415 protein-coding genes, 3 tRNA genes, 13 pseudogenes and 1 riboswitch (2 of these 432 only partly in view) are annotated in these 452,242 nt (G+C 69.4%); of the genes and pseudogenes, 181 read left to right on the top strand and 250 right to left on the bottom strand.

The window, feature by feature from the left end; all coding sequences use genetic code 11:
* Positions 1-391, top strand: partial view of an ATP-binding protein gene (locus ACGFNK_RS11055; RefSeq protein WP_393414184.1) — the 3' portion only. 1,064 nt of this gene lie to the left of the window's left edge; only the last 391 of its 1,455 coding nucleotides appear in the window; the start codon falls outside the window, past its left edge; it ends in the stop codon at positions 389-391.
* Positions 392-401: 10 nt separating this feature from the next.
* Here ACGFNK_RS11055 and ACGFNK_RS11050 read toward each other — a convergent pair whose 3' ends face one another.
* From ACGFNK_RS11050 to ACGFNK_RS11035, 4 genes are all read right to left on the bottom strand, one after another.
* Complete coding sequence (locus tag ACGFNK_RS11050; protein WP_393414181.1) at positions 402-878, bottom strand: MarR family winged helix-turn-helix transcriptional regulator; 477 nt, start codon at positions 876-878, stop codon at positions 402-404.
* A 98-nt stretch (positions 879-976) separates the two neighbouring features.
* Positions 977-1,768: an AIM24 family protein gene (locus ACGFNK_RS11045; RefSeq protein ID WP_388686092.1), complete on the bottom strand. Its 792-nt coding sequence runs from the start codon at positions 1,766-1,768 to the stop codon at positions 977-979.
* On the bottom strand, positions 1,765-2,415 hold the full coding sequence (locus ACGFNK_RS11040; protein ID WP_393414177.1) for an AIM24 family protein: 651 nt from the start codon (positions 2,413-2,415) through the stop codon (positions 1,765-1,767). Before ACGFNK_RS11040 ends, ACGFNK_RS11045 begins: the two co-directional genes overlap by 4 nt.
* A complete protein-coding gene (locus ACGFNK_RS11035) occupies positions 2,415-3,047 on the bottom strand; it encodes an AIM24 family protein (protein ID WP_386354102.1) in 633 nt (210 codons plus the stop codon). The genes ACGFNK_RS11040 and ACGFNK_RS11035 overlap by 1 nt, the downstream gene beginning before the upstream one ends.
* A 244-nt stretch (positions 3,048-3,291) precedes the next feature.
* Here ACGFNK_RS11035 and ACGFNK_RS11030 point away from each other — a divergent pair, with 244 nt between their 5' ends.
* Positions 3,292-3,636, top strand: a complete 345-nt coding sequence (locus ACGFNK_RS11030; protein WP_386354084.1) for a DUF3817 domain-containing protein — start codon at positions 3,292-3,294, stop codon at positions 3,634-3,636.
* The gene (locus ACGFNK_RS11025) at positions 3,633-3,926 is read left to right on the top strand and encodes an MTH1187 family thiamine-binding protein (RefSeq protein WP_393414174.1); all 294 of its coding nucleotides are present in this window, start codon (positions 3,633-3,635) and stop codon (positions 3,924-3,926) included. Before ACGFNK_RS11030 ends, ACGFNK_RS11025 begins: the two co-directional genes overlap by 4 nt.
* A 42-nt stretch (positions 3,927-3,968) precedes the next feature.
* On the opposite strand, the gene ACGFNK_RS11020 is transcribed toward ACGFNK_RS11025, so the two are convergent.
* From ACGFNK_RS11020 to ACGFNK_RS11010, 3 genes are all read right to left on the bottom strand, one after another.
* Positions 3,969-4,649: a DUF4389 domain-containing protein gene (locus ACGFNK_RS11020; RefSeq protein WP_393414171.1), complete on the bottom strand. Its 681-nt coding sequence runs from the start codon at positions 4,647-4,649 to the stop codon at positions 3,969-3,971.
* Between the two features lie 140 nt (positions 4,650-4,789).
* The gene (meaB, locus tag ACGFNK_RS11015) at positions 4,790-5,746 is read right to left on the bottom strand and encodes a methylmalonyl Co-A mutase-associated GTPase MeaB (RefSeq protein ID WP_388686099.1); all 957 of its coding nucleotides are present in this window, start codon (positions 5,744-5,746) and stop codon (positions 4,790-4,792) included.
* 61 nt (positions 5,747-5,807) lie between these two features.
* Positions 5,808-7,010, bottom strand: coding sequence for an acetyl-CoA C-acetyltransferase (locus ACGFNK_RS11010; protein ID WP_386354076.1), 1,203 nt, complete (start codon positions 7,008-7,010; stop codon positions 5,808-5,810).
* Between the two features lie 146 nt (positions 7,011-7,156).
* Between ACGFNK_RS11010 and mce the strand changes: the two genes are divergently transcribed.
* The 5 genes from mce to ACGFNK_RS10985 all read left to right on the top strand — a co-directional run bounded on the left by mce (position 7,157) and on the right by ACGFNK_RS10985 (position 15,118).
* The gene (gene mce, locus ACGFNK_RS11005; RefSeq protein WP_386354074.1) at positions 7,157-7,621 is read left to right on the top strand and encodes a methylmalonyl-CoA epimerase; all 465 of its coding nucleotides are present in this window, start codon (positions 7,157-7,159) and stop codon (positions 7,619-7,621) included.
* Positions 7,622-7,918: 297 nt separating this feature from the next.
* Positions 7,919-11,680 carry a polarized growth protein Scy gene (scy, locus tag ACGFNK_RS11000; protein ID WP_393414166.1) on the top strand — a complete coding sequence of 1,254 codons (3,762 nt, stop codon included), beginning with the start codon at positions 7,919-7,921 and terminating at the stop codon, positions 11,678-11,680.
* A 184-nt stretch (positions 11,681-11,864) separates the two neighbouring features.
* Positions 11,865-12,800 carry a cellulose-binding protein gene (locus ACGFNK_RS10995; protein WP_165340636.1) on the top strand — a complete coding sequence of 312 codons (936 nt, stop codon included), beginning with the start codon at positions 11,865-11,867 and terminating at the stop codon, positions 12,798-12,800.
* Positions 12,801-13,070: 270 nt separating this feature from the next.
* A complete protein-coding gene (locus tag ACGFNK_RS10990; RefSeq protein ID WP_393414163.1) occupies positions 13,071-14,258 on the top strand; it encodes an ABC transporter ATP-binding protein in 1,188 nt (395 codons plus the stop codon).
* Positions 14,255-15,118: an ABC transporter permease subunit gene (locus tag ACGFNK_RS10985; protein WP_393414160.1), complete on the top strand. Its 864-nt coding sequence runs from the start codon at positions 14,255-14,257 to the stop codon at positions 15,116-15,118. The genes ACGFNK_RS10990 and ACGFNK_RS10985 overlap by 4 nt, the downstream gene beginning before the upstream one ends.
* Positions 15,119-15,155: 37 nt before the next feature.
* Here the strand turns inward: ACGFNK_RS10985 and ACGFNK_RS10980 are convergent, their stop codons facing one another.
* On the bottom strand, positions 15,156-15,485 hold the full coding sequence (locus tag ACGFNK_RS10980; RefSeq protein WP_393414157.1) for an ATP/GTP-binding protein: 330 nt from the start codon (positions 15,483-15,485) through the stop codon (positions 15,156-15,158).
* Between the two features lie 237 nt (positions 15,486-15,722).
* Here ACGFNK_RS10980 and ACGFNK_RS10975 point away from each other — a divergent pair, with 237 nt between their 5' ends.
* A complete protein-coding gene (locus tag ACGFNK_RS10975) occupies positions 15,723-16,751 on the top strand; it encodes an LLM class flavin-dependent oxidoreductase (protein WP_393414155.1) in 1,029 nt (342 codons plus the stop codon).
* Positions 16,752-16,884: 133 nt separating this feature from the next.
* Here ACGFNK_RS10975 and ACGFNK_RS10970 read toward each other — a convergent pair whose 3' ends face one another.
* Positions 16,885-17,277 (bottom strand): SCO5389 family protein, encoded by a 393-nt coding sequence (locus ACGFNK_RS10970; protein ID WP_165340641.1) that lies wholly within the window; start codon positions 17,275-17,277, stop codon positions 16,885-16,887.
* A gap of 280 nt (positions 17,278-17,557) precedes the next feature.
* Between ACGFNK_RS10970 and nucS the strand changes: the two genes are divergently transcribed.
* Positions 17,558-18,229 (top strand): endonuclease NucS, encoded by a 672-nt coding sequence (gene nucS / locus ACGFNK_RS10965; protein WP_393414151.1) that lies wholly within the window; start codon positions 17,558-17,560, stop codon positions 18,227-18,229.
* A 104-nt stretch (positions 18,230-18,333) separates the two neighbouring features.
* On the opposite strand, the gene ACGFNK_RS10960 is transcribed toward nucS, so the two are convergent.
* The 4 genes from ACGFNK_RS10960 to ACGFNK_RS10945 form a co-directional block, all read right to left on the bottom strand.
* Positions 18,334-20,934 carry an ATP-binding protein gene (locus ACGFNK_RS10960; RefSeq protein ID WP_393414148.1) on the bottom strand — a complete coding sequence of 867 codons (2,601 nt, stop codon included), beginning with the start codon at positions 20,932-20,934 and terminating at the stop codon, positions 18,334-18,336.
* A gap of 290 nt (positions 20,935-21,224) precedes the next feature.
* A complete protein-coding gene (locus ACGFNK_RS10955) occupies positions 21,225-21,548 on the bottom strand; it encodes an STAS domain-containing protein (protein WP_386354056.1) in 324 nt (107 codons plus the stop codon).
* 165 nt (positions 21,549-21,713) lie between these two features.
* Positions 21,714-22,562 carry a 3-hydroxyacyl-CoA dehydrogenase family protein gene (locus ACGFNK_RS10950; protein ID WP_386354054.1) on the bottom strand — a complete coding sequence of 283 codons (849 nt, stop codon included), beginning with the start codon at positions 22,560-22,562 and terminating at the stop codon, positions 21,714-21,716.
* A 135-nt stretch (positions 22,563-22,697) separates the two neighbouring features.
* On the bottom strand, positions 22,698-23,339 hold the full coding sequence (locus ACGFNK_RS10945) for a TetR/AcrR family transcriptional regulator (protein WP_393414143.1): 642 nt from the start codon (positions 23,337-23,339) through the stop codon (positions 22,698-22,700).
* 96 nt (positions 23,340-23,435) lie between these two features.
* Between ACGFNK_RS10945 and ACGFNK_RS10940 the strand changes: the two genes are divergently transcribed.
* From ACGFNK_RS10940 to ACGFNK_RS10930, 3 genes are read left to right on the top strand one after another with little or no spacing between them, the layout of a single operon-like run.
* Positions 23,436-24,218, top strand: coding sequence for an ABC transporter ATP-binding protein (locus ACGFNK_RS10940; protein ID WP_393414140.1), 783 nt, complete (start codon positions 23,436-23,438; stop codon positions 24,216-24,218).
* Between the two features lie 20 nt (positions 24,219-24,238).
* Positions 24,239-24,988 carry an ABC transporter permease gene (locus ACGFNK_RS10935; RefSeq protein WP_393414138.1) on the top strand — a complete coding sequence of 250 codons (750 nt, stop codon included), beginning with the start codon at positions 24,239-24,241 and terminating at the stop codon, positions 24,986-24,988.
* Positions 24,989-25,001: 13 nt separating this feature from the next.
* On the top strand, positions 25,002-25,574 hold the full coding sequence (locus ACGFNK_RS10930) for a cob(I)yrinic acid a,c-diamide adenosyltransferase (RefSeq protein ID WP_393414135.1): 573 nt from the start codon (positions 25,002-25,004) through the stop codon (positions 25,572-25,574).
* 6 nt (positions 25,575-25,580) lie between these two features.
* On the opposite strand, the gene ACGFNK_RS10925 is transcribed toward ACGFNK_RS10930, so the two are convergent.
* Positions 25,581-25,778 (bottom strand): DUF5708 family protein, encoded by a 198-nt coding sequence (locus tag ACGFNK_RS10925; RefSeq protein ID WP_386354044.1) that lies wholly within the window; start codon positions 25,776-25,778, stop codon positions 25,581-25,583.
* Positions 25,775-26,383 carry a hypothetical protein gene (locus ACGFNK_RS10920; RefSeq protein ID WP_386354042.1) on the bottom strand — a complete coding sequence of 203 codons (609 nt, stop codon included), beginning with the start codon at positions 26,381-26,383 and terminating at the stop codon, positions 25,775-25,777. The genes ACGFNK_RS10925 and ACGFNK_RS10920 overlap by 4 nt, the downstream gene beginning before the upstream one ends.
* Before the next feature lie 152 nt (positions 26,384-26,535).
* Between ACGFNK_RS10920 and ACGFNK_RS10915 the strand changes: the two genes are divergently transcribed.
* From ACGFNK_RS10915 to ACGFNK_RS10905, 3 genes and pseudogenes are all read left to right on the top strand, one after another.
* Complete coding sequence (locus ACGFNK_RS10915; RefSeq protein ID WP_393414131.1) at positions 26,536-27,732, top strand: sensor histidine kinase; 1,197 nt, start codon at positions 26,536-26,538, stop codon at positions 27,730-27,732.
* Complete coding sequence (locus ACGFNK_RS10910; RefSeq protein ID WP_393414128.1) at positions 27,729-28,370, top strand: response regulator; 642 nt, start codon at positions 27,729-27,731, stop codon at positions 28,368-28,370. Before ACGFNK_RS10915 ends, ACGFNK_RS10910 begins: the two co-directional genes overlap by 4 nt.
* 274 nt (positions 28,371-28,644) lie before the next feature.
* Positions 28,645-29,763 (top strand): annotated as a pseudogene (locus ACGFNK_RS10905) (glycoside hydrolase family 18 protein); the annotation flags it as partial.
* Between the two features lie 133 nt (positions 29,764-29,896).
* Here ACGFNK_RS10905 and ACGFNK_RS10900 read toward each other — a convergent pair.
* The 27 genes from ACGFNK_RS10900 to ACGFNK_RS10770 form a co-directional block, all read right to left on the bottom strand.
* Positions 29,897-31,171 carry an IPT/TIG domain-containing protein gene (locus ACGFNK_RS10900; RefSeq protein WP_393414125.1) on the bottom strand — a complete coding sequence of 425 codons (1,275 nt, stop codon included), beginning with the start codon at positions 31,169-31,171 and terminating at the stop codon, positions 29,897-29,899.
* A 166-nt stretch (positions 31,172-31,337) separates the two neighbouring features.
* Positions 31,338-32,084, bottom strand: a complete 747-nt coding sequence (locus ACGFNK_RS10895) for an IPT/TIG domain-containing protein (protein WP_393414122.1) — start codon at positions 32,082-32,084, stop codon at positions 31,338-31,340.
* Between the two features lie 870 nt (positions 32,085-32,954).
* Positions 32,955-33,401, bottom strand: coding sequence for a DUF2550 domain-containing protein (locus ACGFNK_RS10890; protein ID WP_344388707.1), 447 nt, complete (start codon positions 33,399-33,401; stop codon positions 32,955-32,957).
* Positions 33,402-33,530: 129 nt separating this feature from the next.
* A complete protein-coding gene (locus ACGFNK_RS10885; RefSeq protein ID WP_393414118.1) occupies positions 33,531-33,905 on the bottom strand; it encodes a F0F1 ATP synthase subunit epsilon in 375 nt (124 codons plus the stop codon).
* Between the two features lie 126 nt (positions 33,906-34,031).
* The gene (gene atpD / locus ACGFNK_RS10880) at positions 34,032-35,468 is read right to left on the bottom strand and encodes a F0F1 ATP synthase subunit beta (RefSeq protein WP_393414115.1); all 1,437 of its coding nucleotides are present in this window, start codon (positions 35,466-35,468) and stop codon (positions 34,032-34,034) included.
* Positions 35,468-36,385, bottom strand: coding sequence for a F0F1 ATP synthase subunit gamma (locus ACGFNK_RS10875; protein ID WP_393414112.1), 918 nt, complete (start codon positions 36,383-36,385; stop codon positions 35,468-35,470). Before ACGFNK_RS10875 ends, atpD begins: the two co-directional genes overlap by 1 nt.
* Positions 36,386-36,405: 20 nt before the next feature.
* Positions 36,406-37,998: a F0F1 ATP synthase subunit alpha gene (atpA, locus tag ACGFNK_RS10870; RefSeq protein WP_033323862.1), complete on the bottom strand. Its 1,593-nt coding sequence runs from the start codon at positions 37,996-37,998 to the stop codon at positions 36,406-36,408.
* A 147-nt stretch (positions 37,999-38,145) separates the two neighbouring features.
* Complete coding sequence (locus ACGFNK_RS10865; protein WP_393414108.1) at positions 38,146-38,961, bottom strand: F0F1 ATP synthase subunit delta; 816 nt, start codon at positions 38,959-38,961, stop codon at positions 38,146-38,148.
* Entirely contained in the window at positions 38,958-39,506 is a 549-nt protein-coding gene (locus ACGFNK_RS10860) for a F0F1 ATP synthase subunit B (RefSeq protein ID WP_393414105.1), read from the bottom strand. Before ACGFNK_RS10860 ends, ACGFNK_RS10865 begins: the two co-directional genes overlap by 4 nt.
* 44 nt (positions 39,507-39,550) lie before the next feature.
* Entirely contained in the window at positions 39,551-39,781 is a 231-nt protein-coding gene (gene atpE, locus ACGFNK_RS10855; RefSeq protein WP_165265056.1) for an ATP synthase F0 subunit C, read from the bottom strand.
* 75 nt (positions 39,782-39,856) lie between these two features.
* Entirely contained in the window at positions 39,857-40,627 is a 771-nt protein-coding gene (atpB, locus tag ACGFNK_RS10850) for a F0F1 ATP synthase subunit A (RefSeq protein ID WP_393414425.1), read from the bottom strand.
* Positions 40,628-40,900: 273 nt separating this feature from the next.
* A complete protein-coding gene (locus tag ACGFNK_RS10845; protein WP_386354019.1) occupies positions 40,901-41,338 on the bottom strand; it encodes a hypothetical protein in 438 nt (145 codons plus the stop codon).
* Positions 41,339-41,596: 258 nt separating this feature from the next.
* A complete protein-coding gene (locus ACGFNK_RS10840) occupies positions 41,597-42,994 on the bottom strand; it encodes an MraY family glycosyltransferase (RefSeq protein WP_393414101.1) in 1,398 nt (465 codons plus the stop codon).
* A gap of 129 nt (positions 42,995-43,123) precedes the next feature.
* Entirely contained in the window at positions 43,124-44,374 is a 1,251-nt protein-coding gene (gene glyA, locus ACGFNK_RS10835; protein ID WP_393414098.1) for a serine hydroxymethyltransferase, read from the bottom strand.
* Positions 44,375-44,497: 123 nt separating this feature from the next.
* Positions 44,498-45,169 (bottom strand): protein-tyrosine-phosphatase, encoded by a 672-nt coding sequence (locus ACGFNK_RS10830; RefSeq protein WP_386354013.1) that lies wholly within the window; start codon positions 45,167-45,169, stop codon positions 44,498-44,500.
* Complete coding sequence (locus tag ACGFNK_RS10825) at positions 45,166-45,813, bottom strand: L-threonylcarbamoyladenylate synthase (protein ID WP_386354011.1); 648 nt, start codon at positions 45,811-45,813, stop codon at positions 45,166-45,168. The genes ACGFNK_RS10830 and ACGFNK_RS10825 overlap by 4 nt, the downstream gene beginning before the upstream one ends.
* Positions 45,814-45,893: 80 nt before the next feature.
* A complete protein-coding gene (prmC, locus tag ACGFNK_RS10820; RefSeq protein WP_393414094.1) occupies positions 45,894-46,733 on the bottom strand; it encodes a peptide chain release factor N(5)-glutamine methyltransferase in 840 nt (279 codons plus the stop codon).
* A gap of 100 nt (positions 46,734-46,833) precedes the next feature.
* On the bottom strand, positions 46,834-47,910 hold the full coding sequence (gene prfA, locus ACGFNK_RS10815) for a peptide chain release factor 1 (protein WP_386354098.1): 1,077 nt from the start codon (positions 47,908-47,910) through the stop codon (positions 46,834-46,836).
* Positions 47,911-48,012: 102 nt separating this feature from the next.
* Positions 48,013-48,234: a 50S ribosomal protein L31 gene (rpmE, locus tag ACGFNK_RS10810; RefSeq protein WP_165265070.1), complete on the bottom strand. Its 222-nt coding sequence runs from the start codon at positions 48,232-48,234 to the stop codon at positions 48,013-48,015.
* A gap of 188 nt (positions 48,235-48,422) precedes the next feature.
* The gene (locus tag ACGFNK_RS10805; RefSeq protein WP_393414090.1) at positions 48,423-49,559 is read right to left on the bottom strand and encodes an LCP family protein; all 1,137 of its coding nucleotides are present in this window, start codon (positions 49,557-49,559) and stop codon (positions 48,423-48,425) included.
* A gap of 369 nt (positions 49,560-49,928) precedes the next feature.
* The gene (rho, locus tag ACGFNK_RS10800; RefSeq protein WP_393414087.1) at positions 49,929-51,995 is read right to left on the bottom strand and encodes a transcription termination factor Rho; all 2,067 of its coding nucleotides are present in this window, start codon (positions 51,993-51,995) and stop codon (positions 49,929-49,931) included.
* 387 nt (positions 51,996-52,382) lie between these two features.
* The gene (gene thrB / locus ACGFNK_RS10795; protein WP_388686163.1) at positions 52,383-53,300 is read right to left on the bottom strand and encodes a homoserine kinase; all 918 of its coding nucleotides are present in this window, start codon (positions 53,298-53,300) and stop codon (positions 52,383-52,385) included.
* 263 nt (positions 53,301-53,563) lie between these two features.
* The gene (gene thrC, locus ACGFNK_RS10790; protein ID WP_344388733.1) at positions 53,564-54,622 is read right to left on the bottom strand and encodes a threonine synthase; all 1,059 of its coding nucleotides are present in this window, start codon (positions 54,620-54,622) and stop codon (positions 53,564-53,566) included.
* A 6-nt stretch (positions 54,623-54,628) separates the two neighbouring features.
* Entirely contained in the window at positions 54,629-55,921 is a 1,293-nt protein-coding gene (locus ACGFNK_RS10785; protein WP_386353998.1) for a homoserine dehydrogenase, read from the bottom strand.
* A 177-nt stretch (positions 55,922-56,098) separates the two neighbouring features.
* Entirely contained in the window at positions 56,099-57,490 is a 1,392-nt protein-coding gene (gene lysA / locus ACGFNK_RS10780) for a diaminopimelate decarboxylase (RefSeq protein WP_393414082.1), read from the bottom strand.
* Positions 57,491-57,511: 21 nt separating this feature from the next.
* Positions 57,512-58,579 carry an ArgS-related anticodon-binding protein NrtL gene (nrtL, locus tag ACGFNK_RS10775; RefSeq protein WP_393414079.1) on the bottom strand — a complete coding sequence of 356 codons (1,068 nt, stop codon included), beginning with the start codon at positions 58,577-58,579 and terminating at the stop codon, positions 57,512-57,514.
* A gap of 180 nt (positions 58,580-58,759) precedes the next feature.
* On the bottom strand, positions 58,760-59,281 hold the full coding sequence (locus ACGFNK_RS10770; protein ID WP_393414422.1) for a response regulator: 522 nt from the start codon (positions 59,279-59,281) through the stop codon (positions 58,760-58,762).
* Positions 59,282-59,392: 111 nt separating this feature from the next.
* On the opposite strand from ACGFNK_RS10770, the gene ACGFNK_RS10765 reads away from it, so the two are divergent.
* A tRNA-Arg gene (locus tag ACGFNK_RS10765) sits at positions 59,393-59,464 on the top strand.
* 711 nt (positions 59,465-60,175) lie between these two features.
* On the opposite strand, the gene ACGFNK_RS10760 is transcribed toward ACGFNK_RS10765, so the two are convergent.
* Both ACGFNK_RS10760 and ACGFNK_RS10755 read right to left on the bottom strand, forming a co-directional pair.
* Positions 60,176-61,198, bottom strand: a complete 1,023-nt coding sequence (locus ACGFNK_RS10760) for a DNA-directed RNA polymerase subunit alpha (RefSeq protein WP_386338914.1) — start codon at positions 61,196-61,198, stop codon at positions 60,176-60,178.
* A gap of 189 nt (positions 61,199-61,387) precedes the next feature.
* Positions 61,388-61,868: pseudogene (locus tag ACGFNK_RS10755) on the bottom strand (alpha-glucosidase); the annotation flags it as partial.
* 156 nt (positions 61,869-62,024) lie between these two features.
* On the opposite strand from ACGFNK_RS10755, the gene ACGFNK_RS10750 reads away from it, so the two are divergent.
* A complete protein-coding gene (locus ACGFNK_RS10750; RefSeq protein WP_393414077.1) occupies positions 62,025-62,678 on the top strand; it encodes a hypothetical protein in 654 nt (217 codons plus the stop codon).
* 27 nt (positions 62,679-62,705) lie between these two features.
* Positions 62,706-62,879 (top strand): annotated as a pseudogene (locus ACGFNK_RS10745) (helix-turn-helix domain-containing protein); the annotation flags it as partial.
* Between the two features lie 89 nt (positions 62,880-62,968).
* On the opposite strand, the gene ACGFNK_RS10740 reads toward ACGFNK_RS10745, so the two are convergent.
* Together ACGFNK_RS10740 and ACGFNK_RS10735 are read right to left on the bottom strand one after the other, a co-directional pair.
* Positions 62,969-63,373, bottom strand: coding sequence for an ArsI/CadI family heavy metal resistance metalloenzyme (locus tag ACGFNK_RS10740; RefSeq protein WP_393414074.1), 405 nt, complete (start codon positions 63,371-63,373; stop codon positions 62,969-62,971).
* 28 nt (positions 63,374-63,401) lie between these two features.
* Positions 63,402-64,784: an NAD(P)-binding domain-containing protein gene (locus ACGFNK_RS10735; RefSeq protein WP_393414071.1), complete on the bottom strand. Its 1,383-nt coding sequence runs from the start codon at positions 64,782-64,784 to the stop codon at positions 63,402-63,404.
* Between the two features lie 232 nt (positions 64,785-65,016).
* Between ACGFNK_RS10735 and ACGFNK_RS10730 the strand changes: the two genes are divergently transcribed.
* Entirely contained in the window at positions 65,017-65,394 is a 378-nt protein-coding gene (locus ACGFNK_RS10730; protein ID WP_393414068.1) for an ArsR/SmtB family transcription factor, read from the top strand.
* A gap of 25 nt (positions 65,395-65,419) precedes the next feature.
* On the opposite strand, the gene ACGFNK_RS10725 is transcribed toward ACGFNK_RS10730, so the two are convergent.
* Both ACGFNK_RS10725 and ACGFNK_RS10720 read right to left on the bottom strand, forming a co-directional pair.
* Positions 65,420-66,175, bottom strand: a complete 756-nt coding sequence (locus ACGFNK_RS10725) for an aquaporin (RefSeq protein WP_393414419.1) — start codon at positions 66,173-66,175, stop codon at positions 65,420-65,422.
* A gap of 35 nt (positions 66,176-66,210) precedes the next feature.
* Complete coding sequence (locus ACGFNK_RS10720; protein ID WP_393414065.1) at positions 66,211-66,519, bottom strand: ArsR/SmtB family transcription factor; 309 nt, start codon at positions 66,517-66,519, stop codon at positions 66,211-66,213.
* Positions 66,520-66,611: 92 nt separating this feature from the next.
* On the opposite strand from ACGFNK_RS10720, the gene ACGFNK_RS10715 reads away from it, so the two are divergent.
* A complete protein-coding gene (locus tag ACGFNK_RS10715) occupies positions 66,612-67,025 on the top strand; it encodes an arsenate reductase ArsC (protein ID WP_393414062.1) in 414 nt (137 codons plus the stop codon).
* 36 nt (positions 67,026-67,061) lie between these two features.
* On the opposite strand, the gene ACGFNK_RS10710 is transcribed toward ACGFNK_RS10715, so the two are convergent.
* Both ACGFNK_RS10710 and ACGFNK_RS10705 read right to left on the bottom strand, forming a co-directional pair.
* Positions 67,062-67,844, bottom strand: a complete 783-nt coding sequence (locus ACGFNK_RS10710) for a polysaccharide lyase family 7 protein (protein ID WP_393414059.1) — start codon at positions 67,842-67,844, stop codon at positions 67,062-67,064.
* Positions 67,845-67,957: 113 nt separating this feature from the next.
* Positions 67,958-68,509 (bottom strand): annotated as a pseudogene (locus tag ACGFNK_RS10705) (LuxR C-terminal-related transcriptional regulator); the annotation flags it as partial.
* A 153-nt stretch (positions 68,510-68,662) separates the two neighbouring features.
* Here ACGFNK_RS10705 and ACGFNK_RS10700 point away from each other — a divergent pair.
* Positions 68,663-69,892, top strand: coding sequence for a PP2C family protein-serine/threonine phosphatase (locus tag ACGFNK_RS10700; RefSeq protein WP_393414056.1), 1,230 nt, complete (start codon positions 68,663-68,665; stop codon positions 69,890-69,892).
* Between the two features lie 25 nt (positions 69,893-69,917).
* Here the strand turns inward: ACGFNK_RS10700 and ACGFNK_RS10695 are convergent, their stop codons facing one another.
* On the bottom strand, positions 69,918-71,153 hold the full coding sequence (locus ACGFNK_RS10695; RefSeq protein ID WP_393414053.1) for a globin domain-containing protein: 1,236 nt from the start codon (positions 71,151-71,153) through the stop codon (positions 69,918-69,920).
* Positions 71,154-71,820: 667 nt separating this feature from the next.
* Here ACGFNK_RS10695 and ACGFNK_RS10690 point away from each other — a divergent pair.
* The 4 genes from ACGFNK_RS10690 to ACGFNK_RS10675 all read left to right on the top strand — a co-directional run bounded on the left by ACGFNK_RS10690 (position 71,821) and on the right by ACGFNK_RS10675 (position 77,697).
* Complete coding sequence (locus ACGFNK_RS10690) at positions 71,821-73,452, top strand: PucR family transcriptional regulator (RefSeq protein ID WP_393414050.1); 1,632 nt, start codon at positions 71,821-71,823, stop codon at positions 73,450-73,452.
* Positions 73,453-73,864: 412 nt separating this feature from the next.
* On the top strand, positions 73,865-75,322 hold the full coding sequence (locus ACGFNK_RS10685) for an amino acid permease (protein WP_386338942.1): 1,458 nt from the start codon (positions 73,865-73,867) through the stop codon (positions 75,320-75,322).
* Between the two features lie 218 nt (positions 75,323-75,540).
* Positions 75,541-76,299 carry an IclR family transcriptional regulator gene (locus tag ACGFNK_RS10680; RefSeq protein ID WP_393414046.1) on the top strand — a complete coding sequence of 253 codons (759 nt, stop codon included), beginning with the start codon at positions 75,541-75,543 and terminating at the stop codon, positions 76,297-76,299.
* 135 nt (positions 76,300-76,434) lie between these two features.
* Entirely contained in the window at positions 76,435-77,697 is a 1,263-nt protein-coding gene (locus ACGFNK_RS10675; protein WP_393414043.1) for a PP2C family protein-serine/threonine phosphatase, read from the top strand.
* 117 nt (positions 77,698-77,814) lie between these two features.
* On the opposite strand, the gene ACGFNK_RS10670 is transcribed toward ACGFNK_RS10675, so the two are convergent.
* Genes ACGFNK_RS10670 through kdpF form a run of 4 tightly spaced genes read right to left on the bottom strand, consistent with a single transcriptional unit; the run spans position 77,815 to position 82,394 of the window.
* A complete protein-coding gene (locus ACGFNK_RS10670; RefSeq protein WP_393414040.1) occupies positions 77,815-78,447 on the bottom strand; it encodes a potassium-transporting ATPase subunit C in 633 nt (210 codons plus the stop codon).
* A gap of 25 nt (positions 78,448-78,472) precedes the next feature.
* A complete protein-coding gene (gene kdpB / locus ACGFNK_RS10665) occupies positions 78,473-80,635 on the bottom strand; it encodes a potassium-transporting ATPase subunit KdpB (RefSeq protein WP_393414037.1) in 2,163 nt (720 codons plus the stop codon).
* Positions 80,632-82,296, bottom strand: a complete 1,665-nt coding sequence (kdpA, locus tag ACGFNK_RS10660) for a potassium-transporting ATPase subunit KdpA (RefSeq protein WP_393414034.1) — start codon at positions 82,294-82,296, stop codon at positions 80,632-80,634. Before kdpA ends, kdpB begins: the two co-directional genes overlap by 4 nt.
* 8 nt (positions 82,297-82,304) lie before the next feature.
* Complete coding sequence (gene kdpF / locus ACGFNK_RS10655) at positions 82,305-82,394, bottom strand: K(+)-transporting ATPase subunit F (protein ID WP_393414031.1); 90 nt, start codon at positions 82,392-82,394, stop codon at positions 82,305-82,307.
* Between the two features lie 413 nt (positions 82,395-82,807).
* On the opposite strand from kdpF, the pseudogene ACGFNK_RS10650 reads away from it, so the two are divergent.
* Positions 82,808-83,689, top strand: a pseudogene (locus ACGFNK_RS10650) (alpha/beta hydrolase family esterase); the annotation flags it as partial.
* 239 nt (positions 83,690-83,928) lie between these two features.
* Complete coding sequence (locus ACGFNK_RS10645; protein ID WP_393414028.1) at positions 83,929-85,209, top strand: cytochrome P450; 1,281 nt, start codon at positions 83,929-83,931, stop codon at positions 85,207-85,209.
* Here ACGFNK_RS10645 and ACGFNK_RS10640 read toward each other — a convergent pair whose 3' ends face one another.
* Genes ACGFNK_RS10640 through ACGFNK_RS10620 form a run of 5 tightly spaced genes read right to left on the bottom strand, consistent with a single transcriptional unit; the run spans position 85,210 to position 89,479 of the window.
* Positions 85,210-86,514, bottom strand: a complete 1,305-nt coding sequence (locus ACGFNK_RS10640; RefSeq protein ID WP_393414416.1) for a cytochrome P450 — start codon at positions 86,512-86,514, stop codon at positions 85,210-85,212.
* A gap of 47 nt (positions 86,515-86,561) precedes the next feature.
* Positions 86,562-87,218, bottom strand: a complete 657-nt coding sequence (locus ACGFNK_RS10635) for an ATP/GTP-binding protein (RefSeq protein WP_393414025.1) — start codon at positions 87,216-87,218, stop codon at positions 86,562-86,564.
* Positions 87,196-87,555 (bottom strand): DUF742 domain-containing protein, encoded by a 360-nt coding sequence (locus ACGFNK_RS10630; protein WP_165268595.1) that lies wholly within the window; start codon positions 87,553-87,555, stop codon positions 87,196-87,198. The genes ACGFNK_RS10635 and ACGFNK_RS10630 overlap by 23 nt, the downstream gene beginning before the upstream one ends.
* Positions 87,552-87,965, bottom strand: a complete 414-nt coding sequence (locus ACGFNK_RS10625; protein WP_386338959.1) for a roadblock/LC7 domain-containing protein — start codon at positions 87,963-87,965, stop codon at positions 87,552-87,554. Before ACGFNK_RS10625 ends, ACGFNK_RS10630 begins: the two co-directional genes overlap by 4 nt.
* Entirely contained in the window at positions 87,962-89,479 is a 1,518-nt protein-coding gene (locus tag ACGFNK_RS10620) for an ATP-binding protein (RefSeq protein ID WP_393414021.1), read from the bottom strand. Before ACGFNK_RS10620 ends, ACGFNK_RS10625 begins: the two co-directional genes overlap by 4 nt.
* Before the next feature lie 339 nt (positions 89,480-89,818).
* Between ACGFNK_RS10620 and ACGFNK_RS10615 the strand changes: the two genes are divergently transcribed.
* A complete protein-coding gene (locus tag ACGFNK_RS10615; RefSeq protein WP_393414018.1) occupies positions 89,819-90,778 on the top strand; it encodes a helix-turn-helix domain-containing protein in 960 nt (319 codons plus the stop codon).
* Positions 90,779-90,812: 34 nt separating this feature from the next.
* Here the strand turns inward: ACGFNK_RS10615 and ACGFNK_RS10610 are convergent, their stop codons facing one another.
* Entirely contained in the window at positions 90,813-91,835 is a 1,023-nt protein-coding gene (locus ACGFNK_RS10610; RefSeq protein WP_393414015.1) for a Ku protein, read from the bottom strand.
* Positions 91,836-91,876: 41 nt separating this feature from the next.
* Between ACGFNK_RS10610 and ligD the strand changes: the two genes are divergently transcribed.
* Entirely contained in the window at positions 91,877-92,758 is an 882-nt protein-coding gene (gene ligD, locus ACGFNK_RS10605) for a non-homologous end-joining DNA ligase (RefSeq protein WP_393414012.1), read from the top strand.
* Between the two features lie 197 nt (positions 92,759-92,955).
* On the opposite strand, the gene ACGFNK_RS10600 is transcribed toward ligD, so the two are convergent.
* Entirely contained in the window at positions 92,956-93,756 is an 801-nt protein-coding gene (locus ACGFNK_RS10600) for a nuclease-related domain-containing protein (protein ID WP_393414009.1), read from the bottom strand.
* Between the two features lie 164 nt (positions 93,757-93,920).
* Between ACGFNK_RS10600 and ACGFNK_RS10595 the strand changes: the two genes are divergently transcribed.
* Together ACGFNK_RS10595 and ACGFNK_RS10590 are read left to right on the top strand one after the other, a co-directional pair.
* The gene (locus ACGFNK_RS10595; RefSeq protein ID WP_393414413.1) at positions 93,921-94,352 is read left to right on the top strand and encodes a protein phosphatase; all 432 of its coding nucleotides are present in this window, start codon (positions 93,921-93,923) and stop codon (positions 94,350-94,352) included.
* A 198-nt stretch (positions 94,353-94,550) separates the two neighbouring features.
* Positions 94,551-95,501 (top strand): SH3 domain-containing protein, encoded by a 951-nt coding sequence (locus tag ACGFNK_RS10590; RefSeq protein WP_393414006.1) that lies wholly within the window; start codon positions 94,551-94,553, stop codon positions 95,499-95,501.
* A gap of 117 nt (positions 95,502-95,618) precedes the next feature.
* Here ACGFNK_RS10590 and ACGFNK_RS10585 read toward each other — a convergent pair whose 3' ends face one another.
* Positions 95,619-97,580: a nitrate- and nitrite sensing domain-containing protein gene (locus tag ACGFNK_RS10585; RefSeq protein ID WP_393414003.1), complete on the bottom strand. Its 1,962-nt coding sequence runs from the start codon at positions 97,578-97,580 to the stop codon at positions 95,619-95,621.
* Positions 97,581-97,817: 237 nt separating this feature from the next.
* On the opposite strand from ACGFNK_RS10585, the gene ACGFNK_RS10580 reads away from it, so the two are divergent.
* On the top strand, positions 97,818-98,324 hold the full coding sequence (locus ACGFNK_RS10580) for a DUF3291 domain-containing protein (RefSeq protein WP_393414000.1): 507 nt from the start codon (positions 97,818-97,820) through the stop codon (positions 98,322-98,324).
* On the opposite strand, the gene ACGFNK_RS10575 is transcribed toward ACGFNK_RS10580, so the two are convergent.
* Together ACGFNK_RS10575 and ACGFNK_RS10570 are read right to left on the bottom strand one after the other, a co-directional pair.
* Positions 98,321-98,920 (bottom strand): Uma2 family endonuclease, encoded by a 600-nt coding sequence (locus ACGFNK_RS10575; RefSeq protein ID WP_393413997.1) that lies wholly within the window; start codon positions 98,918-98,920, stop codon positions 98,321-98,323. The two genes, ACGFNK_RS10580 and ACGFNK_RS10575, sit on opposite strands and share 4 nt — an antisense overlap.
* Positions 98,921-99,026: 106 nt before the next feature.
* Positions 99,027-100,133 (bottom strand): ferritin-like domain-containing protein, encoded by a 1,107-nt coding sequence (locus ACGFNK_RS10570; protein ID WP_393413994.1) that lies wholly within the window; start codon positions 100,131-100,133, stop codon positions 99,027-99,029.
* Between the two features lie 143 nt (positions 100,134-100,276).
* On the opposite strand from ACGFNK_RS10570, the gene ACGFNK_RS10565 reads away from it, so the two are divergent.
* The 5 genes from ACGFNK_RS10565 (at position 100,277) to ACGFNK_RS10545 (ending at position 104,416) form a co-directional block, all read left to right on the top strand.
* The gene (locus tag ACGFNK_RS10565; RefSeq protein WP_393413991.1) at positions 100,277-101,215 is read left to right on the top strand and encodes a diiron oxygenase; all 939 of its coding nucleotides are present in this window, start codon (positions 100,277-100,279) and stop codon (positions 101,213-101,215) included.
* 190 nt (positions 101,216-101,405) lie between these two features.
* Positions 101,406-102,140, top strand: coding sequence for a TetR/AcrR family transcriptional regulator (locus ACGFNK_RS10560; protein ID WP_393413988.1), 735 nt, complete (start codon positions 101,406-101,408; stop codon positions 102,138-102,140).
* A complete protein-coding gene (locus tag ACGFNK_RS10555) occupies positions 102,137-102,463 on the top strand; it encodes a hypothetical protein (protein WP_393413985.1) in 327 nt (108 codons plus the stop codon). Before ACGFNK_RS10560 ends, ACGFNK_RS10555 begins: the two co-directional genes overlap by 4 nt.
* A 101-nt stretch (positions 102,464-102,564) precedes the next feature.
* Positions 102,565-103,707, top strand: a complete 1,143-nt coding sequence (locus ACGFNK_RS10550) for an NlpC/P60 family protein (RefSeq protein WP_393413982.1) — start codon at positions 102,565-102,567, stop codon at positions 103,705-103,707.
* 220 nt (positions 103,708-103,927) lie between these two features.
* The gene (locus ACGFNK_RS10545) at positions 103,928-104,416 is read left to right on the top strand and encodes a hypothetical protein (protein ID WP_393413979.1); all 489 of its coding nucleotides are present in this window, start codon (positions 103,928-103,930) and stop codon (positions 104,414-104,416) included.
* 355 nt (positions 104,417-104,771) lie between these two features.
* Here the strand turns inward: ACGFNK_RS10545 and ACGFNK_RS10540 are convergent, their stop codons facing one another.
* Genes ACGFNK_RS10540 through ACGFNK_RS10520 form a run of 5 tightly spaced genes read right to left on the bottom strand, consistent with a single transcriptional unit; the run spans position 104,772 to position 110,518 of the window.
* Positions 104,772-106,025 carry a styrene monooxygenase/indole monooxygenase family protein gene (locus tag ACGFNK_RS10540; protein WP_393413976.1) on the bottom strand — a complete coding sequence of 418 codons (1,254 nt, stop codon included), beginning with the start codon at positions 106,023-106,025 and terminating at the stop codon, positions 104,772-104,774.
* Between the two features lie 24 nt (positions 106,026-106,049).
* A complete protein-coding gene (locus ACGFNK_RS10535; RefSeq protein WP_393413973.1) occupies positions 106,050-106,688 on the bottom strand; it encodes an ATP/GTP-binding protein in 639 nt (212 codons plus the stop codon).
* Complete coding sequence (locus ACGFNK_RS10530; protein WP_386339007.1) at positions 106,669-107,082, bottom strand: DUF742 domain-containing protein; 414 nt, start codon at positions 107,080-107,082, stop codon at positions 106,669-106,671. The genes ACGFNK_RS10535 and ACGFNK_RS10530 overlap by 20 nt, the downstream gene beginning before the upstream one ends.
* Complete coding sequence (locus ACGFNK_RS10525; RefSeq protein ID WP_393413970.1) at positions 107,079-107,585, bottom strand: roadblock/LC7 domain-containing protein; 507 nt, start codon at positions 107,583-107,585, stop codon at positions 107,079-107,081. Before ACGFNK_RS10525 ends, ACGFNK_RS10530 begins: the two co-directional genes overlap by 4 nt.
* Positions 107,582-110,518 (bottom strand): nitrate- and nitrite sensing domain-containing protein, encoded by a 2,937-nt coding sequence (locus tag ACGFNK_RS10520; protein ID WP_393413967.1) that lies wholly within the window; start codon positions 110,516-110,518, stop codon positions 107,582-107,584. The genes ACGFNK_RS10525 and ACGFNK_RS10520 overlap by 4 nt, the downstream gene beginning before the upstream one ends.
* Positions 110,519-110,875: 357 nt before the next feature.
* Here ACGFNK_RS10520 and ACGFNK_RS10515 point away from each other — a divergent pair, with 357 nt between their 5' ends.
* Positions 110,876-111,661 (top strand): protein phosphatase 2C domain-containing protein, encoded by a 786-nt coding sequence (locus ACGFNK_RS10515; RefSeq protein ID WP_393413964.1) that lies wholly within the window; start codon positions 110,876-110,878, stop codon positions 111,659-111,661.
* A gap of 31 nt (positions 111,662-111,692) precedes the next feature.
* On the opposite strand, the gene ACGFNK_RS10510 is transcribed toward ACGFNK_RS10515, so the two are convergent.
* A complete protein-coding gene (locus ACGFNK_RS10510; protein ID WP_393413961.1) occupies positions 111,693-112,229 on the bottom strand; it encodes a MarR family winged helix-turn-helix transcriptional regulator in 537 nt (178 codons plus the stop codon).
* A 230-nt stretch (positions 112,230-112,459) separates the two neighbouring features.
* Positions 112,460-114,877, bottom strand: a complete 2,418-nt coding sequence (lon, locus tag ACGFNK_RS10505; RefSeq protein ID WP_393413958.1) for an endopeptidase La — start codon at positions 114,875-114,877, stop codon at positions 112,460-112,462.
* 206 nt (positions 114,878-115,083) lie between these two features.
* Between lon and ACGFNK_RS10500 the strand changes: the two genes are divergently transcribed.
* Both ACGFNK_RS10500 and ACGFNK_RS10495 read left to right on the top strand, forming a co-directional pair.
* A complete protein-coding gene (locus ACGFNK_RS10500) occupies positions 115,084-115,737 on the top strand; it encodes a M15 family metallopeptidase (RefSeq protein ID WP_393413955.1) in 654 nt (217 codons plus the stop codon).
* Positions 115,738-115,826: 89 nt separating this feature from the next.
* The gene (locus tag ACGFNK_RS10495) at positions 115,827-116,321 is read left to right on the top strand and encodes a GyrI-like domain-containing protein (RefSeq protein WP_393413952.1); all 495 of its coding nucleotides are present in this window, start codon (positions 115,827-115,829) and stop codon (positions 116,319-116,321) included.
* 91 nt (positions 116,322-116,412) lie between these two features.
* Here ACGFNK_RS10495 and ACGFNK_RS10490 read toward each other — a convergent pair.
* Positions 116,413-116,680: pseudogene (locus tag ACGFNK_RS10490) on the bottom strand (hypothetical protein); the annotation flags it as partial.
* 83 nt (positions 116,681-116,763) lie between these two features.
* Here ACGFNK_RS10490 and ACGFNK_RS10485 point away from each other — a divergent pair.
* From ACGFNK_RS10485 to ACGFNK_RS10455, 7 genes are all read left to right on the top strand, one after another.
* The gene (locus ACGFNK_RS10485; protein WP_393413949.1) at positions 116,764-117,459 is read left to right on the top strand and encodes a spermidine synthase; all 696 of its coding nucleotides are present in this window, start codon (positions 116,764-116,766) and stop codon (positions 117,457-117,459) included.
* A 113-nt stretch (positions 117,460-117,572) separates the two neighbouring features.
* Positions 117,573-118,310 carry a response regulator transcription factor gene (locus tag ACGFNK_RS10480; protein ID WP_392874475.1) on the top strand — a complete coding sequence of 246 codons (738 nt, stop codon included), beginning with the start codon at positions 117,573-117,575 and terminating at the stop codon, positions 118,308-118,310.
* 272 nt (positions 118,311-118,582) lie between these two features.
* Complete coding sequence (locus ACGFNK_RS10475; RefSeq protein ID WP_393414410.1) at positions 118,583-119,641, top strand: ATP-binding protein; 1,059 nt, start codon at positions 118,583-118,585, stop codon at positions 119,639-119,641.
* Positions 119,642-119,857: 216 nt separating this feature from the next.
* The gene (locus tag ACGFNK_RS10470) at positions 119,858-123,688 is read left to right on the top strand and encodes a multifunctional oxoglutarate decarboxylase/oxoglutarate dehydrogenase thiamine pyrophosphate-binding subunit/dihydrolipoyllysine-residue succinyltransferase subunit (protein ID WP_393413944.1); all 3,831 of its coding nucleotides are present in this window, start codon (positions 119,858-119,860) and stop codon (positions 123,686-123,688) included.
* Between the two features lie 156 nt (positions 123,689-123,844).
* Positions 123,845-124,024, top strand: a complete 180-nt coding sequence (locus ACGFNK_RS10465) for a DUF6104 family protein (protein ID WP_236239996.1) — start codon at positions 123,845-123,847, stop codon at positions 124,022-124,024.
* Positions 124,025-124,204: 180 nt separating this feature from the next.
* The gene (locus ACGFNK_RS10460; RefSeq protein WP_393413941.1) at positions 124,205-125,173 is read left to right on the top strand and encodes a DUF4097 domain-containing protein; all 969 of its coding nucleotides are present in this window, start codon (positions 124,205-124,207) and stop codon (positions 125,171-125,173) included.
* Between the two features lies 1 nt (position 125,174).
* Complete coding sequence (locus ACGFNK_RS10455; protein WP_393413938.1) at positions 125,175-126,236, top strand: helix-turn-helix transcriptional regulator; 1,062 nt, start codon at positions 125,175-125,177, stop codon at positions 126,234-126,236.
* A gap of 69 nt (positions 126,237-126,305) precedes the next feature.
* On the opposite strand, the gene ACGFNK_RS10450 is transcribed toward ACGFNK_RS10455, so the two are convergent.
* The 4 genes from ACGFNK_RS10450 to ACGFNK_RS10435 all read right to left on the bottom strand — a co-directional run bounded on the left by ACGFNK_RS10450 (position 126,306) and on the right by ACGFNK_RS10435 (position 129,770).
* The gene (locus tag ACGFNK_RS10450; protein WP_393413935.1) at positions 126,306-126,893 is read right to left on the bottom strand and encodes a Clp protease N-terminal domain-containing protein; all 588 of its coding nucleotides are present in this window, start codon (positions 126,891-126,893) and stop codon (positions 126,306-126,308) included.
* Positions 126,893-127,102, bottom strand: coding sequence for a helix-turn-helix domain-containing protein (locus ACGFNK_RS10445; RefSeq protein ID WP_010984411.1), 210 nt, complete (start codon positions 127,100-127,102; stop codon positions 126,893-126,895). Before ACGFNK_RS10445 ends, ACGFNK_RS10450 begins: the two co-directional genes overlap by 1 nt.
* A gap of 86 nt (positions 127,103-127,188) precedes the next feature.
* Positions 127,189-128,154 carry a zinc-binding dehydrogenase gene (locus ACGFNK_RS10440; RefSeq protein WP_386339044.1) on the bottom strand — a complete coding sequence of 322 codons (966 nt, stop codon included), beginning with the start codon at positions 128,152-128,154 and terminating at the stop codon, positions 127,189-127,191.
* A 392-nt stretch (positions 128,155-128,546) separates the two neighbouring features.
* Positions 128,547-129,770 (bottom strand): NADP-dependent malic enzyme, encoded by a 1,224-nt coding sequence (locus ACGFNK_RS10435; protein ID WP_393413930.1) that lies wholly within the window; start codon positions 129,768-129,770, stop codon positions 128,547-128,549.
* 548 nt (positions 129,771-130,318) lie between these two features.
* Here ACGFNK_RS10435 and ACGFNK_RS10430 point away from each other — a divergent pair.
* Genes ACGFNK_RS10430 through ACGFNK_RS10420 form a run of 3 tightly spaced genes read left to right on the top strand, consistent with a single transcriptional unit; the run spans position 130,319 to position 133,018 of the window.
* On the top strand, positions 130,319-131,281 hold the full coding sequence (locus ACGFNK_RS10430) for an ABC transporter substrate-binding protein (RefSeq protein ID WP_393413927.1): 963 nt from the start codon (positions 130,319-130,321) through the stop codon (positions 131,279-131,281).
* 34 nt (positions 131,282-131,315) lie between these two features.
* Positions 131,316-132,260 carry an amino acid ABC transporter permease gene (locus ACGFNK_RS10425; protein WP_393413925.1) on the top strand — a complete coding sequence of 315 codons (945 nt, stop codon included), beginning with the start codon at positions 131,316-131,318 and terminating at the stop codon, positions 132,258-132,260.
* The gene (locus tag ACGFNK_RS10420) at positions 132,257-133,018 is read left to right on the top strand and encodes an amino acid ABC transporter ATP-binding protein (protein ID WP_393413922.1); all 762 of its coding nucleotides are present in this window, start codon (positions 132,257-132,259) and stop codon (positions 133,016-133,018) included. Before ACGFNK_RS10425 ends, ACGFNK_RS10420 begins: the two co-directional genes overlap by 4 nt.
* Before the next feature lie 59 nt (positions 133,019-133,077).
* Here ACGFNK_RS10420 and ACGFNK_RS10415 read toward each other — a convergent pair whose 3' ends face one another.
* Positions 133,078-133,836, bottom strand: a complete 759-nt coding sequence (locus tag ACGFNK_RS10415; RefSeq protein ID WP_393413919.1) for a class I SAM-dependent methyltransferase — start codon at positions 133,834-133,836, stop codon at positions 133,078-133,080.
* A gap of 95 nt (positions 133,837-133,931) precedes the next feature.
* On the opposite strand from ACGFNK_RS10415, the gene ACGFNK_RS10410 reads away from it, so the two are divergent.
* A complete protein-coding gene (locus tag ACGFNK_RS10410) occupies positions 133,932-134,561 on the top strand; it encodes a CGNR zinc finger domain-containing protein (protein WP_393413916.1) in 630 nt (209 codons plus the stop codon).
* Here ACGFNK_RS10410 and sodX read toward each other — a convergent pair.
* A complete protein-coding gene (gene sodX, locus ACGFNK_RS10405) occupies positions 134,465-134,899 on the bottom strand; it encodes a nickel-type superoxide dismutase maturation protease (protein ID WP_386339309.1) in 435 nt (144 codons plus the stop codon). The genes ACGFNK_RS10410 and sodX overlap by 97 nt on opposite strands.
* Before the next feature lie 145 nt (positions 134,900-135,044).
* Here sodX and sodN point away from each other — a divergent pair, with 145 nt between their 5' ends.
* Positions 135,045-135,440 carry a superoxide dismutase, Ni gene (sodN, locus tag ACGFNK_RS10400; RefSeq protein WP_189320739.1) on the top strand — a complete coding sequence of 132 codons (396 nt, stop codon included), beginning with the start codon at positions 135,045-135,047 and terminating at the stop codon, positions 135,438-135,440.
* A gap of 75 nt (positions 135,441-135,515) precedes the next feature.
* Here the strand turns inward: sodN and ACGFNK_RS10395 are convergent, their stop codons facing one another.
* The 14 genes and pseudogenes from ACGFNK_RS10395 to ACGFNK_RS10330 form a co-directional block, all read right to left on the bottom strand.
* Positions 135,516-135,740 carry a hypothetical protein gene (locus ACGFNK_RS10395; protein ID WP_393413913.1) on the bottom strand — a complete coding sequence of 75 codons (225 nt, stop codon included), beginning with the start codon at positions 135,738-135,740 and terminating at the stop codon, positions 135,516-135,518.
* Between the two features lie 12 nt (positions 135,741-135,752).
* The gene (locus ACGFNK_RS10390; protein WP_393413910.1) at positions 135,753-135,908 is read right to left on the bottom strand and encodes a hypothetical protein; all 156 of its coding nucleotides are present in this window, start codon (positions 135,906-135,908) and stop codon (positions 135,753-135,755) included.
* A gap of 48 nt (positions 135,909-135,956) precedes the next feature.
* On the bottom strand, positions 135,957-136,667 hold the full coding sequence (locus ACGFNK_RS10385) for a maleylpyruvate isomerase family mycothiol-dependent enzyme (RefSeq protein ID WP_393413907.1): 711 nt from the start codon (positions 136,665-136,667) through the stop codon (positions 135,957-135,959).
* A 9-nt stretch (positions 136,668-136,676) separates the two neighbouring features.
* Positions 136,677-137,186 carry a GNAT family N-acetyltransferase gene (locus tag ACGFNK_RS10380; RefSeq protein ID WP_393413904.1) on the bottom strand — a complete coding sequence of 170 codons (510 nt, stop codon included), beginning with the start codon at positions 137,184-137,186 and terminating at the stop codon, positions 136,677-136,679.
* Positions 137,187-137,467: 281 nt separating this feature from the next.
* Positions 137,468-138,271, bottom strand: a complete 804-nt coding sequence (locus ACGFNK_RS10375; RefSeq protein ID WP_393413901.1) for a phosphatidate cytidylyltransferase — start codon at positions 138,269-138,271, stop codon at positions 137,468-137,470.
* Positions 138,268-140,046: an aminotransferase class I/II-fold pyridoxal phosphate-dependent enzyme gene (locus ACGFNK_RS10370; RefSeq protein WP_393413898.1), complete on the bottom strand. Its 1,779-nt coding sequence runs from the start codon at positions 140,044-140,046 to the stop codon at positions 138,268-138,270. The genes ACGFNK_RS10375 and ACGFNK_RS10370 overlap by 4 nt, the downstream gene beginning before the upstream one ends.
* Before the next feature lie 193 nt (positions 140,047-140,239).
* Positions 140,240-140,551, bottom strand: a complete 312-nt coding sequence (locus ACGFNK_RS10365) for a gas vesicle protein K (protein ID WP_393413895.1) — start codon at positions 140,549-140,551, stop codon at positions 140,240-140,242.
* 7 nt (positions 140,552-140,558) lie between these two features.
* Entirely contained in the window at positions 140,559-140,753 is a 195-nt protein-coding gene (gene gvpJ, locus ACGFNK_RS10360) for a gas vesicle protein GvpJ (protein WP_033320071.1), read from the bottom strand.
* Positions 140,750-141,361: pseudogene (locus ACGFNK_RS10355) on the bottom strand (GvpL/GvpF family gas vesicle protein); the annotation flags it as partial. The pseudogene ACGFNK_RS10355 and the gene gvpJ (ACGFNK_RS10360), both read right to left, overlap by 4 nt.
* Positions 141,362-141,755: 394 nt before the next feature.
* Positions 141,756-142,211, bottom strand: a complete 456-nt coding sequence (locus ACGFNK_RS10350; RefSeq protein ID WP_393413892.1) for a gas vesicle protein — start codon at positions 142,209-142,211, stop codon at positions 141,756-141,758.
* Between the two features lie 10 nt (positions 142,212-142,221).
* Complete coding sequence (locus ACGFNK_RS10345; protein WP_393413889.1) at positions 142,222-142,473, bottom strand: gas vesicle protein GvpG; 252 nt, start codon at positions 142,471-142,473, stop codon at positions 142,222-142,224.
* A 3-nt stretch (positions 142,474-142,476) separates the two neighbouring features.
* Positions 142,477-143,253: a GvpL/GvpF family gas vesicle protein gene (locus ACGFNK_RS10340; protein ID WP_393413886.1), complete on the bottom strand. Its 777-nt coding sequence runs from the start codon at positions 143,251-143,253 to the stop codon at positions 142,477-142,479.
* Between the two features lie 25 nt (positions 143,254-143,278).
* Entirely contained in the window at positions 143,279-143,677 is a 399-nt protein-coding gene (gene gvpJ / locus ACGFNK_RS10335; RefSeq protein WP_386339091.1) for a gas vesicle protein GvpJ, read from the bottom strand.
* A 145-nt stretch (positions 143,678-143,822) separates the two neighbouring features.
* Positions 143,823-144,209, bottom strand: a complete 387-nt coding sequence (locus ACGFNK_RS10330) for a gas vesicle protein (RefSeq protein ID WP_393413881.1) — start codon at positions 144,207-144,209, stop codon at positions 143,823-143,825.
* A gap of 282 nt (positions 144,210-144,491) precedes the next feature.
* Here ACGFNK_RS10330 and ACGFNK_RS10325 point away from each other — a divergent pair, with 282 nt between their 5' ends.
* Entirely contained in the window at positions 144,492-145,235 is a 744-nt protein-coding gene (locus ACGFNK_RS10325) for a VOC family protein (protein ID WP_393413878.1), read from the top strand.
* A gap of 7 nt (positions 145,236-145,242) precedes the next feature.
* On the opposite strand, the gene ACGFNK_RS10320 is transcribed toward ACGFNK_RS10325, so the two are convergent.
* From ACGFNK_RS10320 to ACGFNK_RS10300, 5 genes are all read right to left on the bottom strand, one after another.
* On the bottom strand, positions 145,243-145,578 hold the full coding sequence (locus ACGFNK_RS10320) for a DUF952 domain-containing protein (RefSeq protein ID WP_393413875.1): 336 nt from the start codon (positions 145,576-145,578) through the stop codon (positions 145,243-145,245).
* A gap of 10 nt (positions 145,579-145,588) precedes the next feature.
* On the bottom strand, positions 145,589-146,821 hold the full coding sequence (locus ACGFNK_RS10315) for an RNA polymerase sigma factor (protein ID WP_393413872.1): 1,233 nt from the start codon (positions 146,819-146,821) through the stop codon (positions 145,589-145,591).
* A gap of 13 nt (positions 146,822-146,834) precedes the next feature.
* A complete protein-coding gene (locus tag ACGFNK_RS10310) occupies positions 146,835-147,248 on the bottom strand; it encodes a YciI family protein (RefSeq protein WP_393413869.1) in 414 nt (137 codons plus the stop codon).
* 117 nt (positions 147,249-147,365) lie between these two features.
* On the bottom strand, positions 147,366-147,584 hold the full coding sequence (locus ACGFNK_RS10305; protein ID WP_393413866.1) for a hypothetical protein: 219 nt from the start codon (positions 147,582-147,584) through the stop codon (positions 147,366-147,368).
* Positions 147,585-147,638: 54 nt separating this feature from the next.
* Positions 147,639-148,226: a dihydrofolate reductase family protein gene (locus tag ACGFNK_RS10300; RefSeq protein ID WP_393413863.1), complete on the bottom strand. Its 588-nt coding sequence runs from the start codon at positions 148,224-148,226 to the stop codon at positions 147,639-147,641.
* A gap of 109 nt (positions 148,227-148,335) precedes the next feature.
* On the opposite strand from ACGFNK_RS10300, the gene ACGFNK_RS10295 reads away from it, so the two are divergent.
* The gene (locus tag ACGFNK_RS10295) at positions 148,336-148,947 is read left to right on the top strand and encodes a TetR/AcrR family transcriptional regulator (RefSeq protein ID WP_393413860.1); all 612 of its coding nucleotides are present in this window, start codon (positions 148,336-148,338) and stop codon (positions 148,945-148,947) included.
* 25 nt (positions 148,948-148,972) lie between these two features.
* Here ACGFNK_RS10295 and ACGFNK_RS10290 read toward each other — a convergent pair whose 3' ends face one another.
* Positions 148,973-149,584, bottom strand: coding sequence for a GNAT family N-acetyltransferase (locus ACGFNK_RS10290; protein ID WP_393413857.1), 612 nt, complete (start codon positions 149,582-149,584; stop codon positions 148,973-148,975).
* Between the two features lie 229 nt (positions 149,585-149,813).
* Between ACGFNK_RS10290 and ACGFNK_RS10285 the strand changes: the two genes are divergently transcribed.
* From ACGFNK_RS10285 to ACGFNK_RS10275, 3 genes are all read left to right on the top strand, one after another.
* The gene (locus ACGFNK_RS10285; RefSeq protein WP_344389650.1) at positions 149,814-150,047 is read left to right on the top strand and encodes a hypothetical protein; all 234 of its coding nucleotides are present in this window, start codon (positions 149,814-149,816) and stop codon (positions 150,045-150,047) included.
* Between the two features lie 170 nt (positions 150,048-150,217).
* Entirely contained in the window at positions 150,218-150,808 is a 591-nt protein-coding gene (locus ACGFNK_RS10280; RefSeq protein ID WP_393413854.1) for an N-acetylmuramoyl-L-alanine amidase, read from the top strand.
* An 11-nt stretch (positions 150,809-150,819) separates the two neighbouring features.
* Complete coding sequence (locus ACGFNK_RS10275) at positions 150,820-151,728, top strand: 1-aminocyclopropane-1-carboxylate deaminase/D-cysteine desulfhydrase (protein ID WP_393413852.1); 909 nt, start codon at positions 150,820-150,822, stop codon at positions 151,726-151,728.
* A gap of 13 nt (positions 151,729-151,741) precedes the next feature.
* On the opposite strand, the gene ACGFNK_RS10270 is transcribed toward ACGFNK_RS10275, so the two are convergent.
* Positions 151,742-153,340: a Na+/H+ antiporter gene (locus ACGFNK_RS10270; protein ID WP_393413849.1), complete on the bottom strand. Its 1,599-nt coding sequence runs from the start codon at positions 153,338-153,340 to the stop codon at positions 151,742-151,744.
* Between the two features lie 61 nt (positions 153,341-153,401).
* Here ACGFNK_RS10270 and ACGFNK_RS10265 point away from each other — a divergent pair, with 61 nt between their 5' ends.
* From ACGFNK_RS10265 to ACGFNK_RS10255, 3 genes are all read left to right on the top strand, one after another.
* Positions 153,402-153,662, top strand: a complete 261-nt coding sequence (locus ACGFNK_RS10265; protein ID WP_328768732.1) for a UBP-type zinc finger domain-containing protein — start codon at positions 153,402-153,404, stop codon at positions 153,660-153,662.
* Between the two features lie 253 nt (positions 153,663-153,915).
* Positions 153,916-154,329, top strand: a complete 414-nt coding sequence (locus ACGFNK_RS10260; RefSeq protein WP_033320057.1) for an anti-sigma regulatory factor — start codon at positions 153,916-153,918, stop codon at positions 154,327-154,329.
* Positions 154,326-155,426 (top strand): RNA polymerase sigma factor SigF, encoded by a 1,101-nt coding sequence (locus tag ACGFNK_RS10255; protein ID WP_393413846.1) that lies wholly within the window; start codon positions 154,326-154,328, stop codon positions 155,424-155,426. Before ACGFNK_RS10260 ends, ACGFNK_RS10255 begins: the two co-directional genes overlap by 4 nt.
* Before the next feature lie 93 nt (positions 155,427-155,519).
* On the opposite strand, the gene ACGFNK_RS10250 is transcribed toward ACGFNK_RS10255, so the two are convergent.
* Entirely contained in the window at positions 155,520-155,969 is a 450-nt protein-coding gene (locus ACGFNK_RS10250) for a hypothetical protein (protein ID WP_393413843.1), read from the bottom strand.
* Positions 155,970-156,059: 90 nt separating this feature from the next.
* On the opposite strand from ACGFNK_RS10250, the gene ACGFNK_RS10245 reads away from it, so the two are divergent.
* On the top strand, positions 156,060-157,028 hold the full coding sequence (locus ACGFNK_RS10245; protein ID WP_386339135.1) for a diacylglycerol/lipid kinase family protein: 969 nt from the start codon (positions 156,060-156,062) through the stop codon (positions 157,026-157,028).
* Positions 157,029-157,345: 317 nt separating this feature from the next.
* Positions 157,346-157,603 (top strand): WhiB family transcriptional regulator, encoded by a 258-nt coding sequence (locus ACGFNK_RS10240; RefSeq protein ID WP_016639615.1) that lies wholly within the window; start codon positions 157,346-157,348, stop codon positions 157,601-157,603.
* A gap of 258 nt (positions 157,604-157,861) precedes the next feature.
* Here the strand turns inward: ACGFNK_RS10240 and ACGFNK_RS10235 are convergent, their stop codons facing one another.
* Complete coding sequence (locus ACGFNK_RS10235) at positions 157,862-159,325, bottom strand: sensor histidine kinase (RefSeq protein WP_386339312.1); 1,464 nt, start codon at positions 159,323-159,325, stop codon at positions 157,862-157,864.
* Between the two features lie 523 nt (positions 159,326-159,848).
* On the opposite strand from ACGFNK_RS10235, the gene nagB reads away from it, so the two are divergent.
* Positions 159,849-160,634, top strand: a complete 786-nt coding sequence (gene nagB / locus ACGFNK_RS10230; RefSeq protein WP_393413840.1) for a glucosamine-6-phosphate deaminase — start codon at positions 159,849-159,851, stop codon at positions 160,632-160,634.
* On the opposite strand, the gene ACGFNK_RS10225 is transcribed toward nagB, so the two are convergent.
* The 6 genes from ACGFNK_RS10225 to ACGFNK_RS10200 all read right to left on the bottom strand — a co-directional run bounded on the left by ACGFNK_RS10225 (position 160,631) and on the right by ACGFNK_RS10200 (position 166,330).
* Complete coding sequence (locus tag ACGFNK_RS10225; RefSeq protein ID WP_393413837.1) at positions 160,631-161,176, bottom strand: hypothetical protein; 546 nt, start codon at positions 161,174-161,176, stop codon at positions 160,631-160,633. The two genes, nagB and ACGFNK_RS10225, sit on opposite strands and share 4 nt — an antisense overlap.
* On the bottom strand, positions 161,173-161,421 hold the full coding sequence (locus tag ACGFNK_RS10220; protein WP_344389630.1) for a helix-turn-helix transcriptional regulator: 249 nt from the start codon (positions 161,419-161,421) through the stop codon (positions 161,173-161,175). Before ACGFNK_RS10220 ends, ACGFNK_RS10225 begins: the two co-directional genes overlap by 4 nt.
* 66 nt (positions 161,422-161,487) lie before the next feature.
* A complete protein-coding gene (locus tag ACGFNK_RS10215; RefSeq protein WP_393413833.1) occupies positions 161,488-163,029 on the bottom strand; it encodes a glycoside hydrolase family 3 protein in 1,542 nt (513 codons plus the stop codon).
* Positions 163,030-163,037: 8 nt separating this feature from the next.
* A complete protein-coding gene (locus tag ACGFNK_RS10210; RefSeq protein WP_393413830.1) occupies positions 163,038-163,949 on the bottom strand; it encodes a carbohydrate ABC transporter permease in 912 nt (303 codons plus the stop codon).
* The gene (locus ACGFNK_RS10205; RefSeq protein ID WP_393413826.1) at positions 163,946-164,941 is read right to left on the bottom strand and encodes a carbohydrate ABC transporter permease; all 996 of its coding nucleotides are present in this window, start codon (positions 164,939-164,941) and stop codon (positions 163,946-163,948) included. The genes ACGFNK_RS10210 and ACGFNK_RS10205 overlap by 4 nt, the downstream gene beginning before the upstream one ends.
* Positions 164,942-165,028: 87 nt before the next feature.
* Entirely contained in the window at positions 165,029-166,330 is a 1,302-nt protein-coding gene (locus tag ACGFNK_RS10200) for a sugar ABC transporter substrate-binding protein (protein WP_393413823.1), read from the bottom strand.
* A gap of 342 nt (positions 166,331-166,672) precedes the next feature.
* On the opposite strand from ACGFNK_RS10200, the gene ACGFNK_RS10195 reads away from it, so the two are divergent.
* The 9 genes from ACGFNK_RS10195 (at position 166,673) to ACGFNK_RS10155 (ending at position 177,717) form a co-directional block, all read left to right on the top strand.
* Complete coding sequence (locus ACGFNK_RS10195) at positions 166,673-167,437, top strand: GntR family transcriptional regulator (RefSeq protein ID WP_344389620.1); 765 nt, start codon at positions 166,673-166,675, stop codon at positions 167,435-167,437.
* 262 nt (positions 167,438-167,699) lie between these two features.
* The gene (locus tag ACGFNK_RS10190; protein ID WP_393413818.1) at positions 167,700-169,838 is read left to right on the top strand and encodes a carbon starvation CstA family protein; all 2,139 of its coding nucleotides are present in this window, start codon (positions 167,700-167,702) and stop codon (positions 169,836-169,838) included.
* Positions 169,810-170,010: a CstA-like transporter-associated (seleno)protein gene (locus ACGFNK_RS10185; RefSeq protein WP_393413815.1), complete on the top strand. Its 201-nt coding sequence runs from the start codon at positions 169,810-169,812 to the stop codon at positions 170,008-170,010. The genes ACGFNK_RS10190 and ACGFNK_RS10185 overlap by 29 nt, the downstream gene beginning before the upstream one ends.
* Before the next feature lie 144 nt (positions 170,011-170,154).
* Complete coding sequence (locus ACGFNK_RS10180) at positions 170,155-170,463, top strand: DUF3311 domain-containing protein (protein ID WP_393413812.1); 309 nt, start codon at positions 170,155-170,157, stop codon at positions 170,461-170,463.
* A complete protein-coding gene (gene mctP / locus ACGFNK_RS10175) occupies positions 170,460-172,094 on the top strand; it encodes a monocarboxylate uptake permease MctP (RefSeq protein WP_393413809.1) in 1,635 nt (544 codons plus the stop codon). Before ACGFNK_RS10180 ends, mctP begins: the two co-directional genes overlap by 4 nt.
* 265 nt (positions 172,095-172,359) lie before the next feature.
* Entirely contained in the window at positions 172,360-173,349 is a 990-nt protein-coding gene (locus ACGFNK_RS10170; RefSeq protein ID WP_393413806.1) for a nucleoside hydrolase, read from the top strand.
* Between the two features lie 73 nt (positions 173,350-173,422).
* The gene (locus ACGFNK_RS10165) at positions 173,423-173,929 is read left to right on the top strand and encodes a GNAT family N-acetyltransferase (RefSeq protein WP_393413803.1); all 507 of its coding nucleotides are present in this window, start codon (positions 173,423-173,425) and stop codon (positions 173,927-173,929) included.
* Positions 173,930-174,043: 114 nt separating this feature from the next.
* Positions 174,044-174,137, top strand: a riboswitch (cobalamin riboswitch).
* Between the two features lie 164 nt (positions 174,138-174,301).
* Positions 174,302-176,701, top strand: coding sequence for a ribonucleoside-diphosphate reductase subunit alpha (locus ACGFNK_RS10160; RefSeq protein ID WP_393413800.1), 2,400 nt, complete (start codon positions 174,302-174,304; stop codon positions 176,699-176,701).
* Entirely contained in the window at positions 176,698-177,717 is a 1,020-nt protein-coding gene (locus tag ACGFNK_RS10155) for a ribonucleotide-diphosphate reductase subunit beta (protein WP_393413797.1), read from the top strand. Before ACGFNK_RS10160 ends, ACGFNK_RS10155 begins: the two co-directional genes overlap by 4 nt.
* On the opposite strand, the gene ACGFNK_RS10150 is transcribed toward ACGFNK_RS10155, so the two are convergent.
* Positions 177,630-177,866 carry a hypothetical protein gene (locus tag ACGFNK_RS10150; RefSeq protein WP_386339177.1) on the bottom strand — a complete coding sequence of 79 codons (237 nt, stop codon included), beginning with the start codon at positions 177,864-177,866 and terminating at the stop codon, positions 177,630-177,632. The two genes, ACGFNK_RS10155 and ACGFNK_RS10150, sit on opposite strands and share 88 nt — an antisense overlap.
* A 93-nt stretch (positions 177,867-177,959) precedes the next feature.
* Between ACGFNK_RS10150 and ACGFNK_RS10145 the strand changes: the two genes are divergently transcribed.
* The gene (locus ACGFNK_RS10145) at positions 177,960-178,937 is read left to right on the top strand and encodes a GlxA family transcriptional regulator (RefSeq protein ID WP_393413794.1); all 978 of its coding nucleotides are present in this window, start codon (positions 177,960-177,962) and stop codon (positions 178,935-178,937) included.
* 27 nt (positions 178,938-178,964) lie between these two features.
* Here the strand turns inward: ACGFNK_RS10145 and ACGFNK_RS10140 are convergent, their stop codons facing one another.
* From ACGFNK_RS10140 to ACGFNK_RS10105, 8 genes are all read right to left on the bottom strand, one after another.
* The gene (locus ACGFNK_RS10140) at positions 178,965-180,338 is read right to left on the bottom strand and encodes a cytochrome P450 (protein ID WP_393413791.1); all 1,374 of its coding nucleotides are present in this window, start codon (positions 180,336-180,338) and stop codon (positions 178,965-178,967) included.
* The gene (gene cyc1 / locus ACGFNK_RS10135) at positions 180,335-181,420 is read right to left on the bottom strand and encodes an epi-isozizaene synthase (RefSeq protein ID WP_393413788.1); all 1,086 of its coding nucleotides are present in this window, start codon (positions 181,418-181,420) and stop codon (positions 180,335-180,337) included. The genes ACGFNK_RS10140 and cyc1 overlap by 4 nt, the downstream gene beginning before the upstream one ends.
* Positions 181,421-181,803: 383 nt before the next feature.
* Positions 181,804-182,454: a peptide deformylase gene (def, locus tag ACGFNK_RS10130; RefSeq protein ID WP_393413785.1), complete on the bottom strand. Its 651-nt coding sequence runs from the start codon at positions 182,452-182,454 to the stop codon at positions 181,804-181,806.
* Between the two features lie 129 nt (positions 182,455-182,583).
* Positions 182,584-183,564: a tetratricopeptide repeat protein gene (locus ACGFNK_RS10125; RefSeq protein WP_386339192.1), complete on the bottom strand. Its 981-nt coding sequence runs from the start codon at positions 183,562-183,564 to the stop codon at positions 182,584-182,586.
* A gap of 146 nt (positions 183,565-183,710) precedes the next feature.
* Entirely contained in the window at positions 183,711-184,100 is a 390-nt protein-coding gene (locus tag ACGFNK_RS10120; protein WP_386339195.1) for a roadblock/LC7 domain-containing protein, read from the bottom strand.
* Between the two features lie 115 nt (positions 184,101-184,215).
* Positions 184,216-184,398 (bottom strand): hypothetical protein, encoded by a 183-nt coding sequence (locus ACGFNK_RS10115; protein WP_393413780.1) that lies wholly within the window; start codon positions 184,396-184,398, stop codon positions 184,216-184,218.
* A gap of 179 nt (positions 184,399-184,577) precedes the next feature.
* Positions 184,578-185,417: a hypothetical protein gene (locus ACGFNK_RS10110; protein ID WP_393413777.1), complete on the bottom strand. Its 840-nt coding sequence runs from the start codon at positions 185,415-185,417 to the stop codon at positions 184,578-184,580.
* A complete protein-coding gene (locus tag ACGFNK_RS10105; protein WP_393413774.1) occupies positions 185,417-185,791 on the bottom strand; it encodes a hypothetical protein in 375 nt (124 codons plus the stop codon). Before ACGFNK_RS10105 ends, ACGFNK_RS10110 begins: the two co-directional genes overlap by 1 nt.
* Positions 185,792-185,943: 152 nt before the next feature.
* Here ACGFNK_RS10105 and ACGFNK_RS10100 point away from each other — a divergent pair, with 152 nt between their 5' ends.
* Entirely contained in the window at positions 185,944-186,309 is a 366-nt protein-coding gene (locus ACGFNK_RS10100; RefSeq protein WP_393413771.1) for a hypothetical protein, read from the top strand.
* A 109-nt stretch (positions 186,310-186,418) separates the two neighbouring features.
* Here ACGFNK_RS10100 and rsrA read toward each other — a convergent pair whose 3' ends face one another.
* From rsrA to ACGFNK_RS10080, 4 genes are all read right to left on the bottom strand, one after another.
* Positions 186,419-186,733 carry a mycothiol system anti-sigma-R factor gene (gene rsrA, locus ACGFNK_RS10095; protein ID WP_393413768.1) on the bottom strand — a complete coding sequence of 105 codons (315 nt, stop codon included), beginning with the start codon at positions 186,731-186,733 and terminating at the stop codon, positions 186,419-186,421.
* Positions 186,730-187,413 carry an RNA polymerase sigma factor SigR gene (gene sigR, locus ACGFNK_RS10090; protein WP_386339211.1) on the bottom strand — a complete coding sequence of 228 codons (684 nt, stop codon included), beginning with the start codon at positions 187,411-187,413 and terminating at the stop codon, positions 186,730-186,732. Before sigR ends, rsrA begins: the two co-directional genes overlap by 4 nt.
* Positions 187,414-187,723: 310 nt before the next feature.
* Complete coding sequence (locus ACGFNK_RS10085; protein WP_393413765.1) at positions 187,724-188,368, bottom strand: alpha/beta family hydrolase; 645 nt, start codon at positions 188,366-188,368, stop codon at positions 187,724-187,726.
* Between the two features lies 1 nt (position 188,369).
* Positions 188,370-189,185: an SOS response-associated peptidase gene (locus ACGFNK_RS10080; RefSeq protein WP_393413762.1), complete on the bottom strand. Its 816-nt coding sequence runs from the start codon at positions 189,183-189,185 to the stop codon at positions 188,370-188,372.
* Between the two features lie 51 nt (positions 189,186-189,236).
* Between ACGFNK_RS10080 and ACGFNK_RS10075 the strand changes: the two genes are divergently transcribed.
* The 4 genes from ACGFNK_RS10075 (at position 189,237) to ACGFNK_RS10060 (ending at position 192,830) form a co-directional block, all read left to right on the top strand.
* Positions 189,237-189,959 carry a M50 family metallopeptidase gene (locus tag ACGFNK_RS10075; RefSeq protein WP_393413759.1) on the top strand — a complete coding sequence of 241 codons (723 nt, stop codon included), beginning with the start codon at positions 189,237-189,239 and terminating at the stop codon, positions 189,957-189,959.
* A gap of 82 nt (positions 189,960-190,041) precedes the next feature.
* Positions 190,042-191,358 carry a 3-phosphoshikimate 1-carboxyvinyltransferase gene (aroA, locus tag ACGFNK_RS10070; RefSeq protein WP_388681326.1) on the top strand — a complete coding sequence of 439 codons (1,317 nt, stop codon included), beginning with the start codon at positions 190,042-190,044 and terminating at the stop codon, positions 191,356-191,358.
* 16 nt (positions 191,359-191,374) lie between these two features.
* A complete protein-coding gene (gene rsgA / locus ACGFNK_RS10065; protein ID WP_393413755.1) occupies positions 191,375-192,385 on the top strand; it encodes a ribosome small subunit-dependent GTPase A in 1,011 nt (336 codons plus the stop codon).
* Positions 192,386-192,506: 121 nt separating this feature from the next.
* Positions 192,507-192,830 (top strand): DMT family transporter, encoded by a 324-nt coding sequence (locus tag ACGFNK_RS10060; RefSeq protein WP_386339228.1) that lies wholly within the window; start codon positions 192,507-192,509, stop codon positions 192,828-192,830.
* Between the two features lie 73 nt (positions 192,831-192,903).
* On the opposite strand, the gene ACGFNK_RS10055 is transcribed toward ACGFNK_RS10060, so the two are convergent.
* Positions 192,904-193,515, bottom strand: coding sequence for a TetR/AcrR family transcriptional regulator (locus ACGFNK_RS10055; protein ID WP_393413751.1), 612 nt, complete (start codon positions 193,513-193,515; stop codon positions 192,904-192,906).
* Positions 193,516-193,714: 199 nt separating this feature from the next.
* Between ACGFNK_RS10055 and hisN the strand changes: the two genes are divergently transcribed.
* The 6 genes from hisN to ACGFNK_RS10025 all read left to right on the top strand — a co-directional run bounded on the left by hisN (position 193,715) and on the right by ACGFNK_RS10025 (position 198,525).
* Positions 193,715-194,515, top strand: coding sequence for a histidinol-phosphatase (gene hisN, locus ACGFNK_RS10050; protein ID WP_386339233.1), 801 nt, complete (start codon positions 193,715-193,717; stop codon positions 194,513-194,515).
* Between the two features lie 161 nt (positions 194,516-194,676).
* Positions 194,677-195,069: a cyclic nucleotide-binding/CBS domain-containing protein gene (locus ACGFNK_RS10045; RefSeq protein ID WP_393413747.1), complete on the top strand. Its 393-nt coding sequence runs from the start codon at positions 194,677-194,679 to the stop codon at positions 195,067-195,069.
* Positions 195,070-195,204: 135 nt separating this feature from the next.
* Complete coding sequence (locus ACGFNK_RS10040; RefSeq protein ID WP_393413744.1) at positions 195,205-195,621, top strand: Fur family transcriptional regulator; 417 nt, start codon at positions 195,205-195,207, stop codon at positions 195,619-195,621.
* Positions 195,622-195,761: 140 nt separating this feature from the next.
* Entirely contained in the window at positions 195,762-196,529 is a 768-nt protein-coding gene (locus ACGFNK_RS10035; RefSeq protein WP_393413741.1) for an ABC transporter ATP-binding protein, read from the top strand.
* Positions 196,526-197,398, top strand: coding sequence for an ABC transporter permease (locus ACGFNK_RS10030; RefSeq protein WP_393413738.1), 873 nt, complete (start codon positions 196,526-196,528; stop codon positions 197,396-197,398). Before ACGFNK_RS10035 ends, ACGFNK_RS10030 begins: the two co-directional genes overlap by 4 nt.
* On the top strand, positions 197,395-198,525 hold the full coding sequence (locus ACGFNK_RS10025; RefSeq protein ID WP_393413735.1) for an ABC transporter substrate-binding protein: 1,131 nt from the start codon (positions 197,395-197,397) through the stop codon (positions 198,523-198,525). The genes ACGFNK_RS10030 and ACGFNK_RS10025 overlap by 4 nt, the downstream gene beginning before the upstream one ends.
* 66 nt (positions 198,526-198,591) lie before the next feature.
* Here the strand turns inward: ACGFNK_RS10025 and ACGFNK_RS10020 are convergent.
* From ACGFNK_RS10020 to ACGFNK_RS10005, 4 genes are all read right to left on the bottom strand, one after another.
* Positions 198,592-198,665 (bottom strand) — tRNA-Met (locus ACGFNK_RS10020).
* Between the two features lie 129 nt (positions 198,666-198,794).
* Positions 198,795-200,636 carry a tetratricopeptide repeat protein gene (locus ACGFNK_RS10015; protein WP_393413732.1) on the bottom strand — a complete coding sequence of 614 codons (1,842 nt, stop codon included), beginning with the start codon at positions 200,634-200,636 and terminating at the stop codon, positions 198,795-198,797.
* Between the two features lie 229 nt (positions 200,637-200,865).
* Positions 200,866-200,939: transfer RNA gene (locus ACGFNK_RS10010), tRNA-Met, on the bottom strand.
* A 65-nt stretch (positions 200,940-201,004) separates the two neighbouring features.
* Positions 201,005-203,929: a UPF0182 family protein gene (locus tag ACGFNK_RS10005; protein WP_393414406.1), complete on the bottom strand. Its 2,925-nt coding sequence runs from the start codon at positions 203,927-203,929 to the stop codon at positions 201,005-201,007.
* A gap of 135 nt (positions 203,930-204,064) precedes the next feature.
* On the opposite strand from ACGFNK_RS10005, the gene ACGFNK_RS10000 reads away from it, so the two are divergent.
* Entirely contained in the window at positions 204,065-204,622 is a 558-nt protein-coding gene (locus ACGFNK_RS10000; RefSeq protein WP_393413729.1) for a PPA1309 family protein, read from the top strand.
* Between the two features lie 37 nt (positions 204,623-204,659).
* Here the strand turns inward: ACGFNK_RS10000 and ACGFNK_RS09995 are convergent, their stop codons facing one another.
* From ACGFNK_RS09995 to ACGFNK_RS09980, 4 genes are all read right to left on the bottom strand, one after another.
* The gene (locus ACGFNK_RS09995) at positions 204,660-205,754 is read right to left on the bottom strand and encodes a PDZ domain-containing protein (RefSeq protein WP_393413726.1); all 1,095 of its coding nucleotides are present in this window, start codon (positions 205,752-205,754) and stop codon (positions 204,660-204,662) included.
* A 106-nt stretch (positions 205,755-205,860) separates the two neighbouring features.
* Positions 205,861-206,094: a hypothetical protein gene (locus ACGFNK_RS09990; protein ID WP_393413723.1), complete on the bottom strand. Its 234-nt coding sequence runs from the start codon at positions 206,092-206,094 to the stop codon at positions 205,861-205,863.
* 171 nt (positions 206,095-206,265) lie between these two features.
* Positions 206,266-206,724: a molybdenum cofactor biosynthesis protein MoaE gene (locus ACGFNK_RS09985; RefSeq protein WP_393413720.1), complete on the bottom strand. Its 459-nt coding sequence runs from the start codon at positions 206,722-206,724 to the stop codon at positions 206,266-206,268.
* 79 nt (positions 206,725-206,803) lie between these two features.
* Entirely contained in the window at positions 206,804-207,916 is a 1,113-nt protein-coding gene (locus ACGFNK_RS09980) for an SDR family oxidoreductase (RefSeq protein WP_386339265.1), read from the bottom strand.
* Between the two features lie 192 nt (positions 207,917-208,108).
* Between ACGFNK_RS09980 and ACGFNK_RS09975 the strand changes: the two genes are divergently transcribed.
* Entirely contained in the window at positions 208,109-209,548 is a 1,440-nt protein-coding gene (locus tag ACGFNK_RS09975; RefSeq protein ID WP_393413717.1) for a zinc-dependent metalloprotease, read from the top strand.
* Positions 209,545-210,066: an NUDIX hydrolase gene (locus ACGFNK_RS09970; RefSeq protein WP_393413714.1), complete on the top strand. Its 522-nt coding sequence runs from the start codon at positions 209,545-209,547 to the stop codon at positions 210,064-210,066. Before ACGFNK_RS09975 ends, ACGFNK_RS09970 begins: the two co-directional genes overlap by 4 nt.
* Before the next feature lie 56 nt (positions 210,067-210,122).
* Here the strand turns inward: ACGFNK_RS09970 and ACGFNK_RS09965 are convergent, their stop codons facing one another.
* The 4 genes from ACGFNK_RS09965 to ACGFNK_RS09950 all read right to left on the bottom strand — a co-directional run bounded on the left by ACGFNK_RS09965 (position 210,123) and on the right by ACGFNK_RS09950 (position 214,054).
* A complete protein-coding gene (locus ACGFNK_RS09965; protein WP_165341100.1) occupies positions 210,123-210,878 on the bottom strand; it encodes an AIM24 family protein in 756 nt (251 codons plus the stop codon).
* 16 nt (positions 210,879-210,894) lie between these two features.
* A complete protein-coding gene (locus tag ACGFNK_RS09960) occupies positions 210,895-211,575 on the bottom strand; it encodes an AIM24 family protein (protein WP_386339274.1) in 681 nt (226 codons plus the stop codon).
* 13 nt (positions 211,576-211,588) lie between these two features.
* Positions 211,589-213,316: a TerD family protein gene (locus tag ACGFNK_RS09955; RefSeq protein WP_393413710.1), complete on the bottom strand. Its 1,728-nt coding sequence runs from the start codon at positions 213,314-213,316 to the stop codon at positions 211,589-211,591.
* A gap of 144 nt (positions 213,317-213,460) precedes the next feature.
* Entirely contained in the window at positions 213,461-214,054 is a 594-nt protein-coding gene (locus ACGFNK_RS09950; protein ID WP_393413708.1) for a M48 family metallopeptidase, read from the bottom strand.
* A 233-nt stretch (positions 214,055-214,287) separates the two neighbouring features.
* On the opposite strand from ACGFNK_RS09950, the gene ACGFNK_RS09945 reads away from it, so the two are divergent.
* Together ACGFNK_RS09945 and ACGFNK_RS09940 are read left to right on the top strand one after the other, a co-directional pair.
* Positions 214,288-215,481: a TOMM precursor leader peptide-binding protein gene (locus ACGFNK_RS09945; protein WP_393413706.1), complete on the top strand. Its 1,194-nt coding sequence runs from the start codon at positions 214,288-214,290 to the stop codon at positions 215,479-215,481.
* Entirely contained in the window at positions 215,474-216,868 is a 1,395-nt protein-coding gene (locus ACGFNK_RS09940) for an ABC1 kinase family protein (protein ID WP_393413704.1), read from the top strand. Before ACGFNK_RS09945 ends, ACGFNK_RS09940 begins: the two co-directional genes overlap by 8 nt.
* Positions 216,869-217,104: 236 nt before the next feature.
* On the opposite strand, the gene ACGFNK_RS09935 is transcribed toward ACGFNK_RS09940, so the two are convergent.
* From ACGFNK_RS09935 to ACGFNK_RS09920, 4 genes are all read right to left on the bottom strand, one after another.
* Positions 217,105-217,428: a hypothetical protein gene (locus ACGFNK_RS09935; RefSeq protein WP_386342155.1), complete on the bottom strand. Its 324-nt coding sequence runs from the start codon at positions 217,426-217,428 to the stop codon at positions 217,105-217,107.
* Positions 217,425-217,793 (bottom strand): WhiB family transcriptional regulator, encoded by a 369-nt coding sequence (locus ACGFNK_RS09930; RefSeq protein WP_262007304.1) that lies wholly within the window; start codon positions 217,791-217,793, stop codon positions 217,425-217,427. The genes ACGFNK_RS09935 and ACGFNK_RS09930 overlap by 4 nt, the downstream gene beginning before the upstream one ends.
* Before the next feature lie 175 nt (positions 217,794-217,968).
* Positions 217,969-218,286 (bottom strand): hypothetical protein, encoded by a 318-nt coding sequence (locus tag ACGFNK_RS09925; RefSeq protein WP_393413702.1) that lies wholly within the window; start codon positions 218,284-218,286, stop codon positions 217,969-217,971.
* Positions 218,287-218,450: 164 nt separating this feature from the next.
* Positions 218,451-220,673: an ATP-dependent DNA helicase UvrD2 gene (locus ACGFNK_RS09920; RefSeq protein WP_393413700.1), complete on the bottom strand. Its 2,223-nt coding sequence runs from the start codon at positions 220,671-220,673 to the stop codon at positions 218,451-218,453.
* 193 nt (positions 220,674-220,866) lie between these two features.
* On the opposite strand from ACGFNK_RS09920, the gene ACGFNK_RS09915 reads away from it, so the two are divergent.
* Positions 220,867-221,109, top strand: a complete 243-nt coding sequence (locus ACGFNK_RS09915) for a mycoredoxin (RefSeq protein WP_386342161.1) — start codon at positions 220,867-220,869, stop codon at positions 221,107-221,109.
* A gap of 7 nt (positions 221,110-221,116) precedes the next feature.
* Here ACGFNK_RS09915 and nudC read toward each other — a convergent pair whose 3' ends face one another.
* The 5 genes from nudC to ACGFNK_RS09890 form a co-directional block, all read right to left on the bottom strand.
* A complete protein-coding gene (gene nudC, locus ACGFNK_RS09910; RefSeq protein WP_393413697.1) occupies positions 221,117-222,064 on the bottom strand; it encodes an NAD(+) diphosphatase in 948 nt (315 codons plus the stop codon).
* Positions 222,065-222,169: 105 nt separating this feature from the next.
* Positions 222,170-222,394, bottom strand: a complete 225-nt coding sequence (locus tag ACGFNK_RS09905) for a hypothetical protein (protein ID WP_393413695.1) — start codon at positions 222,392-222,394, stop codon at positions 222,170-222,172.
* Between the two features lie 10 nt (positions 222,395-222,404).
* Positions 222,405-225,977, bottom strand: a complete 3,573-nt coding sequence (locus tag ACGFNK_RS09900) for an ATP-dependent DNA helicase (RefSeq protein ID WP_393413693.1) — start codon at positions 225,975-225,977, stop codon at positions 222,405-222,407.
* 137 nt (positions 225,978-226,114) lie between these two features.
* The gene (locus ACGFNK_RS09895; protein ID WP_393413691.1) at positions 226,115-229,585 is read right to left on the bottom strand and encodes an ATP-dependent helicase; all 3,471 of its coding nucleotides are present in this window, start codon (positions 229,583-229,585) and stop codon (positions 226,115-226,117) included.
* A 257-nt stretch (positions 229,586-229,842) separates the two neighbouring features.
* Positions 229,843-230,208 carry an MGMT family protein gene (locus ACGFNK_RS09890; RefSeq protein ID WP_393413689.1) on the bottom strand — a complete coding sequence of 122 codons (366 nt, stop codon included), beginning with the start codon at positions 230,206-230,208 and terminating at the stop codon, positions 229,843-229,845.
* 185 nt (positions 230,209-230,393) lie between these two features.
* Here ACGFNK_RS09890 and ACGFNK_RS09885 point away from each other — a divergent pair, with 185 nt between their 5' ends.
* From ACGFNK_RS09885 to ACGFNK_RS09875, 3 genes are all read left to right on the top strand, one after another.
* Positions 230,394-233,186 (top strand): lysylphosphatidylglycerol synthase domain-containing protein, encoded by a 2,793-nt coding sequence (locus ACGFNK_RS09885; RefSeq protein ID WP_393413687.1) that lies wholly within the window; start codon positions 230,394-230,396, stop codon positions 233,184-233,186.
* Positions 233,187-233,285: 99 nt separating this feature from the next.
* Positions 233,286-234,836, top strand: a complete 1,551-nt coding sequence (locus ACGFNK_RS09880) for an alpha/beta hydrolase (protein WP_393413685.1) — start codon at positions 233,286-233,288, stop codon at positions 234,834-234,836.
* 116 nt (positions 234,837-234,952) lie between these two features.
* Positions 234,953-236,509, top strand: a complete 1,557-nt coding sequence (locus ACGFNK_RS09875; protein WP_393413683.1) for an alpha/beta fold hydrolase — start codon at positions 234,953-234,955, stop codon at positions 236,507-236,509.
* An 86-nt stretch (positions 236,510-236,595) separates the two neighbouring features.
* On the opposite strand, the gene moeZ is transcribed toward ACGFNK_RS09875, so the two are convergent.
* The 7 genes from moeZ to ACGFNK_RS09840 form a co-directional block, all read right to left on the bottom strand.
* Positions 236,596-237,774: an adenylyltransferase/sulfurtransferase MoeZ gene (gene moeZ / locus ACGFNK_RS09870; protein ID WP_386342179.1), complete on the bottom strand. Its 1,179-nt coding sequence runs from the start codon at positions 237,772-237,774 to the stop codon at positions 236,596-236,598.
* A gap of 63 nt (positions 237,775-237,837) precedes the next feature.
* The gene (locus ACGFNK_RS09865; protein WP_393413680.1) at positions 237,838-238,587 is read right to left on the bottom strand and encodes a spherulation-specific family 4 protein; all 750 of its coding nucleotides are present in this window, start codon (positions 238,585-238,587) and stop codon (positions 237,838-237,840) included.
* Complete coding sequence (locus ACGFNK_RS09860; RefSeq protein WP_386342183.1) at positions 238,575-239,534, bottom strand: NAD-dependent epimerase/dehydratase family protein; 960 nt, start codon at positions 239,532-239,534, stop codon at positions 238,575-238,577. The genes ACGFNK_RS09865 and ACGFNK_RS09860 overlap by 13 nt, the downstream gene beginning before the upstream one ends.
* 156 nt (positions 239,535-239,690) lie before the next feature.
* Entirely contained in the window at positions 239,691-240,953 is a 1,263-nt protein-coding gene (locus ACGFNK_RS09855) for a hypothetical protein (RefSeq protein ID WP_393413678.1), read from the bottom strand.
* Entirely contained in the window at positions 240,950-242,692 is a 1,743-nt protein-coding gene (locus ACGFNK_RS09850; RefSeq protein WP_393413676.1) for a DUF3492 domain-containing protein, read from the bottom strand. Before ACGFNK_RS09850 ends, ACGFNK_RS09855 begins: the two co-directional genes overlap by 4 nt.
* 197 nt (positions 242,693-242,889) lie before the next feature.
* Positions 242,890-244,611, bottom strand: coding sequence for a DUF3152 domain-containing protein (locus ACGFNK_RS09845; RefSeq protein WP_393413674.1), 1,722 nt, complete (start codon positions 244,609-244,611; stop codon positions 242,890-242,892).
* Positions 244,612-244,619: 8 nt separating this feature from the next.
* Positions 244,620-245,612 (bottom strand): alpha/beta fold hydrolase, encoded by a 993-nt coding sequence (locus ACGFNK_RS09840; RefSeq protein ID WP_393413672.1) that lies wholly within the window; start codon positions 245,610-245,612, stop codon positions 244,620-244,622.
* Between the two features lie 253 nt (positions 245,613-245,865).
* Here ACGFNK_RS09840 and ACGFNK_RS09835 point away from each other — a divergent pair, with 253 nt between their 5' ends.
* From ACGFNK_RS09835 to ACGFNK_RS09820, 4 genes are all read left to right on the top strand, one after another.
* Positions 245,866-246,096 (top strand): hypothetical protein, encoded by a 231-nt coding sequence (locus ACGFNK_RS09835; RefSeq protein ID WP_393413670.1) that lies wholly within the window; start codon positions 245,866-245,868, stop codon positions 246,094-246,096.
* Between the two features lie 182 nt (positions 246,097-246,278).
* Positions 246,279-246,920, top strand: a complete 642-nt coding sequence (locus ACGFNK_RS09830; RefSeq protein WP_386342194.1) for a TetR/AcrR family transcriptional regulator — start codon at positions 246,279-246,281, stop codon at positions 246,918-246,920.
* Between the two features lie 135 nt (positions 246,921-247,055).
* Positions 247,056-247,283 (top strand): DUF3107 domain-containing protein, encoded by a 228-nt coding sequence (locus ACGFNK_RS09825; RefSeq protein ID WP_033319983.1) that lies wholly within the window; start codon positions 247,056-247,058, stop codon positions 247,281-247,283.
* Between the two features lie 202 nt (positions 247,284-247,485).
* Positions 247,486-247,752 (top strand): hypothetical protein, encoded by a 267-nt coding sequence (locus ACGFNK_RS09820; RefSeq protein ID WP_393413667.1) that lies wholly within the window; start codon positions 247,486-247,488, stop codon positions 247,750-247,752.
* 42 nt (positions 247,753-247,794) lie between these two features.
* On the opposite strand, the gene ACGFNK_RS09815 is transcribed toward ACGFNK_RS09820, so the two are convergent.
* Positions 247,795-248,553 carry a ferritin-like fold-containing protein gene (locus ACGFNK_RS09815; RefSeq protein WP_393413665.1) on the bottom strand — a complete coding sequence of 253 codons (759 nt, stop codon included), beginning with the start codon at positions 248,551-248,553 and terminating at the stop codon, positions 247,795-247,797.
* A 468-nt stretch (positions 248,554-249,021) separates the two neighbouring features.
* Between ACGFNK_RS09815 and ACGFNK_RS09810 the strand changes: the two genes are divergently transcribed.
* The gene (locus ACGFNK_RS09810; protein WP_393413663.1) at positions 249,022-251,211 is read left to right on the top strand and encodes a DEAD/DEAH box helicase; all 2,190 of its coding nucleotides are present in this window, start codon (positions 249,022-249,024) and stop codon (positions 251,209-251,211) included.
* A gap of 118 nt (positions 251,212-251,329) precedes the next feature.
* A complete protein-coding gene (locus ACGFNK_RS09805; RefSeq protein ID WP_393413661.1) occupies positions 251,330-252,226 on the top strand; it encodes an alpha/beta fold hydrolase in 897 nt (298 codons plus the stop codon).
* Between the two features lie 4 nt (positions 252,227-252,230).
* Here ACGFNK_RS09805 and ACGFNK_RS09800 read toward each other — a convergent pair whose 3' ends face one another.
* Entirely contained in the window at positions 252,231-253,145 is a 915-nt protein-coding gene (locus ACGFNK_RS09800; RefSeq protein ID WP_393413659.1) for an NYN domain-containing protein, read from the bottom strand.
* Positions 253,146-253,355: 210 nt separating this feature from the next.
* Between ACGFNK_RS09800 and ACGFNK_RS09795 the strand changes: the two genes are divergently transcribed.
* The gene (locus tag ACGFNK_RS09795; protein WP_328768821.1) at positions 253,356-253,508 is read left to right on the top strand and encodes a hypothetical protein; all 153 of its coding nucleotides are present in this window, start codon (positions 253,356-253,358) and stop codon (positions 253,506-253,508) included.
* Between the two features lie 78 nt (positions 253,509-253,586).
* Here ACGFNK_RS09795 and ACGFNK_RS09790 read toward each other — a convergent pair whose 3' ends face one another.
* From ACGFNK_RS09790 to ACGFNK_RS09775, 4 genes are all read right to left on the bottom strand, one after another.
* Positions 253,587-254,192, bottom strand: a complete 606-nt coding sequence (locus ACGFNK_RS09790; RefSeq protein ID WP_344394089.1) for a MarC family protein — start codon at positions 254,190-254,192, stop codon at positions 253,587-253,589.
* A gap of 63 nt (positions 254,193-254,255) precedes the next feature.
* Positions 254,256-255,122 carry a PHP domain-containing protein gene (locus ACGFNK_RS09785; RefSeq protein ID WP_393413656.1) on the bottom strand — a complete coding sequence of 289 codons (867 nt, stop codon included), beginning with the start codon at positions 255,120-255,122 and terminating at the stop codon, positions 254,256-254,258.
* 82 nt (positions 255,123-255,204) lie between these two features.
* Positions 255,205-255,846, bottom strand: a complete 642-nt coding sequence (locus ACGFNK_RS09780; protein ID WP_393413654.1) for a DUF6758 family protein — start codon at positions 255,844-255,846, stop codon at positions 255,205-255,207.
* Positions 255,847-255,970: 124 nt separating this feature from the next.
* Positions 255,971-256,567 carry a suppressor of fused domain protein gene (locus ACGFNK_RS09775; RefSeq protein ID WP_386342213.1) on the bottom strand — a complete coding sequence of 199 codons (597 nt, stop codon included), beginning with the start codon at positions 256,565-256,567 and terminating at the stop codon, positions 255,971-255,973.
* Positions 256,568-257,072: 505 nt separating this feature from the next.
* On the opposite strand from ACGFNK_RS09775, the gene ACGFNK_RS09770 reads away from it, so the two are divergent.
* Together ACGFNK_RS09770 and ACGFNK_RS09765 are read left to right on the top strand one after the other, a co-directional pair.
* Positions 257,073-258,182 (top strand): magnesium and cobalt transport protein CorA, encoded by a 1,110-nt coding sequence (locus ACGFNK_RS09770; protein ID WP_386342215.1) that lies wholly within the window; start codon positions 257,073-257,075, stop codon positions 258,180-258,182.
* A gap of 64 nt (positions 258,183-258,246) precedes the next feature.
* The gene (locus ACGFNK_RS09765) at positions 258,247-258,765 is read left to right on the top strand and encodes a hypothetical protein (RefSeq protein ID WP_393413651.1); all 519 of its coding nucleotides are present in this window, start codon (positions 258,247-258,249) and stop codon (positions 258,763-258,765) included.
* A 42-nt stretch (positions 258,766-258,807) separates the two neighbouring features.
* Here ACGFNK_RS09765 and ACGFNK_RS09760 read toward each other — a convergent pair whose 3' ends face one another.
* Complete coding sequence (locus tag ACGFNK_RS09760) at positions 258,808-259,560, bottom strand: hypothetical protein (RefSeq protein WP_393413649.1); 753 nt, start codon at positions 259,558-259,560, stop codon at positions 258,808-258,810.
* 188 nt (positions 259,561-259,748) lie between these two features.
* Here ACGFNK_RS09760 and ACGFNK_RS09755 point away from each other — a divergent pair, with 188 nt between their 5' ends.
* The 3 genes from ACGFNK_RS09755 to ACGFNK_RS09745 are packed head-to-tail and all read left to right on the top strand — an operon-like array spanning position 259,749 to position 262,780.
* Positions 259,749-261,035, top strand: a complete 1,287-nt coding sequence (locus ACGFNK_RS09755) for a magnesium transporter MgtE N-terminal domain-containing protein (RefSeq protein ID WP_393413647.1) — start codon at positions 259,749-259,751, stop codon at positions 261,033-261,035.
* The gene (locus tag ACGFNK_RS09750; RefSeq protein WP_393413645.1) at positions 261,025-261,603 is read left to right on the top strand and encodes a DUF1003 domain-containing protein; all 579 of its coding nucleotides are present in this window, start codon (positions 261,025-261,027) and stop codon (positions 261,601-261,603) included. The genes ACGFNK_RS09755 and ACGFNK_RS09750 overlap by 11 nt, the downstream gene beginning before the upstream one ends.
* 43 nt (positions 261,604-261,646) lie before the next feature.
* Positions 261,647-262,780 (top strand): Mrp/NBP35 family ATP-binding protein, encoded by a 1,134-nt coding sequence (locus tag ACGFNK_RS09745; RefSeq protein ID WP_393413643.1) that lies wholly within the window; start codon positions 261,647-261,649, stop codon positions 262,778-262,780.
* 78 nt (positions 262,781-262,858) lie between these two features.
* Here ACGFNK_RS09745 and ACGFNK_RS09740 read toward each other — a convergent pair whose 3' ends face one another.
* The 5 genes from ACGFNK_RS09740 to sigE all read right to left on the bottom strand — a co-directional run bounded on the left by ACGFNK_RS09740 (position 262,859) and on the right by sigE (position 268,166).
* Entirely contained in the window at positions 262,859-263,518 is a 660-nt protein-coding gene (locus tag ACGFNK_RS09740; RefSeq protein WP_393413641.1) for a hypothetical protein, read from the bottom strand.
* A 245-nt stretch (positions 263,519-263,763) separates the two neighbouring features.
* On the bottom strand, positions 263,764-264,210 hold the full coding sequence (locus ACGFNK_RS09735) for a sec-independent translocase (RefSeq protein ID WP_393413639.1): 447 nt from the start codon (positions 264,208-264,210) through the stop codon (positions 263,764-263,766).
* Between the two features lie 179 nt (positions 264,211-264,389).
* Positions 264,390-266,378, bottom strand: a complete 1,989-nt coding sequence (locus ACGFNK_RS09730; protein WP_393413637.1) for a trypsin-like peptidase domain-containing protein — start codon at positions 266,376-266,378, stop codon at positions 264,390-264,392.
* A gap of 139 nt (positions 266,379-266,517) precedes the next feature.
* On the bottom strand, positions 266,518-267,468 hold the full coding sequence (locus ACGFNK_RS09725; RefSeq protein ID WP_393413635.1) for an anti-sigma factor family protein: 951 nt from the start codon (positions 267,466-267,468) through the stop codon (positions 266,518-266,520).
* Positions 267,465-268,166 carry an RNA polymerase sigma factor SigE gene (gene sigE, locus ACGFNK_RS09720; RefSeq protein WP_165341134.1) on the bottom strand — a complete coding sequence of 234 codons (702 nt, stop codon included), beginning with the start codon at positions 268,164-268,166 and terminating at the stop codon, positions 267,465-267,467. The genes ACGFNK_RS09725 and sigE overlap by 4 nt, the downstream gene beginning before the upstream one ends.
* A gap of 213 nt (positions 268,167-268,379) precedes the next feature.
* Here sigE and ACGFNK_RS09715 point away from each other — a divergent pair, with 213 nt between their 5' ends.
* Positions 268,380-269,078: an O-methyltransferase gene (locus ACGFNK_RS09715; protein WP_393414403.1), complete on the top strand. Its 699-nt coding sequence runs from the start codon at positions 268,380-268,382 to the stop codon at positions 269,076-269,078.
* A 142-nt stretch (positions 269,079-269,220) separates the two neighbouring features.
* Here the strand turns inward: ACGFNK_RS09715 and ACGFNK_RS09710 are convergent, their stop codons facing one another.
* Both ACGFNK_RS09710 and ACGFNK_RS09705 read right to left on the bottom strand, forming a co-directional pair.
* Complete coding sequence (locus ACGFNK_RS09710; protein WP_003966491.1) at positions 269,221-269,388, bottom strand: DUF3117 domain-containing protein; 168 nt, start codon at positions 269,386-269,388, stop codon at positions 269,221-269,223.
* A gap of 142 nt (positions 269,389-269,530) precedes the next feature.
* Entirely contained in the window at positions 269,531-269,659 is a 129-nt protein-coding gene (locus ACGFNK_RS09705) for a hypothetical protein (protein ID WP_393413633.1), read from the bottom strand.
* A gap of 96 nt (positions 269,660-269,755) precedes the next feature.
* Here ACGFNK_RS09705 and ACGFNK_RS09700 point away from each other — a divergent pair, with 96 nt between their 5' ends.
* The gene (locus ACGFNK_RS09700; RefSeq protein WP_393413631.1) at positions 269,756-270,571 is read left to right on the top strand and encodes an enoyl-CoA hydratase/isomerase family protein; all 816 of its coding nucleotides are present in this window, start codon (positions 269,756-269,758) and stop codon (positions 270,569-270,571) included.
* Positions 270,572-270,652: 81 nt separating this feature from the next.
* Here the strand turns inward: ACGFNK_RS09700 and ACGFNK_RS09695 are convergent, their stop codons facing one another.
* Positions 270,653-271,234, bottom strand: a complete 582-nt coding sequence (locus tag ACGFNK_RS09695; RefSeq protein WP_393413629.1) for a DNA-3-methyladenine glycosylase I — start codon at positions 271,232-271,234, stop codon at positions 270,653-270,655.
* Positions 271,231-271,581, bottom strand: coding sequence for a DivIVA domain-containing protein (locus ACGFNK_RS09690; protein WP_393413627.1), 351 nt, complete (start codon positions 271,579-271,581; stop codon positions 271,231-271,233). The genes ACGFNK_RS09695 and ACGFNK_RS09690 overlap by 4 nt, the downstream gene beginning before the upstream one ends.
* 180 nt (positions 271,582-271,761) lie before the next feature.
* Between ACGFNK_RS09690 and folP the strand changes: the two genes are divergently transcribed.
* Positions 271,762-272,622: a dihydropteroate synthase gene (folP, locus tag ACGFNK_RS09685; RefSeq protein ID WP_393413625.1), complete on the top strand. Its 861-nt coding sequence runs from the start codon at positions 271,762-271,764 to the stop codon at positions 272,620-272,622.
* A 316-nt stretch (positions 272,623-272,938) separates the two neighbouring features.
* Here folP and ACGFNK_RS09680 read toward each other — a convergent pair whose 3' ends face one another.
* Positions 272,939-273,697, bottom strand: coding sequence for a TIGR00730 family Rossman fold protein (locus ACGFNK_RS09680; protein WP_386342242.1), 759 nt, complete (start codon positions 273,695-273,697; stop codon positions 272,939-272,941).
* Between the two features lie 123 nt (positions 273,698-273,820).
* A complete protein-coding gene (dapE, locus tag ACGFNK_RS09675; protein WP_393413623.1) occupies positions 273,821-274,900 on the bottom strand; it encodes a succinyl-diaminopimelate desuccinylase in 1,080 nt (359 codons plus the stop codon).
* Positions 274,901-275,009: 109 nt separating this feature from the next.
* Here dapE and ACGFNK_RS09670 point away from each other — a divergent pair, with 109 nt between their 5' ends.
* Positions 275,010-275,984, top strand: coding sequence for a heavy metal transporter (locus ACGFNK_RS09670; RefSeq protein WP_393413621.1), 975 nt, complete (start codon positions 275,010-275,012; stop codon positions 275,982-275,984).
* A gap of 351 nt (positions 275,985-276,335) precedes the next feature.
* The gene (locus ACGFNK_RS09665) at positions 276,336-276,800 is read left to right on the top strand and encodes an ATP-binding protein (RefSeq protein WP_393413619.1); all 465 of its coding nucleotides are present in this window, start codon (positions 276,336-276,338) and stop codon (positions 276,798-276,800) included.
* A 68-nt stretch (positions 276,801-276,868) separates the two neighbouring features.
* On the opposite strand, the gene ACGFNK_RS09660 is transcribed toward ACGFNK_RS09665, so the two are convergent.
* Together ACGFNK_RS09660 and fdxA are read right to left on the bottom strand one after the other, a co-directional pair.
* Positions 276,869-277,975 carry a bifunctional succinyldiaminopimelate transaminase/glutamate-prephenate aminotransferase gene (locus ACGFNK_RS09660; protein WP_393413617.1) on the bottom strand — a complete coding sequence of 369 codons (1,107 nt, stop codon included), beginning with the start codon at positions 277,973-277,975 and terminating at the stop codon, positions 276,869-276,871.
* Positions 277,976-278,096: 121 nt separating this feature from the next.
* Positions 278,097-278,417: a ferredoxin gene (fdxA, locus tag ACGFNK_RS09655; protein WP_018089397.1), complete on the bottom strand. Its 321-nt coding sequence runs from the start codon at positions 278,415-278,417 to the stop codon at positions 278,097-278,099.
* Positions 278,418-278,608: 191 nt separating this feature from the next.
* On the opposite strand from fdxA, the gene ACGFNK_RS09650 reads away from it, so the two are divergent.
* Positions 278,609-279,616, top strand: coding sequence for a GNAT family N-acetyltransferase (locus ACGFNK_RS09650; RefSeq protein WP_393413615.1), 1,008 nt, complete (start codon positions 278,609-278,611; stop codon positions 279,614-279,616).
* An 84-nt stretch (positions 279,617-279,700) separates the two neighbouring features.
* Positions 279,701-280,603: a tetratricopeptide repeat protein gene (locus ACGFNK_RS09645; RefSeq protein ID WP_393413613.1), complete on the top strand. Its 903-nt coding sequence runs from the start codon at positions 279,701-279,703 to the stop codon at positions 280,601-280,603.
* Positions 280,604-280,608: 5 nt separating this feature from the next.
* Here ACGFNK_RS09645 and ACGFNK_RS09640 read toward each other — a convergent pair whose 3' ends face one another.
* From ACGFNK_RS09640 to ACGFNK_RS09625, 4 genes are all read right to left on the bottom strand, one after another.
* On the bottom strand, positions 280,609-283,230 hold the full coding sequence (locus ACGFNK_RS09640) for a hypothetical protein (protein ID WP_393413611.1): 2,622 nt from the start codon (positions 283,228-283,230) through the stop codon (positions 280,609-280,611).
* 166 nt (positions 283,231-283,396) lie between these two features.
* Positions 283,397-283,837 carry a DUF6113 family protein gene (locus ACGFNK_RS09635; protein WP_393413609.1) on the bottom strand — a complete coding sequence of 147 codons (441 nt, stop codon included), beginning with the start codon at positions 283,835-283,837 and terminating at the stop codon, positions 283,397-283,399.
* Complete coding sequence (gene mshB, locus ACGFNK_RS09630) at positions 283,837-284,742, bottom strand: N-acetyl-1-D-myo-inositol-2-amino-2-deoxy-alpha-D-glucopyranoside deacetylase (protein ID WP_393413607.1); 906 nt, start codon at positions 284,740-284,742, stop codon at positions 283,837-283,839. Before mshB ends, ACGFNK_RS09635 begins: the two co-directional genes overlap by 1 nt.
* A 150-nt stretch (positions 284,743-284,892) precedes the next feature.
* Positions 284,893-285,087 carry a DUF2304 family protein gene (locus ACGFNK_RS09625; RefSeq protein ID WP_033319939.1) on the bottom strand — a complete coding sequence of 65 codons (195 nt, stop codon included), beginning with the start codon at positions 285,085-285,087 and terminating at the stop codon, positions 284,893-284,895.
* A 155-nt stretch (positions 285,088-285,242) separates the two neighbouring features.
* Between ACGFNK_RS09625 and ACGFNK_RS09620 the strand changes: the two genes are divergently transcribed.
* On the top strand, positions 285,243-287,360 hold the full coding sequence (locus ACGFNK_RS09620) for a prolyl oligopeptidase family serine peptidase (protein ID WP_393413605.1): 2,118 nt from the start codon (positions 285,243-285,245) through the stop codon (positions 287,358-287,360).
* A 158-nt stretch (positions 287,361-287,518) separates the two neighbouring features.
* Here ACGFNK_RS09620 and ACGFNK_RS09615 read toward each other — a convergent pair whose 3' ends face one another.
* Entirely contained in the window at positions 287,519-287,890 is a 372-nt protein-coding gene (locus tag ACGFNK_RS09615; protein WP_393413603.1) for a VOC family protein, read from the bottom strand.
* 153 nt (positions 287,891-288,043) lie between these two features.
* Here ACGFNK_RS09615 and ACGFNK_RS09610 point away from each other — a divergent pair, with 153 nt between their 5' ends.
* On the top strand, positions 288,044-288,325 hold the full coding sequence (locus tag ACGFNK_RS09610) for a hypothetical protein (protein ID WP_393413601.1): 282 nt from the start codon (positions 288,044-288,046) through the stop codon (positions 288,323-288,325).
* 73 nt (positions 288,326-288,398) lie between these two features.
* On the opposite strand, the gene ACGFNK_RS09605 is transcribed toward ACGFNK_RS09610, so the two are convergent.
* The 8 genes from ACGFNK_RS09605 to ACGFNK_RS09570 all read right to left on the bottom strand — a co-directional run bounded on the left by ACGFNK_RS09605 (position 288,399) and on the right by ACGFNK_RS09570 (position 300,524).
* Entirely contained in the window at positions 288,399-289,097 is a 699-nt protein-coding gene (locus tag ACGFNK_RS09605) for a 2-phosphosulfolactate phosphatase (RefSeq protein ID WP_393414400.1), read from the bottom strand.
* 290 nt (positions 289,098-289,387) lie between these two features.
* Positions 289,388-290,524, bottom strand: coding sequence for an ABC transporter ATP-binding protein (locus ACGFNK_RS09600; protein WP_393413599.1), 1,137 nt, complete (start codon positions 290,522-290,524; stop codon positions 289,388-289,390).
* Between the two features lie 13 nt (positions 290,525-290,537).
* A complete protein-coding gene (locus tag ACGFNK_RS09595) occupies positions 290,538-291,596 on the bottom strand; it encodes an ABC transporter ATP-binding protein (RefSeq protein WP_393413597.1) in 1,059 nt (352 codons plus the stop codon).
* Positions 291,597-291,606: 10 nt separating this feature from the next.
* Positions 291,607-292,584, bottom strand: a complete 978-nt coding sequence (locus ACGFNK_RS09590) for an ABC transporter permease (RefSeq protein ID WP_393413595.1) — start codon at positions 292,582-292,584, stop codon at positions 291,607-291,609.
* Positions 292,585-292,692: 108 nt separating this feature from the next.
* A complete protein-coding gene (locus ACGFNK_RS09585) occupies positions 292,693-294,489 on the bottom strand; it encodes an ABC transporter substrate-binding protein (protein WP_393413593.1) in 1,797 nt (598 codons plus the stop codon).
* A gap of 103 nt (positions 294,490-294,592) precedes the next feature.
* Positions 294,593-295,630: an ABC transporter permease gene (locus ACGFNK_RS09580; protein ID WP_393413591.1), complete on the bottom strand. Its 1,038-nt coding sequence runs from the start codon at positions 295,628-295,630 to the stop codon at positions 294,593-294,595.
* Between the two features lie 447 nt (positions 295,631-296,077).
* Positions 296,078-297,985, bottom strand: coding sequence for a translational GTPase TypA (gene typA / locus ACGFNK_RS09575; protein WP_393413589.1), 1,908 nt, complete (start codon positions 297,983-297,985; stop codon positions 296,078-296,080).
* A 232-nt stretch (positions 297,986-298,217) separates the two neighbouring features.
* Positions 298,218-300,524: an ABC transporter family substrate-binding protein gene (locus ACGFNK_RS09570; RefSeq protein ID WP_393413587.1), complete on the bottom strand. Its 2,307-nt coding sequence runs from the start codon at positions 300,522-300,524 to the stop codon at positions 298,218-298,220.
* 367 nt (positions 300,525-300,891) lie between these two features.
* On the opposite strand from ACGFNK_RS09570, the gene ACGFNK_RS09565 reads away from it, so the two are divergent.
* Genes ACGFNK_RS09565 through ACGFNK_RS09550 form a run of 4 tightly spaced genes read left to right on the top strand, consistent with a single transcriptional unit; the run spans position 300,892 to position 304,730 of the window.
* Positions 300,892-301,179: a hypothetical protein gene (locus ACGFNK_RS09565; protein WP_388681532.1), complete on the top strand. Its 288-nt coding sequence runs from the start codon at positions 300,892-300,894 to the stop codon at positions 301,177-301,179.
* Between the two features lie 19 nt (positions 301,180-301,198).
* Positions 301,199-302,020 (top strand): hypothetical protein, encoded by an 822-nt coding sequence (locus ACGFNK_RS09560; RefSeq protein WP_386342289.1) that lies wholly within the window; start codon positions 301,199-301,201, stop codon positions 302,018-302,020.
* The gene (locus ACGFNK_RS09555) at positions 302,020-303,963 is read left to right on the top strand and encodes a fumarate reductase/succinate dehydrogenase flavoprotein subunit (RefSeq protein WP_393413584.1); all 1,944 of its coding nucleotides are present in this window, start codon (positions 302,020-302,022) and stop codon (positions 303,961-303,963) included. Before ACGFNK_RS09560 ends, ACGFNK_RS09555 begins: the two co-directional genes overlap by 1 nt.
* A complete protein-coding gene (locus ACGFNK_RS09550; protein ID WP_393413582.1) occupies positions 303,960-304,730 on the top strand; it encodes a succinate dehydrogenase/fumarate reductase iron-sulfur subunit in 771 nt (256 codons plus the stop codon). The genes ACGFNK_RS09555 and ACGFNK_RS09550 overlap by 4 nt, the downstream gene beginning before the upstream one ends.
* 44 nt (positions 304,731-304,774) lie before the next feature.
* Here ACGFNK_RS09550 and ACGFNK_RS09545 read toward each other — a convergent pair whose 3' ends face one another.
* From ACGFNK_RS09545 to ACGFNK_RS09520, 6 genes are all read right to left on the bottom strand, one after another.
* A complete protein-coding gene (locus ACGFNK_RS09545) occupies positions 304,775-307,447 on the bottom strand; it encodes a SpoIIE family protein phosphatase (RefSeq protein WP_393413580.1) in 2,673 nt (890 codons plus the stop codon).
* 241 nt (positions 307,448-307,688) lie between these two features.
* The gene (locus ACGFNK_RS09540; RefSeq protein ID WP_393413578.1) at positions 307,689-308,096 is read right to left on the bottom strand and encodes an ATP-binding protein; all 408 of its coding nucleotides are present in this window, start codon (positions 308,094-308,096) and stop codon (positions 307,689-307,691) included.
* A gap of 232 nt (positions 308,097-308,328) precedes the next feature.
* Positions 308,329-308,754 (bottom strand): (deoxy)nucleoside triphosphate pyrophosphohydrolase, encoded by a 426-nt coding sequence (locus ACGFNK_RS09535; RefSeq protein WP_393413576.1) that lies wholly within the window; start codon positions 308,752-308,754, stop codon positions 308,329-308,331.
* Positions 308,755-308,764: 10 nt separating this feature from the next.
* Positions 308,765-308,956, bottom strand: a complete 192-nt coding sequence (locus ACGFNK_RS09530; RefSeq protein WP_393413574.1) for an SPOR domain-containing protein — start codon at positions 308,954-308,956, stop codon at positions 308,765-308,767.
* A 215-nt stretch (positions 308,957-309,171) separates the two neighbouring features.
* Entirely contained in the window at positions 309,172-309,924 is a 753-nt protein-coding gene (locus tag ACGFNK_RS09525; RefSeq protein WP_393413572.1) for a GntR family transcriptional regulator, read from the bottom strand.
* 166 nt (positions 309,925-310,090) lie between these two features.
* A complete protein-coding gene (locus ACGFNK_RS09520; RefSeq protein WP_393413570.1) occupies positions 310,091-311,299 on the bottom strand; it encodes a DUF4190 domain-containing protein in 1,209 nt (402 codons plus the stop codon).
* Between the two features lie 87 nt (positions 311,300-311,386).
* Here ACGFNK_RS09520 and ACGFNK_RS09515 point away from each other — a divergent pair, with 87 nt between their 5' ends.
* Entirely contained in the window at positions 311,387-312,598 is a 1,212-nt protein-coding gene (locus ACGFNK_RS09515) for a serpin family protein (protein WP_393413568.1), read from the top strand.
* 48 nt (positions 312,599-312,646) lie between these two features.
* Here ACGFNK_RS09515 and ACGFNK_RS09510 read toward each other — a convergent pair whose 3' ends face one another.
* A complete protein-coding gene (locus ACGFNK_RS09510; RefSeq protein ID WP_393413566.1) occupies positions 312,647-314,239 on the bottom strand; it encodes a S8 family serine peptidase in 1,593 nt (530 codons plus the stop codon).
* 243 nt (positions 314,240-314,482) lie between these two features.
* Positions 314,483-316,669 carry a DEAD/DEAH box helicase gene (locus ACGFNK_RS09505; RefSeq protein WP_393413564.1) on the bottom strand — a complete coding sequence of 729 codons (2,187 nt, stop codon included), beginning with the start codon at positions 316,667-316,669 and terminating at the stop codon, positions 314,483-314,485.
* Positions 316,670-316,906: 237 nt separating this feature from the next.
* On the opposite strand from ACGFNK_RS09505, the gene ACGFNK_RS09500 reads away from it, so the two are divergent.
* Entirely contained in the window at positions 316,907-318,223 is a 1,317-nt protein-coding gene (locus ACGFNK_RS09500; protein ID WP_393413562.1) for an ATP-binding protein, read from the top strand.
* Positions 318,220-319,347, top strand: coding sequence for a tetratricopeptide repeat protein (locus tag ACGFNK_RS09495; RefSeq protein ID WP_393413560.1), 1,128 nt, complete (start codon positions 318,220-318,222; stop codon positions 319,345-319,347). The genes ACGFNK_RS09500 and ACGFNK_RS09495 overlap by 4 nt, the downstream gene beginning before the upstream one ends.
* Before the next feature lie 193 nt (positions 319,348-319,540).
* Here ACGFNK_RS09495 and ACGFNK_RS09490 read toward each other — a convergent pair.
* Positions 319,541-321,107 (bottom strand): annotated as a pseudogene (locus tag ACGFNK_RS09490) (oleate hydratase).
* A gap of 283 nt (positions 321,108-321,390) precedes the next feature.
* On the opposite strand from ACGFNK_RS09490, the gene ACGFNK_RS09485 reads away from it, so the two are divergent.
* The 5 genes from ACGFNK_RS09485 to ACGFNK_RS09465 all read left to right on the top strand — a co-directional run bounded on the left by ACGFNK_RS09485 (position 321,391) and on the right by ACGFNK_RS09465 (position 325,955).
* Complete coding sequence (locus ACGFNK_RS09485) at positions 321,391-322,416, top strand: 2-hydroxyacid dehydrogenase (protein WP_393414397.1); 1,026 nt, start codon at positions 321,391-321,393, stop codon at positions 322,414-322,416.
* Between the two features lie 303 nt (positions 322,417-322,719).
* A complete protein-coding gene (locus ACGFNK_RS09480; RefSeq protein WP_393413558.1) occupies positions 322,720-323,625 on the top strand; it encodes a universal stress protein in 906 nt (301 codons plus the stop codon).
* 44 nt (positions 323,626-323,669) lie between these two features.
* Positions 323,670-323,870, top strand: coding sequence for a hypothetical protein (locus ACGFNK_RS09475; RefSeq protein ID WP_393413556.1), 201 nt, complete (start codon positions 323,670-323,672; stop codon positions 323,868-323,870).
* Between the two features lie 189 nt (positions 323,871-324,059).
* Positions 324,060-324,968, top strand: a complete 909-nt coding sequence (locus ACGFNK_RS09470; protein ID WP_393413554.1) for a universal stress protein — start codon at positions 324,060-324,062, stop codon at positions 324,966-324,968.
* A 63-nt stretch (positions 324,969-325,031) separates the two neighbouring features.
* The gene (locus ACGFNK_RS09465) at positions 325,032-325,955 is read left to right on the top strand and encodes a carbamate kinase (protein WP_393413552.1); all 924 of its coding nucleotides are present in this window, start codon (positions 325,032-325,034) and stop codon (positions 325,953-325,955) included.
* Between the two features lie 95 nt (positions 325,956-326,050).
* On the opposite strand, the pseudogene ACGFNK_RS09460 reads toward ACGFNK_RS09465, so the two are convergent.
* Both ACGFNK_RS09460 and ACGFNK_RS09455 read right to left on the bottom strand, forming a co-directional pair.
* Positions 326,051-326,203 (bottom strand): annotated as a pseudogene (locus tag ACGFNK_RS09460) (helix-turn-helix domain-containing protein); the annotation flags it as partial.
* Positions 326,200-327,252: an aldo/keto reductase gene (locus ACGFNK_RS09455; RefSeq protein ID WP_393413550.1), complete on the bottom strand. Its 1,053-nt coding sequence runs from the start codon at positions 327,250-327,252 to the stop codon at positions 326,200-326,202. The pseudogene ACGFNK_RS09460 and the gene ACGFNK_RS09455, both read right to left, overlap by 4 nt.
* A gap of 104 nt (positions 327,253-327,356) precedes the next feature.
* Between ACGFNK_RS09455 and ACGFNK_RS09450 the strand changes: the two genes are divergently transcribed.
* A complete protein-coding gene (locus ACGFNK_RS09450; protein WP_386342325.1) occupies positions 327,357-327,986 on the top strand; it encodes a TetR/AcrR family transcriptional regulator C-terminal ligand-binding domain-containing protein in 630 nt (209 codons plus the stop codon).
* A gap of 183 nt (positions 327,987-328,169) precedes the next feature.
* Here the strand turns inward: ACGFNK_RS09450 and ACGFNK_RS09445 are convergent.
* The 15 genes and pseudogenes from ACGFNK_RS09445 to ACGFNK_RS09375 form a co-directional block, all read right to left on the bottom strand.
* A pseudogene (locus ACGFNK_RS09445) lies at positions 328,170-328,343 on the bottom strand (tyrosine-type recombinase/integrase); the annotation flags it as partial.
* Positions 328,339-329,025 carry an SDR family oxidoreductase gene (locus ACGFNK_RS09440; protein WP_393413548.1) on the bottom strand — a complete coding sequence of 229 codons (687 nt, stop codon included), beginning with the start codon at positions 329,023-329,025 and terminating at the stop codon, positions 328,339-328,341. The pseudogene ACGFNK_RS09445 and the gene ACGFNK_RS09440, both read right to left, overlap by 5 nt.
* Complete coding sequence (locus ACGFNK_RS09435) at positions 328,934-330,667, bottom strand: MFS transporter (protein WP_393413546.1); 1,734 nt, start codon at positions 330,665-330,667, stop codon at positions 328,934-328,936. The genes ACGFNK_RS09440 and ACGFNK_RS09435 overlap by 92 nt, the downstream gene beginning before the upstream one ends.
* On the bottom strand, positions 330,664-332,079 hold the full coding sequence (locus ACGFNK_RS09430) for an adenylosuccinate lyase family protein (protein WP_393413544.1): 1,416 nt from the start codon (positions 332,077-332,079) through the stop codon (positions 330,664-330,666). Before ACGFNK_RS09430 ends, ACGFNK_RS09435 begins: the two co-directional genes overlap by 4 nt.
* A 5-nt stretch (positions 332,080-332,084) precedes the next feature.
* Positions 332,085-334,058: an FAD/NAD(P)-binding protein gene (locus ACGFNK_RS09425; RefSeq protein WP_393413542.1), complete on the bottom strand. Its 1,974-nt coding sequence runs from the start codon at positions 334,056-334,058 to the stop codon at positions 332,085-332,087.
* Entirely contained in the window at positions 334,055-334,981 is a 927-nt protein-coding gene (locus tag ACGFNK_RS09420) for an NAD-dependent epimerase/dehydratase family protein (RefSeq protein WP_393413540.1), read from the bottom strand. Before ACGFNK_RS09420 ends, ACGFNK_RS09425 begins: the two co-directional genes overlap by 4 nt.
* Positions 334,982-334,984: 3 nt before the next feature.
* Positions 334,985-335,539, bottom strand: a complete 555-nt coding sequence (locus ACGFNK_RS09415; RefSeq protein ID WP_393413538.1) for a hypothetical protein — start codon at positions 335,537-335,539, stop codon at positions 334,985-334,987.
* The gene (locus ACGFNK_RS09410; RefSeq protein WP_393413536.1) at positions 335,536-337,218 is read right to left on the bottom strand and encodes a class I adenylate-forming enzyme family protein; all 1,683 of its coding nucleotides are present in this window, start codon (positions 337,216-337,218) and stop codon (positions 335,536-335,538) included. Before ACGFNK_RS09410 ends, ACGFNK_RS09415 begins: the two co-directional genes overlap by 4 nt.
* Positions 337,205-338,047: a hypothetical protein gene (locus ACGFNK_RS09405; protein ID WP_393413534.1), complete on the bottom strand. Its 843-nt coding sequence runs from the start codon at positions 338,045-338,047 to the stop codon at positions 337,205-337,207. Before ACGFNK_RS09405 ends, ACGFNK_RS09410 begins: the two co-directional genes overlap by 14 nt.
* Positions 338,044-339,273 (bottom strand): beta-ketoacyl-[acyl-carrier-protein] synthase family protein, encoded by a 1,230-nt coding sequence (locus ACGFNK_RS09400; RefSeq protein WP_393413532.1) that lies wholly within the window; start codon positions 339,271-339,273, stop codon positions 338,044-338,046. The genes ACGFNK_RS09405 and ACGFNK_RS09400 overlap by 4 nt, the downstream gene beginning before the upstream one ends.
* On the bottom strand, positions 339,263-339,574 hold the full coding sequence (locus ACGFNK_RS09395; protein ID WP_393413530.1) for an acyl carrier protein: 312 nt from the start codon (positions 339,572-339,574) through the stop codon (positions 339,263-339,265). Before ACGFNK_RS09395 ends, ACGFNK_RS09400 begins: the two co-directional genes overlap by 11 nt.
* The gene (locus tag ACGFNK_RS09390; RefSeq protein WP_386342343.1) at positions 339,571-339,846 is read right to left on the bottom strand and encodes an acyl carrier protein; all 276 of its coding nucleotides are present in this window, start codon (positions 339,844-339,846) and stop codon (positions 339,571-339,573) included. Before ACGFNK_RS09390 ends, ACGFNK_RS09395 begins: the two co-directional genes overlap by 4 nt.
* 212 nt (positions 339,847-340,058) lie before the next feature.
* Positions 340,059-341,468 (bottom strand): class I adenylate-forming enzyme family protein, encoded by a 1,410-nt coding sequence (locus ACGFNK_RS09385; protein WP_393413528.1) that lies wholly within the window; start codon positions 341,466-341,468, stop codon positions 340,059-340,061.
* Positions 341,468-342,700: a 3-dehydroquinate synthase II family protein gene (locus ACGFNK_RS09380; protein WP_393413526.1), complete on the bottom strand. Its 1,233-nt coding sequence runs from the start codon at positions 342,698-342,700 to the stop codon at positions 341,468-341,470. The genes ACGFNK_RS09385 and ACGFNK_RS09380 overlap by 1 nt, the downstream gene beginning before the upstream one ends.
* Positions 342,697-343,563 (bottom strand): 2-amino-3,7-dideoxy-D-threo-hept-6-ulosonate synthase, encoded by an 867-nt coding sequence (locus ACGFNK_RS09375; protein WP_393413524.1) that lies wholly within the window; start codon positions 343,561-343,563, stop codon positions 342,697-342,699. Before ACGFNK_RS09375 ends, ACGFNK_RS09380 begins: the two co-directional genes overlap by 4 nt.
* A 585-nt stretch (positions 343,564-344,148) precedes the next feature.
* Between ACGFNK_RS09375 and ACGFNK_RS09370 the strand changes: the two genes are divergently transcribed.
* Positions 344,149-345,501 (top strand): MFS transporter, encoded by a 1,353-nt coding sequence (locus tag ACGFNK_RS09370; protein WP_393413522.1) that lies wholly within the window; start codon positions 344,149-344,151, stop codon positions 345,499-345,501.
* A 120-nt stretch (positions 345,502-345,621) separates the two neighbouring features.
* Here ACGFNK_RS09370 and ychF read toward each other — a convergent pair whose 3' ends face one another.
* Positions 345,622-346,710: a redox-regulated ATPase YchF gene (gene ychF, locus ACGFNK_RS09365; protein WP_393413520.1), complete on the bottom strand. Its 1,089-nt coding sequence runs from the start codon at positions 346,708-346,710 to the stop codon at positions 345,622-345,624.
* A gap of 334 nt (positions 346,711-347,044) precedes the next feature.
* Between ychF and ACGFNK_RS09360 the strand changes: the two genes are divergently transcribed.
* Positions 347,045-347,545, top strand: a complete 501-nt coding sequence (locus tag ACGFNK_RS09360; protein WP_393413518.1) for a DUF6542 domain-containing protein — start codon at positions 347,045-347,047, stop codon at positions 347,543-347,545.
* A gap of 142 nt (positions 347,546-347,687) precedes the next feature.
* On the opposite strand, the gene ppgK is transcribed toward ACGFNK_RS09360, so the two are convergent.
* Positions 347,688-348,434, bottom strand: coding sequence for a polyphosphate--glucose phosphotransferase (gene ppgK / locus ACGFNK_RS09355; protein WP_386342360.1), 747 nt, complete (start codon positions 348,432-348,434; stop codon positions 347,688-347,690).
* Positions 348,435-348,463: 29 nt separating this feature from the next.
* Positions 348,464-349,483 carry a 4-hydroxy-3-methylbut-2-enyl diphosphate reductase gene (locus tag ACGFNK_RS09350; RefSeq protein ID WP_393413515.1) on the bottom strand — a complete coding sequence of 340 codons (1,020 nt, stop codon included), beginning with the start codon at positions 349,481-349,483 and terminating at the stop codon, positions 348,464-348,466.
* Between the two features lie 346 nt (positions 349,484-349,829).
* On the opposite strand from ACGFNK_RS09350, the gene xseA reads away from it, so the two are divergent.
* Positions 349,830-351,038 (top strand): exodeoxyribonuclease VII large subunit, encoded by a 1,209-nt coding sequence (xseA, locus tag ACGFNK_RS09345; protein ID WP_393413513.1) that lies wholly within the window; start codon positions 349,830-349,832, stop codon positions 351,036-351,038.
* 10 nt (positions 351,039-351,048) lie between these two features.
* On the top strand, positions 351,049-351,306 hold the full coding sequence (locus tag ACGFNK_RS09340) for an exodeoxyribonuclease VII small subunit (RefSeq protein ID WP_386342363.1): 258 nt from the start codon (positions 351,049-351,051) through the stop codon (positions 351,304-351,306).
* 28 nt (positions 351,307-351,334) lie between these two features.
* On the opposite strand, the gene ACGFNK_RS09335 is transcribed toward ACGFNK_RS09340, so the two are convergent.
* Positions 351,335-351,853, bottom strand: a complete 519-nt coding sequence (locus tag ACGFNK_RS09335) for a DUF4245 domain-containing protein (protein WP_393413511.1) — start codon at positions 351,851-351,853, stop codon at positions 351,335-351,337.
* 125 nt (positions 351,854-351,978) lie between these two features.
* On the opposite strand from ACGFNK_RS09335, the gene glpX reads away from it, so the two are divergent.
* Entirely contained in the window at positions 351,979-353,010 is a 1,032-nt protein-coding gene (gene glpX, locus ACGFNK_RS09330) for a class II fructose-bisphosphatase (protein ID WP_386342365.1), read from the top strand.
* Positions 353,011-353,090: 80 nt separating this feature from the next.
* On the opposite strand, the gene ACGFNK_RS09325 is transcribed toward glpX, so the two are convergent.
* Positions 353,091-353,471: a WhiB family transcriptional regulator gene (locus tag ACGFNK_RS09325; protein WP_388685685.1), complete on the bottom strand. Its 381-nt coding sequence runs from the start codon at positions 353,469-353,471 to the stop codon at positions 353,091-353,093.
* 174 nt (positions 353,472-353,645) lie between these two features.
* On the bottom strand, positions 353,646-354,362 hold the full coding sequence (locus tag ACGFNK_RS09320; protein WP_393413508.1) for a DUF1707 domain-containing protein: 717 nt from the start codon (positions 354,360-354,362) through the stop codon (positions 353,646-353,648).
* Positions 354,363-354,563: 201 nt separating this feature from the next.
* On the opposite strand from ACGFNK_RS09320, the gene ACGFNK_RS09315 reads away from it, so the two are divergent.
* The 4 genes from ACGFNK_RS09315 (at position 354,564) to ACGFNK_RS09300 (ending at position 361,454) form a co-directional block, all read left to right on the top strand.
* Complete coding sequence (locus ACGFNK_RS09315) at positions 354,564-356,231, top strand: fumarate hydratase (protein ID WP_393413506.1); 1,668 nt, start codon at positions 354,564-354,566, stop codon at positions 356,229-356,231.
* Between the two features lie 633 nt (positions 356,232-356,864).
* On the top strand, positions 356,865-358,250 hold the full coding sequence (locus ACGFNK_RS09310) for a class II fumarate hydratase (protein WP_393413504.1): 1,386 nt from the start codon (positions 356,865-356,867) through the stop codon (positions 358,248-358,250).
* 73 nt (positions 358,251-358,323) lie between these two features.
* Positions 358,324-359,016, top strand: a complete 693-nt coding sequence (locus tag ACGFNK_RS09305) for a DUF402 domain-containing protein (RefSeq protein WP_393413502.1) — start codon at positions 358,324-358,326, stop codon at positions 359,014-359,016.
* Positions 359,017-359,330: 314 nt separating this feature from the next.
* Positions 359,331-361,454, top strand: coding sequence for a SpoIIE family protein phosphatase (locus ACGFNK_RS09300; RefSeq protein WP_393413500.1), 2,124 nt, complete (start codon positions 359,331-359,333; stop codon positions 361,452-361,454).
* A 186-nt stretch (positions 361,455-361,640) separates the two neighbouring features.
* Here ACGFNK_RS09300 and ACGFNK_RS09295 read toward each other — a convergent pair whose 3' ends face one another.
* From ACGFNK_RS09295 to ACGFNK_RS09285, 3 genes are read right to left on the bottom strand one after another with little or no spacing between them, the layout of a single operon-like run.
* A complete protein-coding gene (locus ACGFNK_RS09295; protein ID WP_393413498.1) occupies positions 361,641-362,408 on the bottom strand; it encodes a hypothetical protein in 768 nt (255 codons plus the stop codon).
* Positions 362,405-362,881 carry a hypothetical protein gene (locus ACGFNK_RS09290; RefSeq protein WP_393413496.1) on the bottom strand — a complete coding sequence of 159 codons (477 nt, stop codon included), beginning with the start codon at positions 362,879-362,881 and terminating at the stop codon, positions 362,405-362,407. Before ACGFNK_RS09290 ends, ACGFNK_RS09295 begins: the two co-directional genes overlap by 4 nt.
* A 10-nt stretch (positions 362,882-362,891) precedes the next feature.
* Complete coding sequence (locus ACGFNK_RS09285; RefSeq protein ID WP_393413494.1) at positions 362,892-365,108, bottom strand: glycoside hydrolase domain-containing protein; 2,217 nt, start codon at positions 365,106-365,108, stop codon at positions 362,892-362,894.
* 741 nt (positions 365,109-365,849) lie between these two features.
* On the opposite strand from ACGFNK_RS09285, the gene ACGFNK_RS09280 reads away from it, so the two are divergent.
* On the top strand, positions 365,850-366,518 hold the full coding sequence (locus tag ACGFNK_RS09280) for a peptidase inhibitor family I36 protein (RefSeq protein WP_393413492.1): 669 nt from the start codon (positions 365,850-365,852) through the stop codon (positions 366,516-366,518).
* 47 nt (positions 366,519-366,565) lie between these two features.
* Positions 366,566-366,766, top strand: a pseudogene (locus ACGFNK_RS09275) (ATP-binding protein); the annotation flags it as partial.
* Positions 366,767-366,805: 39 nt separating this feature from the next.
* On the opposite strand, the gene ACGFNK_RS09270 reads toward ACGFNK_RS09275, so the two are convergent.
* A complete protein-coding gene (locus tag ACGFNK_RS09270; protein WP_393413490.1) occupies positions 366,806-369,160 on the bottom strand; it encodes a transglycosylase domain-containing protein in 2,355 nt (784 codons plus the stop codon).
* A 286-nt stretch (positions 369,161-369,446) separates the two neighbouring features.
* Between ACGFNK_RS09270 and ACGFNK_RS09265 the strand changes: the two genes are divergently transcribed.
* The 6 genes from ACGFNK_RS09265 to ACGFNK_RS09240 all read left to right on the top strand — a co-directional run bounded on the left by ACGFNK_RS09265 (position 369,447) and on the right by ACGFNK_RS09240 (position 374,980).
* Positions 369,447-370,379, top strand: coding sequence for an SPFH domain-containing protein (locus ACGFNK_RS09265; RefSeq protein WP_393413488.1), 933 nt, complete (start codon positions 369,447-369,449; stop codon positions 370,377-370,379).
* A complete protein-coding gene (locus ACGFNK_RS09260) occupies positions 370,376-370,624 on the top strand; it encodes a hypothetical protein (protein ID WP_393413486.1) in 249 nt (82 codons plus the stop codon). Before ACGFNK_RS09265 ends, ACGFNK_RS09260 begins: the two co-directional genes overlap by 4 nt.
* Positions 370,625-370,828: 204 nt before the next feature.
* Positions 370,829-371,353, top strand: coding sequence for a PadR family transcriptional regulator (locus ACGFNK_RS09255; RefSeq protein ID WP_386353552.1), 525 nt, complete (start codon positions 370,829-370,831; stop codon positions 371,351-371,353).
* Positions 371,350-372,036 (top strand): ABC transporter ATP-binding protein, encoded by a 687-nt coding sequence (locus ACGFNK_RS09250; protein WP_393413484.1) that lies wholly within the window; start codon positions 371,350-371,352, stop codon positions 372,034-372,036. Before ACGFNK_RS09255 ends, ACGFNK_RS09250 begins: the two co-directional genes overlap by 4 nt.
* Positions 372,033-374,363: an ABC transporter permease gene (locus tag ACGFNK_RS09245; RefSeq protein WP_393413482.1), complete on the top strand. Its 2,331-nt coding sequence runs from the start codon at positions 372,033-372,035 to the stop codon at positions 374,361-374,363. The genes ACGFNK_RS09250 and ACGFNK_RS09245 overlap by 4 nt, the downstream gene beginning before the upstream one ends.
* An 83-nt stretch (positions 374,364-374,446) precedes the next feature.
* The gene (locus ACGFNK_RS09240) at positions 374,447-374,980 is read left to right on the top strand and encodes a carboxymuconolactone decarboxylase family protein (protein WP_393413480.1); all 534 of its coding nucleotides are present in this window, start codon (positions 374,447-374,449) and stop codon (positions 374,978-374,980) included.
* A gap of 18 nt (positions 374,981-374,998) precedes the next feature.
* Here the strand turns inward: ACGFNK_RS09240 and ACGFNK_RS09235 are convergent, their stop codons facing one another.
* The 4 genes from ACGFNK_RS09235 to ACGFNK_RS09220 form a co-directional block, all read right to left on the bottom strand.
* A complete protein-coding gene (locus ACGFNK_RS09235; RefSeq protein ID WP_393413478.1) occupies positions 374,999-376,390 on the bottom strand; it encodes an AI-2E family transporter in 1,392 nt (463 codons plus the stop codon).
* Positions 376,391-376,515: 125 nt separating this feature from the next.
* Positions 376,516-377,244 carry a transglycosylase SLT domain-containing protein gene (locus ACGFNK_RS09230; protein ID WP_393413476.1) on the bottom strand — a complete coding sequence of 243 codons (729 nt, stop codon included), beginning with the start codon at positions 377,242-377,244 and terminating at the stop codon, positions 376,516-376,518.
* Between the two features lie 399 nt (positions 377,245-377,643).
* Positions 377,644-378,969, bottom strand: a complete 1,326-nt coding sequence (locus ACGFNK_RS09225) for a PhoH family protein (protein WP_388685723.1) — start codon at positions 378,967-378,969, stop codon at positions 377,644-377,646.
* 320 nt (positions 378,970-379,289) lie between these two features.
* Positions 379,290-380,063, bottom strand: a complete 774-nt coding sequence (locus tag ACGFNK_RS09220) for an isoprenyl transferase (protein WP_393413473.1) — start codon at positions 380,061-380,063, stop codon at positions 379,290-379,292.
* A 722-nt stretch (positions 380,064-380,785) separates the two neighbouring features.
* Here ACGFNK_RS09220 and ACGFNK_RS09215 point away from each other — a divergent pair.
* From ACGFNK_RS09215 to ACGFNK_RS09205, 3 genes are all read left to right on the top strand, one after another.
* Positions 380,786-381,121, top strand: coding sequence for a DUF192 domain-containing protein (locus ACGFNK_RS09215; RefSeq protein ID WP_393413471.1), 336 nt, complete (start codon positions 380,786-380,788; stop codon positions 381,119-381,121).
* Between the two features lie 80 nt (positions 381,122-381,201).
* Positions 381,202-382,353, top strand: a complete 1,152-nt coding sequence (locus ACGFNK_RS09210; RefSeq protein ID WP_393413469.1) for a winged helix DNA-binding domain-containing protein — start codon at positions 381,202-381,204, stop codon at positions 382,351-382,353.
* Between the two features lie 66 nt (positions 382,354-382,419).
* Complete coding sequence (locus tag ACGFNK_RS09205) at positions 382,420-382,767, top strand: ArsR/SmtB family transcription factor (protein ID WP_386353572.1); 348 nt, start codon at positions 382,420-382,422, stop codon at positions 382,765-382,767.
* A 7-nt stretch (positions 382,768-382,774) separates the two neighbouring features.
* Here ACGFNK_RS09205 and ACGFNK_RS09200 read toward each other — a convergent pair whose 3' ends face one another.
* Both ACGFNK_RS09200 and ACGFNK_RS09195 read right to left on the bottom strand, forming a co-directional pair.
* The gene (locus ACGFNK_RS09200; RefSeq protein ID WP_393413466.1) at positions 382,775-383,560 is read right to left on the bottom strand and encodes a class I SAM-dependent methyltransferase; all 786 of its coding nucleotides are present in this window, start codon (positions 383,558-383,560) and stop codon (positions 382,775-382,777) included.
* A 71-nt stretch (positions 383,561-383,631) separates the two neighbouring features.
* The gene (locus ACGFNK_RS09195) at positions 383,632-384,504 is read right to left on the bottom strand and encodes an LLM class flavin-dependent oxidoreductase (protein ID WP_393413464.1); all 873 of its coding nucleotides are present in this window, start codon (positions 384,502-384,504) and stop codon (positions 383,632-383,634) included.
* Positions 384,505-384,995: 491 nt separating this feature from the next.
* On the opposite strand from ACGFNK_RS09195, the gene ACGFNK_RS09190 reads away from it, so the two are divergent.
* The 5 genes from ACGFNK_RS09190 (at position 384,996) to ACGFNK_RS09170 (ending at position 394,744) form a co-directional block, all read left to right on the top strand.
* Complete coding sequence (locus ACGFNK_RS09190) at positions 384,996-387,359, top strand: LamG-like jellyroll fold domain-containing protein (protein ID WP_393413462.1); 2,364 nt, start codon at positions 384,996-384,998, stop codon at positions 387,357-387,359.
* 129 nt (positions 387,360-387,488) lie between these two features.
* Complete coding sequence (locus tag ACGFNK_RS09185) at positions 387,489-389,624, top strand: LamG-like jellyroll fold domain-containing protein (protein WP_393413460.1); 2,136 nt, start codon at positions 387,489-387,491, stop codon at positions 389,622-389,624.
* Between the two features lie 40 nt (positions 389,625-389,664).
* A complete protein-coding gene (locus ACGFNK_RS09180) occupies positions 389,665-393,570 on the top strand; it encodes a polymorphic toxin-type HINT domain-containing protein (protein ID WP_393413458.1) in 3,906 nt (1,301 codons plus the stop codon).
* Between the two features lie 66 nt (positions 393,571-393,636).
* Positions 393,637-394,407, top strand: coding sequence for a barstar family protein (locus ACGFNK_RS09175; RefSeq protein WP_393413456.1), 771 nt, complete (start codon positions 393,637-393,639; stop codon positions 394,405-394,407).
* Complete coding sequence (locus tag ACGFNK_RS09170) at positions 394,385-394,744, top strand: hypothetical protein (protein ID WP_393413454.1); 360 nt, start codon at positions 394,385-394,387, stop codon at positions 394,742-394,744. Before ACGFNK_RS09175 ends, ACGFNK_RS09170 begins: the two co-directional genes overlap by 23 nt.
* 325 nt (positions 394,745-395,069) lie before the next feature.
* On the opposite strand, the gene ACGFNK_RS09165 is transcribed toward ACGFNK_RS09170, so the two are convergent.
* The 13 genes from ACGFNK_RS09165 to ACGFNK_RS09105 all read right to left on the bottom strand — a co-directional run bounded on the left by ACGFNK_RS09165 (position 395,070) and on the right by ACGFNK_RS09105 (position 406,623).
* Positions 395,070-395,633, bottom strand: a complete 564-nt coding sequence (locus ACGFNK_RS09165) for an OmpA family protein (RefSeq protein WP_393414394.1) — start codon at positions 395,631-395,633, stop codon at positions 395,070-395,072.
* A 68-nt stretch (positions 395,634-395,701) separates the two neighbouring features.
* Entirely contained in the window at positions 395,702-396,295 is a 594-nt protein-coding gene (locus tag ACGFNK_RS09160; RefSeq protein WP_393413452.1) for a hypothetical protein, read from the bottom strand.
* Between the two features lie 15 nt (positions 396,296-396,310).
* Positions 396,311-396,862: a pilus assembly protein TadG-related protein gene (locus ACGFNK_RS09155; RefSeq protein ID WP_393413450.1), complete on the bottom strand. Its 552-nt coding sequence runs from the start codon at positions 396,860-396,862 to the stop codon at positions 396,311-396,313.
* Between the two features lie 53 nt (positions 396,863-396,915).
* Positions 396,916-397,146, bottom strand: coding sequence for a hypothetical protein (locus tag ACGFNK_RS09150; protein ID WP_386353762.1), 231 nt, complete (start codon positions 397,144-397,146; stop codon positions 396,916-396,918).
* A 105-nt stretch (positions 397,147-397,251) separates the two neighbouring features.
* Positions 397,252-398,064: a response regulator gene (locus tag ACGFNK_RS09145; protein ID WP_393413448.1), complete on the bottom strand. Its 813-nt coding sequence runs from the start codon at positions 398,062-398,064 to the stop codon at positions 397,252-397,254.
* Complete coding sequence (locus ACGFNK_RS09140; protein ID WP_393413446.1) at positions 398,057-399,484, bottom strand: sensor histidine kinase; 1,428 nt, start codon at positions 399,482-399,484, stop codon at positions 398,057-398,059. Before ACGFNK_RS09140 ends, ACGFNK_RS09145 begins: the two co-directional genes overlap by 8 nt.
* A gap of 58 nt (positions 399,485-399,542) precedes the next feature.
* Complete coding sequence (locus ACGFNK_RS09135; RefSeq protein ID WP_386353593.1) at positions 399,543-400,433, bottom strand: DUF5936 domain-containing protein; 891 nt, start codon at positions 400,431-400,433, stop codon at positions 399,543-399,545.
* Between the two features lie 13 nt (positions 400,434-400,446).
* Complete coding sequence (locus ACGFNK_RS09130; protein ID WP_393413444.1) at positions 400,447-401,385, bottom strand: type II secretion system F family protein; 939 nt, start codon at positions 401,383-401,385, stop codon at positions 400,447-400,449.
* Positions 401,386-401,422: 37 nt separating this feature from the next.
* Positions 401,423-402,763, bottom strand: coding sequence for a CpaF family protein (locus tag ACGFNK_RS09125; RefSeq protein WP_386353597.1), 1,341 nt, complete (start codon positions 402,761-402,763; stop codon positions 401,423-401,425).
* An 80-nt stretch (positions 402,764-402,843) separates the two neighbouring features.
* The gene (locus ACGFNK_RS09120) at positions 402,844-403,227 is read right to left on the bottom strand and encodes a TadE family protein (protein WP_393413442.1); all 384 of its coding nucleotides are present in this window, start codon (positions 403,225-403,227) and stop codon (positions 402,844-402,846) included.
* Entirely contained in the window at positions 403,224-404,843 is a 1,620-nt protein-coding gene (locus ACGFNK_RS09115) for a CpaE family protein (protein WP_393413440.1), read from the bottom strand. Before ACGFNK_RS09115 ends, ACGFNK_RS09120 begins: the two co-directional genes overlap by 4 nt.
* A 74-nt stretch (positions 404,844-404,917) precedes the next feature.
* Positions 404,918-405,631 carry a Flp pilus assembly protein CpaB gene (cpaB, locus tag ACGFNK_RS09110; RefSeq protein WP_393413438.1) on the bottom strand — a complete coding sequence of 238 codons (714 nt, stop codon included), beginning with the start codon at positions 405,629-405,631 and terminating at the stop codon, positions 404,918-404,920.
* A 110-nt stretch (positions 405,632-405,741) separates the two neighbouring features.
* Positions 405,742-406,623, bottom strand: a complete 882-nt coding sequence (locus tag ACGFNK_RS09105; protein WP_393414391.1) for a hypothetical protein — start codon at positions 406,621-406,623, stop codon at positions 405,742-405,744.
* 265 nt (positions 406,624-406,888) lie between these two features.
* Here ACGFNK_RS09105 and ACGFNK_RS09100 point away from each other — a divergent pair, with 265 nt between their 5' ends.
* The 9 genes and pseudogenes from ACGFNK_RS09100 to ACGFNK_RS09060 all read left to right on the top strand — a co-directional run.
* A complete protein-coding gene (locus ACGFNK_RS09100; RefSeq protein ID WP_393413436.1) occupies positions 406,889-407,509 on the top strand; it encodes a hypothetical protein in 621 nt (206 codons plus the stop codon).
* Complete coding sequence (locus ACGFNK_RS09095) at positions 407,506-408,186, top strand: hypothetical protein (protein ID WP_393413435.1); 681 nt, start codon at positions 407,506-407,508, stop codon at positions 408,184-408,186. The genes ACGFNK_RS09100 and ACGFNK_RS09095 overlap by 4 nt, the downstream gene beginning before the upstream one ends.
* Positions 408,186-412,864 (top strand): annotated as a pseudogene (locus tag ACGFNK_RS09090) (putative T7SS-secreted protein). The gene ACGFNK_RS09095 and the pseudogene ACGFNK_RS09090 overlap by 1 nt, the downstream one beginning before the upstream one ends.
* Before the next feature lie 4 nt (positions 412,865-412,868).
* Entirely contained in the window at positions 412,869-413,156 is a 288-nt protein-coding gene (locus ACGFNK_RS09085) for a DUF6881 domain-containing protein (RefSeq protein WP_393413433.1), read from the top strand.
* Between the two features lie 63 nt (positions 413,157-413,219).
* Positions 413,220-413,477 carry a hypothetical protein gene (locus ACGFNK_RS09080; protein WP_393413431.1) on the top strand — a complete coding sequence of 86 codons (258 nt, stop codon included), beginning with the start codon at positions 413,220-413,222 and terminating at the stop codon, positions 413,475-413,477.
* Between the two features lie 170 nt (positions 413,478-413,647).
* Positions 413,648-414,007 carry a hypothetical protein gene (locus ACGFNK_RS09075; RefSeq protein ID WP_393413429.1) on the top strand — a complete coding sequence of 120 codons (360 nt, stop codon included), beginning with the start codon at positions 413,648-413,650 and terminating at the stop codon, positions 414,005-414,007.
* Positions 413,997-414,266, top strand: a complete 270-nt coding sequence (locus ACGFNK_RS09070) for a hypothetical protein (protein WP_393413427.1) — start codon at positions 413,997-413,999, stop codon at positions 414,264-414,266. The genes ACGFNK_RS09075 and ACGFNK_RS09070 overlap by 11 nt, the downstream gene beginning before the upstream one ends.
* An 80-nt stretch (positions 414,267-414,346) precedes the next feature.
* A complete protein-coding gene (locus tag ACGFNK_RS09065) occupies positions 414,347-414,994 on the top strand; it encodes a DUF4291 domain-containing protein (RefSeq protein WP_393413425.1) in 648 nt (215 codons plus the stop codon).
* 365 nt (positions 414,995-415,359) lie between these two features.
* Positions 415,360-416,250: pseudogene (locus ACGFNK_RS09060) on the top strand (chitinase); the annotation flags it as partial.
* A 278-nt stretch (positions 416,251-416,528) separates the two neighbouring features.
* Here the strand turns inward: ACGFNK_RS09060 and ACGFNK_RS09055 are convergent.
* Positions 416,529-416,969 carry an ATP-binding protein gene (locus tag ACGFNK_RS09055; RefSeq protein ID WP_393413423.1) on the bottom strand — a complete coding sequence of 147 codons (441 nt, stop codon included), beginning with the start codon at positions 416,967-416,969 and terminating at the stop codon, positions 416,529-416,531.
* 236 nt (positions 416,970-417,205) lie between these two features.
* On the opposite strand from ACGFNK_RS09055, the gene ACGFNK_RS09050 reads away from it, so the two are divergent.
* The 4 genes from ACGFNK_RS09050 to ACGFNK_RS09035 all read left to right on the top strand — a co-directional run bounded on the left by ACGFNK_RS09050 (position 417,206) and on the right by ACGFNK_RS09035 (position 420,126).
* On the top strand, positions 417,206-418,057 hold the full coding sequence (locus ACGFNK_RS09050) for a helix-turn-helix domain-containing protein (protein WP_393413421.1): 852 nt from the start codon (positions 417,206-417,208) through the stop codon (positions 418,055-418,057).
* 11 nt (positions 418,058-418,068) lie between these two features.
* Complete coding sequence (locus ACGFNK_RS09045) at positions 418,069-418,260, top strand: hypothetical protein (RefSeq protein ID WP_393413419.1); 192 nt, start codon at positions 418,069-418,071, stop codon at positions 418,258-418,260.
* 333 nt (positions 418,261-418,593) lie between these two features.
* Positions 418,594-419,163 (top strand): DUF3455 domain-containing protein, encoded by a 570-nt coding sequence (locus tag ACGFNK_RS09040; protein ID WP_393413417.1) that lies wholly within the window; start codon positions 418,594-418,596, stop codon positions 419,161-419,163.
* Between the two features lie 417 nt (positions 419,164-419,580).
* Positions 419,581-420,126, top strand: a complete 546-nt coding sequence (locus ACGFNK_RS09035; RefSeq protein WP_393414388.1) for a hypothetical protein — start codon at positions 419,581-419,583, stop codon at positions 420,124-420,126.
* A 19-nt stretch (positions 420,127-420,145) separates the two neighbouring features.
* Here the strand turns inward: ACGFNK_RS09035 and ACGFNK_RS09030 are convergent, their stop codons facing one another.
* Positions 420,146-421,336: a methyltransferase domain-containing protein gene (locus ACGFNK_RS09030; RefSeq protein ID WP_393413415.1), complete on the bottom strand. Its 1,191-nt coding sequence runs from the start codon at positions 421,334-421,336 to the stop codon at positions 420,146-420,148.
* Between the two features lie 362 nt (positions 421,337-421,698).
* The gene (locus ACGFNK_RS09025) at positions 421,699-422,178 is read right to left on the bottom strand and encodes a hypothetical protein (protein ID WP_393413413.1); all 480 of its coding nucleotides are present in this window, start codon (positions 422,176-422,178) and stop codon (positions 421,699-421,701) included.
* A 241-nt stretch (positions 422,179-422,419) separates the two neighbouring features.
* Here ACGFNK_RS09025 and ACGFNK_RS09020 point away from each other — a divergent pair, with 241 nt between their 5' ends.
* The 3 genes from ACGFNK_RS09020 to ACGFNK_RS09010 all read left to right on the top strand — a co-directional run bounded on the left by ACGFNK_RS09020 (position 422,420) and on the right by ACGFNK_RS09010 (position 427,952).
* Positions 422,420-425,821, top strand: a complete 3,402-nt coding sequence (locus ACGFNK_RS09020) for a tetratricopeptide repeat protein (protein ID WP_393413411.1) — start codon at positions 422,420-422,422, stop codon at positions 425,819-425,821.
* A 210-nt stretch (positions 425,822-426,031) separates the two neighbouring features.
* Entirely contained in the window at positions 426,032-426,547 is a 516-nt protein-coding gene (locus tag ACGFNK_RS09015) for a SigE family RNA polymerase sigma factor (RefSeq protein ID WP_393413409.1), read from the top strand.
* An 82-nt stretch (positions 426,548-426,629) separates the two neighbouring features.
* Entirely contained in the window at positions 426,630-427,952 is a 1,323-nt protein-coding gene (locus tag ACGFNK_RS09010) for a hypothetical protein (protein ID WP_393413407.1), read from the top strand.
* A 42-nt stretch (positions 427,953-427,994) separates the two neighbouring features.
* On the opposite strand, the gene ACGFNK_RS09005 is transcribed toward ACGFNK_RS09010, so the two are convergent.
* A complete protein-coding gene (locus tag ACGFNK_RS09005) occupies positions 427,995-429,335 on the bottom strand; it encodes an Nramp family divalent metal transporter (protein ID WP_393413405.1) in 1,341 nt (446 codons plus the stop codon).
* A 203-nt stretch (positions 429,336-429,538) separates the two neighbouring features.
* On the opposite strand from ACGFNK_RS09005, the gene ACGFNK_RS09000 reads away from it, so the two are divergent.
* A complete protein-coding gene (locus tag ACGFNK_RS09000; protein WP_393413403.1) occupies positions 429,539-430,885 on the top strand; it encodes a M14 family metallopeptidase in 1,347 nt (448 codons plus the stop codon).
* A 70-nt stretch (positions 430,886-430,955) separates the two neighbouring features.
* Here ACGFNK_RS09000 and ACGFNK_RS08995 read toward each other — a convergent pair whose 3' ends face one another.
* From ACGFNK_RS08995 to ACGFNK_RS08975, 5 genes are all read right to left on the bottom strand, one after another.
* Positions 430,956-431,534, bottom strand: a complete 579-nt coding sequence (locus ACGFNK_RS08995) for a hypothetical protein (protein ID WP_393413401.1) — start codon at positions 431,532-431,534, stop codon at positions 430,956-430,958.
* Positions 431,535-431,622: 88 nt separating this feature from the next.
* Positions 431,623-433,113: a GntP family permease gene (locus ACGFNK_RS08990; protein WP_393413399.1), complete on the bottom strand. Its 1,491-nt coding sequence runs from the start codon at positions 433,111-433,113 to the stop codon at positions 431,623-431,625.
* Between the two features lie 193 nt (positions 433,114-433,306).
* Complete coding sequence (locus tag ACGFNK_RS08985) at positions 433,307-433,717, bottom strand: RidA family protein (RefSeq protein ID WP_386353643.1); 411 nt, start codon at positions 433,715-433,717, stop codon at positions 433,307-433,309.
* On the bottom strand, positions 433,714-434,478 hold the full coding sequence (locus ACGFNK_RS08980; protein ID WP_393413397.1) for an IclR family transcriptional regulator: 765 nt from the start codon (positions 434,476-434,478) through the stop codon (positions 433,714-433,716). The genes ACGFNK_RS08985 and ACGFNK_RS08980 overlap by 4 nt, the downstream gene beginning before the upstream one ends.
* Positions 434,475-435,719, bottom strand: a complete 1,245-nt coding sequence (locus ACGFNK_RS08975) for a sugar kinase (RefSeq protein WP_393414385.1) — start codon at positions 435,717-435,719, stop codon at positions 434,475-434,477. The genes ACGFNK_RS08980 and ACGFNK_RS08975 overlap by 4 nt, the downstream gene beginning before the upstream one ends.
* A 201-nt stretch (positions 435,720-435,920) precedes the next feature.
* Between ACGFNK_RS08975 and ACGFNK_RS08970 the strand changes: the two genes are divergently transcribed.
* Both ACGFNK_RS08970 and ACGFNK_RS08965 read left to right on the top strand, forming a co-directional pair.
* On the top strand, positions 435,921-437,237 hold the full coding sequence (locus tag ACGFNK_RS08970; protein WP_393413395.1) for an amino acid deaminase: 1,317 nt from the start codon (positions 435,921-435,923) through the stop codon (positions 437,235-437,237).
* Positions 437,238-437,256: 19 nt separating this feature from the next.
* A complete protein-coding gene (locus ACGFNK_RS08965; protein ID WP_393413393.1) occupies positions 437,257-438,879 on the top strand; it encodes an amidohydrolase family protein in 1,623 nt (540 codons plus the stop codon).
* A gap of 19 nt (positions 438,880-438,898) precedes the next feature.
* Here the strand turns inward: ACGFNK_RS08965 and ACGFNK_RS08960 are convergent, their stop codons facing one another.
* Entirely contained in the window at positions 438,899-439,840 is a 942-nt protein-coding gene (locus ACGFNK_RS08960; RefSeq protein ID WP_393413391.1) for a serine protease, read from the bottom strand.
* 156 nt (positions 439,841-439,996) lie between these two features.
* The gene (locus ACGFNK_RS08955) at positions 439,997-440,641 is read right to left on the bottom strand and encodes a hypothetical protein (protein WP_393413389.1); all 645 of its coding nucleotides are present in this window, start codon (positions 440,639-440,641) and stop codon (positions 439,997-439,999) included.
* 200 nt (positions 440,642-440,841) lie between these two features.
* Here ACGFNK_RS08955 and ACGFNK_RS08950 point away from each other — a divergent pair, with 200 nt between their 5' ends.
* The 6 genes from ACGFNK_RS08950 to ACGFNK_RS08925 all read left to right on the top strand — a co-directional run bounded on the left by ACGFNK_RS08950 (position 440,842) and on the right by ACGFNK_RS08925 (position 447,537).
* Positions 440,842-442,053, top strand: a complete 1,212-nt coding sequence (locus tag ACGFNK_RS08950; protein ID WP_386353655.1) for a pyridoxal phosphate-dependent aminotransferase — start codon at positions 440,842-440,844, stop codon at positions 442,051-442,053.
* Between the two features lie 99 nt (positions 442,054-442,152).
* Positions 442,153-442,560, top strand: a complete 408-nt coding sequence (locus ACGFNK_RS08945) for a hypothetical protein (RefSeq protein WP_393413387.1) — start codon at positions 442,153-442,155, stop codon at positions 442,558-442,560.
* A gap of 576 nt (positions 442,561-443,136) precedes the next feature.
* On the top strand, positions 443,137-444,210 hold the full coding sequence (locus tag ACGFNK_RS08940; protein ID WP_393413385.1) for a hypothetical protein: 1,074 nt from the start codon (positions 443,137-443,139) through the stop codon (positions 444,208-444,210).
* Positions 444,211-444,222: 12 nt separating this feature from the next.
* On the top strand, positions 444,223-445,398 hold the full coding sequence (locus tag ACGFNK_RS08935; RefSeq protein WP_393413383.1) for a toxic anion resistance protein: 1,176 nt from the start codon (positions 444,223-444,225) through the stop codon (positions 445,396-445,398).
* Positions 445,395-446,951: a substrate-binding domain-containing protein gene (locus tag ACGFNK_RS08930; protein ID WP_393413381.1), complete on the top strand. Its 1,557-nt coding sequence runs from the start codon at positions 445,395-445,397 to the stop codon at positions 446,949-446,951. The genes ACGFNK_RS08935 and ACGFNK_RS08930 overlap by 4 nt, the downstream gene beginning before the upstream one ends.
* Complete coding sequence (locus ACGFNK_RS08925; protein WP_393413379.1) at positions 446,938-447,537, top strand: hypothetical protein; 600 nt, start codon at positions 446,938-446,940, stop codon at positions 447,535-447,537. Before ACGFNK_RS08930 ends, ACGFNK_RS08925 begins: the two co-directional genes overlap by 14 nt.
* A 42-nt stretch (positions 447,538-447,579) precedes the next feature.
* Here the strand turns inward: ACGFNK_RS08925 and ACGFNK_RS08920 are convergent, their stop codons facing one another.
* Positions 447,580-449,403, bottom strand: coding sequence for a phosphoenolpyruvate carboxykinase (GTP) (locus ACGFNK_RS08920; RefSeq protein ID WP_393413377.1), 1,824 nt, complete (start codon positions 449,401-449,403; stop codon positions 447,580-447,582).
* Between the two features lie 339 nt (positions 449,404-449,742).
* On the opposite strand from ACGFNK_RS08920, the gene ACGFNK_RS08915 reads away from it, so the two are divergent.
* The 3 genes from ACGFNK_RS08915 to ACGFNK_RS08905 form a co-directional block, all read left to right on the top strand.
* On the top strand, positions 449,743-450,459 hold the full coding sequence (locus tag ACGFNK_RS08915; protein WP_393413375.1) for a hemolysin III family protein: 717 nt from the start codon (positions 449,743-449,745) through the stop codon (positions 450,457-450,459).
* 118 nt (positions 450,460-450,577) lie between these two features.
* The gene (locus ACGFNK_RS08910; protein WP_393413373.1) at positions 450,578-452,152 is read left to right on the top strand and encodes an MFS transporter; all 1,575 of its coding nucleotides are present in this window, start codon (positions 450,578-450,580) and stop codon (positions 452,150-452,152) included.
* 5 nt (positions 452,153-452,157) lie between these two features.
* On the top strand, positions 452,158-452,242 hold the beginning of the coding sequence (locus tag ACGFNK_RS08905) for a TetR/AcrR family transcriptional regulator (RefSeq protein WP_393413371.1). 548 nt of this gene lie beyond the right edge of the window; the window shows 85 of its 633 coding nt (coding positions 1-85); its start codon is at positions 452,158-452,160; the stop codon falls past the right edge of the window.

The raw sequence follows: 452,242 nt of genomic DNA, 5'->3' as shown, positions 1-452,242 counted from the left end.
CCAGCGGAACGGTGACCGTATCGCCGTGACCGTCGACGCCGAGGCCGTCCAGGTGGCGGGTTCCCGCGGACAGTTGGCGCGGGTCCTGGGCAATCTGCTGGACAACGCCCAGCGGCACACGCGCTCGTCGGTCACGGTGACCGTGCGGCGCGAGGGCGGGCAGGCGGTGCTGGCGGTCGCCGACGACGGCAAGGGCGTGCCCGCCGCCGAACGCGAGCGGGTCTTCGAACGCTTCGTACGCCTCGACGAGGCCCGCGCCCGTGACGACGGCGGAGCCGGTCTCGGCCTCGCCATCGCCCGCGACGTCGCCGTACGACACGGTGGATCACTCACCGTCCACGAGGCGCCGTCAGGCGGAGCCCAGTTCGAACTCCGCCTGACGACCAGCTAGCGCTCGGGCGTCAGGGTCGCCCCCGCTGCCCCCGCAGATGCCCCGCGATCGGCGTCAGGGACTTGTGGAGCGCTTCCAGTTCCTCGGCCGGGATGAGGTCGATGAAGTGCCGCCGCACAGACGCCACATGATGAGGCGCGACCTTCTTCATCGTTTCCATGCCGTGGTCCGTGAGCACGGCGTACAGCCCACGGCGGTCGGACTCGCAGTTCTCCCGCCGCACCAGGTCCGCGTTCTCCATACGCGTGATCTGGTGCGAGAGGCGGCTCTTGGACTGGAGGGTGGCGGACGCGAGATCGCTCATCCGCATCCGCAGGCCCTCCGACTCCGAGAGGTTCACCAGGATCTCGTAGTCGTTCATTGTCAGGCCGAACGGCTGGAGGTCCCTTTCGAGCTGGTACGTCAACAGTCTGTTGACCTCCAAGTGAGTGCGCCAGGCGCACTGCTCCGCATCGGTCAGCCAGGGCGTGGCCGTCTCGGTCTCCATGAATGGATTCTACCTAAGATGTTGAATGGCGAACTGTGAGGGTTTTTGTCGTTGTGACGGTGCGCACGCGTTCGATGTCACACTCCGCAGACTACCGCTCACAGCCCGAAGCGACGCTGAAGGTCTCCCAGCTGTCCGGGAAGGCGCGGTGATCCGGACGGCTGCCCACCGGGCGCCCCGCCGCCACCGGGCACGCCCGGCTCGTTCGGAGTCACCCCCATGGCCTGCTCCGCCATCAGCGTCTCGCTGGACTGCAACAACACCGTGCCGGCGCCCACGAACTCGAACTGATGCTCCTCTCCGGAGGCCCCGCCCACGCCCGTGAGCGCACGCAGACCGCCCATCAGGCCCGTCATGTACCCGTGGTCGTAGTGATGGCACGGCGAGGGGCAGTCGGCCCAGCCGACCAGGGCCTGGGGATCGACCCGGATGGGCGGCTCCATGAACACCACCGGACCGTTCGAGGCGGCCACGAACTTGCCCGTCCCGATCAGCGTCAGAAAGCCCGGCACGATCGACTGCTTGAGCGCGAGAGTTGGCTGAAAAGCTAGGAGGTTGCCTGAGCGAATGGTCAGGTTGCCCTCGTCCAGATCGTACGAATTCACGTCGAAGGCCCGGTCGGCGAGCAGCATCTTGCCCGAGCCGGAGGCCACCACCCAGTCGCTGGCGTGCAACGGCGAATGGAACGACGTACGCACCAGACGGTCGAGGCGGCCGTGCCCGATGCCGTTGAACTCCATCGAGCCGTAGTAGGCGATCATCTTGCCCTTCTGCAGGAACCACTCGCTCCCCTTGAGCTCCACGCAGAAGGTGTAGTTGTTGATGTTGTCGTCGGACGGCAGCGTCATCGGGTCGTGGATCACGGGGCCCGTCCCCGGGTAGGCGGTCACAGCTTTTCCTCCGAGGCCTGGACGAACACCGCGCCGTTGCCGCTCAGCTCCAGCTGGAACGCCTCGCCCGAGCCGCGGCCCACCATGTCGCGCCAGCCGAGCGCGGTCGACAGCTTGTTGCGTACGTCGCCGTGATGCGCCACGTACGCCTGCGGGTCGACGTGGACGGGGCGCTGCGGAGTGATCGGCACCTCGATGATCCCGCCGTGCGCCATGACGGCCACCGCGCCGTGGCCCTTCAGGGTCGTCGTGAACAGCCCCTGACCGGTGATCTGCCCACGCACCATGCCCATGACCCCGCCCTGCGAGCCCATGAACATCGTGCCCTGCTCCAGTGTCCCGTCGAAGGCCAGCAGCCGGTCCGCCTCCACGAACAAGGTGTCGCCTGTGAGGTTGATCACCTCGATGTGGTGGCCGCCGTGCCCGAACAGGACCGTTCCGGAGCCCTCCACGGTCATCAGCGGCGTCGCCTCGTTCGCGACCCGGCGGCCGATCATCGACATGACCCCGCCCTGGCCGCCCTGCATGTTCGGGGTGAAGGAGACCTCGCCCTTGTAGGCGAGCATCGCGCCGCGCTGGCTGAACAGCCGCTGGCCCGGCGCGACCGTGGCCTCGATCATCTTCGAGTTGACCTCGCGAAAGGGCATCAGACCTCCCCTCCGATCGTGTTGCGCTCGCTGGGCTGTACGTAGACGAGCCCGTCGCCCTCGAAGCGGATCTGGAAGGCCTCGCCGCCGCCTTCGCCCATGAACGTGCGGAAGGTCACACCCGACTGGAACGACTGCCGCAGATTGCCCTGGTGCGCGATGTACGCCCCCGGGTCGACCGTGAGCGGGTACTGCGAGCTCACCCGGAGCACCACCGCCGGCCCGTCGGACATGATCGCGGCCTGGCCGTGGCCCTCGATGGTCGTCGTGAACAGGCCGTTGCCCTGCGAGGCGCCGCGCATCCCCGTGAAGCTCGTGCCCGTGCGCAGCCCGGAGTCCGTCGCGAGCAGATTGCTCGACTCGACGAAGAGCTTGTCGCCCTGGAGGCCGACGAGGTTGATCTCGCTGGCCCGGTCCGCGAACCAGCAGGTCCCGTGCCCCTTCACCTCCATCAGCGTCATCTGCTCGCCGGTGAGGCGCCGGGTCACCATCCCCCGTATCCCCTCCCCACCGCCGCTCAGCTTCTTGAAGTCCATCTGTCCGTCGTACGCCACCATCGAGCCGTTCTTCGCCTTGACGGCGTCGCCGGTCATGTCGACGGCCAGCACCTTGCTGCCCTGGAGTCGGAACATCGCCACGGTGTGAAGGTAGCCGCCGGGCGCGGCCGGTGACAGATCCTGCGGGATGATCCGACCCTGAGCGCACCCTGATCCCACCGCTGGGGGACGTGTGCGGGACCCGTGGTCAAAACCTGAAAGCGGTTCGGCACCCCACGCCGGTCGGCGTCAGCGTCGGATGCCACAATGGGGGCCGCTTGTGCGTACGTTCACAAAGCGTCTGCCCCTCTGACCCCACCTCTGCCATCGAAGGTGACTCGTGGACATCAAGACCGCCTCCGCCCTCCGCCGCCTGCGTCTGGTCTCCGCCCCCGAGGCGATCTCGTTCCTGCTGCTGCTCGTCTGCTCGGTGCTGAAGCGGACCACGGACTTCAACGCGGTGCCCGTGATGGGCGCGGTCCACGGTGTCCTCTTCATCCTGTACGTGCTGTTCTGGGCCGACGCGTGGAACCGTACGAAGTGGTCCGTGAAGACGGCGGCCGTGTACTTCGTCCTCTCCGTCCTCCCGGCCGGCGGCTTCTTCGCCGAGCGCAAGCTCAAGCGCGAGGCCGAGAACGCTGTCATCGCGTCGCGCGCCCGCCAGGAAGGGATCGTCAACGCATGATCGTCGCCTTCTCCGTGACGCCGCTGGGCGTCGGCGAGGACGTTGGGGAGTACGTCGCCGACGCTGTGCGGGTCGTGCGTGAGTCGGGGCTGCCGAACCGCACCGACGCGATGTTCACGTCCGTCGAGGGCGAGTGGGACGAGGTGATGGACGTCGTCAAGCGCGCCGTCGCGGTGGTCGAGGAGCGCGCACCGCGCGTCTCCCTCGTCCTCAAGGCGGACATTCGCCCTGGCGTGACGGACGGCCTGACGTCGAAGGTGGAGACGGTGGAGCGGCACCTGTCCGCCTGAGGGACTCTTCTCCGGCCCACAGACAGATCCGCGCCAAAGGGGTCATTTCCCCGAGCCGGCCGCCGGGATCTTGGCCGCCGCCGGATGCTGCCCGCCCATGTCGAGCCGGAACGGCGGGTACTCGTCGGTCATCAACGCGGCATAGGCCGTCACCCGGGCAACCCAGCGGGCCAGGCCGAGCAGGAAGTCGAAGAGGTGCCCCGGGTAGCGGGCGGTGAACGCAAGGATGACCACCGCGACCAGGGAGAGGAACGGCATCAGGCCACCGCCCTGCCAGCCCTGCTCTCCCCCGCCCCATCCGCCGGCGAAGAACCCGACGACGATGTACTGCGGGATCGCCAGCAGCCACCACTTCACCAGGACCAGACCGCGGGAGAGCCGCTCGGGGTAGACGACGTCGAAATGCGCCGGATAGTCGGGTACGTCCGCGAGAGTGAACGGCGGGTACCGGTCGGTGCCGAGGGCCGTGTGGGCGTAATAGGTCACACGCCAGTTCCAGCGCAGTACCCCGACGTTGAAGTCGAAGAGGGCTCGCGGGTACCGGGCGGTGAACAGGATGGCGAAGAACGCGACGATGGTCACCAGCAGGAACGCCAGCCACAGGAAGAACAGCACGATGTAGTGCGGGATGGCGAGGAACCACTTCACCAGCCACAGCCATCTGGACAGCCGGGGATCGAGCGACGCTTCGAGACGGACAGGCGACACGGGGGCGGGGATCACGTGGCGCAGCTCCTTCCGGTCCCCCCGGCCGAGATGATCACCATCAGGAACTCAGGCTCGCACGCGGTGCGGAAGGCTGCGACTCGTGGACGCCACCCCGGGTAGGAGCAGCCGGGGGCGAAAACCCTCCCCCCTGCCCCTCAGCCCTCCGTGATCCCCGCCACCAGCTCGTCCGCCGCCCGGTACGGGTCGAGCTGCCCCGCCACTATCCGCTCAGCGAGAGCGCCGAGGCGGCGGTCGCCGTGCAGATCCCCGATCCGCTCCCGGAGTGCCGTGACCGCGATCGTCTCGACCTCGTGTGCCGCACGGGCGAGGCGGCGTTCGGCGAGGACGCCGTGCTCCTCCATCCAGGCGCGGTGCTTTTCCAGGGCCTCGACGACCTCGTCGATGCCCTCCCCCCGCGCGGCGACCGTCTTGACGATCGGAGGGCGCCAGTCGCCGGGGGCGCGGGATTCGCCCAGGCCGAGCATGTGGTTCAGTTCGCGTGCCGTGGCGTCCGCGCCGTCGCGGTCGGCCTTGTTCACGACGTACACGTCACCGATCTCCAGGATCCCGGCCTTCGCCGCCTGGATTCCGTCGCCCATCCCGGGGGCCAGCAGCACCACCGACGTATCGGCCTCGGAGGCGATCTCGACCTCCGACTGGCCCACGCCCACCGTCTCGACCAGGATCACGTCGCAGCCCGCCGCGTCCAGTACCCGGATCGCCTGGGGCGCCGCCCAGGCGAGTCCGCCGAGGTGGCCGCGGGTGGCCATGGAACGGATGTAGACACCGGAGTCGGAGGCGTGCTCCGACATCCGTACGCGGTCGCCGAGCAGCGCGCCGCCGGAGAAGGGGGAGGACGGGTCGACGGCGAGGACGCCGACCCGCTTGCCCTGCCGCCGGTACGCGGTCACGAGCGCGGACGTGGACGTGGACTTGCCCACGCCCGGCGACCCCGTGAGCCCGACGACATACGCGTTCCCGGCGAGCGGTGCCAGGGCCGCCATGACCTCGCGGAGCTGCTCGGACGCCCCCTCCACCAGGGAGATCAGCCTGGCCACGGCCCGCGGCCGGCCTTCCCTGGCCTGGGCCACCAGTGTGGGGACGTCCTGCATCACAGCTCCGATCTGATCTGTTCTTGTGTCAATTTGTTCCCCGCAGGAGCCAAAAGACGACTCAGCCCTTGGGTACCCGCACGATCAGCGCGTCACCCTGACCGCCACCGCCGCACAGCGCCGCCGCGCCCACGCCGCCGCCCCGCCGCTTCAGTTCCAGGGCGAGGTGGAGTACGAGACGGGCACCGGACATGCCGATCGGGTGGCCGAGGGCGATCGCGCCGCCGTTGACATTCACCTTTTCCGTGGACACCCCGAGGTCCTTCATTGACTGGACCGCCACGGCCGCGAAGGCTTCGTTGATCTCGATGAGGTCGAGGTCCGAGACGTCCAGGCCGTCCTTCTTGAGGGCGTGCTGGATGGCGTTCGAGGGCTGGGACTGGAGGGAGTTGTCGGGGCCGGCCACATTCCCGTGGGCGCCGATCTCCGCGAGCCACTCGAGGCCCAGCTCCTGCGCCTTGGCCTTGCTCATGACGACTACGGCTGCCGCGCCGTCGGAGATCTGCGAGGCCGAACCGGCCGTGATCGTCCCGTCCTTGGTGAACGCCGGGCGCAGCTTGCCCAGCGACTCGGCGGTCGTCTCGCCGCGGATGCCCTCGTCCTTGCTGAAGACGACGGGGTCACCCTTGCGCTGCGGAATCTCGACGGGGGTGATCTCGGCGTCGAAGACGCCGTTCTTCTGGGCGGCGGCGGCCCGCTGGTGCGAGAGGGCGGCGATCTCGTCCTGTTCCGGACGGGCGATGCCCAGGCGGGTGTTGTGCTTTTCGGTCGACTCGCCCATGGCGATGTTCTCGAAGGCGTCCGTCAGACCGTCGTACGCCATCGCGTCGAGCATCTCGATCGCGCCGTACTTGAAGCCCTCGCGGGACTTCGGCAGCAGATGCGGCGCGTTCGTCATGGACTCCTGGCCGCCGGCCACGATCACGTCGAACTCACCGGCCCGGATCAGCTGGTCCGCGAGCGCGATGGCGTCCAGGCCCGAGAGACAGACCTTGTTGACGGTGAGCGCCGGGACGCTCATCGGGATGCCCGCCTTGACCGCGGCCTGCCGCGCCGGGATCTGCCCCGCCCCGGCCTGCAGAACCTGGCCCATGATCACGTACTGCACCTGATCGCCACTGATCCCCGCACGGTCCAGGGCGGCCTTGATCGCGAATCCACCGAGGTCGGCTCCCGAGAACGACTTCAGGGAGCCGAGCAGCCGTCCCATCGGGGTGCGGGCTCCCGCGACGATCACGGAGGTGGTGCTGTTCGTTCCAGACATGAGGAGCGATCCCCTTCCAGCTTGCACAGCTGAGGAGTGAACGAGGGTTTACTAAAATGTACTGAGCGGTAGGCCCCCCGTCATCCGGGAGAGCGTGTGATCGCGCGCACGTTGCGTAACCGCGTGGGGCGCGCTGCACTAACACCATGCTGACGCGAATCGACCACATCGGGATCGCCTGTTTCGACCTGGACAAGACCGTCGAGTTCTACCGTGCCACGTACGGCTTCGAGGTCTTCCACTCCGAGGTCAACGAAGAGCAGGGCGTACGCGAGGCCATGCTCAAGATCAACGAGACTTCCGACGGCGGCGCCTCCTATCTCCAGCTCCTGGAGCCGACCCGTGAGGACTCCACCGTCGCGAAATGGCTGGCCAAGAACGGCGAGGGCGTGCATCACATCGCCTTCGGCACGGCGGACGTCGACGCAGAGGCGGCCGACATCAAGGACAAGGGCGTACGCGTGCTCTATGAGGAGCCGCGCAGGGGGTCGATGGGGTCGCGCATCACCTTCCTGCACCCCAAGGACTGCCACGGCGTACTGACGGAACTCGTCACCTCCGCGTCCGCCGAGTCCACTGGTGAGGCGGCCGTTGAGTCGACCGGGCACTGAAGTCCGTACTCCATGGTCTGGGGACTTTCCGTCGGCCGCTGTGCCTCGGACCCCGGACCCCCGGCCGGAAAAGCCGGTTGGCCAGGCACCTGGGTCGATCGGGCCCGGTAGGGTTGGTCGCGGTCGTCGCTCCGTGAGGGCGGCCGCGGGCCGGGGTCCGGGTTTCGGGGGACGAGCGTCGGGGCAGCAGCCCATGCTCCGCCGTTGATCTGACACCATTCCCCGGGGGCCCCGTTCGGCGGATGGACGGAGCTCGTTTGGAGAGACTTGCGACCAGGGGACGGATGGGACCGCGCAGTGCGGGGCTACGAACGCCAGGAGCGAGAGCCGGCGGCTGACGTCGACCACCTCTCTCGGTTCGAGGCCGAGATGGAACGGCTGAAGACCGAGCGGGAGAAGGCCGTCCAGCACGCCGAGGACCTCGGCTATCAAGTCGAGGTGCTGCGCGCCAAGTTGCACGAGGCGCGCCGCAATCTCGCGTCCCGTCCTGCCTTCGACAGCGCCGACATCGGCTACCAGGCCGAGCAGATGCTGCGTAACGCGCAGATCCAGGCCGACCAGCTGCGCATGGACGCGGAGCGGGAGCTGAGCCAGGCCCGCGCGCAGACGCAGCGGATCCTCCAGGAGCACGCCGAGCAGGCCGCCCGTCTCCAGTCCGAGCTGCACGCCGAGGCGGTGGCCCGGCGGCAGAAGCTCGACCAGGAACTGGCCGAGCGCCGGCAGACCGTCGAGTCACACGTCAACGACAACGTCGCCTGGGCCGAGCAGCTGCGCGCCCGCAGTGAGCAGCAGGCCCGTCGGCTCCTGGACGAGTCCCGTGCCGAGGCCGAACAGGCCCTGGCCGCCGCCCGCGCCGAGGCCGAACGTATCTCCTCGGAGGCCCGGCAGCGCCTGGAAGCCGACGCCGAGGCCGCCCGTGCGGAGGCCGAGGCGCTGCTGCGCCGGGCCCGTACGGACGCCGAGCGACTGCTGAACGCCGCGTCCACGCAGGCGCAGGAGGCCACCGACCACGCCGAGCAGCTGCGCAGCTCCACGACGAACGAGTCCGAGTCGGCCCGCCGTCAGGCCACCGAGCTGAGCCGGGCCGCCGAGCAGCGCATGGCGGAGGCCGAGTCCAAGCTGCGCGAGGCGCAGGCCGAGGCCGACAAGGTCCTCGCGGAGGCGAAGGAGGCCGCGGCCAAGGCCCTGTCCAGTGCCGAGTCCGCCAACGAGCAGCGCACGCGTACGGCGAAGGAGCAGGTCGCCCGGCTGGTCAGCGAGGCCACCAAGGAGGCGGAGACCACCAAGGCGGACGCCGAGCAGGTCGTCGCCGACGCCCGCCTGGAGGCGGAGAAGATCCTCGCGGAGGCCGCAGAGACGGCCCGTAGCGCGACCGCCGAGGAGACCGCCTCGCAGCTGTCCTCGGCCGCCCGTACGGCCGAGGACGTCCTGAACAAGGCGTCTGAGGACGCCAAGCAGACGACCAAGGCGGCGACCGAGGAGGCCGAGCGGATCCGCCGCGAGGCGGAGGCCGAGGCGGACCGGCTGCGGGCCGAGGCGCACGACATCGCCGAGGAGCTCAAGGGCGCGGCGAAGGACGACACCAAGGAGTACCGCGCCAAGACGGTCGAGCTGCAGGAGGAGGCGCGCCGGCTGCGCGGCGAGGCCGAGAGCCTGCGGGCCGACGCGGTCGGCGAGGGCGAGCGGATCCGGGCCGAGGCCCGGCGTGAGGCCGTCCAGCAGATCGAGGAGGCGGCCAAGACCGCCGAGGAGCTGCTGGCCAAGGCGAGGGCCGACGCCGACGAGCTGCGCTCGAACGCGACGACGGAGAGCCAGCGGCTGCGTACGGAGGCCATCGAGCGCGCCACAACGCTGCGCCGCCAGGCCGAGGACACCCTGCAGCGCACCCGCGACGAGGCCGAGCGCAATCGCGCGGAGGCCGTCGAGCTGTCCGAGACCATCAAGGAAGAGGCCGAGCGGGCCGCGCTGGAGCTGCGCGAGGAGACCGAGCGCGCCATCACGGCCCGGCAGGCCGAGGCCGCCGAGGAGCTGACCCGGCTGCGCGCGGAGGCCGAGGCGCGTCTGACCGCCGCCGAGGAGGCCCTGACCGACGCCCGTGCGGAGGCGGAGCGGATCCGCCGCGAGGCCGTCGAGGAGTCGGACCGGCTGCGCGCGGAGTCCGCCGAGCGGCTTCGCTCGATCCAGGCGCAGGCCGAGGCGGAGGCCGAGCGGCTGCGCAATGAGGCCGCCTCCGATGCCTCCGCCTCGCGGGCCGAGGGCGAGGCCATCGCCGTACGACTGCGTTCGGAGGCCTCCGCCGAGGCCGAGCGGATGAAGTCGGAGGCCCAGGACTCGGCGAACCGTGTCCGGGCGGAGGCGCAGGCCGCCGCCGAGCGACTGGCTGCCGAGGGTGCCGAGACGCTGGCCGTCGCCCAGGAGGAGGCCACCCGTCGCCGCCGCGAGGCCGAGCAGATCCTCGGGACCGCGCGCGAGGAGGCCGACCAGGAGCGGGAGCGGGCCCGCGAGCAGAGCGAGGAGCTGCTGGCCTCGGCGCGCAATCGCGTGGAGGAGGCCCAGGCCGAGGCCATGCGACTGGTCGAGGAGGCCGACCGCCGCGCCACGGAGATGGTGTCGGCCGCCGAGCAGACCGCGCAGCAGGTACGGGACTCCGTGGCCGGGCTGCACGAGCAGGCGCAGGACGAGATCTCGGGCCTGCGCAGCGCCGCCGAGCACGCGGCGGAGCGTACGCGCACGGAGGCGCAGGAAGAGGCGGACCGGGTCCGCGCCGACGCCTACGCGGAGCGGGAGCGGGCCGCCGAGGACGGCAACCGCCTCAAGCGGGAGGCCCGGGAGGAGGCGCAGGCCGCCAAGTCCCTCGCGGAGCGCACGGTTTCGGAGGCGATCGCCGAGTCCGACCGGCTCCGCACGGAGGCCCGGGAGGACGCGAACCGGCTGCGCTCGGACGCGGCGACACAGGCGGACAACCTCATCAGCGAAGCGCGCTCCGAGGCGGAGCGGCTCAGCTCGGAGACGAACACGGAGGCGGAGCGCCTTCGCGCCGAGTCCGTGGCGAAGGCCGAGAAGCTGATCTCGGACGCGACGAGCGACGCCGAGCGGCTGCGCGCCGAGGCTTCCGAGACGGTCGGCTCCGCGCAGCAGCACGCCGAGCGGCTGCGCTCCGAGGCGCAGCGGCTCAAGGCCGAGACGGAGGCGGAGGCCGAGCGCGTCAGGGCTCAGGCGCGCGAGGAGGCCGACCGCACGCTGGACGGGGCCCGCAAGGAGGCCAACAAGCGGCGTTCCGAGGCGGCCGAGCAGGTCGACAAGCTCATCCGGGAGTCGTCGGCCGAGGCGGAGAAGCTGACTGCGGAGGCCCGGCGGTCCGCGCAGAAGACGACGGCGGACGCCGAGACACAGGCCGACACGATGGTGGGCGCGGCGCGCAACGAAGCGGAGCGGCTGGTCTCCGAGGCGACCGTCGAGGGCAACTCGTATGTGGAGCGGGCCCGTACGGACGCGGACGAGCTGCTGGTCGGCGCGCGCCGGGACGCCACCGCGATCCGGGAGCGTGCGGAGGAGCTGCGCGACCGGATCACCGGCGAGATCGAGGAGCTGCACGAGCGGGCCCGCCGTGAGTCCGCCGAGGCGATGCGGTCGGCTGGCGAGCGGTGCGACGCGCTCGTGAAGGCCGCCGAGGACCAGCTGAAGGAGGCGGAGGCGAAGGCCAAGGACATGGTCTCGGAGGCCAACTCCGAGGCGGGCAAGGTCCGTATCGCCGCCGTACGCAAGGCCGAGGGGCTCCTCAAGGAGGCCGAGCAGAAGAAGTCCGCGCTCATCGCCGAGGCGGAGCAGATCCACTCCGACGCCGAGCGCGATGCGAAGCGCATGGTCGAGGAGGGCAAGCGCGAGCTCGAGGTACTGGTCCGCCGCCGCGAGGACATCAACGCGGAGATCTCCCGTGTCCAGGACGTCCTTGAGGCGTTGGAGTCCTTCGAGGCCCCGGCGAGCGGCAAAGACTCGGGCGTCAAGGCGGGCGCGGCGGCCGGTGCGACCCGTTCGGGTGGCAAGTCCTCAGAAAGCTAGCCAAAAGGGCCGGTTTCGTACTCGCTCGGAGCCTGTGACACCGTGTCCTGGGTGCGCTCCGGACCGTTAGCCATCAAAAAGGGCGTCATTCTCCATACCAAGTCTGTCTTCTGCTCGATGACGCGCCGCCTTGACCCCTAGGATTCCACCTATCACCTCACCGGTCTCATTCGACAGGAACCCCATGAGCGACACTTCCCCCTACGGCTTCGAGCTTGTGCGGCGTGGGTACGACCGCGCTCAGGTGGACGAACGCATCTCGAAGCTCGTCTCCGACCGTGACAGCGCTCTGGCCCGTATCACCGCCCTGGAAAAGCGCATCGAGGAACTCCACCTCGAGACGCAGAACGCCCAGGCCCAGGTGAACGACGCCGAGCCGTCTTACGCGGGTCTCGGCGCGCGCGTCGAGAAGATCCTCCGCCTCGCCGAGGAGGAGGCGAAGGATCTGCGCGAGGAGGCCCGTCGCGCGGCCGAGCAGCACCGCGAGCTCGCCGAGTCCGCCGCCCAGCAGGTGCGCAACGACGCCGAGGCGTTCTCTGCCGACCGCAAGGCCAAGGCAGAGGACGAGGGCGTCCGGATCGTCGAGAAGGCCAAGAGCGACGCCTCGCAGCTGCGTGCCGAGGCGCAGAAGGACGCGGCGTCCAAGCGCGAGGAGGCGGACGCCCTCTTCGAGGAGACCCGTGCCAAGGCCGCACAGGCAGCCGCCGACTTCGAGACGAACCTCGCCAAGCGGCGCGAGCAGTCCGAGCGCGACCTGGCCTCGCGTCAGGCCAAGGCCGAAAAGCGCCTCGCGGAGATCGAGCACCGCGCGGAGCAGCTGCGCCTGGAGGCGGAGAAGCTGCGTACGGACGCGGAGCGCCGGGCCCGTCAGACGGTCGAGACGGCTCAGCGGCAGGCCGAGGACATCGTGGCCGACGCGAACGCCAAGGCCGACCGGATCCGGTCGGAATCCGAGCGCGAGCTTGCGGCTCTCACGAACCGCCGCGACTCGATCAACGCTCAGCTGACGAACGTTCGCGAGATGCTGGCGACGCTCACCGGTGCGGCGGTCGCTGCCGCGGGCACGCCGGAGCAGGACGAGCCGATCTCTCGTGGGGTTCCGGCTCAGCAGTCTCGGTAAGTTCGGTTTGTGGGTGGTCTGCGGGTCCGCCGTCGCTGGTCGCTCCCCCACTCTCGGCTTCGCTCGAGAGGGGGGACCCCCATCGCGGCGGAGCCGCAGACTGACACAGCCCCGCGCCCCTGACGGGGCGCTTCACTGGCCCTCTGCATGCATGTGCAGGGGGCTTGTGTTTTACCCAAACTTGGTGGGAACCGTCAGCCGCCCGTTATCCTCCTAACCCTTACGGGGGCATGCGTCCCGACGTCACTGACCTGTCGATGGGTGCGGAGAATGATCGAGGCAGTCGGCCTGACTAAGCGCTATGGCGCGAAGACGGCCGTGTACAACCTTTCCTTCCAGGTGAGGCCAGGTGCCGTCACCGGCTTTCTCGGGCCCAACGGCTCGGGCAAGTCGACCACGATGCGGATGATCCTCGGCCTGGACAACCCCACCGCGGGGCAGGTGACGATCGGCGGCTATCCCTACCGGAGACTGCCCAACGCCCCCCGCCAAGTCGGCGCGCTGCTCGACGCCAAGGCCGTGCACGGCGGCAGACACGCGCGCAACCACCTGCTGTGCCTGGCGCAGCTGTCGGGCATCCCGGCCCGCCGTGTGGACGAGGTGCTCGGTGTCGTCGGTCTCCAGGACGTGGCGAAGAAGCGCTCCAAGGGCTTCTCGCTCGGCATGGGCCAGCGCCTCGGCATCGCCGCCGCGCTGCTCGGCGACCCTCAGGTGCTGCTCTTCGACGAGCCCATCAACGGCCTCGACCCCGAGGGCATCCTGTGGGTGCGCAACCTCATGAAGTCTCTCGCGGCGGAAGGCCGTACGGTCTTCGTGTCGTCCCACCTCATGAGCGAAATGGCGGTGACCGCCGACCAGCTCATCGTGATCGGGCGCGGGCAGCTGCTCGCCGACATGAGCATCAGGGACTTCATCTCCGCCAACTCCGCGGACTTCGCGCGCGTACGGACGCCCGACAGTGAGCCGCAGCTGCGCGAGAAGCTGACGTCCGCGCTGACCGAGGCGGGCGGGCAGGTGCTGCCCGAGCAGGACGGCGCGCTGCGCGTCATGGGCCTGCCGCTGCCCCGCATCAGCGACCTCGCGCACGACGCCGACGTACGCCTGTGGGAGCTCTCCCCGCACCAGGCCTCGCTGGAGGAGGCGTACATGCGGATGACGCAGGGCGCCGTCGACTACCGCTCGACGAGCGACCAGCGTGCGGGCCTCCAGCAGGAGCTGCCGCCGGGTGCCATGCCGCCGGTGCAGATGCCGGTGCCCGGGCAGGGCCAGCCGGGCTGGTACGCCCCGCCGCCGCCCCAGCAGGGCGGTCAGCCGTTCGCGATGCCGCAGGGACAGCCCGCGGGCCCGTACGGGGCACCGGCCGCGCCCGGCGGCCCCGACGGGCCCAACCCGTACGCCCAGGCCGCACCCGCGCAGCACGCCGCTTCTGACATGACCAAGCCCGAGGACGCCCGATGAGTACGCCCCAGCCCTCCATGCAGCAGCAGGCCCCGCCCAACTGGCAGGCGGCGCCCGGCTCTTCGTACACCTCACCCATCCCGATCGTGCGCACCCACCTCGGGCACGCGCTGGCCTCCGAGTGGACGAAGATCAAGTCGGTCCGCTCGACGATGTGGACGCTGGGCGTCTTCGTGTTCCTCATGATCGGGTTCGGCCTGCTCTTCGCCCTGATCGCCTCTTCCACGGACATGAACATGGGCGGTGAATCGCCCCTGGTCCTGGGCCTGTTCGGGCCGATGCTCGGCAGCGTGTGCCTCATCACGCTCGGCGTGCTGACCACCGCCTCCGAGTACGGCACGGGGATGATCCGGACCACGCTGACCGCGTGCCCGAGCCGCGGCCGCGTGCTGGTGGCTAAGGCGATCGTGTTCTTCGCGCTCGTGTTCACGGTCACGCTGGTGGCCACGACGATCGTCGGCTTCGCTCAGGTGGCGATCCTGGAGGGCAACGGCGGGGGGGACCCGACCGGTGAGGAGTGGCTCCGCGTCACGGTCGGCGTCAGCCTCTACGTCGCGCTGGTCGGCCTGCTCTCGCTGCTCATCGGCTCGCTCATCCGGCACTCGGCGGGCGCGATCACGATCATGATCGGCCTCTTCCTCGCCCCGCTGGTCATCGCGATGTTCATGTTCGCGGAGTCCCTGAAGGACGTGCAGCAGTTCCTGCTCGAGTACTCGATCCCGAGCCAGCTCAGCGTGTTCTACGGATCGGAGCTCAGTTCCTCCGGCCCCTCCGGCTGGGAACCGCTGTGGATCATGCTGGGTCTGACGGCCGCCGTGTTCGCCGGCGCGTACCTCCTGCTGGAGAAGCGCGACGTGTGAGCCGTATCAGCAAGAGGCCCGAGGGGCCCAAGGGGCCTTAGAAACGTGGCGCGTTACGGGACCGCTGCACCCGAGTGGTGCGGCGGTCCTTCGCGTTCCAGCAGGCCTTGTGCCAGTGGCGGCGGTCGTCCACACCCGAATGCTCCGGCCAGGCCACCACGTGCGGGACCGCCGAGGGGATCAACTGCTCGCAGCCCGGGCAGCGGTAGGTCTTGCCCTCGGCGCTCGCGCCCGCCACGTGGCGTACGCTCCACGCCTCACCCTGCCAGCTCTCCAAGGTCTGCCAGCCGCCATAGCGGCTGGACCGGTCGCTCTGGTCCGCGGACGCGCTGGGGGCGCCCTTGGGACGATTGCGGCGCGGGGACACAGGACACCTCACGGCTATACAGGGAGCACGGGCCGCATCCAGCCTACGCGGCGCAGCCATGGGTAGACGTACCACAAGGCCCCCACAGACTCCGGCGTGACCGGCTCATTCCTCCGGCGTGACCGGCCCATTCTGCAGACAATCCGCCAATCTCCCCGCCAAGCCGTGTCTTTGGCACGTGTCAGACGGTTATGCGAGTGGGGGAGCCGCCTCGGCACCAAGGAGGACAGGAGTGCGATGCGCATAGGAAGTTTTGTACTGGCGGCCCAGTTCCCGGGACAGGGCCAGGGGGAGGCACTGCACCGCGCGGTGCGGTCGGCGGAGGTCGCCGAGGAGGCGGGGCTGGACGCGGTCTGGCTGGCCGAGCACCACTTCGTGCCGTACGGGACGTGCCCGTCGGCCGTGACGCTCGCCGCGCTGCTGCTCGGCCGCACCCGCCGTATCCGCGTCGGCACGGCGGTCAGCGTGCTGCCCAACGCGCACCCCGTGGCGCTCGGCGAGCAGGCCGCGCTGCTGCATGTGACGTCCGGCGGACGCTTCATGCTCGGCGTGGGGCGCGGTGGCCCATGGGTCGATCTGGAGGTCTTCGGATCAGGTCTCGAGGCGTACGAGAAGGGGTTCCCGGAATCACTCGATCTGCTGGTGCGCTGGTTGCGCGAACCCTCCGTCTCGAGTGCGGGCGAGCGCTTCAGCTTCCGTGAAGTCCCGGTCGTACCAAGGCCGTCGGAGGACCTGACGGGCGCCGAGGGTCCGGAGGTCGTCGTCGCCTGCACATCCCCGGCGAGCGTCCGGCTGGCCGCCGAGCGCGGTCTGTCGATGCTGCTCGGGATGCATGTCGGCGACGAGGAGAAAGCAGAGATGGTCGCACTGTGGCGTACGCACGCCGCAGCCGCAGGCCGCTCCCCCGAGGAAATCGCGGGCGCGGCCCATGTCTCGGCCGGCATCGCGCAGATCGCGGACCGCCGTACCGACGCGGTCGAGACGCTCGTCAAGGCGATGCCGGGCTGGCTGAAGCAGGGTCTTGAGGCCCATGTGACGGTGGACGGCCGCGCCCGCGCGATGCGGGACCCGCTGGCGTACACCGAACTGCTCTGCGGTCTGCACCCGGTGGGCACGCCCCAGCTGTGCGCCGACCGGCTGGCGGCGACCTCGGAGCGTACGGGCATCACCCGCTTCGCCCTCCTGGTGGAGGGCTCGGGTGACCTGGCGGCGACGGAGGAGAACGTACGGCGGCTGGGAGCAGAGGTGCTGCCACGGCTGCGGTGAGCGGGGGCTGCTGGTGTGCCCGGGTCGGCGGCGTCGGCGGTTGCGCCCAACGCGCCCGCCTCGCGGGGAGTTTGCCGCCCCGTGCAAATGCACCTCCCGCGTACGGGGCGGCAAAGCCTGCGGCATCGCTGCCTCAGCAGTCCCGGAACTCCGGTGACTGGTTCAGCAGTTGACTGCGCACCGAGGTGAAGCGGGCCAGCGTGTCATCAACCGACGCGTCCAGCGGGAACACCGCCACCCGATGGCAGTTCTGGAAGGCCAGCCGCACTCCGAAGTGCCGCTGCAGAGCGCCTCGTATCGCGTCACTCGCGAGCGCTCGCAGCAACTGGCCCCGTGCCTGCTCGTCCGGCGGCGGCGTCTGGTTGTCGGCGAAGTTTCCGCCGTCCACCTTCAGTTGGGCCACCAGGGAGCTGATCATCTCCCATGCGTAAGGCAGGGAAGTCCGGACGCAGTCGACGAATTCCGCTTCGTCGACCTCGCCTCGCTCGGCCTGTTCGAGTAGGGCCGGTGAGACGTCCAGCGACATGGGTTCTCCTCTCGCACCCCCTCCCGACAGAGGGGGTTGACGGACAGGGAGGGAGACCGTGAGAACGGACACGCCGACAACGGACACGCTGCGTACTCGCACCGCGACCTCCCGTTCATACGGTAGGCAACTGTTCTTGATCGCACCAGGACATCCGGAACACAGCACGGCACCAATGCGCACACAACCGGCCACTTTCGAACAGCATGTGCCACAGGCAAGAGGCGTTGACGATGGGCGAATCGCGTCCAGCACCGCCCGTCGAGTAGCGTTGCGGACCATGCGTCTCGTCATTGCCCGCTGCTCCGTCGACTACGCCGGCCGGCTCACCGCTCATCTCCCGTCGGCACCCCGCCTGATCCTGGTGAAGGCGGACGGCAGCGTCTCGATCCATGCGGACGACCGGGCCTACAAGCCCCTCAACTGGATGTCTCCGCCTTGCACGTTGAAAGAGGGGGCCGGGGACGAGAAGGGCGTCTGGACCGTCACCAACAAGGCGGGCGAGAAGCTCATCATCACGATGGAGGAGGTTCTCCACGACTCCTCGCACGAACTGGGCGTGGACCCGGGCCTGATCAAGGATGGCGTGGAAGCACACCTCCAGGAACTGCTCGCCGATCGCATCGAGACCCTCGGCGAGGGCTATTCGCTGATCCGCCGCGAGTACATGACGGCCATCGGCCCGGTCGACATCCTGTGCCGGGACGCCGAGGGACAGACCGTCGCCGTGGAGATCAAGCGACGCGGCGAGATCGACGGCGTGGAGCAACTCACGCGCTATCTGGAGCTGTTGAACCGCGACCCGCATCTCGCACCGGTACGCGGCGTCTTCGCGGCCCAGGAGATCAAGCCGCAGGCCCGCGTCCTCGCGACCGACCGCGGCATCGGCTGCACGGTCCTCGACTACGACGCGCTGCGGGGCATCGAGGACGACAAGCTGCGGCTGTTCTGACAGCAGGGTTACGACGGCAGAGGGCCGGGTCCGCATCAAGCGGACCCGGCCCTCTGCCGTGACGTACAACTGCCGTGGCGTACGCGGCTGTCAGATCACCGCCGTCAGATCAGCGTCGGCTCGTCGCCGTCCGCCGGAGTGCTCGCGGTGGTCTCGGCCGGTGTGCTGGGCAGTTCCGGCGCCGGGCCGCTGGCCGAGCTGGTGTTGTCCGGCGGCGTGGGGTCGTCCGGCGGGTCGACGGTGGGCGGATCCGTCGGATCGTCGGTCGGCGGATCCGTCGGATCGTCGGTCGGCGGATCCGTCGGATCGTCGGTCGGCGGGTCCGTCGGATCGTCGGTGGGCGGACGGGTCGGATCGTCGGTCGGCGGCTTGCTCGTGGGCGGCTTCGTCGGGGACTTGGTCGGGTCGGGGTCCTTCGTCCCGGTCGGGTCGTCGTCCGACGGCTTCTTGCTCGGCGTCGGCGTCGGATCGTCCGCGGTCCCAACAATCCCGTCCTCACCCGGGTCCGGCTCCGCCGGACGGCTCGTGGAGTCGGAGGCGTCCGAGTCGTCCTTCACCGGCTGGTCCGCGCCGAGCCCGCCGCCGTTCTCGCCCGGAATGGCCGACGGGTTGACGCCGACCCTCTCCGAGGGGGCATTGTCGTCGGGGTTCGAGGTCGCGCCGAGCGTCACCACCGTGCCCAGCACGGCGACGAGGAGCGCGCCCGAGCCCGCGGCCACCAGATTGCGCCGGGTGCCGTTCACCAGCCGCTTGACGCCGCTGGGCTTGTGCGACGCCGCTGGTCCGGGCCGACGCGTGACCACCGTCGCGAGCTGGGGCGGCGTGGGCGGCGCGATCGACGCAAACGCAGCAGGTACGCCACCGGGGGGCGACGCCGACTCCTCGTACTGCGCGTCGGACACCTCTTCGCCGGCGGTCGCACCGAACCCGCCCGCCGGCGTGACACCGGTGCGGTCGTCGACGAGCGCGAGGGCGCGGCGGCCGGCGACCGTACCGCGCTTGTCCGCGACGGCGCCGCGCAGCCCGACGGAGGCCTCCAGCTCGGCGCGAGCCTGGTCGTACTGTCCGCCACAGAGCGCGAGTATCCCCAACTCATGGTGGAAGTAGGCCTGTTCGGAGACATCACCGGCGACCCTGGCCACCTCGTCGCCGGCCTGCAGCGTGCGCTCCCAGGAACCCCAGTCCAGGCCCGCGGCGAACGCGGGCGCGACGGCGCGGGCCAGCTGTACGGCGACGCTCTCCTCCTCGCCCTCCACCGGCGGCTCGGCGATCGACACGAGTGCGGTGAGCGCCGCGAGCACGGCGTCCGCCTCGGCGGCGACCCGCTCCGGGGTGACCGAAGGATGCCCGGCCCACCAGGCGTAGTGCTGGGCGGCGGTAGTCGCCCGGTCCTCCGCGTCGGAGGCGTACCCGACGGTCACCAGCTGGGTGTGGACGCCCGCCGCGAGCCGGTAGTGCGAGCCGACTGGCGTGACGAGCGCGCAGCCGACCAACTCCGCGAGCGCGGCGTCCGCGTGCGTGTCCCCGACCAGCGCGGGCAGATGCGCCTGGTGCGGCACCTCGCCGCCCAGCGCGACGGCGATCCGCAGCGTGGCCCGCGCCGAGTCGCTGAGCCGGGAGGCGAGCAGCGCGGCAGGCGCGGCGCCGTCGGCGAGCGAGGGCAGCGGTACGTCCTGGAGGTCCTCGGCGTCGAAGGGCGCGTCCACGGGCGCGTCCTCGTAGTAGCCGAACTCGTCGAAGGCGTTCGGATCGGCGCGCAGTTGGTCACGCTGCCGCAGCAGGGCTCCGGCCTGCACGAAGCGCAGCGGCAGTCCCTCGGACTCGAACCAGAGGTCGCCCGCCCAGTTCGCCTCGTCCTCGGTCAGTACGCGGCCCACGGCACGCTCGAGCAGTTCGAGACCTCCGGCCCGGCCGAGGCCGCCGAGGAACACCTCTTCGAGGAGTGAGTCGGCGGACGGTGCGGCGACCTCGGGCGTCGCGGAGATCAGGAAGGCGCACTCGGGCGTCGCGTCGAGCAGCTCGTCGAGCGAACCGCCGCCGAACTCGATGTCGTCGAGGACGACGACCGCGCCGATCTCCCGGACGAGCGCGAGCAGTTCGTCCGGTTCTGGCCGGTACAGCGGTGCGCTGTAGACGGCCGCGAAGAGGTCGTGCAGCAGATCGGCCACCGTGCGGCGGTAGCCGCTGAGGCGTACGACGCCGTCGGGCGCCAGGTCCGCGCAGTCGTCGGCGACGGCGTCCAGGAGCGCCGTACGGCCCGCTCCCGACGGCCCGGTGAGCCGTACGGAGCGCCCGCGTGCAAGCAGGCGTACGAGCCGCTCACGCTCTTCCTCGCGTTCCAGGAGCGGCATCCTGGGCAGCGACGGCCCCGGTGGTACGGGCGGCCGCGCGGCACGCGCCAGCTCGGCGCGCTCGGCGGGTGTGAACTTCACCGGTCTGCCCGGCCGCTCGCCCGGCGGGCAGAGCTCTATCTCGCTGCCGTCGACGGGATTCACGGTGAGCAGGAAGTCGCCGGACACCAGCTGTACGGTGCGCGCCAGTGCCGGTGGCTGGCCGTTGCCCGGGCCCAGGGCCTGGGTGAGCGGATCGCGCGGCGGGCGCTGTCGAGGCGTCCGGGCTCCCCCACTCTCGAATTCGCTCGAGCGGGAGGTGCCCCCATCGTCACGGCCGTACTCGTCGGGTCCTCGGTTGTTCATCGGGTCCATAGGTCCAAGCCCCCCAAAAGCGTTGTGTGCCGAGCCCCCCGGCCTGCTGCACACTGCGCTGTCGCTTCTGGTCCGGTGCCCGCTCACGGGTTTTGTGAGGGTAGCGGGCAGCCGAACCCTAAACCTTCGCACAGTATCTACGAACAGACGGGGTACAGCGCCGTCCTCGACGTCACAGCTTCATGAGGATTGTGCGTGCTGTGCGTTTCATGCAGGAGACGGCGGTCCGGTTCCTTGAGAAAGCCGGTTCTTGAGTGAGCGGCGGTACTCGGGAGGCGACGGTCCGGCTGTCACACCCGGGGCAGCGATTCGACTCCGATGCCACCCTCGACCGCCAGGATCCGGTGCAGCCGGGTCGCCACCAACAGGCGTTGCATCTGCGGCGGAACGCCGCGCAACACAAGCCTCCGGCCGCACCGCCCCGCCCGCCGGTGGGCCCCCATGATGACACCGAGTCCGGTGGCGTCCCAGGAGTCCAGCTCTGACAGGTCGAGCACCAGGTCGCCGGCTCCGTCGTCGACGGCCGAGTGCAGGACCGTACGGGCGTCCGCCGCGCTGACGACGTCGAGGCGGCCCCCGACGACCAGCTCGGCGTGGTCGCCCCTGATGTGCATATGCGCTCCCCGAGAGTGCGTTTCGTGTTCAGCGTCTTTCGTGCTCTTCCGTGTCCTGTGTTTGTGCCAGGACTGACTGCCGTACCGGGGCAGAAGTTGCCGTCTGTAAGCGAACCGATACCGAAACCACCCCGAAGGGTGATCACTGTAGGGGACGACAGAAGGTCAGTAGGCGTAAAAGCCCTGCCCGCTCTTGCGCCCGATGTCACCGGCGTCGACCATCCGGCGCATCAGTTCCGGAGGTGCGAACTTCTCGTCCTGCGTCTCCGTGTAGATGTTGCTCGTCGCGTGCAGCAGGATGTCCACGCCCGTCAGGTCGGCGGTGGCCAGCGGCCCCATCGCATGACCGAAGCCCAGCTTGCAGGCGACATCGATGTCCTCGGCGCTGGCCACGCCCGACTCGTACAGCTTCGCCGCCTCGACGACGAGCGCCGAGATGAGCCGCGTAGTGACAAAGCCGGCCACGTCGCGGTTGACGACGATGCAGGTCTTGCCGACCGACTCCGCGAACTCCCGTGCGGTGGCGAGCGTTTCGTCACTCGTCTTGTAGCCGCGCACCAGCTCGCACAGCTGCATCATCGGGACCGGCGAGAAGAAGTGGACGCCGACGACCCGCTCCGGGCGCTCGGTGGCCGCCGCGATCTTGGTGATCGGGATGGCGGAGGTGTTGGACGCAAGTACGGCCTCTTCCCTCACCAGCTTGTCGAGCGAACGGAAGATCTCGTGCTTGACGTCCAGCTTCTCGAACACGGCCTCGACGACGATGTCGGCGTCCGCAACCGCGTCGAGGTCGGTGGTGGCGGTGATACGCCCCAACGCCTCTTCGGCCGCACCGGCGTCCAGCTTCCCCTTGCTCACGAACCTCTCGTACGAGGCCTTGATGCCGTCCGTACCACGGGTCAGCGCCTCATCGGTGACGTCCCGTAGGACGACGTCCCAGCCGGCCTGTGCGGACACCTGGGCAATACCGGAACCCATGAGTCCGGCTCCGATGACGGCAAGCTTCCGTGCCACAGTCCGACTCCCCTAACACGCTTAACACGCTGCTTATATCTGCTTCTCCGGCGGACCTTAGCGCTCGTGAAGGGCCGTGTGACTAGTTAGTAATGCGCGTCACGTCTCAGATGACGGACATCACACTGGCAGGGGTCATTCCGGTGCTCGTACGGCGTAGTTGAGGACCTTCTCGCTCAAAAGGTCCTCCATGTCGTCGAGGAGAGCGAGGGCTTCGCGGGACACTTCGGCGGGCGCCCGGCCCGCGACCATCTCACGGCCGATCATGCCCATGAGTGTGGACTGGACCCAGCTGATCTGCCCCGCCACCAGAGTGGGCAGCAGGTCGCCGGGGGCCGCGTCCGTCTCCTCCCTGAGGGTCTGTTCGAGGTGCTCCAACGCCTCTTGCTGAACGAGCCACAGCCGGGCCTTGAGCGCGTCCGCCTCATGGATGACGCGGAGGAAGTCGCCGTAGCCCTCCATGAGCCCCACCTTGGGCGAGACGGCCTCGACCTCCTCGCGCAGTTCGCGCAGTACGGCGGCGGCGGCCGACTCGCCCTCGTCCCGGGCCCGCACATACCGCGAGAGCCTGCCGACGATGCCCTTGCTGCGGTCGAGGAAGAGGTCCTCCTTGGCCGGGAAGTAGTTGTACACGGTGTTGACGGAGACGTCGGCGGCGTCGGCGACTTCGGCGATGGTCACCGTCACGAAGCCGCGCTCGACGAACAGCCTGGTGGCGATGTCCGAGATGTGCTGCCGGGTCTGCCGCTTCTTCCGCTCCCTGAGCCCCTCCGTCATGCCCCCATCGTAGCTTCGCTGCGGTCGACGCAATCTTGGTGTCGGCTAATTTTTGGTGACGTTGCAAAATTTCAGTGACTCTGTTTTTCTTGGCGCATGGCAATCATCAGTACGGCCGGGCTGGCCCGGACCTTCCACACGAAACAGGGCCCGGTAGAGGCGGTGCGGGGCGTTGACCTCACCGTCCATCCGGGCGAGATCGTCGGCTTTCTCGGACCCAACGGCGCGGGCAAGACCACCACGCTCCGGATGCTCACCACGCTGCTCGCGCCCACCGGGGGCGCCGCCACGGTCGCGGGGTGCGACCTGGTACGCGAACCCGGCCGCGTACGCGAGAAGACCGGCTACGTCGCCCAGTCCGGAGGCGTCGACCCGACCATCTCCGTACGCGAGGAACTGGTCACCCAGGGACGCCTGTACCGCCTGACAAAAGCTCAGGCGATCGCCCGTGCCGAAGAGTTGGCCCGGGAGCTGGACCTGACCGAGTTCCTGGACCGCAAGTGCGCGGCGCTCTCCGGCGGCCAGCGGCGTCGGCTGGACATCGCGATGGGCCTGATACACCGGCCCGAGGTGCTCTTCCTCGACGAGCCGACGACCGGCCTCGATCCCGGCAGCCGCGCCGATCTGTGGGATCTGGTGCGGCGGCTGCGCGACGAGTACGGCACGACGGTCTTCCTGACCACGCACTACCTCGACGAGGCGGACGCGCTCGCCGACCGCCTGGTGATCGTCGACAAGGGAACGGTGGTGGCCGAGGGCACGCCGGGCGCGCTGAAGCTCAAGTACGGCGGATCGATCGACGCGACGCTCCAGGACACGTTCCTCGCCATCACCGGCCGCAGCGCCCCGCCCCAGGACACCACCCCCGTCGCCGTCTAGTCGCCTACAGGAGTCATCCCTTGCTCGCCCACGACACCGCGCTGGTCTTCGGCCGCTATGCCCGCCAGACCCTGCGCTCCAGGTTCCAGATGCTTTTCGGCATCCTCATGCCGTTGCTCTACCTGCTCTTCTTCGGACCGCTGCTCACCGACCTGCCCCTGGGCTCGCAAGGCTCCTCATGGCAGGTGCTGGTCCCCGGGCTGTTGCTTCAACTCGGCCTGTTCGGCGCTTCCTTCAGCGGTTTCTCGATCATCATCGAGAAGCAGACCGGAGTGATCGAGCGGATGCGGGTGACCCCGGTCAGCCGCTTGGCCCTGCTGCTCGGACGGGTACTGCGTGACGCCCTGCTCTTCGTCTTCCAGTCCGTGCTGCTGGTGGTCACGGCGCTGGCGATGGGCCTGCGCGCACCGCTCGTCGGCGTCCTCATCGGCTTCGGCTTCGTGGCGCTGCTCTCCGTGTCGCTCGCCGCGCTCTCGTGCGCGTTCGCGATGACGGTGCGGACCCCGCAGGAGTTCGGTCCTGCCATCAACGCGATCGCGATGCCGTCCATGCTGCTGTCCGGTCTGATGCTGCCGATGGCCCTGGCGCCCGGCTGGCTGGACGTGCTCTCGCGCTTCATGCCGGTGCGCTATCTGGTCGACGCGGTGCGAGACGCGTACATCGGCTCGTACGCGACTTCGTCCATGCTGTACGGCGTGATCATGGCCGTCGGCTTCGCGACGCTCGCCGTGACAGTGGGCACACGAGTGTTCCGGAAGGCCGGAGCGTAACTAGGCTGGTCACATGGTCAATCTGACGCGCATCTACACCAGGACCGGCGACCAGGGCACCACCGCCCTCGGCGACATGAGCCGGGTCGCCAAGACCGATCTGCGGATCGCGGCGTACGCCGACGCCAACGAGGCGAACGCGGTGATCGGTACGGCGATCGCTCTCGGAGGGCTGAACGAGGAGGTCGTCAAGGTCCTCACGCGCGTGCAGAACGATCTCTTCGACGTCGGGGCCGATCTGTCCACGCCGGTCGTCGAAAACCCGGAGTTCCCGCCGCTGCGCGTCGAGCAGTTCTACATCGACAAGCTGGAGGCGGACTGCGACCTGTTCCTCGCCGAGCTGGAGAAGCTCCGCTCCTTCATCCTGCCCGGAGGCACGGCCGGTGCGGCCCTGTTGCACCAGGCGTGCACGGTCGTACGGCGAGCGGAGCGGTCGACGTGGGCAGCGCTGGAGGTCCACGGCGAGGTGATGAATCCGCTCACGGCGACCTATCTGAACCGGCTGTCGGACCTGCTGTTCATCCTTGCGCGGACGGCCAACAAGGAGGTCGGGGACGTGCTGTGGGTGCCGGGCGGGGAGCGCTGACGCTGCCTACCGGTTCCGGGCCGATGCGAGCACCGCCTGGAACAGCCCCGTCGCGACGAGCGCACCTCCGATCCACATCAGGACCACCCCGACCTTCGTCAGGGTGTAGAAGGGGATCTCCACATCGCCGGTGAACAGCCACAACGCCAGGCCGACCACGGAGGTGACGACTCCCTCCAGCAGGTTCTTCCTCGCCCGGCTCATCGACGGACACTCTCCTTCGAGTGCGTGAGCTCGTCTGCGCTCCCGTGGTCTGTGCTCTCGGTCCGCCCGGGCCCGTCCGGGGCCTTCTTCGACCGGACCAGGTACGTCAGCGCGACCAGGCCATGAATGCCGGCGGTCCTGAGGGCCGCCCATTGGAAGGCACGCAGCGACGAGGTGTCGGCGTCGCCGACGTACCAGACCGCGCCCTGGAGCAGTGCGCACGCGATGGCCGCCGCGAGGAGCGTACGGAGCCACAGACGGCCCTCGTGCCGGGCCCGCGCCATGCCGTAGCGCGGCGGCTTCGGCGGGCGCGGGCCACCGGCCAGGCGGTGGGCCGCGTGGCCGTCGAGCCAGCGGATCGTGTAGTGGCCGTACGCCACCGTGAAGCCGATGTAGAGGGCGGCCAGGCCATGCTCCCAGCTCGGCTCGCCGCCCTGCTTCAGGTCGATCGTCGCCGCCACGAACAGCACGACCTCGAGGATCGGTTCACACAGCAGCAGGGCAACGCTCGTACGGCGCATCTTCAGCAGGTAGCGGACGGCCAGGCCCGCCGCCAGCAGCACCCAGAAACCGACCTCGCAGGCGATGATCAGCGCGAAAATCACGGGAAGCTCCTCTCGGTCACCTCTCCAGGCTCCCGTCGGCCCGCCCTCGGATCGTCGTCGTCAGTGACGAAGTCGCGCTGCATCCTTCGATGTACTCGCGGACCGTCCCCCAGCATCAGGCGCCGCCGGGGCACGCCGTGTTGGATGGAGTCATGGCCGTACGACTCCCCCGCCCGCACCGCTTCGACGTGTGCGTCGGTGTCGCGGGCCTGCTCGGCGGGCTCCTGTTATGGGGCCTCGGCCTCGGCACCCGCGTCGCCCACGATCCGGGCGTGCTCTGGCACGGTCGCTGGCCCATCCTGCTGCCGCTCGCGGTCACGGCCGTGTGCGAGGCGCTACGCCGGACGTGCCCGCGCTCGGCCCTGCTGGCAGGCACGGCCGCGCTGACGGTCGACACCGTCACGCAAGGCAGCCTGGTCACCCTAGTGATGTTCACGGACCTCGTGTACGCGGCCGTGGTGTACGGGCCGCCCGCCACGGCTCGCCGCGTCCCCTGGATCACCGGACTGGTCACCGTGGCCGGCACGGTGGTGGCCGTCGCGGCCTGGCAGGTGCCGGAGGCGCTGCTGATCGGCGTGATCCTCGGCATGATGACGCTCACGCCGGCCGTCACCGGCTGGATCGTGCGCAACCACCGCGACGCAGCCGAGGCCGCCCGCCTGCGCGCCGAACAGACCGCCCTGCTCGCCGAGCTCGACCGCAGCCAGGCGGTCACCGCCGAACGCGCCCGGATGGCACGGGAGTTGCACGACATGGTCGCCAACCACCTGTCCGCGATCGCCATCCACTCCACTGCCGCGCTCTCCCTCGACGACCCGGGCACCTCCAAGGAGGCCCTCGCCGTCATCCGCGAGAACAGCGTCGAAGGGCTCGCCGAGATGCGCCGGCTGATCGGCATACTCCGGGACGACAGCGGAGAGAAGGAGCCGACCGCCGCCCCCACCCTCGACGGGCTCGACGCGCTGGTGGAGGGTGCGCGCGCCAATGGTCTCGACGTCTCGCTCGACGCCACGCACGACAAACTCCCCGCCCCGGTCGAGCTCGCCGCCTACCGCATCGTCCAGGAGTCCCTGACCAACGCCCTGAAGCACGCCGCCCCCGGCCGGGTCACCGTGACGCTCGCCCAGCAGGACGGCTCGCTCACGGTGCGGATGACCAGCCCGTACGGAGACCGCGACGCGCCGCGGGCACCCGGCTCGGGCGCCGGGCTCGTCGGCATGCGGGAGCGGGCCGCGCTGCTGGGCGGCACCTTCGAAGCCGGACCCGAGGGATCGCCCGGCACCTCGCCCGACGGCAAGATCTGGGCCGTACACGCCACCCTGCCGACCACCCTGGGAGGAACCGAATGATCCGCGTGCTCGTCGCCGAGGACCAGTCCGCCGTACGCGCCGGGCTGGTCCTCATTCTGCGCAGCGCGCCCGACATCGAGGTGGTCGGGGAGGCCGCGGACGGCGAACAGGCGGTCGCGTTGGCGCGTGAACTCCGGCCCGACCTGGTGCTGATGGACATTCAGATGCCCCGCCTCGACGGCGTCTCGGCCACCCGCCAGGTCGTCGACGAACACCTCTGCGACGTGCTCGTACTGACCACCTTCGACCTCGACGAGTACGTCTTCGGCGCCTTGCGGGCCGGCGCCTCCGGGTTCCTGCTCAAGAACACGGACGCGAAGGGACTGCTCGCGGCGGTGCGGACGGTGGCACGCGGCGAGGGCCTGATCGCGCCCGCGGTGACCCGACGGCTGATCGCCGAGTTCGCGGCGAAGCCGGTACGGGGGCCAGGGCCGGACCCGTCGGTTCTGGACGCCCTCACCCGCCGTGAACGCGAGGTGCTGTCGTGCCTCGGCGACGGGCTGTCCAACGCCGAGATCGCGGACCGGCTGGCGATGGCCGAGGCGACCGTGAAGACCCACGTCAGCAGGCTCCTCGGCAAGCTCGAACTGCGCAGCCGGGTCCAGGCCGCCGTACTGGCGCAGGAGTTGGGCGTCTGATTCTGAGGACGGGCACCCGGGGGCGGCATGCCTGAGTAACCATTGGTCCAGACCTATTGACCGATGGTCCAGACCTTTCTATTCTCGCGGCACTGCGCTCACGCATGCACCAACAACCTCAAGGAGGCGCAGCATGCGCTTCAGACACAGAGCCGTGGCAGGGTTCGCCACCCTGCTGCTGCCGCTCGCCGGCCTGGTCGGCCTCGCGAGCCCCGCCCAGCCCGCGACCGCCGCCCTCGCCAAGTCCGCCTCGGACGGTGTGGTCGCGCCGGGTCCCAGCTCCAAGGTCAACCTCGGTTACTTCATCGAGTGGGGCATCTACGGCCGCAACTACAACGTCAAGAACCTGGTGACCTCGGGCTCAGCCGAGAAGGTCACCCACATCAACTACGCCTTCGGCAACGTCGTCGACGGCAAGTGCGCGATCGGCGACTCGTGGGCCGACTACGAGAAGCCGTTCACCGCCGACCAGTCGGTGAACGGCCAGGACGACACCGCGGATCAGCCCCTCAAGGGCAACTTCAACCAGCTGCGCCAGCTGAAGGCCAAGTACCCCGACATCAAGATCCTCTGGTCCTTCGGCGGCTGGACCTGGTCCGGCGGCTTCACCGAAGCGGCCAAGGACCCGGCGGCCTTCGCCCAGTCCTGCTACGACCTGGTCGAGGACCCGCGCTGGGCGGATGTCTTCGACGGCATCGACCTGGACTGGGAGTACCCGAACGCCTGCGGCCTGACCTGTGACACCAGCGGCGCCACGGCCATCAAGGACATGATGGCGGCCATGCGCGCCGAGTTCGGCTCGCAGAACCTGGTCACCGCGGCCGTCACCGCGGACGCCTCCGACGGCGGCAAGATCGAAGCGGCCGAGTACGCAGGCGCCGCGAAGTACCTCAACTGGTACAACGTGATGACGTACGACTTCTTCGGCGCCTGGGCCGCGAACGGCCCGACCGCACCGCACTCCCCGCTCACCTCGTACAAGGGCATCCCGGCGCAGGGCTTCAACTCGGCCGCCGCGATCGCCAAGTACAAGGAAGCGGGCGTACCGGCGAACAAGCTGCTGCTCGGCATCGGCTTCTACGGCCGCGGCTGGACCGGCGTCACCCAGGACGCACCGGGCGGCACGGCCACCGGCCCCGCGGCGGGAACCTGGGAGGCGGGCTTCGAGGACTACAAGGTCCTCGAGGCGTCCTGCCCGGCCACCGGCACGATCGCCGGAACGGCATACGCGCACTGCGGCAGCGACTGGTGGTCCTACGACACCCCGGCGACGGTCCTCGGGAAGATGAGCTGGGCCAAGAAGCAGGGCCTGGGCGGGGCGTTCTTCTGGGAGTTCAGCGGTGACACCAGCAACGGCGAGCTGGTGAAGGCCATCGACGACGGCCTCAGGTAATCACTGGGCCAGTTTGAGGATCCCCCCGGACTTCGTCCGGGGGGATCCTCAAACCAACGAGTAGATGTGGCCTTTCAGGCCACATCTACTCGTCTGGGGGGACCTCACCCGCGGTTCGCGAACTCGCTGCGCATCAGATACTGGGCGCGGCGAGTCGCGTGTACGTCAAGCCGTTGCTGGTGCCGGCGGGTGTGGTCACCGTGACGGAGACCGGCCCGGCGGTGCCTGCCGGAACGACGGTGGTGATCTGCGTCGGGGAGACCACGGTGAACGACGCGGTGACGGCGCCGAACCGCACGTCGGTGGCGGCCGCGACATTGTTGCCGGTCAGCGTGACGACCGTGCCGCCATCCGCCGGTCCCAGGTCGGGCTCGAGGGAGACCAGCACAGGGGTATCGAGGTAGACGTAGCCGACGGGGTTGCTGGAACCGCCGAGGGTGGTCACCGTGACCGCCGCAGTACCAGCCGCATGGGAGGGAGCCACGGCGGTGATCTGCGTACTGCTGTCGACGGTGAACGAGGCCGCCGCCACCCCGCCGAACTCCACCGCCGTCGCACCGAGGAGGTCGCTGCCGGTGAGCGTGACCGTGGTGCCGCCCGCCGTGGTTCCGGAGGGAGGGACGAGGCCGGTCAGCGAGGGCGGCGCGGCGTAGTAGAAGAACGCGTTGGGATCGGCGGGATTGCTGGTGCCACCGGGGGTGGTCACCGTGACCGCCGCGGCCCCACCCGCATGGGAGGGGGCCACCGCGGTGATCTGCGTGCCGCTGTCGACGGTGAACGAAGCCGCCGCCACCCCGCCGAACTGCACGGCCGTCGCACCGGAGAAGTTCGCACCCGTGAGGGTCACTGTCGTCCCCCCGGACACCGGGCCCTGATTCGGCGACAGTCCGGTGACGGACGGGGCAGCGGAGTAGGTGAAGTTGAGGGCGTTGCTGGTGCCGGAAGAGGTGGTCACCGTGACCGCCGCAGGCCCGGCTGCATGAGCAGGAGTCACCGCGGTGATCTGACTGCTGCTGTCCACGGTGAACGAGGCCGCCGGGACCCCATCGAACTCCACCGCCGTCACGCCGGAGAAGCTCGCACCCGTCAAGACCACGGTCGTCCCCCCGGACACCGGACCCTCAGCCGGCGACAGGCCCGTGAGAGAGGGAGCCGGCACATAGGTGAAGGGCACGGACTGGGTGCTTGTGCCCCCGCTGGTAGTGACGGTGACGTTCACGGTGCCGGTGCCTGAGGGTGTCCGCGCCGTGATCTTGGTGGTGCTGCTGCTGGTGAACGCCGGGGAGGACTTGGCCCCGAACCGGACACTTGTCACTCCCGTGAAACCGGTTCCGGTCACGGTGACGGTGGTACCACCCGCGGCCGGCCCCTGGTTGGGGCTGACCGAAGAGACGACAGGGGGAGGCATGGCTGTGCTCCTTCACGCAGGACTGGGGGATCGAAGACGCGCGCGGCCACGCCATCGTGTGACCGCGGGATGGCGTGGCTGCGAGGTCGAGCCCGTCCGGGCGGAGGGGGGACTGCCGCCCGGACGGGGGTTCATGGCCTTCCTGTCGCGGAGGCGATCGGACCGGTCAGATACCGGGGCCGGCGATGTACGTGAAGCCGCCGACCTCGGTGTCCGACCCGGCGGGGTTGGTCACGACCACGTCGGCCGCTCCCGCGGCGCCGGGCGGAGTGACCGCGGACAGCGTGGTCGTGTTGATCACCGAGAACGGCGCCGCGGCGCCGCCGAAGGTGACCGAGTCCGTGCTTTCCAGGTTGGTTCCGGTGATGGTCACGGCCGTCCCGCCCGCGGTCGAACCCGAGGTCGGGCTGATGGTCCCGATCGTTGGGCTGTCGACGTAGGTGTAGCTGAGGCCGTTGTTCGTGCCGCCCGCGGTGGTGACGCTCACCGACACCGGCCCGGCCGCCGCGCCCGCGGGCACCACGACGCTGAGCGAGCTGTCACTGGTCACGGTCGGCGTGGCGGTGACCCCGCCGAAGGAGGCGCTGGTGGCCGTCGACAGGCCGGTGCCGTTGATGGTGATGGTGTTGCCGCCGGCCAGCGGCCCGGAAGTGGTGCCCAGGGACGACTTGAACGGGGCGCCGACGTAGAAGTACGACAGCGGGTTGCTGGTCCCGCCCGGGGTGGTCACCGTGACGCCGACCGTGCCGGTTCCCGAGGGGGAGACGGCGGTGACCTGGGTCGGGGAGACGTTGGTGACGCTCGTGGCAGGTTTGCCGCCGAACGTCACCGCGCTGGTGTTGGACAGGTTCGTACCCGTGATGGTCACCGGGGTCCCGCCCCCGGTGGAACCTTGATTCGGAGAGATTGGCATGAGGACACTCCTCGCTCGTTGATGGGGACATGCGAGGAACCGGCAGGAATGGCCAGCCATCGACTGCCACGTCGCAGGAGTGCGGACGCCGCTACAGGCACGCACGTCGGCCCTTGCTCGACTCCTTCCGATGCGGCGAGCACCGATCAGCAGTGCAGCCACGCCCGGGTGAACGAACCGACACAGGCGTCCCCGCACACCCAGCCGGGCGTGCAGCAGCCTTCACCATCTCCCCTGGGCAAGGAAAAAACCGGCGAGCGCTGCCTGTCCGAACGTTCCCCCGGCTCGGGGATGGGCAGCCCGCCGGTTCACACTCTTAGTAACCCATACGTCCAATCGAGTGACAAGACACTGCTCACCCAATCACCCGAAAGGAGTAGCCCCGAACGCCAACTCGTCCGCCGCGGCAGCTCCTTGATCCTTCGCAACGGCACACAGTCGGACGGTTCGTACCGGGGGGAACCGGTACGCCCCAGCGACAGGAAGCTCTGAGAGTGCTGGACCATTCGAGTGACATATTCAGGAACCCCCACGACCACCGGGGCGAGCGTGGATTCTGGAAGAGATCTGGCCGGTGGGCCGCCCATTCTCACCGGGGGATGCGGCAGTCGGACTACCTGCGGCTTTTCTGCAGAAGCACGGGTTACTGCGCCGACATACCGCGATGGGCACCCCCGGTCGAGAAATCGGATCCCGATCAGCCGGTGCCGTGCGCGGCACCGGCTGATTCGGCGGCCGGGTCACACCAGCCCGCCCCTCGCCTCACACCCCGACACGCCGAGCAACTCTCACTGACGCAAACTGCAATCGCGGCGAGGTTCTCTCACCCAGACTCCGTCCGGGGGGACCCCCATTCAACGAGACAGCTTTTTAAGCCACATTGACTCGTTGCCCCGGAGGGGCCGCCTCCAGCCATGCCAGGAACCCGGTCAGCGCGTCCTCGCTCATAGCCAGCTCAAGCCGCGTACCCCGGTGGAGACAGGCGAGCACAATCGCGTCGGAGAGCAGCGCCAGCTCCTCCTCGCCCTCGGGGGCGCGGCGGCCGGCCACCTCGATCGCCGAGCGTTCCAGGATGCGGCGCGGACGGGGAGCGTACGAGAAGACGCGGAACCATTCGATGCGGTCGCCGCTGTAGCGGGCGATGCCGTAGCCCCAGCCTTTGCCGCTGGTGTCGCTTTTCTCGGGCGTATTCCAGCGGAGGCTGCAGTCGAAGGTGCCGCCGGAGCGCTGGATCAGTCTGCGGCGCACGCCGAAGACGAAGAGTCCGGCCGCCGCCAGCAGGACTACCAAGCCGCACACAGTCAGAGCGAGGACCATCGACACCGACCTCCTCGTCTCCTAGGTAACGGAAAAGGAAAAAGCACCCGCATTGCCGCAGCCGCGGCCCGGTCCGGAGAAGGCTCCGGTCCTGGCCGCGGCTGAGTCAAGTCCTGTGGCGCGCTGGTTTCAGCGTGCCGCCACCGCTCGCAGTCGGACGTCCGCGCGACGCTCGGCGAACGCGTCGCCCTCCGCCTTCGCGCGCTCCAGCTCCCGCTCCGCGCTCTGGACATCGATCTCGTCCGCCAGCTCGGCGATCTCGGCCAGCAGCGACAGCTTGTTGTCGGCGAACGAGATGAAACCGCCATGCACCGCCGCGACGACCGTTCCACCATCACTCGTACGGATGGTCACCGGGCCCGATTCCAGCACACCGAGCAGCGGCTGGTGACCGGGCATGACGCCGATGTCGCCGGACGTGGTGCGCGCGACGACCAGGGTGGCCTCGCCGGACCAGACACTGCGGTCCGCGGCGACGAGCTCGACATGCAGCTCAGCAGCCAAGGTGGGCTCCTCGGGTCACCACCCGGTGATTGGTACCGGGTGTTGGGTCAAAGTCTAGTAGGCGTACGAAGGAGGGCGGGACGCACCCCGTAAGGGCGGCCCCGCCCCCCTTCATGAACTCGAGGTTCAGGAGACGCCGAGCTCCTTGGCCTTGGCCTTGAGGTCCTCCAGGCCACCGCACATGAAGAACGCCTGCTCCGGGAAGTGGTCGTACTCACCGTCGCAGATCGAGTTGAACGCGGCGATCGACTCGTCGAGCGGCACGTCCGAACCGTCCAGGCCGGTGAACTGCTTGGCGGCGTGGGTGTTCTGCGACAGGAAGCGCTCCACGCGACGGGCACGGTGGACGACGAGCTTGTCCTCTTCGCCGAGCTCGTCGATACCGAGGATCGCGATGATGTCCTGGAGGTCCTTGTTCTTCTGCAGGATCGTCTTGACGCGCATGGCGCAGTCGTAGTGCTCCTGCGAGATGTAACGCGGGTCCAGGATGCGGGACGTGGAGTCCAGCGGGTCCACGGCCGGGTAGATGCCCTTCTCCGAGATCGGACGGGAGAGCACCGTCGTCGCGTCGAGGTGGGCGAAGGTCGTGGCCGGAGCCGGGTCGGTCAGGTCGTCCGCGGGGACGTAGATCGCCTGCATCGAGGTGATCGAGTGACCACGGGTCGAGGTGATGCGCTCCTGCAGCTGACCCATCTCGTCCGCGAGGTTGGGCTGGTAGCCCACCGCGGACGGCATGCGGCCGAGCAGGGTCGACACCTCGGAACCGGCCTGGGTGAAGCGGAAGATGTTGTCGATGAAGAACAGCACGTCCTGCTTCTGCACATCGCGGAAGTACTCCGCCATGGTCAGACCGGCCAGGGCCACGCGCAGACGGGTGCCCGGGGGCTCGTCCATCTGACCGAAGACCAGCGCGGTCTTGTCCAGCACGCCGGACTCGGTCATCTCGTCGATGAGGTCGTTGCCCTCACGGGTGCGCTCACCGACGCCGGCGAACACGGAAACGCCCTCGTGCAGCTTGGCCACACGCATGATCATTTCCTGGATCAGCACGGTCTTGCCGACACCGGCACCACCGAACAGACCGATCTTGCCGCCTCGCACGTACGGGGTGAGAAGGTCGACGACCTTCAGGCCCGTCTCGAACATCTCGGTCTTCGACTCGAGCTGGTCGAAGGCCGGGGCCTTGCGGTGGATCGGCCAGCGCTCGCCCTCGAAGGCGTCGTCGGAGTTCAGCACCTCACCGAGGGTGTTGAACACCTTGCCCTTGGTGAAGTCGCCGACCGGGACGGTGATACCCGTGCCGGTGTCGGTGACCGAGGCCTGGCGGACCAGACCGTCGGTGGGCTGCATGGAGATCGTACGGACCAGTCCGTCACCCAGGTGCTGGGCGACCTCCAGGGTCAGGATCTTCTTCTTGCCGGCCTCGGCCGGGTCCGCCACCTCGACGTGAAGGGCGTTGTAGATCTCCGGCATCGCGTCGACGGGGAACTCCACGTCGACGACCGGGCCGATCACCCGGGCGACGCGGCCCGTGGCAACGGCCGTCTCAACTGTCGTCGTCATTACTTGTCACTCCCCGCGGTCGCGTCGGCCAGGGCGCTGGCGCCACCGACGATCTCGCTGATTTCCTGGGTGATGTCGGCCTGGCGGGCCGCGTTGGCAAGCCGGGTGAGGTTCTCGATGAGATCCCCGGCGTTGTCGGTCGCCGACTTCATCGCGCGGCGCGTGGCGGCGTGCTTGGAGGCAGCCGACTGGAGCAGCGCGTTGTAGATACGGCTCTCGACGTAGCGCGGCAGCAGGGCGTCGAGGACGTCCTCCGCCGACGGCTCGAAGTCGTACAGCGGAAGGATCTCGCCCTTGGTGTGCGACTCCTCCGCCACCTCTTCGAGGCTGAGCGGCAGCAGACGGCTGTCGACCGCCGTCTGCGTCATCATCGAGACGAACTCGGTGTAGACGATGTGGAGTTCGTCCACGCCGCCGTCCGCCGTCTCCTTCTCGATGGCCTCGATCAACGGGGCCGCGACCTTCTTGGCGTCCCCGTACGAGGGCGCGTCGGTGAAGCCGGTCCACTGCTCCGAGATCTTGCGCTCACGGAAGTTGTAGTGGGCGACTCCGCGGCGGCCGACGATGTAGATGTCGACCTCCTTGCCCTCGCGCTCGAGACGGCCGGTCAGCTGCTCCGCCGCCTTGATGGCGTTGGAGTTGAAGGCGCCGGCCAAGCCGCGGTCGCTCGTGAGGAGCAGTACCGCGGCGCGGGTCGGGTTCTCCGCCTCCGTGGTCAGCGGGTGCTTGGTGTTCGAGCCGGTGCCGACCGCCGTGACCGCGCGCGTGAGCTCGGTCGCGTACGGCGTGGAGGCCGCCACCTTGCGCTGCGCCTTGACGACGCGCGAGGCGGCGATCATCTCCATCGCCTTGGTGATCTTCTTGGTCGCGGTGACGGATTTGATGCGACGCTTGTAGACCCGGAGCTGGGCTCCCATGAGTCAGGTCCCTTCCGTCGTCACTTGCCCGCAGCGGCAGGGGTGTCCTCGCCGAGCAGCTTGCCGTCCGAGGTCTCGAACTGCTTCTTGAACTCCGCGACGGCGTCACTCATGGCCGTGATCGTGTCGTCCGACATCTTGCCGCCCTCCTTGATGGAGGTGAGCAGGCCCTGCTCCTTGCGGTGCAGGTACTCCAGCAGCTCCTTCTCGAAGCGGCGGATGTCGGCGACCGGCACCTCGTCCATCCTGCCGGTGGTGCCGGCCCAGATGGAGACGACCTGGTCCTCGGTGGCCATCGGCTGGTACTGCGGCTGCTTGAGCAGCTCGACCATGCGCTGACCGCGCTCCAGCTGCGCCTTCGACGCGGAGTCCAGGTCGGAACCGAAGGCGGCGAAGGCCTCCAGCTCACGGAACTGGGCGAGGTCGACGCGGAGCCGGCCGGAGACCTGGCGGATCGCCCTGTGCTGGGCGGAGCCACCGACTCGGGAGACGGAGATACCGACGTTCAGCGCTGGGCGCTGACCGGCGTTGAACAGGTCCGACTCCAGGAAGCACTGGCCGTCGGTGATGGAGATGACGTTGGTCGGGATGAACGCCGAGACGTCGTTGGCCTTCGTCTCGACGATCGGCAGACCGGTCATCGAGCCCGAGCCCATGTCGTCGGAGAGCTTCGCGCAGCGCTCCAGCAGACGGGAGTGCAGGTAGAAGACGTCACCGGGGTAGGCCTCGCGCCCCGGCGGACGGCGGAGCAGCAGGGACACGGCGCGGTAGGCGTCGGCCTGCTTCGAGAGGTCGTCGAAGACGATGAGGACGTGCTTGCCCTCGTACATCCACTGCTGGCCGATTGCCGAACCGGTGTACGGCGCAAGGTACTTGAAGCCGGCCGGGTCGGACGCCGGGGCGGCGACGATGGTCGTGTACTCCAGGGCGCCGGCCTCTTCGAGGGCACCACGCACGGAGGCGATGGTCGAGCCCTTCTGACCGATGGCGACGTAGATGCAGCGGACCTGCTTCTTCGGGTCGCCCGTGCGCCAGTTGTCGCGCTGGTTGATGATCGTGTCGACGGCCAGCGCGGTCTTGCCGGTCTGCCGGTCACCGATGATCAGCTGACGCTGGCCACGGCCGATCGGGGTCATCGTGTCGACGGCCTTGTAGCCGGTCTCCATCGGCTCGTGCACCGACTTACGGACCATGACGCCCGGAGCCTGCAGCTCCAGGGCGCGGCGGCCTGACGTCTCGATCTCGCCGAGGCCGTCGATCGGGGCGCCGAGCGGGTCGACGACGCGGCCGAGGTAGCCCTCGCCCACGGCGACCGACAGCACCTCGCCGGTACGGCTGACCGGCTGGCCCTCCTCGATGCCGTTGAACTCACCGAGGACAACGCAGCCGATCTCGCGCTCTTCGAGGTTGAGCGCGAGGCCGAGGGTGCCGTCCTCGAACTTCAGCAGTTCGTTGGCCATGGCCGAGGGCAGGCCCTCGACCTTCGCGATGCCGTCGCCGGCAAGGGTGACCGTACCGACCTCCTCGCGCGAGGCCGCGTCCGGCTTGTACGCCTGGACAAAGTTCTCCAGCGCGTCCCGGATCTCCTCCGGCCGGATCGTGAGCTCCGCCATCTGGGTTCCCTGCTCTCCTTGTTGGGCCCGAAGTTTCAACTTGGGGGTCTGGGGGCGACCCCCAGGAATCCTCTGCACGGCCCAACCAGGGCCGTAGTACTGCCTGTCTTCGTACGTGCGTGTATTGGTACGTGTATTGAGTTGCTGTCAGCCCGCCATGCGGCGAGTGGCGTCCTCGAGCCGGTCCGCGATGGAGCCGTTGATGACCTCGTCACCCACCTGCACCCGGATCCCTCCGACGACCTCGGGGTCGACATCGAGATTGAGGTGCATCGGACGCCCGTAGAGCTTCGCGAGGGCGGCACCCAGGCGCCGCTTCTGCGGGTCGCTCAGCGGGACCGCCGAGGTGACGACGGCGACCATGCGGTCTCGGCGCTCGGCAGCGAGCTTGGACAGGGACTCGAGTCCCGCCTCCAGGCTACGTCCCCGCGGCGCGGTCACAAGGCGCGTGACCAACCGCTCGGTTCCGGTCTTGGCCCGGCCGCCGAGGAGGCTGCGCAGCAGCTCGGTCTTGGCGGCGGTGCCGGCGGCGCGGTTCGTCAGCGCGGCACGCAGCTCGGTGCTGGAGGAGACGATCCGGCCGAACCGGAACAGCTCGTCCTCCACCTCGTCGAGCGTGCCCGCCTGCTGGGCCGCGGTGAGGTCGGCCGTGTTGGCCAGCTCCTCGATCGCGTCCACCAGGTCGCGGGGCTGCGACCAGCGGGAGCGCACCATGCCGGACACCAGGTCGACGGTGGTCTCGCCGACCTGGCCGCCGAACAGCCGGCCGGCCAGCTCGGCCTTGGCCTCGCCGGGCTGCGCCGGGTCGGTGAGGACCCGACGCAGGCTGACCTCGCGGTCGAGCAGCGCCGTGACGGCGGCCAGTTCGTCGGCGAGCGCGACCGCGTCCACGGACGTGTTGTCCGTCAGCGCGTCGAGACGCTCACGTGCGGCAGCCAGGGCTTCGCGGCTCGCTCCGTTCATCGAGCCGCCTCGGCCTTCTCCTCGAGCTCGTCGAGGAAGCGGTCGACGGTGCGGCTCTGCCGGGCGTGGTCCTCGAGGGACTCACCGACGAGCTTGCCGGCCAGGTCGGTGGCGAGCTTGCCCACGTCCTGACGCAGCGCGGAGGCTGCGGCCTTGCGGTCGGCCTCGATCTGCGTGTGACCGGCGGCGATGATTTCCTCACGCTGCCGCTGGCCTTCCGCACGCATCTCGGCGATGAGCGTGGCGCCCTGCTCCTGCGCCTCCTGGCGCAGCCGCGCGGCCTCGTGCCGGGCCTCGGCGAGCTGAGCCTTGTACTGCTCCAGCACGCTCTGGGCCTCGGTCTTCATGGCGTCGGCCTCTTCGATGCCGCCTTCGATCGCCGCGCGGCGCTCTTCCAGAACCTTGTTGATGTTCGGGAGGAGCTTCTTCCAGAAGAAGAAGAACACGATGGCGAAGGCGATGGTGCCGACGAGCAGCTCGGGACCGGGCGGGACAAGCGGGTTCTGCTTCTCCTCGGCCGCCAGCTGTACCAGGTTGGCGATCACGTCAGTGCCTTTCGTTGAAAGGTTTCGATCGTCAGAGCGTCGGCCTAGTAGACGAACGGCATGACGATGCCGATGAGGGCAAGCGCCTCACAGAACGCGAAACCGAGGATCTGGTTGGCACGGATCAGGCCGGCCGCCTCGGGCTGGCGGGCGAGGGCCTGAGTGCCGTTGCCGAAGATGATGCCGACGCCGACGCCGGGGCCGATGGCGGCAAGGCCGTAGCCGACGGCACCGATGTTGCCTTCAAGGGCGGCGAGGGTCTCCATGGCAGCCATGCTGATTCTTCCTTCTCTTTCATGAACCGGCGGGGGTTGGCCACCGGACGTTCTTGGGACTTGCGGGGCGGGAGCTCAGTGGTGCTCGGCGAGAGCGCCCTGGATGTACGTGCAGGCGAGGAGGACAAAGACGTACGCCTGGACGGCCTGCACGAAAAGCTCGAAACCGATCATGGCGACGGTCATCACGAAGGAGACACCGGCCGCCGGGATCATCCAGCTGTTCAGCAGGTACCACGAGGCCACGGTGAACATGACCAGCATCAGGTGACCGGCGAACATGTTGGCGAAGAGTCGCACCGCGTGCGTGAAGGGGCGGACCAGCAGGTTCGAGAAGAACTCGATGAACATCACGAGCGGGAGGACCGGGCCCAGCGACTTGTCGTAGCCGGTGACGTTCTTGAAGAAGCCGACGAAGCCGTGGCGCTTGAACGTCAGCGAGACCCAGATGATCCAGACGATGGCGGCCAACACCATCGGGAACGCGATGATCGACGAGACCGGGAACTGAGCCAGCGGGATCACGGACCAGATGTTCATGATCCAGATGAAGAAGAACAGCGAGACCATGAAGGGGACGTACTTCTCGCCCTCCTTCTTACCGAGGGTCTCGTACACGATGCTGCGGCGGACGAAGTCGTACCCGGCCTCGCCGACCATCTGCAGCTTGCCCGGAACCACCTTGGCGTTGCCGAAGGCCGCGTAGAAGAAACTGATGACGAGCCCCGTGGTGATGAGGGCGAGCAGCATCACCTTGTTGAACTCGAACCCGCCGACCTCGGCGATCGGCTTGAAGAGGAACGAGTGCAGGCCCGGAGCCGGGAAGCCGCAGCCGTTGTCGGACATGATCCGACAGCTCCAGTCAAAGGCGAGCTGGGTCTGGTCAGCACTCACCACGGGCTCCTTCGGCGTGACGCATAGGTACGGCAACCTCGTTGTGTCGGCGCGGCGCGCAGCCGCGGTTCGGCACTGGACAGGTGTTACGGATGTGGGGGCGGCTGTGGGGCATTGAGCCTCGCGCTAGAGCAGGCGTCAGCTCGGATGCCCGCGCCCGCGATGCCGCAGTTGGCACCGGACGATAGCAGGATCTCTTACGTGCACTTATCCCGGCCCTACCCCTCACGACGAGTGGCCCGTCTTTTCGGGCTTGTCGCCCTTCGAGGAGTCGGGTTCGACGTAGAGGATCTTGGCCTTCATCTGGGCAAGGGCCTGGCAACCGATCCACGCGAGCGTGGCGGCGACCAGCGTGAACGCGAAGGCCTTGGGGTGGAACAGCGTCGTGTCTTTGAACGCGGCGACGAACATGAACAGCAGCAGAATCTGTGCCGTATAGAGCATCAGACCCATCGCCTGGAAAAGGTGCGGAAGCGATTTGGCAGTTCGCTGCAGAACGTAGAGCCCGAGCCCCATGAAGAGGATCACGACCAGCGTCGCGACGACCGCCCCGACCGCTCCCTTGCCCCCGGCGACCACACCACTGACGACGGCGGCAATCGCGCCGACGGCAGCCGTGGGCACGGCGGCCTGAAGGAGAATCCGGGCGTCATTGGACGGCATGGCGGCAGCTCCGCTTGCTAAGGGGGCAGGGTGTCGTCATGGACGAGCGTAGTCCCGGGTGGGGAGGGAACCTCACGCCAATGGGCCGTCGCACTGCGGCCCTTCGGCTCATCCCCGAGTCTCGTGAACCGTATCACAAACTATTTGATGAGGTCTTTACCTGGTTGGTGTGCTCGGCGTCACACATGAGAGTGAACCCGCCCGTCTGTGCGCGCACTCCGCCGAGTTTGTCTGGTATAGGGGCGGTTTGCGAAATCGTCAGTGAGACGAGCCGGCCTTGCGTCCGTCGAGAACGCGCGGACGACGGCCGACAGCCGTCGCTCCGTTGACCCCCGAGACGCCCGCGGTGACCGGAGCGCGATGTTCCTCGCCAGTCTCACTGGGCTCGGTGGCCTCACTGAGCGCGCCGGGCACACCACCTGAGGCACCCGCGTACGCGACCGCAGGCGACCCCTCCACGGCTTCCACGGTCTCCCCGGCGACCTGGCCCCGGCGCCGGTAACGCGGCGGCACAAAGCGCTCGGCCCAGGCCGGTGTACGCGGCGTGAAGCGCGGCAGCAGAAGCAGCACCAGGCCCACCGCGCTGAGGAACACGATGCCGAGCACGATCCACATGGATGCCGAGTTCACCGAGTACGCGAGGGCGCCGAAGGCGATCAGGGCCGACCAGAAGTACATGATGAGCACGGCCCGGCTGTGCGAGTGCCCGATCTCCAGCAGGCGGTGGTGCAGATGCCCGCGGTCGGCGGCGAACGGGGACTGGCCGCGCCAGGTGCGGCGCACGATGGCGAGCACCAGGTCGGCCGCCGGTACGGCGATGATCGTCAGCGGCAGCAGCAGCGGGATGTAGACCGGCACCGTCTGGTGCACGGCCTCCTTCTCGGACCCGGCGAACAGGTTCATCGCGTCCGGGTCGACCTGCCCGGTGATGGAGATGGCGCCGGCCGCGAGCACCAGACCGATGAGCATCGAGCCCGAGTCGCCCATGAAGATCCGGGCGGGGTGCATGTTGTGCGGCAGGAAGCCGATGCACATGCCCATGAGGATCGCGGAGAAGAGGGTCGCGGGGGCCGCGGACTCGAGCCCGTACCCGTACCAGATGCGGTAGGCGTACATGAAGAACGCCGCGGAGGCGATGCAGACCATGCCCGCGGCGAGGCCGTCGAGGCCGTCGACGAAGTTCACGGCGTTGATGGTGACGACGACGAGCGCGACGGTCAGCAGCGTGCCCTGCCCCTGGGTCAGCGAGACCGAGCCGACGCCCGGCACCGGCAGCCACAGAATCGTCAGGCCCTGCATCACCATGACACCGGCGGCGATCATCTGGCCGCCGAGCTTGATCAGGGCGTCGATCTCGAACTTGTCGTCCAGGACACCGATCAGCCAGATCAGCGCGGCCCCGGAGAGCAGGGCGCGCGGCTCGTTGGAGTTCTCGAAGACCTCGCTGAGGTTGGTCAGATGGTCGGCGACCAGCAGGCCCGCGCACAGCCCGAAGAACATCGCGATACCCCCGAGCCGGGGCGTGGGTTCCCGGTGCACGTCGCGCGCACGGATCCCAGGCATGGCTCCTGCCACGATCGCGAACTTCCGCACCGGCCCGGTCAGCAGGTACGTCACCGCGGCCGTGATGCAGAGCGTCAGGAGGTATTCACGCACAGGCTTCCCCACAGGTCTCGCTGGCCATCTCAGCCCCACACCCTAGCTTTCGGCGCATACGGTTGGGGACTTCCGGGTAGAGCCGATGGTTACACGCGTGGCTGTGTACGGGTTCGCGCATACCCGGCTCTAGCCGGGATACGGCGGAAATCTTCCGGTCAGGTCCCGCACTTCTTCACGCACCAGGCGGCCGGCCGGTTCCTCGTGCAGTGCCTGGCCGAGCAGTACGGCGATCCGGGCCATCTCCGCCTCGCCCATGCCCTGGGTGGTGACGGCGGCCGTGCCCAGACGCAGTCCGCGCACGTCAGGGTGAGGCAGCGCACAGGTGTCGAGCACCAGACCGGCGGCGGCCAGCCGGCCGCGGGCGGTGCGGGCGTCCACGCCGAACGGGGCGGGGTCGAGGGTCAGCAGGTGAGTGTCGGTGCCGCCCGTGGTGACAGTGAGGCCCTCGGCGGTCAGCCCCGCCGCGAGCGCCTGGGCGTTGGCGACGACCTGATGCGCGTACGCCGCGAAGGCCTGCGTCGCCGCCTCGCCGAACGCGACGGCCTTGGCGGCGATGGTGTGCATCTGGGCGCCGCCCTGGGTGAACGGGAACACCGCCCGGTCCACCCGCTCGGCCAACTCCGCGCCGCACAGCAGCATGCCGCCGCGCGGGCCGCGCAGCACCTTGTGCGTGGTGGCGCAGACGACGTCGGCGTACGGCACGGGACTGGGCGCCGCTCCCCCGGCGACGAGGCCGATGGGGTGGGCGGCGTCGGCGATGAGATAGGCGCCCACCTCATCCGCTACGGCCCTGAAGACCTCGTAGTCGATGTGCCGCGGGTACGAGATGGAGCCGCACACGATGGCTTTCGGGCGGTGGCTGCGGGCGAGCGCGTGCACCTGCTCGTAGTCGATGAGCCCGCTCTCCGGGTCGACGCCGTAGCCGACGAAGTCGAACCAGCGGCCGGAGAAGTTGGCGGGCGAGCCGTGGGTGAGGTGGCCGCCGTGCGGGAGGCCCAGTGCGAGGACGGTGTCGCCGGGGCGCAGCAGGGCGGCGTATGCGGCGAGTACGGCCGAACTCCCGGAGTGGGACTGCACGTTGGCGTGTTCGGCGCCGAAGAGGGCCTTGGCGCGCTCGACGGCGAGGCGTTCGGCCACGTCGACGAGTTCGCATCCGCCGTGGTGCCGGGCGCCGGGGTATCCCTCGGCGTACTTGTTCGCGAGCGGTGAGCCGAGAGCGGCCAGCACGGCGGGCGAGGTGAAGTTCTCGGCGGCGATCAGCTGAAGCGTCGTCGACTGCCGGTCCAGTTCCCCGATGAGGAGCTCGGCCAGCTCGGGATCCTGCCGACCGAGCACATCGGCAGGCAGCAGGCCGTCAAGCGTATGTGTGACCACCATGGTGGACTCCGGACCGGCAACCCCCTGCGGGGCGGCCTGAGATCGGCGGAAACTAAGTCCAATGTAGAACCAGGTCCGCTACTGCGCCCGCTGTTACGCCCGAGTCGGTGCACCCATCGGCGATCAGGTGCGGGCCGGTACGCCCGTCAGCGCCGTCACCACCGGATCGATGGCCTGCTGGATCTCGTCCCCCACCGAGCGGAAGAACGGCAACGGCGCCCCGTACGGGTCGTACACCTCGTCCGCCTCCACCGTCGGGGCCAGCAGCCACCCGCGTAGAGCTGCCGCAGCGCGGACCAGGGCCCTTGCGCGCGCGACCACCCCGTCCTCCAGGGGAGGCAGGGTCGCGGGGTCTATGGCCTTCACCAGGCGGGTGAACTCCTTGAGCGTGAAGGTGCGCAGGCCCGCCGAGTGGCCCATGGAGATGACCTGGGCCCGGTGGTCGCGGGTGGCCGTCAGGACCAGGTCCGCTCTGATGACGTGTTCGTCCAGCAGCTCCCGGCCCACGAAGCCGGAGGCGTCCGCGCCGAAGTCGGCGAGGACCGCTTCCGCGTTGGCCTCCATGGGGGCGCCCTCATGACCCCAGGTGCCGGCGCTCTCCACGATCAGGCCGCCCCACAGCGGATCGCCGAGGCGGTCCGCCAGGGCATGGCGGGTCAGCCGCTCGGTGATCGGCGAGCGGCATACGTTGCCGGTGCTGACGTGGAGGATGCGGAAGGTGTCCCGGGGTAGCCCTGTGAAGGTCCCCGTCTCGTCCCCGTTGCCTATGCCACGCCCCGCGTCAGGGGCCGTCAATTCGCCACCTCGAGGTCGGGTACCACCTTGCGCAGCTCCTCGGCCGACAGTGCGCCCGCGCGCAGCAGCACCGGCACCTTGCCCGTGACGTCGACGATCGAGGAGGGGACGTTGCCGGGGGTGGGCCCGCCGTCCAGGTAGACCGAGACGGAGTCGCCGAGCATCTCCTGCGCGGCGTCACAGTCCTCGGGTGCCGGGTGTCCCGTGAGGTTCGCCGACGACACCGCCATCGGACCGACCTCCGTCAGCAGCTCGATGGCGACCGGGTGCAGCGGCATGCGCACGGCGACGGTGCCCCGGGTGTCCCCCAAGTCCCACTGGAGGGACGGCTGGTGCTTGGCCACCAGGGTCAGCGCGCCCGGCCAGAACGCGTCGACGAGCTCCCACGCCATCTCGGAGAAGTCGGTGACCAGGCCGTGCAGCGTGTTCGGGGAGCCGATGAGGACAGGCGTGGGCATATTGCGCCCACGGCCCTTGGCCTCCAGCAGATCGGACACGGCCTCCGAGCTGAACGCGTCGGCGCCGATGCCGTACACGGTGTCGGTGGGCAGCACCACGAGCTCGCCCCGGCGTACGGCGGACGCTGCCTCGCGCAGACCCGTGGAGCGGTCGGTCGCGTCGTTGGTGTCGTATCGCCGTGCCATTTAGCGAGCCTCCTCGTACACGTACTGCTGGCTTGAAGTCTTCGAACAAGGCGTGCCGAACGCAATGCCGCGCGCCGAGTTCACGGCATCGCCCTGCGGGCCGTCGCGAACCGCGGCCGGTTGTTGAGGTCGGGGTGGTCGGCGGCGTCGGCCCAGCCCCGCTCCTCGGTGAAGATCCACGGCACCTGCCCGCCCTGGGTGTCGGCGTGCTCGACGACGACGATGCCTCCGGGCCGCAGCAGCCGGTGTGCGGTGCGTTCAAGGCCGCGGATGAGGTCGAGCCCGTCCTCGCCCGAGAACAGGGCGAGTTGAGGATCGTAGTCCCGGGCCTCGGGCTGTACGTACTCCCATTCGGTGAGCGGGATGTACGGCGGGTTGGAGATGACGAGGTCCACCTGGCCGTCGAGGTCGGGAAAGGCGTACCGGGCGTCTCCCTGGCGCAGCTCGACCCTGGACCCCTCGACGTTCTTGCGGGCCCACTGGAGCGCGTCCTCGGACAGCTCCACGGCGTGCACGCGGGAGCGCGGCACCTCCTGCGCCAGGGCGAGCGCGATCGCCCCGGAACCCGTGCACAGGTCGACGACGAGCGGTTCGACGACGTCCATCGCGCGTACGGCGTCTATCGCCCAGCCGACGACGGACTCGGTCTCCGGGCGCGGTACGAACACCCCTGGCCCGACCTGGAGTTCCGTGTAACGGAAGAAGGCCCGTCCGGTGATGTGCTGGAGCGGCTCGCGGGCCTCGCGGCGGGCGATGACCTCCCAGTAGCGGGCGTCGAAGTCGGCGTCCTTGACCGAGTGCAGTTCGCCCCGCTTCACGCCGTGCACGAAGGCGGCGAGCTCCTCCGCGTCATTGCGTGGCGAGGGCACGCCGGCATCGGCGAGCCGCTGGGTGGCCTGGGCCACTTCCGCGAGCAGCACGCTGCGGGGATTCGGGGGTCGCCCCCCAAAATGTTGCTGCACGCTGGTCCTCCGGGGCTGAGCTGTTGTCTTGTCGCTGTTTTCGCGGCGCTGCGCGTCTTTACGCGGCGGCGAGCTTCGCGGCCGAGTCCGCGTCCACGCACGCCTGGATCACGGCGTCGAGGTCACCGTCGAGCACCTGGTCCAAGTTGTACGCCTTGAAGCCGACGCGGTGGTCCGAGATGCGGTTCTCCGGATAGTTGTACGTTCGGATCTTCTCGGAGCGGTCGACGGTACGGACCTGGCTGCGCCGGGCGTCGGCCGCCTCCTTCTCCGCTTCCTCCTGCGCCGCCGCGAGAAGCCTGGAGCGCAGGATACGCATCGCCTGCTCCTTGTTCTGCAACTGGCTCTTCTCGTTCTGGCAGGAGGCGACGACTCCGGTGGGAATGTGCGTGATGCGCACTGCGGAGTCGGTGGTGTTGACGGACTGGCCGCCGGGGCCGGACGACCGGTAGACGTCGATCCGCAGGTCGTTCGCGTTGATCTCGACGTCGATCTCCTCGGCCTCCGGGGTCACGAGGACACCGGCCGCGGAGGTGTGGATCCGGCCCTGGGACTCGGTGGCGGGCACGCGCTGCACCCGGTGCACCCCGCCCTCGTACTTCAGCCGGGCCCAGACGCCCTGACCGGGCTCGGTGGCGCCCTGGCCGCCCTTCGTCTTCACCGCCACCTGGACGTCCTTGTAGCCGCCGAGCTCGGACTCGGTGACGTCGATGATCTCGGTCTTCCAGCCGATGCGCTCCGCGTACCGCAGGTACATGCGCAGCAGGTCGCCCGCGAACAGCGCGGACTCGTCGCCTCCGGCGCCGGCCTTGATCTCGAGGATGACGTCCTTGTCGTCGCTGGGGTCGCGCGGGACGAGCAGCAGCCGCAGCCTCTCGGTGAGCTCCTCGCGGTGCTTCTCCAGCTCCTTGACCTCGGCCGCGAACTCCGGGTCGTCGGCGCCCAGTTCACGGGCCGTCTCGATGTCGTCGCCGGTCTGCTTCCAGGAGCGGTACGTCGCGATGATCGGGGTCAGCTCGTGGTAGCGCTTGTTCAGCCTGCGCGCGTTCGCCTGGTCCGCGTGCACCGACGGGTCGGCGAGCTTCTTCTCAAGATCGGCGTGCTCGCCGATCAGTTCCTCGACCGCCTCGAACATCTCCGGCTCCAATGACGTACGAAATTTAAGGGGCTGCACCATGCAAAGCGCCGGTCCCGAAGCCCCCTTGCGGGGACAACGAGGACCGGCGCTGTGAGGTCGCTACTTCTTGGCAGCGGCAGCCTTGCCGAAGCGGGCCTCGAAGCGGGCCACACGGCCACCGGTGTCGAGGATCTTCTGCTTGCCCGTGTAGAACGGGTGGCACTCGGAGCAGACCTCAGCGCGGACGGAACCGCTCTGGATCGTGCTGCGGGTGGTGAACGACGCGCCGCAGGTGCAGCTGACCTGCGTCTCGACGTACTCGGGGTGGATGTCGCGCTTCAAGGTGTCTCCTAGTTTCGGGAGGGCACCGGGTCGCTGCCGCGGGCTGCGGAGCGTGAACCGGGGCCGACGTACCAGTCTGCCATCGACTGGCGTCATCCCCCAAAACAGGGGGGCGGGGTCGTGTATTCCCCGCGGGCCCGTCGTGGCTGGTCGGTCGCTCCCCCACTCACAGATACGCCCCGCGCCGCTTACGGGGCGCCTACGACGCCCTTCGCACTGCCCGTTGCCGTGCCCTCTGTGGCCGTCTTCGGGATGGGGCGGTCGTTCTTCAGGGCTTTCCACACCAGGTCGGACTTGGACTTGACCATGAGGACTCGGTTGCCGTCGGCCGGGTCGTACTGGACCGGCATCGTCACCATCGTCATGTTCGAGGAGCCGATGCCCTTGAGTCCGTTGGCGAACGAGGCCAGATCCTTGGGCGAGTCGAGGTCGGAGTCGGTCGTGACGGCGTTCGTCGCGGTGTCGGCGAGGTCCCACAGCTGCTTCGGGCTGGTCAGTACGCCGATGTTCTTGACCTGCTCGACCAGTGCCTTGATGAACGCCTGCTGAAGCTGGATGCGGCCGAGGTCGGAGCCGTCGCCGACGCCGTGCCGGGTGCGGACCAGGCCGAGGGCCTGCTTGCCGGTGAGCTGATGGGTGCCGGCCTTGAGGTCCAGGTGACTCTCGGGGTCGGATATGTCCTCGTTCGTGGTGACATTGACGCCGCCGAGTTCGTCGATGAGTTTCTGGAAGCCGCTGAAGTCGACCTCTATGTAGTGGTCCATGCGGATGCCGGTCATCGACTCGACGGTCTTCACCGCACAGGCGGCGCCGCCGGTGGAGTACGCGGAGTTGAACATCGCGCTCGACGAGCCCTCGTGGCTCTTGCCCTCGGTGTCGGTGCACTCGGGCCGCTTTATGAGGGTGTCGCGGGGTATGGAGACCACGCTTGCCTTCTTGTGGCCCTGGTAGACGTGCACGATCATCGCCGTGTCCGCGCGGGCCGAACCGTCGTCGACGCCGCCGCCCAGCTTCTTGTTGCTGCCGGAGCGGGTGTCGGAGCCGAGTACGAGGATGTCCTGCGAGCCGTTGTCGACGTCCAGGGGCCGGTCGGTGCCGAGGGCCTGGTTGATGTCGACGCTGTCGAGGTTGTTGTTGAGCCGGAAGTACACGTAGCCGAGTCCGGTGCCGCCCAGGATCACGACGCCCGCCGCAGCCCACGCCGTGACCAGAAGGGCCTTGCTGCGTGTGCGCGGCTTGCGGCGGCGGCCCTTGGCGCGGCGCCGTGCGCCGGTGGAGCCGGAGGCTTCCGGGTTGCCGGAATCGGGCGTGCTCTCGGCAGTCATGTGCTCCTCAGTCCTCGTCCGGTCGGTTACCCCCTGTGTGCAGGGTCAGGCATGGCACGTCAGGCATGACTGGTATGTCAGGACCCGTCACGTCAGACGTTGAAACCGAAAAAAGGGTTGCACAACGCACTGTGATCGCCCTGTGGGCGAATGTGAGCAATCAGTGACGCACGAGAGGCGAAATCCGCCCGCTCACCTGCGATTTCAGGCCAAGTCTTGGTCTCGTTCACCGTGGGTGGCGACCTTCCCACGTGTGGCAAAGGTCTCGCGCAATGCGCCTTCAGGGCCGTCCACGTGGCCTGCGAAAAGGGGCTGCCCCCGTCACGTGCGTGACGGGGGCAGCCCCTCGAGCAATCACAAACTCCGGCGTCAGTCGTTGCCGTTGCCCGGCATCGGCGTCGTCTTCTGGATCTGGAGCAGGAACTCGCCGTTCGACTTCGTCTGCTTCATCTTGTCCAGGAGCAGCTCGATCGCCTGCTGCTGGTCGAGCGCGTGCAGCACCCGGCGCAGCTTCCAGACGACCCCCAACTCGTCCCCGCCGAGCAGAATTTCTTCCTTACGGGTGCTGGACGCGTCCACGTCCACCGCCGGGAAGATGCGCTTGTCGGAGAGCTTCCGGTCGAGCTTGAGCTCCATGTTGCCGGTGCCCTTGAACTCCTCGAAGATCACCTCGTCCATCCGCGAGCCGGTCTCGACCAGCGCGGTGGCCAGGATCGTAAGAGATCCGCCGTCCTCGATGTTGCGCGCGGCACCGAAGAAGCGCTTCGGCGGGTACAGCGCGGTCGAGTCGACACCACCGGACAGGATGCGGCCGGAGGCGGGCGCGGCGAGGTTGTACGCACGGCCCAGACGCGTGATCGAGTCGAGCAGTACGACCACGTCGTGGCCCAGCTCCACCAGGCGCTTGGCCCGCTCGATGGCCAGCTCGGCGACCGTGGTGTGGTCCTCGGCCGGGCGGTCGAAGGTCGAGGAGATGACCTCGCCCTTGACCGACCGCTGCATGTCGGTGACCTCTTCCGGACGCTCGTCGACGAGGACGACCATCAGGTGGCACTCGGGGCTGTTGACGGTGATCGCGTTGGCGATCGCCTGCAGGATCATGGTCTTGCCGGTCTTCGGCGGGGCCACGATCAGGCCACGCTGGCCCTTTCCGATCGGCGCGACCAGGTCGATGATCCGCGTGGTCAGCACGGCCGGGTCGGTCTCGAGACGGATCCGGTCCTGCGGGTACAGCGGCGTCAGCTTGTTGAACTCCGGGCGGCCACGGCCGAGTTCGGGCGCCATGCCGTTGACGGAGTCGAGCCGGACGAGCGCGTTGAACTTCTCGCGGCGCTCCCCTTCCTTAGGCTGCCGGACCGCGCCGGTGACGTGGTCACCCTTGCGCAGACCGTTCTTGCGGACCTGGGCGAGGGAGACGTACACGTCGTTCGGACCGGGCAGGTAGCCGGACGTGCGAATGAACGCGTAGTTGTCGAGGATGTCCAGGATGCCCGCGACGGGGATCAGGACGTCGTCCTCGGCGACCTGCGGCTCGGCGATCTCGTCGCGGCCACGGCGGCCACGACGGTCCCGGTAGCGACCGCGACGGCCACGGCGGCCGCCCTCGAAGTCGTCGTCGTCCTGCTGCTGGCGGTCCTGACGGCCGCCGCCCTGCTGCTGGCCGCGCTGCTGGTTGCCGGCACCCTGGCTCTGCTGGTCGTCACCCTTGCCGCGGCCGCGGTCCCGGTCCCGACCGCCTCGGTCGCCCCGGTCGCCCCGGTCACGGTCACGGCTGCCCCGGTCGCGGTCGCGGCGGCCCTGGCGGCCATCGCCACCCTGGTCGCCCTGGCGGCCATCGCCACCCTGGTCACCGGAGTCGGCCCTGACCTCGCCCTGGGGCTGGGCCTGAGCAGGAGTCTCGGCCTTCGGCTCGCTCTTCGCCTCGGCGGTGACCGTCTCGGGGCTGCCCGCATCGGCGGTGGCCCGACGACGGCGCCGCTCGGCCGGGGCGTCGTCACTGGCCGGCTGGCCGGGAATCTCGATCTGCTGCTGGGCCACGGCCTTTTCGGCCTTCGCGGCCCTGCCGCCGTTGTCCGCCTTCTTCTCACTCTTCTCGGCGGCAGGTACGGCGTCGTCCCCCGTACGAGCCTTCGAGGTGGCCCGGCGCTTCGGCTTGGTCTCGGTGGCGGCCTCGGCGGTCTTCGCCGGGGCACCCCCTCCTGCCTGCGCCTCCTTGATGACCTCGATCAGCTGGCTCTTGCGCATCCGCGCGGTGCCCCTGATTCCGAGGCCGGATGCGACCTGCTGCAGCTCGGCCAGCACCATGCCCTCAAGGCCACTGCCACGGCGCCGACGGGAGCCTGAAGCACCGGTGGCAGGCGCGGCGGAGGCGTCCGTGGCGGGCGCGGCAGCGGTCTCCTCGACACGTGCGCCCATCAGATCGGTGGTGTCGCTCACGAAGGGTCCTTCCCTGGAGCGGACGTCGGCCTGTCTGGCTCGGCGACCGGTTGTGCTGTCCGGCTTCGGTCCGGTGATGTGGACCGTGCCGGGGCGGTGGTCCGCCAAAAAGGCGGAGGGAATATCTGCTGGATGGCGTTTCCGGGTGCCGTGACACTGATGTGCGGTGTCGGCCGGCTCGGTCACGCCGGTTCCGGAGCGTGCTCAGGACTGCTCAGCGCATAGCGTCCAATGCGTTGCACAAAGCAGTTTGGGAGGCTCCCGGAAAGAGGTCTGTCCCGGACGGGGACACGAAGCACCTCGCCATGGTGGGGTCGGGTGCAGACTTGAGATTAACACTACCGGATCCAACAAACATTCCCCCTCTCCAAATCCGGCAACCGTGTGTCAGGTGGCAAGCGGCAGCACGCTCGCTCCCTGGGCATCGAGGCTCAGCCGGTTGGCCGCCCAGCCCTCGCCGGCCAGGCGGGAGACCTTGTCGGCGGTGGCTTCGTCGGCCAGTGCGAGCACGGTGGGACCCGCGCCGGAGATCACGGCGGGGATTCCGTCGGCCCGCAGCCGCTCCACCAGAGCGGCGCTCTCCGGCATGGCCGGAGCCCGGTACTCCTGGTGCAGTCGGTCCTCGGTGGCGGGCAGCAGCAGCTCGGGGCGCCTGGTGAGGGCCTCTACGAGCAGTGCGGCGCGGCCCGCGTTGGCGGCGGCGTCGACATGCGGCACGGTGCGCGGCAGCAGTCCGCGAGCGGTCTCGGTGAGGACGGGCTTTCCGGGTACGAAAACCACCGGAACGATGGATTCAGCGGGATCCATCCTGATGGCGCGCGCGGCGCCACCCTCCATCCAGGACAGTGTGAAACCGCCGAGCAGGCAGGCCGCGACATTGTCGGGGTGGCCCTCGATCTCGGTGGCGAGCTCGAGAAGCGCCTCGTCGTCGAGCTTCGCGTCGCCGCCTATGGTCACGGCGCGCGCGGTGACGATGCCCGCGCAGATCGCGGCGGACGAGGAGCCGAGGCCACGGCCGTGCGGGATGCGGTTCGCGCAGACGATTTCGAGTCCGCGCGGCTGTCCGCCCAGCAGATCGAAAGCGGTACGGAGGGAACGTACGAGAAGGTGACTCTCGTCACGCGGGAGTGTCTCGCTGCCCTCACCTGCGATGTCGATGTGCAGTCCGGAGTCGGCCACCCGGACGACCACGTCGTCGTAGAGCCCCAGCGACAGGCCGAGGGCGTCGAAGCCCGGGCCGAGGTTGGCGCTGGTGGCGGGGACGCGCACCCGTACGGCGGCGGCGCGGAACGCTGGACCGGCCATCGCTCGATGACTCTCCTTGAGCTTGAGCTGCGAGATTGTCGAGATGTGTCGAAATCCTGCGAGACGAACGGAAGATCACGGAAGACCCGGCGGCCGCAGAGACGGCGCGGCACCGCGGCATATGCGGCGGGCGGGTTACGTACAGCCTATCGAAGGAAGGTTCCGTGGCGACATAGGGCGCACAGGAGGCGCACGATGCGTGTCGTATGCCCCCTGTGCACCCCTGTCGGGGATGACAGGTTGGCGAAGCCGAGGCGCCGCGCTTACGCGAGGCCGAGGCGCTCCGCCGCCGTTGCCGCGTCCACCGGGACCGTGACGGGCTGGGGGGCGCCCGCGACGGCCCAGTCCGGGTCCTTGAGGCCGTTTCCGGTCACCGTGCAGACGATGCGCTGGCCCGGGTCGACCTTGCCCTGCTCGGCGGCCTTCAGCAGGCCTGCGACGGACGCAGCCGACGCGGGCTCGACGAAGACGCCCTCCTGGGAGGCCAACAGCCGGTAGGCGCGCAGAATTTCACGGTCCGTCACCTCGTCGATGAAACCGCCCGATTCATCCCGGGCAGCCAACGCGAACTTCCACGAGGCCGGGTTGCCGATACGGATCGCGGTGGCGATGGTCGACGGATCCTTGACGACCTCACCGCGCACGATCGGGGCGGAACCGGAGGCTTGGAATCCCCACATTCGAGGGGTTTGCTTAGCGATCCCGTCGGCCGCGTACTCGGTGTAGCCCTTCCAATAGGCCGTGATATTGCCCGCGTTGCCCACCGGCAGGACGTGAATGTCAGGTGCGTCACCCAGCATGTCCACGATTTCGAACGCGGCGGTCTTCTGGCCCTCGATACGCACTGGATTGACTGAATTCACCAGTGCCACAGGGTAGTTATCAGACAGATTGCGCGCGAGCGTGAGGCAGTCGTCGAAGTTTCCGTCGACCTGGAGGATCTTCGCGCCGTGCACGAGCGCCTGGCCCATCTTGCCGAGCGCGATCTTGCCCTGCGGGACGAGCACTGCGGAGACCATTCCGGCCCGTACGGCATACGCGGCGGCGGAGGCCGACGTGTTGCCCGTCGAGGCGCAGATGACGGCCTTCGCGCCCTCCTCCTTGGCCCGCGTGATGGCCATGGTCATACCGCGGTCCTTGAAGGACCCGGTGGGGTTCGCGCCCTCGACCTTGAGGTGCACCTCGCAGCCCGTGCGCTCGGAGAGCACCTGCGCGGGCACGAGCGGCGTACCGCCCTCACGGAGCGTCACGACCGGCGTGGTGTCGGAAACCGGCAGCCGGTCCCGGTACTCCTCGATGATTCCGCGCCACTGGTGGGTCATTGCTGGTTACTCTCCTTCAACCCGCATGATGCTGGCGACACCCCGCACGGTGTCGAGGTTGCGCAACGCCTCGACGGTCCCGTTCAGGGAGGCGTCGGACGCGTGGTGGGTGACGACGACCAGAGAAGCCTCGCCGTCTTTCCCCTGCTGGCGAACCGTATCGATCGAAACGCCGTGCTCGGCGAAAACGGTCGCGACCTGGGCGAGAACACCCGGTTTGTCCGCCACATCGAGGCTGATGTGGTATCGCGTGACGACCTCGCCCATCGGCGAGACGGGCAGCTGGGTGTACGCGGAGGCGCCGGGTCCGGTGGCGCCGCTGATCCGGTTGCGGCAGACGGCCACGAGGTCACCGAGGACCGCGGAGGCGGTCGGCGCACCGCCCGCGCCGGGACCGTAGAACATCAGCTGCCCCGCGGCGTCCGACTCGACGAACACGGCGTTGTACGCACCGCGCACGGAAGCGAGCGGGTGGGCCAGCGGAATCATCGCGGGATGCACGCGCGCGGTGACGGACCCTCCGTCGGCGGCCCGTTCACAGATGGCGAGCAGCTTGATGGTGCAGCCCATCCCCTTCGCCGAGGCGAAGTCGGCGGCGGTGACCTCGGTCATGCCCTCGCGGTACACGTCGTCGAGCCGCACACGCGTGTGGAAGGCGATTCCGGCGAGGATCGCGGCCTTGGCGGCGGCGTCGAAGCCTTCGACGTCCGCGGTGGGATCGGCTTCCGCATACCCGAGCGCGGAGGCCTCGTCGAGGGCCTCCTGGTAGCCGGCGCCCGTCGAATCCATCTTGTCGAGGATGAAGTTGGTGGTGCCGTTGACGATTCCGAGCACGCGGTTGACCTTGTCGCCGGCGAGGGATTCGCGCAGCGGCCGGATCAGCGGGATGGCACCGGCGACGGCCGCCTCGTAATAGAGGTCCTTGTTCTGCTCCTCGGCAATGGCGTGCAGGCCCGCGCCGTCCTGGGCGAGCAGCGCCTTGTTCGCGGAGACGACGGAGGCGCCGTGCTCGAAGGCGGTGGTGATGAGGGAGCGGGCGGGCTCGATACCGCCGATGAGCTCGACGACCACGTCGATGTCCCCGCGTTTGACGAGGGCGGTGGCGTCGGTGGTGATGAGCTCGGCCGGGATGCCCTCCCGTACCTTGTCGGGCCGCCGGACGGCGACGCCCGCCAGCTCGACGGGGGCCCCGATGCGGGCGGCGAGGTCGGCAGCGTGCGTCGTCATGATGCGCGCCACCTCTGAGCCGACAACACCACAGCCCAGCAGCGCCACCTTCAGCGGACGCGTACGCATCATCCGACCTCGTTTCCTCTTACCGTCACGGTGGATCCAGTCTCACTCACCGGACGGGACTTTCTATGCCATGTCCGGATCGTGAGACGTCTATTTCATTTCTAGGGCGGCCGATCGCAGGAGATCTTCCGCCGGCTGTATTCGTACGTCAGCGGTCATCCGACCGCGTACGTCAGTGGCTCATCCGACATCGAGGCGCAGCAGGTCCTCCTCCGTCTCCCGGCGGACGATCACCCGGGCCTCGCCGTCATGGACCGCGACGACGGGCGGGCGCAGAGCGTGGTTGTAGTTGCTGGCCATGGAGCGGCAGTACGCCCCGGTGGCCGGCACGGCGATGAGGTCGCCCGGCGCGAGATCGGCGGGCAGGAAGGCGTCGCGCACGACGATGTCGCCACTCTCGCAGTGCTTGCCGACTACGCGTACGAGCATGGGTTCGGCCTCGCTCACGCGGGAGACGAGGGCGACGCTGTACTCGGCGTCGTACAGCGCGGTGCGGATGTTGTCCGACATGCCGCCGTCGACGGAGACGTACGTACGCAGTCCGTCGAGCGGCTTGATGGTGCCGACCTCGTACAGGGTGAAGGCGGTCGGGCCGACGATGGCGCGCCCCGGCTCGACGGAGATGCGCGGGGTACGGAGCTTCGCGGCCTCGCACTCGCGCGTGACGATCTCGTTCAGCGCCTTGGCGATCTCGTGCGGCTCGCTCGGATCGTCCTCGCTCGTGTAGGCGATGCCGAGGCCGCCGCCGAGGTCGATCTCGGGCAGCTCGACGCCGTGCTCGTCGCGGATCTCGGCGAGCAGCTTCACCACCCGGCGCGCGGCGACCTCGAAACCGGCCATGTCGAAGATCTGCGAGCCGATGTGGCTGTGGATCCCGATCAGTTCGAGCCCATTGAGCGCGAGGGCCCGCCGTACGGCTTCGGCGGCCTGCCCGTCCGCGAGCCCGATGCCGAACTTCTGGTCCTCGTGGGCCGTGGCGATGAACTCGTGCGTGTGCGCCTCGACGCCGACCGTCACCCGGATCTGCACGCGCTGCCGCTTGCCGAGCGACTCGGCGATGTGCGCGACGCGGACGATCTCCTGGAAGGAGTCGAGGACGATGCGTCCTACGCCGCGGCTGATGGCCTCGGTGATTTCCTCGGCGGACTTGTTGTTGCCGTGGAAGGCGATGCGATCGGCGGGCATGCCGGCGGAAAGGGCGGTGGTGAGTTCGCCGCCGGAGCAGACATCGAGATTGAGCCCCTCCTCGTGCAGCCAGCGCACGACGGCGCGCGACAGGAACGCCTTGCCGGCGTAGAAGACGTCGGCGTCCTCCCCGAAGGCGGTGCGCCAGGCGCGCGCCCGCGCACGGAAGTCGGCCTCGTCGATGAAGTACGCCGGGGTGCCGAACTCCTCGGCGAGCTTCTTCACATCGATGCCGCCCACGCTGACGACTCCGTCGGTCGTACGGGTGACAGTCTGCGCCCAGACCTTCGAGTCCAGGGCGTTGAGGTCGGTGGGCGGCGCGGTGTAGTGCCCCTCGGGCAGAACATCGGCGTGACGGGGCCCGGCGGGATGTGCGGAACGGCTCATGACTTCTCTTCTTCGGCTCTCTCAGAGGTGTTCGGGTGCGTCGATGCCGAGCAGGGACAGGCCGCCGGCCAGCACCGTCCCGGCAGCTTCGGCAAGCGCCAGCCGGGCCCGGTGGGCGGCCGAGGGTTTCTCGTCGCCGAGGGGGAGGACGCGGGTGACCTCCTGGTAGCGGAGGAAGGCGTCGGCGATGACGACGAGGTGGCGGGCCAGGTGGTCGGGGGCGCGGCGGGTTGCTGCGGTGGCCAGGGCGGGGGGGTGGTCGGCGAGGGCGGTGAGGAGGGGGGCTACGGAGTGGTTGGGGGGTGCTGGGTGTACGTCGCCGGGGGTGCCGTCGAAGCCGAGGTCGGCAGCGTTGCGGGTGAGGGATCGGGCTCGGGCGTGCGCGTAACGGACCCGGAAGAGGGGGTTGGTCTCGCGCTGCACGAGGTGGTCGGCGGTGATTCGGGGCCGGTCGTGAGGGGCGGGGTGGAGGAGGGCCCAGCGGGCGGCGTCACGGCCGAGTGGGGTGGGGTCCTCGGCCGCCGGCACGGGGCGGAGGTTCACCTCGAGGGGGGCAGGAGTGCCGGGCCGGCCATGGGCCTCGACGGTCACGCCGAGGGACTCTACCCACGCCGGGTCCAACTCGGCCTCGCAGGACGTACGGACGAGGACGCCCTGCGTACGGAGGAGCCCGGCGAGCACCTGCCCACTGACCGCTGCGCGCACCTCGCACGGGTAGTGCAACTGCACGATCCGCCCGCTCGGTTCCTCGGCGTACCCGTAACGAGAGCCGCGCCGCAGGATGTCCCTGACCAGGGCTTCCGCTCCGCCGTCAAGGGTGATGTTGAGGAAGCCGGGCCCGGTGACCTCGACGCGTGCCACACCCTGGGCCTCGGTGATGAGCGGGCGCAGGATCTCGGCGACGTGACGTGGCGGACGCCCGGCGGGCCGGGCCAGCTGCAGGGCGACATTCGTGGCGTAGTCACCGCATCCCCCGGGCCCCGGCGGCGCCACCACGGCCCGCGCGGGCACGGCCACACTGAGCTCACCGGCGTCCACGGCGCGGCGCACGGCGCACAGGACGGTACGGGAGAGCTCGACGGGGGTCACGGGGACAAGCGTATGGGAGGAGGGGGGTGGGCAAGCGAGCTGATTTGGGGAGGGTCCGGGATGTGGACGGGAGATACGGACGGGGGATACGGACTGGACGGGGCGGGGGCTTCAGCTGCACGGGGCCGTGGCGCGCCGACCCGCGGGGCCGGACCGTCACCCCTCCCTCTCAGTTCCCCCTCAACCGCCGGCGCTCCCCGCACGCTCCGCGCACTCGGTCCCGCCCGTGCCTCCCGGGGCCCCGAGCGGACTCCCGAGGGACGCTCCACCACCCCGCCGCTCCATCAACTGCCGTACGAGCCGCACGAGTTCGGCCGGCTCAAAGGGCTTGGCCAGAAAGGCGTCCACCCCCACATCGAGCCCGCCCTCGATCTCGTACTGCGTACAGGCGCTCACGACGGCGAGGGGCAGATTCCGGGTCCGCGGATCGGCACGAAGCCGGGAGGCGGTCCGCAGCCCGTCGAGCCGGGGCATCACGACGTCCAGGGTGATGACATCGGGCCGCACGTGATGAACGACATCCAGACACTCGGCACCGTCAGCCGCGGTCACGACCTCGAAACCCTCCAGCTCGAGGTTGACCCTGATCAACTGCCGGATGACCTTGTTGTCGTCCACAACAAGCACCCGACCCGACGCGCCTGGCACAACTCGAGAGTAGGTCCGCACCCCCGCCCGCGTCCGGCTTTTCCCCACTTCCACCCGCCCGTGGACCCGCACATCCACCGGTCTCCCCCCACCAAAACCGGTTCCTGAACCCCCCGAAAGAGCTGGTAGGGTTCTACCCGTCGCCGCACAAACCGCGCCCGACACGCCCCCGTAGCTCAGGGGATAGAGCAACGGCCTCCGGAGCCGTGTGCGCAGGTTCGAATCCTGCCGGGGGCACCCTTTCTGAGGTGCCTAAAGACCCCGTGACCAGCGAGTTCGCTGTGTGCGGGGTCTTCGCGTGTGTGCAGCCGTATGCAGCCCTGAGCGGCTCTATGTCGACGTCCGCGGACTATTTGTGGACACGATCTTGAGAGCATCGGCCCAGGTCAGCCCCAAGAACGGCGAAGGCCCCCGGACGGATCCAGGGGCCTAATGCCCAGCGCGGCTCACGGGCTACCCACGCGCGGTCACTCGCACTCGCGCAGTAGCTCTTCGATCTTGCGGAGGCGATCTCGTTCACTCGGGGATGCCTCACACGCAACGCAACGTCATGACCCTGTCGTGCAGGTTGGGCCTTTCACTCATCGCAGCCCGGCGGTCCGGCACTGGCGGATCCTTACGAGGGGCAGCGCCTCCTCGAACGGTGAGCCACGACGACTCCCGCCGGGGGCGGGTGAGGTCTGCCTTGAAATGCCCCAGGGTGCCAAAGGGATCGCGCGGCGCGCGGCAGTGCCGCCCGGCGCGTACCGCTTGCACTGCACCACCATCGACCGGCCGCCCCCCGGCAGCCGACCGGGTCACGTCCGCGTAGCTGTTGTGGGAGCCGCCTGAACTCTGGTCGAGGACAGGGGCATGTCCTCGACCGGGTGCCGTCGTCGGGTGTGCCATCTCCTCATCGCCGGCTCCTCTGCCTTCCCGGCTCCCTCGCGACCCGGCGCAGCGCAGCGTTCAGTACTGCTCGGTCTCCACGAAACCCGCGTCCGCGTCGTTGTCCGCACCGAAGGCATCGGCGGCGGCGGTGGGGTCGAATCCGGGCGGGCTGTCCTTGAGGCCCAGGCCCATGCCGACCAGCTTCGCCTTGACCTCGTCGATCGACTTCGCGCCGAAGTTGCGGATGTCGAGGAGGTCGGCCTCGGAGCGGGCGACGAGCTCACCCACGGAGTGGACGCCCTCACGCTTGAGGCAGTTGTACGAACGGACGGTGAGGTCGAGCTCCTCGATCGGCAGTACCAGGTCAGCGGCGAGGGCGGCGTCCGTGGGGGACGGGCCCATGTCGATGCCCTCGGCGTCAATGTTGAGCTCACGGGCCAGACCGAACAGCTCCACCAGCGTCTTACCGGCGGACGCCATGGCGTCACGCGGACGCATGGCCTGCTTGGTCTCGACGTCGACGATCAGCTTGTCGAAGTCGGTGCGCTGCTCGACACGCGTGGCCTCGACCTTGTACGTGACCTTCAGCACCGGCGAGTAGATGGAGTCGACCGGAATACGCCCGATCTCCTGGCCCACCTGCTTGTTCTGCACGGCGGAGACGTAACCGCGACCGCGCTCGACGGTCAGCTCCATCTCCAGTTTGCCCTTGCCGTTGAGCGTGGCCAGGACGAGGTCGGGGTTGTGCACCTCGACACCGGCCGGCGGCGCGATGTCGGCGGCGGTGACCAGACCCGGCCCCTGCTTGCGCAGGTACATCACCACAGGCTCGTCGTGCTCACTGCTCACGACCAGCTGCTTGATGTTGAGGATCAGGTCGGTGACGTCCTCCTTGACGCCCGGCACGGTGGTGAACTCGTGGAGAACACCGTCGACGCGGATCGATGTGACCGCCGCACCCGGGATCGAGGACAGGAGCGTACGACGCAGGGAGTTGCCGAGGGTGTAACCGAAGCCCGGCTCCAGCGGCTCGATCACGAACCGGGAACGGAACTCGTCGACGACCTCTTCGGTGAGAGACGGACGCTGAGCAATCAGCACGAGGTATTGCCTCCAGTGTTTGGCGCCCGCTTTGTGACGCCGTAGACACCATGAAGGGTACGGGTGATACGGCCTGAAGAGGCCCAACCGCCCGAGACCGCCCGTCTGCCGGCCAGTCGGCGGGCCCAGCCGGCATTCCTTCCGTCCAGCCGGGCAGCCGGCGGGGCGAGCTCGCTCTACGAGCCGAAGTTATGGACAGTGTTCGGTGCTGTCCGTTTCCATGCAGGCCAGGGCCCGTCCGGTCAGCGGGGAGTGACACCGGACGGGCCCTGGCGCATGGTTGACGACGCAGGCGAAGCCTGGGTCGCGGCGGAATGCGAGGACTCCGGCGGGGGCGTCGAGCCAGGTCATGGTGCCGTCGCCGAGGGCGGAGCTCTCGCTGCGCAGGCGGAGGGCGGTGCGATACAGCTCCAGCATCGAGGTCTCGTCGCCGGTCTGTGCTTCCACACTTCGCTCGCTCCAGTTCGCGGGCTGGGGCAGCCAGGGTTCGGCGGAAGCGCCTTCGGGGCTGAAGCCGAAGGGTGCGGTATGCCCGGACCAGGGAAGGGGGACGCGGCAGCCGTCGTGGCCTCGGTCGGTGTGACCGGAGCGTTCCCATGGGGTCCTGGAGGACGGACTCGGGCAGGTCCTCGACTTGGGGCAGGCCGAGTTCGTCGCCCTGGTAGATGTAGGGAGATCTGCCACGGAGGCGCTCTCCGCGACGGGCGCCTGAACGGGTGTGCGATCAGCTCCGGTAGCATGATCGGCTCGAAGTATGGGGGATCTTGTGCGAACGAAATCGGCTGTTGTGACGGCCGCACTTGGCTGCTTAGTGGTGGGCGCCGCCATGGCCGGCTGCTCAGACGGCGCCACCGCGGAGGAGCCCTCCGCCAAGCAGATGCTTGACGACGCGAACGACACGATGAACGCGCTCAAGTCGGTGACCGTGGACAGCAAGACCACGACCGTGGCCACCGGCGGAGGCTTCTCCAGCCGTCTGACGACCGACCTCAAGGGCATGTGCAGGTCCAGTCGGACCTGGACCAACGGCGCCCGCCTCGAACAGATCCGGATCGGCGACACGGACTATGTCCGCCCGAACCGCGCCTACCTGAAGATGGCGGGCAAGAACGGGAACAGCACGGGAGAACAGAAGCGCTGGGTCAAGAGCCCCGCCGCCGAGACAGCCTTGGAAACAGAGGAGGCCGGACTCTCCAACTGCACCCGGGAGTTCGGCTCCTTCGGCAAGGCGACGAAGGGCGATCCGACGAAGGTCGACGGCAGGCCGGCGATTCCGTTGGTGGTGACCGACAAGGCGGACAAGGGCGGCACCTACACGCACTATGTCGCCACCGAGGGCGAGCCGTACCTCCTCAAGGTCGACTACAAAGGCGCCGACTACCGGACCACCACCACCTTCAGCGACTTCGACAAGCCAGTGGATGTACGCGCCCCGGCGAAGGGCGACGTGCTGGACGCGACCGCACTATTGAACCGCTGACCCTTCGCTTGGTGTCTACGGGAACGGCGCCTCGCCCTCGCCGCCGACCTGCTGCGCGAACCTGACGCCACCCTCGCCGTGGTGGCCGACCGCGTCGGCTTCGCGGGCGCCTTCGCGCTCAGCGCCGCGTTCAAGAGGGAACACGGCGTCAGTCCGAGCGAGTACCGGTACCGGACACGTGAGGCTCGGACGGGGATCTGACGTCCGGGCGGACGATGCCTTCGTGATGGGCAGGCTCAGCGGCCCGCCCGCCGTCCTTCGCCTCGAATCCCACCTGCCGATGAAGACGATCAAGGCCGGTCCCTGACCTGCTTGGCCAGGGAGCCCGCGTCGGCCTTGACGACGTACACCTCCCAGGGTTCCTGGCCGGGGCCGTGGACCCAGACCTTGTCCTGGAGGGCGTAGCAGCAGGTGGTGTCGTTCTCCTCGTCGGTGACCAGGCCTGCCTCGCTCAGGCGGGCGGTGGCGGCGTGGACCGCCTCGGTGTTGTCGACCTCGACGCCGAGGTGGTCCATGCGGGTCGCCTCGCCCGCGGTGCCTTCGATGAGGACGAGCTTGAGTGGGGGCTCGGCGATGGCGAAGTTGGCGTAGCCGTCGCGGAGTTTGGCGGGCCCGGTGCCGAAGAGCTTCGTGTAGAACGCGACGGATTCGGCGAGGTCAGGTACGCGGAGGGCGAGCTGTACGCGGGACGTCATGGCGAACCTCCTTGGGTGGATGGGGAGTTCAGCAGCCGCCGGACGCGGTGGTGGTCGGTGCGCCGATGCCGATCTGGAGGGTGGTGGGGGCGGCGCAGCAGCCGCCGCCGGACTGTTCGGCGTTCTCCGGCTCGTCGAAGAGGCCCGCGCCGCCGCACACTCCGGTCTCGGGGAGGGTGAGCTCGACACGCTCGGCGGCCTCCTGGTCGCCGGCGATCGCCGCCGCGATGGAGCGGACCTGCTCGTAGCCGGTCATCGCGAGGAACGTGGGGGCACGGCCGTACGACTTCATCCCGACCAGGTAGACGCCCTGGTCCGGGTGGGAGAGCTCGCGCACGCCGTGCGGGTAGACCGTGCCGCAGGAGTGGACGTTCGGGTCGATCAGCGGGGCGAGCGCTGTCGGGGCCTGGAGGCGTTCGTCGAGGCCGAGGCGGACCTCGGAGAGGAAGGAGAGGTCCGGGCGGAAGCCGGTCAGGACGATCACCTCGTCGACCGGGTCGAGACGGCGGCCGTCCTCGGCGACAAGGACGAGCCGGTCGTCCTCCCGCTCCACGGCCTGCGTACGGAATCCCGTGACCGCGCTCGCGTGGCCGGCCTCGACGGCGGCCTTGGCGCGCAGACCGAGGGCGCCGCGAGCGGGGAGTTCGTCGGCCTCGCCGCCGCCGTACGTGCTCGCGCTGATGCCCCGTCGCAGGATCCACACCGCGTGCGTCCCCTCCTCCTCCCCGGCCAGGTCGGCGAGGAGGGCGAGGGCGGTGAAGGCGGAGGCACCGGAACCGACGACGGCCGTGCGCCTGCCCGCATAACGGTCGCGTACGGCCGGGTCCTTCAGGTCCGGAACACGGTAGGAGATGCGGTCGGCGGACGCCTTCTCGCCGAGGGCGGGCAGGCCGTTCGCGCCGACGGGGCTCGGGACGGTCCAGGTGCCGGAGGCGTCGACGACGGCGCGGGCGGTGAGCCGCTCCTCGGCGCCGTCGGCGAACCGGACGTGCACCGTGTACGGCTGCTCGTCGCGGCCCGCGTCGACGATCCGGTCCCGGCCGGCCCGGGCGACGCCGGTCACCGTGGCGCCGCAGCGAACCTTGTCACCCAGGACGTCGGCAAGGGGCTGGAGGTAGCGCTCGGCCCAGTCGCCGCCGGTCGGGTAGGCCGAGGCGTCGGGGCGGACCCAGCCGGTCGGGGCGAGCAGCTTTTCGGCCGCCGGGTCGACGAGCTCGCCCCAGGTGGAGAACAGCCGGACGTGCGACCACTCCCGTACGGCACTGCCCGCAGCGGGGCCGGCTTCCAGGACGAGGGGTTCGATGCCGCGCTCGACGAGGTGGGCGGCGGCGGCCAGGCCGATGGGTCCGGCACCGATGACCACGACGGGCAGCTGGTCGGTGCTTGGCGCGTTGCTGGTGGACGCAACCACGGGGTCCCCTTATTTCGATAAGTGTCGATCCATTACGCTCCCAGCATGGCACCTGATTCGATAAGCGTCAACATAGACGTTCATCGAAATTAGAACCCCAGGCGGTCCACCGGCAGCCGGCTGGAGGTGCGGGTCCGTCGCGGCCGAGCGCACCCCGCAGCGGAGCCGCGAACGTCACAGCCCCACGCCCCTGCACGGGGAGCCCTGGTTCGACGTATGTCAACATAGACGCATGTCGAACATCAAAGCGCTGCCGCTGCTGGAACCCGAGGTCGACGAGGGTGTCGTGCCGTGCTGCCCGCCGCTCACCGAGCGGCCGCTGACGGCCGAGGAGGCCGAGCGGACCGCCGCGATGTTCAAGGCACTCGGTGACCCGGTCCGCCTGCGCCTGTTCTCCCTGGTCGCCTCGCACGAGGGCGGCGAGGCGTGCGTGTGCGACATCTCCGACGTCGGTGTCTCCCAGCCGACCGTCTCCCACCACCTGAAGAAGCTCAAGGAGGCCGGTCTGCTCTCCTCCGAGCGCCGCGGTACCTGGGTGTACTACCGGGTGGAGCCGTCGGTGGTGGCCGCGATGGGGCAGATGCTGACCGCGGCCGCCCCCGCGGCCTGACCCCACCCAACCCGCGTTCTGCGGCTCATTCGGCCGATCGTCCGGGCACGGACCGTCCGGGCATGAAGATGAGGGCCACCAGTGCCAGGCCGACCACGGCGCCGACGAATTGCACGCCGATGAAGCCCGCGACCGAGCCGGGCGCGATGCCCGCGAAGGTGTCGGTGAAGGCGCGGCCGATCGTCACCGCCGGGTTGGCGAAGGACGTCGACGAGGTGAACCAGTACGCGGCGCCGATGTAGGAGGCGACGGCCACGGGTGCGTACCGCAGCCGGTCGGCGCGGGCCAGTCCGAAGATCAGCAGGATCAGACCCGCCGTGGCGACGACCTCACCGAGCAGCAGGTGGCCGGCCGAGCGGTCGTGCGTGGACCACTTCACCAGTGGCTCGCCGAACATCGCGTCCGCCAGGATCGCGCCCGCGATCGCGCCGACGATCTGCGCGGGCACGTACACGGCCGCCTCGCGCAAAGTGACACCGGCGCCGCCGTGTCTGGCCGTCCACCACTCCGCCAGCGTGACCACCGGGTTGAAGTGTGCGCCCGAGACCGGGCCCAGCAGGAGGATCAGGATGCCGAGGCCGAAGACGGTGGCCGTGGAGTTGGCCAGCAGTTGCAGGCCGACGTCATCGGTCAGATCCGTGGCCTGGATGCCGGAGCCGACCACCACCGCCACCAGCAGCGCCGTACCCACGAGTTCGGCGGCGGCCCGGGAGACCAAGGGGTTGCGCGCCGGAGTGGCACCCGGCGCGGGCGCGACGGAGCCGGGTTCGGCAGCGGGCATCGCGGCCTCCGAGGTCGGGGCGGCTTCGGCGGGGATCACGGGCAGGCCCTCTTGTTCTCGGCGGCGGTGCGAGCGGACTCGGCCAGGTCGGCGAACTGACCGGCGAGCTCAGCGACGACGTCGGGCTTGAGCCGGTAGTAGGTGAACCGGCCGCAGGGCTCCGTCTCGACGACCCCGGCCTCGCGCAGCACTCTCAGGTGGTTGGAGAGGTTGGTCTGCCGGGCACCGGTCTCCTCCACGAGGTGGGTGGTGCACAGCACCTCTTTGGCGAGCAGGGCCACGATCCGGAGCCTGAGCGGGTCGGCCAGCACCCGGATCAGGTCAGTGTCGACTGACGTCATCATGGGCTGATACTGTCACATCAGTGGTGGCTGACATCACCGGGTGCTGACGTCATGCGCGCCTGATGTCGACGTGAGACAAGAGAGACCTGCTGATGTCCGACAAGCCCTCCGTGCTCTTCGTCTGTGTCCACAACGCCGGCCGTTCCCAGATGGCCGCCGCATGGCTGACCCACCTGGCCGGGGACCGTGTCGAGGTCCGCTCCGCGGGCTCCAACCCGGGCACCGACGTCAACCCGGCCGCCGTCGAGGCCATGCGCGAGGCCGGCATCGACATCTCCGCCGAGGTCCCCAAGATGCTCACCGTCGACGCGGTCAAGGAGTCGGACGTCTGCATCACCATGGGCTGCGGCGACAGCTGCCCGGTCTTCCCCGGCAAGCGGTACCTGGACTGGGAGCTCGAGGACCCGGCGGGCCAGGGCGTCGATGCCGTACGGCCCATCCGGGACGAGATCAAGACCCTGGTCGAGGGACTGATCAAGGACATCGCCCCGGAGAAGACGGCCTGAGCAGCGGCAGGACCGGCCAACCGCCCTGTCCGGCCGTCAGGAGTGGGTGACCTCGATGGCGGAGATGCGGACCTCGCCGTAGTTCCCCTTGCCACACGGGTCGGAGTTGTCGCAGTTGGCCTGGGTGTAGGCGCCTGCCTTGAAGTAGTTGGTGTCGCCGTCGTGCTCGATCGTGGTCTGCAGCTCGCCGTTGTAGTACACGTCGATCTCCCCGTCCTGCGCCACGAATTTGGCCTCGAACTCGGTGCCCAGCTCGTAGTCGTCGGTGACGAGGCGGTGGTGGCGGTCGTCGCCCTCGGTCACGTAGAGCCTGCTGCCTTCCAGACGGAAGACCGTGACGTCGTCGTCCCCGCCGTGGACCTGCGCGCCGACCAGGTGCGGCTTCTCCTCGGGCAGCGCCATGAACGCCTCGGTGACCACGAGGGTGTGGGTGCCGTCCGTGGTGGACCACTCGGCCTCGTCCTTGCCGCCGTCGGTCATCTCACGCAACTCGGCGCGCGGGTAGCTGGAGCCCCCCGTCGTCACACCGTTGACGGCAGCCCGGAACCGGACCGCGTCACAGGCGGTGCCGGCCTGGAACCAGGGATCGGCGGAGAAGCGCGCCAGCTCGGGCTGAGTGATCTCGGTGGGGTCCTCGTCCTCGCCGGTGGGCAGGGTCAGCTTCCAGTTCGTCAGGTCGAGGACCTCCGACGGGTACGCGCACCGGGCTGCCACCGGCTTGTACGAGGGCGGCGTGTCGGCCTGCGCGGACAGCGCGAACGCGGCCGTCGAGACTGCCGCGGTGATGCCCGCCAGTACGAGGGTCCGAGTGCTGGGCATGGAGGGTTCCTCACGGTCGGGGAGTTCGATTCGGGCCGACGCGCACCCTAAGGCGCCGTTCCCGGGACCGGTCCCCGCCTTGGACCATCAGACCGTCAGACCGTCAACCTGCGTCAGAACCTGGGTGATTCGGGACGTACAAGGCCCGTCTGGTAGGCGATGACGACGAGTTGGGCGCGGTCGCGGGCACCGAGCTTGGTCAGGGCGCGCTGGATGTGGGAGCGGACGGTCAGCACGCTCAGGACGAGTTTCTCCGCGATCTCGTCGTTGGACTTGCCTTCGGCCGCGAGGGCGGTGACTTCCCGCTCGCGCGGGGTGAGGTCGTTCAGGCGTTCCGCGGGTGCCAGGAGGGCGCCGGGTTCGGGTGCGGTGAGGAAGCGGGTGATGAGGGCTCGGGTGGCGCCGGGTGAGAGGAGGGCTTCGCCGGAGGCCACGGTGCGGATGCCGGCGAGGAGGGTGTCGGTGGTGACGTACTTGCCGAGGAAGCCGCTGGCGCCGACGCGCAGTGCCTTGGCGACGTACTCGTCGGTCTCGAACATGGTGAGGATCAGGACCCGCGTGGCCGCCAGTTCGGGGTCGTCGCAGATGGTTGCGGTGGCGGCCAGGCCGTCCGTGCCGGGCATGCGGATGTCCATGAGGACGACATCGGGGCGGTGGGTGCGGGCGAAGACCCGCCCCTGAAGGGGCGCTGCAGCGCACCGGAATCCGGCAGGTGTACCGGGACCGCCGGAACCGTCCGACGCCGCGACCGGGCCGCCCGCACTGTTCGCTTCTATCGTGGAAGCACACTGAACGGTCGGCGCCGAGGCGGGCAGCTCATGAGGGAACCGCAGATCGACTACGCGGCGGTCTTCCAGGCTCTCCCCGGCATGGTGGCGCTGCTCACCCCGGACCTTGTGTACGCCGACGCCAACGACGACTTCGTGCGACTGTCCGGGCGCACCCGTGAGCAGCTGCTGGGCCGCTATATCTTCGACGTCTTTCCCGACAACCCGAACGACCCGGCAGCGACCGGCATGCGTGACGTCAAGGCGTCGATGCTGCGCGCGGTGGCCACCGGCGAGCGCGACACCATGGCGCTGCAACGCTACGACGTCGAGGATCCCCAGCGGCCCGGCCACTGGCAGGAGCGGTACTGGAGCCCGGTCAACGCGCCCGTCCTCGACTCTGACGGGCAGGTGGTGCTGATCGTGCACCGGGTGGAGGAGGTCACCGAACTCATCCGCGCCCGCGGGGGCACAGGCAGCGACAGCCGAGCCCGTGTGCTGGAGGCCGAGCTTTACACCCGCGCCCATGAACTGCAGGAAGTCAACGAACGCCTGCGCCAGGCCCATGCCCGCGAACGCGAGGTCGCGCTGGCCCTGCAGGCGGCGATGCTGCCCGCGCCCAGCCCGCTCCCGCACCACCGGGCGGCCGTACGCTATCGGCCCGCCATCGGCGCCCTCAACGTATGCGGCGACTGGTACGACCTGGTCGAGCTGCCCGGCGACAGCCTCGCGGTCGCCGTCGGCGACGTCGTCGGCCACGGCCTCACGGCCGCCTGCGTCATGGGACAGCTGCGCAGCGCGCTGAGCGCGGCCACCCGCGTGGCCGACGGCCCGGCCCAGGCACTGAAGGCCCTCGGCCTGTACGCCCGCTTCGTCGAAGGCGCCGAGTCGACCACCGTCGTGACGACCTTCATCGACTGGAACAGCCACACCATCACCTACAGCTGCGCCGGCCACCCTCCGCCCGCCCTGCTCCACCCCGACGGCACCGTGTCCTTCCTCGACCAGGCCACCGACCCGCCGCTCGGCGCCCGCCCCGAACCCGTTCCCCGCCCTGAGGCACGCGTGCCCTTCTTCGACGGCGCCATCCTGGCCCTGTACACCGACGGCCTGGTCGAACGCCGACACGAGGACATCGACGTCGGCTTGGCCCGCCTCGCGGATTCCCTCACCCGCCACTGCCAAGCCGACCCCGAGCCCCTGGCCGACGCCCTCCTGGCGGACCTGCTCCCGTCCACCGGCAGCACCGACGACACGGCCCTGGTCGTCATCCGCCTCTAGAAGCCGCTCCAAAGGCGGATGGTGCTCAGGCTGCGTCGGCTGTTTCGGCAGCCTCCTCCGTGCCCGGCAGCCACAGGTCCGGGCCGAAGACCTCGTAACGGATGTTGCGGGCGGGGACTCCGGCACGTAGCAGCTGGGTGCGTACGGAGCGCATGAACGGCAGCGGGCCGCACAGATAGACCGTGGCGTCGGCCGGGATGTCGACTCCGGCGAGGTCCATGAGGCCGAAACCGTCACCGGGGGCCGTGCTGCCGGGGCCGGGCTGCTCGTACCAGAAGCGGGTGCTCGCCCGCGGCAGCCGGGCGGCCAGCGACCGCGTCTGAGCGCGCAGTGCGTGCTCGGCCGGGGAGTGGTCGGCGTGCAGGACCAGTACGGGCCGCTCGGAGCCGGTCGCCGTGAGCCGGTCGAGCATGCCCACCATCGGGGTGCAGCCGATGCCCGCGGAGACCAGGACGACCGGGGTGTCGTCCTCGTCGAGCACCACGTCGCCGAACGGCGCGGAGAGGGTGAGTTCGTCGCCGGGCCGTATCCGCTGGTGCAGGAGCGTGGAGACCTCGCCGTCCGGAGAGCCGTCGTCGCCCGCGACCCGCTTGACGGTGATACGGCGCAGGTCGCCGCCCGGGTCGGAGGACAGGCTGTACTGGCGCAGCTGGCGCACTCCGTCCGGCATGCGCACCCGGACGCTGACGTACTGGCCCGCGCGGGCCCGGGGAGCCGGCTCGCCGTCGGCGGGGCGGAGCAGGAAGGAGGCCACGTCTGCCGTCTCCTCGTGGCGTTCGACGACCGTCCACTGCCGCCAGATCTCTCCCGGCCGTACACCCGCCTCCTGGTACAGCAGCGCCTCGCGGGCGATGAGGGCACCGGCCATCAGCCAGTACACCTCGTCCCACGCGGCGGCCACCTCGGGGGTGACCGCGTCGCCCAGCACCTCGGCGATCGCGCCGAACAGATACTTGTGCACGATCACGTACTGGTCCTCGGTGACCCCGACCGCGGTGTGCTTGTGGGCGATCCGCGCCAGCAGCGCGTCCGGCCGGGCCTCGGGATCCGCGAGGAGCGCGGTCGCGAAGCCCGCGATGGAACCGGCCAGGGCGCGGCGCTGGGCCCCGCTGGCCTGGTTGCCCCGGTTGAACATGCCGTCGAGCAGTTCGGGCCGGTCGCGGAACATCGCGCCGTAGAAGCGGGTGGTGATCTCGTCGAGCGACTCGGCCACCACGGGAAGGGTGGCCCGTATGACGGCGGCGGACTCTGCGGACAGCATGAAGCCTCCCAGCAACGGGACAGGGGGAACGAGGGGTAGCGAAGCTGAGGTGAACTCAGCTGCGTTATCGCGGACTTGGCGTCCGCTGATCCTGTATAGCAAGCGGAGAGGGCCGTTTCGCCGGGTAACAGTGCCCGGCGCCCGAAGCGAGGACCACCGGCCCCCGGGGCAGGGAACTCCGGCCCCAAGGCCGGGCCCGGATCAGGGCCTTCCGGCCCTGGACGGGGGCGCCTACCGGGCGGGTGGGTTCGGTTCATGGACGACTGCGAATCCGTTGTGGCTTGTCGCGCAGTTCCCCGCGCCCCTGCGGGGCGCTCCCGGAGCCGTCAGCCACCGCGAACTCGCACTTGCCCACCGGCGGGAGGGGACGTGGGCCGGTGCGTCGTATGCCCGTCGCGTAGGTTCTGTCTCAGGAAACCCGCCCCCTGTATCAGCAAAGGGCCGTATGCCCACCCTGCGACGGGCTGACGCACCGGCCCACGGCCCCGCACCCACCACCCACCCAGGGGCGCGGGGAACTGCGCGACCAGCCACACTCAACCCGCACCCGACAACGAACCCAACCGCCCAACCGCCGGAGGCAACCCGCACCCGACAACGAACCCAACCGCCCAACCGCCGGAGGCAACCCGCACCCGACAACGAACCCAGAAGAGGTGAATACCGAATGGACCCGGCCGCGACCATCACCCTGCGCCAGCTCGTCATGGCGCTGGGCGACTCGCTGCTGGAGGTCCAGGCCGCCCCCGCCGGCCTGGACGTCGAGATCAACGGCGTCGCCCTGCTCGACCCGGAGGACCCCCCAACCGCCCAGCCCGGCGACCTGGTCCTCGCAATCGGCTCCCGCGGAAGGGCCGCCTTCCCCGCACTACGGGCCGCCGGCCGCGACGGGGCCACCGCCGTCGTGGTCAAGCTCGACGCCCACGCCCAGGCCACGGGCCTCAGCGAGACCGCCACCGAGGCCGGAGTCGCCCTGCTCTCACTGCGTGGCGACGCCCGCTGGGAACAGGTCAGCGCACTGGCCCGCGCCGCCCTGGACGACGCCCCGCCGGACGACCCCGGCGCGGGCGCCGAGGAGGGCGACCTGTTCTCGCTCGCCCAGACCACCGCCATCCTGACCAGCGGCATCGTCAGCATCGAGGACGCCGCGAACCGCGTACTGGCGTACTCCCGTACCACCGACTCCGACGAGGCCGACGACCTGCGGCGACGTTCCATCCTCGGGTGGCAGGGACCCGAGGCGTATCTGGCGAAGCTGCGCGAGTGGGGCGTGTTCCAGCACCTGCACTCCAGCGACGAAGTGATCGCCATAGACAGCCACGCCGAGCTGGGCATCCGCCGCCGGCTCGCGGTGGCCATCCGCTCCGGGGACCGGCAGCTGGGCACCATCTGGGTGCAGGAGAGCTCGACCCCGCTGTCCGAACGCTCACGCCAGGCGCTGCTGGGCGCCGCCCGCGTCGCCGCCCTCCATCTCGTACGCCGCCGCCGGGAACTCTCGGACGACGTGACGCTCACCCGGACCCTCCTGGCCGGACTCCTGGACGGCAGCACCGGACCGCAGCCGCTGGCCACCCACCTGGGTTTCGACCCGGCCCGCCCGGCCGCCGTGCTGGGCTTCTCGTACGGGACGACGGAGGCGTACGAGGACGGGGACACCGTCTCCGCACCGGAGCTGGCCCACACCGAGGTCACCAACCTGGTCTCCGTGCACATCGCCGCCCGGCACCGCAGTTCCCTGGTCACGCAGGTCGACTCCCGTATCTACGTGCTCCTGCCGCAGCTGCCCCGCAGCATCGACACGGACACCCTGCGCGGCTGGGCCCTGGAGATCACCGACGCGGCGCGCCGCCACCTGGGGCTGCCGTTGCGCGGCTCGGTCGGCTGCGTGGTGCCGGGGCTCGGGGCCGTACCCGAGTCGCGCCGGGAGGCCGACCGCATCCTCGACGCCATGGTGAGCGCCGGGGTGTCCGCCGCGGTCGCCGCGCTGCCCGACATCCAGGCGGAAGTACTGGTCAGCGAGATGCTGACGCTGCTCTCCGCGCACCCCGAGATACGGGATCCACGGCTGACCGCTCTGGTCGCGCACGACAGCCGGCACCAGGGCCGGCTCGCCGAGACCCTCCTGACGTACCTGAACTCCTTCGGTGACGTAAGGGCCGCCGCCGCGCAGCTCCATGTGCACCCCAACACGCTGCGCTACCGCCTGCGCCGGGCCGAGGAGCTGACCGGTCTCGATCTCAGCCGCCCTGATCAGCGGCTGCTGGCCATGCTCCAGCTGAGGCTGCCGCCCACCGCCTGAGGCCGCTGCCGCCAAGGGCCTGGGGCCGCTGCTGCCCAGGGCCTGAGGCCGGTTCCGCATTGGCCGGTCGTACAACCATCAACGGCGAGTTTGTTCAGCCTTCACAAACACGTAGCCCCATGACCCCCCATACGCTTGCGCAAATCCATTTCCGCAAGTGATGCGGCCCACCTCCCACGAGGAGACGGAGCGAATCGCGGACGTGCTGGTGACGACCAACTCACCAGCACGCCATCCGGATACCGCGAACCGCACCGTGAACGCTTACGGGAATCGTCAGTGCCCTGACCGCTCTCCCCTGCGCATGCCCCACGGCGCAGCCCGGCCCGCCCCTCCCCCGCCATCCAGGCGACCCGGCGTTCCGGACAGCCACGCCCCGCACGGCACTCCCAACCAATCACTGGATGTCGACATGACTACACGTCCCCCTGAACCTCTGGCCCCTGACACCGCTCCACCCGCCAGCGGTCAGCCTCCGGAGCAGGACGGTCTGAAGGCCGGTCTCAAGAACCGCCACCTGTCCATGATCGCCATCGGCGGTGTGATCGGCGCCGGGCTCTTCGTGGGCTCCGCCTCCGGTATCACCGCCGCCGGACCCGGCATTCTCCTGTCGTACGCGCTGGTCGGCGCCCTCGTCGTCTTCGTGATGCGCATGCTCGGTGAGATGGCCGCGGCCAACCCGTCCTCCGGGTCCTTCTCCGCCTACGCGGACCGGGCGCTCGGCCGCTGGGCCGGGTTCTCGATCGGCTGGCTGTACTGGTTCTTCTGGGTCGTCGTGCTCGCGGTCGAGGCGACCGCCGGTGCGGTGATCCTGGAGAGCTGGGTGCCGGCCGTACCGCAGTGGGCCTGGGCACTGATCGTGATGGTGGTGCTGACCGCCACGAACCTGGCCTCGGTGGGCTCCTTCGGCGAGTTCGAGTTCTGGTTCGCGGGCATCAAGGTCGTCGCCATCTCGGGCTTCATCGTGCTCGGCGGGCTGGCCATCTTCGGTCTGCTGCCCGGCTCCGACGCCGACACGGGATTCGGCAACCTCACCGCGCACGGGGGCTTCCTGCCGGAGGGACCCGGCGCGATTCTCACCGGCATCCTGCTGGTCGTCTTCTCCTTCATGGGCAGCGAGATAGTCACCCTCGCCGCCGCCGAGTCCCCGGACGCGCAGCGGGCGGTCGCCAAGGCCACCCGGAGCGTGATCTGGCGGGTGGGTGTCTTCTACGTCGGCTCGATCCTCGTCGTGGTCGCCCTGCTGCCGTGGAACGACCCCTCGATCGCCGAGAAGGGCTCGTACGTCGCCGCCCTCGACGCGATCGGCATCCCGCACGCCGGCCAGATCATGAACTTCATCGTGCTGACCGCCGTGCTGTCCTGTCTCAACTCCGGCCTCTACACCGCCTCCCGGATGGCCTTCTCCCTCGGCCAGCGCGGTGACGCTCCGCAGTCCTTCGTCAAGACCAACACGCGAGGCGTTCCGCAGACCGCGATCCTGGCGTCCGTGGTCTTCGGCTTCGTGGCGGTCGCGTTCAACTACCTGTGGCCGGACACGGTGTTCCAGTTCCTGCTGAACTCCTCCGGTGCGGTCGCGCTCTTCGTATGGCTGGTCATCTGCTTCTCGCAGCTGAAGATGCGGGGGATCATCCTGCGCGAGAGCCCCGAGAAGCTCGTCGTACGGATGTGGCTGTTCCCGTATCTGACGTGGGCGACGATCGGGATGATCTCGTTCGTGCTCCTCTACATGCTCACCGACGAGAAGGAGGGCGGCGGGCGGAGCCAGGTGCTGCTGTCGGTGCTTGTGGCCGCGATCGTGATCGCGATCTCGTTCGTGCGGGAACGGTCCCGACGCAAGGACACCGAGGACGTGGTGGCTCCTCTGTAGGCGCCGCGGGTGGGCGGGCGTGGGGTTTCCTTTCCCCAGGCCCGCCCCTTCCCGTAACTGGGGGCTGTGCCCCCAGGCCCCCCGGGTCGTACCTCGGCTGACGGTCCGTTGTGGCTGGTCGCGCCCACGCGGCGGAGCCGCAAACCGATACAGCCCCGCGCCCCTATGGGGCGCGCCCGTGTGTTGCCCATGCCGTGTGCCAGGCGCACGCTGTTCCTATGGCTGGTGGTGAGGGCCCCACGCTCATCGGCTCCGTGCAGCGGGCGCTGCGGCTGTTGGAGGCTGTGAGTACGCATGAGAACGGGGCGCCGGCGAAGCAGTTGGCGCGGGAGACGGAGCTGCCGCTGGCCACCGCCTACCACCTGCTGCGGACTCTGGTCCACGACGGATACGTACGGAAGCTGGACGACGGCGGCTTCATCCTGGGCGACAAGCTGCAGTCGCTGCACACCGCGGGCCGCGGGCAGGCGCTGCTCAGCCGGATCCGTCCGACCCTCGCGGCGCTGCGGGACGAGTTCTCGACCGCCGCCTACCTCACCTTCTACGAGGACGGCGAGATCCGGGTCGCCGAGATCGTCGACGGTCCCCGGGCGCCCCGGGTCGATCTCTGGGTGGGCTTCGAGGACGCCGGGCACGCCACCGCGCTGGGCAAGTCCGTGCTGCGGGAGCTGGACGACGAGTCCCGCAAGGAGTATCTGTCCCGGCACACCCTGTCCGACCTCACGCCCCGTACCATCACCAGCCCTCCGGAACTGCTCCGGCGCGTCGACTCCTCGCCCGTGGCCCCGGCCGTAACGGACCTGGAGGAGTACTCACTCGGCACGGTCTGTGTCGCGGTGCCGGTCTACAGCGGGAACACGCTCGGCTCACTCGGCGTCTCGCTGCCGAAGGACCGGCTGTCCCGGCTCGAGGAGATCCGGGCGCGGCTGATCCCGACCGCGAGCCGTGTGACCAGGAGTCTTTCGCTCACCAAGTGACCGGGGAGACCGGGGAGCCTTTGTTCACCATCTGAAATCGCGCTCCTTGCGGCGACCCCCATCGAACCCGTTTCCTGGATTAATCAGACATATCAGGGGGCGCTCCCCGCGACAGGTGAGGACTGCGGACACCACATGACTCAGGCCCGACACCACGGTGGCGACCACTACCACTGGCCGATACGGCGGTTCAGTAACCGAGTGGCCAGTCCCGGGGCGAGGGCCCGGCTACGCGCCGCCACGCACGTGGCAGCGAGTTCGGCGGTACTGCCCGTGCTGGTCGTCTCCGTCATCGTGCTCGTCGATCTCGTCGGCGGTTCGGGGATGATCTGGCTGCCGCTGCTGGCCACCGGGCCGGCGCTGGCCGCCACCACCAACGGGCCGTCCGGCGTCCTGGGGGTCGGGCTCCTCGCCGTGGTCCTGGGCACCGCACTCGGCATCCGTGACGGTGTGCCGTGGCATGAGCTGGTCGTCGTGCTGTCCGCCCTGGCGGCCGTCACCTTGGCGAGCGCCCTGGCCAGCGCGCTGCGCGGGCGCCGGGAGAAGGTGCTCGCAGCCGTCCGCTCGGTGGCGGAGGCCGCCCAGCACGCGCTGCTCAAGCCCGTACCGGCGACGGTCGGCCCGTTCCAGACGGCCGTCCGCTACAGCGCCGCGGCGGCAGAGGCCCGTATCGGCGGCGACCTCTACGCGCTGGTGCCGACGCCGTACGGGGTGCGCCTGATCGTCGGCGACGTGCGAGGCAAGGGCCTGCCGGCCGTGGGAACCGCCGCCCTCGTGGTCGGCATCTTCCGCGAGGCCGCCTACGACGAACCCGATCTCCTCACCGTCGTCGACAGGATCGAGCGGAGCCTGGCGCGCAACCTGGGTTCCGACGACTTCGTCACCGTCGTCGTCGCCGGTTACCCCCGCGAAGGCCGCCTTGAGGTGGTCAACTGCGGCCACGCACCTCCGCTGCTGGTACGCGACGGCGACGTGGCCCCGGTCGACCCCACGCACCCGACCCCGCCCCTGGGCCTGCGAGCCCTCACCGGCGAGGCCCCCGCCCTCCAGGTCCTGCCCTTCACGGACGGAGACCAACTGCTGCTCTACACAGACGGCGTCACGGAGGCCCGCGACCACAACCGCGACTTCTACCCCCTGGCCAAAGGCCTGGAACGGCACCTGACCGACAACCCGGCCCGCACCCTCACAGCCCTCCACGACGAACTGCTCGCCCACGTGGGCGGCGACCTGCACGACGACGCGGCGCTGCTACTGCTCCGCAAGCCGACGGCTGCTGAGGTGGCAGCGGTTCCCGAAGCGGCGTCGCACACCCCGGGCAGCTCGCGCTCCGTCCCGCCCCACGCCCGGTCCTCCGCCGAGGGCACGGGTCGCAGCACCGACCCTGCTACGGCGTAACGACAGCTGAAACGTCCGCCTCAGCCGTCGCCCCCCACCGGCGCCGCCGGCAACGTAAGCACCGCGGCGGTGTGCCTCGGACAGCCTCGCGTATATCGAGGGCTTTCCCGTCGGGGGTCAGCTCTTCGACACGAGTTCCTTGAGCGCGATGTTGAGTTCGAGGACGTTGACGCGGGGCTCGCCCATGAACCCGAGGGTGCGGCCTTCACTGTGCTCGTCCACCAGCTTCTGGACCTGGGCGGCGGACAGCGCGTTCCGCTCGGCGACTCGGTGGACCTGGAGGTCCGCGTACGCCGGGGAGATGTCCGGGTCGAGGCCCGAGCCGGAGGAGGTGACCGCGTCGGCGGGGACCTGGGAGGGCCGCACCTTGTAGTCCGCCGTCGAGTTGTCCTTGACGACCTTGGCCTTGGCCTCCCGGACCCACTTGATGAGTTCGGAGTTGTCACCGGCGCGGTTGGTCGCGCCGGACAGGATCAGCTTGTACTGGGTGTTGACGCTGTTGGTGCCCAGCCCGTTGGCCGGACGCGGCTGGAAGTAGTCCAGGCTGTAGCCCTGCTGGCCGATGAGCGAGGAGCCGACGACCTTGCCGTCCGCCTTGATCTCCGAGCCGTTCGCCTTGTTGTTGAACAGCACCTGGGCGACACCGGTGACGGCCAGCGGGTACAGCACACCGCACACCAGCGTCAGTACGAGCAGCGCCCGCAGCCCCGCCCCCAGCAACCGGGCAGTGTTCGTAACCGAGTTGTTCATAGCCGATCAGCGCGCCTTCAGGTAGTTACAGCCCGGGGATGAGGGAGATGAGCAGATCGATGATCTTGATGCCGACGAACGGGGCGATCAGCCCGCCGAGGCCGTAGATCCCGAGATTGCGGCGGAGCATCTTGTCCGCGCTCATCGGCCGGTACTGCACACCGCGCAGGGCGAGCGGTACGAGGGCGATGATGATCAGCGCGTTGAAGATGACCGCGGAGAGGATCGCGGAGTCCGGCGAGGACAGCTGCATGATGTTGAGCTTGTTCAGGCCCGGGTGTACCGCCGCGAACAGCGCGGGGATGATCGCGAAGTACTTCGCCACGTCGTTGGCGATCGAGAAAGTCGTCAACGCGCCCCGGGTGATGAGGAGTTGCTTGCCGATCTCGACGATCTCGATGAGTTTGGTCGGGTTGGAGTCGAGGTCGACCATGTTGCCGGCCTCCTTGGCGGCCGACGTGCCCGTGTTCATCGCGACGCCGACGTCCGCCTGTGCGAGGGCGGGCGCGTCGTTCGTACCGTCACCCGTCATGGCGACGAGCTTGCCGCCGGCCTGCTCGCGCTTGATCAGCGCCATCTTGTCCTCGGGTGTCGCCTCCGCGAGGAAGTCGTCGACGCCTGCCTCGTCCGCGATCGCCTTGGCGGTCAGCGGGTTGTCGCCCGTGATCATGACGGTCTTGATGCCCATACGACGCAGTTCATCGAACCGCTCCCGCATACCGTCCTTGACCACGTCCTTGAGGTGGATCACGCCCAGCACCCGTGCCCCGTCCGTGTCCTGGACGGCCACGAGCAGCGGCGTACCACCCGCTTCGGAGATGCGGCCGGAGAGGGTGTCGGCGTCGTCCGCGACGGTTCCGCCCTGCTCCCGGACCCAGGCGATGACCGACCCTGCCGCGCCCTTGCGGACCTTGCGCCCGTCCACGTCCACACCGGACATCCGGGTCTGCGCGGTGAAGGCGATCCACTCCGCCTGCGCCAGCTCGCCCAGGTGCCGCTCACGCAGCCCGTACTTCTCCTTCGCCAGTACGACGATGGAGCGGCCCTCGGGCGTCTCGTCGGCCAGCGAGGAGAGCTGGGCGGCGTCCGCGACCTGGGCCTCGGTGGTGCCGCTCACCGGCAGGAACTCGGCGGCCTGCCGGTTGCCGAGCGTGATGGTGCCGGTCTTGTCGAGCAGGAGGGTCGACACATCGCCCGCCGCCTCGACTGCCCTTCCCGACATGGCGAGTACGTTGCGCTGGACCAGCCGGTCCATGCCCGCGATGCCGATGGCGGAGAGCAGCGCGCCGATCGTGGTGGGGATCAGGCAGACCAGGAGGGCCACCAGCACGACCATCGTGAGGTGCGTACCCGCGTAGTCCGCGAGCGGCGGCAGTGTGGCCACCGCAAGCAGGAAGATGATCGTCAGCGAGGCGAGCAGGATGTTCAGCGCGATCTCGTTGGGCGTCTTCTGCCGGGCCGCGCCCTCAACGAGGTTGATCATGCGGTCGATGAAGGTCTCGCCCGGCTTCGTCGTGATCTTGATGACGATGCGGTCGGAGAGGACCTTCGTACCCCCGGTGACGGCGCTGCGGTCGCCGCCGGACTCACGGATGACCGGCGCCGACTCCCCCGTGATCGCCGACTCGTCGACCGACGCGACGCCCTCGACGACATCACCGTCACCCGGGATGACATCGCCCGCCTCACAGACGACCAGGTCGCCGATACGCAGCTCCGTGCCGGGCACCTGCCCCTCACGGTCGCCCACGAGCCGCCGGGCGACGGTGTCGGTCTTGGCCTTGCGCAGGGTGTCCGCCTGCGCCTTGCCACGGCCCTCGGCCACCGCCTCCGCCAGATTGGCGAAGATCACGGTCAGCCAGAGCCAGGCGCTGATCGTCCAGCCGAACCAGTCGCCCGGGTCCTTGAAGGAGAACACGGTCGTCAGTACCGAACCGACCAACACCACGAACATCACGGGGGACTTGGCCATCACCCGCGGATCAAGCTTGCGGAAGGCGTTCGGCAGCGACCTGACCAACTGCTCGGGGTCGAACAGACCCGCGCCTACGCGCCCTTCTGCGGAACCCTTGTGCCCGGTCGGCACATCGCTGTGGGGCGCCCGAGTCGGAGTGACTGTGGACATCGAGTCCTCTTCTTCGGCGTCTCGCTGCTTCGGCTTCGTCTGCTTCGTGATGTCGGTGGTCATGTCGCCAGCCCCTCGGCGAGCGGGCCCAGCGCGAGTGCCGGGAAGTAGGTCAGACCGGTGGTGATCAGGATCGCGCCCACCAACAGCCCGGTGAACAGCGGCTTTTCGGTCCGCAGGGTGCCCGCGGTGGCCGGCACAGGCGTCTGCTCGGCGAGCGAGCCCGCCAGCGCCAGGACGAACACCATCGGCAGGAAGCGGCCGAGCAGCATCGCGAGCCCGATCGTGGTGTTGAACCACTGCGTGTCCGCGTTCAGACCGGCGAAGGCCGAGCCGTTGTTGTTGGCGCCGGACGTGTAGGCGTAGAGGATCTCGGAGAATCCGTGCGCGCCGGTGTTGGTCATCGAGTCGGCCGGGGTGGGCAGCGCCATCGCGAAGGCGGTGAAGACGAGCACCAGCGCCGGGGTGATCAGGATGTAGCAGGCCGCCAGCTTGATCTGGCGGGTGCCGATCTTCTTGCCGAGGTATTCGGGCGTACGGCCCACCATGAGCCCCGCGATGAACACCGCGATGATCGCCATGATCAGCATGCCGTAGAGACCGGAGCCGACACCGCCGGGCGCGATCTCGCCGAGCTGCATGCCCAGCAGGTTGAGCCCGCCGCCGAGGCCCGTGTTGGACGAGTGGAAGGAGTCCACCGCGCCCGTGGAGGTCAGCGTCGTGGAGATCGAGAAGATCGACGAGGCGCCGATACCGAAGCGCTGTTCCTTGCCCTCCATGGCACCGCCGGCGATCTCGAACGCCGGGCCGTGGTGGGCGAATTCGGTCCACCACATCAGGCAGATGAAGCCGATCCAGATGGTGGCCATCGTGGCGAGGATCGCGTACCCCTGCCGCAGCGAGCCGACCATACGGCCGAAGGTCCGCGTCAGCGCGAACGGGATCAGCAGAAGCAGGAAGATCTCGAAGAGGTTCGAGAAGGGGCCGGGGTTCTCGAAGGGGTGCGCGGAGTTGGCGTTGAAGTAGCCGCCACCGTTGGTACCGATCTCCTTGATGGCTTCCTGGGAGGCGACCGCGCCACCGTTCCACTGCTGCGAGCCGCCCATGAACTGTCCGACTTCATGAATCCCGGAGAAGTTCTGGATGGCACCACACGCGACAAGCACGATGGCGGCGATCACGGAGAGCGGCAGCAGGATGCGTACGACACCACGCACCATGTCGGCCCAGAAGTTGCCGAGTTCACCGGTACGGGACCGTGCGAAGCCTCGTACGAGCGCGACCGCCACCGCGATGCCGACGGCCGAGGAGACGAAGTTCTGCACGGCCAGGCCGCCGGTCTGCACGACGTGGCCCATGGCCTGCTCGCCGTAGTACGACTGCCAGTCGGTGTTCGAAACGAAGGACGCGGCGGTGTTGAACGCCTGGTCCGGGTCGATCGAGGCGAAGCCCAGCGAGCCGGGCAGGCTGCCCTGGAGGCGCTGCAGGACGTACAGGAAGAGCACGCTCACCGCGGAGAAGGCCAGCACGCCGCGCAGGTACGCGGGCCAGCGCATCTCGGTGTTCGGGTTGGCGCCGATGCCCCGGTAGATCCACTTCTCGACGCGCAGATGCTCGTCGGAGGAGTACACCCGGGCCATGTAGTCGCCGAGGGGTCGGTGGGCCAGCGCCAGCGCCGCGATGAGCGCGAGCAGCTGGACCACGCCTGCGAGTTCGGGGCTCATGCCGGCCGTCAGAACCTCTCCGGGAAGATCAGCGCGAGGAGGAGATAGCCCAGCAGGGCGGCGGCTACGACCAGGCCGACAGTGTTCTCGGCGGTCACAGCTTCGCCACCCCCTTGGCTATGAGCGCCACCAACGCGAACACCGCGATCGTGGTGACGACGAAAGCCACGTCGGCCATCGGAGCTCCTGGATCAGGTACGAAATGCGGGGATGAACATGACGTTTCGAGGAAACCCCCGCTCCGACCGAATCCGGCCGCCGTTGACGGGTCCCATACGCCGACGCACGCGCCTTTGACGCTTCCCTTACGGCTGAGCGCGCCGCAAGGCGGGCCGCGAACGTCTGCGTGGGAGCGCTTCCATAGAAGACGTGTTCATGTCACGATGCCCTGGGGGCTCCTTCGTGAGAGGGGCAAGTCGTGAGGATTCCGCGTACACGCGTGCTCGTGAGCGGTCTGATTCTGGGGTTGTTGGGTGTCTTCGGCGCCGCCGTCCCGTCGGCGGGGGCGGTCATTGCAGACGACCGGACCGGCCGTGCGGAGGCTTACGCCGAAGCCGCCCCCACCGCGGCCCTCACCGAGATCACCAACTTCGGCACCAACCCCAGCAACCTCCAGATGTACTTGTACGTCCCGGACAACGTCGCCCCCAACCCGGCGGTCCTGGTAGCCGTGCACTACTGCACGGGCTCCGGTCCGGCGATGTACTCCGGCACCGAGTACGCCCAGTTGGCCGACCGTCACGGCTTCGTCGTGATCTACCCGTCCGTCACCCGCGCCAGCAAGTGCTTCGACGTCTCCTCGCCCCAGGCGCTGCGCCGGGACGGCGGCAGCGACCCGGTGGGCATCAAGTCCATGGTCGACTGGGTCACCCGCACCTACGACGCGGACACCGACCGGATCTTCGCCACCGGCATCTCCTCCGGCGCGATGATGACGAACGTCCTGCTGGGCGACTACCCGGACGTGTTCGCGGCGGGCGCCGCGTTCGCGGGCGTGCCGTTCGCCTGTTTCGCCACCACCAACGGGTCCGAGTGGAACAGCGACTGCTCCAACGGCAACCTCACCCGCACTCCTGAGGCGTGGGGCGACCTTGTCCGCGGCGCCTACCCGGGCTACAACGGGCCCCGTCCGCGTATGCAGCTCTGGCACGGCACCGAGGACGACGTTCTGCGCCATCCCAACTTCGGGGAGGAGATCAAGCAGTGGACGAACGTGCACGGGCTCGGCCAGACGCCGTCCCACACCGACTCTCCGCAGGCGGGCTGGACCCGTACCCGCTACGGCTCCTCCGGTGACCAGGCCCCCGTCGAGGCCATCAGCCTCCAGGGCGTCGGCCACAACCTGTACACGTGGGGCATGGGGAGCCGCGTGATCACGTTCTTCGGCCTGGACAGCTGAGCCCCGCACGGCACTTCAGCCGATGAAAGGGCCCGCCCCGGGCCGGGCTCAGGATCGGCCCGGGGCGGGAGCTCCAGGGGCACGACCCCAGAGCCGGGACCACACCCCCAACTTGCCGATACGCGTACGGAACTTGTGGGCGCGCGCAGTGCGCGTCGGACGGGCTCGTTCGGGAACGCTACTGCCGCGTAGCGTCACTCGCCGTATCGGCGTTCGATCAGTGGGAGGCTCCCATGGGACAGCAGGGCTTATCGCAGGGCTCCATCGTCATCGATCCGGCCGGCCGTGACATTCACGGCGAGGCGGCGCGGATACGGGAGCGCGGGCCCGTGGCGCGCGTCGAACTGCCCGACGGCGTTCAGGCCTGGGCGGTCAGCAATACGGAGCTGCTGAAGCGGCTGCTCACCGATCCCCGGGTGTCCAAGGACCCCCGGCAGCACTGGCCCACGTGGATCAACGGGGAGATCTCCCCCGAGTGGCCGCTGTTCACCTGGGTCGCGGTGCAGAACATGTTCACGGCGTACGGCGGCGAGCACAAACGGCTGCGCACCCTCGTCTCCAAGGCGTTCACCGCACGCCGCACGGCCGCGCTTCAGCCTCGTGTCGAGGAGATCACCAAGGGCCTGCTGGACGGGATCGAGGAGGCCGGCCGACGGAGCGGGACGGTCGACCTGCGCGAGGAGTTCTGCTATCCGCTGCCGATCCGCGTGATCAGCGAGCTGTTCGGGCTGCCCGAGGAGAAGGGCGCCGAGCTGCGGGCCATCGTGGACAGCGTCTTCCACACCGCCGCCACTCCGGAGGAGGTGACCGACACCTACACCCGGCTGTACGCCGTCATGAGTGAACTCGTCGCCACCAAGCGGGAGTTCCCCGGCGACGACCTGACGACCGGGCTGATCGCCGCCCGCGACGACGAGGGCGACACCCGGCTCAGCGAACAGGAACTGCTCGACACCCTGGTGCTGATGATCAGCGCCGGTCACGAGACCACTGTCAACCTCATCGACAACGCCATCCACGCCCTGCTCACCCACCCGGAGCAGCTCGCGCTCGTCCGCGCGGGCACCGCCTCGTGGGACGACGTCATCGAGGAGACGTTGCGCGTCCAGGCACCGGTCGCCAGCCTGCCGCTGCGGTACGCCGTGGAGGAGCTGGCTCTCGGTGAACTCGGCGGCCCCGAGGGCATGGTGATCGGCAAGGGCGACGCGATTCTCGCCTCGTACGCCGCCGCCGGACGCGATCCCGGGAAGTACGGGAAGGACGCCGACCGTTTCGACGTCACCCGCGTCGACAAGGAGCACCTTGCCTTCGGCCACGGTGTGCACTTCTGCCTGGGCGCTCCGCTGGGACGGATGGAGGCCCGGATCGCGCTCCCGGCGCTCTTCGAGCGCTTCCCTGACCTTCAACTCGCCGTCTCCGAAGAGGAGTTGAGCCCGGTGGAGTCCTTCATCTCCAACGGGCACCGCTCCCTCCCCGCACATCTCGACCCCGTACGCCGCGACGCCGGAGCCTGATCACTCCCCGCGCCACCAGGCCTTCAGCCGGGCCCAGCCACCCGTCGGGCGGGTGGGCACGGCGGACGCCAAGGGAGCCTCCGGCGCGCCGGTGAACGCCGGAGGCGGTGGTGCGTACGACGCGCTGCCACGGGAACCCACCACGTCAGCCGGCGGAAACCGCACAGGCAGCGAGGCCAGCGCCCGGTGGAACGGGCCCGGCCGCCATACGAGTTCGCCGGCCGGCACCGCCAGCTCGACGTCGGGCAGCCGGTCGAGCAGCTTCTCGACCGCCACCGCCGCGATCAGCCGGGCCGGGCTCTGCGCGGGACAGTTGTGCGGGCCCGCGCTCCACGCCAAGTGGGCGCGGTTTCCAGCGCGTTGGTCGGCCGTCAGGGCCGGGTCCGTGTTCGCGGCGGCGAGCGAGACGACCAGCGGGTCGCCCGCCCGCAGCAGCCTGCCCTCGTACACGACGTCCCGGACCGGGTAGTGCACCGCGTAGTTGGCCATCGGCGGGTCGGTCCACAGGACCTCGTCGAGGGCGTCCTCCACGGGCAGGCTGCCGCCGCCCAGGCTGCCCGCGAACCGGTCGTCGGAGAGCAGCAGCCGCAGACCGTTCGCGATCAGGTTCTGCTGGGGCTCGGTACCGGCGCCCATGAGGACGACGAGTTCATGGACCATCTCCTCGTCGCCCAGACCGGCGGGATGGGCCAGCAGCCAGGACGTCATGTCCTGCGCCGGCTGGGCGCGCTTGAGCGCGACCAGGTCGAGGAGGGTGGCGGTGAGCAGCTCGTTGGCCTTCTCCGCGTCCACCCCGTCGAAGATCCCGGACATGCCCTCGACCAGGAGCTCGCCGAGGTCGGGCGGGCAGCCGAAGAGGCGGTTGAACACCAGCAGCGGCAGCACCTGGGCGTACTCGCCGAGGAGGTCCGCCCCGCCGCGCGGCGCGATCCGGTCGATGAGCGTGTCGGCGCTGCGCTCGACGTATCCGCGCAGCGTGTTCGGCTCGACACGGGCCAGGCTGTCGGTGATCGCCCCGCGCAGCCGGCGGTGCTCCTCGCCGTCGGTGAACAGGGCGTTCGGCCGGTACATCATCATCGGCACGACCGGGCTGTCCATGGGCACGGTGCCCTCGGCGAGATCGCGCCAGCGGCGGGGGTCCTTGGAGAAGATCTCCGGGCTGCGCAGGACGTGCAGGGCGGCTTCGTAACCGGTGATCAGCGTGGCCCGGACGCCGGGGGCCAGCTCGACCGGGGCGCTGGGCCCGTGCTGACGCAGTTTGCGGTAGACGGCGGACGGATCGGCGGCGAAACCGGGCCCGTACATCGGCTCGTGGAAGGGGCAGCCCTTGGGTGGGACGGGGGCTTCGGGGGTCACGCATGCTCCAGTTCGCTGTCGCTGGTGTCGCTGGTGCGGTTCAGGAGGTACTCGACGAGAGCGATGAGGGCCCGGGTGGAGGAGATCCGGTCACGGGCGTCGCAGCGTACGAGGGGAGTCTCGGGGAGCAGGTCGAGCGCCTCGCGGATCTCGGCCAGGTCGTGCTCGGGGGCGTCGTCGAACTCGTTGAGGGCCACCGCGTACGGCAGGCCCAGTTCTTCCAGTACGCCCATGACGTCGAAGGACTGGCCCAGGCGCCGGGTGTCGGCGAGGACGAGGGCGCCGAGCGCGCCGCGGGTCATGTCCTGCCACAGCTGGGTGAAGCGCTGCTGGCCGGGGGTGCCGAAGAGGTAGAGCACCAGGCTGTCGTTGAGGGTGAGCCGGCCGAAGTCGAGGGCGACCGTGGTGGTCGTCTTGTCCTTCGTGCCCGCCAGGTCGTCGACGAGCGCGCCGGCCTGCGTCATCACCTCCTCCGTACGCAACGGCCGGATCTCGGACAGCGCGCCGACCAAGGTGGTCTTGCCGACCGCGAAGTGGCCGACGACGAGGAGCTTGGCGGCGGTCTGCACACTGCGCGGGAGATAGACGTTCTCGGACACGGCGCATACGTCGTCGGAGGCGGCGCCGTGTTCAGAGGCGGGCGCGGAGCCCATCGAGGACCTCCTGGAGGATGCGGGCCTCGGTCGGCCGGGCGGACGGGATGGGGGCGCGGGTGACGATGTGCCCGCTGTCCATGAGGTCGGCGATCAGCACCTTGGTGACGCTGACGGGCAGCTGCAGATGCCCGGCCACCTCGGCGACCGACAGCGCGCCGGGCCGGCACAGCTCCATCAACGCCCGCTTCTCCGGGCTCAGTCCGGTCAGCGGCAGATCGTCGGCGGCGATCAGCAGGGTGACCAGGTCCAGGGTGTTGCGGGTGGGCTGGGAGCGGCCGTCCGTGACGACGTACGGCCGTACCAGCCGGTCTCCGGGGCGCCTGGCCGCTGTCATGCCGTGCTGCCGGTGTCCCACCGGGCCGGGCTGATCAGCACCTGACCGAGCCGGTCGACCAGTTTGTGCATGCGGTACGAGACGGCCTCCATGTCCACCCGCTCGGTGGTGGACACCGCGAGGTAGGCGCCCTCTCCGGCGGCGACGAGGAAGACGTAACCGTGCGCGAACTCGATCAGGGTCTGCCGCCACGGAGTGTGCGGACTGCCGCAGAACTCGGCCGTGCTGCGGCTGATCGACTGAACGCCGGAGAGTCCCGCGGCGAGCCGCTCGGCGTCGTCCCTGCCGATGTCCGCGGAGTGCGCCCGCAGCATTCCGTCGGCCGAGAGCAGGATCGCGTGGCGCGCCTCGGGAACCTTCAGAACCTCATCGAGCATCCAGCCCAGCTCGTTGTTCGTGGGCTCGATCATCGCTGGGTGTTCCCTTCGTCTTCGTGCGGGGTGCCGGGAAGGTCCGGTACGTCGTCCTGTGCGGCGCGGCCGAGATCCGGTACGTCGTCATTGGCGGCGCGGCCGTGGCGGGTGCCGCGCGCGAATGCGCCGAGGCGGCGGGCGGTCTCCTCGGCCGAGCGGGCCTCGGCGTCGTCGAGCGGGGCGGGCGCGTGCTGTTCGTCGGCGGGCGGCTGCTGCGGTTGCGGGGCCCGACGGCGGCGCTTGGGCAGTCCGCCGGCCGTGGTCGCCCCGGCCGAAGTGGTCTCGCCGATCGCCCCGGGGGCCGACTGGGCGTTCGTCGCGGCCGTCGCCGTCGTGTCCGCCGTTGTCTCGGCAGTTCGGCGCCGTCCCGTCGACCGCGCCGGCACGGGCTCAGGTGCGTCGGACGCGGGCTCGTGCGTGGGGGTGGGCGCGGGTCCGGGCGTACGCCCGGGAGTGCGGCGGGCCGGGGGAACGGTCACGGGTGGCAGCTCCTCCGCGGGGTCCTGGTGCGTGAGCAGGGCGGACGGCAGGAACAGCACGGTGCGTACGCCGCCGTACGGGGAGCGCGTGTCCGCGGAGACGCTGAACCCGTAACGCGCGGCGAGCACGCCGATGACGGCGAAGCCGAACTGGGGCGGGTCGTCGAGCCGGGTGACGTCCACCGGGTGGCGGCCGGAGAGCAGTTCGGCGGCGCGTTCCGTCGCAGTGGCGTCCATGCCGACACCCGCGTCGTCGATCACCACGCAGGCGCCGTTGTGCACCGTCCGGACGTTGACCTCGACCGTGGTGTTGGGCTGCGAGTGGCGGGCGGCGTTGTCGAGCAGCTCGGCGACCGCGAGCACGACCGGCTCGACGGCCCTGCTCACCACCGCGATGTCGGCCTGGCCGTGGATCTGGATGCGCCGGTAGTCGCGGATACGGGAGGTGGCGCCGCGTACGACGTCGATCAGCGCGGAGGTGGTGCGCTGTCGGCCGGGCCAGGATCCGCACAGTACGGCGATGGCCTGGGCGCGGCGGCCGAACTGGGCGTTGGCGTGGTCGATTTCGAGCAGGTCGTGCAGGACGTCGGGGTGGTCGTGCCGGTCCTGCATCTCGGAGATGGCGACCTGCTGCTCGTTCGCGAGGGCCTGGATGGAGCGCATCGACGACTTCAGAGCGGCCTTCGCGGACTGGTCGGCGCGGGCCTGTGCGTGCTCGACCGCGGTGGAGAACCGCTCCAGGACATGGTCGAGGGCCTTCGCGAAGCCGGTGCCGGACAGCCGTCCGTCGAGCAGGCCGAGACCGGGGACGGGGTGCAGGCCGGGCTGCAGTGGCGCGTCCTCGAGTGCCGGAAGGCGTACGGCGACGAGGTGGCGGACCTCCTCCTCGCGGGAGCGCAGGTCCTCCGACAGCTCGTCGTTGCGCCGGCGCAGCCGCGCGGTGATCCCGCGCTGGCGCACCAGCAGCACGGTGACGGCGAGCAGGCCGACGGCCACGCATCCGAACACCGCCTCCGGTACCAGTTCTTTCATGGATCCTCAGAAGTCCTCAAAGGCGGGCGTGAGTTGGCGGAGCGCAAGACGCTAGTCCAGTGGGGGCGCACACACTTTTCCGGGCGCGCAGGGAAGTTGCCCACAGGCGCACCACTTGCCACAGGGCGCGCATGGGCACCCGTACGCCCCTTTACAGCCGGCCCGCTTCTGTTGGCCGATGCGCTGTGACGTTCGGCCCCTCGACCACACAAACGGAAAGCGTGCATTACATTTACTGCCTGTAACCGCCTTTGCCGACAAGCCAGTTGACGCCAGGTGCAGCCAGGCGCGGACTGCCGGCGGTCACGGCCGGGACACACTCTGTGGCGGAGGAGAGCATTGCCCGCGGGAAGCTACATCGTGGACTCACAGACCACCGGTGAGGTCGATCCGCGAGAGCGGACCGACTTCTGGAGCGAGCACATCATGTCGCTCCAGACCTCGTTGGACTTCAGATACGCCGACCCCGACCCGGCGGCCTTCCGCGGCCGGTCCATCCGGCAGCGCACCGACGCCTACCAGCTCGTCCACTGGCAGTGCGACCAGATCGAGTACAGCCGTACGCCGCGCCAGGTTCGCCAGGAGCCCGACCCGGACTACCGCTTCCTGCTGCCGCTGGCCGGGGAGGCGGTGCTGCGCCAGAGCGGCCAGGAGGCGCGGCTGACGCCGGGCATGGGCAGCCTGATGACCTTGGGCGAGCCCTTTCAGCTACTCCACGACGCATCCCTGCGGGGGATCATCTTCTCCATCCCCGCGCGGGAGATCGAGGGCCCGCTGAACCGGAAGTCGCCGCTGGCCACCGGCCTCGATCTGACCACGGGGCTCGGGCGCGTCGTCCACACCATGCTGCGGAGTCTGTCCGAGGAGCGCGACCACCTCACAGCGACGGAGTTCGACGCCGTCTCCGACCGCGTCGTCGAGTTGCTGTGCATGCTCACGGTCGAGGACGACCGTCCGGATGCCTCGGGGCATCTGCCGGAGGTCGAGGCGATGGTCCGCCGCTACGTACGTGAGCACGCCGCCGATCCCGGCCTGACCGGCACCTCCATGGCCCGGGCCCTCGGCTGGTCCTTGCGCCAGATCCAGCTGGCCCTGCAGCGCGTCGGCACGACGCCTCGCGAACTCATCCGCGAGGAACGGCTCCGGCTGGTGCGCGATCGGCTCCGCTGCCGCGAATGCGACCACCTGACGATCACGGACCTGGCGCACTCGTCGGGTTTTTCCTCTGCGAGCGCGCTCAGTACGGCGTTTCGGCAGCGGTTTGGGGTAAGCCCGCGCGCGATGCGCTCCGCTCGCTGACGGTTGCCTCCGGCGGTTGCGCTGCTGAGCGCGATCAAGCCGAGGCCCGCTTCCGAGGCGAGGCCTTCTTCGCCGTCTGCTTCTTGGTCGTGGAATCGGCCTTGGTCTTCTCTGCGGTGGACTTCTTGGCCGCTGTCTTCTTCCCCGCCGTCTTCTTGGCCGTGGAAGTCGACTTCTTGCCGGTGGTCTCCTTGGGCGCCGTGCGGGACGTCTTGCGGGCGGGCCTCTTGCGGGCGGGAGGCTGCTCGGCCTCGCCCTCCCCTTCCTCCTCGCCACGGGAGGCGCGAGCCTGGCGGACGCTGGATTCCAGGGCGGACATGAGGTCGATGACCTTGCCGCCGCGGTCGGCGGCGGGAGGGGCGGGGAGTTTCTCGCCGGATGCCTTCGCGGCGATGAGTTCCTCGACGGCCTCGCGATAGTCGTCGTGGAGCTCCTCGAAGTCGACCTCGCCGAGGGTGTCCATCAGGGCGTCCGCGAGGTCGAGTTCCTTGTCGCGGACGGTGACGCTCGCGTCCGGGGTCGCGGACTCGGGGGCGCGGACCTCGTCAGGCCACAGCAGGCCGTGCATGGCGATGACGTCCTCGACGACCCGGAGCATCCCGAGCCGCTCCCTCCCCCGCAGCGCGAACTTGGCGATGGCGACCCGCCCGCTCCGCTTCAGCGCCTCACGCAGCAGGGTGTACGGCTTGGCGGCGGGAACTCCGTTCGCCATCAGGTAGTACGCGGCGTCCATCTGGAGAGGATCGATGCGCTCGGCCGGGATGAACCCCACGATGTCGATCGTCTTCGCGGTCGGCAGAGGCAGCTCGGCCAGATCGTCGTCGGTGATCGGGATGATCGTGCCGTCCGGTTCCTCGTACCCCTTGCCGATCTCTTCGGATGTGACCTCCCGTTCCTCCAGCTCGCACACCTTGCGGTAGCGGATACGGCCGCCGTCCTCGGTGTGGATCTGCCGGAAGGAGACCGAATGGTGTTCCGTGGCGTTCACGAGCTTGATCGGGATGCTGACCAGGCCGAAAGAGATGGCGCCGTTCCAGATGGATCTCACGTTCGACACCTTTCAGGTGTTTTCTCCCGATTCCGTGGGATTCTCATCGTATGACGCCGATCACGGAGGTGGAGGGGCGAAAGCTCGCGCTGAGCAACCTCGGGAAGGTGCTGTATCCGGAGACCGGTTTCACCAAGGGCGAGGTGCTGCACTACTACGCCACGGTGGCGGACCCGCTGCTCGCCCACCTCCAAGACCGCCCCCTCTCCTTCCTGCGCTACCCCGACGGGCCCGAGGGGCAGGTCTTCTTCGCCAAGAACGTTCCGCCGGGTACGCCCGAGTGGGTCAGTACGACGGAGGTTCCGCGGTCGGAGGGGGCGGCCCGTATGGTCCTGATCCAGGACCTCGCCTCGCTGATGTGGGCGGCGAACCTGGTCACCGAATTCCACACTCCCCAGTGGCGTGCGGACGCCCCCCACCTTGCCGACCGCCTGGTCTTCGATCTGGACCCGGGCGCGCCCGCCACCATCGTCGAGTGCTGCCGGGTGGCGTTGTGGCTCCGGGATCGCCTGGCCGCGGACGGCTTGCAGGCCTATGCGAAGACGTCCGGCTCCAAGGGGCTGCACCTCCTCGCCGCGCTGGAGCCGACGCCGTCCTCCGAGGTCACGTCGTACGCCAAGTCGCTGGCGATGGAGGCCGAGGCGGAGCTTCCCTCCCTGGTCACGCATCGCATGACCAGGAGCCTTCGCCCCACGAAAGTCTTCGTCGACTTCAGCCAGAACGCCGCCCGCAAAACCACGGCGACGCCCTACACCCTGCGGGCTCGCCCAGCCCCCACGGTCTCCGCGCCGGTGACGTGGCCGGAGGTCATGAGCTGCTCCCACCCCACCGACCTGGCGTTCCACGCCCCGGACATCGCCCCGCGCCTGCGCGCCCACGGCGACCTGTTGTCCCCCCTTTTCGACACGGCCCGGGCTGCGTCCCTTCCGTAGCGCCCGGCGGTTGGGGTGCGGGTGGGTTCTCTTCCCCAGTCCCGCCCCTTCCCGAAACTGGGCCTGCGCCCCAGGCCCCCGCCAGGGGGTAGGGGTGACAGTCGTGTCGCGGCTGCCAGTCCGTCGTGGCTGGTCGCGCAGTTCCCCGCGCCCCTGCCGCGGGGCGCGACCAGCCACAACGCACCCGCACCCGAAACTCAGACCCGAACCCAAGTCCCCCGGTCCCGCGCCATCGCATGCAGCGCCTCGACATCCGCCGGCTTGAGCACACCCCCCGTACGAGCCAGCGCAGCGAAATCGTCCGAAAGGACGCGAACCTCACGCACCGGCGTCGCCACCGAGACGTGAGACGGCTCGAAAAGCGCCAGCACCGGATGTACCTCAGCCGTCAGCGCGTACGACGCCCGGTCCGCAACAGACCGTACGCGCCGCAACAACGGCGACGGCTCACGACGCCCCACCGTCACCATGGGATCAGCGACCAGCACCCGCTGCTTACGGGCGTACAGCGTATGGACGGCGAAAAGCCCACCCGGCCCGATCACCAGGTGATGAAGCCGGTCGCCACCAGGAAGCGGAAGGGAATGCAGCGCATGCCACCCCGCCCCCTCCAGCTCATCAAGCGCCTCCCCCACCGTCAGCTCCGCCGCGAGCGCCCGCCGCCGAGGATCGGGCCGCAGCCGGTGGGGAGACGAGGGATCACGGTCCAGAGCGATCTGGAGGGCCTCACCGGGGCGGTTGGGGGCAAGGTCGTCGTCCGGGTGCAGGGTGAGCCGGACGAGCTCTGCGGGGGTCGGGACCGGCGGCGGCCCGACGGTCACAGGACCGGTCAGAAACGGGCCGAGCGCGTCGAGAACATCCTCGCGCCGGTCGTCGCTGAGCAGGTTGACCCGGCCCGCCTCCCTGTCGTACCAGGCGACGTTCCTGCCGTCGGCGAGACAGACGTACAGCCGTTCCTGACCGTGCTGCCAGGTCGGTACAACGCGCAGTCCGCTCATGCACCATCACCCCAGACCATGGGAACAGGCGGGGTACTCCAGGGGCAAGAACCCAGTTACCTTTGTCACGACGTGAGCGGGAGGCGCCGTTGCAGCCCAGTAGCAAGCGACCCGATGCTCCGGCCCCGGACAACCCGTGGAGCGAGATCGTGCCCGGCCTGTGGATGGGCGGGCACGAGTACACGGGCCGGTCCGGCGGGCTGGAGTTCGCCGTCGTACGCGATGAGTTCGACCTGGTCCTGACGTTGCTCCGACTACCCGGTCACGGCCCCGACGACCACGTGGAACACCATGTGTGGCCGATCCCGGACGGCCCCCTGGACGGTACGCAGCTCGCCGGCGTCCTGCGGCTCGCGCGGACCGCGGGCGAAGGGCTGACGCAGGGCCGTCGGGTCCTGGTCCGCTGCTACCACGGCTACAACCGCTCGGGTCTGGTCGTCGCCCACGCCCTGATCAGCGCGGGTCGCACCGCCGACGAGGCCATCCGCCTGATCCGTAGCCGCCGCTCCCGGTGGGCCCTGCACAACGGTCTCTTCGTGGAGTACCTGAAAACCGGCCTCGACACGGTCCGCCTCCTCGAGGAACTGGCCGAGTGATCAGCTGAGTCACGGAGCGTGAACTCCAGCCATTTGGCGGAATGGGCTTCCGCCGGAACGCTGACTGGGCTCCGCGCTGGGAGCTCAGAACCGGAACGCACCCCGATGGCGGAGCAGGAGAGGCGACCCCCAAGGTCGACTCCTAGCGTGGCGATCAGTCACTACCAGTCACCTCTGCACCCTTCAGGAGGCCCAGCCATGTCCCTGCGTTCCGCTGTCACCCGCCTAGGTATAGCCACCGCCGCCGTCACTCTCGCCCTCGCCGCCCCCAGCCCCGCCCTCGCGAACGGCGACGACGACGGCAACGACTGGGGCGGCCGGCAAAGCCGCCAGGACAACCCCGACAACAACAGCAGCAACTCGGGACGCCCCGACAACAACGCCAACAACTCGGGACGCCCGGACAACAACGCCAACAACTCAGGCCGCCCCGACAGCAACGCCAACAACTCGGGACGCCCCGACAACCAAGGCACCAACCCAGGCCGCCCCGACAGCAACGCCAACAACTCGGGACGCCCCGACAACCAAGGCACCAACCCAGGCCGCCCGGACGGCAACGCCAGCAACTCGGGACGCCCCGACAACCAAGGCACCAACCCAGGCCGCCCGGACGGCAACGCCAGCAACTCGACCCGCCCCGACACCGGGAACAACTCCGGCCGCCCTGAGAACAGCAGCAACGCATCCGGCCGCCCCGACACCAACGGCAACGGCAACGGCAACGGCAACGGCAACAACTGGAGCCGTCCCGAGAACAACAGCAACGGCTGGGGCCGCCCCAACAACAACGCCAACAACACGGACCGCCCCGACAACCAAGGCACCAACTCAGGCCGCCCCAACAACAACTGGGACCGCCCGGACAACAATGGCAACGCGGGCCGCCCCGACAACCCGGACAACAACCAACAGCTCACCGAGGGCCGTGTAACCGCCGTCGGCGGACTCACCCTCCGCGACAGGCCCACCCCCGACAGCAGAGCTATCGGCCTCGCACCCCAGGGCTCGACCGTCCGCGTCTTCTGCCAGACGCCGGGCGCCACCGTCGACGGCAACCACCTCTGGTACCTCCTCGCGGACGGCGTCTGGGCCTGGGGCTCGGCCCGCTACATCGACACCTTCGGCCAGGTGCCCCGCTCGTGCTGAAGCCGGCATAACGCGGCCCCACCGCCCCACTCCCGCCGTACGCGCCCCCCGGCGCCGCCGGTTACGGCGCCGGCACCCGGCGTACTCGCGGCGCCCGGCGTACTCGCGGCGCTCGGCTCACCCGTTCACCACGGCCGTTGACGACGGCTCCCGGACGAGTGCGGCAGGCAGGGCCACGTACGCCGTGACGCCCGAACCGGCGGTGGGGCGCAGCTCCACATGGGCACCGAGGCGGGAGGCGAGCGCGCCCACGACGTGGTGGCCGAGGAAGCGTGTGGGTGCCGTGAGGAAGGAGCCGCTGCCGGAGAGCAGGGCGTTGGCTTCGGCCATGCGTTCCAGGGTCATGCCGATGCCGCGGTCGACGACCGCCAGGCAGTACTCGGCGCCGTCCCGCCAGCCGTAGACCTCGACCTGCTGTTGCGGCGGGCTGAACATCAGGGCGTTCTCGACGAGTTCGGCCAGCAGATGGGACAGCTCGGCGACGGCATGGCCCCGGATTCGGCAGGCCCCGACGTCGACGGCCGCCACCCGGCGGTACTGCTCGACCTCCGCGACAGCCGACTGCACGACCTCGGCGACGGTGACCATGCCCGGCCAGGAACGGGCGGGAGCCTCCTCGCCGGCGAGGACGAGCAGGGACTCGGCGTTGCGGCGCATGCGCGTGGCCAGATGGTCGAGCTCGAAGAGTTCGGCGAGGGCGTTCGGGTCGAGTTCCTGGTTCTCCAGCGTGGTGATCAGACCGAGCTGGCGTTTGAGCAGCGTCTGGTTGCGGCGGCCGAGGCTGGCCAGGGACTCGGTGCTGTTACGGCGCAGGACGGCCTGTTCGGCGGCGAGGCCGACGGCGGTGTGCTCGACGTTGCGCAGCGCGGCGGCCAGGCGGGTGATCTCCCGTGCGGTGCCGGGGAGTTGGGGCCCGCCTGGATCGTTCGGGCCGCCCGGATGGTGCGTGTCCGGGCTGGCTTCCTGGATGCGTTTGACGGCGGTCGGCAGTCGGGTGCCCGCGACCGCGTCGGCCTCGTCGGCGAGGGCTCCGAGGGGACGGGTGATGGAGCGCGCGGAGATGACGGCGAGCGCGGTGGCCACGGCGACGATCAGCGCGCCGAGCCCGAGGAAACCGGCGAGCTCGCGGGTGGCTGCGGCGCCGCTGTCCTCCGCGACGGCGCGTACGTCGTCGCCGACGGTGCGCTGCACGTCGTGCAGATCGTCGACGAGGGTCGTCATGTCCCCCCACCAGCGGGCCGGGGCGACGTTCAGAGATGAGCGGTCGGCACCGCGCTCGGCTTGCGTCTCGTAGCCGCCGACGCGCCGGGCGGCGGCTGTCTTGAAGGCGGCGTCGAGGTCGGACTGCTGGGCGGAGGTGGCGAGTTGGCGGAACTGGCCGAGCGCGGCGAGACGGGTGGCACGGATCTCGGTGAAATCGAGGTACTCGCCGCCCCGGAAGCGCCCGGCCGCGAACACCCCGTTGAGCGAGCCACGTTCAAGGGCCACGGCCTCGGTGGCGCGGGCCAGGGCCTGCAGAGCCTGGACGCCCTCGGTGATACGGCGCTCGCCATGGGCCGCGCCCGCGGACTCGGCGTCGATGAGGGCGGTGACGGCCTTCGTGTAATAGGCCAGGGTGCCGGCCCGGTCGGCGGTACCGGCGTCGACGTCGGTACGGGTCGTGGAGAGGTCGGCGAGCGGCACTTGGGCATCGCCAAGGGCGGAGGCGGAGGCGTCCGGCAGATCACTGCTCTTCTGTGAGAGCACCGCTCGCAATGCGGAGTGGGCGTCGTCGGTACGGTTCCGCTGCTTCCGCACGTCGTTCCGGTACTCCTCGGCACCGCCCAACAGCCCGTTGCTGAGCCCGCGTTCGCGTTGCAGTTCCCGTACGAGATCCTGCACCCGCAGCAGCACGCCCACCTGCGCCTCGGTCCCCCGCGCGGCGGACCAGTCGGCGGCACGGTCGGCGACGCCCAGCCCCGTCAGCACGAGCAGAAGGCAGGTCGGTACGGCCAGCACGATGGCCATGCGCCCACGGATGGAGTTCCAGCCGGGAAGGGCAGGAAGGGTGGGAAGTTTGGTCAGCACGTTCCCCGTCATGCCCCGCGAGGTTACGGGCGCGCCGGTGAGGCGGCGGTTTCCCGCCCGTAAGACATCGGTGCACAGGAACTCACCCTGCGGCAGAGGCAGTTGTGAGAAGAGGAGGGAAGGGGAAGTACGGGGACGGAGGGCGCGCGCTCGCGACCACATCGCACACCCCGTCCGGCGAGACGGGTCCGTGTTCAAGGATTGAGAAAGCCCTTGGGCATGCCGCCGCACCGACCTATCGTTCGGTTCATGACGCAACCCGCCGCGTACGAACTCGCCCAGATCAACATCGCCCGCCTCAAGGCTCCCCTGGATTCCCCTCAGTTGAAGGACTTCGTCGACGCCCTCGACCCGGTGAACGCGGTCGCCGACTCCTCGGACGGCTTCGTCTGGCGCCTGCAGAGCGACTCGGGCAACGCGACGGACGTCCCCGTCTTCGGCGACGACTGGCTCATCGTCAACATGACGGTATGGCGCGACACCAACGCCCTCACGGCCTTCATGTACCAGGGCCGGCACCGGGAGTTGCTGTCCCGCCGCCGCGAGTGGTTCGAGAAGCTCCAGGAGGCGGTCACGGCTCTGTGGTGGGTCCCGGCGGGACACCGGCCGACTGTGGCGGAGGCGGAGGAGCGGCTGCTGCATCTGCGCGCCCACGGCCCGACGCCGTACGCCTTCAGCCTGCGGACATCGTTCCCGCCTCAGGGGGCGGAGCCGGTGCTTGGCGAGGTGCCGGAGGGGCTCGGCTGCTCGGTCTAGCGGCGACGGTTGATGGCGGTGAGGTCGATGTCGATGGGGAAGGGGACGGTCAGCTCCAGCTTGTCGTGGAAGATGCCGGTCAGACCGTAGACCTTGGTCGCAGGGTCGAGTTCGTAGACGTAAACCACCGGAAGACCCTCGATCTCCTCGACGCGCCAGTAGTGCTGAATGCCCGCCCGCGCGTACTTCTGTGGTTTCACCTCCCGATCTCGGTCTTCAGAGTCCTCCGAGACGACCTCGACGGCGATGATGACGTCTTCGGGGCGGAACCACGTCTGCTTCGGACCGGCGTCGGCGTCCGTGCGGATGACCAGGACATCGGGCTCCGGACGATTGCGCTTGTTGAGCTTGATGGTCATCTCCCGCATGACGTCCAGCTCGTCCGGCACCTGATCCAGCAGGCTGTTCTCCAGCAAGCGCATGGCAAGCGAATGGAAACGAGTCTGCGGACTCACGAAGACCAGGCTCCCGTCGATCAGCTCCGTGTGCGGAGGAAGGTTGGGAAGCTCGTCGAGGTCGTCCGCCGTCCAGCCACCCTGCGGCGGACGAGCCCACTCGTAGTCGTCGTCCAGTCCGTAGTCGCGTGCGGCGCTCATGGTTGCTCCCATGTGACGGAGTCTGCCTGGCACAGTCAGCGTACCCAGGGGAATATGCCGAGTCGCCCGACGATCGAGTGATCAGCCGTCGCGGCGTTGACCCGCCTCAGCCCTCCACCCCCGCGTCGATCGCCTCCTCCACCTCCGCCACCCGCTCCCGCTCCTCCTCCGCGAAGCGCTCCGCGTCCAGCTTCTCCGCGATCTCCTCGTCCTGGGCCATGAGGAGGTCCAGGTTGGAGTTGCCCATCTCGAAGACGCCCATGTCGACGTACGCCTGCTGGAGTCGCTTGCCCCACAGGCCGATGTCCTTGACGCAGGGGACGATGCGGCTGAAGAGCAACTGGCGGAAGAGGGCGAGGAACTCGGACTGCTCGCTGTACTCCTCGGCCTCCGCCTTGGGGATGCCGAAGTTCTCCAGGACTTCGACGCCGCGCAGCCGGTCGCGCATCAGGTAGCAGCCCTCGATGACGAATTCCTCGCGTTCGCGCAGTTCGGCGTCGGAGAGCTGCTTGTAGTAGTCCCGCAGCGCCATGCGGCCGAAGGCCACGTGACGGGCCTCGTCCTGCATGACGTACGCGAGGATCTGCCGCGGCAGCGGCTTGTCGGTCGTGTCCCTGATCATGCCGAAGGCAGCAAGAGCGAGGCCCTCGATCAGGACCTGCATTCCGAGATACGGCATGTCCCAGCGCGAGTCGCGCAGTGTGTCACCGAGCAGCGACTGGAGGTTGTCGTTGACCGGGTAGAGCATCCCGATCTTCTCGTGCAGGAAGCGTCCGTAGATCTCCGCGTGCCGGGCCTCGTCCATCGTCTGGGTCGCGGAGTAGAACTTGGCGTCCAGGTCGGGCACGGACTCGACGATCCGGGCCGCGCAGACCATCGCGCCCTGCTCGCCGTGCAGAAACTGGCTGAACTGCCAGGAGGCGTAGTGCTTGCGCAGCTCGCCCTTGTCCCGCTCCGTCATCTTCGCCCAGTGGCGGGTGCCGTAGAGGGTGAGTGACTCGTCGGGGATGCCGAGCGGATCGTACGGATCCACCTCCAGGTCCCAGTCGATACGTCGCTGTCCGTCCCACTGCTTGTCCTTGCCCTTCTGGTACAGGGCCAGCAGCCGGTCGCGTCCGTCGTCGTACTCCCAGCTGAACCGTGCCGCACCGCTCGCGGGCACCTGCCAGAGGGGGTCCCCGGGGTTCTGGGCGTAGAGGTCAAAGGTCGGCATGGTGCGCAGGCTCTCGCGTGCTAGACGAAGTGTCAACAAGTCTTACGCAAGGGATTGACGAGCTTGCTGACAGGCGGTCTCATAAGCGTTGACCACCGGTAACTCCCTTGAACTGTCAGGACCTTCGAAGAGGTGGCTCGGCCATGACGACCGTGACGGAAGCCGAAGCGCTCGCGGGTGCCCGCGATGCGCTCGGCCTGCTCAAGGACCGGGAACAGGTGGCCGCGCGGCTGCTCGACGCGTCCGCGAAGCACTCCTTCGACCCCGACAAGGAGCTGGACTGGGACGCGCCCTTCGAGGAGGGCAAGTGGTTCTGGCCACCGGAACTGGTCTCGCTGTACGGCACGCCGATGTGGCAGCGGATGTCCGAGGAGCAGCGGATACTCCTCTCCCGGCATGAGGCCGCTGCGCTGGCCTCGCTGGGGATCTGGTTCGAGATCATCCTGATGCAGCTGCTCGTACGGCACATCTATGACAAGGCGGCGACGAGTGCGCACGTGCGCTTTGCACTGACCGAGATCGAGGACGAGTGCCGTCACTCGAAGATGTTCGCCCGTCTCATCAGCCGGGGCGGCACCCCGTACTACCCGGTGAGCCGCCTCCACCAGAACCTTGGGCGCCTCTTCAAGACGATCTCCACGACCCCGGGTTCCTTCACGGCGACGCTGCTCGGCGAGGAGGTCCTCGACTGGATGCAGCGCCTCACATTTGCGGACGAACGCGTCCAGCCGCTGATCCGGGGCGTGACGCGGATCCACGTCGTGGAGGAGTCCCGTCATGTGCGGTACGCCCGTGAGGAACTCCGCCGGCAGATGGTGACCGCTCCGCGCTGGTCCCAGGAGTTCACCCGGATCAGCTCCGGTGAGTTCGCCTGCGTCTTCTCCGTCGCGTTCGTCAACCCCGACGTCTACGCGAACGTCGGGCTCGACCGGCGCGAGGCGCTGGCCCAAGTCCGGTCCAGCGGGCACCGGCGCGAGGTGATGCAGACCGGGGCCAAGCGTTTGACCGACTTCCTCGACGACATCGGGGTGCTCAGGGGAGCGGGGCGGCGCTTGTGGAGGTCGTCGGGCTTGCTGGCGTGACGGTTTCATGGGCGCGGGGCTGGGACAACTGCGGCTCCGCCGCGATGGGGGTCCCCGCTCATGGGGTCCCCCGCTCGAGCGAAGCCGAGAGGTGAGGGAGAAGCCGAGAGTGGGGGCGCGACCAGCCACACACAACCCGCACCCGAGAACGAACCCCCTGCTCAACCCCCGGAGGGCTACGCTGACCGATATGACCTCCGAGGCCCCCACCCCCGCATACCGGCGCCTCACAGTAGAAGAACGACGCGGCCAGCTACTCAACGCCGCCTTGGAGCTCTTCGCCCGACGGGTCCCGGAGGACGTGTCCCTCGACGATGTGGCGGAGGCCGCCGGGGTGTCGCGGCCGCTCGTGTACCGGTACTTCCCCGGTGGGAAGCAGCAGCTGTACGAGGCCGCCCTGCGGTCCGCCGCCGAAGAGCTGGAGCACTGTTTCGCCGAGCCTCCGGAGGGCGCGCTGACGAAGAGGCTCGCTCGCGCGCTCGACCGGTACCTCGCCTTCGTGGACGAACACGACGCGGGGTTCAGCGCCCTCCTCCAAGGCGGGAGCGTCATCGAAACGTCCCGGACCACGGCCATCGTGGACGGCGTACGACGAGCCGCCGCCGACCACATCCTGAGTCACCTGGACGTGAAGGAGCCGGGCCCACGGCTCCGGATGACCGTGCGGATGTGGATCACCGCCGTCGAGGCCGCCTCGCTCATATGGCTGGACGAGGAGAAGGAACCGCCGCTGGACGAGTTGCGCGACTGGCTGGTCGAGCAGCTCGTGGCCTGTCTCGTGGCGACCGCGGGACGCGACCCGCAGACCGCCGGCGTCGTACGGGCCGCGCTCGCGCTGGAGAGCGCCGAGGGACCGCTCGGCTCGCTGGTCCGCCGGGTGCTCCCCGTGGTGGGCGACGCCCCGTTTGTGAGACTGGCCCCGTGAAGAGCGAAGACACTCCGTTCGTGGGCGGGCCTCTCGACGGCCGCGTACTGCCGGTGCTGCTCGGCATGACCGGGCACCCGCCGAAGGTGTACCGGGTTCCGGTCCCGGACGCGGCGGGCGGTCCGCCGACGGTTCTCGTCTACCGGCGCGTACCGTCGGCGCAGGGCAGAAAGCTCGCCCTTCACCCGGGCTGGATGTACGAGTTCGACCCCGAGGGCGACAGGGGCGGCAAGCTCAAATGGCCGTGGTCCAAGCCGGAGACCACACCGGACCCCAAGCCAGACGCCACGCCGCACGGCAGGCTCGACGACGCCGACGAGTGAGCCCTTTGAGCCGAACCGACCACTGCCCGCGCGAGCGCGACGCAGCCGTCTGATGCTCGCGGTACGGGGTGGAGGGGCCACCTCGTACCGGAGGTGAAGACGTGTCAGGAAGGCTTCTGCGTCTGGTCTGTACGGCGGCGATCGCGACCGGCGCAGTTATCTCACCAGCACCGGGACCCGCACCCGCGGCAGCAGCGGCGGAGCCCGGCGCGTCCGGCGAACGGCCCGTCGCCGAGCTGCTGACAGACCTTCAGCGCCTCTACCGGGAAGCCGAGAAGGCCACCGAGACCTACAACGCCACCGAGGAGAAGCTGAACAAGCAGCGAGCCGAGGTCGCGAAGCTGAACCGACGGCTCGCCAGGGCCCGGCTCTCCCTGCACGACAGCCGCAGCGCCGCCGCGCGGCTCGCCCGGCAGCAGTACCAGAGCAGCACCGAGATCTCCCCGTACGTACGCCTGCTCCTCGCCCGCGACCCGCAGCACGCCCTCGACCAGGCGCATGTGATCCGGCAGCTCTCCAAGCGGCGCGCCGAGACGGTCCACCGGCTGACCGGGAGCGAGAAGAAGACCGACAAACTTGCCCGCGCCGCCCGCAAGGCCCTCGACGGCCAACTCACCCTCGCCGAACGGCAGAAGAAGGACCGTGACGCCGTACGGAAGCGCCTCGGGGATGTCGAGGAACTGCTCGCCTCTCTCACTGCCGACCAGCTCGCCGAACTGGCCGAGCTGGAGAAGGCCTCGGAGGCCGAGGCACGGAAGGAACTCGTGGCCTCCGGCGCACTCGGCAGCAGAGCGCGCCCTCCCTCGCGGAAGGGCGAGGCGGCGCTGCGGTACGCCGTGGAACAGATCGGCAAACCCTACGAGTGGGGCGCCGAAGGTCCGTACACGTACGACTGCTCGGGGCTGACGTCCGAGGCCTGGAAGTACGCGGGGCAGACCGTCCCGCGCACCAGCCAGGAGCAGTGGGACCAGCTCGACAGGGTGCCGCTGAGCGAGCTGCGTCCCGGGGACCTCGTCGTCTACTTCCCCGAAGCCACCCACGTCGCCCTCTATCTGGGCAACGGCTCGGTGGTCCACGCGCCCCGGCCCGGCGCGACGGTCAAGGTCTCACCGCTCGCGGCCAACCCCGTCCTGGGCGCGGTCCGCCCGGACCCGGCCGGGGAGCCCCTGCGGCAGTACACGCCACCGAAGCTCCCACCGGGCGCGACGGACGGGTCCGACGAGGGGTACGAGGGCGAGAGCTGAGCAGCCTTGGTGAAGTCCGGCGCGGGGCTGTGACATATGCGGCTCCGCCGCGGGGGCGCGACCGGCCCCCACCGGCCCGCGGGTTCATCAACGTGCTTCCAGCGGAGCCCTTACGCGCCCACGGAGACACAGCAGGTGCCTTGTTACAAACATGCGGACTGCTATCCCAAAGCGCCCTGCCCGGCGGATGATTCCTCCACGCTCACGCCTTGGGGGGACCATGAACAGCAGCACGCCGCCACCCATGCCCGCATACCCGCCGCCACCCCCGCCGCCACCGGTGAAGACAAAGAACGTCTACGTCATCGCCGGTGCCGCCGTCCTCATCACCGCGATCGTCACCACGGGCGTTGTCGTCGTCAACGGCCAGGACGACGCGGGCAACGCCAATGCCAACAGCACCAGCTCACCTACGCCCGGCGAGGCCATCACCGCCTCCCCGGTCGTCTCTGTGCCGCCCATTGGCGAGGAGGACAAGCCCGACCCCGTCAAACTCACCGACACCGTCACCTACCGCAACGACGTCGAGGTCTCTCTCCGGCCACCGCCGAGGGGAATCCGGCGCGCTCGCTTCTCCTCCGAACACTCAGTTCGTCCGCTTCAGACTGAAGATCGCCAACAACAGCAAGAAGGTCGCGGACATCACCGGGGTCCAGATCAACTGTCTGTACGGCGACGACGTCCCAGGCGAGGAGATCCGGGACTATGAGCTGGGACTCGACGGTGCGCTGGAAATGCGCACGCGTCCCCGCCTGCGTGCAGGACAGACCGTCAGCGCAGTAGTCGCTTGCGAACTGCCGAAGTCCGAGACACACCTGCGGGTCGAGGTCGTGCCGGGGTTCCTTACAGATCCTGCGGTCTTCGCCGGAGAGGTCGACTAGCGGCGGTTCGGCCTGCTGTGCCAGTGTCCGCAGGGTCCGCAGGAACAGTGCAGGTCAGAGGGGGTAGCGATGTCCGGCGGACGCTGCGGACGCCAGCCGGGCCGTCTGTGGGCCGTCCGAGGGCGAACCAAGGACGACCAACAACGACAGACAACGACGGCCGGACCGCTGGTCAGGCGGGCGTCAGGCGCCCGCCACCGATGCCAGGTACGCCTCGGTCTTCTCCGGCTCATAGAAGAAGTTCTCGTAGTCGGCCGGGTCGTTGAAGCCGTTGGCGAAGCGGTCGGCGACCGGCGGGAGCTGGCCCGCGGCGCCGATCAGGTTCAGGATGTGCTCCGGCGGTGGGCCGAGCATCGCGTTGGTCCACTTGGTGACGTACTGGGCGGTGTCCCAGTAGCGCTCGAAGGTGGCCCGCATCCAGGCCTCGTCGAAGGGCTGATCACCGTGCGAGAGGATCGAGTCCAGGTACGAAGCGGCGCATTTCGAGGCGGAGTTGGAGCCTTGGCCGGTGATCGGGTCGTTCGCCACGACCACGTCCGCGACGCCCAGGACCAGTCCGCCGCCGGGGAGGCGGCCCACGGGGTTGCGGACGGTGGGGGCGTAACGGCCGGACAGCGTGCCGCCTGCGTCGGTCAGCTCGACCTTGGTGGCCCGCGCGTACTCCCAGGGCGTGAACTTCTCCATGAGTTCCAGGGTCAGGGAGAGGTGTTCGGCGGGGTCCTTGACGCCCTGGAAGACGTCGAGCGGGCCGCCGGGTATGCCCTCCCAGAAGAGGATGTCGGCGCGGCCGGAGTTGGTGAGGCAGGGCATGACGAAGAGTTCGCCGACGCCGGGGACCAGGTTGCAGCGGACCGCCTCCATGTCCGGGTGCTCCGGACGCGGGCCCAGGCCGTGCACGTACGCGACGGCCAGCGCGCGCTGCGGCTCGGTGTACGGGGAGCGGGCGGCGTCCCGGCCGAACATGGAGACCAGCTCGCCCTTGCCCGCCGAGACCAGCACCAGGTCGTACGTACGGGAGAAGTAGTCGAGGTCGGACACGGCCGCGCCGTGGATGACGAGCTGGCCGCCGCGCTGTGCGAACGTCTCCATCCAGCCGGCCATCTTCAGGCGCTGGTCCACGGACTGCGCGTACCCGTCGAGCCTGCCCACCCAGTCGATCGCCCGCTGGGTGGGGCCCGGGTCGTGCGAGCCGGGGGCGGCGACCGAGACGCCGAGTCCTTCGATCTTCGGGGCCTGGGACTCCCAGAAGTTCAGCTGGAGATCGCGCTCGTGCTGCAGGGCCGTGTGGAACATGCACTGCGTGGACATGACGCGGCCGGCACGGATCTCGTCCGCCGTCCGGTTGGACATCAGGGTGACCTCGTACCCTTGCGACTGGAGTCCGAGGGCGAGCTGGAGTCCGGACTGACCGGCTCCGACGACGAGTATCTTCCGCATGCGGGTCCTGTCTCCTACCTGCAACTACTCGGGGCTGACGGCGAGCGCGTGGCCGACGAGGGCCAGCAGGGTCTCGATCGCCGAGATCCGGCGGCGCGCGTCCATGATCATGACAGGTATGTGTGCGGGCACGGTGAGGGCCTCGCGCACATCTTCGGGTTCGTACCGCTCGGTGCCGTCGAAGTGGTTGACGGCGACGACGTACGGCAGTCCGCAGCTCTCGAAGTAGTCAAGCGCGGGGAAGCAGTCCTTGAGGCGGCGGGTGTCGGCGAGGACGACCGCGCCGATCGCCCCGCGGACGAGGTCGTCCCACATGAACCAGAACCGCTGCTGGCCCGGTGTGCCGAAGAGGTAGAGCACCAGGTCGTCGTCGAGCGTGATGCGGCCGAAGTCCATGGCCACGGTCGTCGTCAGCTTCTCGGGCGTCGCGGTGAGGTCGTCGGTGTCCTCGCTCGCCTCCGTCATCAGCGCCTCGGTCTCAAGGGGCGTGATCTCGGAGACGGCGCCGACGAGCGTGGTCTTACCGACACCGAAGCCGCCCGCCACCACGATCTTCGTGGCGATCGGGGCGCGCGTCGGGTCCGTCTGCCAGGCCTGAAGGTTCTCGTCCGCGTCCGGGACGGCGACGGGGCCTGCGGCGACTTCAGAGACGGCGGAGTCCATTCAGCACCCTTTCGAGCAGTGCGCGGTCCGGCTGTCCGGTGCCGTGACCGGTTCCGTACACGCGGATCTTTCCCTGGTCCGCCAGATCGCTGATGAGTACGCGAACCACACCGAGGGGCATCTTCAGCAGCGCGGCGATCTCGGCCACCGTGCGCATCCGGCGGCAGAGTTCGACGATGGCCCGCATTTCGGGCATCACGCGGGTGCCCAGCGAGCCGTTCATCAGCTCCCGCCGTTCCTCGGGGGCTTCGAGCGCGGCGGTGCTCGCCACGAAGGTCTCGACGAGCAGTACGTGGCCGAAGCGCGTACGGCCGCCGGTGAGCGAGTACGGGCGTACGCGGGCGGGTTTGCGGTCGCTGCCGCGTACGGGAAGCCTGGGCGCCTGGCTGCTCACTGGGTGCTCCCTATCGACGCGTCCTCTATCGACTGGCGCAGCTCGCTGCGGAGTTCGGGGGTCAGGACGTGCCCGGCGCGGCCCACGAAGAGCGCCATGTGGTACGCGACGACGCTCATGTCGCAGTCCGGCGCACCGTGCACGCCGAGCAGCGAGCCGTCGCTGATCGACATGACGAAGAGGCTGCCCTCTTCCATCGCGACCATGGTCTGCTTGACGCCACCGGAGTCCATCAGTCTGGCGGCGCCGATGGTGAGACTGCCGATGCCGGAGACGACGGTGGCGAGGTCGGCGGAGGAGCCCCTGGGGCCGGTGGGCCTGGTGGTGCCCGCCACCTCGACGGCCTCCGCGTTCCTCCCGGCGTCGGAGGAGAGCAGCAGCAGACCGTCGGAGGAGACCACCGCGACCGACAGGATGCCCGGCACCTCCTCGACGAGGTTCGTCAGCAGCCAGTGCAGATTGCGGGCCTCATTGCTCAGTCCGAAGGTACTCGGCGCTGTCAACTGCTTGCCTCCTCGACTGTGTCCCCCTGGACTGTGTCCCCCTCGGTTTCCACGACTTCTGCTGCGCGTTCCCCTGCGGGCTGCGCTGCGGGTTCTGTTGCGCGTTCCGCTGTGGGCGCCGTCTGCTCGGCCAGTTCCGCCTCGACGTCGCGGCGGCCCTCGATCGCGCCCCGGTGGAACCCGCCCAGCCTGCGACGCAGCGCCTCGGCGTCCACGGACGCCGCGCGCGGCCTGGCGGCCGGTGCGGGCGCGTTGATCTTGGGCCTCCGCTTGGGCAGGCCCTTGTCGGTGACCCGCTCGGGTTCGTCTGCGACCTGCTCGTCCGCGACCTGCTCGTCTGCAACCCGATCCTCTGCGGCCCGATCGTCTGCGAAACGGTCGTCGTGGGCCCGCTCGTGGGAGTCGGGGCCGATGGCGTACGGGTCGGGGTCGCCGGCCTGAGCGGGGATGGCGATGAGCGCCATGGTGGTCTCGGGCCCGGACGGCTCGGGTGGCTCCGTGGGCTCAGCGGGCTCTGGGGCCTCGGCGGGCTGAGCGGATTCCGCGGGCGCGGGCTCGGCTTCCGGTGCGGCGGGCGCGGAGGACGCCGCTTCGTCCCGTACGACTTCCTCGGCACCGGTGTCGGTATCGGTATCGGCGCCGGTGTCCTCCCGTACCGCCTCTTCCGCCGCCGCGATCAGCGGGTCCCGGCTCGGACGGCCGGGCAGCACATTGGAGTTGACCTCGGAGTCGGCGCCGGGGAACGACAGTTGGCCGGCGCTGCCGAGTGCAGGGTGGGTCGACGAGGGGACCGTCACGGCGGGTGCGGCGGCGAGCAGCGACTTGGGCAGGACCACGACCGCCGCGATGCCGCCCTGCTTCTGCTCGCGCAGCCGTACCCGTACGCCGTGCCGGTGCGCGAGCCGCGCCACCACGTACAGGCCGAGCCCGAGACCCTCGCCGCTCTCCTGGTCGTACGAATCCTCGGGGTCGAAGTCCGAGAGCCGGGCGTTGAGTTGGTCGAGCCGGTCGGTTGTCATGCCGATGCCCTCGTCCTGTACGGAGAGCATGACCTCGCCGCTTTCCAGGAGCCAGCCGGAGACCTCGACGGGGATGTCGGGCGGCGAGAACGACGTGGCGTTCTCCATGAGTTCGGCCATCAGGTGGCTGATGTCGTCCGCCGCGAACCCGGCGAGGTGCGCGTGCGGCGGCAGCGCGGCGATCCGTACCCGCTCGTAGCGCTCGATCTCGCTGACGGCGGCGCGTACGACATCGATGAGCGGGACCGGCTCGGGGTGCTGGTGGCCGTGTTCGGCGCCGGCGAGGACCAGCAGGTTCTCGCTGTGGCGGCGCATGACGGTGGCGAAGTGGTCGAGGCGGAACAGCGTGCCGAGCCGCTCGGGGTCCTGCTCGCGTTCCTCGAGCTGCTCGATGACGGAGAGCTGCCGCTCGACGAGACCGAGGGTGCGCAGCGAGAGGTTGACGAAGGTGCCGTGGATGCTCTGCCGTACCTGCGCCAGGTGGGCGGCGGCCTCGGAGAGTTCACTGCGCAGCTTGTCGCGCTCGTCGGCCATGAGCTGGCGTTGGCCGATGAGGTGCTTGCGGTCTTTCTCCAGGCTCGTCAGCCGCTCGTGGAGCGCGGCGGCGTGCGCGTGCAGCGCGTTGACGGAGCGTACGACCTGGGCGAACTCGTCGTTGCGGCCGGTGAACTTCACCGGCTCCTGGGCGGCCGGGTCGGCGGCCAGCCGGGCCGAACCGAGGCGGAGCACGGCCAGCGGGCGGGTCAGCGTACGGGCCATGGCCGTGGATACGCCGACGGCGACCAGCATCAAGAAGCCGAGGAGTGCGATACGGATCTCCAGCGCGGTGACGTCGTCGTCGCGCAACTGGGCGAGATCCTTGGCCCGTTGGCTGTTGAGGGACGCCTCGATGCCACGCATCTGCTCGACGCGGGCGGAGAGCGCGGCGTCCAGTTTCTCGGTGTTGGTGCCGAGTTCGGACTCGGAGAGGGTCGCCCGGTCGACGAGGGTCGCTAGGTACCTCTCGGCGGAGGTGACGTCGGGGCCGGTCACCGTGGAGTAGTACGACGCGCTGTCGGTGGTGGGCGCGGCGTCGTGGAAGTCGGCGAGCGCGGCCTGCTCTCGGACGTTCGCCTGCTGGGCGGCGGCACTGAGGGCGTTGCGCGTCCTGGTGTCGGCCGCGGAAGTCGTGGTCTCCCTGCTGGTCGCGCCGGTGACCGGGTCGGTGACGGTCTCGGTCCTGGTGGGCACGTTCAGCGCGGCGAGGAGCAGTCCGCGGGTGGCGGCGGCCTGCTGGACGGCGGTGTCGAGGTCGGCGAGTGCGTGCGCGCCGGCGCCCGCGCGGGGCGGCAGCCGCTCGGCCAGGTCCTCGGCGAGACCGTGGAGTTCGGCTATGGCGGCGGAGTACGCCTGATGCGCTTCGAGAGCGGTGCTCTTGCCGGTGAGCGCTGCTCGGCGTACGGAAGAGATCTCGTCGAGGTCCTTGCGCAGCTCGGCGGGCGCCTCCTCTGTGCTCAGCTCGTCGACCTGCCGGTCGACGCGGGCACTGTGCCGCTCGGAGGGGCCTTCGCCGTCGGGACGGCCGGCCGCGATGTAGGAGGTGACCTCGTCGCGTTCGTCGGCGAGCGCGTGGGCGAGGGTCAGCGCGTCCTTGGTCTGGTCGGCGAGCGTGACCAGCTTCTGGGAGTCGTTCAGGTCGCTCGAGGCGGCGACGACGGAGGGGGCGCCGGCTCCGGCGATCGCGACGGCCACGACGGCGACGGCGACGATCAGCCGGGTGCGTACGTGGGCGGGGCGGCTCTTTCCGGCGGGGTCCGGGTAGCTCGGCTGTCCTGCCGGGGAGTTCTGTGAGCTCGGCATGCGCCCGGAGGCCTCGTTCGAGGCCGTCTGATTGCCTTTGCGCCGAGGCCGCATCTTCTGCACCGATGCTCGCATTCTTGACTCGTGTACCCATGGGCCCGGGTGACGATTCGCCATCAAACGCGTCGCCACCGTTACGGCTCCCGACCCTCCCAGTGCCGGTGGGCAGTGGCCGCGCATCGCCTGACCCGCCACCCAAAGGAGTGAACATCGGTGGGGCAGAGGTGAGCAAGTTCCTCTGGCCAGTGCAGCCACCTTGCGCGGTGGGCCTGTTGGACTCCCGCGGGATCCGGTGGCAAGATGCGCCGCCGTGCTCCGGCGGAGCCGCTTATTCCGCCGCATTTCAGGCGGGTGACCTGCCACTTCGCGCCAATTCGGCGACGATTGCCAGCCTTTGAGGAAGCTTGTGAAGAGCTCGTGCAGACTGGCCGAATGCGCACGGAACTGATCTCGGTCCCCGGTCATTCTGCCCGCCCGAACGAGGACTACGCAGCGGCCGGACTCCCAGCCTTCGGTCAGGGCGGTTCGCTTGTCGTGCTTGACGGAGTCACTCCACCGGCGACGGAAGTGGGCTGTCGACATTCGGTCCCCTGGTTCACGGCGCGGCTCGGCGGAGCACTGGGTGAACTGTCCGCTTCACGCCGAGATCTGACCCTCACCGAGGTACTGGGCCAGGCCATCTCACGAACCGCGGACGCCCATCGCACCACTTGTGACCTTTCTCACCCACGGACCCCACAGGCAACCGTGGTCCTCGCCCGCTGGTCCGCACACGAGGTCGAGTACCTGGTCCTCTCCGACTCCGCCCTCCTGGCCGAGTCCCCCTCCGGCACGGTCATCCCCCTCCTCGACGACCGCCTCTCCCGCGTCCCTCGCGCCTCCCTGGCCACCCACGCGATCACCGACGCGACGATCCGCAACAAGGAGGGCGGCTTCTTCACAGCCGCCGCAGACCCGTCGGTGGCGGCCCGCGCGGTGACCGGCACGCTCCCGCGCACCGAGGTCCGCACGCTCACCGCCCTGACGGACGGCGCCACGCGGTGGGTGGACAAGTTCCACCAGGGCGACTGGGCGGAACTCGTCACGCTGGTGCGGAAGGAGGGGGCTCAGGCGCTGGTCGAGCGGGTGCGGGGGCTGGAACGGGGGGATACAGGGCGGGAGTTCTTGGGGCGGAGCAAGAGGCATGATGATGCGACGGTGGTCTATGTGGAGTTGTGACGGCGTCCTTTACGCCCGCACCCCCCAGAGCTCAGCCCTCGCTCCGCCGGTTCAACTGATGAAGCAGCCGGGCCAGTTCGGCAACTTCCTTGCGGTCCCAGTTCGCGAGCTGGCGCACGTAACGCGCCCGCCGCGCATCCCGCACCGTACGGAACCGGGCCCGGCCCTCCTCCGTGAGGTGGACGAGCCAGGCACGCCCGTCGGCGGGGTCGGGCTCGCGGGCGATGAGCCCCAGTTCTTCGAGGGCCCTCAGCTGCCGGGACATGGTGGCCTTGCCGACGCCGATGTAGGCGGCGAGCTCGGTGGCACGCTGACCGCCGCGCTCATCCAGGCGTACGAGCAGTCCGTACGCGGCGGACTCCAGATCGGGGTGAACCTCCCGGGCCATCTCCCCGGAGGAGGCCCGCGCGCGCCGCAGAAGAACGGTCAACTCCCGCTCCAGGGCGAGGAATTCCTGATCCACACCCTGCCCCGACCGCAACGGCTGTCCCTCACCGTTTCCGCCCTCGCCCACATCGGCCCCTGACTCAGCTTCGCGATCCTGAAAGTTTTGCCGAAGCTTAGTCATTCCCGCAGCTCCGGAGGTATTTCCGGGGTGTGGGCCAGGGCGCGGGGAGGCGCCGTCTTTGCAGGGCGCGGGGCCTGTGTAAATTTGCGGCTCCGCCGCGTGGGCGCGACCAGCCACAACGAACCCGCACCCGGCAACGAACACAAACCGACCCGGCACCTCACCCGGCCGTATGGCGAAGACCCGGCCCCCCGCGAGGGGACCGGGTCTTCAATTCCCGATGGCGTCCGTCACGCCGCCACCGGAACCTCCGGAGCCGCCGCGTTCGTAGCCGGCGACAACGCCAGCTCCAGCACCTGCCGAACGTCCGTGACGGCGTGAACGTCGAGCTTCGACAGAACCTCGGCGGGCACGTCGTCCAGGTCGGCCTCGTTCCGCTTGGGGATGATGACGGTGCTGACACCGGCCCGATGCGCGGCCAGCAGCTTCTGCTTGACGCCACCGATGGGCAACACCCGCCCGGTCAGCGAGACTTCACCGGTCATCGCCACATCCGTACGGACGAGCCGCCCGCTGAGCAACGAAGCGAGAGCCGTCGTCATCGTGACGCCCGCGCTCGGTCCGTCCTTGGGGACCGCGCCCGCCGGGAAGTGGATGTGCACGCCCCGGTCCTTCAAGTCGCCCACGGGCAGCTCGAGTTCGGCGCCGCGCGAGCGGAGGAAGGAGAGCGCGATCTGTGCGGACTCCTTCATCACGTCGCCGAGCTGGCCCGTGAGGGTCAGACCGGAGGCTCCCGTCTCCGGATCGGCCAGCGACGCCTCCACGTAGAGCACGTCGCCGCCCGCGCCGGTGACCGCGAGCCCGGTGGCGACACCGGGGACGGCCGTGCGGCGCTCGGCCGGGTCCTGGGCGGACTCGGGCACATGGTGCGGCCGGCCGATCAGCCCGCGAAGATCGCCCTCGCCGACCGTGAACGGCAGCTTCCGCTCGCCGAGTTCGTGCTGTGCGGCGACCTTGCGGAGCAGCCGTGCGATGGCCCGCTCCAGGTTCCGCACACCCGCTTCCCGCGTGTACTCACCGGCGAGCTTGCGCAACGCGCTCTCGTCGAGGGTGACTTCGGCCTTCTCGAGACCGGCCCGCTCCAACTGCCGTGGCAGCAGGTGGTCCCGGGCGATGACGACCTTCTCGTCCTCGGTGTAGCCGTCGAGCCGTACGAGCTCCATGCGGTCGAGCAGCGCCTCCGGAATGGCTTCCAGGACGTTGGCCGTGGCCAGGAACACCACGTCGCTCAGGTCGAGTTCGACTTCCAGATAGTGGTCGCGGAAGGTGTGGTTCTGGGCGGGGTCGAGTACTTCGAGCAGGGCGGCGGCGGGGTCGCCGCGGAAGTCGGAGCCGACCTTGTCGATCTCGTCCAGGAGCACGACCGGGTTCATGGACCCGGCTTCCTTGATGGCGCGGACGATACGACCGGGCAGCGCGCCCACATACGTACGCCGGTGACCGCGGATCTCGGCCTCGTCGCGTACGCCGCCGAGGGCGACCCGTACGAACTTGCGCCCCATCGCGTGCGCGACGGACTCGCCGAGGCTGGTCTTGCCGACACCGGGCGGCCCGACGAGCGCGAGCACGGCGCCGCCACGGCGCCCGCCGACGACTCCCAGCCCTCGCTCCAGGCGCCGCTTGCGCACGGCCAGGTACTCGGTGATGCGCTCCTTCACGTCTTCCAGCCCGGCGTGCTCGGCGTCGAGGATCGCCTGGGCGCCCTGGATGTCGTACGAGTCCTCCGTGCGCTCGCTCCAGGGGAGTTCGAGCACCGTGTCGAGCCAGGTCCGGATCCACGACCCTTCCGGCGACTGGTCGCTCGACCGCTCCAGCTTGTCGACCTCCTTGAGGGCGGCCTCGCGGACCTTCTCGGGAAGGTCGGCGGCCTCGACTCGGGACCGGTAGTCGTCGGACTCCTCGCCGTCCTGCTCGCCGTTCAGCTCGCGCAATTCCTTGCGTACGGCCTCGAGTTGCCGCCGCAGCAGGAACTCGCGCTGCTGCTTGTCGACGCCTTCCTGTACGTCCTTGGCGATGGACTCGGCGACGTCCTGCTCGGCGAGGTGCTCGCGGAGCTGCTCGGTGGCGAGCTTCAGCCGGGCGACGGGGTCGGCGGTCTCGAGCAGCTCGACCTTCTGCGCGGTGGTCAGGAAGGGCGAGTACCCGGAGTTGTCGGCCAGGGCGGACACGTCGTCGATCGCCTGCACCCGGTCGACCACCTGCCAGGCAGCGCGCTTGCGCAGCCAGCTGGTGGCGAGGGCCTTGTACTCCTTGACGAGGTCGGCGACCTGACCCGGCAGCGGGTCGGGCACGCTCTCGTCCACCCGGGTCCCCTCGACCCACAGCGCCGCACCGGGCCCGGTGGTCCCGGCCCCGATCTTCACCCGCCCACGCCCGCGGATCAGCGCACCCGGGTCACCGTCGGCCAGCCGGCCGACCTGCTCGACGGTCCCGAGCACACCCGTACTCGCGTACGTCCCGTCGATCCGTGGAACAAGCAGCACCTTCGGCTTGCTGCTCCCACTGGAACGCGCGGCGGCCTGCGCGGCCTCCACCGCGGCTCGTACATCGGCATCGTTCAGGTCCAGGGGCACCACCATCCCGGGCAGCACGACCTCGTCGTCGAGCGGCAGCACGGGCAGGGTGAGCGGTGTGGACGTCGAAGTCATGGTCTCCCCTATGGCAGTCAAGTTGAGTTATGCAGGCTCAATGCGTGGAGGCTGCCGAATGTTCCCCTCCTTGGCGGCCGTTCGCTGTCAGCGATCACAGGCCGCCGCGGACGGCTGTGCCGGATGCGCCTGGAGGGCACGTGAGGGTGCGTTGCCGTCAGGAGGAGGGGGCTGACGCCAGGAGTCGCGCGCGCCATGATCGGTTCATGACCGAGATCGTTTTGATGTCAGATCCGAAGATCGCAGCCATACCCGTGGTGGACTGCGGTGAACGGCTCGTCGATGTCCGGCTCAACGAGCCGTTTCCCGTCGACGCTCGCAGAAACGATGACTCAGGGGCTTTCGCTCACCTGCGGGAAGGGGTACTGACCCGGCTCCTCGACGCACGAAATCTGCTGCCGGACGGCATCCGTCTGCTGTTCGTCGAGGGATACCGGCCGCCCGCCCTGCAGCGTTCGTACTTCGAGGGGTACGCCAACGAGCTTCGGATCAACAACCCCGACTGGACTCCGGAACAACTCCGTACCGCCGCAAGCCGATACGTGTCTCCACCGGACATCGCCCCGCACAGCGCCGGCGCCGCCGTCGACCTCACCCTCATCGCCGCCGACGGCGAGGAACTCGACATGGGAACACGGGTGAACGCCAACCCGGAGGAGAGTGACGGCGCCTGCTACACCGCCGCCCCCAACATCAGCCCGGAAGCACGCGCCAACCGACAGCTTCTCGTTGATGCCCTGACCTCGGTGGGCCTCGTCAACTACCCGACCGAGTGGTGGCATTGGTCATACGGCGATCGCTACTGGGCGCTTGCCGCCGGCGCCGACCACGCCGTCTACGGGCCGCGGGAGCTTGGCTGAGGCTCGCCGTTGAGGGCAGGGCGATGAGTTCTCGGCGTACGTCAGGTCTACACGTCCTGAATTAGCCCGGGAACGTGGATGGGAGCGGCATGAGCAGTCGTGGATCTGATGGCGAGGCCAGTGCCTCGGAGCCGGAACTGGTGAATCTCGACCCGACGACGACAGCGGTTGTCCGCGGCGTCGTTCCGATGGCTGACCTGCGGGACTTCTTCGATGCGTCCTTCGGTGCCCTGGCCCGGACCATCGGGGCGCAGCGGATCACCGTACTGAGTCCGGCCTTCGGCCTTTACCACGGGTCACCGGAGGAGACTTTGGATCTTGAGGTCGGGTTCGTTACGGATCGGGCGGTGCGGCCGGAGGCCGGGGTCGTGGTCGGTTCGCTTCCCGGAGGCCCGGTCGCGCGGCTGACGCACTTCGGGTCGTTCGACGGTCTCGGGTCCTCCTGGGACCGGCTGGGCTCCTGGATGCGGGAGCGAGGGCTGTCCGCCGGAGAGGACAGGTGGGAGACGTACGTCACGAAGCCCTCTCCGGACATGGACCCGCGTGACCTGCGCACCGAACTCAACTGGCCAGTGACGGACTGAACAGACCTGCCGCAGGGATTCGAGCGCGGGCGCCGCTGCATCGCTGCCCTGCGGCCAACTGGCGTGCTCAGTCACAACGGAACACCTCGTGTCACCCGTCGGTCGCGTCCTGTGGAGTCGTCGTCGACACGGGGCGCTTCTTCGAACGACACGCTTCGCGCAGCCAGTCATCGAGTACGGCAAAGTCCGTATCAACGAGGCCGATCGTGGAATCGACACGGTGGAGAAGTGCTTGCCCTGGGTGGTGCGTTGACACCCAGGCGCGATCGAGGTCGGTCAGCTCGTCGTCGACCCGGATGAGCGGCGCGTCCCGCCGCCGCCCGGACGAGGGCTCGGGTCTTCCAATGCAGCCCGCCCGGCCAACGCCGCCCTCGCAGGACCGACGGCACGTCCCCCGCCAATTCGGCTGCCCCTCGCCGGAGCGACTTGCCAAGATGGCCCCATGACCACCCGGTACGACACCCCCGTAGACCCGGAAGCCCCCGTAGTCATAGACCGCCGCAACGGCCCGTACGGCGAAGTCGTACTGCGTCGCCACGGCGGACTGCTGCAGATCATCGCCAACGGGTGCTTCCTGATGGACACATCGGACGGGCGCTCGGAGCGGCTGCTCGTCGACGCCGCTCGTGATGCCCTGGACGGGCGCAGCGAGCCGAGCGTGCTGATCGGCGGGCTCGGCGTCGGGTTCTCGCTGGCTCATGCGGCCGCCGATCCGCGATGGGGGCGTATCGCGGTGGTCGAGCGGGAGCGGGCGGTCATCGACTGGCATCTGGAGGGGCCGCTGTCGGACATCTCGGCGACGGCGCTCGCGGATCCGCGTACCGAGATTGTCGAAGACGATTTGGTCGCTTACGTCAATGAGACGTCCGACACGTACGACGCACTGTGCTTCGACATCGACAACGGGCCCGGATGGACCGTCACGGACGGCAACGAAAACCTCTATACGACGGCCGGACTCGCCGCGTGCGCAAGGGTGTTGAGGCCAGGTGGGGTGCTCGCCGTGTGGTCGGCTCAGCCCTCGTCTGTTTTCGAGGGAAGTTTGGGGAATGCCGGGTTCCGGCAGGTGCGTACCGAAGAGATCCCGGTTGCCCGGGGCGTTCCGGACGTCGTGCATCTCGCTGTCAGGCCTGGATAGCCGAGCGGTGGTAACTGCCCGTACTCTGCTGACCTGACGCAGATCATTCAAGCGTCAAGCGCAGTCATGGAATCACCCCCATGATTCCGGAAAGCACACCTCAGGGGCGGGCGATGGAGCAGACACACACCTCGCACAACGGCACGGCGGCCACGCCGGGCGCACAGCGCCGGGTGCTGGTGGTCGAGGACGATCCGACGATCGTGGACGCCATCGCCGCCCGGTTGCGGGCCGAGGGATTTCTCGTGCAAACCGCCGGTGACGGACCGGCCGCCGTCGACACGGCCGAGGCCTGGCAGCCCGATCTGCTGATCCTCGACATCATGCTGCCGGGCTTCGACGGCCTGGAGGTCTGCCGCCGCGTGCAGGCACAGCGCCCGGTGCCGGTGCTGATGCTGACGGCACGCGACGACGAGACGGACATGCTCGTCGGACTCGGCGTGGGCGCCGACGACTACATGACGAAGCCTTTCTCCATGCGCGAGCTGGCCGCGCGCGTACACGTGCTGCTGCGCCGCGTGGAGCGCGCCGTGGTCGCCGCGTCGACTCCTCGCTCCGGCATCCTGCGTCTGGGCGAGCTGGAGATCGACCACGCCCAGCGGCGGGTGCGGGTGCGCAGCGACGACGTCCATCTGACGCCCACCGAGTTCGATCTGCTGGTCTGCCTGGCCAACACGCCGCGCGCGGTGCTCTCGCGCGAGCAGCTGCTCGCCGAGGTGTGGGACTGGGCGGACGCCTCCGGCACCCGGACCGTGGACAGCCACATCAAGGCCCTGCGCCGGAAGATCGGCGCCGAACGGATCCGTACGGTGCACGGTGTGGGGTACGCCCTGGAGACGCCGACGCCGTGAGCGAGGCGGAGGGCACGGAAGAGCCGTACGCCGGGCAGGGACGACCCCCCGCCCCGGGACGGCCCCTCGCGACCGCCCTGCTGTGGTGGTCGAAGGCCCTGCTGTGGTGGTCCGACGTGCTGTTGCGGCGTTCCGAGACCCTGCACCGGCGGTCCGACAGCCTGCGCCGGCGGTCCGACGCAGCACGCCACCGGGCCGAAGCCGCGCTCCGCACGAAGGAAGGGCTCGTCGCCGGCAAGCTCTTCGGGCCTCTCGGTGCAGCGCTCCGGGATCTGCGGCCCTTCTCCATCAAGACGAAGCTCGGCACGCTCGTCGTCGTCTCGGTCTTCATCACCACCGGTCTGATGATGATCGCCGTACGCACCGAGACCGAGCTGCGCTTCATCACGGTCTTCTCGATGATCGCGACGCTGCTGATCACGCAGTTCGTGGCGCACTCGCTGACGGCTCCCCTGGACGAGATGAACACGGTGGCCCGGAACATCTCGCACGGCGACTACACGAGCCGGGTCAAGGGCGCCGACCGCCGCGACGAACTGGGCGACCTGGCCCAGACGATCAACCGCATGGCCGACGACCTGGAGGCCCAGGACCTTCAGCGCAAGGAGCTGGTCGCGAACGTCTCGCACGAGCTGCGTACGCCGATCGCCGGCCTGCGCGCGGTTCTGGAGAACGTCGTGGACGGCGTCTCGGCTGCCGATCCGGAGACGATGCGTACGGCCCTGAAGCAGACCGAGCGCCTCGGGCGCCTGGTGGAGACGCTGCTCGACCTGTCCCGGCTGGACAACGGCGTCGTACCGCTGCGCAAGCGCCGCTTCGAGGTGTGGCCGTACCTGTCGGGCGTACTGAAGGAGGCCAACATGGTGGTCTCCGCGCGCGGGGGCATCTCCTCAGGGTCGGGTACGCACACGCGTACAGACGTGCATCTGCACCTGGACGTGTCGCCGCCCGAGCTGACCGCGCACGCCGATCCGGAGCGGATCCACCAGGTCGTCGCCAACCTCATCGACAACGCGGTCAAGCACAGCCCGCCGCACGGCCGTGTGACGGTGCGAGCACGGCGCGGAGACCGTCCGGAGTCGCTCGATCTGGAGGTGCTGGACGAGGGCCCCGGGATTCCGCAGTCGGAGTGGCACCGCGTCTTCGAGCGTTTCAACCGGGGCGGAGTCGTCGCAGCGCACGGTCCGGGCAGCGACGGCGGTACGGGCCTGGGGCTGGCGATCGCGCGCTGGGCCGTCGATCTGCACGGCGGACGGATCGGTGTGGCCGAATCCCAGCGCGGCTGCCGAATCCAGGTCACTCTTCCGGGGCTCCCTCCGCTCGCAGGTTGACCTAAGGTTCGAGCCGCAGTCGCAAGAACGACGGATTCCGCGAGGCGTCCGTAGGGTAACCGCGCTTGTTTCCCGCCATTTCCAGCGTCGAAACACGCGTTTCGATGTGACTTACACGACGATCAACCGGCCCGGCCTGCATCCATCGGCCATGGGGGCGTAGCCTTGATTCCCGCTGTCCATCACCTTGTGAAGCGGAAGAGGGCGGTTGCCGCCGTGTCGCCACAGTCCCCCAGTAACTCGAGCATCTCCACCGACGACCAAGCCGGGAAGGCGGGGAAGAACCCCGCCGCCGCGTTCGGTCCGAACGAGTGGCTCGTCGACGAGATCTATCAGCAGTACCTCCAGGACCCGAATTCGGTAGACCGTGCCTGGTGGGACTTCTTCGCCGACTACAAGCCGGGTGGCGTCGCCGCCTCGGCCACGTCGCGTACTGCGGCCGCGGGGGCCGCAGGAACCACCACGACGGCTCAGGCCGCGCCCGCCCCGGCTCCCGCCGCCCCGGCCTCCTCCGATGGTCAGGCCCAGGCCGCTCCGGCTCCGGCCGCCCCCGCGGCGCCGAAGCCCGCAGCCACCGCACCGGCTCCGGCTCCTGCTCCGGCCAAGCCCGCTGCCGCCGCCAAGCCTGCCGCCGCGAAGGTTGCGCCCGCCAAGGCCGCGCCCGCGACCGAGGCACCGGGCGGCCCGGAGTTCGTACCGCTGCGCGGCCCCGCCGCGGCCGTGGCGAAGAACATGAACGCCTCCCTGGAGCTGCCCACGGCCACGTCCGTGCGCGCGGTCCCGGTGAAGCTGCTCTTCGACAACCGCATCGTCATCAACAACCATCTCAAGCGTGCCCGGGGCGGGAAGATCTCCTTCACCCACCTCATCGGCTACGCGATGGTGCAGGCCCTCAAGGCCATGCCGTCGATGAACTACCACTACGCCGAGAAGGACGGCAAGCCGACCCTGGTCAAGCCGGAGCACGTCAACTTCGGCCTCGCGATCGACCTGGTGAAGCCGAACGGCGACCGTCAGCTCGTCGTGGCCGGCATCAAGAAGGCCGAGACGCTGAACTTCTTCGAGTTCTGGCAGGCCTACGAGGACATCGTCCGCCGCGCCCGCGACGGCAAGCTGACGATGGACGACTTCTCCGGCGTCACGGTCTCCCTGACCAACCCCGGCGGCCTCGGCACCGTCCACTCCGTGCCCCGCCTGATGCCCGGCCAGTCGGTCATCATGGGCGTCGGCTCGATGGACTACCCGGCGGAGTTCCAGGGCACGTCCCAGGACACGCTCAACAAGCTCGGCATCTCCAAGGTCATGACCCTGACGTCGACGTACGACCACCGGGTCATCCAGGGCGCCGCCTCCGGCGAGTTCCTCCGGATCGTCGCGAACCTTCTCCTCGGTGAGAACGGCTTCTACGACGAGATCTTCGAGGCCCTGCGCATCCCGTACGAGCCGGTCCGCTGGCTCAAGGACATCGACGCCTCGCACGACGACGACGTCACGAAGGCCGCCCGCGTCTTCGAGCTGATCCACTCCTACCGGGTCCGCGGCCATGTCATGGCCGACACCGACCCGCTGGAGTACAAGCAGCGCAAGCACCCCGACCTGGACATCACCGAGCACGGGCTCACCCTGTGGGACCTGGAGCGCGAGTTCGCGGTCGGCGGCTTTGCCGGCAAGTCGATGATGAAGCTGCGCGACATCCTCGGCGTCCTGCGCGACTCGTACTGTCGCACCACCGGCGTCGAGTTCATGCACATCCAGGACCCGAAGCAGCGCAAGTGGATCCAGGACCGCGTGGAGCGCGGCCACACCAAGCCGGAGCGCGAGGAGCAGCTGCGCATCCTGCGCCGGCTGAACGCGGCTGAGGCCTTCGAGACCTTCCTGCAGACGAAGTACGTCGGCCAGAAGCGCTTCTCGCTGGAGGGCGGCGAGTCCGTCATCCCGCTCCTCGACGCGGTCATCGACAGCGCCGCCGAGTCCCGCCTGGACGAGGTCGTCATCGGCATGGCCCACCGCGGCCGGCTGAACGTGCTCGCGAACATCGTCGGCAAGTCGTACGCGCAGATCTTCCGCGAGTTCGAGGGCAACCTCGACCCGAAGTCGATGCACGGCTCCGGTGACGTGAAGTACCACCTGGGCGCCGAGGGCACGTTCACGGGCCTGGACGGCGAGCAGATCAAGGTCTCGCTGGCTGCCAATCCCTCGCACCTGGAGGCGGTCGACCCGATCCTGGAAGGCATCGCCCGCGCCAAGCAGGACATCATCGGCAAGGGCGGCACGGACTTCACGGTCCTGCCGATCGCCCTGCACGGCGACGCGGCCTTCGCGGGCCAGGGCGTCGTGGCCGAGACCCTGAACATGTCGCAGCTGCGCGGCTACCGCACCGGCGGCTCGGTCCACATCATCATCAACAACCAGGTCGGCTTCACGGCTCCGCCGGAGTCCGCGCGCTCGTCGATGTACTCCACCGACGTGGCCCGGATGATCGAGGCGCCGATCTTCCACGTGAACGGTGACGACCCCGAGGCCGTCGTCCGGGTCGCGCGTCTGGCCTTCGAGTTCCGGCAGGCGTTCAACAAGGACGTCGTCATCGACCTCATCTGCTACCGCCGCCGGGGTCACAACGAGACCGACAACCCGTCGTTCACGAACCCGCAGATGTACAGCCTGATCGACAAGAAGCGCTCGGTGCGCAAGCTCTACACCGAGTCCCTCATCGGTCGCGGCGACATCACGCTGGAAGAGGCCGAGCAGGCGCTGCAGGACTTCCAGGGCCAGCTGGAGAAGGTGTTCACCGAGGTCCGCGAGGCCGCCCAGACCCCCGCCGAGGTGCATGTCCCGCAGCCCGAGGCGGAGTTCCCGGTCCACGTGGACACCGCGGTCTCCCAGGAGGTCGTGAAGCGGATCGCCGAGTCGCAGGTCAACATCCCGGACCACATCACCGTCCACCCGCGTCTCATGCCGCAGATGCAGCGGCGCGCGGCGATGATCGAGGACGGCACGATCGACTGGGGCATGGGCGAGACCCTGGCCTTCGGCTCGCTGCTGATGGAGGGCACCCCGGTCCGTCTGTCGGGCCAGGACTCCCGCCGCGGCACGTTCGGCCAGCGCCACGCGGTCCTGGTGGACCAGAACACGGGCGAGGACTACACCCCGCTCCAGTACCTCTCCGAGGACCAGGCCCGCTACAACGTCTACGACTCGCTGCTCTCCGAGTACGCGGTCATGGGCTTCGAGTACGGCTATTCACTGGCCCGGCCCGAGGCGCTCGTCCTGTGGGAGGCGCAGTTCGGCGACTTCGTCAACGGCGCCCAGACGGTGGTGGACGAGTTCATCTCGTCGGCGGAGCAGAAGTGGGCCCAGACGTCCGGTGTGACGCTGCTCCTCCCGCACGGCTACGAGGGCCAGGGCCCGGACCACTCGTCCGCCCGCCCGGAGCGCTTCCTCCAGCTCTGCGCTCAGAACAACATGACGGTCGCCATGCCGACCCTCCCGTCGAACTACTTCCACCTGCTGCGCTGGCAGGTCCACAACCCGCACCACAAGCCGCTGGTCGTCTTCACCCCGAAGTCGATGCTGCGCCTGAAGGCGGCGGCGTCGAAGGCGGAGGAGTTCACCACGGGCGGCTTCCGCCCGGTCATCGGCGACGCGTCGGTGGACCCGGCGGCGGTCCGCAAGGTCGTCTTCACGGCCGGCAAGGTCTACTACGACCTGGACGCCGAGCGTCGGAAGCGCGGCATCACGGACACGGCGATCATCCGCATCGAGCGCCTGTACCCGATCCCGGGTGCCGAGCTCCAGGCCGAGATCGCCAAGTACCCGAACGTCGAGAAGTACCTCTGGGCCCAGGAGGAACCGGCGAACCAGGGCGCCTGGCCCTTCATCGCCCTCAACCTCATCGACCACCTGGACCTGGCGGTCGGCGCGGACATCCCCCACGGCGAGCGGCTGCGGCGGATCTCCCGCCCGCACGGCTCGTCTCCGGCGGTGGGTTCCGCGAAGCGGCACCAGGCCGAGCAGGAGCAGCTGGTTCGGGAGGTGTTCGAGGCGTAGGCCTCGGGCACACACCGCCTGTAGGGCGCCGTCCGAAGGGCCCGGCACCGAGTTCGTCTCGGGGCCGGGCCCTCGGGCGTATCCGGGCGCGTGCGGTCGAAGGTCCGGCTCCGCATAACCTGGAGACGTCAGACCTACGCCCCCAGGAGAGCACCCGTGTACTTCACCGACCGTGGCATCGAGGAGCTGGAGAAGCGGCGCGGCGAGGAAGAGGTCACCTTCGAGTGGCTCGCCGAGCAGTTCCGTACGTTCGTCGATCTCAATCCGGACTTCGAGGTGCCGGTGGAGCGGCTGGCGACCTGGCTGGCGCGGCTGGACGACGAGGACGACGAGTAGGGCGCGCAACGCCCGTCGTACCTGCGCTTTCACCCCTTGTGAGATCACCGGATCGGGTGTCTTGACATTCCGTGACCGCGATATATCGTGAATAGCGGAAGACGCGATATGGCGTGACCGGCGACGTCCAGTGCCCTGTCGCGTTATTCCGCAACGTCCGTTCGCGAGGAGGTCAGCACCATGTCCGAGTGGTCCGTCGCCGAGCCGAAGAAGCTCACCTTCGATGACCCCGTGACAGCACTCCATGTGCGACTCGTCAACGGAACGGTGAACGTCGTGGGGGTGGACGAGGGTTCCACCCGCCTGGAGGTGACCGAGATAAAGGGACCGCCTCTCCTGGTGACCCACCAGGACGGCATACTCACGGTGGCGTACGAGGACTTGCCCTGGAAGGGTTTCCTCAAGTGGCTCGACCGCAAGGGCTGGCAGCGCGGGGCGGTGGTCTCCCTGGCGATTCCGGCACATGCACGCGTGGAGGTCGGCGTGGTCGGCGCCGCAGCCGTGGTCTCCGGGGTGGACGGGCCGACGGTGGTGAAGGGCGTCACGGGAGACACGACACTCGTCGGCCTCTCCGGCCCCGTGCGCGCCGACACGGTCTCGGGGAACCTGGAGGCCCAGGCCGTCACCGGCGACCTGCGTTTCAACTCCGTCTCCGGTGACCTCACCGTCGTAGAAGGCTCGGGCTCCAGCGTGCGGGCCGACTCGGTGAGCGGCTCGATGATCGTCGACCTCGACACGGACAGCCCCACCGACGTCAGGCTGAACAACGTCTCGGGGGAGATCGCCGTCCGGCTTCCGCACCCCGCGGACGCGGAGGTCGAGGTCGACACCGCGAGCGGCACCGTCTCCAACGCCTTCGACGACCTCCGGGTCAGCGGCCACTGGGGCGCCCACAAGATCACCGGTCGCCTGGGCTCGGGCACCGGAAAGCTGAAGGCGACGACCGTCTCGGGCTCGATCGCGTTGCTGCGGAGGCCTCCCTCGGAGGACGAGCCATGGGACGCCGAGCCGGAGGACACCGGTACCGGCCCATCCGACAAGAGCCCCGACCACCCGTCCGACCACCCGTCCGACCGCCCGACCGTCCCTCCCTCCGAGGGCTCCCCCAGCGGCTCACCCGACAACCCGAACGACAAGAAGGGGCTCTGACATGCCTCCCGTCTTTGCCCACGGACGACTGCGGCTCTACCTCCTGAAGCTCCTGGACGAGGCGCCGCGCCACGGGTACGAGGTGATCCGGCTCCTCGAGGAGCGCTTCCAGGGCCTGTACGCGCCCTCGGCCGGCACCGTGTACCCCCGCCTGGCCAAGCTGGAGGCCGAGGGCCTGGTCACCCACACCACCGAGGGCGGCCGCAAGGTGTACGCGATCACGGACGCGGGCCGCGCCGAACTGGCCGATCGCAGCGGTGAATTGGCCGACCTGGAGCTGGAGATCCGCGAGTCGGTGGCGGAGCTGGCCGCCGAGATCCGGGCCGATGTGCGGGGCGCGGCAGGTGACCTGCGCCGCGAGATGCGGGCGGCGGCGAGCGAGGCACGCCGGGGGCCCACATCGGGCGGCGCCACGGGGTGGCGGGGGGAACACGAGGCCACCTACGGGGACTCCACGGAGTACACGGAGAAGGAGGCGTGGCGTACCGCGAAGGAGGAGATGCGCCGCGTCAAGCAGGAGTGGAAGGAACAGGCCCGGCGCGCGAAGGACGAGAGCCGACGGGCCCGCGAGGAGGCCCAGCGGGCGCGCCGCCAGGCCAAGGAGGCGCAGGAGAGGGCACGGTCCCAGGCCCAGGAGCTCCAGCGCGTCGCCAAGCGCGTCCAGGACCAGGTGCAGGACCACTTCGCACGGGGCGACTGGCCGACGGGCGTACGAGAGGGCCTTTCCGAACTCGCCAAGGAATTCGGCGAGTTCGGAAAGGACTTCGGCAAGGGCTTCGGGAAGGACGCCGGCTTCGGCCGACCGGAAAAGCCGGGGGCTCCGGAGCCCGACTACACGGTCACCCCTGAGGACTTCCCCGCCGACTACGAACCCGCCTGGGCGCACGACGACTCGACGGGCGATCCCGCCCGCGACCTCGACCGCCTCCTGGACCGCTTCCGCGACGACATCCGCGACGGCGCCCGCGACCACGGGGTGACGGAGGACCAACTGCGGGAGTGCCGACGCCACTTGTCGACGGCGGCGGCACACATAGGGGCGCTGCTGCGACCCAAGGGCTGAGCAGGAGCCCTTGGGGGTGCGGCGCCCTCAGAAGCGCCGGGCGCCGCACGTCGGCCAACCCCCTTCACCTCAGCCGGCCTTCGCCTCTCCCCCGCCGTAGAGCACGCGCCGCAGTGACGCGTACGTCACCCCGTGGTCGGCCAGCACCTCCGCGGGGACGCCGGGGCGGGAGGTGAGGGCGATCAGGATGTGCTCGTCACCGATGTGCCGGTCCTTGTGGGCGGAAGCGATCCGCAGGGACTCCGTAAGAAGGTCCTTGGCGCCACGAGTGAAAGGACGATGCCCGCCGATGAACCCGGACCACCACCCCTTTGCGCGCCCCATGTCCTTCCCCTCGCCCCCCAACGCACCCACGCCATGGGCTTCTTCGACCCTGGAGACGATCTCCGTGAGGTCGACGCCGAGACCGGACAGGGCGTCCGCCTCGGCGCGCGACAGCCCACCCCGGCGCCGCGCCTCGGCCAGAGCTTGTGTCACCGAATCCTTCTGACGGTCGAGCCCCAGGGAGGCAAGAGCGAACGACCCACGACTGCCCTCACGGTCGAGCAGGGCCAGCAGCATGTGCTGCTCCTCAACCGTCTCCGCACCCATCCGCTCGGCGTGCTCGACCGCGCCCAGCACCACCGCGCGGGCGTCCCTGGTGAACCGTTCGAACATCACTGCCTCCCGTACTTCTTGTGGACGGCCTGCCTGCTGACACCCAGTTCCGCGGCAATCTCCTGCCACGACCAACCCTGATTGCGCGCACTGCGCACCTGAACCGCTTCGAGCTGCTCCAGCAGCCGCCGCAAGGCGGAGACGGCCCGCAGCCCGATCCGCGGATCGCGGTCGCCCGCGCGCTCGGCGAGATCTGTTGCTTCGGTCATGACGTCAACATACGTTGACACGCCCCTCGATGTCAACCAGAGTTGACATTGAGGGGCGTGCAAGAGACGGGTGTGAGGCAGACGCGTCAAGAGGCGGTGAGGACGATCTTCCCGAACTGCTCACCCGACTCCATCCGCTCGAACCCCTCACGGGCACGGTCCAGCGGGAGGACTTCGTCGATGACGGGACGTACGCCTGTGGCGGCGCAGAAGGACAGCAGGTCCTCCAACTCGTCCTTCGTTCCCATCGTGGAGCCGACGACCTTGAGTTCGAGGAAGAAGATGCGGGTCAGTTCTGCGTGCGAGGGACGGTCACCGCTTGTGGCGCCCGAGATGACGAGGGTGCCGCCGGGCTTGAGGGACTTGACGGAGTGGGACCAGGTGGCGGCACCGACGGTCTCGATGACCGCGTCCACGCGCTGCGGCAGCCGGGCGCCGGACTCCACGGCCTCCACGGCGCCCAGGTCCATGGCCCGCTTGCGCTTCGCCTCGTCACGGCTGGTGGCGAAGACCCGTAGCCCCGCGGCCTTCCCCAGCACGATCGCGGCGGTGGCCACACCGCCTCCGGCGCCCTGCACGAGAACGGAGTCACCGGGGCGTACGCCGGCGTTGGTGAAGAGCATGCGATACGCCGTCAGCCAGGCGGTGGGCAGACAGGCGGCCTCCTCGAAGGAGAGCTCCTTGGGCTTCGGCAGTACGTTCCAGACGGGTACGGAGACCTGCTCCGCGAACGTCCCCTGGTATCGCTCGGTGAGGATGGAACGCGGCTCCTTGGGTCCGACGCCGTGTCCCGTCTGCCCGATCACGGAGTGCAGCACGACCTCGTTGCCGTCCTCGTCGACCCCGGCGGCGTCGCACCCCAGAATCATCGGCAACCGGTCCTCCGCGAGGCCCACGCCCCGCAGCGACCACAGGTCATGGTGGTTCAGGGAGGCGGCCCTGACGTCCACGGTCGTCCAGCCGTCCCGAGCCTCGGGAGCGGGCCGCTCCCCCAACTCCAGCCCGGTCAACGGCTGATCCCGGTCAATACGAGCAGCGTAGGCAGCAAACATGTCGTCGACCCTAACCGTCAGCGGTCGAGCGGGGCGCCTATGGGGGTGGTGGCTCCGGGCTCATAGGCGACTGCGGGCCTGTCGTGGCTGGTCGCGCAGTTCCCCGCGCCCCTTAAAAAGCCTGCGGCTCCCCCCGGCCCAGGGAAAGCCCGCACCTCCAACTACCCGCACTCTCCCACCGGCGGGAGGGGACGTGGGCCGGTGCGTCGTATGCCCGTCGCGTAGGTTCTGTCTCAGGCCACCTGCCGCCCTGTGTCAGACGAAGGGCCGTATGCCCACCCTGCGACGGGCTGACGCACCGGCCCACGGCCCCGACCCCCAACGAACCCAGGGGCGCGAGCAACCACAACGCACCGTCAGCCGACAACACTCAACCGCCGGAGGCGGCGGCGTCAGCGCCGAGCGACACCCTCCGCCCGAGCCGCCGCAGCAACCGCCGCGGTGACCGCCGGAGCAACCCGCTCATCGAACGGCGACGGAATCACGTAATCCGCGGCGAGGTCGTCCCCGACGACCGCAGCCAACGCCTCAGCCGCAGCGATCTTCATTCCCTCGGTGATCCGAGAGGCCCGCACCTGAAGCGCCCCCGCGAAGATCCCGGGAAACGCCAGCACGTTGTTGATCTGGTTGGGGTAGTCGGACCGCCCGGTAGCCACAACGGCCGCGTACTTGTGCGCGACGTCGGGATGCACCTCGGGATTCGGGTTGGCCATGGCGAACACGAACGCGCCCTCGGCCATGGAAGCGACGGCCGGCTCCGGAACCGTACCGCCGGACACCCCGATGAAGACGTCGGCGCCGGCTAGCGCGGCCTCCAACGACCCCGACAACCCCGCCTTGTTGGTCAGCGAGGCAAGCTCCCGCTTGACCGAAGTCAGATCGTCCCGGTCCTCGGACACGACACCCTTGCGGTCCGCGACAGCGACATCCCCGATCCCCGCCTCGAGCAGGAACTTGGCGATGGCGACGCCGGCCGCACCCGCGCCCGAGATCACCGCACGCAGATCCCCCAGCGACCGCCCCGTCAGGCGGGCCGCGTTCCGGAGGGCCGCCAGGGTGACGACAGCGGTTCCGTGCTGGTCGTCGTGGAAGACCGGGATGTCCAGCCGCTCCTGCAAACGCCGCTCGATCTCGAAGCACCGAGGCGCCGAGATGTCCTCGAGGTTGACCCCGCCGAAGGACGGCGCGAGCCGCACCACGGTCTCGACGATCTCGTCGGCGTCCGTCGTGCCCAGAGCGATCGGCACCGCGTCGACCCCGCCGAACTGCTTGAACAGGATCGCCTTGCCCTCCATCACGGGGAGGGAGGCCTCGGGGCCGATGTCGCCGAGCCCGAGCACGGCCGTACCGTCCGTCACCACGGCCACCACGGACGACTTCCATGTGTAGTCGTGGACGAGCTCCGGCTGCTCGGCGATGGCGCTGCACACCTTCGCGACGCCGGGCGTGTACGCGAGGGACAGGTCGTCCTTGTCCCGGATGGGCACGGTCGCCCGCACGGCCATCTTCCCGCCGCGGTGCAGGGCGAATGCCGGGTCGATGGAATCGAGAGGCTCAGCGCCGGCGTCCTGATCCGTACTGCTGTCGCTGCGAGGATTGACGATCTCCGCTGCCACTTGTTTTACCCCTTAAGTCTTGAACGGTTGAGGGTATCCACTCCGGGTGAGGGGTGGGCGGGCACCGCGCATGTCCCTGATGTGACGGCTACGTACGGGTACGTACGGGCACATACGCGACGGGCGCGCCGCACACGCGCCCTGAGCCCCGGATGAGGGGTGTAAGGAACCTTCTTACCGGACGGACGCCGTCGCCGACGAGTCCATAACACGAAGGTCACATGACGCTGACATAACTTGCGCCCGGATGCATGGATATATCCTGACAGGTCAGCAGGGCGCCGCAAGTGCGAAGAAACGGGCGCTCGCCTCGCGCGAAGCACCGAAGATCTTCCGGCCGGAAGGAGAAAAATCCGTACATGATCCGGTCAAGATGGACCGGTCAGGCACGGTTCGGGGGTCACCCGTTATCCGATTTTGACATGGCGGGCACCCTGAGGGCATCCGTCCGAATGGCAAGATTGCCGTCATCACACGAGGTCGCAACACCCAAAGGTGTGTGTTCTCTCGACCCATCGGCACTCCACCCTTCCGCCGGAGGAATCACCATGACCGCAAGCTCCACCCGTCGTACGACCGCCGCGCACTCCCGGATAGCCGCGGTCGGTGCGATCGCGGTCGCAGGCGCCCTGCTGCTCACGGGCTGCGGTGACCAGACCGAGAGCGGCAGCTCGGAAGGCACCGACACCCCCTCGGCGAGTGCGGCGCCGCTGGCCGACAAGCTGCCGAAGGAGATCCGCGACGCGGGCGTCATCAAGGTCGGTTCCGACATCGCGTACGCGCCGGTCGAGTTCAAGGACAGCTCCGGCAAGACCGTAGGCATCGACCCCGACCTCGCCGCCGCGATGGGCAAGCAGCTCGGCGTGACGTTCAAGTTCGAGAACGGCACCTTCGACACGCTGATCACGGGTCTGCGCTCCGACCGGTACGACATCGCCATGTCCGCGATGACCGACACCAAGGACCGCCAGGAGGGCATCGACTCCGACACCGGCAAGAAGGTCGGTGAGGGCGTCGACTTCGTGGACTACTTCACCGCCGGTGTCTCGATCTACACCAAGAAGGGCGACGACCAGGGCATCAAGACCTGGTCCGACCTGTGCGGCAAGAAGATCGTGCTGCAGCGCGGCACGGTCTCCGAGGACCTCGCCAAGGCCGAGGCGAAGAAGTGCACCGGCGGCAAGACGATCACCATCGAGGCCTTCGACAACGACCAGCAGGCCCAGACCCGCCTGCGCGCGGGCGGCGCCGACGCCGGTTCCTCCGACTTCCCGGTCGCCGCGTACGCGGTGAAGACCTCCGGTGGCGGCAACGACTTCCAGCTGGTCGGCGAGCAGGTCGAGGCGGCGCCGTACGGCATCGCGGTCGCCAAGGACCAGACCGAGCTCCGGGACGCGCTGAAGGCGGCGCTGGACGCGGTCATCGAGAACGGCGAGTACGACAAGATCATCAAGAAGTGGGGCGTCGAGGACGGCGCCGTCAAGGAAGCCACCATCAACGGCGGCAAGTGACCGCGCGGCCGGCGGGCACTGAAAGGCAACACCCGTGACTGTTGACATCGACAAGACGGACGGGCCGGCGGACACCCCGCCGGCCGGCCCGGAGGCCATCAAGGCCATCCCGGTCCGTCACTACGGACGGTACGTCTCCGCCGTCATCGCCCTCGCCCTGCTGGGCGGGGTCATCTACGCGTTCTCCCAGGGCAGGATCAACTGGGGCGCGATCCCGGACTACTTCTTCAACGACCGCATCCTCAGCGGCGTGGGCAAGACGCTTCTGCTCACGGTGCTGTGCATGCTGATCGGCGTCGTCGGCGGCATCCTGCTGGCGGTGATGCGCCTGTCGAAGAACCCGGTCACCTCGTCCATCGCGTGGTTCTACATCTGGTTCTTCCGCGGCACCCCGGTCCTGGTCCAGCTGATCGTCTGGTTCAACCTGGGCCTGGTCTTCGAGTACATCAACCTTGGGCCGTTCTACAAGGACGAGTGGTCGCAGTTCATGACCCCGTTCCTGACGGCGCTGCTGGGCCTCGGCCTCAACGAGGCCGCGTACATGGCGGAGATCTGCCGCGCCGGTCTGCTCTCGGTCGACGAGGGCCAGACCGAGGCCTCGCACGCGCTGGGCATGAGCCACGGCAAGACGCTGCGCCGCATCGTCGTCCCGCAGGCGATGCGCGTGATCGTGCCGCCCACGGGCAACGAGGTCATCAACATGCTGAAGACGACCTCGCTGGTGTCCGTGGTCCAGTACTCGGAGCTGCTCCGCGTCGCCCAGGACATCGGCCAGACCTCCGGCGCCCCGGCCGAGATGCTGTTCCTCGCCGCCGCCTGGTACCTGGTGCTGACCTCGGTCTTCAGCGTCGGCCAGTACTACCTGGAGCGGTACTACGCCCGCGGTTCCAGCCGCACGCTCCCGGACACGCCGTTCCAGAAGATCAGGGCGAACGTGCTGTCCCTGTCGAACCGTCAGTCGGCAGGAGGTGCCGCATGACCGCCATGGTGAAGGCCGAGGGCGTCCACAAGTCGTTCGGCCTGGTAGAGGTCCTCAAGGGCATCGACCTGGAAGTGCAGTCCGGCGAGGTCTTCTGCCTCATCGGCCCCTCCGGCTCCGGCAAGTCGACCTTCCTCAGGTGCATCAACCACCTCGAGAAGATCAACGCCGGCCGTCTGTACGTGGACGGAGAGCTGGTCGGCTATCGCCAGAAGGGCGACAAGCTGTACGAGCTCAAGGACAGCGAGGTCGCCCTGAAGCGCCGGGACATCGGCATGGTCTTCCAGCGATTCAACCTGTTCCCGCACATGACGGCCCTCGAGAACATCATCGAGGCCCCGGTCCAGGTCAAGGGCGTCAGCAAGGCCCAGGCGCGGGAGCGCGCCGGCCAGTTGCTGGAACGGGTGGGCCTGGCCGACAAGGCCGGGACCTACCCCTCGCAACTCTCCGGCGGCCAGCAGCAGCGCGTGGCCATCGCCCGCGCGCTGGCCATGGAGCCGAAGCTGATGCTCTTCGACGAGCCGACCTCGGCCCTCGACCCGGAGCTGGTCGGCGACGTCCTCGACGTCATGCGGGACCTCGCCGAGTCCGGCATGACGATGATCGTCGTCACCCACGAGATGGGCTTCGCCCGCGAGGTCGGCGACAGCCTGGTCTTCATGGACGGCGGCGTGGTCGTCGAGTCGGGCCACCCCCGCGACGTACTGACGGATCCGCAGCACGAGCGGACGAAGTCGTTCCTGTCCAAGGTGCTCTGAGGGTACGAACGAGAAGGGGCGGTACGGATCCTCCGTACCGCCCCTTCCTCATTCCGTCGTCACTTGAGCGCGAGGACCAGCGCGTCCGAGGGTGACCGCCACACGGCCCGGGCCTCGGCGAAGCCTTTTTCGCGCAGCACGCGGGCGTGCCAGTCGACGGAGGGCGTTTCGCCGTCGGCGTGCTCCCCGTAGATCTCGAAACGGCGGGCGGTCGGCTCGGCGAGAACGGGGTCCTGGGCAGCGAGCTGCCACCACTCGGTCCAGCCGAGTACGCCGGCCTCCTTGGCGCGGTTCATGCGGTCGTGCCGCTGCGCGCGCTCCGCCGCATTGATCTGCGGGGTGGACTCGTCGATCATGTGGTCCGCGTTCATGAACACACCGCCGTCGCGGACGAGTTCCGCGACCTGACCGTAGAGGGCCGCGAGGGGTTCCAGGTGCAGCCAGTGCAGGGCGGTCGCGGTGAGGACGGCGTCGTACGAGTCGTAGGGCAGCTTTGCCGTCCAGTCGGGGTCCTTCAGGTCGGCCGTGACGAACGTGACGCGGTCGTCGTCCGCGAAGGTGCCCTCGGCGATGGCCAGGAGCGCCGGGTCGAGGTCGACCCCGGTGCTGACGGCCTCCGGGAACCTTTTGAAGAGCCGGGCCGTGATACTTCCCGTACCGCATGCCAGGTCGAGTACGCGCGGTGCGGGGCCCACCAGGGCCTCGACCATGTCGAGCATGACCCGGAAGCGTTCCTCACGATCCGGGAGGTACCACTCCTGCTGCCGGTCCCAGCTCTCCTGCCAGGCATGCCAGTCGGCTCCGGTCACGGTGGTCATGGACGCCCCTCCCCTCCAGGAGTAATACCCTGGAATCACAGTCAGCCATTACTCGCTCGCAGCACGACCATAGAGCGCCCTCGTAAGGACTACAAGTGGAACTGGCCTATTACTCGGACTACGCCGTACGTCTCGTCAACACCGAGGAACCGGCCCGGGGCAAGGACTCGCTCACCTCGGTCGAGGCCGTCCGCGACCTCTTCGGGGTCAATGCGTCGGCGGCCCGCCGGGCCACGGACGCGGACGTCACCCGCTTCCGGGGCGTACGGGGGCGGCTGCGGGCGGTCTTCGACGCGGCGGACACGGGCGACGAGACACTTGCCGTGGACCTGCTGAACTCACTGCTCCTGGAGTTCCCGGTGAGCCCGCAGATCTCCGGGCACGACTTCCGGGACGACGACGGCCGCCCGCTGTGGCACATGCATCTGGCGGACCATCCCTCGAACGCGACCGCCGGCTATGCCGCGATCGCCGCGATGGGTCTGGCCTTCCACCTCACCGAGTACGGCGTGGACCGCCTCGGCCTGTGCGAGGCAGCGCCGTGCCGCAACGCCTACCTCGACACCTCGACGAACCGTTCCCGGCGCTACTGCTCGGATCGCTGCGCGACCCGTGCGAACGTCGCCGCCTACCGCGCCCGCAAGCGCCTGGAGGCCGACCGGTCGGGGAACACGGGCCTCGCAGCCGAGAACGCCCAGCGCGCGACCGCGAGCGGCGAACGCTGACCCTCCTTCAGGGGCCGGTAGCGCAGCCACGCCTTCCCGAGGACGAATTCCTCGGGCACGGTTCCGTAGTCCGTGCTGTCCCCGCCGGCGTACGCGTTGTCCCCGAGCACCCACCAGCCGCCCTCGCGCCGCTCCACGGCACGCTTGACGACCAACAGGTCCTGCTGGAACGGATGACGCAGAACGACCACGTCTCCGGGCCTGATGCGCGCCCCGTACTGCACCACGAGCAGATCCCCGTGATACAGCGTGGGCACCATGGACGGCCCGGTCACTTCGGCCACCCCGAAAGGCAAGACAGCCCTCCCGCGCTCGGTCTCCTGCGACAGCTCCGGCATCACCGGCACCTCCCCGGTCCGATCCTCCACCAGTCTCAGTCTCACCCCGGACTTTTGTCCTAAGCCCATGGGGGCACTCGCGAAATCCCGTCCGTCACGGAGTAATGTCCCACCTGAGAAGACGATCACGAGGAAGGACAGCTCAATGCTCTCCCGCCTGTTTGCCCCCAAGGTCAAGGTCAGCGCACACTGCGACCTGCCCTGCGGTGTGTACGACCCGGCCCAGGCCCGCATCGAGGCGGAGTCGGTGAAGGCCATCCAGGAAAAGATGGCCGGCAACGACGACCCTCACTTCCAGGCCCGGGCGACGACCATCAAGGAGCAGCGCGCCGAGCTCGCCAAGCACCACGTCTCGGTGCTGTGGAGCGACTACTTCAAGCCGCCGCACTTCGAGAAGTACCCGGAGCTCCACCAGCTGATCAACGACACCCTGAAGTCCCTCTCCGCCGCCAAGGGTTCCACGGACCCGGCGACCGGCCAGAAGGCCCTCGACTACATCGCCCAGGTCGACAAGATCTTCTGGGAGACCAAGAAGGCCTGATCTTCGATCATGCTCTCTGACCTGCGATTACGTTGGTTGCAGCGTCTCCCTTTCCGCACCCGGTCCTCGGGGCGCCTAGAACGGCGGCCTTGATGGATCGGGTGCGGTCTTTTGCGTCCGGGCACAGGGGTCGGCGATCTCGGCGAAGGCCAGCCCCTGAAGGGCGAGTTGTTCTGTTTCGTATCGGCCCTCGGTTGTGGCCTCCACCTCGAACCCGTGCGCGACCGCCGGAGGGTAGCCGATGAGTTCGAGGGCTCGACTCGGCAGTGCCTGGCGGGACGCTTCGTCCGACTCCCACAACAGAACGGCTCCTCATCGGTTGGTGTCCGGATCGGAGAGCCACATCTTGAAGCGGAGCCCGGGCACCGCGGAGAACGCGGCGACGGATTCCTCACGCAGGTACTCACGCATGGACTCGATGGTCTGCCCCGACGCGGACAGGTCCCACCAAACGATGTCGGCACGCATAGCGCTCCTTCCCTTCGACAACGCAATACCGGCTGCCGGCCGAAGACGTCACACACGGTCCAGTCGCTGTGGCGGGTGGGGCGGCCAGGGCCCGAGAGCGGGCAGCCCCTCCGCCGCCACAGGTGAACTCGCGGGCGTACGTCCGGCCAGCCAGGCCGCCAGGTCGCGCACCCGTCCGGTGACCACCGTGCCCGGCTGCCCGTCGCCGACGGACCATTGTCGACGCACGTCCTCGGCACGGAGGCATGTGCCTGCCGGAAGACGGTCCAGGAGGAAGTCGATGGCGTGTGCGGCCAGGTCCTCGGGCCAGTCGTCCGGCCGCACACCGAGTTCCAGGTCGACCATGTGGATCCATGTCTCGCGCCAGCGCGCGAAGACCGTGGCGGCAAGGTCCGCGTTTCGGAAAGTGACGGGACGGTTCCAGTCCATGTCGTCGGCGCGTGCCCAGACCGCCTCCAGCGCGGCCGTGTGCGTGGCGAGTTCCGCGCGGTGCTCGGCGGCGCTGCGACCCGCCGTGGCCTCGATGATCGCGTTGCGCTCGTCCACCCCGCCGTCGTAGCCCGCCACGAGGTCACCGCTCAGGGCATGCTCAGCGAGACGGGCGAACATTCTCGCGTTGTCGGTGAGATGCGCCAGGACATGGCCACGTGACCATCCCGGAAGGGCGGATGCCTCGGCGACCTGCTGGTCGTTCAGTCCAGCGAGGAGCCTTTCCAGCGTCGCGTGGGCTTCGACCACTGCCGCGACAGGAGGTTGCATGCTCCCGCCCTACAGGGCCGGGCTCTGGTTGCGGACAGCCGGGGCGTGGGCAGCGAGGTCCTGGAGGGGTTCACCGCTCAGTCGGCATACGGTCCACTCGTCCAGGAACTCCACGCCGAGCGACTTGTAGAAGTCGATCGTCGGTTCGTTCCAGGCCAGCACCCACCACTCGAAGCGCTCGTAGCCGTGTCGCTCGCAGATCGCGGCCAGGGAGGCGAGCAGAGCCTTGCCGTGTCCGCCACCTCGGGCGTGCGGACGTACGTAGAGGTCCTCCAGGTGCATGCCGCGCGTGCCGGTCCAGGTCGAGAAACGGGGGAACCACAGGGCATAGCCAACTGCCTTGCCCGTCTCGTCGTCCTCGGCGATCAGCGCGAACGCAGCGGGAAGTTCTCCGAACAGGGCCTCGCGGAGCTGCTCCTCGGTCGCACGGGCCTGCTCAACAGCCCGTTCGTACTCGGCTAGTTCGCGGATCATCGCGCGGATCTCCGCGACGTCGTTCACTGTGGCGGCACGGATCATGCCGGAGATCATCGGTCACGGTGCCGAGCCGTGTCCATCCAATTCCGCGCCTTCCAGCGGCGTGAAGTGGACTGCACGGGCTTGGCCTTGAGGCACCCCACCCGCTCACGCTGTTTCCTTCGCCTCCCGCCATGACAGTCCGCGCTTGATCTCTCCGACGGTGATCCGCGGAATCCCGCCGTAACGGCCGCGGAGGTAGCCGAGTTCGAGGTTCTCCTCCTTGCGCGGCTTGGCGTCGGTGAGCGCGTCGAGCTCGTTCTCACCGGAACGCCGCTTGGAGGTCAGCGCAGGACAAGCAGGACGGCCAGCGCGATGAGCAGCGAGTCGATCCGATCCAGCAGACCGCCGGAGCCGGGTAGCCAACGGCCGGCGTCCTTTGCCTGTGCACCTCTTTTGATCATGGATTCGAGAAGGTCGCCGGCCGGGCCGCCGACCGCCACCGCGACCGCCATCGGCCAGGTCAGCGCGGACAGCACGGCGAGCACGCCGACGCCGGCCACGGCCCCGGCCAGGGTCCCGCTCCACCGCTTGGCCGGTGACAGTGGCGACAGCCGCGGCCCGCCCAGCCGTTGACCGGCGAAGTACGCCGCGATGTCGGCGATCGAGACCGCCACGAACAGCGCGAGCGCGCTCGCCCCGAGCGGCACCAGCGCGGCCAGCACACCCAGCCAGGCCAGCCCGAGCAGACCGGCGCAGAGCCGGCTCAGGCCATGGTCGGCGTCGCCGGACAGGAGCGGCACCGCGGCCACCGCGAGCGCCCCGATCGCAAGCGCCCGGAGCTCCTGTCCGGGCGCCAACCAGGCGGCCAGCACCACGCCGGCCACCGCCGCGGCCAGTACCAACCGGTCTGCCCGGCCCAGCTGCATCAGCCCGCCGAACTCCATCGCCGCAATCACCCCTACGGCGATGGCGACGGCCGCGACGCCCGGGCTGCCCCACCAGAACGCACCGGTGACCAGTGGCACTCCGACCGCCCAGGCACACCACCGGATCAGCAGCTCGCGGCGCCGGGACGCCGCCACCGCGAGGCCGCCCAGCGCCAGCGCCCCACCGAGGTAGGGCGCCAGGGAGGCCACGGTGATCACCGGGCGGATCCGGCGGCGGGAACACCGGCAGGCATCGAAACGGGCGAGGCCGAACCAGGCCGCAGTACATCCAGGGCGGCCTGAAAGACGCCCACAATGCGCGCGTTCTCGGCGGTGTCCTTGACCGCGATACGCACGGTGCGCCCTTGGTAAGCCGACGACAACGGCGACAGGTCGCGCAGGTAGACGTCGCGGCGGCGGCACTCGTTCACCACCTGTGCGGCACTCGGCCCGCCGGACGGCAGGGTCACGGTGAGGAAGTTCGCCACACCCTCCTCGACCACCACGGTCTCATCCAGCCCGGCCAGGTCGGCGGCCAGCTGCCGGCGCAGCGCGTGGGTACGAAGCCAGCAGTCGCTGTAGTACGCCGGGTCGCGCAGGGCTGCGACGGCGGCCAGCTGTGCCGGGAGGCTGACCGGCCAGGGTGGTGTTCGCAGGCGCAGCCGCGCCGCGGTGGTCGGCTCGGCCACCAGGTACGCAGCACGCATACCGGACAGCGCGTACATCTTGGACAGTGAGCTGCAGACCACTACCCGCGGATCCGTCCCGGCGAGGCCGGCGAGCGACTCGGTCAGGTCGACATAGCCCAGGTACGCCTCGTCGATCCACCAGCGGGTCCGGGCCGGCGCGGCGGCGATCACCGAGCGCAGCTCCGCGGCCGGTGCGTGGCGTCCGGTCGGGTTGTTCGGGTTGACCACCACCACGAGGTCGTAGCGGCCGGAGGCGACGGCAGCAGACAGCCGGGCCGGATCGATCCGCCAGCCGTCTTCACGGCGCAACCGGAACCGGTCCACCCGGCATCCGATCACCCTCTCCGTGACGTGGGCATACTCGCCGTAGCCCGGGTCCATCAGAAGCACCCTGCTCTCCGGGGTCAGCCACTGGCCGAGCGCACGGAAGATCAGGTCGGACGAACCGGCGCCGACCGCGAGCGTCTGAGGCGGCAGCGCCCGGGCCGCGGCAATTTCCGCCAGCAGGCCCTCGGCGCCGGTCGGCGGCGAGGTCCGGGCGGCCCAGGCCGGATCTTCCGCGAGCGCCGCCCGCACCCCGGGGGCAGGCGGGAACCAGGCGTCCAGCACGTCGGCCGCGACCACCTGATGACGTCGGTCCAGGCTGCGGAAGTCCGTGCCAACGGCGGTGAACGAGGCACCGCCGTGTTCGCAGCCGTCCGGCCGGGGTGCGAACGGCATGTCCAGCTGCCAGTCCACTTCGGACCGCAGACGTTCCAGCATGGTGCCGTAACGGTCCATCGTGGCCCTCGTCAGCTCGGTCACGCTGCCGGTCAGCACCTCGAACGTCAACGCACCGCTGTGGACGGTACGGCCGACCGGGCGCAGGCCGGCGGCCAGGTACATGGTGAGCAGCTCCGTGCGCCCCATCGCCACCACGCGGCGACCGCCCCGGGCGGCGATCCAGCGCAACGCCGCGTACATCAGCAGCGGTGCAGCGGCGGTGGTCCGCCAGCGCGGCTCAACGGTGAGGATGCGTACCTCGAAGAGATCGTCCTCGGTCAACAGCGGCAGCTCGTCGCGGGTCAGGTACTTGTCCAGCGCGTACCGCCCCAACCAGGACGGAGTCAGGCTGACAAAGCCGATCCGGTTCGCGCCTCGCGCCGCGACCAGGTAGACGTTGTCGCCGTCCAGCCCGTCGCGAAGCCGGCCGGACGGATCCGGCACATGCTGGCCCAGCTCCAGTGCGTACACCCGGTGGCGTAATTCATGGATCCACTCCAGATCCTCCGGAGTGGCAGCGCGCAGCTGCAGGTCACGTCCCATGAGCACCTCTTTCGACGCGGGGGCGCGTCCCATCGTGGGGAACGCAGACCGGCCGCGACAGGGCCGAGCGACACAGTCAGCCTGAGTACGCGTACTCAAGCGCAGTCGCCCCCCGCGTGCTCCGTCCACTGAGGTCAGTGGCAGGCGATGCCGTGGTCATCCGGAGTCGAGTCGTTGGAATCCGCGATGGCCTTCAGTCGGCGGGTGGCAGCAACGTCCCCAGTGGGCCCAGGTCCAGGTTGAGGTCTTCCAGGCGGAGGTCGTAGCGGGCACAGAGGTCCTGCATGCGGTCGTGGAGGAGCATCAGGGTCAGGCCGATGCGTTCTTCCTGGTCCTCCGTGAGGTCGTTGTTGTCGACTCGGTGGAGGGCCTGGCGTTCCATGAGCTGGCGTAGGAGCTCGACGACGGTCAGGACGAGTTTGACCAGGTCGCGTTCGACGGTGTCCGGGTCGGTGGACAGACGGTGGGCGGCGGCGCGGGTGTCCGGAGGCGGGGGCGGGGGCATGGCGGCCTCACAACGGCTGGGTGGCGGCGTCGACGGCGGCGGCGGCAACCGGAGCGATGACGGCGCGCAGGTCGATGCGTACGAGGTCGACGTCGGCGATGGACAGGACCAGGTCGCCCGTGATGACGACGCCGCCCTGGAGCAGGCGGTCGAGGAGATCGATGAGGGCGACCGGACGGTCGGCGACAGGAGCTACGGTCACGAGACGGGCTCCGCCGGGAGGGAGAAGGAGTACGGGGCCCAGGGCCCTGTCACTTCCACATGGACGCCGGGGAGACCCTCGGCCGCTGCCAGGACGCGGGTGCGGAAGTCCTCGACGTGGTCTTCGGGGACGAGGTAGGCGTCGTTGCTGACGTTGGGGCCGGGCACCTGCCCTGCGAGTTCGCCGCGTTGAGGACGGAAGGCCACGCGGTCGACGGCGAGGGTGCCGGCGAGTTCCCTGAGGCGGGCGGCCGTGTCGGTGGCCGCCTGCCAGGCGTCCTCCGTCGAGCGCTTTCGGCGGCGGCGCCCGGCCAGGTAGGCGCGGCCGACGCCGAGCCCCTTGCCCTTGGCCGGCTCGGGGTCGGGTGACTCGGTGTCGGGAGCCGCGTAGATCTTGACGCCGAGTTCCACGTGGCCCGTGACGCGGTCCAGCAGGGGCAGGAAGTCGTCGCGTCGTGTCTCCAGGGTCTGCCGTACGCGGTCCTCGTCGCGGTACACGGTGACCAGGCGCAGCGGCAGCACGGCGATGCCGCGCCCGGTGAGCGCGGCGACGACGGCGTGGTGGGCCCGTGCCGTGGCTTCCAGCCAGCCCAGGTCCTCCAGCCCGGCCTTGAGGGACGCTTCGTCGAAGTCCGCGGCGGGGACGGGGCCGACGACCGCGGCGAGCGCCGGGGGCGGTCCGGTGCGTCGCCCCGCGGGCCGTCCGAGGCGCCGTCCGGTGCGTCGTCCCCGAACTCCAGCAGGCGGATGCGCTCGCCGGCGACCCCGCGCAGGTCCGCGACCGCACGGGCGGCCTCCGGGGTGCGGCGCAGCACGGCGTAGGCGTAGACGATGTCGGTCTTGACGTCGTTGTCGACGTCAGCCTTGACGTCCTTGACGTCGGTGTCGACGCCAGTCCTCACGTCGCCGTTGATCTCGGTGTCGCTGTCGGCTCTGACGTCGGTCTTGATGTCGGTGCCGAAGTCTGTCTTTACGTCGGTGTGGGTGGCTATGTCGGTGTGGGTCATGAGACGGGGCTCCTGTCGGCGGACCGCAGCGCGGCGATCTCCGCGCGCAGGCGTTCGTTCTCCTCGGCGAGGGACCGGACGGGATCCTCAGCCTCAGCCGCAGCAAGGGACCGCCGGTCCGGCTGCTCCGCGAGCGACCCGTCCCGCTGCTCGGCAACGGGCCGGTCCGCGGCACTGGAACTCGCCCGGGAGGAGAGGGTGGGGTCGTGTTCCCACCAGTCGATGCCCATCTCCTTCGCCTTGTCGACGGAGGCGACGATGAGCCGCAGCTTGATGGTGAGCAGCTCGATGTCGAGCAGGTTGATCCGGATGTCGCCCGCGATCACCACGCCCTTGTCGAGGACCCGTTCAAGGATGTCGGCGAGGTTGGCGCCCTGGCCCCCGGGCCCCTGGTCGTACGGGGACGGAAGGCGGGGCGATCCGCCGAGTGCGCCTGCTACCGGTTGCGTCATGGTCGTTGCGTCATGGTCGGGAGGCTCGTCTCCAAGCTGTGATCTCGTCGAGTCGGTCCAGCAGTTCGTCCTCGCGGCGGTCGTACTCGTCCTCGCCGATCCGTCCGTCCAGCAGGGCCCGTTCCAGTTCGGTGAGGGCCTGCTGGACGGGGGCCGGGTCGTAGTACTCCGCTTCGGCGGCGTCCCGTACCTGCTCGGCGACCCAGATCGTGGTGCGCAGGGGCGCGAGCGGGAGGGTGAGGATGCCGGTCAGCAGGCCCATCGGTCAGGCCGCGAAACTGTACGGGGGCAAGGGGCCGCGCAGCCGGAAGTCGTACCCCTCGCCGAAGTCGCGCGCCAGCCGCTGTCCCGCTTCGGTGAACTCGTGGGCCTGGGCGCGTTCGACGAGGAACGAGACGTTGAGGAAGTCGTCCTTCGCCGGGGCGCCCTCGACCCTGGCACGGGCCAGCGAGGACAGCTGCTGCACGACCTGTTCGGCCAGCAGCCGCTGCCGCGCGTCGACCTGCCTGGCCAGCAGCTCACCGAGGGCTACGCGATCCTCATGGGTGCCGTTGCCGTCCCGGGTGAGTTCGTTGAGACGGCGGGCCTCTTCGGATTCGCTCAGCACTTCGCGCAGCAGGTCGTCCTGGGCGCGTGCGGCCTTGAGGTTGAACTCGGTGGTGCCGTGCAGTTCGGCGAGTCTGCGCTCGTACTCCTCGCTCTTCTCCTCCAGGGCCCTTCCGACGGTCGCACTGTCGGGGGCGACCATCCCGAACCGCATGGGCAGGACCGCCCCGTCCGCCATCAGCCGCTCCTGCAGCTCCTGGTGGGCGGTGAGGTCACGGCGCTTGGGGCGCAGCTCGGGGGGTGCGGGGCTGACGACGGCGGCGAGCCCGCCGCGGACCACCGCGCTCAGGGAGACGCCGATGCCGCCGACGGTGCGTAAGCCGTCGAGCCGCAGGGGATGGTCGGAGCCGGTGATGGCGTAGATGTACAGGGGTGAGTCCGGCGCCGGCTCCGAGGCTGCGGCCGACGACGACGGGTTCGTAGGGACGTCGCTCACCGCTCTTTCTCCTTCTCCTCCTTGCTCACCGCTTCTTCTCCTCCTCGTCGTCGCCGCCGAAGAAGTCGCCGACCGCGTCGACGACGCCGTCGACGGCTCCGCTGATCGCGCCGCCGGTCGTGCCCCTGGCTCCGCTCTCGACCATGTCGCCGACGATGTCGGTGAGCCTGGCGGGCGCCTTGCGGCCCGCCTCCAGGTCGAGCCGGTTGCAGGCTTCGGCGAAGCGCAGATACGTGTCCACGCTGGCGATGACGATGCGTATGTCGATCTTGATGAGTTCGATGCCGACGATCGAGACACGGACGAACACGTCGATGACGAGTCCGCGGTCCAGGATGAGTTCGAGAATGTCGTAGAGCCCGGCGGTCCCCGAACCGCTGGAACTGGAGGCGGCAACGGGTTGCGTTCCGCTTGCTGTGGTCATGACGGTCACGGGTTCGGGTTCCCTTCACTGTGCGCCGCACGGGGCCGTTCCACTGGTACGTACGGGAGGCACAGCGGCCGTGTTCACGGGCGAGACCGAAAACCGCCGTCGGAAGCGGAAGTTGAAGCAGCGACCGATCCTCGGCTCAACGCTCCCGGTCGAGTTGGCCGCGGGCGTAGCGGCGCACCCGTTCGTAGCCGAGGAGTTGGCCCCGCACGTCCAGTGTGACCCGGTAGGTGGCCATGACGGTCATGGTGTCGGGGACCCGTATCAGCTCCGCGACCTCCACGTCGGCCGTCCAGCCGTCCTGTGTCGGCCGGAGGGCCGAGACGGAATCCGGGTTGTTGCCGAGCAGCTCGGCGAGCTGAACCGCCGCGCCGCGCATGGCCTGAGCGGCCGTCACACGGCCGGAACCCGCTGCTGCGTCGTCTGCGGAACCCCCTGTCGTGGCGCCGGTCGTGGCGCTTTTCGTGGCGCGCTTCGTCGTGGGGGTCTTCGGTGCGTCCGGGTCGTCCGATGCGGTGCTTGTCATGCCCCTACCGTGCCAACTCCGCCGCCGTGTGGGGAGAGAATCCGCCGAAGATCCTGTGAGAGTCGAACGGCACACCGGCCTCCGCGATCGCGGTGAGCGGACTGCGCAAGGCATACGGCGAGCATGTGGTCCTCGACGGGATCGACCTGGAGGTCGCCCGCGGCACCGTCTTCTCGCTCCACCTCTCCCTCCGGCCAGGCCTTGCCATTGACTCACGGGGACGGCGGCTCACGGGGACGGCAGCGCATGAGGACGGCGGGCGCCCTGACCTACGATCGCCCGATGACCATCCGCTGGACGTATGCCTTCGTCGACCGCCCCGCCGAGGCCTTCGGCCGGGCCTGTGACTTCTGGACGGCGGTCACCAGGACACGCCTGTCCCCGCCCAGGGGCGAGCAGGGCGAGTTCGTGACCCTGCTTCCGGACGATGGGGATGCCTGTCTAAAAGCGCAAGGCGTCGCCTCGGGCGACGGAGGCGCACATCTGGACCTGTGTCCCGAAGACGTTCCCGCGCTGGTGGAGTCGGCGGTGCGGCTCGGGGCCCAGTTGGTCTCCGACCATCCGGGCTGGGCCGTACTCCGCTCCCCCGGCGGCCAGTTGTTCTGCGTGGTGCCCTGGCACGGCGAGTCGGCCCGGCCGGCGGCGGCCGAGGGCCCCGACGGCTCGACGAGCCGACTCGACCAGGTGTGCGTCGACCTGGCTCCGTCGGCGTACGACCGTGACGTCGTCTTCTGGCCCGCGCTCACCGGCTGGGACGCGCACCCGGGCTCCCGCCCGGAGTTCCACATCGTCGAGTCGCCCGGCCTCCCCGTGCGCATCCTCCTCCAGCGTCTCGACGAGGACCGCCCCACCTCAGCCCACCTCGACCTGTCCTGCTCGGACACCGAGGCGACCCGCACCTGGCACGAGCAGTTGGGCGCCACGTTCGTGAACCGCGGGGCCCGGTGGTTGGTGATGCGCGACCCGGCGGGCGGCACGTACTGCTTGACCGCACGGGATCCCGGGACGGGACGCCTACTCGCGTAGGCGCTCCTCAGCTCACGCCCGCCTCCCAGGGCTCCGCCGCGATCACCGCGGCTGCCGGTATCGGCCCGTAGATGTGCGGGAACTCCTCGCCGCCCGGCTCCGGGGCCTCGTACCTCACCGGCACGCCGAGCCGTTCCGTATCGATGACCAGGACGACGAGGTCGTCCGGGCCCTCGTACGAGCCGTACAGGAAGGCCGCCACGCGCGGGAGTTGGGCGCGGGTCGAACAGTGGATGAAGCCCTCCTCCTGGAGGGTGCGGCCACGCGTCGACATCTCGTACGTGCCGGTCTCGCGGGCCGTGTCCCAGAGGGAGCGTTCGGTGATGTGCAGAAGCTCAGGCATGAGCAACACGCTAAGTGATGTCCCCGAGGCGGGCCGCGCGGGCCCGGAGGTAGCGCTGTTCGGGGAGGCTCAGGGTCTTGGCGGCGGCCGACTCGTAGGCGGCGCGGGCGGCCTCGGGGTCGCCCGCGCGTTCCAGGAGGTGGGCGCGGACCGAGTCCAGGCGGTGGCCTGTGGTCAACTCCGGTGCGAGCGCGTCCAGTTCGGCCAGACCAGCCTTCGGTCCGTGGGCCATGGCGACGGCCACGGCACGGTTGAGGCGTTCGACAGGGCTGGGGACAAGGTGGACGAGGACGTCGTAGAGGCCGAGGATCTCGGACCAGTCGGTGCTGTCGGGCGAGTCCGCCTCGTCGTGGACGGCGGCGATCGCGGCCCTCAGCTGGTAGGGGCCGGGGCGGCGTTGGGACAGAGCCCGGGTCACCAGGGCCACGCCCTCCTCGATCGCCGCCTTGTCCCACAGCCCGCGGTCCTGCTCGTCGAGGGGAATCAGTTCGCCGTGCGGCCCGGTGCGCGCGGCGCGGCGGGCGTCGGTGAGGAGCATCAGGGCGAGCAGGCCGGTGACCTCGCAGTCGCCGGGCAGCAGGCGGTGCACCGTACGGGCCAGCCGGATGGCCTCGCCCGCGAGTTCGGCCCGCTGGAGGGAGGCTCCGGAGGTGGCGGTGTACCCCTCGTTGAAGACCAGGTAGAGCGTGTGGAGGACGGCGGGCAACCGCTCCTCCCAGTGGTCGGGGCGACCGAAACGCATGCCCTTCACCCGCTGCTTGGCCCGGCTGATCCGCTGCGCCATCGTCGCCTCGGGCACCAGATGCGCGCGGGCGATCTCGGCCGTTGTCAGACCGCCGACGGCCCGCAGCGTCAGTGCGATCTGGGCGGGCGGGGGCAGATCCGGGTGGCAGCAGAGGAAGAGCAGGGTCAGCGTGTCGTCCTCGGAGGGCGCGCGCCCGGGCCCGGGCGGCGGCGCGGTGAAGGCATCGCGCGGGGTGAGCGCCGCCGCCTTCTCCTCCCGCAGCCGCCGCGCCTGATCACTGCGCAGCGCGTCCGTGAGCCGCCGCGAGGCGACCTTGATCAACCAGCCCCGCGGATTGTCCGGCACCCCCGACTCGGGCCACTGCCCGGCCGCGGCCAGCAGCGCCTCCTGTACGGCGTCCTCGGCGGCGTCGAAGTGCCCGTACCGGCGTACGAGCGCGCCGAGAACCTGCGGCGCGTGCAGGCGCAGCAGGTCCTCGACTTCGCTCGTACGTCTCAAACGTCTCCTCTGCTCAACAATCGCCTCCGCCGTCGAAGACCGGCCGGATGACGACGGGGTACTCGTTCGCCCCCTCGGGGACGGGGCATGCGATGACGCGCTCGGCGATCTCCGTGACCCGCTCCAGGCTCGCGCACTCCAGGAGCCAGTAACCGGCGATCACTTCCTTGGTCTCGCCGTACGGCCCGTCGGTGATCACGGGCTTGCCGTCCGCGCCCTTGCCGACCAGCCGCGTCTGAGCCGGCTCGACCAGCCCCTGGCCGTCGATCATCTCGCCGCTCTCGGCGAGGTCGTTGTTGAGCGCCTCCATGTGCGCGTACATGGCCTGCACGTCTTCCTTGCTCCAGCCCGGGACACCGGCGGCGGGCTTGCCCGCCTGAGCCTCGTAGTCCGCCTGCGTGCCCTGCACCATCACCAGGTACTTCATGAGTCCGCTCCTTCGGCTCGGGCCGCCCGTGGTGGGCGGTTCTCACAGGGGACGTCGGAGCCGGCCCGCGCTTCTCTACACGCTCGCGGAAGTTTTTTCAGGCTCGCGGGAAGAGCGTCAGGAGTCCCGCTCCTCGGCCCCGTCGACCGCCGGTCCGGACTCCGTCGTGAGGACGGGCTCCGACTTGGCCTCTTCCGCCTCGTACGCCTGGCACTCGGGGTTCTTGCACGGGCCGGGACGCCACAGGGGCACGAACACGCCCAGGGTCTTGTGCCGGCGCACGACCTGCTCGACGGGGTGGCCGCAAACGGGACAGACGTACTCATCACTGGCCATGTTCTCAGGATATTGCGGTATGGCCCGGGCCGACAGGTGAGCGACGTGCCCGCGTCAGCGCCTGCGCTGGTACGTCCGCACGAGGACGCCGTTCTTGAAGGTGCGCACGGTGTCGAGCGTGAACTCGGTGAGCGCGAAGGCGGAGCCGAACATCGGCATACCGGAGCCGAGGACCAGCGGATATGTCTTGATGACGAGTTCGTCCACCTCGTCGATCAGCTCCCCCGCGATCTTCGAGCCGCCGCAGAGGTAGATCCCGAATTCGCTGTCCTCCTGCTTGAGTTCGCGGATCTTGCCGACGACGTCGTCCGAGACGATCTCGACGTCCGGGTCGGGCGACTTCTCGAGGGTGCGCGAGGCGACGTACTGCCTCATGTGGGCGTACGGGCTGGTGACATCGATCGCCAGGGCCAGGTCATAGCTGGACCGGCCCTGGATGATCGTGTCGAACTTCTTGTTCTCCAGGTCGTCGATGCCCGTTGCCCGGCGGACGGGGGTCGGCATGGTCTCCGGGTACTCCGCCTTGAGGAAGTCCTCGAAGAACTCCTCGTCGACGAGGGGGACGAAGAACTGCCCGTCGCCGCTCGGGTCGCCGATGAAGCCGTCGATCGAGCAGGCGATGAAGTAGGTGAGCTTTCGCATGCCGGCCTCTTTCCGTAGGCTGTGTGAACCACTCCATTCATAGTGCTTCACTTGTAGTGGTTGCAACAGTGTTTCCGGTACGAGGACCAAGTGGGAGAGGGGCTTCCGGATGGTGAGGAACCCGGAGCGCAGAGCCGCCCTGGTGGACGCCGGTGTGGAGGTGCTGGCGCGGGAGGGGGCGCGCGGGCTGACGTTCCGCGCGGTGGATGCGGAGGCCGGGGTGCCGGTGGGCACCGCCTCGAACTACTTCACCGGCCGCGACGACCTGCTGCGCCAGATCGACGCGCGGCTGCACGAGCGGCTCGCGCCGGACCCGGACGTCCTGGCCGAGCTGATGAAAGCGCCGAAGGACCGCTCGCTGGTCACGGCGTTCATGCACGATCTCATGGCGCGGGCGCAAGGCGACCGTACGGGTTATCTGGCCCTCCTGGAGATGCGCCTCGAGGCCACGCGGCGCCCGGAGCTGCGGGCCTCATACACGAAGACGATCCGTGGCGATCTCGAGTACGGCATGGAGTTCCACCGCGAGGCCGGGCTCCCCGGCGGCGACGAGACCGTGACGGTGCTGTATCTCGCCATGCTCGGCCTGATCCTTGAGCACCTGACACTGCCGGGAGTACTGGAGGGCGTACTCCCCGGAGTGAGCGTGCCGGACGGCCTGGTGGAACGGATCGTGGCGACGATCGTGCCGGAGTCCGACGCCGGGTCCGGGCAGCCTTGAAGGCGGGCGCGCCGGGGGCGTTCCGTCAGGAGCGCGTGACTGGATCGCGCCACATCGGCCACATGGTCGGACCGTCGGGCAGTTCGACCGTGCGGCCCATGAACGTGAAGCCGAGGCGTTCGTACAGGGCGCGGCTACGGGCGTTGCTCGCCTCCAGGTACGCCCCGAGGGCCTCGCGGTCGCATCGGTCGAGGATGTGCTGGATGAGCGCCGTACCAAGGCCCTCGTTCTGCCGCTCCGGAGCCACGCCGATCATCCACAGATACTCGTGGGCCGTGCCCGCCGGGTGCACCTGGGCCGTCAACTGGCCGATCTGCTCGATCCGTTCGTTGTCCGGATCGACGGCCTCGCGCACGTTCGCGGCCCCGTCCCCGTCTTCGCCCTCCCCCTCCTCGTGAGCCTCCGCGGGCACCGGCAGCCACAGCGCGCAGGCCGAGCCGTCCTCGGTGACATCCACGTAGCCCTCTTCCAGCACGATGCCGAGGAAGGCTCCCATCAGCAGGGGGTGCGTACGGCGGCGATCCTCCGCGTCGGGGAAGACCCAAATACTCACCGGGTCGTCCAGAAAAGCGTGGTCCAGAAGCCGCGTGACAGCCTCCCGATCGCCTTCCCCGGCTCTGCGAATCGCCACGCCCACGCCCTGTACCTCCGCCTCAACCACCCGTCGTCACCCGGCTGTTGCAGCCTACGTGAACCGTATAGACACCATCACTCGAATGTGCAGGGTTGGATCTTCGATAAAGGGGCACATCGTAGGACTTGCCGGCCAGGGCCTCCGCCGACCGGGTGCACGGACATTTCGGCCGGGAACACCAAGATCGGGCCGGGCGTTGGACCAGCGACGGACGAACGACGAGGAGACAGCAATGGCAGGCTTCCTGGACCGCGCCAAGGAACAAGCACAGCGCGGCCTCACACAGGGCAAGCAGAAGATCGACGAAGTGCAGGCCCAGCGGGCGGGCGGCGATCTGCTCAAGAGTCTCGGCGCGGCCTACTACGCCGAGCGGCACGGCACCGGCTCCCCCGACGCGACGCAGCGCGCCCTCCAGGCCCTGGAGAGCCACATCGCGACGCACGGCGACGGAGTACTGCGCTCCTGACGCGAACCGTCCGTACCGCCGGCCATGGACCGTCGAGCGGCGGTCAACTGACCGAATCGGCTCGTACGCCGTGCGAACAAGTGGTCCACGACGTGGAGTTCCGGGTAAAAGCGGCGGTACGAGGCGGTCGCGATGGGTGGCCGTCGCGCCCCCCATGTAAGGAGGCGGTCATGGCCTCACCCATGTCCGCGGGCAGATTCCTGGAGCGACTGCGGGACGAAGGTTGCACCGTCGTCGAAGTAGGCGACTGGGAACATCACAACCGCAATCACAAGGGCCCCTGGGGCCCGGTCCACGGCGTGATGATCCACCACACGGTGACCCGGGGCAGCCGGCGGACGGTCGAGATCTGCCGCGACGGCTACAGCAGCCTGCCAGGACCGCTGTGCCACGGCGTCATCACCAAGGACGGCCGAGTCCACCTCGTCGGCTACGGCCGCGCCAACCACGCCGGGCTCGGCGACGACGACGTACTGCGCGCGGTCATCGCCGAGCGGGGCCTCCCGAGGGACAACGAGGCGAACACCGACGGCAACCGCCACTTCTACGGCTTCGAGTGCGAGAACCTCGGCGACGGCGTGGACCCCTGGCCCGCGGCCCAGCTGGAGGCGATCGAGCGGGCCGCGGCGGCGGTCTGCCGTCACCATGGCTGGAATGAACGCTCGGTGATCGGCCACCTCGAATGGCAGCCGGGCAAGGTCGACCCCCGCGGCTTCACCATGGCCTCCATGCGCGCACGCATCCGCGACCGCCTGAACTGACGAGCAACCCAGTGACCTCCGAAGCGCTCGACCCCGCCAATCTGCGGCCGCGCCTGCCGTCGCCGCTGCGGGACGTCGTGGACGAGCGCTTCGCGCGGCACGGCGTACGGCTGCTGCTCAAGCGGGACGACCTGATCCACCCGGACCTGGTGGGCAACAAGTGGCGCAAGCTGGCCCCGAACCTGAGCGCCGCGGCGGGCCGTACGGTCCTCACCTTCGGCGGCGCCTACTCGAACCACCTGCGCGCCACCGCCGCCGCGGGCCGCCTCCTGGGACTGCCCACCCTCGGCGTGATCCGCGGCCAGGAGCTGGCCGACCGCCCCCTCAACCCCTCCCTGGCCCGGTGCGCGGCCGACGGCATGCGGCTGCACTTCATCGACAGATCGACCTACCGTCGCAAGACCGAGCCGGAAACGATGGCCGCCATCCTCAGGGAGGCGGGCGCCGCGGACGCGTACGTGGTCCCCGAGGGCGGCAGCAACTCCCTTGCTGTACGCGGCTGTACGGCCCTTGGCGAGGAGCTGCGCGGCCACGCCGACGTCATCGCGCTCGCCTGCGGCACGGGCGGCACACTCGCGGGCCTGGCCGCGGGACTCGGCCCCGGTCAGCGCGCCCTGGGCATCCCCGTCCTCAAAGGCGGCTTCCTCGACGCGGAGATACGCACCCTCCAGCACCGGGCCTTCGGCGGGCCGCGCGGTGACTGGTCCCTCGACGACCGCTTCCACTGCGGCGGTTACGCCCGCACCACCCCCGAACTCGACGCCTTCGCAGCCGACTTCGAGCAGCGCCACGGCCTGCCCGTCGAGCGCCTCTATGTCGCGAAAATGCTGTACGGGCTTCTGACGCTCACGGAGGAAGGCGCCTTCCCGCGCGGGACGACCCTCGCGGCCGTGATCACGGGGGCGCCCTTCACCCCGTAACCGGCCACCGCCCTCAGGTCGCCGACTCCCGGTAGGCGGCCGCCTCCTCCAGGTCCAGCCGGCGCAGCAGCGTCCGCAGCATCTCGTCGTCGATGTAGCGGGCGTCGCGCAGCTTCACGAACACCTCGCGCTCGGCGCTGATCATCTCGCGCGCCAGGCGGCGATACGTGTCGTCCACGGTTTCCCCGGTCACCGGGTTCACCGAGCCGAGCCGCTCCCACACGGCGTTGCGGCGCCGCTCCAGAACCGAGCGGAGGCGCTCGGCGAGCGGGGGCGGCAGGGCGTTGCGCTCGTCCTCGAGGAGTTCGTCCAGGTGCCGCTCGGCGGCCCGGGAGGCCTGCGCCTGGGCGTTCGCCTCCGCGAGCGTCTCCGCCTGTGCGTCGCGCCCGGGCAGCTTCAGCATGCCGATCAGCGGGGGCAGCGTCAGCCCCTGCACGACCAGCGTCCCAATGACCGTCGTGAAGGTCAGGAAGAGGATGAGATTGAGTCCGGGAAAGTCCTCGCCGCCGTGCATCGTCGGCGGGATCGAGAACGCGATGGCGAGCGAGACGACACCCCGCATCCCGGCCCAGCCGACGATGAACGGCCCCTTCCAGGTGGGGTTCTCCTCCCGCTCCCGGATCCGCCGGGACAGCATGCGCGGTAGGTACGTCGCGGGATACACCCATACGAAGCGGGCGCCGACGACCACCAGGAAGAGGGCCACCGCGTACCAGACGGCCCTGGCACCCTCGTACTCCCCGAGCCCCTTCAGGACGATCGGCAGTTGCAGACCGATCAGCGCGAAGACCGCCGACTCCAGGATGAACGCGACCATCTTCCACACCGCCTCCTCCTGGAGCCGGGTGGCGAAATCGACCTGCCAGGAGCGGTGCCCGAGGTAGAGGGCGACGACGACCACGGCGAGCACTCCGGAGGCGTGCACCTGCTCGGCGACCGCGTACGCGAAGAAGGGGATCAGCAAGGAGAGGCTGTTCTGCAGCAGCGCCTCCTTCAGGTGGGTACGCAGCCAGTGGATCGGCACCATCAGCAGGAGCCCGATCCCGATGCCGCCGAGCGCCGCGACCAGGAACTCTCCGATGCCGCCCGCCCAGGTCGCGCCCTCCCCGACGGCGGCGGCGAGCGCCACCTTGAAAGCGGTGATCGCGGTCGCGTCGTTCACCAGGGACTCGCCCTGCAGGATCGTGGTGAGCCGCGAGGGCAGCCCGACCCGGCGGGCGACCGCCGTCGCCGCCACCGCGTCCGGCGGCGCCACCACCGCGCCGAGCACCAGAGCGGCGGTGAGCGGCAGGTCCGGCACGATCAGATACGCGGCCCAGCCGACGACGAGCGTCGCGAACAGCACGTACCCCACCGACAGCAGCGCCACGGGCCGTATGGACGCCCGAAGATCGAGATACGAGCTGTCGGTGGCCGCCGTGTACAGCAGCGGGGGCAGCAGCAGCGGCAGCACCACGTCGGGGTCGAGGGTGTACTCGGGCACCCCGGGGACGTACGAGACGGCCAGGCCCACTGTGACGAGCAGCAGGGGCGGAGGGACCGGAGTGCGGCGGGCCGCACCGGCCACCACGGCGCAGCCCGCGATCAGCAGCAGCAGGGGCATCACATGCATCGGTTTCGGCCCGCCTTCGTTCTTGAGCTGTTTTCGCCGCGCCCGACGTAACCTGGCAATCATGAAACAGTGCACGCACACCGCGTCGCTGCCGCGTCCGGAACCCGGACCGCTCAGCGAGACCTGCGTCGAGTGCCGTGCCGCGGGCACGCACCCGGTGCAGCTCCGGCTGTGCCTGGACTGCGGTCACGTAGGCTGCTGCGACACGTCGCCGATGAGGCACGCGACAGAGCACCACAAGGAGACAGGACACCCGATGATGCGCTCACTCGAGCCCGGTGAGAGCTGGCGATGGTGCTTCGTCGACCACGTCATCGTGTGACCCCGGATCCGTAAGATTCGACGGTCTGACGCCTGGGTACGTCAACCCGGCGCACGCTCTTCCCAATTGGGCCCGCAGACCCCTAGCCACTGTGCGTATAACTATGTTTACTATGAGTGACAACAACGGGGTTGGGGTCCCGGGGACAGAAAACCTGAGAGCGCGGTAGCGTCACCGCTGAACCACGTAGCGCGTTACCCCGAGGGGCGACCCTCGGCCCCCCGAAAGAGCTTGTACCACCTTGGAGGTGAGGGTGTCCCAGATCGCAGGCGAGCCCGCGACCCAGGACTTCGTGGAAGTCCGGCTGCCGGCTGCGGGTGCCTACCTGTCGGTGCTGCGTACGGCCACGGCCGGCCTCGCGGCGCGTTTGGACTTCACCCTCGACGAGATCGAGGACCTGCGCATCGCGGTCGACGAGGCCTGCGCGATCCTGCTGCAGCAGGCCGTGCCCGGCTCGGTACTCAGCTGTGTCTTCCGCCTGATCGACGACTCGCTGGAGGTGACGGTCTCGGCCCCGACCACCGACGGCCACGCCCCTTCGCGGGACACGTTCGCCTGGACCGTGCTGTCGGCCCTCGCGGGCAAGGTGTCCTCCTCGGTCGCCGACGACAAGACCGTTTCGATCAGCCTCTACAAACAGCGCGGCGCGGGACCCGGGCCGGCGTGAGGAACGGGGACGGGCCGGTGCGGGACGAAGAGCGCGGCACACGAGAACTTCCCGCTGAGGGCGCCGGCGGCCTGAGCGGGCCCCGAAGCATGGCGGCGGAGGGTGTCGACGGCATCCCCGAGCAGCAGGCCCGGCCGCACCCGGAGGACGACTCCTCGGCGGCCGGGGCGCCTCTGATCGGGGTTCCAGGGGGATCTCCCGGGACGGAGTCTGGGGGAGCGCCCCCGGAAGGGCGGCTGCGGGTGACGGGCGGGACTATGAGCGAGCAGCACGAGCAGCACGAGCGACACTCGGGCAACGGCACCGAGAGCGCCTCGGGCGTACAGCACGTACGGCACGACCCCCACGACCGCAGCGGGGCGCGGGCCAAGTTCATCGAGCTGCGCAAGCTGCCGGACGGCAGCCCGGAGTACGCGGAGCTGCGCAACCAACTGGTCCGGATGCATCTCCCGCTCGTCGAGCATCTCGCGCGCCGCTTCCGCAACCGCGGCGAGCCGCTGGACGACCTCACGCAGGTCGCCACCATCGGCCTGATCAAGTCGGTCGACCGCTTCGACCCGGAGCGCGGCGTCGAGTTCTCCACGTACGCGACGCCGACGGTGGTCGGCGAGATCAAGCGGCACTTCCGCGACAAGGGCTGGGCGGTGCGCGTCCCGCGCCGGCTCCAGGAGCTGCGGCTGGCGCTCACCACGGCCACCGCGGAGCTCTCGCAGCAGCACGGCCGCTCCCCCACCGTGCACGAGCTGGCCGAGAAGCTGGCCATCTCGGAGGAGGAGGTCCTGGAGGGCCTGGAGTCGGCCAACGCGTACTCCACGCTCTCCCTGGACGTCCCCGACACGGACGACGAGTCCCCGGCGGTCGCGGACACACTGGGCGCCGAGGACGAGGCCTTGGAGGGCGTCGAGTACCGCGAGTCCCTGAAGCCGCTCCTGGAGGATCTGCCTCCGCGCGAGAAGCGGATCCTGCTGCTGCGCTTCTTCGCCAACATGACCCAGTCGCAGATCGCCCAGGAGGTCGGCATCTCCCAGATGCACGTCTCCCGCCTCCTGGCCAGGACACTGGCCCAGCTGCGGGAGAAGCTGCTCGTCGAGGAGTAGGGCGTCGGCACGGGTCTGATCTACGAGGCTGTTCTTGTACGGGCCTCTTGTACGAGCCTCTTGTCGGGCCTTGTACGAGCCGGAATGCGCCGGTTACTTCTGGTCCTGCACGTTCCCGGGTCCGCGGATCCCGAGGGCCCGGGTCGTCTCCGGGTTCAGCAGGAGCACCAGCGCCGCGACCGCGACGACGGCAAGGGCGATACCGCCCGGGATGGCCAGGCTGTCGGCCTGGAGAAGAGTCCAGGCCACCGGCAGCGCCATGATCTGCGTGATGATCGCGGGCCCCCGGCTCCAGCTGCGCTGCCTGAGCAGCCCGCGCGCCGCCACCAGTGGCAGCAGCGCGAGCACGACCAGCGTGACCCCGCCCGTGACGGCCTGCTGCCGGTCGTCCGGGTCACCGGCAAGCCCCATCACCAGGATGTAGACGCCTGCCGCGACCAGGGCGAGGCCCTCAAGAGCGGCCAGCGCCGCCGCGGCGGTCAGCCGTCCGGGGCGGGGGCCCGTCTCGGGTGCGTCCGGGGTGGGGGTCTTCGCAGAGCTCACCCCTGAAGGGTAGCCCTCGGCTCCCCACCCCCGGCCGCCTGATCCCCCTCGGTATGGGCCGAGTACCGACAGGTAGGTACGCTGCATCGCATGCGTGCACTTCTTGTGGTCAATCCGGCAGCTACTACCACCAGCGCACGCACGCGTGACGTCTTGATCCATGCCCTGGCGAGCGAGATGAAACTCGAGGCGGTCACCACCGAGTACCGCGGGCACGCCAAGGACCTCGGCCGGCAGGCGGCGGAGAGCAAGGACATCGAACTGATCGTGGCCCTCGGCGGCGACGGCACGGTCAACGAGGTCGTGAACGGCCTGCTGCACCAGGGCCCCGACCCGGACCGCCTGCCCCGCCTCGCCGTGGTCCCCGGCGGCTCCACCAACGTCTTCGCCCGCGCCCTGGGCCTGCCCAACGAGCCCGTCGAGGCCACCGGCGCCCTGCTCGACGCGCTGCGCGAGGGCCGGGAACGCACGGTCGGCCTCGGTATCGCGGCCGGCACTCCGGGCACCGAGGACGAGGCGGTCCCCTCCCGATGGTTCACGTTCTGCGCGGGCTTCGGCTTCGACGCGGGCGTGATAGGCCGGGTCGAGCAGCAGCGAGAGCGGGGCAAGCGTTCCACACACGCCCTTTATCTGCGCCAGGCGGTACGCCAGTTCCTGGACGAGCCCCATCGCCGGCACGGCATGATCACCATGGAGAGAGCCGGTGAGGATCCGGTGTCCGATCTGGTGATGTCCATCGTCTGCAACACCTCGCCTTGGACGTATCTCGGCAATCGCCCGGTGTATGCATCACCTAAGGCCTCGTTCGAAACCGGCCTGGACGTGCTGGGTCTCAGCCGGATGTCCACGGCAGCCGTCGCCCGATATGCCACGCAGTTGCTCACTTCGTCCCCCGAGCAGGGCCCCCATGGCAAGCACGCCTTGTCCCTGCACGATCTGACGGACTTCACCTTGCATTCGAAGGTGCCACTCCCCCTTCAGATGGACGGCGACCATCTGGGACTGCGTACGAGCGTGACGTTCACAGGCGTTCGCCGTGCACTGCGTGTGATTGTGTGAGCAGAAGGGGCTAAAGTCCTTTCACTCGAACGTTTAGGCCAGGGTCCACCCCATGGAAGTACGGCTGTGACCTAGTCGACACCGAGGAATCAAAAAAAACTTTCCAGAAGGGGTTGTATCCGCCGCTGAGGTTTGCGAGTCTCTACGTGGCGCTCGGGACGGCCCGCAAAATCGGCCCCACAGAGAGCCAGAACCCCTCCTCACATCAAGGACCACGCCAGTCCGCCTGGCGGTCGGCCCTTCACTTGTTGAGGGATTCGTGAAAGCGTTCACATTCACAAGCAACCTGCATGTAATACCAAGGAGAGGTAGCAGCCATGGACTGGCGTCACAACGCCGTTTGCCGCGAGGAAGACCCCGAGCTCTTCTTCCCCATCGGCAACACCGGTCCTGCGCTGCTGCAGATCGAGGAAGCCAAGGCCGTCTGCCGCCGCTGCCCCGTCATGGAGCAGTGCCTGCAGTGGGCGCTCGAGTCCGGCCAGGACTCCGGCGTCTGGGGTGGTCTCAGCGAGGACGAGCGCCGCGCCATGAAGCGCCGCGCCGCCCGCAACCGGGCCCGTCAGGCCTCCGCCTGACAACCCGCCCCGCAACAGCCTGAGCTTGGCGGCGCGTACGGCGAGTACGCATCTCCCGCCCCCGAGCCGCAGCGCGCAGTACCACCGCCGAAGCGCAAGCGTATGAGCAATGAGTCTTGGATCACTTCGTGATCCAAGACTCATTGCTGTGTATGGGCTCGGTTGGAAGGCCGGTCCGAAGCTGCGGGTCCGTTGCAGCATGGTCGTGCCCCGCGCCGGAGCCGCACATGTCACAGTCCCGCGCCTCTTACGGGGCGCTCAGTGTGCCCGGATCGGGATGTCCAGGATCACCTGCGTGCCGCGGTCGGGGGCCGGGATCATGTCGAAGGTGCCGCCCAACTCGCCCTCCACCAGGGTTCGTACGATCTGCAGGCCGAGGTTGCCTGAGCGCTGGGGGTCGAAGCCCGGTGGAAGGCCGATGCCGTCGTCCTGGACGGTGACCAGGAGGCGGGTCTGCTTCGTGGTGCCGCCGCGGACCGCCGAGACCTCTACGGTGCCGCGGTCGCCCTCGCGGAAGCCGTGCTCGAGCGCGTTCTGCAGAACTTCCGTGAGGACCATGGAGAGGGGGGTCGCGACTTCGGCGTCGAGTATGCCGAAGCGGCCGGTGCGCCGGCCCGTGACCTTGCCCGGGGAGATCTCGGCCACCATGGCGAGAACGCGGTCGGCGATTTCGTCGAACTCCACACGCTCGTCGAGGTTCTGAGAGAGCGTCTCATGCACGATCGCGATCGATCCGACGCGGCGTACGGCCTCTTCGAGGGCTTCGCGGCCCTTGTCGGAGTCGATACGGCGGGCCTGGAGCCGCAGCAGGGCCGCGACCGTCTGGAGGTTGTTCTTCACCCGGTGGTGGATCTCCCGGATGGTCGCATCCTTGGTGATCAACTCGCGCTCGCGGCGCCGGAGTTCGGTGACATCCCGCAGGAGTACGAGTGAACCGACCCGCGTCCCCTTGGGTTTGAGCGGGATCGCGCGGAGCTGGATCACGCCGTCGTCGCTCTCGATCTCGAACTCGCGGGGCGCCCAGCCACTGGCGACCTTGGCCAGCGCCTCGTCCACCGGGCCGCGGGACGGGGCCAGTTCGGCGGTGGTCTTGCCGAGGTGGTGGCCGACGAGGTCGGCGGCGAGGCCGAGGCGGTGGTACGCGGACAGCGCGTTCGGCGAGGCGTACTGGACGAGGCCGTCCGCGTCCAGCCGGATCAGGCCGTCGCCCACCCGGGGCGAGGCGTCCATGTCTACCTGCTGGTCCGGGAACGGGAAGGAGCCCGCCGCGATCATCTGGGCGAGGTCGGACGCGCTCTGGAGATAGGTGAGTTCCAGCCGTGAAGGAGTGCGCACGGTGAGCAGGTTGGTGTTGCGGGCGATGACACCCAGGACGCGACCCTCCCTGCGTACGGGGATGGACTCGACCCGTACGGGGACCTCCTCGCGCCACTCCGGGTCGCCCTCGCGCACGATCCGGCCCTCGTCGTGGGCGGCGTCCAGCATGGGGCGGCGGCCGCGGGGGACGAGGTGGCCGACCATGTCGTCCTGGTACGAGGTGGGGCCGGTGTTGGGGCGCATCTGCGCGACCGAGACATAGCGGGTGCCGTCGCGCGTGGGGACCCACAGGACGAGGTCGGCGAAGGAAAGATCGGAGAGAAGCTGCCACTCCGAGACCAGCAGGTGGAGCCACTCGAGATCGGAGTCACCGAGGGCGGTGTGCTGGCGGACGAGGTCGTTCATGGAGGGCACGGGTGCGAGCGTACCCGTCGTGTACGACAAGCCCCGAAATCGGCAACCGTGCGACCCCGGAAACACCCGCGGGCCGCGGCGCCTGAGAGGGACCCTCAACCCTCCCGGCACCGCAGCCCGGAGCAGCAACGGCCGTGGGGTGTGCGGTCCCGGTCGGCCGAAGGATGAGGAGCCGGCGCAGTCAGGGCAGAGAGCCCCGGTTCCTCGGTCCGTCTTCCTGTGCGGGGAAGACGGAGGCTTGGTCGGTCAGACTGCTTGATCGTTCCGTTGCGCTTTCAAGCTTTGTCCGTGCAATTGTGGACTAGACCACTCTGCCATGTCTACGCGTTGACGGATGTTTGTTGTTGTCTCTTTATCCAACAACCTCGCGCTCAGCATCCACCACGCACCCTAACCCCGGAGGGTTCAGGAGTGGGAGCAGATTGCAGTTCTGCTAGATTGGTCTAAACCACAGAGTCGTTGAGTCCCCCCTCTTTCAGATCTCCTTCAGATCCTTCAGAACGGCAGGCCCAGCGTGGAAGTTGTCATCGTTCCGGACGCCGCGGCAGGTGGCGAGCTCATCGCCGAGGCCATGGCGGACCTGCTCCGTCGCAAGCCCGACGCCCTGCTAGGGGTGGCCACCGGGTCGACTCCGTTGCCCATTTACGAGGCGCTGGCGGCGAAGGTGCGTGCCGGGGCCCTGAATGTCTCGCGGGCTCGGATCGCACAGCTCGACGAGTACGTGGGACTGCCGGCCGAGCATCCGGAGTCGTACCGCTCGGTGCTGCGGCGTGAGGTGCTGGAGCCGCTCGGGGTCGGGATGGACCAGTTCACGGGGCCGGACGGCACGGCCGAGGACGTGCAGGGGGCGTGCGAGGCGTACGACAAGGCGCTCACGGACGCCGGGGGCGTGGACCTTCAGCTGCTCGGGATCGGTACCGACGGGCACATAGGGTTCAACGAGCCGTGTTCGTCGCTGGCGTCGCGCACGCGGATCAAGACGCTGACCGAGCAGACCCGGATCGACAACGCGCGCTTCTTCGACGGCGACATCGAGCAGGTGCCGCACCACGTGATCACGCAGGGCATCGGCACCATCCTGGAGGCCCGGCACCTGGTGCTGCTCGCCACCGGCGAGGGCAAGGCGGACGCGGTCGCGGCGACGGTGGAGGGGCCGGTCGCCGCGGTGTGCCCCGCGTCCGCGCTCCAGCTCCACCCGCATGCGACCGTCGTGGTCGACGAGGCCGCCGCGTCGAAGCTGAAGCTGGCGGACTACTTCCGGCACACCTACGCCAACAAGCCGGAGTGGCAGGGCATCTAGCGGCCGAGCGCCGCCGCCTCCAGGGTCTCGTCATCGGCCGGCTCGTCCTGGGCCCGCAGGCCGGCCACCCACAGCGGCATGACCCAGTGGACTACGAGGACGGCGATGAGGAGGGGTGCGGCGTAGGCCTTCGGGGCGTTGCCGTCGACGCCGCCTGTGATCAGCAGGGCGGCCGCCGTCGCGGCCAGGAGCAGGGTCGTCATGCGGTGGGCCCGGGCCAGGACGCGGCTGCGTTCCGCCGACTGCCGCTCGTCCAGTACGTGTTCGCGCAGCTCCAGCAGGCCCTTGGTGGCGCCGTTGACGACCCCGGTCGCGACCATCCAGGGCAGCAGGAGCACCGCCATCGCGGCTACGGGCCACAGCGGCTCGCCCTTGGCCAGGAAGAAGTGGGTCATCAGTCCGCTGATGGCCACGGTGAGCGTGATGTGCGCGGCGACTGCCAGGCGTCGGCGTGCCGCCGTGGCGTACCAGGCCTGGCCGCGACCGTCGTTCATGAGCCGCAGCATGCGCCGGTCGTAGCGGCTCATTCGCGTCGTCGTCATGGCTGTTTCCTCCCGTAGACCTCGTCCGTGAGCGGCCGGAACGGTTCGAGGGAGAACAGGGCCTCGACCGGGAGATCGAAGAACTTCGAGATCTTCAGTGCCAGGTCGAGGCTCGGGTTGTACTGCCCTCGCTCGATGTAGCCGATGGTCTGGTAGTGGGCTCCCACTGCCTCGGCCAGGCTCTGGCGCGACACCTTCCGTTCGGCGCGCACCATGGCCAATCTGTTGTGCACCTGCTCGCTCATATATAAGAAGTACTACATTCGGAAGCGGCCTTGCAACCCGCTTCGACGGGTCGCCGTGCCACCCGCCTACAAACCGGCGATCACCTCGGCCGCCGCCCGGCCGCAGACGCGGGCCGCGCCGTGGGTGGCGATGTGCAGGGCGCCGCGGGGTGTTGCTTGGGGGACGCCCATTTCGACCACGATGGTGTCGGGGCGGGCGGCGAGCAGGGTGTCGAGGGCAGAGGCCATCCAGGGGTGGCGGTGTTCGTCGCGGACCACGGCGACGATGCGGCGTGGGCCGGCGGCTGCCAGCGCTTCGGTTCCGGCCCGGTCCCTCGCGAAGCTCCCCGTCTCCGTGCCCGGCAGCAGGCGGCGCAGTTCGGCGGCGACGCCCCAGGGGGTCTCGTCGCCCACGGCGAAGTTGGCGACGGGGGTGAAGGCGGCGACGTACGGCGCCCCCGCGAGGGGCACGAAGTGCTCCGCACGCGTGACTGTCAGCGCACGCCGCGCCGCGACCAGGCCGACGTCGGCACGGGGCGCCCTGTCGGAACGCCCGGCCGACGCGGACAACGGCCCCGGCTCCGAAGCCGCTCCCTGCCCGGAATCGCGCTCCGCCGCCGAAGCCGTCCAGGCCGCCAGCGCTCGTACGCGCGCCGCCGCGTCCGCCAGCCGTTCCTCGGCCAGCTCACCCGAGCGCACGGCCGCGACCAGCGCGTCCCGAAGCCGCAGCACCGTCTCGTCGTCCGCGAGCCCCCCGCCCACACAGATGGCGTCGGCGCCCGCGGCGATCGCGAGGACACTGCCCCGTTCGATGCCGTACGTGCCGGAGACGGCCTGCATTTCCATGCCGTCGGTGACGATCAGACCGTCGTAGCCCAGTTCCTCACGCAGCAGCCCGGTCAGGATGCGGGGCGAGAGGGTCGCGGGGCGTTCCGGGTCCAGCGCCGGGACCACGATGTGCGCGGTCATCACCGCGCGCGTGCCCGCCTCGATGGCCGCGCGGAACGGGGCCAGCTCCCGGGCCTGCAGAACCGACAACTCCGCGTCGATGCGCGGCAGCGCGTGGTGCGAGTCGACCGCCGTGTCGCCGTGGCCCGGGAAGTGCTTGGCGCAGGCGGCGACTCCGGCGGACTGGAGGCCACCGACGTACGCGGCCGTGTGCCGGGCGACCAGGGACGCGTCGGCGCCGAAGGAGCGTACGCCGATGACCGGGTTGCCGGGGTCGGAGTTGATGTCGGCGGACGGGGCCCAGTTGAGGTTGACGCCGCAGGCGGCCAGGCGGCGGCCGAGTTCGGCGGCGACCTCCCGGGTCAGCGCGACGTCGTCCACCGCGCCCAGCGCGTGGTTGCCCGGGAACGACGATCCCGTACGCACCTCCAGGCGCGTGACGTCACCGCCCTCCTCGTCGATGGCGACCAGGACGTCGTCGCGCTCGGCGCGCAACTGGGCGGTCAGGGAGGCGAGTTGGTCGGGCGAGGCGATGTTCCGGCCGAAGAGGCCGACCGATGCCAGCCCCTCCCCCAGGCGCCGCAGCAGCCAGGAGGGAGCCGAGGTTCCGGTGAAGCCTGGCTGCAGGACGGCGAGGGCATCGCGGGTCAGGGTGGAGGTTCCATCGGTGAGTGTCGTCATCGGTGGCGTTATCCCTTCACGGCGCCGGAGGTGAGGCCGGAGGCCATTTTCTTCTGGACGAACATGAAGAAGACGACAACCGGGAGGGCGATGAGTGTCGAGGCGGCCATCAGCGCGCCGTAGTCGACGCCGCGGGACGTGGTGAAGTTCATCAGCCACACGTTCAGGGTGTACTTGTCGTTGTCCTGGAGCACCACGTAGGCGAGCAGGTACTCGTTCCACGCGTTGATGAGCGAGAAGATCGAGGCCGCGGCGAGGCCCGGAGCGAGCAGGGGGAAGATGACGCGCCAGAAGGCGCCCATCCGGCTACAGCCGTCGACCATCGCCGACTCCTCAAGCTCCTTGGGGATGTTGATGACGAAGCCGCGGATCATCCAGGTGGCGAAGGGCAGCGCGGAGACCAGGTAGATGACGATGACGCCCCAGTACTCGTTGAGCGCGCCCAGGCCGTTGAGCTGGATGTAGATGGGGATGAGCATCGCGGTCGGCGGCAGCAGCTGGATCACCAGAAGCGTGATCATGAACGCCTTGCGGCCCAGGAAGTGGAACCGTCCGATCGCGAAGGCTGCGATCGTCGACAGCAGCATCGCCCCGACCACGGCGGTGACGCAGATGATCAGGCTGGACTGGATCGCCGAGCCGAAGTGGGGAGCGTCGATCGCCCGCTTGAAGTTGTCGAAGGTGATCGAGGACGGCCACAGAGTCTGGTCGTAGCTGCGGATCTCGTGGTTGGGGCGCAGGGCGCTGACCACCAGCCAGTAGACCGGGAAGGCCATGACGAGCAGGGCGACGACGCCGACGAGGTTGTAGACGTGCCGGCTCTTCTTCTTGTGGTCCGGGCGCGGTGCCGGACGGCGCCCCAGGCGGGGTGGTGACGGGCGGGCAGGCGGCCCGGGGCGCGTGGACGTCGTGGCGCTCACTCGACCTCTCCGATCTTGAGCAGTTGGCGCAGGTAGTACACGGCCACGCCGGAGAGCAGCAGCACCGTGATCAGGGAGATGGCCGCGCCCTGGCTGAAGGAGTTGGACTCGAAGGCCTTCTCGAACGAGTAGATGCCCAGGAGGCTGTACTCGGGCTCCGGTTCGTTGCCGCGCATCAGGAAGACCTGGCCGAAGACGTTGAAGTCCCAGATCACCGAGAGCGTGGCGACCATCTGGAAGACCGGCTTGATGACGGGCCAGGTGACGTAGCGGAACACACCGAACGCGCCCGCGCCGTCCAGCGCCGCCGCTTCCTCGAGTTCCCTGGGCACCTGGGTGAGGGCGGCGTAGAGGGTGATGGTGACGAACGGGATGGCGCCCCAGATGACGACGGCGGCGATGATCAGGAAGCCCTGCTTGGGGTCGAGCCACCAGTTGTGGCCGCGGAAGTCGAGCCCCAGATACTTCGTCAGCACCATATTTACGACGCCGTAGTCGGAGTCGGCGAACCAGCGGAAGATCGAGGTCGCCACGAGCAGCGGCATGGCCCAGGCGGCGACCAGTGCCGCGGTCAGGGCGAGCCGGATCCATGTGCTCATGCGCTGCATGGCCTGGGCGAGGAGAAGCCCCCCGCCCATGGTGGCGACGACGCAGGCGACCATGAACAGCACCGTGCGCCATACGACGTCCCAGAACTCGCCGTCGCCGAGGATGTTGGTGAACTGCTCGAAGCCGACCCACTCGGCAGCCTGGCCCGTCCAGAGCTCCCGGCGGCCCACGTCCTGGAAGGACATGATCACCGTCTTGACGAGCGGCCACAGGAACACCGCGGCGATCGCGACGACGGTCGGGGCTATCAGGGCGTACGGCAGATAGGCGCCCGCTCGCCTCCTCGGCGCTCTCCCGGCCGCCGCCCGCGGGGTGTCGTGGTGCGCGGGCGGCGGCGGGACGGACACCGGAGGGGCGGGTGCTTTCGTTTCGGCGGCACTCACTGTGCTGGCCTTCCGTTCGAACCGGTACCGGGGTGCGGGGACAGCGGGCCCGGGGGGTTGGCCCGCCGTCCCCGACGGATCAAGGCGTCAGGAGACCTCGTTGATCAGCTCGTCGATCTCCGCGTCGGCGGCCTTGGTGGCCTCCGCGACCGACATGCCCTTGAGGATGTCGAGCAGCATCAGCTCGAGCGTTTCCTTCTTCTCGACCGCGGCCCAGCCCGGCGCGATGGGCGTGAACCAGGCGTCCGGTACAGCGTTCGCGATCGGAGCCGTCTCCGGCTTCGTCTTCAGCGGCTCCAGCTGCTTGGTGTTGTTCGGCAGGATGTTCTTCTCGGCGAGCGCGGCCTCGGACTTCTCACTGGTGAAGATGGAGATCCAGTCCTGTGCCAGGTCCTGGTTCTCGGACTTGGAGATGGTGGCCAGGTCGGAGCCGCCGATGAAGGAAGGCAGCGCCTTGCCGTTCGGGCCGGGCATGCCGGCCGTGACGATCTTGTCCTTCAGCTTGGGGTTGCCGTTGGCCGCCGGGTCGATGACGCTGCCGGACTCCCAGCCGTTGCCGTAGATCAGGGCCGTCTTCTCGTTGGCCATGACGTTGGCGTGGTCCTCCTCGGCCTTGGTCTGGTCGCCGTTGTTGTACTTCTTGACCAGGTCGACGTAGTGCTGGATGCCCTGCTGCGCCTCCGGCGAGGAGAGCGTGGCCTTCCACTTCTTGCTGCCCTCGTCGTACTCGGCGATCTGACCGCCGTAGGCGGCGACGTACGACATGGCGGCGTACCAGTAGCGGCCCGGCAGATAGAGGGGCGAGAACGCCTTGTCCTTCTTGCCGTACTTGGTCCCGAGCTTGCCGAGCGCCTTGGTCAGGTCGGCCTCGGTCTCGGGGATCGTGTCCTTGCCGGTGGCGGCCTTGAACATGTCCTTGTTGTAGATCGCCACACGCGCACCGGCGTAGTAGGGCACGCAGTACATCTTGCCCTCGTAGGAGCAGGTGTCCTTCAGGCCGTCGATCCAGGCGTCGGAGTTGTCGTACTTCTTCTCGTCGATCTCGCCGAGGGCCCCGTTGAGGATGTACGTCATGGTCTCGGTGTTGCCGAGCTCGACCACGTCGGGGAACTTGTCGCCGGACAGGGCGGCGTCCAGCTTCTTGGTCTTGTCGCCCCACTGCTGGTACTGGACGTTGACCTTGACGCCCGGGTACTTCTCGCTGAACTCGGTATTGGCCTGCTTGACCAGCTCCGGCCAGCTCGTCTGGGCGTCCACCATCAGCCAGACCGTCAACTCGCCCTTGCGGTCCTTGGGATCCTCGGCCGCCTTGCTGCCGCCGCCTCCGCACGCCGCGATGGAAACCATCATGCCCGCGACACCGACGGCCGCGATGAGCTTGCGCTTCATGTCACCCCTCCTCGCCTGGCCACCAGTGGTGTAGACCAGTAGCGGAAGATTGGCCTAGACCTAGAGGGGTGTCAATGGAGAGCAGGCCCGTCCGGACGTCCGTTACGAGAACTACATATTCAAGAACCTTTAAGCAGGAAAGTGGCAAAAAGAGCAGGTGAGTTCACTGGAACCGGGTGGACCACTTCAAGGTGGTGGACTAGACCAGAGGGAACGGCGAAAGATATACAGGGGAGATCACGGAGCGTACGAGGGACACTCGCACGACAGGCCGTGCCACGATGTGAGCCGTGCCGACGGGTACGTCGGCCGCATCGGCACCAGGAGCCGGGAAGGCAGAGAATGAGCACCGACGTCAGCAGTGCGGAGAACGAGGGTGGGTCCCCCATCCGTACCGCGCGTGTGCCCAAGTACTACCGCCTCAAGAAGCACCTGCTCGACATGACGGAGACGCTGCCGCCCGGAACGTCCGTACCCCCCGAGCGCACTCTGGCCGCCGAGTTCGACACCTCACGCACCACCGTCCGCCAGGCCCTCCAGGAACTCGTCGTCGAGGGGCGGCTCGAACGCATCCAGGGCAAGGGCACCTTCGTCGCCAAGCCGAAGGTCTCCCAGGCCCTCCAACTCACCTCGTACACCGAGGACATGAGGGCCCAAGGGCTCGAACCCACCTCGCAGCTCCTGGACATCGGCTACGTCACCGCCGATGACACCCTCGCCGGGCTGCTCGACATCTCGGCGGGCGGCCGGGTCCTGCGCATCGAGCGGCTGCGCATGGCCAACGGCGAGCCGATGGCGATCGAGACGACGCATCTGTCCGCGAAGCGCTTCCCGGCGCTGCGCAGGTCACTCGTCAAGTACACGTCGCTGTATACGGCGTTGGCCGAGGTGTACGACGTCCGTCTCGCCGAGGCCGAGGAGACCATCGAGACCTCCCTGGCCACCCCGCGCGAGGCCGGCCTGCTCGGCACGGACGTGGGCCTGCCCATGCTGATGCTGTCGCGGCACTCGCTGGACAAGGACGGCCAGCCGGTGGAGTGGGTGCGGTCGGTGTACCGGGGGGACCGGTACAAGTTCGTGGCGCGGCTGAAGCGGCCCGCGGAGTAGAAGCCGGGTAACGCTGTGTCGGCTGGGGGTCCGGGGCCCGCGGCGGAGCCGCCGATGTCACAGCCCCCGGGACGATGCAGCGTGGCGCGGCTGAAGCGGCCTCAGGAGTAGATCTCCAGTAGGCCGCGAGCGGGCCGCCGCAAAGTCCCTGCGGGGTAGGCCAGTTCGTACGGCGCGAAACTACTGGTGCACGCGGTGTGGCGCTGTTCCCTCACCTGTTTTACGGTCCTCCCCGTCATCGCATGGACGGGAGGACGACCCGGTGCGCACTGCGAACACTCGATCCATCGTCATCTGGACGCTCGTCGCGCTGGTGGGCGCGGCGGGCTGGGCCGTACTGGCGCTCTCGCGCGGCGAGGAGGTGTCGGCCGCCTGGATGGTGGCGGCGGCTCTCGGCTCGTACGCCATCGCCTATCGCTTCTACTCGAAGTTCATCGCGAACAAGGTCCTCAAGGTCGACAAGACCCGCGCCACGCCCGCCGAGCGGCTCAACAACGGAATCGACTTCCATCCGACGGACCGGCGCGTGCTGCTCGGCCATCACTTCGCGGCGATCGCCGGCGCGGGCCCGCTGGTGGGGCCCGTACTGGCCGCGCAGATGGGGTACTTGCCCGGCACCATCTGGATCATCGCCGGCGTGATCTTCGCGGGCGCCGTGCAGGACATGGTGGTGCTGTTCTTCTCGACGCGCCGCGACGGCAGGTCGCTCGGGCAGATGGCGCGCGAGGAGATCGGGCCGTTCGGCGGGGCCGCGGCCCTGCTCGCCGCCTTCGCCATCATGATCATCCTGCTCGGGGTGCTGGCTCTGGTCATCGTCAATGCCCTCGCCGAGTCGCCTTGGGGAACCTTCTCCATCGCGATGACGATCCCGATCGCCCTGCTGATGGGCTTCTATCTGCGGGTCCTGCGGCCAGGACGGGTCACCGAGGTCTCACTGATCGGCATCGCGCTGCTGCTGCTCGCGCTGGTCTCCGGGCGGTGGGTCGCGGAATCGTCCTGGGCCGACACCTTCACGCTGGCGCCCTCGACCCTCGTGATCTGGCTGGTGGCGTACGGCTTCATCGCCTCGATCCTGCCCGTGTGGATGCTGCTGGCGCCGCGGGACTACCTCTCCACGTTCATGAAGATCGGCACCATCTTCCTGCTCGCGCTCGGCGTCGTGATCGCCCTGCCGACGCTGAAGATGGACGCGGTCACGGACTTCGCCTCACGCGGTGACGGTCCGGTCTTCGCGGGCTCGCTCTTCCCGTTCGTCTTCATCACCATCGCCTGCGGGGCGCTGTCCGGCTTCCACTCCCTCATCTCCTCGGGTACGACGCCGAAGATGATCCAGAAGGAGACGCAGGTACGGATGATCGGGTACGGCTCCATGCTCATGGAGTCCTCGGTCGCGGTCATGGCACTGATAGCGGCGTCGATCATCGACCCGGGTCTGTACTTCGCGATGAACGCGCCGGCCGGTGTCATCGGGGACTCGGTGCAGAACGCCTCGCAGGTGGTCGGGAGTTGGGGCTACCAAATATCCCCGGAGGACCTGGCGGCGGCGGCGCGGAACGTCGAGGAGGCGTCCCTGCTGTCGCGGACCGGCGGTGCGCCCACGCTCGCGATCGGCATCTCGGACATCTTCTCCCAGATCACCGGGGACAGTCTGCGCGCTTTCTGGTACCACTTCGCGATCATGTTCGAGGCACTGTTCATCCTGACCGCGCTCGACGCCGGCACGCGTGTGGGCCGCTTCATGCTCCAGGACACGCTCGGAAATCTCTACAAGCCCTTCAAGAACGTGAGCTGGAAGCCCGGCCTCGTCATCACCAGCGGCATCGTCTGCGGTCTGTGGGGCTATTTCCTGTGGGTGGGCGTCCATGAACCGCTCGGCGGCATCAACCAGCTGTTCCCGATCTTCGGCATCTCCAACCAGCTGCTCGCGGCGGTCGCACTGGCCGTCTGTACGACGCTGCTGGTGAAGTCCGGGCGCCTCAAGTGGGCCTGGGTCACCGGGATTCCGCTCGCCTGGGACGCCACGGTGACGCTGACGGCGAGCTGGCAGAAGGTGTTCTCCAGCGATCCGCGCGTCGGCTTCTTCAAGCAGCGCTCGGTCTACCAGGACGCCATCGACCGGGGTGAGGTGCTCGCGCCCGCCAAGAACATGGACGACATGCGCACCGTGGTCACCAACTCCACCGTGGACGGCGTCCTTTCGGCGGTCCTCGCGCTGCTCATCGTGATCGTGATCGTGGACGCGGCCAGGGTATGCATCAGGCATGTACGCCGCCCCGCGCTGTCCACGCTCAGCGAGGCGCCGTACGTGGAATCGAAGATCGTCGCCCCGGCCGGGCTGATCCCGACCCGTCAGGAGAAGGAGGAGGAGCGCGATGCTGTCGGGGCTGCTCCGGATTCTTAGGTCCGTGCGGTGGTACGTACGGGAGTTGACCGACGAATCCGCGTACGACCGCTATGTCACCCATGTTCGTACGACGCATCCGGACGCGCTCGTACCGTCCCGTCGCGAGTTCGAGCGGGAGCGGACGGAACGTCAGGAGGCTGACCCCAGGCGGGGGTTCCGCTGCTGCTGATCACGCGCGACTGCCGATCACACACGGTCGCCACTGAATGCGCACAATTACTTCCGCATTCCGGACGGGGGTTCCATAAGGCGGAACTGTCCTTTAGATTTCCTGCGCTTGCACAGGTGATCAGTGAGGGGACGGAGCCGCCCTATGTCAGAAGCGACAGATGCGCCGGATGCGCCAAGAGCGCCTGAGGTGAAGCCACCGGTGGTCACACCGGTACGTGTGGTGATCGCCCTCTGCCTCTTCGCGCCGTTCGTGGCGATGCTCTGGGTGGGCACGTACGCGAAGGTCGACCCGGCCTTCATCGGCATCCCGTTCTTCTACTGGTACCAGATGCTCTGGGTGCTCATCTCCACGGCGCTCACGATGATCGCGTACCAGCTGTGGCAGCGTGACCAGCGCGCCCGCAAGGCCGACCGGTCCAAGGCCTCCCGGAACGGGGGTGCGTCGGCATGAAGGACGGCGTGAACGGCGTCGCACTCGCCGTCTTCATCTTCTTCTTCCTGGCCGTCACGGTCATGGGCTTCCTGGCCTCGCGCTGGCGCAGGGCCGAGAACGAGCACAGCCTCGACGAATGGGGCCTGGGCGGGCGGTCGTTCGGCACCTGGGTCACCTGGTTCCTGCTCGGCGGCGACCTCTACACCGCCTATACGTTCGTGGCGGTACCGGCGGCGATCTACGCGGCGGGCGCGGCCGGCTTCTTCGCCGTGCCGTACACCATCCTCATCTACCCCCTGATCTTCACCTTCCTGCCGCGGCTCTGGTCGGTGTCGCACAAACACGGCTACGTGACGACCTCGGACTTCGTACGCGGGCGGTTCGGCTCGAAGAGCCTGTCGCTGGCGGTGGCCGTGACCGGCATCCTCGCCACCATGCCGTACATCGCGCTCCAACTGGTCGGCATCCAGGCCGTGCTGGACGTGATGGGCGTCGGCGGCGGCGAGAACACGAACTGGTTCATCAAGGACCTGCCGCTGCTCATCGCCTTCGGCGTACTGGCCGCGTACACGTACTCGTCGGGTCTTCGCGCCCCGGCCCTCATCGCGTTCGTGAAGGACACCCTGATCTACATCGTGATCGCGGTGGCCATCATCTACATCCCGATCAAGCTGGGCGGCTTCGACGACATCTTCGCCGCGGCGGGCGACGCGTTCAGCCAGACCAACGAGGCGACGGGAGCACCGCGCGGTGCGCTGGTCCCGGCCGAGGCCGGCCAATGGACGTACGCCACGCTGGCGTTGGGCTCCGCGCTCGCGCTGTTCATGTACCCGCACTCGATCACGGCGACGCTGTCCTCGCGCAGCCGTGAGGTGATCCGCCGCAACACCACGATCCTGCCGCTGTACTCCCTGATGCTGGGCCTGCTCGCGCTGCTGGGTTTCATGGCGATCGCGGCCGGAATCAAGGTGGAGAACGGGCAGTTGGCGATCCCGCAGCTCTTCGAGACGATGTTCCCCGACTGGTTCGCGGGTGTCGCCTTCGCGGCGATCGGCATCGGTGCGCTGGTCCCGGCGGCGATCATGTCCATCGCTGCGGCGAACCTCTTCACCCGCAACATCTACAAGGACTTCATCAAGCCGGACGCGACCCCGGCCCAGGAGACGAAGGTCTCCAAGCTGGTCTCGCTGCTGGTGAAGGTCGGCGCGCTGGCCTTCGTCCTGACGATGGACAAGACGGTAGCGATCAACTTCCAGCTTCTGGGCGGCATCTGGATCCTCCAGACCTTCCCGGCCCTGGTCGGCGGCCTGTTCACCCGCTGGTTCCACCGCTGGGCGCTGCTCGCCGGCTGGGCGGTCGGCATGGTGTACGGCACGGTGGCCGCGTACGGGGTCGCCTCGCCGACGCAGAAGCACTTCGGGGGCTCCAACGCGGAGATTCCGGGGCTCGGGGAGATGGGCTACATCGGCCTGACGGCGTTCGTACTGAACGTGGTGGTGACGGTGGTCCTGACCTTCGTGCTGCGCGCGGCGAAGGCGCCGGAGGGTATCGACGAGACGTCTCCGGGGGACTACACGGCGGATGCGGGTGATGCGGGGGTGCAAGTGGAGTTGCCGCCGGCTACAGCTACGGCTGGGGCGGGGCACTAGGGGGCTGGGGCGGGGGTGTTTCGCCCCCGCCGCCCCTACCCGTCCCATCCCGGGGCCAGCCCCGCACCCCGCTGGGGGCTGCGCCCCCAGACCCCCATCGGCCTGAACGGCCTCGTCCTCAATCGCCGGACGGGCTGACAATCAGCCGTCCGGCGATTGAGGACCGGGGGTCCGGGGGCGGAGCCCCTGGGGAACGGGAACGGGTAGGGGCGGCGGGGGCGAACTCCCCCTGGCGGCACGACCGCCCGCGGCTACGCTGGTCACCGTGACCCTTCGTTCACCGATCGTCCTCGACAGTGACCCCGGCATAGACGACGCCCTGGCCCTGCAGTACCTCCTCGGTACGGGGCTGTGGGACCTGAAGGCCTACACCTCTGTGGGAGGCAACCTCCCCGCCGAGCAGACCTACCTCAACGCCCGGGCCCTGACCCGCGCCCTGCGCATCGACGCCGACGTACCCGTGCACCGCGGCACGGGCCGCCCCCTGACCCGCCTCCCGTACACGTCCGCGTCCGCCTTCCACGGCAAGGCGGGCCTCGGCAACGAGACGCTGCCCGACTCCACGGCCGCCCACCTGCCGGAGTCCTCGGCGCAGGCCCTCATCCGGCTCTCCCGGGAGTACGAGGGTGAACTCACCGTGTGCGCCACGGGCCCGCTCACGAACGTGGCGATCGCACTCCTGGAGGACCCGGCGTTCGCCCACCGCGTCAAGAAGCTCGTGTTCATGGGCGGCGCCGCGCAGGTGCCCGGGAACGTCACCCCGGTCGCCGAGTTCAACATCTGGGCCGATCCGGACGCCGCCGAGGTCGTCATGTCCTCCGGCATCCCGTTCACGATGGTCGACCTGGACGCCTCGCTGCGCTGGCTCTTCCGGCCCGCCGACCTCGCCGCCGTGGAAGCGGCGGGCGCGGGCACGGCGCTGGCGGCCCGCCTGCTGCGGGTCTACATGGACGCCTACCGCCGCCACGGCGGGGGTGACGCCTGCCCGCTGCACGATCCGCTCGCGGTGGGCGTGTGCGCGGACGAGTCGTTCATCACCGTCGCGGAGGGCGCGGTCATCGTCGAGTCCGCGAGCGAACTGACCCGCGGCAAGACCGTGTTCATCCCCTCAGCCGCACAGCAGGTCTACTACGCGGACTCCCCCGTCCTCACCTCCCGCACGGCCGTCACTGGCCGCGTCGCCCTCGGCCCGGGCCCCCGCGACTTCGTGAAGGACTTCGTGGCTACGCTGCCGCAATGGCCGGGGGTGGGCTGAGTCCCCCGTGCTGAGATCCAGTACGGGGAAAACCGCAGGGCCGTTGTCGTACCGCTGATGCACACTGCACCGCATGGACATCGTGATCAGGCGGGCAGCCCCGGAGGAGTACGAGACCCTCGGCGAGATCACCGCACAGGCCTATCTCGGGGACGGCCTGCTCGACTTCGGAGAGAGCGACGAGTACCTGGGCGAGCTGCGGGACGTCGCCAAGCGGGCCGCAGCGGCCGAGGTGCTGGTCGCCGTCGAGCACGACCGCGTGCTGGGCGGCGTGACGTTCGTACCCTCCGGCGGACCGATGGCCGACATCGCGGAACCCGGTGAGGCCGAGATACGGATGCTGGCCGTCGCCCCCGAGGCCCGCGGCCGGGGTGTCGGAGAGGCGCTCGTACGCGCCTGCACAGATCGCGCACGGGCCACCGAAGGCTGCGTACGCATCGTCCTGTCGACCCAGCGCACCATGCACTCAGCCCATCGTATCTACGAACGTCTCGGCTTCACCCGCACTCCGGAACGCGACTGGAATCCGATCCCGCACCTCGACGACATCAGACTGCTGACCTACGAGTTGGAGCTGTAGAGGCCGTCACTGTTCACGCGGCTCTTCAGCCTGAGCCCGCCACGCAACACAACATGTGGGGTGCACTTCCCAAGCCCAGCACAAGATGTATGCTCATGCTCGCTGTCGCCGCAGGGGAATCCGGTGCGAATCCGGAACTGTCCCGCAACGGTGTACTTGTGCATGTCCGTCCCCGGGACGGACGTGCGCGAGCGTCAGTCCGAGGACCTGCCGACAGCGCGCCCAGGCCGATCCGGCCCGGGCGACCATGACGTCCGGGCCTCGCGGAGTGGGCCGGTGGACGCGGCGTCCCGCTGCGCAGAGCGCGTACGTCCGTGTGCCCCGAACCACCCTCTCCCCGCAGGCCCCTTGCCGAGCGAGGGAGAGCCCCACGTGACCATCGCGCCAGCCGATCCGGTCTCAGCGAAAGCGACACAGGACCAGCAGGACAGGGCCGAGGCCGACGGACCAGGGACCGCGTTGCTGCGGACCCTGATCGACCTCACCGCCGATCTCCCCGACACCGACCCGGGCAGGGTCGCCGCCGCGGCCTTGCGCGGCCGGTCCGCGCACGGGGCGAGCGTGCCGGTGATCACAGCGGAGCTGCGCGAGCTGGCCACCGAGGCGGCCGCGGGTCTGATCTCCGAGGACCCCGCCTATTCGAAGCTGGCCGCCCGGCTGCTGACCATCAGCATCGCGGCCGAGGCCGCCTCGCAGGACGTGCGGTCATTCTCCGAGTCGGTCGCGGCGGGGCACCGCGAGGGCCTGATCGCCGACCGCACCGCCGAGTTCGTACGGATCCATGCGGCTCGCCTCGACAGCCTCATCGACCCCGAAGGCGACGACCGCTTCGGGTACTTCGGGCTGCGTACGCTCCACAGCCGGTACCTGCTGCGGCACCCGATCACCCGGTACGTCATCGAGACGCCCCAGCACTTCATGCTGCGCGTGGCGAGCGGGCTGGCCGATGACGACACCACCCGTTCCGTGGACGAAGTCGCCGCGCTCTACCGCCTGATGAGCCGCCTCGACTACCTGCCCTCCTCCCCCACCCTGTTCAACTCCGGTACGCGGCACCCCCAGATGTCGTCCTGCTACCTCCTCGACTCTCCGAAGGACGAGCTGGACTCCATCTACGAGCGCTACCACCAAGTCGCCCGGCTCTCGAAGCACGCGGGCGGCATCGGCATCGCGTACTCCCGGATCCGTTCCCGCGGTGCGCTGATCCGCGGTACGAACGGGCACTCCAACGGCATCGTCCCGTTCCTGAAGACCCTCGACGCCTCCGTCGCCGCCGTGAACCAGGGCGGCCGGCGCAAGGGTGCCGCAGCCGTCTACCTGGAGACCTGGCACTCCGACATCGAGGAGTTCCTGGAACTGCGCGACAACACCGGCGAGGACGCTCGCCGTACGCACAACCTCAACCTCGCGCACTGGATCCCGGACGAGTTCATGCGCCGGGTCGACGAGGACGGCGTGTGGTCCCTCTTCTCCCCCTCCGACGTGCCCGAACTGGTCGACCTGTGGGGCGAGGACTTCGACGCGGCCTACCGCAAAGCGGAGGCGGACGGTCTCGCCAAGAAGACCATCCCGGCCCGCGATCTGTACGGCCGCATGATGCGCACGCTCGCCCAGACCGGCAACGGCTGGATGACGTTCAAGGACACCGCCAACCGCACCGCCAACCAGACCGCGCTGCCCGGCCACACGGTCCACTCCTCCAACCTCTGCACGGAGATCCTGGAGGTGACGGACGACGGGGAGACCGCGGTCTGCAACCTGGGGTCCGTCAATCTGGGTTCCTTTGTGGACGCATCGGCCGGTGATATCGACTGGGAACGGCTCGACTCCACCGTCCGTACCGCCGTCACCTTCCTCGACCGCGTCGTCGACATCAACTTCTATCCGACCCGGCAGGCGGGCGGGTCGAACGCGAAGTGGCGGCCGGTGGGCCTCGGCGCGATGGGGCTCCAGGACGTCTTCTTCAAGCTGCGCCTGCCCTTCGACTCACCGGAAGCCAAGCAGCTCTCCACAAAGATCGCCGAGCGCATCATGCTCGCCGCGTACGAGGCCTCCGCCGACCTCGCCGAGCGCAGCGGCCCGCTCCCGGCCTGGGAGAAGACCCGTACGGCCCGGGGCGTTCTGCACCCCGACCACTACGACGTCGAACTCACCTGGCCCGAGCGCTGGTCGGCCCTCCGGCAGCGCATCGCCGCCACCGGCCTGCGCAACTCCCTCCTCCTCGCCATCGCGCCCACCGCCACGATCGCCTCGATCGCCGGCGTCTACGAGTGCATCGAGCCGCAGGTCTCCAACCTCTTCAAGCGCGAGACCCTGTCGGGCGAGTTCCTCCAGGTCAACTCGTACCTGGTGAACGAACTGAAGGACCTGGGAGTTTGGGACGCCCGCAGCCGCGAGGCGCTGCGCGAGGCGAACGGCTCGGTGCAGGACTTCGCCTGGATCCCCGAGGACGTACGACGGCTCTACCGCACGGCGTGGGAGATCCCGCAGCGCGGCCTGATCGACATGGCCGCCGCCCGGACCCCGTTCCTGGACCAGTCCCAGTCCGTGAACCTCTTCATGGAGACACCGACCATCGGCAAGCTCTCGTCGATGTACGCGTACGCCTGGAAGTCGGGCCTGAAGACGACGTACTACCTGCGTTCCCGCCCGGCAACCCGCATTGCCCGCGCGGCGCAGGCACACGCGCGGACCGTCCCCGTACAGGCGCCCGACGAAGACGCCGTCGCCTGCTCCCTGGAAAACCCCGAGTCCTGCGAGGCCTGCCAGTGACCAGCACCACCCGAACCCAGAATCTCCTCGACCCGGGCTTCGAGCTGACCCTGCGCCCCATGCGCTACCCCGACTTCTACGAGCGCTACCGGGACGCGATCAAGAACACCTGGACCGTGGAGGAGGTGGACCTGCACTCGGATGTGACGGATCTCGCGAAACTGTCACCCGGCGAGCAGCACCTCATCGGCCGCCTGGTCGCGTTCTTCGCGACCGGCGACTCGATCGTCGCGAACAACCTGGTGCTCACGCTCTACAAGCACATCAACTCCCCCGAGGCGCGGCTCTACTTGAGCCGTCAGCTCTTCGAGGAGGCCGTGCACGTCCAGTTCTACTTGACGCTGCTCGACACCTACCTCCCCGACCCGGAGGACCGCGCAGCCGCCTTCGACGCGGTCGAGAACATCCCGTCCATCCGCGAGAAGGCCGAGTTCTGCTTCAAGTGGATGGACTCGGTGGAGCAGATCGACCGGCTGGAGTCCCAGGCCGACCGCCGCCGTTTCCTGCTCAATCTCACCTGCTTCGCCGCGTGCATCGAAGGGCTCTTCTTCTACGGTGCCTTCGCGTACGTCTACTGGTTCCGCAACCGCGGCCTGCTGCACGGCCTGGCCACCGGCACCAACTGGGTGTTCCGAGACGAAACGATGCACATGAACTTCGCCTTCGACGTGGTCGACACCGTCCGCAAGGAGGAGCCGGAGCTCTTCGACGACGCGCTTCAGCAGCAGGTCACCGACATGCTCCGGGAAGCCGTCGAGGCCGAGCTGCTGTTCGCGCGCGACCTGTGCGGTGACGGCCTCCCGGGGATGAACACCGACTCGATGCGGCAGTACCTGGAGTGCGTGGCCGACCAGCGGCTGACGCGGCTCGGCTTCGCTCCGGTGTACGGCTCCGAAAACCCCTTCTCCTTCATGGAGTTGCAGGGCGTTCAGGAGCTGACCAACTTCTTCGAACGGCGGCCTTCGGCGTACCAGGTGGCGGTGGAGGGCACCGTCGACTTCGACGAGGACTTCTGATCCCCGGCTGAAGCCTGCTCGGCCTCCCTGAGCTGACGGTCGATGCGCCGGTCGCGCACGATTCCGATCACGGCGGGGAGGACGAGCAGGGCCAGGATCCCGAGGACGGTGACCATTCCGATGAGTGCTTCCATGCGTGTCGTATCCATGGACACCACTGTCGCGCCGATTACTCCTTACCGTCAGTGGCAGGACTGCCGCACACCCTCGATTTCCTGCCACGCTTCAGACATACTGGCAGCATGCTCAACAACGTGGCCGCGGTCCTGCTCGACGGTGTGCATCCCTTTGAACTCGGTGTCGTCTGCGAGGTGTTCGGCCTCGACCGCAGCGACGAGGGCCTGCCCGTGTACGACTTCGCGGTCGTCACGGCGGAGGGCCCGTCGCTGCGCACCCATGTCCCCGGGTTCACGGTCTCCACTCCGTACGGGCTCGACCGGCTCGAAGTGGCCGACCTGATCGCCGTACCGGCCGGAAGCGACTTCATCGGTCGCGAGTACCCGCCCGGGCTGCTCGACTCGCTGCGCCGGGCCACCGACCGCGGGGCGCGCGTGCTCAGCGTCTGCTCCGGCGTCTTCGTGCTGGGCGCGGCCGGACTGCTCGACGGGCGGCGCTGCACGGTGCACTGGCGGCACGCGGACGAGCTCTCTCGCCGCTATCCGCGGGCGACCGTCGAACCCGATGTGCTGTACGTCGACGAGGACCCGGTGATCACCTCGGCCGGCACCGCCGCCGGTATCGACGCCTGTCTGCATATCGTCCGTAAGGAGCAGGGGCCGGAGGTGGCGAACAAGATCGCCCGCCGGATGGTCGTGCCGCCGCACCGTGACGGCGGTCAGGCCCAGTTCGTCGAGCGCCCGCTGCCGTTGTCCCGGTGCGACACGGTCGGCGAGGTGCTGGTGTGGATGGAGCGTCACCTCGACGAGGAGATGACCGTCGAGCAGCTCGCCGCCCGTGCGCACATGTCCCCGCGCACCTTCGCGCGCCGTTTCCAGCAGGAGACCGGCACCACGCCGTACCGCTGGCTGCTGCGTCAACGGGTGCTGCTGGCCCAGCAGTTGCTGGAGGCGACGGACGAGACGATGGACGCGATCGCGGGCCGTACGGGGTTCGGGACCGCGGCCGCGCTGCGCCATCAGTTCGTACGGTCGCTGGGGACGACCCCGCAGGCGTACCGGCGCACGTTCAGGGGTCCGCGGGACGAGCCCGAGGTCGCCTGAACGTGCGCCCGCGGTGCGGTACGCGGTTCAGCGCGGTATGGCCTTCAGCAGGAGCCGGGTGGGCTGGAGCGTCAGGCCGACATGGGTCGAGCGGTCTGCCTCGGGCACGAACTCGAAGCGCCACTTCGGGATCACCGTCGCCAGAATGATGGCCAGTTCGGCCATCGAGAAGTGGTCGCCGGGGCACTTGCGATTGCCCACGCTGAACGGAACCATCGCGTACTTCGGGACGTCCTTGGCGCGCTCCGGAAGCCAGCGGTCGGGGTCGAACTCCAGATGCCTCTCGTACGACCTCGGATCGCGCTGGACGGCCATAGGGCTGTAGACGACATCCGCACCGGCCGGAATGCGATACCCGCCGAGTTCGGTTTCGGCGAATGCCCGCCGGGTCAGTATCCACACCGCCGGGCGCAGCCGGAGCGCCTCGGTGATGACATTGTTGGTGTGCGTGAGCTTCCTGACGTCGCCGAGTGTGATGGTCCGGTCACCTACGACGGATTCGACTTCTTCGCACAGCCGCTCCGCGTGTTCGGGGTGCTCGGTGAGCAGGTCCAAGATCCACATCAACTGAACCCCGGTCGTTTCACTGCTCGCCGTCAGAAACGAAATGACTTGGTCGTGCAACTCCTGCTCGCTGATCGGCTCGCCATTCTTGTCCTTCGCCTCGAACAGGACCGACAGCAAATCGTCCGGGCCGTCCATGGGGACGCGGCGGCGCTCGGCGATGAGTTCGTCGGTCAGTCGGTGCATTTCGGCCAGCGCGCGGTCGAATTCGCGGTGGGAGGGGAGCGGCAGCCGGTAGAACGGCCCGAACGACAGGCACATCCGCCGGAACAGCCGCGTGATCACGATGTGGAGTGCGGCGTTCAGCCGGTCGGAGAGCTCGTCGATGTTCTCGGTCCGCAAGAGGCAGCGGGCCATGACGCGGATGGCGATACGGAAGGCCTCCGCCGTGACGTCGACCGTGTCACCGGGCCGCCAGCGGTCGGCGAGGGCACGCGCCTCCTCGACCATCACCGATTCGTACCGCTGGATCGCGTCCATGCGCAGCGGGGGCTGGATCGTCCGCCGCTGGCGCCGGTGCGTGGCGCCGTTGCTGGTCACGACTCCCTTGCCGAGGAGCACCTCCACGGTGTCCCACAGCGGTCCGCCGATCCCGAAGTCGGGGCTCAGGCCCAGGGCTCCGGTGTGTTCCGGACTGTTGATGGCGTACACCGTCTTCGGTCCCAGCCTGATCCGGACGACGTCACCGTGGTCGCGCAGCCGGGTGAGGAAGCCCACCGGGTCGCGCACCATCTTCCAGCTGTGGCCGAGGACGGGCAGTGCGCCCGCGGCGAATTCGGGTTCGAGCGGCTTCGAGGCGGCCTCGGTCGCCTCGGGTTGTGCGGACTCGACGGTCATTTCTCACCTGCCGCTTCATTGTTGACGTAGGGGGGTGTGGAGCGGTCGTCCCAGCTGTCGACCCGGTACCGGCCGGACTCGTGGTGGAACCAGTAGACGGAGCTGAACCAGTTCCGCATATTGAACAGACACACCCGTACGGCAGCCGCTAATGCGGCGCCGCGCGCGGATCCGGTGTCGAGCCGGTTGGCGTACAGCAATACCTCCTTTTCCACGCGGAGAAATTCGGTGATGGCGCCCTGGACCCGCTGCCGCACTTCCGTGACAGCCTCTGTCAATGTCAGCCCTTCATGGTGAATGAGACTGATTCCGAGATTGTGGACCTCATCTCCCGCTATTTCTTTGGGGAGTGAGCACAGATCGTTGTACCAAGCGGCGAAATCCTGGCACAGAAGGGCCGCCCGCCGGTATGTCGGATTCTTCAGTACGGCGTTCGGGAGTTCGTACTCCGCGCTCGGTTCCAGCAGATCGAGCCAGATCCAGTGCGCGAAGGTCAGCCGCCGCAGTGCGAGATATTCCTCGACGGTGGGGACGATACCCGAAGTACGGTTGTGGAATTCCCGGTCGTACGCCTCGATGACGGCGTGGAAATGCCGCGCGAAGCGGACGTTCCACCTCCTGCTCAGGAACGAGTACAACCGCACCATGCTGTCCGCGAACCCCGCGACCAGGGGGTCCCGGTGGTGCAGATGGTCCTGGGGGGAGTCGAGAGCCGCGTGCAATTGGTGCTTGAGGCGCCGCCAGGCCACCGGCCTTTTATGGATCACGTCACGGTCGTGCCGGTCGTCCCAGACGAAGAACCACGCGCTGTAGTCCGCGATCGCCTGGAGGACGTCGTCCGGCGCACCGATGTAGTAGCCGGCCATCAGGTCCGTGTAGCACAGCTCATCTGCGTAAGCCGCGACCTTGTCGGGCGACATCAGGCGCTTTTCCAGTAGCCAGGCCCGGGTGTTCTCCTGAAGCCTGGGCCAATACGGGTGGAGTTGCCGGGGAAACTCCGTCTCGATCACCGGGAGAGTGAGCGCCGGTGGAACCGCGACCCGGGTGTGCGTTGTTGCGGTGCTCTGTGAGAAAGCAGGCACGAACAAACCCCTCTCAGCCGCCTGTTGACATATGCCCCTCTCGCTCTCCTGGGCATGTGTCGTTTGCCTATCCCCGCCCTTCCATGAAGCACCACAATCGACTGTTAGGGAACAGATCTGCTCCCCGCACTACCCCATGGTGCCGAGAACGCCCTCTTGCGTGACTCATTTTGGTTCTATGAAGAACAAAAGGGATCGAACGTCCGACGGACACACGAACGACGCCTGGTCGGGAGGGGTTTCCGACCAGGCGTGGTTCGCAGGGGACGTATGGGTGACCCGTGGGCCCCAACTCTCGTTTTCCGTCCCGGCAGTTCAGCCGCCGTTCAGCCGCCCTTCGTAAGACGGTCGGCACTGGATCGGCAGCGGGCGCCGGGGGGGGGTCAGTCGTTGGCCACGACCGGGTAGCGCGGTTCGTTCTCGGCCATCTGCCGAAGCGCCTCCTTGCGTTCGCGCTTGGAGAGCCGGTCGATGTAGAGGTAGCCGTACAGGTGGTCCGTCTCGTGCTGGAGGCAGCGTGCGAAGTAGCCCGTGCCGCGCACCTTGATCGGGTTGCCCTTCTCGTCCTGCCCGGTGACCTCGGCGTAGTCGGGACGGGCGAGCGGCGCGTACGCGGTCGGCACGGACAGGCAGCCTTCGCTGCTGTCGTCCAGGCTGCGCTTGTCGGCGGGCAGGTCCACCAGCTTCGGGTTGCAGACCACACCGACGTGGCGCTTGCCCTCGTCGTCCCCGCAGTCGTAGACGAAGACCTTGAGGTCGACGCCGATCTGGTTGGCGGCCAGGCCCACACCCTCGGCGGTGCGCTGGCTGGCGAACATGTCGTCGACCAGCTGGGCCAGCTCGTCTCCGAAGTCGGTGACGTCCTTGCACTCCTTGTGCAGCACGGGGTTCCCGACGACCGTGATGGGCCGTGAGGTGCCGCGCTCGCGGTACGCCGCCTCGCGCTCCTCGCAGTCCTCGGTGTCGATGACGAAGCCGTCGTCGTCCACGGGGAGCACGCCCGCGTGCTGCTGATCGGTGTCCTGCTGCGCCATGACCGACGTATGCCTTCCTGGGATCCTCAAGAAAAAGTTGCGGGTACAGCCTACGGCGCCCATCCGTGCCCCGGAGGGGCGCGACCAGCCACCCCGACGGCCCACAGCCGGCAACCGTCCTCGCAACCCCTAACAGACCTCTTCGAGATCCCGCCAGTCCCGGGTGTCCGGGCTGTCGGCAACCCACCCGTCGAGCAGGCCCCGCACCAGCGAGGCGGGCGCCGCGAGGCCGCACTCGCGCTCGGGCATCCACAGCTGCCCGTCGGTGCGATGGCCGAGCGGACCCGGATGCCCCGGCTCGCTGTGGTCGTGCGGGTCGAGATGCTCGCCGTCGCCCTCGTCGGACGGCATACGGGACTCCGAGCACATTCGGCACAGCAGCCGCACGGAGGACGACCAGTCCTCGGCGGCGAAGCCGGCGTCGGCCGCGAGCCGCTCCAGGGCGTCCCGGTCGTCCTCGGTCTCCGCTTCCAGGAGTACGACCCAGGTGGGGACCGGTGAAGGCGCCCACAGCTCGATCTCGTCGAACACGGGATACGCGTGCCCGGCGGCCGTGGTCCGCTCGCCGTGCGGTACGCCGTCGTGCAGCACGACCTCGCCCCAGCGCCGCCCGGAGGACGGCAGCGGAATGGACAGCACCTCGATCCGGGCCGGGTCCAGCCGGCGCCCCCATACGACCTCGGCCTCGCCCTCGGGCGACAGCCGTACGGCAGCGCTGCCCAGCTCCATCCCGACGGGCTCTCCGGAGGCGGTGGCGCCGCCGGGCACCTTCAGCCCGTACGCCTGCCAGGCCCGCCGTGCCAGGGGCCAGTCCTGCAGGGCGGTGGCCGCGATGCCCACGTTCCACCAATCAGGCGCCCCGGTCGCCCGGTCGAGCAGCGCCACGGCCCTCAGGCCGGCGGCCCGCGCCTGCTCCCAGTCGTGCCGGAACTTGTGCAGCAGGGCGAGGTTGAACCAGGACTCGGACAGCCAGGGCTCCAGGTCCGCCGCACGCGTGAGAAGCGCCCCCGCGTCCTCGTACCGGCCGTCGCCGATCAGCGTGAACGCGCGGTCGGTGGCCTGCCGCCATGAGGCGGAGGGCCGGTGCCGTCCCTTGCCGAAGATCCTCACGATTCCCGCCTGCCAGTTCGTCGAAGAGCGTGCAGCCTCGGGCTGGACTGTGCCCCCTGTTGTCCTCTTCCTCGCATCCAACCACGTACGGCCGGACGGGCGCTCATTACCCAGGGGTTACCCAGCCTGGACCGGGGTCAGACCGCTCAATGCGCCACGTCGGAGGCGAGCGCCTTGGTCAGCTGTTCAACTGTGGCCGGTGACTCGCGCTGGAACGCGGCGAGATCGAGGCCGTCGTCGCCCTTGACCGTGAGCAGGGCGCGGTCGCCCACGGCGAGGACGATGACATGCCCCGAACCGCAGCGGGCCACCACCTCGCGGAGCGCACCGACACCGGCGGTGTCGGCCATGCGACGTCCCACACCGAGGGTCGCGGCGGCGAGGGCGGAGACGGACTCGGGGTGAACGGTGTCGGTGTCCGCGACGACGAGGAGGCCGTCCACGGTGGACAGGACGCTCTCGGAGACCCCCATCACCCGTTCACGCAGCGAGGTCAGAATGCCGGTCAGGGAATCGGGCGATGGGTTTTCGGTCATGGATCGCGCTCCTTGGGTGCTGGCATGTGCGGTGCCGATATGTTCGATGCGGGCTCGACGGAGCCGGCCGGAGGAGTCAGTCGCAGGAATCAGCCGGTGGAATCAGCCGGTGAAGTCAGTTGGCATCCGGAAGATCCCGCAGCGACCGGCGGACGCGCCGCAGGGTTTCGATCGAGGGCGCCTCGGCGGCCAGTTCCTCGGCCGAGATCATCGACAGGAGAGCGGGCGGGAGTGCGAGCGCGACCGGTGCGGCATCGCGTCGGGGCAGCGGCCGGCGTACGGGCAACGGTGTGCGCACGGGTGGAGAACCGGGTTCGGCATCCGGCGGAAGACGGGCGTCCGTCGCGGCGCTTTCCTGATCTTGCTTTTGTTCTTGCTCTTGTACGTGCTCGCGGGCTTGCTCGTGTTCGTGCTTCTGTGGGGGCGCGGCTTCGTCGCGTTCCCGGGGCTGCGCCGCTCGGTCGTCGTCGGTGCTCACTACCCTCCCTTCTTCTTCTGTCCGACGTCCTGTGCGGGGGACGCACCGCCGGGTCTGCGCTTCGGCAGCGGTGCGGCCTCGGGTGCCCGTACGGCGGTGGTCGTGTCGGCCTGCGGCACACGAGGAGCTGTGCTCGGCCTGCCGTCGGCGGTGGTCCCGGCGCCCCACTGGATGAGGTCCAGGGCCTCCAGGCGGATCAGGTCCAGCATGACCGCGTACAGTCCGCGGCCGAGCGTGAAGGCGATGTCCCGTGGCGTACGACGTCCGTTGACGCTGTCCAGGACGTCCCGGTGCCGACGCGCGAGCCATCCGTCGGAGCCACGGGGTCCGGCCCCGGCTGCCGGAGCGGGCCGGACACGTGTCAGCTCGCCCGGCGGTCCCCACAGACGTGACAGCAGTGCCATGCGCCGGGAGGTCTCCTCGGTCAGCTGCCGTGGCTCGACGCCCGGCTCCGCGACGAGCGCGGGCTCCCGGTCGCTCAGCTCCCAACTTCCCGGTGGGCTCAGCGCCATGGCGAACGCCGCGTCGAACACGGCCGCGGTGCAGACAACTTCGAGTTCGGCGGCGCTGATCAGGCCCTCGGCCACGAGGTGTCCGCCCAGCCGGTCCGCGTCGGGCTCGGCGGCGCATGCGGCCAGCCAGACCTCGTCACCGATCCGCCCAGAGGTCAGCAGCGCCGATGTGACGGTCGGCGCCCCGGGCGTCTCGATCGCGCCCACCAACCCGTTCCGCAGGTGAATCGATCCTCCTGGCAGGCCGGACACGCGCACCGTTCCGCTGAAGTCCTCTTCGCGGAGCCGCAGCAGCAGTGCGGGCACATTGCGTGCCGGGGGCGCCATCACGCCAGTACCTCTGCGGCCCGGTCGCCCAGACTGCGCAGGGCCAGTGCCATATTGGCCCGGTCCCGGTCGAGGCCGGCCGCCAGTATCAGCGGATCGCCCACCGGTCGCGCCACGGAGAACAGCACGTGATGGCGTTTTGTGGTGGTGGTGACGACGCTCTCCAACTCCCCCTCGGCGCCTGCGGCGCTCAGCCGTTCGGCGATGAGGGCGGCGAGTTCGCAGACCTCGGGCCCGTCCCCCGCCTCGGCGATGTCTCCCGCGGCGCCGTAGGTCAGGCCGGTGACCGCGTCGACGAGAGCGACGCCGGTGACCCCCGGGGAATCGAGGAGCCGGTCCAGGGAAGCCTGAAGCGCCGTACTCATTTCCTCCATTCCCCCCCACCTCCCTGGGTCACACAGTACTTTGAACGTCAACTTCATAACCAGCCAAAAAGTTGACCGCTTGCGACCCACAATCGCTTGCATCCGATCGTAGATGGCCGGACATCGACCGGTCAGCAGCACCGAGGAATTGGGGCAAGAGCATGAACATCGACACCGCGCTCAAGGAAGCCATGACGCTGGAGGGCGCCCTCGGCGCGGCTCTCGTCGACTACGAAAGCGGCATGTCGCTCGGCACGCTCGGCGGCGGCCAGGGCCTCGACCTGGAACTCGCGGCGGCCGGCAACACCGAAGTCGTACGGGCCAAGATGCGCACCCTGGCCTCGCTGGCCATGGACGACGTGATCGAGGACATCCTGATCACGCTGGGCAGGCAGTACCACCTGATCCGGCCGCTCACCAGCAGCAAGGGGACGCTCTTCCTCTATATGGCACTCGACCGGACCCGCAGCAACCTGGCGCTGGCCCGGCACAGCCTGAAGCGGATCGAGAGCGGCCTGGAGGTCTGAACAGGCCCTCGACCGAACCCGCTGACGTACATACACGTGGACCGTGATCCTGGTGGGATCACGGTCCACGTGTATGTACGTCACTCATGTACGGCACGTCTGGAGGAGATCAGGACTCCTGCGGCGTCGCCTGGGGATAGGCCGTCACGTCGTGCTCGGGCACGGTCTCGCCGGAGCGGATCATGTCGATACGGCCCAGGACCTTCGACCGCAGATCGGTCGGCACGTCATCATGGCCGCAGCACCGCTTGACCAGCTTCTTCACGGCCTCTTCGAGCCCGTACTTCTCCAGGCACGGCGAGCACTCCCGGAAGTGCTGCTTGTACTTGACGCGATCGGCGTCCGGCATCTCACTGTCGAGGAACTCGTAGAGATGATCGAGTACCTCACTGCAGTCCGTCTCGTGCGGGTCTCCGCAGCTCATGAGCCCGAGCCTTTCGCTTCGTTCGACTCTCCAGCACCGGCCGGGACCAGCCCGCGCTCACGGGCGTAGTCCTCCAGCATGCCGCGCAGTTGACGGCGGCCCCGGTGCAGGCGGGACATCACCGTACCGATGGGTGTCCCCATGATGTCCGCGATCTCCTTGTACGCAAAGCCCTCAACGTCCGCCAGATAGACGGCGATGCGGAACTCCTCGGGGATCGCCTGGAGCGCTTCCTTGACGTCCGAGTCGGGCAGGTGGTCGAGCGCCTGCGACTCGGCGGAGCGCAGACCGGTCGACATGTGCGACTCGGCGCGCGCCAGCTGCCAGTCCTCGATCTCCTCGGCCGCACTGCGCTGAGGTTCGCGCTGCTTCTTGCGGTACGAGTTGATGAACGTGTTCGTGAGGATCCGGTACAGCCACGCCTTCAGGTTGGTGCCCTCGCGGAACTGGTGGAAGGACGCGTACGCCTTCGCGTACGTCTCCTGCACCAGGTCCTCGGCATCGGCCGGGTTACGCGTCATACGCAGCGCGGCCGAGTACATCTGGTCGAGGAACTCCATGGCGTCCCGCTCGAAGCGCGCGTTGCGCTCGGCGGTCGACTCCGTACCGCTGCCCTGGCCCTCGGGCTGCTCCGCCTGGCCGTTTTCGGTCCCTGCGTCGGTCCCAGCGACCGGACCCACCTCCTCAAACGATGTCGTAGAACCGAAACCGGTCCCACTCGAATCGGAGAATAGACGACCTGCGGTCGGGGCGGAGGGCCCGGAGGTCGGAGCGGCACGCCGATTCGGTCCGCCCGCCGCCCGTACGGGGACGGTCTTTGCCGCATGCAGGACGGACCAGTCCAGGTCAGTTGCACTGCTGCGGTTCGGGCAGATGGTCGAACCCATGCGGCGGACTTCCTCTCGGACGAACGGTAAGTACTCGGAGTGAGTACTTCTGCCGCTCTCAACAGAGGCCGCTACCGCATCATTCCCGCCACCTTGCGCGGGCTTACGCGAGTGACGCAAGCCACTTCACCACTCCCTCGGTGAGGATCCCCAGCGCCTGCTCCTGACCGATCTCGGCACGCTTGGGCACGGCGAAACCGTGATCTCCGTACGGCACCTCCACGAGGTCGTAAGCACCTTCCGGGAACTCCTCCGGCTTCCCGAACGGGTCGTTGCCACCCTGGACGACGAGCGTGGACACACCGGCCCCGAGCAGCTCGTCGGCGCGCGACTTCTCCGGCTTGCCCGGCGGGTGGAGCGGGAAGCTGAGTGCGAGGACGGCGGCGGCGCCCAGTTCCTGCGCCGTACGACAGGCCACGCGGGCGCCCGCGCTGCGACCGCCCGCCACGACCGGCAGACCGGGTCCGGCGAGCGTCGGCCAGATCCCGCGCCAGCCGACGTCGAGCGTCTTCGGCGCGGGCGCCAGCTTCTTGCCCGCCACCCGCCAGGGCTGCTCGACCAGGGCGACGGTCACGCCGTGCGCGGGCAGCTCGGCGGCGAGGGCGCGCAGATCCCGTGCCTCGATGCCGCCGCCGGCGCCGTGGCTCACGGCGAGCACCAGCCGCGCCTGCTTCGCCCTGTGCCAGGTGACGCGGGCCGTACCCGCGTCCGTCTCCACAAGCTCTACGAGTTCGTTGCTCTGCGTCACATCAGAAGAGTGTGCCCTCTTCGGGCGCCTCCAGCTCCTTCAGCAGCTCCGGGCCGTTGTTGCGTACGTTGCTGACCGCCGTGGAGACGGGGTACGCGCGCATCAGCCCCGGCGGAGGCGGCTCGAGCAGGGAGCGCAGGTCCTCGACGTCCGTACGGGTGGGGTCGAGCCAGGAGTCCCAGCGGTCGGGGGTGAGCATCAAGGGCATACGGGGGTGGATGTCGGCCAGAACGTGCGGGCCGTCGGCCGGGGCCACCGCGAGGGGCGACTTCTCCGCCTCGGTCGTGATGACGGAGCAGGTCACCCACCACGACTGCGGATGGTCGTCGGGCAGCGTCTTGTCCCGCCAGAACTCGTACAGCCCGGCCATCGCGAAGACGGAACCGTCGGCGGGCAGCACGAAGTACGGCTGCTTGCGCGGCCGTTTCTTCTTGCCCTCGGCCTCCAGATCGCGCTCGGCCTTGCCGGTCACCCACTCGTAGTAGCCGTCGGCGGGGATGATGCAGCGCCGGGAGGAGAAGGCCCGCCGGTACGAGGGCTTCTCGTGGACGGTCTCCGCGCGGGCGTTGATCATCCGGGCGCCGCCTTCGGGCGTCTTCGACCAGGACGGCACCAGGCCCCACTTGAGCCGGCGCAGCTGGCGAACCGGCTTGGGGTCCTCGACGTCCTTAAGAGGACGGTCGAGTACCGCGTAGACGTCCTTGGTGGGAGCCACGTTGTAGTCGGCTTCGAACTGTTCCTCCGGCTCCCACTTCTCGACTTCAAAGATTCCTGCGAGATCCTCGGGCCTACGACTCGACGCATAACGTCCGCACATACGTGCCACACTGCCAGACTTGGCGCGAAGACGAGGAGACCTCCGCAGACAATGGAAGCCACCGCAGCCACCTCGCTGGCCACCCTCTGGGACGAGGTTTTCGGCAGCCAGCCCGACCCCGACATCTGGGTGGTCGTCGCCACCATGGTCGCCGCTCTCGCCGTGATCGTCCCGCACGGCCTGTGGCGGCTCTCGCGCAACGCCATCACCATCGCCCACGAGGGCGGCCACGGCCTGATCGCCCTGCTCACCGGCCGCAGCCTCAGCGGTATACGGCTGCACTCCGACACCAGCGGCCTCACGGTCAGCCGCGGCAAGCCGACCGGTCTCGGCATGATCCTCACCGCGGCTGCCGGCTACACCGCTCCCCCGCTGCTGGGCCTCGGCGGCGCCGCGTTCCTCGCCGCGGGCCACATCACCGCGCTCCTGTGGCTGGCCACGCTGCTCCTCGTGGCGATGCTGGTGATGATCCGCAACGCGTACGGCGCCCTCACGGTGCTCCTCACCGGTGGCACGTTCGTGGTGGTGTCCTGGTTGACGGGCCCTCAGGTGCAGGCGGCGTTCGCGTACGCGGTGGTCTGGTTCCTGCTGCTTGGCGGCGTACGCCCGGCCTTCGAGCTGCAGGCGAAGCGAAGCCGAGGCGGCGCGGGCGACTCGGACGCGGACCAGCTGTCCCGGCTGACCCATGTCCCGGCCGGAATGTGGCTGTTCCTGTTCCACGCGGTGAGCCTGTGCTCGCTGATAGGCGGGGGCAGGTGGCTTCTGCAGGTCTGAAGCACGGCGCGCCCTCCCATGGGGCGCGACCAGCCACAACGCTCCCGCACTCGAACCACGGCCGACTACTAGAGTGGGGCCCATGGCCCCGAACCCCGCGAACACCGCCCTCTGGCCCGCCCCGCACGCGAGCGGAGCCGTCGACGCGACGGTCCACGTGCCCGGGTCCAAGTCGGTCACCAACCGGGCCCTCGTGCTTGCCGCCCTCGCGGCCGAGCCCGGCTGGCTGCGCCGCCCCCTGCGCTCCCGCGACACCGTGCTGATGGCCGACGCCCTGCGTGCCATGGGCGTCGGCATCGAGGAGGGCGTGGGCCCGGACGGCTCCGGCGAGGCCTGGCGTGTCATCCCCTCGGGCCTGCACGGCCCGGCCACGGTCGACGTCGGCAACGCCGGCACGGTGATGCGCTTCCTGCCGCCGGTCGCCACGCTCGCCGACGGCCCCATTCGCTTCGACGGCGACCCGCGTTCGTACGAGCGTCCCCTGCACGGCGTGATCGACGCCCTGCGCGCCCTCGGTGCCCGTATCGACGACGACGGGCGCGGCGCGCTGCCGCTGACCGTGCACGGCGGCGGGGCCCTGGAGGGCGGGCCGGTGGAGATCGACGCGTCCTCGTCCAGCCAGTTCGTGAGCGCGCTGCTGCTGTCCGGTCCGCGCTTCAACCAAGGCGTCGAGGTACGGCACACCGGCTCGACGCTGCCCTCCATGCCGCACATCCGGATGACCGTCGACATGCTGCGGTCGGTCGGCGCCCAGGTGGACACCCCGGAATCGGGCGGCGAGCCGAACGTCTGGCGGGTCACGCCCGGCGCGCTGCTCGGCCGCGATCTGACGGTCGAGCCCGACCTGTCGAACGCCCAGCCGTTCCTGGCGGCGGCCCTGGTCACCGGCGGCCGGGTCGTCGTCCCGGACTGGCCCGTGCACACCACCCAGCCCGGTGACAGGCTGAGGGAGATCTTCACCGAGATGGGCGGTTCCTGCGAACTGACCGACCGGGGCCTGGAGTTCACCGGCTCCGGCGCGATCCACGGCATCGAGGTGGACCTCGGCGAGGTCGGCGAGCTGACCCCCGGCATCGCGGCGGTGGCCGCCCTCGCCGACTCGCCCTCCACCCTCCGGGGCGTGGCCCATCTGCGCCTGCACGAGACGGACCGCCTGGCCGCGCTCACCAAGGAGATCAACGAGCTGGGCGGCGACATCACCGAGACCGCCGACGGACTGCACATCCGCCCGCGTCCACTGCACGGCGGGGTCTTCCACACCTACGACGACCACCGCATGGCCACCGCGGGCGCGGTCATCGGTCTCGCCGTGCCGGACGTACAGATCGAGAACGTGGCGACGACGGCGAAGACCCTGCCGGACTTCCCCGACCTGTGGACCGGAATGCTCGGGAACTGACGGGCGGACACGGAACATGCGCCGCTACGGCAAGCACACCGACGAGGACGACATCCGCACCCGCCCGGGCCGCAAGGGCAGCAGGCCGCGTACGAACATCCGGCCCAAGCACGAGGACGCCGCCGAGGGCATGGTCCTCACGGTCGACCGGGGTCGGCTGACGTGTCTCGTCGAGGACCGGGTCTTGTACGCCATGAAGGCCCGCGAACTGGGCCGCAAGGCCGCGGTCGTCGGCGACCGGGTGGCCATCGTCGGCGACCTCACCGGCAAGAAGGACACGCTGGCCCGCATCGTCCGCATCGAGCCGCGTACCTCCGTCCTGCGGCGCACGGCCGACGACGACGATCCGTACGAGCGCGTGGTCGTCGCCAACGCCGACCAGCTGGCGATCGTCACCGCCCTCGCCGACCCGGAGCCGCGGCCGCGGCTGATCGACCGCTGCCTGGTCGCCGCGTACGACGGCGGACTCGACCCGCTGCTCGTGCTCACCAAGTCGGACCTCGCCCCGCCGGACGAACTCCTTGAGCTGTACGGGGCATTGGGTGTTCCGTATGTCGTGACCAGCCGTGCGGAACTGGAGAGCGGGGAGGCGGTGGACCGGGTGCGCAAGCAGTTGGACGGCAAGATCACGGCGTTCGTCGGGCACTCGGGCGTCGGCAAGACGACGCTGGTCAACGCGCTCGTGGCCAAGGAGCGGCGGCGTTCGACGGGGGTGGTCAACGCGGTGACGGGCCGCGGGCGGCACACGACGACATCGGCGCTCGCGCTGCCGTTGCCCGACGATGACGGCTGGTTGATCGACACTCCCGGCGTACGGTCCTTCGGGCTGCATCACGTGGACCCGTCCCGGGTCATCCACGCGTTCCCCGACCTGGAACCGGGCACCGAGGGCTGCCCGCGCGCCTGCAGCCACGACGAGCCGGACTGCGCGCTGGACGAGTGGGTGGCCGACGGCCACGCGGATCCGGCCCGGCTCTACTCGCTGCGCAGGCTGCTCGCCACGCGTGAGCGGCGCGAGGGCGACTGATGGCAACTGATCACCGGTGACCTCAGTTTTGTTTGCATCGCCGCCACGACGGTAAAGGCATAATCGCACCAAGCGGGACCCAAGCCAGGCGAAGCGGTCACGGAGCGTGGGAGGGCATCACATGGCGTGGCTGCTGGTTGTCGTCGCCGGACTCTTGGAGACCGGCTTCGCCGTCTGTCTGAAGCTCTCGCACGGCTTCACCAGACTCTGGCCGACGATCGCCTTCTGCATCTTCGCCCTGGGCAGCTTCGGTCTCCTCACCCTCGCTCTGAAGAAGCTCGACGTCGGCCCCGCATACGCGGTATGGACCGGCATCGGCGCGGCCGGCACGGCGATCTACGGCATGATCTTCCTGGGCGACCTGGTCTCCACCTTGAAGATCGTCTCGATCACACTGGTGATCGTGGGAGTGATCGGACTACAGCTGTCGGGCTCGGCCCACTGAGCGCCCCGTAGGGACCCGGGGCTGAATGGCGTGGGAGCGACCAGCCACAACGAACCCGCAGCTCAGAGCCCCTTCAACTCACCACCCGCACAGTTGCGAGGGCGTCCCGGACCAAGCCCGCAGTTCCGCCCTCCCCGGCGGGAGCCACCACGCACGACAACCCCAGCCGCACCACCAGCTCACAGGCCCGCGCCAACTCCGCCGTCTCCGACTTCGTAGCCCCCACCGCCGTAAGCGCCGTAACGGCCCGGTCGCGCACCACCTGCACGAAGTCCCCCGGCAACGGCAGCGGCCCGTCGGCCCGCCGCTGCGCAGGCACGGCGGAGGAGGACGGCACCGCGGACAGCGTCGGCGATGGCAGCCGCTCGCTCCAGCACCCGGTGAGCACGGCCCGTAACAGGGGGTTCCCACGAGCCGCCGAAGCGGTCCAGTCCGCGATCGCCGCCAACCGCTCGCGCGGCTCGCCATGGCTGACCAGAGCCCGCTCCACGCCCGCGAGATAGGCGTCGGCCTCCCGCCGGACGAGGGCCCGTGCGAGCCCTTCCTTGCTGCCGAACTCGTTGTAGAGGGTCTGCCGGGAGACTCCGGCCACGGCGGCCACATCGACCATCCGCACCGCGGACCACGGACGGCGCGCGAGCGACGTATAGGCGGCGTCGAGGAGGGATTCCCGTGCTGCAGGCATCGTCGCCTCCCTGGGCGATCGGCTCTGCCGCTCAGAGTTGACGCGCATGGGGTCACTGTCAAGGGTTCGCGGCGGCATCAAGTGGGGCGTAGTCGCCGCCGTGCGCGGAGGAAGTGATCACCGGTCCGGCGAGGAAGGTCCTGTAGGGACCACCCGGACGGTATGGCCCCGGGCCGAACGGGGCAGATACGGTGCAGCCATGCCCGACTACCGCGATGACCTGCGCCTCGCCCACGTCCTGGCGGACGCCGCCGACGCCGCGACCATGGACCGCTTCAAGGCGCTCGACCTCAAGGTCGAGACCAAGCCGGACCTGACGCCGGTGAGCGAGGCCGACAAGTCCGCCGAGGAGCTGATCCGCGGCCACCTCCAGCGGGCCCGCCCGCGGGACGCGGTCCTCGGCGAGGAGTACGGCGTCGAGGGCACGGGCCCGCGCCGCTGGGTGATCGACCCGATCGACGGCACCAAGAACTACGTACGAGGGGTGCCGGTCTGGGCCACCCTGATCGCCCTGATGGAGGCGAGCGAGGGAGGCTACCAGCCCGTCGTCGGCGTGGTCTCCGCGCCCGCGCTGGGCCGCCGTTGGTGGGCTGCGAAGGGACACGGCGCGTACAGCGGGCGCAGCCTGACCTCGGCGACCCGGTTGCATGTCTCGCGGGTCTCGCGCATGTCGGACGCCTCCTTCGCGTACTCCTCGCTGGGCGGCTGGGAGGAGCGGAGCCTGCTGGACGGCTTCCTGGACCTGACCCGCGAGGTGTGGCGCACGCGCGCGTACGGCGACTTCTGGCCGTACATGATGGTCGCCGAGGGCTCCGTCGACATCTGCGCGGAGCCCGAGCTGTCGCTGTGGGACATGGCGGCGAACGCAATCATCGTGACCGAGGCGGGCGGCAGCTTCACCGGCCTCGACGGCCGCCCGGGCCCGCACAGCGGGAACGCCGCCGCGTCGAACGGCCTCCTCCACGACGAGCTGCTGGGCTATCTCAACCACCGCTACTGAGGCCGGCTGAGACCACCGGCGCCGACCGCAGGACAGCGCACCCCAAAGCGCTCGTACCCGCCCTCTTGTTGACTCCCCCTTTAACTGCGACTCTGAGAGTCCCCCCACTTGTGAACATGTGAATTCGCTCTCAAGCGGATTCGTAGGAGGTGGCTCCATCCATGCTCGTCCGCGATGCCATGAGCACGGTGGTCCTCACCATCGGACCCGATCACACCCTCCGGCAGGCCGCCGCGCTGATGTCCGCACGACGCATCGGCGCAGCCGTGGTCCTCAACCCCGACGACAGCGGGCTCGGCATTCTCACCGAGCGCGACATCCTCAACTCCGTCGGCCTGGGCCAGAGCCCGGACGCCGAACGGGCACACGCCCACACCACCACCGACGTCGTGTTCGCCACGCCGTCCTGGACGCTGGAGGAGGCGGCGCAAGCCATGGCGCACGGCGGCTTCCGGCACCTGATCGTCCTCGACCACGGCGAGCCCATCGGCATCGTCTCGGTCCGCGACATCATCCGCTGCTGGGCTCCGCTACGGCAGCACGCACCGGCCTGAGCGACAGGGCGGGCCGGACCCGCGGAAGGCGATCCGGCCCGCTACCGCCACTACCCTGGATAAAGTCCAAGTCGAGTAGAACTCCAAAACCACACATGTTCGGGATTGGCGTCAACTGCTGGTAGACTGCGCTTTATGAGTGACCTGTTGGAACGACTGCGCGGACGTGGCTGGCGCATGACCGCGCAGCGCCGCGTCGTGGCCGAGGTCCTCGACGGCGACCACGTCCACCTGACGGCCGACGAGGTCCATGCGCGCGCCGTCACCAAGCTGCCCGAGATCTCCCGCGCGACCGTCTACAACACGCTGGGTGAGCTGGTCTCACTCGGCGAGGTGATGGAAGTCGCCACGGACAAGCGCGCCAAGCGGTACGACCCGAACGCGCACCGTCCGCACCACCACCTGGTCTGCGCCCAGTGCGGCGCGATCCGCGACGTCCACCCGAGCGGCAATCCCCTCGCCGACCTCCCCGACTCCGAGCGCTTCGGCTTCTCGGTCTCGGCCGTCGAGGTGACATACCGGGGCGTGTGCCCGAACTGCGCGGCGGCCTGATCCGCAGACACGACTCCTCGAAGCCCCGGCACCCCATGGGAGCCGGGGCTTTCTGCTGCGCGCGGACTTCCCGAATCTGACGGGTCGTCATATCGTCGACGGCGCCCACCAGTCCGTACCGCACTCCGCGAGGAGACACCGTGGGAGAGCCGCACCCGAAACTCCAAGCCACTGATCTGAGCCGGACCTTCGGCCGGGGCCCCTCGGCCGTGGATGCCCTGGGTCCGCTGGACCTGACCGTCGCTCCTGGCGAGTTCGTCTGCATCGTCGGCCCGTCCGGCTGCGGAAAATCCACGCTCCTGAGGATCGCCTCAGGCCTGTTGCGCCCCACCACGGGCGAGTTGGCGATCCGCACCACCAGCTCCCGCCCGGCCGCCATGATCTTCCAGGACTACGGCATCTACGACTGGAAGACCGTCCTCGCGAACGTCCGCTTCGGCCTGGACATCCAGCGCGTCCCGCGCCGCGAGGCGAACGCCCGGGCCCGTGACTGGCTCACCCGCCTCGGCCTCGCGGACTTCGCCTCCGCGTACCCCGCCACGCTCTCCGGCGGCATGCGCCAGCGTGTGGCGATCGCCCGCGCGCTGGCCGTGGAGCCCGAAATCCTGCTGATGGACGAGCCATTCGCTGCGCTCGACGCCCAGCTGCGCATGATCCTCCAGGACGAGCTCCTGGAGCTCACCCAGACGACCCGCACGACCACCCTCTTCATCACGCACAGCCTGGAGGAGGCGATCGTCCTCGGCGACCGGGTCCTGGTGATGTCCGCACGCCCGGGCCGCTTCATCGCCGAACGCCGCCCGCCGTTCCCGCGTCCGCGCTCCGGCGAGGTCCGCTCGACTCCCGAATTCACCGCCCTGAAGGGCGAGTTGTGGCAGCTGCTGCGCCCGGAGGCGGTGCCGGCATGAACACGGCCGTACGCAAGGAACGTACCGATCCGTCAGCCGTACTGGTCCGCCGCCCGGGCCCACGGGAGCTGCATCCCGTACGCACCCACCGCAGGCGCCGCACCCTGGAGCTGTCCCTCGCTCTCGCCGTGCCCCTGGTGCTGGTCCTGCTGTGGCAACTGGCCGCCGCCCAGGCCTGGATCGACGACCGCGTCTACCCGGCGCCCACCACGATCCTGGCCGACGGCTGGGACCGCGCGGTGGCCGGCGACCTGTGGCCGGACGTGTGGGCCACCCTCAAGCGCGTACTGGCCGGGTACGCGATCGGCACGGCCTCGGGCTATGCGCTGGGCCTGCTGATGGGCTCGCTCTCCCTCGTACGCGCGGCACTCGAGCCGCTGCTGGACGCGCTGTACGTCGTACCGAAGCTGGCCCTGCTGCCGGTCTTCCTGAACATGTTCGGGCTCGGCGAGGGCCCGCAGGTGGCGCTGGTGGCGGCCACCGTCTTCTTCTTCGTGTGGATCTCCACGATGTCGGCCGTGATGTCGATCCCAGCCGGGTATCGCGACGCGGGACAGGTCTTCGGGGCTTCGTCCTGGCAGATGTTCCTGCATGTGCTGCTGCCGGCCTCACTGCCCGCGGTCCTGGTGGGAGCGCGGATCGCGGCGGGGGTGGCGGTGCTGGTCATCGTCGCCTCGGAGCAGATCGCCGCGGCGAACGGGCTGGGCCATCTGATCTTCGACTCACGGGCGCTCTTCCAGAACGACGTGATGTTCGTCGGGATCGTCTGCGTCGCCGTACTCGGCGTCGTCTTTTCCGAACTGGTACGGATTCTGGGGCGGTTGCTCACTCCGTGGGCGCCCCGCGACCGGGGACGGGGGCAGTCATGAGGCGTTCGCTGCAAGGTGCCCTGGTGGCAGGTGCGCTGCTGGTTTCGGCGGGATGCGCCGCCCAGGACTCCGGGAAGGGTACGGGGGCCTCCGAACCGCGCACCATCAAAGCGGTGTCCGGCTGCGGGGAGGGGAGCTGGACGGATCCGGCCGACCTGGCGGCGGACCGTGCCCCCGCGCGCTGTGCCAAGGGCACCCCGGCCCCGCAGCCCCTGCCGGAGCGGCGGAAGCTGACGATCGCGACCGGCACGCTCAGTGCGGAGTATGTGGCTCCGCTTCAAGTGGCCGTGGCGAAGGGCGAGTTCAAGAAGGAGGGCCTCGACGTCACGCTGAAGGTGCTTCCGACGCCGGACGCACTGCCGCTGCTCGCGAAGGGCGACATCGACGCCCAGTGGGCCGCTCCCGAGGCCGCCGTGATCAACGGCGTCAACAGCGGCTTCGACATCAGGTGGGTAGCCGGGAACTTCTCACCCGACCCGGAGTCGAGGAGCGGCCTGTGGGTGCGGCTGAAGGACGGCGAGAGCGCGTCGCACGTCCCCATGGCCGACCGCAAGCTCGGCACGATGATCGGCAAGGGGTCGGTCATCGCGTACCCGATGAACCAGGCACTGAAGAAGCACGGCGGCGGCCTCGACAAGGTCCAGTTCCAGGCGCTCGGCTCGGCCGACGTCCTCACCGCCCTGCAGAACGGAGGCGTGGACTCCGCCTGGCTGCTCGACCCGGTCTGGCGCAAGGTCGACGGCGACGACCGCTACGCCTTCCTCGGCGGCCAGCCGGCCGGCGAGCCCCTGGGCGGCATGCTGTTCGGCCCCAACCTGCTGACGGACGACGTGGACGCGGGGGTCGCGCTGCTGCGGGCGTACATCCGCACCGTCAACACCTACTTCGCCGGCGACTACAAGAAGGACCCGGCCTTCGTGGCCGAGCTGGCCAAGCTCATGAAGACGGATCGTACGGTCCTGGAGTCCACGCCCTCCCTCCGCATGGACTGGGAGATCCGCGCGGGGACGACGAACCGCCTCCAGTCCGCGTACCGCGCGGCGGGCGTCTCGGAGGGCGATCCGCTTCCGGAGTCCCGGCTGGTCGACCGCGCGATGTACGGGGAGGCGGTGGGCCACCGGCCGTAGATGCGCCCGCTCGTAAACAGACCGGAGGGCCGGAAACCTTTCGGATTCCGGCCCTCCGGCCTTCAGTAGCGGGGACAGGATTTGAACCTGCGACCTCTGGGTTATGAGCCCAGCGAGCTACCGAGCTGCTCCACCCCGCGGCGATGAACTGAACACTACGTCAACAGCGTCGACCAGCGCAAATCCCTTTGCGGGGGGCCTGTGGGCGGCTGGTTCGCCGGGCCTGTGGGCAGGCGATACCTCCAGACCCGGCGCCCCTGAGAGGCCCCTCAAGCGGACAGTTCGTCCTTCAACGCGTCCCGCAGTCGGGCCGCCCGCTCGGAAACCTCATCGGGCCCCAGGACGACCGCCCGGTCCGCCCACCGCTGGCCCTCCGCAAGCTCTCCCCGACGCGCGTAGACGAGGGCAAGCCTCAAAGCCGCCCGCCCATGTCCCGCATCAGCGGCCCGGGCCCACCACAGGGCGGCCTCCGGCTCACTGCCCTCCCGGGCGAGCAGCAGACCGAGGTTGAACGCGCCGTTCCGAGACCCCGCCTCCGCAGCCTCCCGATACCACCGGGCCGCCTCGACCACGTCCCCACGAGCGGACGCCAGCATCCCGACCCGCACCTGGGCACGCCGGTGCCCCTGAGAGGCAGCCCGCTCGTACCACTCCTCGCACTCGCTCTTCTCGGTCGCCGGCTCCCCAAGCTCATGCGCGGACGAGGGCGGGCGCCGGGCGTCGAGCACGGCAGCCAGCCGGTACGCCGCCTCCGCGCTCCCTCCGCCGGCGGCACAGCGCAGATGCCTCTCGGCCTCCCGCTCGTCGCCGTCCCGCAGCCGCGCGATCCCGACCTGGAGCGCGGCCTCGGTGTGCCCGGCGGCAGCGGCCTGCTCATACCACCTGAGCGCCGCGGCGTCCTCGCCCCGGCCCGCGTGCAGGATCCCGAGGTTGAACGCGGCGTCGACGCTGCCGGCCTCCGCGGCCTTGGAGAACCAGGGCTCGGCCCCGGCCGCGTCGCCGACCTGGAGCAGCAGGATCGCCAGCGCGTTGGCCGCCTCGCGGTGTCCCGCGTAGGCCGCACGCCGGTACCACTGCTCGGCCTGCCCGGTCCGCCCCTGCTCGGCGCAGAGCAGCGCGAGGTTGTAGGCGCCGTTCACATCACCGGCGTCCATCGCGGCGCGGTACCAGCGCTCGGCGGTCTGTGTCTCGCCGCGCTCGGCGTGCAGCGCGCCCAGGGCGTTGGCGGCGTTCCCGTCGCCGTCCTGGGCGGCGCGCAGCCACCACACGGCTGCGCTCTCGGTGTCGCCCGCGTCCCGCAGCAGGAACCCGAGCGCGCAGGCGGCGCGTGCCTCGCCGTCCTTGGCGGACGTCAGATACCAGCGACCGGCCTCCTTGAGCTTCCCGCGCTTCTCCAGGATGACGCCGAGGTGCAGCGCGGCCCTGCGGTGTCCGCGTGCGGCGGCCTGCCGGTACCACTGCTCGGCCTCGGCCATCACGGACAGCCCGGCACTCTTGTCGGCTTGGTCGGCGCCCCCCTGCTCCGTGGACTGTGCGGGCACCGCGGGCTCACCGGCGGCGGCCCGCCGGTCCAGCGCGCGGGCGAGCCGGTACGCCGCCTCGCGGTGGCCCCGGTCGGCGGCGGCCCGCATCCATGCCTCGGCGGCGGCGTCACCGCGGTGCTCGAGGAGGTCGGCGAGCGCGTACGCACCGAGGGTGTGGCCCTGCTCGGCGGACTGGCGCAGCCAGTACTCGGCGGCGGGCTCGTCCCCGCGCTCACGGTGGTGGCGGCCGAGCGCGTGCGCGGCGGCGGCCGATCCGGCGACGGCGGCGATCCGCCACCAGCCCGCGGCCTCGTCGGCGTATCCGCGCTGGTGCAGGAGGACACCCAGGTTGTTGGCGGCGGCACGGTCACCGGCGGCGGTGGCAGCACGCAGCTGAGGCTCGGCTCCGTCGAGATCGCCGCGGCGCAGCAGCAGGCTTCCGAGGACGCTCATCGCCTCGACGTCGCCGGCTTCGGCGGCGAGCCGATGGCGTGCCTCCTCCGCAGCCTCGCCGGTCTCGTCCCGGTCGGAGGGCTGCACAATCCGCCCTGTCTCCAACAGAGTTGCCTTGTCCCCCATAAAGTCCATCGTCGCACCACCTGCAACCTGGGTACACCTGGTATACCGCAGCCAGTGAGGTCACTTCAGCGTTTTGTCGACATGCCCACAGAGAGACAAGTCAAACACAGATTTCTCAACTCTCCACGCATGGAGCGGCCTTAATTGGGGCAACCCTGGTCGGATGGGCGAACGCACACACGACCCACACACGCCGAAGGGCCCGAATCCTTTGAGGATCCGGGCCCTTCGTCTTCAGTAGCGGGGACAGGATTTGAACCTGCGACCTCTGGGTTATGAGCCCAGCGAGCTACCGAGCTGCTCCACCCCGCGCCGTTGTTCGGCAACCGTATCACGGCGCGGGACGGACCTTTCACTCAGTCACTGACAGCCGCTGGTCAGCCGCTTCCGCCGCTCCCTTCGGTGTTGCCGTCGCCGTTGCCCGCGCCCTCACCACCGGTGTTGTCGGGCTGGGCCTGGGCTTCCTCGGCCCGCTGCAGCGCTTCCTGGAGGTCCTGCTGCGCCCGGCCGTACGCCTCCCAGTCGCCCTTCTTCAGGGCTTCCTGGCCGGCCTCGTAGGCCTCCTGGGCGTCGTCGAGCGCCTGTTGGACCGTCGTGTCACCCGTCGCCGGTGGTGGCTCGGTGGTGTCATCGCCCTCGTCCGGTGGCGGAGGCGTGCCCTCCGTCGCAAAGACCTTGTCGAGCGCCTCGGCGAGCGTGTCCTCGAAGGCGGTGGTGCCTCCGTACGACACCGCGACCTTCTTCAGCAGCGGATACTCGGCGTTGCTGCCCTGTACATAGATCGGTTCGACGTACAGGAATCCGGCGTCCATGGGCACCGCGAGCAGATTTCCGAAGATCATGTTCGACTTCGACGTCTCCGCGTTCCGCGTGAACTCCTGGACCGCCGGCATCGAACTCAACTTGCTCTGCCACTGCACCGGTCCGTCCACCTCGGACTCGCCGGTGACTCTGAGCAGCCGCATCGTGCCGTACCCGTCGCTGCTCGCATCGGCGTCCACCGCCATGTACGCGGACAGGTTCGGCCGTCCGCTCGGGGTGAACGTGGTCGTCAGCGAGAACCGCTGCTGGTCGTCGCCGGGCATCTTCAGCGACAGGTAATACGGCGGTACGGCGATGCTGTCTTTGCGGCTCGTCGGGTCGTTCGGCACCTGCCACACGTCACTCGCGTTGTAGAACTGGTCGGCGTTGGTGACGTGGTAGATGCCCAGTTGCTCGCGCTGCACCTTGAACAGGTCCTGCGGGTAGCGCAGATGCTCCTTGAGCTCGGCCGGGATGTCGCTCTTCGCCTTGACCGTGTCGGGGAACGCCTTCTTCCACGTCTTCAGGACCGGGTCCTTCTCGTCCCACGTGTAGAGGTTGACGCTGCCGTCGTACGCGTCGACGGTCGCCTTCACCGAGTTGCGGATGTAGTTGACCTGGTTCTGCTGGGCGACCACCGTGCGCTGGCTGTCCTCGTCCGTGAGCGCATCCGTGGTGGTGTCGCCGAGGGTCGTGCGCGACGCGTACGGATAACCGTTCGTGGTGGTGTACGCGTCGACGACCCACACGACCCGCTTGCCGATGACGGTCGGATAGGCGTCACCGTCGATGGTCAGCCAAGGCGCGACCGCCTCGACGCGCTCCTTCGGCGTGCGGTTGTAGAGGATCTGCGACCCCTCACCGATGGCGCCTGAGTACAGCATCTGTGGCTCGCTGAAGGCGGCCGCGTACGCGGCGCGGTTCAGCGGGTTCGACAAGGCGATACCGCCGTCGCCCTTGTACTGGTACGTCTTCTGGCCGCCCGCCTCCTCGTAGTCCAGCTCCTTCTGGGGGCCGCCGACGATCGAGTACTGGGTGGTCTTCTCGCCGAAGTAGATGCGCTGCTCGTAGCCCTTGTTGAAGGCGCCAGTGGTGGGCAGGCCCTGCTCGGTGAAGGCCGGGGAACCCTCGGAACCCGGCTGGATCTCTGTGCCCTTGGCCGCGATCGCGCCGTACCCGTGCGTGTAGATGAAGTGCTGGTTGATCCAGTTCTTCTTGTCGACGCGGTCGAGGTTCAGCTCACGCAGACCGATGATCGTGTCCTGACCTTTGTACCGGTCGATGTCCAGCGTTTTCGGGAACTGGTAGTACTTCCGCTCCTGTTCCAGCTGTTGGAACGTCGGCGAGACCACGTTCGGGTCGTTCAGCCGGTAGCTCGCGACCGAATCGGCTTGATCGCGCTGCTGCTTGGCGTCGTTGCCGTTGCCTGTGCCCGAGATCTCGTCGATCTTCACGCCGTCGATGCCGTACGCCTTGCGCGTGGCCTCGATGTTCTTCTCGATGTACGCGGTCTCCTTGGCCTGCTCGTTCGGCTTGACCTGGAACTGCTGCACGATCGCCGGGTACAGCCCGCCGATCAGCAGTGCCGAGAGAACCAACAGACCGAAGCCGATGACGGGCAGCTGCCAGGTGCGCCGCCACAGGGTCGCGAAGAACAGCAGGGCGCAGATGACGGCGATGCAGAACAGGATGGTCTTGGCGGGCAGATACGCGTTCGCGTCGACGTACCTGAGGCCCGTCCAGTTGTCCGTGGCCTTGAAGTCACTGGATTTCACGGCGAGTCCGTACCGGTCGAGCCAGTACGCGACCGCCTTCAGGGCGACGAACAGGCCGAGCAGCACGGAGAGATGACCGGTGGCCGCGGCCGTGGCACGTGCGCCGGGACTGGTGATCCGCAGTCCGCCATACAGGTAGTGGGTCAGTGCGGCGGCGATCACACCGAGGACCGTGGCGGCGAAGCCGAAGCCCAGCAGGAAGCGGTACCAGGGCAGGTCGAAGGCGTAGAAGGAGACGTCGAGGTGGAATTGGGGGTCCTTCTGGTTGAAGGACACTCCGTTCACCCACATCAGCCACGTACGCCATTGGCCTGCCGCGGAGGCGCCCGCGATCAGCCCGACAAGGGCGGTGATCCCGAGCAGGATCCACTTCTTGTACGGGGCCACGCCCATGCGGTAGCGGTCGAGGCTCTGCTGCTCCATCGACATGGCGCTCAGGGGTGGCCTGAGCCGGTGGGCCAGCCAGATGTTCACGCCGACGGCCAGGGCCATCAGCAGCCCGAAGACGAAGAACAGCCCGATCTTGGTCCACAGGGTGGTGGTGAAGACTGAGGAGTAGTTGACCGATCGATACCAGAGCCAGTCCGTCCAGAACCCCGCGAACATGACGAACGCCATGGCCAGCACGGCCAGTACGCCCAGTGTCATGAGCAGCGTCCGGACGCGCCGGGACGGTCGGCCCACTCTGATCCGTGGCCCCGTCGGGCCTCCGCCGCGGTCCGGCATCTGGAAAGCCAAGGTGTGCACCTCGAAGTTCGGTCTTGGTCTTCGGGCCCGGCGAACGCAGGGCCACATCTATGCAACTTACTGATGCTTTACTCGGTTCCCGGTTCCGGGTCCCAACGAGGCAGGATTGTGACTATGTCCAACACCGCCTCCACAGGCACCCCCATGGCGGCCGGTCCCCTGACCCGTGCCGTCCTCGAAATCGACGAGTACGTCTCAGGGCTCGGCTGGGACCAGCCCGCACGGCTCTTCGCGCTGGTCGACACCGCTCAGCTGCGCTCCGAGGAGCCGGGTCTCGCGGCGCGTCTCGGTCTCGCCGACGACGCTCCCGACGGCGCTCTTACCCCCATCGAACAGGAGGAACTCCCCGCGGGCAGCCCGCTGGACGAGTTTCTCGGCACCATCGCCTGGCCGGACGCGGTGGTCGGCTGCGCGCTGTCCGTGGAGCGGCTGATGCTGCCGCCGTCCGCGGAGGCGTCCGTTCCGGACGGTCTCGACGAGAAACGTCTGGCGAAGTGGGTCGCCGAGCATCCCGAGCGCCAGGAGGTCCGGATGACCGTCGGCGTGCTGCGCGGCGGGAAGCGCGAGTCGGCACTGCGGCTGCGTGAGAAAGATGCGGCGACCGACGTTCTCACCGGCTCCGACCTGGTGCCGGGGCTGGCGGAGGCGCTGGCTGCGACATTCGCCGAGTAGCACTTGCAGTACGTGACGTAGTACTTCATGAGCCGGCTCAGCTCTTCGTGCACTGGGGCAGGTCGTCGGTGTTGCCGCCGCGGATGTCCCCGAGGGCCTTCATCGCGTCGTCAAGGGTGTCGACCTTGACGAGGGTGAGCCCGTCGGGGATGTCCCGGGCGGCTGCCGCGCAGTTGTCCTTGGGCGTCAGGAAGTACTGGGCGCCCTGGTCGCGGGCGCCGACCGTCTTCATCTCGATGCCGCCGATGGGGCCGACCTTGCCGTTGTCGTCGATGGTGCCGGTGCCGGCCACGAACTTGCCGCCGGTGAGGTCGCCCGGGGTGATCTTGTCGACGATCCCGAGGGCGAACATCAGGCCGGCGCTCGGACCACCGACGTCGGCGAGCTTGATGTCGATCGTGAACGGGAACGTGTGATCGGTCCCGGCCGCGATGCCGACGATCGCGCGCTCCTCGCGATCATCGTCCGACTTCGTCGTGGTGATGGTGATGTCCTCGGTCTTCGTCGCCGTCCGCTTCTCCTTCTCGGCGGCGGTCTGCTCCTTGGCGGGCACGACGGTGAAGACGACCTTCTCGCCGGGCTTGTGCTTGGTGACCAGCTTCGCCACCTCGTCGTACGCCTTGACCTGCGTACCGTCCACAGCCTTGATCACATCGCCCGCGTGCAGCTTGCCCTCGGCCGGGCTGTCCTTGAGCACGGAGGAGACGATGGTCCAGGACTTCACCGGGATGTTCCGCTCCTTGAGGGCGGCGACCTTGGCGCTCTCCTGGGACTGGCTGAACTCCTCGGCGTTCTCCTGCGTCGACTGCTCCTCCGTCTTGCCGTCGGGATAGAGCGTGTCGTGCGGGACCACCTTGTTGTCGTGCGCCAGCCAGCCGTACACGGCCTCGACGAGGTTCATCTTGTAGTCGGCGCTCGTGACGCGGACCGTCGTCATGTTGAGATGGCCGTCCGCCTGGTAGGTCTTGCGGCCGGAGATCTGCAGCACCGGCTCACCGTCGTGCTCGCCGAGCGTGTTCACCGTCGGACCGGGTGACATCTCCGAGTACGGCACATTGATGAAGACCCCTGCGCACAGGAGCGCGATCAGCATCAGGGTGGAGGCGAGCATCGTCGCGGTGCGGCGTGGCATGGAACGACAGTACGGGACCACCCTGTCAGTGCACCGTCGGGGCCGCCCGTACGGGACCCCCGGGGGCCGGGGCGCAGAGCGTCTCGGGCGCCTTCGGTGCCGGTGGTCAGGCGTCCGTGGGCGACTTCTCCATGTGCTGTTCCTCCACCGGCTCCATGTGCTTTTCCTCCACCGGCTGCTTCGCCAGGTGGGGCTTCTCCATGGCCTCGCGGAAGCGCCTGTAGCCCGCGAGCTCGGTGCCGTCCCCGATGGACCTGCGGTTCCGGCCGACCCATGTGCCCCACAGTCCGGCACCGATCGCAGCCAAAAGCGGAATCAGCAACCAGGCGAGCGCCGCCATGCCGACCTCCCAACCCCGTGAAGCAACCGCAACTGACTGATCAGCAGATTAACCATGCTCGTGTCCAACGCTCATGGCAGGGGTCGGGTTACGCAACCGGAACGCGCGCATGCACTTGGCAGGCGCCCACCCGCCCTCCCGTCGCCCGACCACCACCCCTCAACGACGGCGCTACGCGCCGACCCACTCTTCTGTCCCGTCCGAGAACTTCTGGTGCTTCCAGATGGGCACTTCGTGCTTCAGGTCGTCGATCAGCTTGCGGCAGGCTTCGAAAGCCTCGCCACGGTGGGGGCAGGACACGGCGACCACGACAGCAAGATCCCCGACCCTGAGATCCCCCACCCGGTGAACGGCTGCCAGCGCCCGCACCGGATACTCGGCGACAACCTTCTCGGCTATGCGCCGCATCTCCGCCTCGGCACTGGGATGGCAGGAGTACCCGAGCGCGTCGACGTCCGCTCCCCCGTCGTGATTCCTGACGGTCCCGACGAACAGCGCGGTCCCTCCGGAGGCATCGTCCCCGACGGCTCGGAAGACCTCGTCCACGGAGAGGGCGGTCTCCCGAATCGCCAACAGCTTGACGGGATCCTGCGCCCCCTGCTCACCGGGGTGATCACTCGTAGTTGCCATACGCCCATCGTGCACTACGCCACTGACAACGGGGAATGCAGTTCTCTCCGGGCACGCGACCGCGGGGCGTTCACGTGCGTCAGATGCGCCGTCGGGCCTTCCGTGCCCGGCGGACCAACGCGGCCGTACCCAGCAGTGCGACCGTCGCGCCCGCGGCGCCGGCGGCGGTGGCATCCTTGCGGCCGAGGCGGCGACCGGCCACCGTGTGCCGCCCGGCGACCTCCTCCAGGAGCTCGGCGAGGACCTCCTCGTTGGTCCACTGCGGGCGCCATCCGGCGTCATGGAGCCGGCTCCCGCTGACCACCCAGGGGTACATCGTGTAGGCGAGGTCTCCGGCGGGCGACGGTGTGAGCCCGATCCGGTGGAGCCGGGCCGCGGCCCCCAGAGCGACGGCCGAGGGCAGTTCCATCCGCCGGATCCCGCTGAGCTCCTCGACCTCCTCCTGTTCCAGCCACCCGTCGCAGCCCACGGCCAGCTCCCCGTCGACCTTCTCCAGGACGGCGTACTCCAGGGCACTGCACAGGTCCTCGACGTGGCAGAACTGCCAGGCGGGCCGGGACCCGGCCACGACCAGCAGCCGGGGCGACTCGAAGTAGCGCGTGAGGGCCGTGTCGGTGCCTCCGACCAGCACGGCGGGCCGTACGACGGTGACGTTGAGCCCGGGATGCGCGCGGGGCGCCCGCTTCGCGAGCCGCTCGACCTCCAGGAGATCGCCGACGCCCGTGGCCTCCGCGGTGGCGCGCAGCTCGGCGTCTTCGGAGAGGGGCAGTTCGTTGTCGGGCAGCGCTCCGTAGACCATCGCCGAGGTGCACAGCACCACCCGGTGCACCCCGGCGGCTGCCGCGGCGGTGAGGACGGTCTGGGTGCCTCGCACGTTGTAGGCGGTGCGCGCCGCCGGATCGGTCTCCAGGTCGAGGTCCAGCGCCAGATGGACCACGACGTCGGCGCCGCGCAGTTTCTCGGCGATCACCGGGTCTCGTACGTCGAGGATGTGCCACTGGGCGTCCGCGCACTCACCGCGCCGCTCGTCGATGGCGATGACCTGCTTGATCTCGTCGCTGGCGGCGAGCCGCTCGGTGAGCAGCGCACCGATGCCGTCGGCGGCGCCGGTGACCGCGACTACGGGGCCGCGTAGGGCCGGACTGGTTGAGGGGTTTCGCGCTGCGCGAACCTGTGGATCTGGGGAACTCACCGGGCGTCTCCAGCGGTTGTCTTCAGTAAGGACGCGCGTGACGCGTACGTACCAGGTGGCATCCATCCTGCCGCAGCCCAAGAGTCGGCGAAGCATCGAGGCCGGAACCGGCCACTGTGTCTACGCTGGGTGGTGTTGTCGGGCAGCCGTGCCGTCGGAGAGAACCGGCGGCCTTACCAGCCGAGGAATCCCGTGAGTGACACCCCATTCGGATTCGGCCTTCCGCCGGAGGAGCCGGACGACGGCGACGAGGGCAAGAAGAAGGACCAGCAGAGCGGTGGTGGCCAGGGACCGGCCAACCCGTTCGGTTTCGGGTTCCCCGGAGCCGGCGGGCCCGGCGCCGACAACCCGCTCGCCGCGATGTTCGGTTCCATGAACCCCAACGATCTGGGGGCCGCGTTCCAGCAGCTGGGCCAGATGCTCTCGTACGAGGGCGGCCCGGTGAACTGGGACATGGCCAAGCAGATCGCCCGTCAGACGGTGTCCCAGGGCGCCCCTGACGGCAGCAAGGACTCCAGTGTCGGCCCCGCCGAGCGCTCCGGGGTCGAGGAGGCCGTGCGCCTGTCCGACCTGTGGCTGGACGACGCGACGTCCCTGCCCTCCGGCGCCGGCTCCGCGGTGGCGTGGAGCCGCGCGGAGTGGGTCGAGGCGACCCTTCCGGTGTGGAAGGAGCTCGTCGACCCGGTCGCCGAGCGTGTCGGCGCGGCCATGGGCGATGTCCTTCCCGAGGAGATGCAGGCCATGGCGGGCCCGCTCATCGGGATGATGCGCTCCATGGGCGGCGCCATGTTCGGTACGCAGATCGGGCAGGCCGTGGGCGTGCTCGCGGGCGAGGTCTTCGGTTCGACCGACATCGGTCTGCCGCTCGGCCCGGCGGGCCGGGCCGCGCTGCTTCCCGTGAACATCGAGGCGTTCGGCAAGGACCTCGGTGTGCCGAAGGAGGAGGTGCGGCTGTACCTCGCCCTGCGTGAGGCCGCCCACCAGCGTCTGTTCGCGCATGTGCCGTGGCTGCGCTCGCACCTGTTCGGGGCGGTCGAGGGCTACGCGCGCGGGATCAAGGTCGACACGGCCAAGCTGGAGGACGTGGTCGGCCAGCTCGACCCGTCGAACCCGGAGCAGCTTCAGGACGCACTCCAGCAGGGCATGTTCCAGCCGGAGGACACACCGGCCCAGAAGGCTGCGCTGGCCCGCTTGGAGACGGCGCTGGCGCTCGTCGAGGGCTGGGTGGACGCGGTCGTGCACGCGGCGGCGAAGCCGCGCCTGTCGTCGGCGGACGCGCTGCGTGAGACGCTGCGCCGCCGCCGTGCGTCGGGCGGTCCCGCCGAGCAGACCTTCGCCACGCTGATCGGCCTGGAGCTGCGCCCGCGCCGGCTGCGGGACGCCTCGCGGCTGTGGGCCTCGCTCACGGACGCGCGCGGCGTCGACGGCCGGGACGCTCTGTGGGCGCACCCGGACATGCTGCCGACCGCCTCCGACCTGGACGACCCGGACGGCTTCGTGCACCGCGAGCAAATGGACTTCTCCGAGCTGGACAAGATGCTCGGGGAGGCCGCGGGCGGCTCCGCCGAGAAGCCGAACCTCACGAAGGATGAGGACAAGAAGGACGACGACAAGGGCGACAGCGCCGAGTGAGCCTCCATGACGACGCGGTCCTCGTACTGAAGAGCTACGAGGACCAGGAAGTGCTGTGCCAGGCATATCTGGACCATCTTCAGGCGCACCCGGACGGCATGTGGAAGGCCTGCGAGGCCGGGCACATCACGGCGAGTGCCCTGGTCATCGACCCCGGGCACGGCCGCGTGCTGCTGACGCTTCACAAGAAGCTGCGCATGTGGCTTCAGATGGGCGGCCATTGCGAGCCTCAGGACGCCACTCTGGAGGCTGCGGCCCTGCGTGAGGCCACGGAGGAGTCGGGCATCACTGGTCTGACGCTGCTCCCGGGCGGGCCCGTACGGCTCGACCGGCACCCGATCCCGCCGCCGTGCCACTGCCACTTCGACGTGCAGTACGCAGTGCTGGCGCCGGCCGGCGCGGTCCAGGAGATCAGCGACGAGTCCCTCGACCTGCGCTGGTTCGCGTATGACGAGGTGGCGGACGTGGCGGACGACTCCGTGGTGCGACTGCTGGATGCCACGCGGGCCAGACTCTGAACCGGTAAGGGGCGGCCGCAGTGGCGGCCGCCCCTTACACATGCCTCCTGGGAGGCTCAACTCCAGACGTTGCCCTGGTTCTGCCCCCGGGCCCCCTGCTGGCCCACCCCGTACTGGGCGGCGACGCCGGAGCCGATCGTCGCGTTCTGCGGCGGCAGCAGCTCGCTGGGCTGGACGAGCACGTAGCCCTGGCCCATGAAGCTGAGCTCCCAGCCCTCACCGGTGTTGCCGCGGCGTCGGAACACTCCGGAGGAGTGCGTCTGGGCCTGCATCTGTACACGCAGACTCGTCGACCAGGCGACGATCGCGTCGGCGTCGCAGTTGACGAAGCGGTCGGGGGTGACTTGCATCATCAGCGGCATCCCCGAGGTCATCAGGGCGGCCTTGCCCCGCCCGGAGATGTTGAGCTGGTACTTGCCGGAACCGGAGATGCCGTACTGGCTGTCCACGGCGATCACCTCGTGGTGCAGCGAGGAGTCCATGGCAAGGACGTAGCTGCTGTCCACGGTGAGGCCGTCCTGGTCCACGTCCACCACATGGATGTGCTGGGCGAGGTTGGCCAGATAGACGGTGCCCTGCCCATGGCAGCGCATCAGGTCGAGGCCCTCTCCCGTCTGTGCGCGGGAGCGCCGCTGACCGGAACTCTGGAACTCGGCGTCGAACTCCACCAGCCCCTGGTAGGCGACCATGGTGCCCTTGCGGGCGAGCACGTCGTCGTGGCCCTCCAGGGCGACTCGCAGCATCTGCTTGTTCTGCAGGCTGTAGCGCTCCTGGGACTGCTGCTCGTTGTAGGCGAAAAGCGGGCTCTGCATGATGTCTGGCTCCCCCTCAGCCCCGGACTCGGAGGCGGTCGGTGCTGTCCTCGCTGGGCTGGACGACGACGATGCCCTGCCCGGAGAAGCCCATCTGGAACGCCTCTCCGCTGCCCCTCCCGATCAGCGACCCCGCCTTGAAGGTGCGCTTGCCCTTCACCTTGAGGTTCGGGGACCAGGCGACGAGCGCGTCCGGGTCGACGTACGTCTCGTCCTCTCCGCCGCCGCAGTCGACGACGATGGGCTTGCCCCGGGAGGTCAGCGCGACCCAGCCCTGCCCGGAGATCTTGGTGTTCCACAGGCCCTGTCCGGCGAATTTCGCCAGTCCCTTGACGCGTTCGACGCCCCACTGGAGGTGTGCGTCGAAGGCGAGCAGGTTGGTGGCGTTGACGGAGATTCCGTCGCCGTTGAGGTTGATGACGACCACGTTCGCTCCGTAGTCGGCCAGGTAGAGCAGGCCGTCTCCGGAACACTTCATGAGGGGTGCGCCCTCGCCGGTGGCCCAGTCGCGTGCGATCTGGCGCACGGCGGGCGGATTGGGCTCGTACTGGACGAAGCCTTCGTAGGCGACCATCGACCCCACGCGCGCGAGGAGGTCGCTTCCGCTCTGCATGGCGACCTTGAGCATGTGGTTGCCGTGGTTCTCCATGCGTGCGGCAACGGGTGCCGGGGCGAAGCCCGCGAGCTGCTGGTTCATATGACGGGCTCCCTCAGACCTCGTACGGCTGGACGACGATGAAATTGCCGGGTGCGCCGCGGAACTGGAGGTTCACGCTCTCTCCGGTGTCGCCCGGGTAGGCGTTGCGGCGCATGCGCACCTGGCTGGAGACGATCACCTGGGAGGCGGCGGACCAGGCGACGACGGCATTGCAGTCGGCGAACGTCGTCGGCGTGACCGGCAGCACCACGGGCGCTCCCTGCGTCTTGACGATGATCGTGCCTGTCCCCTGGAACTGCATCGTGAACAGCGCCCCTCCGGGGATGCCGTGCCCTTCGATGCGGCGGACCTCGTGCTGGAGTGTCTCGTCGAACGCGAGGACGTTCTCCGCGGAGACGCAGATGGCGTCCCCTTGCAGTTCGATGGGGTGCAGCATGGCGGACTTCTCGGCGAGGAACACCTGGCCCTTGCCCGAACAGCGCATCAGCTGCATCTCCTGGCCGGTCGCGTTGCCCACGATCCGGCCGGAGAATCCGGCGCTCTTGTAGCTGAAGTCGACCTTGCCCTGGTAGAGCACCATGCTGCCCTGGCGGGCGAGCACAGCCTGGTCACCGCCCATGCCGAGGTCGACCCGGACCATCTTCTTGTTCTGCTGGGTCCAGCGCTGGCCGGTGGGCGCCTCCTTGTACGGCTGGAGCGCCGCGGCGACACCGGCACCGCCCTGGGGAGCACCCTGCGGTACCGCGTACCCGGCAGGCGCACCCGGAGCACCGGGCTGGCCCGGGACCTGGCCGAACGGCGGCTGCTGACCGTACCCCGGAGGCGGGCTCGGCTGACCATAGCCGGGCGGCGGGGCCGGGGCTTGAGGTGCCTGGGGCTGTCCGTAGCCGGGCGGCAGAGGGGCGCTCGGGGCTGGGGGCTGGCCGTAGGGAGACTGCTGCTGGTTCGGCGGCTGCCCGTAGGGCGCGGGAGCGGGCGCCGGAGGCGGTACGGGAGCGCCGCCGGGCGGAGTCATGGGCGCGGCGATGGTCGGTGCGGCGTGCACCGGGGGCGTGGGCTCCGGAGGTGCGGGTGCCTGCGGCGGGGTGGCTGCCGACGGCGGCGCGAACCCCTGGGCGGGCTGCGGCGCGGGGGCAGGAGCCGGCGTGGCGGGACCTGACGGGGCGCCGAACGCGGGCGGCGCGGTGGCCTGGGCGGGCGGCGCGAAGGACGGTGCATTCGCCTGCGGCTGCGGTGCAGGGGCGGGCTCCTCCTCTGCGACCTCGCCACCGAAGTTCTTCAGCAGCGCGTCGAGTCCGCCGTCGAAGCCCTGCCCTACCGCCGCGAACCGCCATACGTCCTTGAGGTAGAAGTCGCCCAGCATCACGGCTCGTTCGGTGGAGAACTCGCTGCCGTTGAAGGAGTACCGGGCCACCTCCTCGCCACCCGCGACGACACGGAGGTATCCGGGGGCGATCTGCGACAGCTGCCCGGCGCCGTCGAGCGTCGCCGTGAACGACAGCCTCTGGATCTGCGGAGGGATCTTGTCGAGCGTCACGCGGAAGGACTCCGTGTCGCCCGCCTGCGCTCCCAGGAGCTGAATGGACTCCTCAGGAGTCTTCGGCTGGTTGAAGAAGACGAAGTACCTGTCGTCCGAAAGCCGTTCGTCGGCGTCCAGACCGAAGCAGCTGATGTCGAAGGTCAGTCCGGGGCCGGTGATCTGCACACCTACGTACAGATCGGTGCCCGCGGTGAGGTCACTGATCTTGGCCTTGTGGCCGCGTTGGAATTCCCTGGCCATGCGTAACGACCGTCCCCCATCCCGATACGAGTGCGTCGCGCGTCAGGCTAACCGCAAAATCCGGCCGCGGACGAAGCCGGTACAGACCCGGTACACAATCCCTGCTTCCGGCCCGTACCAGCGCAGTCGCGCCGCCGGAACCTGTCACTCGTCGCGCGCGGCGGGCAGGTGGGGCAGCCGGTCGGCGGCGACCACCCCTTCGAGGTAGCCGCGGGCCCGCTCGGTACGCGGATAGGCCTCGAGGAGTTGCCAGAAACGAGGCCCGTGGCCGGGCACGAGCAGATGCGCGAGTTCGTGGACGAGGACGTAGTCGACGACGTACTCGGGCATTCCCTGCAAGCGGTGCGAAAGGCGGATGCTGCCCTCTGCCGGGGTGCATGAGCCCCAGCGGGTGTTCTGGTTGGTGACCCAGCGGACCGAGGAGGGCAGGGCGAGGCCGTCGAAGTACAGGTCGGAGAGCCGGGCGGCACGTTCGGAGAGTTCCTCGTCGCCGAGTACCCGCTTGTTCTCCTGGGCGGCGAGCTTGTCGAGCATGACGCCCACCCAGCGCTGCTCCTCCGCCTCGGACATCCGGGCGGGGATCAGCACGACGGTACGATCGCCCTCGCGGTACGCGGAGACCGTTCTGCGCCGGCGAGTGCTCCGTCGGACCTCGATCGCGCTCGTCCCCGAGCCGGTCGGCGGCTCGCTCGTCGTGCTGCGCTGTGGTTTTCCGCGGTTCAGTGGGTCGGCGGACACGCCCCGACGGTACCTGTTGGGCATGGTGGAAGTCCCGCCTCCGGGACGGTTCGATGCCGATCCGCGCTCTACGCGCCCGGTTTATCCCTACTCCGTACGCCTGATTTGTACGACGAATACCCCCAGCCTGTGGATAACTTTGGGCCTCCGCCGACCGATGCGTGCATGCTGGCAATCGACCGGCGGAGCAGGACGAGCCCCACCGGCACAACGGGGACGTACGGGGGTCTGTCATGCATCCGATGGTGAAACCCGCGCTTCGGCGCGCCTGGCGGGATCTGAACACCGTGCAGTTCGGGATGGCACCGGCACATGCGATGGTGCTCGGCCCGATGGACACGGCGACGAGCAGCTTTCTGACCTTGCTCGACGGAACACGCGGGCTTCCTCTCCTACGCGACGAAGGCCACCGCATGGGTCTGCCCGACGGCCATGTCGACGGGCTCGTGGAGCGGCTGGCCGGAGCAGGTCTGCTGGACGATGCGACGGGCGGCGGCCCGGACGCGGACACCCTGCGCGAGAAGAAAGCGGCTTTGGACCGGCTGCGGGCCGACCTCGCCTCCCTTTCCCTGGTCGCGCCCGGACCGGGCGAGGGCATGCGCCGGCTGGCGGCCCGCCGTTCCCTGCGCGTGCAGGTGTGGGGCGCGGGCCGGGTCGGTGTGGCTCTGGGCTGCACGCTGTCAGGCGCGGGCGTGGGCCAGGTCGATGTACGCGACGGCGGCTGCGTCAAGCCTTGGGACGTCGCACCGGGCGGTCTGCCCGTCGACTCCATCGGCGAGCGCAGGGAGGAGGCGGCACGGCGGGCGGTGCGCCGGGCGGCGCCCAGCCGCCCACCACGGCGCGGCGGCGCACAGTCGCCGCCCGACGAACAGGAGCCGGGACTCTCCCTGGTGATCCTCGCGCCACGGGACGGTCTTTCCGCCCACGCTCCCGACCCGGTCACCGCCGAGCCGCTGATCGCATCCGGGACACCGCATCTGTACGCCGGGGTCGTGGAGGGCACAGGAGTCGTCGGCCCGCTGGTCCTGCCCGGCGACACGCCCTGCGCGGGCTGCCTGGACCGGGGCCGCACCGACCGCGACCCGAGCTGGCCGCGCCTGGTCGCACAGTGGCGCTCCGGGCAGCCCCGTCAGGTGCAGGCGTGCGATCTGACACTGTCGGCCACGGTCGCCGGGCTGGCCGCAGGGCACGCACTCGCTTTCCTTGACGGGGAGTTGCCGTCCAGCGCGGGTGCTCGCTGGGAGGCGTCGGTGCCCGGTTTCGACTGGCAGACACGCCCCGTGTGGCCGCATCCCGCATGCTCGTGCGGGACTGCGGAGAAAGCTAAGGGGGAGCAGACCTCGGAAGACGAGAGGCCGCACGAGACAATGGACGGGCGACAGCCGCAAGCGGCTCGGCTGTCCGGTACTTGGAGGGCGCATGTCTGATCTTCCCCGGAAGGCGGTCACCCGGACCGCCAAGCTCGCCGCCCTACCGCTCGGCTTCGCCGGGCGGGCCACATGGGGCATCGGCAAACGGATCGGCGGGAAGTCGGCGGAGATCGTGGGCCGCGAGCTGCAACAGCGCACGGCGGAGCAACTGTTCAAGGTGCTCGGCGAGCTCAAGGGCGGCGCGATGAAGTTCGGGCAGGCGCTGTCCGTTTTCGAGTCGGCGCTGCCCGAGGAGGTCGCGGGTCCGTATCGCGCGGCACTGACGAAGCTTCAGGAGGCTGCACCGCCGATGCCGACTCGCACGGTGCACACCGTGCTCGAGGAACGGCTGGGCAAGGACTGGCACGACCTGTTCGTGGAATTCGAGGACAAGCCGTCCGCGGCGGCCTCCATCGGACAGGTACACCGCGCGGTGTGGCACGACGGCCGGGAGGTCGCAGTCAAGGTGCAGTACCCGGGGGCGGGCGAGGCGCTGCTCTCCGACCTGAACCAACTCAGCCGTTTCGCCCGGCTCCTCGGGCCGCTCATTCCGGGGATGGACGTCAAGCCGCTCATTGCAGAGCTGCGCGACCGGGTGTCCGAGGAGCTCGACTACGGCCTGGAGGCACAGGCTCAGCAGGCTCATGCGGAGGAGTTCGCGGACGACCCGGACGTACTGGTGCCGGCTGTGGTCCACCAGTGCGAGCAGGTGCTGGTCACCGAGTGGATCGACGGGATCCCCCTGTCAGAGGTGATCACCGACGGTACGCAGGAACAGCGGGACCGGGCAGGACAGCTCCTCGCCCGCTTCCTCTTCTCCGGCCCGGCCCGCACCGGCCTGCTGCACGCCGACCCGCACCCTGGCAACTTCCGCCTCCTGCCCGACAAGTCCGGCGACCCCCACGGCAAGGACGGTATGGATGGCTGGCGCCTGGGCGTACTGGACTTCGGCACGGTGGACCGACTCCCCGGCGGCCTGCCGCCGACCATCGGCGACTCGCTGCGAATGACCCTCGACGGCGAAGCAGAAGCGGTCTACGAACTGCTCTGCGAGGAGGGCTTCGTCAAGGAGTCGATAGAGCTCGACCCGGACGCCGTCCTGGATTACCTGCTCCCCATCATCGAGCCGGCCAAGGTCGACGAGTTCACCTTCACCCGAGGCTGGATGCGCAGCCAGGCGGCGCGCATCGGCGACCCCCGCTCCCCCGCGTACCAGCTCGGCAAGCAGCTCAACCTCCCCCCGGCGTACCTGCTGATACACCGTGTGACCTTGAGCACCATCGGCGTGCTGTGCCAACTGGGTGCCACGGTGCGGCTCCGAGAGGAACTCGAGGAGTGGCTGCCGGGCTTCATGCCCGAGGACGAAGCAGTCCTGGAGGAGGGGGAGTCGGCGGCCGAGGCGTGAGGCTCGGGCGGGGGCTTGAGCGCGTGCGTGTGTGAGCGGGGTCCGACGGATGGCGGGGGGGACGGGGCGGGGGCGGGGGCGGGGCCCCCGGGGACACAACGCATCGCGGGGGCCGGCCCATTCGGACCGGCCCCCGCGATCAGCAGTTTGCTCCACTGCCGTTGCCGACGCCAAAGCCATTGCGGCTGCTGCGGCTAGCGGCTGTTGCGGCTTGCGGCTGTTGCGTCAACGCGGCCTTACTGCATGACCGCCATGGCCAGGGCGCGCCGAGCGCGCAGCGACGCGCGCTCGGCGCGGCGCTGCATCCGGCGGGCCGTCGCCACGCGGATCGCCCGGCGCTCGGCCTCAGCGGCGCGCTGCCGCTCGTGCATATGCGCACGAGCCAGGGCTTCTTGGATGAGTTGCATCTCACGGGTCCTGTTCTGACGCGAGTCGTTCGCGCCGGTGGTGGTGAACTCTGGAATCGCGGAGCCGGCGGGCTCGCTGTTGGACGGCTTCATCGGGGCCTGATCCTTGGGGTCGTGCGTCAGGGGGCGATCGATCGTTCCTGTGGTGGTCATGCCGCGACCGGGTTCTTGCGCGGGCGGCCACGCGGCCGCTTGCGGGCGACAACGACACCCTGGACGAAGAGCTCGCCACCCCAGACGCCCCAGGGCTCACGCCGCTCCTTGGCGCCGGCGAGGCAGGCCTCGATCAGCGGGCAGGTGCGGCAGAGGGACTTGGCGTACTCGACATCTGCCGGCGACTCGGCGAAGAAGACCTCCGGGTCGTTGGAGCGGCAGGGGACGGGCACGCCGAGGTTCTCGATGGCGTCGTCGAGCGCGGTGAGCGCAGTGAGCGGGGTCAAGGTGGAGTCCTCCGTGAGGCCGGGCGGGGGGATCGTTTCGGAAGGCGGTACGGACGGGGCGTGCGCTTCGAGTTGCACGGTTCGTCTTCCTCGTCTGGTCGTGCCGGCCGGGTTGGCCGGTTGGCGGCTGGTACCGGGTTCTTTTCTTGTCCCGAGGCCCCTTCGCTCTGTCGTCCCTGGTCGGGGACAAACAGAAGGGCCGCGGATCCCTGGTGGGGTTCCGCGGCCCTGAAGGCGCCGGCCTGATCGCCGATCAGGCTGGATCACTCCAGGGTTCAGGCCCACGGAAGGCCCACATCGTGTGGTGCTGCGTCTGCTTGCGGGATCCGGCACCGGCGGCCGCAAAGGCATAGGCCTGTGCCTGCGCCTCTACTGCTTCCAGTGCCTTCATCGGTCGCTCATTGCGCTCACGGACGGGAAGGACCGCGAGAGACACGGCGGACGTCGGCCGGACAGCAGGAATGCCGGACAGACCGGTGCCCAGGTTCGAGACGCCGAGCAGGCACGTGGAGACGACCGAGCGATCGGTCATTTTGACGGTGCTGATGGAGCTGGTGTTGATGCTGATCACTGGAATCGCCTCCTCTCGGCGTCTTAGGGGACCGGGGTGAGCCGGTCCGACGGTTATTAAGTACAGCACGGAACCAGGGCCTTGGAGAAGGCCGCCGCTTCCGTGCTTAAGAACCTATGGGGATTCCTGGGGCATGCGCAAACTATTTTCTCGACGAGTTTGCGTCAGTCCTCATCGTCTCCCCCTTCAAGCTCCTGACCTGCACAGATGGCCAGAACTTCGGTTCCGTAGCGGTTGAGCTTGCGGGTGAGCACCCCTGGGATGCGGGCCAGTTCGGCCGGAGTGGCCGGTACCGCTTCGGCGATGGCCATCAGTGTCTTGTCCGTGAAGACGCAGAAGTCCGGTTGTCCGCTGCGCTGCGCCTGGGCCGCTCGCCAGTCGCGCAGCCGCTCGTACAGCCCCTCGTCCATGTCGGAGGGGCAGTCGTCACAGCGCATCAGTTTCATCTCACCGGCGTCGGTGAGGGTGCGACCGCAGACCCGGCAGCGGGCGGGCTGACGGTTCACCCGCCGCACTACGCCCTCGACACCACCGGCGACACCGCGCTCGATGCCGCCGGGGCCGCCTGCGCCGCCTCGGGTCGGGGCTGCGGTGGAGCCGGGGCGCAGTCCGTCGAGGAAGTGGCTGGGGCGGCGGTTGGGACGGCTTCCGGGCGAGCGGGACTGTGCCCAGGAGACGGAGAGGTGTCGTCTGGCGCGGGTGACGCCGACGTAGAGAAGGCGGCGCTCCTCCTCGATCTGTTCCTCGGTCTTTGCGTAGGAGATCGGCATCATGCCTTCGGCGACACCGACGAGAAGGACGACGTCCCACTCCAGGCCTTTGGAGGAGTGGAGGGAGGCGAGAGTGACGCCCTGGACGGTCGGGGCGTGCTGGGCGGCGGCACGCTCGTCGAGTTCCGCGACGAGGTCGCCGAGCGTGGCGGCGGGCTTGGCGGCAGCGAAGTCCTGGGCGAGGTGCACCAGGGCGGCCAGTGACTCCCAGCGCTCGCGGACGGCGCCTGATCCGGCGGGGGGCTCGCTGGTCCAGCCCTCGCTCGACAGCACGGCTCGTACCTGCCCAGGCAGGTCCCCGGCGTCGTCCAGGAGGGCGTCGTTGCCCCCGAAGCGGCCTGCCGCACGCAAGCCGTGGATGGCCCTCTTCACCTCCAGTCGGTCGAAGAACCGCTCGGCACCGCGCAGTTGGTAGGGCACCCCGGCGTCGGCGAGGGCCTGTTCATAGATCTCGGACTGGGCGTTCGTACGGAAGAGGATGGCGATCTCGCTCGCGGGGACGCCCGAGGCGATGAGGTCGCGGATGCGGCGGGCGGCCCCCTCGGCTTCGGCGGGCTCGTCGGTGTACTCGGTGTAGACCGGCTCGGGGCCCGGGTCGCGCTGGGAGATCAGCTCCAGACGGTGTTCGGCGGCGCGACCGCGGGCCTGGGCGAGCAGGCCGTTGGCGAGGTGGACCACCTGGGGTGAGGAGCGGTAGTCGCGGACCAGCTTGACGACCGTGGCGCCGGGGTGGCGGGTGCGGAAGTCGAGGAGGTGGTCTGGGGTTGCACCGGTGAACGAGTAGATCGTCTGGCTGGCGTCACCGACGACGCAGAGGCTGTCGCGCTCGCCGAGCCACAGTTCCAGGAGGCGCTGCTGGAGGGGGCTGACGTCCTGGTACTCGTCGACCACGAAGTGCTGGTACTGGGCGCGGACCTCGTCGGCGATGTCGTGCCGGTCCTGGAGGATGCCGACGGTCAGTAGCAGGACGTCTTCGAAGTCGATGACACCGCGGTCGCGTTTGACGTCCTCGTATGCGGCGTAGAGCTGGGCGATCTCGCCCGGGTGGCGGGGGGCTTCTCGGCCGGTCTTGGCGGCCTTCGCCGCATAGTCGGCGGGGACGGTCCGGGTGACCTTGCACCATTCGATCTCGGCTGTGACATCGCGCAGTTCGCCCCGGTCGAGGCGGACGCCGCAGGCGGCTGCGGCGTCGGCGACGAGCTGGATCTTCCGGTCGGCGAGCCGCGGCAGGCTCCCGCCGACGGCCTTGGGCCAGAAGTACTGGAGCTGGCGCAGGGCGGCGGAGTGGAACGTGCGTGCCTGGACTCCGGAGGCGCCGAGCTGGCGGAGCCGGCCGCGCATCTCGCCGGCGGCACGGTTGGTGAAGGTGACGGCCAGCACGCTGGCGGGCTGGAGAATCCCGGCGCGCACTCCGTAGGCGATGCGGTGGGTGATGGCCCGGGTTTTGCCCGTGCCGGCTCCTGCCAGTACGCACACGGGCCCGTGCAGGGCGGTGGCGACCTCGCGCTGCTCGGGGTCGAGGCCTTCGAGCACCGCGTCGGCCCCGCCCGGCCGAGCCGCGTACTGCGAGCTGCCGGAGCCCTGCGGGAAGAGGGTGGAGTGCGTTGCTGCTGTCACCCCGCCATGCTGCCAGTTCGGCGGTGACGGGTGCGCCGGTTGTCCACAGGCGGACGGTCGCAGTCGTACTAATGCGGCAGGCGCGGCCCCGGCCTCCGGGCCCCACACCGCCCGCGTACGGGAATGGTGGACCCGTCACGTACGTTCCACTCACTGCGAATACGTACCCCAGCAGCAAAGGAGCGCGAGACACATGCCGGGCACTGTGACGATGTACAGCACCACGTGGTGCGGCTACTGCCGTCGGCTGAAGAGCCAGATGGACCGCGAGGGCATCACGTACGAGGAGATCAACATCGAGCAGGACCCGGCGTCCGCGGCGTTCGTGGAGAAGGCGAACGGCGGTAATCAGACGGTGCCTACCGTCCTCTTCCCGGACGGTTCGACCCTCACGAACCCTTCTCTGGCGCAGGTCAAGCAGAAGATAGGGAGCTGAGCCCCCGTTAGAGGGCCGTGCCCGGTTTCGGCAGGGGCTTGCCGTACCAGAGCTCGATCAGGCGGGCCGCAATCGAGATGCCGTAGGGCGGCAGCACCTCGCCGGACTCGAAGGCGGCCCGTAGCTCTTCGCGGGAGAACCAGCGGGCTTCGTGGATCTCGTCGCCGTCGACGTCGATGTCCGCCGAGGTGGCGCGGGCCATGAAGCCCAGCATGAGGCTGGAGGGGAAGGGCCAGGGCTGGCTGGCGATGTACTCGACCTCGCCGACGGTGACGCCGGCCTCCTCCAGGACCTCGCGGCGTACCGACTGCTCGATGGACTCGCCGGGCTCGACGAAGCCGGCGAGGGTGGAGAACCGTCCCTCGGGCCAGTGCACTTGGCGGCCGAGCAGGATGCGGTCGTCGTCGTCCGTGACGGCCATGATCACGGCCGGGTCGGTGCGTGGGTAGTGCTCGGCGCCGCAGGCGGGGCAGCGGCGGATGTGGCCGGCCGCGGCGATCACGGTGCGCTCCCCGCAGCGGGAGCAGAAGCGGTGCAGGCGCTGCCAGTTCTCCAGAGCGACGGCGTGCACCATGAGTCCCGTGTCGCGGGGTGACAGGAGCAGGCCTGCCTCGCGCAGTCCCGCGGCGCGTGCGGACTGGTCCATGCGGCCGGGGAGCGCGTCCTTCTGGAGTGCGAAGTAGCTGACGCCGTCGTCGTCGGTGCCCAGGAAGTAGCGGTGTGCCTCGGTGAGGGGGGCTTCGAAGGAGGGGGTCATGACGAGTTCGGTGGTGCCGTCCTCCGTCTCGTCGATGAGGACCTGGCCGCCGGAGACCACGAACACACGGGTTGTGGGGTGGCTCCACGCCGCGGCGAGCCAGGCCTCGTCGAGCCGGTGGTGGGCGGCCCGATCGATGCCGCTCGGGGCGGTGAGCGAAATGGGACGGTCGGCGGTGTGATCGGTCCAGGTGGTCACGGGTGCTTCCAACTCCCCCGGTGGAACGGGTATTTCAGCGGGACGTGCGGCAGGACTCGGCGGCGTTCGGCGGGCTCTTTCAGTGTGCATCGCGCCCGTTGTCCGCTAGGTCGCTCCGTCCGCGGCGGGGCCCGCACCGCCCTCGGCGGTCGGGAAGCCGGTCTCCCGGAGTTTCGCGGCAAGCCGGTCGGCGCTGCGCCGTATGTCCTCCGTGCGCTCGGGCCGGGCCGGCACGGACGGGATGCGCGGCCACTCGGTGGGGGCGTCCAGGAAGGCGGCGCGGTGGTTCTCGATGTACGGGCGGACGGCGCTGTCCGAAGTCGTGCTCATGTTCACGAGCCTATCCGCCCGCACTGACATGCTGGTCCGGCGGTTCGTCCGAGGACAGCTCCTCCAGGAGCAGCCGCTCCAGTGCGGCCCGGTCCGGGAGATTCTCGGGCCGTACGATCTCGCCGCCACGCACGTAGAGGAAAGCGGCCTTGACGGACTCCAGGGGTACGCCGTGCTGCTCGGCCCAGGCGAGCCGGTAGAGGGCGAGCTGGAGGGGGTCTGCGGTGCGGCTGCGGTTGGTCTTCCAGTCGACGATCTCGTACGTCATCTCGTCGCCGTCGCCTTCCTTGTAGACGGCGTCGATGCGGCCTCGTACGACTCGTCCGGCGATCTCGAGCTGGAAGGGGGCTTCTACGCGGTAGGGCGTGCGGTGGGCGTACGGGGTGCGTTCGAAGGCGTCCTTGAGTGCCTCCAGGTCGCGTTCGTCCGCGATCTCGGCCTCGCTTCCGGGCAGTTCCTCCGGCTCCAGCATGGGCAGCCGTAGCTCTTCGAAGCGGGATTCCACCCAGGCGTGGAAGCGGGTGCCACGGCGTGCGGCGGGCTGCGGGGCGCGTGGCATGGGGCGTGCGAGCTCTTGCGCGAAAGCGTCCGGGGCGGCGGCCAGGCGCAGCATCTGGGATGCGGTCAGGGAGATCGGCAGGGGTACTTCCGTGACGCTCTGGCGGGCGCGCAGGAGCTCTCCGGTGAGGGCGTCAAGGTCGCGGTCCCAGGAGGCGATGGTGCGGGCTTCTTCGGTTGTGAGGGGCGCGGTCTCAGGTGGGTGCGGGCGGGCGTCCGGGGCGGGAGTGGGGTGCGGGATCCTCGGCCGGCTCCGGGGCCATGACTGCGCAGTGCCCGGGGGCGCGTCCGCGAATTCGGCTTCTCCGTAGAGCCCGTCCGCGAATGTGGTCTCTTCATGGAGTGCCTCGTCAGCGTACGGAGCCTCGTCCGTGTACAGGGCTTCATCGGCGTACGGAGCTTCGTCAGCGAAGTCACCGTCCCCGTAAGGGGGTTCGTCCTCCTCGGGCGGAGGAGGCCAGTCCGGATCGTCGTACAGGGTTTGGGTGTCGTGAGCCGACGGGTGGGCCGCCTCGTGGGAGTGCTCGGACTCCAGGTGGGCCAGCACCGTTGCCGCGGCTGCTCGTCGGCGGGCCAGCGCCGCGTCGTCCAGCGGGAGGGGCCACGCGTGGTCGCCGGTGGCCTCGTGAAGCGCCGGGTTCTCCTCGCCCTCCTCGGGTTCGTCCGCCCAGGCTTCGATCTCGCCGTGCCCAGCCGCGCAGTGCTCGTACAGGGCCTGCAGGAAGTCGGACGGTCCGCGTGGCTTCTTCTGGGAGGGGCCCCACCAGTGGCCGGAGCCGAGGAGCAGGGAGCGGGGCCGGGTGAACGTGACGTAGCCGAGGCGGAGTTCCTCGGTGTGCTGGTGGTCCTTCATGGCCTCGTGGAAGGCCTTCATGTTCTTGGAGTCCCAGGCGTCGATGTCGGGCAGCGTGTCGGCGTCGCCGCGCAGCTCGTGGGGCAGGACCTTGCCCTGGGCGGTCCATTTCTCGCGTCCCTGGGTGCTGGGGAACGTGCCGGTGACCAGTCCGGGGACCGCGACGACGTCCCACTCGAGGCCCTTGGCCTTGTGGGCGGTGAGCACCTTGACGGTGTTCTCGCCGCCCGGCAGGGCGTTGTCGAGGCCCTTCTCGTACTGGGCGGCTGTGCGCAGGAAGCCGAGGAAGGCCAGGAGGGTGGCCTCGTCGTCGTTGGCGGCGAAGGACGCGGCGATGTCGAGGAAGTTGGACAGGGTCTCGCGGCGGCGGGCGGCCAGGGCGTGCGGGGACGCGGAGAGTTCCACCTCCAGGCCGGTGGTGGCGAGGACTCGGTGCAGGACGTCCATCAGCGGGTCGGACAGCGAGCGGCGCAGGTCGCGCAGTTCGGCGGCGAGCCGGGCGAACCGCACGCGCGCGTCCGGCGAGAAGGGCAGCCCGTCGTCGTCCCCGTCGCCCCCCAGAGGCGTCTCCAGGAAGGTGTCGAGGGCGTCTGCGAGTGAGATCACCTCGGCCGGATCGACGCCCTCGACGGCCGCGGCGAGCCGGCGGTCCGGGTCGTCGTCGGCACCCACGCGCGCGTGCGACACGAGAAGCCGGGCGCGGCGCCCCAGGAGGGCGAGGTCGCGGGCGCCGATGCGCCAGCGCGGGCCGGTGAGCAGGCGGACCAGGGAGGCGTTGGCGCCCGGGTCCTGGAGGACCTCGCAGACGGCGACGAGGTCGGCGACTTCCGGGAGGTGCAGCAGTCCGGAGAGGCCGACGACTTCGACGGGGATGTCGCGGGCGACGAGCGCGCCCTGGATTTCGGCGAAGTCGGTTGCGGTGCGGCACAGGACGGCGATCTCGCCGGGCGCCTTTCCGGTGCGCACGAGATGGGCGATGGAGTCGGCGATCCAGCCCAGCTCCTCGGCGTGGGTGCTCAGCAGCGCGCAGCGCACCATGCCGTCGCGTTCGGCACCGGAGGCGGGACGAAGGGCCTCCACGCCCGCGTGCCGGGCGCGTAGGGGCTCCGCGAGGCCGTTGGCCAGGTCGAGGAGCCGGCCGCCGCTGCGGCGGTTCTCGCTGAGCGCCTGGCGGGTCGCGGGGCGGCCGTCTGGGTGCGCGAAGTGCTCGGGGAAGTCGTCGAGGTTGGCGACGGAGGCGCCCCGCCAGCCGTAGATCGCCTGGCAGGGGTCGCCGACGGCGGTCACGGGGTGGCCGGTGCCGCCACCGAACAGGCCCGCCAAGAGGATGCGTTGGGCGACCGACGTGTCCTGGTACTCGTCGAGCAGGACCACCCGGAACTCGTCGCGCAGGATGTCGCCGACCTCGGGCCGGGTGCGGGCAAGCGTCGCGGAGAGGGCGATCTGGTCTCCGAAGTCGAGGAGGTCGCGCTCACGCTTGGCCGTCCTGTAGCGGCCCACCAGTTCGGCCAGTTCACGGCGCGCGGCGGCCGTCTCCGGGACCTTGCGCAGGTCGGCGTTGGTGAGTTTGGCGCTCTCCAGATCGCGCAGCAACGCGGCGTCGTACGCGCGCAGCTGCTCAGGCCGTACGAGGTGTTCGGCGAGTTCGGAGTCGAGCGCGAGGAGGTCGCTGACCAGGTCGGGGAAGGAGCGGGTGAGCGCCGGGTAGGGCCCTGGGGCCTCGCGCAGGACGCGGGCGGCGAGCTGGTAGCGGGTGGCGTCGGCAAGGAGGCGTGTGGTGGGTTCGAGCCCGATGCGCAGGCCGTGGTCGGTCAAGAGGCGGCCCGCGAAGGCGTGGTACGTGGAGATGACGGGCTCGCCGGGGGGGTTGTCGGGGTCGATCACGTCGGGGTCGGTGACGCCTGCCCTGATGAGCGCTTTCCGTACGCGCTCCGCGAGCTCGCCGGCCGCCTTGTTGGTGAACGTCAGGCCGAGGACCTGTTCAGGGGCTACCTGCCCGGTGCCGACCAGCCACACCACGCGCGCGGCCATCACCGTGGTCTTGCCGGAGCCGGCTCCGGCCACGATCACCTGCGGGGCGGGCGGTGCGGTGATGCAGACCGTCTGCTCCGGGGTGAACGGGATGCCGAGGAGCTCCTTGAGCTGTTCGGGATCGGTGATACGGGCGGGCACCTCAGAGAGGCTAGCCGCGGTCACTGACAGCGGGGGCCGCATCGGCCGCCGGGCCGGAGGATGCGCTGGTCAGCACGCGTGGTGCGCTTTGTCACTTCCGGCATCGCTTGACGACGCGGCGCCCCCGGGGGGCGGGCTTACTCGACCACGTGGCGTCCCTCGGGCCGTGCGCTGCACGACGCCCGGAATGCGCAGTGTGTGCAGTGCTGTCCTGTGGTCGGTGTGAACCGCTCGTCGAGGACCTTGCCCGCGGCAGTGGCGAGGAGGTCGCCGATCCACTCCCCGGTGAGGGGCTCTTGGGCCTGCACCTTGGGCAGGGTCTCGCCGCCTTCCTTCCTGGGGGCGCCCTGTCGGAGCTGGACGAGTTCGGCGCCGCCAGGGTCGGGGCGCTCGCCTTGGAAGGCCTCGTCGACGGCTCCCTCGCGTACGGCGAGCTGGTAGACGGCGAGTTGGGGGTGGTGGGCCACGTCGGCGGCGGTCGGTGCCTGTTTGCCTGTCTTGAAGTCGACTACGTAGGCGCGGCCTTCGGTGTCCCGCTCGACGCGGTCCATGGAGCCGCGGATGCGTACTTCGTAGGAGCCCGCTTCGAGGGTGACGTCGAAGTCGTGCTCGCTGGCCACCGGCGTACGGCCCGCTCGGTCCAGCACATGCCACTTCAGGAAGCGTTCGAGTGCCACGCGCGCGTGTTCCTTCTCCTGCGCCGACTTCCAGGGCGCGTCGAAGGCGAGCGCGTTCCACACGGAGTCGAGGCGCTCCATGAGGACGGCGAGGTCGGCGGGACTGCGTCCGGAGGCGACCTCGTCGGCCAGGACGTGCACCACATTGCCGAAGCCCTGGGCGGCTGTCGCAGGGGCGTCGGCCTTCACCTCGCGGCCGAGGAACCACTGGAGCGCACAGGTGTTGGCGAGTTGGTCGAGGGCACTCCCGGAGAGCACGACGGGCTGGTCACGGTCGCGCAGGGGGACCTTGCTCTCGGTCGGCTCGTACATGCCCCACCAGCGGTAGGGGTGCGCGGACGGCACGAGAGGGCGGCCGTCCTCGTCGCCGAGCGCGGCGAGCCGGGCCAGGCGGCGGGCGGCGGCCTCCCTGAGGGTGTCCGAGATGCGGGGGTCGACGATCGTGGCGCGCAGTTCGGCGACGAGGGCGGCGACGGACAGGGGGCGGCGGGGGCGGCCGGTGACGTCCTTGGGTTCGACGCCGAGTTCGGTGAGGAAGCGGGACGGCTGGTCTCCGTCGTCGGCGGGGGCCTTCACGGCGGTGACGACGAGACGTTCACGCGCGCGCGTAGCGGCCACGTAGAACAAACGGCGTTCTTCGGAGAGCAGTGCACCGGGGGTGAGCGGTTCGGCGAGGCCGTCGCGTCCGATGCGGTCGGCCTCCAGGAGGGAGCCTCTGCGGCGCAGGTCCGGCCACAGTCCCTCCTGCACGCCCGCGACGACGACCAGGCGCCACTCAAGGCCCTTGGAGCGGTGTGCCGTCATCAGGCGTACGGCCTCGGGGCGTACGGCCCTGCGGGTGAGCGTGTCGGCGGCGATGTCCTCGGCCTCGATCTCCTCCAGGAAGTTGAGGGCGCCGCGGCCACCTGTGCGTTCCTCGGCGCGGGCCGCCGTCGCGAACAGCGCGCACACGGCGTCGAGGTCGCGGTCCGCGTTGCGCCCGGCCGCGCCGCCACGCCGGGCGGCCCGCTCCAGGCGCTGAGGCCACGGTGTGCCGTCCCACAGCTCCCAGAGGGCCTCCTCGGCCGTGCCGCCGCCGGCGAGGCGCTCACGGGCCTTGCGCAGGAGGGCGCCCAGACGCTGGGCTCCGCGCGCGTACGAGGGGTCGTGTGCGACCAGTCGCTCCGGCTCGGCCAGCGCCCGTGCCAGCAACTCGTCCGAGGGCGGCGGGACGAGGTTGCCCCCGGCGCGCTCCTCCTCGCGCAGAGCACGGCCCAGGCGGCGCAGATCGGCGGCGTCCATGCCGGCCAGCGGGGAGGCGAGGAGGGTGAGCGCGGTCTCGGTGTCGAGCCAGGGGGCTTCCGGAGCGACGCCGGGCTCGGGCTCGGGCTCGGGCTCGGGCTCGGGCTCGGGCTCGGGCTCGGAAGCATCGTCGGTGGGAACGGCAGTGACGGTGTCCGCGCGCGTGGGGGTGTCATTTCTCTCAGCCGCCCCCTCTCCGTCGGCACCCGCCTCGGCCTCAGGTCCGGCCCGCCCGGCTGCCCCCGCTCGGTCCCGAAGTGCCGCCCCGGCGACCGCTTTGAGAGCCGTCAACAGGGGCGCCACGGCTGGTTCATGGCGCAGGGGAAGGTCGTCGCCGTCTATGTCGAGGGGGACGCCGGCCGCGGTGAGGGTACGGCGGACGGTCGGGACGGTGCGGTGCCCGGCGCGTACCAGGACGGCCATCTCGCCCCAGGGCACGCCGTCCTCCAGGTGGGCGCGGCGAAGGATGTCCGCGATGTTGTCCAGCTCCGTGCCGGAGGTCGGGTACGTGTAGACCTCGACGCGGCCACCGTCCCGTACAGGAGTCAGCTCCCTGTGGGCGCGGACCTTCTCCGCCGGGAGACGGGTCAGCGGCATGCGCCGGGTCAGGAGGCGGGTGGCGGCCAGCAGCCCGGCACCCGAACGGCGTGATGTCCTCAGAACCTCGACCGGCGCCGGAGTGCCGTCCGGGCGCGGGAAGGCCTCCGGGAACTCCAGGATGCCGTTCACGTCGGCGCCCCGGAACGCGTAGATCGACTGGTCGGGGTCGCCGAAGGCTACAAGGGTGTTTCCGCCGCCCGCGAGCCCGTGCAGGAGCCGTACCTGCGCCGGATCGGTGTCCTGGTACTCGTCGACGAAGACCGCGTCGTACTGCGCGGCGAGCCGTGCTGCGACTTCGGGACGGTGGGTGAGCAGCACCGCGCGGTGCACCAGTTCCGCGTAATCGAGCACTCCTTGCATATCGAGAACGTCGAGGTACTCGGCGAGGAAGGTGGCTGCGGCGCGCCAGTCGGGGCGCCCGATGCGGGAGGCGAACGAGTCCAACGCGTCCGGGCCGAGCCCCAGTTCGCGGCTGCGGGCGAGCACCGCGCGGACCTCGTCGGCGAAGCCCCGCGTCGTCAGGCAGGCGCGCAGCTCGTCCGGCCAGCGCACATGGGCGAGGCCGAGCCGCTCCAGGTCGGGCTGACCCGCCAGGAGTTCACGCACGGCCACGTCCTGTTCGGGGCCGGAGAGCAGCCGCAGCGGCTCCACGAACAGGTTGCTGTCCTGGTGGGCGCGGACCAGGGCGTAGCAGAAGGAGTGGAACGTGGTCGCCCGGGGCGCGCGGGCCGCCCCAATGCGCAGCGCCATGCGGTCGCGCAGCTCCACGGCGGCCTTGCGGCTGAACGTCAGCACCAGGACCCGCTCGGGGTCCGTGCCGCGCCCGATCCGGGCCGCCACCGACTCCACGAGTGTCGTCGTCTTCCCGGTGCCCGGACCTGCGAGAACGAGCAGCGGGCCGCCCTTGTGGTCAACCACCGCCCGCTGCGCTGCGTCCAGGAGAGGGGGATCCACCCGGACCGGTGGGGTACGCACCAGTCGGTAAGCGCCACGGTTCCCCTGCCGCCCCTGGTGGTGCGACAGGCGCCTGGTGGAGGAAGAGGAGCTCACGTGGTTCGCCGGTCCTGGTGGGTGTGCTGGTTGGCTTACTGTCGCGCGTGGGCGGCGGTGGCCGCGTGGTGAGGGGGATGCGCGCCGTTGACGCTACGCCCGCAAGGACAGCGGAAGGAGGGCTTCCGCTTCTTCCCTCTCATCCCTCAGGACGCTTGTGTCCCCTGCATCACGAACGTACGCCATGCCACGGACGTGCCCAGTTTCCCCCGTACGGGCCCTTGATCCCCCTTTCGGGTCTCCGATGGCGGAAGCTGTCAAGTGTGACGTTCCGCGCGCTGCTCGCCGTCCCACCGCGCTCGCTTCATGTCGACGCGCGGCAGGTGGCCCTCGGAGGCCCTGCTCGCCTCCTTCAGGGGCGTGCCTTCCGCCTGGTAGTGGCCGAGGGCTTTCAGTTCGTGACCCGGGAGCAGTACGCCGTCCGCGCGTATGACGCGCCACCACGGAACGGCTCCGCCGTAAAGAGCCATCACACGGCCGACCTGACGCGGCCCTCCTTCCCCGAGCCACTCGGCGACGTCCCCGTATGTCATGACGCGGCCGGGCGGGATCAGCTCGGCGACCTCAAGGACTCGCTCCGCATACTCCGGCAGGGCGTCCGCCGGAAGGCTCTCCTCGCTCATCCGCCCCATCCTGCCCCACCCCACCGACAACGTGACGGGGCGGTGACCAGGCGTATACCTCGCTCGGGAGCGGTGCTTCGGGCAGACTGTGCGCCCCCGCATTGCCCCCTGATGCCCCTCCGTGTCGGCGAGGCATGCCACCATCATGCGGGCGGTGACTGGTGATACGAGATCAAGAAGAGACGATGAAACAGCAGGGTGTGCACCCCGAAGAGGCGGAGGGCACCTCTGAGGTCTCGTCGCGCCCGGACACCGGCGACGACTCGGACGAGCGCACCTCGGACGCGCACAAGAAGGGCGGACGCACCTCGGACGCCAACAACGCGAACATGAAGAAGGGCGTCCCGGCCGCGGACTCCGAAGCCGACGACGTCCACTCCGAAGCGGTCGAGGGCGACGAACCGCTGCTCCCCGCGCGCGTGCACCGTCCCTCCGATCTGATGCGCCTCCTGGTGGGCATCCTCGCGGTCGCGGTACTGCTGGGGATCGCCGCGTTCGCGCACGGCACGACGTCGGGACTCGCCCAGGACATCAACAAGGGCACCGACGAGGCGCCCGACCTGCTGAGCGAGATCGCGGGGCTCGCGTCGAGCATCGCGATCCTGCTGGTGCCGGTCGCCTTCGCCATCGAGCGGCTGATCAAGCGGGACGGACTGCGTATCGCCGACGGCGTCCTGGCCGCCGTTCTGGCCCACGGAGTGACGCTCGCCACCGATCTGTGGGTCGCCAAGGCCGCCCCGGACTCGATCCAGAAGGCGCTCACGCAGCCTTTGCCGCAAGACATCCACGCCCTCACCGACCCGGTGCACGGCTATCTCGCGCCCGTCATCGCGTACATGACGGCCGTCGGCATGGCACGGCGGCCACGATGGCGTGCGGTGCTGTGGGTGGTGCTGCTGCTCGACGCCTTCTCCATGCTGGTCACCGGCTACACGACACCCTTCTCGATCATCCTGACGGTGCTGATCGGCTGGAGCGTGGCGTACGGGACGCTGTACGCGGTCGGCTCACCGAACGTGCGGCCCACGGGCCGGACGCTGATGGCGGGCCTGCGGCATGTCGGCTTCCATCCCGTGAGTGCCTCCCGTGAGGAGACACCGGAGTCCACCGAGAGCGGCGACCGCGGGCGCCGGTATTTCGTGACGCTGGAGGACGGCCGGCCGCTGGACGTCACGGTGGTCGACCGTGAGCAGCAGGCGCAGGGCTTCTTCTACCGCGTGTGGCGGCGTCTGACGCTGCGGGGCATCACCACACGCCGCAGCCTCCAGTCGCTGCGCCAGGCGCTGGAGCAGGAGGCGCTTCTCGCGTACGCGGCCATCGCGGCCGGAGCCAACGCGCCCAAGCTGATCGCCACCTCGGAACTGGGCCCGGACGCAGTGATGCTCGTCTACGAGCACACCGGCGGGCACACCCTGGACTCCCTGCCGGACGAGGAGATCACCGACGAGCTGCTGCGCGACACCTGGCATCAGGTGCAGGCGCTGCAGTCGCGGCGCATCGCGCACCGCAGGCTGGCCGGCGACGCGATTCTGGTGGATCGTTCCGGCACGGTGATCCTCACCGATCTGCGCGGCGGTGAGATCGCGGCCGGTGAGCTGCTGCTGCGTATGGACATCGCCCAGTTGGTGACCACGCTGGCCCTGCGGGTCGGCGCGGAACGTGCGGTGGCCTCGGCGGTCGAGGTGCTCGGCCCCGACACCGTCGCCGACTGCCTGCCGATGCTGCAGCCCATCGCGCTGACCCGCGCCACGCGCGCGACGCTGCGAAAACTGGCCCGCGAGCGGGCGCAGCGGGAGCGGGAGGCCGTGCTGGAGGCCTCTCGGCATGCCAGGCCGGGGCGCACCCAGCAGGAGGCCGAGGAAACCACCGGGCCCGTCGTACTCGAAAAGCCCGACAAGAAGGCCGTACGGGCCGAGAAGCGCTCCGAGAAGCGGGCGATCGACGAGGCCCTGGAGGAAGCACGCGAGGAGGATCTGCTCACCCAGATCCGTCACCAGGTACTGCTGATCAGGCCGCAGGCGCCGGTCGAACCGGCCCGCCTGGAGCGCATCCGGCCGCGCACGCTGATCAGCTTCATCGCCGGTGCCATCGGCGCGTACTTCCTGCTCTCGCAGCTCACGCACATCGAGTTCGGCACACTCTTCGACAACGCCGAGTGGGGCTGGGTCGCCGCGGCCGTGCTCTTCTCGGCGCTGAGCTACTTCGCGGCGGCCATGAGCCTGCTGGGCTTCGTGCCCGAGCGAGTGCCCTTCCTGCGGGCCGTGGCGGCGCAGGTCGCCGGGTCCTTCGTGAAGATCGTGGCACCCGCGGCGGTGGGCGGCGTCGCCCTCAACACGCGCTTCCTGCAGCGCGCCGGAGTGCGGCCGGGCCTGGCGGTGGCGAGCGTCGGTGCCTCACAGTTGTTCGGTCTGGGCAGCCACATCCTGCTGCTGCTCGCCTTCGGTTATCTGACCGGAACGGAGAAGACGCCGTCGCTGTCGCCGTCCCGTACGGTGATCGCGGGTCTGCTGACGGTCGCGGTTCTGGTGCTCGTGATGACCTCGATCCCGTTCCTGCGGAAATTCGTCGTCACACGTGTGCGGTCGCTTTTCGCGGGTGTCGTGCCCCGCATGCTCGACGTGCTCCAGCGACCGCAGAAGCTCATCACCGGTATCGGCGGCATGGTGCTGCTGACGGCCTGCTTCGTGATGTGCCTGGACGCGTCGATCCGGGCATTCGGCGGCGACGACATGCCCGCGCTCAGCCTCGCCAGCGTCGCCGTCGTCTTCCTCGCCGGCAACGCGCTGGGCTCGGCCGCTCCGACGCCCGGCGGCGTGGGCGCGGTCGAGGCGACCCTCACGGTCGGCCTGATCGCCGTGGGTCTGCCCAAGGAGGTCGCGGCGCCCGCGGTGCTGCTCTACCGTCTGCTCACGCTGTGGCTGCCGGTGCTGCCCGGCTGGCTGTTCTTCAACCATCTGACACGCAAGGGCGCGCTCTAGGCGTATCGAGGTCCCCGACGTCCCCGGCAACACATCTGACCCTCACCCGCACAGCCCGCGCCCCGAGCGTCCCGTCCCCCGCGACCGCAGGATGGGACCATGCCGAATCCTTCCCGGCTGCGAGCCGCTGCCCTGGCCGCCATCCTTGTGCTGTCCGTGACCGTCGCCGGGTGCGGCAGTGACGCCGGCGACAAGGACGACGAGGACCTGGCGGCGCAGGAACTGAGCTGGGAGGACTGCCCGCCACCGTCCGAGGCCCAGGGAGGCGGAGAGGCCCCGTCGGCCCTGCCGAACGGCGACAGGTGGCAGTGCGCGACGCTGAAGGTGCCCCTCGACTGGGACGAGCCCGAGGGAGACACGATCGGGCTCGCGCTGATCCGGGCGGAGGCGAGCGGCGCCGAGGAAAGGCGGATCGGGTCACTGATCTTCAACTTCGGCGGCCCCGGATCCTCGGGAGTGGCCACACTGCCCGCGTTCGCCACGGAGTTCGCGCACCTGCGCACCCGCTACGACCTGGTCAGCTTCGACCCGCGCGGGGTCGGCCGCAGCGCGGGCGTGGAGTGCCAGAGCGATGAACAGCTCGACGAGTACTTCCAGCAGGACGCCACCCCCGACAACGCCGCAGAGCGGAGAACGCTCCTGGAGGACACGAAAGCGTTTAACTCGGCCTGCGAGAAGAACTCCGGGAAGTTCCTCCCGCACGTGCGCACCACCGACGCGGCCCGCGATCTGGACCTGGTGCGGCAGGTCCTCGACGACGACAGGCTGCATTACTTCGGCATCTCGTACGGCACCGAACTAGGCGGTGTGTACGCCCATTTGTTCCCCAAGAAGGTGGGGCGGGCCGTCTTCGACGCTGTTGTGGACCCGACGCGAAATCCGGAGCAGGGTTCGCTCGGGCAGGCCAAGGGCTTCCAGCTCGCGCTGGACAACTTCGCCGAGGACTGCACCTCGAAGCAGGAGGCATGCCCGCTCGGCGACACCGCGCAGAACGTCAAGGACCGGATCGCCCGACTGCTCGAGGACCTCGACAGCCTGCCGGTCCCGGGCGTCTTCCCGCGCGAGCTGACCCAGACTGTCGCCGCCAGTGGCATCCTGCAGGCGCTCTACTCACAGGATTACTGGGAGTACCTCACCGAAGGGCTCCAGCAGGCGTACGCCGGCGACGGCACGGTTCTGATGTTGCTGTCCGACGCGATGAACGGACGGAATGAGAGCGGCGAATACAGCAACAGCGTCCCCGCCAACGTCTCCATCAACTGCGCGGACAACAAGGCGCGTTACACCACCGCCGATGTGGAGGCGAAGCTTCCGCAGTTCCGCACGGCCTCTCCCCTGTTCGGCGACTATGTGGCGTGGAGTCTGCTCGGCTGCACGGACTGGCCCGTGCCAGGAGCCGCCGACGACCCAGACGTGAGCGCCCCCGGGGCGGCACCGATCCTGGTGATCGGCAACACCGGCGACCCGGCCACGCCGTACGAGGGCGCCCGCAAGATGGCGGACGAGCTGGGCAAGGGCGTGGGCATCGAGTTGACGTACCGGGGCCAGGGGCATGGCGCGTACGGCAGCGGAAACAAGTGCGTGCGTGATGCGGTGGACGGCTATCTGCTGGACGGCAGGGTCCCGCCGACGGGCCAGGTTTGCCCATAAAAGCGCAGGTCACAGCGTTATCCACAGGTTGACACGGCTTCACTCGTGGTCTGCTTACTATGGCCTGACCGTCATTCGCGGCTCGTGCGGATGACTTGCGAGGGGGTAAGGGGCACATGGCGCGTTTCGTACGATCCACGGCGCTGGCCGCGGCCGCGGTGCTGGTCACCGGGCTTGCGGCGGCTTGCGGTGGCGGCTCGTCCGACGAGGGCAACGACGACGGAAAGGCCAGCGCCCCGCCGACCGCGGCGCCGTCCGGTCCGACGGCGAAGCTTCCGGCCTCGCTCACCTCACAGAAGCTGGACTGGGGCCGCTGCGGGGCCACCTCGGACGGACCCGCGCCGGGCGACGACTGGCAGTGCGCGTCGCTCAAGGTTCCGCTGGACTGGAAGAAACCGACGGGCGAGACGATCGGCATAGCTCTGATCCGCGGCAAGGCCACCGACGAGGACTCACGCATCGGCTCGCTGCTGTTCAACTTCGGCGGCCCGGGCGGCTCGGGCATCTCCATGATGCCGTCGTACGCGGCGCTGACGTCCCAACTGCAGGAGCGGTACGACCTGGTGAGCTTCGACCCGCGCGGAGTCGCGGCCAGCGAGGGCGTGCGCTGCCGCAGCGACAAGGAGATCCAGGCCGCCGAGTCGGTCGACTCCACGCCTGACACAGCGGCCGAGGAGACCTCCTACCTCAAGGACTCCGCCGACTTCGGCAAGGGCTGCCAGGAGTCGGCGGGCCCGCTCATGGCACACGTCTCGACGACCGACACAGCCCGCGACATGGACCTGATGCGCCATGTACTCGGCGACCAGAAGCTGCACTACTTCGGCATCTCGTACGGCACCGAACTAGGCGGTGTCTACGCCCACTTGTTCCCCCAGAACGTGGGCCGACTGGTGCTGGACGCGGTCGTCGACCCGAGCGCGGGCACGGTCGGCCACGCGAAGAACCAGACGCGCGGCTTCCAGCGCGCCCTGGACAACTACCTCAAGTCCACCGGGGAGAACCCGAAAGAGGGCTCTCAGAAGATCGCGGACCTGCTGAAGAAGATCGACGCCGAGCCGCTGCCGACATCGAGCGGCCGCAAGCTCACACAGTCGCTGGCGCTCACCGGCATCGTCCTGCCGCTCTACAGCGAGCAGACCTGGGCCGGCCTGACCAGCGCGCTGGATGCGGCGGAGCAGGGCGACGGTTCGGAGCTGCTGGCCCTCGCCGACAGTTACAACGAGCGTGACTCAACGGGCCGTTACGGCACGACGACGCATTCACAACGGGTCATATCGTGCCTGGACGACAAGGAGCGGCCGACGATCGAGGAGACGAAGAAGCTGCTCCCTCAGTTCCGGAAGATCTCGCCCGTCTTCGGCGAGTTCATGGGCTGGGACACGGCGGGCTGGTGCCACAACTGGCCGGTGGCCGGTCAGCACGAGACCCCGGAGGTCAGCGCGCCCGGAGCGGATCCCGTCCTGGTCGTGGGCAACACCGGCGACCCGGCGACACCGTACGAGGGTGCACGCAAGATGGCGGACGAGCTGGGCAAGGACGTCGGTGTCGAGCTCACCTGGAAGGGCGAGGGACATGGGGCGTACGGGAGCAGTTCCTGCGTGGACGACACGGTGAACGCGTATCTGCTGGACGGGAAGGTGCCGGAGGACGGAAAGGTCTGCGAGTCGTAGCCCACTGGGCAACAGGAGCTCGCACAACAGGAAGGGGCCCGGCACACCCGGTGCCGGGCCCCACTCCGCAAAGCCTGAGCCTGCGTCTAGTACACCGGCTTCTCGGGCTCGATCTGGTTGACCCAGCCGATCACGCCGCCACCGACGTGCACCGCGTCCGCGAAACCAGCGGACTTGAGCACGGCGAGGACTTCCGCACTGCGGACACCCGTCTTGCAATGCAGGACGATCTTCTTGTCCTGCGGCAGGGTCTCCAGGGCGGTGCCCATGAGGAACTCGTTCTTCGGGATCAGCTTGGCGCCGGGGATCGAGACGATCTCGTACTCGTTGATCTCGCGGACGTCGATGATCTCGATCTTCTCGTCATTGTCGATCCACTCCTTGAGCTGCTTGGGAGTGATCGTCGAGCCGGCGGCCGCCTCCTGGGCCTCCTCGGAGACGACGCCGCAGAAGGCCTCGTAGTCGATGAGCTCGGTGACGGTGGGGTTCTCGCCGCAGACGGCGCAGTCCGGGTCCTTGCGGACCTTGACCTGGCGGTACTGCATCTCCAGGGCGTCGTAGATCATCAGACGGCCGACGAGCGGCTCGCCGATGCCCGCGAGCAGCTTGATCGCCTCGTTGACCTGGATGGAGCCGATGGACGCGCACAGCACGCCCAGGACGCCGCCCTCGGCGCAGGAGGGGACCATGCCCGGCGGCGGGGGCTCCGGGTAGAGGCAGCGGTAGCAGGGGCCGTGCTCGGACCAGAAGACGGAGGCCTGGCCGTCGAAGCGGTAGATCGAGCCCCAGACGTACGGCTTGTTGAGGAGCACGCACGCGTCGTTGACCAGGTAGCGGGTCGCGAAGTTGTCGGTGCCGTCGACGATCAGGTCGTACTGGCTGAAGATGTCCATCACGTTGTCGGCCTCGAGCCGCTCTTCGTGAAGGATCACGTTCACGTACGGGTTGATGCCGAGCACGCTGTCGCGGGCCGACTCGGCCTTGGAACGGCCGATGTCCGCCTGGCTGTGGATGATCTGGCGCTGCAGGTTCGACTCGTCGACCTCGTCGAACTCCACGATGCCGAGCGTGCCGACGCCCGCCGCGGCCAGGTACATGAGGGCAGGCGAGCCCAGGCCGCCGGCGCCCACGCAGAGCACCTTGGCGTTCTTCAGCCGCTTCTGCCCGTCCATCCCTACGTCTGGGATGATCAGGTGGCGGGAGTACCTGCGGACCTCGTCTACGGTGAGCTCAGAAGCTGGCTCGACCAGGGGTGGCAGCGACACGGGGACTCCGTTGGTCGGTCAATCACTACAGTTGTTCTTGCCGTAACACTGCCACGCCCCTCTTCATTCCGAGACACCCGTTCCGACCCGCGAGACGATTTCGTCCCAGTAGCCGGGCATGGTCTCCCAGGGGACTACGCAACCGCCGCGGTCCGTGCGGTCGGTGAAGTAGATCGTCGAGGCACCCTGCCAGCGGGCTATGCGCAGCGCCTCCTCGAGATGACCCCGGGGCACGCTGTGCACGAAGTGGCAGAAGCGCTCGGGCGAGTGGTCGGCGGTCCACTCCGCCACCTGCGACCAGCGGTATTCGCTCCAAGGGCCGCAGAAAGTCACCAACTGGTCGGCGGTTTCGGCATATCCGGGGTGCGGGTGGGAGCCGTGTCCCAGGACGATATGGCCCTCGCCGAGGAACGCGCGCAGGGTGGTGGCCGTACGGATCACCTCAGGGAGCGTTGTCCGATTCGTGGGACAGCGGTCCAGATAGAAGCCGTCGACCCGGTACCAGTCGAGATACCGGTGCGCGTCCGAGATCAGCTCACCGAAGGTGCGTGCGCCGTATCTCACGTCCAGGTGCCCCAGGACCCGGACGCCCGCGTTGCGCAGCCGCCCCGCTGCGGCGAGGCAGTGCGGGTCGGGCCGGATGCCGGGACCGTCGGCGACGTTGAGGACGACCCAGTGCAAGGGGGTGCCGGGGCGGGTGAGTTCGCCCCATTCGCGAGGGGCAACGAGGGGGTGTGCATAGCCGGGGACGCCGAAGCCGAAACGTATGTCGGTGCTCGCGGTGCCCACCGCGGGGCTGGTCAGATGCGGCATGCCGCCTCCATCCAGATATCGGCGAGGGACTCTTCGAGGTGGATGCGGGGCCGCCAGCCGAGCCGGTCGCGTGCGGTGCGCACATCGGCCTGCTGCCAGCTGCCGCAGCCGTCGGGATAGGGGTGCGCGGCCGGAGCCGTGTGCTCGGGTTCGGAGCGGGGGTGACCGATGGAGGGCCTGACGATTCCGGGCGGGGCGTCGAGTTCGTGCAGTGCGCCGCCGTAGCCGGCCACGCGCGCCAGGACGGCTGCGGCGTCCCTGAGCCGTACGGCACGTCCGGAGCCGATGTTGATGACGCCCTGTGCGGCGGAGAGGGAGGCGGCGTGGACGGCGCGCGCGACATCGCGTACGTCGATGAAGTCGCGCTGGATGCCGAGTCCACCCACCTTCAGTTCGCCGTCGCCGGACTGCATGGCCCGGCGCATGGCCTCGGCGAGGCGGCCGAGGGGCGAGCCGGCGGGGGTGCCGGGTCCGGCGGGCGAGAAGACCCGCAGGACAACGGCGTCCAGGCCGGAGCCCAGGACGAGTTCTGTGCCGGCAAGCTTGCTGACGCCGTACGGGCCGCCGGGGCGCGGCGTGGCGTCCTCGGCCGTGCAGGAACCGGGCTGGCTGGGGCCGTACTCCGCGCCGCAGCCGATCTGCACGAGGCGTGCCCCGCAGCTGCTGCGGCGCAGGGCCTCGCAGACGGTGGCGACGGCGACGGTGTTGTGCCGGGTCAGTTCGCGGGCGCCACCGCGGGTGGCACCGGCGCAGTTGATGACGACGCCGGGGTGCACCGCGTCCAGGAAGCGGGTCAGTGCGCCCGGGCTGCCGCTGGAGAGGTCGAACCGTACATCCGCGTCGTCGCCCCGGCCGAGCGCGGTGAGCTGCACGGCCGGGTCGGCGAGGAGTCGGTCGGCGACGTACCGGCCCAGAAATCCGTTGGCTCCGATCAGCAGCACCCTCATCGGGCGACTCCCGGGGTGGATTCTCCGATACGGAGGGTGATCATTTCTTGTCTCCTTCGAAGGTGTTTCCCTGGTTCGTCAGGGAGGCCCGCGGTGTCGGCCCCGCGGGAGGGTTGCGCTCGGCACAGAGGCCGAGTGCCGGGCTGGGGATGCGGTTCACGGCCTCCCACCGTGGTCCGCGTGGGCCGAGGCCCGGGTGAGGGTCCTGGTCGCGTGGGCCAGGAGTACGAGCGCCGCGGCCCCGCACACGAGGGCCGGCACGGCACCGGGGCCCCATGCGTCGACCACGGTCTCGACGGGAACGGCGAGGAACGAGCAGCCGGGCAGGCGGCCCGCGAAGACGCTCGCCACAGCCGTCGCCTCGGTCGCGCCCGCGGCAGCCAGTACGACGGCCGGGGCATGCGTGAAGCCGTGCACGGTGAGCAGCCGGGCGAGCAGGAGGAGCGCTCCGAGGGCGCCGGTCCCGGCGTACGCGGCGGGACCGGCGGGCTCGTCCAGCAGCGTCCCGCACAGCGCGATCAGTCCGCCCAGGACGCAGAGGAACAACCCGAACACGCCCAGGAGCAGGGGCCGTAGGGATGTGGCGAATTCCTCCAGAGCTCGGCTGGCGGCCAGCCTGCGCCGGGCGCGTGCGGCGAAGAGGTGGGCGCACCCGGCCGCCGGGACACAGGCCAGGGCCAGGGCCGTCACCGACGCGAGAGGCACTGGCCAAGGGTTGTGGAGGTCACTGTTCAACCAGCTGTCCGGGCCACCCGCGAGGGCGGCGCCGAGCACGCCGTTGCCGAGGAGGGCGTATGCGAGGAGCCAACAGGTCCACGCGCGCGTGCCCTTCGTCGTGCGCCACGTGCGCGGGGTGTGCAGGGGGCCGCGCCCCAGAGCCAGGCGCAGGCTCAGGGCGATGGCAAGTACGCCCAGGACGGCGACCACGACGGCCAGGCGCGGTCGGGTCTCGGTCAGGCGCAGCCCGGTCACCGCCGCCGCACACACGGCGCCCGGCAGCAGGGCGAGCAGGGCCCAATCGGCGCGCACCTTTGGGAAATTGACCGCAGCTGCCCCTGGGCCCGTCTCGTCGTCGCGGGGCACACGCGCGTAGATCTCCTCAGCCAGCGAGAACACGTCGCGGTGCCGGAAGCGGGCCACGGTCCGGTCGGTCACCCCGTGCGCCTCCAGCCCCGCCGCGATCTCCAACGGATCCACGGCCCGCTCCCACAGCTCGCGGTGACGGTGCATCAGGGCTTTTACGGGGTCCACGGCGACCCGGCTGTCGGACTCGTCCGACGAAGCCCGCCCCCCTGGAGCGTCCATGGCACCCGGAGCTCCAGCAGTCACCAGCCACTCCTCGTCGGAGGCGGCCGCATCCCACGCTGTGACACCGCCCGGCGCCTCCGGCAGGCCCACGTCGCGCTGCCACCCGCTCATCGCGCCCCCTCCCCGGCGGGCACCGGCTCCTGCACCGAGCCGGAAACAGCGCCCGCCGCCCCGGATCCCGCAGCCCACCGCGGACCGCTCGCCGACGATGGCCGGGTTCCGGACTCGGCCCAGGGACCCCGCACATGGGCCTCGGCCGGTACGGCGAAGGGCAGCGGTTCGCCGGTGGCGTCGGCTCGGCGGACCGGGCAGTGCGAGACGATCTCCAGGTAAATGCCGTGAAACGCCGCGATGTTCTGCTCGACGGTGAACAGTTCGAGGGCACGCGCGCGTGCCGCCGCACCGAGGAGTGCACGGCGCTCGGGGTCGCGCAGCAGAGCGACGCACGCCTCGGCCAGCGCCCGCGGATTGCGCGGCGGCACCACCAGACCCGTACCGCCGATGACCTCCACGACCGCGCCGACGTCCGTGGACACCGTGGCGCGCCCGCAGAACATCGCCTCGACAAGGCTGATCGGGAAACCCTCGACGACGCTCGACAGAACGACCACGGCCCCTGCCGCGTACGCCTTCGCGAGGCTCGGCAGGTCCGGCCCGCCGATCTTCTCGAACGACACCGGGCGGCCACCGGTCCCGCCTACGCCTTCCACCCCATTGGGGAAGAGCCGCGCGGCCAGCGCCTTGCAGTCGGACAGATACGCGGCCCCAACCGGTCCCTCGGCAGGCGCGCCCACGATCCGCAACCGGGTCTTCGGCCGCGCCTTGCGGACCTGGGCGAAGGCGTGCAGCAGCGAGACGAGATCCTTGCCGGGCTCGATCCGCCCGACCCAGACCAGCGTGTCCGGATCGGCGCACTCCGCTCGCTCTCCCACCTCCCAGAAGGGGGACGCCTCCATGCCCGGATAGACCGTACGGAGCTTGGCGCGGTCGGCGCCGCAGCGCTCCTGCCAGCGGCGGGCGTGCGTATTGCCGGGCGTGATGAGCGCGGCCTGCCGGTACATCTCGGCCGCGAGCCGCCCCTGGAACGCCGCGAGCAGCGCCCGCGCCGGGCCGGACTCCTCGCGCGAGCCCAAGTAGTGCGCCCGCAACTGCACGCCGTACTCCGTGACCAGCAGCGGCACGCCCCAGAAGTGCCGTGCGAGCAGCCCGGGCAGGGCCGCGGCGCCCCCGGAGGTGGCGTGGCACAGGTCGACGGAGCCGAGTCCGTCCCTCTCGTCGTACCAGTCGAGCGACAGCGGCCGCAGGGTGCGCTCGATCCGGTCGGCGACGGTGAGCACATCCGGGACACGCGCACCGCGCGCAGCGGGCAGTGCGCCGGGCGCGCGGCAGGCGCTCTCCAGAGCGCGCACGGCGCTTTCGGAACGCAGGGCCCCGATCAGGCCGCCGCCCTCCTCCCGGACGAGTTCAGCAAGCCCGTACAACGCGTTGCCGAAACGGTCCGCCACACCCGATGCGCCATCCCCGGAGGCCGCCCCGGCGGCGTCCTGCGCAACGGCATCCCCCGCACAAACAGCCGCCGCCAACTCCCCGTAGCACTCGGCGAACCGCCGCCGCGCCCGGCGCCCAAACGCGACGCCGTCCTCGCCCTCGGTCCATAACGGCGCCGTGCGTACGCGGCCGACCTGGGGCGGCAGCTCGATGAAGCCCTCGCCCTGCTGTCGTTCGCTCCTACTGAGCGCGTAGACGTCGAAGTCGTGCTGCCCGAGCCCGCGTACGAGCCGGTCGCACCAGAGCCTGGCGTCACCGCTCACATATGGATAGCCACCCTCCGTAAGCAGTCCGATGCGCACGAGTGCACCCCTGATCTTCCGTATGGGGAGCCGCCGTTGCCCGGCGACTCACAGCGGAACGAACGTACGCGGACATGACGGTGGCGCGATGGACGGTTGTCCATCGCGCCACCAAAAGGGGTGAACGGTCGTAACTTTCCCGTGCGGACCGCGTTTCGTCGCGCTAAGAGATCAATCGAGTACGTACCGCAAGCGTCTCAAGCTCCGGGAAACGGCCAGGGGTTGGCCCGGCACTGGATTCCGTCGTGGTCGAGGAACTTGCTCTGCTGTTGCATGACGGGCGCGAGTTCGCCGTCCTTGTCGCAGGTCTCATGGCCGTTGCCGAGCCGGTGGCCGATCTCGTGGTTGATCAGCATCTGCCGGTACGCATGCATCTTGTCGCCGTACGTCTGGGCGCCCTGGGCCCAGCGATACGCGTTGATCATCACGCGGTCGGTGGCCGCGGAGTCGCAGGAGACGTTGTCCACGGTGGTGTCCAGGCCCGACTTGGCGCACCAGAACGCGGTGGTGCCGGGGCTGGCCAGCGTGATGACGAAGTCGGGCTGCCCGGTGGAGATCCGCTCGAAGGTACGGGCACCGTCGTGGGCCCAACTCCGTTCGTCGTTCAGGGTCTTGTGCACGGCCTGCGCGAAGAGTCCGCCGTCGAGGCCGAGGTCCTTCTCGACGTCGACGCGATAGGTGAACTTCTGTCCCGTGCCGGGTGCCTGGTCGAATCCGCGGACCGCCTCGAATTCCCCGCCGCCCTTGAGGTTCGCGTCCAGCGGATACTTCTTCGCCATCAACTGCCCGTACGTCGGCACAGTCGCGCCCTCGACTGGCGGGGGCGTCGGCCTGGTGTTGCCGCGCGCCGCGGAGTCCTTGACTTCCCGTTCCGCGCCGCCCGAAGCCGACGGGCGCGCGGAGGTGTCCTCGCGCCCGTCGGTGACCTGTCCGGCCACGACGACGGCGAGCACGGTGGTGACGGCGGCGGCCGCGATCCCCGTGAACGTCCAGCCCTTGCCGCCCTTGGCCTTCTCCATCTCGTCGGGCTCTGGGGGCGCTTTGTGCTGGGTTTCCCCGGGGTCGAGGTACCGGTCGGCGGCTTCGGTGGCGGAGTCGTACGGGCCCGAGTGGAGTGCCTGGTTCGCGGAGCGCCGCGCGAAGACGTCGTCGCCCTCCTCGAAGGCGTCGACGTAGGCCTGACGGGGACCCGTCGGACGCGGCGGCACTTGCCGCTGCTGCGGTATGGCGGGCCCAGGACCGGCAGCCTGCGATGCGCCGGGACTCCCCGTGTACGGCCCCTGGGGCGCGCCATACCCGGGCGCCCCGCTGAACACCCCCCAGCCACCGCCGGGTTCCCGCTGCTCGGGATGCGCACCACGGACCTGGGGGACACCGTGGGCAGGCGTGCCGTCGGGGAAGCGCGGGACGCCATGAGCCGACGTACCGTCAGAAAACCGCGGAACCCCACGCGCGGGCGTGCCGTCCGGCAGTCGCGGAACCCCATGAGCCGGAGTGCCGTCGGCGTACCGCGGAACGCCGCCCGCGGGCGTACCGTCCGGCAGTCGCGGAACCCCATGAGCCGGAGTGCCGTCGGCGTACCGCGGGACCCCGCCCGCGGGCGTACCGTCCGGCAGTCGCGGAACCCCATGAGCCGGAGTGCCGTCGGCGTACCGCGGGACCCCGCCCGCGGGCGTCCCGTCGGGGAACCTCGGAACCCCCTGCGCGTCCGGACGCGGTACCCACCCCTCGGGCAGCCGCGGTACCCCGCCCGCCGGTGTGCCGGGGCCGCCGCCCATCGGTGGCGGCTGCGGCTGGGGTTGCGGTCCGGAGGGAATCCGGCGTCGTCCGGTGTCCGGCTCCGGACGGCCTCCCGGAACCACGGGGATGTCGGCGGTGTCGCCCTTGCGGGCCGGCCCGCGTCGGCTGTGACGTCCCACGCGCCGCCTCAGCTCCCCGCACTGTTCGTTGTGCCGGCGTCGGCCAACTCGCCGGTTTCCGCGAGAAGTTCACGGACAGAGGTGGCCACGGTCTCGGGGTACTCCATCATCGCCACATGCCCCGCGTCCGGGAGCGTGAGCAGCCGGGAATCGCGGAAGGCCCGGGCCGCTCGCTGGGCCATGCGGTAGGAGACGAGCTGGTCACGGCCACCGTAGATGAGCAGCGTCGGGGCGAGCACCCGCTCGGCCTGACGCCACAGCCGGTGCTGGCCGCCCAGCGTGTACGCGTTCACGATGCCGCGGGCCGAGCGCGCCATGGCGTCCCAGAAGTACGGGAGGGCGAGCCGCCGCTCCATCTCCTCGACCGCGTTGCGGAACGCTTCGGGGGTCACGATGGTCGGATCCCCGTAACAGAGCGCCATGACGCCTCGTACGCGCTGCTCGGCGGACCAGTCCTTGGTGAAGCGGGTGAATGCGCTCGCGACCCCGGGCAGCGCCAGCAGCGCCGTCGGCACAGCCGAGCGCTGCACCAGGACTTCCGGCAGCGCGGGCGACACCAGCGCGAGCGTCCGCACGAGATCGGGACGTACGGCCGCGACGCGCGTCGTGACCGCGCCGCCCATCGAGTTCCCGATGAGGTGCACCGGACCGCGGTCGGCCGAGTCTAGATAGCGAATGACCGCGCGCGCGTGCCCGGTAACCGAATAGTCGCCGTCGTCCGGCGGCGGTGAGTCGCCGAAGCCCGGCAGATCAACGGCCTCGCTGTCCACGAGGCCGTCCAGGAGCGGCATGAGCGCCGACCAGTTCTGCGAGGAACCCCCCAGCCCATGCACATACAACGCGGGCGGCAGCCCCTCACGGGCCGGCGGTCTCGACCGGATCGTCAGCGTGATCCCGGGCAGCCCGACCTTGCGCAGCCGCTCCCCCGCCGCCACCCTGACGGCACCGACTTTCGGCGCGACAGAGGTGGCCAGGACGGACGGCAGATCGGTCGAAGACATGGAGCAATGTTACGAGACGATCACGTGGTGGATCGTGTGTTCGCCATCACAAGTCCCCATCGAATTCCGTGACAAGCGACGGCGACAAGCCCGCCCGGACCACCGTCACAGGCCCCCGCCGCAGCCCCGCCGAATCGGCGTCGGATCGCCACGGGATCGCGTAGCGACTCGATCTGCCCTCTCATACGCTTCGTGAACGAGGGCACTCGTACTTGTGCAAGCAGGTACTCGCACCACTCGGGAAGAGGACTCCATGACCGTCGACCCCACCGACCCCGAGACTCTCGTCGAAGCCGATTCAACTTCCACCGAATTCGACGTGGAGGCTCCCGAGGCCGACGCCGCCGAACAGCACGCGGAGCTCGCACCCCACCGGGACGAGCCACTGAGCGGCTCGGACCGCGCCAACCTGGACAACGCGAACGAGGCGGACCGCGCGGAGCAGGCAAGGATCATCGAACTCGACGAGGACGACTACCGGTGACCGCTCCGAGGCGCGCATCCGGGCGGCCAGCCTGCCCGGCATGCTCGTTTTTGGTGTGATCTGTGCGATTTTCACCGGCGTCCGGTCCGTGAAATTCTGCGCTCGCACCGCGCACAGCACGGTTACCGAAAAGTACGATGGCGGCGCGGCGCACACCGCACTGGACGATTTTGGGAGGCGGCGTGACAGCCATCGAGCAGACAGAGGCCGCACGCCCGCGGGGCACACGCCTGCCGCGCCGTGCCCGACGCAACCAGCTCCTCGGCGCAGCCCAGGAAGTGTTCGTCGCGCAGGGATATCACGCGGCCGCGATGGACGACATCGCCGAGCGCGCGGGAGTCAGCAAGCCGGTGCTCTACCAGCACTTCCCGGGCAAACTCGATCTCTACCTGGCCCTGCTGGACCAGCACTGCGAGTCACTGCTCCAGGCGGTCAGGGGCGCGCTGGCCTCGACGACCGACAACAAGCAGCGCGTACGGGCCACGATGGACGCGTACTTCGTGTACGTCGAGGACGACGGCGGCGCATTCCGGCTGGTCTTCGAATCGGACCTGACGAACGAGCCCGCGGTGCGGGAGCGCGTGGACAAGGTCACTTTCGAGTGCGCGGAGGCGATCTGCGATGTCATCGCGGAGGACACCGGCCTGTCCAGGGCCGAGTCGATGCTGCTCGCCTCGGGTCTGGGCGGGCTCGCGCAAGTGGTGGCGCGTTCCTGGCTGCACAGCGACCGCAGCGTGCCGCGTGACCAGGCGGTGCAGTTGCTGACCTCGCTGGCCTGGCGCGGCATCGCCGGCTTCCCGTTGCACGGCAGCGAGCACCACTGAGGGCGTCCTTGTTCCCGCCCGCTGTTCGCTCCTGGCGTTCTTGGACGCAGCGTGTACGTCCCCTCACCGGGCTAATGTGTGCTGCGTACGGCGCGGACGAACGCGCACATCAGTGACCGTCGGAGGGACATAGCCGTGGAGGTCAAGATCGGCGTGCAGCACGCGCCTCGCGAGATCGTTCTGGAGAGCGGTCAGACCGCCGAGGAGGTCGAGCGGGCGGTGTCCGAAGCGCTGGCCGGCAAGTCGCAGCTGCTGAGCCTCGTGGACGACCACGGCCGCAAGGTCCTGGTCCCGGCCGACCGTCTGGCGTACGTGGAGATCGGCGAGCCGGCCCCCCGCAAGGTGGGCTTCGGCGCGCTGTAGTTACGTCGCGACAAGGGCCCCGAGGCTTCAAGCCTCGGGGCCCTTGTCATGCCGACCATTGCGGATGCCCCCTCACTTTCTTGCCCGCGCTTTCCATAGACGGAGCACAGACCCCCCACAGGGGATGATTGCGTTCCGCAGGCCACGGGTAAGACGGGCTACGACCGAAGTGCACACGGCCGTGCGGGAGGGACCCCACCCAATGTTCTTGGAAGCGCTCGGCTCCGTGATCCTCGGTCTGGCAGTGGCCTGGCTGGCGATGTACCGCCTGCCGCACCGCCTCCCCGCCCCCCGCCTGGTCCTGTCGACGGGCGCAGCCGGAGGCCTGTTCGGCGCGTTCCTCACGCACAGCGCGCTGGGCGGAAACCTACTGCTGGTCCTCACCGGCGCGGTGGCCGTTGCCACGGCGTCCGTGTCGCTGCTCCTCCGCCCGGCGGGAAGACTGCGCCGCCACTCGGCGACGGTGTGAGCAAGGATTCTGACGAGGAGCCCTGAAGCGCCCGAACTTGGCTCAGGCAGCGAGGCCGAGCGCAGCCATCCGCTTCGTGTGCGCCTCCGTGATGCGGGAGAACATCCGGCCGACCTCCGCGAGGTCGAAGCCGTCCGCGACCCCGCCGACGAGCATCGTCGACAGCGCGTCCCGGTCGGCGACCACGCGCTGGGACTGGGACAGAGCCTCGCCCATCAGCCGTCGCGCCCACAGCGCGAGCCGTCCGCCCACGCGCGGGTCCGCGTCGATCGCGGCGCGCACCTTCTCGACGGCGAAGCTCGCGTGCCCCGTGTCGTCGAGTACGGAGAGGACCAGAGCCCGCGTATCGGAGTCCAGCCGCGCCGCGACCTCGCGGTAGAAGTCGCTGGCGATCGAGTCGCCGACGTACGCCTTGACGAGACCCTCCAGCCAGTCCGACGGCGCCGTCTGCCGGTGGAAGCCGTCGAGCGCCGCGACGAACGGTTCCATCGCCCCCGTCGGCTCCGCCCCGATCGCCGCGAGCCGGTCACGCAACTGCTCGAAGTGGTGGAACTCCGCCGAGGCCATCTTCGCGAGTTCCGCCTTGTCGGCGAGCGTCGGTGCCAGCTTGGCGTCCTCGGCGAGCCGCTCGAACGCCGCCAACTCCCCGTACGCGAGAGCTCCGAGCAGGTCGACGACCGCGGCGCGGTACTGAGGATCGACGGAGGCCTTCGTCCAGTCCTGGGCGGCGACTCCGGTGTTTTCGGCGGAGGTGTCGGCGGCAGTGTCGGCGGTGTTGTCGGGCGTCGTCATGAAGCGCACAATAGCCCGCTCACAGCAAGGCGTAAGCCCCTGGTCAGCCAGTGTGACGACCACTACGTGACCAAATCGACCAACGCATATGCGCGATTCCGGGGTATGGTGGTAATGAGCCCGCTGAGCTGATCTACGTATCTCAACGGGCCATATGAATGAGGATGCCCGGTCGGTGGCCCGATCGGCTCCGACCCGACAGCTCTCCTCGTCCGTAAGGCACAGTGCGTACGGAGTCCGGAGAGACCCTCAGCGGCAAGAGCGCTCGAGCGTCGGCAGTGGTCCCGTGCCACCAAGGCCCGCCTTTCAAGCGGCCGACGTCCCCGGCACGGTTCAACGACCCCCGCGCTCGCCTCGTGTCGCACACACAGAAGAGGCAGCACCCTGACTACAACCTTCCGAGATCTCGGGATCCTTACCGAGACAGCCGAGGCCCTCGAAGCCGTCGGCATCATCAACCCCTTTCCCATCCAGGAGATGACGCTCCCCGTCGCCCTTTCGGGCACCGACGTCATCGGCCAGGCCAAGACCGGCACCGGCAAGACGCTGGGCTTCGGCCTCCCGCTCCTCGAGCGCGTCACCGTCCCCGCGGACGTCGAGGCCGGCCGGGCCCAGCCCGAGCAGCTCACCGACGCCCCGCAGGCACTCGTCGTGGTCCCCACCCGCGAGCTGTGCACGCAGGTCACGAATGACCTGCTCACCGCGGGCAAGGTCCGTAACGTACGCGTTCTCGCCATCTACGGCGGCCGGGCGTACGAGCCGCAGGTCGAGGCCCTCAAGAAGGGTATCGACGTGGTCGTCGGCACCCCGGGCCGGCTCCTTGACCTCGCGGGACAGAAGAAGCTCAACCTCAAGCACGTGCGCGCGCTCGTCCTCGACGAGGCCGACGAGATGCTCGACCTGGGCTTCCTGCCCGACGTCGAGAAGATCATCAACATGCTCCCGGCCCGCCGCCAGACGATGCTGTTCTCGGCGACCATGCCGGGCGCCGTCATCGGTCTCGCGCGCCGCTATATGTCGCAGCCCACGCACATCCGCGCCACGGCGCCGGACGACGAGGGCCAGACGGTCCGGAACACCGCGCAGTTCGTCTACCGCGCGCACAACATGGACAAGCCCGAGCTGGTCTCGCGCATACTCCAGGCCGACGGCCGCGGGCTCGCGATGGTCTTCTGCCGTACGAAGCGGACGGCGGCGGACCTCGCCGACCAGCTGCAGCAGCGCGGCTTCGCCTCCGGCGCGGTCCACGGCGACCTCGGCCAGGGCGCGCGTGAGCAGGCGCTGCGGGCGTTCCGCAACGGCAAGGTGGATGTGCTCGTCTGCACCGACGTGGCCGCGCGCGGCATCGACGTCGAAGGCGTGACGCACGTCATCAACTACCAGTCGCCCGAGGACGAGAAAACGTACCTGCACCGCATCGGCCGTACGGGCCGCGCGGGCGCCAAGGGCATCGCGATCACGCTCGTCGACTGGGACGACATCCCGCGCTGGCAGCTCATCAACAAGGCGCTGGCACTTGGCTTCAACGATCCGCCGGAGACGTACTCCACGTCCCCGCACCTCTTCGAGGAGCTGAGCATTCCGGCGGGCACGAAGGGCGTCCTGCCCCGCGCCGACCGCACCCGCGCCGGGCTCGCAGCCGAGGAGGTCGAGGACCTCGGTGAGACCGGCGGGCGTGGTGCGCGCGGTCGCAGTGGCCGTTCCTCGGCCCCGGAGCGGGAGCGTGACAGCGAGCGCGAGCGTCCGGCGCGTACGCCGCGTCGACGCCGCCGTACGCGCAACGGTGCGCCGATCGATGCCACGGACCCGGCGGCCACCGCTGAGAGCCCGGCAGCCGAGTCGCGCACCCCACGTCGCCGTCGCCGGACGCGTGCCGGGGAGTCGGCCGAGACGGCCGTCGCCACGGCCGAGGGCACCACGCCGGAGACCACCGAGCCGACGGCTGAGCTTGTGGAGTCGGCCGAGCCGAAGCCACGCCGGCGTCGTACGCGCAAGACGGCGGAGACCGCGGAGGTCGCTGAGTCAGCGGCCACCGTCGTCGAGGAAGCCACGGAGGTAGCCGCCGAGGCGACCGCGACCAGGCCCCGTCGCCGGACCCGCAAGGCCGCCGAAACGGCTGTGGAGACGGCGGACGGCACCGTGGTCGAGGCGGTGGAGACCAAGCCGCGCCGGACCCGCAAGGCAACGGCCGAGGCAGCGGTGGACACCGCCGAGGCCACCGAGGCCAAGCCCCGTCGCCGTACGCGCAAGGTTGCCGAAGCCGCCGAGGCCGACATTCCGGCCCAGGCGACCGCGACGGAGGAGCCCGCGACCACACCGCGCCGCCGTACGCGCAAGGCAGCACAGGCCGCGCTCGACACGGCCGAAGGCACAGCGGTCGAGGCGGCGGAGACCAAGCCGCGCCGGACCCGCAAGACCGCGGCCGCTGCTGAGGCCGCCGTGGACACCGCCGAGGCCACCGAGGCGAAGCCGCGCCGCCGCACCCGTAAGGCGGCGGAAGCCGACATCCCGGCTCAGGCGGCCGAGCCTGTCACGGACGAGGCCCCGGCCAAGCCCCGGCGTACCCGCAAGGCGGCGGCCGCGCCCGCCGACGCCGAAGCGCCGGAGGCGACGCCCCGCCGTCGCACGCGCAAGAAGGCGGCAGCCACCGAGGCAACCGAAAGCTGAGCCTCTCTCCGACGGCCCGGCCCCAGCACTTGGGGCCGGGCCGTTGCCGTTGCCGTAGCGCGCAAAGACCGCCCGCCCCGCAACCCGCCCGACAGCTTCCCCAGATAGCCTCCTCCTCATGAGCAGGCCCGCCACCTTTGTCCCGCCGCCCGGCGCCCGTGCGTACCGGCTCGGCACCGCGCGCGGTGAGTTCGCCGTGATCGACGCCCCCGTGGCAACCGGCGTCGAAGCGAAGGGAACCGCGCTTCTGCTGCCAGGGTTCACCGGCAGCAAGGAGGACTTCATCTCCCTGCACGAACCCCTGGCCGCGGCCGGATACCGGACCGTCGCCGTGGACGGACGGGGCCAGTACGAGACGCCTGGCCCGAGAGACGACGAAGCCCCGTACGCGCAGGGCGAGTTGGCGCGGGACGTACTCGCCCAGGTCGACACGCTCACCGACACACAGCACGAACGGGTCCACCTCGTCGGCCACTCGTTCGGCGGACAGGTCGCCCGGGCCGCCGTACTGCTGGACTCCACCCGCTTCCGCTCGCTCACCCTCATCGCCTCAGGGCCGGCCGAGATCTCCGCCTCACAGCAGCTGCGCGTCAAGCTGCTGCGGGACGCGCTCGCCGTGATGGACATGGCGCAGGTCTGGGACGCGATCCAGGCACTGGAGCCTCCGGAAGACGCGGCCGACCAGCAGGACCTGGACGCCGGACTCGACGACCTCGAAGTGCTCAGACAACGCTGGCTCGGCAACAGCCCCGCTCAACTCATCGCCGCGGGCCGCCAGTTGTGTACGGAACCCGACCGTGTCGCCGAACTGGCAGCCGTACGGATCCCCTTGCACGTCCTGTCGGGCGAAGAGGACGGCACCTGGCCGGTGCCTCTCCTCGACGACATGGCCGTACGCCTCAAGGCCCACCGCACGGTCGTATGCGGAGCCGAGCACTCCCCCAACACGGATTGCCCCGTGGAAACGGCCGAAGCCCTGGCCACCTTCTGGCAGCGCACCGACCAGACCGAGTAGAGGCTCAGTACTGAGCCTGCAAGTGCCCCCAGAACCCGTCCCGCAACGCCCGCCGCAGATCCGCCTGTCCCCGTAGCGAGTACTGCAGCAAGCCCTCCGCCTCCACCAGCAGATCCTGGTCGACAGGCCCGGGCAGATACGGATGCCCGGGCAGCAGGTCCGCCAGCGCCTCCCGCCCTCGCGCCCCCAGCCACTGTGCGGCGATCTGTGCTCCCACGAACCGCACGTCCTCTCGCGTGGGCCGCGCCCCCGCCGAGGCTTCGTACGAGGCGGCGGTCCGACGGGAGACGTACGGCTTGAAGAACTCCAGATCGAAGGTCCGCTGGCTGTCGACCTCCCAGAGCAGCGGCTCCGCCTGGTTGCGCCCCTCCGGCGCCTCGATGCCCCAGAGGTGGACCCGGGCCCCGTACCCCTGCGCCGCCTCTACCGCGGAGACCAGGTCCTCGTCGCCGCCGATGAGTGCGGCGTCACTGATGGCGCGGTGCCTGGCCAGTGACTCCAGGTCGCTGCGGATCAGGGAGTCGACGCCCTTCTGCTGGTTGTTGGCGTTGAGGTTGCCCAGCCGGACCTTGACGTCGGGCAGCTCGGCGATGGACTGCTGCTCCGCCGTATGGATGCGGCGGCGCGCCCCGTCGTACCAGTAGACACGCAGCAGCCTGCTGTCCGCGAAGATCGTGCGAGCCCTGTCGATGAGCGCCTCGATGAGGCCCTCGGCGTCCAGATCGAAGGCCCGGCGGTCCTCCGTACCGGCGACGAGCCGCCCCGCGGCGGCGTACAGATAGCCTGCGTCGACGAAGATCGCATGGGTCGACGGCGTCTTCGCCACCTCGGCGAGCATGCGCAGGAGCAGCTCGTTCGTGCGGTCCATACGCGCACCGAGGGCGGCCAGTGCGTCGCTTCCCGCGAAGTCGTCATTCATATGCGCCTCATTGTCGCAGCACGTCACTGTGTGAACACAAGCGGTCCACTACCGGCAAGTAATTAGGCGTTCGAAAAATTTATTTAGCGTAGGGAATGTTTGTAACTGGCATCCCGTTGACTCGTTGGGGAACCCAGGGCACAGACGCCCCATGTTCCGCCCTCCAGTAGTTCTCCTTCAGGAGGATGACCAGACGAAGGGAGAAGCCCTATGCGCTTCGAAATCATGCGCCTCGACGACGTCGACGGCACCGCCGTGGACACGACCGTCGTGGACGCCGCCTCCGTCAACCGGATCGTGCAGCAGGCCGCCGCCATCGGCCAGCGCATCCTGATCCGCCCGGCCGAAGCCCCGGCCTCGTAACGCGCGGACGCCCGAGAGCACACTTCAGAACCCCGTACGGCATCGATGCCGTACGGGGTTCTGCGTGTTCGGCTCCGCTCAGCTCGACTGGATCACCTGCGTGACCCCGTTGATGATCTGCTGCACGGCGATCGCGGAGAGCATCATGCCGGCGAGCCGGGTCACCAGGACGACCCCGCCGTCCTTGATGACGCGGATGATCAGCAGCGAGTACCGCATCACCAGCCACAGCACGACGTGGATGGCGAGGATCGCGGTCCACACCGCCACCTGAGGCGCGACGCCGTCGGCCTTCTGCACCGCGAGGATGACGGACACGATCGCGCCCGGTCCCGCGAGCAGCGGCATGCCCAGGGGTACGAGGGCGACGTTGACGTCCTTGGTCTGCTTGGGCTCGTCTGTCTTCCCGGTGAGCAGATCGAGGGCGATCAGCAGGAGCAGCAGACCGCCGGCGATCATCAGCGCGGGCACGGACACATGCAGGTAGTTCAGGATCTGGTGCCCGAGCAGCCCGAACACGGTGATCACAGCGCCGGCCACGCAAACGGCCTGGAACGCCATCCGCTTCTGCACCCGCGCCGGCCGTCCGGACGTCAGCGCGAGAAAGATCGGGGTGATCCCCGGGGGATCCATGATGACGAAGAGGGTGAGGAAGAGTGAGCCGAAGACGGCGAGGTCGAACACGGTGAGCCTTGGTGTGGGAAGGGGTGCGACAGGGAGGGGCAGAGCCTCTGGGACAGGAGAGGGTCAGAGGCCCGCGGCCCCGCCCGCACCCGGTACCGGGAACGCCCCGGTAGCCCGCCGCGTGATCTCCCCGTAGATCTCGGGATCCGTGGTGAACTCCCCGAGCACACACGTCTTGCGGCTGCCGTGATAGTCGCTGGACCCGGTCGCCAGCAGCCCCAACTCGGCCGCCAGGTCCCGGAGTCGGGCCCGGGCCGCCGGGTCGTGGTCCATGTGGTCGACCTCGATCCCGTCGAGTCCGGCCGCCGCGAGCTCGGCGATCGCGGACTCCGGCACGACCTGGCCCCGCTTGGCCGCGGCGGGATGCGCGAAGACGGTCACGCCGCCCGCGGCCTTGACCAGCCGGATCGCCTCGAAGGGGTCCGACTCGTGCTTCTCGACGTAGGCCCGGCCGCCGTCGGCGAGCCAGTCGGGCGTGAAGGCGTCGGAGACGCTGGGCACGACGCCCAGCTCGACCAGCGCGGTCGCGATGTGCGGCCGCCCCACGGACCCGTCGCCCGCGATCCGCGCCACCTGCTCCCAGGTCACCGGCACGCCCAGCTCCTGGAGCTTACGGATCATGCCGTGGGCCCGCGGCACCCGGTCGTCGCGTACGAGCTCGCGCTCGCGCAGCAGATCGGGCTCCTCGGGATCGAAGAGGTACGCCAGCATGTGCAGGCCCACGCCGTCGAGACGGCAGGAGAGCTCGGCTCCGGTGACGAGAGTGAGGCCTTCCGGAACCGCGGCGATGGCCTCGGCGTATCCCCGGGTGGTGTCGTGGTCGGTCAGCGCGACGACGTCCAGACCGGCCGCGGCGGCATTGCGCACCAGCTCGGCGGGGGTGTCCGTACCGTCGGAAGCCGTGGAGTGGGTGTGCAGATCGATGCGCACGTACGAGGACTCCAGGCTCTGACCGGGCGGAAGGGGACACTCCAGAGTAACGGGAGCCGCACCCGCCCCCGCCCTGAGCCCCCTAGGGCTCCAGGATCCGCGGCGACAGCGCCCCGCACGGCAGCAGGTCCACCTCCGCGCCCGCGTCCCGCAGGTCGGTCAGTACCAGCTCGTCGTACATCAGCAGGCCCGACTGCTCGGGCCAGACGACCGCCCACAGCCACAGGCCGCGCGCCTCTCCGGCGAAGACGGCGCGGTCGTCGGGGGTGCCGGAGACCAGCCAGAGGGGGGTCGGGCGGCCCGCCGCGAGGACCTTCGCCTGGGCCGGCTTCTCGACGTTCATGTACGGGCCCGGGTCCGGGCCCGCGACTCCCGCGTACCGCGCACCGAGGCCCACGCCGAGCTCCTCGGCAACGAGCACCAGCTCTCCTACACCGCCGAGCGGGCCCGGGCCCGAGCAGGCCACGGCGGTGGCACGGCCGCCGCTGCGGTCGTCGCCCGCGAAGGCCGCACCCGTGAAGAGCCAGCCGACGGGCAGCGGCCAGGGCATCCACACCGGCACGCGCGCACGGTGCACCACGACGCTGAGGGCCTCGACGCTGGGCGGGATCACGGGCTGCAGCGGGTGCACAGGGCCGTGCACATCACACTGCCAGGAGTCGGCAAAGAGTCCGGGAGCCCTGACCCGGCCACCACACTTCGGGCAACTGGGTTCGCCCCTCATAGGCCCCAACGGTCCTCCCCGGCTGTCGCCGCGTCAAGGACGATCACCCGTCCGGCGAGCCACGTCGCCGCCGACTGAACGAGTGTGACATTCCCAACTGGACGAATCCAGCGGACGGTTGGGTTCAGTCGAGAGATACGGATTTGCGCAGCGGATCGCGCAGGTCGGTTCCGCCGGTGAGCCAGCGCTCCCGGAGGGCCTGCGCGCCGTGCACCCGCTTCCACGCCGCCTCGTTCGGCGTCATCGGGAGCAGCGGCAGAAAACGTACGGGATCGAGGGGCTCGTCCAGGTCCAGGTCCTCGACGAGGCCGCCCGGCTCGGCGACCAGTACGGAGGTGAACGGGGCGCCCGGCCACAGGGGTTCGCCGACGTCCAGCGAGGCTCCGGGGGCCACGACCAGGCCCTCGACCTGCGGAGACGCTGCCAGTACGGCGAGTGGGCGGAGCACCTTGTCGGTGTCGGCGACGCCCGCGCGTACGGAGAGGACCAGCTCGGCGCGCGGGCCCTCGATCGGGTCGGCGAGGGCCGCCGTGGGGTCCGTCATCGGCTGCGCGGACATGCCGAGCGTGGCGTAGCGGACGATCTCTTCCCCGGCGGCTCCGCCGCTGAAGCGGAGCACCTCGATGCGGTCCGTGCCGAGGAAGGTGACCGCGGCGCGCGCGTCCGGTTCGCCCAGCGCGGTACGCAACCGGGCCTCCACCAAAGGAAGAACATCAGCCATATGGCGAGCATATGCTGCGTCTTTTCGGGGGGGTTCTGCCCGGTTCCCGGGAGCGGCAAGGCCAAAGAGGCGGCTTGACAGGCCAGTCGGCTGATAGTCTTGGCCGCTGGTCGGGGCAGCACGCAGAAGCGTCGCTCTCCAGTCCCGACGCGCGACACTCCCCTACGGGGGATGGATCTCCCCTACGGGGGACCGGCCGGAGGAGGTGGGGCTCCATGGATCGAAGTCGACCGTGTAGTACTACCCGCTCTTCCGGCTGCTGAGTTCCTCACAATCCGAGCTCTACTGGCTGCCGCCTCCCGTACTCGCGTCATGCGTGTCGGTGCACGACGGAAGAGCACTTCGTTTTTGCCTGATCTGTCTGATCTGTATCAGTAGCGAAGCTGCCACCGCGACGGTGCGGTGCTCCCCGCTTTGCGGACGCGCCAAACATCCTCAGTCAGGACGTCCCCATTCCGGGCAGTTCCAACCGTTGCCGGGCGGCTCGTACGCGAAGGAGCCTGCCATGTCGATGATCCGAGACCTGCGCGCAGCGGTCCGCCCCTCGCTGCACAAGGACAGCGGCACGTACGACAGCACCCGCGAGGCCGGGACGAACTCGGCTGTCGTGGACTGCGCCATCTACCGCGACGGCGCCCGTGTCGCGTTCCCCACGACCCTCACGCCCCATGAGGCGATGCTCCAGGTGCGCCGTGACGGCGGCTTCGCCTGGATCGGGCTGCATGAGCCGACGGAGGACGAATTCGCCGTCATCGCCAGCGAGTTCGGGCTTCACCCGCTCGCCGTCGAGGACGCGGTGCACGCCCACCAGCGGCCCAAGCTGGAGCGCTACGACGAGACGCTGTTCACCGTCTTCAAGACCATCCACTACGTCGAACACGACGAACTCACCGCCACCAGCGAGATCGTGGAGACCGGCGAGGTGATGTGCTTCACCGGACGGGACTTCTTCATCACCGTTCGGCACGGCGGGCAGGGCTCGCTGCGGGCGCTGCGGCACCGGCTGCAGGACGACCCCGAGCTGCTCGCCAAAGGGCCGTCGGCCGTGCTGCACGCCATCGCCGACCATGTCGTCGACGGGTACATCGCGGTCGCGGACGCCGTGCAGGACGACATCGACGAAGTCGAGACGGCGGTGTTCTCGCCGGGGCGCAAGGGAGGCACCTCGCGCGGTGTCGACTCTGCGCGGATCTACCAGCTCAAGCGTGAGGTCCTGGAGTTCAAGCGGGCGGTGTCCCCGCTGCTGCGGCCCATGCAGTTGCTGAGCGAGCGGCCGATGCGGCTCGTGGACCCCGACATCCAGAAGTACTTCCGCGATGTCGCCGACCACCTCGCCCGGGTCCAGGAGCAGGTCCTCGGGTTCGACGAGCTGCTCAATTCGATCCTCCAGGCCAATCTCGCCCAGGCATCGGTCGCGCAGAACGAGGACATGCGCAAGATCACGTCCTGGGCGGCGATCATCGCCGTACCCACGATGATGTGTGGCGTCTACGGCATGAACTTCGACTACATGCCGGAGCTGCGCTGGAAGTTCGGATACCCGCTGGTGCTGAGCGTCACGGTGGGGATCTGCTTCGCGATCCACCGCACGCTGAAGCGCAACGGATGGCTGTGAGCCGGCCCGGGACTGCGGTGAGCGGGCGCGGCTCGATGTGAGCGGGCTGGATACCCTTGCTGCCATGACGGATGAGCTGCTCGACCAGGCCCTCGTCGAGGAGGCCACCAAGAAGTCCGCGCTCGTGTGGGTGCGAGGCGGTGGCGCACCGGTGCCGGACCGCGCGCTGTGGCATGTGTGGTTCGAGGGTGCCGTGTGCCTGGTCGGCGACGGGCCCGGTGAGCAGCCGCTGCCGGGGCTGGCCGACGGGGGCGAGGCGGTGGTCACCGTACGCAGCAAGGACAAGGGCGGGCGGCTTGTTTCCTGGGCGGCGAAGGTCGTGGAGCTGGCTCCCGGGTCCCCCGAGTGGGACGCCGCGGTCGCCGAGCTGAAGGGCAAGCGGTTGAACGCTCCGGATGGCGAGGCCATGCCGGAGCGGTGGGCTCGGGAGTGTCGAGTGCTTCGTCTGAAGCCGACGGGGGAGCTGGCCGCGTTGCCCGACGGCTCACTCGCGGCCTCGCCGCGGCCGACGTCCGCGACTACGCGGGAGCCGATCCCTGCGGGGGTGCATCGGCTGCTGTTCCGCGGGCGAAAGCGCCGTTAGCCGCGCCGGCAGATCGGTTCCACGCTGCGGGTGCGTGAGCCCTTACGACTCCGGCAGTTGCTGCCCGTAGTCCACCATCTCGTTCTTTGCCGGTTCTTCCAGGGGGAAGTCCTTGCCCCAGTCGGTCAAGCGGATCGTTCCCGCGCCGCCTGCTCGGGCCAGGAGCAGGGGGTAGGGCTTGCCCTCCAGGGAGACGTCCAGGGTGCCGCCGGAGCCCTTGTCTCCGGTGATGCGGATCGTGCGGATGCCGGAGCGTTCGTGGTGGCCGTCTGTGGCCAGGGTGCCGTGGAGGGTGAGAAGGCCGTCCAGGAGTACGTCCTTGTCGGTGAAGCCGCTGAAGCGCTGGTAGGCGGGGTCGCCCTGCGGGACCTTCACGAACAGGCCGTCGAGCTTTTCGGCGGCCTGTACGTCCGCGTCGCCCTTGCCGTCCTTGTCGTCGGCCCAGAAGTCCGCGTCTGCCTTCAGGAACAGGTGCTCGCCGACTCGCAGCAGCCGGAAGGTCGTGTCCTGCGTGGTGACGGAACCGGTGCCGCCGTCGGCCTTGAGGCGCATGTCGAGCTTGTACGTACGCCCGTTGCTGACGACCGAGCCGGAGAGGTGGACCGCGTCCGCTCCCCGGGCCGCACGGTTCGTCCTGTCCTGGATCTCTTCGGCGGAGAGCTTGCCGACCCCGTTGGTGCCCGCGTTCGGGTCCTCACCGCCGCACCCCGTCAGTCCAGTCCCCGTCACGACCAGTGCGCACATCGCGCTGATGAGTGCGGCCCGGTGGGTACGGCCCTGGGGAATTGCGGTCACGGGTGGGGGCGCCTCTCGTTCGGGAGTCCTCAACGGCGTACGGCAGCGTACCTGTGCCGTCTCCGCACTCCGGAGGCAGTCCGTCCGGGCTCACCGCCGGGGCGTGTCCAGTCGGGACGGGCTAGCCTGAAGCCCGCAAAAGCGGATATATCGATAAGAGATCCGTAAGGAGGGAGGAGGTGTGCGGCATGGCCGCAGGCGCTCCCCGGATCTACGTCTCGCATCTGACCGGCGTCGCCGTCTTCGACCCGAACGGCGACCAGGTGGGCCGGGTGCGCGATCTCGTCGCCATGCTGCGGGTGGGAAGGCGCCCGCCCCGGCTGCTCGGCCTCGTCGTCGAGCTGTCCACGCGCCGCCGCATCTTCCTGCCCATGACGCGGGTGACCGGCATCGAGTCGGGCCAGGTCATCACCACCGGCGTTCTGAACGTACGGCGCTTCGAGCAGCGGCCCACCGAACGGCTCGTCATCGGTGAACTGCTCGACCGGCGCGTACAACTCGTCGAGACCGGCGAGGAGGTGACGGTACTGGATGTGTCGGTCCAGCAGTTGCCGGCCCGCCGCGACTGGGAGATCGACCGGGTCTTCGTACGCAAGGGGAAGGGGAGCACCTTCCGGCGGTCCAAGGGGGAGAAGCTGACCGTCGAGTGGTCAGCCGTGACCGGGTTCTCGCTCGAGGAGCAGGGGCAGGGCGCCGAGAGTCTTCTGGCGACCTTCGAGCAGTTGCGCCCGGCCGACCTCGCGAACGTACTGCATCACCTCTCGTCCAAGCGGCGCGCGGAGGTGGCCGCGGCCCTGGACGACGACCGGCTCGCCGACGTGCTCGAAGAGCTGCCCGAGGACGACCAGATCGAGATCCTCGGCAAGCTCAAGGAGGAGCGTGCCGCCGACGTCCTGGAGGCGATGGACCCCGACGACGCGGCCGACCTGCTGGCCGAGCTGCCCGAGGAGGACAAGGAGAGACTGCTCACGCTGATGCGCCCGGACGAGGCGGCGGACGTACGGCGGCTGATGGCGTACGAGGAGCGGACCGCCGGCGGTCTGATGACGACCGAGCCGATCGTGCTGCAGCCGGACGCGACGGTCGCCGATGCGCTGGCCCAGGTTCGCAACCCCGACCTCTCCCCCGCGCTGGCAGCCCAGGTGTACGTGTGCCGTCCGCCCGACGAGACGCCGACCGGCAAGTACCTCGGCACGGTGCACTTCCAGCGGCTTCTGCGCGACCCCCCGTACACGCTGGTCAGCGCGCTCCTCGACGACGTTCTCCAGCCGCTCGAACCGGAGGCCCCGCTGCCGGTGGTGGCCGGCTTCTTCGCCGCGTACGACATGGTCGCGGCGCCCGTGGTCGATGAGAGCGGGTCGCTGCTCGGCGCGGTGACCGTGGACGACGTACTCGACCACATGCTGCCCGAGGACTGGCGCGAGACGGAGTTCCATCTGGACGCGGAGACCGAGGGGGCCGCTCATGGTTCCTGAGCGCGACACCCGCGAGCGGGTCCCCGTGGGCGTCACCGGGCGCCCGCGCATCCGGCTCGACCAGCCGCTGCCGCCGCGCCGCAGGCTGATGCCCGAGTGGGACCCGGAGGCCTTCGGACGGCTGTCGGAGCGGATCGCGCGGCTCCTGGGAACCGGGCGGTTCATCGTCTGGATGACGGCCGTCATCATCCTGTGGGTGCTGTGGAACGTCGCCGCGCCCAGCGGCCTGCGTTTCGACGAGTTCCCGTTCATCTTCCTGACCCTGATGCTCTCGCTCCAGGCCTCGTACGCCGCCCCCCTCATCCTGCTCGCGCAGAACCGGCAGGACGACCGCGACCGGGTCAATCTCGAACAGGACCGCAAGCAGAACGAGCGGTCGATCGCGGACACCGAGTATCTGACCCGTGAGATCGCGGCCCTGCGTGCCGGTCTCGGCGAGGTCGCCACCCGCGACTGGATCCGCTCGGAACTCGAGGACCTGGTCAGGGGGCTGGAGGAGCGACGGCCCGACGGACGGGTCGTATTCCCGGCAGAACACCCGCGGGGACGTGACGTAGGCGACCGCTGACAGGCTTTTCGGGGGTGGGTGGAAGCGCCGTACCATCGTCCTTATGGCTACGGAAGACGCGGTGCGCGCAGCGCTGGCGACAGTGAACGACCCCGAGATCCAGCGACCCATCACCGAGCTGGGGATGGTCAAATCGGTGAACATCGGGGCGGATGGCGCGGTCGCGGTCACCGTGTACCTGACGGTCTCCGGCTGCCCCATGCGCCAGACGATCACGGAGAACGTGACGAAGGCGGTCGAGGCGGTCGACGGTGTCACCCGCGTCGACGTCACGCTCGACGTCATGAGCGACGAGCAGCGCCGCGAGCTGGCGTCCGCGCTGCGCGGCGGGCAGGCCGAGCGCGAGGTCCCGTTCGCCAAGCCCGGCTCCCTCACGCGCGTGTACGCGGTCGCCTCCGGCAAGGGAGGCGTCGGCAAGTCGTCCGTGACCGTGAACCTGGCGGCGGCGATGGCGGCGGACGGACTGAAGGTCGGTGTCGTGGACGCCGACATCTACGGCCACTCCGTGCCCCGCATGCTGGGCGCCGACGGTCGTCCGACCCAGGTCGAGAACATGATCATGCCGCCGTCCGCGAACGGCGTGAAGGTCATCTCGATCGGCATGTTCACCCCGGGCAACGCACCGGTCGTCTGGCGCGGCCCGATGCTCCACCGCGCGCTTCAGCAGTTCCTGGCGGACGTGTACTGGGGTGACCTGGACGTCCTCCTGATGGACCTCCCTCCGGGCACGGGCGACATCGCGATCTCGGTCGCGCAGCTGGTGCCGAACGCCGAGATCCTGATTGTGACGACGCCCCAGCAGGCCGCCGCGGAGGTCGCCGAGCGGGCCGGTTCCATCGCCGTCCAGACCCATCAGAAGATCGTGGGCGTGGTGGAGAACATGTCCGGTCTGCCCTGCCCGCACTGCGGCGAGATGGTCGACGTCTTCGGCACCGGCGGCGGCCAGACCGTCGCCGACGGCCTGACGCGGACGACCGGCGCGACGGTCCCGGTCCTGGGGAGCATCCCGATCGACGTCCGCCTCCGCGAGGGCGGCGACGAGGGCAAGCCTGTCGTCCTGACCGATCCCGACTCCCCGGCGGGCTCGGCCCTGCGCTCGATCGCGGGCAAGCTGGGCGGCCGGCAGCGGGGGCTGTCGGGCATGTCACTGGGGATCACACCGAGGAACAAGTTCTGAGGCCGGTACGAGGGTGGGGGCGCCGTTTCGCGAAACGGCGCCCCCACCCTCGTACCGACTGATCGAACCGCGTATCCGCTAGACGTACGCGGTGATGTCCTTGACCACGGAGAAACCCAAGCCGTACGCGCTCATCCCCCGCCCGTACGCGCCCAGGTGCACGCCCTGCGGCGTGGAGCCCGCGAGGACCCAGCCGAACTCGGACTCGCGGTAATGGAAGGACGCCGGAGTCCCGTCCACAGGGAGCGAGAGGCGGGACCAGTCCGGACCGGTCAGGTCGTCCGCGAGAACCCACGCCGTCTCGGTCTGCTGGTCCAGCCAGTCGTCGCGCAGGGTGTGGTCCATCTGGCCGGGCCAGGTGCAGTTCAGCAGTCCCACCCCCGCGAGCCAGGCCGCGGAGGACACCGAGGTGGCCTCCAGGAGCCCGGTGCCGTCGGCGCTGCGCCGCACGGGGTTGGCCGCGATGGTCACCACGACCGCGAAGCGCTCCTTGTCGTCCGTCGTCGACTCGCTGCGTACGGTCGGCTCGTCGCCGTGCCCGATCGAGCCGTGCTCGACGGCACCATCGGCCGCGGTGCCGACCTGCATCAGCCAGCGCGGTCCCGTGAAGGCCTCGTCGAGGCCGTACCACGGGAAGGGCGCCAGCAGGTAGCCGTCGACCGTGCCCCGGGCGGAGGGGACCGGTTGTCCGCCCTCCGCGTCCGACGCCTGCGCGCCTGCCCGACTTGTCGTCTCCATTGCCCGGACGCCTCCTCGCTCTCGTCGGACCGAAACGGCCCACCCCCCATCGGGCGTCCCTCCAGTCCGCACAACAACTAGGCAGGATAGCCACACGTCGAGAGGTAGCTGTGAAACCGGTCGGCGGGTGGGTCGGGTACCCGTCAGCTTGCGCCGCTGTGAGCAGGCAGAACTCGGTGGCGCGGGGGTCTTGGAGCTCGGCGGCAAACGGCTCGGGGGGCGTACGCCTCAGGTCGGCGTATGCCTCAGGTCGCGTCCGCGTCGAACGGGGGGCGCTCGGCCGGCTCGAGCTGCTCGCGCTTCTTCGTCATGTCGACGGTGCCGCCGGAGGCCGAGGAGGTGCTGGAGGAGGATGACGCGGACTCCGCCTCGCGGCCGTGCACCGCGTCCGTGACCTCGGCCATCTCCTTCTTCAGGTCGAAGCCGTTACGGATCTCCTTGAGCCCCAGGTCGTCGTTGTCCAGCTGCTTGCGGATGAACGTCTTGGGGTTGAGGTCCTCGAACTCGAAGTCCTTGAACTCGGGGCCCAGCTCCTCACGGATGTCCGCCTTGGCGCTCTCCGAGAACTCGCGGATCTTCCGAATGGTGCGCGTGACGTCCTGGATCATCTTCGGGAGCTTCTCCGGGCCGAAGACGAGCACGGCAAGGACAACGAGCGCCACCAGCTCGAGGGCTCCTATGTCATTGAACACCTTGCAGCTCCTTGGGATGTCCTCGGCCTCGGCGGGATTCTTCCGTGGTCCGGGCCGGATCCACGGTACCCGGCGTTCCTGTCTGTCCGGTACTGTCCCGGCGTCTTACTCGTGCCGTTGCTGTCAGTTCGTGATGGGTTCCTGTTGGTTCCCGTCGCTTGTTGTCCCCTCTGTGCCTGTCAGTCGCCGTCGGCGGAGCCGAGGACGAGGGTGACCTTCCGCTCCTTGCCGTCGCGCTCCACGGTCAGCTCCAGACGGTCGCCGGGGCGGTGGGCGCGGGTCTTGACGATGAGCTCCTCACCGGAGCGGACGGGCCGGCCGTCGACCTCGGTGATGACGTCGCCCGCCTTGATGCCGGCCCGGTCGCCGGGGCCGCCCTTGGTGACCGGCGGGTCGTCGCCACCCTTGGTGCCGACGCGGGCGCCGTCGCCCGTGTAGTCCATGTCGAGCCTGACACCGATCACCGGGTGCGTGGCCTTGCCGGTGTTGATCAGCTCCTCGGCCACGCGCTTGCCCTGGTTGATGGGGATGGCGAAGCCCAGGCCGATCGATCCGGACTGGCCGCCCTCCAGATCGGAGCCGCTGCCGGCGGAGCGGATGGCGCTGTTGATGCCGATGACGCGGGCCTTGGAGTCCACGAGAGGGCCGCCGGAGTTGCCGGGGTTGATCGGGGCGTCGGTCTGCAGGGCGTCGACATACGAGACGTCGCTGCCGTCGCCCGACTCTCCGCCCGCGGTGATAGGCCGCTCCTTGGCGCTGATGATCCCGGAGGTCACGGTGTTCTCGAGGTCGAACGGCGCGCCTATGGCCACCACCGGGTCGCCGACCTGGACGTTGTCGGAGTTGCCGAGCGGCAGGGGCTTGAGGCCGCTGACCCCGCTCACCTTCACCACGGCGAGGTCGTAACCGGTGTCGCCCCCGACCAGCTTGGCCTTGGCGCTCTCGCCTCCGCTGAAGGTCACGGAGATGTCGCCGCCCGCTCCGGCGGGCTCCACGACGTGGTGGTTGGTGAGGATGTGTCCGCGCTCGTCGAGCACGAAGCCGGTGCCCGTTCCCTGCGCCTCGGACCCGCTCACATGCAGGGTCACCACGCTGGGCAGCGCGCTGGCCGCGATCCCGGCCACGCTGTCCGGAGCCCGCCCCTTGGCCTCCGTCCCGGCCTGCGGCAGCTCTATGTCCTCGATCCCGTTCCGCTCGAGATACGCCCCTACGGCGCCGCCGAGGCCTCCGGACACCAGAGCGATGAGCACGGCTCCGAGAACCAGCAACCGCCTGACCCGTCTACGCCGGCTGCTCTTGCTGTCGACGACGGCCCCGTTCTGCTGGAGGGGGGCGGCCCAGGGGTCGTAGTGCTGCCAGGGATTGGAGGGTTGGGGTGCTTGGGGGGCTTGGGGGACTTGAGGGAACTGCGGGACTTGGGCTGGGGCTTGAGGGTGTTGGACTTGGGCTTGGGGATCCGGGGCCGGGCTCGTGTGGTGAGCTTGGACCTGGGCCGGGCGAGGGCCGGGCAGAACGGGCGCTGCGGGGGCGGGGGCGGGCACGTGGGTGCCGTGGGCGGGGTCCGTTCCAAGCAAGCCGCTGCCCTGGGCAGGGCCCGCTGCAGGCAAGCCGGTGCCGTGGGCAGTCGAGCCCGCTCCGGGCGCGGCAGTGCCGTGCGTCGGAACCGCGGCTCCGCCAGAGCCGTTCTGATGCGGCGGAGTCACGGCCTGTCCGGGCGCACCATGGCCGGCGGTCGCCCGGGGCGTGCCGGTGCCGTGCCCCGGTGTCGCCGCCGGAACGGCCGTACCCTGCGCGGGAGTCGTCCCCGGATGCTGCACCGGCGGCGCGGGCGCGTAGGGCCCAGGCTCCCCGTACGGAGGCGTGCTGTACGGATCCGGATCGTGCAGAGGCTTGGCCCGCCCACCGGGCGCGCGGTCCGCGGGCACATGGTCAGCACGCGTGCGGTCAACGGGCGCGCGGCCGGCAGACGTGCTTACGCCGCCGCGGACCTCGTCCGACGCGACCGGCGCGGCGCTCGCAGGCCGCTCCAGTTCGAAGTCGCCCTCGGCGTTCTCACGGCGGAGCCCGCTCGCGGCGTTCTCCGTGTGCCCGATCGGGGTCGGGGCGCCATCAGGCGTGGATGGATTCGTCCCGTCCTCCGCGGAAGCGGAGTGCTTCCCCTCGTCCATGCTCTCCCCACACCTGGCCCGCGACCCGGCACGTCGGCGGGCGCCGCGGATTGTCGACTCCGCGCCCCGGGTCCCTCCGGCGGGCGCGGCCCATCCCTGGATTCAACCAGGTTCACCAGCCGCCGCGCAGAGGGCCGGTTCAGCGGGCGGAGGGAGGCGAGGGCGAGGCAGACGACTCGGGCAGCGGCACGATGGCCGACAGCCCGGGCGTCGAGAACTGAGACGCCGTCGACCACGAGGTCAGCGTGACCGGCGGGGGCGTGTCGAGGGGACGTATGAGCGGGGACATCGCGGCGGCGCCGGCCACCATGGGCGCGGTCAGCGCATGCGGCGGACGCGAGTCCTGCTGCCCGAGCGGCGGGGGCGCTCCGGGCAGCAGCGGCGCGGACACCGCGGTCGGCGCGACCTGCTCCGCGGTGAATGAACGCTGTCCTTGTGCGAGCAGCGGCGCAAAGCCACGGCGGCGCTGCTCGGGTGTCGTCGACGCTCCCGTGCCCTGCGTACGCGCCGGGGTCACATTGCTGCCCGAGCCGGACCCGCCCCGTGCGTCCACGCTGTCGGGCACACCGGTCGACACCCCGCCGAGCGCGACCGCGGCCAGCGATACGGCCCCGGCCGCCACGAACGCGAAGCGCAGCCCGCGTGAGGCCGAGCGGTCCGCTTCCCGTCTGCTGATGTCATGGATACGGAACCCGCGCTGCTCCGAGGGCAGCACGGCGGCGTGCGGGCCGCTCGGCACGAACTCGAACGGGTCGTGCCGCACACCGAAGCCCGGGTCCTGCTTCACGCCGAAGGCACCGGACGAGCCGAAGCGTCCTCCGCTCAGCCGGGAGCCACCCCCGTCCCCGTCACTTCCCCCGGGCAGCCCCTGGAGGCGGGCCAGGAAGCTCTCGGACGGCGGGGGTGGAGCCGCTTCCGCGAATACGTTCTTCAGTCGTCGTTGCTCATCGGCCTCGGCCTTGCACTTCGCACAGGTCGCGAGGTGGGCCAGGACGCGCTCACGCGCCTCGTGACCGAGCTCTCCGTCCACCAGGGCGGAGAGTCGGTCTCCCAGGTGCTGCTCTGCCGGCGTAGGACGTGATCCACTCACGCGGTCGCGCCCCCTCCTCCCAGAGCGGGCACTCCGGTGACGACCAGGCCACGGCGCTCGGCGCGGGCCTCGGGCGACCGGTGGGCAAGGGCCTTGCGGAGCTGCGAGCGGCCGCGGTGGATCCGGCTGCGGACCGTGCCGAGCTTGACGCCCAGGGTCGCGGCGATCTCCTCGTACGAAAGCCCTTCGATGTCACACAGGACGACCGCGGCACGGAATTCGGGCGCGAGGGTGTCGAGTGCCTGCTGGACGTCCGCGTCGAAATGCGTGTCGTTGAAGACCTGCTGCGGTGATGGCTCACGGCTGGGCAGCCGCTCGGCCGCGTCGTCGCCGAGCGCGTCGAACCGGATGCGCTGCTTGCGGCGCACCATGTCCAGGAAGAGGTTGGTGGTGATGCGGTGCAGCCAGCCCTCGAAGGTGCCGGGCGTGTAGGTCGACAGGGAGCGGAAGACCCGGACGAAGACTTCCTGGGTCAGGTCCTCGGCATCGTGCTGGTTGCCCGTCAGGCGATATGCGAGCCGGTAGACCCGGCCACTGTGCATGCTGACGATCTCCTCCCAGGTGGGCGGAGTCCACGCCTGCGAGTCCGCGTCGGACGTGAAGGTCGCGGTCTGAGCGGAATCGGCAGCGCGGTACTTGTCAGCGGTGTCGGTCACGGATTTCGGCTCACCCGCAGATCTGAGCAGGCGCCTCAGCACCCCTCCTCGATCCCCAGGCGCAGCCGCACCTCCCCTGTCGGCTCTGGTGGTGTCCAGTGGAGCCCCTACCATAGCCACCTCGCCCGTTAGCTCCGGATAAGCGGTTTTACGAGAAATTGATACGCGCTTCCGCGATTGCGTCAGCACTTGCTCGGTGTCCTTGTCCATCGGCTACCCCCGCGTCGTTCCGCACCCCTCTAAACGCCCGGTCCCATCTGCGGGTTCCCGACGCCAACGGATACAGTCACGCCCAGGCAACCACGGGGACGGGAGAGGGCCATTAGCGGCAACCGGCAGACGAGCTGGGCGTTCGCCGACGCCTTTGTCGCCGAGGAGGACGCGCTGCGCTGGGCCCGGGACCGGGCCCGGGAGGCAGGGCTGCGCTCGGTGTCGCCCGGCACCGGCGCCGCGCTGCGGTTGCTCGCCGCCACCGTGGCTGCGAAGGCGGTGGCGGAGATCGGAACCGGAACCGGAGTCTCCGGAATTCATTTGCTGCACGGCATGCGGCCGGACGGTGTACTGACCACCGTCGACACGGAGCCGGAGCGCCAGCAGTTCGCCCGGCAGGCCTTCCGAGCCGCCGGCTTCGCCAGTAATCGCGCGCGCATCATTCCGGGCCGCGCCCTGGATGTTCTGCCCCGGCTGGCAGACTCCGGATACGACCTCGTCTTCTGCGACGGCGACCGCCTGGAATATCTGGACTATCTCGCTGAATCGTTGCGCCTGCTGCGCCCCGGCGGCCTTGTCTGTTTCGAAGGCGTCTTCTCCAACGGCCGGACAGTGGACTCGGGCCCGCAGCCGACGGAGGTACTGCGCCAGCGCGAGCTGCTCCGCACGGTTCGCGAGAACCAGGACCTGGTGCCTTCGCTACTGCCGGTCGGCGACGGCCTGCTGTGTGCGGTCAAGCGCTGAGCCGTCGCGCCGCCTTCCCGCCTTCACCAAGGACCTGCACGAACACCCTGGGCGCACGTCAGTCCCGTAACCCTGGAACGACAGCGCCCCGGCACCAACCGCGGTGCCGGGGCGACTCAACAACCTTTTCGTCGCTCCCGCGTCAGCCGACGACCTTCTTGAGGGCGTCGCCGAGCGCGTCGGCCTCGTCAGGGGTCAGCTCGACGACGAGTCGACCGCCGCCTTCGAGCGGAACGCGCATGACGATGCCCCGCCCCTCCTTGGTCACCTCGAGCGGGCCATCACCCGTTCGCGGCTTCATGGCCGCCATGCTCGTTCCCCTTCCTGAAACCAGCTCATCGTCGCCGACGGCCCCTTCGAGGGCACACGTCCTCTTGCAGGACACGCGTCACCGGCATCGAACACATTGCTTCCAAGCCATTATCCCGCATCTCAGGACCCGATGACCAACATCAGTCGGCATCGCTTGCGCAACGCGCTTGAGCAAAACCACTCAATTCGGCGATGTGACTGCGATACTGCGCCGCCGCATCGACTTTCGGGCGCCGGAATTCTTTGACGCAGGTCACATGTCTGAACACAGCCACTCCTCGTGATCTACGCCATGCTGTCCTGGGACGACCACGCAAACGACTACGAAGACGACGACGAAGCCGTGACACCGGAGGGGACCCACCATGGCCGACACCGTGCTCTACGAGGTGAGCGACGGACTCGCGACGATCACGCTGAACCGCCCCGAGGCGATGAACGCGTTGAACACCGAGACCAAGGTCGCCTTCCGGGACGCGGCGCAGGCGGCAGCGGCGGACGACTCCGTACGGGCCGTGCTGCTCACCGCCGCCGGTGACCGGGCCTTCTGCGTGGGCCAGGACCTGAAAGAGCACGTCGGCGGGCTGCTCGCCCTGCGCGAGTCGGGCGCCGAGCAGGACGGCGGGGGCGTCATGAGCACGGTGCGGGAGCACTACAACCCGACCCTGCGGGCCCTGACCGGCGCGGCGAAGCCCGTGGTGGCGGCCGTCAACGGTGTCGCTGCCGGGGCAGGTTTCGGCTTCGCGCTCGCCGCGGACTATCGCATCGTCGCCGATACGGCGTCCTTCAACACCTCGTTCGCCGGGGTCGCGCTGACTGCCGACTCGGGCCTCTCCTGGACGCTGCCGCGGGTTGTCGGGCCCTCTCGCGCCGCCGATCTGCTGCTCTTTCCGCGGAGCATCAGCGCGCAGGAGGCGTATGAGCTGGGGATCGCGAACCGTGTTGTCCCCGCGGGAGAGCTGGCCGCCGAGGCCGTGAAGGTGGCCCGCACGCTCGCCGAAGGGCCAACCCTGGCGTACGCCGCCCTCAAGGAGTCTCTCTCCTTCGCCCTGTCCCACTCCCTGGACGAGGCCCTGGAGAAGGAGGACGAGTTGCAGACGCGGGCGGGTGCTTCCGAGGACCACACGATCGCGGTGCAGGCGTTCGTCAACAAGGAGAAGCCGAAGTACCTGGGGCGGTGACGCTCTGTTGGAAGCTGCGGGTTCGTCGTAGCTGATCGCGCCCACGCGGCTCAGACGCACATTGATACAGCCCCGCGCCCCTTAAGGGGCGCTCCTGGCCACGCAATCTGCCAGGTGGTCGTCCACCAGGCCGCACGCTTGCATCAGCGCGTACGCCGTCGTCGGGCCTACGAAGCGGATGCCGCGCTTCTTCAGAGCCTTGGAGAGGGCCGTGGACTCGTCGGTCACCGCCGGGACGTCGGCGAGGGTCTTCGGCGCGGGGCGGGTTGTCGGGTCCGGCGCGTACGACCAGATCAGCTCGTCCAGCTCGCCCGGTGCCCAGTCCGCCAGCGCGCGCGCATTGGCTACGGTCGCCTCGATCTTGGCCCTGTTGCGGATGATCCCGGCGTCGGCGAGGAGCCGCTCCTTGTCGGCGTCCGTGAAGATGGCGACCTCGGCGATCTTGAAGTCGGCGAAGGCCGCGCGGAAGCCCTCGCGGCGGCGCAGGATCGTGATCCAGGACAGGCCCGACTGGAAGGCCTCCAGGCACAGCCGCTCGTACAGCGCGTCGTCGCCGTGGACCGGGCGGCCCCACTCCTGGTCGTGGTACGTCACGTAGTCCTCGGTCGACAGGGCCCAGGGGCAGCGCAGCGCTCCGTCGGGTCCCTTCAGTGCCTCGCTCACCGCTGGTCGTCCTCCCTGTGCTTGTCCAGGGAGACGTCCAGGTCCGCCCTGGCTCCGGCCAGCGCGGCCTCCAGGTCGGCGATCCGGGCGTCGCGCTCGGCCAGTTCGGCGGCGAGGCGGCCCAGGGCGTCGTCGACGTCCGTCATGCGGTAGCCGCGGACGGTCACCGGGAAGCGCAGCAGTTCCACGTCGCCGCGGTGCACCGGGCGGTCCAGGGGCAGGGGGTCCACGAAGCGCTCGGGCGGGGCCTCGGGGAGGGCGGTGCTGTCGCCGCCGCCCACCACGGAGAGGGTCACCGCGCCGACGACCACGACGAGGGCGACGACCAGGAACAAGAACATGAACATCGCTGCGGTCCCCCACGCTCTGCCGCCGGCTGCCGCCGGCTGTTGCCGACGCGGTACACGTCGACGCGGAAAGTGTCAGGCTCCGATCGTGCCATGCGACTCTGCCAGTTAGGGTCGCAGGCGGCCGATCCGGGCGGCGGAACGGCGACCACTGCGAACGACTGGGAGAGGTCACAGGGGATGCTCAGGCTGGGCAGGCGCGAGTTCGACGCGCATGAGCCGGTGATCATGGCGATCGTGAACCGGACCCCCGACTCCTTCTACGACCAGGGGTCCACCTTCCGCGACGAGCCGGCGCTCGCACGCGTGGCGGAGGCGGTGTCAGAGGGTGCGGCCATCATCGACATCGGTGGGGTCAAGGCCGGTCCCGGGGAGGAGGTGACGGCCGAGGAGGAGGCGCGACGCACGGTGGGTTTCGTCGCCGAGGTGCGGCGTCGGTTCCCCGACGTGATCATCAGCGTCGACACCTGGCGGCACGAGGTCGGTGAGGCGGTCTGCGAGGCGGGCGCGGATCTGCTGAACGACGCGTGGGGCGGGGTCGATCCGCGGCTCGCGGAGGTCGCCGGGCGGTTCGGGGTGGGGCTGGTGTGTACGCACGCGGGGGGTGCGCGGCCTCGTACTCGGCCGCATCGGGTCGCGTACGACGATGTCATGGCCGACATCGTGTCGGTCACCCGTGGGCTGGCCGAGCGGGCGGTCTCGCTCGGGGTGCCGCGGGAGTCCGTGCTCATCGATCCCGGGCACGACTTCGGCAAGAACACGCGGCACAGTCTGGAGGCCACGCGTCGGCTGGGCGAGATGGTTTCGACGGGGTGGCCCGTGCTGGTCTCCCTCTCCAACAAGGACTTCGTCGGCGAGACCTTGGACAAGCCGGTCAAGGAACGGGTCCTCGGGACCCTCGCCACGACGGCCGTCTCGGCATGGCTGGGGGCGCGGGTGTACCGCGTCCACGAGGTCGCGGAGACCCGCCAGATCCTGGACATGGTGGCGTCGATCGCCGGCCATCGGCCGCCGGCGGTGGCCCGTCGAGGGCTGGCGTAGTCCTGCTGGGGTGCCGCCGGGGAGGGCTCTTCGCCCCCGCCGCCCCTACCCGTCCCCTCCCTGGGGCCAGTTCCAGAGCCCCGCTGGTGGCTGCGCCCAGACCGGCTTCGGGCCTCCGTCTCCGGGCCCTGCACTGAGATTCCGCCGCTCAGGCGGAACTCTGCAGCCCAGGCCGGCATCGATCAGCCCGTCCGGCACTTGAGGACGAGGCCGTCAGGCCGATGGGGGTCCAGGGGGCGCAGGCCCTGGTGGGGTCCGGGGCGAAGCCCAGGGGACGGGAATGGGAAGGGGCGGCGGGGGCGAACAACCCCTCCCCCTACCTCCCCGCCTCCTTGGACACCAACGCCACCGCCTCATCCACGTCATCCGTCAGGTGGAACAACAGCAAGTCCTGTTCCGAGGCCTTGCCCTGGGCGATGAGGGTGTTCTTGAGCCAGTCGACCAGCCCGCCCCAGTACTCCGTGCCGAAGAGAACGATGGGGAAGCGCGTGACCTTCTGGGTCTGAACCAGAGTCAGCGCCTCGAACAGCTCGTCCAGCGTGCCGAGGCCACCGGGCAGGACCACGAACCCCTGCGCGTACTTGACGAACATCATCTTGCGCACGAAGAAGTAGCGGAAGTTCAGCCCGATGTCGACGTACGGGTTCAGCCCCTGCTCGAAGGGCAGCTCGATGCCGAGCCCGACCGAGATGCCCCTCGCCTCGCACGCGCCCTTGTTGGCGGCCTCCATGGCACCCGGCCCACCACCCGTGATGACCGCGAACCCGGCCTCCACCAGCCCCCGGCCGAGCGCGACCCCGGCCTCGTACTCCGGCGACCCCGCGGGCGTACGGGCCGAGCCGAACACACTGATCGCGGGCGGGAGTTCGGCCAGCGTGCCGAAGCCCTCGATGAACTCCGACTGGATGCGCAGCACCCGCCAGGGGTCGGTGTGCACCCAGTCCGAGGGCCCGCCCGCGTCCAGCAGCCGCTGGTCCGTCGTGCTCGCCTGCACCTGGCCGCGCCTGCGCAGCACGGGGCCGAGCTGCTGCTCGTCCGGTGGCCGCTTCTTGCCCTCCGGGTCGCCAGTAGCCATGTCCGCTCCCTCCGCTTGCAGGTCGTTCCACCCCAGCGTAGATCTACGCGGGTTACGGAGGGGGGACGCCGGCATGTCCGCCATGAACCGCCCTCAGGTACGGGGCAGGACCTCGCGTACGGGTCAGGACGTCAGCCAGGACCGCAGGCGTTCCTCCCCTGCCAGGATCTTCCCCGTTTCGACCCGTTCATCCCGCTTGTGTGCCAAGTGCGGGTTCCCTGGACCGTAGTTGACGGCGGGGACGCCGAGCGCGCTGAAGCGGGAGACGTCCGTCCAGCCGTACTTGGGCTGCGGAGTGCCACCGACCGCCTCGATGAACGCGACGGCCGCCGGGTGGGACAGACCGGGAAGCGCGGCCCCGCTGTGGTCGTCGACCACGAACTCCTCAACCCCGCAGTCCGCGAACACCTCGTGCACATGGGCCAGCGCCTCCTCCTCGCTACGGTCGGGCGCATAACGGAAGTTGACGGCCACCACGCACTCGTCGGGGATGACGTTGCCCGCCACTCCGCCCTCGATCCGGACGGCATTGAGCCCCTCGCGGTACTCCAGCCCGTCGATGACCGGATACCGCGGCTCGTAGGAGGCCAGGCGCGCAAGGATCGGGGCGGCCGCGTGGATCGCGTTCGAGCCCATCCAGCTCCGCGCCGAGTGGGCGCGCTCGCCCCGCGTCTTCAGCAGCACCCGGAGCGTCCCCTGGCAGCCGCCCTCCACCTGCCCGTCCGAGGGCTCCAGCAGAACCGCGAAGTCGCCCTCCAGCCAGTCCGGATGGGCCTCGGCCACATGCTTCAGACCGTTGAGGTGAGCGGCCACCTCTTCGTTGTCGTAGAAGACGAATGTGAGGTCTCGATTGGGCTCGGGCACAGTGGCCGCGATACGCAACTGCACGGCGACACCCGCCTTCATGTCGCAGGTACCGCAGCCCCACAGCACGCCGTCCTCGTCCAGGCGCGAGGGCACGTTGCCGGCGATCGGCACCGTGTCGATGTGACCGGCGAGGATCACGCGCTCGGCCCGCCCCAGATGCGTACGGGCGACGACGTTGTTGCCGTACCGGTCGACCGTCAGATGCGGCAGGGCACGCAGTGCGGTCTCGACGGCGTCCGCGAGAGGCTTCTCGCTGCCGCTCTCCGAGGGGAAGTCGACGAGCTGCGCGGTGAGCCGGGCGGCGTCAAGGCTGAGGTCAAGCGGGGTGTCGGCCATGCCGTCGACCCTAGCGCGGGCCCTTCGTCAGCTTTGAGACATCCCCCACAGCCTTGTTGACCAAATGTCCATAGTCCGGTCATCCGGCCCCTTTCCCTTCGCTACCTTGATGGGCGTGCGTGAACCCATCAGTAACCGTCGTCGCCGCCGCCTCCCCCGTTTCGGCACGGCCCTCGCGATGCTGCTCGCCCTCGCGGCGTATCTCACCTTCCAGTACGTCTCCGGGGGCACGGGTGCTCCGCGGTGCACGGTCGTCTCGGACAGAGGCGACGGCGCGTCATACGAGTTCACGGCGGAGCAGGCGGTGAACGCGGCGACGATCTCGGTGGTCGGCACCAACCGCGGCATGCCCGACAGGGCCGTCACAATCGCCCTCGCGACGGCACTCCAGGAGTCCGGCCTGCGCAACATCGACCACGGCGACCGCGACTCGCTTGGCCTGTTCCAGCAGCGGCCCTCGCAGGGCTGGGGCACACGGACGCAGGTCATGGACCCGGCATACGCGGCGGGCGAGTTCTACGAGCACCTGGCCAAGGTGCCGGACTACTCGGAGCTGCCGCTCACCGTCGCCGCCCAGCGCGTGCAGCGCAGCGGCTTCCCGGACGCGTATGCGAAGCATGAAACGGACGCCACCCTGCTGGCCGCGGCACTGACGGGGCGCGCGGCGGGCACGCTCACCTGTGAGGGGCGCCCGGAGATGCGGCCCGGCGGACCGGACGCGGTGCGCGCCGCGCTGGTACGGGACTTCGGGCAGGACATGTTCCAAGAGGCGGGTGCCGAGCGGAAGCTGAAGCCGGACGCGGGCGCCACGCCGTCGGATGCGTCCACCGGTGCGGGCGGTCCCGTGAGCCCCCGCACCGTGACCATCCCCGTCCCCGACGCCCCGGCCGCCAGGAGCGGCGAGCGGCAGCGGGGCTGGGGGCTGGCGCACTGGGCGGTGGCCAACGCCTCCGCGCTGCACATCAAGCGGGTCTCGTACGCGGGTCGGGCCTGGACGGCCGGGAACACCCGCAGCGAATGGCGCGCGGATGCCTCGAGTTCCCGGAAGTCCACAGGCGAAGTCCGAATCGTCACGGGGCAGTAGTACGGCTCCTCACCCGTTGGAGGGACCCCGTGGGCGCCATGTCCACGGCACGCACAGGATTTCGTCCGGCCACTCACGAAGCGACCGAACCCTTGGGAATCAAGGGCCGTAAGGATTCGGCAGACTTGCGCACCGGGCGTTCTTTGCCCGGTTTCCTCCACAGCCGATAATGCGACGCATTGCCAACTCTTTACGTCGGGCCACCGCAACCTTCGCGGACTTCGAGCGGTAGTCACTGTGTCCGAGCCCGGAACGATCAACCGCAGCCAGTTGGCCGACATCCAGTCGACCACCGCCAACTCCCGGGCCCGGTCGCACACTTCACCGTTTTCTCCCCGTCTAAGGAGCATTATGTCCCTCCCCCTGACCCGCCGGATCGCCCGTACCGCGCTGCTCGTAGCAGCGGGAGCGGCTGCCGGGGTCGGTGCGGCCGGCTCCGCCAGCGCGGCGCCCCAGCTGCCCGCTGCCCCCGACCTCGGCGGGATGTCCGCACTGGACAACACGGGCACCACCGTCGACGGTGCCACGCAGACCACCACCGACGTCGCGAGCGACGCCGGCAACAACAAGGCCGTCAAGCAGGCCGTGCCGGCCGCGAGCAAGACGGGTGGCAAGGCCGTCAAGACCACGGGCAAGGCCGTCAAGCAGACGGCGCCCGTCGCGCAGCGCGTCGCCGGGGATGTCGCCGGTTCCGCGAGTGACGTGGCCGGTGACACCGCCAAGCCGGGCGGGGCGCCCCTGCCGACGGACGGCCTCACCAAGGGGGGCCTCCCCGGCACGGACACGCTGCCGGCGAAGACCCTGCCGCTCGGCTGACACCACGCTCGTACGGCGAAGGGGTCCAGGTGCACACCACCTGGACCCCTTCGCCGTACGTACGAGACCTACAGGCGCCCCACGGCTGCCTGTACCCGCTCATCCGTCGCCGTCAGTGCCACGCGGACGAACCGTTCGCCCGCCGGCCCGTAGAAGTCGCCCGGTGCGACCAGGATGCCCAGCTCCGCAAGGTGGGCCACCGTGTCCCAGCAGGACTCGTCCCGGGTCGCCCAGAGGTACAGGCTCGCCTCGCTGTGCTCGATGCGGAAACCGTGCCGCAGCAGAGCCTCTCGCAGGGCCGTACGGCGGGCCGCGTAACGCTCGCGCTGTTCGCGTACGTGGGTGTCGTCGCCGAGGGCGGCTACCACCGCGGCCTGCGTCGGCGCGGGCGTCATCATGCCGCCGTGCTTGCGGATCTGGAGGAGGTCGCCGAGGACGGCCTCGTCACCGGCCAGGAACGCTGCCCGGTAGCCCGCGAGGTTCGACCGCTTCGAGAGCGAGTGGACCGACACAAGACCCTCGTACGAGCCGCCGCACACGTCCGGGTGCAGCACCGAGACCGGGTCGGCCTCCCAGCCGAGCTCGATGTAGCACTCGTCGGAGAAGACGAGGATGCCGTGCTCGCGCGCCCAGGCGACGATCCGGGTCAGATCGTCCTGTGAGAGGACGCGGCCGGTGGGATTCGACGGGGAGTTGAGCCAGAGGAGCTTCAGACCGGTCGGGTCCAGCTCTGTCGGGTCCTCGTACGAGACGTGATCCGCGCGAGCCAGCCTGGCCCCGACCTCGTACGTCGGGTAGGCGAGGCGCGGATAGGCCACCACGTCTTTAGATGTCGCAGTCCCGGGGCCGAGGCCCAGCTGGGTCGGCAGCCAGGCCACCAGCTCCTTCGAGCCGACGACCGGCAGGACGTTGCGGTGGGTGAGGCCTCGCGCGCCCAGTCTCCGCTCGCACCAGCCCGTGAGCACGTCCCGCAGTTCCGGCGTACCCCACACCGTGGGATAGCCGGGCGAGTCGGCCGCGGCCACCAGAGCTTTCTGGATCAGCTCGGGAACCGGGTCGACCGGGGTGCCGACGGACAGGTCGACGATGCCCTCCGGATGAGCGCGGGCCGTCGCCTTGAAGGGCTCCAGCTTGTCCCAGGGAAAGGTGGGAAGCCGGTCGGAGACTGCGGACACGGGGTTCACTTTCTGCTTGGGCGGCGGGGCGCCGGGCACGCTCGGCAAACGCCTCGGTCCCGTACGGCGATCAAGGCGATCAGGGCGTACGGGACCGAGGCGACGCGGATGCGGGCGCCGCTTACTGGTTCTGCGGCGGCAGCGCTGCGATGAAGGGGTGGTCGCGCTCGATCAGGCCGAGCTTGCTGGCGCCGCCGGGCGAGCCGAGTTCGTCGAAGAATTCGACGTTCGCCTTGTAGTAGTCCTTCCACTCTTCCGGAGTGTCGTCCTCGTAGAAAATCGCCTCGACCGGGCAGACCGGCTCACAGGCTCCGCAGTCGACGCATTCGTCCGGGTGGATGTACAAGGACCTGGAGCCCTCGTAGATGCAGTCGACCGGGCACTCCTCGATGCACGCCTTGTCCTTGACGTCGACACAAGGCTGCGCGATGACGTAGGTCACGCTGTCGTTCCTCCTCGATAGGGCGCTGGCGGGCCTCCTCAGGCTCCGCCGCCTGGCGCGCGGGAGCGCGGCGTCGTCGATGCCCGCATCTAGTATCTCCGTTCCCGGGCGTGATCCGAACAGGAGGGTTGTACTGAGCTGTGGATTTCTCCTCGCATATACGGCTCGAAGTCCGTGTCACCCCTGCTGACGTGGGCAAACGTGTCTCGGTACGGCAGCTGGACGAAGACGCTCCGAAGGGTGAGAGGTTCACCGACACGGTTGGCGTTCTCACATCATGGGACGACGATGTGCTGCTGATCACACGGCGGTCCGGGGAACGTGTCCGCATCCCGGAAGCGTCGCTTGTCGCGGGGAAGGTGGTGCCGTCGGCACCTGCCCGTCGCCGGGGCCCTTCGGCGTCGTACGAGGAGCTGGCGCGGGTCGCGGCGCGGGGCTGGCAGCCGGTGGAGCGGGAACGTCTCGGCGACTGGGAGCTGCGGGCCGCCGCCGGATTTACCCGGCGGGCGAACTCGGTGCTGCCGCTCGGCGATCCCGGCCTGCCGCTCGACGAGGCGCTGGCTTTCGTACGGGACTGGTACGCGGCCCGTGGTCTGCCCGCGTACGTCCAGACCGCGACCGGCGCCGAGGGCACGCAGGAGTTGCTGTGTGCGGAGCTGGAGGGGCGCGGGTGGACGCGTGAGGTGAGCGCCGAGCTGTGGACGGGCGCGCTGGCGCCGCTCGGCGATCTTCCGGACCCCCCGCGTCCGGTGCTCCTCTCCCGCACGGCGGACGAGGCATGGCTCAGCCGCTACCAGCGCAAGGGCATGAGCGAGGTGGCCCTGAAGGTGCTGTCCCCCCGCTCCTGGGGGTCCCCCCGCTCGAGCGAAGCCGAGAGTGGGGGAGAAGCCGAGAGTGGGGGAGGGCCTTCGGTGTGGTTCGCGACGGTGCCCGGCACCGATCCGGCTTCCCCGGCGGCGATCGGCCGCTGCGTGGTGGACGGCCGCTGGGCCGGTTTCGCCGCGCTCGAGGTGGATCCGTCCCTTCGCCGTCAGGGTCTGGCCACGATGGTGATGGGCGCGCTGGCCCGCCAGGCCCTGTCGGAGGGCGCCTCGGCAGCTTGGTTGCAGGTGGAGACGGACAACGAAGGGGCGCGGGCGCTGTACGGGGGGATGGGGTTCGCGGCGCATCATGCGTACCACCACTACCGGGAGCCGTAGCGCGACGGAGGCCGGTGGTGCGGTGAGACTGGTGGTTGGAGCCGCGCGGCGGTAGCGATCGGTGTGAAAGGGCACGAGGCAGTTATGGGTCCACCTCATCCTCCAGGGCCGGAGCGGAGCGCCGCATGGCGGCGGTGGTTCGCTGATGAGGCGCGGGCCGAGCGGCCCGATCTTGCGACGCTGTGCCTGCTCATCGGGGCCGAGGCGGACGGAGCGCTGGACGAGGCGGGGATGGACGCCGCGCAGATCGAACTGGACCGGCTGGCCGGGGAGTTGCCGTTCCGGCCGGGCGGGCCCCAGGCCTGGGCCACGGCGCTGGCCGAACATCTCGGCGGGCGCTGCGGGTTCCGCGGCAGCGCCGGTGACTACCAGCGGCTGGAGTCCTCGCTCCTGCACGAGGTGCTGCGGCGGCGACGCGGGCTGCCCATCCTGCTCTCGGTCGTGTGGATGGAGGTCGCGCGCAGGGCGGGGGCACACGTGTACGGGGTCGCCCTCCCCGGGCACTTCGTGGTCGGCTTCGGACCTCCCACCCGTCACCCGACCACCGCCCCTCAAGAAGCTCGGCGCAGTACTGAATTCGAGGAACAAGTGCTGGCCGACCCCTTTGACGGCGGCCGCGTGATGACCGGCCCCGACGCGGAGCTGCTCGTGGCGGGCGCCACCGGTGCGCCCCTCGACCCGTCGATGCTCACGCCCGCCGACCCGCTCGACGTCGTCCTGCGCATCCTCAACAACATCCGCGCCTGGGCCGCCGCCCGCCCCGAACGCGGCGACGTCGCCCTGTGGGCCGTGGACCTCTCCCTACTGCTCCCGTCCCACCCCGCCCGCCTCCGCTACGACCGTGCCCAACTCCTCGTCCAGCACGGCGACTTCCTGGCAGGCGCCACGGAACTCGACGCGTACGCCGACATCGTGGCCCCGGTCGACGAACCCGCAGCGGACCGCGTACGCCAACAGGCGCGCGCGGCCCGCGCGATGCTCAACTGAAGCGGTCAGCTCGGGTTGGTCTCGATGACTCCGATGCGCTCCTCGGGCGTCTTGCCGCGCAGAGCCTTGCCCAGCGCGGAGGCGACGTCCTGCGGCAGGACGTCACGCTTCCCACTCGCGCCCTCGATCTGCACGCCGTCGAAGGTGGTGCCGTACGCCTCCTTGAGCGCCTCGAGGTCGTACGTCTCCACGAGCTTGCCCTTGACGGCCTTGAAACCGAGAATCTTCGGCAGCGAAACGGGTCCGAACTGGATGCTGTTTGCCGCGTCGGTCTGAACGGTGACGAGCTCGGACATCGCCGGCTCCGCGAACTCCTTCATCTTCCGGTCGACTTCGGCCTTCGTGACCGTCGGCTCCTTCGTCGTGGTCGGAACCTGAACGGCGCCCGGATCGCCGGTCGCCACCTGCTTGCGGTACGCCTCCTCGACGGCCTTCATCGACTGGCCGATGGCGATGGACTTGCCCAGCTTGCCGTACACGGGGACGGCCTTGCCCGACTCGAACTTGATCGTGCCCTCGGTCGCCGTTCCGGCGCCGCCCGCGGCGCGCTCCAGGGCGGCCCGCAGCTTCTCCTCGTCGACGGGCATCTCGGGTTCGACGACGCGCTCGCCGCCGAACAGCGAACCGATCACCGACACGGGGTTGTAGTCACTGCCCGCCGCGGCACGCACCGTGGACTGGGTGTCGAACTGGAGGCCCGCCTGTTCCGGCTGGAGCGACACCGTCTCGCCGTCGACGGAAAGCTTCAACGGCGCGTCCGTACTTTTACCGAAGGCGTCTTCGAGCTTGTTGACGGCCTCGTCACGGGTGCCGCCGCCGATGTCGACGCCGAGCACGGTGGTGTTCTTGGGCACGTCGGAGTGGTTCATGAGCAGCCCGGCGCCGTACGCGATACCGGCAACGCCCACCACGCCGGCCCCCAGGAGCACCAGCTTGTTGCGCCCCTTCTTCTTCGGCTTCGAGGCCGCGGGCACGGTCGGCGAGACCGGCTCGGGCAGCTTCGGGGGCTGGTGCGGCATCGGGCCGTCGGAGGGCGCACCGGGCCCGAAGGGGTTCTGGTGCGACGGTACGACCGGAATGCCGCTGGTCACGGTGTGCCCGGAGACGTTCTCCCCGGGCCCGCCGCCGTAACCGGGCGGTTCGGGCGCGGGCTTCTGCGGGGTGAGGATCGCGGTGTCGTCACTCATCCCACCGCCGGGACGACCTGGGCCGCCGGGGCCACCGGCTGGGGCGCCGGATCCGCCAGGTCCGTTCGGACCACTCGGGGAACCGGGGCCGCCCGGCCCACCGACCGAGGCGCCGGATCCGGGAGGGCCGCCCGGCCCGTTCGGACCACTCAGGGAACCAGGGCCACCCGGACCTCCGGGACGACCAGGGCCACCGGCCGGGGCTCCGGATCCACCGGCGCCTCCAGGACCATTCGGACCCCCGGGACGACCGGGATCAGCGACCGGGGCAGCGGATCCGCCGGGACGGCCCGGAGCATTCGGGCCGCCCGCACCGTTCGGACCGCTCAGGGAACCAGGACCACCCGGGCCACCGGCCGGAGCGCCGGATCCGCCAGGAGCACCCGGTCCGCCGGGAGCACCATGGATGCCGAGGCCTCCCGGCCCACCGACCCCACCAGGACCCCCGAAACTCTCAGGGCCTCCCTGGCCCCCCGGCCGCCCGGTACCGCCAGGCGCCGCCATGGGCCCGTCTCCCGTGACCGGTCCACCGGTCGGCCCCGAGGGACCGCCCGGACCGCCCGGACCACCAGGACCGCCCTGGGCACCCCGGCCCCCTTCGGAGAAGAACGGAAGATCATCGCGCCGCGACGCATCGTCACCGGCACTGCCACCGGTGGCCCCGTTCGCGTTCCCGGGACCACTCCCGTTACCGGCCCCCAGCGGCCCCGCCGCCAGCACACCGGAAACGTCGAAGGACCCGGTGCCGCCACCATGCCCCGGCGCCACGGCACTGGTGCCGCCCGCACCGGGCAGCCCGGCACCATTCGTACCGTTCGCGCCGGCACCACCGGAACCGGGCCGAGGCGCTCCACCAGGACGCGCACCGGCGCCCCCGGGACGAGAACCGCCAGTACCCGTGCCTGCGGCGGCACCCGAGCCCGTACCAGCCGAACCGCCGGAGGTACCCGCCCCGTTGGTCGAGCCACCGCCCTGACCGCCCTTGGGCGCACCGGCCTTACGAGGAGCGAACCAGTCGCTCGTCTTCTCCTCGGCGGCGGCGGCCCCGGAGCTGGAAGAGGGCGCGGGATCCGGGGACTTGGGCGCACCCGAGGAAGCGCTCGGCCCCGGCTCGGCCGCGGCCGACGCCGGTCTGGCCGAGCCGGCCGACCCGTTGGCACCGGTCGCGCTGTTCGAACCGCTGCCGGAACTCTCCGAGTCCCCGACGGGCGTCCGCACGACGACCGGCGGAATGGGCCTCGATCCAGGGATGTTGATCCGGATCCGCGTCGTCAGCGTGGTCTCGGTCTTGATTTCCTCCGGCCGTTCACCAGCGGAACGCCCCGCGTCAGCACCGTCTTCGGAACCCGTGGGGGTCCCGTACGGCGGCGTACCCGACGGGTAGGCGGTTCCGCCGCGCCCGTTGGGCCCGGAGGACGAACTGTCAGTTTCACGACTCAAGGCAGGTTCTCCCGATTGGCTCCGCCGCCCGTGTACTCGACCTCAACCTCGTTTCGGGCGGCTCGGCGGCGCGCACCACCATACTGGCCACCTCTGGTGCTTATCCGGCGACCGCTGAGGAAACCCACACCGGACCCCCACGCGCGTTCCGCGGCGAAGTAGTACGTCACTTGCCAAGTCGGGCGGCAGAGGCAGGTGGTTGCCGCCCCGCGCCAAGGGTGGCGCACATCACAGCCACAGCCATCCCACCGAGCAGGAAGAGGTAGGAGCCGGCTCCCGCAGCGAAGAGGAAGTCGCCTTCCGGGCGGCTGGCGGTGAGCAAGATAACGGCGACCATCCACCCGGCCGCGGGCGCCACCGCCCCGGCCCGGCTGCCGAGCGCCCGCGCCCCGCCCAGGAAGAGCCCGGCCGCACCCGCGAGCGCGAGCAGCAACCCGCCCGGGAACCAGCCGGACTGGACCAGTCCCCCGGCCGCCCCGACCACGGCACCCAGCACAAACAGCCCCAGACAGGCGGCGATCCGCCTTCCCGACGGCGGCCCGAACGGCTGGGCGAGCATGCTCCCCGTACCGGCGCTGCGCGCACTTGATCTGTTCGCCGTACTCATCACGCACTCACCTCAGAAGTCCCCGGAATCCCCGCAAACAGGTCTGTCTCCGGCGCCCCGGAACGCGCCCCACCCCGTTCACCGCGCACCAACTCGTAGTACTCCACGAGAAAAATCGGCTGCACGAGCTGGTTCGACAGCGCGAACCACGGCTCGACGACCTCGATCTGCGTGGCGTGCGCCCGCATCGCCGCGGCCTTGGCGGCGGCGTGTGCCGTGCCGTCGATCTCCGTCGTGATCAGGTTGTCGGCCACCACGCCCGGCACGTCGTCGACGGCGGCGGAGGCGGGGAAGGGCAGTTCGTCCAGTACGTCCTTGAGACGCGCGAAGGCCTCTTCGGCCACGGAGCGCGGTACGCGGTTCCAGTAGATCTTCGCGATCGTCCACGGTGTGCCCAGGTCCGGGCGGAAGTCCCGCTCGGCGGCCAGGTCCGCGGCGCGCATCGCGACCCGGTGGGCCTGGATGTGGTCGGGGTGGCCGTAACCCCCGTCAGGGTCGTAGGTGACCAGCACCTGGGGGCGCACTTCGCGGATCACCCCGACGAGTTCCGCGGCGGCCTCGTCGAGGCTCGCCTGCCAGAAGCAGCGGGGGTCGTCGTTGTCGGCCAGGCCCATCATCCCGGAGTCCTGGTGGCGGCCGGGGCCGCCGAGGGAGCGGAAGTCGTGCACGCCGAGCGCGTCCATCGCCGCCGCGAGTTCCGTGCGGCGGTGGCTGCCGAGGGCCTCGCCCGTCAGATGGGCGAGCTCGGGCGGGATGACCTCGCCCCGCTCGCCCAGGGTGCAGGTCACCAGGGTGACATGGGCGCCCTCGGCCGCGTACCGGGCCATGGTCGCGCCGTTGTTGATCGACTCGTCGTCCGGGTGCGCGTGCACCAGGAGCAGTCGGCGGCCGGGCAGTTCCGTCATGGGCCCACCCTATGAGCCCCGGCGGTACGCGGCTCCCTGAGCCCCGTCCGTACGACGCTCCCCGGGCGTCAGTCCGTACGGGGCTCCCCCGGCCCCACCCCCCGACGGACCGCGGCCCATGCCTATGAGGCGCGGCTCATGAGGCACGCCTCAGAACTTGATGTCCCCGATCATGCCCGCGATGTTCGACGTCACCTCGCTGATCGTGGGCGCGATCGTCGAACTGGCCAGATAGAAGCCGAACAGGACGCAGACCACCGCGTGCCCGGCCTTCAGTCCTGATTTCTTGACCAGCAGGAAGACGATGATCGCCAGCAGCACCACCGCCGAAATCGAGAGTGCCACGGCGGTTCACCTCCAAGGTTCCCAGGGACGCGTTTGGTCAGTACGGCAGCCAGCAGGTTCATACCCAGGCAGCGCCATTGATCATAACTATCCATCCGCGCGCATCGATCGGCGCACGGCCGCACAAGGGGGCGCATGGCCAATATGGTCGGGGCATGACCACCGAGCCTCTCTCCTTTCCGCGCCGGCAGGCACGCACCCTGCGCTTCACGCTCGGCGCGCCCCGCGCCTTCACCGTGGCGCCCGACGGTTCCCGGGTCGTGTTCCTGCGGTCCCGCTCGGGTACGGACCGGGCGAATCTGCTGTGGGTCCTCGATCTCGAGGAAGATGAGGAACGCGTCGCCGCCGACCCGCAGGCGCTGCTCGGCGGCGCCGTCGAGCGGCTGTCGGCCGAGGAGAGGGCGCGCCGGGAGCGCAGCCGGGAGGGCGGCGCGGGCATCGTCGGCTATGCCACCGACGGGGCGGTGGAGCTGGCGTCCTTCGCGCTGTCCGGGCGGCTTTTCACAGCCGAGCTGCGGGCCGGTACGGCACGTGAACTGCTTGTTCCCGGCCCCGTGCTGGACCCGCGTCCGTCCCCCGACGGACGGCTCGTGGCGTACGTCACCGGGGGCGCCCTGCGGGTGACCGGCGCCGAGGGCGAGGGCGACCGGGCGCTCGCGGAACCCGAATCGGAGACGGTGACGTACGGCCTGGCCGAGTTCATCGCGGCGGAGGAGATGGGCCGTTCGCGCGGCTTCTGGTGGTCGCCCGACTCGGACCGGCTGCTGGTCGCGCGGGCCGACGACGCGCCCGTACGCCGCTGGTGGATCGCCGACCCCGCGCGGCCGGATCGGGCTCCGCAGCAGGTCGCCTACCCGGCGGCCGGAAGCGACAACGCGGACGTACGCCTCTTCGTGTTCGGGCTCGACGGGGCGCGCACGGAGGTCGTGTGGGACCGGGCGCGCTACCCCTATCTGGCACGCGTGCACTGGTCGGCGGCCGGAGCGCCGCTCCTGCTCGTACAGGCGCGGGACCAGAGGAGCCAGCTCTATCTGGCCGTGGATCCCGACACCGGGGCGACCCGGATGGTGCACGCGGACGAAGATCCGCAATGGCTGGATCTTTTCCCCGGCGTGCCGTGCTGGAGCCCCAGTGGACAGCTCGTGCGGGTAGCCGACGAGGGCGGGGCGCGGGTGCTCGCGGTGGGTGAACGCCCTCTGACGGGACCGCAGTTGCACGTACGCGCGGTGCTCGACGTCTCGGACGACGATGTACTGGTGTCCGCGTCGGCGGGCGAGGCGGCGGCCACTCCCGAGACCGGTGAGGTCCACGTCTACCGGGTCAACGACCTTGGCGTGGAACGGCTTTCGCAGGAGCCCGGGGTGCACTCGGCGGTGCGCTCCGGCCCTGTGACGGTGCTCGTCTCGGCCGTCCCCGACCGGCCGGGCGCCCAGGTGCGGGTGCTGCGCGAGGGCAAGGCGGCGGCGACTGTGGCCTCGTACGCCGAAGACCCCGGACTGAGCCCGCGCGTGACGCTCATGGAGGCGGGCGAGCGCCGTGTGCCGTGCGCCGTCGTGCTCCCCACGGGTCACACCGGCGGTCCGCTGCCGGTCCTGATGGACCCGTACGGCGGCCCGCACGGACAGCGGGTGCTGGCGGCGCACAACCCGTACCTCACCTCGCAGTGGTTCGCCGACCAGGGCTTCGCCGTGATCGTCGCGGACGGGCACGGGATGCCGGGGCGCTCGCCCGCCTGGGAGAAGGCGATCAAGGACGACATGGCCGCGATCGTCGTGGACGACCAGATCCACGCGCTCCAGGCGCTCGCCGAGCGCTTCCCACTGGACCTGAACCGGGTCGCCATCCGCGGGTGGTCGTTCGGCGGCTATCTGGCGGGCCTCGCGGTGCTGCGCCGCCCCGACGTCTTCCACACGGCCGTCGTGGGCGCCCCCGTCACCGATCAGCGCCTGTACGACACCCACTACACGGAGCGCTACCTGGGCGACCCGAACCGGCAGCCCGAGGTCTACGCCGCGAACTCCCTGATCGACGACAACGGCCTGGTGAACGCCACCGAGCCGACCCGCCCCATGATGATCATCCACGGCCTGGCCGACGACAACGTAGTGGTGGCCCACAGCCTGCGCCTGTCCTCCGCCCTACTGGCCGCAGGCCGCCCCCACGAGGTGCTGCCCCTCTCCGGAGTCACACACATGACCCCGCAGGAACAGGTGGCCGAGAACTTGCTGCTGCTCCAGGTCGACTTCCTGAAGCGCACCCTGAACGTGCCCTGAGCATGCGACCGGCCGGGGAGACATGGCGCGCCCCGGCCGGTCTACGGCACCCGCACGGCCGTACGCTGTCGAGCTTGACGCGTCCGTATATCGGTATCGGGTCAGCGAAGTTGCTTGCGTGTTAACGCAGTTGATGTGCATTTGTGCGGCTATGCCGACTAGTCCGTGGACACCTCGCGCTCCACACAGAATTCGTTGCCCTCTGGATCGGCCAGGGTGACCCACCCCCCGCCGTCGGGCCGGGTGCGGTCGTGGAGCAGCCGCGCGCCGAGCGCGAGTGCCCGCTCGACCTCCTCGGCGCGGGTCCGCCCCTTCGGCTTCAGATCGAGGTGGATCCGGTTCTTCGCCGTCTTGCCCTCCTCGACCCGTACGAAGAGCAGCGTGGGCCCGCCGGCGGGGTCCGCGATGAGGGCTTCCGGATCGCCGGGCTTGTCGTCGTCGGCCAGCGGGCGTTCCAGGAGGCGGCTCCAGAACAGGCCGAGGTCGTATGGGTCTCCGGTGCAGTCGAAGGTGATCTTGTCGATGTTCAACTGGCTCCTTCAGGGGGCTTGTTGTGGCCGTGGGGAACATTTCCCGGTCGCTGTTCCCGTGTCGAACGATTAAATGGACACGTGCCCCTTCACCTGCGCGGAACGGTCCTGCCCGACGGGTCATACGCGACGGGGAGCGTCCTACGGAGAGGCATGGTGAAGAACCGCATCACCCCCACGTTCGATCCCGGCGAGAACGCTGCGAACCACGAGGCCGTGGCCGACTACGGTCTCGATCTCTCCGCGTTCCTGCGCATCGCGGCACTCGCCGAGGCGGCACGGGTCCGGCGCGCCCAGGGCCGGTTCGCGGAGGTGGACGCGGTCAGCCGCGCCGCCGAGGAGAGCACGCCCGACATCCCGCCCGACGCCGCCCCCGGGGGACGGTGCCGCCATGGACGCCTACCTGATGCCATCGACACCGACATCGGCTCCTAGCGACTGGCGCAGGCGGCATAGCCCGCCCTGATCGGGTGGGCCATGCCGCCTGAAAGTCCAAAGTTCCAGCAGGTCAGTGGATATTGGACGGGATGTCAGGCACCGCAACGGGACGGAGCACCGTTAGAGACTCCTCCTGGCGAGCCATCATCGCAAAGGAGAACCTGTCGATTTCCAAGCAGAGATCGACATCGTCCGGGTGGTATCCGCTCCGCAGCCCACCGGCGAGGTCTGCCGCGGCACGAGAAGTCCTCGCGCGGTGGAGATACGGGGCCGCCTCAACATCATTTCCGGCCATACATTGACCAATGTATTCAGCGCAGGCCAGGTCCTCGTCGGCCCGGCCTCCCTCGCCGGTGACAACGAACGTCACCGGACCGGAATCCTTGGTCTGCAGGAACCGCGCGGTCGGGCCGGCCACCACGAAGCTCGCGCACAGGACCAGCGGCGCGTTCGCGACGGCCAGCGCGCCCACGGTTCCTGCGGTCGTCTTCTGCACCAGCGTTCGACCAGCGAAATCGCATGACCTGAGCAAGCCAGGTGAGTTCACCGCGTCGAAGCCCGCTGCTGGAGCTCCGTCCTTCAAAGCCAGCCAACCCGAGCGGCTCTCCTTCAAGGCAAGTGCCTCACTCTCCGTTGAGGCCAGGACGATCCTCTCGACGCCACGCGAGAAGGCCCAGGCAGCCACGGTGAAGGCGCGCATGACGTCGATGACGACTGCAACACGGGGAACGCCGGTCAACTCTGGGATGCCAACGAAGTGATGGTCCATCGCGCCAGTTTGACGCCCCTGGATCATCCGAGGGGCGCGATTGATCCGGCTGCCGTCGGGATGTGCGGGGGCGACGACCACCGTGCCGTGCCCGGTCATCACGACGTGGTCGGGAAGAGCACGTCACGGTTCCTCCGCGCCGACGTGCTCGACCGGTTTCTCGTCGACGCCGGGTTCGTCGTGCCACGGCGATTCGGGGGCCGGGGGCGGGGTCCCTTCGACCCCGCCCCCGGCCCCCGAGGTCATCACCGTCGCACGACGGGCTGGGCTCTGGGAGCGCTCCGTGCGCCTCAGGCCTTCGTGACCTTCGCGTCCACCTCAGCCGCGTCCTGCTCCAGCGCCTTCAGCGCCGGGTCCATCACCACGTCCTCGTCCCGCGCCTCCGTGGTCGGCTCCTCCGGGAAGTGGCAGGCCGTCAGGTGGCCGCCGCGGTTGCCGGAGAGCTGGATCAGCGGGGGCTCCTCGCTGGCGCACTTGTCCTGCGCCTTCCAGCAGCGTGTGCGGAAGCGGCACCCGGACGGGGGGTGGATCGGCGAGGGCACGTCGCCGGCGAGGCGGATGCGCTCGCGGTCCTCGGAGTCCTCGGTGGCTACCTCGGGGACTGCCGAGAGGAGAGCGTGGGTGTAGGGGTGCCGGGGCCGGTTGTAGATCGAGTCGCGGTCGCCGACCTCCACCACCTTGCCGAGGTACATCACCGCCACGCGCTGCGAGAAGTGGCGCACGATGGCGAGGTCGTGGGCGATGAAGAGGAAGGCGATGCCCAGCTCCTGCTGGACCTTCTTGAGAAGGTTCACCACCTGCGCCTGGATCGACACGTCCAGCGCGGAGACCGGCTCGTCCGCCACGATCAGCTTCGGGTTCAGCGCCAGGGCGCGGGCCACCCCGATGCGCTGACGCTGACCGCCGGAGAACTCGTGCGGGAAGCGGTTGTAGTGCTCGGGGTTGAGGCCGACCAGCTCCAGGAGTTCGCGTACACGCTTCTCCCGGCCGCCCTCCGGGTTGATGCCGTTGACCTCCATCGGCGACTTGATGATCGTGCCGACGGTCTGACGCGGGTTCAGCGAGGAGTACGGGTCCTGGAAGATCATCTGGATCTCGGACCGCACGGGGGCGAGCTGCTTGCGGGACGCGTGCGTGATGTCCTGGCCTGCGTACGTGATTGTGCCGCCGGTGGGCTCCAGAAGCCGCGTGATCAGCCGGCCCGTCGTCGACTTGCCGCAGCCCGACTCGCCGACCAGGCCGACGCTTTCGCCGACCCCGACGCTCAGGTCGATGCTGTCGACGGCCTGGACGGCGCCGACTTTTCGTTTGATCGGGAAGCCGCCGTAGATCGGGAAGTGCTTGGTCAGGCCCTCGACGCTGAGGAGCGTCTCGGCCGAGGTGCCGGTCGAGTCCTTCGGTGCGGGGAGGGTGAGGTTGTCGCTCATGTCTCGGTTCTCCCTAGCGCAGCCGGGGCTGGATCTGGTCGATGAAGATGGTCTGCTTCTGCTCGGCCGTGAGGTGGCAGGCGGCTGCGCGGCCCTCGGCCAGCGGCGGCCGCTCGTCCACACAGCGGTTGCCGACCTTCTCCTGGAAGGCGCATCGCGGGTGGAAGGGGCAGCCGGACGGCGGGTTGAGCAGGGAGGGCGGCGTTCCCGGGATCGGGGTGAGCGCCTCGTTGAGGTCGCCGCCGAGCCTCGGCATCGAGCTCAACAGGCCCCAGGTGTACGGATGCTGGGGCGTGCGGAGCACCTCGCGGGTGCTGCCCCGCTCCACGGCCCGGCCCGCGTACATCACCAGCAGGTCGTCGGCCATGTGCGAAATGACGCCCAGGTCATGGGTGATGAAGATGATCGCGGAGCCGAACTCCTGCTGGAGGTCCCTCAGCAGGTCCAGGATCTGCGCCTGGACGGTCACATCGAGCGCGGTGGTCGGCTCGTCGGCGATCAGCAGGTCGGGGTCGCACATCAGCGCCATGGCGATCATCGCGCGCTGGCGCATACCGCCGGAGAACTGGTGCGGGTAGTCGTGGAAGCGCGTCTGGGGCTGCGGGATGCCGACCTTGTCGAGCATCTCGATCGCCCGTGCCTTCGCCTCCTTCTTGGAGGCTCCGGTGTGCTTCATGAACGGCTCGGACAGCTGGCGACCCACCGTGTAGTACGGCGAGAGCGCGGTCAGCGGGTCCTGGAAGATCATCGCGGCCTTGTTGCCGCGGAGCTTCTCCATCTCCTTCTCGGAGGCGGTGATCAGCTCCTTGCCGTCCAGGACGATCTCGCCCTCGACGGTGGTGGTCTTGGGGCTGTGCAGCCCGAGGATCGTCAGGTTGGTGACGGACTTGCCGGAGCCCGACTCACCGACGATGCCCAGGGTCTTGCCGCGCTCGACGTCGAAGGAGAGGCCGTCGACCGCCTTGACGACGCCGTCCTCGGTGGAGAACTGCACCCGCAGATCCCGGACCGAGAGGAAGGCGTCCGAACCCGTCGGGTTCGGGGCGTCTTCGACCTTGGTCAGTGTGCTCACGGTCGTTCTCCTAGCTGAGGCGCACGCGCGGGTCGATGAACGCGTAGGCGATGTCCACGAGGATGTTCAGGATCAGGATGAAGAAGGCTCCGAACAGCATGGCCCCCATCGTCAGCGGCAGATCCTTGGTCAACGACGACTCCACCGCGAGCCGTCCGATGCCCGCCAGGTCGAAGGTGAACTCGGTGACCACACCGCCCGCGAGCAGCGAGCTGAGGTCCAGGCCGAGGATCGTGACGATCGGGATCAGTGCACCGCGCCAGGCGTAGCGGAAGAACACGTACTTCTGCGACATGCCCTTCGCTCTCGCGGTGCGGACATGCTCCTCCTGCAGTTGCTCGATCATGGTCGAGCGGGCCATACGCGTGTACTGGGCGGTGAAGATCGTGGCCATCACGACCCAGGGGATGAGCAGTCCGATGAACCAGGCACCTGGATCGTCGGTGAACGGCACGTACTTGGGGTTCTCCATCCAGCCCGACGAGTAGACGAGGATGCCGAGCACGATCGGGCCGAGCAGGTAGATCTGGAATGAGCTGAGCACGATGGACGCGCCGCTGGCGAGCTTGTCGACCACGGTGCCGCGCTTCCAGGCGGCGAGCATGCCGGTGCCGAGGCCGAAGAGCAGGAAGATGACGAGCCCGCCGATGGTCAGCGACAGCGTCAGCGGGAACCGGTCCATGAGCGAGTCCCAGACGAAGTCGCCCGTCTTGAAGGAGACGCCCAGGCATGGGGCTGAGCAGTGCCCGACGGCGAAGTCGCGGCCGGCCACGATGCCGACCATGAAGTCCCAGAACTGCGCGGTGATGGGCTTGTCCAGACCGAGGTTCTCCCGGATGACGGCGAGGTTCTCCGGCGAGCAGTTCTTGCCGCAGGAGAGGGCGGCGAAGTCCTGGGGGACTGCGTAGAACAGGAAGAACGTGAACGCGGCGATCAGGAACATGATCACGACCGCGCCGATCGACCTGCGGATGAGGAACTGAAGCATGGCGGGCGGCTGCTCTCTTCGGAAGCGGCGGTGCGGTGAGGGGGATGGGTGCCCGTGGGGGTGCGCTCCGCCTGGCGCGCACCCCCACGGATCAGCCGTGGCGCTTGGTTACGGCTGCTTCAGGAACACGTTGTTGATGTCGATGTAGCTCGATTCGGTGCTGTAGGTGGCACCGCCGATGTTCGACCCGAACAGCTGGATCTGCTTCGAGTAGTACACCGGGGCAGCCGGGTTGATCTCCTCGAGGATGCGCTTGTGCGCCTCCTCCCACTTCACGGCGGCCTGGGCCGGCTCCAGCTTCAGAGCCTCTTCGATCAGCTTGTTGACCTGCGGGTCGTTGATGTGCGAGTAGTTCGGCGCACCATCAGCGATCTGCGTGCCGTCGTAGACCGGGGTCACGACCGTGGACTGGGACGGCCAGTCCTGGCCCCAGCCGGTCATGTAGAGGTCGTACGGGTTCTTGAGCTTGCCGATCTGCTCGTAGAAGGTGGCGCGGTCGATCTCCTTGACCTGGACGTCGAAGCCGATCTTCCCCAGCGCGTCCTTGATGATGACCTGCTGAGCCTGGCCGCGCGGGCTGTTGGAGTACGCGTAGGTGAGCTTGGTGCCCTCCTTGACGCCCGCCTCCTTGATCAGCTCCTTGGCCTTCGCGAGGTCGCCGTTGGGCTTCTTGAGCTTGCCGTACGGGTCGTACTTCGCGTCGAAGCCCGGCAGGGTCGGGGCGAACAGACCACCGGCGATCTCACCGCCGTACCGGCCGCCGTCGGCCTGGACCATGGCCTGGGCCGGGATCGCGTACGTGATGGCGTCGCGGATCTTCTTGTCCTTGATCTTGTCAAGGTTGAAGCTCATCTGCCAGACGTAGGGCTGGTAGCCCTTGATGGTGCGCTTGTTGACCGCCGGTTTGGTGACGACGTCCTGGATCTGCGCCGTGTCGACGGGGTCGGTCCACTGGATCGCGTTCTTGGCCTCGCCCTGGTCGGCGATCAGACGCTTGGTCTGGCTGGCCTGGTCGATCGTCGTGGTGAAGTTGTAGCCGTCGACGTACTGGTGCCGGACCGAGTCGGTCTTCGGGTCCCAGTTGGTGTTCTTGACCAGCTTCAGGGACTTGCCGGCCTTGTACTCGGAGATCTTGTACGGGCCGAGCGCGGCCGGAGCCTTGTCGTACTTCTCCTTCGTGTCCTGCTTCTCGGGCACGATGGCGTAGCCGGCCATGGCGAGCGCCTGCGGCAGGTCGGGACGCGCCTGGTTGAAGTGGAAGATCACCGTCTCGTCGTCCGGGGTCTCCAGGACGGAGTCCGGCAGGTGCTTGCCCTTGTACGGGCCGTCCGGCAGGTCCTTGCGGTAGTCGGCACCGGAGAGCCAGGTCTGGACGTACGTCGGGCCGTCGAAGATGACCTTCGAGTACTGGCGCTCGATGGTGTGACGGACGTCCTTGGACGTGATGACGTTGCCGTCCTCGTCCTTGACGCCCGACTTGAGCTTGTACGTCCAGGTCTTGCCGCCGTCGGACGACTGACCGGAGTCGGTGGCGATGTCACCGACGACCGTCAGGTTGCCGTTCTTGTCCTCCTGGAAGTTCGTCAGACCGCGGTGCACGAGGTTGGCGAACTGGCCCGCGTCACTGACGTAGATCTGGCCCGGGTCCATGTGGGACAGGTCCGACTGCATGTAGACGTTGATCGTGCCGCCGGACTTGGCGCCCGCCACCGGCGCCGCGGGACCATTGGAGGCCGCGGCGTCGGCGTACTGGACGGGCTTCTGCTGCGCTGCCGCGTCGTCCTTGGACTTCGACTGGTCCTTGGCCTTGTCGCCGCTGTCGCTGGAACAGCCGGTGAGCGCGAGCGAGCCGGCCACCGCAATGGCGGCAATGGCTCTCACAGAGCGCGATCGGATGGGCTTCATGATGCTTGTGCACCTACCTGTCGGTCGTTATCCAGAAGTGCTGCCTGACCATCCGGTTGCCCGGCGTCGGGGGCGGCAGCCACCCCCCTGCTCGTGGACGTCTTCACCGTCCGGTCTTCGGATCGAACGCGTCGCGGACGGAGTCACCGAGGAGGTTGAAGGCCAGAACAAAGATCACCAGTGCCGCACCCGGGAAGAGCAGGAACGCCGGGTCCTGTTCGTAGATCTCGGCACCGATGCGGAACATCCGGCCCCAGTCGGGGGTCGGCTCGACGAAGCCGACCCCGACGAATGAGAGGAACGCGATCGTCAGGATGTTGCTGGGCAGCGTGTACGTGGCCTGCACCAGAATCGGAGTGACGACGTTCGGCAGGACCTCCTTGCGCACGATCCGCCACCGCGAGGCGCCGGAGACCTTGGCCGCCTCAATGAACTCTCGCTCACGCAGGGAGACCACAGAGCCTCGGACGAGGCGGGCCATGGGCATCCAGCCGAGGAACCACATCACCAGGATGATCGCGACCGCCCGCAGGTAGGTGGGGGTCTCATCCGTCGGGGACACGAACATCGCGGTGACGACGGGCATGAAGGCGATGAAGAACAACTGGTTCGGGAACGACAGGAAGAAGTCCGTGACCCGGCCCAGCCAGTAGTCGACCTTGCCGCCGAAGTAGCCGCCGACCAGCCCGATGAGGACACCGGTGACGACACACAGCATCGTCAGCACCAGGGCCATGTAGAGCGAGTTGCGGATGCCGTACAGCAGCATCGTGAACACGTCGCGGCCCAGCTGGGGTTGGACACCGAACCAGAAGTCGCCCGAGACACCGCCGAACGACCCGCTGGGCATCGCGAAGTCGTCGAGCAGGAACGGGTACTCCGGCTCCTGCGCGTACAGCGTGTACGGGTCCTTGCCGTACAGCTTGGAGATCACCGGCGCCAGCGCGGAGACGACGAAGAAGAAAATCACTACGCCCGCGGAGATCATGCCTGTACGGTCACGCTTGAACCGCTGCCACATCAGTTGGCCGGGGGAACGGCCCTCAAGCTTCTTGGGCACGACGACCTCGGTGGTCGCCGCCAGCTCAGGGTCCAAGGCGACCGACGGGCCGGAGCCCTCGGCCTTGGTTGGACTGGTCATGTGTGTTCTTCCCCCGGGGGATGGAGAGCTGAGCCGAACTCAGATATGAGCACAGCTCAGATATTGGCGCGTTCCGTGGTTTGAGGGGAACTTTCGCCAAGGGAATCAACGCGCGTCAAGGGCGGAAGACATAGGGATCTCCCTACCGTCCATATTTTGAGCAAAAATTGCAAAGACTGACACCTGATCGCGCTTGACAGGTGAGACGGAATCTTCGCGTAACGGACATACAGGGAGCGTTTTCTGTTTACATGTCCGAAACTCGATCGCTCCCACTCCGATATACGAACGTCGCTGACAGCGCAGGGGACAGCGAATCCATCAGATCCCGCCAACGCGTCCCCCCGGCGTCACCCCGCACAGGGCCTGAAGGCACACCGAAAACCCGGCTCTCCTCTCGGCGGAGAACCGGGTCAACCGGCTTTTCAGACCCTCGCTGAGGAGGCGTCAGCCGTGCTTGGCGCGGCTCGCGGCGCGGGCGCGCTCGCGGCCGTCCAGCTTCACCTTGCGGATGCGGGCGGCCTCCGGGGTCACCTCGACGCACTCGTCGTCGCGGCAGAACTCCAGGGACTGCTCCAGGGAGAGCTTGCGCGGCGGGACGATCGCCTCGAACGAATCGGCCGAGGACGACCGCATGTTGGTGAGCTTCTTCTCCTTGGTGATGTTCACGTCCATGTCGTCGGCACGCGAGTTCTCACCGACGATCATGCCCTCGTACACCTCGGTGCCCGGCTCCACGAAGAGCACGCCGCGCTCCTGAAGGTTCGTCATCGCGAACGCGGTGACGGCGCCGGAGCGGTCGGCGACCAGTGAACCGTTGTTACGGGTCTGGAGGGCGCCGAACCACGGCTCGTGGCCCTCGTGGATGGAGTGGGCGATGCCCGTGCCGCGCGTGCTCGTCAGGAACTCCGTACGGAAGCCGATGAGGCCGCGGGACGGCACCACGAACTCCATGCGGACCCAACCGGAGCCGTGGTTGGACATGTTGTCCATGCGGCCCTTGCGGACACCCATGAGCTGCGTGACCGCGCCCATGTGCTCCTCGGGCACGTCGATCGTCATGCGCTCGACCGGCTCGTGCAGCTTGCCGTCGATCTCCTTGGTGACGACCTGCGGCTTGCCGACGGTCAGTTCGTAGCCTTCCCGGCGCATGGTCTCGACGAGGATCGCGAGCGCGAGCTCACCACGGCCCTGGACCTCCCAGGCGTCCGGGCGCTCGGTGTCCAGCACCCGCAGGGAGACGTTGCCGACCAGCTCGCGGTCCAGACGGTCCTTCACCTGACGGGCCGTGACCTTGCGGTCCTTGACGGCCGCCTTGGCGTCCGCGCCCTTGCCGGTGCCACCACGGCCGACCAGCGGCGAGGTGTTCGTACCGATCGTCATCGAGATCGCGGGCTCGTCGACCGTGATGAGCGGCAGCGCGACGGGGTTCTCGGGGTCCGCGAGGGTCTCGCCGATCATGATGTCGGGGATACCGGCGACGGCGCAGATGTCACCGGGGCCGGCCTTCTCGGCGGGCTTGCGGGTCAGCGCCTCGGTCATCATCAGCTCGCTGATCCGTACGCTGCTGACGCTGCCGTCACGCTTGATCCAGGCAACCGTCTGGCCCTTGCGCAGCTCGCCCTGCTCGACGCGGAGCAGCGCGATACGGCCGAGGAAGTTGTCGGCGTCCAGGTTGGTGACGTGCGCCTGGAGGGGGGCCTCCTCGTCGTACGTCGGGGCCGGGACGTGCGCCAGGATCGTGGAGAAGAACGGCTCCAGGCTGTCGCTGTCGGCCGGGACGGTGCCGTCCTCCGGCTTGGTCAGCGAGGCCACTCCGTCCCGCGCACACGCGTAGACGATGGGGAACTCGATCTGGTCCTCGTCGGCGTCGAGGTCCAGGAAGAGGTCGTACGCCTCGTTCACCACCTCGTCGATACGGGAGTCCGGGCGGTCCGTCTTGTTGATGCACAGGATGACGGGCAGCCGGGCCTGGAGGGCCTTGCGCAGCACGAAGCGGGTCTGCGGGAGCGGGCCCTCGGAGGCGTCGACGAGCAGGACCACCGCGTCGACCATCGACAGACCGCGCTCGACCTCACCGCCGAAGTCGGCGTGGCCGGGGGTGTCGATGATGTTGATGGTGATGACGTCGCCGCCATCCTTCGGGTGGTACTTCACCGCCGTGTTCTTGGCGAGGATCGTGATGCCCTTCTCACGCTCCAGGTCGTTCGAGTCCATCATGCGGTCGTCGAGCGACTCGGCGGCATGCGCGGCGAAGGAACCGGCCTGCTTGAGCATGGCGTCGACCAGAGTGGTCTTGCCGTGGTCGACGTGGGCGACGATGGCGACGTTACGAATGTCGTGGCGCGTGGCCATAGTGAGGCGCTTCTCCCGGGGTGAGTGAACGGCCGACGCGTACATCTGCGTTACGCGGGCCCTGCCGGGCGGAACATGCCACGGCCTTACCCCATGGTACGGGGCCGCTGGCCGCTGGGGCTCCGCAGGGCTGGGTGAGGTCGTTCTCACGTGCGGGCCGGTGGGGGCTGGTCGCGCAGTTCCCCGCGCCCCTAAAGGAAGGCCTGCGGCCTCCTTTAGGGGCGCGCCAAGGTCAGGACGTTCGCCTCATGCCCTTCTTCAAGTAGCCCATGTCCTCGTACACCGGTGTCTCGAAGCCGAAGGCGCCCGCGTTGACCAGGTTGGGGCGGGCCGCTACGAGCTGCGGGCGCTGGTAGAGGGGGATCGAGCCGGCGGCGGCCCAGATGCGGGCGTCGGCCTTGCGGACCAGGGAGCGGGACTCCTTCTCGTCCAGTTCGGCGACGGCCTGGTCGAAGAGGTGGTCGACCTGGTCGGTGCCGACGCGGGTGTAGTTCTGCTCGACGTTGAGGGAGCCGTCCGCGGCGGGCACCGGCTTGGCGTAGATGGGCCGGGCGTCCGTGGCGGGGAAGGCGGACGCGGGCCAGGAGTAGAGCGCCAGGTCATATTGGCCCGAGGCGATGTGGTCCTTGAAGTAGCTCGCGTCGGAGACCTTGGAGATCTCCGTACGGATGCCGATGTCGGCCAGCATCCGCGCGATGCGCTCACCGACCGCTCGCAGCGACTCCGTGCCGGGCCCTGAGGGGAGCACGAAGCGCAGCGACAGGGCCTCGCCGTCCTTTGCGAGCGGACCGGCCACGGCACCCGCGGGGGCGGCGGTGCCCTTCGGCGCGTACGCCCCTGGCGCACCGCCGCGCTTGTGCTTCCCCTCCTGCTCCTTCTGCTCCTCCTGCTCCTCGTCTGCCTTCTCGTTCTGCGCGGCGGCCTGGTCGAGGAGCGCCGTGCGCAGCTGGGCGATGGGCGCGGGCGCGAGCACGGCGGAGGTGCCGTGGTCGGCGGGCTTGCTGTCGTCGCCGGAACGTTCGCCGTACGACGCCTCGCCGGAGGCCGGGTCGTACGCCGCACCGGGTTTGTTGTCCTCGCCCACGACGTACGTGTCGTCGTCCGACTTCCCAGAGTTCTCGGAGGCCTCGCTGCCCGCCCCCTTTGCCGCCTTCTCCTTCTCCCCCTTCTTCTCCTTGAGTGGCCCGCCCCGTTCCCAGCCCGCGTCCGAGAGCAGCGCCTGGGCCTCCTCGGTGTCCTGCTCACCGAGGGCGCCGCTGCTGTCGGCGTACGCGGCCTGTCCGGCGAGCGCGAGATGGCTGCCGACGGGTTCGGCGGGCAGGCCGAGGGGCTGGAGTACGACCCTGGCGAGTTCGTCGCGGTCGAGGGCGCGGGCCACGGCGCGGCGGACGCGCTCGTCGGAGAGCGGGCCCTCGGCGCCGTTGAGGGCGAGCTGTGTGTAGACGGGTTCGAGGGACTTGCGGACCGCGAATCGGCGCAGGGCCGACTGCTCCTCGCGGTACTTCGCGATCTCCTTGCTCCGCTGCTCGCGGGCGGTGACCTCCTCGTCGGCCGCCTCCTCGTCGGAGCCGTTCGCGATCGCCCAGGAGCGCAACGCCCGGGCGGGCGTGAGTTCGGTGCCGGGGCCGTGGGCGAAGGGTGCCCCGGCGGATCCCTTGGCGCCGGCAGCGGCTGTGATGCGCCGCGCCGCGGAGGCGTCGATCTCGGCGAGGTCGAGCCGGCCGGCGGCGAGCGCGGCGGCGCGTTTGTTGCGCGGTACGGCGCGCAGGACCAGCTCGGAGAGCTTGGGCTGGTGGCCCCACCAGCGCGGATTGCGCTTCAGCCTGACGTCGCCGGCCTTGCGGTCGATCTTGTCGATCCTGAAGGGACCGGCGGTGACCTTCAGCTTGCGGCGGGCGCCGTCGTTGAAGGTGTCCGGGGTGCCCATCACGTTCTTCGGGTACAGCGGCGAGAACAGCGACCGCCAGTCCGCGTACGGCTTGCTGAAGGTGACCCGCACCTCGAGGTCGTCGTCGCCGCGCTCGATCTTCTCGATGCGTTCGTAGCCGGCGTTGCGGGCCGTCCAGTACGCGGTGTCCTTGCCGGACAGGGCGCGCCACTGGGCGGCGAAGTCGGCGGCGCCGATCTCGCGGCCATCGCTCCAGACGGCCTGCTGGTTGAGCTTGTAGAGCACGACCTGCTTGGGCTCGCGCTCGACGATCTCCGCGGACTCCAGGTAGTCGGGGTTGCGCTCGGGCCTGCCCTTCTCGTCGATCCGGTACATCGAGGGCAGGACAGCGCCGGCGACGCGTGAGGTGGTCGCGTCGGCGTCGGCCTGGAAGGTGTTGAGGGTCGCCGGGACGGTGTCCACGGCCCAGCGCACGGAGCCGCCGTCGGCGATCCGGTCACGCTCCGCGGGAGCGATGTCCTGCCCGGCGAGGGGCCGGGCGGCCGGGTCCTCCTCGCTGCACGCGGCGAGGGAGGTCACCGCGAGCACGCCCGCCGTGAGGAACGCGACCGAGCGCATGGATGCGCGCGGTCCGACGCCGTGGTGGGACATGACTGATACCTCCGGGGCGGTTCTGATCACGTGGGCTGATCACTTGGGCTGAACACGCGGAATGTCACGTTTGGTGAGTTAGATCACGTTTGGCCGTATTATGGAGTTGATCAGATCTATCGCCCTACTGAAGGGGCAAGCCCCCGAGTCGGAGCGGCGCCACGGCGATGGGTAAGCGAAAGCTCACCCATGCGGCCTAGCAAAGGGCGCACTGCCGACAGCGGGGGCGCGCGTGTGGCGTGAATGCGCGACACGATCGGTTAATCCATGCAGATCCCTTCACAGGGGCCGATGTGACGCGCGACACTCGCAGGCGCATGAACGTTGCCGCCTTGGGCCACAGGGTCCGCGGAAGTGAGGGCAAGTCATGTCCGTGCAAGACGACCTGACAACAGTCCAGCGCGCTCTCGACGACCTGTACCGGTCCGTGGGGCGCCTGGAACAGCAGATCGGTGGCGGTCTGGAGATGCGCCGTGTGCGCACCGACGCCGACCACCTGCGCGAGAGCGTGGCGCTGCTGCGCGAGGCCGCCCCCGGCCTCAAGGCACCGCGGCGTCCCGACCTCGTGTCCATCCCCGACACCCCGTACGACAGCACTCTGTGGACGGACTCGGACGACGAGGGTCTCGGCGCCCGCGACCGGCACGCACCCTGATCCGACTGGAGTCCACCCCTTGGCCACTGGTACGGAACCCGAACTGAACAGCGGCGGCGTAAGAACCCCCACGCGCGCCGCGATCGCCGCCCCGCATCTGCGGACGGACCGCTGGTGGCTGGCGCCTGCCACCACCGCGGCCGGTCTGCTGGCCTTCATCGTCTACTCGACGTGGCGGGCGTTCGCGAACACCGACTACTACGCGGCGCCATACGTCTCGCCGTTCTACTCGCCCTGTCTGGCGGAGAACTGCGAGCCGATGCGGGCGGGCCCGAACTGGGAGATCTTCGGTGGCTGGTGGGGCCTGTCCCCCGCCCTGCTCATCCTGATCTTCCCGCTGGGCTTCCGGCTGACCTGCTACTACTACCGCAAGGCCTACTACCGGGGCTTCTGGGCCTCACCCCCGGCCTGCGCGGTCGCCGAACCGCACAAGAAGTACACCGGCGAGACCCGCTTCCCGCTGGTCCTGCAGAACATCCACCGCTACTTCTTCTACGCCGCGATCCTGGTCGCCGGCATCCTCACGTACGACACCGTGCTCGCCTTCCGCGACGAGCACTACGAGTGGGGCCACATGGGTCTCGGCACCCTGGTCTTCCTGGTCAACATCGTGCTGATCTGGGCGTACACCCTCTCCTGCCACTCGTGCCGGCACATCGTCGGCGGGCAGCTCAAGCACTTCTCCAAGCACCCCGTGCGCTACCGGATGTGGCAGTGGGTCGGCAAGCTCAACGCCCGGCACATGCTGCTCGCCTGGGCCTCGCTGGTGAGCGTGGCGCTCGCCGACTTCTACGTGTATCTGGTCGCGTCCGGTGCCTTTGACGATCCGAGGTTGTTCTGATGCCCGTAGTTGACCGGCAGGAGTGGGACGTCGTCGTGGTCGGCGCGGGCGGCGCCGGGCTGCGGGCCGCGATCGAGGCACGTGAGCGGGGCGCGCGTACGGCCGTGATCTGCAAGTCGCTGTTCGGCAAGGCGCACACGGTGATGGCCGAGGGCGGCATCGCGGCGGCGATGGGCAACGTCAACGCCGGGGACAACTGGCAGGTGCACTTCCGCGACACCATGCGTGGCGGCAAGTTCCTCAACCAGTGGCGGATGGCCGAGCTGCACGCGCAGGAGGCCCCGGACCGCGTCTGGGAGCTGGAGACGTGGGGCGCCCTCTTCGACCGTACGAAGGACGGGCGGATCTCCCAGCGCAACTTCGGCGGGCACGAGTACCCGCGGCTCGCGCACGTCGGCGACCGTACGGGCCTGGAGCTGATCCGCACGCTCCAGCAGAAGATCGTGTCCTTGCAGCAGGAGGACCACAAGGAGACCGGCGACTACGAGTCGCGGCTGAAGGTCTACCAAGAGTGCACGGTCACCCGGATCCTGAAGGACGGGGAGCGGGTCTCCGGTGCCTTCTGCTACGAGCGGGAGTCCGGCCGTTTCTTCGTCCTCGAAGCCCCCTCCGTTGTGATCGCCACCGGAGGCATCGGCAAGTCCTTCAAGGTCACGTCGAACTCGTGGGAGTACACCGGGGACGGGCACGCGCTGGCGCTGCTGGCCGGGGCGCCCCTCCTCAACATGGAGTTCGTGCAGTTCCACCCGACGGGCATGGTCTGGCCGCCGTCCGTGAAGGGCATCCTCGTCACCGAGTCGGTGCGCGGTGACGGCGGGGTGCTGCGGAACTCCGAGGGCAAGCGGTTCATGTTCGACTACATCCCGGATGTGTTCAAGGAGAAGTACGCGCAGTCCGAGGAGGAGGGCGACCGCTGGTACGAGGACCCGGACAACAACCGGCGCCCGCCCGAGCTGCTGCCGCGTGACGAGGTGGCACGGGCCATCAACGCCGAGGTCAAGGCGGGCCGTGGTTCACCGCACGGCGGGGTCTTCCTCGATGTGTCGACCCGGATGCCGGCCGAGGTGATCAAGCGGCGGCTGCCTTCCATGTACCACCAGTTCAAGGAGCTCGCGGACGTCGACATCACCGCCGAGGCGATGGAGGTCGGGCCGACCTGCCATTACGTGATGGGCGGGATCGCGGTCGAATCGGACACGGCGGCGGCGCGCGGGGTGCCGGGGCTGTTCGCGGCCGGGGAGGTCGCGGGCGGTATGCACGGCTCCAACCGGCTCGGCGGCAACTCGCTCTCCGACCTGCTGGTCTTCGGCCGCCGGGCCGGGCTGCACGCGGCTGGGTACGCGACCGATGCGGGCGAGCGGCCCGCGGTGGACGACGCCCAGATCGACGCGGCGGCGGCGGAGGCGCTGCGGCCGTTCTCCGCGGAGGGTCCCGAGGCGGGTGCGGAGGAGGCGGGACGGCCGCCGGAGAACCCGTACACCCTCCATCAGGAGCTCCAGCAGACGATGAACGACCTCGTCGGCATCATCCGCCGGGAGGCGGAGATGGAGTCGGCGCTGAAGAAGCTGGCAGATCTCCGCGTGCGGGCGCGGCGGGCGGGAGTCGAGGGGCACCGGCAGTTCAATCCCGGCTGGCACCTCGCGCTCGACCTGCGCAACATGCTGCTGGTCAGCGAGTGCGTGGCGCGCGCCGCCCTGGAGCGTACGGAGTCGCGCGGCGGCCACACCCGTGAGGACCATCCGACGATGGAGCGGGAGTGGCGGCGGATCAACCTGCTCTGCCAGCTGACCGATCCCACGGGCGGCTTGGCGGCCACGGATCCGGTACGCGGCCAGATCAAGCTCCTCCGGGAGACCACCGAGCCCATCCGCCAGGACCTGCTCGCCCTCTTCGACAAGGAAGAGCTGGTCAAGTACCTCGCCGAAGAGGAGCTGTACGAGTGAGCAGCTATGAGGCCCGCTTCAAGGTGTGGCGCGGGGACGCCGAGGGCGGTGGCCTGGAGGACTTCAAGGTCGAAGTCAACGACGGCGAGGTGGTGCTGGACATCATCCACCGGCTCCAGGCGACCCAGACCCCGGATCTGGCCGTGCGCTGGAACTGCAAGGCGGGCAAGTGCGGTTCGTGTTCGGCGGAGATCAACGGCCGGCCGCGGCTGATGTGCATGACGCGTATGTCGGTGTTCTCGCGCGAGGAAACGATCACGGTGACTCCCTTGCGGGCGTTTCCCGTTGTGCGGGATCTCGTCACCGACGTCGGCTTCAACTACACGAAGGCGCGGCAGGTGCCGTCCTTCGTGCCGCCCGCCGGTGTCGGTCCCGGCGAGTACCGGATGATGCAGGAGGACGTGGACCGCTCGCAGGAGTTCCGCAAGTGCATCGAGTGCTTCCTGTGCCAGGACACCTGCCATGTGGTCCGGGACCATGAGGAGAACAAGCCGGCGTTCGCGGGGCCCCGGTTCCTGATGCGGGTGGCGGAGCTGGACATGCACCCGCTGGACGCGGCGTCCGAGACCGGACTGGACCGCAAGACCACCGCCCAGGACGAACACGGCCTCGGCTACTGCAACATCACCAAGTGCTGCACCGAGGTCTGCCCCGAGGGCATCAAGATCACGGACAACGCCCTGATCCCCTTGAAGGAACGGGCAGTTGACCGCAAGTACGACCCGCTGGTGTGGCTGGGGTCGAAGATCAGGAGGCGTACCTCCTAGATCCTCCTGGATCCTCCTGGACTCCTGAGCCCCTCTGGCTCCTCCTAGAACAGGCTCAGCAAGGCTTCCGCCGGGTCCGTGAGGCCTGTGTCGCCGTTCGGCAGGGGGAGCTCGAACCAGACCGTCTTGCCGCGCGGGGTGCGGCGGGAGCCCCAGGCAGCGCTCAGGAGACCGACGAGCTGGAGGCCGCGGCCGCCCTCGTCCGTATCGCGGGCGCGGCGGCGGCGGGGCTGGACCAGGCCGGCGTCCCAGACCTCGCAGACCAATGTGCGGTCGAGCAGCAGCCGGAGCCTGATGTCGCCCTCGCCGTAGCGCAGGGCATTGGTCACCAGCTCGCTGACCAGCAACTCCGCGGTGTCGACGAGCGGTTCGAGGTCCCAGCTCAGGAGCTGGCCACGGGCGAACTCGCGCGCCCGGCCCACGCTGCGCGGCTCGCGCGGCAGGGTCCAGTCGCCTACGGACTCGGCGGGCAGCCCCTGGACACGTGCCATCAGAAGCGCGATGTCGTCCTCGCCGTGATGGGTGTCGAGGGTGTTGAGGACGTGGTCGCAGGCGTCCTCCAGCGATCGGGAGGTGTCGGCGCGCCGCGCCGCCGCCCCGGCGTGGTGGACGGGTGACGGGTGGGACGGGTCCGTCAGGGCGCCCACGAGGGCCTGCAGGCCCTCGTCCAGCGGGTGATCGCGCGATTCGACCAGTCCATCCGTGTAGAGCGCCAAAAGGGAACCTTCTGGAAGTTCGACCTCCACCTCCTCGAACGGCTCTCCGCCCACACCGAGCGGCATGCCCGGCGGCACGTCCAGCATCAGCGCGGTCTCACCGGGCTCCACCAGTACGGGCGGCAGATGGCCCGCGTTGGCGAAGGTGCAGCGGCGCGTGACGGAGTCGTAGACCGCGTACACACAGGTGGCGAGGTACACCTCGGAGAGGTCGGCGTCGCGCTGCGACTGGCGGCCTGCCGTGCGGGTGGCCTGCTGGATGCCGCCGGGCGTGCCGAGGCCGCGGGCGATCTCGTCCAACGCCGAGAGGACCTCGGCCGGTTCGAGGTCGAGCAGTGCCAAGGTGCGTACGGCCGTGCGGAGTTCACCCATGGCGACGGCGGCGCGCAGACCGCGGCCCATCACGTCGCCGACGACCAAGGCCGTGCGGTGGCCGGGGAGTTCGATGACGTCGAACCAGTCGCCGCCCACCTCGGTCGCCGCGTTCCCGGGAAGGTAGCGGCAGGCGATGTCCAGGCCGGAGGCCTCCGGGTCGCCCGGAGGCAGCAGGGAGCGCTGGAGTATCAACGCGCGTTGGTGCTCGCGGCGGTACAGGCGGGCGTTGTCGATGCAGACGGCGGCGCGCGCGGCCAGCTCGACCGCGAGGCCGCGGTCCCGATCCCCGAACGGCTCGCTGCCCTTCGTACGCGAGAACTGGACGAGTCCGACGACCGTGTCGTGCGCGACCATCGGAACGGCGAGCGTGGACTGGATCAGGCCGCCCTCCTCGCCGGGGACGGTCTTCGGGCGGGCGGTGCGCAGGGCGTCCGCGCACTCCGAGTTGAACGCGAAGTGGTGCACGGCGCCGACGTTCACCGGCTCGGGGCCGCCGATGAAGGGCGCGTCGGAGACGGCGCTGGCGAAGGCGACGCGGCGCAGCTCGGCGCTGCCGTCGGCGAGCCCGGGCGGCGTCTCGTCGCCGGCGAGCAGCCCCTGGTAGAGGTCGACGGAGGCGAGGTCGCAGAAGCCGGGGACGGCCACGTCGAGGAGTTCTCGGGCCGTGGTCTCCAGGTCGAGGGAGTTGCCGATGCGCGCCCCGGCCTCGTTCAGCAGGGCGAGATTGCGCCGGGCGGCGGCGGCCTCGCGGGCGGCGGCACGGCGCGCCGTGACGTCGGTGCCCAGCCAGGCGACGCCGATCGGCCGGCCCGCACCGCTCTCCACGCGATAGAGGTTGACGGACCAGTTCCGGCGCTCGGGCGAGCCGGGCACGGTGCCCGTGACCTGCATGTCGGTGACGGATTCGCCGGTCTCCAGGACGCGGCGCAGCGTCGCGGTGACCCGCTCTGCCTCGTGGGGCACCAGATAGTCCCTGACGGTGCGTCCGCGGTGGTCGTTGGCGGTGCCACCGAAGACCAGGGCGAACCGCTCGTTGGCCCGGCGGATCTTCAACTCCGTGTCGATCAGCAGGAAGCCGAACGGGGATTGGCCGAAAACCGCCTGCGCGGCAGCCAGATCCGTCTCGATTCCGCGCAGGGTGCGGACGTCGACGACGATGCACAGGGCGGCTCGCTCGCCCTCCTCCGTGCGCGTCGGCATGACGTAGACCTCGGCGAGTCCCTCCGTGCCCGCACCGGACTCCGCGTCGTCCGGCACCCGGAAGGGGACGACGCCCGTCCATTCCCGGCCGTCGAGAATCTCGGCCATCTTCCGCTGACCGAGCTCACGCAGATCGGGATCGACGAAGGCCTCGATGGGATCCATGCCCACGGCCCGCTCGGCACTGATGCCGAAGAGCTTCTCCGCGCGCAGACTCCACTGGTCGACGAGGCCGTCGGGGCCGATCGAGAACGAGGCGACCTTGATGTAGTCGTAGATCGAGCCGGGTGGACTGCTCTGCCACACCACGCCGTCGACCTCGCCGTCGACGCCACCGACCGGCATACCGGCCCTCGCGTCGCCCCCCGGGTCCCCGGACTCCATGGACTCCGCAGTCTCCGTGGCCTTCGCTGGTATCTCGCTCACGCGAACCGTCCCCTCCAGCTCACCGCGTCCGGCATCGGTCACCGGGGGCGGCTGCCCGCAGTATCCAGCAGTACGGCGCCGCACAACACGGTGTTCACGATCACAGCACGGTCCCGATGCATTTTGGACCGGCCGCGACACACACTCCCAGTCTTCTAACCAGGGCGCACCCCGTCGAATCACAGACTCCTACAAGCCCTCAGGACCGACCAGCCCCGTGCGGCACGCGAATCTCTACCGCTCAGTCCGGCGGGGCCAGTTCGAACCACACCGTCTTGCCCGCCGCGCCGGGACGGGTGCCCCAGCGGCGTGCGGAGCACGCCACGAGGTAGAGCCCGCGACCGCCCTCGTCCTCGGGGCGTGGGGCGCGCTCGTGCGGCAGGTCCGGCAGGGGGTCGGAAACTTCCACGAGCAGGCCGTCGAGAGGCTCCGTGGGGCGCACGAGGCGTACGTCGATGGGCCCCATGGCGTGCTGCAGGGAGTTGGTGACCAGCTCGCTGACCAGCAGCGCGGTCACGTCACCGAGAGATTCGAGGCCCCAGGCGCGCAGCTGGCTCCGGACGAAGGTACGAGCGGTTCGTACGGAACCGGGATCCGCGGGGAAGGTCCACTCGGCGACCTTGCCATCGGTGTGGATCACGCGGATCACTCCCGGGCCTGAAGCGGATGTAGTCCGGTTTCATGGGGTTAATGGGGACATACCCGGTATGCGGGGCGGAGTACCGCGCGCCGGGGCTCACTGTGGCACGAACGGCGTACGGGCGCCTCCGGCGTACCGGGCGGGGGCCGTATGCCACGACGTCCCACGCTTGCGCGCATGGGCGTACGGAGTTGCGTATGTCACAGCACTGGCGGCGTCCGCGTACCCCTCGCCGCAGGGCTCACGCCTCCGGTGCCGGGTCTCCCCAGGCGTGACGGGCGACCTCCATGACGGCCGGTACGTCCTGATCCAGCCAGTCGACGTCCCAGATCTCGTCCGGTGTCAGCCAGCGCAACTCGTCGTGATCCTCAAGGGGTTTCGGGTCGGCGGAGTCGGGGAGCAGGCGGGCGGTCCAGACGTGGAGGGTGTACGGGGGTTTCAAGGGCCACTCCCCCGGAATCCGGGCCAGTGGCTCCGCCTCGACGCCGAGTTCTTCGCGCAGCTCGCGTACGAGGGCGTGCTCGGGGGTCTCGCCGGGTTCGACCTTGCCGCCGGGGAGTTCCCAGCGGCCGGCCAGGTCCGGGGGTGCGCTGCGGCGGGCGGCGAGTAGGCGGCGCTCCCCCTCGCTCAGTACGGCGGCCCCTACCACCACGATCCGTTCCGTCATGCGGTGGAGACTACGGGCTTCCGTTCTGGCCGTTCTGTTCGATGCGCTCGATCAAGTACAGCTGGGTCGGGCCGTGGCCTTCGAGGCGGCCCGCGATCTTCTCGGCTTCGACCCTGGTCGCGCACCTGCTGACGGTGTAGCGGTTGCCGTTGTCGTCGCGTCGTACGACGAGCCAGGGCAGCGTGATGGTGCTGTCGCTCATCGCGCTCCCCCTCCGCGTTCCGCTCCGCGCTCCGACCCGCTCCATAAGGACACCGCAACCGCAATCCGCATATGCCCGAGCCTACGCCTAACCTTCACGCAGCGCGCATGGGTTTTTACAGATTGGGTTCGCTTTCAGGAGCGGGTTCGTTGCGGTTGCTCGCGCCCACGAATCCGACACGCCACCCCCGTAGGCGCCCCGCCGGCCGCCGGGGGCTACCGCACAGGCAAGTGGTACGACACCCGGTACCGGTCAGCCGGTACCACCAGATCCGCCGTCTCCACCGGCCGGCCCGACGCGAAGAACGTGCGCTGGATGACCAGGACCACGTGGCCGGGAACGCCGCCGAGGGCGGCGAGTTCCTCGGCGAGACCAGGCCGCGCGCCGACTTCCTCCGTGACGTTGTCGACGATGACGTCGATCGCCGCCATGCGTTCGGCCACGCCCATGCCGCCGAGAGGGCCCTCCTCGGGGAGCATCACGGGCGTACGGCCCGTGACGGCCAGTGGTTCCCAGGACGTGGAGAGCATGATCGTCTCGCCCGCGTCCCGGAACACGTACTGCGTGCACATCACGCGGTCACCGGGCTCGATGGCCAACCGCGAGGCGACCGAGGCGCTCGCCTCGGCCTGCCGGCTGTGCGACTCCCACGTGCCGCGCGCCTCGGCGTCGGCCTGCTCCTGGCGGAACGGGGTGGCGCCGGTCTCCGGCCGGTACCCGGAGCGGGCGATGCGGCGCGGCACGGGGCGCGCGCGCACATACGTACCGGATCCCGAGCGGCCCTCGACCAGGCCCTCGGCCATCAGCACCTTGCGGGCCTCCAGGGCGACCGTGTCCGAAACCCCGTACTCCTGTCGGATTCTGGCCTGGGACGGGAGCCGGGTGTGGGGTGGCAGCGAGCCGTCGACGATCTTCTTGCGGAGATCACCCGCGACGCGGAGGTACGCCGGCTGCTCACCGAATGCCACTGGCCGCTCCCATCAGGTTGTACAGACAGCAACAGCGTGGCAACCCAGGGTTGTCCTGGGCAAGTAAGGGCCAGAGATTCACTCGATGTGATGACATGGGGTGGGGCAGGTCTTTACCAGGTGCTTTCTCTCGGCTATGGCCGCTGAGATCGGGGCCGGCCGGCGGTCATACTTCGGCGCCGCCGCCCCCGGTGCCGCCACCGCCTTCGCCGTTCTCGTCCTCGTAGTACGTCGGCAGGTTGGTGGCCAGGCCCAAGGCCTTGCGTGCGGTGATCGTCTGCTTGGGGTCGGTGAGGTTCGCGCCCTTCTCGTAGTGCTCGTAGAAGACGTCCGCGTCGGTGGCCCTGCCGGCCTGCTGCCACTCCTTCCGGGCCGTGTCGAGGTCCTTGACCAGCGCGGTGACCGGGCCTTGCGCTTCGGCGCCCCAGTCGTGGGCGCGGAGCATGCCGACCTGCTCGGTCAGGGCGCCGGAGACTCGTGTCGCCCACTGCTTGTGACCGGGCAGGTCGTCCTCGACGTACTCCTCCGCGGGTGCCGACTCCATCGCCTCGTTGTGGATCTGTTCCGCCTTGAGGTACGCGATCTGGTCGGCGTCGAGAGTGGTCTCGTCGTTGCGCAGCGAGCCGGTCAGGCCGGCGGACGGTTCCTTGTTGCCGAACAAGCAGCTGATCTCGCGGTCGCCCAGGCCCCAGCTCTGGCGGGTCGGGGTGAAGTAGTAGATGTCGACATTGTCGGGTACGGCCCAGGAGTCCATCGCGTACGCGGGCTGAAGTGTGTAGCACTTTTCGTCGGCTGCCTCGGTGATGGCCGCGTCACCCGGGTAACTTCCGTCGTCCATCCGGAAGTTCGCGAAGACCTCGCCGTCGTGCTTGTCCGCGCACGGCACCTTGTCGACGTCGTACGCCACGCCCTCCAGCGAGCCCTCCGGCGAATCGAAGCACTCGCCCTTGTCGACGGAGAAGGTCGCGCCCTCCTGTGCGCCCTCCTTGAAGCCCTCCCAGAACTCGGCCGCTCCCCCGCTCGCGAACGCGAACACGAGGAAGGCCGTGCCGAGGCCCGAAAGGATCATGCCTGCGAGCGCCATGCCCTTGCCGCGCTCGCCCTTCTTCTTGATCTGTGCCAGCGCGATGAAGCCGAGGATCAGCCCGATCAGCGGCAGGAAGCAGAGGATGCCGAGCACCAGCGCGGCGATGGCGAATCCATTGACGGGAGGAGGGGGAAGGGGAGGGGTGAACGGGGGGTGGCCTTGGCCCCAGGGCTGATAGCCGTAGGGGCCCGGTGCCTGGCCGTAGCCGGGTTGCGCGCCGTACGGGCCGGGAGGCGGGTACTGGCCGCCTGGGGGCTGCTGGGGCCCAGAGGGCGGAGGTATGTCCACTAGTACCGTGCTCCTCGTCCGAGCGCTGCAAGAACTGACGTACGACAGGCGCATGGTAAGCGTGGGGCGGATGGGGGCGGAACGCGGATGACGAACGCGTCAATGACACCGGCCGGGACGACGGTCGGCGCGGTCAACGGGCTGACGGCGCGGTGGGCCGGGGCGGCGACGGACGGCACGGTCTTCTCTGCCGCCGGGGTGTGGCCGTTGCTCGCCTTTCTGGCGGACGGCGCGGGTGGCGCGGCGCGCGCGGAGCTGGCCGTGGCGGTAGGGCTGCCGGCCGAGGAAGCGGCTCGTGCTGGGCGGGAGCTGATGGGCGCCCTGGGCGGGATGCGGGGCCTTGACTCGGCCCTCGGGCTGTGGACCAAGCGGACGCTGGAGTTGCGGGAGGAGTGGGCGAAAGGACTGCCGGCACAGACACACGGGGTGCTCACGGGGGACGAGGAGACCGATCGCGCGGCGCTGGACACGTGGGCGGCGCAGCGGACCGGTGGGCTGGTCGAGCGCATGCCGGTCGTACTGACGCCGGACACCGAGCTGGTCCTGGCGAGTGCACTGGCCATGCGTACGCAGTGGCTGCGCCCCTTCAAGGAGCGGCCCGTGCGGGCGGCTCACGGACCATGGCGCGGGCGTACGCTCCTGGGGCTGCGTCGCAGCAGCGTCCTGTTGGACCGGGTTGGCGTGGCCGAGACTCCGGAGGGGTGCGTCACCGAGCTGAAGGTGCTGGGCAGCACCGGCATCGACGTCCATCTGCTGCTCGGGGAAGAGGCGATGACGCCGGGTCAGGTGGTGGGGACCGGCATCGGCATCCTCGAGGGCACGCATCCGGTCGTATCCGGTCCTCAACTCCCGTACGGGGACGCGGGACCCGGGCTGCGCGTCGAGAAGGTACGCCGTATGCGGCCCCGGCCGCCGACGCTGGACGTGACGACCGTGGCGTACGACATGACGGCGCACCACGATCTGCTGGAGCTGCACCGGATGTTCGGCCTCACGACGGCGCGCGACACCGCGCGCGGACACTTTCCCGGAATCAGCGGCTTTCCGCTGGTCGTCGGGTCGGCGCGGCAGTCCACCATGGCGAGGTTCGGCGCGCTGGGCTTCCGTGCGGCGGCGGTGACGGCCATCGCGGCTGCCCCCGGCAGCGCACCGTTGGAACCCCGCTACGTGACCACCACGATCGACGCCCGTTTCGACCGCCCCTTCGCCTTCCTCGCCGTCCACCGCCGCTCGCGCCTCGTCCTCGCGGCGGGCTGGGTCACGGACCCGAAGCCGTACCGCGAGGACGAGGGTTACTGATGTTGCGTTACTGACGACGGGCTACTGAGGATCGGCTCCTGACGAGGCTCAGAACTGGAGCGCCCAGGAGTCGATCCGTCCCGTGTCCTGCGCCGCGTTGTCGCTGACCCTGAGCTTCCACGTCCCGTTCGCGACCTCTGACGAGGCGTTCACGGTGTACGTGGTGTTGATGTTGTCGGCGGAGCCGCCCGTGCCGTACGCCTTCAGCGTGTAGGCGGTGCCGTCGGGGGCGATCAGCTGGACCTGGAGGTCGCCGATGTACGTGTGGACGATGCTGACCGGGACGCTCAGGGCCGAGGGTGCGTTGCCCGTGACGCCGGTGACCGCGAGCGGTGACTCGACCGTGGCGTTGTCGCTGATCGTGTAGTCGCCGCCGTTCTCGAAGCGCGAGCCGGTGGGCGGCGGGGTGGTGCCGCCGCCGCTGCCGACGCGCAGGAGGCGGTTGGGCGAGCCGGTGCCGGGGCTGGTGACGACTCCGGTGGTGGCGGAGTTGACCAGTGCGGTCTGGACGGCGGCCGGGGTGGCGGTGGGGTTGTCCGCCAGGTAGAGGGCGGCGGCTCCGGCGACATGGGGGCTCGCCATGGACGTACCGGAGATGGTGTTCGTCGCGCTGTCGCTCGTGGCCCAGGTGGACGTGATGGAGGAGCCCGGGGCGAAGAGGTCCAGGACGGTGCCGAAGTTGGAGTAACTGGCCCTGGCGTCGGTGCTGGTGGTGGCGCCGACGGTGATCGCCTCGGTGACGCGGGCGGGTGAACGGGTCGAGGCATTGGTCGACTCGTTGCCGGCCGCCACGGCGTAGGTGACACCGGAGGCGATGGAGTTGCGTACGGCGGTGTCGATCGCCGTGTCCGTGGGGCCGCCGAGGCTCATATTGGCGACGGCCGGCTTGACAGCGTTGCTCGTCACCCAGTCGATGCCCGCGACGACCTGCGCGGTCGTGCCCTGGCCTGAGTTGTTGAGCACGCGCACGCCGACGATCTTCGCCTTCTTGGCCACGCCGTACGCGGTGCCCGCGACCGTGCCCGCGACATGCGTGCCGTGGCCGTGGCCGTCCTGGGCGGTGTTGTCGTTGTCGACGGCGTCGTAGCCGTTGGCCGCCCGGCCGCCGAAGTCGGTGTGGGTGATGCGGACACCGGTGTCGATGATGTACGCGGTGACGCCCTCACCCGCGGTGTCGTCGTAGGTGTAGCTCTGGTTGAGCGGGAGGGCCGCCTGATCGATGCGGTCCAGGCCCCAGGAGGGCGGACTGGGCTGGGTCGCGGTGATCGTGAAGGTGCGGTTCTGGACGACGGAGGCGACGGCCGGGTCGGCGGCGAACCTCTTCGCCTCGGCCTCGGTGGCCTCGACGGCGTAACCGTTCAGCGCCTTCTTGTACGTACGCTCGATCGTGGCGCCGTACTCCTCGGCGAGTGCCCTGCCCTCCGCGGAACCGGCCTTCGCGGCGTCCGCGTCGAGGGTCACGATGTAGCTGTTCGCGATCGTCCCGGGTGCGTCTGCGTACTGGATGGCCCGGACGGGGCCCACGGGGGCCGCGGCGGCCTGGGCGGGGAGAGCGGTGACAAGGCCGGCGACAAGGGCCGTCGCGCTGATTCCGGTGCCGATTCCGGCAAGTCTTCGGCGGGCATGACGCATCACTGCCATCTGAGGGATCCTCCTCAATCGGTGGCGCGCTTGTGGGGGGTGGTGCCGGTGGAGCACACGCAGGTGGTGCGGGCTGGTGCGGGCACACAAAAGAAGACAGGGTCATGCCAAGTTCGGGGACGACCCTGTGCGTCAGCCGAAAGATTGAGGCTTCCACAGGAATTGCACAAGAGCCCTGCACGGACGTAACACAGGCGCCATATGCCAGTTATGACACAACGTCATAAACCGAGCGCCGGGGGCTCATGTGACGGTGGCCAGCCGCTGCTGCTCCTCCTCGACTATGCGGCGGGCCAGGGTGCCGTCCGAGACGTCGACGGCGTCCGGGGTCGCCTCGGCGACATCGCTGCGGCGGGCGTACGCGTCGAAGAGGCGGGTCTTGTTCTCCAGGATGCGCAGCAGGCGGTCGTCCACGCTGTCCGTGGCGAGGAGGCGGTGCACCTGGACCGGGCGGACCTGGCCCATACGGTGGGCGCGGGCGACGGCCTGGTGCTCCAGGGTGGGTTTGACCTGCGGCTCGCAGAGGATCACGACGGACGCCGCCTGGAGGTTGAGGCCGATGCCGCCGGCCTCTATCTGGCAGAGCAGGACGGCGTGACCGGAGGCGGCCGTGAACTCGTCGACCAGCTGCTGCCGCCGAGCGGCCGGCACACCACCGGACAAGGGCCCCAACGCGCCATCGCCCAGGGCTTGCCGGACCACACCGAGCACATCCCGGAAGTACGAGAAGACGACCACCTTGAGCCCGTTCTCAGCGGCCTCGGACACCAGCTCGCGCAGGCGTTGCAGCTTCGCGGACCGCTCGGCGTTCGCATACGCGGCTCTGCGCATCGCCATGAAGTTCCCGGCGGCGACCGCGTCGCGGTACGCCTCCTGGTCGGCAGCGCTGAACTCCTCCCACTCGTCGACCTGGAGCAGCGCGGGCAGTTCGGTGAGTACGTCCTGCTGGTTGCGGCGCAGATAGGCGGGGGCGACGGACTTGCGGAAGGTGTGCGGGCCCGCGACCGCGTCGCCTCCCTGGATCTGGGGCACCAGCTGGGGCTGGAGGTAGCGGACGAGCGTACGGAACTCCTGGACGCGGTTCTCCATCGGCGTACCCGTCAGGAACAGGACCCGCTCGCACCGGTCGGTCCAGGTGGCGACGGCGCGGGAGCGGCGCGCGTCGGGATTCTTCACGTAGTGGGCCTCGTCGACGACGAGTGCGGCCGGGGGCGCGGTCGCTCTGTCCGGCGCGGGCAGGCTGTGCAGCACGTCGAAGGTGGTGACGGCGACTCCGCCGCGCTCACGCCACTCCCCGTACGCGTGCTGCCGCTCGGGACCGTGCACGGGCATCGCCCGCAGGGTGCTGCGCGAGCGGATCTCGCGGGTCCAGTTGATCAGCACGCTCGCCGGGCAGATCACCAGGAAGTGACTGTGTCCCTGCGCCGCCAGGTGCGCGAGCACGGCGATGGCCTGGACCGTCTTGCCGAGCCCCATCTCGTCACCGAGCACCACCCGCCGCTGTGCGAGCGCGAACCTCGCACCGAAGGACTGGTAACCGCGCAGCGAGACTCGGCGATGGGTGTCGTCGAGCCCCTGCGCATGCACCCGCTCGGCGACCTCCGCCGGCAGAAAGCCCTCGGCGGCCGCGACGTCGGGAGCGCTGCCGGCGACTTCGGCGAGCTGGCTGTAGTACTCCGTGGAACGCAGCTCGAAGTCGACCCACGCCTCGGCCTCGGAGGCGGACTCGCGCAGCAGATCGGTGGAGGCCTGCGCCAGCAGCAGTCGTACGTCCCCGGAATCGGCCGTCAGCTCATGAAGTTCCGCGACCGCGACGAGCGCGCTCTCCCGCCGGGCCTTCGTGGACAGCGCCATCCGCAGCCGCCCACCGGCGGGCCGGGCCGCAGGAAGCAGCACCTTCAGCCTCCGGTCCAGCCGCTCGGCGGCGTCCACGGCGCGGCGCAGCTCGGGCCCCGCCTCGACGAGCCGCCGCAGCGCGATCACGAGAGCGGTGGTCCGGGGCTCCGGGTGATCGACATCGATCCGTACGGACACCGTCTCCTCGACCGCCCGGGCGATCTGCCGAGCCGCGGCGAGCGCCTGATCGGCGGTCTGCGCCCCGACGCCCGGAATCTGCCGCAACTCATACCGGCTCGCCTCATACACCTCCCGCACGGACCCGACCCCGGCCGCCTCCAGGGCAGCGAGCCGCAACCGCCCCTCGGTGGCGTCCTTCAGCCGCGAAACGGGAATGCCCGCCAACTCCTCGACGACAAGCTCGGCTTGGATCGGCGCAAGCGCGGCACGGATCTCATCGACTGCCCGCCGATGATCGTCGAGCACGGCCCGGGCGTCCTGATGCAGCCGCTCCCCTCGCGCCAGCACCTGGCGCGCCTTCCGCCCCACGGGCGCGAACACGGGGCCGCCGTTCGCCCCCTCGCCGTGTGCCATGCCGCCCCTTTTTCTGCCCCGTAATTGCGCTGTTCCCAGGCCGTTGCTGCGCCGTCTGACGCGATGAGGGCCATCCTTCCATGGGGGTCTGACAGTGGCGGTTGCTCTTTGGGGCGGCGGTACGTGCGCCACGTAGCCGCCATCTCCTGGGCGAGGCGCGGCCGTTCCACCAGCCGACCGGGGCCAGTCCCAAGGGCATCTGACGGTCACAGCCGTCGCATACGTAAGGTGTGACCCATGTCGGCCGAATCCCCTCTGATACAGAGCCTGCGTTCGGCCGTTGCGGCCGCGCCCGATGACGTACCGCTGCGGCTGCACTTGGCCGAACTGCTCCTGAAAGCGGGGCACTTCGATGCGGCGGTCACGGAGGCGGCAGTAGCGCTGCAGCACGCGCCGGCTGATGCTCAGGCGCGTGCGCTCATGGTCCGGGCCATGGGCGGAGCCGCAGCCGAACCGGGCGAGGCGCCCGCTGGTCCACCGGCACCGGCCTCCGCCGCCGTACCACCGCCAGGGGTCCCCCCGTCCGAACAGCCCCCGGCCCCCGCCCCGGAATCCCGCGACGGCTACGACTGGCGGGCCGCCGAGGAAGAGGTCGGCGATCTCGTCCCGCCCCGCTTCGTCGAGGCCCCGCTCACAGTCGACGGCAGCGGCGACCCGGGTGACGCGACCGCATGGGACACGGAAGCGCCGGGCACCGTGCGCCTGGCAGACGTCGGTGGCATGAAGGAGGTCAAGGACCGTCTCGAGGCGGCCTTCCTCGCACCGATGCGCAACCCCGAACTGCGCAAGCTGTACGGCAAGTCCCTGCGCGGCGGACTGCTGCTGTACGGCCCGCCCGGCTGCGGCAAGACCTTCATCGCCCGCGCGATCGCCGGGGAACTCGGGGCGAGTTTCCTGTCGGTGTCGGTCAATGACGTGCTCGACATGTGGATCGGCAACTCCGAGCGCAACATGCACGAGATCTTCGCCGGCGCCCGCCGCCAAGCCCCCTGCGTGGTCTTCCTCGACGAGCTGGACGCACTGGGCGGCAAGCGCAGCCGCACACAGAACAGCGGCATGCGCAACACCGTCAACCAGCTGCTCACCGAGCTGGACGGCATCGACGCGGCCGCCAATGACGGGGTGTTCGTGCTGGCGGCCACCAACGTGCCCTGGGACGTGGACATCGCCCTGCGCCGCCCCGGCCGCCTGGACCGCACCCTGCTCGTGCTGCCGCCCGACGCCCCCGCCCGCGAGGCGATCCTCCGCTATCACCTGCGTGAACGTCCCGTCGAGAACGTCGACCTGGGCAAGCTGGTCAAGGCCACGGACGGACTGTCCGGCGCCGACCTGGCCCACCTGTGCGAGGCCGCAGCCGAGCGGGCCCTGCTCGATTCGGCCCGCACCGGCAGCGTGCGCATGATCGGCATGAAGGACCTGCTGGCCGCCGCCAAGGAGACTGTGCCGTCGGCCGAGCCGTGGTTCGCCTCCGCCCGCAACGTGGCCATGTTCGCCAACGAGGGCGGCATGTACGACGACCTGGTGGCCTACCTGAAGAAGAAGCGGAAGCTATGACCACGTTGCACCCGGCCGTCGAACAGGCCCAGGCGCTCATCGACCTCGAACGCTACGAACAGGCCCAGGCGCTGTTGGGCCGGCGCCTCGCCGAAGACCCCGGCGACGTACGCGCCTGGGTCAAGATCGGCTACTGCCACCTGAACACGGAGCAGCCGCAGCAGGCACTGGAGGCGGCCGACGAGGCCCTCGAACTCGCACCCGAGGACTACGGCGCGCTCATCCTGCGCGCTCGGGCGCTGTGCGACACACCGGGCAGGGGATGGCTCGAAGCTGAGCCGGTGCTGCGCGAAGCGGTCCGCGTCGATCCGCACCACTGGTTCGGCTACGCACTGCTCGCCGACGCCGTGTGGCGCGTGTCGCTGGTCCGCTACGCCAAGGCGACCGGCGCCACGAAGGTGAGTACCCGCGAAGTCGACAGCGTCTCCCGCGAGGCGGCCGACTTGATCATGGAGGCGCTGCGCCTGGGCCCCGAGGAGGTCTACGCCCACGAGATCGCCTGGCGCATAGCCAGCTACTCGGGCAACGAAACCGTCGCCGACCAGCTCGAACGCGCCATCCTCCAGATCAACCCCAACCACCCCGAGGCCCTGGCACGGCAGACCAGGAAAGCAGCCGGCGCCCAGGGCGTCACCGCCTCCGAAGCCGCTGACCTGTACGCCGGCGCGCTCGCCGCCGCGCCCGACTCCCCGTCCATGCAGCGCGAACTCGACCGCGCCACCTACCGCCTGCTGCGCGGCACCCGATGGCTCGCCCTGCTCTGCCTCGCCCTCGCCGGAACGATGCTGGACCTGTTCGCCGTCGAGGGCGAGGTACAGCGGGATCTGCCGCTCTCACTGGGCCAACGCCTGTGGTTCCTCGTCCCCATGACCGCGATCTGGATCTTCGGCGCCCTCCTGCGCTACCGCCGCCGACGCGCCGGCGTCCGGCTAAACGTCCTCTCACTGATACGCCGCGGCCTCTGGGCCCGGGTCACGCTGGCCCAAGGGGCCTGGGCGATGCTGTGCGCCCTGCTGATCGCGGAGATCCCGTGGACGGACCGTTCCGTACCGCAGGTGATCTTCTGGGCCGGGTTGGTGCCGACGTTCGCCACGATCTGGTTCGACCGGAAAATGACGCGCTGAGGCCGCGCCCCCTCTTCGCCCGCATCGGAGCAATGAGTACGCCGGGCGGGTGGAGTCGGGGCGGCATCGGGCGCGGGCGTGGCCCTCGCGGTGACGGCTGCGGAGCCGATATGCGTACGGGCCTGGACCCGTTCCGCTTTCGGCGGCCCGTTCGCAGCAGCAGCCTGAACCCGTCGGTCGACCGCCCGGGCGGTTACCTGCGATGCATGGTCTCCAGGGCGGCGGCCAGGACGTGGGGGTCGTGGTGGCCCTTGTAGACCGCAGGCGGGTGCTTGTCGAGGCCGAGGAGTTGGGCCACTGCTGTCCAGGCGGTGCGTACGGAGTACTCGACGGTGAAGACGACGTCGTCCGGCACCTCGGCGAACTGTCCGATGAAGGCTAGGTTGACCGATCCCTCGGGTACGACCTTGGGCCGGTCGTCGCGGCGGCGGGACAGGAACTGGCTGGTGACGTACGGCATCAGGCAGGGCACGACGGTGGAGGTCTGCAGGACCCGGGCTGCCGTCGGCTCTCCGAGCGGCAGGTGGTGCAGGACCTCTTCGAGGATCTCCCGGCCGGAGCACATCGTCATCGGCTTGGGGGTGTGGTTGCCGGCTCGGCCGGGATGCAGGCCGAAGCCCCACCAGACGGAGACGCCCTCCGGCTGATCGCGGTAGACGGGCTGGCGGTTGGCGACGATGGTGAGCAGCCAGTTGGAGTCGGTGAAGGTCATCAGGCCGCCCCGGCCGGTCTCGCGGCCGCTGAACTTCTCCAGGGCGTCGAGGAAGGCAGGATCCCTGGCGGTGACGGTGAACGACTCGAAGCGGGACTCCTTGACGTGCTTGTCGAAGGCGTCCGGGTCACCGAAGTCGTCGCGTCCCCTGGCCAGGCGGTGCCAGAGCAGCCAGGCGTCCGAGCGGTGGGGAGCCGGCGGGGGCGCGGCGGTGTGCGAGCCGAGGCTGGAGGCGTCCGTCATGGAGCCGTTGGTGACCAGGACCAGGTCCTCGGGGGACACGGCGATCTTCTCGTCGCGGCCGCCCCGGGCGAGGTAGATGGTGGTGACCGTGGTGCTACGGCGTCCCGGCGCGAGCCCGAGGTCGGTGACATGGCAGCCGGTGTGGACGGTGACGCCCCGTTCGCGCAGCCAGGCGGTCAGGGGGCGCACGATGGAGTCGTACTGGTTGTAGCGGGTGCGGTGGATGCCGGACAGGGAGGCGAACTCGGGGAGGAGGTGGATGAAGCGCCTGAGGTAGCGGCGGAAATCGATGGCGCTGTGCCAGGGCTGGAAGGCGAATGTGGTGCACCACAGGAACCAGAAGTTCGTGGTGAAGAAGTGCTCGCCGAAGCAGTCTGTGATCCGCTTGCCGTCCAGGTGTCCCTCGGGGGCGGCCAGGCAGCGCACCAGGTCCAGGCGGTCGTGTTCGGTGAACCCCATCGAGCGGGTGTCGACGATCTTCCCGTCGCCGTCGACGAGGCGGGCGATGTCGTCCCAGGCGAACTCCTCGTGCCCGGCCAGGATCTCCTGCGTCACCGACACCGACGGGTCGTCCAGGGTGGGGATGCCGGACAGCAGGTCGTATGTGCAGCGGTACTCGGCCTCGAACATCCGCCCGCCACGCATGGTGTAGCCGGTGTTCGCCGTGCCGCCCGCGTCCAGGCTGCCGCCGATGTTCCGCTGCCCTTCGAAGAGGTGGATGTCCCTGGAAACCGCCGTCGCGGATCAGGAACGTGGCCGCGGACAGCGCCGCGATGCCGCTGCCCACCAGATACGCCTTCGCCATCACACAGCTCCTCGTCCTCGGCCGTCGATCGGAACCACGTCACCCACGGTTCCTGACGCCGCGACCGCCGTCACTGGGCCGATGGTCACCGCCTTACGGCCCGCCCGGCCCTGATCGCGGCGCCCCGGCCCCATAGACGGACGTGGACGGCACGGCGGGCCGACCAGGTACCACTGCGACCCCGCCCGGGCTTTGCCCTCGAGGTCCGTCGGGCCCTTTGGCCGTATCGCTGCGGCCATACGGTGGAGAGGTGATCAGCCGTCCCCATTGGGAGGAGAACCACGTGGAGATCGTCGCGTACGGCGTCCTCGCGGACGAACAGCCGCTGCTGCGGGATGCGTTCGACCGGGAGTTCGGCGCCGCGCATGAACTGCGCTGTCTGGGGCTGTTCTTGAACCGGGACACCGCCCCCATCGCGGCTGGGCACGAGGTGGTGCTCAGCAGCGTCAACGACACCCTGGACGCCGAGGTGCTGCGCGCGCTGGCCAAGGGCGGCACGAGGATGATCGCCCAGCGGTCCACCGGCTACAACAACATCGACCTGACGGCCGCCGAGGAGTTGGGGCTGACGGTGGCGCGGGTGTCGTACTACTCGCCGTACTCGGTGGCCGAGTTCGCCTGGGCGCTTGCGCTCGCCGTCGACCGGCGGGTCGTGCGGGCCGCGCACCGCACCCGGGAGTTCGACTTCCGGCTCGACGGGCTGATCGGCCGCGACCTGCACGGGCGGACCGCGGGGGTGGTGGGCACCGGGAAAATTGGGGCCGCGTTCGCGCGGATCGCGCACGGCTTCGGGATGCGGCTGCTGGGCTGGGACGTCGCCGAGAACCCCGGCTGCCTGGCCCTGGGCATGCAGTACGTCGAGAGGGAGCGGCTGTTCGCCGAGGCGGACCTGGTCAGCCTGCACGTACCGCTGCTGCCGGACACCCACCACCTCGTCGACGCCCGATCCCTGGCCCTGATGAAGGACGACGCGATCCTGGTCAACTCCAGCCGCGGGGGCCTCGTGGACACCGACGCACTGCTGGAGACGCTGCGCGCGGGACGGCTGAGCGGTGTCGGCCTGGACGTGTACGAGGAGGAGGCCGGCGTGTTCTTCCTCGACAAGTCCCTTGAGGTGATGACCGACGAACGCCTCGCCCGCCTGATGACCTTCAACAACGTCCTGGTCACCTCACACCAGGCGTACTTCACCCGGGACGCCGTCGGCCAGATCGCCGCCACCACCGTGGGCAACGTCGCGGACCACTTCGCCGGCCGTACCAGTGACAACACCCTCGTCCCCCGGTGCGAGACCGGCACGAGGCGGTGAGCGGACACCTTCCCGCACCGGGACAGCTGACGAGGCCGTCCGGGGCAGACTTCTGGTGCGAGGCGACCGGCCCCGGCCGTGGGGCCGAACGGCACCACCGGGGAAGCGCGCGGCGCCACGCCCCGTCCGGGACGTCCTGTGGCTGCCGCCTGTCCAACGGGCCCCGGGAAGAGGGCCGTTGCACGGCCCCGTGCCGGCCGGCCAACAGGGCCCACCGGCCCCGTTCGGGGACCTGCGGCCCCTGCACCGCCGGCCCGCGCACCACGACGCTGGAATTACATCCCCATTGAGGAGGCAGAAGCCATGGTCCGCACTGTTGTCGTAGGTCTCGACGGCTCGGCCGAGAGCCGTGCCGCCGCCGAGTGGGCGGCCCGTGAGGCGAAGCGGCGTTTCCTTCCGCTCAAGCTGGTCCATGTCTGGGAGGCGGTCCCCGCGCCCATGGCCCTGGCGCCGCTCCTCGGTGCCGAGACGCAGTCCGAAGGCTGGGGAAAGATCCCGCGCGAAGTGGTCGAAGAGCTCCGTCTGCGTCACCCCGGACTGGACGTAAGCGTGGAGCAGGTACCCGGTCAGCCCGCCGAGGTGCTGACTCGGGCGGCGAAGGACGCCGAGCTGTTGGCTCTCGGCTCCCGGGGGCTGAGCGGCATCGGAGGCTTCCTCGTCGGCTCCGTCGGCCAGGCCGTCGTGGCGCAGGCCGAGCAGCCGGTGGTCCTCGTGCGGGCCGGGGAGCAGGCCGCGGACGGGCATGTGATGGGTCCGTCCGCAGTCCCGTTCGCCAAGGACCTGTCCGGGCCCGTCGTCCTCGGGCTCGACACCGACCACCCCGATGACGCGCTGCTCACCTTCGCCTTCGAGGCGGCTGCCCGCCGTGTCACGGTCCTGCGGGTCGTCCACGCCTGGGACCTGCCGCCGTACTTCGCCTACGGCCTGCCCGCCGACCCCGAGCTCAACGCCGTGCTGGCCAAGCAGGACGCTGCCACGCTGGCCGAGGTGCTGCACCGCTGGAAGGAGAAGTACCCGGCCGTGCAGGTCGTTGAGGAATCCCGTTCCGGCAGTCCCGCCGCCCAGCTGGTCGACGCCTCCCGCGGGGCGTCCCTCGTCGTCGTCGGCCGCCGGATCCGCCGCGGCCCGCTCGGTGCGCACATCGGCCCCGTCACGCACGCCGTGCTGCACCACGCCACGGTTCCCGTCGCCGTCGTCGCGCACGACTGAACTCACTGCTCCTGAGGAGGAGCGGCTGGAAGGGGGTGTGCATCGTGGGTACGTCACTGACACCGGAGTTCTGGAGGCTGTTCGCGATCCTCCTGGTGATCTCCATGGCGGTCACCTATGTGCTCAGCGCCGCGCTCGACGCGCTGGCGCTACGGGCGCAACGGCGCCGCAGCCGTCGCCGGCCGACGGCCACGGGGACGACCGGGGGGTCGGCTCGACCGCAGAGGACTCTGGTCCGTCACTGAGCCACGCAAGTACGGAGGTACCGAGGTACAGGTACGGAGGTACGGAGGTACGGAGCGCAGCGTTGTGGGGCTGGGGTTGGGGCCGAATGGGTCCAGGAAGGGCCTGTACGGCCCCTGCGCACAAGGCGGTTTCTGCACAACGCTCGTACCAGAAGAGCAATACAGGCTCGGACGGAGGAGGTAGACAGCATGCTTCGGCACGTCACCGCGGGAGTTGACGGTTCCACCGAGAGTCTTGCGGCCGCGCACTGGGCGGCCCGGGAAGCCCTGCGTCGCGGAGCCTCGTTGAGGCTGGTGCACGCGTGGAAGTGGCACCCCCGCCCGGCCTCCTCCGTACCGGCAGGCACGAGCGAGCACGAGTGGGCCCAGCAGACCCTGGACCGAGCGGTCGGCAGCGTCCGTGCCGCTCACCCGGGACTGCAGATCGTCGACCAGCTGGTGGCCGACTCCGCGGTCGACGCCCTGCTCGCGGCGGCCGAGGAGGCGGAGCTGATGGTGCTCGGCTCCCGCGGGCTCAGCGGTGCCGTGGGGTTCCTGGTCGGCTCGGTGTCCCAGCGGGTCGTCGCCAGGTCGCCGCGCCCCGTCGTGCTCGTCCGCGCGGGCGAGACCTCCGCCGACGAACACCTTCCGGCACCTGACGGTGTCTCGCCGGAGGAGATCCCCGAGATCCCGTACCGCGATGTCGTTCTCGGGCTGGACACCCGGCGCCCCTGCGACGAGCTGATCGAGTTCGCCTTCGAGGCCGCCCGCCGCTACGGCTCCGTACTGCACGTGATCCACGCCTTCAGCGTTCCGTCGGCCGACGGCGCCGACCTGCACGCGGTCACAGGGGCCGGGCCGGAGTTCCTCGCGGCACAGGAACGCGCCGTCATCGCGACGCTGCGGCCGTGGTGCGAGAAGTTCCCCGGGATCTCCGTGACCGAGACCGTCTCCGAAGGCAGGGCGGCCACGGCACTGGTGCGCGCGTCGTCCGGAGCTTCCCTCGTCGTGGTGGGGCGCCGTACACGGGACAGCCACCTCGGCACGCACATCGGGCCCGTGACGCACGCGGCGTTGCACCACGTCAGCTGCCCCGTCGCCGTCGTACCGCACACCTGAACCGGCTCCCCGGACGCTTCCGTTCAAGGCCGTACCGCTCTCGCCACCCTGGAGGACCGAACCGTGCGCATCGTCATCGCCCTCGGCGGCAACGCCCTGCTGCGCCGGGGTGATCGCCCCGACGCGGCCGTGCAGCAGGCGAACATCGACCGGGTGGCCACCGCCGTCGCCGGCCTCGCCCTCGAACACGAGGTCGTCATCACCCATGGCAACGAGCCGCAGATCGGTCTCCTCGCCATGGAGAGCGCGGCCGACCCGGTCCTGACCACCCCCTGTCCGCTGGACCTCCTGGGCGCCCAGACCGAGGGCCTGATCGGCTCACTGCTTGTCCGAGCCCTGTACGACGCGCTGCCCGGCCACAAGATCGCCGCACTCGTCACCCACACCCTGGTACGGGCCGACGATCCGGCCTTCGCACGGCCTACGAAGCGCGTCGGCCCCGTGTACCCCCGGGACGTCGCCCGCTCCCTCGCACGAAGGGGCGGCTGGCACATCGCCAAGGACGCCACCGGGTGGCGTCAGGTCGTCGCGTCACCCGCGCCCGTGGGGATCGTCGAGACCGAGACCATCCACGACCTGCTCACCTGCGGCGTGCTGGTCATCTGCGCCGGCGGCGGAGGCGTCCCCGTCACCGCCGACAGCGACACCGGCGCCCTGCACGGAGTGGACGCGGTCATCGACAAGGACCTCACCGCGGCCCTGCTCGCCGAGGACCTCAAGGCCGACTTCCTGCTCATCCTCACCGACGTGCCGAACGTCTACACCGGCTACGGCACCTCCGACCAGCACCCCGTCCTGGACGCCACCCCGGACGACCTGCGCCGCGCCGGCTTCCCCGACTGCTCGATGGGACCCAAGACGGAGGCCGCGGCCCGGTTCGTCGAACGTACCGGCGGCCTGGCCGCGATCGGTGCCCTCGACGCGGCGTACGAGATCGTCCACGGCAGATCGGGAACGCTCGTCCGCCCCGACCTTGCCATCGGCTGAACTCCGTCGACGCCGGGCTGCCCCCGCCCGGCATCGCCATGAGGCGGGCGCACGATGATGCGACTGTCGTCGGACTGTGCGACCAGTTCGGTGAGGGGGACGCCGAGTCCGTCGGCAGTGCGGGCAAGGACGACGACCGTGGGCGCCTTCTGGCCGCGCTCGACGGAGGACAGCATGCTCACGCTCACCTCTGCAGCCTCTGCCAGCTGCTGAAGAGCTGCACTCCAGCTACTTGATGCCGCTGTCATACAGCAGGCGGAGGCCCGACAACTGCTGGGCTGAGACGGGCGAAGCCTTCCTGGCGCTGGTAGGGGAAGTACGGGTAGGGCGCAGTCTTGCTGCTCGCCGCATCGAGTTTCGCCAACTGGTCGGGCGTGAGCGTCCAGCCGACGGCGCCGAGGTTCTGGCGAAGTTGCTTCTCGTTGCGGGCGCCGATGATGACGGAGGAGACGGTCGGACGCTGCAGCAGCCAGTTGATGGCGATTTGCGGAATGGTTTTGCCGGTCTCCTGCGCGATCTCGTCGAGGGCGTCGACCACGCGGTAGAGGTGTTCATCCTCGACCGGCGGGCCATAGTCCGCGGTGCGGTGCAGTCGACTGTTGACCGGTAGCGGCTGGTCGCGGCGGACTTTGCCGGTGAGCCGTCCCCAGCCGAGAGGGCTCCAGACGAGGGCTCCGAGGCCCTGATCCAACCCGAGGGGCATCAGCTCCCATTCGTAGTCGCGGCCGATGAGGGAGTAGTAGACCTGATGTGCGACATAGCGCGGGTGGCCGTACTCCTCCGCGATCGCGAGGGACTTCATCGCCTGCCACCCGGAGAAGTTGGAGATGCCGAGGTAACGGATCTTTCCTGCTCGTACGAGAGTGTCGAGTGTGGACAGGACTTCCTCGATCGGCGTTCCGGCGTCAAAGGCGTGCAGCTGGAACAGGTCGATGTAGTCGGTGCCGAGCCGGCGCAGGGCGTCCTCGCATGCGGTGATCAGGCGCGAACGGGAGGAGCCCGCATCGCCTGGGCCGTCGCCCATCGGCAGGCTGGTCTTGGTGGACACGATCACCTGGTCCCTGCGGCCTTTGATCGCTTCGCCCAGGACCTCCTCCGAGGCGCCGCCGGAGTAGACGTCGGCGGTGTCGAACATCGTGATCCCGGCATCGAGACAGATGTCCACAAGGCGGCGCGCTTCTTGCGCATCGGTGTTGCCCCAGGCGCCGAACAGCGGTCCTTGGCCGCCGAAGGTGCCGGCGCCGAAGCTCAGCGCGGGGACCTTGAGGCCGGACGCACCCAGCCGCCTGTATTCCATGACTGTTCCTCTCTCGCCGACCATCCTGGCTAACGGTCCTGTAGTTCCGTTAACGTGTGCTCAACGTAGCAGGCGTAGGCGATTAACGAAACTGGAGTCCCGTTATGGGCTTTGAGAGTGCGGATCCGGGAACCGTCCGTCCCGGAGGGCGCACGGCGCGGGTGCGGGCGGCGGTGCTGCAAGCGGCTGGGGACGCCTTGGCGGAACAGGGCTTTGCCCACCTGGACCTCGCCGACATCGCGCGCCGTGCCGAGGTGGGCAAGACCACCGTCTACCGCCGCTGGGGAACCGTGACCAGCCTGGTGGCCGACTTGCTGCTGGACATGGCCGAGCAGTCACTGCCACGGACCGAAACCGGCTCGCTGCTCGGTGATCTCAAGGCCAACGCCCGGCTCGTGCAGCGCACCTTGGCCGACCCGCGGCAGGGAGCGCTGTTCAAGGCAGTGATAGCGGCCGCCACCTGCGAGGCGAAGACGGCCGAGGCCCTGCACCGCTTCTACGACATCCGCGTCAAGGAGTGGGCACCGTGCGTCCAGCAGGCCATCGACCGGGCCGAGGTGCCTGAGGGCACCGATGTCCACGAGGTGATCCGTGCCGTCTCCGCCCCCCTCTACTACCGTCTGCTGACCAGCGGCGAGAGTCTCGACGAAGCCGCCGCGGACCGGGCCGCCGAGGCCGCCGCAGCTGCGGCGCGCGCGGGCGTATATCTGCGGGGCGAAGGAGGTCTTGCGTAACCGGCTTCCCGCATCCTTCGCCGGGATGCGGTCGGGTCCCGCGGCACCCGGGATCGGGATCCGCCGACCAGCGTGCTCGATCACCGCGAACACATACAGCCGCGTCCCGGACGGGGCACTCAGCCGTAGGGCGCCCCGCATGATCTCCCGGCAACGGCTCCAGGCCCCGGGCGCGAGGTGTCCATACACGTCGACGGTTGTCTTGATCGACCAGTGTCCGAGCCAGTGGGAGACCTCGTGGATCGGGATGCCGTTGGCGAGCGCTGTTGAGGCGAAGAGGTGGCGGAGGCAGTGGGGGGTGCACTTCGGCTTGCCGTCCGCTGTGGCGAGCCGGGCGTGCGTCGCTCCCGTCTCAATGGCCGAGCCCGGCGCCTCCGTCGACCGGGATCACGGCGCCACGCACATATCCGGCACCGGCCAGGAACGCCACCACGTCGGCGACCTCTTCGGGCCGGGCGAGGCGTCCGGCCGGGGTCTGGCGGAGCAAGTCGTGGCGCTGCTCCTCGGTGAGCGCTCGGCTCATGTCCGTCTCGGTCAGACCGGGCGCCACCACATTGCAGGTGATGTCCCGGGGGCCGAGTTCATGGGTCAGCGACCGGGCGAAACCGACCAGCCCCGCCTTCGCCGCCGCATAGTTGGTCTGTCCGGCAGCTCCGTGCAGCGCCGCCGTGGAGGAGATCAGCACGATACGGCCGTGGCCTTCGCGGAGCATCCCGCGCATCGCGCGCCGGGCAGCCCGGAAGGCACCTGTGAGGTTGGTGTCGACGACGGAGGTGAAGTCCTCCTCACTCATCCGCACCAGCAGACGGTCGTGGGTGGCGCCCGCGTTCGCGACCAGAACGGTGACGGGCCCGTGGGCGGCCTCGGCCTCCTTGAAGGCCTGGTCCACCTGCTGACTGTCCGTCACATCGCAGCGTACGGCGAGGAGTCCCTCGGAGGCTGGGGGTTCAGCGCCCCGGTAGGTCACCGTGACCCGGTCCCCCGCCCTCGCGAAGTGGCGTGCCGTGGCCAGCCCGATCCCCCTGTTCCCCCCGGTCACCAGAACCGACCGAGCCGGTGCCTGTCCCATCGTCCCCTCCGTTCCTCTTCCACTGTCCCTGTGCTTTCTCCGCTTCCGACGTGCCTGTTCCGCTGTTCCCGCTGTGGACGTCCCGCGCGCGCAGCCCGACGACGGACACGGCGAACCCGACGAGGGCCAGTACGGCGGTCCAGAACGTGGCCGCGTACATCGCCTCGAGGAAGGCACGGTCGGCCGTGGCCGCCAGTTCCGGCAGACGCAGCGAGCCGGCCAGCGAGCGCGCCGCCTCGGCCGAGGTCCGGGCCTGCTCTTCGGCGCCCGCCGTCAACCCCTGTGCGTCACCCGGCAGTTCGGCGTCCGCCATCCGCGCCCGGTACACCCCGGAGAGGACCGAGCCGGCCATCGCCACCCCGAGCGTCCCGCCCACCTGCCGTGTGACGCTGTTGACGGCCGATCCGGCGCCCGCGAGATGCGGCGGCACCCCGCTCATCATCACGGCCGTGACCGGCGTACCGACCAGCCCCATCCCGAACCCCTGCACCCACAGCAGCGCGGCGACGGTCAGGACGGGGGTCCGTCCGTCGAACCACAGATAACCGACGTACGTGGCGGCCGTGGCCAGGACTCCGGCCGCGACCGTCCGCCGGGCCGACAGCAGCCGGCTCATCGCCGGGGAGGCCTGGCTGCCCAGGACGATGCCGACCGCGGCGGCGATCATCACGGTTCCGGCGTCGGCGGGGGAGAGGCCGCGGGGCCCCTGGAGATAGAAGGCCGCGTAGAACAGATGCCCTGCCAGCGCCATGAACGCGATCAGCAGCACCACACTCCCGGCGGTGAACCCGGGCTGCCGGAACAGCCGCAGGTCCAGGCTGGGCGCCGGGGACCTGCGCTGACCGGCCACGAAGGCGGTGAGCAGTGCGCCGCCCAGGAGCAGAGGGAGGAGGACGTGCAGGCCGTACCAGGTCCGTCCGTTGCCGAGCTCGATGATCCCGTAAACCACGCCGCCGAGACCGAGCACCGACAGGCCCATCCCCGGCAGGTCGAGCACCCGGCGCCGGGGACCTTTCAGTTCGGGTACGACGGCCACCACCCCGGCCAGACACAGGGCCACGATCGGCACGTTGACCAGGAACACCGAACCCCACCAGAAATGGCTGAGCAACGCCCCGCCCACGACCGGGCCGACGGCCACGCCCAGACCGCTGGACGAGCTCCAGATCGCTATCGCCCGGGTGCGTTTCTCCTCCGGAGTGCTCTGCACGATGACCGACAGAGTCGCGGGCATCAGCAGCGCACTGCCCGCGCCCATGAAGGCCCGCGCCACGATCAGCCAGGCCGGGCTCCCGGCGAACGCCCCGGCGCCGGAGGCCGCGCCGAACAGTGCCAGACCGGCGATGAGGGTGGTGCGGGGGCCGAACCGGTCGGCCAGCGCGCCGCCCGCGAAGAGGGTGCCGGCGAAGACCAGGGTGTAGGCGCTCGCCACCCACTCCAGTTCGGCGGGGCTCGCGCCCAGGCCCTGGTCCGGGTCGGCGAGGGTCGTGACGGCGACGTTGAGGACCGAGGTGTCCAGCCAGATCAGCATCTGGGCGCAGACCACGACCACCAGGACGGGCCACGACCGGGACGGCGCGGCCTTCTCTTCCGTCGGGCTCACGGTGCTCATCGGATGCCTCCGTCGTCCGTGGTGTCGCCGAGGTGCCCGTATCCGCGCAGCGCCCGGTCGACCAGCGCGTCGGCGGCACCCGTGTAGCGGGCCGGGTCGAGCAGCTCGGACAGCTGGTCGGCGGTGAGCCGGGCCGCCACCTCGGGATGGCCGGACAGCACCTCGCCGATCGTGCGCCCGGTGTCGGCGGCCTCGGCCGAGGCGGCGGTCAGCAGCTTCTTCGCCCGTACCTTGCCGAACACCGGGGCGAGCGCCACCGTCAGCCGTTCGGTGACGATGGCGCCGCCGGTCAGTTCAAGATTGGCGAGCATCCGTTCGGGGTGCACGATCAGCCCCTCCGCGAGTTCGACGGCCGTGTGCGTGGCCCCGCCCGCCAGCCGCAGCGCCTCCCGCAGCGGCTGCCACTCCGCGTGCCACGCCCCGGCGGGCCGCTCGTCCTCGGCGAGCATGCACTGGGCCAGTACGAGGGCGTGGGCGGGCACTTGACGGGCCGCCGCCACGATCAGCGTGGCGAGCGCGGGGTTGCGCTTCTGTGGCATCGCCGAAGAGGCCCCGCGTCCCGCGGCTGCGGGCTCGGACACCTCGCCGATCTCGGTACGGGACAGCGTCTGCACATCGAGCGCGAACTTCCCGAGCGCTCCGGTGACCAGCTGAAGCACCGCGCCCAGTTCGGCGATCGGAGTGCGCACGGTGTGCCACGGCAGCACCGGCTCCGCCAGCCCCAGTGCCTCGGCGAAGGGGGCGAGCAGTTCCACGCCGCCCTCGCCCACCCCGCCGTCCAAGGCCGCGTACTCGCGGTACGCGGCCAGGGTGCCTGCCGCGCCGCCGAGTTGGGCCGGCAGCGCGGACGCGACCGTACGGACCCGGGCCAGGGCGTCGGCGACGAGTTGGAGCCAGCCCGCTGCCTTGAGGCCGAAAGTGGTGGGCACCGCGTGCTGGGCCAGGGTGCGCCCGGCCAGGACGGTGTGGCGGTGGGTGTCGGCGAGCGCGGCCAGGGCGGCGCCGGTGCGTTCCAGGTCGGCGGCCATCAGGCCGAGCACCCGGCGGGCGACCAGCATGGCCGCCGAGTCGAGGATGTCCTGGCTGGTCGACCCGCGGTGCACGTACTCGGCGGCTGCCGCGTCCCTGGCGACGACCACCTCGGTGAAGGCGCTCACCAGCGCGACGACCGGGTTGGCCGCGGCCCGGGCCGCATGGGCCAGGGCGACCAGGTCAAGGCGGTCCGCGCGGGCCACGGAGGCGATCGCCTCCACCGCGGCGGCGGGCGTCAGCCCGACGGCGTGCTGGGCCCGGGCCAGCGCCACTTCGGCGTCCAGCATCGCCTGCAGCCATGCCTCGTCGGTCACCTCGGCCGCGACGGGCGTGCCCGCCCAGGTCGGGGCGAGCAGGCCCGCGTCGGTGCCCACGGACATCCCGTTCACGCTCTTCGGCCCCCTGCGCCTGGTATCTGACGTACGGTCAAAATGTTGGCGGGCAAGGCCACTTCATTCCCCGTCACCCGCAGAGCCGCCCGCGCGATCGCGTCCGAGTCCTCCAGCGTCACCGAGCCGACGCCCGGCCTGATGCCGACCGCCGTCACCCAGCGCACGCCCTCCGTCGGCACCCCGAAGGCGAACCGGCGCGGATGCGCCCGGCCCGCCGCGTCCACAAGCCGGGGCGGGCTCCCTGTCACCGCGAGTCCACCCGTCTCCCAGCCGGTCAGCCGGTACGGGCCGCACTGGCCGGCCGTCAGCAGCCCCCGCAGCAGCGGATTCGTGCTCCGCCGCAGATCGACAACGGGCAACCGCGCCTCGATCAGTGCGCTCACCAGCACCTCAGGCGCGGACACCAGCTCCGCGTCCACGAGGAAACCGCCTTCGCGTGCCGAGGGCCGCACCCGCATCCGGGGACCGACCATATGCAGCACCTCGGCCTCGATCAGCGCGATCAGCTGCTCGATCCGGAAAGCGGGCGGACCGATCGAGGTGAACGCGTTCAACGGCGTGTACCAGCCGTCCAGTTCGGCACGGTACGACTCACCGGAGACACCGCCGTGGTCGACCACCAGCCGGATCTCGTTGCGCAGATCCCGCAGGGCGTCCAGCGCGGCCTTCAGCGGCCCGCTCACATTGCCCAGCCGGGCCTCGGCGACATCCCGCCGCAGGTGGTCCAGCAGCCAGTGCCGGAAGTCGCCCCGGCCGGCGAAGATCCGCTCGCTGTACGGACGCTCGATCCGCTGCCAGTCCCACCGCTCACCGGGCGGCACCGCGTACCGGTCGAGCAGGGCCACTTCCCCGGCCCCGGCCAGACAGGACCGTACGAACTCGTCGGCGGCCCCAGGCCCGTGGGCGGCCAGGATCCACGCCTCGTGGTAGACGGTGCGGACCTCCCGGTCGATCAGCGGCCAGATGTCACTGCGAAAGGTGACGGGCTGCCCGCCGTCCGCCAGCCGCCGCAGCCCGGCGATGACCTCCGGGGTGAGGAACCGGGGGTGGTGGCGGCCGAGTGCACCCTTCTCGTTCTCGCCCCGGGCGTGGTACGGCACACCGCGCCGCGAACCGGCGTACAGGACCGGCTCGTTGCCGCTCGGGAGGTACACGAGTCCGGACTGGCTCTCCTTGAACGTGCCGCCGCGGCCCTCGGTGAGCAGCGCCAGTTGGTCGAAGAAGTTCAGCCCAAGACCGCGCAGCGCCACCCGCGTGCCCGGCGGGATGCCGCTCAGATCGGCGTCGGCCGGGTTGGCGGGACCCACATAGGCCAGGCCGTGCCGGTCGGCGAAGGAGCGCAGCTCCCGTTCCTCCTGGCTCGGGGTCAGCTCCCCGTGGCCGAGCGCCAGGACCACCGCGTCCACCCGGGACAGCAGGCCGCCGCCCTCCAGTGTCACCGTCTGCCGCCCGTCCGGGGCGTCGTCCAGCGCGACCGCGGTCGCCCGGTGCGTGTGGACCGTCACTCGGGGAGTGGCTGTGCGTAAAAGGTGCCGGAACACCCACTTCAGGTAGTGGCCGTGGAATGCCCGGGTCGGGTAGGTGTCCGGGCCGAGCCGCCGCGCCTCGTCCAGGACCCGGTCCGGGCAGCCCTCGGCGAACGCTCCCTGGCTGACCATGCGCGCCCACTCGTACAGGCTGGGCCCCGGCACCGACGGCCCCACGCAGTCCACGCTGTCGTCGGTGAACAAGGTCACCTGAGAGGCGACCGTGTTCATCAGAAGCTCGCCCGGCTGGTCGGTACGCCACACCGCGCCCGCGCCGGGCGGGTACGGGTCGACGAGGTGGACCACGACCGGACCGGTGGTCCCGGCGGTGCCGTCGGCGTTGGCGCAGATCCGCTCCAGGACCGAGAGCCCGCGTGGACCGGCACCGATCACACAGATGACGAGGGCGTCACCGGGCCCGCTCTGTGCAGGCTCGGTCATTCCCCGCCCAGCCCGTCGCGCCAGCTCGGCCGCAGCGGCTTCCAGCCCAGCGCCGCACGGGCCCGGTCGTTCGCCGCCCCGTGCGCCGCGGTGAGCTGGTGGGCCATGAACCAGCCGAGCAGCCGGGGCGCCATCGCCGCCGGAACCGTGCGCGGGGGCGGGCCGCCCAGCGTGCGGGCGTAGAGCGGCAGCCACTGAGCGGCCGGGGCCGGGTCGTCGTCCGTCACGTGGAAGACCCCGGTGGCATCCGACTCCACGGCCGCCACCGCGGCCCCCACGGCGTCCTCCACATGCAGGAACGACATGATCCCGGAGCCGCCCTCGGGCAGCGGAAGCTTCCCGGCCAGCACCCGCTGCCCGGTCCCGCCGTCACGGGCGTACGCGGTCCCGGCGCCGTACAGCGTGCCGTACCGCAACACCGCGCCCGCGAGGTCCGGACCGCCGCCCAGGACCAGCCGCTCCAGCTCGGCGACGGCCCGTACGGTGGCGGCCCAGCCCGGGTCGGGGGCGTCCACGTACAGCTGCGCGTCCTCGTCGAGGACCGGATCCCCGGCCGGGGCGGCGGCGAAGGCGATGGACTGCGCGACCAGCCGCCGCGCACCGGCCGCCCGGGCCGCCGCGACCAGGTTGGCGGTGCCCTCGGTACGCAGCCGCGCGGTCTGCGCGAAGGCCCCCGCGGGGTCGTCGCGCAGCAGCCGCAACGCCGACATCTGGTGGACGACCACCTCGGGCCGGGCGGCCGACACCGCCGCCAGCAGGGTCTGACGGTCCAGGGCGTCGGCGACCACGACCGCGTCCGCCTCCGGGGCCCCGGCCCGGGACTCCTGACGTACCAGCGCGCTCACCTGGTGTCCTCGCGCCCGCAGCGCGCCCACCAGCGGATGTCCGACCACTCCGGTGGCCCCGGCGACCAGCACCCGCACGGTTCAGCCCTCCCCACCGGAAGTGACAGGAGTGGCGACCCGCATCAGCAGGCGGCACGCCTTGTCCCCGTCCCGCAGACAGCTCTCGGCCCGGTTCTCCGTCAGGGTCACGCCGAGTCCCTCGGACCAGCCCGCGTGGATGTCGGTGCACGGGCACCGGTAGCCCTCCAGCGAACCGGACATCCGCACCATCGTGATGGCGAAGTTCCGCCGCAAGGTGAGCACGATCAGGTCGTCACCCTCCACCTCGGTGGAGGCGTTGCGCAGTTCCGGCGGAAACATGCGGTCGCCGCAGTCGTTGTACCGGCGGCGCAGCTCCTCCAGGTCCTTGCCGCTGTCACCGGTGTCCGGGAGCGCGCCGCTCCGGCGTGCGACCTGCTGCGCGACCTTGAGGGCGACCTTGCGCATCGCCTCGGCGTTGATCTCGTTCGCGGCCTGCTGCCCGAACCGTGCGGCCACCCCCTGGTACCAGTTGGCATCGTGCTGCCACCACAGCCGGTACGCTTCCGACGCCCGGGCGCGGTGGTTGACTTCGCCGGCACCCGTTTCCGTACTCATGCCTGCTCCTTGGCGGCGAACCGGTCGCGCATCACTCGTTTGAGGACCTTGCCGGTGGCGCCCTTGGCCACGTCGTCGGGCTTCATCCGCAGGGCCCGGGTCACCGGGGGGAATCCGGCTCCCGCCAAGGCGGCGTTGACCCGCCCGGTCCACGCCTCGTCGCCGTCACCGCCGTCATCACCACCGTCGTCACCGCTGTGCTCCTCCGACAGCTGGAGCAGTGCGTACGCCTCGGCTTCTCCGTCGCCGTCCCAGTCGGCTCGTACGCCTTCGGGGGCGACCCCGACGACGGTGCAGTCGGCCAGTTCGGGCAGCTCCCGGAGCAGCAGTTCCTCGGTACGGGTGCTGAACAGGATTCCCTTCCGGGTCCGGATGGCGTCCGGCGCCCGGTCGAGGTGGTAGAAGTTGCCCTGCTCGTCCTGGTGGGCGAGGTCCCCGGTGAGCCAGTAGCCGCCCAGCCGCATCCGGTTCCAGGTCAGCGAGTCGTTCCAGTAACCGGGTGTGAGCGTCGGCGACTTCAGCCCGAGGCGGCCGATCTCCCCGGGCGGCAGCGGGGTGCCGTCCTCGGCGAGCACGGCGGCCTCGGCGAAGCTGATCGGCCTGCCGACACAGCGCGAGTAGGCCGACGTGTCCTTGGTGTGCCGGTTGTGGAAGACCGAGTAGCCGGCCTCCGACGAGCCGAGCCCGTCCACGAAGACCGAGCCCTCGACCCGCGTGCGGCGCAGATCCTTGCCGATCTTCACGTGGCTGCCGTACGGCACCAGGGCCCGGATGTGTGCCTCGTGCGCCGCGTCCCCGGTGTTGAACCACACCTGCACGCTGGACAGGTCACGGTCCGCCAGGTCCTCCGCGGCCATCTCGCCGAAGGTCCCGGCGAAGGCCAGCACCGTCGTCGGGCGGAATTCCTCGATGGCGTCCAGCACATCGGTGCCGCGCTGGCTGGAGAGCAGCTTGATGTCCGTGCGCAGCAGCAGGCAGTACAGCAGCGTCGCCACCATGGCGTTGTGCGCGCCCGGCAGTCCCACCAGGGTGCGCTCCATGTCGGTCCCGGTGGAGTAGCGGAGCCGGTGCACCTGGGCGTACATCAGTGTCCGGTGAGTGTGCGGCACGCCCTTGGGCATACCGGTGGTGCCGGAGGAGTGCGAGATGAGCACCGGATCGGTCGGGTCGTGCCGGTACGGGGAGGACGTCGGCAGCAACTCGCGGTGCTCCGGCCGGATTTCGGCAGCTGTGACGCAGAAGCCGAGCCCCGGCCCGGACAGCACTTCATGGTGCTCCCGGTCCGTGAACGCGCCCACTGCGCCCTGTCTGCGCACGTACTCCCGGGCGATCTCCGGAGCCAGGTTGCCGTTCACGAACGACGGGATGGCGCCGAGGGCCGTCAGCGCCAGGAAGTTCACCGCGAACTCGGCGCTGGAGTGGCTGTGCACGGCGACCGGGTCTCGGGGCCTCACACCCTGGCCGGCGTACCAGCCCGCATACGTCTCGACCACCTCGTGCAGCTGCCCGAGCGTCAGCACCTCGGGACGGCTGCCGTCCGGCGCCTGCCAGCTGCCGTCCGTCCGCAGCACGGGCTCGTCGAGCGGGCGGCCGTACGCCTTCAGGCGCTCCAGGACGTTGCCGGCGCCGAGTTCGGTGTCGGAGCAGATCCGTGCCCGCTCCTGCCTACTGATGAGCATGGTTCTCCGTCTCGTTCCTTGCTTCGGTGCCGGCGGTGAGGATGAAGGCGGGCAACTGGGGCTCGGTCACCAGGAGGTGGCTGCCGCCGTCCCGCAGCAGTCGCCGGTGGGCGGCGGCCAGGTCGAGCAGACCCTGGATGCTTCCGGGATGCCCGGCCGCCCCTGTGTCGTCGGCGTCGTACGCCTCGGCCGACCGGACCGACACCGGTGCCTCGCCTCCGGGACGGCCCAGCAGCACGGCCGCCGCCAGGCCGACGGTTTCGGGCAGGTCCGGGACCGGGCGGCCGCTGTCGGCCGCCAGTTCCCGGTACGCGGCGGCCAGACGCTCGCCGCCACCCAGCTCCACGCCCAGCACCAGGACCCGGTCCAGCTCCGGGTCCTCCAGCAGCAGATCGGCCATGGCCAGCAGTTCGGCCACCGGGTCGTCGAGGGTGGAGAGGCTGAACATCTGCCCGGTGATCCCGAACTCCTGGCTCGTATAGCCCAGTACAGCATTGGCGGTGGCCTGCATGAACAGCAGCGGGTTGTGGACCCGCCCGGAGACCATGCGCCGGCTGGCCAGGTCCGCCGTGGTGGTGTCCCCCATCAGAGTGGCCAGCGCCACGGCGGTGCGTGAGCCGTCCCCGGGCCGTTCGGTCAGGCACTGCCTGCTGACCTCGTACGCCAGCGGGCTGAAGGCCGACTCCACGAAGCCGGGCAGCCTCGGCAGCGGGATGTCTGTGTTGTCAGCGTGGTCCGCGTGGTCCTCGGACCGCCCGGTGCCGTGGGTCGCGGTGGCGGTCGCGAGGATGCCGAGGGGCGAGCGGAGTACCGTCTTCTCGGTCGTCATGGCCGCTCCAGCACGAGTGCGGTGTTGGCGCCCCCGAAGGCGGCGTTGATGGTGAGGGCCCGGCGCGGGTCGGCCTGGCGCGGCTGGTTCGGTACGTAGTCCAGGTCGCATTCGGGGTCCGGCCGGCCGTATCCGGCGGTCGGCGGCAGTACGCCGTCCATCAGGGCCAGCATCGTGATCACGAACTCCACGACGCCCGCCGCCTCCAGGAGGTGGCCCGTGGTGCTCTTGGTGGAGCTGACCGGTATCGACTCGGCCCGCTCCGGAAAGGCGGCCCGCAGTCCACGGGTCTCGGCCCCGTCGTTGTACTTGGTGCCGGTGCCGTGGGCGTTGACATAGCCGAGGGCGGCCCCGTCCGGGTCCCCTGCGAGTCGCAGTGCCTGCCGCGCCGCGCGTGCGAGGCCGACACCTTCCGGGTGCGGCTGGGCGATGTGGTGTGCGTCCGTGGCCGCGCCCCAGCCTGCGATGGTCGTCAGCGGCCGGGCACCGCGGCGCCGGGCGTGCTCGGCGGACTCCAGCACGACGGCCGCCACCCCGTCGCCCAGCAGCAGTCCACTGCGGTCGGCGCTGAACGGGCGCACCATGCCGTCGCGGGACAGTGCCCGGCCGGAGTCGAACTTGCCGAAGGTCTCCTCCTCCACCAGGTATCCGCCCGCGCAGACCGCCGTATCGATCCGGCCGGAGGAGATCAGCCGGCACGCGTGGATGATCGCGGCGGCGGAGGCGACACAGGCATTGGTGAAGGTGAGCCGCGGCCCGGTGAGCCCGAGGCCGTCGGCCAGCAACTCGGCGAGGTGCGCGGGTACGGCGTCGGCGTTCCGGCTCGTTGCGCCGTCCGGGCCGTCCGGGCCGTCCGGGTCGCCTGCGCCGTCCGGGACGGGCTTTGGCGACGGGGAGTCGGCGGCGGTTCGCCAGTAACGGGTGATGCTGGTGTGGTCCCCGGCGACGCCGAGCAGGACCGCCGCCTCCGTGCCCGGGTTCAGGCCGGCCATGTCGAGGGCTTCCGCGCCGCACTGGGCGAGCGCGTGCCGCAGCGCCCAGTCCTCGACCGCGTCGGGTCCGTCCGGGGCGGCGGCCGCCATCGGCGTACGGTACGGGCCGGTGTCGAACCTCGTGGTGGGCCTGAACAAAGGGACTCCCGCGAAGACCCCGCGCCGGAGGGCCTCGGTGCCCGTACCGAACGCGGTGCGTACGCCGAAACCGGTCACCGTCACCTCACCGGTCATCGCGGCCGCCCCCCTCCGCCCGGTCCGCCTGGGCGGCGCGCAGAAACCCGGTGAGCCGCCGGAGCGAGGTCAGCCCGGCGATGTCCTCGTCGGTGGGCTCCACGATCAGGCCATAGCGCTCCTCGACCACGTGCAGCAGCCACACCAACCCGAGGGAGTCCAGGACCAGTTCGGCGTCCTCGCCGAGGTCGTCGGGCAGCCCGGGGAAGATCTTGCGGTCCGACAGCAGCTCCCGGACGGTGTCGGTGGTGATGGCGGACAGCGAGGAGTCCGCGTCGCTCGCCGTGGCTCCCGCGCTCATGCCTTCGCACCGCGTCGGACGACCTCGGCGACGAGTCCGCCGAGGGTCAGGGAGGCGAGGGGCTCGATGTCGGTGTCCGGGATCTCCACGCCGAACCGCGACTCCAGCCGCAAGGTGAGCTCGATGAGGCTCAGTGAGTCCACATCCAGCCCGCCGACGGTCACCGGGCTCTCGTCCGTGAGTCCTTCGCGGCTCGGCAGGATGTTCATCTCGTCGATGACCGCGGTCAGGACGAACTCGCGGATCTCGTCTTCCAAGGTTGATGTACTCATGATCAGAATCTCCATTGAATGGTTGAGCGCCCCGAAGGGGCGTGAGGCTGCGACGTAGTGCGGCTCCGCCGAGTGGGCGCGCCCCTTCATGCCGGCGCCAGAGGGACGCGCCCCTTCAGGGGCGCGGGGCTGTGTCATTTGCGGCTCCGCCGCGTGGGCGCGACCAGCCACAACGGACCCGCAGACACCAAACAACCGGCACTACCCCCGGCTCACCCAGCGGAGCGCAACGCATCCGCGTGGCGGACCAGCTTTCCGTTGGACGTGCGGGGCAGGGACTCCAGGAGCCGGACCACCCGTGGCAGCTTGTAGTCGGCCAGACGCTCCCGGCACCAGCGCAGCAGCTCTTCGGCGGAGGGGGGCTCATACCCGGCGGCCACCGTGACATACGCCTCGGTCATGCCCTCGTGGACCAGGACCGCCTGCTCGACCGCCGGGTGCTCGCGGATCACGTTCTCGACCTCGGTGAGGTCCACCTTGAGCCCGCCGATCACGACGAGGGAGTCGGCACGGCCGTGCAACCGGACTGCTCCGGTGCCGTCCACCCTGGCCCGGTCGCGGGTGTGCAGCCAGCCGTCCGCGTACTGGGTGCCGCCCGAGTCGAAGAGGTACGGCGACTCATCGAGGGCGACGTCGAGTTCGCCCTCGTGCTCCCGCAGCACCACACCCGGTGCGGCCCGGCCGACCGACCGTCGCAGCGTGCCGCCGACGTCGATGGCGACGATGCCGGTCTCCGTGGTCCCGTACGCCTCGCCGACCGGTACGCCATAGCGTTCGGCGAACCGCGCCGCGCTCTGCGGGGGCATCATCTCGCCGCCCGACACCGCGATCCGCAGGTCGGGCAGTTCGGTGGGATCGACGGCGGCGGCCAGCAGTTCGTAGTGCATCGGCACCCCGAAGACGGCGGTGATCCGGTGGTCCACCGCGGTCCGCAGCAGATCGCGGGCCGAGACCCGGGGTGCGAAGACCACGGAGACACCGGCCGCCAGCGAGTGCAGCAGCCCGCCGACCAGGCCGAAGCTGTGCGCCGTCGAACTGAGCAGCAGCAGCCGGTCGCCCTCGCCCGGCATGCCGGGAACCGCGGCGAACGCCTCCACCTCGGCGGCGAGCGAGCGGGCGGTCCTGCCGATCACCTTCGGCCGCCCGGTGGAGCCCGAGCTGAACTGGACCAGCCGGTGCCCGGTGGTGGCGGCCCGGCCGGTGCCACGGCGCTCGGTGACGACCTCGTACTCGGGCCGGAAACCGAACGTTGCCCGGACGTTGACACCGGCGCTGACCATGAACTGCGGCCGGCAGGACGCGCAGAGCGCCTCCACCTCGGCCGGTTTGAGCCTGAAGTCGAAGAGCAGCACCTGGGCGCCCAGCCGCCAGAGCGCGAGCAGCACCTCGACCTGAGTGAAGCTGGGCGGCGTCCGCAGGCCCACCGTGCTGCCCGGCCCGATGCCGTATCCGGCGAAGACCGCGGCCTGCTTGGCGACCCGTTCCCGCAACTCGCCCCGGCTGACGGTCTCCTGCTGATGCGTCAGGTACGGCAGGCCGTCGTCCCGCGCGTCGAACAGCCGCTGGATGAAAGGGCCCATCTCGTCGTCCGCGTCATCCACGAGGTCCACGAGCTCGCCCATCAGACCTCCTTGCAGAACTCGCCGATCGGCAGGCCCACATGGCGCTTGTCCTGGGCCAGATAGCCGAGCAGCTCGTCACCGGTCTGCAGTTCGGTGACGTTGAGGACCTTCCCTCCCGGGCCGAGCACCCGTACGTGCCAGTCGTCCTGCACCGTCAGGCTGACCAGCTGTCCGTCCTCGGCGTGGGTGCGGATCTCGAGGAGCGGCCGGGATTCGAGTTTGGCCCGGCCGACCACGACCCGCCGCGTTCGACCGTCGGCGCCGACCGCCAGCAGGGCGCTGCCGGAGCCGACCTCACTCAGGTAGCTGGTGCGGTTGTCGGGCCCCAGCGTGTACGAGTGCAGAGCACCGGCGTTGACCCGGAACGGCCTGGTCGGCATGTACGGCAGCGGGTGGGTCTCGCTGCAGCAGAGCACGAACCCGGAGGAGTACGAGCCGACGAGGATGCCCTCGTCCTCATCGAAGTGCGAGCAAGTGTCCACGCAGACGCGGTCGCCGAGCCCGACGTGCCGGATACTCTCCACGGTCAGCGTGGACAGCTCCAGCTGGGGTGTAGTGGCCTCCAGCAGCCGTGCCAGCGCGAACACCTCGTCGGCGCCGCGGGGCGCGTAGAGGATGCCGTCCGAGCCGCGCTCAAGGACGTCGAAGACAATCGCAGCCTCTTCCAGGTCGTCGACGACGGTCACCAGCTTGCCGTCGGCGGAGTCTGCTGCGGCGAGCACGATCTCCAGAGGGATCTTGGTCGGGTCGGCGAAGTGGATGACGGTGTACGGCAGCGCCACGGCGCCCGCGCACGACAGTTGCAGCGTGCGGTCGTCCCGTACGTCGATGAGGCCGACGGCGGGCGTGCCACCGGCGGCACGGTTGTCGGCGGCGAGCGCGTCCAGCTCGTCCTGGGTGCTGAACTGCCGCAGCAGGATGTCGATTCCGGCTCCGGCCGGGGAGGTGGCGGCGGCTGAGGAAGTGGCGTCGACCGCGGACTTCGCCTCCTTGGCGCCCTTGGCGTCCTTCGTGCCCCCGGTGCCCTGCACCTCCTTGTCGCCCGGCTTCTTCGAGCCGGCCGTGGCCGGACTCGCGGGGACCAGCACCCGGGTGATGGTCGGGGGCAGCGTCCCGAGCAGCTCGGCATCGGTGGCCAGCACCCCGGCCATCCGGGTGTGGATGGCCGCGTCCACCACCGCCTGGAGCTGCGGCCGTGGGACTTCACGGAGATCGATCCACGCGAACCTCATGCGACACCTGCCACGATCGTCGAGTAATGAGTCATGCCCATGCCATCTGTCATTCCGTCTGGATGCGTCGCCTGCCCGGTGTCCCCCGGCGTGGTGCCGTCCGCGCCGCGGCCGTGCACGACCGCGGCGAGCCCGGCCACCAGAGAGGCGGGCGAGGGGGCCGAAAAGATCCGGCGACCGACGGCCAGCCCCTGACAGCCGGAGGCCATCACCGCGGTGCCGTACTCGATGAGGTCGGAGCCGTCCGGCGGCCCTCCGGCCGCCAGGACGGGGATAGGACTGTGGGCCACCACCTCGGCCATCCGGTCGAGCGGCAGGGCGACAGAGGTCTTCACCATGTCGGCACCCAGGTCTGCGGCGACATTGACCAGATGTGCGAGGAGGGCGGGATCGCGCGGGTTCTCGATCCGGGGGCCCCGCGGGTAGATCATCGCGATCAGCGGCATGCCCCAGTCATCGCAGGAGCGGGCCACCGCCCCCAGATCCGCGAGCTGCCGGCCCTCGGTGTCCGAGCCGATGTTCACATGGACGCTGACCGCGTCCGCGCCGAGCCGCAGTGCCTCCTCGACGTCGCCGACCAGCACCTTGGCATCGACATCGGCGGAGCAGGCGGTGCTGGCACTCAGGTGCACCACCAGCGCGCAGCTCTTGATGACCTCCGGTGCGAGGGCACGGGCACGTCCCTTGTGGACGATGATCCCGTCGGCCCCGCCGGCGACCAGCGCCCGCAACAGATCGTCCCATTGGCCGGCGGGGACGAGGGGGCCGTCCGACACGCTGTGGTCGAGCGGGACGAACAGGTACCGGTCATCACCCGCCAACGACAGTCTTCGTATACGCAATGGCTTGCCAGTTTTCAGCATGGATAATGCGCCTCCCCAGCCCAAAGGCTGCATGGCAAAGGTCCGGCAGCGGCTTCGATTGGACACTTCAGAAAGTCGAACAGCATCATTCCGTTTGGGGTCCCGGTGTCCGAAAAACGAGGGTCGTAGAACTTTCAAGTTCGACCCCGCGTAAGCATTCATGGGTGATCCCCGGTTGGCAAGGTGTGATCCCCGGTGAATTTCCATGCCATCGGCCGCATGAATATTGACAGCGAATTGACAGGAATGACGGGGTTGACGGCGCCGAGGTGTGGTGTTCGTGGGGGCTTTGTGCAGTAAATCGCCAGAAGGTGGGTGCAGTGTGCTGTATGCGCGCTGAGGCGGCCTCCCCCTGCTCGCAGCCGCATCGAGCCCTATTTGTTGGTGCCACGTGTCAATGGTGCTTATTCTTTCGCGGATCCCGGCGGCCTTGTTCGGTAAATCGGACGAGGCGGCATCCTTGTTGAAATTGAATTCCCGGGATTAGGGTGACAGGCGCACTCCGGTTCGTGTTACATGCGAGGCCGTCCCCCACCTGGCCCCGGACCGTTCCTCCGCTCCGGGCGTACCGGAAGTGATCCCCCCATGCCCGATTCAACGTCCAAGACCGTTCCCGAGACCGCCGGCCCCAGACCGGCCGCGGCACCATCGGCGGCAGCGAAGGGCGAGGCGTCGCGGGTCGCCGTCGCGAGCCTGGTCGGCACCACGATCGAGTACTACGACTTCGCCGTGTACGGCACTGCCGCCGCGCTCGTCCTCGGCCCCGCCTTCTTCCCCTCCGGCAATGCCACCGCTTCTTCCCTGGCCGCGTTCCTCACGTTCGCCGCGGCCTTCCTGTCCCGCCCCCTCGGCGTCGTACTGTTCGGGACGATCGGTGACCGCCTGGGCCGCCGACAGGCCCTGGTCACTTCCCTCTTACTGATGGGCGTGGCAACGGTCGGCGTCGGTCTGCTCCCCACGTACGAGACCGCCGGACTCCTCGCTCCCGTACTGCTGGTGACGCTGCGGCTGCTGCAAGGCGTGAGCATGGGCGGCGAATGGGGCGGGGCGGTGCTGCTTGCCGCGGAGCACGCGCCGCCCGGACGCCGTGCGCTGTACGCGTCCATCCCCAATGTCGGCCCATCGCTCGGCTTCCTGCTGTCCAGCGCCGTCATCCTGCCCACCCTGCACATCGCCGGCCGGGACGGCTTCACGAACGGCGCCTGGCGGATCCCGTTCCTGCTCAGCACCGTGCTGGTCGTGATCGGGCTGTGGGTGCGCACGACTGTCTCCGAGTCCCCTGTGTTCAGTTCTCCGGCTCGCCGTACGGCACAGGCACCGGCGTCCCGCTTTCCGCTCGGTGCACTCCTCAGACAGCACCCCGGCCGGCTGCTGCTCGGTATCGGCGCGGCGATCGGCGGCTCGGCCGTCTACTACCTGACGATCGTCTACAGCATCTCGTACGGGCCGAAGTCGCTCGGCATTCCCCAGAACACGATGCTGACGGCCGCGAGCATCGGCGCGGCGGCCGGAATCGCCATCACCCTCCCCGTCGCCAGGCTGGCCGACCGGATCGGCCGCCGCCCGGTGATGCTGACCGGAGCCGCCGGCTGTGTGGTGTGGGCCGTGCCGATGTACGCCTCGCTGAGTTCGCGCAACGCCCTGGTGATCACCGGCGCCTACACCGTCGGACTCATGCTGCTCGCGCTGATGTTCTCCCCGGTGGCGGCCTTCCTCGCCGAGCTGTTCCCCGCCAGGCTGCGCTACACCGGAGCCTCCGCGGCCTTCATCCTCGCGAACACCCTCGGCGGCGGCTTCGCCCCGCTCGTCGCCACCTGGCTGAACAGCCATTGGGAGTCACCGCTCGTCCTCGGCTTCTACACCGGCGGGCTCTGCCTGCTGAGTCTCCTGTGCCTGCTTGCCCTGCCGGAGACCCGCGACCACGAATTCGACGCCTGACTGGCTGACGGTTCGTATATCTGACCCACCCAGGCCGGTTTCCGCCGCAGAACCGCATGCACCGGAGTGCTCCTTCCAGCAAGCGGAAACCCGGCCCGCACTCAACTACTCGAGGTGAAGCTAGACGTTGAAGCGGAACTCCACCACGTCCCCATCCCGCATCACATACTCCTTGCCCTCCATACGCGCCTTCCCCTTGGCGCGCGCCTCGGCGACCGAGCCCATCTCCACCAGTTCCTCGAAGGAGATGATCTCCGCCTTGATGAAGCCCTTCTGGAAGTCGGTGTGGATGACGCCGGCGGCCTCGGGGGCTGTGGCGCCCTTCTTGATGGTCCAGGCGCGGGATTCTTTGGGGCCGGCCGTGAGGTAGGTCTGGAGACCGAGGGTGTTGAAGCCGACTCGGGCGAGTGTGGCGAGGCCGGGTTCTTCGGCGCCGACGGACTGGAGGAGTTCCAGGGCGTCCTCCTCGTCGAGTTCGGCGAGGTCCGCCTCCAGCTTGGCGTTGAGGAAGATCGCCTCGCCGGGGGCGACCAGGGCGCGCTGCTCGGCCTTGAAGGTCTCGTCGGTCAGTTCGTCCTCGTCGACATTGAAGACGTACAGGAAAGGCTTGGTGGTCAGCAGGTGCAGGTCGTGGAGCAGGGCTTCCTGGTCCGAGTCCTGCTTGATGCCCGCCGCGAACAGGGTCTGACCGGCGTCCAGGATCTCCTTGGCCGCCTCGACCGCGGCCACCTTCGGCGCGACGTCCTTCTTGACCCGCGACTCCTTCTGCAGGCGCGGCAGGACTTTCTCGATGGTCTGCAGGTCCGCGAGGATCAGCTCGGTGTTGATCGTCTCGATGTCGTCCTTCGGCGAGATCTTGCCGTCGACGTGTACGACGTCCTCGTCCCTGAAGGCACGGATGACCTGGCAGATCGCGTCGGACTCACGGATGTTCGCCAGGAACTTGTTGCCCAGTCCCTCGCCCTCGCTCGCGCCGCGCACGATGCCCGCGATGTCGACGAAGTCGACGGTGGCGGGGAGGATCTTCTGCGAACCGAAGATCTCGGCCAGCTTCGTCAGCCGGGCGTCGGGGACGCCGACCACGCCGACGTTCGGCTCGATCGTGGCGAACGGGTAGTTGGCCGCCAGCACGTCGTTCTTGGTCAGGGCGTTGAACAGGGTCGACTTGCCGACATTCGGCAGACCGACGATTCCGATCGTGAGCGACACGTTGCGACTTCCCGTAACTGAGGTTGGAGGAGACCCGGGCGGACCGATCCACCAGTCTACGGCGTGCGGATCCCCGGACCGGCGACGTATCGAACGCATGGCCAAGGTCGATCAAAGCGCGTGTCCCGGCAGCCATTCCACACATAAACCGACCTAAGTTGGACCAGTGGAGCAACACAGGACGCGTCCCCCTCAATCCCGGCCCCAGCCGCGGCCTCCGTCGCGACCGCGAAGCGGCCCGCCCGTTCCCCCGCAGGCCGCGCGCGGCCTGCGGGGGAACGGGGCCCGTACGCCCCAGCAGGGCCGGCCCGGCGCTCCCCGGAGCCCGCTGCCCGTGTCCCCGCTGGTACTGGCCGTACGCAGGATGCCGAACCCTCGGCTCACCGGACTCGGCAGCGGCCTGTTCTGCGTCGCGACGATGTTCGCGCTCGCCCTTCTCGACCGGCTGCTGTTCGGGTCGTCCCTCGTCGTCTACGGGGTGTTGTTCCTGCCGGTCTGCGCGCTCACCGCGATCTGGGTGCGCCGGGCCGACCTGGTCACCGCGCCGGTCGCCGTGCCCATCGCGTTCGCCTTCGGGCTGCTGCCCATCGCCGACAGCGACGGAGGGTTCTGGGACGGGGTGATGGGGCTGTTCACCGCCCTGGCGATGCACGCGGGCTGGCTGTACGGCGGCACGCTGATCGCCGGTCTCATCGTGACCGTCCGCAAGGTTCGCCTCATGAGCCGGCGGGCTGCACAGCGCCGGGCGGCAGCCCAGTCCCCTCGGCCTCCGGCCCAGAAGAGGCGCCCGGCCCAGGCCAGGGCGCAGGCTCAGCCGAGACGCCGCACGGTCTGAGAAGCCATCCGCTCCGGAGTCCGGGGCCCGACGGCCCGTCTCCTGCAAAACAGCCCGGTCCGCCCGCCGCCTCGTACGAGCCACTCCAGAGTCGTACGAGACGGACCTCCACCGTCGTAGGAGACGCAGAGGCTCCCGGCCGCTACCCCGCCTTCGCCGCCCGCATGGCCGCCCCCACGATCCCCGCGTTGTTCTGCAGCTGCGCCGGAACGATCTCCGCCTTGATGCCCTCGATCAGCGGCAGGAACTTGTGCGACTTGCGGCTGACGCCGCCCCCGACGATGAAGAGCTCGGGCGAGAAGAGCATCTCCACATGGGCGAGATACTTCTGGACGCGCCGGGCCCAGTGGTCCCAGGTCAGCTCGTGGTCGTCCTTGGCCTTGGTCGAGGCGTGCTTCTCGGCGTCGTGGCCGTGCAGTTCGAGGTGGCCCAGCTCAGTGTTCGGCACGAGGACGCCGTCGATGAAGAGCGCGCTGCCTATGCCCGTACCGAAGGTGAGGACGATGACCGTGCCCTGACGGTCACGGCCCGCGCCGAACCGCATCTCGGCCACGCCCGCCGCGTCCGCGTCGTTCAGGATCGTCACCGGGAGTCCGCCGAGCCGCTCGCTGAGCAGCACGCGCGCGTCGACGTCCACCCAGCCCTTGTCCACATTGGCGGCCGTACGGATGGTGGCGCCGCCGGTGACCACACCCGGGAACGTGACCCCGACCGGGCCCGTCCAGCCGAAGTGGCCGACGACCTCCTTCACACCGTCGGCCACCGCGTCGGGGGTCGAGGGGTGCGGGGTGAGCACCTTGTGGCGCTCGGCCGCGAGGTCGCCCCGGTCAAGGTCCACGGGAGCGCCCTTGATCCCGGATCCACCGATGTCCACGCCGAAGATCTGCATGGGCCCACGTTACGACGTACGACTGACAGTCACTTCTCGGCCGTACCTTCCGGCTGCTTTTCGGCCGTGCGCTCCGCCACCAGTTCCGCCGCCTCCGCGCGCAGGTCGCGGCGCAGCTCCTTGGGCAGCGAGAAGGTGATGGACTCCTCGGCGGCCTTGACGAGTTCGACGTCCTCGAAGCCGCGCATGGAGAGGAACTCCAGAACCTGCTCGACCAGTACCTCCGGCACGGACGCGCCCGAGGTGACACCGACCGTCGTGACGCCCTCCAGCCAGGCCTCGTCGATCTCGTCCGCGAAGTCCACGAGGTACGCCTCACGCGCGCCCGCGAGCTTGGCGACCTCCACCAGTCGCTTGGAGTTGGAGGAGTTGCGCGAGCCGACCACGATGACCAGGTCGGAATCGGCGCCCATCTGCTTCACGGCGAGCTGACGGTTCTGCGTGGCGTAGCAGATGTCGTCGCTGGGCGGGGCGATGAGCTGCGGGAACTTCTCCTTGAGGGCGTCGACCGTCTCCATGGTCTCGTCGACGGACAGGGTGGTCTGGGAGAGCCAGACGACCTTGGACGGGTCGCGGACCTCGACGTTCACGACGTCCTCGGGGCCGTCGACGAGCGTGATGTGGTCGGGCGCCTCACCGGACGTACCGATGACTTCCTCGTGGCCCTCGTGACCGATCAGGAGGATGTCGAAGTCCTCCTGGGCGAACCGGACGGCTTCCTTGTGCACCTTGGTGACCAGCGGGCAGGTCGCGTCGATGGTGGCGAGCTTGCCCTGAGCGGCCTCGTCGTGGACGACGGGCGCGACGCCGTGCGCCGAGAACATGACGATCGACCCCTCGGGGACCTCCGCCGTCTGCTCGACGAAAATCGCACCTTTCTTTTCCAGGGTCTGCACGACGTACTTGTTGTGCACGATCTCGTGGCGGACATAGATCGGGGCCCCGTACTGCTCCAGGGCCTTCTCGACGGCGATCACGGCGCGGTCCACACCCGCGCAGTAGCCCCGGGGGGCGGCAAGCAGGACACGGCGGCCAGTCGAAGCAGTCATGCCAACCATCGTAAGGGCGCGCCCGGCGGGCCGAAGATCGCCGCTGTGGACGGACGGGGCGCACCGATGGTCGTCGTCCCCACCCGCGCGACCGGTCCCACCCCCGGGGCCCGAACGCGTACCCCCATGGACCCGCGGCCGCCCACGGCGGGAAGGGGACGGGGCGGGGGTGTCCGCCCGCAGCGGCCGGCGCGCCAACACGGGCAACCTCTACCAGCCGACCGCTCGCGCGCCGGTCCGAGGACGGACACCCCCGTCGCGGCCCCGACCCCCAACGAACCGCAGGCGCCCCGCTCAACCGCCGGAGGCACCCGCATTGTCGGACCCGGCCGTTACTCTCGGGCGCATGGCTCTGAACACGTCCGCGGACGCCCCGCTGCCCGTCGGTGAGGTGTCGCGGCTCATCGGGGGGTGGATCGACCGGCTCGGTGCCGTGTGGGTCGAGGGGCAGATCACCCAGTTGTCGCGGCGGCCGGGCGCGGGCGTCGTCTTCATGACCTTGCGCGATCCGTCGTACGACATTTCCGTGAGCGTCACCTGCTATCGGCAGGTGTTCGACGCGGTGGCCGACGTGGTGAGCGAGGGCGCGCGCGTGGTGATCCACGCGAAGCCGGAGTGGTACGCGCCCAGGGGGCAGCTCTCCCTCCGGGCCGCCGAGATCAAGCCGGTGGGTGTGGGTGAACTGCTCGCCCGCCTGGAGCAGTTGAAGAAGGCCCTGGCGAGCGAGGGCCTGTTCGCGCCCGAGCGCAAGAAGGCGCTGCCCTTCCTCCCGCAGCTCATCGGCCTCGTCTGCGGGCGGGCCTCCGCCGCCGAGCGGGACGTGCTGGAGAACGCACGGCACCGCTGGCCCGCCGTCCGCTTCGAGGTGCGCAACGTCGCCGTGCAGGGCGTGCACGCGGTGCCCCAGGTCATCCAGGCCGTGAAGGAGCTGGACGCGCTCGACGACGTGGACGTGATCATCGTGGCGCGCGGCGGCGGCAGCGTGGAGGACCTGCTCCCGTTCTCGGACGAGCAGCTGGTACGGGCCGTCGTGTCCTGCCGTACGCCCGTGGTCTCGGCGATCGGGCACGAGCCGGACAACCCGCTGCTCGACTATGCGGCCGACCTGCGCGCGTCCACGCCCACCGACGCGGCCAAGAAGGTCGTGCCGGACGTCGGCGAGGAGTACGAGCGGGTGCGGTTCCTTCAGGACCGGGCTCGGCGCAGCGTCCTGTCCTTCATCGAGCGGGAGGAGCGCGGGCTTGCGCACGCGCTGGCCCGGCCCTCGATAGAGGATCCGCACCGCATGATCGACGAGCGCGAGGACCAGGTTTCCGCACTGCTGGACCGCGCCCGGCGCTGCCTCGGGCACCTCCTCGACCGTGCCGATTCGGAGCTGTCGCACACGCACGCGCGCGTGGTGGGCCTCTCCCCCGCCGCGACCCTCCGGCGCGGCTATGCGGTCCTGCAGAAGGCCGACGGCCACGTGGTCCGCGCCCCGGACGAGGTGACGGCCGAGGAGCCGCTGCGGGCGCGGGTCGCCGAGGGTGAGTTCACAGTCCGAGTGGATGCATAGGGTGGGGCGCATGACCAGCAAAGTGGACGAGGCGCTCGGGTACGAGCAGGCGCGGGACGAGCTGATCGAGGTCGTACGCCGCCTGGAGGCGGGCGGCACGACGCTCGAGGAGTCCCTGGCCCTCTGGGAGCGCGGCGAGGAACTCGCCAAGGTGTGCCGCCGCTGGCTGGACGGGGCGCGCAAGCGGCTGGACGCGGCACTGGCCGAGGAGGAGGCGGAGTCGTCGGCCGCCGATGCGGCCGAGGAACCGGGCGACGACTCCGAGTAACCCCTCGGGAGATCTTCGACCCAACCCCTCAGGACATCTTCAGCGCCTCGGCCAGCTTCGTCAGCTGCCCGAACGACGCCGTGCCCGTCACCACCGTCGTGGAGCCCTTCTCCCGCAGGACGAGCGCGTCGTACTTCTGGCCCTCGTACCGCGTCCAGGTCCGCTCGCCGATGCGCTCGGTGACGTCCGTCTCCTCGGCGCCCTGGCCGGCCTCCTCGATGAACGTCGAGGGCTTCTGAGTGGACTGCTCGACCGCCACGTACTCACCGTCGGGATCGTGGAAGCCGAGGTGCCAGGCGTCGAAGTTGTCGCCCTCGAACCGCACCGACGTCGCCTTCCACTCCTTGGACAGGCCCTCGGGGGCCGCCACGGGATAGGTGGCCGCGCGGCGTGCCGTGAGGAGCTCCACGCGATAGTCCACCCGCTTGACCGGAGGCTCGGACTCGTCATGGGGAATGAAGACGTAGATGACTCCCGCGACGATTCCGATCAGGCCCAGGGAGAGCACCATGTCCCGGACCGACTGCTTGCCTTTCATACCTGCCACGCCCTTCATCGTCGCAGGTGTACTGGTCTGCTCATCCGTGGGGGCCCCTGCTCATTTTGTCGGACTGAGGATAGAGTCAGCCACACCCTCATCCGGCCGTCGTCGTATCAGAAAGGTGCGCTCCGATGACCGAGCATCACTTGCCTTCCGAACTCGAGGTCCCGTCCGAGGCCCCCGACCGCAACCTCGCCCTGGAACTCGTCCGGGTCACCGAAGCCGCCGCGATGGCCGCAGGCCGCTGGGTCGGCCGCGGTGACAAGAACGGCGCCGACGGAGCCGCCGTACGCGCCATGCGCACCCTCGTCTCCACCGTCTCGATGAACGGCGTCGTCGTCATCGGGGAGGGCGAGAAGGACGAGGCCCCGATGCTGTTCAACGGGGAGCGCGTCGGTGACGGGACCGGCCCCGAGTGCGATATCGCCGTCGACCCGATCGACGGCACCACGCTGACCGCGAAAGGCATGACGAACGCGATCGCCGTGCTGGCCGCCGCCGACCGCGGCACCATGTTCGACCCGTCCGCCGTCTTCTACATGGACAAGCTGGTCACCGGCCCCGAGGCCGCCGACTTCGTCGACATCAACTCCCCGGTGTCCGTGAACATCCGCCGGGTCGCCAAGGCCAAGCGGTCCACACCCGAAGACGTCACCGTCGTCATCCTCGACCGGCCACGGCACGAGGGCATCATCAAGGAGATCCGGGAGACCGGCGCACGCATCAAGCTGATCTCCGACGGCGATGTCGCGGGCTCGATCCTCGCCCTGCGCGAGGGCACCGGCATCGATCTGCTGCTGGGCATCGGCGGTACGCCGGAGGGCATCATCTCGGCGTGCGCGGTCAAGTGCCTGGGCGGCACCATCCAGGGGAAGCTATGGCCCAAGGACGACGAGGAGAGGCAGCGGGCCGTCGACGCGGGCCACGATCTCGACCGCGTCCTGTTCACCGACGACCTGGTCTCAGGCGAGAACGTCTTCTTCGTCGCGACCGGCATCACCGACGGCGAGCTGCTGCGCGGCGTGCGCTACCGCGCCGAGACGGCGACGACCGACTCGATCGTCATGCGCTCCAAGTCCGGCACCGTCCGCCAGATCAGCTCCGAACACCGGCTGAGCAAGCTGCGCGCTTACAGCACGATCGACTTCGACCGGGCGAAGTAGAAGTCGTACGTACGTGAAGGTCGTACGTACGTCAATGGGGCGCCCCCTTGTGCGGAGGGGCGCCCCATTGACGTGCCGGACTATCCGGCCGCCGCTATCTGTCCCGCCGTGGAGCGAGTCGCCTTCTTGAGTTCGAGGTCGCGGCGGCGGCGTCGGGCCAGGACCACGCGGCGCTCGGCGGCGGTGAGGCCGCCCCATACTCCGTACGGCTCGGGTTGCAGCAGTGCGTGTTCGCGGCACTGGACCATCACCGGGCAGCGTGCGCAGACCCGCTTCGCCGCGTCCTCGCGGGACAGCCGGGCCGCCGTGGGCTCTTTTGAGGGTGCGAAGAACAGCCCGGCCTCGTCGCGGCGGCACACGGCCTCCGTATGCCACGGGGCGTCCTGGTCCCTCTCACGCACCGGAACCCCCTGGGGCGGAACGGCAGCGACCTGCAGGGACTGATGCGGCGGATGCAGCACGGTCTACTCCTGACGACGGCTTCGGGAGCGAGCGACGATGCGACAAGGCCTACCCGCTGTGCGCGCGCCTATGCACTGAGTTCCGAAGCACGGGAGTTCTTCGCAGGTCCGAGCGGATCAGATCGCTCCGCTTGCCGCCGAAGCGCCGCCGAGTTGCCCTCGAATTCGCGACCGTCAATGACCCAGGTGTTTGCGCAACTTGTCGTTCACCCGGTCACCGAGCCGGTCCAGAAGGTCCTCAATCACCTTGCCGCGCTTGGGTTTTGCCTCAATGCTTCCCAATAGGGCAAATCCGTCCACATAAACCACGGGTGCGTCCTGCTCGCCCGAATCCAGCGTGCGCACTTCGAAACTGCCGAGAACACCGCCGCCGTTTCCCCGCAGTGAGACGTTCTCCGGGACGCGGATCTCCACGCTGCCGAAGACCGAGAAGGCCTTGATGACGACCTGCCGGTGCTCGAAGATCGCCTCGCTGAGGTCTATCTCGACGCTGCCGAAAATGGCGTACGCATGTGTGCGACGGCCTATCCGCCAACGACCCCTGCGGGTCGCGGAGCTGAGCACCGCCACCACGTTCTCGTCGGCCACCGGGGGTACCTCGCCCGGAGTGGGGTGGGTGGGCGGCGGCTGGTAGGCGCGCGTCGCTCGCGTCCGGTGCTCGCCGGGGAGGTCGCGGACGAGCGGTTCGAGTTCGCCGACGGTCTTGGCGCGGAAGACCTCCTCGACCCGCTCGGCGTGCTCCTCCGCGGTGAGACGCCCCTCGCCGAGGGCGTCGCGCAGTATGTCGGCGGTGCGGTCGCGGTCGGCGTCGGAGGCGCGCAAATCGGTCGGTGCCGGGGGCTGCCGCTCGGGCGTTCCCGCGTTGCCTGCGGGGCTCTTTTGAAGGTCCACGACAGCAGCGTACCCAAACGCGATAGATCGCGACTACCCCTTGAGACGGCCTGTGGAAAACCGTCTGGAAAACCACCGAAGGTCAGTCCGGCACTCCAACTGAGCCTTACCTCACAAGCCCCGCCCTTCGACCGCGTCCTACGCTGGTGGGCGCTGCCAACGGAGGCCAGCCGCTGCCTTTACTAGTGAGGAATGGGCGACATGCCTGAGTTCGTCTACACCGATCTGCTCCCCCAGGGAGAGGACACCACCCCATACCGGCTGGTGACCTCGGAAGGTGTCTCCACCTTCGAGGCCGACGGGCGCACATTCCTCAAGGTCGAGCCTCAGGCGCTGCGCAAGCTCGCCGAAGAGGCGATCCATGACATTCAGCACTACCTGCGTCCGGCGCACCTCGCACAGCTGCGCCGCATCATCGACGACCCGGAGGCGTCGTCGAACGACAAGTTCGTGGCGCTGGACCTCCTGAAGAACGCGAACATCGCCGCCGCGGGCGTTCTGCCCATGTGCCAGGACACCGGTACGGCGATCGTGATGGGCAAGCGCGGACAGAACGTCCTCACCGAAGGTGAGGACGAGAAGGCGCTGTCCCGAGGCATCTACGACGCGTACACCAAGCTGAACCTGCGCTACTCGCAGATGGCCCCGCTCACCATGTGGGAGGAGAAGAACACCGGCTCCAACCTCCCCGCCCAGATCGAGCTGTACGCGACGGACGGCGGCGCCTACAAGTTCCTGTTCATGGCGAAGGGCGGCGGAAGCGCCAACAAGTCGTTCCTCTACCAGGAGACGAAGGCCGTCCTGAACGAGGCCTCCATGATGAAGTTCCTGGAGGAGAAGATCCGTTCGCTGGGTACGGCCGCTTGTCCCCCGTACCACCTCGCCATAGTCGTCGGCGGAACGAGCGCCGAGTACGCCCTGAAGACCGCGAAGTACGCCTCCGCGCACTACCTGGACGAGATCCCGGCGGAGGGCTCGCCGCTCGGCCATGGCTTCCGGGACAAGGAGCTGGAGCAGAAGGTCTTCGAGCTGACGCAGCGGATCGGGATCGGGGCGCAGTTCGGTGGCAAGTACTTCTGCCATGACGTACGCGTGGTCCGCCTCCCCCGGCACGGTGCGTCCTGTCCGGTGGCGATCGCCGTCTCCTGTTCGGCCGACCGTCAGGCCACCGCGAAGATCACGGCGGAGGGCGTCTTCCTGGAGCAGCTGGAGACGGACCCGGCGCGCTTCCTGCCTGAGACGACGGACGAGCACCTCTCCGAAGAGGGCAACGTCGTCAAGATCGACCTCAATCGGCCGATGGACGAGATCCTCGCGGAACTCACCAAGTACCCGGTGAAGACCCGGCTCTCGCTCACCGGTCCGCTCGTCGTGGCGCGCGACATCGCGCACGCCAAGATCAAGGAGCGGCTGGATGCGGGTGAGGAGATGCCGCAGTACCTGAAGGATCACCCCGTGTACTACGCGGGCCCGGCGAAGACCCCGGAGGGGTACGCGTCCGGGTCGTTCGGTCCGACGACCGCCGGCCGGATGGATTCCTATGTGGAGCAGTTCCAGGCGGCGGGCGGGTCCAAGGTGATGCTGGCGAAGGGGAACCGTTCGCAGCAGGTCACCGATGCGTGCGGGACCCACGGCGGCTTCTATCTCGGCTCGATCGGCGGGCCTGCGGCCCGGCTCGCCCAGGACTGCATCAAGAAGGTCGAGGTCGTCGAGTACGAGGAGCTCGGCATGGAGGCGGTCTGGAAGATCGAGGTCGAGGACTTCCCGGCGTTCATCGTGGTCGACGACAAGGGCAACGACTTCTTCAAGGACCCGGCACCCGCGCCGACGTTCACGACGATCCCGGTGCGGGGGCCGGGGCTGGGCTAGGCGTTTCTCGCCCCCGCCGCCCCTACCCGTCCCATCCCGGGGCCAGGCCCCGGACCCCGCCAGGGGGCGCTACCCCCTGGCCCCTTCGGGGCTGCGCCCCGGACTCCTTCCAGGGCTGCGCCCCCAGACCCACTCGCGGCTGCGCCCCCGACCCCGCTTCAGGTCTGCGCCCCCAGACCCACTCGGGGCTGCGCCCCCGACCCCGCTTCAGGTCTGCGCCCCCAGACCCACTCGGGGCTGCGCCCCGGACCCCGCCAGGGGGCAGCGCCCCCTGGCCTCTTTCGGGCTCCGCCACGGACCCCGTTTCGGGGGCCCAGCCCCCGGACGCCCGCTCCTCAAACTCTCCCCAGCAACCGCTGGGAGGTGCCCCGAAGAGGCTGTTTTCGCCCGGGCTGGGGCTGAATTCCGCCGCCCGGGCGAACCCTTGCAGCCCAACCCAGCCCAACCCAGCCCAACCCAGCCCAGCCCCGCACCAACCAGCCCGTCCGGCGCTTGAGGACGAGGCCGTTCAGGCCGACGGGGGTCTGGGACGCAGCCCCAGCGGGGTCCAGGGGCGGAGCACCTGGCGGGGCCGAAGGGGCGGAGCCGCAGGGGACGGGAATGGGCAGGGGCGGCGGGGGCGCTATACGCCGCATGACCGACTACCGCATCGAGCACGACTCCATGGGCGAAGTCCGCGTCCCCGCGGACGCCAAGTGGCGGGCCCAAACCCAGCGCGCAGTGGAGAACTTCCCCATCTCCGGCCAGCACATCGAGCGCGCGCACATCGAAGCCCTCGCCCGGATCAAGGCCGCCGCCGCCAAGGTGAACGCCGAGCTGGGCGTGCTCGACAAGGACGTCGCGGAGGCCGTCCAGGACGCGGCCGGCGAGGTCGCGGACGGCAAGTGGGACGAGCACTTCCCCGTGGACGTCTTCCAGACAGGGTCCGGCACCTCCTCCAACATGAACACCAACGAGGTCGTCGCCACCCTCGCAAGCGAACGGCTCGGCAGGGACGTACACCCCAATGACCATGTGAACGCCTCGCAGTCGTCGAACGACGTCTTCCCCTCCTCCATCCACATCGCCGCCACCGCCGCCGTCACCCGCGACCTCGTCCCCGCCCTGGAGCACCTGGCCGCTTCACTGGAGCGGAAGGCCGAGGAGTTCGCCGACGTCGTGAAGTCGGGGCGTACGCATCTGATGGACGCGACGCCCGTGACGCTGGGCCAGGAGTTCGGGGGGTACGCGGCCCAGGTTCGGTACGGGATCGAGCGGCTCAGCGCCTCGCTGCCGCGGCTGGCCGAACTGCCGCTGGGCGGAACTGCCGTGGGCACGGGCATCAACACCCCGCCCGGGTTCTCCGCCGCCGTGATCGCCGAGGTGGCGCGGACGACGGGACTGCCGCTCACCGAGGCGCGCAACCACTTCGAGGCGCAGGGCGCGCGGGACGGGATCGTCGAGACGAGCGGACAGTTGCGGACGATCGCGGTCGGGCTGACCAAGATCGCGAATGATCTGCGCTGGATGGCCTCGGGCCCCCGGACCGGACTCGCCGAGATCAGCCTCCCCGACCTCCAGCCCGGCTCGTCGATCATGCCGGGCAAGGTGAATCCGGTCATTCCCGAGGCCGTTCTCATGGTCGCCGCGCAGGTGACCGGAAACGACGCCACCGTCGCCGCGGCGGGCGCGGCCGGGAACTTCGAGCTCAATGTGATGCTTCCGGTCATCGCGAAGAACGTCCTGGAGTCCGTACGCCTCCTTGCGAACGTCTCCCGGCTGCTCGCCGACCGGACTGTGGACGGGATCACCGCCAACCGCGAACGGGCCCGCGAGTACGCCGAGTCGTCGCCGTCCGTGGTGACGCCGCTCAACAAGTACATCGGCTACGAGGAGGCCGCGAAGGTGGCCAAAAAGTCGCTGGCCGAACGCAAGACGATCCGCCAGGTCGTCCTGGAGTCCGGGTACGTCGACCGCGGCGATCTCACGCTGGAGCAGCTGGACGAGGCCCTGGATGTCCTGGGGATGACGCGCCCGTAACGTCCTGACGCGCGCCGCGCGAACCGTGACGCGCACCGCAGCGTCGTATGTCCTGGGCACCTAAAATCTGGCCATGACAGAGGGCGGAGCGGTGGCAGACGTGCAGGCGGGCGGAACGGCGGCGTTCTGGGCGCCCGGGAGTCAGATCCTGTGGCGGTACCGGGAGAACGGCGGCGCGCGCGTCCATATCTGCCGTCCCGTGACCGTCGTACGGGACGATGCCGAGCTGCTCGGCGTATGGATGGCCCCCGGCACCGAGTGCGTGAAGCCGGTGCTCGCCGATGGCACACCCCTGCATGCGGAGCCGCTGGAGTCGCGCTACACCAGGCCGCGGACCGTACAGCGCGACCGCTGGTTCGGCACGGGCGTGCTGAAGCTGGCGCGGCCCGGTGAGGCCTGGTCGGTGTGGCTGTTCTGGGAGCCGGGCTGGAAGTTCAAGAACTGGTACGTCAACTTGGAAGAACCGCTGGTCAGATGGGCGGGTGGGGTCGACTCCGAGGACCACTTCCTGGACATCAGCGTGTATCCGGACCGGACTTGGGGCTGGCGCGACGAGGACGAGTTCGCGCAGGCTCAGCGGGACGGTCTGATGGATCTTCAACTGGCTCAAGATGTACGGGAGGCCGGGCGGTCCGCGGTGGAGGTGATCCGCGCCTGGGGCCCGCCGTTCTCGGACGGCTGGCAGCACTGGCGCCCGGATCCGGCCTGGTCCGTGCCGTCGTTGCCGGACGACTGGGACCGTACGCCCACCCACGTGTCCACATGAGACCCTTGTTGCGCCCCCGTGGTACAACCGTAGGATCGTCCTCCGCAAGGGCTGCAGAGCAGCAACAACTCGCGCGGCATGCGCTGGGCTTGACCATACGTCACCGAGGGGCGGCAGGACGTGAGCGAGGGGTACGAGGGGTACGGTCGTACGGCTGGGAAACGGCTGGACGGGCTGTCCCTGTCGGCGTCGCCGGCCGGGCCCGGCCCTGAGAGGCCGTCCGAGCACGCGGGAATTCCGTTCCTGGGACACGTAATCCGGGTATCGGCATTCCTGCGGGACGAACCGCACGCATGGCACGCAGCCCCGGACGGATGGATTCGACACGCGTGACGGAGCACCCCAACTCCCACGAGGGCCACCAGCCAGGAGCTGCCGGGCCCAACGCCCCCGCGGACCCCCGCGGGGCGCTGCTGCGTACCCCGGATCCGTCGGCCCAGGGCTCCAGCTCCACGGCTTTACCGCCACAGAGCGGCCCGCTGGGCTCCCCCGCTCCCGCCGAAGCCCGTCGTGCCGCCACCGGCACGCCCGCGGGCAGCCACGGCACGCCCGCTCCCTCCGACGGCCACGGCCCGGCCGGGACGCCCGCGCCCGCGGGTCCCGAGCACTCCCAGCCGTCGGCCGCCGAACCCGATCCGCACCGGCCGCGCCCGGTGCCGGGCTCCATTCCGGCGCAGTCGGAGGCGCCGGCCGTGCCGGACCGCCGTAAGGGGCAGGGCCCGGCGCCCGGTACGCCCATGCCCATGCGGCGTGACGGCGACCGGCTGCGTTTCGTGGGGGCCGCGACGAGGCGGATCGCCCGCGGCATAGACCTCGACGAGATCGTGATGGGCCTGTGCCGGGCCACCGTGCCGACCTACTCGGACGCGATCCTCGTCTATCTGCGCGATCCGCTGCCGGTCGGCGACGAGCGGCCCACCGGGCCCGTCGTACTGCGGCTGCGGCGTACGGACCGGATCCCGGAGGACCGGGACACCGAGGGCTTCCTGCTGCCCGCGCTCCAGAGCGAGCCCGACCTCGGGGCGACCTCCGAGCTGTGCGAGGTGCGGCCCGGCGGCGCACTCGCCGAGGTGCTGCGGGGCGTACGGCCCGTCTTCGCGGACGCGCCCGCGGCACGCGCCGCGCTGCCCGAGCTGATCGGCGAGGAGCTGACCATTCCGGGCGGCCAGCGCGCCATCCTCGCCCCGCTGCGCGGTCGCAGACGCGTGATCGGGGCCGCGCTCTTCCTGCGCCGCCCCGACCGGCCGGCCTTCGAGGCCGACGATCTGCTCGTCGCGGCCCAGCTCGCCACGCACAGCGCGCTCGGCATCGACAAGGCGGTGCTGTACGGCCGCGAGGCGTACATCGCCGACGAGTTGCAGCGCACGATGCTGCCCGAGACGCTGCCGCGTCCGACGGGTGTGCGGCTCGCCTCGCGCTACCTGCCGGCGGCCGAGACGGCACGGGTCGGCGGCGACTGGTACGACGCGATTCCGCTGCCCGGCAGCCGGGTCGCCCTCGTCGTCGGTGACGTGATGGGCCACTCCATGACCTCGGCGGCCATCATGGGCCAGCTGCGCACGACCGCACAGACCCTGGCCGGGCTCGATCTGCCGCCGCAGGAGGTGCTGCACCACCTCGACGAGCAGGCCCAGCGGCTGGGCACGGATCGCATGGCGACCTGTCTGTACGCCGTCTACGACCCGGTCGCGCACCGGATCACCATCGCCAACGCCGGCCATCCTCCGCCGGTCCTGCTGCACCTGGGCGGCCGGGCCGAGGTGCTGCGGGTGCCGCCGGGTGCCCCCATCGGCGTGGGAGGTGTGGACTTCGAGGCGGTCGAGCTGGACGCGCCCGCCGGGGCCACACTGCTGCTCTACACCGACGGTCTTGTGGAGTCCCGGCTGCGTGATGTGTGGACCGGGATAGAGCAGCTGCGGGAAAAGCTCGCCGCCACCGCCCAGTTGACCGGTGCGGACCACTCGCCGCCGCTCGAGGCGCTGTGCGACGAGGTGCTCGACATGCTCGGCCCGGGCGACCGGGACGACGACATCGCGCTGCTCGCCGCCCGCTTCGACGGCATCGCGCCCAGCGATGTCGCGGTCTGGCATCTGGACCCCGAGGAGACGGCGCCGGGCAAAGCCAGGCGCCTCGCCCGGCGTGCACTGTCCCGCTGGGACATGGAGGACATGAGCGACTCCGTGGAGCTGCTCGTCAGCGAGGTCGTCACCAACGCCGTGCGCTATGCCTCACGGCCGGTCTCGCTGCGCCTGCTGCGCACGGACGTACTCCGCTGCGAGGTCGGCGACGACGTGCCCCAGCTGCCGCGACTGCGCCAGGCGCGGGCCACGGACGAGGGCGGGCGCGGGCTGTACCTGGTGAACAGACTGGCCAGGCGATGGGGCGCGACGCGGCTCAGTACGGGCAAGGTGGTCTGGTTCGAGCTGAACCGGGGGTGACTGCCCCGCCGCGATCTGTACGAGTTGATCGAGCGCGGCGACCACCCGTCCTGAAAGGTGCGAGTGACACTCATACCGCGGTCCGGCCGCCGCAGCGGGGGGTGACGGGACCGTCCGTCCAACGCGCGAGTGCCCGGGGCCGCCGCTCGGCACCGGGCACTCGGACGGCAGACCGACCGCCGTTTCCTACGCCGCCTCGCGCTGACGCTCCGCGAGCGCCCCGGCCGCCTTGCGGCGGCTGCCGGAGAACACGTCCACCGGAGCACCGGCCCCGGCCGCGGGGTCATCGCTCCAGCCGCGGATCTTGGCCGCCACCTTGGCCAGGCGTTTGTCGCCGGGCTTGACGTCGATGTAGAACAGCGCCTCATCGGCTTTCCTGTCGTCCCCGCCCCAGCGGACGACACCGTCCAGTTCGGCGAGGACATCGCGGATCACCAGCAACTGCTGGGGATAGAAGCCGCCGCGCGCCCCACTCGGGTAGTGGCCCGGCCGGATCTGCACGGCCGTGCCGGACGCCTGGTTCGACTCCGCCAGTCCCTTGCGGACTGTTGCCGGGGAGCGCCATCCGACGACATCGCCCGCGCGCAGTGCGTCGATCTCGTAGTGAAAACGGCGCACGAAATGCACGAGGACGGTCTCGACCTCGCCCATGCGTACCGCGATGCCGGCCAGGGGCGTGCCAGGGACGGGACGGGTGTAGATGGAACCGCCGCCGTCGGCGACCCGCTCCATCTCCCAGCCGTTGCCTGACGGCTTGCCTGTCAGCACACGTCTGTTGCGTTCCTGCGCTCTGCGCACGGCCTCGCGCACCTCCGCCGGGGTCGGGTCCTGCGCGGCTGCGTACGCAGGGGAGGCGAGGAACTGGGAGGCGGGGAGGGAGGCGGCGATCGCGGCACCCGTGATCGCCGCCGCACGGCCCAGGAGGCCACGTCGTGTGATGTGGGAGGGGTTCAACTGGAAGTCTCTTTCCTGAAGTCGGCTCTTGCGCGGAGCTCCGTCGCGAAGCCCGCCGAGATTCCGAGCACGGCGGCGAGCAGGGCCAGAGCCACCACGCCGGGATTGACATAGTCCGGGACGGCCGCGGCGTATGTGCCGGCGCCCTTGACGTGACAGTCCAACTGCAGCGGGACGTAGGAAACGGAGTAGCCGTCGATGCTGGCCGCCTGTGCCGACGGCACCGCGTCCTTGCATGCCTGGTCCGTCATCGTCTCGTCGCGTATGAGGTGGACAGCGCCCCAGACGTACAGGGCCGCCGCGGCGCAGCCGGCGAGTGCGGCGCAGCCGCGGAGCAGGACAGCCGGGCCCGAACGTCTCACACCGTGCCGGGCCAGCGTGGTGCAGCCGTACACGGCGAGAGCACCCGCTACGGCCAGCCCGAGGAGGACGATCACCAGTACGGCCAGGACGTTCGGCTGGCTGTCGCTCACAGGGCCTCACTCAAAGGTTTCGGACGATTCCGTTGTACTTCTCGAAGACCTGGTAGAGGCCCATGCGCTTGGTCGCATGCTCCTCCGCCTCGTTTCCCCATCCCTGATAACGACGCAAAATCTGGAATATCTCCGACTCTTTGTAGTCGAGGCTCATGAACCGCAGGGGTTTCTCGCCATCGGGAGGGTTGTTGCCGCCCGGCTTGCCGTCAGCGCCCCACAGGTGGATCAGCGACACGGTGCGCAGGGCGTAGGCGTTGTCCTTGTTGACCTTCTGCCACATCGTCCAGATGTCGGCGTCCTTGGCCGGGTCGAGCTTCGTTCCCGTCAGATAGCCCCAGTCGATGCAGTGGTTCCAGGCACGGATTCCGACGTCACCACTGATCTGCGCGATGCCCGTGGAGGAGTCCTTCACCGCACCGACGCCGTTGAGGTGGTACGAGGCGACCTGGTGGTCCACCGTCTGGTCGACGAGGTCGTAGTGGCGCATCTCCCAGTACGCCGACGTCTGGATCAGCGCCTTGCGCATGTTGAACCGGTTCGACTGCGCGGTGATGACGTCGTCGTTGGCGAGGATCGTATCGAAGCACTCTGCGTGGGTGAAGACGCGGTTGCCGCCGTCGTTCGGGAAGCCGATCGACTGCATGTACTTACCGACGTCCGTGCGCAGGGAGGCCAGGTAGTCGCCGTTGAACCGGACGTCCGCCATGGCTGTGCGCGGCTTGTTGAACGAGTTCTGTCCGATGTCGCGGCCGGAGGCGATGTTGACGTCGATCTCGATCCGTCCGTCGCCGGAGCCGATCCACTTGGTGACGATCTGGTCGTAGGCCCAGTCCTTGGGCAGCGGGTAGCCGAAGTTGCCCGAGAAGCCGGAGGACATGTCGGAGACGAACGAGGCACCGGAGTGGCCGGCCTCGCCGACCCGCGTGCAGACGTTGCGCGGTCCGTACACGCCGATCGCGAACCGGATGCCATCCTCTTGGAGGGCATCCTGGATGCCCTTGAAGTGGGGCAGGACGTTGCTGGTGACGTCCGCGTCCAGGGCGTCGAAGTCGACGGCGAAGAATATGCGAGTGCCCGGCTTGAATCCGTGGTCCAGGGCGGCGTTGACTGCGGCCTGGCCCGCCGCCCGCCCGGCGGCGTAATTGAAGCCGGAGGCATCACGACCGTACGTCTGGTAGATCGGGAAGCAACGCAGGCCGTTGTCGGCGATGGTCTGCAGCTCCCCCGGCTGGATCTCCTTCTCCGGCAGGCTGGTCGTACTCGGGTTGGTGAGGTAGCGCCCGACGTACTTGACGCCCTCCGCCTTCAGGGCGGCGGCCCGGGCCGGCGTGATCTTGGTGACGCCGTCGCAGGCCTCGCCCTTGCGGGACTGGTCGCCGTACGAGACGAGGAGGGAGGCCCAGGTCGGGAAGTCACCCTTGCCGCTGACGGTGAGCCGCGCGAACAACTGGAAGTCCTCCACCGCCGTCTGCGTGGCCGTGGTGAAGCCTCCGAAAGACACCGGTCGCCTGTTGAGGATCATGGCGGCGGAGAACAGCAGGGCCCAAGTGCCGGTTTCCCCGACCGTCACCGTGTGGCTCTTCAGCCCGCTCTGGGTCCCTGGCCCGAATACGCCGTTCGCGGTGCCGTCGGCCATGCCGAGCTCGTACTGGATGGCGTAGAGCATGGACTTGGACACGTCGCGGGAGTTGTGACCGTCACACGGGATGATGAAGAAGTCACTGCGCTTCACGTACCGGCCGTTCAGCCACCGCTGGACGCTGCGGATCGCGTCGGAGCCGGAGTCGACGGTGACATAGGCGTCCATGTTCAGCAGGCCCTTGAACACCTTGGGTTCGAGGCTGCCGCCCGGGAAGGCGCCTTCGAGGCCCATGTCGGCCTTCAGCTTGGAGATCCCGGCTTCGACGCGGGAGCTGTACTTCCCATCGATGTCGCCGCCGTCGTAGCCCTTGCAGTACATCGCCGACTGGATGATGCGGCAGAAGTCCGCGGACGGCACGGTCGACGCGTTCAGCTTGGGGTGCTTCGAGGTGAGCGTGGAGAGCGTGGTGGGTCCGAAGCTGTTGGAGAGCGACGAGATACCGAGTTCGTACTGGAGAGCGCGGGTGAGGGCGTACATGGTGTTCCAACCCGTCTGACCGTTCTCCGCCACGGTCATGCCGATGCGGCTTCCGTAGACTTGGTTCACGAACTGCTGGGCCCGTCTGACCATCTCATCGGCCACAGAAATCTTCCCCCTTTTTTTGCAGGTGAAATTCACCCACCAGTGCCGTTGCGGAATTACCGAGGAAAGGCACCAGCGGGCTAAGAACGCGCAAATATGCAACCACCGCAACTCGGTGGAGTCGAGAAAAAATAAACCCGATCGAGAGGGGTCGTCAAGCTTTTTCCTGTGGAGGCAAAGGCTGCACCACAAAGAGGATTTCACTCCACAATGTCCAGAATCGAGAATTATCGCACGGGACAGGTCCCCGACCGAGGGCTTCACTGTTCGACTAGGCCGCGAGCCTTTCACATGGCTGGTGGGCAATATCCAGCCACGTCGATCACACACTCGTTTACGCCGCCCCCTTTCTGATCGCTGGCGCCACACAGGATTCGGTGCTCTTTGCGCCTTGCCTGTTCGACCGTCCCATTCCAGCCATGCTGAGTTCGCGCTCTTGCCTGCAATCTTGTGTTGTGCCTATGGTGACGCCGCATTCCGGTGGCCTCGACCCGGCCGCCGCAGAAGTGCGCCGTCAACCGCAGGTGGATGACGTCGTCATGGGGGGCTCTACATCGTCATGCCGCGATATCGGCATCCCGCGCAAGGTGAATTGACCTCGTTGCGTTACCAACGGGCCGGGATTAGCTGACTCCGGCGAGCAGCCACAGGCGTCGCCATCTTTCCTTTCCTTCACGGGTTCCTGCTCACGGCGCTCCGTCACGGCCGAACCCGGAAATTCTTCACTGAGGGTAATAATTTATGAACAGATCGCTTGTCGGCGTCTTCCTCGCCGGCGCCTCGGCAACCGCCCTGGTGTTCACCGGTGGCGCGGCGGCACACGCCGACGAGCCCACTGCTGAGCCGTCTGTCACGGCCACGCCGACGGCAGAAGAACCGTCCGTGGATCCCGTGATCGCCGAGTACAAAGGACGGAAGATCAATCTCGCCGAGTCATGGGAAGGGGCCGACAACTGCACCGAGCTCCCCAGCGGGGAGGTCCACTGCTACGACTCGAACGAGGAGGCCCTGGCCGACCCCGAGCTGCCCGCCGAGGTTCGCGAGGAGACGCTGAAGGCCACTGCGGCACGCGCAGCCGCCGCCCCGCCCAGCCGGTGCCTCGCCGACTACTGGTGCCTGTATATGGACCCCGGCTACAAGGGCAGGCTCCTGCGGCTGTCCAGCGACGGGAAGAAAGACCTCAAGGAGTGGGGCTGCCGGGACAAGCTGAGCTCCGTCTACTACTGGGTCGGACGCTGGCCGATCAATTACGGTAACGCGAAGATCACCGACCTCCGCTCGTGGCCCGTCGAGGACCGAGTCAGGGGCCTCAATCCTCCGAGCGGGTGGTCCAACTTCAAGAACCTCGGCTACCCCGGTGGCGGGAACTGGAACGACAAGGTCGACATCTTCGAGGTCCGCCGCGCCTAGCCTGCGCAGACGTGAGAAGGGCGCCCGGTGTGGTTCCGGGCGTCTTTCTCACGCGCTCACTGCTGCGCACGGACGCACTGCGCTGCGAGGTCGGCAACGACGTACCGTAGCTGCCGCGGCTGCGCCAGGCGCGCGCCACGGACGAGGGCGCGCGCGGGCTGTACCTGGTGAACAAGCTGGCCAGGCGCTGGGGCGCGACCCGGCTCAGTACCGGCAAGGTCGTCTGGTTCGAGCTGAACCGAGCATAAGCAGAAGCCCGCGCCCTCCGAGGGGCGCGGGCTTCTGTCTCACTGCGGGACCACCGGGCCCGCATCGGCGTCGCCCTCGCCGCCCCCGTCCTCGGGGGGCTCGATCGGGTCCGTCGGCTCCTCGGAGGGCTCGATCGGGTCCGTCGGCTCCTCGGTGGGCTCCTCCGTCGGCGGCTCCTCCGTCGGCTCCTCCGTCGGCGGCTCCTCGGTCGTCGGCTCCTCCGTCGGCTCCTCGGTCGTCGGCTCCTCCGTCGGCTCCGTAGGCTCCTCCGTCGGCGGCGGGGTGAACGTCGGCTGGACGCCCGAGCCCTGCTCGGTGTCCAGGTCGAACTTGCTGACGTCGCCCATGGCGTTGAAGGTGTACGCCGCCCAGATCGCGGCCGGGAAGCCACCACCGTTGACCCGGCCGCCGCCGGCCGCGCCCGACAGCGTGACCTGACTGAACGCCTTGACCTTCACTGCCGGCTTGTCTTTCTCACACCGCGTGGTGCCCGCCTCGGCCGCTTCGCCGAACAGGCCCACCGACGTGACGAGTTTCGGCGTGTAACCGGTGAACCAAGCCGACCTGTTGCAGTCGGACGTACCCGTCTTGCCCGCGACCTGCTGGCCGTCACGGGCCGGGTTGTCGCGCACCGACGTCCGGGCCGTGCCGTCGTCGACCACCCCGGTGAGTACCGACGTGACCGTGTCGGCGGCCTCGCGGCTGATGACCTCGTCGCCGATCGCGTCCGGGATCTCGACCGTACGGTCCTTGTGTTCGGCCGACTTGATCAGGGCGGGGGTGACCTTCTTGCCGTGGTTGGCGAGGGTCGCGTACACCCCGGCCATCTCCATGGGGCTCGCGCCCATCGAGCCGAGTGTCTGCGCGGGCACGGCCTGCAGGTCCGCGGTGTCCATGCCGAGATCGCCCGCGGTCTTCATGACCTGGTCCATGCCGACGTCGACGCCCATCTGCGCGAAGACGGAGTTGATGGACTTGTTCATCGCCGTCTGCACGGTGACGTCGCCGTAGTCGACGTCGTCCTCGTTCGGGGGCGAGAACCCGACCTTCTTGCCGTTGTCCGTGACGGGGCGCTTGCTGGTGCCGTCGTAGACGGTGTCCGCCGTGATGGGAGTGCCGTCCTGCGTCTTGGCCTCCTCCTCCACGGCTGCGGCGAGGATCACCGGCTTGAAGGTGGAGGCGGGCTGGTAGTCGGTGCGGGTCGCGTTGTTCGTGTAGTGCTTCAGGTAGTCCACGCCGCCGTACAGCGCGACGACCCTGCCGGTCTTCGGATCGACGGAGACGGCGCCGGCCTGCACATCGGCGTCCACCTTGCGCTTCTTGGCGTCCAGCTTGCTGGTGAGCTGCGACTTGACGGCCTTCTCGAGCTGCGTCTGCTTCTTCTTGTCGATGTTCAGCGTGATGGTCCAGCCGCCCGCAGCGACCATCCTCTCGGCCTCATCCAGGTCGGAGGCGGTGCCCTGGGCGACGAGCTGCTTCTGCAGCGCCCTGTTGGCCGCGTCCCACAGGTAGCCGTTCTGCCCCTCCAGGCCCGGCGCGCCCTTCGGCTCCTTGGGCTCGGGGAACTTCATGCCGTCGCGCTTGGCGGAGTCGAGCCAGTTCTCCTCGACCATGTTGTTCAGTACGTACGCCCAGCGCTGCTTGACGAGTTCCCTGCCCGTGTCCGTCGCGACCGCCCAGTCGTACTGGCTCGGGGCCTGCAACACCGCGGCGAGATAGGCGCCCTGTTCCACTGTCAGTTTGCTTGCGTCTACGCGGTAGTACGCCTGGGCGGCGGCCTGGATGCCGTAGGCGTTGCGGCCGTAGTAGCTGGTGTTGATGTAGCCGGCGAGGATGTCGTCCTTGGACGTCGTGCGGTCCACCTTCAGCGAGATGACCAGTTCCTTGAGCTTGCGGGTGACGGTCTGGTCCTGATCGAGGTAGTAGTTCTTGACGTACTGCTGGGTGATCGTCGAACCACCCTGCTTGCCCTTGCCGGAGAGGGTGTTGATGAGACCGCGGGTGGTGCCCTTGAAGTCCACGCCGGCGTCCTTGTAGAAGGACTTGTTCTCGGCGGCGACGAAGGCCTTCTGGACGGGCTTGGGGACCTCGGCGAGCTCCACGATCTCTCGGTTGACCTTGCCCTTACGGGCCATGATCGTGCCGTCGCTGTACTTGTAGACGTTGCTCTGTTGCTGCGCCGCCGCGGCGGCCTTGCTGCCCTCGGGCACGTCGATGACCAGATACATCACAACGAAGGCGGCCATACCGAGCAGGCAGAGGCCGAAGAACGAGCCCAGGACCTTCTTCCAGGTGAAGAACCGGCGTATGCCGCTGCGCTCGGCGGAGTCCTTCGGGGCAGCTCGGCGGCGGCCACCGCGCTCCCGCGCCCGTCTGTCTTCCGCTCTTCCCATGGGTCCGATCCGCTCCGCTTCGCCTTCAGTGTCTGTTCAACTCACGCGTCACACAGGTTCGTCGTTCAAGTCAGCTCAGCAAACTAACACCACGCGTTGTGACATAGGACGGCCGATCCGGTCTTTTCCGGACGTGACAATCAGCACCCGTCAACACCGTCCCCAAAGGAATCGACGGCCGAATGGGTTGGAAGGTTGCCGTGACCGGGTAAAGTGATATCACTTAGATAGAACGAAGCTAGGCGGACACCCAAGCAGCACGACTACAAAACGGGGGGAACCACGCATGTCCACCGACGACCCGACAGGCACCACCGACGCACCCGAGATGCCCGCACCGCAGGTGCGCGAATTCGCCGCGCACAGCATCGGCGGCGGACTCGCTCTGCTGCTCGGGCTGGTGGGCCTGTTCCTCGGGATCGGGCTGATCATTACGGGGGCGGTGATGACCGGCGGCGCCAAGCCGGCGCTGATCGTCCTCGGCATCCTGACCGCCCTCGCTGCCTTCATCGCCATGTGCGGCCTGAACACGGTGGCGCCGGGCGAGGCCCGAGTCGTCCAGCTCTTCGGCCGTTACCGGGGCACGATCCGCGAGGACGGGCTGCGCTGGGTGAACCCGCTGACCTCGCGCACGAAGATCTCGACGCGTGTACGCAACCACGAGACCGCCGTCCTCAAGGTCAACGACGCCTACGGCAACCCCATCGAGCTCGCCGCGGTCGTGGTGTGGAAGGTCGAGGACACCGCACAGGCCACCTTCGAGGTGGACGAGTTCCTGGAGTTCGTCGCCACGCAGACCGAGGCGGCGGTGCGGCACATCGCGATCGAGTACCCCTATGACGCGCACGACGAGGAGGGCCTGTCGCTGCGTGGCAACGCGGAGGAGATCACCGAGAAGCTCGCCGTCGAGCTGCACGCGCGCGTGGAGGCTGCCGGGGTGCAGATCATCGAGTCGCGCTTCACCCACCTCGCATACGCACCCGAGATCGCCTCGGCCATGCTCCAGCGACAGCAGGCCGGTGCGGTCGTGGCCGCGCGGCGGCAGATCGTGGACGGAGCGGTCGGCATGGTCGAGGCCGCGCTCGCCCGGATCGCCGAGCAGGACATCGTCGAGCTGGATTCCGAGCGGAAGGCGGCGATGGTGTCGAACCTGATGGTGGTCCTGTGCGGCGACCGTGCCGCCCAGCCGGTCGTGAACACCGGGTCCCTCTACCAGTGACGACTCCTCCAGAGGGCCCAGCCCCCAAGCGACGGCCGCAGCAGCGCAAGCAGGTGCTGCTGCGGCTGGACCCGCTCGTGTACGAGGCGCTGGCGCGGTGGGCCGGTGACGAACTCCGTTCCACCAACGCGCAGATCGAGTTCCTGCTGCGGCGGGCGCTCGCGGAGGCCGGACGCCTGCCCGGCGGGGCTGGACCGATACCTCGCCGGGGGCGACCGCCGGTTGCCGAGGAGCCGGAGGAGTAGGCGCCCCCGGGGCTTCGCCCCCACATGCCCGTATCGGCTGGCCGCCTCGTCCTCAAACTCCCCACGACGGGCCCATCGTGCCCGCCCCGGCTCGTGTGGCAGAACCGTGACAATCGCCCCCGACCTGCGCCCCCGTACGCCCCGCCGCGGTCTACACACGGTGCGTATACACGCGGTGTATACGCCGTGTGTAGAGTGCTCCGCATGTCCATCGGTCACACCCTTCTGGGGCTCCTGGAGTCGGGACCGCGTCACGGTTACGACCTGAAGCGGGCCTTCGACGAGAAGTTCGGTCACGACCGGCCGCTGCACTACGGCCAGGTCTACTCGACGATGTCCCGGCTCCTGAAGAACGGCCTCGTGGAGGTCGACGGCGTAGAGGCGGGCGGCGGCCCGGAGCGGAAGAGGTACGCGATCACCGAGGCGGGCGTCACCGACGTCCAGCGGTGGCTCGCGACGCCGGAGAAGCCGGAGCCGTACCTCCAGTCGACCCTCTACACCAAGGTCGTCCTCGCGCTGCTCACGCACCGCAACGCCGTCGAGATCCTCGACGCGCAGCGCTCCGAGCATCTGCGCATGATGCGGATCCTCACCGACCGCAAGCGCAAGGGCGATCTCGCCGACCAGCTGATCTGTGACCACGCGCTCTTCCACCTCGAGGCCGACCTGCGGTGGCTGGAACTCACCGCCGCCCGCCTCGACAAGCTCGCCGAGGCGGTGATCCGATGACCCCCGAGGGTTCCCTGCTCGCCGCCGTCGACCTGCGGAAGACGTACGGCCCGACCACCGCGCTCGACGGCGCGGAGTTCTCCATCCACCCCGGCGAGATCGTCGCGGTGATGGGCCCGTCCGGCTCCGGCAAGTCGACCCTGCTGCACTGTCTCGCCGGGATCGTGACGCCCGACTCGGGCTCGATCACGTACGACGGCCGGGAGATGGCGACGATGAACGACGCCCGGCGCAGCGCGCTCAGGCGCTCGGAGTTCGGCTTCGTCTTCCAGTTCGGCCAGCTCGTACCGGAGTTGACCTGCGTGGAGAACGTCGCCCTGCCCCTGCGTCTGAACGGCACCGGCCGCAAGTCGGCCGAGCGCACCGCCCTGCAGTGGATGGAACGCCTGGAGGTCGACGACGTCAGGGGCAAGCGGCCCGGTGAGGTCTCCGGCGGCCAGGGGCAGCGCGTCGCCGTCGCCCGCGCACTGGTCACCAGCCCGCGCGTCCTGTTCGCCGACGAGCCCACCGGCGCACTCGACTCCCTCAACGGCGAGCGCGTGATGGACCTGCTCACGGACGCCGCCCGCTCCGCCAACGCCGCCGTCGTCCTGGTCACGCACGAGGCCCGCGTCGCCGCGTACTCGGACCGCGAGATCGTCGTACGGGACGGGAAGTCCCGGGACATGGAGCGCATCGTATGAGGATGCGTCAGTGGTCGCGCGACCTCGGCATGGGCTTCAAGTTCGCGTTCACCGGTGGACGTGAGGGCTGGGGACGCGTGCTGCTCACCGCCGTCGGTGTCGGCCTGGGGGTGGCGCTGCTGCTGCTCACCACGGCGATCCCGAACGCGCTGCAGGCCCGGAGCGACCGCGAGTACGCCCGCACGGACATCACGTACAGCAGCGAACGCATTGCGCGGGCCGACAACACCCTGCTCGTCGCCAGAGCCGACACGGAGTACCGCGAACGGGATGTCCGCGGGCGGCAGTTGGAGCGCGAGGGGGCCCGGGCGCCGTTGCCGCCGGGGGTGGGGAAGTTCCCGGCACCGGACGAGATGGTGGTCTCGCCGGCGCTGGAGGAGTTGCTGAAGTCCCGGGACGGCAAGCTGCTGCGCGAGCGGCTGCCGTACCGCATCACCGGCACCATCGGCGAGAGCGGGCTGATCGGCTCGGCCGAACTCGCCTTCTACACGGGCGCCGACGGACTCGCCCCGAAGGTCGACGGCAGCACGGTCACGCGCATCGACACCTTCCAGCCCGAGTTGGCGCCGCCGGAGCGGATGGACCCCGTCCTCCTCCTGCTGGTCCTCGTGGTCTTCGTGGTGCTGCTGATGCCGGTCGGCGTCTTCATCGCCGCGGCCGTGCGCTTCGGCGGGGAGCGGCGCGACCGCAGGCTCGCGGCACTGCGCCTGGTCGGCTCCGACAGCCGGATGACCCGGCGGATCGCCGCGGGCGAAGCTCTTGCGGGAGCGATGCTCGGACTGGTCTTCGGCACCGGCTTCTTCCTGATCGGCCGCCAGGTCGCGGGCTCCGTCGAGCTCTTCGACATCAGCGTCTTCCCGAGCTACCTCAACCCGACGCCCACCCTCGCCCTGCTGGTCGCGATCGCGGTTCCGGCGGCCGCGGTGGGGGTGACGTTGCTCGCGCTGCGCGGGGTCGTCATCGAACCGCTCGGCGTGGTGCGCACGGCCCGGCCCGCGCGACGCCGGCTGTGGTGGCGGCTGCTGCTGCCGCTGGCCGGACTCGGGCTGCTCTTTCCGATGGTCGGGCAGGGCCGGGCCAACGGCGACTTCAACCAGTACATGGTGACCGCCGGTGTCATCCTGCTGCTGGTCGGCATCACCGCGCTGCTGCCCTGGATCGTGGAGGCGGTCGTCGCGCGGCTCGGCTCCGGTGGGATTGCCTGGCAACTGGCCGTGCGACGCCTGCAGTTGAGCAGCGGCACGGCGGCCCGCATGGTCAACGGCATCGCGGTGGCGGTGGCCGGCGCGATCGCCCTGCAGATGCTGTTCTCCGGGGTCTCCAGCGACTACACGAAGGACTCGGGCCAGGACCTCTCACGCGCCCAGATGACGGTTCGCCTGCCGAGAGAGGTCCCACTGGCGGAGGCCGACCGGCAGTTGAAGCAGACCAAGGGCGTACGGCACACGCTCGCCCTGTCCGACGGTTGGGTGGGTGACCGGAGGAAGGACCCCGAGAACGCCGCGAACCTGACCGTCGGCGACTGCGCGGCCCTGCGCGAGGTGGCCAGGCTGCCCTCGTGCCGCGACGGTGACGTCTTCACCGTACAGAACGACGAGTACGACACGGCCACGCCGAAATTGGGCAAGCCCGGCCGGACGATCTACCTCGACCCGTCCTACACCGATGCCCCCGGCATGGAGGTCGTCTGGACGGTGCCCAAGAGCATCAGGGAGGCCACGAAGGGCAAGGATCCGACGGGCCGGCCGCGTGGGGGCATCCTCGCCACACCGGGCGCCCTGCCCGCGAAGGCCGCGCCCGCCCTCACCAGCGGCGTCTACATCGGGCTCGAATCGTCGGAGCCGGACGTCGTCGAGTACGTACGGAACACGGCGGTACGGCTCGACCCGCTCGCGGACTCCACGACCATGACCGCGACCGAGCAGTCCCGGCGCTACGCGTCCATCCGTACGGGCCTGTTCGTCGGCGCGGCCTGCGTCCTGTTCCTCATCGGCGCGAGCCTGCTCGTCTCCCAGCTGGAGCAGCTGCGCGAGCGCAAGAAGCTCCTCTCCGCCCTGGTCGCCTTCGGCACCCGGCGCCGCACGCTGAGCCTGTCGGTGCTGTGGCAGACCGCGATCCCGATCGCACTCGGCCTGGCTCTCGCCTCGGGGGTGGGCCTGACCCTCGGCGCCGTCCTGCTGAAGATGACGAGCACCCCGGTACGCGTCGACTGGCCGAGCGTCCTCGCGATGACGGGTATCGGCGCCGGAGTCGTCCTCGTGGTGACCCTCTTCAGCCTGCCGCCCCTGCTGCGGCTGATGCGGCCGGAGGGGCTGCGCACGGAGTAGCAACAGGGGGCTCCGCACCCTGGACCCCCGTCCTCAGATGCCGGAGGGGCTGAAGAACAGCCCCTCCGGCATAGTGATGGTGCATGGCTATCGACGCGCTGAAATCCGCGATCCCCGACTACGCCAAGGATCTGCGGCGGAACCTCGAATCCGTGGTCGGCGACAGCGAGCTGCCCAAGCAGCGGCTGTGGGGAACGGTGCTGGCCTGCGCGATCGCATCGCGCTCGCCCCGGGTGCTGCGTGAGCTGGCCGAGGACGCCGCAGCGAAGCTCTCCGCCGAGGCGTACACGGCCGCCAAGTCCGCCGCCGCGACCATGGCGATGACCAACGTCTTCCATCGCACACGGCATCTCCTCTCCGACCCGGAGTACCGGAACCTGCGAGCAGGCCTCCGTACGAACGTCCTTGGCCATCCGGGGGTCGACAGGACGGACCACGAGTTCTGGTCCCTCGCCGTGTCCGCCGTCAACGGCTGCGGCGACTGCCTCGACTCCCACGAACGGGCACTCCGCAGGGCGGGAGTCGACCGCGCGACGATCCAGGAGGCGTTCAAGATTGCGGCAGTGATCCAGGCCGTGGCGGTCACGCTGGACGCGGAGGCCGTGCTGGCGGAGTAGCCGCAGGGGCTACGTCGGTCACGGCTTGTCCGAAGGCGGCGCCTCCACTGAAGGCGGAGCCGAAGTCGAAGCCGGGTCCTGCGCCGGACCCGCCTTCGGCGCAGGACCCGCCCCCGGCGCCGCGTCCGTCGCCGTGGCCCCGTGCGGCGCCGGAGAGTGCCGTAGTGACGCCTCACGGGAGTGCACGCGCAGGTAGCCGACCACCGTGTTCGTCACGGCGACCAGCGGCACCGCGACCACCGCGCCGCCGATCCCCGCGACCAGGCCGCCCGCCGCGACCGCCAGCACCACCGCGAGGGGATGGACGCGGACCGCGCGCCCCAGGATGAAGGGCTGGAGGATATGGCCCTCGATCTGCTGGACCGCCAGGACGACGACCAGGGTCATGACCGCCGTGAAGACGCCCTGCGTCACCAGCGCGACCACCACCGCCAGCGCACCCGACACGACGGCACCCACGAGCGGGATGAACGCGAACAGGAAGATGAACACGGCGAGCGGAACGGCCATCGGGACATCGAGGAAGAAGATGCCGAGGCCGATGAAGACGGCGTCGATCAACGCCACCAGCACCGTGCCACGGACGTAGGCGGTGAGCGTCCGCCATGCGCGCGGGCCCGCGCCCGCGACGCCGGGACGGGCGGCGGCCGGGACGAGCTTGAGCGTCCACTGCCAGATGCGCTTGCCGTCGTAGAGCAGGAACAGCGTCGAGAACATCGTCAGGAGGATGCCGGTCAGCGCCTCGACGATGACCGTGACGCCTTCCAGGCCCGCCGAGGTGATCTCGTCGGTGTTGGCGCTGATCGCCTCGCGCAGGTTCTGCGCGATGTCGTTGATCTGGTCCTCGGTGACGTGGAAGGGGCTGTTGAGCAGCCAGCGGCGCAGGTCGTCGATACCGTCCTGGATCTCGTCGGAGAGGTTGTCGATGTTCTCCATGACCTGCCAGGTCACGAACCATCCGATGAGCCCCATGATGACGAAGCCCAGGATCGCGGTGAGCGCGGTGGCAAGCCCGCGCGGCACCCCGTACCGCTGCAACCGGGCCACCGTGGGCTGGAGCAGCGCGGTGATGAGCAGCGCGGCCACGAAGGCGAGGACGACGAGCTGTACGGCGCTGATGATCCGCGTCAGCACCCAGAGGGTGCCCGCGAGAACGAGCAGCCGCCAGCCGGCCTCGGCGGCGACCCGCATCCCCCACGGCACGGCCGCGGCGGGATCGGGGCGGGAAGGGGCGACGGCAGGGGCGTACGGCGGCGGGGGCGGCACGTGATCGGGAGCGGGGGCCTCGGAGTCCTCCTCCTGGACGTCCCTCTCGGCCTCGGCCTCGGCGCGGCGTCGCTCCTCCAGGCGCTCTCCCATGCGGGTGAACCCGGCACCGACCCGGCCGAGCCACCCTGGCACTCGCGACATGATCCGTCCTCTTCCCCCTGAGCCCCCCACCACTCCCCCCTGGAGTTGTCGCGTCCGACCGTACATGCCGAAAGCCCCTCACCGAAGGACGGTGAGGGGCTCCGCGAGGTTGAGCGGCGAGCGGCTCAGTACCAGCCGTTGGCCTGCCAGAACTCCCAGGCGGCGCAGGGGCTGCCGTAGTTCGGGCGGTCGTTCATGTAGCTCAGGCCCCACTTGATCTGGGTGGCCGGGTTTGTCATCCAGTCGGCGCCGGCGGAGGACATCTTGGAGCCCGGCAGCGCCTGCATCAGGCCGTAGGCGTCGGAGGTGGGGTTGTCCGCCTGATAGTTCCAGCTCGACTCGCGCTCCACGATGTTGCTGAAGCACTGGAACTGGTCCGCCGGGACGATCGCCCGCGCCATGTCCTTGACTTCCTCGATGCTGTACGACGTCTGCACCGGGAAGCTGGACGGGTCACGCGTCGCGGAGCGGCTGGCGGCCTCCTGCTTGGCCTCCTCGCGCTCCTTCGCCTCCTGCGCGGCCTTCTCGGCTGCCTTCTGCTTGGCGACCGCGTTGTCGGCGGCCTCCTTGCGCGCGGCTGCCTCGGCGTCCTTCTTGGCGGTGGCGTCCGCCGCGATGGCCTGAGAGTCCGCCTGCTGTGTCAGGGACGCGGTCTGCACCTGGGCCTGCTGGCCCGCGGGGATGTCCGCGAGGAGCGTCGAACTGCCGACGAGTGCCTCGGCGTCCTCCGACGGAGCCTGTGCGGTGGTGCCCGAGGCAACACCGACGACAGAGCCGACTGTGGTGACCGCGGTGGCCGAGGCCACTGCGAATCCCCGGACCGAAATCCGGCTCACACGGTTTCCTTCCAGCATCGCCCGCCGCGGTGACCCTGGCGGGCGCAATCGTGCCCCTGACGCTGGCCTCCCAACTGCGGGGTCACGGGAGGCACGGGCCCGGTGGGCAACTCCCTTGACGGGAGCGCCGCGTGGTGCTCGGGCGGCATACGACGACTGTATGGAGTTCGGGGGTGGTGCTGTTGTGCCGTACCGCTGGGGGTACAGGTGTGTCGTATGCGGGGCCTGACAGGAGTGAGACTCTGCCGTAACCCGACGGCAGTAGGCAATTCTGTGCCGCGTGTGAAAGCTCACACCTTGTTTGGCCCAGGAGATTTCCGGAAACCCGCACACGCCGAGGCGCCGCCCAACTAGGCTCAATGCCTTTGCTGGACGGCGCCAACTAGCGCGCAACCGCTATGAAGTTGAGCACTTCGGTCAGATCTGCCCATCCTCCAGCATTTCCGTCACCAGTGCCGCAATCCGGGACCTCTCGGACCGGGTGAGGGTCACATGCGCGAAGAGCGGATGACCCTTCAGCTTCTCGATGACGGCGACCACTCCGTCGTACCGGCCGACCCTGAGATTGTCCCGCTGGGCCACGTCATGGGTCAGAACGACCCGTGAATTCGCACCGATTCGGGACAGAACGGTCAACAGGACGTTCCGCTCCAGGGATTGGGCCTCGTCCACGATCACGAACGCGTCGTGGAGGGAGCGGCCACGGATGTGCGTGAGCGGCAGGACCTCCAGCATGCCGCGCGCGGTGACCTCTTCGATGACCTCACGGCTGGTGACCGCCGACAGCGTGTCGAAGACGGCCTGTGCCCACGGGCTCATCTTCTCGGCCTCGCTGCCGGGCAGATAGCCGAGCTCCTGCCCGCCCACCGCGTACAGCGGCCGGAAGACCATCACCTTCTCGTGCTGCCGGCGTTCGAGCACGGCCTCCAGACCCGCGCACAGAGCCAGCGCGGACTTGCCGGTGCCGGCCCGGCCACCCATCGACACGATCCCGACGTCCTGGTCGAGCAGCAGATCCAGCGCTATGCGCTGCTCCGCGCTGCGCCCCTTGATGCCGAAGGCCTCCCGGTCGCCGCGTACGAGACGGACGTTGCCCTCGGGCGTCATCCGGCCCAGCGCCTTGCCGCGCTCGGAGTGGATCGTCAGCCCGGTGTGCACGGGCATGTCGGCGGCTTCGGGGACGAAGACGTGTCCTTCCTCGAAGAGGATGTCCACCTGCTCACCCGGCAGCGTCAGTTCGGACATTCCGGTCCAGCCGGAGGAGTCCGTGATGGCGAGCTCCGCGCGGTACTCCTCGGCGAGGAGGCCGACGGAGGACGCCTTGATGCGCAGCGGCAGGTCCTTCGACACGACCGTGACATCGAACCCCTCGGCCTGCAGATTGCGGGCGACCGCGAGGATGCGGGAGTCGTTGTCCCCCAGGCGGTAGCCCGTGGGCAGCACGCTGGGGTCCGAGTGGTTGAGCTCGACACGGATCGTCCCGCCCAGATCCCCGATGGGAATGGGGGCATCGAGACGGCCGTACTTCACCCGGTAGTCGTCGAGCAGACGCAGGGCCTGCCGGGCGAAGTAACCGAGTTCGGGATGGTGCCGCTTGGCCTCCAGTTCCGTGACCACGACGACGGGGAGCACTACTTCATGCTCGTCGAAGCGGTTCATGGCGTGCGGGTCGGCCAGCAGGACGCTGGTGTCGAGAACGTAAGTGCGCCGGTCTGGCTTGTGGCGCTTTGTGCTGGTCACCACGGAAGGACGTACCCCCTCGGATGAGGTCGGGGAGCGACGGAGAGGATCTGGACCGGTCTCAGGCACCGATGCACGGGCCGAGAACCGGCCCTCCGCTTCGTCCGTACTGACCGCACGGTCGGGCTGGTGCAAAGGGCCTCCCGGGCGGACGGCCCCGTGCCGTCCGCTGAGATACGACACCCGTGGTTCGGGTGTCGACCTGGAGGGCTTATGCCCTGGATGAGGCGCGGCCATGCCACGGCATGTGACGGCGAGCCCGTTAACTCCAGATGACATACATCACTCAGTACGCCCTGATGAGGCCCTCTGCCAGCGGAGGCTCAGCCTCCGTAGCGGCGATGTCGCGCCGCGTAGTCACGCAGGGCACGCAGGAAGTCGACCTTGCGGAAGGCCGGCCAGAAGACCTCACAGAAGTAGTACTCGGAGTGCGCCGTCTGCCAGAGCATGAATCCGGACAGCCGCTGTTCGCCGCTGGTACGGATCACCAGGTCGGGGTCGGGCTGGTCGCTGGTGTAGAGATGCTTGCCGATCATGTCGACGTCGACGCTCTCGGCGAGCTGCTCCATTGAGGTGCCCTTGTCCGCGTGGTCGAGGAGCATCGAGCGGACGGCGTCGGCGATCTCCTGACGGCCGCCGTAGCCGATGGCGACGTTCACCACTATCCCGTCGACATGGGCCGTGGACTGCTCGGCCTCCTTGAGCGCGGTCTGCACATGCGAGGGCAGGATGTCCGGCGTACCGACGTGGTGGACGCGCCAGCGGCCGTCGGCGGCGAGAGTGCGCACAACATTCTCGATGATCCCGAACAGCGGGCCCAGCTCTTCCTGCGGCCGGTCGAAGTTGTCCGTGGACAGCAGCCAGAGGGTGACGACCTCCACGTCGGTCTCGGAGCACCAGCCGAGGAACTCCTCGATCTTGTCCGCGCCGGCACGGTGCCCCTGAGCCGTGGTGCTCCCGGCCGCCTTGGCCCAACGCCGGTTGCCGTCCATGATGACCCCGATGTGCTTGGGCACCTGGTCGCGGTCGAGGTGGACCTCCACCCTGCGTGCGTAGACCCTGAGCAGCAAGCGGCGCAGGTTGTCGCGCAGGTTCACGTTATTCGTCAGCCCCTCCGTGCAGATGGCGATCCCCCGAGGGCGACACCCTACCGCTGCGGGGCGGTCAGGGCCCCTTGGGGTGTAAGGGCTTGGCGGGTACGGAGGGTGGTTGGGCTGGTCGCGCAGTTCCGCGCGCCCCTTACGGGGCGCTGGAGGCGCCCCGCGGCGGAGCCGCAAATCGATACAGCCCCGCGCCCCTACTTACGCGGCCCCCGATCCCCCATCCTCAAGCCCGCCCGGGAGTACATCCAGCCCGTCCGGCGATTGAGGACGAGGCCGCCAGGCCGATGCGGAGTCCGGGGGCGGAGCCCTGGAGGTCGGGGCAGCGCCCCGGGATGGGACGGGTAGGGGCGGCGGGGGCGAAAACACCCGGCCCCCTCCCGGAAGCGGACAAAAAACGGGCCGGTCCGTGGGGGGGAGACGGACCGGCCCGAGGGGGGGTTTCCACCATAACCCTTCGTAAGTGATGCTGCGTGCATTGGCGTGAGATAACTACTCTCCGAAACCGCCCGACAACGCCGGGGTGGGTGCGGAGACGTTCATTCAGGGCCTGATCATGGCCGAATCACAACGGATCCAAGGAGAACAAAGAGGATGAGGAGGAATTCAGGGGTTTCTGACCGCTTGCGGGGTCTTCGGTGACATGTTCCCCGGGGTCCTCCCCACGGGTGAACCGCGCACGGAACACTCACTTGACGCCGGTCGCTAACTTCGCAGCCATGGCCACCTTCACCACCCCGCAGACCCCGGAACCCGTCCCACTGGAGCTCGCCGAGTCCGTACGGGCACGGCGCCACGGGCTGCTCGACCGAGACGGTATCGAAGGTGCGCTTCTACTGACGCCCGCGAGCGCGGTGCACACGATGGGCATGCGGTTCGCGATCGATGTCGCCTACCTGGACCGGAAGTTACGGGTCCTGGCGGTCCGGACGATGCGTCCGGGTCGGGTCGGGCTGCCCAGGTTCCGGGCCCGGCACGTGCTGGAGGCGGAGGCCGGGGCAATGGAGCGGTGGGGACTGCGGCCCGGGGTTCGGATCACCGTACGGGACTTCTGAGCGGCCCTTCCAGGTCCCGCCCGTGTGCAGCGCAGCAAAGAGGACAGAATCTGACCTCGTTCGGGATTAACGTCGCCACCATGACATCGAGGATCACATGGGACGAGGCAAGTGCACGGCGCTATGAGCGACAACTGCTGCGTACGCCCGCACCGCCCGGCACCCCGGCCGCCGAGGTCGTCGGCACACTGCTCGCCGCCCACGCACAGGTCCTGTCGGCGGCCGAACTCTCGGTGGGCCTGCGACTCGACGGCGCGACCCGGCAGGACGTACGCGCGGCCCTGTGGGACGACCGCAGCGTGGTGAAGACGTACGGTCCGCGCGGCACGATCCACCTCCTCGCATCCGCCGAACTCCCCTTCTGGACCGCGGCGTTGACCGCGATCCCGACCGGCCCGAGCACCTTCCCTCCGGACGTGCGGATGACGCCCGGGCAGGAGGACGAGGTGGTCACCGCGATCGGTGACGCCCTGGACGGGAAGCAGCTGACCATCGACGAGCTGACCGAGGAGGTCGTCGCCCGCACCGGCCCCTGGGCCGGTGACCTGGTGATGGAGGCGTTCCAGGGCAAGTGGCCGCGCTGGCGCCAGGTGATGCACCGGGCGGGCCAGTCCGGCGCCCTGTGCTTCGCCCCCAACCGCGGCCGCAAGGCCACGTACACCCGCCCGCCACGCTTCGAGCCGCTGCCCGCGGACGAGGCCCTCGCCATGCTCGTACGCCACTATCTGCGCGCGTACGGCCCGGCGAACCCTCAGCATTTCGCCAAGTGGGCTGACGGGCCGAAGAGTTGGGCCGCCGATCTCTTCGCCGCCCTGGCCTCCTCCGGCGGGATCGAGGAGGTCGACTTCGAAGGGGCGCCCGCCTGGGTCGTGGCAGGTGACACCGGCTTCCCCTCGGAGGGCGTACGCGGGGTGCGCCTGCTGCCGTACTTCGACGCGTACGCCATCGCCGCGCAGCCGCGGGAGCGGATGTTCCCCGGAGCCGCGTACCAGCGGGCCTTGGCGGGCGGCCAGGCGGGGAACTATCCCGTGCTGCTCGTCGACGGCGTGGTCGCCGGGGTCTGGCACCAGCGGCGGCAGGGGAAGCGGACGACGGTGACGGTGGAGCCCCTGGGGCGGCTGAGCGGGGCGCAGGAGCGGGAGCTGAGGGAGCAGGTGGATCGGGTGAGTGAAGTCCTTGAGGCCGGCCCGGAGTTGGTGGTGGGGAAGGTGACGGTCGGTCCGCACGCGTAACCCGCCCTCTGTCGACCGCTGCGGCTGTTTCGGCCGCTTGTCCGGCCGCGTCGATACGATGGCGTCATGGGCCACGGAGTCGATGAGAAGAGCACCCGCGAACGTCTGGACGCCGTCGGCGCCGTGGACGTCGCCGCCACGCTCCAGGCCCTGGCCACACCCTCGCGCCTGCGCATACTGGCCCGCCTCCAGGAGGGCCCGTGCGCCGTCGGCGAGCTGGCGGAGGCGGCGGGGCTCGAGCAGTCCGCCTGCTCGCATCAGCTCCGGCTGCTGCGGAACCTCGGGCTCGTCACGGGTGAGCGGCGGGGTCGGTCGATCGTGTACGCGCTGTACGACCACCATGTCGCGGAGCTGCTGGACCAGGCGCTGCATCACGTGGAGCACTTGCGGCTGGGCTTGCCGGACGAGACCTGAGCTCGGCTCACGCCTCGTATGGCTTGCGGGCCTCGACGAGGTGGCGGGCACTGTGGGCCACGAACGGGCCCTCCGCCTCGATCCGTTCGTGCAGGGTACGCAGCCGGTCCCGGTACTGGTCGACGGTGAAGCCGGGCACCATCCACACCACCTTGCGCAGGAAGTGCACGACGGCGCCGATGTCGTAGAACTCCATCCGCAGCCGTTCCGCCCGCAGGTCGACGATCTCCAGCCCGGCGGCCTCGGCGTCGGCGCGCTCGCGGTCGGGGTGGCGGGCGGCGCTCTGCCCCTCCGGTTGCGGACCGAGGAAGTACTCGACCACTTCGTAGGCGCTCCTCGGGCCCACGTGCTGGGCGAAGTACGTGCCGCCCGGCCTGAGGACGCGCACGATCTCGGCCCACTGCGGGCCGACCGGGTGCCGGCTCGTGACCAGGTCGAACGCCTCGTCCGCGAACGGCAACGGGGCGTCCTCCGGTGACGCGACGACGACCGCGCCGCGCGGGCGGAGGAGGGCGGTGGCCTTGGCGACGTTCGGTGGCCAGCCTTCGGTGGCGACGGTGAGGGGCGGGAGCCGGTCCGCCGAGTTGAGGACTTCGCCGCCGCCGGTCTGGATGTCGAGCGCGGCTTCGGCCTTCGCCAGCCGCTCCCCCATCGCCCGCGCGTAACCCCACGAGGGGCGCGTCTCGGTGGCGCGGCCCTCGAACCACGAGAAGTCCCAGCCGTCGGTGGGGGCGGCTTCGGCTTCGGCGACGAGTTCTTCGAAGGTGACGGGTGACTGGGCTGACCGGTTCATGGAGCTGATCGTGGCAGCCGGTGGTCCAGGCCCGCGACTGGATTTCTCCGGCCACTGCTGCCCAGTGGTTCCTACGGAACGAGTGGCCGTACCTCCTCCGCCACGAACCGGACGAAGCCCTCGGGGTCGGGTTCGTCGCCGGTGGGCTGGAGGATCACGGTGTCGGCTCCGGCGTCGACCAGGCGGTGCACGGCCTTGGCGACCGTACCGGCGTCGCCGGCGACCCCGAGGTCGGGGACCTTGTCCATGCCGGAGGCGGTCTGTTCGGCCTTGAGGCGGGCGACGGCGTCCGGCCCGGTGGTGGTGAGGAGATAGACGACCACGCGGTGGGGGTCGGTGCGACCGGCCGCCGCGCGGCCCTCGTCGATGAGCCCGCGGGCCTTTCGTACCCCTTCGGGCGGGTTGGCATCGGTGAGCAGCGTGCCGTCGGCGGCTTCGCCGGAGAGGCGCAGCGAGCGGGGCCCGGTGACGCCGGCGAGGACTTCGGGGGCGGCAGGCGGGGGCCAGTCGAGGGCGACGTCGTCCAGCTTGACGTAGCGGCCGTCGGTGGTGACGCGCTCGCCGCGCAGCAGGGCCCGCAGGGCGTCGAGATACTCACGCAGCAACGTGACCGGCGACTCGGCCCGGGCCCCGACCTGCCCCATCCAGTCCTGCACCCCGTGCCCGACGGTCAGCGTGAAGCGACCGGGGAACAGGCGGTCGAGCGTGGCGGTCTCCATGGCCGTGACGGCGACGTTCCGCAGAGGCACGGGCAGCAGCCCGATCCCGACCCGCAGCCGCTCGGTCCAGGCGAGCGCGGCGGACGCGGTGGCGATCCCGCTCTCCAGGAAGCAGTCCTCCCACAGCCAGAGCTCTTCGAGCCCTGCCGCTTCGGCGACACGGGCCACGTCTCGCAGCTTTTCGGGCGGCAACTGAGGGCGGAACACGGCACCGAGAGCAGTCATGTGCCCTTCCTAACCCGGCGTTCCGGAACGGACAACTGCTTTTTGCGCGCTGCTTGGACCCGCTGCTTGAGCAGCCACCCCCGGGAGCGCCGAGTGAGACTCTCGCCCCCCGGGGTCGGGGCGGCTGTTCCCGCAAGTGGCTGGAAGCGGGCAGAACTCGTCGCCAAGGAACCTGAATCAGCCATTCCGGGGCTGAAGTTGGCTGTGATTCTTCTGTGCAAATCGTGAACCCCAGGTAAAGATTCTGTGAGTTAGTCACGCCGAGCCTTTGACCGAGGCGCGTGACTCGGGTGCGCAATCGGCTTGTTGCAGCCACGACCAGCACCCCACCCACAGCATGCCCAAGTCCTTAGGTACGCGGCAGCATGCGCAATTGTTGAAGGTTCATGCAGGGGGAGAGTTCGTATATGGGACGGCGCGGCATGCCCGGGCGGATGACAACCGTGGCTCTGGCATCGCTGGTAGCGGCTACGGCCTGGAGTACCGGACCAATGGTAGGTGTCTCGCAGGCGGCGCCCGGTGAAGGACTGGACTCCCTGGTAGAGGATTTCGCATACCCGGACCGGGACAAGCTGTTGGCCGAGAAGGGTCTGAAGCTCATTTCGGGCGACGGGAACATCACGCTGGCCGACTGTGCTTCCGGCGACAGTGGCCTGGTGCGGATCAACAGTCGTGACAGCGGCAACCTGTGCTTCGCGGTCTCGGGCCCGGTGGGTTACCTGGCCATGGAGATCCAGCGCACCTACCTGGCAAAGGCCGACACCAGGGACGACGTCACGGCAACGGTGCGCACGGAGAACACCAGGACCAATGAGACCAAGGTCGAGGAAGTCGGCCTCGAGCCCGACACCTGGAAGTCGCTGGGTGAGGGGCTCGACCCCGACCTCACGTCCACGGTGGTGGAGCTCAGCGTCGGCGAGGGCAAGGCCCGCGCGGTGCCGGCGGGTGACGCCAACCGCCCGTGGTTGGCACGTGTCACGGTCGGCGAGCCGGGCCACGAGGGTGGCCGCAACTGCAGCGGCACCCTGGTCGACCGTGCCTGGGTGCTGACCGCGGCGAGCTGTTTCACCGATGATCCGGCCAAGCCGGTACCGGTCGGTGCACCCGCCCGCGCATCCACGGTGACGTTCGCGGGAACGGCCCCGGTGAAGATCAACCATGTGGTGCCGCGTGGCGACCGGGACGTGGTGCTGGCACGGCTGGCCACCCCGGTGACCGGTATCGCTCCGGCCACGCTCACCGCAAGCGCGACCGCGGACGGGACCGAGCTGGTGGCCGCCGGATACGGCCGTACCGGCACCGCGTGGGTGCCCGGCAGCCCCCACAACAGCAAGGCCACGCAGAGCGGCACCACCGCCACCACTGTGAAGTTGACCGGCGGCCGGATGTGCAAGGGCGACGCCGGCGGCCCGGTCCTCGACGGGAACGGGCGCGTCACCGCAGTGCAGAGCCGAGCCGATCACACCGGATGCCTGGGGCAGCCCGGGCAGGGCAACAGCGCGACCGCAGCTCGCACCGACGACATCACCGAGTGGCTCGACGACAGCGCCTTCACCGGTAAGGCGTCCTTCGGTCTCAACGAGGGTGCCGGTGCGCGGCGCGTACTGGGCGGCGCGGCCCAGGAGTTCACCGCAGGTCTGGCCGGCGGTGCCCAACTCGGAGTCGCGGGCAAGGTGGGTACAGGGCTGAAGCTGAACGGGACGACGGCGCACGCGGCCACGACCAGCGCGGTCGTGGACACGACGAAGTCGTTCTCGGTGTCGGCGTGGGTGAAGGTGGACAACAAGAACGTCAACCACACCTTCCTCTCCCAGGCGGGGACGCGGGCGAGCGGTTTCCAGCTGTACTACTCCAAGGCCTTGGACAAGTGGGTGTTCAACCGGCACGCCAAGGACGCCGATGACACCGAGATCGTGCGGTCGAGCAGCTCCGAGACCGCGCAGCCCGGGGTGTGGACACACCTGGCCGGGACGTACGACGCGTCGACGCAGAAGATCCAGCTGTTCGTGAACGGCAAGGCGCAGACAGCTGCCGCCTTCACCACCCCGTGGCGGGCCGCGGGCGGCCTGCAGATCGGCCGGCTCGCCTACATGGGCGGCTTCCAGGAGAACGCCGCAGGGACCATCGACGACGTGCGCACCGTGCAGTCCGTCATCACGCAGGCGGACGCCACGGCGATCAGCGGGGGTGGCCTGCCGGAGCGGCTGCAGGAGCTGGCGTCGTTCCCGCTGGACGAGGCCGCGGGCAGCACCCGGGCCAGCGGCGGCATGGGCGCCGGACCGGTCGCGACACTGGCCGGCGGCGGTACCCAGCTCGGTGCCGCGGGCAAGGTCGGCACCGGGCTGAAGCTGAACGGGACCACCGCGTACGCGGCCACCGCAGGCCCGGTGCTGGACACCACCAAGTCGTTCTCCGTCGCGGCGTGGATCAAGCTGGACAACAAGAACGTCAACCACACCTTCCTCTCCCAGGCGGGGACGCGGGCGAGCGGTTTCCAGCTGTACTACTCCAAGGCCTTGGACAAGTGGGTGTTCAACCGGCACGCCAAGGACGCCGATGACACCGAGATCGTGCGGTCGAGCAGCTCCGAGACCGCGCAGCCCGGGGTCTGGACGCACCTGGCCGGCGTGTACAACGCGTCGACGAAGAAGGTCCAGCTGTTCGTCAACGGCAAGCCGCAGACGGCGGCCGACTTCACCACCCCGTGGCGCGCCGCGGGTGGTCTGCAGATCGGCCGGCTCGGTTACAAGGGCGGCTTCCAGGAGAACCTCGCCGGAACCATCGACAACGTCCGTGTCTGGGACCGGGCCGTCGGAGTCGACGAGATCTTCAACGACGGTATTCAGGTCGGCTGACCAACACTGAATTCGTTTCTTCATCGGGGCCCGCTCTCGCAGGAACTGCCGCAGCGGGCTCCGATTTTCACCAGTACGGGGCGCGGGTTCCCTTGCGCCCCCGATTCGTCAGATGAGCCTGGATCACACATGCATGCACATCGCGGAATTCCGCGGTCATTAACACGTATTGCGGCAGCGGCGACGATTTTGTCGGCGGCGGCATCAAGTGCCGTACTCGCGGCGTCGGTCGAAGCGCAGGCGGCACCCCGCCAAGCAACCTCCGTCGAGGAGAACGCGGCTTTCGGCTTGGACGAGGCGGCTGGTTCGCGGCGAGTACTGGGCGGTGCGGCCCAGGAGTTCACCGCCCCTCTGGCCGGCGATGCCCAGCTCGGTGCCGCGGGCAGGACCGGTACGGCGGTGAAGCTCAACGGGACGACGGCGTACGCGGCCACGGCCGGACCGGTGGTGGACACCACGAAGTCGTTCTCCGTGTCGGCGTGGGTGAAGCTGGACGACAAGGACCGGAACTACACCCTTCTGTCACAGGCGGGGAAGCGGGCGAGCGGTTTCCAGCTGTACTACTCCTCGACCTACGACAAGTGGGTGTTCAACCGGCACACCAAGGACGCCGACGACACCGCGCTCGTACGGTCGTTGAGCACGGACGTTGCGCGGGCCGGAGTGTGGACCCATCTCACCGGTGTGTATGACGCGTCCGCCAAGACGGTCCAACTGTTCGTCAACGGCAAGCCGCAGACGGCCGCCGCCTTCACCCCCACTCCATGGCGCGCCTCGGGCGGACTCCAGATCGGCCGGCTCCACTACAAGGGGGGCTATCACGAGCACACGGCCGGACTGCTCGACGATGTGAGGCTCGTGCAGTCGGTGGTCACGCAGGCCGACGCCATGGCGATCAGCGGTGGCACGCTGCCCGCGCATCTGCAGGAGCTGGCGTCGTTCCCGCTGGACGAGGCCGCGGGCAGCACCCGGGCCAGCGGCGGCATGGGCGCCGGACCGGTCGCGACACTGGCCGGCGGCGGTACCCAGCTCGGTGCCGCGGGCAAGGTCGGCACCGGGCTGAAGCTGAACGGGACCACCGCGTACGCGGCCACCGCAGGCCCGGTGGTGGACACGACGAAGTCGTTCTCTGTGTCGGCGTGGGTGAAGCTCGACAACAAGGACCGGAACTACACCCTCCTGTCGCAGGCGGGGGACCGCGCGAGCGGTTTCCAGCTGTACTACTCCAAGGCCTACGACAGGTGGGTGTTCAACCGGCACACAGCCGACACCGACGACACCGGGATCGTACGGTCGCTGAGTGCGGACGTCGCGCAGGCCGGGGTGTGGACGCAACTGACCGGTGTGTACGACGCGTCCGCCAAGACGGTCCAGCTGTTCGTCAACGGCAAGCCACAGACAGCCGCCGCCCTCACCACCACCCCGTGGCGGGCCGCGGGCGGCCTGCAGATCGGCCGACTCGCCTACAAGGGCGGCTTCCAGGAGAACTTCGCCGGAACCATCGACAACGTCCGCGTCTGGGACCAGACCGTCGTGATCGGCTGCGCCGGCACCGACGGGGTCGGGCACCGCGGCGCTCCCGACATCGCCCCGGAGAACACGATCGCCTCCCTGGAAGCGGCGGCCGATGCCGGTGCGGACTGGGTCGAGACAGATGTGCAGTTCACCAAGGACGGCCAGCCGGTCATCATGCACGACGCGACCGTGGACCGGACGACCAACGGCACGGGACGCGTCGACGAACTCACCGCCGAGGAGATCTCCCGGCTGACCGTGGACGGCGGAGGTCGCGTTCCCACCCTGGAGCAGGCGCTGTCCGCGCTGAAGGCCAAGCCCGCTCGGCTCCTCCTGGAAATCAAGGGACCGCAGACGACCGCGGCCGTCGACACCGCCCTCCGGCTCGTCGCCGAGGCCGGGATGACCGAGCGCACACTGCTCCAGTCCTTCGACGAGAACATCGTGCGCGACGCGGCAGCCTCCGCACACCGGACCAAAGTCGCACTGCTCCGCTCCACACTCGACTCCGACCCCGTGGCCACGGCCCGCGCATTCAAGCTCAGCACGTACGCGGTGAAATTCACCGGCCTTTCCGCCCGCCCCGCCGTGATCGACCAATTGAAGACGGCCGGCGTCGACGTTTTCGTCTGGACGGTCGACAGCGAAAGCCAGTGGAAGACGACGGCTTCGTGGGGCGTGGACGGCGTCATCACCAACGGGCCGGAACGCTTTGTCACCTGGCGGAACAACAACTGTGTCGAGAAGTGAACCAGTGTTAAGTGAACTGGCATTGAGAAAGAGGAAATTGGTGAGGAGATTCAGAGGTGCGCCGGGGCGGCGTGGCGTTGTCGCCACGCTGATGGCTCCGGCGCTGGCTCTCGCGCTGGTCGCGGGCTTGGACATACGCCCCGCCGCCGCAGCTGACGAGGGGCGTGTCTACGACAGGTCCGACGTTCTCTGGTACTGGGTGAACGGCGGCGCGGGCGTACGACGGGCTGCTGAGGTCGGCCTGCTTGGTTCGGACGCTGACATTCAGCGGTTCTCCCAGGAGCTTCCGCACCTGGAGGAGGAGGATCTGCGGGTCCAGGTGGCGCAGGTCATGGCCATCGGCGGCCCGGGGGTGCGGGAGGCCGCCAACACTGCGCTGGACGGCGGGGTCAAGGAGCTTCAGGCCTTCCTGGACGAGGGAATCGTCCAGCCCTACGACGATGACCTGCGGGTCCAGGTCGCGCAGATCATGGCCGCGGGCGGGCCGGGGGTCAAGGAAGCCGCGAACAAGGCGCTCAACGGTTCCGCCGACGACTGGAAGAAGTTCATCGACCAGGGCCAGTACAAGGCCCGGGAGGAGGACAACCGGGTTCAGGTCGCCCAGCTGATGGCGGCGGGCGGCCCGAATGTGAAGAAGGTCGCCAACCAGGTCCTGGACGGCACTCCCGAGGACGTACAGGAGTTCCTGGACGAGGGCTGGCAGGTCGCCGCTGCGCGGGACCAGGAGACGCTGACCGTCGCCCAGTTGGCCGCGCTCGCCGACAAGGCTCAGAAGCAGGCCACACGGCTGACCGAGGAGGCCAAGGAAGAGGCGGCCAAGGCGGAGAAGGCGACCCAGCGGGCCAAGGAGGCGGCGCAGGTCGCGGCGAAGGAGGCCCAGGAGGCGAAGTCGTCGGCGGGCCGGGCTGCGGCTGCTGCGTCACGGGCGGCGGCTGCGGCTGACCGGGCGGCTCAGGCGGCTCGTACGGCGGTGTCGTCGGCCGCGGCGGCCAACCAGGCGGCGCGGGTTGCCGCCACGGCGGCTGCGCAGGCGGCGTATGCGGCGGGGCGGGCGGGCAGTGCGGCGTCCACGGCCAGGTCTGCCGCCGCGGCGACCGCTTCTGATGCGACCCGGGCGAAGGACGCCCGTATCGCCGCGCAGAACGCGAACGCCGCCGCTGAGGGCGCGCGGAAGGCGGCCAAGGCCGCGGAACAGGCCGGAATCGCCGCCGAGAACGCGGGGAAGGCGGCCGGGGCCGCGGCCAGTGCGGGGGTCAACGCCGCGGCGGCTGCGACGGCAGCTGCTGAGGCAGGTCGCTGGGCCGGAGAGGCCGGTGCGAAGTCCACCGAGGCCGAGGTGGCGGCAGCCAGGGCAAGGCGGCTGGCCGGTCAGGCGACGCGTGCGGCCAACGCCGCCCAGTCCAACGCCAAGCAGGCCGCCGCGGCCGCGCGGCAGTCCCGTACGGCTGCCAACGACGCCGCGGATCATGCCGAGGCGGCGGCCAAGGCGGCGAACAAGGCCGCCGACGAGGCGGGCAAGGCGGTGGACGCGGCGAAGGAGTCCAAGGCCGCGGCGGACGCCGCGACCAAGGCTGCCAACGGCTCGCAGAGCGCCGCCGACCAGGCCAAGACGATTGCGGAGTTGGCCCGTAAGGCGGATGAAGAGCGCCTGACCCAGCAGCAGGAAGAGAACGTCCTGGCTGCCGAGGAGGCCAAGAAGGCCGAGGATGCGCGCGTCGCCGCCGCCAAGTGGGAAGCGGGCCGACTTCAGCAGCTCAATGCCGAGACGCAGAAGCTGTGGGACGAGGCCGTGGCGGCGCCCGATGCGAAGGTCACGGCCGCCAAGGGCCGCCAGGTCGCGGTCAACCTGCTCTCCGGAGGCGGGACTTGGGTACGCACCGCCGCCGAGACCGCGCTGATGGGTACCGACGCCGACGTGGAGGAGTTCGTCCGTGAAGCTCTGACGGTTGCATTGGAGCAGGACGACCGCGCGAGCGTGGCGCACATCGCCAACACCACGGACAAGCCGGCGCAGCGACAGGCCGCACTGGACGTGCTGGACAAGCCGATCGCGCAGGTACGGGAGTTCTTGCGGACGAAGGCCTATCCGGGCAAGGAACACGACGACCGCGTAACCGTCGCCCAGATCATGGCCGCGGGCGGACCGGGTGTGAAGGCCGCCGCCAACAAAGCCCTGGACGGTACCGCGGCCGACCTGCACCAGTTCCTGGAAGTGGGCCAGTACAGGGCCCGTGAGGACGACGACCGGGTCGCGGTGGCCCAGGCGCTGGCGAACGGTGGCCCCGAGGTCAAGGCCGCGGCCCAGGCGGTGCTGTCGGGGCCGTCTTCCGGCCTGCGGGAGTTCCTGCAGATCGGTCTGTTCCGGGCCCAACAACGTGACGCCAACACGGCCGCCCACGTCGCCGAGGTCGACATCCTCCTCGCGGCCGGCGACCGGTCGGCGGCACTGGCCCACAAGGACGCCGCCCAGGCGCAGCGTGTCGCGGCGGAAGCCGCCAAGGACGCCGCCGCGGCCGTCAAGTGGGCGAGCGAGGCCAAGAATTCGGCGGAGAAGGCGGACAAGTACTCGCAGCAGGCCGACAAGTCCGCCGACCAGGCGGCCAAGTCGGCCGCGAAGGCCGCCGAGTCGTCCAAGAAGGCGGACAGCGCCGCGGCAGCTGCCCGCAAGGACGCACAGGCGGCGACCCGCTCCGCGGAACAAGCCGTGAGGTCCGCGAGCCTCGCCTCGAACTACGCCTCCCAGGCCGATGCCGCCGCGTACCAGGCAAGCATCTCCGCCGAGGCCGCAGGCAAGGACGCCGCCGCGGCAGCCAAGGCCTCGACGGCGGCCATGAAGACCGCAGCCGACAAGCTGATCGCGGAATTGAAGGCGGAGGTCGAAAAGAAGCGCGGTGAAGACGCGAAGCCTCTTACGGAGGCAGAGCGCGAGAAGCTCATCAGGAAAAGGCTGTACGAGGCCGAGAAGAACCTCGTGACGAGTGGGGTCCCTCGGCCGGGCGAGGCATCTCTGATCTGCGTGGGCGGCGGCCCCGGGGTGATCGGTGCGTGTACCGAGAGCACTTACCTTGAACGGCTGATCGCCTGGTACACGGGTGCGTTCGAGATCGAAGAGTGCCTCCAGACGAAGAACCTCTCGTGTCTCAAGGGCCTCGCACTCAGCGCCCTGAAGGTCAAGGCGCTCAAGGGACTGAAGGGATGCCAGAAGAACAGCTTCGTACCGGGCACCCGTGTCCTGATGGCGGATCGGCAGACCAAGCCGATCGAGGACATACGCGTCGGCGACCAGGTAGTGGCCACCGACCCGAAGTCCGGCGAGACCGCGGCGAAGAGTGTCCAGGCGACCATCACCGGTGACGGCCAGAAGAACCTCGTCGACATCACCGTGGTCGACCCCGATGCAGAGTCCACCGGCACCCTGGTCGCCACCGACCAGCACCCCTTCTGGGTTGCGGGAGACAATAACGCGTGGCTCGACGCCGCAGAACTGAAGCCCGGCGACCGGCTGCGGACGGACGAGGGCACCTACGCACAGGTCAACACCACCAAGACGTGGGCCACGCCCGGTCAGCGCGTCTACAACCTGACGATCGCCGATCTCCACACTTACTATGTGCTGGCGGGCAGGACGCCGGTTCTGGTTCACAACGACAGCTGCCCCGGGAAGCTGTCGGATCCCCTGCCCAGGGGGATGAACAACAAAATAGCTTCGGCCTATGACGACGTGAAGGCAGGACGGCTGACGTCGCACGACACATATAAAGGAATTGAATATCCGAAGTGGAAAGGCGCCAAAGAATTCCGGGTGCCTGGTAGGCCGGACAGTGACAGAATCCTGGAACTGACTCTGCCCAGCGGTGTGAAGGTGTACGGCTGGACGTCCACGCACTACAAAAAGATTCAACGTTTCACTGCACCTCACTTCCCTGACGCAGGATGGGACGAGTAGTCTTATTGGTTGGCGGGTGCGGCGACACTTAAGTGTCGCCGCACCCGTTCGGTTTGGGGATTCAATATGGATGATAAATTTCCCATGACGGGTGATATAGATTTCCCGCTGTACATGGTGACCGATGAAGAGTCTGGAGATTTGCTCGTCACGGCCGAAGAGGTTGAGGGTTTTTTTGTCGACCCGGAAGAGGAGTCGCCGGAGGTCGTCTTCCTGAGGGCTCGCGAGGTCAACAAGGGTAAGCGCAGAACTGACGACGCAGTACTCCAGATTGTGAATCGTCAAGGGGAATGTATCGGCGAGTACTTCATTGGCCGGGCTGTGCTCGGAGATACGGGTGCAGAATCGCCGGACGGTAAAATTTCGAGTGTCTCCTATAGGTTCTTCGGTAACCGCTGCGATTACCCCGCGGCTGCGAAGATTTGGAGACGCTGGGCATCGGGCGTCACTGTGAAGAGGGGTGAATGGCTGCAATGGCCGGTGAGGCAGCACAGCGCCTGGCTTCATGTCGTTCAGACTGCCTGGTTTACGGCGAATCGCAGTGCCGCCCGCTACGGAGTCGATGACGTCATTCATTTGGATGGCGCCCATATCGCTACGAAGTCGGGGTTCTTCTGCGCGTTGGGTGAGGCAGTAAATGGTCCTGGAGGGTACTACGGATCGAATCTTGACGCCCTGGCGGACTGTATTTCCTCGAATTCTGGAGAGGGTCCTTTGGTGAAAATTGTCTGGCGAGATTTCCGGGCATCCCAAGGCTCACTGGATCACGTTTTCCTGGACTCACTCATGGGGGTTATGCGCGAATTTAACATAGATGTCGAAATCCCCGATAAATGAGGAAGAGACCTGCCATGAAATCCTTGAGGAAGGCGTCGACGACCGGTTTCCGGTGGACCGGCTGGTCGGCCTTGCCAGGGAACTCTCCGAGCGACGCGGTGTGAGCCATCGCGACGTCAGCGAAAAGATGCTCGCTCACTTGCTGCGCAGTGGTTTGGTCAACGTGGGCGACCTGGGAGAGAACAGCTTCGAGGCGTGGTCCGGCGACGCCGAGGGCGTGGTGCGGGGAGTCATGCAGGCTCTTGACGAAGTCGGGTGGGAGCCTGCGGGAGGTGTCTGCTGGCTCGCAAACACACCGGCGGGCGACCGTGAGGTCGCAGATCGTCAGGTGAATTGATGCGAATGCTCTACCGTGACATCAACGCGACCGACTTGCGAGGGTCGACGATTGCCGACTACCTCGTGAACATCGAGGCCTTCTTCCAGGTGGTCGACGGGCGTGAAGTGATCTACTCGGAGCCCTGCTTTCCCGTGGCGGAGCTGGCTCGCGAGCTGGCGCACTGGCTGCCGCTGGGCGAGTCGCTAGCTCCGGACTTCCACTTCTCCTCGCTCTCCTTCGAGGGTCCGGGGGCGGTAATGATTCTCCGCGGAAAATCGGGATGGACGGTCGGGTCCATGTTCACGCCGGAGGTGAGAAGTACTCCCATACTACGAATGAACTCTCAGCTCCCCTTCGGGAACGTCACCTCCACTCGGCGGTTTTTGCGGCGGCCCTGTTCTGAGGTGTTGTCGGCGATGGGGTAGTCCTCGCTGTAGCCGCGTACCTCGAAGGTGACGTCGGGGCCCAGGCCGGCGGCTGCCAGTTCGTCGTGCACCACCTCCGCCCTGTTCTTGGAGAGGGTCACTCCGTGGGAGTACGAACCCAGGTTGTCCGTGAAGCCGAAGACGCGGACCTTCGTGGCCTTCTGCGCCTTGATCTCCTCAGCGATCGCCTGGATACGTGAGCGGGCCTCGGGGTTCAGTTTCGAGCTGTCCTTGGGGAACAGCACCTCCGCCTGCAGCGCGAACGTCACGTCCTCGTTCGTGTCCTCGCGGCGTTCCTCGCCGCCGAGGTCCTCGACCACCGACTTGATGTCCAGCACCCGCGCGGGCGCGAGCGTCGCGCCGTCGGCGAGCTTCAGGCCGGGGCTGTTCGCGTCCACCTCCGGGGGTTGGGAGGTCGTGACGCTGCCCGGGGGTTCGCTGGGGTCGCCTTCGTCGGCGTACACCGGGGTGAGGGGGGTCATGAAGACGAGGGCGGTGAGGGTGGTGGCGGTGATTGCGGTGGCTCGGAGGGGTGAGGGGAGGGGCATGGTTACTCGCCCTCGGTGAGTTCGAAGGAGGCCGGGGGCATGGCGCCGACCTGGAAGTCGACCTTGGTGGTGCCTTCAGGCGGGGCGGGGAACTGAGCGAACCACTCCGTGGTGTCGCCCGACCCCACGCCGCCGGTGAACCTGGTGCACAGGCAGCGCCCCTCTGTGTCGCGAAGGACGAGGTACTTCTTCTTGCCCGCCTGGTCGGTGAGACTGGCGCCGGCAATGGACCCGCCGTTCTTGACCAGTTCGCTCTCGTCGCCCCGCCAGTCAGCGGCCACCCACGGCTTGCCGCTGCCGTTCGTCACGGTTCCTTCGACGGTGACGAAGCCGCCCTCGTCCCGAGTGGCCGATGTGATGGCCAGGGTCAGACCGCCACCCTTGACCTCGGCCAACGCCTGTTCCGGGGAAGGAGCTTGGGATTCCTGCTTGTCGTCGCTTCCTTCGCTCTTCGCAGGCGACGATGACGACGCGTTCTTGTCCGGGTTGTCGCCGTCGTCTCCCCCGCCGCAGCCGGCCACCGTGAGGACCAGCCCAGTCGTGATCGCCACCGCGGTCATTACCGTGCGGCCCTTCATGGTGTGCCGAAGATTCATCGGTTCGGCTTCCTTTCACTCGGCCAGATACACAGAGAACAGCACGGACGCGTCGGGAAGGTCGTCCAAATCGAAATCTTCGGGGTCGATGTCGATGAGTTGGCCGCCGCAGTCGAGCTGGACGAGGTCCTGGGGATCTTCGGGCTCATCGAAGTCACAGCGCGGTTGGATGACAGCCGTAGCCTGGGCCGTCGCCTCCTGCGTCTCCGTGCCTGGGATGATCGAATCCCCGACCGTGTAGTTCGTCTGGATCTCAACCCGGTATCCAGGGAAGCCGTTCACCTCCACGGGCACGGGATCGCCCTGGAGGCTCGAGTCGTTCGCGTCAGCCAGCTGTTGGGCCGCGGCGGTGGCTCCGGCACCCGTTGCTTCAGCCGGATCGAGCCAGTCCAGCCAGTTGTCGTCCACCCCGATGGCGCCTTCCAGCTCCTCCATCAGCTCGTCCCGATCCGCCTGCGCAGCCGCCAACGCAGCAGCGTCCGCCGCGGATTGAGCTCCATTCCGCGCGGACGCTGCCTGGGCAAACGCAAAGAGGGCGAACGCGGCAAAGAGCAGAATCCCCGTCAACCAGATGTAGATCGGGAGAGTCTGCCCTCTGTCGCCGAAGTGTCGTCGGGCTGTCAGCCTCCGACGACGTTGGTCACCGCTTCCAGGATCGCTCCCGAGATCAACCCGTCCAGACCCAGCCCGTCGATCAACGTGAAGATCCCCGCAATCAAAATCATCAGCCCCGCATACTCCACGAAGCCCGCCCCGCGATCCCGCTCGCTCCCCCGCATCCGGGAGACAACGGTCCGCCTCCACGTCCCGAGCCCGCGCTTGACGCCGTGCGTCGACATCTTCGCCACCATGGCCGCTGTCCTCCCACCCAACAACACCACTACCGTCCCGCGCACCGTACGTGACAACCCGCCCACTCCGGGTGGGCCCAGGGACCCAACTTCCCGACATCGGAGTCATCGGTTCCACCCCCCGTGAGCCGTACCCAGCCAATAGGCGATCGCTTCGCTGCGCGAAGAACTGTGCAGCTTTGCGAAGATGCGGTTGATGTGGTTCTTGACGGTCTTCTCGCTGATGAAGCAGGTGGCGGCGATCTGGCGGTTGTTCATGCCGGCCGCGATGAGATCCATGACCTCCACCTCCCGTGAACTCAGTCCGAAATCCCGTGCGTTGTGGTCGCGGCCGTGGAGCCTCGCCGCGTAGGCGAGTCGGGCCTTTGACGACTGTGCCATAACTGGTTGCACATGCGAAGGGAATTCGTTCGGTTCGTACGAAACGCTGAGCGATTCCGAGACAGATTCCGAGGCGGATTCGGGGACCACCGAATTCGAGACAGCCGCGTCCGAGACGACTGCCGCGGCGGCTGACGCCGTGAACGTAGGCCTGCGGTCCCTCAAGTCCCGTACCGCCGTGATCAGTTCCTCGGCCGTGAACTCACCGTGGACCAGATAACCCACCGCACCCAGGCGCAACGCCTCCGCCACCACCTCGGGTTCACGGCTGTACGTCAGCATCATCACCGGCGCCAGCCGCGCCAGCGCGGGCAGCGCGGTCAGGCCGTCGGTGCCGGGCATGCGTACGTCCAGCAGGACCACGTCGGGGCGGGCGCGGGTCGCGGACGCCTGCGCCTCCGCTCCGTTCGCCGCCTGCGCGACGACCCGGATGTCCGGGTGGGCGTCGAGCAGGGCCGAGAGGCCCGCCCGGACGACCGGGTTGTCGTCGGCCACGAGCACTCGTAAGGGCGGGCCGGGAAGTGCCTGGTCAGGCATGTGCGGCCTCCTCTTGGGGAGTGTGTGAGGGGGGTACGGGCAGCGGGGTGCCCGAGGTGTTCAGGGGGAGGTTCACCTTGACCTCCGTGCCTCCGTGCTCGCCTCGGCGCAGCTCGATGCCCGCGCCTATCGACGTCGCGCGCTCCAGCATTCCCAGCAGACCGAAGTGGCTGGATTTCGCCAGCTGTTGTACGTCATCGAGGGATACGGACGTGCCGGTTCCGTCGTCCCGTACGGTCAGGTGCAGTGTCGAGGCTTCGGCTTCGGCTTCGGCTTCGGCTTCGGCTTCGGCTTCGGCTTCGGCTTCGAGGGTTACCTCCACCACCGTCACGCAGGTCGCGTGCCGGTGCGTGTTCTCCAGTGCCTCCGAGAGGATGGCGAGGAGTTGGTGGTGTGCTCCGGGAGGGAGTACGAGGGTGGGGGCTGCCCGGTAGGCAAGGGCCGCCCTGATGCCCGTACGGGATTCGAAGTCCTCCATCCTCGCCGTCAGTTCCGTTCTCAGGTCTGTGGGTGGGCTCGACAGGGCTGTGTGGTGGCGGAGGTCCGTCAGGACGTCGCGGGACTCCGCCGCCGCTCGGCGGGCCGCCCCCGCCACCGCCGTCGCCTGGTCCTTCAGCTCACGCGGATCCGTGGCGTGGTCGGCGGAGACCGCGAGCGCCTCCGCCGCCAGGGCCAGGCCGTGCAGCGTCTTGGCCACGGAGTCGTGCATCTCGCGGGCGAGCCGGGCCCGTTCGGACTCGACGGCCTCCGCCACCGCCAGCCGCGAGTTGGCCTCCGCGAGCGCCTGGCTGGCCGTACCGAAGTGGAACATCAGATTGCGCAGGGTTACGCCGATGATGCCGGCCGCGATGCAGAAGCCGGCGATGAGAAGGGTGCTGGCGCCGGTGCCGGGGCGGTGTTCCCAGGCCCTGAACACCGTGAGCAGGACGACGAGTTGGAGTCCGGTGAAGATGCCGGAGCCGCGCCAGCCGTACAGCAGGCCGGAGAGGAGGGGGGTGCAGACGGCCGCGTACGCGAGGGGGGAGGCGGGAGATGCCGTCAGCAGGAGGATCGCGCCGAAGACCAGGTCCACCGCCATGAGGGTGGGGTGGGCGAGGAGGCGCGGGGCGAAGCGGTCCCAGTCCCTGAGCATGGCGTACGAGCCCATGACGCCGAGAACTGCTGCCGCGAGTACTCCGTAGCGGGGTGGGCCGTCCGTCGCGTTGGCCATCGCGAAGGGGGCGCCGATCGCGATCAGCGTCAGGCGGACGGCGAATGCCTGGCGGCACAGGGCCTGCAGGGCGTTGAGCTGGAGACGGACGCTTGGCGCAGCCGCGTCCTCTGCGAAGTAGCCTGCGGCTCGCTTGGCAAGGAGGGCAGTTCGGACAGTGCCGGTCCGTCGTGGCTGGGCGCGCCCACGCGGCGGAGCCGCAAATGTCACAGCCCCGCGCCCCTGGAGGGGTGCTTCGGCCCGCCCGTTCTTCCAAAGCCCGGCCATCTCAACGCCCCAAAATCGAGCCGAAGTTCGTCCCCGAGCCCAGGAACATCCCCGTTGCGATGAGGATCATCGTCGCCGGGAGCATGAAGACGAGCGTGACCATCGTGGCCTTGGGGATCGTCTTCGCCGCCCTGCGGCGGGAGTTCTGGGCGTCCGTCCGCCTCATGTCCGTGGCCAGCTGGATCAGGGTGTCCGCGATCGGGGAACCCAGCTCCTCGCCCTGCTGCAGGGCCGAGACGAACTGGGCGACCTGCTCGGAGGAGTTGCGTTTGCGGAGTTCGTCGAAGGCCTGGCGGCGACTGACGCCCATGTCCATCTGGCGCAACGTGATCCTCAACTCGTCCGCCCACGGGCCCTCGTAGTGGTCCGCCACCCGGTCCAGGGCCTGGCGGAAGCCGAGGCCCGCCGAGACCACGACCGCGAGGACGTCCAGGAAGTCGGGGAGGGTGCGGTCGATGACCTCCTTGCGGTCGCGGATGGCCTGCCAGATGAGGGCGTCGGCGGCCAGCAGGCCGAAGGCCAGGGTCAGCACGGCGAACAGGAGCTGTCCGTTGGTGAAGAAGACCAGTCCGAGTACGACGCCGAAGATGCCGTACACCGCCCGGCGGGCCGCGTAACGGTTCAGGGTCAGGCCGCCGGGGTTGCCCGCCATGTCGATGCGGCGGCGTTTGGCGTCGACGCGGCGCGGGCCCATCAGGCTCAGCACCAGGGGCGCGAAGCGCATGCCGAGGCGGTCTACGGCGGAGTCGGCCTTCGAGACGCGGGTGGATCCGACCTCCAGGGCGAGGGCCAGGTCGCCGGGGAGCTTGGCTTCCGCGCGGAGCATACGGATGCCGAAGAGGAGGCCCGCGACGGCGAGGCCCGACAAGAGAGCGAGCAGCAAGGCCAGCAACGTAACTCCCCCCTCACACTTCGATCTTGCCGAGTCGGCGGATGACGAAGAAGCCGACCGTGTAGAGGCCCATGGCGATGAGGACGAGGACCTGGCCCACCGGGGAGCCTGTCACTCGGGCCAGCGCGCCCTCGTTCGAGGAGTTGATCAGGAGGAGGGAGCCGAGGCCGAGGAGCGGGACCGTGAAGGCGGTCGCGTTGACCTCGGAGAGCATCGTGCGGACCTCGCGGCGGGTTTCCTTGCGGTCCTCCAGGGTCTGGGTGAGGTTCCGCAGGGAGTTGACGACCGAGCCGCCCGCCTTGTTGGAGAGGACCAGCGTCGTGACGAGGACGACGAGTTCGCGGGAGGGGAGGCGTTCGGCCAGTTCGCCGAGGGTGTCGTCGATCGAGCGGCCTAGGCTCAACTGGTCGGCGACGCGGGCGAGTTCCTCGCCTGCCGGGGCCTCCAGCTCCTCCGCGGCCATCGCCAGGGCCGTACGCAGGGCGAGGCCGGCGGCGGAGGCGTTGGCCAGGAGACGGGCCACGTCCGGGAGTTGGTTGATGAAGGCCTCGATACGTTTCTGGCGCTGCCAGTTGAGGAAGATCGCGGAGCCCCAGACGCCGATCGCAGCCGCGATGGGGCCGAAGAAGGGGGCCAGGACTGCGGCTGCGATCAGCCAGAGCGCCACGACGACGGCAGTGACGTACGTGAAGAACTCGCCCGCCGTCAGGTCGAGTCCCGTGGCCGAGAGCCGCAGGTGGATGGTGCGGCCCAGTCGGGTGTGGCGCAGTCGGCGGTCGACGGCCGCGAAACGGCGAGCGCGCCCCGCGGCGCTGCGGAGCGGGCCACCGGAGAGGCGGTCGACGAGGTCCTGGCGCTGGGCACGTCCGGACGCGTAGGTGTGCACGCCCGCGACGGCGAGTGTGCCGCACAGGATGGTGGCGCCGAGGGCGAGCAGGGCGGGGTTGTTCATGGCTCGCTCCTTCCGACAGGGGGGCCGACAGTGGACGTCATCCGATGGCCTGCCTCGTCTGGAGTACGTCGATGGCCTCGGCCACGCGGAAGGCGGGAGGCAGCGGTTCGCCGGCGACGTACAGCTTCTCCGCGACCGGGCGGGGCAGCGGGAGATGCTCGAAGTGGCCGTGGACGACGCGGTCCGGGCCGGTGGGGCGCGGCACGAAACGGGTGACGGGGGCGATACGGAACTGTTCGCGGCCGTGCGAGACGAGCAGGGCGATCTCGGTGATCTTGCGGGAGCCGTCCGCGTGGCGGGCGAGCTGGACGACCACGTCCACGGCCGAGTTGATCTGGTCCTTCAGCGCCTCGAAGGGGATCTGGACCTCGGACATCGAGCCGAGGGTCTGGAGGCGCATGAGGGCGTCCTCGGCGGAGTTCGCGTGCACGGTGGCCAGCGAACCGTCGTGGCCGGTCGACATGGCCTGGAGCATGTCGAGGGTCTCGCCGCCTCGGACCTCACCGACGATGATGCGGTCGGGGCGCATACGCAGCGAGTTGCGGACCAGGTCGCGGATGGTGATCTGGCCCTTGCCCTCCACGTTCGGGGGGCGGGACTCGAGACGGATCACGTGCTCCTGCTGGAGCTGGAGTTCGGCGGAGTCCTCGATGGTGATGATGCGCTCGTGGGCCGGGATGAGTCCGGAGAGCGCGTTGAGGAGGGTGGTCTTGCCGGTGCCGGTACCGCCGCTGACGATGACGTTGAAGCGGGCCCGGACGAACGCCGCGAGCAGCATCAGCATCTGCTCGTCGAGCGAGCCGAGGCCGATCAGCTCCGGGAGCGTGTACGCGCGGGGGAAGCGGCGGATCGTGAGGGTCGGGCCGGTGAGGGCGAGCGGCGGGATGATGACGTTGACGCGCTCGCCGGTGGGCAGGCGGGCGTCGACCATGGGGTTCGACTCGTCCACGCGGCGGTTGACCGTGGAGACGATGCGCTCGATGGTCTGCATGAGCTGCTCGTTGGAGGCGAAGCGCAGGGGCAACTGCTCCACGCGGCCAGCGCGCTCCACGAAGATGGAGTCCGGCCCGTTGACCATGATCTCGGTGATGGACGCGTCGGCGAGCAGGGGTTCCAGGACGCCGAGCCCGAGAGCTTCGTCGACGACCCGCCGTATGAGCTGAGAGCGCTCGGAGGACGACAGGACCGGGCCCTCGCGGCTGATGATGTGCCCGAGCACCCGCTCAAGGCGCACCCGCCGCTCGGCCGCCGCGAGGCTCGACATCTCGGCCAGGTCGATCTCTTCGAGCAGCTTGGCACGGTAGACGGCGACGAGGTGGCCGTCCTCGCGCGCGGCTCCGCCCTCTTCGGGGGCGGCGATACGGGCCTTGAGGCTCATGTCTTCAACTCCCTTCCGGGGGAGGCTCGTTCAGCACGCGGTCGTTCAGTACAGGGCTCAGCCGTCATCGTCATAGGGGTTCAGTCGTCATCGTCGTTGGGCATCGTGGCGCTCTTCTCCACTTGCCAGCCCTCCCCCACGAACGGGATGAGCAGCGGGACCTGCACGGTCACGGTGGCGGTGGTGGTGTCTCCCCCTCCTCCCGGAGCGGATACGTTCGCGTCGAGCCAGTCGCTCATCGCGGCGTACCCCGCCGCCTCCCCCGCCTCGCCCTGCGAGGCGACCCGCGCGGCGGCACGCGCGCCGGATCCGGCCTGGTTGGCGGCGTATCCGACGAGGCCAAGCTGAATGGCGGCCAGCCCGACGAGCAGCAGGACGGGCAGGAAACCGGCGAACTCCAGCATGGAGACGCCTCGGTCGCCTCGGGCCGCTGCCCTCCTCCGCAGTTTCCGGAGTACGTTCATCCGTCGTCCTCCCCCTCCAGCGCGGCGCCCGCCTCGCCCTGGACCTCCCAGCCCGCGTCGAAGCCCGGGAAGAAGAGCGGGACTTGGGCGGTGACGGTGGCCGTCATGACCGTGCCGTCGTCGGCGCAGCCGATCGTCGTCGCGCCCTGCCAGGCGTTGGGCAGGTGCTCCATGCCCGCGTCCTCACAGGCGGCTGCCGCCCCCGCTCCGGAGGCGGCAGCCGCAGTCGCCGCCCGCGCCGCCTCATCCGCCGCGTTCCCGGCCAGGGAGTACGTGTAGCCGTACAGCACGCACTGCCAAAGGATCGTCATCACGACCAGCAGCAGCGGAAACATCCCGGCGAACTCCAGCGTCACCGCACCCCGGTCGCCGCCCTTGCGGCGCAGCGCCAGGGCGCCTCGGTCACCGGAGGACTTGCGGCGCTTGCCACCTCCCCCTTCCTTCGTGGCCACCAGGCCCAGTTCGCCCGCCAGGGCCCACAGCGCCTGCTTCACCGTTGAGCGGGCGTCCAGGTCCTGCATGCGGCCCGCGTCGACCACGGACTGGAGTTCCTTGAAGGCGGCGGGTACCGCGACGTGGGCCACCTTCGTGCCGGTGACGCGTTCGACGAGGGACGGCTGGATCTCCGTACCGCGTGAGGCGCGGTTGACGACCGTCAGCGTCTCCTCGGCCTTGCGGATCTGGAGGCGGTCCCACAGGCGGACCATGCGTTTGGCGGCGCGGACGGCGACGACGTCCGGGGTGACGAGGAGGAGGGCCTGGTCGGCGAGTTCGACGGCCGCGGCGGTCGCCGAGTTCATCTGGGCGCCGCAGTCGACGACCACGATCTCGTAGCGGGAGCGCAGGGCCTGCAGGACCTGGCGGGCAGCCCGGTCGGTGACCTCCTCGCCGCGCTCGCCCTCCGCCGGGGCCAGCAGCAGCCCGAGCCCCGTGTCGTGGGTGTAGACGGCGTCCTGGAGGACCCGCGGGTTGATGTCGCTGATCCCGGCGAGGTCGGCGACCGAGCGGCGGAACTGTACGTCCAGGTACGAGGCCACGTCCCCCGACTGGAGATCAAAGTCGAGCAGTGCGACCGTACGGCCCGATGCCCGTGCCGCGAGCGCCAGTTGGACGGCCGTCACCGTCGCGCCCACACCGCCCTTCGCCCCGGTCACCGTGACGACGGTGCCGCCGGGCCCCGAGTACAGCTCCGGCGTACCGCTGCCCAGATGGCGCCGCATGCCGAGCGACCAGGCGGCGGCGGCCTGGACGCGTTCGGCGAGGGCGTCGTAGCCGAGGGGCAGGCCGATGATGCCGCGGGCGCCGGAGTCCATCGCCGCGGTCAGTACGCCCGTACTGTTGTCGGCGGTGATGAGGACGACCCCGACCGCCGGGAACCGCATCACCACATCGCGGATGACGTCCAGCGCGGGCATCGGACCTATCCGCTCATGGACGAGGACGACCTCGGGCAACTCGTCCAGGGACTCCGCCGCGAGCCGCGCCAGGGTGTCCAGGAGTGCCGTGGTGTCCGGGACCGGCGGGGCAGGTTCGGCGTCGGGGAGCTGGCTCAGCAGCGTGGAGAGGGCGCGGGCCGAGTCGATGTCGCCGACTGCGGGCAGGATGCGGATGGTCATCGGCACACCTTCGGGGATGCATCCGGGGATGCATTCGGGGACGCCTTCGTGAGGGCTGAGCGCATCACGGCCTCCTACTTGTCCTCGTCGAGGGTGTACGAGCGGTCGCCGGGCGCGACGGCGGTGTCGGAGCCGCCGGCGACCAGGGCGAGGCGTACATGGGTCGCGAACGACTCGGCGTAGGCGACGCGTTGGGTGTCGGCGGTGGTGAGGGCGAAGGTGATCGGGACCGCCTCGTTCGCGGTACGGCGGCGGTCGTCGCTGTTCTGGGAGGGGTCGAGGGCGGTGAGTTTGCCGACATCGATGACCCTGGCGTTCTCGACGATGACCTTCGACTGGTCCTTGCCGTTGTCGTTCTCGGCCTCGAAGGTGGCGTAGATGTTGACCCGCGCACCCGGGTTGATCTTCCCCGCCACACCGGTCGCCGCGTCGATCATGATCGCGATCTCCTGCTGGCCCGCCTCGAGCTCGGGCCGATCCACGATCATGTCCTGCTGGAGCAGGGAGCCTTTCTCGAGCCGGGTGACCGCGATCTTGCCGCGGATCTCGGAGAGGTCGGTGACGGCGGTCGAGGACAGCCACCGCTCGGGCATCGAGACCTTCTCGAACTGATCGGCCGACAGCTCCCGGTAGGGCGCGACATCGCTCTTCAGGCGGTACGCCGCGACCTCTGGGCCGACCTTCGAGTTCACGTCGCGGATCACCGAGAGCACTCCGGCGAATGCGCCCACGGCGCACAGGACCGAGAGGACCAGCAGGATGACGCCGCGGCGCTGGCGTGAGTTCATGACGCGTTGAACCTCGATCGGGGCGGGGACAGCGGAGGTTGAGCGGTCGTGCCTGGTGCTCGAGTTGTGCTCGTGGTGTTGCTCTGGCTGTTCACATGTACGTACGTGACTTACGTAGCGCCTCGTGGCAAGGCGCGTACAGAAGAAACTGCCCGTACTGCGGTGTTTGGAAGCTCCGGCGGCGGGAGCAAAGGTGCCGCACAGAAACCGCATCGGTCGCCGATGAGCTCAAGGCCGCACCAGTGGCACTCCTCGCGCCGTACGGACGAGACCAGTTGGTAGAGCACGGACACGTCGTGCAGTCCCGCGGCGAACTCGGCGACCTTCCCCGTGCCCCACCAGCGCGCGGACTCGGCGGGCAGCGGCACGGTGGCAACGCCCTGCACGCGCCAGGCGGGCGCGAGGGTCGTGGTGATCCAGTCGCCGGTCATCTGCCCGGGCGCGATGAGCATCCGCGTGCCGAACTCGGGCCCGGCCAGCTTCTCTTCCGTTTGTCCGAGCCGTATGAGCTGGGGCCGCGGATTGGCCAGTACGGCGAACTGGGCGCCCGGCACCCACGACTTGGCGTGGGACTTCAGGGACACCGGGATCCGGTCGAGCTTGGCGACGGAGCCGAGCAGGGCGCCGGCGTAGATGTAGTGGGCGAGCAGCCGTGCGGAGGAGGCGAGCACGCCCGGGCTGAAGTCGCAGACGGAGAGCTGGCGGAGCTGCTGGGAGAGGAGAGCGAGGCCGAGCGGCGGCAGATCGACACCGAGGAGGGCGATGCGGTCGCTCTCGAGTACGGAACGCACGGCGTGCAGCCGCCGGGTGACGTCGGTGGAGACGGACGCCGGGTATAACGCGATCACGTAGCCATGCTGCTCGATGAGCGTGTGCATCCCGGTGAGGGAGCTCTCGAGGCTGTCGAGGGGCTGGACGACGGCGGGCGGCGTCTGCCGGTCATGAACCGGGAGCACCAGATCGGAACTGGTGACTGCTATCGCGGTCGGCACGCTGCACACCACCCCGTCCACTGCGGCGGGGTGGTCGACCACCGCCTCAGATCGCCCCTGTGACGTCGTCTTGCAGCAGAACCATATCCACGGCATGGCCCGATCAACACCGAATCTCCGAGATCAACTCACCGAAGGTGCAGGGTGATCGACACAGCGTGAGACGCATATGCCTCAACTCGGCCGTATGGCGGGCACGTTGAGATCCCTGGCTGACGGTTGGCCGCGTTGCGTTCGGTAATGCGCCGATGCCATGATCGCACTCATGTCTGATCACGGGCGAGACAGCTCGGCGGCAGGACATATACGTAGGTCCCGGATCTGGGACTACATAGAGGACGCCGACGCGAGCGCGGGCGAGGCTCCGGCGCGGGAGCCGTCGAGCCCGTCGGCTCCCCCACCCTCCCCCTCGGTGGAGCAGGGCTCATCACCTGGTACGGGCTCTGCTCACCACTCGGAGCAGGCAAGCCTCCGTCGGCGCGAATTCGCCGCCCTGCTCGGCGAGTTCCGGCGTACGGCCGTGCTGTTGCCGCTCGGGGAGGACGGCTCCCCCCTGGCCGCGGAGTTCGGCGGCATCCGGTGGATCTACGCCTTCTCGGACGAAGCGACGCTCGCTCGATTCGCCATCGTACGGGGTGAAGGAGCACGGGAGTTGGCGTACGACCGTGTCCTGGGCGCCCGGTTGCTGGATGCGGCGATTCCCGCGATGCCGATGCCCTGCGGGGTCGCGCTGGATGTCGGCAGCGAGGGCGAGGGGGCCCTGTTTCCACCGGTGCGGGGGATCGTGCCGGACGGGGCGGCGGTGGACGTGGAGGACAACGGCGCCCCTGCGGACCTACAGGGGATCGACGACAAGGCTGATCGGAACGGGGAGTTCGCGCGGTGAGCGAGGGCGGCGACGGCAGGGATCTGCAAGTTCAGGGGCTGGGCCTCATCACCGAGGGCATCACGCTGGCGCTGGACGAATTGCGGGAACTGGGGATGATCGGCACGGCGAGCGCCGGCCGGGGTTTCTCCGATCTGGCGCTGTCGGGGCTGGAGTTGGGGCACGGCGGGCTGACCTCGGCGCTCGACTCGTTCTGCGAGCGCTGGGAGTGGGGAGTGCGCTCGCTGATCGACGAGGGCAACAACTTCGCGCAGGCCGTGGGGCTTTCGGCGGGAACCTTCTACGAGACGGACCAGTACGTCGAGGGCACCTTGAAGGTCGCGGCGAACGCGATGATGGGCAACCCGCACCTGACCGAGGACGAGGTCACGCAGATGGGCTGGGGCGACCTGGCGAAGAACCACATGCTCGCCGACCCGGACTACAGCGGGGAGTCCTTCCAGGAGGCCGGGGACAACATCAAGCAGGGCTGGAAGGACGCCACCCGTGACGTGATGACGTCGGAGACACTCGGGCCCGTCGACATCCAGGGCTGGACCGGCCTGAACGACGAGGAGTACGAGGCGATGCTGGACCGGCAGGTCGGCCCGTCGCCCGAGGAGCGTGCGGCAGCAGCCGAGGCCCAGGCCGAAGGACAGCAGAGCGCCGAAGGACAGCGGAACGGGGACGTCGGCTGATGGGCGACTGGCGCGATGCGCTCAACAGCGGTCTCGGCAAGTTGGAGGACGGCTGGGACGCGGGCAAGGAACTCGTCGGTGAGGGCATCGACAAGGGCACTGACGTCGTAGGCGACGTCCTGGACTACGCCGGTGCCGAGGGCGTCGCGGACAACGTGGAGGGCTGGGGCGACGAGGCGGCCTCGGCCCTGGGCGCCACCCCCGGCGAGCGGCAACTCGGCGACACCGAGGACGCGAACGAACTCGTACACGGCAACCCGGGGCGCATCCGCGAGAGCGCCAAGCACCTGAAGGACTTCCGCAAGGCCTTCGACAAGGTCGGCGGGGGCATGCGCAAGCTGGACTCCTCGCACTGGAAGGGCAAGGCGGCCGACACCTTCCGCGAGAAGTTCGCGATGCACCCCAAGAAGTGGCTGCACGCGGCGGACGCCTGCGAAGCCGCCGCCACGGCACTGGACTCGTACGCGGACACGGTCAAGTGGGCCCAGGGGCAGGCGCAGGAAGCCGTCGACCTCTACAAGAAGGGCAAGAAGGCCTCTGACGACGCGTGGGACGCGTACCTCACGAAGGTCGACGCCTACAACGCCAAGGTGACGGCGAACCAGGATCCGGGTCCGCGGCCCGAGTCCTTCCAGGACCCGGGCAAGCACGACATCGAGCGAGCTCACGAGATCCTCAGGGAGGCCCGTCGCCAGCGCAACGACGCCGGCCGCACGACAGCCGAGTCGGTCAGGGCCGCGCTCAAGCACGCCCCGGCCGAACCCCCGCCCCTGGACCGGCTCACGGCCAACGCGGGCGACCTGGCCAAGGCTGCCGACATGGAGCTCACCCACGTCAAAGGCGGCCTGGTCAAGGGCACCGCGGGCATCCTCACCTTCGCCCGTGGCATGAACGCGTTCGACCCGTACAACCTCACGCACCCCGCCGCGTACATCGAGAACGTCAGCATGACCCTCTCCGGGCTCACCTCTACCGTCGCCCAGCCGGAGCGGGCGCTGAAGGCCGCGTGGGAGGGCTTCAAGAAGGACCCGTCCGAAGGCACCGGCCGTTTCATCCCCGAGCTCTTCGGCACCAAGGGGACGGGAACGTTGCGCGGGCTACTGCGGGGCGGGGCCAAGGGCGCGGCGGAAGGGGCGGCGGAGTCGGGGGCCAGGAACTCGGCGCGCGACGCCGTCGGGGACGATCCGGCGCAGGGCTCCCACACCGAAGACTCCCGGGTCAACAAGGACACTGACCCGATCGACCTCGCCACCGGCAAGATGTACCTGCCGCAGACGGACGTAACTCTGCCGGGCGCCCTGCCTCTGGTGTTCAAACGGCGGGTGGAGTCCGGCTACCGGCTGGGCCGCTGGTTCGGTCCGTCGTGGTCGTCCACGGTCGACCAACGCCTGGAGATCGACTCCGAGGGCGTCGTCTTCGTCACGGAGGACGGTCTCCTCCTTCCCTACCCGCACCCGGCGCCCGGCCTGCCGACGCTGCCCAGCCACGGTCCGCGCTGGCCGCTGGCCCGCGAGGACGGCGGCTACACCGTCACCGATCCCCAGACGCGCCGCGTGTGGCACTTCACCGACCGCGGCGACGACCTGGCGGTCCTGGAACAGATCGACGACCGCAACGGCAACTGGATCACCTTCGAGTACGACGCCGAGGGCACCCCGCTCGCGATCGTGTCGAACGGCGGCTACCACGTACGCATATCCACGGAGGCGGGCCGGGTCACAGCTCTCCATCTGGCCGCAGGAACCAGTCGTTGATGCGCTACGGCTATTCGGAAGCGGGTGATCTGACCGAGGTCGTGAACTCCTCCGGCCTGCAGCTCCGTTTCACGTACGACGAGGCGGGGCGTGTCACGTCGTGGACGGACACCAACGACCGCTCGTACCGATACGAGTACGACGACCAGGACCGTTGCGTCGCCGAGGGCGGCACGCACGGCCACATGAACCTGCGCGTCGCCTACGACGGGACGGACCCGGAGACCGGCCTGCGCGTGACAACCACGACGACCGGCGAGGGCCACACCCGCCGTTTCCTGGTCAATGACGCCTGGCAGGTCGTCGCGGACATCGACCCCCTGGGCGCAGTCACCCGCTACGAACGGGACCGCTACAACCGCCTTCTCTCCCAGACTGACCCGCTCGGCCACACGATGTCGTTCCGCTACGACGAGGCGGGCAACCTGACGGCGGTGGTACGCCCGGACGGCCGCGAGGCGAGGGCGGAGTACAACGAACTCGGGCTGCCGGTACGGGTGGTGAACCCGGACGGCACCGTCACGCGCCAGACGTACGACGACCGCGGCAACCGCACGTCGGTGACGGCCCCGACGGGCCGGACCTCCCACTTCACGTATGACGAGGCCGGCCGTCTCACCGCCGTGACGGATCCGCTCGGGCAGACGACGGCGGTGCGCTGCGACCGGGCCGGGCTGCCGGTCGAGATCACGGATCCGCTGGGCGCGGTCACGCGATACGAACGGGACTCGTTCGGCAGACCGGTCGCGATCACCGACGCTCTGGGCTCGACAACCCGCCTGGAGTGGACGGTCGAGGGCCACCTGACCCGCCGTACGGCTGCCGATGGGACTTCCGAGTCGTGGACGTACGACGGCGAGGGCAACTGCACCAGCCACACGGACCCGATGGGCGGAGTCTCGCACTTCGAGTACACGCACTTCGACCTGTTGTCGGCGCGCACAGGCCCGGACGGCGTCCGCTACGAATTCGCCCACGACACGGCGCTGCGGCTGACTCGGGTGACCAACCCGCAGGGCCTGACGTGGGATTACGCGTACGACCCGGCGGGCCGACTGGTCACGGAGACGGACTTCGACGACCGCACGCTCACGTACTCACATGACGCGGCGGGCCGTCTCACGTCCCGCACGAACACCCTGGGCCAGACGGTGGCCTTCGAGCGCAACGAGCTGGGTCAGGTTCTGCGCAAGGACGCGGCCGGTTCCGTTACGACGTACGCGTACGACATGACGGACCAGCTCGCCGGGGCGACGGGCCCCGACGCCACGCTGACGCTGCTGCGGGACCGCTTCGGGCGCGTGCGCTCGGAGACGGTCGACGGCCGCAAACTGACGTACAGGTACGACGAGTTGGGGCGCCGGACGGGCCGTACGACTCCGACTGGCGCGACGACGACATGGTCGTACGACGCAACCGGGCGCCGCACCGGGATGGTGGCCGCAGGCCGGAGCATCGACTTCACGTACGACCCGGCAGGCCGCGAACTGTCCCGCCGAATCGGCGAGACGGTCACCCTGGAGCACACCTTCGATCCGCTGGGCCGCCTGACTGAGCAGTCGGTGACGGGTGCGTCCAGCCGCCCGGTGCAGCACCGGGCGTACACATATCGCCCGGACGGCAACCTCATCGGCGTAGACGACCGGCTGGCCGGCTCGCGTCGCTTCGACCTGGACGCGGCGGGCCGGGTGACGGCGGTCCACGCGGCGGGCTGGACGGAAACGTACGCATACGACGAGGCGGGCAACCAGACGTCCGCCGCCTGGCCGTCGGACCACCCGGGCCAGGAGGCGACGGGCCCGCGTACGTACGAGGGCACCCGCATCACCCGCGCCGGCAACGTCCGCTACGAACACGACGCGCTGGGCCGCATCGTGCTGCGCCAGAAGACCCGCCTGTCCCGCAAACCGGACACCTGGCGCTACGAATGGGACGCCGAGGACCGCCTCACGTCGGTGACCACACCGGACGGCACGCTCTGGCGCTACACGTACGACCCCCTGGGCCGCCGCACGACAAAACTCCGCCTGGCAGCCGACGGCGAATCGATCGCGGAACGCATCGACTTCACCTGGGACGGCACAACACTCTGCGAACAGACAACAACCTCCGCGGAGTTGCCAAACCCGGTCACCCTGACCTGGGACCACCAGGGCCTACGCCCCATCGCGCAGACGGAACGCATCACAGCGGCGGAGGCACCCCAGGAGGAAATCGACTCCCGCTTCTTCGCGATCGTCACCGACCTCGTCGGTACGCCGAGCGAGCTGGTGGATGAGCAGGGCGAGATAGCTTGGCGGACGCGCAGCACCCTGTGGGGCACGACGGCCTGGGCGACGAACAGCACGACGTACACCCCACTCCGCTTCCCGGGCCAATACTTCGACCCGGAAACGGGCCTGCACTACAACTACTTCCGCCACTACGACCCCGAAGCTGCCCGCTACGTCACCCCCGACCCACTCGGTCTCGAACCCGCACCCAACCCGACCTCTTACGTCCACAACCCGCACACCTGGACCGACCCTCTGGGCTTGGCACCGGACGAATGCCCGTATCGCGTGGAGAGAGTTCCGGACGAGGACCTCGGTACCCTATACCACTACACCAACGAGAACGGATACAACGGAATTCTTGAAAGCAGCGAACTGCGTGCGTCGTTGAAAGCGGACAACTCCAAGGACGCTCGGTTCGGGGACGGACAGTACCTATCTGACATCACACCCGGAACCAAGACCCACGGGCAGCTTTCTTACGCCTTTGTACGCGTCCCCTGGCAGGGCCCTAAATTCAGCCACTATCTTGAGATAGACGTGCGAGGACTTGAGGTCATGCGGTCGGTTAAGCGCCCAGACGTCTACGTTATACCGAACCTGGGGCCGCTTGACCTGACAGGACGTATTGTTAGCCACGGAAAGAGTTGATCGCATGGAATATTGGAAGGTGGACTGGTTGCACGAGTTCCAGTCCGAGCCGATCAGGTTCTACAGCGAGATCGGTGAGGACGGCTACGAAGTGCGGAAGGTGCAGCTGTACAGGGATGGTCGTAAGTTGAAGACCGACGCGCTCCATGAATCCGGCGAGATCGGTCTCAGCGAAATTCCGGTCGGCTCCATCGAGGATGTCTCTAGCCAGCCTGAATTCTCCGCATGCGTCATTAGCCGCGAAGAATTTGAAAGGGAGTGGCAGCACACTCCCTGGCCGCCTGGCCACTAATCCTAGCGACCTGGCTGGGGCTGCTCACTACATGCTAGCCACTTACTTCACTTGGAGGTGGCGGTGATTGAGATTGGCAAAGTAGGAAAGATTTCATCGGGCGATGGCATCGGAAAGTTCGTGAAGATCCAGAAACTTCCGGACGATCCACCTAGTTTCCTGATCCTGATGGCACATGACCCGGAATTTAATCGTGGGTACGGAGACTACTGGGTGGAGGACTGCGAGTGCCTCGAAGGGTTCTTCGCCGAAGGGAAATGGGTTGTCGAGTGGCTGGAACCAGAAAGCGGGGAGGAAGATGAGAATCCCGCTCCCTCGTAAGCGCCATCCTCTATACTGCCGTGAACCTGGGAGTCACTGCCGACGATGAGAGTGGCCAAAAGAGATGAAAGAGATGGCATCCCGGGTGGCGCTATCACGGAGAGGCAGCGCACTGGCAAGTAAAAGGACGGGAAGGAAAACGAGGAGGAGACGAGAGAAGGAATCATCAGATGAAGGTCGACGCCGCCGTCCGCCAGCTTGAACAAGCGTTGGAGCACCTCTCATGGGACGCGGAACGACAGATTAACTACATACGCCGCTTGGGCGTCGGGGTGGACGAACTAGCCTTGGAATTTGATGACTCTTATCGCCCCGTTTCCAGATTGATCGAGGAAGGCTTGCTCCCGGAGGCTCTCAGCGGAGCCATTAAATTCATAGATCAGTCGCTTGAGGGGATGACTCGAACCCCCGAAGATAAATGGACCGAGGATGCGGTTCGGGCTTCACGGGAATGGCTCGATATGCGTGAAACAGCCCGGCAGGCAGTCAGCTTGCTGCAAGGAATAGAATTCGACACGGATGACGATTGAACCAATGCCATTCCTGAATCATCAGGAACTCGATGTCACGGTGACAGCAGTTTCCCTCGTGGGTGCGCAAGTCGAGTCAAATGATGAAGTCGGTTTTATCGATCAGGTGAAGCACCCTTCCTGGTGGAATGCCGAGGTGCCACCGCCCCGTGTAGGCGATCGTCTGCATATCGTCGTTCTCGACGCCAGCAGAAATCCCGCTCGCTTCAGCGCACTCGATAGTGACATCCAAGTAGCTCGCGAGTTGCGTTCTCGATGAGCACTTACGCAACGACATTTTGGACTGCGCTTCACCCCGGGTGATTTAGTTAGCCACCAATCCCCCGAAGGGCAGGGAACATGACGCACGAAGAGTCAAATGGACAGAGAAATAAGCTTCCGGTCGAGGCGGAGGAGCCGAAACGATTGGTGAAGGCCGGCTTCGGAGATTCCAGCATCACCGTGTACCAGGCATATCCCAGTGAGATCGCGGAGCGGGCCGTGCACACGGGGACCTTTGTGGCGCCGTTCAAGAAGGAGCGGATGACCTGGATCAAGCCTTCTTTCCTGTGGATGATGTACCGGTCAGGGTGGGCGACCAAGCCGAACCAAGAGCATGTGCTCGCCGTCGAGATCTCCCGAGAAGGCTTCGAATGGGCACTGGCTCACTCGGCACTGAGCCACTTCGATCGTCGGGTGCACCCGGACGAGGATTCCTGGCGACAAGAAGTCAAGGAAAGCCCTGTGCGGATCCAATGGGACCCGGAACGGTCGCTTTCCCTCGATCCGCTGCCCACGCGAGCGATCCAGATCGGCCTCTCCGGAGAGGCAGTAGAGCTCTATGTGCACGACTGGATCATCGGCATCACAGACGTTACCGAGCTTGCCCGAGCCATCCACTCCGATATTCGTGCCGGACATGCTGCGGAAGCAGTCCGGAAAATCCCCACCGAGCGGCACTATCCGCTTCCAGAACAGACCCGGCGGCGGATCGGGGCGGACGGGTAGCCCTTGGCGCGTGCGGAGCTCGGGTGCGACGTGCCGGAGCGGGGAGTTAGCGCGGACTGAGCCAAGGTCGGCGCGTATGGCGGCTTCGGTCGAACCAAAGGGGTCGAGCGAGAGGTCTTGACAACTCTATTGGTCTGGACCAGCTTGTACGGCCAGCGGTGGCCACCGTTCCCCCTCAACTCCCCCCACCGGAGGCCGAAGTGAACCGCCTACCAGGCATGCCCGGATCGCCCGGATCCAGACGACGGCCGTGGGCACGAGCCCTCGCCACCGCACTGATTGCGTCCGCTCTCGCGCTCGCCGGCTTGGCCGGCCAGACGGCGTCGGCATCGATGAACGCAGGCACGGCATCGATGGACGGAAGCGCCGCGGTGCCCAAGCACGCCGTGACCGGTTACTGGCAAAACTTCAATAACGGCGCGACGGTCCAGAAGCTCTCCGACGTCCAGTCCCAGTACGACATCATCGCGGTCGCCTTCGCGGACGCCACCTCGACGCCGGGCGCGGTGACCTTCAACCTCGACTCGGCCGGGCTCGGCGGCTACACGGTCGACCAGTTCAAGGCGGACATCAAGGCCAAGCAGGCCGCGGGCAAGAAGGTGATCGTCTCGGTCGGCGGCGAACGGGGCACGGTGTCGGTCAACGACTCCACTTCCGCCACGAACTTCGCGAACTCGGTCCACTCGCTGATGCAGGAGTACGGCTTCGACGGCGTCGACATCGACCTGGAGAACGGCCTGAACGCCACGTACATGACGCAGGCGCTCCGCTCCCTGTCCTCGAAGGCGGGCTCGTCGCTGGTCATCACGATGGCGCCGCAGACGATCGACATGCAGTCGACGTCGAACGGCTACTTCCAGACGGCCTTGAACATCAAGGACATCCTCACGGTCGTCAACATGCAGTACTACAACAGCGGTTCCATGCTGGGCTGCGACGGCAAGGTGTACAGCCAGGGGTCCGTGGACTTCCTGACAGCCCTGGCCTGCATCCAGTTGGAGGGCGGCCTGGCTCCGTCCCAGGTGGGCCTCGGCGTCCCGGCCTCCCCCAGCGGCGCGGGCAGCGGCTACGTCCCACCCTCCGTGGTGAACAACGCCCTGGACTGCCTGACCAAGGGCACGAACTGCGGCTCCTTCAAGCCGTCGAGGACATATCCCGACCTGCGCGGCGCGATGACGTGGTCGACCAACTGGGATGCAGCGGCGGGCAATGCGTGGTCGAACGCGGTGGGGCCGCACGTACACACACTCCCCTGACGGTTGCCCCCTCCCAGACGGGCGCCCGGCGGCAGAACGGCACACCTGCGCGTGCCGCCGCCGGGCTTCCGGCTGCCCGACCAACGATTGGGCTGATGAGACGCTGGGCGTCCTGCCGGGGGCACGTCCACGGGAGGGGGGTGTAGCCGGTTGCTGATGTGACACATCGGGGGCATCTGTAACGGTCGCAGAAAACCACCTCCCGGTGGGCAGCCGCCGTACAGCACGTGCGTGAACGCGGACTCCGGCTGCTCAACTCCGCCCCGCGCCATGCGTACTCATTCGCGGTCAGCGGCCAGTTCGAACCACACCACCTTCCAGCCGGGCGTTCGGGAGCGGTCGGTGAGTGGGTAGCGGCCCCAGGAGTCCGCCAGGACGTCGACCAGGTACAGGCCCCTGCCGAAGTCCTCGTCGGGGGTGCAGGGCAGGGGGGCGGGGAGTTCCGGGTGGTCGTCCATGACTCCGATGCGTACGACTCCGGCGCTGGTGCGGAGTCTGACGGCTACCGGGCCGTCGGAGTGTTTCACCGCGTTCGAGACCAGTTCCGAGGTCAACAGCTCTGCCGTGTCGGCCAGTTCGAGGGAGTAGTTGTAGTCGAGGAGGGCCGTGCGGATCGTGCGGCGGGCGATGCGTGGGGCTCGGGGGTTGTTGGTCAGGTGGAGGTGGCATTCCCAGGTGGGGGTGGGGATGAGGGCTGGGGTCGGGGTGGCTTCGGGCATAGGGAACTCCGTTCCGGGTGAGATGGGGTGACGTGAAGGGGGGTGGTGGCAGTCGGTGGCCTGTCGCGGGCATGCTTCCGCGATGCGCTTCCAACTGCCGTGGGTAGCCTTTGCGTTACTGAATGTACTGGAATTGGGGGCTAATTTGGCCCCTCCTGGTGGAAGTTACGCCCAATCGTGGCTCAGTCGAACGCGCAAACGGCAGACTGCACACGACCGCTCGCGGAAGGAACGGCATGGCAGCGAGGACGTCGCCCACGGAGCGCCAGAGGCGGCTGGGGGCGGAGGTGCGCAGGATGCGCACGTCAGCGGGGATCTCCGCGGAGTACGCGGCGGGGCTGCTCGGTGTGGACCGAGGCAAGATCTCCCACATCGAGTCCGGAGTGCGCGCGATCAGCCCGGAACGGCTGCGCACCCTCGCCTGCAACTGCGACTGTCGGGACGAGCGGTACGTCGAGGCACTGGCCGAGATGGCTCAACCCGGCCAACGGGGCTGGTGGGACAAGTACCGCGGGTCACTCCCCCAAGGGCTGCTGGACATTGCCGAGTTGGAGGCGCACGCCGTCCGGATGCGGGCCGCGTACTCCATGCACATCCCCGGCCTCCTCCAGACCTCCGACCACGCCTTCGCCATCTTCCGGGTCGTCATCCCGCAACTGCCCGAGCATGAGGTCGCCCTGCGCCTGGCTCACCGCGTGGAGCGCCAGCACGTACTGGACGGCGACAATCCGCCCGAGCTCGTCGCCATCGTGCACGAGGCCGCGCTCAGGATGAGGTTCGGTGGGCGGGAGGTAGCTCGGGCCCAACTCGACCATCTGCTGAAGAAGTCCGAGCAGCCCAACATCACGCTGCTGGTCATCCCGTTCGAGGCGGGGGCGTTCCCCGGCGCGGGACAGACCGTGCTGTACGCGGAAGGGCCGGTGCCACAGCTCGACACCGTACAGATCGACAACTCGCACGGCCCCGACTTCCTGCACGCGGACACTCAATTGGCTAAGTACCGTGCCCACTTGGACTGGATGGAACGCATCGCCCTGTCACCGAAGGCGTCACGCGACCACATCCGAGACATCGCCAACAGCCTCTGAGGAGAAGCCAGATGAATGACATCAGCTGGGAAGAGCCCTTCTGCGGTGAGGGAAACTCCTGCTTCCGCCTCGGCATCGACGACAAGGACAACGCCTACATCGCCATAGCCGGCGCCGAAGACACCTACCTCACCGACACTCGCGAAGCGCTCCGCACCCTCATCCGTGACATCAAGGCGGGCAAGGCGGACCACCTGCTCTGACGGCCCGCCAGGGCCTGTACCGAAGGCGGCGGCCCGTATCGAAGGCGGCCGGGTGTACGACGACCCGTTCCGCCGCCGGCAGCGGAACGACATCTGACGCAGGATCACCGTCCGCCTGTGGGACGGCCGTTCGGCGGCCCCGTCACGGAGGCGAGCGCCCCCACTCGTTCTCGTCGGCGGGCGGCACGGTATGGTGCGCGATTGAGGGTTCAAGATCATTTATCGAGCCCCGGATGCTTTGCCGGACCATGCCGTACCGGCACTCGGGACCTGCACGACATCCGCCCCACAGCCAGGAACTCGTTCAGAAACATCTTTCTGGAGACACACCTGATGAAGCTCGCCAGACGTCTCGTCCTCACCACCACAGCTCTCGCCGCCGTGACCGCCGGCACGCTCTTCAGCGCGACGATCGGCCAGGCCACAACCTCGAAGCCCGCCGGCGCCGATACCGCCGCCCCCACCACGCCGAAGGTCCCCGACTCACTGAAGGTCCCTGATGGAAACCGGCTCACCGGTGTCTTCTCCGCCAAGGGTGTCCAGGTCTACACCTGCACCGACGGCGCCTGGAAGCTGCTGGAACCCGCCGCCACCCTCTCGGCCAAGAACGACAGCTCCCACCGCCCCGTCGCCCTCCACTCCCGCGGCCCCGTCTGGGTGTCGACGGTAGACGGCAGCGCGGTCAACGCCGCCGCCCTCGCCACCTCCCCCAAACCCGGCACCATCCCCGAACTCCTCCTGCAGTCCACCGCCACGCGCGGCACCGGGGTCTTCGCCGACGTCTCCTACATCCAGCGCCTCAACACCCGGGGCGGCGTCGCCCCCACCACCGCCTGCACGGGCACCGACCAGGTCAGCGTCCCCTACTCCGCCATCTACACCTTCTACAAGCCCGCCAAGTGATGCGGTAAGCGGTAAGAAGCAATGGCCGGGGCCCCTCGGGACGATCTCGAGGGGCCCCGCTGTGCAGTGCACCGGGCAGGATGCGAATCGGTGCGCCGGGCTGGGTGTACAGACCGGAGCCCGAGCTCGAACGGCTAGGGTGCTTCGTCGGTTCCGCTTGATCACCTTACGGAGATATTGATGAGCACACCGCCGCCCGCATCCCCTTCTCAGTTTCCCCGGGGACCGTACTCGGCGCAGGGCGGGCCCGCGTTTCCTCACCAGCCCCCCGCTCCGTACCCGGCGTATCCGTATCCGCCGCAGCCGTACGCCGGGGCGGCACCCATGGGTGGACCCCCTGCCCTCGTGTGCGAGGTGTGCGGGGCTGGGCCCGCGGCGCCCGTAAAGGTTCGCGGCCACCAAGGCATCGTCGTGATCATGCGCTTCCTTCGGCGCGAAGGTGCGTTCTGCCGGACCTGCGGGCTGGCCGTCTTCCGGCAAATGCAGGCGGACACTCTGCTGCAGGGCTGGTGGAGTCCGCTGTCCGCCTTCATCACGCCCATCACCTTGCTGATGAACCTTGGCGCCCTGTCCACCGTGCGCCGCATACCCCAGACACAGGTTCCAGGTTGGCGACCGCCACTTGATCCAGGCAAACCGGTGATCAAGCGTCCGGCAGGGCTGATCGCCGCCGTGCCGCTGGCAGCGGTGGCGGTGGCGCTGGTGGCCGTTCCTGTGCTGTTGGTCATCGGCCTGGTCGCGGGGGACGGCCGGCCGGAGCCGCTCACGGTCGGATCGTGCGCCCGCAACGACGGCTCCTGGAGCGACCAGGACCTGAAGACCGTGTCCTGCGGCTCGTCCGACGCGCAATTCCGTGTCACAGAACCGCCGGAGGCGGGTTGCCCCACCGGGGACCTGCTCGCCGGCCTGGAGTACAGCAAGGATCAAGCGACCACCCTCTGCTTGCATCCTCTCGAGCGCTGAGGACCCGCGCCAGCCTGCGTCAGTGGCGGTTGGAGGAGGTCGGCGGGTGCTGTCCCTGGAGCCTGCGGTAATTGCCGCCGCCCCGACCTGCGCCAGGCGGCCCGGAGCGCACGGGGCCTTCTCCTTCGGGCAGTTGTCGGGAGGGGCGGACTCGGCCTGCTGGCGTCAGCGCCAGGTGCACGAGGAAGGGCTGGGCCCCGGACAGGCGCAGCCGCTGCATGTGTACGGGCGTGAAGTGGTGCCGGATGGCGGTGGTCAGGTCCTCGCGGTCGGGGAGGAGGAGTACGGCTGTGCCCTCGGGGGTGAGGACACGGCGCAGTTCCGTCCACCAGCGGGAGGGGGCGGTGGCGAGCAGGCCGCGGGCGTGGACCTGGGTGTCCCAGGGCGGGTTGCACAGGACGCGGTCGACTGAGTCGTCGGGGAGGGGGAGGCGGCCGGCGTCGGAACGGCGGATGGCGACGGGCAACTCACCGGCGTTGGCGCGGGCCGCGGTGACCGCGTCCGCGGACAGGTCGAAGCCGTGGAAGTGGGCGTCGGGTTGGGCGAGTGCCGCCTCGATCAGCAGGGTGCCGGCCCCGCAGCACGGGTCGAGGACCGCGTGGCCTGGTCGGACGTCGGCCAGCACGGCCATGGCGGCGGCGAGCGGCGGGTGCAGGGTGCCCGGGATGGTGCGTTGCTTGTACGCGCGGCGGTGCAGCGGTCGGTCGTCGACCCGCAGCATGAGCGTGGCCCGCGTGCCGTCCAGGGTCAGCCGCCAGCCACAACAGCCCGGCGGGGGCGCGGTCCCCATGCGCCGGGAGTGGTAGGGGACGCCGAGCCGTCGCGCCAGGGCCTGGCCCACGACGTCCTCGGTGTCGTACCGGGTGAACGTGCGCCTGCCGAGGAAGGAGGCCGAGACGTCGATGCCGGTGATCCCCCGCGCTGATGCCGTCGCGCTGTGGCGGAGGGACAGGAGGTGGTCGGCGTCGGCGAGATGAGCGAGTTCGGTGAGTTCATGCAGGCGCTGTCGCGTTGTTCCGATGTCGGGGCGCTGTGCGGCGAGCAGGAACACGTCGTCCGCGGTGCGCAGCGGCGGCGTGGGCCGGTGCGAGCGGAAATGGACTTCGCGGTGGCGTAGATCGGTGACGGCGCCGAGCCCGGACCCGAGAACCTCGGCGGCGACCACGGCCTCCAGGCCGCGGAGGCAGCGCGCCACGAGGGGCGTGTGCATGGTGTTGTTCTTCTTCCACGTCAGCACTCGGGGCAGCGCTCCGCTGCCCCGCCTCGTCGGCGACGGGGGGATCCTCGCTTCGCCGACGGTGCCTAGCGGAGGTGGAAGAAGTACGTCATGGGCGGAAGTCTAACTGCCCTGCGGTCCTGGTGACTTCGAGAGGGAACCGCGACTGCGGACGGAGTTGCGGGTTGGCGCACGATCGCAGCCGCGCGGCGGGGCGCAGGCCACACAGCGGTGCGGGGAGTCGGCCCCCCGCGCCGCCCCCCCCTCCCCCAGCCGCCGGCGGCACTCGACGACGGAGCCGCAATGGCCGGCGAGGTCGTCAGGACGGCAGCGGCACCGCCCGGGCGTACGATCCCTCAGAATCCGGACGGACGCGGGACATTCGTGCTGATGTTGCCGTACACGGAATTGTCGCCGTAAGCGACCCTGATGAAGATGTTCGAGCTCCGGCCGCTGAAGCTCGCGGTCCTCGTCGTCCAGACGCCGTTGCACTCCTTGACCCGCTTGCTGTTCCCGGTGTCGGACGCGATGACATTCGCGTAGCCGCACACTCCGTCCGTACTGGAATCGAGCAACTGGAACTTCACCGTCTGCCAGTAGGCACCGTCAATGATGTTCTTTCCCCAGGTCACCGTGCAGTTCCGCGTCTTGGCGTGGACATTTCCGCTCCTGTCGTCCACGTGCAACGACTCGCAGGCGACGGTCTTGGTGCGGTCGCCGTCGTCGGCGGCGGCCGGAGCCGGCGCGACCGCCGCCCCCATGAGCGTCGCGGCCACTGCCAGTCCGGAGACGCCGAGGGCCTTTCTCCGGGATGTCGACATCGTGCGTACAGACATTGGTTTCCCCCTTCTGAGTTATCTGCGTGCTGCGGGGCCTTCGCCGTGATGGTCGTTTTTCCTGGTCTCACGGCTTGCCGGCACACGGCTTCGCGGGCCCTTCGAGCGCCTGCGCGCTTCGCACGTAAGACATCGTGGACGGAGGCCCTGTGTGAAAACCTTGTCGATATCTTGTCGCGGTTGTATGGACCTGCTGTGATGACCTTGCTCGATGTCGGCGGGCGGTGAACGGACAGAAGCCATGGTGGAGTTACGGCTGCTTGGCCCGGTGGAACTGCGGGTGGCAGGCCAGACAGTGCAGCTCGGGCCACCTTTGCGGCGCGCCTTCTTCGCCGTCCTCGCGGCTGAGGCCGACCGCTCGGTTTCCGCCGAGACGCTGATCCACCGGGTCTGGGGCGAGGATCCGCCGACGGAGGCCCGCGCCTCGCTCTACTCGCACGTCAGCCGTCTTCGCCGTGTCCTGGCCGATGCGGCCACCACTGTGGACCCCGGCGAGGAGGACGACGGCACGCCGCCGCAGTTGCTGCGCCTGGCTGGTGGCTATCTGCTGCAGGTCGCGCCGGACCGAGTCGACCTGCACCACTACCGGCAGTTGTCCGAGCAGGCGCGCGACCCCGCCCTCGCCGACGTGGCGCGAGCCGCGCTGCTGTTCCAAGCTCTCGGGCTGTGGCGTGGCGAACCACTGGCGGGAGTCCCCGGCCCGTGGGCGGCGCGCACCCGCGAGAGCTGGACGCAGCGGCGCATCGACACTTTCGTGGACTGGGCGAACGCGACGACCCGGTCGGGCAGCCCGGGCCTGGTGCTCGACCGGCTGCCCGATCTGGTGGCTGAGCACCCGCTGGTCGAGCCCCTGGTGACCGCGCTGATGCGGGCTCTGCAGGCGGTCGGCCGCGGCTCGGAGGCGCTGGCCTGCTACGCCGGATTGCGGGAGCGGCTGGCCGAGGAACTCGGCACCGACCCCGGGCCGGAGACACAGCAGGTCCACCAGGAACTACTGCGCGGCCATCACGCCACCCCGCATCGGTACACCGGAGACACCCGGCCGACAGGAGACACCGACGGGCCCCGGACACCGGAGCACCCCGCGACGCCGGTCGTCGCCGGTGCGACGCCGGACACCGGCGGGCCGACGGACACCGGCGCGGTCCCGGCCCCCCAGGCCGTTCCACGGCAACTCCCCGCCGGAGTCCTGGGGTTCGTCGGCCGGGAAAGCCATCTCAAACAGCTCGATGCGCTGCTTCCCCCACAGGACGACGAGGCAGCGGGGGCCACGGGCGTGATCACGGTGATGGCCGGTACGGCCGGTGTGGGCAAGACGGCCCTGGCCGTGCACTGGGCCCATCGGATGCGCGACCGATTTCCGGACGGGCAGTTGTACGTCGACCTCAGCGGCTTCGGGCCCACCGCACCGTTGCGACCGGTCGACGTCCTGGGCCGGTTCCTGCGCGCACTGGGCGTGCCGACGGAACAGGTGCCGGCCGAGCAGGAGGAGGCCGCGGCGCTGTACCGCTCCCTGCTGGCCGGCAAGCGCATGCTGGTCCTCCTCGACAACGCGGCCAGTGCGGACCAGGTACGACCGCTGCGGCCCGCGGCCCCCGGCTGCCTGGCGGTGGTCACCAGCCGCGACCGGTTGAGCGGTCTGGTGGCGCGTGACGGCGCCCGGTCGCTCGTCCTGGATGTGCTGACCGACGCGGAGGCCCACGACCTGCTGGCCCAGATGCTGGGCGAGGAGCGTGCCCGGTCCGACGCGGAGGCCGCGGCGTGGCTTGTCGAGTGGTGCGGCAGACTGCCCCTCGCCCTGCGGATCGCGGCCTCTGATGTGGCGGGCAGGGACAACCTCGGTCTGGCTCGGTACGCGGCCGAGCTGAAAGACACCGACCGGCTCGAATCGCTGGCTGTGGACGGCGACGCGCAGTCCGCCGTACGTACGGCCTTCGACCACTCGTACCGTGCTCTGCCGCCGGAGGCCCGGCGGATGTTCCGGCTGACCGCGTCCGCCCCCACCCCGGACGTGACCGCCGACGCGGCCGCCGCCCTCGCGGACGTAATGCCGCGGCAGGCCCACGAGGTGCTGGCCCGGCTGACGGCGGCGAGCCTCGTGCACCAGCAGTCGCCCGGCCGGTACTCGTTCCACGACCTGGTGCGCCTGTACGGCACCGAATGTGCCGAGGAGGAGAGCCCGGCCGACCGTGCCGAAGCGACGAGCCGCCTTCACAGGTACTACCTCGCCACGGTGACCGCCGCCTCACAGTTGCTTTATCCGGACAAACTGCGCCTGCCGGCCGATGCCGTAGGTGCGGCGGGCAGCACCGAGTCCGTACCGCAGCACGTCGCCACCGTGCTGAACGACGAGTCCGCGGCTCTGGACTGGCTCAACGCCGAACAGCCCAACATGCGTTCGGTCATCGAGGACGCCGCCCGGCATGGCTCCCGGAAGACCGCGTGGCTGCTCGCCGACAGGCTGCGCGGCTTCTTCTGGCTCGGGTCCCACGCTTCCGACTGGCTGACGGTGGCACAGGCCGGCCTGGCTGCCGCACGGGCCGACGGCAATGCATGGGCCGAGGGCGCGGCCCGGCTCAGTCTCGGGGACGCCTGTATGCGACAAGGCCGGTTCGGCAGTGCGCTGGAGCACTACACAGGTGCGCTGGCCTGCACCCAGAGCGTGGGATGGCGGGACGGGCAGGCAGCCGTTCTCAGCAACCTCGCCGGCGTGCACTGGGAACAGGGCCGTCCCCGCCAGGCGACCGATCACCTCACCCGAGCCCTGGTGATCAACGTCGAGACCGGCCGGGTCGCCGGACAGGCCGCCATCCTGGGGAACCTCGGCATCCTGTGCCGGGAACTCGGACAGCTGGACCGGTCCGCGGAATACCACAGACAGGCCCTCGCCCTCGACGAGAGGATCGGCTCCGCCGTGAACGCGGCCATCGACCTGGCCAATCTTGCCGAGGCGATCTGCCTGCAAGGACGCCTCGCTGAGGCGGAGCACCTCCTGCTACGGGCTCTGCACCTGCACCGGGAACTCGGCGACCGGGACACCGAGAGCTACACGCTGTACGTCCTGGCCCGGCTCCAGCGTGACCTGGACCGCCCTCGTCAGTCCCTCGACACCGCGCGGACAGCGCTCGCTCTCGCCCGGGAGAACGACCACACGCGGCATGAGGTGGATGCCCTGAACGCCTTGGCGAGCGCCCATCTGATGCTCGTCGATCACGAAAGGGCTCTCAGCCACTACGAGCAGGCGCTGCGGATCCTGCGGGAAACCGGGGAGGACCACTGCCACGCAGCGGTCGAGAGCCTCGTCGGACTGGCGGACACTCACCACCGCACCGGCCGTGGAACACCGGCCGCGGAACTGGCCCACCGCGCTCTCCACACGAGCCGCCGCACCGGATACCGCCTCCTGGAAGGTCAAGCCCTCACCATCCTCGCCGGTATCGCTCTCGTCGGCGGTGCGCCGTCCCAGGCCGCCGAACACGCCAAGCGCGCAGTGGAAGTTCACCGTGCCACCGGGCATCGCATGGGCCGGGTTCAGGCGCTGCACCAGCTCGCCAGGGCGGTACAGCAGACGCACGGGAACACCGCGGCCCTTTCCCTGAAGCGCGAGGCGGAGGCAATCCACCTGCGGATGAAAGCACGCTGACGCCCGGCCCGCGTGGGCCGCCCGCTTCCGGCATCAGACCGCGAAGCGCTCCGGGCCCTCGTCCGTGACATCAAGCGGGCAAGGCGGACCACCTCCTCTGACGGCCTGCACCTACGGCCCGTTCGGAAAGGGTGAAACATTTCCGGGAGTCCACCGCATCAATGAAGTGAGGACGGTACGGGGGATCGCCGAGGATCACGGGGGACGGGCATGAGACAGAGGGGCGAGGACGGCTACGCCGAGTTCGCTGCGGCGCGGGCCGGGCATCTCTATCGGTCGGCCTGTCTGCTCACCGGCGGTGACACCCATCTCGCCGAGGATCTTGTACAGGAGACCCTCGGGCGGCTGTACGTCAGCTGGCGGCGGGTGTCGCGTGTCGGGAATCCCGCGGGGTACGCGCAGACCGTCCTCACCCGTACGTTTCTCGCCCATCAGCGGCGGCGCAGCAGCACCGAGCGGGCCACCGACATCCTTCCCGACCTGGCCGATCCGCACAGCGCCGCCGACGACACGCCGTTGCGGCTGACCCTCGTGGAGGCGCTGGGGCAGCTGTCCGCCAAGGACCGGGCCGTCGTCGTCCTGCGGTACTGGGAGGACCGCAGCATCGAGGAGACGGCCGACGCGATGAACGTCAGCTCGGCCGCCGTGCGCACGCGCTGCGTGCGGGCCCTCGGCCGTCTGCGGGTGCTCCTCGGCGACGGCCTCAGCGAGTACGCGGCCCACTGAACGGACCCACCGCGAACCAGTGCGTTCCCCTTCCGACGACTTCCGACGACTTCCGACGACCTTGCAGAGATGGTGGTTTGCCATGCCCGTTGAAGATCACGAGAGCCACGACGTCGACACCGACCTTTTCGAGGACCGGCTCGGCATCGCCATGCGCCAAGCCGGCGACTTCTTCGAGGCCGACCGGAGTGGCCTCGTCGCCGCCGGAGCGGTACGCGGCCGCAGGCTCCTGCTGCGACGCCGGGCCGCCGTCGTGGGTGGCGTGGCCGCCGTCGCCCTCGTGGGGGTGGGCGGGACGCTGCTCGTGCCCTGGGGCGGGGCGGACAACGGGCGGCAGTCCGTGGCCGCCGGCCGGTCGACACCGACCGCTCCCGCTGAGAACGACGGCAAGGTCTCCGGTGCCGAGCTGGTCCACACCCTCAAGAAGCTGCTGCCGAAAGGGGAGTTCACCGAGGAGCAGGGGCGGGGTACGGACGCGGAGCCGCTGCCTTACGCCCAGGTCGTGTTCGACGACGGCAAGGGCCCAGGTGCCGTCTCCGTCGGCCTGAACCGGGTCGAGCCAGGGAGCGAGCAGGCCCGTCAGTGGACCGAGTGCCCGGACAGGAACCGGGTGTCGTACGACCGCTGCACCTCGAGCCGACTGTCCGACAACTCGACGCTCATGCTCTTCCAGGGGTACGAGTACCCGGACCGCCGCGTGGACACGAAGCGGTGGTCGGCCGATCTCGTCACCCCTCAGGGCCACCACATCAGCGTGAGCGAATGGAATGCCGCGGCGGAGAAGGACGCTCCGGTCAGCCGGGCCAACCCGCCGCTGTCCAGGGACCAGTTGAAGCAGGTGGTCACCGCCCCGGCCTGGCGTACCGCCATCGACGCCATCCCCGAGAACCCGAAGGGCCAGGACTCGAAGGGCGAGGACTCGAAGGGCGAGGGCTCGAACGCCCAGGCGCCGGAGAACACCCCGACCACGCCTCCGGGTGCCGACGGTGCCGCGATCAGTCAGACGCTCGCCTCCCTGCTCCCCAAGAACGTCGACGTGGTCTCGAAGGGCGGCCAGGAGACCGAGTACGCGTATCTCGTGGTCGACGACGGGAAGGGGAAGGGCCTGGTCCAGGTCAACGTGCAGCCCGATATGTCGGATGTCGAGCACGAGCTCTTCGGGGCCGACGCGGAAACGCTGCCCGACGGCACGAAGGTCGCCACGAGCCAGGGTCCGGGCGAGAAGGGGGCCACGGGCGTCGTCATATGGACCGTCGACACCATCAGGACCGATGGCCGGCGCGTGGTGATCAGCGCCTTCAACTCCGGTACGCAGCAGGGCGCCGCGACCCGCGAGACGCCCGCGCTCACGATGGATCAGCTCAGGGAGATCGCCACGAGCCCGAAGTGGCAGCAGCTCGGGTGAAGGTGAACGCCCCGAGCCGCGCTCGACCTCGGGCAGGCCGGGTCAGAAGAACTCCGACCACGGCTGGTCCCAGACCTGCTTCACGCACAGGACGATGAACAGCAGCCCCGCAAGCACCAGCATGACGTTGCTGAGCGGGCCGTTGCGCCATTCCCTCGGCGTGCGGGAGGAGTTGAGGAGCCAGACCAGGGTGAGGGCGAGGAAGGGGAGGAAGGCCGCGCCCAGGACGCCGTACAGGATGATCAGGCGGAAAGGCTGGCCCTCGAACAGCAACACCATCGGGGGGAAGGTCAGCCACAGCAGGTACGCGCGGAACGGCCAGGACTTCTCGCGGGCGCCGGACGCCACCTCGTCGCCGGTGACCTCGCGGCGCGCCCGGTAGCGCTCGACGAAGTCCGCGAACATCAGGCTGACGCCGTGCCAGACGCCGATCAGCGAGGTGAACGACGTGGCGAAGAAGCCGATGAGGAAGAACTTCGACGTCGCCGTGCCGTACTCGTCCTCCAGGATGTCGCCGAGCTGGATGAGGCCCTTGTCGCCGCTCGCGATGGCGACGTTCGAGGCGTGGAGGAGTTCCGCGCCGACGATGAGCATGGCGATGACGAAGATGCCGGTCGTGGCGTACGCGACGCGGTTGTCGAGGCGCATCACCTTCATCCAGCCGGTGTTCGTCCAGCCCTTCGCGTTGACCCAATAGCCGTACGCGGCCAGGGTGATGGTGCCGCCGACGCCGCCGATCAGGCCGAGCGTGTTGAGGATGGAGTCCTTCTCGTCGGGGAGGACGGGGAGCAGGCCCGCGAAGGCGTCGCCGAGGTTCGGGGTGACGCGGATCGCCAAGTACACCGTCACCACGAACATGACGCCGACCAGCACCGTCATGACCTTCTCGAAGACGGCGTACTTGTTGAACCAGACGAACACCAGGCCGACCAACCCGGTGAGAATGGCCCACCACTTGAGGCCCATGACGTCCGGGAAGAGCGCCTGGAGTGGCAGGCCCGACGAGGACATCGCTGCCGCGCCGTATACGAAGCCCCAGATCACGAGGTACACGGCGAAGAACCACGTCGTCCAGCGGCCCAGGCTCGCCCAGCCCTCGAACAGGGTGCGGCCGGTGGACAGATGCCAGCGGCCCGCCGCCTCGGCCAGGGAGATCTTGACGAGGCAGCCGAGGATGGCGGCCCACAGGAGGGTGTAGCCGAAGTTCGAGCCGGCGATGAGGGTCGCGACGAGGTCGCCCGCGCCGACACCGGTGGCGGCGACCACGATGCCGGGGCCGATGTACTTCCAACTGGATTTACGGGGACTGGAGTTGCCCTCGCCCGACGCCACTTCCCCTGAGTTTCCCGCCGTCTTGCCGGTGTTTCCCGTGGTGTCCGCCATGCCGATCAAGAAAGCGCAAAGCGGGCGATGACACAAGGGGGCGTGCGTGTACGCACGATGGACCTTCGCCTGGTCTTGACCCGGTCATGCCATACCTTCACGATGAGCGCCACACCCGCACAGACGTCGCACTGAACCACCCCCCGCTCCAACCCCCCACCTTTCCGGAGACCCCGGAAGTCCTGGAGAAACTAGGAGACTCAATGCGGCTACGCATAAGAGGCAGGCGCACCGCCTTCCTCGGCACCCTCCTCGCGCTCGCCCTCGCGGCACCCATCAGCGCCACAACCAGCGCGTCCGGCGCGCCCGGTGGCGCACCGGCACCGGTGGCCGCGTCCGAGGCCGACGACGAGATCCGCCAGTACGAGATCCATCTGCACAACAACAGCGCGGCCACCCGTACGGCCATAGCCCGCACGGGCGTGACGGTGGACGAGGCCGACGAGGAGACCGTCGTCGTCTCGGGCCGCGCGTCCCAGGCCAAGAAGCTGAGCCGACTCGGTTACGAGGTCTCGCCGTTGGGCGGGGCTCCGGACCGGTCCAGCAGCGCGGACGCGGGCGTACTCGACTTCCCCTCCGCCGACTCGCGCTATCACAACTACGCCGAGATGAACACGGAGATCAGCCAGCGGCTCTCGGCGTACCCGAACATCATGAGCAGGCGCGTGATCGGGAAGTCGCACCAGGGCCGGGACATCGTCGCCATCAAGATCAGCGACAACGTCGCGACCGACGAGTCCGAGCCCGAAGTCCTGATGACCCACCACCAGCACGCGCGCGAGCACCTCACCGTGGAGATGGCCCTCTATCTGTTGCGTGAGCTGGGCGCCGGATACGGCTCCGACCAGCGCATCACGAACATGGTCAACAACCGCGAGATCTGGATCCTCCCGGACCTCAACCCGGACGGCGGCGAGTACGACATCGCGACCGGGCAGTATCGCTCGTGGCGCAAGAACCGGCAGCCCAACAGCGGTTCCTCGTACGTCGGTACGGACCTGAACCGCAACTGGGCCTATCGCTGGGGGTGCTGCGGCGGTTCCTCCGGTTCGCCTTCCTCCGACACCTACCGGGGTCCGGCGGCCGAGTCCGCGCCCGAGGTGAAGGTCGTCGCCGACTTCGTACGCAGCCGGGTCGTCGGCGGTACGCAGCAAATCAAGGCGGGCATCGACTTCCACACGTACAGCGAGCTGGTGCTGTGGCCCTTCGGCTACACGAACTCGGACACGACCACCGGCATGACGGCCGACGACCGCAACGCCTTCGCCACGGTCGGCGGGAAGATGGCCGCCAGCAACGGCTACACGGCCGAGCAGTCCAGCGACCTCTACATCACGGACGGCTCGATCGACGACTGGCTGTGGGGCAGTCAGAAGATCTTCGGCTACACCTTCGAGATGTATCCGTCATCGGCCGGCGGCGGCGGTTTCTACCCGCCCGACGAGGTCATCGAGCGCGAGACGTCCCGCAACCGGGACGCGGTGCTCCAACTGCTGGAGAACGCGGACTGTATGTACCGGTCCATAGGCAAGGAGGACCAGTACTGCTGACGGGTTGGTGTGCGTGAGGGTGCGCCCCGGCTTGACCCGGGGCGCACCCTCACTCCCCTGAACTACGCGTCTACTCCTGGAAGTACGCGTCCAGGACCTCGTCCAGCTCCTTCTCCCACGCCTTGACCTTGGCGCGGGACGGGATGCGGAGTTCGACCGGGTACCAACGGCGTTCGGGGGTGTGCACCGTGATGGTGTACCAACGGCCGAAGCGCGAGGTCTCCGACTCGACCGCGCCGATCTCGTCCCAGCGGAACTCGGCCTCATGATCGTCCAGGCGCAGTCGTACGCCGCGGTGGTCGGCGGTGATCTTCGCGCGGTAGTCGGAAGCCTCGAAGACGGGGCCGTCGGCGGGGGCCGCCTCCGAGTCGTCCGACTCCGACTCGGAGGTCTCCTCCGCCTCGCCCGAGGGATCCGCCTCGGCGGACTCCGCCGAGGCGCCCTCGTCGGAGACGTCGTCGGCCTGCTCGGCGGCCGTCTCCGCCTCCGTCTCCACGGAGGCGGTCTCTTCCGCTGCCGCGGTCTCCTCAGCCGGGTCCTTGGTGTCCTTGGGATCGACAGGGCGCGGGCCCGTGATGCCGGGGACGAACGCCGGGTCGGCTGCCGCGCCTTGCAAGGGCTGGATGCTGGGTCCTATGCGCTGCTCCACGGTGGGCAGTATGGCCGATGAAGCTGTGGCGTGGGGGGCCGGGGCGTCACTCGTCATTGAGCGCGCCCGGAATCCGTCCGGACAGCCGCTATACGAACACGCTCAGCGCCGCCGCCACCACGAACCCGGCGACAGAGAGCACCGATTCCAGGACCGTCCAGGTCTTGAGGGTGTCCCGTTCGGAGAGGCCGAAGTACTTGGCCACGATCCAGAAGCCGCCGTCGTTGACGTGCGAGGCGAAGATCGAGCCTGCCGAGATCGCCATGATGACCAGGGCGACGAAGGCCTGGGAGTGGTCGCCCTCCGACAGCAGTGGCGCCACGATGCCCGCAGTCGTCACGATCGCGACCGTCGCCGAGCCCTGGGCCACGCGCAGCACCAGCGAGATCAGATACGAGAGCACGAGCACCGGCAGGCCCACGTCGTTGAAGGTGTCCGACAGGGCCTGCGCGACCCCACTGCCCTTGAGCACGGCGCCGAAGATCCCGCCCGCGCCGACCACCAGCAGGATGTTGCCGACCGGCTTGAGGGAGGCGGTCGACACGGTCTCCAGGGACTTGCGGGACCAGCCGCGGCGGATGCCGAGAAGGTAGTACGCGAGCAGCAGCGCGAGGGTGAGCGCGACGAAGGGGTGGCCGAAGAACTCGATCACGCTGCGGCCGGTGGAGGGGTCGAAGGCGATGGAGGAGAAGGTTGCCAGAAGGATCAGGAGCAGCGGGGTGCCGATGATCGCGAACACGATGCCCAGCGGAACCGGCTTCTCCGGTGGCGTCACACCGTCCTTGCGCTGCTCTTCTGCGAGCGCCGCCTTCGCCTCGTCGGCGGCCTCGACCATGTCCTGCGGTACGGGGACGAAGAGCCGCTTGCCGATCCACGCGGACCAGGCCCAGGCGGCGAGCACGGCGGGTATGCCGCAGACGATGCCCATCAGGATGACCCAGCCGAGGTCGACCTTCAGCAGTCCGGCGGCAGCGACGGGGCCGGGGTGCGGCGGCAGGAAGGCATGGGTCATGGACAGTCCGGCGAGCAGCGGCATCGCGTAGAGCACGATCGACTTGCCGCCGCGCTTGGCCGCCGCGTACACGATCGGCGCGAGCACGAAGATGCCGACGTCGAAGAAGACCGGGATGCCGAAGATCAGGCCGGTCAGGCCCATGGCGAGCGGGGCGCGCTTCTCGCCGAAGAGGCCCAGCAGCCTGGAGGCGAGCACCTCGGCTCCGCCGGAGACTTCGAGCACGGCGCCGAGCATGGTGCCCAGGCCGATGATGATCGCGACATGGCCGAGTGTGCCGCCCATCCCGTCTTCGATGAGCGAGACGGCGTCGGACCGCTGGACGGTGCCGAAGAGTTCGGTGACGGAGAGGCCGGCCGCGAGGCCGACGGCTATGGAGACCGCGAGCAGGGCGACGAACGGCTGGAGTCTGATCTTGATGATCAGGACGAGCAGAAGCACGATGCCGAGCGCCGCGATGGTCAGCAGTCCGGCGGTTCCGTCGATGAGCGTGAGCAGGCCGCCGGTGTGGGGTGGGGGCTCTGGGGTCTCCGCGGCGAGGGGTGTGGCTATGAGGGGGGATGACATGGAGGGGGGCCTCTTCTTAAGTGCATTGATCTTTCGGGCAGGGGGGATCGCGGTGCGGCGGCCCAGGATGGAGAGCTTGGGGGAGGGCGCCGCACCGTGATGGCGTACGGGGTGCGGGAGTTGAAGGGGGGCGTCGGCCACGTACCGGCGGCGTCAGCTGCGTACCGGCGGCATCAGCCCCGGACCGGCGACGTCAGCCCAGTACGGCCAGCGCGTCGATCTCGATGAGGAGGCCCGCGGGCAGGCCGACGTAGACGGTCGTGCGGGCGGCGGGCGGAGCGGTGAGGTTCTGCTCCTCGAAGTACTGGTTGTAGATGCCGTTCATCTCGGCGAAGTGGTCGACGTCCGTGAGGTAGACCCGGACCATCATCACGTCGTTCCAGGTGGCGCCGCCCTCTTCGAGGACCGACTTGACGTTGGCGAGGGTCTGGAGGGTCTGCTCGCGCAGGGTGGGCCCGGCGGGCGTCGGCGGCTGCCCCTCCACGGCGGGCAGAAAACCGACCTGCCCGGCGACCTGGAGGATGTTCCCCTTCTTGACGCCGTGCGAGAACTTCGCGGGCGGGGTGGTGTGGGTCTTCGGGGTGAGGGCGATCTTTTCCGTCATGAATTCGCTTCCTTGAGGGGGGCGGTGCCGGAGTACTCGCGGCTGATGGCCTCGGCGGTACGGCGCACCAGTGGGAGCAGCGTAAGGAGTTCGTCGGCGGTGACGACGACGTTCGGCGCGGAGACCGACATGGCGGCCACGACGCGACCGTCGGTGCCACGGATGGGGGCGCCCACGCAGTTGATGGACTCCTCGTGGCCGCCGAGGTCGGTGGCCCAGCCCTGTTCGCGTACCGCCGCCAGCTCCCTGAGGAAAGCGGGGGCGTTGGGGATCGAACGGGCCGTGTACATGGGGTAGTCGAGCTTCTCCGCGAGGACGCGGCGCTCGGACTCGGGCAGATCGGCCAGGAGCAGCTTCGCGACGGCGGCGACGGTGATGGCGACGGGCTTGCCGATGCGGGAGTACATGCGCACCGGGTAGCGGCTCTCGACCTTGTCGATGTAGAGGACCTCGCCCTCCTCGTACACGGCCAGGTGGACCGTGTGACCGCACTGCTCGTTGAGGCGTACGAGGTGGGGGTGGGCGATCTCCCGGATGTCCAGGTTCTCGACGGCTTCCTGGGCGAGGGCGAAGAGGCGGGCGCCGAGGCGGTAGCGCTGGTCGGACTGGCGGTAGACGAGGCCGTGCTCGTGGAGGGTGCGCAGGAGCCGGAGCGCGGTGGACTTGTGGACGCCGAGCCGTTCGGCGACCCGGCCGAGGTCGGCGGGGCCCTCGGCGAGGAGCGGCAGGATGCTCAGGGCACGATCGACGGTCTGGCTCATGGGGTACGTACCTCCTCCTTGGCCCGCGTCCACCCGGGGCCGAGTCGAAGTGTCCCCCACGCCCTGTCGTCCAGCGCGACCAGCCGGTCGGCGTGCTCGCGGGCGGGAGGGGCCCCGAGATCCCCGGGCACGGTGAGCACGGCGGCGGCCATGAGATGCCCGTGCCGGATGCGGTCCCGCACGGGGAGCCCGCGAAGGGTCGCGGACAGGAAGCCCGCGGCGAAGGCGTCCCCGGCGCCGACGTGGGCGACGACGTCGACGCGGAGGGCGGGGACGTGGGTGACGGTGTCGGGGCCGTGGAGCCGACCGGCCGCGCCCGCTCCCGGACGACGGACGGCCCCGGCTTCGCCGGACGTGGCCTCGTGCGACTCGCGTTCGAAGACGGTGGCGCCCCGGCCGCCCTCCTTGACGACCAGCAGGCGCGGCTCGGGCAGCGTCATGCGGATCGCCGCGGAGCCGCCGGTGACGCCCCAGGCGGCCTCGGCCTCGTCGGCGCCCACGAAGACGATGTCGCCGGCGCGGGCGAGGCTGAGGAGGATGGCGCCCGCCTCGGAGCGGTTGCGCCAGAGGTCCACGCGGTAGTTGACGTCGAAGGAGACGAGCGGGCGGCCGGGGCGGGGTGCCGTGAGGTCCTCGAGAAGGGCGAGGCAGTCGTCGGAGAGGGCGGCGGTGATGCCGGAGAGGTGGAGCACGCGGCCGGAGCGGATCTCTTCGCCCGGCATGTTCGCGGGGGACATCGCGGAGGCGGCGGAACCCGTGCGGTAGTAGACGACCTCGGCGGCCGGGTCACCCTCGGCGCCCTCGTCGGAGCCCTCGGCGCCCTCGTCGAAGCCCCCGGCCCCGTCGAAGCCCCCGGTGGCGTCGGAGGCCCCGGTGGCGTCCGGTTCACGGAGATTCCCCGAATCACGCACGCCGTCCGCGTCCCGCGACCCCTTCGCCCCGCCTTCGCCCCGCGCAGGGCCCGCGTCCGCTGTAAGCACACGCTCCCCCGCCGTACGGAAGTAGATTCCCGTGGGCCGGGACGGGTCGAACCGGACCGCGCTCGTGTCGACGCCGTGGGCCGCGATCCGCTCCACCAGGTGCCGGCCGAAGCCGTCGTCGCCGACCCGGCTGACCCATTTCACCGAGTGCCCGGCGGCAGCCAGCCCGCACGCCACGTTGGACTCCGCGCCGCCGATGCCCCGGTCGAAGGACGGTACGTCGGCGAGACGCCCCGGCCGGGAGGGCAGGAACGTGACCATGGACTCGCCGAGCGTGACGACGTCCACGGCAGCTTCGGCGCGAGCGGGTCCGGTAGGGGTAACGATGGCGGAGGCTCCTCGTGGGTTCGCGGGTCGCAGCGGCTCCGTTGACCCGGCGTTGGCCGAGATGTTAGACAGCAGGGAGCGCTATACGCAATGAGCGTTGCATATAATGCAATACCTCAGGAACAGGGAGGCTCCATGGCCGCCGACACCCCCGGCGACACCGCCGAAGAAGGCGCACAACGTCTCGCCGCGCTCGCGGAGGAACGCGTGGACCACCGCTTCAAGGGCCTCCCTCCCGATGCCGACGGCCTGACGATCGGCGAGCTGACCGCCCAGCGCCGCAACCTCTTCACCGACGGCTTCACCACCCCCGTCCTCGCCCTCTCCGCCGAGCGCCTGGAGCACAACCTCCAGCTCATGGAGACGTACGCGACCCGCCACGGCCTCGCCTTCGCCCCGCACGGCAAGACCTCGATGGCGCCCCAGCTCTTCCACCGCCAGATCGAGTACGGGGCGTGGGGCATCACGCTGGCCGTACCGCACCAGGTGCGGGTGGCCCGCGCCTTCGGCATCCAACGCGTCTTCCTGGCCAACGAGCTGGTGGACACGGCCGCGCTGAAGTGGGTCGCGTCCGAGCTCGCCGCCGACCCGTCCTTCCGGCTCATCTGCTACGTCGACTCCGTGCACGGCGTCGAGCTGATGGACGCGGCGCTGCACTCATCCCGCAGCGGATCCGCACGCCCCGTGGACGTGGTCGTCGAACTGGCCGCAGGCGACGACGCCCGCACCGGCGTCCGTACGGAGGCGGAGTGCGTGGCGGTCGCCGACGCGGTGGCCGCGGCGGACTCGCTGAGGCTTGTGGGCGTGGCGGGCTACGAGGGCGAGGTGCCGGACGCGAACCCGGAGCGCGTGCACGCATGGCTGCGGCGTCTTGTCGCGCTGGCCGCCGACTTCGACAAGGCGGGCCGCTTCGCCGGAGCAGACCTGGAGGAGATCGTGGTCAGCGCGGGCGGCAGCGCCTGGTTCGACGCGGTGGCCGACGTCTTCGACGGGATCGCCGAGCTCTCCCTGCCCGTACTGAAGTTGCTCCGCTCCGGCGCTTACGTCTCGCACGACGACGGCCACTACCGCCGGATCACCCCCTTCAACCGCGTGCCCGAGGAGGGCGCCCTCCACCCCGCCTTCCGCCTCTGGGCCCAGGTCGTCTCCCGCCCCTCCCCCGAACAGGCCTTCATCAACGCGGGCAAGCGGGACGCGGCGTACGACCTGGACCTCCCCTTCGCCCAAGTGGTCCGCTCCGGTGCCGAGGAGCGCCCGGCAACCGGAATCACGGTCACCGGCCTCTCCGACCAGCACGGCTGGCTCCGTACGGCCCCGGAGGCGGAGCTACGAGTCGGCGACTGGCTCGGGCTGGGCCTCTCCCACCCGTGCACGTCCTTCGACAAGTGGCAGCTGATTCCGCTCGTGGAGGCGGACGGCACAGTCGTGGACTACATCCGCACCTACTTCTGAGACCTCCTGGGAGCCCGGCATGGACCTCGTGATCCGCGACGCGGAAGTCGTCGACGGCAGCGGTGAGCCCTCCTACCGCGCCGATGTGGCCGTGGAGGACGGCAGGATCACCGCGATCGTCAAGGAGGCCGCGGCGGCCGGCTGTCTGCGGCCCACCGCCACCCGCGTTCTCGACGCCGAAGGCCTCGTCCTCTCCCCCGGCTTCATCGACATGCACGCCCACAGCGACCTCGCCCTGCTGAGGGACCCGGACCACAGTGCGAAGGCCGCCCAGGGGGTGACCCTCGAAGTCATCGGCCAGGACGGGCTGTCGTATGCGCCGGTCGACGACCGTACGCTCGCCGAGGTGCGCCGCGCGATCACCGGCTGGAACGGCCACGGCGACGACATCGACTTCACCTGGCGTTCCGTGGGCGAGTATCTGGACCGCCTCGACCACGGCTTCGACGGCGAGGGCATCGCGGTGAACGCGGCGTACCTCATCCCCCAGGGCACCGTCCGCATGCTGGCCGTCGGCTGGGACGACCGCGAGGCGACGCCCCAAGAGCTGGACAGGATGCGGCAGCTGGTGGCCGAGGGACTGCGCGAGGGCGCGGTAGGACTGTCGTCCGGGCTTACGTACACCCCCGGCATGTACGCCAAGGACGCGGAACTCACCGAACTGTGCCGGGTGGTGGCCGAGTACGACGGCTACTACTGCCCGCATCACCGTTCGTACGGAGCGGGTGCCCTGGACGCGTACAAGGAGATGGTGGAGCTGACCCGCACGGCGAACTGCTCCCTCCATCTCGCCCACGCCACCATGAACTTCGGCGTGAACAAGGGGAAGGCCCCGGACCTGCTGGCGCTCCTCGACGAGACGCTGGCCTCGGGGGCCGACATCAGCCTCGACACGTACCCGTACACCCCCGGCAGCACGACTCTCGCGGCGATGCTGCCCAGTTGGGCGAGCGAGGGCGGCCCGGAGGCGACCCTCGCCCGGCTGAAGGACGAGGACACGGCCGAACGGATCCGCCACCACATGGAGGTCGTGGGCGCGGACGGCTGCCACGGCGTCCCCATCGAGTGGGACACCATCGAGATCTCGGGCGTATCCGACCCGGCCCTGGCGCCCTACGTGGGCCGCACGGTCCAGCAGTCGGCCGACGAGCGCGGCGAGAGCCCCTGGACCACCGCCCGCCGCCTCCTCCTCGACGACGGCCTCGGCTCGACGATCCTGCAGCACGTCGGCCACGAGGAGAACGTCCAGCAGATCATGCGCCACCCCGTCCACACCGGTGGCTCGGACGGCATCCTCCAGGGCGACAAGCCGCATCCGCGCGCGTACGGGACCTTCCCGCAGTACCTCGGCCGGTACGTACGGGAGTTGGGCGTCCTCGGACTGGAGGAGTGCGTCGCGCATCTCACCTCGCGCCCGGCGGCCCGGCTGAGGCTGCCGGACCGCGGGCTGGTGCGCGAGGGGTACCGGGCCGACCTGGTCCTCTTCGACCCGGCCACGGTCGCCGCGGGCTCTACGTTCGACGCGCCGCGCACGCTCCCGGTCGGCATCCCGTACGTCCTGGTCGACGGCCGTTTCGTCATCGAGGACGGCCGGCGCACTGACGTACTGGCGGGGCGGGCGGTCCGCCGGACTGCCACGTGACCGCCCGCCCTTCCGGAAGCTACGGCTTGGGCAGGGTGCACCCGGGCCGGCTCAGGTCGATCTTGTTGTCGAGCCCGACGCAGGGGACGATCTGGTACGTCTGCTGCCCGTAGTTGATGCCCTCGCGGACGGTGATGTTGCCGCTCTCGTCGACCTCACACGGGTTGTTGTCGGTGCAGCGGGCGCCGTCCTCGTTGCCGGTGTTGTTGACGGCGACGACCTTGCCGGTGGCGTCGTCGACCACGGGCGAACCGGACGTACCGCCGATGGTGTCGCAGGCGGAGGTGTAGCGGACCGAGTCCTTCCAGGTCCAGGCACCCTCGCGCAGGCGGTACGCGAAGCCGTCCACGCTGCAGCTGTAGATCCGCTTCCAGTAACCGGAGACGACACTGATGGCGGTTCCGGCGGCCGGGCGCGTGGCGTTGAGCTCCAGGGCCTGGATGTCGTACGAGTCCTGGATCTGCTTGTACGTGCTGGTCAGCTGGTACAGCGACACGTCGGTGTCCGTCATCGTCGCGTACGCGATCTTGTCGGCCCGGAGTGTCGCTACGCGCGTACCCGCCGAGTTGAGCAGCCCGAAGGTGCGGCTGGACGGCTGGTCGACGATGACCTCGCCGGGCTCCGGGAAGCCTGCCTCCAGGCAGTGGCCGTTGGACATCACCAGGGCCGGGTCGTTGTCCTCGGAGTCGGGGAGCCGGATGACCGATCCCGAACAGTTGCTGAGCGAGACCGTGCCGGCGAAGTCCACGGCCTGGGCCTTCGGCGCGGTGACCCGGGACAGGTTCGCCGTGGTGGACGTGACCACGTCATGGGCCACCGATGTGACGGTGTCCGTGTCCACGCCCTTGCCCGCGGTCGAGGCCGTGGGCCCGGCCGCGCCGGCTGTTGCCGCACCGGCCGGTACCGCGCCGAGCCCGGCAAGCGCCAGGGCGCTGAGCGCGGCGACGAGAGGCTTTCTCATGTGGGGGGTCCCCTCTTACGACTTGGGCGACCGGAGAATTTCCGGCCGCCCGCTGCATTGTCATGCGCATTGTGATCGTAGAGGGGCGTATGAGCAAGGAGTTGTATCGCGCCGCCGGTTGGGGTCGGTTCACGCCGTACGGCCCAGCGGTTGCCGCTACTTGGGACGCTTGGTGGCTCCCTGCCCCCGACCGGCGTTGCCATTCCCCCTGTCCGGCTCGCTCGTGGGGGCGGCGGCCGTAGTCGAGGGTGTCCCTGTGTCGGGTTCGCCGGAGTCACCGGATCCGGCGGAACGGGAGTCGCTCGGCGAAGGGCTCACCGAGGCTTTGTCCGACGCACCGGATGACGCCCCGTCCGAGGCCTTGGGTGACGCTCCTGACGGGTCGTCGACCAACGGGGCGGTCGAGCCCGGTTCGCCCGAGACCGAGGAGGACTGCTTGGCCTTCGGCCCATCTTGGTCCTCCTTCTCGGAGGACTCGGAACCGAAGAGTCCAGAGATCACGACGGCGAAGATCCCGACGCCGGCCACACCGGCGGCCACGGCTACGCGCCTCTTCATCCGGACCCGGCGGCGACGCATCAGGCGCTCGTGACGCCCTACGTCATCGGGGAGACTCGCGTCCCCTGCATCCTCCACGTCCTCCGCGGGCTCGATGCGGATCGTCTCGTCGTACGCGTTCTGCCACCCGTGCGCGACCGCCGGGTCCGCGTACTCGTTGTACGGGGGACCCGTGTCGCCGCGCGGGTGGTACACAGGCGGCGCGTCTTGGCCTTCGACGTTCTCCCGGTACGCGTCGTTCACGGCGTGCGCACCGGCTGTCTTATTCGCGGCGTAGTCGTCGTGCGTACTTCTGCCGCGTTCTGCGTCCGGAACATGGTGGGTGATTGTAGAGAAAAGAGGTGCCCGTGATGTAACTGAAGACCATATCCACCCAAAGCACCACGTCTCGCGTGGTGGAAAACACGTCCCACGGAGCGTTACGCGGCCGTAAGCTCGCGGACATGCAGGTGATCCAGTCGACCAAGCTCGCCAACGTCTGTTACGAGATCCGGGGCCCGGTTCTCGAGGAGGCGATGCGACTCGAGGCGGCCGGTCACCGCATCCTGAAGCTGAACACGGGGAACCCGGCCGCATTCGGCTTCGAATGCCCGCCCGAGATCCTCGAGGACATCCTCCGCAACGTGTCGTCGGCGCACGGCTACGGCGACGCGAAGGGCCTGCTGGCCGCGCGCCGCGCAGTCGTCATGCACAACCAGACCCTCGGCATCGAGACGGACGTCGAGCACGTCTTCATCGGCAACGGCGTCTCCGAGCTGATCGTGATGGCGATGCAGGGCCTGCTCGACGACGGCGACGAGGTCCTCGTACCGGCGCCCGACTACCCGCTGTGGACGGCCGCGGTGTCACTGTCCGGCGGTACGGCCGTGCACTACCGCTGCGACGAGCAGTCCGACTGGATGCCGGACCTCGCCGACATCGAGCGGAAGGTCACCGACCGGACCAAGGCGCTCGTGATCATCAACCCGAACAATCCGACGGGCGCGGTGTACGACGAGGCGATGCTGCGCGGGCTGACGGACATCGCACGCCGGCACAACCTGCTCGTCTGCTCCGACGAGATCTACGACAAGATCCTTTACGACGACGCCACGCACACCGCGACCGCCAAGATCGCCCCGGATCTGCTGACGCTCACCTTCAACGGGATGTCGAAGGCATATCGCGTGGCGGGCTACCGGGTGGGCTGGATGTCGATCTCCGGGCCGCGGGCGCACGCCGACTCCTACATCGAGGGGCTGACGATCCTGGCGAACATGCGACTCTGCGCGAACATGCCTGGTCAGCACGGGGTGGTCGCCGCATTGAGCGGCCGGCAGACGATCAACGAACTGGTGCTGCCCGGCGGGCGGCTGCGGGAGCAGCGGGATGTGGCGCATGAGCTGCTCACGCAGATTCCGGGCGTGACGTGCGTGAAGCCGAAGGGGGCGTTGTATCTCTTCCCGCGGCTCGATCCGAAGGTGTTCAAGGTCAAGGACGACCGGCAGATGGTGCTGGATCTGCTGCGGGCCGAGAAGATCATGGTGGTGCAGGGTTCGGGGTTCAACTGGCCGGAGCCCGATCACTTCCGGGTGGTGACCTTGCCGACGGCGCGGGACCTGACGGACGCGGTGACGCGGATCGGGAACTTCCTCGACGGCTACAGTCAGCCGTGACGCTGCGTGTTCCTCTGAACCTCTTCCGCGAATCAGCTCAACTTTAGACTGAATCCAAGCTAGGATGGCTTCCTGTCGGAGCACAGGAGGCCGTCCCCCATGTACGAACCGATCCGCACCAAGTCGGTCCACACGCCGGCCGGTGCCGCCGACTTTCCGCACCGGTCGCGGGAGGAAGAGCTGGACATCCAGCTCGCCGGTCATCTCGCGGCGTTGCTCGCGGTGACGGATGAGCTGCGCGGGCTTGAGCCGTCGGCCGACCTGGACACGGCCGCCGAGCGGCTGGCCGGGCAGGTGGCGCGACTGCGGGGCGGCCGGCCGCCGGTCCGCACGTCGCAGGGCCTGCACGAGCCGCGGCTCATCTCGCTGCACGAGCGCGCCCATGCCCTCGCCGGGCGCGCCCTCGTCGTGGCGGCGTCCCGGGCGGACACCGCGGCGGCGATCCTTGCGGCGGAGCGCATGGATGCGCACGGTGCCGCCGGCGCCCGCGAACTCGCCCCGCACTGAGCCCTCCGGGCTCCCCTCGATCGGCCCCGGTCCGCGCGCACCCGCAGCGACGTGCGGACCGGGTGCCACGTCACTGCGTTCGCTTGGGCGGTTTGAAGCGTGCGGGTTGTTGGGTGGCTGGTCGCGCAGTTCCCCGCGCCCCTTGGGTTCGTGGTGGGTCGGGGCCGTGGGCCGGTGCGTCAGCCCGTCGCACGGGGGGCATACGGCCCTTCGGCTTCCCCAGGGCGCAGGTGGCCTGAGACAGAACCTACGCGACGGGCATACGACGCACCGGCCCACGTCCCCTCCCGCCGGTGGGAGGGCGCGGGTAGTTGAGGGTGCGGGAAGTCGCAGGCTTTTTAGGGGCGCGGGGAACTGCGCGACCAGCCACGACGCACCCGCAGCCGCGACACTACGTGTCACCCCACCCCCTGGCGGGGGCCTGGGGCGCAGCCCCAGTTTCGGGAAGGGGCGGGGCTGGGGAAGAGAACCCCTCCCGCCCCACCCCCGGCCTGGGGGCGATACCGGGACCGGCCAGTCACCCCCCGTTCATCCCCTTCGCCGGGGAATTTTGGATTCCGCGCGCACTCTCCCGGTGTGAGAAGAATCGTCGCAGTCGTCCTCGCGGTATTCCTGATCGGCGGAGTGGCAGCAGCCGTCGTCGCGGGCCGCGAAGGGCAGGACAAGAGCACGGCAACGAAGACCGTGCGAGGAGTGATCGGGTCGGAGAAGGCTGAGTTCTTCTCCGATCCCGACGTGGTGAAGGCCCTCGCTGCAAAGGGCTACACCGTGGAGACGGAGACGTCGGGTTCCTGGGCCATGGAGGACCTGGATCTGAAGGGATACGACTTCGCGTTTCCGGGCAGCCAGGCGCCCGCCGAGGAACTGGCGAAGAAGTACGGCGTACGGCAGCCACTGCCGCGCCCCTTCTACTCGCCCCTCGTGGTCGTGGCGCACCGCAACGCCGCCGAGGTGCTGGCCGCGAACGGACTCGCGACCGTCGGCAAGGGCAACGGCACCCTGAAGATGACCGCCTATCTGAAGGCCGCGCAGGCCAACAGGACCTGGCAGCAGCTCAAGGGCGCGGACCGGTACGGCGAACTGACGGGCACGTTGTTCGTGTCCACCACCGACCCGACCAGTTCGAACTCCGGCGCGCTCTACCTCGCCGCCGCCTCGTACGTGGCCGCCGGCGGCCGTGTCGCCGCCGACACCTCGGCCGTCGACGAGACCGCGCCTTTGATGCGCAAGCTGATCAGCGTCCAGGGCGCCCAGCAGACCAGCTCGGACGCGGCGTTCCGGGACTTCGTCAGCGGGGTCGGCAATCCGCTCGTCCTCGTGTACGAGTCCCAGGTCGCCTCGCTGCTCATGCGGGGCCAGTCCGTCGACGACCTGACCGTCCTCTACCCGGACACCACCGCCAACAGCGACCACACCGTCGTGCCCCTCTCCGAAGAGGGCCGCTCGCTCGGTGAACTCCTCAGCACCGACAAGGAGTTGCGCAAGCTGGCGGTGCGGCACGGGTTCCGGCCGCAGGACGCGAGCGCGGAGTTCACGGCGGCGACCGCCGCCCACACCACGTATCTCAACCAGAAGCTGACCGGCGTCCGGCAGGCGCCCGTGCCCGCCTCCAAGGTGCTGCACGAGATGGCACGTCAGGCCCGGGGCTAGGGGGAACAGCAAGTGACCAGTGACAACGAAGACTTCGTCCTCACTCCGCCCGAGCCCGTCGCGGCCGTGCCGAAGGACAAGGCTGGCGGGCTCGTACCCGTCGACGAGTCGGTCCGTACGGACATGGCACGCAAGGCCGAGGAGTACGTCGGCGGGCTCGCCGCCCTCGACGCCCGCTCCCCGGAGTTCGCGGGGAAGATCGGGGAGATCGTCGCCCTGGGCTCGGGCGAGATGCGTTCCGCGTCCGCGCAGTCCAACCGCATGCTGGACCGCACGATCCGCAGCCTGCCCGCGAACGGCGAGGACGCCCAGTCCCGCGTCTCCTCCTCGCTCGTCGAGCTGCGCCGTACGGTCGAGGACCTGGACCCGCGCGACCTGCCCGCGAGCAAGGGCCGCAAGCTGCTGTCCAGGCTCCCCGGCGGCAACAAGCTGCGCGACCACGTCGCCAAGTACGCCTCCGCACAAGGCACCTTGAACAAGATCGTTGGCTCCCTGCGCGGCGGCCAGGACGAACTGCGCCGCGACAACGCCGCCCTGCAGACCGAGCGCGTCCGCCTCTGGGACACGATGGGCAAGCTCCAGGAGTACGTCGTCCTGACGCAGGCCCTGGACGAGGCGGTCGAGCGGCACGTCACCGGCGTCGAGGCCACGGACCCGGCGCAGGCCGACACCCTCCGTGCGGATGTCCTCTTCCCGGTGCGCCAGAAGCACCAGGACCTGCTCACCCAGCTCGCGGTGTGCGCGCAGGGCTACCTGGCCATGGATGTCGTACGCCGCAACAACGAGGAACTGATCAAGGGCGTGGACCGCGCGGCCACCACCACCGTGTCCGCGCTGCGCATCTCGGTGATGCTGGCCTCCGCCCTCGACAACCAGCGCCAGGTCGTCGAGCAGGTCAACGCCCTGCGCGGCACGACGGAGGACCTCATCCGCGGCAACGCGGAGATGCTCGCCACGCAGTCCGGCGAGATCCAGCGCATCGCGGCTGACCCGGCGGTCGGCGCGGAGACGCTCCGCAGCGCCTTCCAGCAGATCTACCGGACGCTCGACACGATCGACACCTACAAGGTCCAGGCCACGGAGACGATGGCCGCCACGGTGGAGTCCCTGACCTCCGAACTCAAGCAGGCCTCCGCGTACTTGGAGCGGTCCCGCTCGCAGGGCGCGCTGGAAGGAGGGCTCGGATGAGCGGAAGAAAGACGCTCCTGGCCCTAGCCGCGCTCCTGGCCCTCACCACCGCCTGCACGGGGACCCCGAAGGAGGACGACGACTCGAAGCCGGAGGGCGAACCCGGTACCGTGCGCGTCCTTGCCTCCAGCGAGCTCGCCGACATGACCGAGGCCCTGGCCAGCGCCGACGTCCAGGGGGAAACGGGCGTCAAGCTCGAGTTCACGTACACCGGCACCCGCGACGCCGTCGACCAGCTCGCGTCCGGCCGGGCGGGCGGCCGGTACGACGCGGTATGGCTGGCGTCGAACGACTATCTGCGCCTCAACCCGGCAGCCGCGAAGAAGCTCGTGTCCGAGACCCCGATCATGGCCAGCCCGGTCGCGATCGGCGTCAGGTCCGACGTCGTGAAGCGCCTCGGCTGGAAGCCGGATGACGTCACCTGGTCCCAGGTGCAGCGAGCGGTCGCGGACGGCAAGCTGACGTACGGCATGACCGATCCGGCTCGCTCCAACTCCGGTTTCTCCGCGCTGGTCTCGGTGGCCTCGGCACTGTCCGGTGCCCAGTCGGCCCTGACGGACGACGACGTGCGGAAGGCCACGCCGGAGATGAAGAAGTTCTTCGCGGGGCAGAAGCTCACGTCCGGTTCCTCCGGCTGGCTGGCGTCCGCGTATGAGCGCCGGGGCACGGTGGACGCGCTCATCAACTACGAGTCGGTCCTCGCCAAGATGAAGGGCATGACGGTGATCCGGCCACGCGACGGCGTCCTCACGGCCGACTATCCGCTGTCCTCCCTCGCCGGCACGGACCCGGCCACCCGTGACCGGGTTCGCCGTGTCGCCGACCACCTGCGTAAACCTCTGAATCAGTGGTACATCGCGGACACCACCGGACGCCGCCCCGTCGTAGCCGCCGCGCTCGAGTCACACTCCCCCGGCCCGAACGACAGACGCCGCGAACTTCCCTTCCCCGCAAGCCGATCCGTCGCCGACGGGCTCCTCGACGCGTACGAGAACAAGCTGCGCCGGCCCTCGCGCACGGTGTACGTCCTCGACACCTCGGGTTCGATGCGCGAGGGCGGCCGGCTGGGTCGGCTGAAGAAGGCGCTCACCGCCCTGACGAGCGACTTCCGCGACCGTGAGGAGGTGACGCTGATGCCGTTCGGCTCCGCCGTCAAGAGCGTACGGACGCATGTGGTGCGGCCCGAGGACCCGCGGACGGGGCTCGACGGGATCCGCCGCGACACCGAGGCGCTCACGGCCTCCGGGGACACGGCGATCTATACGTCGCTGGAGAAGGCGTACGAGCATCTCGGCGCCGATGACGACACGTTCACGTCGATCGTGCTGATGACGGACGGCGAGAACACGGCGGGTGCGGGGCCGGAGCAGTTCGACGGCTTCTACGCCGGGCTGCCCGGCGAGCAGCGGGAGATCCCCGTCTTCTCGATCCTCTTCGGGGACTCCGACCGGGCCGAGCTCGAGCACATCGCCGAGCTCACCGGTGGCCGGCTTTTCGACGCCCAGAAGGGTTCGCTCGACGGTGCCTTCGAGGAGATCCGTGGCTACCAATAAGTTCGTGGTGTACCTGGAGTCCCGGAAGAACCTCACGGGCAGTGCGCTGGGGATCGCGGGCCTGGGCCTGACCTTCACGGGTCTGGCCGGGGCGTACTGGCCGGTCGTGGTCGCGGGTCTGTACGGGGCGGGCGCGCTGCTCGCGCCGCCGGAGCGCCCGCCGTTGCCGGACTTCCCCGATCCGTCGGCCCAGCTGGACGAGCTGCGCGACGACTTCGCCAAGCTGCGCGACTACCTGGCCGACGTCGAACTCCCGCCCGCGGCCTCCGGCCGCCTCACCGAGCTGACGGAACTCCTCACGGCCCTGCTCGCTCCCGGCTGGGTCACGGAGGTTCTGGCCCAGGACCCGGAGGGCGTGCACGCTCTGTCCCGGACAGTGCGCCAGGACGTTCCGGAGGCGGTGGACGCCTACGTGCGTGCCCGCTGGTGGACACGCCTGACTCCCGGCGCGGAACCGCCGGAGCGGCATCTGGAGCGCCAGCTCGCGCTGCTGCAGGGCGAGATGGAGACGCTGACGACGAGCCTCCGGGAGGTGGAGGCTCGTCGTCAGGAGTCGCATACGCGGTACCTGGAGGACCGGTCGTAGGCGGCTGCCGGTCGGCTCCTGGGGGTTTTCCGCCCCCCGGCCTCAGCCCAGGCGCTTCACCAGCGCACGGTACTCGTCCCACAGCTCCGTCGGCGTATGCGAGCCGAAGGTGTTGAGGTGGTCGGGGACCAGGGCCGCCTCCTCGCGCCAGACGTCCTTGTCGACCGTGAGGAGGAAGTCCAGCTCGGACTCGGAGAGGTCCAGACCCTCCGTGTCCAGGGCGGACTTCGCCGGAAGGATGCCGATCGGCGTCTCGACGCCCTCCGCCTTGCCGTCCAGCCGGTCCACGATCCACTTCAGGACACGGCTGTTCTCACCGAAGCCGGGCCACACGAACTTGCCCGCGTCGTTCTTGCGGAACCAGTTCACGTAGTAGATCTTCGGCAGCTTGGACGCGTCCTTGTCCTTGGCGACGTCGATCCAGTGCCCCATGTAGTCGCCCATGTTGTAGCCGCAGAACGGCAGCATGGCGAACGGGTCGCGGCGCAGTTCGCCGACCTTGCCCTCGGCGGCGGCCGTCTTCTCGGAGGCGACGTTCGCGCCGAGGAACACGCCGTGGTTCCAGTCGAAGGACTCCGTGACCAGCGGGACCGCGGTGGCACGACGGCCGCCGAACAGGATCGCCGAGATCGGCACGCCCTTCGGGTCCTCCCACTCGGGCGCGATGATCGGGCACTGGGAGGCGGGGACGGTGAAGCGGGCGTTGGGGTGGGCGGCGGGGGTCTCGGACTCGGGCGTCCAGTCGTTGCCCTTCCAGTCCGTGAGGTGGGCGGGCGTCTCCTCGGTCATCCCCTCCCACCAGATGTCGCCGTCGTCCGTCAGCGCGACGTTGGTGAAGACGGAGTTGCCCCACAGCGTCTTCATCGCGTTGGCGTTGGTGTGCTCACCGGTACCGGGCGCGACGCCGAAGAAACCGGCCTCGGGGTTGATGGCGTACAGACGGCCGTCCTCACCGAAGCGCATCCAGGCGATGTCGTCGCCGATGGTCTCGACGGTCCAGCCACGGACGGTGGGCTCCAGCATGGCGAGGTTGGTCTTGCCGCAGGCGCTCGGGAAGGCGGCGGCAACGTACTTCGACTCGCCCTGCGGCGGGGTCAGCTTCAGGATCAGCATGTGCTCGGCCAGCCAGCCCTCGTCGCGGGCCATGACGGAGGCTATGCGCAGGGCGTAGCACTTCTTGCCGAGCAGCGCGTTGCCGCCGTATCCGGAGCCGTACGACCAGATCTCGCGGGTCTCGGGGAAGTGCGAGATGTACTTGGTGGAGTTGCACGGCCACGGAACGTCTTCCTGGCCCTCCTCCAGCGGCGCCCCGAGCGTGTGCACGGCGCGCACGAAGAAGCCGTCGGAGCCCAGCTCGTCCAGGACCGACCGGCCCATACGCGTCATCGTGCGCATGGAGACGGCGACGTACGCGGAGTCGGTGATCTCGACGCCTATCGCGGAGAGGTCCGAGCCCAGCGGGCCCATGCAGAACGGCACGACGTACATGGTCCGGCCACGCATCGAGCCCCGGAAGACACCCTGCTCACCGGCGAAGATCTCCCGCATCTCGGCGGGGTCCTTCCAGTGGTTCGTAGGACCCGCGTCCTCCTCCTTCTCGGAGCAGATGAAGGTGCGGTCCTCGACCCGGGCGACATCGGTCGGGTCGGAGGCCGCGTAGTAGGAGTTCGGGCGTTTGATCGGGTCGAGTTTCTTGAAGGTGCCCTTACGGACGAGCTCCTCGCTCAGTCGCTCGTATTCCGCCTCTGAGCCGTCACACCAGACCACGTTGTCCGGCTGCGTGAGTTCCGCGATCTCGTTGACCCACGAGATCAGTTCCTGGTGGTTGGTGGGAACGGCAGGGGGAGCCGCGATGTCGCGCGCCACGATTGCTCCTAGATGAGGGTTTTGTTGTCGAGTGCCCCTTGGGGGCTGCGGCCCGGATGCTGTACGTCTGGATCATGGCGCTCATCCGGTGCCGACCGCACTCATATGATCATCCGACGGGTTTGCGCATATGTCCAGAGCGCCTCACACCTGAGCAGACGTGACCATCGCCACGCGATTCCCCCCGGGGGTTCACGGTTTATTATCCGCTTCGCCCCAATTCGCCGCAGTGGGGCGAGCCGCCCCGCCGTCAAACCTCGGTGAGAGGAAAGCCACTTGGCCCTTATCACAGGACCGAACTGATTCAGGACTTACGGTTCCGTAGGTACGATTCGCTTCATGACTGCGTCCGCCTCCGACGCGCCCTTGGACTCGCCGGTCGCCGGCCGCGTCTCCGCCGCGCTCTCCCACCTCCCGCATCCGGTCAAGCCCAAGCTCCGGGGCTGGCTGCATGCCGGGATGTTCCCGGCCGTGCTCGTCGCCGGCCTGGTCCTGACCGCGCTCACGGAATCGACGCGCGGACGCATAGCCTGCGGGATCTACGTCCTGACCGCCTGCCTGCTCTTCGGCGTGAGCGCCATCTACCACCGGGGAGACTGGTCACCGCGGGCCGACGGCGTACTGCGCCGGCTCGACCACGCGAACATCTTCCTGATCATCGCGGGGACGTACACACCGCTGACGATGCTGCTCCTGCCCGCCGCCAAGGGGCAGTGGCTGCTCTGGGGCATCTGGGCCGCGGCCACGGCGGGCATCCTCTTCCGGGTCTTCTGGGTCGGCGCCCCCCGCTGGCTCTACACCCCGTGCTACATCGCGATGGGCTGGGCGGCCGTCTTCTTCCTCCCCGACTTCATGCGCACGGGCGGGATCGCCGTCCTCGTGCTGGTGATCGTCGGCGGACTGCTCTACAGCGCGGGCGGCGTGATCTACGGCCTCAAGCGCCCCGACCCGTCACCGCGGTGGTTCGGCTTCCACGAAGTGTTCCACTCGCTCACGCTGGTGGCGTTCGTGACGCACTACATCGGGATCTCGATCGTGGCGTACCAACACGGGTGACCCGGTAACCCGACCTCACGTTCAGTGGCCGCGGCCTTCGAGCCGCGGCCATTTTTGCGTGCCCACTCATCGACCGACGTATTGACAGGCACTATCTTTTGATAGCTACTCTCATTTCATGGTTGCTATCACTCCACGGGCCGAGACCCGGCCCGACCCCCGCCGCTGGTGGGCCCTCGGTGCCCTCGTCGCGAGCATGCTCGTCCTCGGCTTCGACCTGACGATCCTCAACGTGGCGCTGCCGACGATGGCCGCGCAGCTGGATGCGAGCACGGGTGAGCTTCAGTGGATCGTGGACGCGTACATCGTCGTGTTCGCGGCGCTGATGCTGCCCGCCGGACTGCTCGGCGACCGCTTCGGACGGCGCAGGATGCTGATCGCGGGACTCCTCGTGTTCCTCGCCGGCGCCCTGTTCGGCACCCTCGCCGGCACGCCCGAGCTGGTCATCGCCGCCCGCACCGTCATGGGCATCGGCGCCGCGTCGGTGATGCCGCTCGGGCTGTCCGTACTGCCGTCGATGTTCGGCCCCGAGGAGCGCAGCAAGGCCGTCGCCGCCGTCACCGCCTCCATGGCGGCGGGCATGCCGCTCGGGCCACTCGTCGGCGGGCTGCTGCTCGACCACTACTGGTGGGGCTCCATCTTCCTGATCAACATCCCGTTGGTGGCCATCGGCGTCACCGCCTGTCTCCTGCTGCTGCCGGAGTCCCGCGACCCGGCCACGCCGCGCGTCGACCTCCTGTCCACCGCGTACAGCGCGCTCGGCCTCGGCGCGCTGGTCTTCGGCATCATCGAGGCGCCCGACCACGGCTGGGGCAGCCTGCTGGTCCTCGGCTCGTTCGCGCTGTCCGCGGCTCTGCTCGCCGCCCTCGTCGTACGGGAGCGCAGGGCCGTGCGGCCCATGCTCGACCTGAAGCTGCTCGGACACCGCGGCTTCCTGTTCAACAGTCTGGCCGCGACGCTCGGCGTCTTCATCTTCTCCGGGCTGCTGTTCATGCTGCCGACGTACTTCCAGGAGGTCGGCGGCAGCGACGCGTTCGGCACCGGGCTGCGGCTGCTGCCGCTGATGGGCGGTCTGATGGTCTCCGCGCGGGCGAGCACGCCCCTGGTGCAGCGCATGGGCCCGCGCCCGGTGGTCACCGCGGGCCTGGCGGTGCTGTGCTTCGCCGCGCTGCTCGGCTCGCGCACCGAGGCCGGCAGCGGCTACTGGTTCACCGCGCTCTGGCTGGTGATCGCGGGCCTCGGCTTCGGCTTCGCGATGGTGCCCGCGATGGACGCGGCGCTCGGCGGGATCCCCGCCGACGAGGCCGGCAGCGGATCCGGGCTGCTGATGACGCTGCGCCAGGTGGGCGGCGCGATCGGCATCGCGCTGCTCGGCAGCCTGGTCGCCGGTGCCTACGGCGACCGGATCGATACCTCGCGGCTCCCGGCCGAGGCCGCGGACGCGGCGCGCGAATCGCTGACCGGAGCGCACACGGTCGCCGAGCGGCTCGGCGTGCCGGGCCTCGCCCGCTCCGCCGACGCCGCGTATGTGGACGGTATGGGCGCGGTCCTGGTCGTGTGCGGCATCGCGGCTCTGGTGGCCGCGCTGCTGACGGCGGCGCTGCTCCCGAACGTGCGGCCCGCCAAGGCCTCCGGTGCCGACGAGGCCCCGGAGGGCGTCATGGCAGGTACGGAGGCCGATGGCCGACAATGACGAGCATGACCACGGCACGAACCTCTCTCCCCGAAGCCGCCCGGCACATGAGCCTGCGGGAGCGGAAGAAGCTCAAGACGCGCATCGCGA

The organism is Streptomyces sp. NPDC048825 (assembly GCF_043198355.1).
Taxonomy (GTDB): domain Bacteria; phylum Actinomycetota; class Actinomycetes; order Streptomycetales; family Streptomycetaceae; genus Streptomyces; species Streptomyces xiangluensis.
Note: the sequence above shows the minus strand (reverse complement) of the source record. Positions and strands in the feature narration are given on the sequence as shown.

What these genes read in the sequence shown, in the direction of transcription:
- ACGFNK_RS09880 (WP_393413685.1), top strand. Translation starts at nt 233,286, where the DNA reads ATGCCGAATCCTTCCCGGCTGCGAGCCGCTGCCCTGGCCGCCATCCTT.
- ACGFNK_RS09120 (WP_393413442.1), bottom strand. Translation starts at nt 403,227, where the DNA reads ATGAACGTACTCCGGAAACTGCGGAGGAGGGCAGCGGCCCGAGGCGAC.
- ACGFNK_RS09860 (WP_386342183.1), bottom strand. Translation starts at nt 239,534, where the DNA reads ATGAGGGTGCTGCTGATCGGAGCCAACGGATTTCTGGGCCGGTACGTC.
- sodX (WP_386339309.1), bottom strand. Translation starts at nt 134,899, where the DNA reads ATGCCGGAGCTGTCGCAGGAGACCGAGCGCGGGAGGGCTGTCTTGCCT.
- ACGFNK_RS10030 (WP_393413738.1), top strand. Translation starts at nt 196,526, where the DNA reads ATGAACACGGCCGTACGCAAGGAACGTACCGATCCGTCAGCCGTACTG.
- ACGFNK_RS09580 (WP_393413591.1), bottom strand. Translation starts at nt 295,630, where the DNA reads ATGACCAGTCCAACCAAGGCCGAGGGCTCCGGCCCGTCGGTCGCCTTG.
- ACGFNK_RS09770 (WP_386342215.1), top strand. Translation starts at nt 257,073, where the DNA reads ATGTCGATGATCCGAGACCTGCGCGCAGCGGTCCGCCCCTCGCTGCAC.
- ACGFNK_RS09265 (WP_393413488.1), top strand. Translation starts at nt 369,447, where the DNA reads ATGTCCACCGACGACCCGACAGGCACCACCGACGCACCCGAGATGCCC.
- ACGFNK_RS10985 (WP_393414160.1), top strand. Translation starts at nt 14,255, where the DNA reads ATGAGTACGCCCCAGCCCTCCATGCAGCAGCAGGCCCCGCCCAACTGG.
- ACGFNK_RS10480 (WP_392874475.1), top strand. Translation starts at nt 117,573, where the DNA reads ATGGAGCAGACACACACCTCGCACAACGGCACGGCGGCCACGCCGGGC.
- ACGFNK_RS09600 (WP_393413599.1), bottom strand. Translation starts at nt 290,524, where the DNA reads ATGAGCGACAACCTCACCCTCCCCGCACCGAAGGACTCGACCGGCACC.
- mce (WP_386354074.1), top strand. Translation starts at nt 7,157, where the DNA reads ATGCTGACGCGAATCGACCACATCGGGATCGCCTGTTTCGACCTGGAC.
- ACGFNK_RS10350 (WP_393413892.1), bottom strand. Translation starts at nt 142,211, where the DNA reads ATGACGCAACCGGTAGCAGGCGCACTCGGCGGATCGCCCCGCCTTCCG.
- ACGFNK_RS10585 (WP_393414003.1), bottom strand. Translation starts at nt 97,580, where the DNA reads ATGACGGGGAACGTGCTGACCAAACTTCCCACCCTTCCTGCCCTTCCC.
- cpaB (WP_393413438.1), bottom strand. Translation starts at nt 405,631, where the DNA reads ATGAACTCACGCCAGCGCCGCGGCGTCATCCTGCTGGTCCTCTCGGTC.
- ACGFNK_RS09610 (WP_393413601.1), top strand. Translation starts at nt 288,044, where the DNA reads ATGGTGAAGAACCGCATCACCCCCACGTTCGATCCCGGCGAGAACGCT.
- ACGFNK_RS09755 (WP_393413647.1), top strand. Translation starts at nt 259,749, where the DNA reads ATGGCCGCAGGCGCTCCCCGGATCTACGTCTCGCATCTGACCGGCGTC.
- ACGFNK_RS10685 (WP_386338942.1), top strand. Translation starts at nt 73,865, where the DNA reads ATGACTACACGTCCCCCTGAACCTCTGGCCCCTGACACCGCTCCACCC.
- ACGFNK_RS10725 (WP_393414419.1), bottom strand. Translation starts at nt 66,175, where the DNA reads ATGCCCGCTGCCGAACCCGGCTCCGTCGCGCCCGCGCCGGGTGCCACT.
- ACGFNK_RS09665 (WP_393413619.1), top strand. Translation starts at nt 276,336, where the DNA reads ATGTCCCTCCCCCTGACCCGCCGGATCGCCCGTACCGCGCTGCTCGTA.
- lysA (WP_393414082.1), bottom strand. Translation starts at nt 57,490, where the DNA reads ATGAGCCGTTCCGCACATCCCGCCGGGCCCCGTCACGCCGATGTTCTG.
- ACGFNK_RS10330 (WP_393413881.1), bottom strand. Translation starts at nt 144,209, where the DNA reads ATGACAAGCACCGCATCGGACGACCCGGACGCACCGAAGACCCCCACG.
- ACGFNK_RS10040 (WP_393413744.1), top strand. Translation starts at nt 195,205, where the DNA reads ATGAGTGACCTGTTGGAACGACTGCGCGGACGTGGCTGGCGCATGACC.
- ACGFNK_RS10510 (WP_393413961.1), bottom strand. Translation starts at nt 112,229, where the DNA reads ATGACTAAGCTTCGGCAAAACTTTCAGGATCGCGAAGCTGAGTCAGGG.
- ACGFNK_RS10545 (WP_393413979.1), top strand. Translation starts at nt 103,928, where the DNA reads ATGAACAGCAGCACGCCGCCACCCATGCCCGCATACCCGCCGCCACCC.
- ACGFNK_RS09350 (WP_393413515.1), bottom strand. Translation starts at nt 349,483, where the DNA reads ATGACTGCTTCGACTGGCCGCCGTGTCCTGCTTGCCGCCCCCCGGGGC.
- ACGFNK_RS09775 (WP_386342213.1), bottom strand. Translation starts at nt 256,567, where the DNA reads ATGGCTGATGTTCTTCCTTTGGTGGAGGCCCGGTTGCGTACCGCGCTG.
- ACGFNK_RS10045 (WP_393413747.1), top strand. Translation starts at nt 194,677, where the DNA reads ATGCTCGTCCGCGATGCCATGAGCACGGTGGTCCTCACCATCGGACCC.
- ACGFNK_RS10875 (WP_393414112.1), bottom strand. Translation starts at nt 36,385, where the DNA reads ATGGGAGCCCAGCTCCGGGTCTACAAGCGTCGCATCAAATCCGTCACC.
- ACGFNK_RS10915 (WP_393414131.1), top strand. Translation starts at nt 26,536, where the DNA reads ATGGCCGTACGACTCCCCCGCCCGCACCGCTTCGACGTGTGCGTCGGT.
- ACGFNK_RS09890 (WP_393413689.1), bottom strand. Translation starts at nt 230,208, where the DNA reads ATGAGCGAGGAGAGCCTTCCGGCGGACGCCCTGCCGGAGTATGCGGAG.
- ACGFNK_RS10385 (WP_393413907.1), bottom strand. Translation starts at nt 136,667, where the DNA reads ATGCAACCTCCTGTCGCGGCAGTGGTCGAAGCCCACGCGACGCTGGAA.
- ACGFNK_RS09750 (WP_393413645.1), top strand. Translation starts at nt 261,025, where the DNA reads ATGGTTCCTGAGCGCGACACCCGCGAGCGGGTCCCCGTGGGCGTCACC.
- ACGFNK_RS09005 (WP_393413405.1), bottom strand. Translation starts at nt 429,335, where the DNA reads ATGGCGGACACCACGGGAAACACCGGCAAGACGGCGGGAAACTCAGGG.
- ACGFNK_RS10630 (WP_165268595.1), bottom strand. Translation starts at nt 87,555, where the DNA reads ATGACAGCGGCCAGGCGCCCCGGAGACCGGCTGGTACGGCCGTACGTC.
- ACGFNK_RS10945 (WP_393414143.1), bottom strand. Translation starts at nt 23,339, where the DNA reads ATGACGGAGGGGCTCAGGGAGCGGAAGAAGCGGCAGACCCGGCAGCAC.
- lon (WP_393413958.1), bottom strand. Translation starts at nt 114,877, where the DNA reads ATGACTTCGACGTCCACACCGCTCACCCTGCCCGTGCTGCCGCTCGAC.
- ACGFNK_RS09075 (WP_393413429.1), top strand. Translation starts at nt 413,648, where the DNA reads ATGAAGGTCGACGCCGCCGTCCGCCAGCTTGAACAAGCGTTGGAGCAC.
- ACGFNK_RS11040 (WP_393414177.1), bottom strand. Translation starts at nt 2,415, where the DNA reads ATGCCCTTTCGCGAGGTCAACTCGAAGATGATCGAGGCCACGGTCGCG.
- ACGFNK_RS09535 (WP_393413576.1), bottom strand. Translation starts at nt 308,754, where the DNA reads ATGACGGAACGGATCGTGGTGGTAGGGGCCGCCGTACTGAGCGAGGGG.
- ACGFNK_RS10345 (WP_393413889.1), bottom strand. Translation starts at nt 142,473, where the DNA reads ATGGGCCTGCTGACCGGCATCCTCACCCTCCCGCTCGCGCCCCTGCGC.
- ACGFNK_RS09270 (WP_393413490.1), bottom strand. Translation starts at nt 369,160, where the DNA reads ATGGGAAGAGCGGAAGACAGACGGGCGCGGGAGCGCGGTGGCCGCCGC.
- ACGFNK_RS09125 (WP_386353597.1), bottom strand. Translation starts at nt 402,763, where the DNA reads ATGAGCCTCAAGGCCCGTATCGCCGCCCCCGAAGAGGGCGGAGCCGCG.
- ACGFNK_RS10185 (WP_393413815.1), top strand. Translation starts at nt 169,810, where the DNA reads ATGCTGTCGGGGCTGCTCCGGATTCTTAGGTCCGTGCGGTGGTACGTA.
- ACGFNK_RS10740 (WP_393414074.1), bottom strand. Translation starts at nt 63,373, where the DNA reads ATGACGTCCCGCGTACAGCTCGCCCTCCGCGTACCTGACCTCGCCGAA.
- ACGFNK_RS09185 (WP_393413460.1), top strand. Translation starts at nt 387,489, where the DNA reads ATGCATGCACATCGCGGAATTCCGCGGTCATTAACACGTATTGCGGCA.
- ACGFNK_RS08945 (WP_393413387.1), top strand. Translation starts at nt 442,153, where the DNA reads ATGTACGAACCGATCCGCACCAAGTCGGTCCACACGCCGGCCGGTGCC.
- ACGFNK_RS09500 (WP_393413562.1), top strand. Translation starts at nt 316,907, where the DNA reads ATGTCGGCCGAATCCCCTCTGATACAGAGCCTGCGTTCGGCCGTTGCG.
- ACGFNK_RS09050 (WP_393413421.1), top strand. Translation starts at nt 417,206, where the DNA reads ATGGCAGCGAGGACGTCGCCCACGGAGCGCCAGAGGCGGCTGGGGGCG.
- def (WP_393413785.1), bottom strand. Translation starts at nt 182,454, where the DNA reads ATGGCGCAGCAGGACACCGATCAGCAGCACGCGGGCGTGCTCCCCGTG.
- ACGFNK_RS10710 (WP_393414059.1), bottom strand. Translation starts at nt 67,844, where the DNA reads ATGCCCAGCACTCGGACCCTCGTACTGGCGGGCATCACCGCGGCAGTC.
- ACGFNK_RS10990 (WP_393414163.1), top strand. Translation starts at nt 13,071, where the DNA reads ATGATCGAGGCAGTCGGCCTGACTAAGCGCTATGGCGCGAAGACGGCC.
- ACGFNK_RS09940 (WP_393413704.1), top strand. Translation starts at nt 215,474, where the DNA reads ATGTCTGATCTTCCCCGGAAGGCGGTCACCCGGACCGCCAAGCTCGCC.
- ACGFNK_RS10590 (WP_393414006.1), top strand. Translation starts at nt 94,551, where the DNA reads ATGTCCCTGCGTTCCGCTGTCACCCGCCTAGGTATAGCCACCGCCGCC.
- ACGFNK_RS09565 (WP_388681532.1), top strand. Translation starts at nt 300,892, where the DNA reads ATGTCCGTGCAAGACGACCTGACAACAGTCCAGCGCGCTCTCGACGAC.
- kdpA (WP_393414034.1), bottom strand. Translation starts at nt 82,296, where the DNA reads ATGAGCCCCGAACTCGCAGGCGTGGTCCAGCTGCTCGCGCTCATCGCG.
- ACGFNK_RS09385 (WP_393413528.1), bottom strand. Translation starts at nt 341,468, where the DNA reads ATGGGCGAGCTCGTGGACCTCGTGGATGACGCGGACGACGAGATGGGC.
- gvpJ (WP_386339091.1), bottom strand. Translation starts at nt 143,677, where the DNA reads ATGACCACAGCAAGCGGAACGCAACCCGTTGCCGCCTCCAGTTCCAGC.
- ACGFNK_RS09150 (WP_386353762.1), bottom strand. Translation starts at nt 397,146, where the DNA reads ATGGTGGCGAAGATGTCGACGCACGGCGTCAAGCGCGGGCTCGGGACG.
- ACGFNK_RS10380 (WP_393413904.1), bottom strand. Translation starts at nt 137,186, where the DNA reads ATGATCCGTGCCGCCACAGTGAACGACGTCGCGGAGATCCGCGCGATG.
- ACGFNK_RS10000 (WP_393413729.1), top strand. Translation starts at nt 204,065, where the DNA reads ATGTCCAACACCGCCTCCACAGGCACCCCCATGGCGGCCGGTCCCCTG.
- ACGFNK_RS09130 (WP_393413444.1), bottom strand. Translation starts at nt 401,385, where the DNA reads ATGAACAACCCCGCCCTGCTCGCCCTCGGCGCCACCATCCTGTGCGGC.
- ppgK (WP_386342360.1), bottom strand. Translation starts at nt 348,434, where the DNA reads ATGCAGATCTTCGGCGTGGACATCGGTGGATCCGGGATCAAGGGCGCT.
- ACGFNK_RS09340 (WP_386342363.1), top strand. Translation starts at nt 351,049, where the DNA reads ATGACCAGCAAAGTGGACGAGGCGCTCGGGTACGAGCAGGCGCGGGAC.
- ACGFNK_RS10180 (WP_393413812.1), top strand. Translation starts at nt 170,155, where the DNA reads ATGTCAGAAGCGACAGATGCGCCGGATGCGCCAAGAGCGCCTGAGGTG.
- ACGFNK_RS09210 (WP_393413469.1), top strand. Translation starts at nt 381,202, where the DNA reads ATGACATCGAGGATCACATGGGACGAGGCAAGTGCACGGCGCTATGAG.
- ACGFNK_RS09455 (WP_393413550.1), bottom strand. Translation starts at nt 327,252, where the DNA reads ATGGAATACAGGCGGCTGGGTGCGTCCGGCCTCAAGGTCCCCGCGCTG.
- ACGFNK_RS10680 (WP_393414046.1), top strand. Translation starts at nt 75,541, where the DNA reads ATGGCTGGTGGTGAGGGCCCCACGCTCATCGGCTCCGTGCAGCGGGCG.
- ACGFNK_RS09955 (WP_393413710.1), bottom strand. Translation starts at nt 213,316, where the DNA reads ATGGCCAGGGAATTCCAACGCGGCCACAAGGCCAAGATCAGTGACCTC.
- ACGFNK_RS10285 (WP_344389650.1), top strand. Translation starts at nt 149,814, where the DNA reads ATGGCAGGCTTCCTGGACCGCGCCAAGGAACAAGCACAGCGCGGCCTC.
- sodN (WP_189320739.1), top strand. Translation starts at nt 135,045, where the DNA reads ATGCTCTCCCGCCTGTTTGCCCCCAAGGTCAAGGTCAGCGCACACTGC.
- ACGFNK_RS09255 (WP_386353552.1), top strand. Translation starts at nt 370,829, where the DNA reads ATGTCCATCGGTCACACCCTTCTGGGGCTCCTGGAGTCGGGACCGCGT.
- ACGFNK_RS09430 (WP_393413544.1), bottom strand. Translation starts at nt 332,079, where the DNA reads ATGTCCGTGGGCACCGACGCGGGCCTGCTCGCCCCGACCTGGGCGGGC.
- ACGFNK_RS09840 (WP_393413672.1), bottom strand. Translation starts at nt 245,612, where the DNA reads ATGTCTTCGACCGATCTGCCGTCCGTCCTGGCCACCTCTGTCGCGCCG.
- rsrA (WP_393413768.1), bottom strand. Translation starts at nt 186,733, where the DNA reads ATGAGCTGCGGAGACCCGCACGAGACGGACTGCAGTGAGGTACTCGAT.
- ACGFNK_RS09170 (WP_393413454.1), top strand. Translation starts at nt 394,385, where the DNA reads ATGTCGAAATCCCCGATAAATGAGGAAGAGACCTGCCATGAAATCCTT.
- ACGFNK_RS10440 (WP_386339044.1), bottom strand. Translation starts at nt 128,154, where the DNA reads ATGTTTGCTGCCTACGCTGCTCGTATTGACCGGGATCAGCCGTTGACC.
- ACGFNK_RS09945 (WP_393413706.1), top strand. Translation starts at nt 214,288, where the DNA reads ATGCATCCGATGGTGAAACCCGCGCTTCGGCGCGCCTGGCGGGATCTG.
- thrB (WP_388686163.1), bottom strand. Translation starts at nt 53,300, where the DNA reads ATGGCCGGTCCAGCGTTCCGCGCCGCCGCCGTACGGGTGCGCGTCCCC.
- ACGFNK_RS08930 (WP_393413381.1), top strand. Translation starts at nt 445,395, where the DNA reads ATGAGCGGAAGAAAGACGCTCCTGGCCCTAGCCGCGCTCCTGGCCCTC.
- ACGFNK_RS10500 (WP_393413955.1), top strand. Translation starts at nt 115,084, where the DNA reads ATGACCGAGATCGTTTTGATGTCAGATCCGAAGATCGCAGCCATACCC.
- ACGFNK_RS09990 (WP_393413723.1), bottom strand. Translation starts at nt 206,094, where the DNA reads ATGGCGGCGCTCGCCTGGTTGCTGATTCCGCTTTTGGCTGCGATCGGT.
- ACGFNK_RS09865 (WP_393413680.1), bottom strand. Translation starts at nt 238,587, where the DNA reads ATGCCGCATCTGACCAGCCCCGCGGTGGGCACCGCGAGCACCGACATA.
- ACGFNK_RS09740 (WP_393413641.1), bottom strand. Translation starts at nt 263,518, where the DNA reads ATGGAGACGACAAGTCGGGCAGGCGCGCAGGCGTCGGACGCGGAGGGC.
- ACGFNK_RS09030 (WP_393413415.1), bottom strand. Translation starts at nt 421,336, where the DNA reads ATGCACACGCCCCTCGTGGCGCGCTGCCTCCGCGGCCTGGAGGCCGTG.
- ACGFNK_RS09305 (WP_393413502.1), top strand. Translation starts at nt 358,324, where the DNA reads ATGACAGAGGGCGGAGCGGTGGCAGACGTGCAGGCGGGCGGAACGGCG.
- ACGFNK_RS10390 (WP_393413910.1), bottom strand. Translation starts at nt 135,908, where the DNA reads ATGCGTGCCGACATCGTTTGGTGGGACCTGTCCGCGTCGGGGCAGACC.
- ACGFNK_RS08970 (WP_393413395.1), top strand. Translation starts at nt 435,921, where the DNA reads ATGGCCGCCGACACCCCCGGCGACACCGCCGAAGAAGGCGCACAACGT.
- ACGFNK_RS10235 (WP_386339312.1), bottom strand. Translation starts at nt 159,325, where the DNA reads ATGAACGACCTCGTCCGCCAGCACACCGCCCTCGGTGACTCCGATCTC.
- ACGFNK_RS09645 (WP_393413613.1), top strand. Translation starts at nt 279,701, where the DNA reads ATGGGTCCACCTCATCCTCCAGGGCCGGAGCGGAGCGCCGCATGGCGG.
- ACGFNK_RS09985 (WP_393413720.1), bottom strand. Translation starts at nt 206,724, where the DNA reads ATGGCAACTACGAGTGATCACCCCGGTGAGCAGGGGGCGCAGGATCCC.
- ACGFNK_RS10005 (WP_393414406.1), bottom strand. Translation starts at nt 203,929, where the DNA reads ATGCCGGACCGCGGCGGAGGCCCGACGGGGCCACGGATCAGAGTGGGC.
- ACGFNK_RS09085 (WP_393413433.1), top strand. Translation starts at nt 412,869, where the DNA reads ATGGAATATTGGAAGGTGGACTGGTTGCACGAGTTCCAGTCCGAGCCG.
- aroA (WP_388681326.1), top strand. Translation starts at nt 190,042, where the DNA reads ATGGCCCCGAACCCCGCGAACACCGCCCTCTGGCCCGCCCCGCACGCG.
- ACGFNK_RS10120 (WP_386339195.1), bottom strand. Translation starts at nt 184,100, where the DNA reads ATGACCGAAAACCCATCGCCCGATTCCCTGACCGGCATTCTGACCTCG.
- ACGFNK_RS09745 (WP_393413643.1), top strand. Translation starts at nt 261,647, where the DNA reads ATGGCTACGGAAGACGCGGTGCGCGCAGCGCTGGCGACAGTGAACGAC.
- ACGFNK_RS09585 (WP_393413593.1), bottom strand. Translation starts at nt 294,489, where the DNA reads ATGAAGCCCATCCGATCGCGCTCTGTGAGAGCCATTGCCGCCATTGCG.
- ACGFNK_RS09015 (WP_393413409.1), top strand. Translation starts at nt 426,032, where the DNA reads ATGAGACAGAGGGGCGAGGACGGCTACGCCGAGTTCGCTGCGGCGCGG.
- ACGFNK_RS10700 (WP_393414056.1), top strand. Translation starts at nt 68,663, where the DNA reads ATGAGGGAACCGCAGATCGACTACGCGGCGGTCTTCCAGGCTCTCCCC.
- ACGFNK_RS11010 (WP_386354076.1), bottom strand. Translation starts at nt 7,010, where the DNA reads ATGTCTGGAACGAACAGCACCACCTCCGTGATCGTCGCGGGAGCCCGC.
- ACGFNK_RS10670 (WP_393414040.1), bottom strand. Translation starts at nt 78,447, where the DNA reads ATGAACAACTCGGTTACGAACACTGCCCGGTTGCTGGGGGCGGGGCTG.
- ACGFNK_RS10805 (WP_393414090.1), bottom strand. Translation starts at nt 49,559, where the DNA reads ATGACTGCCGAGAGCACGCCCGATTCCGGCAACCCGGAAGCCTCCGGC.
- ACGFNK_RS10565 (WP_393413991.1), top strand. Translation starts at nt 100,277, where the DNA reads ATGACGACCGTGACGGAAGCCGAAGCGCTCGCGGGTGCCCGCGATGCG.
- ACGFNK_RS09470 (WP_393413554.1), top strand. Translation starts at nt 324,060, where the DNA reads ATGCTTCGGCACGTCACCGCGGGAGTTGACGGTTCCACCGAGAGTCTT.
- ACGFNK_RS10995 (WP_165340636.1), top strand. Translation starts at nt 11,865, where the DNA reads ATGAGCGACACTTCCCCCTACGGCTTCGAGCTTGTGCGGCGTGGGTAC.
- ACGFNK_RS09250 (WP_393413484.1), top strand. Translation starts at nt 371,350, where the DNA reads ATGACCCCCGAGGGTTCCCTGCTCGCCGCCGTCGACCTGCGGAAGACG.
- ACGFNK_RS08965 (WP_393413393.1), top strand. Translation starts at nt 437,257, where the DNA reads ATGGACCTCGTGATCCGCGACGCGGAAGTCGTCGACGGCAGCGGTGAG.
- ACGFNK_RS10730 (WP_393414068.1), top strand. Translation starts at nt 65,017, where the DNA reads ATGTCGAACATCAAAGCGCTGCCGCTGCTGGAACCCGAGGTCGACGAG.
- ACGFNK_RS10270 (WP_393413849.1), bottom strand. Translation starts at nt 153,340, where the DNA reads ATGCATGTGATGCCCCTGCTGCTGCTGATCGCGGGCTGCGCCGTGGTG.
- ACGFNK_RS10600 (WP_393414009.1), bottom strand. Translation starts at nt 93,756, where the DNA reads ATGAGCGGACTGCGCGTTGTACCGACCTGGCAGCACGGTCAGGAACGG.
- ACGFNK_RS08980 (WP_393413397.1), bottom strand. Translation starts at nt 434,478, where the DNA reads ATGAGCCAGACCGTCGATCGTGCCCTGAGCATCCTGCCGCTCCTCGCC.
- ACGFNK_RS10570 (WP_393413994.1), bottom strand. Translation starts at nt 100,133, where the DNA reads ATGCCGACCTTTGACCTCTACGCCCAGAACCCCGGGGACCCCCTCTGG.
- nucS (WP_393414151.1), top strand. Translation starts at nt 17,558, where the DNA reads ATGCGTCTCGTCATTGCCCGCTGCTCCGTCGACTACGCCGGCCGGCTC.
- ACGFNK_RS10675 (WP_393414043.1), top strand. Translation starts at nt 76,435, where the DNA reads ATGACTCAGGCCCGACACCACGGTGGCGACCACTACCACTGGCCGATA.
- ACGFNK_RS11035 (WP_386354102.1), bottom strand. Translation starts at nt 3,047, where the DNA reads ATGTTCCGACTCCAGGGCAGCAAGGTGCTGGCCGTCGACATGACCGGC.
- ACGFNK_RS09605 (WP_393414400.1), bottom strand. Translation starts at nt 289,097, where the DNA reads ATGGACCATCACTTCGTTGGCATCCCAGAGTTGACCGGCGTTCCCCGT.
- ACGFNK_RS09280 (WP_393413492.1), top strand. Translation starts at nt 365,850, where the DNA reads ATGAACAGATCGCTTGTCGGCGTCTTCCTCGCCGGCGCCTCGGCAACC.
- ACGFNK_RS09300 (WP_393413500.1), top strand. Translation starts at nt 359,331, where the DNA reads ATGGATTCGACACGCGTGACGGAGCACCCCAACTCCCACGAGGGCCAC.
- ACGFNK_RS08910 (WP_393413373.1), top strand. Translation starts at nt 450,578, where the DNA reads ATGGTTGCTATCACTCCACGGGCCGAGACCCGGCCCGACCCCCGCCGC.
- ACGFNK_RS10635 (WP_393414025.1), bottom strand. Translation starts at nt 87,218, where the DNA reads ATGGGCTCCGCGCCCGCCTCTGAACACGGCGCCGCCTCCGACGACGTA.
- ACGFNK_RS09495 (WP_393413560.1), top strand. Translation starts at nt 318,220, where the DNA reads ATGACCACGTTGCACCCGGCCGTCGAACAGGCCCAGGCGCTCATCGAC.
- ACGFNK_RS10580 (WP_393414000.1), top strand. Translation starts at nt 97,818, where the DNA reads ATGACGCAACCCGCCGCGTACGAACTCGCCCAGATCAACATCGCCCGC.
- ACGFNK_RS10495 (WP_393413952.1), top strand. Translation starts at nt 115,827, where the DNA reads ATGAGCAGTCGTGGATCTGATGGCGAGGCCAGTGCCTCGGAGCCGGAA.
- ACGFNK_RS09045 (WP_393413419.1), top strand. Translation starts at nt 418,069, where the DNA reads ATGAATGACATCAGCTGGGAAGAGCCCTTCTGCGGTGAGGGAAACTCC.
- ACGFNK_RS09065 (WP_393413425.1), top strand. Translation starts at nt 414,347, where the DNA reads ATGACGCACGAAGAGTCAAATGGACAGAGAAATAAGCTTCCGGTCGAG.
- ACGFNK_RS09055 (WP_393413423.1), bottom strand. Translation starts at nt 416,969, where the DNA reads ATGCCCGAAGCCACCCCGACCCCAGCCCTCATCCCCACCCCCACCTGG.
- ACGFNK_RS10535 (WP_393413973.1), bottom strand. Translation starts at nt 106,688, where the DNA reads ATGGACTCCGCCGTCTCTGAAGTCGCCGCAGGCCCCGTCGCCGTCCCG.
- ACGFNK_RS10450 (WP_393413935.1), bottom strand. Translation starts at nt 126,893, where the DNA reads ATGTTCGAACGGTTCACCAGGGACGCCCGCGCGGTGGTGCTGGGCGCG.
- ACGFNK_RS09800 (WP_393413659.1), bottom strand. Translation starts at nt 253,145, where the DNA reads ATGAATGACGACTTCGCGGGAAGCGACGCACTGGCCGCCCTCGGTGCG.
- ACGFNK_RS09820 (WP_393413667.1), top strand. Translation starts at nt 247,486, where the DNA reads ATGTTCTTGGAAGCGCTCGGCTCCGTGATCCTCGGTCTGGCAGTGGCC.
- ACGFNK_RS09915 (WP_386342161.1), top strand. Translation starts at nt 220,867, where the DNA reads ATGCCGGGCACTGTGACGATGTACAGCACCACGTGGTGCGGCTACTGC.
- ACGFNK_RS10845 (WP_386354019.1), bottom strand. Translation starts at nt 41,338, where the DNA reads ATGCCGTCCAATGACGCCCGGATTCTCCTTCAGGCCGCCGTGCCCACG.
- ACGFNK_RS09670 (WP_393413621.1), top strand. Translation starts at nt 275,010, where the DNA reads ATGGGCGTGCGTGAACCCATCAGTAACCGTCGTCGCCGCCGCCTCCCC.
- ACGFNK_RS09370 (WP_393413522.1), top strand. Translation starts at nt 344,149, where the DNA reads ATGCCCGATTCAACGTCCAAGACCGTTCCCGAGACCGCCGGCCCCAGA.
- ACGFNK_RS10370 (WP_393413898.1), bottom strand. Translation starts at nt 140,046, where the DNA reads ATGGGACGTGACCTGCAGCTGCGCGCTGCCACTCCGGAGGATCTGGAG.
- ACGFNK_RS10055 (WP_393413751.1), bottom strand. Translation starts at nt 193,515, where the DNA reads ATGCCTGCAGCACGGGAATCCCTCCTCGACGCCGCCTATACGTCGCTC.
- ACGFNK_RS09450 (WP_386342325.1), top strand. Translation starts at nt 327,357, where the DNA reads ATGGGCTTTGAGAGTGCGGATCCGGGAACCGTCCGTCCCGGAGGGCGC.
- ACGFNK_RS09375 (WP_393413524.1), bottom strand. Translation starts at nt 343,563, where the DNA reads ATGCTGAAAACTGGCAAGCCATTGCGTATACGAAGACTGTCGTTGGCG.
- atpB (WP_393414425.1), bottom strand. Translation starts at nt 40,627, where the DNA reads ATGTCCGACAACGGCTGCGGCTTCCCGGCTCCGGGCCTGCACTCGTTC.
- ACGFNK_RS09765 (WP_393413651.1), top strand. Translation starts at nt 258,247, where the DNA reads ATGACGGATGAGCTGCTCGACCAGGCCCTCGTCGAGGAGGCCACCAAG.
- ACGFNK_RS09780 (WP_393413654.1), bottom strand. Translation starts at nt 255,846, where the DNA reads ATGAGGGGCGAACCCAGTTGCCCGAAGTGTGGTGGCCGGGTCAGGGCT.
- ACGFNK_RS09835 (WP_393413670.1), top strand. Translation starts at nt 245,866, where the DNA reads ATGACCGTCGACCCCACCGACCCCGAGACTCTCGTCGAAGCCGATTCA.
- ACGFNK_RS10430 (WP_393413927.1), top strand. Translation starts at nt 130,319, where the DNA reads ATGACCGCAAGCTCCACCCGTCGTACGACCGCCGCGCACTCCCGGATA.
- xseA (WP_393413513.1), top strand. Translation starts at nt 349,830, where the DNA reads ATGGCTCTGAACACGTCCGCGGACGCCCCGCTGCCCGTCGGTGAGGTG.
- ACGFNK_RS09620 (WP_393413605.1), top strand. Translation starts at nt 285,243, where the DNA reads ATGACCACCGAGCCTCTCTCCTTTCCGCGCCGGCAGGCACGCACCCTG.
- ACGFNK_RS09190 (WP_393413462.1), top strand. Translation starts at nt 384,996, where the DNA reads ATGGTAGGTGTCTCGCAGGCGGCGCCCGGTGAAGGACTGGACTCCCTG.
- thrC (WP_344388733.1), bottom strand. Translation starts at nt 54,622, where the DNA reads ATGACCCACCAGTGGCGCGGAATCATCGAGGAGTACCGGGACCGGCTG.
- ACGFNK_RS09020 (WP_393413411.1), top strand. Translation starts at nt 422,420, where the DNA reads ATGGTGGAGTTACGGCTGCTTGGCCCGGTGGAACTGCGGGTGGCAGGC.
- ACGFNK_RS08960 (WP_393413391.1), bottom strand. Translation starts at nt 439,840, where the DNA reads ATGAGAAAGCCTCTCGTCGCCGCGCTCAGCGCCCTGGCGCTTGCCGGG.
- ACGFNK_RS10300 (WP_393413863.1), bottom strand. Translation starts at nt 148,226, where the DNA reads ATGCGAAAGCTCACCTACTTCATCGCCTGCTCGATCGACGGCTTCATC.
- ACGFNK_RS10560 (WP_393413988.1), top strand. Translation starts at nt 101,406, where the DNA reads ATGACCTCCGAGGCCCCCACCCCCGCATACCGGCGCCTCACAGTAGAA.
- ACGFNK_RS10970 (WP_165340641.1), bottom strand. Translation starts at nt 17,277, where the DNA reads ATGTCGCTGGACGTCTCACCGGCCCTACTCGAACAGGCCGAGCGAGGC.
- ACGFNK_RS09070 (WP_393413427.1), top strand. Translation starts at nt 413,997, where the DNA reads ATGACGATTGAACCAATGCCATTCCTGAATCATCAGGAACTCGATGTC.
- atpE (WP_165265056.1), bottom strand. Translation starts at nt 39,781, where the DNA reads ATGGCTGCCATGGAGACCCTCGCCGCCCTTGAAGGCAACATCGGTGCC.
- ACGFNK_RS09690 (WP_393413627.1), bottom strand. Translation starts at nt 271,581, where the DNA reads ATGTTCATGTTCTTGTTCCTGGTCGTCGCCCTCGTCGTGGTCGTCGGC.
- ACGFNK_RS09040 (WP_393413417.1), top strand. Translation starts at nt 418,594, where the DNA reads ATGAAGCTCGCCAGACGTCTCGTCCTCACCACCACAGCTCTCGCCGCC.
- ACGFNK_RS10720 (WP_393414065.1), bottom strand. Translation starts at nt 66,519, where the DNA reads ATGATGACGTCAGTCGACACTGACCTGATCCGGGTGCTGGCCGACCCG.
- prfA (WP_386354098.1), bottom strand. Translation starts at nt 47,910, where the DNA reads ATGTTCGAGGCGGTCGAGGAACTGATCGGCGAGCACGCCGATCTTGAG.
- ACGFNK_RS09570 (WP_393413587.1), bottom strand. Translation starts at nt 300,524, where the DNA reads ATGTCCCACCACGGCGTCGGACCGCGCGCATCCATGCGCTCGGTCGCG.
- ACGFNK_RS09805 (WP_393413661.1), top strand. Translation starts at nt 251,330, where the DNA reads ATGAGCAGGCCCGCCACCTTTGTCCCGCCGCCCGGCGCCCGTGCGTAC.
- ACGFNK_RS10165 (WP_393413803.1), top strand. Translation starts at nt 173,423, where the DNA reads ATGGACATCGTGATCAGGCGGGCAGCCCCGGAGGAGTACGAGACCCTC.
- ACGFNK_RS10420 (WP_393413922.1), top strand. Translation starts at nt 132,257, where the DNA reads ATGACCGCCATGGTGAAGGCCGAGGGCGTCCACAAGTCGTTCGGCCTG.
- ACGFNK_RS10975 (WP_393414155.1), top strand. Translation starts at nt 15,723, where the DNA reads ATGCGCATAGGAAGTTTTGTACTGGCGGCCCAGTTCCCGGGACAGGGC.
- ACGFNK_RS09010 (WP_393413407.1), top strand. Translation starts at nt 426,630, where the DNA reads ATGCCCGTTGAAGATCACGAGAGCCACGACGTCGACACCGACCTTTTC.
- ACGFNK_RS10695 (WP_393414053.1), bottom strand. Translation starts at nt 71,153, where the DNA reads ATGCTGTCCGCAGAGTCCGCCGCCGTCATACGGGCCACCCTTCCCGTG.
- ACGFNK_RS09175 (WP_393413456.1), top strand. Translation starts at nt 393,637, where the DNA reads ATGGATGATAAATTTCCCATGACGGGTGATATAGATTTCCCGCTGTAC.
- ACGFNK_RS10865 (WP_393414108.1), bottom strand. Translation starts at nt 38,961, where the DNA reads ATGAACGGAGCGAGCCGCGAAGCCCTGGCTGCCGCACGTGAGCGTCTC.
- ACGFNK_RS10310 (WP_393413869.1), bottom strand. Translation starts at nt 147,248, where the DNA reads ATGAAGTACCTGGTGATGGTGCAGGGCACGCAGGCGGACTACGAGGCT.
- ACGFNK_RS09995 (WP_393413726.1), bottom strand. Translation starts at nt 205,754, where the DNA reads ATGCCACGCCGCACCGCGACGATGCTCGCCTCCACCCTGATGCTGATC.
- ACGFNK_RS09425 (WP_393413542.1), bottom strand. Translation starts at nt 334,058, where the DNA reads ATGACCGAGCCTGCACAGAGCGGGCCCGGTGACGCCCTCGTCATCTGT.
- ACGFNK_RS09000 (WP_393413403.1), top strand. Translation starts at nt 429,539, where the DNA reads ATGCGGCTACGCATAAGAGGCAGGCGCACCGCCTTCCTCGGCACCCTC.
- ACGFNK_RS09315 (WP_393413506.1), top strand. Translation starts at nt 354,564, where the DNA reads ATGCCTGAGTTCGTCTACACCGATCTGCTCCCCCAGGGAGAGGACACC.
- ACGFNK_RS10100 (WP_393413771.1), top strand. Translation starts at nt 185,944, where the DNA reads ATGAACATCGACACCGCGCTCAAGGAAGCCATGACGCTGGAGGGCGCC.
- ACGFNK_RS10595 (WP_393414413.1), top strand. Translation starts at nt 93,921, where the DNA reads ATGGGCGGGCACGAGTACACGGGCCGGTCCGGCGGGCTGGAGTTCGCC.
- ACGFNK_RS10150 (WP_386339177.1), bottom strand. Translation starts at nt 177,866, where the DNA reads ATGGATACGACACGCATGGAAGCACTCATCGGAATGGTCACCGTCCTC.
- ACGFNK_RS10415 (WP_393413919.1), bottom strand. Translation starts at nt 133,836, where the DNA reads ATGACCACCGTGACCGGAGCCGACTGGCATGCCTGGCAGGAGAGCTGG.
- ACGFNK_RS09160 (WP_393413452.1), bottom strand. Translation starts at nt 396,295, where the DNA reads ATGAATCTTCGGCACACCATGAAGGGCCGCACGGTAATGACCGCGGTG.
- ACGFNK_RS09390 (WP_386342343.1), bottom strand. Translation starts at nt 339,846, where the DNA reads ATGAGTACATCAACCTTGGAAGACGAGATCCGCGAGTTCGTCCTGACC.
- ACGFNK_RS09530 (WP_393413574.1), bottom strand. Translation starts at nt 308,956, where the DNA reads ATGAGCGACAGCACCATCACGCTGCCCTGGCTCGTCGTACGACGCGAC.
- ACGFNK_RS10895 (WP_393414122.1), bottom strand. Translation starts at nt 32,084, where the DNA reads ATGCCAATCTCTCCGAATCAAGGTTCCACCGGGGGCGGGACCCCGGTG.
- ACGFNK_RS10825 (WP_386354011.1), bottom strand. Translation starts at nt 45,813, where the DNA reads ATGGCACGGCGATACGACACCAACGACGCGACCGACCGCTCCACGGGT.
- ACGFNK_RS10785 (WP_386353998.1), bottom strand. Translation starts at nt 55,921, where the DNA reads ATGATGCGTACGCGTCCGCTGAAGGTGGCGCTGCTGGGCTGTGGTGTT.
- ACGFNK_RS10925 (WP_386354044.1), bottom strand. Translation starts at nt 25,778, where the DNA reads ATGAGCCGGGCGAGGAAGAACCTGCTGGAGGGAGTCGTCACCTCCGTG.
- ACGFNK_RS09480 (WP_393413558.1), top strand. Translation starts at nt 322,720, where the DNA reads ATGGTCCGCACTGTTGTCGTAGGTCTCGACGGCTCGGCCGAGAGCCGT.
- ACGFNK_RS10245 (WP_386339135.1), top strand. Translation starts at nt 156,060, where the DNA reads ATGCGTGCACTTCTTGTGGTCAATCCGGCAGCTACTACCACCAGCGCA.
- ACGFNK_RS09400 (WP_393413532.1), bottom strand. Translation starts at nt 339,273, where the DNA reads ATGACCGGTGAGGTGACGGTGACCGGTTTCGGCGTACGCACCGCGTTC.
- mshB (WP_393413607.1), bottom strand. Translation starts at nt 284,742, where the DNA reads ATGACGGAACTGCCCGGCCGCCGACTGCTCCTGGTGCACGCGCACCCG.
- ACGFNK_RS09935 (WP_386342155.1), bottom strand. Translation starts at nt 217,428, where the DNA reads ATGACCACCACAGGAACGATCGATCGCCCCCTGACGCACGACCCCAAG.
- glyA (WP_393414098.1), bottom strand. Translation starts at nt 44,374, where the DNA reads ATGGTGGTCACACATACGCTTGACGGCCTGCTGCCTGCCGATGTGCTC.
- ACGFNK_RS10955 (WP_386354056.1), bottom strand. Translation starts at nt 21,548, where the DNA reads ATGCACATCAGGGGCGACCACGCCGAGCTGGTCGTCGGGGGCCGCCTC.
- ACGFNK_RS10015 (WP_393413732.1), bottom strand. Translation starts at nt 200,636, where the DNA reads ATGGACTTTATGGGGGACAAGGCAACTCTGTTGGAGACAGGGCGGATT.
- ACGFNK_RS10625 (WP_386338959.1), bottom strand. Translation starts at nt 87,965, where the DNA reads ATGATCGAGCCCACGAACAACGAGCTGGGCTGGATGCTCGATGAGGTT.
- ACGFNK_RS09380 (WP_393413526.1), bottom strand. Translation starts at nt 342,700, where the DNA reads ATGAGGTTCGCGTGGATCGATCTCCGTGAAGTCCCACGGCCGCAGCTC.
- ACGFNK_RS10110 (WP_393413777.1), bottom strand. Translation starts at nt 185,417, where the DNA reads ATGGCGCCCCCGGCACGCAATGTGCCCGCACTGCTGCTGCGGCTCCGC.
- ACGFNK_RS08915 (WP_393413375.1), top strand. Translation starts at nt 449,743, where the DNA reads ATGACTGCGTCCGCCTCCGACGCGCCCTTGGACTCGCCGGTCGCCGGC.
- meaB (WP_388686099.1), bottom strand. Translation starts at nt 5,746, where the DNA reads ATGCAGGACGTCCCCACACTGGTGGCCCAGGCCAGGGAAGGCCGGCCG.
- ACGFNK_RS08975 (WP_393414385.1), bottom strand. Translation starts at nt 435,719, where the DNA reads ATGGTCACGTTCCTGCCCTCCCGGCCGGGGCGTCTCGCCGACGTACCG.
- ACGFNK_RS10325 (WP_393413878.1), top strand. Translation starts at nt 144,492, where the DNA reads ATGACCATCCGCTGGACGTATGCCTTCGTCGACCGCCCCGCCGAGGCC.
- hisN (WP_386339233.1), top strand. Translation starts at nt 193,715, where the DNA reads ATGCCCGACTACCGCGATGACCTGCGCCTCGCCCACGTCCTGGCGGAC.
- ACGFNK_RS09435 (WP_393413546.1), bottom strand. Translation starts at nt 330,667, where the DNA reads ATGAGCACCGTGAGCCCGACGGAAGAGAAGGCCGCGCCGTCCCGGTCG.
- ACGFNK_RS09635 (WP_393413609.1), bottom strand. Translation starts at nt 283,837, where the DNA reads ATGAGTACGGCGAACAGATCAAGTGCGCGCAGCGCCGGTACGGGGAGC.
- ACGFNK_RS10080 (WP_393413762.1), bottom strand. Translation starts at nt 189,185, where the DNA reads ATGTGCGGACGTTATGCGTCGAGTCGTAGGCCCGAGGATCTCGCAGGA.
- ACGFNK_RS09395 (WP_393413530.1), bottom strand. Translation starts at nt 339,574, where the DNA reads ATGAGCGCGGGAGCCACGGCGAGCGACGCGGACTCCTCGCTGTCCGCC.
- ACGFNK_RS08990 (WP_393413399.1), bottom strand. Translation starts at nt 433,113, where the DNA reads ATGTCATCCCCCCTCATAGCCACACCCCTCGCCGCGGAGACCCCAGAG.
- ACGFNK_RS10295 (WP_393413860.1), top strand. Translation starts at nt 148,336, where the DNA reads ATGGTGAGGAACCCGGAGCGCAGAGCCGCCCTGGTGGACGCCGGTGTG.
- ACGFNK_RS09505 (WP_393413564.1), bottom strand. Translation starts at nt 316,669, where the DNA reads ATGGCACACGGCGAGGGGGCGAACGGCGGCCCCGTGTTCGCGCCCGTG.
- ACGFNK_RS09035 (WP_393414388.1), top strand. Translation starts at nt 419,581, where the DNA reads ATGCGCTTCCTTCGGCGCGAAGGTGCGTTCTGCCGGACCTGCGGGCTG.
- ACGFNK_RS09795 (WP_328768821.1), top strand. Translation starts at nt 253,356, where the DNA reads ATGCGCTTCGAAATCATGCGCCTCGACGACGTCGACGGCACCGCCGTG.
- ACGFNK_RS09310 (WP_393413504.1), top strand. Translation starts at nt 356,865, where the DNA reads ATGACCGACTACCGCATCGAGCACGACTCCATGGGCGAAGTCCGCGTC.
- ACGFNK_RS10455 (WP_393413938.1), top strand. Translation starts at nt 125,175, where the DNA reads ATGCCTCCCGTCTTTGCCCACGGACGACTGCGGCTCTACCTCCTGAAG.
- ACGFNK_RS10460 (WP_393413941.1), top strand. Translation starts at nt 124,205, where the DNA reads ATGTCCGAGTGGTCCGTCGCCGAGCCGAAGAAGCTCACCTTCGATGAC.
- ACGFNK_RS10940 (WP_393414140.1), top strand. Translation starts at nt 23,436, where the DNA reads ATGGCAATCATCAGTACGGCCGGGCTGGCCCGGACCTTCCACACGAAA.
- ACGFNK_RS10750 (WP_393414077.1), top strand. Translation starts at nt 62,025, where the DNA reads ATGGCCGGCTGCTCAGACGGCGCCACCGCGGAGGAGCCCTCCGCCAAG.
- ACGFNK_RS09680 (WP_386342242.1), bottom strand. Translation starts at nt 273,697, where the DNA reads ATGGCTACTGGCGACCCGGAGGGCAAGAAGCGGCCACCGGACGAGCAG.
- ACGFNK_RS09885 (WP_393413687.1), top strand. Translation starts at nt 230,394, where the DNA reads ATGAAACAGCAGGGTGTGCACCCCGAAGAGGCGGAGGGCACCTCTGAG.
- kdpB (WP_393414037.1), bottom strand. Translation starts at nt 80,635, where the DNA reads ATGACCACCGACATCACGAAGCAGACGAAGCCGAAGCAGCGAGACGCC.
- ACGFNK_RS09145 (WP_393413448.1), bottom strand. Translation starts at nt 398,064, where the DNA reads ATGCCTGACCAGGCACTTCCCGGCCCGCCCTTACGAGTGCTCGTGGCC.
- ACGFNK_RS10220 (WP_344389630.1), bottom strand. Translation starts at nt 161,421, where the DNA reads ATGAGCGAGCAGGTGCACAACAGATTGGCCATGGTGCGCGCCGAACGG.
- ACGFNK_RS09115 (WP_393413440.1), bottom strand. Translation starts at nt 404,843, where the DNA reads ATGACCATCCGCATCCTGCCCGCAGTCGGCGACATCGACTCGGCCCGC.
- ACGFNK_RS10075 (WP_393413759.1), top strand. Translation starts at nt 189,237, where the DNA reads ATGGAAGCCACCGCAGCCACCTCGCTGGCCACCCTCTGGGACGAGGTT.
- ACGFNK_RS10890 (WP_344388707.1), bottom strand. Translation starts at nt 33,401, where the DNA reads ATGGTCCTCGCTCTGACTGTGTGCGGCTTGGTAGTCCTGCTGGCGGCG.
- ACGFNK_RS09200 (WP_393413466.1), bottom strand. Translation starts at nt 383,560, where the DNA reads ATGAACCGGTCAGCCCAGTCACCCGTCACCTTCGAAGAACTCGTCGCC.
- ACGFNK_RS10145 (WP_393413794.1), top strand. Translation starts at nt 177,960, where the DNA reads ATGCTCAACAACGTGGCCGCGGTCCTGCTCGACGGTGTGCATCCCTTT.
- ACGFNK_RS10265 (WP_328768732.1), top strand. Translation starts at nt 153,402, where the DNA reads ATGAAACAGTGCACGCACACCGCGTCGCTGCCGCGTCCGGAACCCGGA.
- ACGFNK_RS10645 (WP_393414028.1), top strand. Translation starts at nt 83,929, where the DNA reads ATGGGACAGCAGGGCTTATCGCAGGGCTCCATCGTCATCGATCCGGCC.
- ACGFNK_RS10225 (WP_393413837.1), bottom strand. Translation starts at nt 161,176, where the DNA reads ATGACGACGACGCGAATGAGCCGCTACGACCGGCGCATGCTGCGGCTC.
- ACGFNK_RS10900 (WP_393414125.1), bottom strand. Translation starts at nt 31,171, where the DNA reads ATGCCTCCCCCTGTCGTCTCTTCGGTCAGCCCCAACCAGGGGCCGGCC.
- ACGFNK_RS10575 (WP_393413997.1), bottom strand. Translation starts at nt 98,920, where the DNA reads ATGAGCGCCGCACGCGACTACGGACTGGACGACGACTACGAGTGGGCT.
- ACGFNK_RS09710 (WP_003966491.1), bottom strand. Translation starts at nt 269,388, where the DNA reads ATGGCGGCCATGAAGCCGCGAACGGGTGATGGCCCGCTCGAGGTGACC.
- ACGFNK_RS09215 (WP_393413471.1), top strand. Translation starts at nt 380,786, where the DNA reads ATGGCCACCTTCACCACCCCGCAGACCCCGGAACCCGTCCCACTGGAG.
- ACGFNK_RS09405 (WP_393413534.1), bottom strand. Translation starts at nt 338,047, where the DNA reads ATGACGACCGAGAAGACGGTACTCCGCTCGCCCCTCGGCATCCTCGCG.
- dapE (WP_393413623.1), bottom strand. Translation starts at nt 274,900, where the DNA reads ATGGCCGACACCCCGCTTGACCTCAGCCTTGACGCCGCCCGGCTCACC.
- glpX (WP_386342365.1), top strand. Translation starts at nt 351,979, where the DNA reads ATGACCGAGCATCACTTGCCTTCCGAACTCGAGGTCCCGTCCGAGGCC.
- ACGFNK_RS09235 (WP_393413478.1), bottom strand. Translation starts at nt 376,390, where the DNA reads ATGTCGCGAGTGCCAGGGTGGCTCGGCCGGGTCGGTGCCGGGTTCACC.
- ACGFNK_RS09240 (WP_393413480.1), top strand. Translation starts at nt 374,447, where the DNA reads ATGGCTATCGACGCGCTGAAATCCGCGATCCCCGACTACGCCAAGGAT.
- ACGFNK_RS09905 (WP_393413695.1), bottom strand. Translation starts at nt 222,394, where the DNA reads ATGAGCACGACTTCGGACAGCGCCGTCCGCCCGTACATCGAGAACCAC.
- ACGFNK_RS09230 (WP_393413476.1), bottom strand. Translation starts at nt 377,244, where the DNA reads ATGCTGGAAGGAAACCGTGTGAGCCGGATTTCGGTCCGGGGATTCGCA.
- ACGFNK_RS10140 (WP_393413791.1), bottom strand. Translation starts at nt 180,338, where the DNA reads ATGACCGTCGAGTCCGCACAACCCGAGGCGACCGAGGCCGCCTCGAAG.
- ACGFNK_RS09100 (WP_393413436.1), top strand. Translation starts at nt 406,889, where the DNA reads ATGTCTGATCACGGGCGAGACAGCTCGGCGGCAGGACATATACGTAGG.
- ACGFNK_RS10930 (WP_393414135.1), top strand. Translation starts at nt 25,002, where the DNA reads ATGGTCAATCTGACGCGCATCTACACCAGGACCGGCGACCAGGGCACC.
- ACGFNK_RS10365 (WP_393413895.1), bottom strand. Translation starts at nt 140,551, where the DNA reads ATGCCCCCGCCCCCGCCTCCGGACACCCGCGCCGCCGCCCACCGTCTG.
- ACGFNK_RS10540 (WP_393413976.1), bottom strand. Translation starts at nt 106,025, where the DNA reads ATGCGGAAGATACTCGTCGTCGGAGCCGGTCAGTCCGGACTCCAGCTC.
- ACGFNK_RS10445 (WP_010984411.1), bottom strand. Translation starts at nt 127,102, where the DNA reads ATGACCGAAGCAACAGATCTCGCCGAGCGCGCGGGCGACCGCGATCCG.
- ACGFNK_RS10200 (WP_393413823.1), bottom strand. Translation starts at nt 166,330, where the DNA reads ATGAAGCGCAAGCTCATCGCGGCCGTCGGTGTCGCGGGCATGATGGTT.
- ACGFNK_RS08985 (WP_386353643.1), bottom strand. Translation starts at nt 433,717, where the DNA reads ATGACGGAAAAGATCGCCCTCACCCCGAAGACCCACACCACCCCGCCC.
- ACGFNK_RS11025 (WP_393414174.1), top strand. Translation starts at nt 3,633, where the DNA reads ATGATCGTCGCCTTCTCCGTGACGCCGCTGGGCGTCGGCGAGGACGTT.
- ACGFNK_RS10690 (WP_393414050.1), top strand. Translation starts at nt 71,821, where the DNA reads ATGGACCCGGCCGCGACCATCACCCTGCGCCAGCTCGTCATGGCGCTG.
- typA (WP_393413589.1), bottom strand. Translation starts at nt 297,985, where the DNA reads ATGGCCACGCGCCACGACATTCGTAACGTCGCCATCGTCGCCCACGTC.
- rsgA (WP_393413755.1), top strand. Translation starts at nt 191,375, where the DNA reads ATGCGCCGCTACGGCAAGCACACCGACGAGGACGACATCCGCACCCGC.
- ACGFNK_RS09205 (WP_386353572.1), top strand. Translation starts at nt 382,420, where the DNA reads ATGGGCCACGGAGTCGATGAGAAGAGCACCCGCGAACGTCTGGACGCC.
- ACGFNK_RS09195 (WP_393413464.1), bottom strand. Translation starts at nt 384,504, where the DNA reads ATGACTGCTCTCGGTGCCGTGTTCCGCCCTCAGTTGCCGCCCGAAAAG.
- ACGFNK_RS10215 (WP_393413833.1), bottom strand. Translation starts at nt 163,029, where the DNA reads ATGACGACACTCACCGATGGAACCTCCACCCTGACCCGCGATGCCCTC.
- ACGFNK_RS10515 (WP_393413964.1), top strand. Translation starts at nt 110,876, where the DNA reads ATGCGCACGGAACTGATCTCGGTCCCCGGTCATTCTGCCCGCCCGAAC.
- ACGFNK_RS09700 (WP_393413631.1), top strand. Translation starts at nt 269,756, where the DNA reads ATGGCCGACACCGTGCTCTACGAGGTGAGCGACGGACTCGCGACGATC.
- ACGFNK_RS09165 (WP_393414394.1), bottom strand. Translation starts at nt 395,633, where the DNA reads ATGACCCCCCTCACCCCGGTGTACGCCGACGAAGGCGACCCCAGCGAA.
- ACGFNK_RS10105 (WP_393413774.1), bottom strand. Translation starts at nt 185,791, where the DNA reads ATGGAGGAAATGAGTACGGCGCTTCAGGCTTCCCTGGACCGGCTCCTC.
- ACGFNK_RS11050 (WP_393414181.1), bottom strand. Translation starts at nt 878, where the DNA reads ATGGAGACCGAGACGGCCACGCCCTGGCTGACCGATGCGGAGCAGTGC.
- ACGFNK_RS09875 (WP_393413683.1), top strand. Translation starts at nt 234,953, where the DNA reads ATGGCGCGTTTCGTACGATCCACGGCGCTGGCCGCGGCCGCGGTGCTG.
- ACGFNK_RS10715 (WP_393414062.1), top strand. Translation starts at nt 66,612, where the DNA reads ATGTCCGACAAGCCCTCCGTGCTCTTCGTCTGTGTCCACAACGCCGGC.
- ACGFNK_RS09965 (WP_165341100.1), bottom strand. Translation starts at nt 210,878, where the DNA reads ATGCAGAGCCCGCTTTTCGCCTACAACGAGCAGCAGTCCCAGGAGCGC.
- ACGFNK_RS09960 (WP_386339274.1), bottom strand. Translation starts at nt 211,575, where the DNA reads ATGAACCAGCAGCTCGCGGGCTTCGCCCCGGCACCCGTTGCCGCACGC.
- ACGFNK_RS10910 (WP_393414128.1), top strand. Translation starts at nt 27,729, where the DNA reads ATGATCCGCGTGCTCGTCGCCGAGGACCAGTCCGCCGTACGCGCCGGG.
- ACGFNK_RS10485 (WP_393413949.1), top strand. Translation starts at nt 116,764, where the DNA reads ATGACCACCCGGTACGACACCCCCGTAGACCCGGAAGCCCCCGTAGTC.
- ACGFNK_RS10520 (WP_393413967.1), bottom strand. Translation starts at nt 110,518, where the DNA reads ATGCGAGCATCGGTGCAGAAGATGCGGCCTCGGCGCAAAGGCAATCAG.
- ACGFNK_RS09590 (WP_393413595.1), bottom strand. Translation starts at nt 292,584, where the DNA reads ATGCTTCAGTTCCTCATCCGCAGGTCGATCGGCGCGGTCGTGATCATG.
- ACGFNK_RS09245 (WP_393413482.1), top strand. Translation starts at nt 372,033, where the DNA reads ATGAGGATGCGTCAGTGGTCGCGCGACCTCGGCATGGGCTTCAAGTTC.
- ACGFNK_RS09025 (WP_393413413.1), bottom strand. Translation starts at nt 422,178, where the DNA reads ATGTCTGTACGCACGATGTCGACATCCCGGAGAAAGGCCCTCGGCGTC.
- atpD (WP_393414115.1), bottom strand. Translation starts at nt 35,468, where the DNA reads ATGACGACGACAGTTGAGACGGCCGTTGCCACGGGCCGCGTCGCCCGG.
- folP (WP_393413625.1), top strand. Translation starts at nt 271,762, where the DNA reads ATGCTCAGGCTGGGCAGGCGCGAGTTCGACGCGCATGAGCCGGTGATC.
- ACGFNK_RS09415 (WP_393413538.1), bottom strand. Translation starts at nt 335,539, where the DNA reads ATGAGTACGGAAACGGGTGCCGGCGAAGTCAACCACCGCGCCCGGGCG.
- ligD (WP_393414012.1), top strand. Translation starts at nt 91,877, where the DNA reads ATGACGCCGATCACGGAGGTGGAGGGGCGAAAGCTCGCGCTGAGCAAC.
- ACGFNK_RS09515 (WP_393413568.1), top strand. Translation starts at nt 311,387, where the DNA reads ATGACGAACGCGTCAATGACACCGGCCGGGACGACGGTCGGCGCGGTC.
- ACGFNK_RS09855 (WP_393413678.1), bottom strand. Translation starts at nt 240,953, where the DNA reads ATGAGCGGGTGGCAGCGCGACGTGGGCCTGCCGGAGGCGCCGGGCGGT.
- ACGFNK_RS10195 (WP_344389620.1), top strand. Translation starts at nt 166,673, where the DNA reads ATGAGCACCGACGTCAGCAGTGCGGAGAACGAGGGTGGGTCCCCCATC.
- ACGFNK_RS10620 (WP_393414021.1), bottom strand. Translation starts at nt 89,479, where the DNA reads ATGAAAGAACTGGTACCGGAGGCGGTGTTCGGATGCGTGGCCGTCGGC.
- ACGFNK_RS09555 (WP_393413584.1), top strand. Translation starts at nt 302,020, where the DNA reads ATGCCCGTAGTTGACCGGCAGGAGTGGGACGTCGTCGTGGTCGGCGCG.
- ACGFNK_RS10305 (WP_393413866.1), bottom strand. Translation starts at nt 147,584, where the DNA reads ATGGCCAGTGATGAGTACGTCTGTCCCGTTTGCGGCCACCCCGTCGAG.
- ACGFNK_RS09810 (WP_393413663.1), top strand. Translation starts at nt 249,022, where the DNA reads ATGACGCTCCCCGTCGCCCTTTCGGGCACCGACGTCATCGGCCAGGCC.
- ACGFNK_RS10025 (WP_393413735.1), top strand. Translation starts at nt 197,395, where the DNA reads ATGAGGCGTTCGCTGCAAGGTGCCCTGGTGGCAGGTGCGCTGCTGGTT.
- ACGFNK_RS10280 (WP_393413854.1), top strand. Translation starts at nt 150,218, where the DNA reads ATGGCCTCACCCATGTCCGCGGGCAGATTCCTGGAGCGACTGCGGGAC.
- ACGFNK_RS10320 (WP_393413875.1), bottom strand. Translation starts at nt 145,578, where the DNA reads ATGCCTGAGCTTCTGCACATCACCGAACGCTCCCTCTGGGACACGGCC.
- ACGFNK_RS10240 (WP_016639615.1), top strand. Translation starts at nt 157,346, where the DNA reads ATGGACTGGCGTCACAACGCCGTTTGCCGCGAGGAAGACCCCGAGCTC.
- ACGFNK_RS09510 (WP_393413566.1), bottom strand. Translation starts at nt 314,239, where the DNA reads ATGGCAGTGATGCGTCATGCCCGCCGAAGACTTGCCGGAATCGGCACC.
- ACGFNK_RS08950 (WP_386353655.1), top strand. Translation starts at nt 440,842, where the DNA reads ATGCAGGTGATCCAGTCGACCAAGCTCGCCAACGTCTGTTACGAGATC.
- ACGFNK_RS09730 (WP_393413637.1), bottom strand. Translation starts at nt 266,378, where the DNA reads ATGGACGAGGGGAAGCACTCCGCTTCCGCGGAGGACGGGACGAATCCA.
- ACGFNK_RS10640 (WP_393414416.1), bottom strand. Translation starts at nt 86,514, where the DNA reads ATGTACGGGCCCGGTTTCGCCGCCGATCCGTCCGCCGTCTACCGCAAA.
- ACGFNK_RS10060 (WP_386339228.1), top strand. Translation starts at nt 192,507, where the DNA reads ATGGCGTGGCTGCTGGTTGTCGTCGCCGGACTCTTGGAGACCGGCTTC.
- atpA (WP_033323862.1), bottom strand. Translation starts at nt 37,998, where the DNA reads ATGGCGGAGCTCACGATCCGGCCGGAGGAGATCCGGGACGCGCTGGAG.
- ACGFNK_RS10960 (WP_393414148.1), bottom strand. Translation starts at nt 20,934, where the DNA reads ATGGACCCGATGAACAACCGAGGACCCGACGAGTACGGCCGTGACGAT.
- ACGFNK_RS09410 (WP_393413536.1), bottom strand. Translation starts at nt 337,218, where the DNA reads ATGCTCATCAGTAGGCAGGAGCGGGCACGGATCTGCTCCGACACCGAA.
- mctP (WP_393413809.1), top strand. Translation starts at nt 170,460, where the DNA reads ATGAAGGACGGCGTGAACGGCGTCGCACTCGCCGTCTTCATCTTCTTC.